Annotated in this window: 402 protein-coding genes, 3 tRNA genes and 7 pseudogenes; 253 read left to right on the top strand and 159 right to left on the bottom strand. The window is 68.4% G+C overall.

The features are described from left to right. The 3 genes from ACFSXZ_RS31355 to ACFSXZ_RS31365 all read left to right on the top strand — a co-directional run. Nucleotides 1-1081, top strand: a 1081-nt coding sequence (locus tag ACFSXZ_RS31355; protein ID WP_378269106.1) for a styrene monooxygenase/indole monooxygenase family protein, incomplete at its 5' end; no start/stop codon positions are given. Between the two features lie 170 nt (nucleotides 1082-1251). After that, nucleotides 1252-2787 carry a hypothetical protein gene (locus ACFSXZ_RS31360; RefSeq protein ID WP_378269107.1) on the top strand — a complete coding sequence of 512 codons (1536 nt, stop codon included), beginning with the start codon at nucleotides 1252-1254 and terminating at the stop codon, nucleotides 2785-2787. 14 nt (nucleotides 2788-2801) lie between these two features. Beyond that, a complete protein-coding gene (locus tag ACFSXZ_RS31365) occupies nucleotides 2802-4310 on the top strand; it encodes a hypothetical protein (RefSeq protein ID WP_378269108.1) in 1509 nt (502 codons plus the stop codon). A gap of 81 nt (nucleotides 4311-4391) precedes the next feature. Here the strand turns inward: ACFSXZ_RS31365 and ACFSXZ_RS31370 are convergent, their stop codons facing one another. The 3 genes from ACFSXZ_RS31370 to ACFSXZ_RS31380 all read right to left on the bottom strand — a co-directional run bounded on the left by ACFSXZ_RS31370 (nucleotide 4392) and on the right by ACFSXZ_RS31380 (nucleotide 8516). After that, nucleotides 4392-5174, bottom strand: coding sequence for a S1 family peptidase (locus ACFSXZ_RS31370; RefSeq protein WP_378269109.1), 783 nt, complete (start codon nucleotides 5172-5174; stop codon nucleotides 4392-4394). Nucleotides 5175-5354: 180 nt separating this feature from the next. Further along, nucleotides 5355-6260 carry a hypothetical protein gene (locus ACFSXZ_RS31375; protein ID WP_378269111.1) on the bottom strand — a complete coding sequence of 302 codons (906 nt, stop codon included), beginning with the start codon at nucleotides 6258-6260 and terminating at the stop codon, nucleotides 5355-5357. Nucleotides 6261-6503: 243 nt separating this feature from the next. Then, nucleotides 6504-8516 (bottom strand): choice-of-anchor P family protein, encoded by a 2013-nt coding sequence (locus tag ACFSXZ_RS31380; RefSeq protein WP_378269113.1) that lies wholly within the window; start codon nucleotides 8514-8516, stop codon nucleotides 6504-6506. Nucleotides 8517-8932: 416 nt separating this feature from the next. Here ACFSXZ_RS31380 and ACFSXZ_RS31385 point away from each other — a divergent pair, with 416 nt between their 5' ends. The 3 genes from ACFSXZ_RS31385 (at nucleotide 8933) to ACFSXZ_RS31395 (ending at nucleotide 11590) form a co-directional block, all read left to right on the top strand. Further along, nucleotides 8933-10396 carry a glycosyltransferase gene (locus ACFSXZ_RS31385; RefSeq protein ID WP_378269114.1) on the top strand — a complete coding sequence of 488 codons (1464 nt, stop codon included), beginning with the start codon at nucleotides 8933-8935 and terminating at the stop codon, nucleotides 10394-10396. A 93-nt stretch (nucleotides 10397-10489) separates the two neighbouring features. Next, on the top strand, nucleotides 10490-11059 hold the full coding sequence (locus ACFSXZ_RS31390) for an SMI1/KNR4 family protein (RefSeq protein WP_378269115.1): 570 nt from the start codon (nucleotides 10490-10492) through the stop codon (nucleotides 11057-11059). A 75-nt stretch (nucleotides 11060-11134) separates the two neighbouring features. Then, nucleotides 11135-11590, top strand: coding sequence for an RDD family protein (locus ACFSXZ_RS31395; protein ID WP_378269116.1), 456 nt, complete (start codon nucleotides 11135-11137; stop codon nucleotides 11588-11590). On the opposite strand, the gene ACFSXZ_RS31400 is transcribed toward ACFSXZ_RS31395, so the two are convergent. Genes ACFSXZ_RS31400 through ACFSXZ_RS31410 form a run of 3 tightly spaced genes read right to left on the bottom strand, consistent with a single transcriptional unit; the run spans nucleotide 11583 to nucleotide 13967 of the window. Further along, on the bottom strand, nucleotides 11583-12233 hold the full coding sequence (locus tag ACFSXZ_RS31400) for a response regulator (protein ID WP_378269118.1): 651 nt from the start codon (nucleotides 12231-12233) through the stop codon (nucleotides 11583-11585). The genes ACFSXZ_RS31395 and ACFSXZ_RS31400 overlap by 8 nt on opposite strands. Then, nucleotides 12230-13468, bottom strand: coding sequence for a sensor histidine kinase (locus tag ACFSXZ_RS31405; RefSeq protein ID WP_378269119.1), 1239 nt, complete (start codon nucleotides 13466-13468; stop codon nucleotides 12230-12232). The genes ACFSXZ_RS31400 and ACFSXZ_RS31405 overlap by 4 nt, the downstream gene beginning before the upstream one ends. Nucleotides 13469-13502: 34 nt before the next feature. Beyond that, on the bottom strand, nucleotides 13503-13967 hold the full coding sequence (locus ACFSXZ_RS31410; RefSeq protein ID WP_378269120.1) for a hypothetical protein: 465 nt from the start codon (nucleotides 13965-13967) through the stop codon (nucleotides 13503-13505). A 181-nt stretch (nucleotides 13968-14148) separates the two neighbouring features. On the opposite strand from ACFSXZ_RS31410, the gene ACFSXZ_RS31415 reads away from it, so the two are divergent. The 4 genes from ACFSXZ_RS31415 (at nucleotide 14149) to ACFSXZ_RS31430 (ending at nucleotide 18329) form a co-directional block, all read left to right on the top strand. After that, on the top strand, nucleotides 14149-15867 hold the full coding sequence (locus ACFSXZ_RS31415; protein ID WP_378269121.1) for an alpha/beta hydrolase: 1719 nt from the start codon (nucleotides 14149-14151) through the stop codon (nucleotides 15865-15867). Between the two features lie 309 nt (nucleotides 15868-16176). Then, nucleotides 16177-17112: a hypothetical protein gene (locus tag ACFSXZ_RS31420; protein WP_378269123.1), complete on the top strand. Its 936-nt coding sequence runs from the start codon at nucleotides 16177-16179 to the stop codon at nucleotides 17110-17112. A 37-nt stretch (nucleotides 17113-17149) separates the two neighbouring features. Continuing rightward, a complete protein-coding gene (locus ACFSXZ_RS31425; RefSeq protein ID WP_378269124.1) occupies nucleotides 17150-17947 on the top strand; it encodes an arsenate reductase/protein-tyrosine-phosphatase family protein in 798 nt (265 codons plus the stop codon). Next, on the top strand, nucleotides 17937-18329 hold the full coding sequence (locus tag ACFSXZ_RS31430; protein WP_378269125.1) for a VOC family protein: 393 nt from the start codon (nucleotides 17937-17939) through the stop codon (nucleotides 18327-18329). The genes ACFSXZ_RS31425 and ACFSXZ_RS31430 overlap by 11 nt, the downstream gene beginning before the upstream one ends. Nucleotides 18330-18341: 12 nt before the next feature. Here the strand turns inward: ACFSXZ_RS31430 and ACFSXZ_RS31435 are convergent, their stop codons facing one another. Continuing rightward, entirely contained in the window at nucleotides 18342-19511 is a 1170-nt protein-coding gene (locus tag ACFSXZ_RS31435; protein WP_378269127.1) for an SMI1/KNR4 family protein, read from the bottom strand. Between the two features lie 218 nt (nucleotides 19512-19729). Between ACFSXZ_RS31435 and ACFSXZ_RS31440 the strand changes: the two are divergent. Further along, nucleotides 19730-20092 (top strand): annotated as a pseudogene (locus ACFSXZ_RS31440) (hypothetical protein); the annotation flags it as partial. Here ACFSXZ_RS31440 and ACFSXZ_RS31445 read toward each other — a convergent pair. The 4 genes from ACFSXZ_RS31445 to ACFSXZ_RS31460 are packed head-to-tail and all read right to left on the bottom strand — an operon-like array spanning nucleotide 20056 to nucleotide 26724. After that, nucleotides 20056-20817: a BPL-N domain-containing protein gene (locus tag ACFSXZ_RS31445; protein ID WP_378269128.1), complete on the bottom strand. Its 762-nt coding sequence runs from the start codon at nucleotides 20815-20817 to the stop codon at nucleotides 20056-20058. The pseudogene ACFSXZ_RS31440 and the gene ACFSXZ_RS31445 sit on opposite strands and share 37 nt — an antisense overlap. Next, nucleotides 20814-22070, bottom strand: coding sequence for a heparan-alpha-glucosaminide N-acetyltransferase domain-containing protein (locus ACFSXZ_RS31450; RefSeq protein ID WP_378269130.1), 1257 nt, complete (start codon nucleotides 22068-22070; stop codon nucleotides 20814-20816). Before ACFSXZ_RS31450 ends, ACFSXZ_RS31445 begins: the two co-directional genes overlap by 4 nt. After that, nucleotides 22067-22741, bottom strand: a complete 675-nt coding sequence (locus ACFSXZ_RS31455; protein ID WP_378269131.1) for a BPL-N domain-containing protein — start codon at nucleotides 22739-22741, stop codon at nucleotides 22067-22069. The genes ACFSXZ_RS31450 and ACFSXZ_RS31455 overlap by 4 nt, the downstream gene beginning before the upstream one ends. Next, entirely contained in the window at nucleotides 22738-26724 is a 3987-nt protein-coding gene (locus tag ACFSXZ_RS31460; protein WP_378269133.1) for a Pls/PosA family non-ribosomal peptide synthetase, read from the bottom strand. Before ACFSXZ_RS31460 ends, ACFSXZ_RS31455 begins: the two co-directional genes overlap by 4 nt. 506 nt (nucleotides 26725-27230) lie before the next feature. Here ACFSXZ_RS31460 and ACFSXZ_RS31465 point away from each other — a divergent pair. Both ACFSXZ_RS31465 and ACFSXZ_RS31470 read left to right on the top strand, forming a co-directional pair. Next, nucleotides 27231-28652, top strand: coding sequence for an FtsW/RodA/SpoVE family cell cycle protein (locus tag ACFSXZ_RS31465; RefSeq protein ID WP_378269134.1), 1422 nt, complete (start codon nucleotides 27231-27233; stop codon nucleotides 28650-28652). Between the two features lie 101 nt (nucleotides 28653-28753). Then, complete coding sequence (locus ACFSXZ_RS31470; protein ID WP_378269136.1) at nucleotides 28754-29164, top strand: hypothetical protein; 411 nt, start codon at nucleotides 28754-28756, stop codon at nucleotides 29162-29164. Here the strand turns inward: ACFSXZ_RS31470 and ACFSXZ_RS31475 are convergent. From ACFSXZ_RS31475 to ACFSXZ_RS31495, 5 genes are all read right to left on the bottom strand, one after another. Continuing rightward, nucleotides 29158-30195: an MASE1 domain-containing protein gene (locus ACFSXZ_RS31475; protein ID WP_378269138.1), complete on the bottom strand. Its 1038-nt coding sequence runs from the start codon at nucleotides 30193-30195 to the stop codon at nucleotides 29158-29160. The two genes, ACFSXZ_RS31470 and ACFSXZ_RS31475, sit on opposite strands and share 7 nt — an antisense overlap. Before the next feature lie 289 nt (nucleotides 30196-30484). Then, nucleotides 30485-31651, bottom strand: a complete 1167-nt coding sequence (locus ACFSXZ_RS31480; RefSeq protein WP_378269139.1) for a beta-1,3-glucanase family protein — start codon at nucleotides 31649-31651, stop codon at nucleotides 30485-30487. A 21-nt stretch (nucleotides 31652-31672) separates the two neighbouring features. Continuing rightward, complete coding sequence (locus ACFSXZ_RS31485) at nucleotides 31673-32749, bottom strand: chitinase (protein WP_378269140.1); 1077 nt, start codon at nucleotides 32747-32749, stop codon at nucleotides 31673-31675. 103 nt (nucleotides 32750-32852) lie between these two features. Next, entirely contained in the window at nucleotides 32853-34190 is a 1338-nt protein-coding gene (locus tag ACFSXZ_RS31490; RefSeq protein WP_378269141.1) for a sensor histidine kinase, read from the bottom strand. A gap of 52 nt (nucleotides 34191-34242) precedes the next feature. Further along, nucleotides 34243-34578 carry a hypothetical protein gene (locus ACFSXZ_RS31495; RefSeq protein WP_378269142.1) on the bottom strand — a complete coding sequence of 112 codons (336 nt, stop codon included), beginning with the start codon at nucleotides 34576-34578 and terminating at the stop codon, nucleotides 34243-34245. Nucleotides 34579-34603: 25 nt separating this feature from the next. Here ACFSXZ_RS31495 and ACFSXZ_RS31500 point away from each other — a divergent pair, with 25 nt between their 5' ends. Beyond that, nucleotides 34604-34798, top strand: a complete 195-nt coding sequence (locus ACFSXZ_RS31500; protein ID WP_378269143.1) for a hypothetical protein — start codon at nucleotides 34604-34606, stop codon at nucleotides 34796-34798. Between the two features lies 1 nt (nucleotide 34799). Here ACFSXZ_RS31500 and ACFSXZ_RS31505 read toward each other — a convergent pair whose 3' ends face one another. Next, entirely contained in the window at nucleotides 34800-35486 is a 687-nt protein-coding gene (locus ACFSXZ_RS31505; protein ID WP_378269145.1) for a response regulator transcription factor, read from the bottom strand. Nucleotides 35487-35849: 363 nt separating this feature from the next. On the opposite strand from ACFSXZ_RS31505, the gene ACFSXZ_RS31510 reads away from it, so the two are divergent. From ACFSXZ_RS31510 to ACFSXZ_RS31545, 8 genes are all read left to right on the top strand, one after another. Beyond that, entirely contained in the window at nucleotides 35850-36281 is a 432-nt protein-coding gene (locus ACFSXZ_RS31510; protein ID WP_378269147.1) for a Fur family transcriptional regulator, read from the top strand. A gap of 68 nt (nucleotides 36282-36349) precedes the next feature. Further along, nucleotides 36350-38554 carry a catalase/peroxidase HPI gene (gene katG, locus ACFSXZ_RS31515; protein ID WP_378270063.1) on the top strand — a complete coding sequence of 735 codons (2205 nt, stop codon included), beginning with the start codon at nucleotides 36350-36352 and terminating at the stop codon, nucleotides 38552-38554. A 133-nt stretch (nucleotides 38555-38687) separates the two neighbouring features. Continuing rightward, complete coding sequence (locus ACFSXZ_RS31520) at nucleotides 38688-39764, top strand: DNA polymerase III subunit beta family protein (protein ID WP_378269148.1); 1077 nt, start codon at nucleotides 38688-38690, stop codon at nucleotides 39762-39764. Between the two features lie 116 nt (nucleotides 39765-39880). Further along, nucleotides 39881-40360: a hypothetical protein gene (locus ACFSXZ_RS31525; RefSeq protein WP_378269149.1), complete on the top strand. Its 480-nt coding sequence runs from the start codon at nucleotides 39881-39883 to the stop codon at nucleotides 40358-40360. 156 nt (nucleotides 40361-40516) lie between these two features. Then, nucleotides 40517-42133: an ABC-F family ATP-binding cassette domain-containing protein gene (locus tag ACFSXZ_RS31530; RefSeq protein ID WP_378269151.1), complete on the top strand. Its 1617-nt coding sequence runs from the start codon at nucleotides 40517-40519 to the stop codon at nucleotides 42131-42133. 16 nt (nucleotides 42134-42149) lie between these two features. Next, nucleotides 42150-42485 (top strand): YnfA family protein, encoded by a 336-nt coding sequence (locus ACFSXZ_RS31535; protein WP_378269153.1) that lies wholly within the window; start codon nucleotides 42150-42152, stop codon nucleotides 42483-42485. Nucleotides 42486-42644: 159 nt separating this feature from the next. Beyond that, nucleotides 42645-43895, top strand: coding sequence for an alkaline phosphatase family protein (locus ACFSXZ_RS31540; RefSeq protein ID WP_378269154.1), 1251 nt, complete (start codon nucleotides 42645-42647; stop codon nucleotides 43893-43895). After that, nucleotides 43895-44992: an alkaline phosphatase family protein gene (locus tag ACFSXZ_RS31545; RefSeq protein ID WP_378269156.1), complete on the top strand. Its 1098-nt coding sequence runs from the start codon at nucleotides 43895-43897 to the stop codon at nucleotides 44990-44992. The genes ACFSXZ_RS31540 and ACFSXZ_RS31545 overlap by 1 nt, the downstream gene beginning before the upstream one ends. A gap of 20 nt (nucleotides 44993-45012) precedes the next feature. Here ACFSXZ_RS31545 and ACFSXZ_RS31550 read toward each other — a convergent pair whose 3' ends face one another. The 5 genes and pseudogenes from ACFSXZ_RS31550 to ACFSXZ_RS31570 form a co-directional block, all read right to left on the bottom strand. Then, nucleotides 45013-45561, bottom strand: coding sequence for an aromatic-ring hydroxylase C-terminal domain-containing protein (locus tag ACFSXZ_RS31550; RefSeq protein WP_378270065.1), 549 nt, complete (start codon nucleotides 45559-45561; stop codon nucleotides 45013-45015). Beyond that, nucleotides 45541-46520, bottom strand: a pseudogene (locus tag ACFSXZ_RS31555) (FAD-dependent monooxygenase); the annotation flags it as partial. The pseudogene ACFSXZ_RS31555 and the gene ACFSXZ_RS31550, both read right to left, overlap by 21 nt. Further along, nucleotides 46475-47122, bottom strand: coding sequence for a PadR family transcriptional regulator (locus tag ACFSXZ_RS31560; protein WP_378269157.1), 648 nt, complete (start codon nucleotides 47120-47122; stop codon nucleotides 46475-46477). The pseudogene ACFSXZ_RS31555 and the gene ACFSXZ_RS31560, both read right to left, overlap by 46 nt. 74 nt (nucleotides 47123-47196) lie before the next feature. Next, a complete protein-coding gene (locus ACFSXZ_RS31565; protein ID WP_378269159.1) occupies nucleotides 47197-47733 on the bottom strand; it encodes an LppP/LprE family lipoprotein in 537 nt (178 codons plus the stop codon). 88 nt (nucleotides 47734-47821) lie between these two features. After that, complete coding sequence (locus tag ACFSXZ_RS31570; protein ID WP_378269160.1) at nucleotides 47822-49000, bottom strand: FAD-dependent monooxygenase; 1179 nt, start codon at nucleotides 48998-49000, stop codon at nucleotides 47822-47824. A gap of 138 nt (nucleotides 49001-49138) precedes the next feature. Between ACFSXZ_RS31570 and ACFSXZ_RS31575 the strand changes: the two genes are divergently transcribed. Continuing rightward, nucleotides 49139-49636 (top strand): MarR family winged helix-turn-helix transcriptional regulator, encoded by a 498-nt coding sequence (locus ACFSXZ_RS31575; RefSeq protein ID WP_378269162.1) that lies wholly within the window; start codon nucleotides 49139-49141, stop codon nucleotides 49634-49636. A gap of 14 nt (nucleotides 49637-49650) precedes the next feature. On the opposite strand, the gene ACFSXZ_RS31580 is transcribed toward ACFSXZ_RS31575, so the two are convergent. Further along, complete coding sequence (locus ACFSXZ_RS31580; protein ID WP_378269164.1) at nucleotides 49651-50619, bottom strand: quinone oxidoreductase family protein; 969 nt, start codon at nucleotides 50617-50619, stop codon at nucleotides 49651-49653. Nucleotides 50620-50699: 80 nt separating this feature from the next. Here ACFSXZ_RS31580 and ACFSXZ_RS31585 point away from each other — a divergent pair, with 80 nt between their 5' ends. Then, nucleotides 50700-51329: a TetR/AcrR family transcriptional regulator gene (locus ACFSXZ_RS31585; RefSeq protein ID WP_378269166.1), complete on the top strand. Its 630-nt coding sequence runs from the start codon at nucleotides 50700-50702 to the stop codon at nucleotides 51327-51329. A 109-nt stretch (nucleotides 51330-51438) separates the two neighbouring features. Then, the gene (locus tag ACFSXZ_RS31590; RefSeq protein ID WP_378269168.1) at nucleotides 51439-53337 is read left to right on the top strand and encodes a P-loop ATPase, Sll1717 family; all 1899 of its coding nucleotides are present in this window, start codon (nucleotides 51439-51441) and stop codon (nucleotides 53335-53337) included. Here the strand turns inward: ACFSXZ_RS31590 and ACFSXZ_RS31595 are convergent. Further along, nucleotides 53229-54590 carry an MFS transporter gene (locus ACFSXZ_RS31595; protein WP_378269170.1) on the bottom strand — a complete coding sequence of 454 codons (1362 nt, stop codon included), beginning with the start codon at nucleotides 54588-54590 and terminating at the stop codon, nucleotides 53229-53231. The two genes, ACFSXZ_RS31590 and ACFSXZ_RS31595, sit on opposite strands and share 109 nt — an antisense overlap. A 71-nt stretch (nucleotides 54591-54661) precedes the next feature. Here ACFSXZ_RS31595 and ACFSXZ_RS31600 point away from each other — a divergent pair, with 71 nt between their 5' ends. The 9 genes from ACFSXZ_RS31600 to ACFSXZ_RS31640 all read left to right on the top strand — a co-directional run bounded on the left by ACFSXZ_RS31600 (nucleotide 54662) and on the right by ACFSXZ_RS31640 (nucleotide 65698). Continuing rightward, a complete protein-coding gene (locus ACFSXZ_RS31600) occupies nucleotides 54662-55639 on the top strand; it encodes a GlxA family transcriptional regulator (protein ID WP_378269172.1) in 978 nt (325 codons plus the stop codon). Between the two features lie 93 nt (nucleotides 55640-55732). Further along, nucleotides 55733-58477, top strand: a complete 2745-nt coding sequence (locus ACFSXZ_RS31605; protein WP_378269174.1) for a cation-translocating P-type ATPase — start codon at nucleotides 55733-55735, stop codon at nucleotides 58475-58477. Between the two features lie 201 nt (nucleotides 58478-58678). Then, a complete protein-coding gene (locus tag ACFSXZ_RS31610) occupies nucleotides 58679-59860 on the top strand; it encodes a diaminopimelate decarboxylase family protein (RefSeq protein ID WP_378269175.1) in 1182 nt (393 codons plus the stop codon). Nucleotides 59861-59928: 68 nt separating this feature from the next. Next, nucleotides 59929-60492: an RNA polymerase sigma factor gene (locus ACFSXZ_RS31615; protein WP_378269177.1), complete on the top strand. Its 564-nt coding sequence runs from the start codon at nucleotides 59929-59931 to the stop codon at nucleotides 60490-60492. 163 nt (nucleotides 60493-60655) lie between these two features. Next, nucleotides 60656-61468 carry a zf-HC2 domain-containing protein gene (locus tag ACFSXZ_RS31620; protein ID WP_378269178.1) on the top strand — a complete coding sequence of 271 codons (813 nt, stop codon included), beginning with the start codon at nucleotides 60656-60658 and terminating at the stop codon, nucleotides 61466-61468. A gap of 27 nt (nucleotides 61469-61495) precedes the next feature. Further along, a complete protein-coding gene (locus tag ACFSXZ_RS31625) occupies nucleotides 61496-62296 on the top strand; it encodes an ABC transporter ATP-binding protein (protein WP_378270067.1) in 801 nt (266 codons plus the stop codon). Next, a complete protein-coding gene (locus ACFSXZ_RS31630; protein ID WP_378269179.1) occupies nucleotides 62296-63660 on the top strand; it encodes a hypothetical protein in 1365 nt (454 codons plus the stop codon). Before ACFSXZ_RS31625 ends, ACFSXZ_RS31630 begins: the two co-directional genes overlap by 1 nt. Nucleotides 63661-63731: 71 nt before the next feature. Further along, nucleotides 63732-65096 (top strand): hypothetical protein, encoded by a 1365-nt coding sequence (locus ACFSXZ_RS31635; protein WP_378269181.1) that lies wholly within the window; start codon nucleotides 63732-63734, stop codon nucleotides 65094-65096. A gap of 35 nt (nucleotides 65097-65131) precedes the next feature. After that, entirely contained in the window at nucleotides 65132-65698 is a 567-nt protein-coding gene (locus ACFSXZ_RS31640; protein WP_378269183.1) for a hypothetical protein, read from the top strand. Here ACFSXZ_RS31640 and ACFSXZ_RS31645 read toward each other — a convergent pair. Then, the gene (locus ACFSXZ_RS31645; RefSeq protein ID WP_378269185.1) at nucleotides 65695-66630 is read right to left on the bottom strand and encodes a polyphosphate kinase 2 family protein; all 936 of its coding nucleotides are present in this window, start codon (nucleotides 66628-66630) and stop codon (nucleotides 65695-65697) included. The two genes, ACFSXZ_RS31640 and ACFSXZ_RS31645, sit on opposite strands and share 4 nt — an antisense overlap. A 266-nt stretch (nucleotides 66631-66896) precedes the next feature. On the opposite strand from ACFSXZ_RS31645, the gene ACFSXZ_RS31650 reads away from it, so the two are divergent. The 4 genes from ACFSXZ_RS31650 to ACFSXZ_RS31665 all read left to right on the top strand — a co-directional run bounded on the left by ACFSXZ_RS31650 (nucleotide 66897) and on the right by ACFSXZ_RS31665 (nucleotide 71286). Continuing rightward, the gene (locus ACFSXZ_RS31650) at nucleotides 66897-68054 is read left to right on the top strand and encodes a beta-ketoacyl synthase N-terminal-like domain-containing protein (protein WP_378269187.1); all 1158 of its coding nucleotides are present in this window, start codon (nucleotides 66897-66899) and stop codon (nucleotides 68052-68054) included. Between the two features lie 316 nt (nucleotides 68055-68370). Then, nucleotides 68371-69750: a glycosyltransferase gene (locus tag ACFSXZ_RS31655; protein WP_378269188.1), complete on the top strand. Its 1380-nt coding sequence runs from the start codon at nucleotides 68371-68373 to the stop codon at nucleotides 69748-69750. 168 nt (nucleotides 69751-69918) lie between these two features. Next, complete coding sequence (locus ACFSXZ_RS31660) at nucleotides 69919-70137, top strand: PLD nuclease N-terminal domain-containing protein (protein WP_378269190.1); 219 nt, start codon at nucleotides 69919-69921, stop codon at nucleotides 70135-70137. Nucleotides 70138-70164: 27 nt separating this feature from the next. Then, nucleotides 70165-71286 carry a S1 family peptidase gene (locus ACFSXZ_RS31665; protein WP_378269191.1) on the top strand — a complete coding sequence of 374 codons (1122 nt, stop codon included), beginning with the start codon at nucleotides 70165-70167 and terminating at the stop codon, nucleotides 71284-71286. Between the two features lie 66 nt (nucleotides 71287-71352). On the opposite strand, the gene ACFSXZ_RS31670 is transcribed toward ACFSXZ_RS31665, so the two are convergent. Beyond that, nucleotides 71353-72024: a hypothetical protein gene (locus ACFSXZ_RS31670; RefSeq protein ID WP_378269193.1), complete on the bottom strand. Its 672-nt coding sequence runs from the start codon at nucleotides 72022-72024 to the stop codon at nucleotides 71353-71355. A 390-nt stretch (nucleotides 72025-72414) separates the two neighbouring features. Between ACFSXZ_RS31670 and ACFSXZ_RS31675 the strand changes: the two genes are divergently transcribed. Further along, nucleotides 72415-74895 carry a LamG-like jellyroll fold domain-containing protein gene (locus ACFSXZ_RS31675; protein WP_378269194.1) on the top strand — a complete coding sequence of 827 codons (2481 nt, stop codon included), beginning with the start codon at nucleotides 72415-72417 and terminating at the stop codon, nucleotides 74893-74895. Between the two features lie 171 nt (nucleotides 74896-75066). Here ACFSXZ_RS31675 and ACFSXZ_RS31680 read toward each other — a convergent pair whose 3' ends face one another. After that, the gene (locus ACFSXZ_RS31680; RefSeq protein ID WP_378269195.1) at nucleotides 75067-75975 is read right to left on the bottom strand and encodes a hypothetical protein; all 909 of its coding nucleotides are present in this window, start codon (nucleotides 75973-75975) and stop codon (nucleotides 75067-75069) included. Nucleotides 75976-76577: 602 nt separating this feature from the next. Continuing rightward, nucleotides 76578-76952: a transglycosylase family protein gene (locus ACFSXZ_RS31685; protein WP_378269197.1), complete on the bottom strand. Its 375-nt coding sequence runs from the start codon at nucleotides 76950-76952 to the stop codon at nucleotides 76578-76580. Nucleotides 76953-77442: 490 nt separating this feature from the next. Between ACFSXZ_RS31685 and ACFSXZ_RS31690 the strand changes: the two genes are divergently transcribed. The 3 genes from ACFSXZ_RS31690 (at nucleotide 77443) to ACFSXZ_RS31700 (ending at nucleotide 79513) form a co-directional block, all read left to right on the top strand. Continuing rightward, complete coding sequence (locus ACFSXZ_RS31690) at nucleotides 77443-77724, top strand: type II toxin-antitoxin system Phd/YefM family antitoxin (RefSeq protein ID WP_378269198.1); 282 nt, start codon at nucleotides 77443-77445, stop codon at nucleotides 77722-77724. Continuing rightward, on the top strand, nucleotides 77721-77975 hold the full coding sequence (locus tag ACFSXZ_RS31695) for a Txe/YoeB family addiction module toxin (RefSeq protein ID WP_378269200.1): 255 nt from the start codon (nucleotides 77721-77723) through the stop codon (nucleotides 77973-77975). Before ACFSXZ_RS31690 ends, ACFSXZ_RS31695 begins: the two co-directional genes overlap by 4 nt. Before the next feature lie 74 nt (nucleotides 77976-78049). Continuing rightward, nucleotides 78050-79513, top strand: a complete 1464-nt coding sequence (locus ACFSXZ_RS31700; protein ID WP_378269202.1) for a wax ester/triacylglycerol synthase domain-containing protein — start codon at nucleotides 78050-78052, stop codon at nucleotides 79511-79513. 3 nt (nucleotides 79514-79516) lie between these two features. On the opposite strand, the gene lspA is transcribed toward ACFSXZ_RS31700, so the two are convergent. Further along, nucleotides 79517-80020 carry a signal peptidase II gene (gene lspA / locus ACFSXZ_RS31705; protein ID WP_378269204.1) on the bottom strand — a complete coding sequence of 168 codons (504 nt, stop codon included), beginning with the start codon at nucleotides 80018-80020 and terminating at the stop codon, nucleotides 79517-79519. A 459-nt stretch (nucleotides 80021-80479) separates the two neighbouring features. Between lspA and ACFSXZ_RS31710 the strand changes: the two genes are divergently transcribed. Continuing rightward, nucleotides 80480-80983, top strand: a complete 504-nt coding sequence (locus tag ACFSXZ_RS31710; protein ID WP_378269205.1) for a C40 family peptidase — start codon at nucleotides 80480-80482, stop codon at nucleotides 80981-80983. Here ACFSXZ_RS31710 and ACFSXZ_RS31715 read toward each other — a convergent pair. Further along, on the bottom strand, nucleotides 80962-82488 hold the full coding sequence (locus ACFSXZ_RS31715) for a hypothetical protein (RefSeq protein ID WP_378269206.1): 1527 nt from the start codon (nucleotides 82486-82488) through the stop codon (nucleotides 80962-80964). The two genes, ACFSXZ_RS31710 and ACFSXZ_RS31715, sit on opposite strands and share 22 nt — an antisense overlap. A 64-nt stretch (nucleotides 82489-82552) precedes the next feature. Between ACFSXZ_RS31715 and ACFSXZ_RS31720 the strand changes: the two genes are divergently transcribed. Next, complete coding sequence (locus ACFSXZ_RS31720; RefSeq protein WP_378269208.1) at nucleotides 82553-83278, top strand: TetR/AcrR family transcriptional regulator; 726 nt, start codon at nucleotides 82553-82555, stop codon at nucleotides 83276-83278. 157 nt (nucleotides 83279-83435) lie between these two features. After that, entirely contained in the window at nucleotides 83436-84773 is a 1338-nt protein-coding gene (locus ACFSXZ_RS31725; RefSeq protein WP_378270068.1) for an amino acid permease, read from the top strand. Here ACFSXZ_RS31725 and ACFSXZ_RS31730 read toward each other — a convergent pair. Beyond that, the gene (locus ACFSXZ_RS31730; protein WP_378269210.1) at nucleotides 84760-85173 is read right to left on the bottom strand and encodes an ester cyclase; all 414 of its coding nucleotides are present in this window, start codon (nucleotides 85171-85173) and stop codon (nucleotides 84760-84762) included. The two genes, ACFSXZ_RS31725 and ACFSXZ_RS31730, sit on opposite strands and share 14 nt — an antisense overlap. Nucleotides 85174-85328: 155 nt before the next feature. On the opposite strand from ACFSXZ_RS31730, the gene ACFSXZ_RS31735 reads away from it, so the two are divergent. Both ACFSXZ_RS31735 and ACFSXZ_RS31740 read left to right on the top strand, forming a co-directional pair. Next, entirely contained in the window at nucleotides 85329-92486 is a 7158-nt protein-coding gene (locus ACFSXZ_RS31735) for an amino acid adenylation domain-containing protein (protein ID WP_378269211.1), read from the top strand. After that, entirely contained in the window at nucleotides 92483-93631 is a 1149-nt protein-coding gene (locus tag ACFSXZ_RS31740; protein ID WP_378269213.1) for an FAD-dependent oxidoreductase, read from the top strand. The genes ACFSXZ_RS31735 and ACFSXZ_RS31740 overlap by 4 nt, the downstream gene beginning before the upstream one ends. Before the next feature lie 42 nt (nucleotides 93632-93673). On the opposite strand, the gene ACFSXZ_RS31745 is transcribed toward ACFSXZ_RS31740, so the two are convergent. Further along, the gene (locus ACFSXZ_RS31745; protein WP_378269215.1) at nucleotides 93674-94714 is read right to left on the bottom strand and encodes an Lrp/AsnC family transcriptional regulator; all 1041 of its coding nucleotides are present in this window, start codon (nucleotides 94712-94714) and stop codon (nucleotides 93674-93676) included. Between the two features lie 57 nt (nucleotides 94715-94771). Here ACFSXZ_RS31745 and ACFSXZ_RS31750 point away from each other — a divergent pair, with 57 nt between their 5' ends. Beyond that, nucleotides 94772-95353 carry a sensor histidine kinase gene (locus ACFSXZ_RS31750; protein ID WP_378269217.1) on the top strand — a complete coding sequence of 194 codons (582 nt, stop codon included), beginning with the start codon at nucleotides 94772-94774 and terminating at the stop codon, nucleotides 95351-95353. Here ACFSXZ_RS31750 and ACFSXZ_RS31755 read toward each other — a convergent pair. Beyond that, a pseudogene (locus tag ACFSXZ_RS31755) lies at nucleotides 95313-101531 on the bottom strand (SDR family NAD(P)-dependent oxidoreductase); the annotation flags it as partial. The gene ACFSXZ_RS31750 and the pseudogene ACFSXZ_RS31755 sit on opposite strands and share 41 nt — an antisense overlap. A gap of 290 nt (nucleotides 101532-101821) precedes the next feature. On the opposite strand from ACFSXZ_RS31755, the gene ACFSXZ_RS31760 reads away from it, so the two are divergent. After that, a complete protein-coding gene (locus ACFSXZ_RS31760) occupies nucleotides 101822-102481 on the top strand; it encodes a response regulator (RefSeq protein ID WP_378269220.1) in 660 nt (219 codons plus the stop codon). Nucleotides 102482-102657: 176 nt separating this feature from the next. Here the strand turns inward: ACFSXZ_RS31760 and ACFSXZ_RS31765 are convergent, their stop codons facing one another. Then, nucleotides 102658-103797: a glutathione-independent formaldehyde dehydrogenase gene (locus ACFSXZ_RS31765; protein WP_378269221.1), complete on the bottom strand. Its 1140-nt coding sequence runs from the start codon at nucleotides 103795-103797 to the stop codon at nucleotides 102658-102660. A gap of 173 nt (nucleotides 103798-103970) precedes the next feature. On the opposite strand from ACFSXZ_RS31765, the gene ACFSXZ_RS31770 reads away from it, so the two are divergent. Next, a complete protein-coding gene (locus tag ACFSXZ_RS31770) occupies nucleotides 103971-104162 on the top strand; it encodes a hypothetical protein (RefSeq protein ID WP_378269223.1) in 192 nt (63 codons plus the stop codon). Between the two features lie 14 nt (nucleotides 104163-104176). On the opposite strand, the gene ACFSXZ_RS31775 is transcribed toward ACFSXZ_RS31770, so the two are convergent. Beyond that, the gene (locus tag ACFSXZ_RS31775; protein WP_378269225.1) at nucleotides 104177-106588 is read right to left on the bottom strand and encodes a lysylphosphatidylglycerol synthase domain-containing protein; all 2412 of its coding nucleotides are present in this window, start codon (nucleotides 106586-106588) and stop codon (nucleotides 104177-104179) included. Nucleotides 106589-106803: 215 nt separating this feature from the next. Between ACFSXZ_RS31775 and ACFSXZ_RS31780 the strand changes: the two genes are divergently transcribed. From ACFSXZ_RS31780 to ACFSXZ_RS31795, 4 genes are read left to right on the top strand one after another with little or no spacing between them, the layout of a single operon-like run. Further along, on the top strand, nucleotides 106804-108321 hold the full coding sequence (locus tag ACFSXZ_RS31780; protein WP_378269226.1) for an FAD-linked oxidase C-terminal domain-containing protein: 1518 nt from the start codon (nucleotides 106804-106806) through the stop codon (nucleotides 108319-108321). A 48-nt stretch (nucleotides 108322-108369) separates the two neighbouring features. Continuing rightward, entirely contained in the window at nucleotides 108370-109653 is a 1284-nt protein-coding gene (locus ACFSXZ_RS31785; protein ID WP_378269228.1) for an FAD-binding oxidoreductase, read from the top strand. 23 nt (nucleotides 109654-109676) lie between these two features. After that, nucleotides 109677-111041: a (Fe-S)-binding protein gene (locus tag ACFSXZ_RS31790; protein WP_378270070.1), complete on the top strand. Its 1365-nt coding sequence runs from the start codon at nucleotides 109677-109679 to the stop codon at nucleotides 111039-111041. A gap of 60 nt (nucleotides 111042-111101) precedes the next feature. Beyond that, nucleotides 111102-112865 (top strand): L-lactate permease, encoded by a 1764-nt coding sequence (locus tag ACFSXZ_RS31795; protein WP_449224297.1) that lies wholly within the window; start codon nucleotides 111102-111104, stop codon nucleotides 112863-112865. 308 nt (nucleotides 112866-113173) lie between these two features. Here the strand turns inward: ACFSXZ_RS31795 and ACFSXZ_RS31800 are convergent, their stop codons facing one another. The 3 genes from ACFSXZ_RS31800 to dinB form a co-directional block, all read right to left on the bottom strand. Continuing rightward, complete coding sequence (locus ACFSXZ_RS31800) at nucleotides 113174-113359, bottom strand: hypothetical protein (protein ID WP_378269230.1); 186 nt, start codon at nucleotides 113357-113359, stop codon at nucleotides 113174-113176. 201 nt (nucleotides 113360-113560) lie between these two features. Continuing rightward, entirely contained in the window at nucleotides 113561-114466 is a 906-nt protein-coding gene (locus ACFSXZ_RS31805; protein WP_378269231.1) for an NAD-dependent protein deacetylase, read from the bottom strand. 85 nt (nucleotides 114467-114551) lie between these two features. Further along, on the bottom strand, nucleotides 114552-115799 hold the full coding sequence (gene dinB / locus ACFSXZ_RS31810; RefSeq protein ID WP_378269233.1) for a DNA polymerase IV: 1248 nt from the start codon (nucleotides 115797-115799) through the stop codon (nucleotides 114552-114554). Between the two features lie 237 nt (nucleotides 115800-116036). Here dinB and ACFSXZ_RS31815 point away from each other — a divergent pair, with 237 nt between their 5' ends. Together ACFSXZ_RS31815 and ACFSXZ_RS31820 are read left to right on the top strand one after the other, a co-directional pair. Further along, nucleotides 116037-116717 (top strand): RNA polymerase sigma factor, encoded by a 681-nt coding sequence (locus ACFSXZ_RS31815; RefSeq protein ID WP_378269235.1) that lies wholly within the window; start codon nucleotides 116037-116039, stop codon nucleotides 116715-116717. Next, complete coding sequence (locus ACFSXZ_RS31820) at nucleotides 116714-117442, top strand: hypothetical protein (protein WP_378269236.1); 729 nt, start codon at nucleotides 116714-116716, stop codon at nucleotides 117440-117442. Before ACFSXZ_RS31815 ends, ACFSXZ_RS31820 begins: the two co-directional genes overlap by 4 nt. A 165-nt stretch (nucleotides 117443-117607) precedes the next feature. Here the strand turns inward: ACFSXZ_RS31820 and ACFSXZ_RS31825 are convergent, their stop codons facing one another. Next, entirely contained in the window at nucleotides 117608-118174 is a 567-nt protein-coding gene (locus ACFSXZ_RS31825) for a DUF4383 domain-containing protein (protein ID WP_378269237.1), read from the bottom strand. Between the two features lie 167 nt (nucleotides 118175-118341). Here ACFSXZ_RS31825 and ACFSXZ_RS31830 point away from each other — a divergent pair, with 167 nt between their 5' ends. From ACFSXZ_RS31830 to ACFSXZ_RS31880, 11 genes are all read left to right on the top strand, one after another. Beyond that, on the top strand, nucleotides 118342-120636 hold the full coding sequence (locus ACFSXZ_RS31830; protein ID WP_378269238.1) for a LuxR C-terminal-related transcriptional regulator: 2295 nt from the start codon (nucleotides 118342-118344) through the stop codon (nucleotides 120634-120636). 232 nt (nucleotides 120637-120868) lie between these two features. Next, nucleotides 120869-121456 (top strand): hypothetical protein, encoded by a 588-nt coding sequence (locus ACFSXZ_RS31835; protein WP_378269239.1) that lies wholly within the window; start codon nucleotides 120869-120871, stop codon nucleotides 121454-121456. A 2-nt stretch (nucleotides 121457-121458) separates the two neighbouring features. Next, nucleotides 121459-122574, top strand: coding sequence for an SRPBCC family protein (locus ACFSXZ_RS31840; RefSeq protein ID WP_378269241.1), 1116 nt, complete (start codon nucleotides 121459-121461; stop codon nucleotides 122572-122574). After that, the gene (gene gvpJ / locus ACFSXZ_RS31845) at nucleotides 122571-122966 is read left to right on the top strand and encodes a gas vesicle protein GvpJ (RefSeq protein ID WP_378269243.1); all 396 of its coding nucleotides are present in this window, start codon (nucleotides 122571-122573) and stop codon (nucleotides 122964-122966) included. The genes ACFSXZ_RS31840 and gvpJ overlap by 4 nt, the downstream gene beginning before the upstream one ends. Then, entirely contained in the window at nucleotides 122959-123726 is a 768-nt protein-coding gene (locus ACFSXZ_RS31850; RefSeq protein ID WP_378269244.1) for a GvpL/GvpF family gas vesicle protein, read from the top strand. Before gvpJ ends, ACFSXZ_RS31850 begins: the two co-directional genes overlap by 8 nt. A 52-nt stretch (nucleotides 123727-123778) precedes the next feature. Then, complete coding sequence (locus tag ACFSXZ_RS31855) at nucleotides 123779-123976, top strand: gas vesicle protein GvpG (RefSeq protein WP_378270073.1); 198 nt, start codon at nucleotides 123779-123781, stop codon at nucleotides 123974-123976. Nucleotides 123977-123982: 6 nt separating this feature from the next. Next, nucleotides 123983-124303, top strand: coding sequence for a gas vesicle protein GvpO (locus ACFSXZ_RS31860; RefSeq protein WP_378269246.1), 321 nt, complete (start codon nucleotides 123983-123985; stop codon nucleotides 124301-124303). Then, nucleotides 124304-124651 carry a gas vesicle protein gene (locus ACFSXZ_RS31865; RefSeq protein WP_378269247.1) on the top strand — a complete coding sequence of 116 codons (348 nt, stop codon included), beginning with the start codon at nucleotides 124304-124306 and terminating at the stop codon, nucleotides 124649-124651. It begins immediately after the preceding gene. Beyond that, nucleotides 124644-125450: a GvpL/GvpF family gas vesicle protein gene (locus tag ACFSXZ_RS31870; RefSeq protein WP_378269248.1), complete on the top strand. Its 807-nt coding sequence runs from the start codon at nucleotides 124644-124646 to the stop codon at nucleotides 125448-125450. Before ACFSXZ_RS31865 ends, ACFSXZ_RS31870 begins: the two co-directional genes overlap by 8 nt. Nucleotides 125451-125613: 163 nt before the next feature. Then, nucleotides 125614-125829: a gas vesicle protein gene (locus tag ACFSXZ_RS31875; protein WP_378269250.1), complete on the top strand. Its 216-nt coding sequence runs from the start codon at nucleotides 125614-125616 to the stop codon at nucleotides 125827-125829. 8 nt (nucleotides 125830-125837) lie between these two features. Then, nucleotides 125838-126122, top strand: a complete 285-nt coding sequence (locus tag ACFSXZ_RS31880; RefSeq protein ID WP_378269252.1) for a gas vesicle protein K — start codon at nucleotides 125838-125840, stop codon at nucleotides 126120-126122. 6 nt (nucleotides 126123-126128) lie between these two features. On the opposite strand, the gene ACFSXZ_RS31885 is transcribed toward ACFSXZ_RS31880, so the two are convergent. The 15 genes from ACFSXZ_RS31885 to ACFSXZ_RS31955 form a co-directional block, all read right to left on the bottom strand. Then, nucleotides 126129-127862: a GAF domain-containing sensor histidine kinase gene (locus tag ACFSXZ_RS31885; RefSeq protein WP_378269254.1), complete on the bottom strand. Its 1734-nt coding sequence runs from the start codon at nucleotides 127860-127862 to the stop codon at nucleotides 126129-126131. Nucleotides 127863-127962: 100 nt separating this feature from the next. Then, nucleotides 127963-129054: an acetate/propionate family kinase gene (locus tag ACFSXZ_RS31890; protein ID WP_378269256.1), complete on the bottom strand. Its 1092-nt coding sequence runs from the start codon at nucleotides 129052-129054 to the stop codon at nucleotides 127963-127965. Between the two features lie 21 nt (nucleotides 129055-129075). Further along, nucleotides 129076-131454, bottom strand: coding sequence for a phosphoketolase family protein (locus ACFSXZ_RS31895; RefSeq protein WP_378269258.1), 2379 nt, complete (start codon nucleotides 131452-131454; stop codon nucleotides 129076-129078). Nucleotides 131455-131623: 169 nt separating this feature from the next. After that, complete coding sequence (locus tag ACFSXZ_RS31900; RefSeq protein ID WP_378269259.1) at nucleotides 131624-132853, bottom strand: cytochrome P450; 1230 nt, start codon at nucleotides 132851-132853, stop codon at nucleotides 131624-131626. A 493-nt stretch (nucleotides 132854-133346) separates the two neighbouring features. Further along, a complete protein-coding gene (locus ACFSXZ_RS31905; RefSeq protein ID WP_378269260.1) occupies nucleotides 133347-134576 on the bottom strand; it encodes a cytochrome P450 in 1230 nt (409 codons plus the stop codon). A gap of 56 nt (nucleotides 134577-134632) precedes the next feature. Beyond that, on the bottom strand, nucleotides 134633-135853 hold the full coding sequence (locus ACFSXZ_RS31910) for a cytochrome P450 (protein WP_378269262.1): 1221 nt from the start codon (nucleotides 135851-135853) through the stop codon (nucleotides 134633-134635). Nucleotides 135854-135908: 55 nt separating this feature from the next. Continuing rightward, nucleotides 135909-137138, bottom strand: coding sequence for a cytochrome P450 (locus ACFSXZ_RS31915; RefSeq protein ID WP_378269264.1), 1230 nt, complete (start codon nucleotides 137136-137138; stop codon nucleotides 135909-135911). Nucleotides 137139-137213: 75 nt separating this feature from the next. Then, nucleotides 137214-138440: a cytochrome P450 gene (locus ACFSXZ_RS31920; RefSeq protein WP_378269266.1), complete on the bottom strand. Its 1227-nt coding sequence runs from the start codon at nucleotides 138438-138440 to the stop codon at nucleotides 137214-137216. Continuing rightward, nucleotides 138437-139048: a GTP-binding protein gene (locus ACFSXZ_RS31925; protein WP_378269268.1), complete on the bottom strand. Its 612-nt coding sequence runs from the start codon at nucleotides 139046-139048 to the stop codon at nucleotides 138437-138439. The genes ACFSXZ_RS31920 and ACFSXZ_RS31925 overlap by 4 nt, the downstream gene beginning before the upstream one ends. Further along, on the bottom strand, nucleotides 139029-139388 hold the full coding sequence (locus tag ACFSXZ_RS31930; protein ID WP_378269270.1) for a DUF742 domain-containing protein: 360 nt from the start codon (nucleotides 139386-139388) through the stop codon (nucleotides 139029-139031). Before ACFSXZ_RS31930 ends, ACFSXZ_RS31925 begins: the two co-directional genes overlap by 20 nt. 2 nt (nucleotides 139389-139390) lie before the next feature. Beyond that, nucleotides 139391-139786, bottom strand: coding sequence for a roadblock/LC7 domain-containing protein (locus ACFSXZ_RS31935; protein ID WP_378269271.1), 396 nt, complete (start codon nucleotides 139784-139786; stop codon nucleotides 139391-139393). After that, on the bottom strand, nucleotides 139783-141132 hold the full coding sequence (locus ACFSXZ_RS31940; protein WP_378269273.1) for an ATP-binding protein: 1350 nt from the start codon (nucleotides 141130-141132) through the stop codon (nucleotides 139783-139785). Before ACFSXZ_RS31940 ends, ACFSXZ_RS31935 begins: the two co-directional genes overlap by 4 nt. 368 nt (nucleotides 141133-141500) lie before the next feature. After that, a complete protein-coding gene (locus tag ACFSXZ_RS31945; RefSeq protein ID WP_378269274.1) occupies nucleotides 141501-143339 on the bottom strand; it encodes a glycoside hydrolase family 15 protein in 1839 nt (612 codons plus the stop codon). Nucleotides 143340-143352: 13 nt separating this feature from the next. Next, nucleotides 143353-144402, bottom strand: a complete 1050-nt coding sequence (locus tag ACFSXZ_RS31950; protein WP_378269275.1) for a glucose 1-dehydrogenase — start codon at nucleotides 144400-144402, stop codon at nucleotides 143353-143355. A 40-nt stretch (nucleotides 144403-144442) separates the two neighbouring features. After that, nucleotides 144443-147484, bottom strand: a complete 3042-nt coding sequence (locus tag ACFSXZ_RS31955; protein WP_378269276.1) for an FAD-binding and (Fe-S)-binding domain-containing protein — start codon at nucleotides 147482-147484, stop codon at nucleotides 144443-144445. A gap of 42 nt (nucleotides 147485-147526) precedes the next feature. On the opposite strand from ACFSXZ_RS31955, the gene ACFSXZ_RS31960 reads away from it, so the two are divergent. After that, nucleotides 147527-147988, top strand: a complete 462-nt coding sequence (locus ACFSXZ_RS31960; protein WP_378269277.1) for a MarR family winged helix-turn-helix transcriptional regulator — start codon at nucleotides 147527-147529, stop codon at nucleotides 147986-147988. 13 nt (nucleotides 147989-148001) lie between these two features. On the opposite strand, the gene ACFSXZ_RS31965 is transcribed toward ACFSXZ_RS31960, so the two are convergent. Beyond that, nucleotides 148002-149960: a S53 family peptidase gene (locus ACFSXZ_RS31965; protein WP_378269279.1), complete on the bottom strand. Its 1959-nt coding sequence runs from the start codon at nucleotides 149958-149960 to the stop codon at nucleotides 148002-148004. Between the two features lie 445 nt (nucleotides 149961-150405). On the opposite strand from ACFSXZ_RS31965, the gene ACFSXZ_RS31970 reads away from it, so the two are divergent. After that, nucleotides 150406-150567 (top strand): hypothetical protein, encoded by a 162-nt coding sequence (locus ACFSXZ_RS31970; RefSeq protein ID WP_378269281.1) that lies wholly within the window; start codon nucleotides 150406-150408, stop codon nucleotides 150565-150567. Nucleotides 150568-150609: 42 nt separating this feature from the next. Here ACFSXZ_RS31970 and ACFSXZ_RS31975 read toward each other — a convergent pair whose 3' ends face one another. Further along, nucleotides 150610-151305: a CDP-alcohol phosphatidyltransferase family protein gene (locus tag ACFSXZ_RS31975; protein WP_378270074.1), complete on the bottom strand. Its 696-nt coding sequence runs from the start codon at nucleotides 151303-151305 to the stop codon at nucleotides 150610-150612. A gap of 105 nt (nucleotides 151306-151410) precedes the next feature. On the opposite strand from ACFSXZ_RS31975, the gene ACFSXZ_RS31980 reads away from it, so the two are divergent. The 5 genes and pseudogenes from ACFSXZ_RS31980 to ACFSXZ_RS32000 all read left to right on the top strand — a co-directional run. Further along, on the top strand, nucleotides 151411-152385 hold the full coding sequence (locus ACFSXZ_RS31980; protein WP_378269282.1) for a zinc-dependent alcohol dehydrogenase: 975 nt from the start codon (nucleotides 151411-151413) through the stop codon (nucleotides 152383-152385). A gap of 182 nt (nucleotides 152386-152567) precedes the next feature. Continuing rightward, nucleotides 152568-152978, top strand: coding sequence for a 6-pyruvoyl trahydropterin synthase family protein (locus tag ACFSXZ_RS31985; protein WP_378269284.1), 411 nt, complete (start codon nucleotides 152568-152570; stop codon nucleotides 152976-152978). Next, nucleotides 152956-154017, top strand: a complete 1062-nt coding sequence (locus ACFSXZ_RS31990) for a glycosyltransferase family 4 protein (protein WP_378269286.1) — start codon at nucleotides 152956-152958, stop codon at nucleotides 154015-154017. The genes ACFSXZ_RS31985 and ACFSXZ_RS31990 overlap by 23 nt, the downstream gene beginning before the upstream one ends. A gap of 98 nt (nucleotides 154018-154115) precedes the next feature. Continuing rightward, nucleotides 154116-154820 (top strand): SAM-dependent methyltransferase, encoded by a 705-nt coding sequence (locus ACFSXZ_RS31995; RefSeq protein WP_378269288.1) that lies wholly within the window; start codon nucleotides 154116-154118, stop codon nucleotides 154818-154820. A 14-nt stretch (nucleotides 154821-154834) separates the two neighbouring features. Then, nucleotides 154835-155815: pseudogene (locus ACFSXZ_RS32000) on the top strand (lysylphosphatidylglycerol synthase transmembrane domain-containing protein); the annotation flags it as partial. On the opposite strand, the gene ACFSXZ_RS32005 reads toward ACFSXZ_RS32000, so the two are convergent. Beyond that, nucleotides 155746-156495, bottom strand: coding sequence for a creatininase family protein (locus ACFSXZ_RS32005; RefSeq protein WP_378269290.1), 750 nt, complete (start codon nucleotides 156493-156495; stop codon nucleotides 155746-155748). The pseudogene ACFSXZ_RS32000 and the gene ACFSXZ_RS32005 overlap by 70 nt on opposite strands. 154 nt (nucleotides 156496-156649) lie before the next feature. On the opposite strand from ACFSXZ_RS32005, the gene ACFSXZ_RS32010 reads away from it, so the two are divergent. Together ACFSXZ_RS32010 and ACFSXZ_RS32015 are read left to right on the top strand one after the other, a co-directional pair. Continuing rightward, entirely contained in the window at nucleotides 156650-157273 is a 624-nt protein-coding gene (locus ACFSXZ_RS32010; RefSeq protein WP_378269291.1) for a GTP cyclohydrolase II, read from the top strand. A 31-nt stretch (nucleotides 157274-157304) separates the two neighbouring features. Continuing rightward, complete coding sequence (locus ACFSXZ_RS32015; RefSeq protein ID WP_378270076.1) at nucleotides 157305-158111, top strand: inositol monophosphatase family protein; 807 nt, start codon at nucleotides 157305-157307, stop codon at nucleotides 158109-158111. Here the strand turns inward: ACFSXZ_RS32015 and corA are convergent. Both corA and ACFSXZ_RS32025 read right to left on the bottom strand, forming a co-directional pair. Further along, the gene (gene corA / locus ACFSXZ_RS32020; protein WP_378269292.1) at nucleotides 158089-159060 is read right to left on the bottom strand and encodes a magnesium/cobalt transporter CorA; all 972 of its coding nucleotides are present in this window, start codon (nucleotides 159058-159060) and stop codon (nucleotides 158089-158091) included. The genes ACFSXZ_RS32015 and corA overlap by 23 nt on opposite strands. Before the next feature lie 23 nt (nucleotides 159061-159083). After that, nucleotides 159084-159536: a MarR family winged helix-turn-helix transcriptional regulator gene (locus ACFSXZ_RS32025; protein WP_378269294.1), complete on the bottom strand. Its 453-nt coding sequence runs from the start codon at nucleotides 159534-159536 to the stop codon at nucleotides 159084-159086. A gap of 100 nt (nucleotides 159537-159636) precedes the next feature. Between ACFSXZ_RS32025 and ACFSXZ_RS32030 the strand changes: the two genes are divergently transcribed. Beyond that, a complete protein-coding gene (locus ACFSXZ_RS32030; RefSeq protein ID WP_378269295.1) occupies nucleotides 159637-160536 on the top strand; it encodes an alpha/beta hydrolase in 900 nt (299 codons plus the stop codon). Here ACFSXZ_RS32030 and mgtA read toward each other — a convergent pair. From mgtA to ACFSXZ_RS32045, 3 genes are all read right to left on the bottom strand, one after another. Next, nucleotides 160508-163144: a magnesium-translocating P-type ATPase gene (gene mgtA / locus ACFSXZ_RS32035; RefSeq protein ID WP_378269297.1), complete on the bottom strand. Its 2637-nt coding sequence runs from the start codon at nucleotides 163142-163144 to the stop codon at nucleotides 160508-160510. The genes ACFSXZ_RS32030 and mgtA overlap by 29 nt on opposite strands. A 140-nt stretch (nucleotides 163145-163284) precedes the next feature. Continuing rightward, nucleotides 163285-164127 (bottom strand): SAM-dependent methyltransferase, encoded by an 843-nt coding sequence (locus ACFSXZ_RS32040; RefSeq protein WP_378269299.1) that lies wholly within the window; start codon nucleotides 164125-164127, stop codon nucleotides 163285-163287. 177 nt (nucleotides 164128-164304) lie between these two features. Further along, nucleotides 164305-164685: an STAS domain-containing protein gene (locus tag ACFSXZ_RS32045; RefSeq protein WP_378269301.1), complete on the bottom strand. Its 381-nt coding sequence runs from the start codon at nucleotides 164683-164685 to the stop codon at nucleotides 164305-164307. A gap of 329 nt (nucleotides 164686-165014) precedes the next feature. Between ACFSXZ_RS32045 and ACFSXZ_RS32050 the strand changes: the two genes are divergently transcribed. From ACFSXZ_RS32050 to ACFSXZ_RS32065, 4 genes are all read left to right on the top strand, one after another. Beyond that, entirely contained in the window at nucleotides 165015-167270 is a 2256-nt protein-coding gene (locus tag ACFSXZ_RS32050) for a xanthine dehydrogenase family protein molybdopterin-binding subunit (RefSeq protein ID WP_378269303.1), read from the top strand. Further along, on the top strand, nucleotides 167267-167737 hold the full coding sequence (locus ACFSXZ_RS32055) for a (2Fe-2S)-binding protein (protein ID WP_378269305.1): 471 nt from the start codon (nucleotides 167267-167269) through the stop codon (nucleotides 167735-167737). Before ACFSXZ_RS32050 ends, ACFSXZ_RS32055 begins: the two co-directional genes overlap by 4 nt. Next, the gene (locus tag ACFSXZ_RS32060; RefSeq protein WP_378269306.1) at nucleotides 167734-168546 is read left to right on the top strand and encodes an FAD binding domain-containing protein; all 813 of its coding nucleotides are present in this window, start codon (nucleotides 167734-167736) and stop codon (nucleotides 168544-168546) included. Before ACFSXZ_RS32055 ends, ACFSXZ_RS32060 begins: the two co-directional genes overlap by 4 nt. Before the next feature lie 163 nt (nucleotides 168547-168709). Further along, nucleotides 168710-170107 (top strand): protein kinase domain-containing protein, encoded by a 1398-nt coding sequence (locus ACFSXZ_RS32065; protein ID WP_378269308.1) that lies wholly within the window; start codon nucleotides 168710-168712, stop codon nucleotides 170105-170107. A 14-nt stretch (nucleotides 170108-170121) separates the two neighbouring features. On the opposite strand, the gene ACFSXZ_RS32070 is transcribed toward ACFSXZ_RS32065, so the two are convergent. Both ACFSXZ_RS32070 and ACFSXZ_RS32075 read right to left on the bottom strand, forming a co-directional pair. Beyond that, complete coding sequence (locus tag ACFSXZ_RS32070) at nucleotides 170122-170994, bottom strand: class I SAM-dependent methyltransferase (protein ID WP_378269309.1); 873 nt, start codon at nucleotides 170992-170994, stop codon at nucleotides 170122-170124. Nucleotides 170995-171027: 33 nt separating this feature from the next. Further along, a complete protein-coding gene (locus ACFSXZ_RS32075) occupies nucleotides 171028-171966 on the bottom strand; it encodes an RluA family pseudouridine synthase (RefSeq protein ID WP_378269310.1) in 939 nt (312 codons plus the stop codon). A 220-nt stretch (nucleotides 171967-172186) separates the two neighbouring features. Between ACFSXZ_RS32075 and ACFSXZ_RS32080 the strand changes: the two genes are divergently transcribed. From ACFSXZ_RS32080 to ACFSXZ_RS32110, 7 genes and pseudogenes are all read left to right on the top strand, one after another. Further along, the gene (locus ACFSXZ_RS32080) at nucleotides 172187-174244 is read left to right on the top strand and encodes a DNA gyrase/topoisomerase IV subunit B (protein ID WP_378269312.1); all 2058 of its coding nucleotides are present in this window, start codon (nucleotides 172187-172189) and stop codon (nucleotides 174242-174244) included. A gap of 25 nt (nucleotides 174245-174269) precedes the next feature. Further along, nucleotides 174270-174677, top strand: a pseudogene (locus ACFSXZ_RS32085) (DNA gyrase subunit A); the annotation flags it as partial. Between the two features lie 12 nt (nucleotides 174678-174689). Next, a pseudogene (locus ACFSXZ_RS41290) lies at nucleotides 174690-175568 on the top strand (LAGLIDADG family homing endonuclease); the annotation flags it as partial. Between the two features lie 390 nt (nucleotides 175569-175958). Next, nucleotides 175959-178040: pseudogene (locus ACFSXZ_RS32095) on the top strand (DNA gyrase subunit A); the annotation flags it as partial. A 60-nt stretch (nucleotides 178041-178100) separates the two neighbouring features. Next, nucleotides 178101-179699 carry an ATP-binding SpoIIE family protein phosphatase gene (locus tag ACFSXZ_RS32100; RefSeq protein WP_378269314.1) on the top strand — a complete coding sequence of 533 codons (1599 nt, stop codon included), beginning with the start codon at nucleotides 178101-178103 and terminating at the stop codon, nucleotides 179697-179699. After that, nucleotides 179696-180016, top strand: coding sequence for an STAS domain-containing protein (locus ACFSXZ_RS32105; RefSeq protein WP_378269316.1), 321 nt, complete (start codon nucleotides 179696-179698; stop codon nucleotides 180014-180016). Before ACFSXZ_RS32100 ends, ACFSXZ_RS32105 begins: the two co-directional genes overlap by 4 nt. A gap of 58 nt (nucleotides 180017-180074) precedes the next feature. After that, nucleotides 180075-181208 (top strand): fumarylacetoacetate hydrolase family protein, encoded by a 1134-nt coding sequence (locus ACFSXZ_RS32110; protein WP_378269318.1) that lies wholly within the window; start codon nucleotides 180075-180077, stop codon nucleotides 181206-181208. Between the two features lie 18 nt (nucleotides 181209-181226). On the opposite strand, the gene ACFSXZ_RS32115 is transcribed toward ACFSXZ_RS32110, so the two are convergent. The 5 genes from ACFSXZ_RS32115 to ACFSXZ_RS32135 form a co-directional block, all read right to left on the bottom strand. Continuing rightward, complete coding sequence (locus ACFSXZ_RS32115) at nucleotides 181227-183335, bottom strand: type I restriction-modification system subunit M/S (RefSeq protein ID WP_378269319.1); 2109 nt, start codon at nucleotides 183333-183335, stop codon at nucleotides 181227-181229. Between the two features lie 20 nt (nucleotides 183336-183355). After that, nucleotides 183356-183601, bottom strand: a complete 246-nt coding sequence (locus tag ACFSXZ_RS32120; RefSeq protein ID WP_378269321.1) for a hypothetical protein — start codon at nucleotides 183599-183601, stop codon at nucleotides 183356-183358. Nucleotides 183602-184005: 404 nt separating this feature from the next. Next, a complete protein-coding gene (locus ACFSXZ_RS32125) occupies nucleotides 184006-185730 on the bottom strand; it encodes an IlvD/Edd family dehydratase (RefSeq protein WP_378269323.1) in 1725 nt (574 codons plus the stop codon). A gap of 44 nt (nucleotides 185731-185774) precedes the next feature. Beyond that, nucleotides 185775-187001, bottom strand: coding sequence for a cysteine desulfurase-like protein (locus ACFSXZ_RS32130; protein WP_378269325.1), 1227 nt, complete (start codon nucleotides 186999-187001; stop codon nucleotides 185775-185777). A gap of 188 nt (nucleotides 187002-187189) precedes the next feature. Further along, nucleotides 187190-188137, bottom strand: a complete 948-nt coding sequence (locus ACFSXZ_RS32135) for a helix-turn-helix domain-containing protein (protein WP_378269326.1) — start codon at nucleotides 188135-188137, stop codon at nucleotides 187190-187192. A 70-nt stretch (nucleotides 188138-188207) separates the two neighbouring features. Here ACFSXZ_RS32135 and ACFSXZ_RS32140 point away from each other — a divergent pair, with 70 nt between their 5' ends. The 9 genes from ACFSXZ_RS32140 to ACFSXZ_RS32180 all read left to right on the top strand — a co-directional run bounded on the left by ACFSXZ_RS32140 (nucleotide 188208) and on the right by ACFSXZ_RS32180 (nucleotide 196707). Beyond that, nucleotides 188208-188366 carry a hypothetical protein gene (locus tag ACFSXZ_RS32140; protein ID WP_378269327.1) on the top strand — a complete coding sequence of 53 codons (159 nt, stop codon included), beginning with the start codon at nucleotides 188208-188210 and terminating at the stop codon, nucleotides 188364-188366. Nucleotides 188367-188395: 29 nt separating this feature from the next. Continuing rightward, a complete protein-coding gene (locus ACFSXZ_RS32145; RefSeq protein ID WP_378269329.1) occupies nucleotides 188396-189301 on the top strand; it encodes a dioxygenase family protein in 906 nt (301 codons plus the stop codon). Between the two features lie 86 nt (nucleotides 189302-189387). Further along, nucleotides 189388-190068: a response regulator transcription factor gene (locus tag ACFSXZ_RS32150; protein WP_378269331.1), complete on the top strand. Its 681-nt coding sequence runs from the start codon at nucleotides 189388-189390 to the stop codon at nucleotides 190066-190068. Continuing rightward, nucleotides 190065-191459: a HAMP domain-containing sensor histidine kinase gene (locus ACFSXZ_RS32155; RefSeq protein WP_378269333.1), complete on the top strand. Its 1395-nt coding sequence runs from the start codon at nucleotides 190065-190067 to the stop codon at nucleotides 191457-191459. Before ACFSXZ_RS32150 ends, ACFSXZ_RS32155 begins: the two co-directional genes overlap by 4 nt. 71 nt (nucleotides 191460-191530) lie before the next feature. Next, entirely contained in the window at nucleotides 191531-192004 is a 474-nt protein-coding gene (locus tag ACFSXZ_RS32160) for a methylated-DNA--[protein]-cysteine S-methyltransferase (protein WP_378269335.1), read from the top strand. 60 nt (nucleotides 192005-192064) lie between these two features. Next, nucleotides 192065-193165, top strand: a complete 1101-nt coding sequence (locus ACFSXZ_RS32165) for a cysteine--tRNA ligase (protein ID WP_378269336.1) — start codon at nucleotides 192065-192067, stop codon at nucleotides 193163-193165. A gap of 72 nt (nucleotides 193166-193237) precedes the next feature. Then, nucleotides 193238-193780 carry an NUDIX hydrolase gene (locus tag ACFSXZ_RS32170; RefSeq protein ID WP_378269338.1) on the top strand — a complete coding sequence of 181 codons (543 nt, stop codon included), beginning with the start codon at nucleotides 193238-193240 and terminating at the stop codon, nucleotides 193778-193780. A gap of 180 nt (nucleotides 193781-193960) precedes the next feature. Next, a complete protein-coding gene (locus ACFSXZ_RS32175; protein ID WP_378269340.1) occupies nucleotides 193961-195313 on the top strand; it encodes an HNH endonuclease signature motif containing protein in 1353 nt (450 codons plus the stop codon). Between the two features lie 305 nt (nucleotides 195314-195618). Further along, on the top strand, nucleotides 195619-196707 hold the full coding sequence (locus tag ACFSXZ_RS32180; RefSeq protein WP_378269341.1) for a hypothetical protein: 1089 nt from the start codon (nucleotides 195619-195621) through the stop codon (nucleotides 196705-196707). 56 nt (nucleotides 196708-196763) lie between these two features. Here the strand turns inward: ACFSXZ_RS32180 and ACFSXZ_RS32185 are convergent, their stop codons facing one another. Further along, nucleotides 196764-197111, bottom strand: a complete 348-nt coding sequence (locus ACFSXZ_RS32185; protein WP_378269343.1) for a DUF6907 domain-containing protein — start codon at nucleotides 197109-197111, stop codon at nucleotides 196764-196766. Nucleotides 197112-197407: 296 nt separating this feature from the next. Here ACFSXZ_RS32185 and ACFSXZ_RS32190 point away from each other — a divergent pair, with 296 nt between their 5' ends. From ACFSXZ_RS32190 to ACFSXZ_RS32205, 4 genes are all read left to right on the top strand, one after another. Continuing rightward, nucleotides 197408-198004, top strand: a complete 597-nt coding sequence (locus ACFSXZ_RS32190) for a DddA-like double-stranded DNA deaminase toxin (RefSeq protein ID WP_378269344.1) — start codon at nucleotides 197408-197410, stop codon at nucleotides 198002-198004. Next, nucleotides 198004-198582 carry an Imm1 family immunity protein gene (locus ACFSXZ_RS32195; protein ID WP_378269345.1) on the top strand — a complete coding sequence of 193 codons (579 nt, stop codon included), beginning with the start codon at nucleotides 198004-198006 and terminating at the stop codon, nucleotides 198580-198582. Before ACFSXZ_RS32190 ends, ACFSXZ_RS32195 begins: the two co-directional genes overlap by 1 nt. A gap of 103 nt (nucleotides 198583-198685) precedes the next feature. Continuing rightward, entirely contained in the window at nucleotides 198686-199021 is a 336-nt protein-coding gene (locus tag ACFSXZ_RS32200; RefSeq protein WP_378269347.1) for a helix-turn-helix domain-containing protein, read from the top strand. A gap of 58 nt (nucleotides 199022-199079) precedes the next feature. Then, nucleotides 199080-199958, top strand: a complete 879-nt coding sequence (locus tag ACFSXZ_RS32205; RefSeq protein WP_378269349.1) for a DUF72 domain-containing protein — start codon at nucleotides 199080-199082, stop codon at nucleotides 199956-199958. Nucleotides 199959-199961: 3 nt separating this feature from the next. Here the strand turns inward: ACFSXZ_RS32205 and ACFSXZ_RS32210 are convergent, their stop codons facing one another. After that, nucleotides 199962-200525, bottom strand: a complete 564-nt coding sequence (locus ACFSXZ_RS32210) for a hypothetical protein (protein WP_378269350.1) — start codon at nucleotides 200523-200525, stop codon at nucleotides 199962-199964. A 264-nt stretch (nucleotides 200526-200789) separates the two neighbouring features. Here ACFSXZ_RS32210 and ACFSXZ_RS32215 point away from each other — a divergent pair, with 264 nt between their 5' ends. Continuing rightward, complete coding sequence (locus ACFSXZ_RS32215) at nucleotides 200790-201263, top strand: MarR family winged helix-turn-helix transcriptional regulator (protein ID WP_378269352.1); 474 nt, start codon at nucleotides 200790-200792, stop codon at nucleotides 201261-201263. A gap of 45 nt (nucleotides 201264-201308) precedes the next feature. On the opposite strand, the gene ACFSXZ_RS32220 is transcribed toward ACFSXZ_RS32215, so the two are convergent. Continuing rightward, nucleotides 201309-201824 (bottom strand): hypothetical protein, encoded by a 516-nt coding sequence (locus tag ACFSXZ_RS32220; RefSeq protein WP_378269353.1) that lies wholly within the window; start codon nucleotides 201822-201824, stop codon nucleotides 201309-201311. Between the two features lie 165 nt (nucleotides 201825-201989). Here ACFSXZ_RS32220 and ACFSXZ_RS32225 point away from each other — a divergent pair, with 165 nt between their 5' ends. Beyond that, complete coding sequence (locus ACFSXZ_RS32225) at nucleotides 201990-202796, top strand: hypothetical protein (RefSeq protein WP_378269355.1); 807 nt, start codon at nucleotides 201990-201992, stop codon at nucleotides 202794-202796. Here ACFSXZ_RS32225 and ACFSXZ_RS32230 read toward each other — a convergent pair. The 5 genes from ACFSXZ_RS32230 to ACFSXZ_RS32250 are packed head-to-tail and all read right to left on the bottom strand — an operon-like array spanning nucleotide 202780 to nucleotide 215654. Continuing rightward, nucleotides 202780-203964, bottom strand: coding sequence for a glycosyltransferase (locus tag ACFSXZ_RS32230; protein WP_378269357.1), 1185 nt, complete (start codon nucleotides 203962-203964; stop codon nucleotides 202780-202782). The two genes, ACFSXZ_RS32225 and ACFSXZ_RS32230, sit on opposite strands and share 17 nt — an antisense overlap. After that, entirely contained in the window at nucleotides 203961-204767 is an 807-nt protein-coding gene (locus ACFSXZ_RS32235; RefSeq protein WP_378269359.1) for an alpha/beta fold hydrolase, read from the bottom strand. The genes ACFSXZ_RS32230 and ACFSXZ_RS32235 overlap by 4 nt, the downstream gene beginning before the upstream one ends. Beyond that, a complete protein-coding gene (locus tag ACFSXZ_RS32240; RefSeq protein ID WP_378269361.1) occupies nucleotides 204764-205069 on the bottom strand; it encodes an acyl carrier protein in 306 nt (101 codons plus the stop codon). Before ACFSXZ_RS32240 ends, ACFSXZ_RS32235 begins: the two co-directional genes overlap by 4 nt. Next, nucleotides 205066-209058 carry a type I polyketide synthase gene (locus tag ACFSXZ_RS32245; RefSeq protein ID WP_378269363.1) on the bottom strand — a complete coding sequence of 1331 codons (3993 nt, stop codon included), beginning with the start codon at nucleotides 209056-209058 and terminating at the stop codon, nucleotides 205066-205068. Before ACFSXZ_RS32245 ends, ACFSXZ_RS32240 begins: the two co-directional genes overlap by 4 nt. Next, entirely contained in the window at nucleotides 209055-215654 is a 6600-nt protein-coding gene (locus tag ACFSXZ_RS32250; protein ID WP_378269365.1) for an SDR family NAD(P)-dependent oxidoreductase, read from the bottom strand. Before ACFSXZ_RS32250 ends, ACFSXZ_RS32245 begins: the two co-directional genes overlap by 4 nt. 521 nt (nucleotides 215655-216175) lie before the next feature. Between ACFSXZ_RS32250 and ACFSXZ_RS32255 the strand changes: the two genes are divergently transcribed. Next, on the top strand, nucleotides 216176-221359 hold the full coding sequence (locus ACFSXZ_RS32255; protein WP_378269366.1) for a leucine-rich repeat domain-containing protein: 5184 nt from the start codon (nucleotides 216176-216178) through the stop codon (nucleotides 221357-221359). Nucleotides 221360-221402: 43 nt separating this feature from the next. Here the strand turns inward: ACFSXZ_RS32255 and ACFSXZ_RS32260 are convergent, their stop codons facing one another. The 7 genes from ACFSXZ_RS32260 to ACFSXZ_RS32290 all read right to left on the bottom strand — a co-directional run bounded on the left by ACFSXZ_RS32260 (nucleotide 221403) and on the right by ACFSXZ_RS32290 (nucleotide 228046). Continuing rightward, a complete protein-coding gene (locus tag ACFSXZ_RS32260; protein WP_378269368.1) occupies nucleotides 221403-221768 on the bottom strand; it encodes a hypothetical protein in 366 nt (121 codons plus the stop codon). Beyond that, a complete protein-coding gene (locus tag ACFSXZ_RS32265) occupies nucleotides 221765-223102 on the bottom strand; it encodes a M16 family metallopeptidase (RefSeq protein ID WP_378269369.1) in 1338 nt (445 codons plus the stop codon). Before ACFSXZ_RS32265 ends, ACFSXZ_RS32260 begins: the two co-directional genes overlap by 4 nt. Beyond that, a complete protein-coding gene (locus ACFSXZ_RS32270) occupies nucleotides 223099-224373 on the bottom strand; it encodes a M16 family metallopeptidase (protein WP_378269370.1) in 1275 nt (424 codons plus the stop codon). Before ACFSXZ_RS32270 ends, ACFSXZ_RS32265 begins: the two co-directional genes overlap by 4 nt. Nucleotides 224374-224599: 226 nt before the next feature. Then, on the bottom strand, nucleotides 224600-224821 hold the full coding sequence (locus tag ACFSXZ_RS32275; RefSeq protein ID WP_378269371.1) for a hypothetical protein: 222 nt from the start codon (nucleotides 224819-224821) through the stop codon (nucleotides 224600-224602). Continuing rightward, on the bottom strand, nucleotides 224818-225570 hold the full coding sequence (locus tag ACFSXZ_RS32280; protein WP_378269373.1) for a GntR family transcriptional regulator: 753 nt from the start codon (nucleotides 225568-225570) through the stop codon (nucleotides 224818-224820). Before ACFSXZ_RS32280 ends, ACFSXZ_RS32275 begins: the two co-directional genes overlap by 4 nt. 228 nt (nucleotides 225571-225798) lie before the next feature. Continuing rightward, nucleotides 225799-226692, bottom strand: coding sequence for a thioredoxin family protein (locus ACFSXZ_RS32285; protein ID WP_378269374.1), 894 nt, complete (start codon nucleotides 226690-226692; stop codon nucleotides 225799-225801). A 31-nt stretch (nucleotides 226693-226723) separates the two neighbouring features. Then, entirely contained in the window at nucleotides 226724-228046 is a 1323-nt protein-coding gene (locus tag ACFSXZ_RS32290; protein ID WP_378269375.1) for a hypothetical protein, read from the bottom strand. Between the two features lie 133 nt (nucleotides 228047-228179). On the opposite strand from ACFSXZ_RS32290, the gene ACFSXZ_RS32295 reads away from it, so the two are divergent. Genes ACFSXZ_RS32295 through ACFSXZ_RS32310 form a run of 4 tightly spaced genes read left to right on the top strand, consistent with a single transcriptional unit; the run spans nucleotide 228180 to nucleotide 235193 of the window. After that, on the top strand, nucleotides 228180-228740 hold the full coding sequence (locus ACFSXZ_RS32295; protein WP_378269376.1) for a hypothetical protein: 561 nt from the start codon (nucleotides 228180-228182) through the stop codon (nucleotides 228738-228740). A 5-nt stretch (nucleotides 228741-228745) separates the two neighbouring features. Further along, nucleotides 228746-230947: an MFS transporter gene (locus ACFSXZ_RS32300; protein WP_378269378.1), complete on the top strand. Its 2202-nt coding sequence runs from the start codon at nucleotides 228746-228748 to the stop codon at nucleotides 230945-230947. Next, complete coding sequence (locus tag ACFSXZ_RS32305) at nucleotides 230944-233892, top strand: ABC transporter permease subunit (RefSeq protein ID WP_378269379.1); 2949 nt, start codon at nucleotides 230944-230946, stop codon at nucleotides 233890-233892. Before ACFSXZ_RS32300 ends, ACFSXZ_RS32305 begins: the two co-directional genes overlap by 4 nt. Beyond that, a complete protein-coding gene (locus tag ACFSXZ_RS32310) occupies nucleotides 233889-235193 on the top strand; it encodes a thioredoxin domain-containing protein (RefSeq protein ID WP_378269381.1) in 1305 nt (434 codons plus the stop codon). Before ACFSXZ_RS32305 ends, ACFSXZ_RS32310 begins: the two co-directional genes overlap by 4 nt. On the opposite strand, the gene ACFSXZ_RS32315 is transcribed toward ACFSXZ_RS32310, so the two are convergent. Genes ACFSXZ_RS32315 through ACFSXZ_RS32325 form a run of 3 tightly spaced genes read right to left on the bottom strand, consistent with a single transcriptional unit; the run spans nucleotide 235172 to nucleotide 236910 of the window. Beyond that, nucleotides 235172-235831, bottom strand: coding sequence for an AAA family ATPase (locus ACFSXZ_RS32315; protein ID WP_378269383.1), 660 nt, complete (start codon nucleotides 235829-235831; stop codon nucleotides 235172-235174). The two genes, ACFSXZ_RS32310 and ACFSXZ_RS32315, sit on opposite strands and share 22 nt — an antisense overlap. Nucleotides 235832-235863: 32 nt before the next feature. Continuing rightward, nucleotides 235864-236178 carry a TFIIB-type zinc ribbon-containing protein gene (locus ACFSXZ_RS32320; RefSeq protein ID WP_378269384.1) on the bottom strand — a complete coding sequence of 105 codons (315 nt, stop codon included), beginning with the start codon at nucleotides 236176-236178 and terminating at the stop codon, nucleotides 235864-235866. A 9-nt stretch (nucleotides 236179-236187) separates the two neighbouring features. Next, nucleotides 236188-236910 (bottom strand): leucine-rich repeat domain-containing protein, encoded by a 723-nt coding sequence (locus ACFSXZ_RS32325; protein ID WP_378269386.1) that lies wholly within the window; start codon nucleotides 236908-236910, stop codon nucleotides 236188-236190. 222 nt (nucleotides 236911-237132) lie between these two features. Between ACFSXZ_RS32325 and ACFSXZ_RS32330 the strand changes: the two genes are divergently transcribed. Continuing rightward, nucleotides 237133-238389 carry a cytochrome P450 gene (locus tag ACFSXZ_RS32330; protein ID WP_378269388.1) on the top strand — a complete coding sequence of 419 codons (1257 nt, stop codon included), beginning with the start codon at nucleotides 237133-237135 and terminating at the stop codon, nucleotides 238387-238389. A 267-nt stretch (nucleotides 238390-238656) separates the two neighbouring features. Then, entirely contained in the window at nucleotides 238657-239568 is a 912-nt protein-coding gene (locus tag ACFSXZ_RS32335; protein ID WP_378269389.1) for an alpha/beta fold hydrolase, read from the top strand. A gap of 16 nt (nucleotides 239569-239584) precedes the next feature. Here the strand turns inward: ACFSXZ_RS32335 and ACFSXZ_RS32340 are convergent, their stop codons facing one another. Together ACFSXZ_RS32340 and ACFSXZ_RS32345 are read right to left on the bottom strand one after the other, a co-directional pair. Beyond that, complete coding sequence (locus tag ACFSXZ_RS32340; protein ID WP_378269391.1) at nucleotides 239585-239764, bottom strand: hypothetical protein; 180 nt, start codon at nucleotides 239762-239764, stop codon at nucleotides 239585-239587. Nucleotides 239765-240058: 294 nt separating this feature from the next. Continuing rightward, a complete protein-coding gene (locus ACFSXZ_RS32345) occupies nucleotides 240059-243010 on the bottom strand; it encodes a tetratricopeptide repeat protein (RefSeq protein WP_378269393.1) in 2952 nt (983 codons plus the stop codon). Between the two features lie 79 nt (nucleotides 243011-243089). On the opposite strand from ACFSXZ_RS32345, the gene ACFSXZ_RS32350 reads away from it, so the two are divergent. Continuing rightward, nucleotides 243090-243623 (top strand): hypothetical protein, encoded by a 534-nt coding sequence (locus ACFSXZ_RS32350; RefSeq protein WP_378269395.1) that lies wholly within the window; start codon nucleotides 243090-243092, stop codon nucleotides 243621-243623. 20 nt (nucleotides 243624-243643) lie between these two features. Next, complete coding sequence (locus ACFSXZ_RS32355) at nucleotides 243644-243784, top strand: hypothetical protein (protein WP_378269397.1); 141 nt, start codon at nucleotides 243644-243646, stop codon at nucleotides 243782-243784. A gap of 129 nt (nucleotides 243785-243913) precedes the next feature. Here ACFSXZ_RS32355 and ACFSXZ_RS32360 read toward each other — a convergent pair. From ACFSXZ_RS32360 to ACFSXZ_RS32370, 3 genes are all read right to left on the bottom strand, one after another. Continuing rightward, nucleotides 243914-243986, bottom strand: a tRNA-Arg gene (locus ACFSXZ_RS32360). Nucleotides 243987-244151: 165 nt separating this feature from the next. Further along, nucleotides 244152-244859: a DUF305 domain-containing protein gene (locus tag ACFSXZ_RS32365; protein ID WP_378269399.1), complete on the bottom strand. Its 708-nt coding sequence runs from the start codon at nucleotides 244857-244859 to the stop codon at nucleotides 244152-244154. Further along, nucleotides 244856-245656, bottom strand: a complete 801-nt coding sequence (locus tag ACFSXZ_RS32370) for a DUF3105 domain-containing protein (protein ID WP_378269401.1) — start codon at nucleotides 245654-245656, stop codon at nucleotides 244856-244858. Before ACFSXZ_RS32370 ends, ACFSXZ_RS32365 begins: the two co-directional genes overlap by 4 nt. A gap of 70 nt (nucleotides 245657-245726) precedes the next feature. Here ACFSXZ_RS32370 and argS point away from each other — a divergent pair, with 70 nt between their 5' ends. From argS to ACFSXZ_RS32485, 23 genes are all read left to right on the top strand, one after another. Beyond that, complete coding sequence (gene argS, locus ACFSXZ_RS32375; RefSeq protein ID WP_378269403.1) at nucleotides 245727-247382, top strand: arginine--tRNA ligase; 1656 nt, start codon at nucleotides 245727-245729, stop codon at nucleotides 247380-247382. 6 nt (nucleotides 247383-247388) lie between these two features. Beyond that, nucleotides 247389-248822 (top strand): diaminopimelate decarboxylase, encoded by a 1434-nt coding sequence (gene lysA / locus ACFSXZ_RS32380; RefSeq protein ID WP_378269405.1) that lies wholly within the window; start codon nucleotides 247389-247391, stop codon nucleotides 248820-248822. A 166-nt stretch (nucleotides 248823-248988) separates the two neighbouring features. Then, nucleotides 248989-250290 carry a homoserine dehydrogenase gene (locus tag ACFSXZ_RS32385; protein WP_378269407.1) on the top strand — a complete coding sequence of 434 codons (1302 nt, stop codon included), beginning with the start codon at nucleotides 248989-248991 and terminating at the stop codon, nucleotides 250288-250290. Nucleotides 250291-250507: 217 nt separating this feature from the next. Beyond that, a complete protein-coding gene (gene thrC / locus ACFSXZ_RS32390; RefSeq protein WP_378269408.1) occupies nucleotides 250508-251572 on the top strand; it encodes a threonine synthase in 1065 nt (354 codons plus the stop codon). Next, the gene (gene thrB / locus ACFSXZ_RS32395) at nucleotides 251569-252450 is read left to right on the top strand and encodes a homoserine kinase (protein ID WP_378269410.1); all 882 of its coding nucleotides are present in this window, start codon (nucleotides 251569-251571) and stop codon (nucleotides 252448-252450) included. Before thrC ends, thrB begins: the two co-directional genes overlap by 4 nt. 387 nt (nucleotides 252451-252837) lie before the next feature. Continuing rightward, nucleotides 252838-254796 (top strand): transcription termination factor Rho, encoded by a 1959-nt coding sequence (gene rho / locus ACFSXZ_RS32400; protein WP_378269411.1) that lies wholly within the window; start codon nucleotides 252838-252840, stop codon nucleotides 254794-254796. A gap of 228 nt (nucleotides 254797-255024) precedes the next feature. Further along, on the top strand, nucleotides 255025-255252 hold the full coding sequence (rpmE, locus tag ACFSXZ_RS32405; RefSeq protein WP_378269412.1) for a 50S ribosomal protein L31: 228 nt from the start codon (nucleotides 255025-255027) through the stop codon (nucleotides 255250-255252). Nucleotides 255253-255337: 85 nt separating this feature from the next. Beyond that, nucleotides 255338-256408, top strand: coding sequence for a peptide chain release factor 1 (gene prfA, locus ACFSXZ_RS32410; RefSeq protein WP_378269413.1), 1071 nt, complete (start codon nucleotides 255338-255340; stop codon nucleotides 256406-256408). A 71-nt stretch (nucleotides 256409-256479) separates the two neighbouring features. Further along, a complete protein-coding gene (prmC, locus tag ACFSXZ_RS32415) occupies nucleotides 256480-257343 on the top strand; it encodes a peptide chain release factor N(5)-glutamine methyltransferase (RefSeq protein ID WP_378269414.1) in 864 nt (287 codons plus the stop codon). Between the two features lie 97 nt (nucleotides 257344-257440). After that, nucleotides 257441-258091: an L-threonylcarbamoyladenylate synthase gene (locus ACFSXZ_RS32420; protein WP_378269416.1), complete on the top strand. Its 651-nt coding sequence runs from the start codon at nucleotides 257441-257443 to the stop codon at nucleotides 258089-258091. 19 nt (nucleotides 258092-258110) lie between these two features. Further along, nucleotides 258111-259319, top strand: a complete 1209-nt coding sequence (locus ACFSXZ_RS32425) for a glycosyltransferase family 4 protein (RefSeq protein ID WP_378269418.1) — start codon at nucleotides 258111-258113, stop codon at nucleotides 259317-259319. A gap of 511 nt (nucleotides 259320-259830) precedes the next feature. Then, on the top strand, nucleotides 259831-260034 hold the full coding sequence (locus ACFSXZ_RS32430) for an AtpZ/AtpI family protein (protein ID WP_378269419.1): 204 nt from the start codon (nucleotides 259831-259833) through the stop codon (nucleotides 260032-260034). Nucleotides 260035-260050: 16 nt separating this feature from the next. Next, the gene (locus ACFSXZ_RS32435; protein ID WP_378269421.1) at nucleotides 260051-260458 is read left to right on the top strand and encodes a hypothetical protein; all 408 of its coding nucleotides are present in this window, start codon (nucleotides 260051-260053) and stop codon (nucleotides 260456-260458) included. Continuing rightward, on the top strand, nucleotides 260455-261180 hold the full coding sequence (gene atpB, locus ACFSXZ_RS32440) for a F0F1 ATP synthase subunit A (protein ID WP_378269422.1): 726 nt from the start codon (nucleotides 260455-260457) through the stop codon (nucleotides 261178-261180). The genes ACFSXZ_RS32435 and atpB overlap by 4 nt, the downstream gene beginning before the upstream one ends. A gap of 233 nt (nucleotides 261181-261413) precedes the next feature. Beyond that, nucleotides 261414-261671, top strand: a complete 258-nt coding sequence (locus tag ACFSXZ_RS32445) for a F0F1 ATP synthase subunit C (RefSeq protein WP_144640247.1) — start codon at nucleotides 261414-261416, stop codon at nucleotides 261669-261671. A gap of 2 nt (nucleotides 261672-261673) precedes the next feature. Beyond that, the gene (locus ACFSXZ_RS32450; protein ID WP_378269424.1) at nucleotides 261674-262210 is read left to right on the top strand and encodes a F0F1 ATP synthase subunit B; all 537 of its coding nucleotides are present in this window, start codon (nucleotides 261674-261676) and stop codon (nucleotides 262208-262210) included. Beyond that, nucleotides 262207-262746, top strand: coding sequence for a F0F1 ATP synthase subunit B (gene atpF / locus ACFSXZ_RS32455; protein WP_378269425.1), 540 nt, complete (start codon nucleotides 262207-262209; stop codon nucleotides 262744-262746). Before ACFSXZ_RS32450 ends, atpF begins: the two co-directional genes overlap by 4 nt. Further along, nucleotides 262743-263564: a F0F1 ATP synthase subunit delta gene (locus tag ACFSXZ_RS32460; protein WP_378269427.1), complete on the top strand. Its 822-nt coding sequence runs from the start codon at nucleotides 262743-262745 to the stop codon at nucleotides 263562-263564. The genes atpF and ACFSXZ_RS32460 overlap by 4 nt, the downstream gene beginning before the upstream one ends. Nucleotides 263565-263622: 58 nt before the next feature. After that, a complete protein-coding gene (gene atpA / locus ACFSXZ_RS32465; protein ID WP_378269429.1) occupies nucleotides 263623-265269 on the top strand; it encodes a F0F1 ATP synthase subunit alpha in 1647 nt (548 codons plus the stop codon). A 14-nt stretch (nucleotides 265270-265283) separates the two neighbouring features. Next, nucleotides 265284-266237, top strand: a complete 954-nt coding sequence (locus ACFSXZ_RS32470) for a F0F1 ATP synthase subunit gamma (protein WP_378269431.1) — start codon at nucleotides 265284-265286, stop codon at nucleotides 266235-266237. Between the two features lies 1 nt (nucleotide 266238). Beyond that, the gene (gene atpD / locus ACFSXZ_RS32475) at nucleotides 266239-267684 is read left to right on the top strand and encodes a F0F1 ATP synthase subunit beta (protein ID WP_378269433.1); all 1446 of its coding nucleotides are present in this window, start codon (nucleotides 266239-266241) and stop codon (nucleotides 267682-267684) included. A 79-nt stretch (nucleotides 267685-267763) separates the two neighbouring features. Further along, a complete protein-coding gene (locus ACFSXZ_RS32480) occupies nucleotides 267764-268129 on the top strand; it encodes a F0F1 ATP synthase subunit epsilon (protein ID WP_378269435.1) in 366 nt (121 codons plus the stop codon). A gap of 122 nt (nucleotides 268130-268251) precedes the next feature. Further along, nucleotides 268252-268686 carry a DUF2550 domain-containing protein gene (locus ACFSXZ_RS32485; protein ID WP_378269436.1) on the top strand — a complete coding sequence of 145 codons (435 nt, stop codon included), beginning with the start codon at nucleotides 268252-268254 and terminating at the stop codon, nucleotides 268684-268686. Between the two features lie 170 nt (nucleotides 268687-268856). Here ACFSXZ_RS32485 and ACFSXZ_RS32490 read toward each other — a convergent pair whose 3' ends face one another. The 3 genes from ACFSXZ_RS32490 to ACFSXZ_RS32500 form a co-directional block, all read right to left on the bottom strand. Next, entirely contained in the window at nucleotides 268857-269048 is a 192-nt protein-coding gene (locus tag ACFSXZ_RS32490) for a hypothetical protein (protein ID WP_378269438.1), read from the bottom strand. Between the two features lie 7 nt (nucleotides 269049-269055). Then, a complete protein-coding gene (locus tag ACFSXZ_RS32495) occupies nucleotides 269056-269634 on the bottom strand; it encodes a cob(I)yrinic acid a,c-diamide adenosyltransferase (RefSeq protein ID WP_378269440.1) in 579 nt (192 codons plus the stop codon). A gap of 224 nt (nucleotides 269635-269858) precedes the next feature. Beyond that, nucleotides 269859-271349 (bottom strand): insulinase family protein, encoded by a 1491-nt coding sequence (locus ACFSXZ_RS32500; protein WP_378269441.1) that lies wholly within the window; start codon nucleotides 271347-271349, stop codon nucleotides 269859-269861. A 141-nt stretch (nucleotides 271350-271490) separates the two neighbouring features. Between ACFSXZ_RS32500 and murA the strand changes: the two genes are divergently transcribed. Beyond that, nucleotides 271491-272762, top strand: coding sequence for a UDP-N-acetylglucosamine 1-carboxyvinyltransferase (murA, locus tag ACFSXZ_RS32505; protein ID WP_378269442.1), 1272 nt, complete (start codon nucleotides 271491-271493; stop codon nucleotides 272760-272762). A gap of 1 nt (nucleotide 272763) precedes the next feature. Here murA and ACFSXZ_RS32510 read toward each other — a convergent pair whose 3' ends face one another. Then, complete coding sequence (locus tag ACFSXZ_RS32510) at nucleotides 272764-273387, bottom strand: LysE family translocator (RefSeq protein WP_378269444.1); 624 nt, start codon at nucleotides 273385-273387, stop codon at nucleotides 272764-272766. A 95-nt stretch (nucleotides 273388-273482) separates the two neighbouring features. On the opposite strand from ACFSXZ_RS32510, the gene ACFSXZ_RS32515 reads away from it, so the two are divergent. The 6 genes from ACFSXZ_RS32515 to ACFSXZ_RS32540 all read left to right on the top strand — a co-directional run bounded on the left by ACFSXZ_RS32515 (nucleotide 273483) and on the right by ACFSXZ_RS32540 (nucleotide 280863). Then, on the top strand, nucleotides 273483-275486 hold the full coding sequence (locus tag ACFSXZ_RS32515) for a protein meaA (protein WP_378269445.1): 2004 nt from the start codon (nucleotides 273483-273485) through the stop codon (nucleotides 275484-275486). Nucleotides 275487-275573: 87 nt separating this feature from the next. Next, nucleotides 275574-276455, top strand: a complete 882-nt coding sequence (gene ehuB, locus ACFSXZ_RS32520; protein ID WP_378269447.1) for an ectoine/hydroxyectoine ABC transporter substrate-binding protein EhuB — start codon at nucleotides 275574-275576, stop codon at nucleotides 276453-276455. Nucleotides 276456-276470: 15 nt separating this feature from the next. Beyond that, nucleotides 276471-277184 carry an ectoine/hydroxyectoine ABC transporter permease subunit EhuC gene (gene ehuC / locus ACFSXZ_RS32525; protein ID WP_378269449.1) on the top strand — a complete coding sequence of 238 codons (714 nt, stop codon included), beginning with the start codon at nucleotides 276471-276473 and terminating at the stop codon, nucleotides 277182-277184. Continuing rightward, nucleotides 277184-277840, top strand: a complete 657-nt coding sequence (ehuD, locus tag ACFSXZ_RS32530) for an ectoine/hydroxyectoine ABC transporter permease subunit EhuD (protein ID WP_378269451.1) — start codon at nucleotides 277184-277186, stop codon at nucleotides 277838-277840. The genes ehuC and ehuD overlap by 1 nt, the downstream gene beginning before the upstream one ends. Nucleotide 277841: 1 nt before the next feature. Further along, complete coding sequence (gene ehuA / locus ACFSXZ_RS32535) at nucleotides 277842-278606, top strand: ectoine/hydroxyectoine ABC transporter ATP-binding protein EhuA (RefSeq protein WP_378270077.1); 765 nt, start codon at nucleotides 277842-277844, stop codon at nucleotides 278604-278606. A 184-nt stretch (nucleotides 278607-278790) separates the two neighbouring features. Beyond that, nucleotides 278791-280863 (top strand): tetratricopeptide repeat protein, encoded by a 2073-nt coding sequence (locus tag ACFSXZ_RS32540; RefSeq protein ID WP_378269453.1) that lies wholly within the window; start codon nucleotides 278791-278793, stop codon nucleotides 280861-280863. A gap of 157 nt (nucleotides 280864-281020) precedes the next feature. On the opposite strand, the gene ACFSXZ_RS32545 is transcribed toward ACFSXZ_RS32540, so the two are convergent. Next, on the bottom strand, nucleotides 281021-282130 hold the full coding sequence (locus ACFSXZ_RS32545; protein ID WP_378269454.1) for a hypothetical protein: 1110 nt from the start codon (nucleotides 282128-282130) through the stop codon (nucleotides 281021-281023). A 224-nt stretch (nucleotides 282131-282354) separates the two neighbouring features. Between ACFSXZ_RS32545 and ACFSXZ_RS32550 the strand changes: the two genes are divergently transcribed. The 4 genes from ACFSXZ_RS32550 (at nucleotide 282355) to ACFSXZ_RS32565 (ending at nucleotide 289026) form a co-directional block, all read left to right on the top strand. Next, complete coding sequence (locus ACFSXZ_RS32550) at nucleotides 282355-285405, top strand: AfsR/SARP family transcriptional regulator (RefSeq protein WP_378269456.1); 3051 nt, start codon at nucleotides 282355-282357, stop codon at nucleotides 285403-285405. Nucleotides 285406-285836: 431 nt separating this feature from the next. Beyond that, nucleotides 285837-286610, top strand: a complete 774-nt coding sequence (locus ACFSXZ_RS32555; RefSeq protein WP_378269458.1) for an enoyl-CoA hydratase-related protein — start codon at nucleotides 285837-285839, stop codon at nucleotides 286608-286610. Between the two features lie 62 nt (nucleotides 286611-286672). Next, nucleotides 286673-287569: an MBL fold metallo-hydrolase gene (locus ACFSXZ_RS32560; protein WP_378269460.1), complete on the top strand. Its 897-nt coding sequence runs from the start codon at nucleotides 286673-286675 to the stop codon at nucleotides 287567-287569. Continuing rightward, on the top strand, nucleotides 287566-289026 hold the full coding sequence (locus tag ACFSXZ_RS32565) for a carboxylesterase/lipase family protein (RefSeq protein ID WP_378269462.1): 1461 nt from the start codon (nucleotides 287566-287568) through the stop codon (nucleotides 289024-289026). Before ACFSXZ_RS32560 ends, ACFSXZ_RS32565 begins: the two co-directional genes overlap by 4 nt. Here the strand turns inward: ACFSXZ_RS32565 and ACFSXZ_RS32570 are convergent. Next, nucleotides 289003-289542 carry an NUDIX domain-containing protein gene (locus ACFSXZ_RS32570; protein WP_378269463.1) on the bottom strand — a complete coding sequence of 180 codons (540 nt, stop codon included), beginning with the start codon at nucleotides 289540-289542 and terminating at the stop codon, nucleotides 289003-289005. The genes ACFSXZ_RS32565 and ACFSXZ_RS32570 overlap by 24 nt on opposite strands. A 102-nt stretch (nucleotides 289543-289644) precedes the next feature. On the opposite strand from ACFSXZ_RS32570, the gene nucS reads away from it, so the two are divergent. From nucS to ACFSXZ_RS32615, 9 genes are all read left to right on the top strand, one after another. Next, on the top strand, nucleotides 289645-290304 hold the full coding sequence (nucS, locus tag ACFSXZ_RS32575; protein WP_378269465.1) for an endonuclease NucS: 660 nt from the start codon (nucleotides 289645-289647) through the stop codon (nucleotides 290302-290304). Between the two features lie 282 nt (nucleotides 290305-290586). Further along, complete coding sequence (locus tag ACFSXZ_RS32580; RefSeq protein WP_378269466.1) at nucleotides 290587-292287, top strand: sodium:solute symporter family protein; 1701 nt, start codon at nucleotides 290587-290589, stop codon at nucleotides 292285-292287. 9 nt (nucleotides 292288-292296) lie between these two features. After that, a complete protein-coding gene (locus tag ACFSXZ_RS32585; protein ID WP_378269468.1) occupies nucleotides 292297-292554 on the top strand; it encodes a hypothetical protein in 258 nt (85 codons plus the stop codon). 166 nt (nucleotides 292555-292720) lie between these two features. Beyond that, complete coding sequence (gene dhaK, locus ACFSXZ_RS32590) at nucleotides 292721-293722, top strand: dihydroxyacetone kinase subunit DhaK (RefSeq protein WP_378269469.1); 1002 nt, start codon at nucleotides 292721-292723, stop codon at nucleotides 293720-293722. A 1-nt stretch (nucleotide 293723) separates the two neighbouring features. Continuing rightward, the gene (dhaL, locus tag ACFSXZ_RS32595; protein WP_378269471.1) at nucleotides 293724-294359 is read left to right on the top strand and encodes a dihydroxyacetone kinase subunit DhaL; all 636 of its coding nucleotides are present in this window, start codon (nucleotides 293724-293726) and stop codon (nucleotides 294357-294359) included. Next, nucleotides 294356-295066, top strand: a complete 711-nt coding sequence (gene dhaM, locus ACFSXZ_RS32600) for a dihydroxyacetone kinase phosphoryl donor subunit DhaM (protein WP_378269472.1) — start codon at nucleotides 294356-294358, stop codon at nucleotides 295064-295066. Before dhaL ends, dhaM begins: the two co-directional genes overlap by 4 nt. Nucleotides 295067-295126: 60 nt before the next feature. Then, nucleotides 295127-296131 (top strand): hypothetical protein, encoded by a 1005-nt coding sequence (locus tag ACFSXZ_RS32605; protein WP_378269474.1) that lies wholly within the window; start codon nucleotides 295127-295129, stop codon nucleotides 296129-296131. 60 nt (nucleotides 296132-296191) lie between these two features. Further along, a complete protein-coding gene (locus ACFSXZ_RS32610) occupies nucleotides 296192-297964 on the top strand; it encodes a 3-hydroxyacyl-CoA dehydrogenase family protein (RefSeq protein ID WP_378269475.1) in 1773 nt (590 codons plus the stop codon). Nucleotides 297965-298120: 156 nt separating this feature from the next. Continuing rightward, nucleotides 298121-299254 (top strand): alkaline phosphatase family protein, encoded by a 1134-nt coding sequence (locus tag ACFSXZ_RS32615; RefSeq protein ID WP_378269477.1) that lies wholly within the window; start codon nucleotides 298121-298123, stop codon nucleotides 299252-299254. 13 nt (nucleotides 299255-299267) lie between these two features. On the opposite strand, the gene ACFSXZ_RS32620 is transcribed toward ACFSXZ_RS32615, so the two are convergent. Beyond that, complete coding sequence (locus ACFSXZ_RS32620) at nucleotides 299268-299828, bottom strand: TetR/AcrR family transcriptional regulator (protein WP_378269479.1); 561 nt, start codon at nucleotides 299826-299828, stop codon at nucleotides 299268-299270. Nucleotides 299829-300048: 220 nt separating this feature from the next. Between ACFSXZ_RS32620 and ACFSXZ_RS32625 the strand changes: the two genes are divergently transcribed. Further along, the gene (locus tag ACFSXZ_RS32625; RefSeq protein WP_378269480.1) at nucleotides 300049-301470 is read left to right on the top strand and encodes an MFS transporter; all 1422 of its coding nucleotides are present in this window, start codon (nucleotides 300049-300051) and stop codon (nucleotides 301468-301470) included. A gap of 1 nt (nucleotide 301471) precedes the next feature. Here ACFSXZ_RS32625 and ACFSXZ_RS32630 read toward each other — a convergent pair whose 3' ends face one another. Genes ACFSXZ_RS32630 through ACFSXZ_RS32645 form a run of 4 tightly spaced genes read right to left on the bottom strand, consistent with a single transcriptional unit; the run spans nucleotide 301472 to nucleotide 304973 of the window. Continuing rightward, complete coding sequence (locus tag ACFSXZ_RS32630) at nucleotides 301472-302440, bottom strand: NmrA/HSCARG family protein (RefSeq protein ID WP_378269482.1); 969 nt, start codon at nucleotides 302438-302440, stop codon at nucleotides 301472-301474. Beyond that, entirely contained in the window at nucleotides 302433-303290 is an 858-nt protein-coding gene (locus tag ACFSXZ_RS32635; RefSeq protein WP_378269484.1) for a polysaccharide deacetylase family protein, read from the bottom strand. The genes ACFSXZ_RS32630 and ACFSXZ_RS32635 overlap by 8 nt, the downstream gene beginning before the upstream one ends. Then, the gene (locus tag ACFSXZ_RS32640) at nucleotides 303287-303754 is read right to left on the bottom strand and encodes a hypothetical protein (RefSeq protein WP_378269485.1); all 468 of its coding nucleotides are present in this window, start codon (nucleotides 303752-303754) and stop codon (nucleotides 303287-303289) included. The genes ACFSXZ_RS32635 and ACFSXZ_RS32640 overlap by 4 nt, the downstream gene beginning before the upstream one ends. A gap of 1 nt (nucleotide 303755) precedes the next feature. After that, complete coding sequence (locus ACFSXZ_RS32645) at nucleotides 303756-304973, bottom strand: glycine C-acetyltransferase (protein WP_378269487.1); 1218 nt, start codon at nucleotides 304971-304973, stop codon at nucleotides 303756-303758. 176 nt (nucleotides 304974-305149) lie between these two features. Here ACFSXZ_RS32645 and ACFSXZ_RS32650 point away from each other — a divergent pair, with 176 nt between their 5' ends. Genes ACFSXZ_RS32650 through ACFSXZ_RS32660 form a run of 3 tightly spaced genes read left to right on the top strand, consistent with a single transcriptional unit; the run spans nucleotide 305150 to nucleotide 307184 of the window. Beyond that, complete coding sequence (locus tag ACFSXZ_RS32650) at nucleotides 305150-306064, top strand: LysR family transcriptional regulator (protein ID WP_378269488.1); 915 nt, start codon at nucleotides 305150-305152, stop codon at nucleotides 306062-306064. A gap of 44 nt (nucleotides 306065-306108) precedes the next feature. Beyond that, complete coding sequence (locus ACFSXZ_RS32655) at nucleotides 306109-306405, top strand: hypothetical protein (protein ID WP_378269490.1); 297 nt, start codon at nucleotides 306109-306111, stop codon at nucleotides 306403-306405. 38 nt (nucleotides 306406-306443) lie between these two features. Beyond that, nucleotides 306444-307184, top strand: a complete 741-nt coding sequence (locus ACFSXZ_RS32660; RefSeq protein ID WP_378269491.1) for an alpha/beta fold hydrolase — start codon at nucleotides 306444-306446, stop codon at nucleotides 307182-307184. Here the strand turns inward: ACFSXZ_RS32660 and ACFSXZ_RS32665 are convergent. Then, entirely contained in the window at nucleotides 307152-307985 is an 834-nt protein-coding gene (locus ACFSXZ_RS32665; protein ID WP_378269493.1) for a phosphotransferase, read from the bottom strand. The two genes, ACFSXZ_RS32660 and ACFSXZ_RS32665, sit on opposite strands and share 33 nt — an antisense overlap. 92 nt (nucleotides 307986-308077) lie before the next feature. On the opposite strand from ACFSXZ_RS32665, the gene ctaD reads away from it, so the two are divergent. From ctaD to ACFSXZ_RS32680, 3 genes are all read left to right on the top strand, one after another. After that, a complete protein-coding gene (ctaD, locus tag ACFSXZ_RS32670) occupies nucleotides 308078-309859 on the top strand; it encodes an aa3-type cytochrome oxidase subunit I (RefSeq protein ID WP_378269495.1) in 1782 nt (593 codons plus the stop codon). Nucleotides 309860-309937: 78 nt separating this feature from the next. Continuing rightward, the gene (gene serB, locus ACFSXZ_RS32675; RefSeq protein ID WP_378269496.1) at nucleotides 309938-311161 is read left to right on the top strand and encodes a phosphoserine phosphatase SerB; all 1224 of its coding nucleotides are present in this window, start codon (nucleotides 309938-309940) and stop codon (nucleotides 311159-311161) included. Nucleotides 311162-311166: 5 nt separating this feature from the next. Further along, nucleotides 311167-311916, top strand: a complete 750-nt coding sequence (locus ACFSXZ_RS32680) for a peptidyl-tRNA hydrolase (RefSeq protein ID WP_378269498.1) — start codon at nucleotides 311167-311169, stop codon at nucleotides 311914-311916. Nucleotides 311917-312097: 181 nt separating this feature from the next. Here the strand turns inward: ACFSXZ_RS32680 and ACFSXZ_RS32685 are convergent, their stop codons facing one another. Next, the gene (locus tag ACFSXZ_RS32685; protein WP_378269499.1) at nucleotides 312098-312445 is read right to left on the bottom strand and encodes a hypothetical protein; all 348 of its coding nucleotides are present in this window, start codon (nucleotides 312443-312445) and stop codon (nucleotides 312098-312100) included. Nucleotides 312446-312558: 113 nt separating this feature from the next. Beyond that, nucleotides 312559-314625, bottom strand: coding sequence for an ATP-dependent DNA helicase (locus ACFSXZ_RS32690; protein WP_378269501.1), 2067 nt, complete (start codon nucleotides 314623-314625; stop codon nucleotides 312559-312561). 164 nt (nucleotides 314626-314789) lie between these two features. Here ACFSXZ_RS32690 and ACFSXZ_RS32695 point away from each other — a divergent pair, with 164 nt between their 5' ends. Then, the gene (locus tag ACFSXZ_RS32695; RefSeq protein WP_378269502.1) at nucleotides 314790-315455 is read left to right on the top strand and encodes a choice-of-anchor P family protein; all 666 of its coding nucleotides are present in this window, start codon (nucleotides 314790-314792) and stop codon (nucleotides 315453-315455) included. Nucleotides 315456-315570: 115 nt separating this feature from the next. Here the strand turns inward: ACFSXZ_RS32695 and ACFSXZ_RS32700 are convergent, their stop codons facing one another. Both ACFSXZ_RS32700 and ACFSXZ_RS32705 read right to left on the bottom strand, forming a co-directional pair. Next, nucleotides 315571-315837 carry a hypothetical protein gene (locus ACFSXZ_RS32700; protein ID WP_378269504.1) on the bottom strand — a complete coding sequence of 89 codons (267 nt, stop codon included), beginning with the start codon at nucleotides 315835-315837 and terminating at the stop codon, nucleotides 315571-315573. 401 nt (nucleotides 315838-316238) lie between these two features. Then, nucleotides 316239-316688 (bottom strand): YdeI/OmpD-associated family protein, encoded by a 450-nt coding sequence (locus ACFSXZ_RS32705; RefSeq protein ID WP_378269505.1) that lies wholly within the window; start codon nucleotides 316686-316688, stop codon nucleotides 316239-316241. A gap of 80 nt (nucleotides 316689-316768) precedes the next feature. Here ACFSXZ_RS32705 and ACFSXZ_RS32710 point away from each other — a divergent pair, with 80 nt between their 5' ends. Continuing rightward, nucleotides 316769-317398 carry a TetR/AcrR family transcriptional regulator gene (locus ACFSXZ_RS32710; RefSeq protein ID WP_378269506.1) on the top strand — a complete coding sequence of 210 codons (630 nt, stop codon included), beginning with the start codon at nucleotides 316769-316771 and terminating at the stop codon, nucleotides 317396-317398. Nucleotides 317399-317401: 3 nt separating this feature from the next. Here ACFSXZ_RS32710 and ACFSXZ_RS32715 read toward each other — a convergent pair whose 3' ends face one another. Genes ACFSXZ_RS32715 through ACFSXZ_RS32725 form a run of 3 tightly spaced genes read right to left on the bottom strand, consistent with a single transcriptional unit; the run spans nucleotide 317402 to nucleotide 319942 of the window. After that, on the bottom strand, nucleotides 317402-318061 hold the full coding sequence (locus tag ACFSXZ_RS32715) for a bifunctional 4-hydroxy-2-oxoglutarate aldolase/2-dehydro-3-deoxy-phosphogluconate aldolase (protein WP_378269508.1): 660 nt from the start codon (nucleotides 318059-318061) through the stop codon (nucleotides 317402-317404). Then, complete coding sequence (locus tag ACFSXZ_RS32720) at nucleotides 318061-318630, bottom strand: nicotinamidase (RefSeq protein ID WP_378269509.1); 570 nt, start codon at nucleotides 318628-318630, stop codon at nucleotides 318061-318063. Before ACFSXZ_RS32720 ends, ACFSXZ_RS32715 begins: the two co-directional genes overlap by 1 nt. A 16-nt stretch (nucleotides 318631-318646) precedes the next feature. Next, a complete protein-coding gene (locus ACFSXZ_RS32725) occupies nucleotides 318647-319942 on the bottom strand; it encodes a nicotinate phosphoribosyltransferase (protein ID WP_378269510.1) in 1296 nt (431 codons plus the stop codon). Between the two features lie 76 nt (nucleotides 319943-320018). On the opposite strand from ACFSXZ_RS32725, the gene clpS reads away from it, so the two are divergent. The 6 genes from clpS (at nucleotide 320019) to ACFSXZ_RS32755 (ending at nucleotide 323602) form a co-directional block, all read left to right on the top strand. After that, the gene (gene clpS / locus ACFSXZ_RS32730; protein WP_378269512.1) at nucleotides 320019-320318 is read left to right on the top strand and encodes an ATP-dependent Clp protease adapter ClpS; all 300 of its coding nucleotides are present in this window, start codon (nucleotides 320019-320021) and stop codon (nucleotides 320316-320318) included. Then, nucleotides 320315-320872 (top strand): DUF2017 domain-containing protein, encoded by a 558-nt coding sequence (locus ACFSXZ_RS32735; protein ID WP_378269513.1) that lies wholly within the window; start codon nucleotides 320315-320317, stop codon nucleotides 320870-320872. Before clpS ends, ACFSXZ_RS32735 begins: the two co-directional genes overlap by 4 nt. Further along, entirely contained in the window at nucleotides 320869-321843 is a 975-nt protein-coding gene (locus ACFSXZ_RS32740) for a P1 family peptidase (protein WP_378269514.1), read from the top strand. Before ACFSXZ_RS32735 ends, ACFSXZ_RS32740 begins: the two co-directional genes overlap by 4 nt. 71 nt (nucleotides 321844-321914) lie before the next feature. Next, a complete protein-coding gene (locus tag ACFSXZ_RS32745; RefSeq protein ID WP_378269516.1) occupies nucleotides 321915-322322 on the top strand; it encodes a Mov34/MPN/PAD-1 family protein in 408 nt (135 codons plus the stop codon). A 50-nt stretch (nucleotides 322323-322372) separates the two neighbouring features. Continuing rightward, nucleotides 322373-322645 carry a MoaD/ThiS family protein gene (locus ACFSXZ_RS32750; protein ID WP_378269518.1) on the top strand — a complete coding sequence of 91 codons (273 nt, stop codon included), beginning with the start codon at nucleotides 322373-322375 and terminating at the stop codon, nucleotides 322643-322645. Between the two features lie 6 nt (nucleotides 322646-322651). After that, nucleotides 322652-323602, top strand: coding sequence for a PLP-dependent cysteine synthase family protein (locus ACFSXZ_RS32755; RefSeq protein WP_378269519.1), 951 nt, complete (start codon nucleotides 322652-322654; stop codon nucleotides 323600-323602). A 44-nt stretch (nucleotides 323603-323646) separates the two neighbouring features. Here the strand turns inward: ACFSXZ_RS32755 and ACFSXZ_RS32760 are convergent, their stop codons facing one another. After that, complete coding sequence (locus tag ACFSXZ_RS32760; protein WP_378269520.1) at nucleotides 323647-324009, bottom strand: group I truncated hemoglobin; 363 nt, start codon at nucleotides 324007-324009, stop codon at nucleotides 323647-323649. A gap of 159 nt (nucleotides 324010-324168) precedes the next feature. Here ACFSXZ_RS32760 and ACFSXZ_RS32765 point away from each other — a divergent pair, with 159 nt between their 5' ends. The 4 genes from ACFSXZ_RS32765 (at nucleotide 324169) to ACFSXZ_RS32780 (ending at nucleotide 327408) form a co-directional block, all read left to right on the top strand. Then, complete coding sequence (locus ACFSXZ_RS32765; protein ID WP_378269521.1) at nucleotides 324169-324804, top strand: rhomboid family intramembrane serine protease; 636 nt, start codon at nucleotides 324169-324171, stop codon at nucleotides 324802-324804. Then, on the top strand, nucleotides 324801-325595 hold the full coding sequence (gene murI / locus ACFSXZ_RS32770; protein ID WP_378269522.1) for a glutamate racemase: 795 nt from the start codon (nucleotides 324801-324803) through the stop codon (nucleotides 325593-325595). The genes ACFSXZ_RS32765 and murI overlap by 4 nt, the downstream gene beginning before the upstream one ends. 13 nt (nucleotides 325596-325608) lie before the next feature. Then, nucleotides 325609-326379, top strand: a complete 771-nt coding sequence (locus tag ACFSXZ_RS32775) for an MBL fold metallo-hydrolase (protein ID WP_378269523.1) — start codon at nucleotides 325609-325611, stop codon at nucleotides 326377-326379. 294 nt (nucleotides 326380-326673) lie between these two features. Then, nucleotides 326674-327408 (top strand): SDR family NAD(P)-dependent oxidoreductase, encoded by a 735-nt coding sequence (locus ACFSXZ_RS32780; protein ID WP_378269525.1) that lies wholly within the window; start codon nucleotides 326674-326676, stop codon nucleotides 327406-327408. A gap of 81 nt (nucleotides 327409-327489) precedes the next feature. On the opposite strand, the gene ACFSXZ_RS32785 is transcribed toward ACFSXZ_RS32780, so the two are convergent. Beyond that, the gene (locus ACFSXZ_RS32785) at nucleotides 327490-328293 is read right to left on the bottom strand and encodes a hypothetical protein (RefSeq protein WP_378269526.1); all 804 of its coding nucleotides are present in this window, start codon (nucleotides 328291-328293) and stop codon (nucleotides 327490-327492) included. A 35-nt stretch (nucleotides 328294-328328) separates the two neighbouring features. Between ACFSXZ_RS32785 and rph the strand changes: the two genes are divergently transcribed. Together rph and rdgB are read left to right on the top strand one after the other, a co-directional pair. After that, the gene (gene rph, locus ACFSXZ_RS32790; protein ID WP_378269528.1) at nucleotides 328329-329108 is read left to right on the top strand and encodes a ribonuclease PH; all 780 of its coding nucleotides are present in this window, start codon (nucleotides 328329-328331) and stop codon (nucleotides 329106-329108) included. Beyond that, nucleotides 329105-329719, top strand: a complete 615-nt coding sequence (gene rdgB / locus ACFSXZ_RS32795) for an RdgB/HAM1 family non-canonical purine NTP pyrophosphatase (RefSeq protein ID WP_378269529.1) — start codon at nucleotides 329105-329107, stop codon at nucleotides 329717-329719. Before rph ends, rdgB begins: the two co-directional genes overlap by 4 nt. Before the next feature lies 1 nt (nucleotide 329720). Here rdgB and ACFSXZ_RS32800 read toward each other — a convergent pair whose 3' ends face one another. From ACFSXZ_RS32800 to ACFSXZ_RS32815, 4 genes are all read right to left on the bottom strand, one after another. Continuing rightward, nucleotides 329721-331043, bottom strand: a complete 1323-nt coding sequence (locus ACFSXZ_RS32800) for an MFS transporter (protein WP_378269531.1) — start codon at nucleotides 331041-331043, stop codon at nucleotides 329721-329723. 35 nt (nucleotides 331044-331078) lie between these two features. Further along, the gene (bcp, locus tag ACFSXZ_RS32805; RefSeq protein ID WP_378269532.1) at nucleotides 331079-331549 is read right to left on the bottom strand and encodes a thioredoxin-dependent thiol peroxidase; all 471 of its coding nucleotides are present in this window, start codon (nucleotides 331547-331549) and stop codon (nucleotides 331079-331081) included. 185 nt (nucleotides 331550-331734) lie between these two features. Further along, a complete protein-coding gene (locus ACFSXZ_RS32810; protein WP_378269534.1) occupies nucleotides 331735-332262 on the bottom strand; it encodes a hypothetical protein in 528 nt (175 codons plus the stop codon). Between the two features lie 232 nt (nucleotides 332263-332494). Beyond that, nucleotides 332495-332677 carry a hypothetical protein gene (locus tag ACFSXZ_RS32815; RefSeq protein WP_378269536.1) on the bottom strand — a complete coding sequence of 61 codons (183 nt, stop codon included), beginning with the start codon at nucleotides 332675-332677 and terminating at the stop codon, nucleotides 332495-332497. A gap of 185 nt (nucleotides 332678-332862) precedes the next feature. On the opposite strand from ACFSXZ_RS32815, the gene ACFSXZ_RS32820 reads away from it, so the two are divergent. From ACFSXZ_RS32820 to ACFSXZ_RS32835, 4 genes are all read left to right on the top strand, one after another. Further along, complete coding sequence (locus ACFSXZ_RS32820) at nucleotides 332863-333999, top strand: hypothetical protein (protein ID WP_378269537.1); 1137 nt, start codon at nucleotides 332863-332865, stop codon at nucleotides 333997-333999. A 123-nt stretch (nucleotides 334000-334122) separates the two neighbouring features. After that, nucleotides 334123-335208, top strand: a complete 1086-nt coding sequence (locus ACFSXZ_RS32825) for a S1 family peptidase (RefSeq protein ID WP_378269538.1) — start codon at nucleotides 334123-334125, stop codon at nucleotides 335206-335208. A 536-nt stretch (nucleotides 335209-335744) separates the two neighbouring features. Then, nucleotides 335745-337139 (top strand): MFS transporter, encoded by a 1395-nt coding sequence (locus tag ACFSXZ_RS32830; protein ID WP_378269540.1) that lies wholly within the window; start codon nucleotides 335745-335747, stop codon nucleotides 337137-337139. Between the two features lie 170 nt (nucleotides 337140-337309). After that, nucleotides 337310-338698: an MFS transporter gene (locus ACFSXZ_RS32835; RefSeq protein WP_378269542.1), complete on the top strand. Its 1389-nt coding sequence runs from the start codon at nucleotides 337310-337312 to the stop codon at nucleotides 338696-338698. Here the strand turns inward: ACFSXZ_RS32835 and ACFSXZ_RS32840 are convergent. From ACFSXZ_RS32840 to ACFSXZ_RS32870, 7 genes are all read right to left on the bottom strand, one after another. Next, on the bottom strand, nucleotides 338652-339389 hold the full coding sequence (locus ACFSXZ_RS32840; RefSeq protein ID WP_378269543.1) for an SDR family NAD(P)-dependent oxidoreductase: 738 nt from the start codon (nucleotides 339387-339389) through the stop codon (nucleotides 338652-338654). The genes ACFSXZ_RS32835 and ACFSXZ_RS32840 overlap by 47 nt on opposite strands. An 82-nt stretch (nucleotides 339390-339471) precedes the next feature. Next, complete coding sequence (locus ACFSXZ_RS32845; protein WP_378269544.1) at nucleotides 339472-340074, bottom strand: DUF4383 domain-containing protein; 603 nt, start codon at nucleotides 340072-340074, stop codon at nucleotides 339472-339474. 87 nt (nucleotides 340075-340161) lie between these two features. Then, nucleotides 340162-340956 carry an ABC transporter permease gene (locus ACFSXZ_RS32850; protein ID WP_378269546.1) on the bottom strand — a complete coding sequence of 265 codons (795 nt, stop codon included), beginning with the start codon at nucleotides 340954-340956 and terminating at the stop codon, nucleotides 340162-340164. Continuing rightward, nucleotides 340916-341728, bottom strand: a complete 813-nt coding sequence (locus ACFSXZ_RS32855; RefSeq protein ID WP_378269548.1) for an ABC transporter ATP-binding protein — start codon at nucleotides 341726-341728, stop codon at nucleotides 340916-340918. Before ACFSXZ_RS32855 ends, ACFSXZ_RS32850 begins: the two co-directional genes overlap by 41 nt. Further along, entirely contained in the window at nucleotides 341725-342159 is a 435-nt protein-coding gene (locus ACFSXZ_RS32860) for a MarR family winged helix-turn-helix transcriptional regulator (RefSeq protein WP_449224298.1), read from the bottom strand. The genes ACFSXZ_RS32855 and ACFSXZ_RS32860 overlap by 4 nt, the downstream gene beginning before the upstream one ends. Nucleotides 342160-342234: 75 nt before the next feature. Continuing rightward, nucleotides 342235-343065: a PaaX family transcriptional regulator gene (locus tag ACFSXZ_RS32865; protein ID WP_378269550.1), complete on the bottom strand. Its 831-nt coding sequence runs from the start codon at nucleotides 343063-343065 to the stop codon at nucleotides 342235-342237. A gap of 96 nt (nucleotides 343066-343161) precedes the next feature. Beyond that, entirely contained in the window at nucleotides 343162-343326 is a 165-nt protein-coding gene (locus ACFSXZ_RS32870; RefSeq protein ID WP_378270102.1) for a hypothetical protein, read from the bottom strand. Here ACFSXZ_RS32870 and ACFSXZ_RS32875 point away from each other — a divergent pair. Both ACFSXZ_RS32875 and ACFSXZ_RS32880 read left to right on the top strand, forming a co-directional pair. Next, nucleotides 343294-343533 (top strand): alpha/beta fold hydrolase, encoded by a 240-nt coding sequence (locus ACFSXZ_RS32875; protein ID WP_378269552.1) that lies wholly within the window; start codon nucleotides 343294-343296, stop codon nucleotides 343531-343533. The genes ACFSXZ_RS32870 and ACFSXZ_RS32875 overlap by 33 nt on opposite strands. Next, entirely contained in the window at nucleotides 343494-343691 is a 198-nt protein-coding gene (locus ACFSXZ_RS32880) for an alpha/beta fold hydrolase (RefSeq protein WP_378269553.1), read from the top strand. The genes ACFSXZ_RS32875 and ACFSXZ_RS32880 overlap by 40 nt, the downstream gene beginning before the upstream one ends. 9 nt (nucleotides 343692-343700) lie before the next feature. Here the strand turns inward: ACFSXZ_RS32880 and ACFSXZ_RS32885 are convergent, their stop codons facing one another. Then, a complete protein-coding gene (locus ACFSXZ_RS32885) occupies nucleotides 343701-344108 on the bottom strand; it encodes a hypothetical protein (RefSeq protein ID WP_378269554.1) in 408 nt (135 codons plus the stop codon). 70 nt (nucleotides 344109-344178) lie between these two features. Between ACFSXZ_RS32885 and fxlM the strand changes: the two genes are divergently transcribed. Then, nucleotides 344179-345381 (top strand): methyltransferase, FxLD system, encoded by a 1203-nt coding sequence (gene fxlM / locus ACFSXZ_RS32890; RefSeq protein WP_378269556.1) that lies wholly within the window; start codon nucleotides 344179-344181, stop codon nucleotides 345379-345381. Nucleotides 345382-345459: 78 nt separating this feature from the next. Here the strand turns inward: fxlM and ACFSXZ_RS32895 are convergent, their stop codons facing one another. From ACFSXZ_RS32895 to ACFSXZ_RS32905, 3 genes are all read right to left on the bottom strand, one after another. Continuing rightward, the gene (locus ACFSXZ_RS32895) at nucleotides 345460-350916 is read right to left on the bottom strand and encodes an ATP-binding protein (RefSeq protein WP_378269558.1); all 5457 of its coding nucleotides are present in this window, start codon (nucleotides 350914-350916) and stop codon (nucleotides 345460-345462) included. Nucleotides 350917-351158: 242 nt separating this feature from the next. Next, entirely contained in the window at nucleotides 351159-351695 is a 537-nt protein-coding gene (locus ACFSXZ_RS32900) for a hypothetical protein (RefSeq protein ID WP_378269560.1), read from the bottom strand. 321 nt (nucleotides 351696-352016) lie between these two features. Continuing rightward, nucleotides 352017-352979 carry a nucleoside hydrolase gene (locus ACFSXZ_RS32905; RefSeq protein WP_378269561.1) on the bottom strand — a complete coding sequence of 321 codons (963 nt, stop codon included), beginning with the start codon at nucleotides 352977-352979 and terminating at the stop codon, nucleotides 352017-352019. A 36-nt stretch (nucleotides 352980-353015) separates the two neighbouring features. Between ACFSXZ_RS32905 and ACFSXZ_RS32910 the strand changes: the two genes are divergently transcribed. After that, the gene (locus ACFSXZ_RS32910; RefSeq protein WP_378269563.1) at nucleotides 353016-353771 is read left to right on the top strand and encodes an acyltransferase; all 756 of its coding nucleotides are present in this window, start codon (nucleotides 353016-353018) and stop codon (nucleotides 353769-353771) included. A gap of 233 nt (nucleotides 353772-354004) precedes the next feature. Next, nucleotides 354005-354946 (top strand): DUF2332 domain-containing protein, encoded by a 942-nt coding sequence (locus ACFSXZ_RS32915; RefSeq protein ID WP_378269565.1) that lies wholly within the window; start codon nucleotides 354005-354007, stop codon nucleotides 354944-354946. A gap of 51 nt (nucleotides 354947-354997) precedes the next feature. Here the strand turns inward: ACFSXZ_RS32915 and ACFSXZ_RS32920 are convergent, their stop codons facing one another. Together ACFSXZ_RS32920 and ACFSXZ_RS32925 are read right to left on the bottom strand one after the other, a co-directional pair. Further along, complete coding sequence (locus ACFSXZ_RS32920; protein ID WP_378269566.1) at nucleotides 354998-355537, bottom strand: NADPH-dependent FMN reductase; 540 nt, start codon at nucleotides 355535-355537, stop codon at nucleotides 354998-355000. 34 nt (nucleotides 355538-355571) lie between these two features. After that, entirely contained in the window at nucleotides 355572-356489 is a 918-nt protein-coding gene (locus ACFSXZ_RS32925) for a LysR family transcriptional regulator (RefSeq protein WP_378269567.1), read from the bottom strand. A gap of 113 nt (nucleotides 356490-356602) precedes the next feature. Between ACFSXZ_RS32925 and ACFSXZ_RS32930 the strand changes: the two genes are divergently transcribed. Beyond that, on the top strand, nucleotides 356603-357034 hold the full coding sequence (locus tag ACFSXZ_RS32930) for a tautomerase family protein (protein ID WP_378269569.1): 432 nt from the start codon (nucleotides 356603-356605) through the stop codon (nucleotides 357032-357034). 75 nt (nucleotides 357035-357109) lie between these two features. On the opposite strand, the gene ACFSXZ_RS32935 is transcribed toward ACFSXZ_RS32930, so the two are convergent. Beyond that, nucleotides 357110-358534: a short-chain fatty acyl-CoA regulator family protein gene (locus tag ACFSXZ_RS32935; protein ID WP_378269570.1), complete on the bottom strand. Its 1425-nt coding sequence runs from the start codon at nucleotides 358532-358534 to the stop codon at nucleotides 357110-357112. Between the two features lie 213 nt (nucleotides 358535-358747). On the opposite strand from ACFSXZ_RS32935, the gene aceA reads away from it, so the two are divergent. Together aceA and ACFSXZ_RS32945 are read left to right on the top strand one after the other, a co-directional pair. Then, the gene (gene aceA, locus ACFSXZ_RS32940; RefSeq protein WP_378269572.1) at nucleotides 358748-360028 is read left to right on the top strand and encodes an isocitrate lyase; all 1281 of its coding nucleotides are present in this window, start codon (nucleotides 358748-358750) and stop codon (nucleotides 360026-360028) included. An 84-nt stretch (nucleotides 360029-360112) separates the two neighbouring features. Continuing rightward, on the top strand, nucleotides 360113-361678 hold the full coding sequence (locus tag ACFSXZ_RS32945) for a malate synthase (RefSeq protein WP_378269574.1): 1566 nt from the start codon (nucleotides 360113-360115) through the stop codon (nucleotides 361676-361678). Nucleotides 361679-361871: 193 nt separating this feature from the next. On the opposite strand, the gene ACFSXZ_RS32950 is transcribed toward ACFSXZ_RS32945, so the two are convergent. After that, nucleotides 361872-363131, bottom strand: a complete 1260-nt coding sequence (locus ACFSXZ_RS32950) for a glycosyltransferase family 4 protein (RefSeq protein ID WP_378269576.1) — start codon at nucleotides 363129-363131, stop codon at nucleotides 361872-361874. Nucleotides 363132-363385: 254 nt separating this feature from the next. On the opposite strand from ACFSXZ_RS32950, the gene ACFSXZ_RS32955 reads away from it, so the two are divergent. After that, nucleotides 363386-365125, top strand: a complete 1740-nt coding sequence (locus ACFSXZ_RS32955; RefSeq protein WP_378269577.1) for a glycoside hydrolase family 2 protein — start codon at nucleotides 363386-363388, stop codon at nucleotides 365123-365125. 1 nt (nucleotide 365126) lies between these two features. On the opposite strand, the gene ACFSXZ_RS32960 is transcribed toward ACFSXZ_RS32955, so the two are convergent. From ACFSXZ_RS32960 to ACFSXZ_RS32975, 4 genes are all read right to left on the bottom strand, one after another. Continuing rightward, on the bottom strand, nucleotides 365127-366683 hold the full coding sequence (locus ACFSXZ_RS32960) for a 1,4-alpha-glucan branching protein domain-containing protein (RefSeq protein ID WP_378269579.1): 1557 nt from the start codon (nucleotides 366681-366683) through the stop codon (nucleotides 365127-365129). Continuing rightward, nucleotides 366680-367444, bottom strand: a complete 765-nt coding sequence (locus ACFSXZ_RS32965) for a class I SAM-dependent methyltransferase (RefSeq protein WP_378269581.1) — start codon at nucleotides 367442-367444, stop codon at nucleotides 366680-366682. Before ACFSXZ_RS32965 ends, ACFSXZ_RS32960 begins: the two co-directional genes overlap by 4 nt. Nucleotides 367445-367529: 85 nt before the next feature. After that, on the bottom strand, nucleotides 367530-368348 hold the full coding sequence (locus ACFSXZ_RS32970) for an ATP-binding protein (RefSeq protein ID WP_378269583.1): 819 nt from the start codon (nucleotides 368346-368348) through the stop codon (nucleotides 367530-367532). 227 nt (nucleotides 368349-368575) lie between these two features. Beyond that, on the bottom strand, nucleotides 368576-369418 hold the full coding sequence (locus tag ACFSXZ_RS32975; protein WP_378269585.1) for a DegV family protein: 843 nt from the start codon (nucleotides 369416-369418) through the stop codon (nucleotides 368576-368578). Between the two features lie 214 nt (nucleotides 369419-369632). On the opposite strand from ACFSXZ_RS32975, the gene ACFSXZ_RS32980 reads away from it, so the two are divergent. From ACFSXZ_RS32980 to ACFSXZ_RS33020, 9 genes are all read left to right on the top strand, one after another. Continuing rightward, complete coding sequence (locus ACFSXZ_RS32980) at nucleotides 369633-370418, top strand: electron transfer flavoprotein subunit beta/FixA family protein (protein ID WP_378269587.1); 786 nt, start codon at nucleotides 369633-369635, stop codon at nucleotides 370416-370418. A 182-nt stretch (nucleotides 370419-370600) separates the two neighbouring features. Beyond that, entirely contained in the window at nucleotides 370601-371560 is a 960-nt protein-coding gene (locus ACFSXZ_RS32985) for an electron transfer flavoprotein subunit alpha/FixB family protein (protein WP_378269588.1), read from the top strand. A 138-nt stretch (nucleotides 371561-371698) separates the two neighbouring features. Next, nucleotides 371699-372469 carry a GNAT family N-acetyltransferase gene (locus ACFSXZ_RS32990; RefSeq protein ID WP_378269590.1) on the top strand — a complete coding sequence of 257 codons (771 nt, stop codon included), beginning with the start codon at nucleotides 371699-371701 and terminating at the stop codon, nucleotides 372467-372469. 14 nt (nucleotides 372470-372483) lie between these two features. Beyond that, nucleotides 372484-373344 carry a lysophospholipid acyltransferase family protein gene (locus tag ACFSXZ_RS32995; RefSeq protein WP_378270080.1) on the top strand — a complete coding sequence of 287 codons (861 nt, stop codon included), beginning with the start codon at nucleotides 372484-372486 and terminating at the stop codon, nucleotides 373342-373344. Between the two features lie 113 nt (nucleotides 373345-373457). After that, entirely contained in the window at nucleotides 373458-374642 is a 1185-nt protein-coding gene (locus tag ACFSXZ_RS33000; protein ID WP_378269592.1) for a cysteine desulfurase family protein, read from the top strand. Then, complete coding sequence (gene mnmA / locus ACFSXZ_RS33005; protein WP_378269593.1) at nucleotides 374642-375730, top strand: tRNA 2-thiouridine(34) synthase MnmA; 1089 nt, start codon at nucleotides 374642-374644, stop codon at nucleotides 375728-375730. Before ACFSXZ_RS33000 ends, mnmA begins: the two co-directional genes overlap by 1 nt. A gap of 108 nt (nucleotides 375731-375838) precedes the next feature. Next, nucleotides 375839-376015, top strand: coding sequence for a ribbon-helix-helix protein, CopG family (locus tag ACFSXZ_RS33010; RefSeq protein ID WP_378269594.1), 177 nt, complete (start codon nucleotides 375839-375841; stop codon nucleotides 376013-376015). A 1-nt stretch (nucleotide 376016) separates the two neighbouring features. Beyond that, the gene (locus tag ACFSXZ_RS33015) at nucleotides 376017-376361 is read left to right on the top strand and encodes a VOC family protein (protein WP_378269596.1); all 345 of its coding nucleotides are present in this window, start codon (nucleotides 376017-376019) and stop codon (nucleotides 376359-376361) included. After that, nucleotides 376361-377215 (top strand): class I SAM-dependent methyltransferase, encoded by an 855-nt coding sequence (locus ACFSXZ_RS33020; RefSeq protein WP_378269598.1) that lies wholly within the window; start codon nucleotides 376361-376363, stop codon nucleotides 377213-377215. Before ACFSXZ_RS33015 ends, ACFSXZ_RS33020 begins: the two co-directional genes overlap by 1 nt. Here the strand turns inward: ACFSXZ_RS33020 and ACFSXZ_RS33025 are convergent. Continuing rightward, nucleotides 377198-377821, bottom strand: a complete 624-nt coding sequence (locus ACFSXZ_RS33025) for a TetR/AcrR family transcriptional regulator (RefSeq protein ID WP_378269600.1) — start codon at nucleotides 377819-377821, stop codon at nucleotides 377198-377200. The genes ACFSXZ_RS33020 and ACFSXZ_RS33025 overlap by 18 nt on opposite strands. A 188-nt stretch (nucleotides 377822-378009) precedes the next feature. Between ACFSXZ_RS33025 and ACFSXZ_RS33030 the strand changes: the two genes are divergently transcribed. The 4 genes from ACFSXZ_RS33030 to ACFSXZ_RS33045 all read left to right on the top strand — a co-directional run bounded on the left by ACFSXZ_RS33030 (nucleotide 378010) and on the right by ACFSXZ_RS33045 (nucleotide 383046). After that, on the top strand, nucleotides 378010-379743 hold the full coding sequence (locus ACFSXZ_RS33030) for an ABC transporter ATP-binding protein (RefSeq protein WP_378269602.1): 1734 nt from the start codon (nucleotides 378010-378012) through the stop codon (nucleotides 379741-379743). 223 nt (nucleotides 379744-379966) lie between these two features. Continuing rightward, entirely contained in the window at nucleotides 379967-381766 is a 1800-nt protein-coding gene (locus ACFSXZ_RS33035) for an ABC transporter ATP-binding protein (RefSeq protein ID WP_378270082.1), read from the top strand. 110 nt (nucleotides 381767-381876) lie between these two features. Further along, nucleotides 381877-382350 carry a MarR family winged helix-turn-helix transcriptional regulator gene (locus tag ACFSXZ_RS33040; protein ID WP_378269604.1) on the top strand — a complete coding sequence of 158 codons (474 nt, stop codon included), beginning with the start codon at nucleotides 381877-381879 and terminating at the stop codon, nucleotides 382348-382350. 30 nt (nucleotides 382351-382380) lie between these two features. Continuing rightward, nucleotides 382381-383046 carry a VC0807 family protein gene (locus ACFSXZ_RS33045; RefSeq protein ID WP_378269606.1) on the top strand — a complete coding sequence of 222 codons (666 nt, stop codon included), beginning with the start codon at nucleotides 382381-382383 and terminating at the stop codon, nucleotides 383044-383046. 1 nt (nucleotide 383047) lies between these two features. On the opposite strand, the gene ACFSXZ_RS33050 is transcribed toward ACFSXZ_RS33045, so the two are convergent. The 3 genes from ACFSXZ_RS33050 to ACFSXZ_RS33060 all read right to left on the bottom strand — a co-directional run bounded on the left by ACFSXZ_RS33050 (nucleotide 383048) and on the right by ACFSXZ_RS33060 (nucleotide 385684). Then, entirely contained in the window at nucleotides 383048-384091 is a 1044-nt protein-coding gene (locus ACFSXZ_RS33050; protein ID WP_378269608.1) for an MBL fold metallo-hydrolase, read from the bottom strand. Nucleotides 384092-384148: 57 nt separating this feature from the next. Further along, on the bottom strand, nucleotides 384149-384772 hold the full coding sequence (locus tag ACFSXZ_RS33055; RefSeq protein ID WP_378269610.1) for a phospholipid scramblase-related protein: 624 nt from the start codon (nucleotides 384770-384772) through the stop codon (nucleotides 384149-384151). Nucleotides 384773-384850: 78 nt separating this feature from the next. Continuing rightward, complete coding sequence (locus ACFSXZ_RS33060) at nucleotides 384851-385684, bottom strand: nitrilase-related carbon-nitrogen hydrolase (RefSeq protein WP_378269611.1); 834 nt, start codon at nucleotides 385682-385684, stop codon at nucleotides 384851-384853. 185 nt (nucleotides 385685-385869) lie between these two features. Here ACFSXZ_RS33060 and ACFSXZ_RS33065 point away from each other — a divergent pair, with 185 nt between their 5' ends. The 5 genes from ACFSXZ_RS33065 (at nucleotide 385870) to ACFSXZ_RS33085 (ending at nucleotide 392862) form a co-directional block, all read left to right on the top strand. After that, nucleotides 385870-386889, top strand: a complete 1020-nt coding sequence (locus tag ACFSXZ_RS33065; RefSeq protein ID WP_378269612.1) for a methionine synthase — start codon at nucleotides 385870-385872, stop codon at nucleotides 386887-386889. A 12-nt stretch (nucleotides 386890-386901) separates the two neighbouring features. Continuing rightward, nucleotides 386902-387621 (top strand): hypothetical protein, encoded by a 720-nt coding sequence (locus ACFSXZ_RS33070; protein WP_378269614.1) that lies wholly within the window; start codon nucleotides 386902-386904, stop codon nucleotides 387619-387621. Between the two features lie 104 nt (nucleotides 387622-387725). After that, entirely contained in the window at nucleotides 387726-389855 is a 2130-nt protein-coding gene (gene ligA / locus ACFSXZ_RS33075; RefSeq protein WP_378270083.1) for an NAD-dependent DNA ligase LigA, read from the top strand. Between the two features lie 24 nt (nucleotides 389856-389879). Beyond that, nucleotides 389880-390839 (top strand): alpha/beta fold hydrolase, encoded by a 960-nt coding sequence (locus ACFSXZ_RS33080; protein WP_378269615.1) that lies wholly within the window; start codon nucleotides 389880-389882, stop codon nucleotides 390837-390839. Between the two features lie 292 nt (nucleotides 390840-391131). Next, complete coding sequence (locus tag ACFSXZ_RS33085) at nucleotides 391132-392862, top strand: RNA-binding domain-containing protein (RefSeq protein WP_378269617.1); 1731 nt, start codon at nucleotides 391132-391134, stop codon at nucleotides 392860-392862. Between the two features lie 6 nt (nucleotides 392863-392868). Here the strand turns inward: ACFSXZ_RS33085 and ACFSXZ_RS33090 are convergent, their stop codons facing one another. Further along, the gene (locus ACFSXZ_RS33090; RefSeq protein WP_378269618.1) at nucleotides 392869-393522 is read right to left on the bottom strand and encodes an amino acid-binding protein; all 654 of its coding nucleotides are present in this window, start codon (nucleotides 393520-393522) and stop codon (nucleotides 392869-392871) included. Between the two features lie 233 nt (nucleotides 393523-393755). Between ACFSXZ_RS33090 and gatC the strand changes: the two genes are divergently transcribed. The 4 genes from gatC (at nucleotide 393756) to ACFSXZ_RS33110 (ending at nucleotide 397669) form a co-directional block, all read left to right on the top strand. After that, nucleotides 393756-394055 carry an Asp-tRNA(Asn)/Glu-tRNA(Gln) amidotransferase subunit GatC gene (gene gatC, locus ACFSXZ_RS33095; protein WP_378269619.1) on the top strand — a complete coding sequence of 100 codons (300 nt, stop codon included), beginning with the start codon at nucleotides 393756-393758 and terminating at the stop codon, nucleotides 394053-394055. After that, a complete protein-coding gene (gatA, locus tag ACFSXZ_RS33100; RefSeq protein ID WP_378269621.1) occupies nucleotides 394052-395554 on the top strand; it encodes an Asp-tRNA(Asn)/Glu-tRNA(Gln) amidotransferase subunit GatA in 1503 nt (500 codons plus the stop codon). Before gatC ends, gatA begins: the two co-directional genes overlap by 4 nt. Before the next feature lie 61 nt (nucleotides 395555-395615). Then, complete coding sequence (gene gatB / locus ACFSXZ_RS33105; RefSeq protein ID WP_378269623.1) at nucleotides 395616-397121, top strand: Asp-tRNA(Asn)/Glu-tRNA(Gln) amidotransferase subunit GatB; 1506 nt, start codon at nucleotides 395616-395618, stop codon at nucleotides 397119-397121. Nucleotides 397122-397159: 38 nt separating this feature from the next. Beyond that, entirely contained in the window at nucleotides 397160-397669 is a 510-nt protein-coding gene (locus ACFSXZ_RS33110; RefSeq protein WP_378269624.1) for a hypothetical protein, read from the top strand. Nucleotides 397670-397726: 57 nt separating this feature from the next. Here the strand turns inward: ACFSXZ_RS33110 and ACFSXZ_RS33115 are convergent, their stop codons facing one another. Then, nucleotides 397727-398917, bottom strand: coding sequence for a PQQ-dependent sugar dehydrogenase (locus ACFSXZ_RS33115; RefSeq protein WP_378269625.1), 1191 nt, complete (start codon nucleotides 398915-398917; stop codon nucleotides 397727-397729). Between the two features lie 92 nt (nucleotides 398918-399009). Between ACFSXZ_RS33115 and ACFSXZ_RS33120 the strand changes: the two genes are divergently transcribed. Beyond that, nucleotides 399010-399921, top strand: a complete 912-nt coding sequence (locus ACFSXZ_RS33120; protein ID WP_378269626.1) for a 2-hydroxyacid dehydrogenase — start codon at nucleotides 399010-399012, stop codon at nucleotides 399919-399921. A 49-nt stretch (nucleotides 399922-399970) separates the two neighbouring features. Further along, on the top strand, nucleotides 399971-400609 hold the full coding sequence (locus ACFSXZ_RS33125; RefSeq protein WP_378269627.1) for a DoxX family protein: 639 nt from the start codon (nucleotides 399971-399973) through the stop codon (nucleotides 400607-400609). A 33-nt stretch (nucleotides 400610-400642) separates the two neighbouring features. Here the strand turns inward: ACFSXZ_RS33125 and ilvD are convergent, their stop codons facing one another. Both ilvD and ACFSXZ_RS33135 read right to left on the bottom strand, forming a co-directional pair. Next, a complete protein-coding gene (ilvD, locus tag ACFSXZ_RS33130; protein ID WP_378269629.1) occupies nucleotides 400643-402487 on the bottom strand; it encodes a dihydroxy-acid dehydratase in 1845 nt (614 codons plus the stop codon). A 10-nt stretch (nucleotides 402488-402497) separates the two neighbouring features. Further along, nucleotides 402498-402938, bottom strand: a complete 441-nt coding sequence (locus ACFSXZ_RS33135; protein WP_378269631.1) for a PH domain-containing protein — start codon at nucleotides 402936-402938, stop codon at nucleotides 402498-402500. A gap of 323 nt (nucleotides 402939-403261) precedes the next feature. Between ACFSXZ_RS33135 and ACFSXZ_RS33140 the strand changes: the two genes are divergently transcribed. The 6 genes from ACFSXZ_RS33140 (at nucleotide 403262) to ACFSXZ_RS33165 (ending at nucleotide 411544) form a co-directional block, all read left to right on the top strand. Then, complete coding sequence (locus tag ACFSXZ_RS33140; protein ID WP_378269632.1) at nucleotides 403262-405106, top strand: acetolactate synthase large subunit; 1845 nt, start codon at nucleotides 403262-403264, stop codon at nucleotides 405104-405106. Between the two features lie 223 nt (nucleotides 405107-405329). Continuing rightward, entirely contained in the window at nucleotides 405330-405836 is a 507-nt protein-coding gene (ilvN, locus tag ACFSXZ_RS33145; RefSeq protein ID WP_378269633.1) for an acetolactate synthase small subunit, read from the top strand. A gap of 57 nt (nucleotides 405837-405893) precedes the next feature. Then, nucleotides 405894-406907, top strand: coding sequence for a ketol-acid reductoisomerase (gene ilvC, locus ACFSXZ_RS33150; RefSeq protein ID WP_378269635.1), 1014 nt, complete (start codon nucleotides 405894-405896; stop codon nucleotides 406905-406907). Between the two features lie 212 nt (nucleotides 406908-407119). Then, nucleotides 407120-408139, top strand: coding sequence for an ArsR/SmtB family transcription factor (locus ACFSXZ_RS33155; protein ID WP_378269636.1), 1020 nt, complete (start codon nucleotides 407120-407122; stop codon nucleotides 408137-408139). A gap of 58 nt (nucleotides 408140-408197) precedes the next feature. Further along, complete coding sequence (locus tag ACFSXZ_RS33160; RefSeq protein WP_378269637.1) at nucleotides 408198-409766, top strand: ABC transporter transmembrane domain-containing protein; 1569 nt, start codon at nucleotides 408198-408200, stop codon at nucleotides 409764-409766. Continuing rightward, nucleotides 409763-411544 carry an ABC transporter ATP-binding protein gene (locus tag ACFSXZ_RS33165; protein ID WP_378269638.1) on the top strand — a complete coding sequence of 594 codons (1782 nt, stop codon included), beginning with the start codon at nucleotides 409763-409765 and terminating at the stop codon, nucleotides 411542-411544. Before ACFSXZ_RS33160 ends, ACFSXZ_RS33165 begins: the two co-directional genes overlap by 4 nt. On the opposite strand, the gene ACFSXZ_RS33170 is transcribed toward ACFSXZ_RS33165, so the two are convergent. Then, entirely contained in the window at nucleotides 411516-412415 is a 900-nt protein-coding gene (locus ACFSXZ_RS33170; protein ID WP_378269640.1) for an SGNH/GDSL hydrolase family protein, read from the bottom strand. The genes ACFSXZ_RS33165 and ACFSXZ_RS33170 overlap by 29 nt on opposite strands. A 367-nt stretch (nucleotides 412416-412782) precedes the next feature. Here ACFSXZ_RS33170 and serA point away from each other — a divergent pair, with 367 nt between their 5' ends. From serA to ACFSXZ_RS33190, 4 genes are all read left to right on the top strand, one after another. Next, nucleotides 412783-414381, top strand: a complete 1599-nt coding sequence (gene serA / locus ACFSXZ_RS33175) for a phosphoglycerate dehydrogenase (RefSeq protein ID WP_378269642.1) — start codon at nucleotides 412783-412785, stop codon at nucleotides 414379-414381. A 333-nt stretch (nucleotides 414382-414714) separates the two neighbouring features. Further along, complete coding sequence (locus ACFSXZ_RS33180; RefSeq protein ID WP_378269644.1) at nucleotides 414715-415758, top strand: 3-isopropylmalate dehydrogenase; 1044 nt, start codon at nucleotides 414715-414717, stop codon at nucleotides 415756-415758. A gap of 396 nt (nucleotides 415759-416154) precedes the next feature. Further along, nucleotides 416155-417768 (top strand): citramalate synthase, encoded by a 1614-nt coding sequence (gene cimA, locus ACFSXZ_RS33185; protein ID WP_378269646.1) that lies wholly within the window; start codon nucleotides 416155-416157, stop codon nucleotides 417766-417768. 109 nt (nucleotides 417769-417877) lie between these two features. Further along, on the top strand, nucleotides 417878-418651 hold the full coding sequence (locus ACFSXZ_RS33190; RefSeq protein WP_378269648.1) for a fumarylacetoacetate hydrolase family protein: 774 nt from the start codon (nucleotides 417878-417880) through the stop codon (nucleotides 418649-418651). Between the two features lie 2 nt (nucleotides 418652-418653). Here ACFSXZ_RS33190 and ACFSXZ_RS33195 read toward each other — a convergent pair whose 3' ends face one another. Beyond that, nucleotides 418654-419877: an FAD-dependent oxidoreductase gene (locus tag ACFSXZ_RS33195; RefSeq protein ID WP_378269649.1), complete on the bottom strand. Its 1224-nt coding sequence runs from the start codon at nucleotides 419875-419877 to the stop codon at nucleotides 418654-418656. Nucleotides 419878-419964: 87 nt separating this feature from the next. On the opposite strand from ACFSXZ_RS33195, the gene gltX reads away from it, so the two are divergent. The 4 genes from gltX (at nucleotide 419965) to ACFSXZ_RS33215 (ending at nucleotide 422608) form a co-directional block, all read left to right on the top strand. Beyond that, on the top strand, nucleotides 419965-421455 hold the full coding sequence (gene gltX, locus ACFSXZ_RS33200; RefSeq protein ID WP_378269651.1) for a glutamate--tRNA ligase: 1491 nt from the start codon (nucleotides 419965-419967) through the stop codon (nucleotides 421453-421455). A gap of 116 nt (nucleotides 421456-421571) precedes the next feature. Next, nucleotides 421572-422318 carry an HAD family hydrolase gene (locus ACFSXZ_RS33205; protein WP_378270085.1) on the top strand — a complete coding sequence of 249 codons (747 nt, stop codon included), beginning with the start codon at nucleotides 421572-421574 and terminating at the stop codon, nucleotides 422316-422318. A gap of 95 nt (nucleotides 422319-422413) precedes the next feature. Continuing rightward, nucleotides 422414-422485 (top strand) — tRNA-Gln (locus ACFSXZ_RS33210). A 50-nt stretch (nucleotides 422486-422535) separates the two neighbouring features. After that, nucleotides 422536-422608, top strand: a tRNA-Glu gene (locus ACFSXZ_RS33215). A 109-nt stretch (nucleotides 422609-422717) separates the two neighbouring features. Here ACFSXZ_RS33215 and ACFSXZ_RS33220 read toward each other — a convergent pair. Both ACFSXZ_RS33220 and ACFSXZ_RS33225 read right to left on the bottom strand, forming a co-directional pair. Further along, on the bottom strand, nucleotides 422718-423014 hold the full coding sequence (locus ACFSXZ_RS33220) for an acyl carrier protein (protein WP_378269652.1): 297 nt from the start codon (nucleotides 423012-423014) through the stop codon (nucleotides 422718-422720). Nucleotides 423015-423022: 8 nt separating this feature from the next. Continuing rightward, nucleotides 423023-424807, bottom strand: a complete 1785-nt coding sequence (locus tag ACFSXZ_RS33225) for a fatty acyl-AMP ligase (RefSeq protein ID WP_378269654.1) — start codon at nucleotides 424805-424807, stop codon at nucleotides 423023-423025. 327 nt (nucleotides 424808-425134) lie between these two features. On the opposite strand from ACFSXZ_RS33225, the gene ACFSXZ_RS33230 reads away from it, so the two are divergent. The 3 genes from ACFSXZ_RS33230 (at nucleotide 425135) to ACFSXZ_RS33240 (ending at nucleotide 428080) form a co-directional block, all read left to right on the top strand. Next, nucleotides 425135-425734: a TetR/AcrR family transcriptional regulator gene (locus ACFSXZ_RS33230; RefSeq protein WP_378269656.1), complete on the top strand. Its 600-nt coding sequence runs from the start codon at nucleotides 425135-425137 to the stop codon at nucleotides 425732-425734. Beyond that, nucleotides 425734-426897, top strand: a complete 1164-nt coding sequence (locus ACFSXZ_RS33235; RefSeq protein WP_378269657.1) for an oxidoreductase — start codon at nucleotides 425734-425736, stop codon at nucleotides 426895-426897. Before ACFSXZ_RS33230 ends, ACFSXZ_RS33235 begins: the two co-directional genes overlap by 1 nt. Nucleotides 426898-427120: 223 nt before the next feature. Beyond that, entirely contained in the window at nucleotides 427121-428080 is a 960-nt protein-coding gene (locus ACFSXZ_RS33240) for a sigma-70 family RNA polymerase sigma factor (protein WP_378269658.1), read from the top strand. Here ACFSXZ_RS33240 and polX read toward each other — a convergent pair whose 3' ends face one another. Further along, nucleotides 428081-429817, bottom strand: a complete 1737-nt coding sequence (gene polX / locus ACFSXZ_RS33245) for a DNA polymerase/3'-5' exonuclease PolX (protein ID WP_378269660.1) — start codon at nucleotides 429815-429817, stop codon at nucleotides 428081-428083. A 231-nt stretch (nucleotides 429818-430048) separates the two neighbouring features. On the opposite strand from polX, the gene ACFSXZ_RS33250 reads away from it, so the two are divergent. The 3 genes from ACFSXZ_RS33250 to ACFSXZ_RS33260 all read left to right on the top strand — a co-directional run bounded on the left by ACFSXZ_RS33250 (nucleotide 430049) and on the right by ACFSXZ_RS33260 (nucleotide 432373). Then, complete coding sequence (locus ACFSXZ_RS33250) at nucleotides 430049-431266, top strand: CapA family protein (RefSeq protein ID WP_378269662.1); 1218 nt, start codon at nucleotides 430049-430051, stop codon at nucleotides 431264-431266. Nucleotides 431267-431359: 93 nt separating this feature from the next. After that, on the top strand, nucleotides 431360-431740 hold the full coding sequence (locus ACFSXZ_RS33255; protein WP_378269663.1) for a hypothetical protein: 381 nt from the start codon (nucleotides 431360-431362) through the stop codon (nucleotides 431738-431740). 18 nt (nucleotides 431741-431758) lie between these two features. Next, entirely contained in the window at nucleotides 431759-432373 is a 615-nt protein-coding gene (locus tag ACFSXZ_RS33260; protein ID WP_378269664.1) for a DUF2267 domain-containing protein, read from the top strand. 11 nt (nucleotides 432374-432384) lie between these two features. Here ACFSXZ_RS33260 and folE read toward each other — a convergent pair whose 3' ends face one another. Then, the gene (folE, locus tag ACFSXZ_RS33265; RefSeq protein WP_378269666.1) at nucleotides 432385-432984 is read right to left on the bottom strand and encodes a GTP cyclohydrolase I FolE; all 600 of its coding nucleotides are present in this window, start codon (nucleotides 432982-432984) and stop codon (nucleotides 432385-432387) included. A 111-nt stretch (nucleotides 432985-433095) separates the two neighbouring features. Here folE and ACFSXZ_RS33270 point away from each other — a divergent pair, with 111 nt between their 5' ends. Both ACFSXZ_RS33270 and ACFSXZ_RS33275 read left to right on the top strand, forming a co-directional pair. Next, entirely contained in the window at nucleotides 433096-433824 is a 729-nt protein-coding gene (locus tag ACFSXZ_RS33270; RefSeq protein WP_378270086.1) for a helix-turn-helix transcriptional regulator, read from the top strand. Nucleotides 433825-433889: 65 nt separating this feature from the next. Further along, the gene (locus ACFSXZ_RS33275) at nucleotides 433890-434768 is read left to right on the top strand and encodes a universal stress protein (protein ID WP_378269667.1); all 879 of its coding nucleotides are present in this window, start codon (nucleotides 433890-433892) and stop codon (nucleotides 434766-434768) included. A gap of 11 nt (nucleotides 434769-434779) precedes the next feature. Here ACFSXZ_RS33275 and ACFSXZ_RS33280 read toward each other — a convergent pair whose 3' ends face one another. Beyond that, the gene (locus ACFSXZ_RS33280; protein WP_378269668.1) at nucleotides 434780-435214 is read right to left on the bottom strand and encodes an RrF2 family transcriptional regulator; all 435 of its coding nucleotides are present in this window, start codon (nucleotides 435212-435214) and stop codon (nucleotides 434780-434782) included. A gap of 122 nt (nucleotides 435215-435336) precedes the next feature. Between ACFSXZ_RS33280 and ACFSXZ_RS33285 the strand changes: the two genes are divergently transcribed. Continuing rightward, complete coding sequence (locus ACFSXZ_RS33285) at nucleotides 435337-435921, top strand: Rv1733c family protein (RefSeq protein ID WP_449224299.1); 585 nt, start codon at nucleotides 435337-435339, stop codon at nucleotides 435919-435921. An 88-nt stretch (nucleotides 435922-436009) separates the two neighbouring features. Then, nucleotides 436010-436540, top strand: coding sequence for a DUF3455 domain-containing protein (locus tag ACFSXZ_RS33290; RefSeq protein WP_378269671.1), 531 nt, complete (start codon nucleotides 436010-436012; stop codon nucleotides 436538-436540). A gap of 240 nt (nucleotides 436541-436780) precedes the next feature. Here the strand turns inward: ACFSXZ_RS33290 and ACFSXZ_RS33295 are convergent, their stop codons facing one another. Further along, nucleotides 436781-437731, bottom strand: coding sequence for an anti-sigma factor RsbA family regulatory protein (locus ACFSXZ_RS33295; protein ID WP_378269672.1), 951 nt, complete (start codon nucleotides 437729-437731; stop codon nucleotides 436781-436783). Nucleotides 437732-437827: 96 nt separating this feature from the next. Next, nucleotides 437828-440845 (bottom strand): HAMP domain-containing protein, encoded by a 3018-nt coding sequence (locus tag ACFSXZ_RS33300; RefSeq protein ID WP_378269674.1) that lies wholly within the window; start codon nucleotides 440843-440845, stop codon nucleotides 437828-437830. Nucleotides 440846-440944: 99 nt separating this feature from the next. Between ACFSXZ_RS33300 and ACFSXZ_RS33305 the strand changes: the two genes are divergently transcribed. The 4 genes from ACFSXZ_RS33305 to ACFSXZ_RS33320 all read left to right on the top strand — a co-directional run bounded on the left by ACFSXZ_RS33305 (nucleotide 440945) and on the right by ACFSXZ_RS33320 (nucleotide 444684). Further along, complete coding sequence (locus ACFSXZ_RS33305) at nucleotides 440945-443254, top strand: SpoIIE family protein phosphatase (protein ID WP_378269675.1); 2310 nt, start codon at nucleotides 440945-440947, stop codon at nucleotides 443252-443254. Between the two features lie 17 nt (nucleotides 443255-443271). After that, a complete protein-coding gene (locus tag ACFSXZ_RS33310) occupies nucleotides 443272-443604 on the top strand; it encodes an STAS domain-containing protein (RefSeq protein WP_378269677.1) in 333 nt (110 codons plus the stop codon). A 129-nt stretch (nucleotides 443605-443733) separates the two neighbouring features. Next, on the top strand, nucleotides 443734-444153 hold the full coding sequence (locus tag ACFSXZ_RS33315) for an anti-sigma factor antagonist (protein WP_378269679.1): 420 nt from the start codon (nucleotides 443734-443736) through the stop codon (nucleotides 444151-444153). A 36-nt stretch (nucleotides 444154-444189) separates the two neighbouring features. Further along, nucleotides 444190-444684: an ATP-binding protein gene (locus ACFSXZ_RS33320; protein WP_378269681.1), complete on the top strand. Its 495-nt coding sequence runs from the start codon at nucleotides 444190-444192 to the stop codon at nucleotides 444682-444684. Nucleotides 444685-444775: 91 nt separating this feature from the next. Here ACFSXZ_RS33320 and ACFSXZ_RS33325 read toward each other — a convergent pair whose 3' ends face one another. After that, entirely contained in the window at nucleotides 444776-445144 is a 369-nt protein-coding gene (locus tag ACFSXZ_RS33325; RefSeq protein WP_378269682.1) for an STAS domain-containing protein, read from the bottom strand. 110 nt (nucleotides 445145-445254) lie between these two features. Here ACFSXZ_RS33325 and ACFSXZ_RS33330 point away from each other — a divergent pair, with 110 nt between their 5' ends. From ACFSXZ_RS33330 to ACFSXZ_RS33355, 6 genes are all read left to right on the top strand, one after another. After that, nucleotides 445255-446145, top strand: coding sequence for an STAS domain-containing protein (locus tag ACFSXZ_RS33330; RefSeq protein ID WP_378269683.1), 891 nt, complete (start codon nucleotides 445255-445257; stop codon nucleotides 446143-446145). After that, nucleotides 446145-446489, top strand: a complete 345-nt coding sequence (locus ACFSXZ_RS33335) for an STAS domain-containing protein (RefSeq protein WP_378269685.1) — start codon at nucleotides 446145-446147, stop codon at nucleotides 446487-446489. The genes ACFSXZ_RS33330 and ACFSXZ_RS33335 overlap by 1 nt, the downstream gene beginning before the upstream one ends. Next, the gene (locus ACFSXZ_RS33340; RefSeq protein ID WP_378269687.1) at nucleotides 446486-446890 is read left to right on the top strand and encodes an ATP-binding protein; all 405 of its coding nucleotides are present in this window, start codon (nucleotides 446486-446488) and stop codon (nucleotides 446888-446890) included. Before ACFSXZ_RS33335 ends, ACFSXZ_RS33340 begins: the two co-directional genes overlap by 4 nt. A 43-nt stretch (nucleotides 446891-446933) precedes the next feature. Continuing rightward, on the top strand, nucleotides 446934-447902 hold the full coding sequence (locus ACFSXZ_RS33345) for a SpoIIE family protein phosphatase (RefSeq protein ID WP_378269689.1): 969 nt from the start codon (nucleotides 446934-446936) through the stop codon (nucleotides 447900-447902). Between the two features lie 2 nt (nucleotides 447903-447904). Further along, nucleotides 447905-449140: a PP2C family protein-serine/threonine phosphatase gene (locus tag ACFSXZ_RS33350; RefSeq protein WP_378270087.1), complete on the top strand. Its 1236-nt coding sequence runs from the start codon at nucleotides 447905-447907 to the stop codon at nucleotides 449138-449140. Between the two features lie 102 nt (nucleotides 449141-449242). Beyond that, nucleotides 449243-449539 carry a hypothetical protein gene (locus ACFSXZ_RS33355; RefSeq protein WP_378269691.1) on the top strand — a complete coding sequence of 99 codons (297 nt, stop codon included), beginning with the start codon at nucleotides 449243-449245 and terminating at the stop codon, nucleotides 449537-449539. A 16-nt stretch (nucleotides 449540-449555) separates the two neighbouring features. Here the strand turns inward: ACFSXZ_RS33355 and ACFSXZ_RS33360 are convergent, their stop codons facing one another. Next, nucleotides 449556-450770, bottom strand: coding sequence for an AI-2E family transporter (locus ACFSXZ_RS33360; protein WP_378269693.1), 1215 nt, complete (start codon nucleotides 450768-450770; stop codon nucleotides 449556-449558). 321 nt (nucleotides 450771-451091) lie between these two features. Between ACFSXZ_RS33360 and ACFSXZ_RS33365 the strand changes: the two genes are divergently transcribed. After that, entirely contained in the window at nucleotides 451092-452492 is a 1401-nt protein-coding gene (locus tag ACFSXZ_RS33365; protein ID WP_378269695.1) for an MFS transporter, read from the top strand. Here ACFSXZ_RS33365 and ACFSXZ_RS33370 read toward each other — a convergent pair. Further along, complete coding sequence (locus ACFSXZ_RS33370; RefSeq protein WP_378269696.1) at nucleotides 452428-453309, bottom strand: hypothetical protein; 882 nt, start codon at nucleotides 453307-453309, stop codon at nucleotides 452428-452430. The genes ACFSXZ_RS33365 and ACFSXZ_RS33370 overlap by 65 nt on opposite strands. Nucleotides 453310-453381: 72 nt before the next feature. On the opposite strand from ACFSXZ_RS33370, the gene ACFSXZ_RS33375 reads away from it, so the two are divergent. Both ACFSXZ_RS33375 and ACFSXZ_RS33380 read left to right on the top strand, forming a co-directional pair. Then, nucleotides 453382-454161 (top strand): crotonase/enoyl-CoA hydratase family protein, encoded by a 780-nt coding sequence (locus ACFSXZ_RS33375; RefSeq protein WP_378269697.1) that lies wholly within the window; start codon nucleotides 453382-453384, stop codon nucleotides 454159-454161. 302 nt (nucleotides 454162-454463) lie between these two features. Then, a complete protein-coding gene (locus tag ACFSXZ_RS33380) occupies nucleotides 454464-455066 on the top strand; it encodes an Rv1733c family protein (RefSeq protein ID WP_378269699.1) in 603 nt (200 codons plus the stop codon). Between the two features lie 69 nt (nucleotides 455067-455135). Here ACFSXZ_RS33380 and ACFSXZ_RS33385 read toward each other — a convergent pair whose 3' ends face one another. Beyond that, entirely contained in the window at nucleotides 455136-455765 is a 630-nt protein-coding gene (locus ACFSXZ_RS33385; protein ID WP_378269701.1) for an alpha-ketoglutarate-dependent dioxygenase AlkB, read from the bottom strand. 83 nt (nucleotides 455766-455848) lie between these two features. Between ACFSXZ_RS33385 and ACFSXZ_RS33390 the strand changes: the two genes are divergently transcribed. Then, nucleotides 455849-457327, top strand: coding sequence for an LCP family protein (locus ACFSXZ_RS33390; protein ID WP_378269702.1), 1479 nt, complete (start codon nucleotides 455849-455851; stop codon nucleotides 457325-457327). A 103-nt stretch (nucleotides 457328-457430) separates the two neighbouring features. Here the strand turns inward: ACFSXZ_RS33390 and ACFSXZ_RS33395 are convergent, their stop codons facing one another. Then, the gene (locus ACFSXZ_RS33395; RefSeq protein ID WP_378269704.1) at nucleotides 457431-458249 is read right to left on the bottom strand and encodes a murein transglycosylase; all 819 of its coding nucleotides are present in this window, start codon (nucleotides 458247-458249) and stop codon (nucleotides 457431-457433) included. Nucleotides 458250-458392: 143 nt separating this feature from the next. Further along, nucleotides 458393-459112 carry an IclR family transcriptional regulator gene (locus ACFSXZ_RS33400; protein WP_378269706.1) on the bottom strand — a complete coding sequence of 240 codons (720 nt, stop codon included), beginning with the start codon at nucleotides 459110-459112 and terminating at the stop codon, nucleotides 458393-458395. A gap of 116 nt (nucleotides 459113-459228) precedes the next feature. Here ACFSXZ_RS33400 and leuC point away from each other — a divergent pair, with 116 nt between their 5' ends. Together leuC and leuD are read left to right on the top strand one after the other, a co-directional pair. Further along, a complete protein-coding gene (gene leuC / locus ACFSXZ_RS33405; protein WP_378269707.1) occupies nucleotides 459229-460662 on the top strand; it encodes a 3-isopropylmalate dehydratase large subunit in 1434 nt (477 codons plus the stop codon). A 27-nt stretch (nucleotides 460663-460689) separates the two neighbouring features. Next, entirely contained in the window at nucleotides 460690-461292 is a 603-nt protein-coding gene (leuD, locus tag ACFSXZ_RS33410) for a 3-isopropylmalate dehydratase small subunit (protein WP_378270089.1), read from the top strand. The last annotated feature ends 81 nt before the right edge of the window (nucleotides 461293-461373 follow it).

Here is a 461373-nt window from a genome sequence, read left to right on the forward strand (position 1 = left end):
CATGTTCCACAACGCCCTCACCCTCGAACGCAACCACGGCCTCAACTTCTTCGACCAGGTGGCGCCCGCGATCCGTGGGCAGGGAATGTCACTCGCCGGGCCGGACGGCAGCCGGGCGTTGAACTGGATCGGCGACTGGGACGGTGGTCCGGCGCAGTCGGTCGACCAGCGGGTCAAGATGGCGGTCTGGCTGGAGTTGTTCGAAGAACGCGGTGGCAAGGTCGTCATCCACGGTGCGACCACGGCCGATCTCAATGGCCTCGCGGCACTGTACGACCTGGTGATCGTCGCCGCGGGCAAAGGCGAAATCGCCCAGCTCTTCGACCGCGACACGGAGCGGTCGGTGCACTCGACCCCGCAGCGGACGGTCGCGGCGACCTACGTGCACGGTGTCGAATTCCGCCCGGAGCGGCCGGGTCCCGATGTCTGGATGAACATGGTGCCCGGCGTGGGTGAGCTGATCAATATCCCGGGCTACACCAAGTCCGGCGCCTGCGACATCCTCTACCTCTCCGCGATTCCCGGCGGCCCCTTCGACATCTTCGGCGACCGGCCGGCGGCCGATGAACAGTTGCGACGTCAACTGGAACTCTTTCAGCAGTACCTTCCGTGGGAATACGAGCGTTGCCGCAACGCCGAACTGACCGACTCCCGCGGCGTCCTCTCCGGCGCCGTGACGCCCACGGTGCGCAAACCCGTCGGCCGCCTGCCCTCCGGCGCCTACGTACTCGGCATGGCCGACGTCGTCGTCATCAACGACCCCGTCACCGGTCAGGGCTCCAACAGCGCCGCCAAATGCGCCGAATCCTATTTGAACAGCATCCTGGAACGCGGTGAGAAGCCCTTCGATCCGGAGTGGATGGAGGCCACCTTCGAACGGTTCTGGGAGTACGCTCAGTACGTCGTCAAGATCACCACCGCGCTGCTGGCGCCGCCGCCTCCGCACGTGCAGGAGGCCCTCGGCGCGGGCCAGACGAACGAAAAGGTGGCCAAGGCCTTCGCCAACGGATTCAACCACCCGCCGTTGTTCGAGGAATGGATCTACGACCCGGAAAAGACCCGCGCCTTCATCGCTTCGTAGTTGTACGCCAGGCAATACCGAAGCGAATTCCCGAGTCACCCGTTAGGCCCCCGGAGTGGCCCCGATCAGCCCTAGTAAGCGAGGACTGTTCGCAGGAAACTCGGGTCACGGGCGGACACGAAGCCGAATTGGCCGACTGCCATTTCCTCCCGGGACTGCGAGGAAAAATCATGGCCAACCAGATTCTCGATCTGACTCCGTCCGGTCCGCTCAACCTGGTGGCGAACCAGATCCAGAAAGCCGTGGTCAATACCGGTCAGCTCCGATTCCGCGGAATGCTCTCATTGCAGCCGACCGACAACCCTCCCCTCAACATCCGGCCGTACAACGCCTACTACGGAATAATCGGCGCATTCCGGGCCGGATATCTTCTCAACATCCCTGATTTCACGGTGACCGCGTGGAATGCCCTCGACGCGCTGATGGTGGACATGGACGCCAACGGTTATACGCACGACTACGTGTGGGCGAACCGTCAGTTCAAGGACGGCACGATCAGCGCGACGAAGGTGCTCACCTCGCCGACGCAGGCGCAGTTCACGCCGGCGGACGTGGGGAGCCAGATCATCGGTACCGGGCTGACCGGCACGGTCACGATCTCGTCCTACCTCTCCCCGACTCAGGTGCAACTCACCGGAACCACGAGTGTCGTCACGACGCCCCAGATCTACGACATCCTGTCCTTCAGCACGACCGGTCAGTGGGTGACCCGGGCCCAGAACCTTCTTTCCACCGACTCCGTTCCCGCCAACGCGGGCATGTTCCTCAACGCGCTCTACGCCGGGTGGCAGTCCACCCGTGACTTCGCCCGTGTGCAGAGCTTCACCCCAGGCGTCATCGGTGCGCTGACGGCCCTCACGACCACGAAGCAGCCGAACAGCATGTTCGTGGTCCTTCCGGACGGACTGACGAACACGGCGGGCCTGACCAACACCGCGACGCTGCAGGATCAGGCTGAGGCGTGCGCGGGCTGCCGCGCCGCGGCCTACCTGCTCGGCCCGCGGCAGATCATTCCCGGTTTTTCGGACGCGAGTCAACTCGCCCAGCGCTACGCGGACCGGCTCGAAGGATTCATCCGGACCCTGTGGGATTACACGAATCCCGGCCGCACGCTTTCCGGGGTCGGGATGGTGTCGGGATCCAGCCAGCTCACGGGAGCCTTCGTGGCGACCGATGTCGGCGCGGCGATATCGACCGGCACTCTGGGAGTGCCTCTCGGTGCCAGCATCACCGCTGTCCTCTCGGGCGGTACGGCGGTGCTGGACCGGCCGGCCACGGCCACCAACGCGGCCTCCACCGTCACCACGGTCGTGCCCGGCTTCCGCACGACCCAGAACATCGACAACGTTCCGCAGCAGACGACGCCGGACTGGGTGAACCTCAACAACGCCTACGCGCAACTCTGGCCGACCATGTGGGGAGTCATCGAGCGCCGGCTGGCGACCTCGCAGGTGAATCACTTCCTGGCGACGCAGCCCAACTTCTATTCCGACACCGGATACGGCGGAGGCGCCGGCGAGTGGACGCTGCAGATGGCGGGCCGTCCCACCGAGGCGCTGGTCGACGCGGTCAGCTACGCCAACTCGACGTTCAACACGGTGAAGGCGGCGTCCTACGGCTACCCGTTCACGGTGGACAAGGCAGGCCAGTTGGTCGTGGCGATCAGCGCCGACGTGACCGGCACGGTCGTGGCGCCGCGCGCCTGAGGAGGACCACCACCATGGCCAACCAGATTTTGGATCTTACGCCTTCGGGGCCGCTCGACACCTTGGCGAAGCAGATCCAGTCGACCGGCGTCGTCAGCACGGGCCAACTCCGTTTCCACGGCATGCTTTCGTGGCAGCCGACCGACACACCGCCGTTGAACATCCGGCCCTATGACGCCTACTACGGCATCATCGGCATGTTCCGGGCGGGCCACCTGCTCAATGTGAAGGACTACACGGAGACGGCCTGGAACGCGATGGAGGCATTCCAGGCCGACATGGACGGGAACGGCTACACCCACGACTACGTCTGGGCAAACCGTCAGTTCCGGGACGGCACCATCAATTCGACCGGAGTGCTCACCTCACCGGCGCAGGCGCAGTTCACCCCGTCCGATGTCGGTAGCCCGATCGCCGGAGCCGGCTTGAGCGGGACGGTGACGATCGGGGCGTACCTCTCCACCACCCAGGTTCAGTTGTCCGGCACGACAAGTGCGGTGACCATTCCGCAGATCTACAACATCCTGACCTACGGACCGGCCGGGCAATGGGTCGTGCGGGCTCCGCAACAGCAGGACTCGACCGATGCCTATGCCGCCTTGTTCCTCCTGGCCTTGTATCAGGGTTTCCAGTCGACGCGGGATTATGAACGGATCAGGAACTTCGAACATGGTGCGGTGGCGGCCCTGATGGCCCTGGTGACCACACGGCAGACCGATTCCCAGTTCCTCGCGCTGCCGAACGGACTCTACAACTCCACTCTCCTGGAGGACTGCACCGAGGTCTACACGGGTCTTCGTGCGGCCGCGTACCTTTTCGGACCGCGTCAGATCATCCCGGGTCATCCCGACATCAGCCGGCTCGCCGAGCGCTTCGCGGATGAGATCCAGGGCTTCATCCACACCTGGTGGGACTACACGAACCCGGGTCGCACGGTGTCCCCGGTCGGGATGGTGGCCGGCTCCAACCGGCTGACCGGATCATTTCTTCCCACGGATGTGAAATCCTCCATTTCCAGCGGGTCTCCCGGTGTTCCTCTCGGCGCGACGATCACGGACATATTGCCGAACGGAACCGCGGTCCTCGACGCTCCGGCGACCGCCACGAACGCCAGTGGCAGCGTCACGACCGTGGTAACCGGCTACCGGATGGCCGAGACGGTAGCCAATGTTCCTCAGCAGGATCTGCCGGACTGGTCATCGCCCACGAAGGCCTACGAGCAGCCCTGGTTCGCCGTCGAAGGACGGCTCGCCACGTCGCTGGCAAACCATCTCCTGTACGCCCAGCCGGAGTTCTACGCCAATTCCGAATATGCCGGAGGTTTCGGCGAAGAAGCTCTCCTGGACGCCGGACGGCGGACCGAGGCATTGGTCACCGCGCTGAGCTACGCGAATTCGACCTATGCCGTGGTGAGTCACCTTTCACCACCTTTCGGCTACCCTTTTACGATCGGGAAGTACGGAATGCTGATGGTGGTGATCTCGGCACGCAGCCTGGGGACGTTCATCCCGCCACACGGATGACCGGCCACGCTGTGGCGGAAACCGGTGGACAACAAAGGACTCCCGAGGCCGGTGGGCCTCGGGAGTCCTTTGTGGACCGTTCTACTTGGCGATCTGCTTGTTGATCCAGTCCGCGGCGACGTCGACCCGTTCGATGGTCTCGTCGGTGGTGTGGGGGCAGTCGGGCCCGTCGTGTTCGACCGCGACCAGCGTGGCGTCACCCGTCTCGGGCAGCGAGAAGTAGGGAGCGCCGGAGTCGTGGGGGCACGCGCTGGTGTCGGCCTCCGGCCACACGCCGTGCGCGTTGAGCTCGGTGGACTGGACGGCACTGACCTGGAACTTGCCCCACTGCAGCTTGGGGGACGCCGTGCCGTTCGCGTCCGTGTCACCCCAGCCCGCGATCACGAGCTGCTGGCCGACGGTGGGCTTCGCCTGGCCGATGTGGAGGTACTTGCTGGCGGTCACGGGCCTGCTCAGCTTGGCCACGGCGATGTCGTTCTTCGGCGACTGCTGGACGTCCACCACATCGACGGTCGTCCCGCCGCCGGTGGTGAGGTCGACCACGCCGATCGTCGCCTTGGTGGACTTGTACTGCGGCGGGCCGCTGACCGGATTGCGGGCCGCGTCATGGAAACAGTGGCCCGCGGTGACGATGTAGCGCGGGTTGACCAGCCCCGCGGAGCAACTGCTGTCGTAGGTGGTGCCGTCCGTCCTCGGGATGCCGGTCATGGTGAGCTTCACCGAGTAGGGAAACTGGCCTTGGCCGGCGTCCGCTCCCTTGGCGACCGCGCCGGCCGAGCCGGAATCCGACATCAGCGTCGAAGCGGCGAAGACGACTCCGGTCAGGACCGCGGCCGCCAAGCCGACGATCGATACCTTGCGCACGATGTACCGACTCCTTGATCGTTTGGTCTGGTCTGGCGACCGACGATACCGAAACGAAAAAGGAGCGATGTGAAGCCCCCGCGCTTTGCCCGCTTTGCCACTTTTCCCTGTTCGCCGGGGCAGATCCTTTGTTTCAAAGCGGAAATTCGGTTAAGCGGAACGAACCTTCGCCGAGACCGGTCAGCTGGGATCGCGGGGATCGGTGCGGAGGCTGAGGTCGGGCAGTTCGATGGCCTCGGGTTCGTTGTAACGCGGGTGATCGAAGGTGTGCATGACGAAGATGTGCCGAGGCCAGGTGGCGAAGCGTGAGCTGCCGCCGAGGGTTTTCTCGAGGTTTTCCACCTGACCGATGCGGCGGGTCTCGTGCTTGGCGTTGAAGGCGTCGATCGCGGCGCGCTCGCCTGTTTCGGTGGTGTAGGGGTAACCGGTGAGATCGTCGAAATACATGGGGACCCGGGGCAACGCTCGTTCGGGGCCGAGGGCCGCCATGGCCTCCAGCGCGGCGAGCGTGCCGGTGTAGACGTCGAGGTCGTGGGAGACGAAGCCCAGCGGCGGCAGGTCACCGGAGTCGATGCGGCCCATCAACGGACCACTGGTGTCGCGCACGTCGCCGATCACCAGATCGGCGTGCCGCAGCCGGGCTCGCAGCGCCTGCTCGTTCATCGCGAACGCGCCCGAGTGCAGGGCGTGCGCGCAGTCGCGCGGATCGGTCGCCGGCAGCAGCCCGGCACCGGAGTCGAGACCGACCACCCGGATACCGACGCCGTACCACCGCCGGATGTCCTCGGCGTAGTCCTCCAGGGCGCACAGTCCGTTGCCGCCGGCCACCCCGAATTCCAGCGCGGTGAACTCGTCCGCGCCGATGGCTCGCGCGGTGCGGGCCGCGGTGACCAGGCCGTACAGGTACGGAGGGTAGGGCAGGGCGCCACGTCCGCGCTTTTCCATCCGGTGCAGGCGGACGGCGGCCTCGTCCCACGGCCACGGCTGAGGCGCCACCACCTCGCGCACTCGCACGGCCAACTGCACCAAACCCGCCGGCGCCAGCGCGGCGGCCTTGCGCGCCACGCGATCCAACGAACCCGCCATCTACCGACCCCTAAGCCTCGCAGTCATGCGCTCCATCGCCCAGCGCGTCCCCGCCGTTACGCGCCGAACTGCTCGTTTGGGAGCAAGGAGTGTTTACTACGGATCATCCGTATCGATCGGCGGCCGGACGAAAAGCGTGTCCGGCCGCGTGCGGCGGCCTCCGGCGGACAACTCGTTCCGGAGGCGGCAATGTTGCCGCCTCCGGCCGAGCAAACACTCCTTGCTCCGGTTCAGAGCGTGCGATCAGCAGTTGTGGATGTCGCTGGTCGCGGACGCGATGACCACATCGAGCAGGCCGGCGGCCTTGATGTGCACCGCGTTCACGGTCAGCCCGTGGTCGGCACCCGGTACGGGCTTCTGCTCGTTGAGGACGAGCGTGATGCCCAGGATGTTCACCGTGGTGTTGGGGCCCGGGTGCACGTTGACGTTCACCGGGATCCCGCCGACCGTGATCGAGGCGACGCTGGTGTCACCGGTGGAACCGGAGCAGGACGTCGCGGACGACGACTGCACCAGCCCGACCCGGATCACCGGCAGCCCGAGCACACCGATGGTCGCGTCCTGCACCGACGCGGTGGCCGTGGAGGTACCCGGGTCGACCGTGGTCACCACCTTGGCGCACAAGGTGTGCGCGCTGATCAGACCCGACAGCGTCGCCACGCACGGCGGGGCGACGGTGCCGGCACCCGAGGTGGCCACCTGGCCGGTGTCCGGCGTCGGCGAAATCCCCACCAGGCCACTCGACTCCAGGCCGAACGCCCGGCCGGTCAGGTACAGGAAATTCACCGTGCCGCTCGCCGACGCGGGCTGGTAGAACGCGTCGCCCGCGAAGACCGCGGTCACCGGCTGGGAAGTGGCCCCGGCCGGCTGGTTCACCGTCGCGATCGTGCAGGAAGCCTGGCCGGTGGCATCCGTCGTCCCGGCACAGGACTGGGCGGAACCGCCCGAACCCAGCGTGAAGGTCACCGTCCGGCCGGCGATCGGGGTGACACCGTCCTCCCGCAGCACACCGGAGGCCGTGTACGGCTGGCCGTTCGCGGCCTTCGTGGACCCGGTGTAGGTGAGGGTGGTTTCCTCACGGGTGACCACGAAGTCGGCCGTCGCGGAGGAGCCGAGGTCGGTGGCGTTACCCGCGAAACTCGCCACCAGCGGGTAGGTGCCCGCCGGTTCGCCCGGCGTCAGCGAACACGACGCCACCCCGCTCGCGTTGGTCGTGCCCGTGCAGGTTTCCGCGCCGTTGAGCGTGAACACGACGGGCGCTCCCGCCACCGGTCCCCGGCTGTCGGTCAGTACCGCGGCGACCGTGGCCGGGTCGTTGAAATCACTGGTCGTCGCCCCGCCGGTGATGGTCAGCTGTGCCTGCCGTTGCTGCCAGACCACGGTGACCGTGTTCGAACTGATCGTCCCGGCCGGGTTGCTGGTGGACGCCCCGACGGTGTCCGTGCCGGTGGACGACCCACCGTAGGAGAAACTGGCCACCCCGTCGCTGTCCGTGGTCGCCGTCCCGGTGGTGCCCGCGTTGGGCCCGGAACCGACCGCGAAGGTGATCGGCGCGCCCTGAATGCCCTGACCGCACGAATTCGCGAAGGTCGCCTTCACGGTCGCCTGCGAACCGATGTCCGCCGTCTGCGTCGGCGGCGCCAGGGTCAGCGTGGAACCGGGGCACGGCACGCTGCCGATGTCGGTCCACTGTTCGGATTCGTTGGAGCCGCTGGGGCACGACGCGAGATCGATGCCGCCCGTGTTCAGCACCTGGCCGGAGTCGGTGAACACGTTCGGCACCCCGTCGATCGAAGCGTCGATTTCCGGGATGACGCCGGAATTGTCGCAATGGCCCGACCATCCGGCGCCGTTCGGCCCGATGTCGGACGTGTCGAAGAAACCTTGGTCGCCGGTGCACCCGTCCGCCGCGCCACTGGCGGTCTGGGTGATGATGAGCTGCTGGCCCGGTTGCAGCACCGTGCCGTGCGGCCACATGTCGAAGGTGCAGGTGCTCAGTTTGACCTTGACCGAGTCGACGGTCACCGCGACCGGTGCGTTGTTCACGAAGCGCACCGCGCCGGCGTCGAACGTGCAGTTCGCGTGACAGCCCGCGAAGACGACACCGGGTGCCCCGTCCCACGGCGTGGGGAAGTGGTCCGGATTCGCCCGGAGATTGTCCGCGTAGCCGACGGAGACTTCGATGCTCGAACCCGGGGCCGCGTTCGCCGTGGCCGTCGGCAGGGCCATCGACAAGGTCGCGAGCAATCCCGCCAACAGGACGAAGAACCACCTTTTCCGGGATGGTGTCAAACGATTTTCGGCATGCATGAACGAACTCTCCCATCATGGATGGAGATTGATCACGGGATATGTTCCTGACCGCGCGAAATTCAGCGCGGAAAGCCGTTCCCTCCAGTTCCGGATCGGGCAGGAACACTCCTTTGTGCCCTGCTGCGTTTCAGGATCGTGGCCGGGCGATCAACCGTTTCGCGCCATCGTGCCTGGTCACTCGAATGCCGGTGAATTCACTCGAACGGGGAGCCGGGGAAAACTGAGCCGCTAGTGGTCAATGCTTTGTGCTTTTCACGCGGGGTCCCCTCCGGTGCCACCCGCGACCGTCACCGGACAGCACGGGACGGCAACGGACGACACCGTAACGAAACCGGTGGAAATCGCCTATCGTGCACACTGTGGCGTTGTTGAGTTCGGTCCCGATAGCGGCGGTGCCGCCGGACCGGTTCGAGCCGCTGATCGGCCCAGCGGCCTACCGCCGTCTCACCGAGCGTTTCGCGCGGGCCCGCGATCTTCTCGGTGGCCACGCGATGTGGAACATCAATTCGACCTCGCGCGGCGGGGGCGTGGCCGAAATGCTGGTCTCCCTGCTCGCCTACGCCCGGGGAGCGGGCATCGACGGCCGGTGGGAGGTCATCGAGGGTGACGAGCCCTTCTTCAGGGTCACCAAACGTATTCACAACCAGTTGCACGGCGAAGAGGGTGACGGCCTGCCCCTCGACCAAGCGGCGCGTGAACGCTACGAATCGGTGACGCACGCCGCGGGCGAGGAACTGGCGAGCCGGGTCGCTCCCGGCGACATCGTCCTGCTCCACGATCCGCAGACCGTGGGCATGATCCCGGCGCTCAAGCGACGCGGCGTGCCCGTGGTCTGGCGGTGCCACGTCGGTGCCGACGGTTCGAATTCGCTGATGAGCACCGCGCGGAATTTCTTGAGGGATTATCTCCGCCAGGCCGACGCCTATGTCTTCTCGCGTGAGCAGTACGTCTGGGAAGACCTCGATCCCGGTAAGACCGTGCTCATCGCGCCGTCGATCGACGCCTTTTCCCCGAAGAACCAGGAACTGTCCGGCTCCCAGGTCGCCGGCATTCTCGCGGCCGCCGGTCTGCAGGAGGCCGTCGCGGCCGGTGACCCTTCGTTCGTGCGCATGGACGGCTCACCGGGGCGGGTGGAACGGCACGCCGAGGTGGACGAATGGCGGCGCCTCCGGCCGGACGACACGGTGGTGCTGCAGGTTTCGCGCTGGGACCGGCTCAAGGACCCGCTCGGGGTGATCGACGGGTTCGTGCGCTACGTGCTTCCCCGCTCCACCGCGCACCTCGTCTACGCCGGCCCCTCCGTCGAGTCGGTCGCCGACGATCCCGAGGGCAAAGGGGTGCTCGAAGAGGCGAGTGCGCGCTTCGCCTCGCTGCCTTCCCGGGACCGCGAACGCCTCCACCTCGCGACGCTTCCGATGGCGGACTTCGAGGAGAACGCCGCGATCGTCAACGCGCTGCAGCGCCGCGCTCAGGTGGTGGTGCAGAAGTCGATCGCCGAAGGCTTCGGGCTCACCGTGGCCGAGGCGATGTGGAAACGGCGGCCGGTGGTGGCCAGCCGGATCGGCGGGATCCAGGACCAGATCGTCGACGGCCGGTCGGGGAGGCTGGTCCGTCCGCGGGATCCGGCCGGGTACGGCGAGGCCGTACGCGGCCTGCTCGACGATCCCGGGTATGCGGCGTCGATGGGGGAGGAGGCGTACCGGCGCGTGCGGGGCGGCTATCTCGGGACGCGGTCGTTGTTGCAGTACATCGCCCTTTTCGAACGCGTGCTCGTCGGCGAAGGACCTCCGGCGGACGCCTCTCTGGAATCCGGCTATGCCTGACCTGGCCGCGGAGTCCCTGCGGGACAAGATACTGTGGCTCGTCCGGCAAAGAACATGTCGGGCCGAGCATGCTCTCGCGAAAGGGACTCAAACGTGGACCTTCAGTCCTTTACCATTACCGAGTGGCGCACGTTCCTGCGTGACTACAGTGCGAAGTTCCTGGACAACTCGAAATTGTTGCGTGTGATCGAGAAGAACGGGGCCGGAAATTACGTCCGGAGTCACCTCCAACGTGAGGGGTGGATCGGCTACGAGCCGGCGAGCGAGGACGCTGTCGTGGCCGCTGAAGACCGGCTCGGCGTTCGACTGCCGCCGACGTACCGGAACTTCCTGCTGGCCAGTAACGGCTTTGGCTATGTCGACCATGTCGATCTGCTCAACGTGGAGGAGATCGGGTGGCTTTCCGAACGCGATCCCGTCCTCGTGGATGCCTGGAGCGACGCCACGGACGAGTATGCCGATATGTTCGAGCGGAGCTTGTTGATCGCACGAGACGACGGTGGTCCCGGCGTGTGCTGGCTGCTGTATCCCGCCGAGGCAGGCCAGGATGGTGAGTGGGCCGCGTACGAGTGGTTCACCGGCGACGGCAGCAGCCCTGATGATGATCGCTACGAAAACTTCGGTGCGCTGCTGCTGGCTGCGACTCGGCGGTTGGACGCCTGAGCGGGCACCCGAACGGCCGGCCGGCACACGCGCACCGCCGAGCGGACCCGGGCGATCCTTGGAATGATATCCGTTGTGTCCGTCGATGACGTGCCCACGACCGCTGTCGTCCTTCGCCGTTATGCCCAGTATGCCCTTGATTTCCTGCTGCTGATGATCGCCGTGCTGCTCTTGCTGGTAGGTGGTCTGTTCCTCGCGCTGAAGGCGCTCGGAGCGGGATGGCCGCGGCAAGTGCTGTACGTGCCGGTGGCCGTGGCAATTGTGGCCGGGCTCGGTTGCACCCTGCTCAACGAAGTGTGGTTGCCGCACAAGCGCGGCGGGGCGACCCTGGCCATGCGCTGGCTCGGACTGCGGATCGTCAAAATCGACGGCGAGTCGCCGAGGCTCCGCGACTATCTGCTGCGCTGGTTGCTCAATTGCGTCGACGGTCAGTGTTTCGGCCTGCTGGGCGCGGTCATCATCGCGGTGACGCCGCGGCACCAGCGGCTCGGGGACATCGTGGCGCGCACGCTCGTGGTGCGGGTCAGGTGACGAGTCCTTTTTCCCACGCCCAGATCGCGATCTCGGTGCGGTTTCTGGCGCCGAGTTTGGTCTGGACACTGGAGAGGTGGGTCTTCACTGTGGACAGTGAGACGGTCAGTTCCTTGGCCACTTCGGCGTTGGTGCGACCCTTGGCGACGGCGAGCACGACATCGATTTCGCGGGCGGTCAAGGCCGGCGTGGGCTCGGCGGCCTGCCGGCGGCTCCGGGCCGTGAAGTGCGCCAGCAGCCGCGTGGTGACCGACGGCGAGACCATCGACTCACCGTCCGCGGCGGCGTGAACCGCCTCCACGAGCAGCCGGGGTCCCGCGTCCTTGAGCAGGAACCCGCACGCCCCGGCACGCAGTGCGGAGAAGACGTTGTCGTCCAGGTCGTAGATGGTCACGACGACCACCCGCAACGGGTCGGGCACGCCGTCTCCGGCCAGCAACGCGGTCGCCCGGATGCCGTCGATCTTCGGCATCCGGATGTCCATCAGCGTCACGTCCGGCCGGAGCTTCCGGGCCAGGCGCACGGCGGACTCGCCGTCCGCGGCCTCGCCGACCACCTCGATGTCGGGTTCCGCGTCGAGAATGAGCCGGAAGCCGGTACGGACCAAGGTCTGGTCGTCGGCGATGAGGACGCGGATGCTCAACGGGTTCCCTTCGGACGCTCGGTGAGCATACCGGTGCGTTCCAACGGAAGTCGCGCGGTCAGCCGCCAGGAGCGGCCGCGTTCCGGGCCGGCGCGCAGGGTTCCGCCCAGCGCGGCCACCCGCTCGGCCATCCCCACCAGGCCGTAGCCCGATCCAGCGCGGTTTCCCGGCCGCGCTCCGGCGCCGTCGTTGTGGATGTCCAGGACGAGATCACAGGTGTCCACGGTGGCGCCCAGCGTGACCCGTGTCGCGTTGGGAGCGTGTCTGCGCACATTGGTAAGCGCTTCCAGAACGAGGCGGTGCACCGTGATCACCAGTTCCGGGGGAGCCGCGGGTCCGTCCAGTTCGTCGGCGATGTCGATGTCCAGCGCGGGTTCGAGCGCGCCGTGATCGTCGACGGCGGCGCGGACGGCGTCGCCGACCCCGGAACCGGGCATCACCGCCACGGGTTCGCTCGCGCGCAACATCCCGACCAACCGCCGGGTGGCGGTGAGCGCCTCGGTGCCCGCCTGCTCGATCTCGGTATAGACCATTACCGGGTCCTGCGCCGTGGCCGACGGGTTCTCCGCGATCGCCTTGGCGGCCTGTGCCCGGACCACGATGCCGCTGACGTGGTGCGCGATCAGGTCGTGCAGTTCCCTGGCCAGTTGCAGGCGTTCGCCTGCCCGGACATCGGCCAGTTCGCTCAGGTGCCGCCGGTCGGCGTCGCGCAGGATCAGTCCGACGGCGACGGCGGCTCCCCACAGCAGCGCGGCCGGGACGGCGAGCAGGGCGACGGGCGAGCCGATGCCGTACCGCACCACGGGTGTCGCCACCATCGCGACGACGCCGGCCAGTGCGACACCCGCCGCGTGGCGGGCGGGCAGGCGACGGGTCGCGGCACCGGTCAGCAAGGCCATCGCCACCACCTCGGTGGCGCCCGGATAGGCCCAGGATCCCTGGTGCGCGATGGCGATCGCGGCGCTGGCCCCGGTACTGGCCAGGGACAGCGCCGCGACAGCCGACCCGAGGACGAAGACCCGGTCGGGGAAGCGGCGCCGGAGGACCGCCAGCACCGCGGTGCCCTCGCCCGCCGAGGGCACCAGTGGACCCAGCAGTCCCGGCACGAGTCCCGTGCTGTGCTTCATCCTGAACACCAGCACGGCGTCGGCCAGGCCGACCAGAACGAGCACCGCGACCTCGGCCACGAGAATCCCCCGCCGATTCGGCGGTGCGGGGTCGCGAACCGTGGTCACGGTGATGAGGATGCCGTTGCCTTCGGTGCCCTCGTCACTGGGCCCGCTTAACACCTCGGAGGTAGGCGTTCGAATCCGGCAGGTAGGCCAGAACCGTCGCGATGACCGAGATGCCGGTGCTGATGTAGCTGACGGCCGAAGTTCCTTGCAGTGTCACCAAGGAGATCACCTGGAAGGCGACGAAGACGGTCAGCACGATCCTGGCCCAGTTGCGGCCCGCCCGCAGGCGGAACGCCAGCAGGAGATAGACCAACGCGAACAGCACGACCACGACGATGGCGGTGGTCTGCCCCAGGGACGCGGCGTGCTGGATCTGGTCCTCGGTCAACCGGTTGCCGGTGTTGGTGTCGTTGGCCTTGCGCAGGGCGTCCACCAGTTGCTGCCGGGAACCCAGGAGGATCACTCCGGCGATCACCGACGCGAGCGTGGACAGGAGGTAGCCGAAGAAGGACGCGGTAATGGTGGTAGGACGGGAAGGGGTGCCGGTTTCGGTAATCATGAGCCGTTGTTACCCGGGCCGGGACAGCGGGCAAACGAGAACAATCGGAAACCGTACTTTCGGCCGACCGGCTCCTCCGCGGGAACGACACTGGAACGCTCATTTCGTTCTTCCGGCCGATGTGCGGGGCCGGCGATCGCACGGAACATCGGCGCACGAAAAGTTCACGGAAAGGACGACAGTGCGCCGATCCCGATGGAAGAAACCCGCGCTCGCCGCGACCGCGTGCGCGCTCGCGCTGTCCGGCGTGCCCGGCGTCGCGGCGGCCGAGGCCGACCCGTTCGCCGGTTACCAGAACCAGCGAGTGGACTGGACCAGCTGTCCCTACAAGCTGACGGACGGGGCCAAGGCCGCGCAGTGCGCGGTGATCACCGTGCCCCGGGACTGGACCGCGCCCTCGTCCGGGCACGATCTGAAGGTTTCGATCAACCGGGTGGCCGCGACCGGTGAACACAAGGGGATGATTTTTGTCAATCCCGGCGGGCCGGGCGGCCAAGGCACCGGCTTCGCCTCAGAGCTCGCCGGCCTGGAGCCCGCGCTGAATCAGCAGTACGACATCGTCGGCATGGACCCGCGTGGCACCGGGCAAGAAGGCGCGAAGGATCCCGCACTGCAGCCGGTGGCGTGCCAGGTCCCGTCGAGCCGTCTGCCGCAGGGCAACGATCTCGACGCCCGTGATCGCTCGGCGAAGAGCATCGCCGAACACCAGAAGGCACCTCGTGCGGTGGCCGAGGCCTGCCAGAGCGACGCGCTCGCCCCGTATCTGACGACCTGGCAGACCGCGCACGACATGGAGCTGATCCGGCGGCTCCTGGGCGAGCCGAAACTGAACTACCTCGGCTATTCCTACGGGACCTGGCTGGGCGCCAAGTACACGTCCCTCTTCCCGGACCAGGCGGGCAAGGTCGTGCTGGACTCCAGTGTGAACTGGCAGGGCAGGCTTCAGGCCGATTTCGAGGACTTCCCGGTCATCGATCAGGGCCAGTTCGAGAAGATGTTCCTGCCGTGGCTGGTCCGCCAGTACCCCGCCCTGGTCGGCAAGACCCTCCCCGAAGCCAAGGCGACCTACGAGAAGGTCCGCCGGTACTACGCGGCCAACGGTACGGCCCCGGACAATTTCGATCAGGTTTTCGTCGGCATGGGCAGCAAGATCAGGTGGCTGCTCGGGGGACTGGTGTTCCTCGTGGGAGCGTCGAAGGAGTCCGGCATTCCGCTGCCGACCGCCGTGTCGCCCGAGGTCACCGCGGCACTCGACGCCCAGGCGCGCGGGACCGCCGGTGTCGCGGCGTCGAAACTGACACCCCAGCAGGCCGTCGTGGCGGCGACCTCGGACTACACCCCGAAGGGAGAGACGCGGTACGCCGTGGCCTGCGGTGACCAGCCCACCCGGTCCGCCGCGTGGTACCGCTCACTCAGCGACCGGCAAGGCCCCGAGTATCCGTTGTTCGGCTGGGCTTACGGGCTCTCCGAGCCGTGCGCGTTCTGGTCCGACGCGCCGACCCACACGCTGCCGGACCTGCCCGCGCGGGTGGCCGGCAACGTCCTGGTGGTCCAGGGTGAGTTCGATCCGCAGACCGGCTACGACCAGGCCAAGGCCGCGGTCCAGGCGGCGCCCGGGGTCAGCCTCGTTTCGGTCGACGACTCGGGCTTCCACGGCCAGTACGCGATCAGTGGAAACCCGTGCGTGGACGGCATGGTCAACGTCTTCCTGCTGAACAATTCGCGCCCGGGGAACGCGACCTGCCCCGGGGTGCCCATCATCGGCGAGGACAAGGTCTATCCCGTGCCCGGCCCCGTCGACGGTCAGGCGCACACCGCCCCGTACGGGGTGGCGACGCTGGTGGGATCACTGCTGCGTGACCTCACCCAGGATTTCATGAGCCACACCAACAAGCGGTGATCCACCCGGGAAAAGGCCGGTGACGCTCGACGTCACCGGCCTTTTCGTGGTCCACGACTGATGGGCCGGAGACGATCGTGGTGGACGATGACGGACTCACGCGTCCGGCGACCGTTGACCGACACAGAACCGTAACGGGAAGTCCCGTGCTTCTCAGCGGCTTTTCACGCGACTGACAGGACTTCCCCAGCCGGCGACCGTACGTTCCCTTTGTTCACAGGTCTCGCGAGGCAGGGAGTGGGTCATGCCGCGTTCACGCCGGAATCCGGTCAGTGCCGCTTCGCCTCGGCGCCACCGGGCGGTCGCGTCGTGAGAGCCCCGACGACGGCCGTCTTCGTCGCGGCACTGGTCGGAGCCATCGGCGCGATGGTGACCGTGAACACCTACGCCGAGGCGCCCGGCAACCAGGCCGCGGTCGAGCGGGTCGGCGCCCGGGCGACGACGGAACCGGCCACGCCGTCCGACGCCGTGGCTACCGGTTCGCCCAGCGTCACGACGACTTCGAGCGCCCGGCCGCAACTGCCGTCGGGGCTGGCCGAACAGATGCGGGAAGCCGTGCAGGACCACGTCGGCGGCGCGCAGGCGGGCGTCGAGGTCTTCGATCAGCAGGCCGGTCAGGTGGTGAGCAGCGTGAACGCGGACCAGCAGTTCGCCGCGATGTCGGTGGCCAAGATCTTCATCGCGGTGGACGCGCTGCGCCGCAACGCCTGGACACTGCCCGACCAGGACACCCGCGACCAGTTGACGAGGATGATCTCCGACAGTGACGACGCCGTCGCCGACGACCTGTGGGGCACCGACGGCGGCCCGGAGATCATCACGCGGACCGCCGCGCTGATGGGCCTGACCGCGACCGAACCGCCGGACGACCCTGGGGAATGGGGCGACACCCGCGTCACCGCGCGGGACATGGTCACCGTCTACCGGTACCTGAGCAACAGTATTCCGCGGTCCGACCGCGACTTCTTGTACCAGGCGATGGCCGTCACCCCGCGAACGGCCGCCGACGGCAGTGATCAGTACTTCGGCATTCCCGACGGGCTGCCGCACCACGTCTGGGCGGTCAAGCAGGGATGGGGCAGCAGCGGGAACGACGCCTACTACAACACCACCGGCACGATCGGCACCGGCGCGCCCTACATCGTCGTCATGCTCGTCACCGCCCCATTGAGCAGCTACCAGAGCATGCCCGCGGCGCTCACCGCCGGAATGGGTCCGCTGGCCACGGCCCTGGACCGCGAATAGCGATATACATCAATCCAGATTGATGTATCATCGGCTCGTGCCGTCCACTGCCGTACCCGATTCGCCGCCGTCGTTCGTCCGGCTCGCGGGCGATCCGGTGCGCTGGCGGTTGTTGCGCGAACTGGCGCACAGTGATCGCCGCGTGCGTGAACTGGTCGATGTCGTGGGCCAGCCGCAGAGCCTGGTCTCCTATCACCTGCGGAGGTTGCGCGCGGCGGAGCTGGTGACGGCCCGGCGCAGCAGTTTCGACGGCCGGGACACCTACTACCACCTGGAGCTGGACCGGTGCGCCCTGGCGTGGGCGGAGGCCGGTGTGGCCCTGCACCCCGGTCTGCGGGCCGGACCGCCCGAGCCCGTCGTGCCGATGCCGGGCAGGTCCCGGGTGCTGTTCCTGTGCACCGGGAACAGCGGACGCTCGCCGATGGCCGAGGCGCTGCTCCGGCACCGGACCGGCGGCACGGTGGAGGTCGCCAGCGTGGGCAGTCATCCGAAACCGTTGCACCCCAACGCGGTGCGCGCGATGGCCGAGTACGGCATCACGCTCGTCCACGAGCCCGCGCATCTGGACACCGTGCGGCGGCGCCGGTTCCACCTGGTGATCAGTTTGTGCGACCGGGTCCGGGAAGTCTGCCCGGAGTTCCCCGGCGGCCCCGATCTGGTGCATTGGAGCATTCCCGACCCGGCGCGGGAAGGCGACATCGACGCCGCGACCTGGCCGGCGTTCCGCCGGACGGCCGCGGAGCTGGACGGCCGGATCCGCTACCTGTTGCCCGGCATGGCCGCATCGGGCGGCGCTGCCACGAACGAGAACGGGGTGAACCGAGATGACCATTGACCTGTCGGACATGGTGAACGTGCGGTACCTGGTGACCGATGTCGAGGCTTCGATCGACTTCTACACCAGGTACTTCGGGTTCACCGTGCGTACCAGCGCGGCCCCCGCGTTCGCCGACGTGACGCGGGGCCATCTGCGGTTGCTGTTGAGCGGCCCGGCCAGTTCCGCCGGCCGTCCGATGCCCGACGGCACCAAACCCGGCCCCGGCGGGTGGAACCGGATCCACCTGATCGTCGAGGACATCGACGCGGAGGTGGCTCGGCTTCGGGAGGCGGGAATGCGGTTCCGCAGCGACATCGTCTCCGGCCCCGGTGGCAAGCAGATCGTGCTGGACGACCCGTCCGGGAATCCGGTCGAGTTGTTCCAGCCCGCGGGGCAGTGAGCCTGGGCCCGGTCAGGGACGTCCTCTCGGCGCCGTCAGCAGTTCACGGCCCCGTTCCGGAGTGATCGCGGCCTTCACGACAGGGTCGGCGAGCAGGGCCACCGGAGCGATGTGGTCGGTGGTGCGGGGCCGCCACGAGGACATGGCGTCCCGGATCGCCGCCCACAGCGCGTCGCCGTCGTCCGCGTGCGCGGCTCGGGCGCGGCGAACCGGCTCGTCGAATTCCGGGTTGCCGTAGGTCATTTCCGGCACCCGCGCCTGGAACCGCGGCCGGTGCTCGGCGATCATCCGCATGATTTCCGGGCGTTCGCCGATCGTCGCGGCCGCGAGCGTGGACAGGTGAGCGGGCCGGTTGGTGCGGGCGTCGTCGTCGAACAGGTAGGGCACGAACTCCTCGGTGAACAACGGGTCCGTGAGGAAGTCGTCGGGCGTGAAGGACGGGTTCAGCAACTGTCCGAGCAGCTCCTTGGCCTCGTCCTCCCGGCCGAGGAGCAGCAGAATCTGGGCGCGCAGCATGGTCGCCCGGCTCCGCCCGAAGTCCTCGGCACGCGCCAGCACCGCGGCGGCCTCGTCGACAGAGCCGGCGAGCGCGTCCAGCCTGGCTTGCTCGACCTGGGCGTCCCAGAAGTCCCGCGTTTCCCCCTCGGGCTGGTGGAGCATGTGGAACTCGGCGTAGAGGGCCTCCATCAACTCCCAGAACGAGCCGAACCGGACCGGCGGCGCGGCCTGCCACGAGAACAAGTGGTAGGCCGCCCACTCACCGGCTTCGTCGACATCTCCGGGGTCGAGGAACAGAATGCCGGCGTCGGCCTCCAGGAACAGCAGCAGCCCGCGAGTGAACCGGTTGCCCTGCTCGGGATCGGGGTTCTCCTCCTCCTCGATGCCCTCGTCCCAGACCTCCCAGTCCGGATCGAGGTCACGCAGCCAGCCGACGTTCTCGGTGTCCCGCATCCGCCACACGAAACCGCCGGCGTCACGCCAGCCGTTGGTGGTGAGGAGGAATTCCCGATAGGACGGAGGCAGCCGCGCACCGAGCCGGGCCTCAGCCGCCGCGACCTGCTCCTCGGTGGCCGGTGCGAACCCCAGCCACCGGTCACGCAGCACGGCCGGGTCGAGCTCGCCCGGCTCGCTCGTGCTGATCCACTCCTCGCTCCAGCGACGCAGCCATGGTGTCCATTCCATGCGGGACACTATGGCGGAAGGGTCCGACAATTCCGTCGGACGACGTTGCCCGGTCGGTCGAGCCAGGACGATTGCCCGCCGGGGGTGACGGCGACACCGAGCCGCGTCCGGTGGGGACGCCCGGCGGCGATCCGCCACCGCCAGGCGGTTTCCGCCATTACGCAGCCGGGTGACCAGTTCGTTCAACCCCTCTGAAATAGGCACCTGGTACCGGGTACAACACGGCGATATTGTGTCATCGGCTCGGTGACGAGCAGGTGTTCTCGATCGACATCGACTCCGGGTTGGTCGGTACGGCCAGTGCACATCTCGCTGAGGTGGGCTTCGCACCGCGGCTGGTCGCTGGGGGCGGCGCCGTCGGGTGGGCGGAGCACGGTCCGTATGACCGGATCCTGGCCACGTGCGCGATCACCCGGATTCCGGCCGCCTGGATCGAACAGCTCGCTGATGGTGGGCGCATCGTTGCGCCGCTCGACGCGGGGAGTTCGTGTGGCTCGACGATCCGGGCGGCACGCACAGCCGGCCGCTCGGCACCTGAACAGGACTATCCTTTGTGGACGGTCGTCTCGATCAGGTCGTAGCCGAGTTCGGGATGCAGGTTGCCGGAAGCGTCCAGCCGTGCGGTGGTGAACCAGGTCGTGTCGGCTTCGGGATGGGGCCCGACCACACCGATCCGGCCGGACCCGCAGGGCGCGACGACGGCGGCGGGCTGGCCGGTGTCGTAGGTGGCGAGCACGGTGGCGGGGCCCCGAGGATCGAGGCGGAAGAGCGGGCCGTCCTGGAAGTACATCCTGACGGGGTTCTGCCGCCACCGCACACCGATGACGGTGTCGTCGTCATCGGTCACGGACGCGTCCGGCGTGCTGATGTACTGGTCCGTGCCGCCGGGCAGCAACCCGAAGCCCGGGCCGGCACCGGCGAGGTAGCCACCGAGGCAGAAACCGAGGTAGTTGCCGCCGGCCCGCACCCAGTCCTGGATGTCGGTGGCGTACTCGCGCATGTGGCGCCACGCGGGTTTCAGCTCGCCACCGCCGGGTTGGGCGTAGACGACGGCCTTCGCGAGCGATTCCCGGGAGAGCCGCACATTCTCGTGTGGGCCGCAGAACTCCACCCGGAACCGGCTCGGCGTGCTCCGCAGGAGCGTGGCGACGGCTTCCGGACAGCCCGAGGTGGACGCCGGGCCGCGATAGACGAGCGCGAGCGGTTGCCGGCCACCACCGGTCAGGGTGGACACCCCGAGCCAGCCCAGACCGCCCGCCGCGACCGCGCCGGCGCCACCGATCATCAGACGTCGACGGCTGATCACGTTCGCCTCCCCGCCCATCGCCGCGCTCGTCTGGTCACCGATGTCGCGAGACCCTCGAGGGGACCGCGCCCGGCGGTCATGCGCCAGGCGAACGCGAACATCAGCACACCGGCGACTTGCAGCGCATAGCCGGTGTTCGGACTGTAGACGTCGTAATCGGAATTGAGGAACCAAATGTGGAGGCAGTAGATCGTCAGCGTCATCGCGCCCGCGGCGGCGATCGGGCCGAGGACCCATCGGACGACCCGGTGGGTCCGCCAGACCAGCAGCATGAGACCCAGCAGTGCCAGTGCCGTTCCGGTGGTACCGGCCAGATCGAACGGTGTGCTGGTGTGCGGGGCGTCGACCGCGAGCCACCACCGCGTGGAGGAAGGAACGCTGCCGTCGCCGCCGAAGGCGAGCATTTCCGAGGTCTCGGGCAGGGTGAGATTGCTTCCGGGCTGCGCTTGCCAGATGCGCGGCAGCCCGCCCGCCTTGTCCAGCAGGTACCAGGAAGTGGCGTGGGACGCGACGGCCAGCGCGGTTCCGGTCACGAGCAGCCCCACGGCCACCCGTACCCGGGAAAGGTTCAGCCGTCCGGCCACCAGGCCCGCGCAGATGTAGGTCACCCACGGCACGGCCGGGTATTCGCCGGTGAAGGTCATTTCGTAGAGCATGCCGAGGGGATGGTGGAACACAAAGGAGAAACCAGGGTTGTGCGCGGCCGTGACGACCGGCAGATGGGGCAGGACGACGAAACTGAGCAGGGGCGCTCCGCCGGCGAAAAGCACACCGGTGACCGCGATCAGCCAGGTGGGCAGGAAGACCAACGGGATCGCGAGCAGGAACAGCACCGCGTAGTAGGGCAGGATCATCACGCCGATCGCGCCGTCGGTGTAACCGAAGCACAGGCCGATCGCGCCGATCACCAGCGCTCGCGCGGCCAGTGCGACGACGGTGCCGCGCGCGTCGGCGATCCCGACCCGCTTGCGGCCGCTCAGGAACGCGATCCCGACACCGGCGAGCACCGCGAACGCCGCCGCGGCCCGCCCGGCGAAGATGGCGAAGTCCCAGCTGGGCTGACCGTCCGGGCGGGTGTCGGCCAGGGCGTGCACCGCCATGATGCCCAGCAGCGCGATCCCGCGGGCGGCGTCGATGCCCCCGAGCCGCGCGGACCGGATGGCGTCCGCGACGGTCGGCGCCCCGGTCGTCTCCGGGGCGACCGCGATTTCCGTGGTTTCAGCGGTTTCTGCGGTTTCCAGGGCTACGGTCATCGCGCCATCACCGTGTCCACGAGGTCGAGGCCGAGCTGACGCGCCCGTGCGACGACCTTGCCCGCCTTCCGTTCGCTGAGCAGTCCGGCGTCGGTGTACCAGTCGTCGGTGGCTTCCGGGTGCGGGCCCACGACGCCGACACGCCCGCCGCCGAACTCTGTGACCAGCGCCGCGATGCGGCCGTTGGCGTAGGTGGCGAGCACGTCCACCTCGGCTCCCTTCCGCACGTGGAAGTACGGCCCGTCCTGGAAGTAGACCCGCCGTTCCTCGCCCCGCCAGGTGATGTCGATCAACGCGTCGTCTTCGGTGTCGAGTTCGGCATGGGAGGAGGCGATGTACTGGTCGGTGTCTCCGGGAAGCAGCGCGAAACCCGGCGTCGCCCCGGCGAGGTAGCCGCCGAGGCAGAAGCCGAGATACCGGCCGCCGGAGGAGACGAATTCCCGGATCGCGTCCCGGTGACGGCGCATGTGCTTGTAGCCGTGGGAAAGGGACCCTCCGCCTGGCTGCGCGTACAAGACCGCCTTGGAAAGCGCTTTCTCGCTGAGTTTTCCTTCTCCGTCCGGGCCGACATAACGCACGTCGAATCCCCATCGGCTCGCGGCGAGCAACTCCGCGACCGCCTCCGGACAACCCTTCACGGCAGCAGGCCCGCGGTAAACCAGCGCGATCACGCGACCGCTCCCGCCGGAATGCCGCGCCACCGGGTTCCGGGGGTCAACTGTTCGCCCTTCATCAGCAGGGAAAGCGAGCCGAGCGAGACGTCGGCGCCGACCACCGAGTCGTAGAGCACGACGGATCGCGTGCCGATGGTGGCGCCCGCCTCTACCCGGACCACGGACATCTTCATCACTCTGTCCTCGAAAAGGTGGGTCTGCAACGACACTTCGGTGCCGACGGTCGCGTCGTCGCCGATCTCGACGAGATCGAACTCGGTCAGGTAGGTGGTGCCGATCCACGTCCGGCGCCCGATCCTGGCCCCGTACCAGCGCAGCACGACGGGCAGGAACGGAGTGCCCACCAGCATCCCGACACCGGCGGGCACCGCGGCCGCCTCGAAGAGCCCGGTGACGAACTCGGTGCGGCGCACGAACGTGCTCCACAACGGTTCCACCCGTGGACGGTAGGCCCCGATCAGGTTGCGCTTCACCGCCGCGCAGAAGCCGGCCACGCCGGCGCCCGCGCCGATGGCGACCAGGGGCGATACCAGGCCCGGCACCGGAAGGTCCCGGCCCTGCGCGAGGCTGGACAGGGCCAGCAGATAGAGGTAGAAGCTCAAGCCCAGCACCGACGCGGGCAGGGTGGCCCGGAAGAACTCGATGGTCAGCCGGTGGACGATCACCTTGCGGGGCGGCCTGAAGGTCTCGCTTTCCGCGAAGGATCCGCTGTCCTGCCGGTTCGGCAGGTGGATGGCGGGGGAGCCGAGCCAGGAGGTGTCCTCCGGGACCCCTGCCTCTGGGGGAACGGTGCTGACGCCCACCAGTGAGCCGGAACCCAGCCGGGAACCGGCCGGGACCACGGCCGCGTTGCCGACGAACGCGCGGGAGCCGATTTCCGTGGGCAGGAAGGCCACCCGCCCATTGGCGAAGGCGGCCGAGCCGACGCTTGCCATGTCGGCCACGAAACTCTCGCGGCCCAGGGTGAGCAGATCGGGGTCGAGGTGACCGGCCGTGGACACCTCGGCGCCCCGGCCGACCTTCGCGCCGAGCAGGCGCAGCCAGCCGACCGTGTAGAGGGTCGCGTAAAGCGAGTTCGTGAACTCGAGGCTGAATTCCAGCAGTTTGTCGACGACCCATTTGCGCAGCGCCAGCCAGGACCGCGCGGGATGAATGCCCACCGGAACCCTCGGCAGGACGAGTTTCTTGCCCACGGCCACGACCACGCACACGGTCACCACGAACACCGGTCCGGCCGCCAGGGTCGCGACCAGGCCGGCGAGCACGCCCCAGCTCAGCAGCGCCCACCACACCAGCGCCACGCTGGGCACGATCATCGCGATGGCGATCACTTCCAGCCAGCACAGGCCGACGAAGGCGGCCATGATCTGGGCTACCGACCAGCGCCGGACGGGTTCGTCGGCGGACATCATCATCTCCACCGAAGGCGTCAGCGCGTCCAGCGGCCGCGGCGGCGAACCCGCCCACCGCGCACCGGCCGGGACCGCTTCCCCCTGGCCCAGCACCGATTGCTCACCGAGAGCGGCACCGTCCCCGACCGACGATCCCGGTTCGAGCACCGCGTTCGCGCCGACGAACGCGCCATCGCCCACGGTGATCGGCGCGACGGTCACCCAGCCGTCCTCCACCTTCCACGGCCGGAGCGTGGCGCCGTAGCCGACCGCGGCGTCGCGTCCGATGTGGACGAAGCCGGGCAGGCTGATCGCACTGCTCGCGATGATCGCGCGGGCACGGGTCTTCCCGCCCAGCAGCCGGAGGTAGAGCCCCATCATCGGTGAGCCACTGACCACCGGCAGCGCGCCGACCGCCAGGAACAGGTCCAGCGTCCACAGCCTCAGATAGGTCAGGCCCCACAGTTTGTAGCGGCCCGGGCGGATTCCGGCCGCCAGCAAGCGGGCCACGAACACCGGCACCAGCCATCGCACCCCCAGGTAACTGACCAGGATCGCGGTCATCAGCTGAACCAGCACCGAAACCGAGACCTGGCCGTCGTTCTGGGTGTACACATAGGACACCGGCAGGGTGATCACGAGCATGAGCAGATAGAGGACGAAGGCCTGGGCCACGCCGGCTCGGGCGATGCGCCGCGTCTTGTGCCGGAGCGGCGCGGGCCGGGGTGGCAGAGCGGCGGCCGGCGCGGTCGCGACGGCGAGGTGCTCGGCGAGCGCCCGCACGCTCGGGTTCTCGTACAGGTCGCGAACCGCGGGCTGGCCGCCGATTTCGTGCTGCCGCAACAGGGAGACGGTCTTGGCCGCCACCAGCGAGTGGCCGCCGAGGTCGGTGAAGAAGTCCGCCTCGACCGAAAGTGATTCCTCGGGCAGTCCGAACGCCTCGGCCCACGCGCCCCGGATCCGTTCCTCCAGGGCGTTCGCCGGGGCCACCACGGGGCCGCCGTCGGCGAGACGCCTGCCGCTGGGCGGAGGCAGCTTCTTCCGATCGACCTTTCCGCTGGGCATGGTCGGCAACGCGTCGAGCACGTCGAAGAACACCGGAACCATGTAACCCGGAACGCGGCGCTTGAGCCGCTCGTGCACGCGTTGCGCCAGTTCGTCCTCGTGCTCGGAACCGTCCGGAACTCGCACCACGTAGGCGGCCAGTTCCTTCGTGTCCGGATCACCCGGTGCCGGTCCCATCGCCGCGACCGCTTCGGCCACGCCCGGGTCCTCCAGCAGCACGTTGTCGATCTCACCGAGGTCGACCCGGTGACCGCGGATCTTGACCTCGGCGTCCGCGCGGCCCAGATACTCGATCTCGCCGTCGGGGGTGAACCGGCCGAGGTCGCCGGTGCGGTACAGACGGCTGCCGGAGGGCGCCAGCGGATGGTGGACGAACCGCTCCGCGGTCAACTCCGGCCTGCCGACGTAACCCCGTGCCACGCCGGGCCCGCCGATGCAGATCTCGCCGATTTCGCCGTCGGGCACGGCATCGAGGTCTTCGTCGAGCAGCACGACCGAGTACGTCGGCAGCGGTTTGCCGATGGTCACCGCGTGGCCGGGCAGAAGTTCGCCCCAGGTCGCGGTGACCGTGGCCTCGGTGGGGCCGTAGGTGTTGAGCATCCTGCGGCCGGGCTTGCTCCAGCGCGCGACCAGTGGTGCCGGGCAGGCTTCCCCGCCGACGAGCAGGCTCCGGATCCGGGGGAGGTCACGCGGAATCGTGGCGAGCAGGGTTGGCACGCAGTAGAGGACGGAAATCTCCTGCTCTTCCAGGAAATCCGCCAGTTCCGCGCCCAGCCTGCGGGCGTCGGTCGGACCCGCGACCAGGGTCGCGCCGACCGACCAGGTGGGCCAGATCTCCTCGATGGAGAAGTCGAAGGAGATCGTCATGCCCTGGTAGACGCGGTCGTCCGGGCGCACGTCGTAGATCGAAGGCACCACGTCCAGGAAGTTGCGGATGCTCGACTGGGCGATCTCGACGCCCTTGGGCCGGCCGCTGGAGCCGGAGGTGTACATCACGTACGCGGTGGGATCGCCGTTTCCGTCGTCGAGTGCCGGGCGCGTGGTCAGCCCGATCGACCGGTCGTCGACCTCGATGAACGCGCAGTCCACATCGTCCAGACCACCGGCGAGTTCGGCGCAGGTCAGGATGAGGTCGACTCCGGCGTCGGAGGTGATGTAGGCGATCCGGTCGGGCGGGGAGGCCGGGTCGATCGGCACGAAGGTCGCGCTCGCCTTGCCCACCGCCAGCAACGCGACATAGGTCTGGACGGATCGCGGCAACAGGATCCCGACCCGGGAGGAAAAACCGATTCCGCGCTCGCGTAACCGCGCTGCCAGCAGGTTCGCCCGCGCGTCGAGTTCGCGATAAGTGAGCGGCGCGCCGTCGCATTCGAGCGCCACCGCGTCGGGCCGTACATCACAGGACATCTCGAAGACCTGGTGCAGCCACCGTACCGGCGGCACATCCGGAATATCCGTGCTCCATCGCTTCGAGTCGGTGACCGGGGGCGCCACGGACGCGACCGATCCCCTTCTCGGAACCATATTCCCTCCAGAGAGATCTCCGCCGTGAATCGGCGGAGTGGCACCCGGACAGGTGCTCGCACATGTAATTACCAGCCGTGTTAACCGCGTGTGAAATGAACCCGACCGGCGAGAGGTCTTGTCTCCGGTGCGCCAAATCCCATTTCGACATGTGGTCACAAGGTGCGCAAAATATGCTCCAAAATGACACGAAGATGCCGTCCGGACCCGAACGCGCGGTTTGTCAGGTCGCTCTCGAGATCACAACGAACCTTAACGGAATGTGGGAAAAATTCATCGTTCTCTCATGAAACTGGACGGAGCGTCCCGCCTGTGGTAGGCGCCGCGCGCTCCGGCCGGCAACGCGCCGAGGAGGGTGGCCTTCTCAGGATCTTCACAGTGATAGCCGAGAATGGTGGAACCGCCACGGGGCCGGAATGGGATCAAATCGTACGAATCGGTTGATTCCACTCGGCAGGCGGTCCATTTCCGATGGCATTATCGACTCTTACCCGAGGGTGGACGACGTGAGATTGCTGAGCGGCCCGCCACGCCGGACCGAGTTGGCCTTGCTGGGCTTCGCGCTCGTGGTGATCACGGCCGGGATGGTCCTGACCGACTCGCACGAGCCCGGCGACCTGGTGGGTTCCGGCCTGCTCCTGGTCGTGGTGTTCGCGGTGCTGTGCGGCGCCGCGCACGTGGCCATCCGGTTCTTCGCACCGGACGCCGACCCGTTGCCGTTGCCGTGCGTGGCCCTGCTCAACGGGATCGGCCTGATCATGATCCACCGGATCGACCAGGCCTATGCCTACGACGCGAAACAGGACGGCGAACCCATACCGGGCCAGGACGCGCCGCGGCAACTGATCTGGGTCGCGGTCGCGATCGTCATGTTCGCGCTGGTCCTGTTCAAGGTCCGCGACCACCGCAAACTGTCGAACTACACCTATGTCGCGGGCGTGCTGGGGCTCGGCCTCCTGGTGCTTCCCGGGGTGCTTCCCGCCAGCCTGTCCGAGGTCAACGGCGCCAAACTGTGGCTGCGGCTCGGCCCGTTTTCGCTGCAGCCCGGCGAGTTCTCCAAGATCCTCATCATCGTCTTCGCCAGCGGTTTCCTGGTCGCCAAACACCACCTCTTCGCCAGTGCCGGTAAGCGCTTTCTCGGCATGGAACTGCCCCGCGCGCGAGATCTCGGTCCCCTGCTGGTGACCTGGCTGGCTTCGGTTTCCGTGGTGACCTTCGAGAAGGAACTCGGCGCGGCGCTGCTGTTCTTCGGCGTAGCGCTGTTCATGATCTACATCGCGACCCAGCGGGTCTCGTGGATCCTGGTCGGACTGGCGCTGTTCGTCGTCGGCTGTGTCGCGGCCTACTACCTGTTCGGGCACATCCGGCAGCGGGTTTCGACCTGGGCGGACCCGCTGGGCACCTACGACCGGCCCGGCGGCGGGTATCAGGTGTCCCAGTCGCTGTTCGGGCTCGGCACCGGTGGCCTCACCGGCACCGGTCTCGGCCAGGGCCGCCCCGATCTCGTCCCCTTCTCCAGCACCGACTTCATCAGCGGGGCGATCGGGGAGGAACTCGGCACGGTCGGCCTCCTCGTCATGCTGCTGCTGTATCTGATGGTCACCATGCGCGGGCTGCGCGCCGCGATGCTCGTGGAGGACTCGTACGGCAAGCTCCTCGCCGCGGGGCTGTCCTGTTCGCTGGCCCTCCAGGTCTTCGTCGTCGTCGGCGGGGTCACCGGCCTGATCCCGCTGGCCGGCATGACCATGCCCTTCCTGTCCTACGGCGGTTCGTCCCTGCTCTCGAACTACCTCATCCTCGCGCTCCTGCTCCGCGTGTCCAGTGCGGCGGCGAAGGAGAGCGCACCCCCTCCGCCACCGCCACCGAAAGCGGCGCCGCTACCGCAGGCGTCGACGGTGCTCGTCAACCGTCCTCCCTCCACCTCGTGAGGAAGTAACCGCTCGTGCACCCTCTGATGGCGGTGTCTTGAGGGCCGCTCCGGTGGTGCGATCGAGTGCGATGGTGGTGGCGCCGGGGAAAGGGATCACAGGTGGCGGCGTGGCGGGACCTGATGACGTTCATCCGGCGGGTTTACGAAGTCGTCCGTTTCGAGCCGGACGAGGTGCGCATCCTGGTGCGCTACGGTAGCGACCCCGAGGATCAGGACAGCCGGGTGCAGACGGTCGTCGTGGCCAGGGAGGTGCTCGACGACGGCTCGGAGTGGGTGCAACTGGCCACCCCGTTCGCCGTGGTCGATCAGGTCGACCTGGCGGAGGTGCTGGAGGAGATCGCCACCACCACCGTGGTCGGTGGCGTGGTCATCATGGGCGACTATGTGGTGCTGCGGCATTCGCTGCCCCTGGTCAACCTCGACTACAACGAGTTCAGCGATCCGCTCGAACTGCTCGCCGGTGCGGGTGACGAACTGGAACGGAAGTTCACCGGCCACGATGACTACTGATCGGCGCCTTCACCACCCGTGAGGTAATTCTCCCGCTTCGTCGTGGCGACGGAGTCGCGCGGGAAGCGTTGCGCGATCTCGAGAATGCGGCCGTGGGACAACGGGTCGGCCAGCATGGTCAGGGATTCGGTGAGCTGGGCACACGCCACCTCGATCTCCCGGCGCGCCATATCGCGCTGGGTGGCGATCGTGGCGTGGATCAACGCGGTCAGCGCCACGCACATGTTGAACGCCTGCAGGCCGATCATCGTGTCGGTCAGGTTGAGCACGGCGAAGGCGTCGCTACCGCGGGCGACCGAGAGGATGGCCACGATGCTCGCGGTGAGCGCGGCCAGCAGCGCGCCGGCCTGACGGAAGCGCAGCCCTCCCCAGATCAGGAACGGGAAGGGCAGGAAGAGCAGGTGCACCACGGTGTTCGTGCCGAGGGTGGTGACCGCGAACGTGCCGCCGATCAGCGCCACCGCTTCGGCGGCCCGCACGGGCGAGATCCGTTTCGGCAGGCGCGCGTTTCTCGCGATGAGCAACAGCGGGGCGATGAGGAGCACGCCCATCGCGTCGCCGGTCCACCACACCGACCAGGTGGCCAGGAAGTGGGATCCGGGTACGTCACCGCCGAGAACCAGGGCCGCGGCGCCGATGGTGCTGCTGACCAGCATGCCGGTGAACGCGCCGAGGAAGACCAGCGCCACCGAGTCCTTCAGCCGGGCGAGGTCGCTCCGGAAATCGACCAGGGTGAGGAGCAGATACGCGCACAGCGGCGCGAGGGTGTTCCCCACGCTGATCATCCCGACCGCGAGGGGCGTCGGTCCGAGCGGGATGTTGACCGCCAGTGCGCCCAGCATGATGCCCGGCCACACCCGGACGCCGAACACGAGCAGGGCCGCCAGCGCGACCCCGGTGGGCGGCCACAGCGGCGTCACCTGACCGCCCACCAGAGCGAGTCTGAGGCCCACCAGCGCGCCGAGGTAGTACACGACGGCGACACCGCCGATCCGTACGGCGAGGCCGCGAATTCCGGAAGGCCACGTCACGGATGCGAGAATAGCGGGGATTCGCCGCGAATGCCGTTCCGTGCCGGCATCGGTGTCGGATATTCACGACCGTGCCGGGTATTCGTCCAGGCGCGGACCGGTAATGGTTTCTCTTCGTCTACAAAGGACTACTTAGTGCGACTTTTTGATCAGGGATTGGGCCGCACGGGGGCTCGTCACTCTTCCGCACTACTGTGTCGATCGTTACCAATCCGGTCACAGTCACGGCGGAGATGGCTGTCTACGAGTAGATTGGCCGCGGACCGTCTCCGCCTACTTTTGGGCCGGATTAGTAAAATGGCGTCAGTTCCACCGTGATCGACCGGGGTGCGCTGTCCTGGATGTAGGAGGCGAAACCGGCCACGTCGTCGAACGCGAACCCGTACGCCTTGCCGTCCTGGGTGTTGTCGTGAAGGGCCTTCGCGTAATGGTTGGTCACCGCGTCCCGGTAGAACGTCGCCGGGTCGGCGCCGGGCTGGTTCGCGCTGCTCAGGAGCACGGAGCGGTTGAAGCCGGCGGCCAGCACCGCGGCGACCGGGCCGGTGACGCCGTCGTTCGGGGCGGCGAGCGCGCCGTTGCAGTAGAGCACGTCCGCGGTGCTGGGCTTGCGGAACGGCGCCACCCCGCCGTCGAACGAGAAGAGCCCGCCGGAAACGCGCCCGGTGCGCACCGCGGAACCGACGTTGACGGTCATCGCGGTCGACGAGTACCGGTCCCAGACCTGATTGATCGCCGAATCGAAATAGGTCGCGGGGAACACACCGGTGTCGATGCCGTGTCCGGGCGCGATGACCCGGGTGTCCTCGACGACGAGCGGGGCGAAATCCGGATTGGCCTTGATCGCGGAAAAGATTTTCTCCCGGCCGCCGGGGACGAGCCGTCCGGTGTTCTGTGAGGCGCTTCCGGCCAAACCGATCGCGAGCGGGATGCTGAACATGTCGACCATGGTGGTGTTACAGAACATCCCGGCCGAATTGTGCGTGAACTCGACGAAGTCGTGCACGATCGGAAAGCTCGGGTCGTTGGGTACCCAGCCCGCCGGATACTGCAGGGCGGCGTTGCCGTTCCCGTCGGTGACCACGGGGAATTTCAGCTTGTCCACCACGGAGAAGTAGATCCGGCCGGACATGTTCGCCGGGATGGCCGAGGCGGTGTCGCCGCTGCCGGCCAGGGGAATGATCATGTCGCTCGCGCCGGTGGACGGCGACACCGGGGTCAGCGTGCCGTCCGCGGTGGCGAACGCCTGCTTGCCGGTGGACAGATCGGTGCCCACGATGGCGTAGGAGATCTGCGCGTTGGAATAGCGGCCCGTGTTGTTGACGATGGTCAGCGGCAGGCCGTTGGTCGCGGCGCTCGCCCCCTTGCCCGAGGTTTGCGCGGCCATCAGCGCGGCGCCGAACGGGGCGCCGACCAGTCCGGCCGCCAGTCCTTTGAGGACGGTCCTGCGGTTTGCCATGATTCCTCCTTCTCTTGTCGCTCAGAAGGTGCCGAATGCTTTGGTGAAGTCGAAGTCCTGCTGGTCGATGCTGCTGCAGGTCGGCTGCGCGGAACCGGTCGAGCCGCCGGGGCACGCCTTGTCGCGGGTGGCCGACCACATCGACAGCCCGGCGAGCGACTTGCTCGTCGCGAAGTCCACGAGCTGCTTGGCGTCGGCGAGCGTGAACACCTCGGTCGAGGTGTCGTTGACGCCGATCATCGGCGTGACCGCCACGTGCTGCCAGGCATCGCTGTCGGAGAGCCCGAGCGCGTCCTTGACCTGTGACTGCGTCGCGGTGGCGGCGTCGATGGCGAACTGGCCCATCTTGCCACTGGGATTGGGCGCCGCACCGTCGCCGTAGTCCATGGCCATGACGTTCACCGCGGACACGTCCACCCCGTTGCTCTTCGCGTTCCGCAGGAAGTTCACGCCGTCCTGGGTGAGCCCGCTGGGGAGCACGGGCAGCGTGAAGGAGACGTCCAGCGGCTTGCCCGCGGCCGCGGCCTTCTGCTGGAGTTTGGCGATGGCCTGGGCACGACGGGTGTTGGCGTCGGCGTTGGGCAGGGCGCTGCCCTCGACGTCGAAGTCCACTTTGGTCAAACCGTAGGTGTCGATCGCCTTCCCGTACGCGCCGGCGAGGCTGTCGGCGTCCTGGCAGGCCAGCGCCAGTTCGATACCGGCGGCGCCGCCGAAGGACGCCCGCACGTCACCGCCGAGGCCACGCAACTGCGCTATCTGGCCCGGCACGCCGTCGTTGTTGAGATCGCTGACGCCACCCCACTTCGGCGTGCACCCGCCGCCGGAGACGATGAACGCGAGGGTGAAGTTCTTGACGCCCGTGCTCTGCGCGGTCGAGACGAGATCGAAGGGCGGATACAACGAAGTGTCCACATAGGGCGCGAAGCGACCGGACCCGGTGGCCGCCGGGGCCGTGGCCGCCTGATGCACGCCTTCGGCCGAGGAGGTTCCCGGCAGCGCGGCGGCCACCGAGATCACTCCGGCGATCACGATCACGGCGGCGGCCGCGCCGGAGATGGCGCGGACGCTGGGACGGCGGTGTCTGCCTTTGTACGACATGGTCCAGACCTCCTGGGGTATTTGTCGGCGCGCAGAACATTAGGAGCGCGCCTCACCCGCTGGACCGGCCTTGAGACAGCGTAGAAACTCACTTAAGGAAGGCTTAAGGTTCGGGCGCGGAGAACACGGAAAGCATTGTCCGCAAATGGATGGTGACCTCGGCACCGCCGGACCGTGACCGCGCCACGGTCACCTCACCGCCGGTCGATTCGGCGACGCGCCGCGCGATGTCGAGGCCGAGACCGGTGGATCCCGCGCCCCCGCTTCCGGTGCCCCGGTCCAACGCGGCGGTAGGGTCGTCGAAGCCGGAACCCTCGTCGGAGACCCGGATCCGCACGGCCTGATCCGTGCTCCGGACGTCGATGGTGAAGCCCGCGCCCTCCGCGGTGTGCCGGAACACGTTGCCCAGCACCGCATCCAGGGCCAGCGCCAGTTCGTTCCGCGAAACCGGCACCAGACTGGCCCGCCGGACGCCGTAGAGCCGCCAGTTGCGGCCCTGGTCCTCGGCCAGCGCCGACCAGAAGCCGGCCCGTTCCCGCACCACTTCCGCCGGATCGCAGCCGAGCACGACGGTCTGGTCGGCGCCACGGCTGCGCGCCGCCCGGATGATCTGGTCGACCTCGCGTTCCAGTTGCTCGACCGCGTGCCGGGTCCGCTCGGCGGCGTCGGTGTCCCCCAAGCCGGCCGTGTTGAGCCGCAAAGCGGTCAGCGGTGTCCGCAGCCGGTGGGACAGATCCGCGGCCAGTTCGCGTTCCGCCGCCAGCAGTCGCTGGATCTTCTCGGCCATCCCGTTGAACGCGGCGGCGGCTTCCCGGAGTTCGGGCGGTGCTTCCGGATCGCGCACCGGCGCACGCGCGTCGAGATCACCCGTGCCCAGATCACGGGCGGCGGCGGCCAATCCTCGCGTGGTACGGACGATCCGGCTGCCCAGGCGGTCGGCGACCAGCACCGAGAGCAGCACCAGGGTGACGGCGACGCCGCCGAGGATCAGCCACGCGGTGACCACGCCCCGCCCGAAGGCCGATCCGGGGATGAACACCTCGATCATCGCGACCCGGCCGCCCTCCATGGCGACCGGTTGCAGGAGCACGGATCCCTCCGCCACGGCGACCACTGAGGACCGACCGGCCCGGATCGCCTCGCTCAACTGCGCCGGTGCGGCACGGGCGGGACCGATGCTGGTCCAGTCGTCTCCGGCGAGGGGAAGGCGCACCGCGGCCGTGCCGTCGGTCCCGGCACGGGTGCTGGCCAACGCCTTTTCCAGCGCGGCGCGGTCGGTGGTGATGGCCAGGGCCGGAACCAGTTCGGCGGCCTGCCGTTCGGCCGCGGCATGCACCCCCTTGTCGGCCGTCGCCTGGACGAGCAATCCCAGTGGTACCAGGAAGGCCAGGGCCACCATGCTGGTCACCGCGAGGGCGACGCCGATCAGCGCACGTCTCACGAGACGGCCGGCGTTTCCCCGCCGGAGAAGGAAAGCTCGAACAAGACCACTCTCACAGCGCGCTACCGTAGGCCATCCGCACGTTCACGGCGATGGCATCATGAACACCGATGAAGCGAATCCTGCTCCACGTGTCCGCCTGGGTCGTGGCGACCGCGGCCGCCACCGGGGTGTCCTGGCTCGGGGTGCACAGCGTGCTCGCGGCCGATTCCTTCGGCTTGCCGCAACCGGTGATTCCCGTTCCCCGGCCCACGACCTCGGCACCGCCCCCGCCGTCGACGACCACCGTGCCGGAGACGACCACACGCACCACCACGCCGCAAAGCACCGCGGCCACTTCCCGATCGGCCTCCGATTCGCCTTCCGCGCCCGCCACGACCAGCAGCACGACCGGATCCGCACGCGGTTTCCCGTTGACCGGTGGGCAGGTCGTGCTGGAACTCGGGGACACTTGGGCCCGTCTGATCTCCGCCACCCCGAATCCCGGGTGGACCATGCAGAACTGGCAGGCCGACGGGTGGCTGCGCGTCGATTTCAGCAATGGCACGACCACCTCGTCGTGCTTCGTGACCTGGAACGGACATCCGCCACAGGTCCAGACCACATAGCTCAGGACGGTTCGGGCGCCTGCAGCTTCACGCCCACCCCACGCACCGTGTGCAGATATCGTGGCCGGGCCGCGGTTTCGCCCATCTTCCGCCGTAGCCAGGACAGGTGCACGTCGATCGTCTGGTCACCGCCGTAGGCCTGCTGCCACACCGTGGCCAGCAACTCCTTCTTCCCCACGACCTGCCCGGGCCGCGTCATCAGATAGGCGAGCAGATCGAATTCCCGGCGGGTGAGGTCCAGGCGGATTCCGTCCAGTTCGGCCTCACGACGCCGCGGATCGACGCGAAGGCCTCCGACGCGCAGCGCGTCCGGCTCGTCCGGCGAACCGGCGACGCGCCGCAGCACCGCGGTGACCCTGGCCGTCAGGTGCTCGGGCGAAAACGGTTTCACCAGGTAGTCGTCGGCCCCGATGTGCAGCAGCCGCACGATCCCGGGTTCGTCGTCCCGCGCGCTCGCGACGATCACCGGAACGTCACTGACCCCGCGGATCATCCGCAACGCCTCGACCCCGTCGAGGTCGGGCAGGCCGAGGTCGAGGACCACGATGTCACAGCCGACCTTCGTCACCTCGCGGAGGGCAGGCAGTGCGGCGTCGACACTACGGACCGCGTGGCCCGCCGCCGAAAGATGCCGAACCAGCCCGGCTCTGACGGCTGGATCGTCTTCCACCACCAACACCGTTGCCACAACCGGCCACGTTACCAATCCGACCGAAAGTAGGCGGTACGTTCCGAGCCGATCTGCTCGTAGGCGACCCTTCCGCCGTGGCTGCCGTCGGATTGGTAACGAACGGCACAGCACCTCGCCATGTGATCGGTCTCGCGTACGTGACCGGCCGCCGGTGCCCGTCCGGTCCCGATATCGTGCCCTGGCAACCGATCGACGCTTCCGGCCGCCGTGACCTCGCCGGCGGTTCCGTCCACAGTGGAGCGTCAGGCCGGCCGGTGACGACGCGTGAGGTCGGCTACACTTGGTAGTGGAGTAACCCGCATGAGTGAGGAACGGCCTTCGATTCTTGATTGAATCCAGAAATTCGGGCAGACTCGCGATGTGCCCACGACATCGGACTTCGAGCGCATGTTGCGCGGGGCGGAGCTGCGCGTGACGCGCCCTCGGGTCGCGGTGCTGGCCGCCGTGCACGGCCGTCCACACGCCGACACGGAGTCGCTCATCGGTGCCGTGCGCGCGGATCTTGGCGAAGTCTCCCATCAAGCGGTCTACGACGTACTGCGGGCGTTGACCAACGCGGGCCTGTTGCGGCGCATCCAGCCGCCGGGTTCCGTCGCCCGCTACGAGGCCAGGGTGGGGGACAACCACCATCACGTCGTGTGCCGGTCCTGTGGTGTCATCGCCGATGTCGACTGCGCCGTCGGCGACACCCCCTGCTTGACCGCCTCCGACGATCACGGCTTCACCATCGACGAAGCCGAGGTCATCTACTGGGGCCTGTGCCCCGACTGTTCGGTCGCGGTCAGTTCCTGAGCACAACACAACCCTGCAAACCCGGAAGGATTCCCGTGTCTGAAAAGCCTGACGCCGTTGTTGGTGAGATGAACGAGGAGAGCGCAGGCGGGTGCCCGGTCTCGACCGGTCGCTTCAGCCACCCGACCGAGGGTGGGAGCAACCGTGACTGGTGGCCGAACCAGCTCAACCTGGCCATTCTCCGGAAGCACTCCCCGGTGGCCGACCCGATGGACGCCGACTTCGACTACGCCAAGGAATTCCAGACCCTGGACCTCGACGCGCTGGCAAGCGACGTCGACCAGGTGCTGACGACCTCGCAGGAATGGTGGCCCGCCGACTTCGGCCACTACGGACCGTTCATCATCCGGATGGCCTGGCACAGCGCGGGCACCTACCGGATCGACGACGGCCGCGGCGGCGCGGGTGCGGGCATGCAGCGCTTCGCGCCGCTGAACAGCTGGCCCGACAACGCGAACCTCGACAAGGCGCGCCGCCTGCTCTGGCCGGTGAAGAAGAAGTACGGCCGCAAGATCTCGTGGGCCGACCTGATGATCTTCGCGGGCAACCGCGCGCTGGAGACGATGGGCTTCAAGACCTTCGGCTTCGCCGGTGGCCGGGCGGATGTCTGGGAGCCGGACGAGGACGTCTACTGGGGCCCCGAGCGCACCTGGCTCGGCGACGAGCGCTACACCGGTAACCGGCAGCTGGAGGCACCGCTGGCCGCGGTGCAGATGGGCCTGATCTACGTCAACCCGGAGGGCCCGAACGGCAACCCCGACCCGCTCGCCTCGGCCAGGGACATCCGCGAGACGTTCCGGCGCATGGCGATGAACGACGAGGAGACGGTCGCGCTGATCGCGGGCGGGCACTCGTTCGGCAAGACCCACGGCGCGGCCGACGCGGACGCCTACGTCGGCGCCGAGCCCGAGGGCGCTCCCCTCGAAATGCAGGGCCTGGGCTGGAAGAACAGCTTCGGCACCGGCAAGGGTGGCGACACCATCACCAGCGGGCTCGAGGGCACCTGGACGCCCACCCCGATCCAGTGGGACAACGGCTACTTCGAGACGCTGTTCGCCTACGAGTGGGAGAAGGTCAAGAGCCCGGCCGGTGCGTGGCAGTGGCGGCCGAAGGACGGCGCCGGGGCCGGTACCGTGCCGGACGCCCACGACCCTTCGCGGACGCACCAGCCGACGATGCTGACCGCGGACCTCGCGCTGCGGTTCGACCCGATCTACGAGCCCATCTCGCGGCGCTTCGCGGAGAACCCGGCCGAGTTCGCGGACGCGTTCGCGCGGGCGTGGTTCAAGCTGACGCACCGCGACATGGGCCCGGTCCAGCGCTACCTCGGCCCGCTGGTCCCGCAGGAGACGCTGATCTGGCAGGACCCGGTTCCCGCCGTGGACCACGAGCTGATCGGCGCTGCGGAGATCGCGAGCCTCAAGGAGCAGATCCTCGCTTCCGGGCTGTCGGTGGCCGACCTCGTCTCGACCGCTTGGGCGTCGGCTTCGACGTTCCGCGGCAGTGACAAGCGCGGCGGCGCGAACGGTGCGCGCATCCGCCTCGCGCCCCAGCGCGAGTGGGAGGTCAACAACCCGGAGACGCTCGCGACCGTGCTGCGGACGCTGGAGGGAATCCAGGCGTCCTTCAACAGCTCGCAGACCGGTGGCAAGAAGGTCTCGCTCGCCGACCTGATCGTCCTCGGCGGATGCGCCGCCGTGGAGCGCGCCGCGAAGGACGCCGGTCACGACGTGGAGGTCCCCTTCACACCGGGCCGTACGGACGCGACGCAGGAGCAGACCGACGTGGAGTCCTTCGCTCCGCTGGAGCCGGTCGCGGACGGCTTCCGTAACTACCGCGGCAAGGGCAACCGGCTGCCGTCGGAGTACCTGCTGATCGACCGCGCGAACCTGCTGAACCTGAGCGCGCCCGAGATGACCGTCCTGGTGGGCGGCCTGCGGGTGCTCGGCGCGAACCACCAGCAGTCTTCGGTCGGTGTCCTGACCTCGACGCCCGGCTCGCTGACCAACGACTTCTTCGTCAACCTGCTCGACATGGGAATCGAATGGAAGCCGGTCTCCGAAGACGCCGAGACGTTCGAGGCCCACGACGTCGCCACCGGTGACGTCAAGTGGACCGGCAGCCGGGTCGACCTGGTCTTCGGCTCGAACTCCGAGCTGCGTGCCCTCGCCGAGGTCTACGCGAGCGACGACGCGCGGGAGAAGTTCGTCCGCGACTTCGTGGCCGCGTGGGACAAGGTCATGAACCTCGACCGGTTCGACCTCGTCGCCTGACCCCCGCCCCGGGCCGACCACCCGCCGGCCGGCCCGGGTTTTTATGGGAGCAAGGAGTGTTTACTACGAATAGTCCGTAGTAAACACTCCTTGCTCCGCATCGGGGGTCTCCCGGGGTTGACCTTCAGGTGGCTTGAAGCTTGAAGATGGGCGGGTGCCCGACCCCGAACTCCTCACCATCGGCGCTTTCGCCCGCGCCGCCCGACTGACCGCCAGCGCACTGCGGTTCTACGCGGATTCGGGCCTGCTGCGGCCGGCGAGGGTGGACGGGACCTCCGGGTACCGCTACTACGCGCGGGATCAGGTCGGCCGTGCGGTGACGATCCGCCGTCTGCGCGAGATCGACATGCCCCTGGAACGGATCGCCGAGGTCCTCGATTCCGGCCCGGCCGAAGCCGTTCGGCTCATCGACGACCACGTGGCGGACCTCGCGCATCGCGCGCACCAAGCACGTGAGACGGCCGCCGCGGTCAAGGCCGCGCTGGGCTCGTCGCCGCGATCGCGCTCCGTGCGGGTGAACGGATCGGTGTTCACGGCCGCGGCCGAACAGGTTCTCACCGCGACGATTCACGAGCCGGACCTTCCCGTGCTCAACGGCGTGCACATCGAAGTGTCCGCCGGTGAAGTCGTGCTCACCGCGACCGATCGGTACCGGCTGGCGACCCGCACCCTGGTCCGGAGCCCGGGTGACGACGTGACCTGGTCGGCGACGGCCGACGCCGACGAACTCCGGCTCGCGATGCCGTGGACCCGTCGCCGGCACGACCTGCTGATGAGCGTCCGGACCGGAAGCATCTCTTTCCGCGGCGACGGCACCACTCGCGAGTGCCGGACGCTGGCGGAACCCTTCCCGGATTACCGGCTGATGCTCGCCTCCCTGCCCGAAACCCGCACTCGGGTCCTGATCTCCCGCAACGCGCTGTTACGGGCTCTCGAAGAACAACACGATCAGCGGGTTCGGCTTCACATACGCGACAGCGCGCTGACCGTGTCGTCGAAGGGAAGGCCGGTCACCGCCGTCGTCACGGGCCCGGCGCTCGGGATCGAGTTCGCCGTCTCCACCCTGCACCCGGCGATCAGTTCGGCGGTCGGCCCGGACGTGATGCTCGAGCTCGCGGGAAACGACCAGCCCGTCGTCGTCCGCTCCGCCGACGACGGCGACTTCACGACCCTGGCAATGCCCGTTTCACCGGAAGGACCCGCACGATGACCCCGGATCCCGTTACCAATCCGACCGAAAGTAGGCGGATACGGGTCCGCAGCCGACTGCTGGGATCGATCCGTTTCCGCCGTGGCTGCCGTCGGATTGGTAACGAACGGCACAGCATGGCCGACATCACCGCCGCCGTCACCCTCGGCCGCGCGGGAGAGACCGACACCGCGCGCCTCCTGCTCGGAGAGTTGTGGGAGCGGATCGGCCCGGTGGGAGACGCGCTTCACCGTTGTACTCTCGCCCACTACCTCGCCGACCTCTACGACGATCCGGCGGAGGCCCTCGTCTGGGATGTCCGCGCGCTCGACGCCGCGAAAGCGCTTACCGACGACCGGGCTCAGCGCTATCACGACAGCCTGCGCGTCGCCGGCTTCTTTCCCTCGCTGCACCTCAATCTCGCCGACGACTTCCGCAGGCTCGGATCGTTCACGGTGGCGCGAGACCACCTCACCGCCGCCCGCGACCAGGAACACACTCTCGGAAACGACGAGTACGGCGCGCTGATCCGGCAGGCGATCAGCGAGGTCGAGGAAGCGATCGAGCGGCGATCGACCACCCGCCGCGCGACCGCGCCCGGGCCGGGCGGCCGCTGAATCCTGCTAGCATGCGGGGACAGACCCCGACACAGGGAGTTCGACATGGCAGGTGAAGACGACATCTCCGGGTGAGCCCCGGATTCGCCCCCGGCGCAGGACGCCGTCGTGGGCCCTGTCGTCCTTTCACCCTTCCCGTCTGTCGAGGTTTCGTCGATGTCGTGCGTTGTCTGTTCGAACCTGTCTTTTTCCTGGCCGGACGCCACCGAGGTGTTCCGGGATCTGTCGTTCACCGTGCCCTCCGGGCGCACCGGACTGGTCGCGCCGAACGGGGCGGGAAAGAGCACGCTGCTCAAACTGATCGCCGGTGAGCTACGCCCCGGCGCTGGGACCGTTTCCGCCGGCGGAGTTCTGGGGTATCTGCCGCAGAACCTGCCCCTGACCGGGGATCTGACGGTGGCCGAGGTGCTCGGGATAGCCCCGGTGCTCGCGGCGATCGAGGCAGTCGAGTCCGGGGACGTGGGGGAGGAGCACTTCACCACGATCGGATCCGATTGGGACATCGAGGAACGCACGCACGCGCAACTCGAACGGCTCGGGCTCGGCGGATTCGGATTCACTCGACGACTCGACACGCTCAGCGGCGGGCAGGTCGTCTCACTCGGGTTGGCGGCGCAGTTGCTGAAGCGGCCCGATGTCCTGTTGCTGGACGAGCCGACCAACAACCTGGACCTCGACGCGCGTCACAAGCTCTACACCGTGCTCGACGACTGGCCGGGCTGTCTGCTGCTGGTCAGTCACGATCGGGCCTTGCTGGACCGCATGGACCGCATCGCCGAACTCGGCCGTGGTGAGATCCGCTTCCACGGCGGGAACTTCACGGACTACGAACAGACCGTCCAGGCGGAGCGCGAAGTGGCGGAGAAGAACGTCCGCGATGCCGAGCAGGAGGTCAAGCGGGAGAAACGGGAGATGCAGCAGGCCCGCGAGCGCGCGCAGCGGCGGGCGGGCAACGCCGCGCGAAACCTGGGCAGCGCCGGGCTGCCCAAGATCGTCGCCGGTGGCATGAAGCGCGGCGCGCAGGAGTCGGCGGGCCGGGCGAACGAGACGCACGCCGCCCGGGTCGGTGCGGCGAAGGCACGCCTGGACGACGCCGAACGAGCCCTGCGCGACGACCGGACGATCACCGTGGAGCTTCCCGGAACCACCGTTCCCGCCGGGCGCACGGTCCTCGTCGCCGAGGGGCTGCGGCTCGGGCACGGTGACCGCGCGCTGTTCGCCGGAGACGGCGTCGACCTGACGATCCGCGGCCCGGAGCGGATCGCCCTGACCGGGTCCAACGGCGCCGGCAAGTCCACGTTGCTGCGCATCCTCAACGGTGACCTCAGGCCGGACGACGGCCGGATCACCCGCAACACCGGCCGCACCGCCTACCTGTCACAGCGACTCGACCTGCTCGACCCGGCCCGCACCGTGGCGGACAACTTCGCCGCGTTCGCGCCCGCGCTGCCCCCGTCGCAGCGGAGGACCCTGCTGGCCCGGTTCCTGTTCCGTGGCTCGCGAGCGCAGCTGCCCGTCGGCGCGCTGTCCGGTGGCGAGTTGTTGCGCGCGACCCTCGCGTGCGTCCTGTTCGCCGAGCCCGCGCCCCAGCTCCTGTTGCTGGACGAGCCGACCAACAATCTGGATCTGGTCAGCGTCGCCCAGGTGGAGAGCGCGCTGAACGCCTACCACGGTGCCTTCGTGGTGGTCAGCCACGACGAATCGTTCCTCACCGCCGTCAACGTCGGCCGCCGCCTCCGGCTCGCCGGCGGGCGGCTGGCGGAAATCACCTGAACCCGGAAGGCCGCCCGTGCTCGTCGTTCGTTCGATCGCCCTGTTCGTCCTCGCCGCGCTGTGTGAGATCGGGGGTGCCTGGCTCGTCTGGCAGGGCGTCCGCGAACACCGAGGCCTGATCTTCGCCGGGGCCGGGGTTCTCGCGCTCGGGGTCTACGGCTTCGTCGCGACGCTCCAGCCCGACGCCCACTTCGGCCGCATCCTGGCCGCCTACGGTGGCGTGTTCGTGGCCGGTTCGCTGCTCTGGGGCGTCGTCGCGGACGGGTTCCGGCCCGACCGCTACGACCTCATCGGCGCCGGGATCTGCCTGCTCGGCGTCGTCGTCATCATGTACGCGCCCCGGGGCGCCTGAGGCCTCTGAACTGGAGCAAGGAGTGTTTACTACGGATAGTCCCTAGTAAACACTCCTTGCTTCCAAAACGGAGGGCGCGGCGTGAGCGGGTGTTGGCCGCGAGGTGAATAGTCCGTATGTCGGCTACCGGCGAGTAGCTTCCTTTGCTAGAACATGGGCGTGACCGCGAACCGACGCCAGTTCCTGGCCGGTGCCGCATCGGCGGCCCTTGGCTCCTCGCTCCTGACGCACACCGAGGCGTCCGCCGCCGCGCTCCCGCCGCCGGAGAAGTCCGGTATCGACCACATCGTCGTGGTGATGATGGAGAACCGCTCGTTCGACCACTTCCTGGGCTGGTTGCCCGGAGCGGACGGCAGGCAGGCCGGCCTGAGCTACGTCGCGAGCGACGGCATGCGGCACTCGACCCATCATCTGACGGACTACCAGGGCTGCGCGCATCCGGACCCGGACCACAGCTTCGAGGGCGGCCGGGTCGAGTACAACAACGGTGCCTGCGACGGCTGGCTGAGAGCAGGCCAGAACGACGAGTTCTCCATCGGCTACTACGAAGCCAAGGATCTCGCCCTGTACGGGCAGGCGGCGCCGTACTGGACGGTGTGCGACCGGTACTTCTCGGCGATCATGGCCGAGACCTACCCCAACCGGTTCTACCAGCACGCCGCCCAGACCGACCGCATCCACAACTCCAGCACGATCTCCACCCTGCCGACCATCTGGGACCGGCTCTCCGACGCCGGACTCACCGGCCGCTACTTCTTCTCCGACGCGCCGTTCACCGCGTTGTGGGGCGCCAAGTACCTGCCGATCAGCCGGCCGTACCTCGAGTTCCTGACCCTCTGCGCGACCGGCACCCTGCCGCATGTGTCCTTTGTGGACCCCAAGTTCCTTGACGAGGACACCGGCAGTTCCGCCGACGACCACCCGCACGCCGACATCCGCGCCGGGCAGTCGTTCCTCAACCAGGTCTATGAGGCGGTCACCAGCGGGCCCGCGTGGGAACGCACGCTGTTGATCATCAACTACGACGAGTGGGGCGGTTTCTTCGACCACGTCCCGCCCGGCACGGCGCCCGACGCCAACCCGGACTGGGGGCTGCGCGGTTTCCGCGTGCCCTGCCTGGTGATCTCGCCTCGCGCCCGGCGCGGTCATGTGGCGCACGGCGTCTACGACCACACGTCGATCCTCAAGACCATCGAGTGGCGCTGGAACCTGCCGCCGCTGACCCCGCGCGACGCCGCCGCCCGCAACATCGCCGAGGTGCTCGACTTCGCCGCTCCGCCGAATCTCACCGCGCCACGCTGGCAGGTGCCCACGGTCGTCGGGCTGCCCTGCATGGTCAGCCAGTACGTGGACTACGAACAGTGGACGACCTTGCAGCGCCTCGCGACGTCGCACGGATGGGCACTGTGATGACCTCGGTCAGGCGCCGTATCGGCGCCGCGCTGATCGCCGCGGCCGTCGCGGCCGGGCTCGGTGTGGCCGGCTCGTCCGCCGTGGCCTCGGGCGAATCCCTGCCGTCGGTCGGCCACGTCTTCGTGATCAACCTGGAGAACAAGGGATACGACGAAACCTGGGGAACCGGCTCCGCGGCGCCCTACCTCAGCCGGACGCTGCGTGCCCAGGGCGTGTTGCTGTCGCAGTACTACGGGATCGGGCACAACAGTCTCGACAACTACATCGCCCAGGTTTCCGGACAGGGACCCAATCTCGGGACCCAGGCGGACTGCCCGATCTACGGCGAATTCGCCCAACTCGGTACCGTCGCGCCCGGCCAGGCCGTCGGTCAAGGGTGCGTGTACCCGGCGTCCGTGCCGACGCTGCCCGGGCAGTTGTCGGCCACGGGGCGCGGTTGGAAGGGGTATCTGGAGGACATGGGCACGCCCTGTCGCCACCCCGCGATCGGGACCGTCGACACCACGCAGAAGGCCCGGGTGGGCGACCAGTACGCCGCTCGCCACAACCCGTTCGTCTACTTCCACTCGATCATCGACAGCCCGGCCTGCTCGGCCGGCGATGTCGACCTGTCCGCGCTCCCGGCCGATCTGGCGAGCGAGCGGACCACGCCCGAAATCGCCTACATCACGCCGAACCTGTGCCACGACGGCCATGACTCGCCGTGCGTGGACGGCCGGCCCGGTGGCCTGGCGTCGGCGGATGCCTGGCTGCGCCAGTGGGTACCGCGGATCACCGGCTCGCCCGCGTTCCGGCACGACGGCATGCTGGTGATCACCTTCGACGAATCCGACGGCGCGGACTCGGATTCCTCCGCCTGCTGTGGCGAAGGACCGGGACCCGACACCCCGTTGCCCGGCATCACCGGACTCGGCGGTGGGCGGGTCGGCGCTCTCGTGCTGTCTCCGTTCACCGCGCCGAACACCTGGAACGACACGCCATACAACCACTACTCACTGCTGGGCAGCATCGAGAACGCGTTCGGGTTGCCACGGCTCGGTTACGCGGCTTCGCCCGGAGTGCGCACCTTCGGCCTCGACGTGTTCAACCGCTGAGTCCACTTCGGACAGACCAGTCAGACCGCCGCGGCGACGTTCGCGGGACCGTGCCAATGCTGTAGCGCCTCGTGGAGACCGTCCGGGCCGGCGGTGCTCAGCCACGCGGTGTGGCCGTCCGGCCGCAGCAGGATCGCCCGAAGCTCTGACTGGTCTGGACAAGTCGCGTCGACGATGTCGACTCGGTCGGACCAGCCCACGGCCACCTCACGGAGGTCGTGTTTCCCGGAAAGGTCGAGCAGGAGCCAGCGGCCCGTCGCCAGCAGCGTGGCGACGTCCGTGTCACCGGCGCTGGTCGACAGGGCCAGGTTGGGGACAAGGCGGCCGAGCCAGGGATGCGTGCCGACGGGATGCGTTTCGTACCGGGTGTCCAGGCCGGTGATCGTCTCGGCGAAGGCCCGGTTGCCGCCGGGATGCGTGGCCACGCGGGTCAGCAGGTCGACGAGCGGTCCCGGCCCCGCCTCGCCGAGGTGGACCTGCGCCTGGGTGTTGGCCAGCACGTGAGCACCGGCCGCGTGGCGTTCGGTGTGATAGCTGTCGAGCACCTGCGGCGTGGCGATGCCGCGCACGGTGGCGGCGAGTTTCCAGCCGAGGTTGAACGCGTCGTCGAGAGCGACGTTGACTCCGATCGCCCCGGCCGGTGGGTGGATATGCGCGGCGTCCCCGGCCAGTAAAACCCTGCCGCGACGGTATTCGGCGGCCTGGCGGGCCGCGTTGCCGAAACGGGTCAGCCAACGCGGTGAGCACAGTCCGACTTCCCGCCCGAGCGCCCGGTTCACGGCGCTTTGCAGGACGTCGAGGGTGACCGGGGTGTCCTTGTCCGCGGGCGGTTCCCGGTCGGCGGTGAGGATTCTGACGTAACCGGGGCGGGGAATGACGAAGACCGTGCCGCCCGGCCCTTCGCTGGCGCCGAACGGCAACGCCCCGGGCTCGGCCAGTTCGACATCGCCCAGGAGCGTGAAGCGGGTCGCCGCGGTGCCGGGGAAGTCGATGCCGGCCTGTTTTCGCACGGTGCTGCGACCGCCGTCGCAGCCGGCCAGAAAGGCGGTACGAAGGCGGTAATCGCCGTCAGAGGTGGTAATGGTGGCGACGACCGAGTCGGGATTCTGGCGCAGGGCACGCAATTCGTGACCACGCCGGACCTCGGCACCGAGTTCGACCGCGTGTTCCTCGAGGATTTCCTCGACCCGGGTTTGCGGGATGCCCAGCGAGTACGGGTGGTCGGTGTGCGCCCCCGCCAGGCCGAGAGTGACCGGAAGGCCGGAGAACGCCGCGTGCGGGACCTGCCTTCCCTCGCGCACCAACCGGTCGGCAACCCCCGCCGTGCCAGGAGGTCCAGCGCGCGGGCGTTCACGTTGAAGCCCCTGCAGAAGTCCGGACGGCGCGGATGGCGTTCGACCACGGTCGTTTCGATACCGGCGAGCCGGAGTTCACCGGCGAGCATCAGGCCGGCCGGCCCGGCGCCGACGATCAGGACCTCGGTCACCGGGAACTCCCTTTCCGGTCCGTGGGCGCGGACCAGGTCCATCCGGTTTCGGTCCGTTCGATTTCCGGCCAGTACAGGCTGCCGGTGCGGATCTCCTCGATCGTCTTTCTGGTCCAGTCCAATTCGGCCGTCCAGGCGTGCAGCGCGCACTCGACCTCGATCATGAACAGCCGGGGGACCTGCCCGGAGCCGACCGTGCCGGCCAGTACGGCCTTGGTCTCCTCGATCCGCCGGTTCAGGCGCGACTCCCGCTCGGCCAACGCGTCCGCCGCGGCGTCCGGACCCAGGGCACCGAGGTAGGACACCGCGGCCATGAACTTGGGGTATTCCGCGACAGGCGTGCGGATCAGTTCGTCGATCCACCGCACGAACTCGGCCTGGCCGGTTTCGGTGGTGGCGTAGACGGTCCGCTCCGGCCGTCTGCCGTCGCGCGCCGTCTCGACCGGTTCGATCCAGCCCTGCCGGGCCAGCGCTTCGACCGTGTCGTACAGCGAGCCGGAATTGATCTTGAAACTGCTGTCCTTGTGTCGCTCTCGCAGCGTGGACGCCATCTCGTACGGGTGCATCGGCTGCTCCCGCAGCAGGCCGAGCACGGCCAGCGCCAAGGTGTTGGTGATCTTCCGCTTCGCCATCCGCACCCCCATAGTCGGAACCTACTATACGGAACCGGCTATGGGTGGGGGAGGGCGGATCGCGGGCAAGGACGAGGGGTGTGGTCTCAGCGGCGGCTCGGTATGGCGGCCCAGTCGGGGGAGGGGACCTTGTCCAGGGGCACGAGACCGCTGCCGGTCCAGTGATAGCGCACCGTCGCGGTACTCGCGGTGGGACAGCACATCGGGTCGGCGGGGTTGTACAACTGGTAGGAGAGCGTGACCGTGTCGCCGACCGCCCCGAGCGCCGTGATGCCCGCGCTGTCGGTCGACGTGTCGGTACCCACGAAGTTCCCGTTGGCGAAGAAAAAGGCGCGGTTCGAATAACCGTCCACCGAAATGCTCACGGTACCGAGAATGACTTTCAACGTGCTCGGGCCGTCCCAGCCCGCGTTGGAGTACGGCCGGTAACCCTTTTCCCGCACGACGGCCTCGGCCGCGCCGAGACTCCCCGGACTCGGCGCGGCCCTGGTCGCGCTGTTCGCGGCCGCCGGACCGACGAACGCGCTGATTCCCAAGCCGGTGAAGACAAGAAGCGCCACGGAGGCCACCGTCGCGAAGGGACGGACGATGCGCACCCGCGCGGAATGGTGCTTGTCGGTCATCGTGCCAGGGTCTCTCTCGTCGACGCGGATTCGAAGCGCGGGGGCCGATCGTTATCCGCTTGTATTCGAATCCACCGGGACCGGTGAATCAGTCCGGCAGGGTGAGCGCCGAATGTTCCGGCCGCACCATTTCGGTGGGCAGGAAGTCGAGTCGGCGGAGCATGGCGTTGCGTTCCGCGAGTGCCTCCGGTGTGGCCGGGAACATCGTCGCCTTGCCTTCGGTGACCAGTCCTTGGTTGAGCGTGACGAAGTCGCGGGTATCGCGCTCGTAGGCGGCGAAGGCCGCGGTGTGGTCGGAATGGGTGGCCAGCGCATGGGCGAGCATGTAGGCGCCGACCAGCGCGAGACTGGTCCCCTGGCCGGTCAGGAACGACGTCGCGTAGCCGGCGTCGCCGATGAGCGAGACCCGTCCGCTCGACCAGTGTGGCATGCGGATCTGGCTGACCACGTCGAAGAACAGGTCGTCGGCCTGGTTCATCGCGGCGACCATGCGGGGAATCTCCCACCCCTCGCCGGCGAAGGTTTCGGCGACCAGTTCCCGTTGCGCCTCAGGGTCCCGGAAAGCCTCGAGCGGCGCGTCCGGTCTGACGAAGTTGAGGAACCCGTGGACCTCGTCGCTGTCCTTGACGGCGTAGAGGGCCGCTCCCTTGCCCGGACTGCTCCACAACATGGCCTCATGGGACAGCCCCAGGAAGTTCGGCATGGTGAAACCGGCGAAGCAGTAACCGAGGTAGTGGTGGAAGTCCTTCTCCGGGCCGAAGACCAGCCCACGGGTGCGGGAGTGCAGGCCGTCGGCGCCGATCACCAGGCTGAACGGGCGCCGGACGCCGCTGTCGAAGACGACGTCGACGCCGTCCGCGTGCTCGTCGAGGGAGTGGATGGAGTCGTTGAAGACGAATTCGACGGTGTCTTCGACCAGTCCGTACAGCGTCTCGGTCAGATCACCTCGGCGCACCTCGAGGTGCTGATGTCCGTCGCCGTCCGTCACCTGTGACGACAGGGAGGCCACCAGGCTGCCATCGGCGTCGAGGGCGACCAGGCGGCGAGTGCGCACATGCAGGTCCTGAAGGCGGGGAAGGATCCCCATCCGCCGAGCGACTTCCACCGCCGTGCCGCGAAGGTCGATCGGGTAACCACCGGTGCGCACGGTGGCCGACTGCTCCACCACGGTCACCGCGAACCCGTGCCGGTGCAGCCAGAAGGCCAGCGCGGGGCCCGCGATCCCGGCCCCGGAGATCAAGATCGTGCGTGGTGCTCGCGTGTTCATGGTCACTCCTCTGCGCACGGTCCCGCCGTGCGCGACTGATAGCTAACTTAGGTATCTTTATGACGACCGCGCCGCACCCCCGGGTCCGACGCGGACAGGGCAACTATATACCTAAGTTAGGTATCGAAGTGGAGTGTGATGACGGACACAGACACCGGCGACGGTCCCGACCTGCGGCCCGTCCTGCCCCGCATCATGCAGTTGGGCAACGTGCTCAACCGAAGCGGTCTCATGGAACGCGCCATGGAACGGGCCGCTCCGACGCTGGACAGGCCGGCCGTGTCGATCCTCGTCTCGCTGCGCTTGAGCGGCCGGGCCCTCCGCGTCGGGGAGATCGCGGAGCGGATGCAGGTCGCCGGACCGCATGTCACGCGGCATGTCCAGGTGCTCGAACGGAGACGGCTCGTGCGCAGGCTCGCCGATGCCGACGACCGGCGCGCGCGGCTGATCGAATCGACTCCGGAAGGGGCCGAGATCGCCGACCGGTATCTGCGCACCATGCTCGGCTGGATCGGTGAAGCGCTGGACGGATGGTCGGCGGAAGACCGCAAGACCTTCTACCGCCTGCTCCAGCGCTTCACCGATGATCTCGCGGCACGCCTGTCGGTGGCCGACGACCAGGACGACTCACCGTGAATGTTCAGGCGGCCTCAGGGCACGAGGAGGACGCGGCCGAGTTGAGCGCGGTCGTCGAGGATTTGGTGCGCTTTCACCGCCTCGGTCAAGGGAAGTCGCGTGTGGACGGTTCCGCGCAGACGGCCCGCCAGGAAATGGTCGGTGACCTCGGCGACCGTCTTGGTCACCTCGTCCGGTCGCGCCGTACGCCACGCCAGGAGGGAAAATCCGATGACCGAGCGCAGTGAATAAAGCGTGCGTACCGGAATTGCTTCGGGTTCGCCCGCGGCGAAGCCATAGGTGACCATCCTGCCGCCGGGTGCCAAGAGGTCCAGACCGCGTGCCGTTCCTTCGCCACCGACTCCGTCGAGGACCAGGTCGACTCCCTCCGGCGCGGCGGCACGCACCTGCTCCGGCCAGGCATCGTCGGTGTAGTCGATCGCGACGTCGGCTCCGCGCGCGCGAACGAAGTCCAGTTTGGACGGTGATCCGGCGGTACCGATGACCCGGCCCGCGCCGAGGATCTTGGCGAGTTGCACGGTCAGATGCCCGATCGCCCCCGCGGCGGCCTGCACCAGCACCGTCTCGCCCGGCGCGATCCGGCCGAAGCGCAGGGTGCCGAGCGCGATGGGGGCGATCATCGAAAGCATGGTGGCCGATCCGTCGTCGAGTCCGTCCGGAACCGGAGTGAGCCACCGCGTGTCGGCCACGACCTGGTCGGCGTAGGCGTCTTCGCTGAGCGCGGCGAACCTGCGGCCGATCAGCGCGGGATCGCCGTCGGGGCCGACGGCCTCGACGGTGCCGACGACATCGCCGGTCAGCGTCGCCGGCATGGGGCGCCCGTACCGTTCACCCCAGCCTTGCCGGAGCTTGCTGTCGATGAAGTTCGTCCCGATCACCTCGGTGCGCAGGCGCACCTGACCAGGCCCGGGCTCCGGCTGTTCCGCGTCTTCGATCCGGAGTACCTCCGGGCCGCCGTAGCTGTGGTAACGAACCCGTCGCACGGTATTCTCCTCAAAGTAAGTGGACCAGTGGTCAAGTTGACCGTACTGGACCGCTGGTTCAGTTGTCGAGAGGGAAGACCATGCCCGCAGAACGGCGCGAGCGCGCCGACGCAGCGCGCAACCGGCGGGCGATCCTTGCCGCGGCCGAGGAACTCCTGGGCCGCCACCGCCCCGGCGAGGTGACCATCGAGCAGGTCGCGGCGGCGGCCGGGGTGGGCAAGGCCACCGTGTTCCACCGGTTCGGCAACCGGATGGGCCTGATGATCGCGCTGATGCGGGAGCGTGCCCGTGGCCTCAACGACGCCGTGGAGAACGATCCGCCGCCGCTGGGCCCTGGCGCTCCGCCGCGCGAACGCCTGCGGGCCTTCCTCTCCGCGGTGGTCGAAATGGTCGGCCGGAACAAGGGCCTGCTGGGCGCTCTCGGCCAGGAAGTGCCGCCGACGTCCCATCCCGACTGCGACGAGCACCCGATCTACCCGTTCTGGCACCATCACGTCAGCACGCTGATCGCCGCGGAGCGGCCGGACCTGGACGCGCCCCTGCTGGCCGATCTGCTCTTGGCCGGCCTTCACGCCGAGCCGACCCTCCGCCTGTTGGAGCGCGGCGAAATCGCGCGCCTCGAAGCGGCCATGCACACGCTGGCCGACGGGCTGCTGACCGCTGGGGCGCCTGCCGCGCCTTCGCGGCTACGCGCTCGCCGATCCCCCTGATTTTTCTCCGAACGCGCCTGCCGTTCTGCGATACTGGCCTGCGACGGGTGGTCCGGACGACCTACGGGAGTGACGCCGAACGCTCGCGGTTCCTGGGGAGGGAGAGCTGGTGGCCGACGACGGTGTGGTGAGCCGGTTGTTCTTCGGCCGTGACGATGCCGAGAACGATTTCACCGATGGACTGCTGCGCACCGGCTTTCTGCCGACGAGGGCGTTCGAAGAGGCGTCGGTGGGCCGGAAGACGTTGATCATCGGGCGCAAAGGGTCGGGAAAGAGCGCCATCTGCATGCGGCTGACTCTTTCACCCGAGCACGCGGGACGGACGTGCCTGGTCACCCCGGACGACGCGGCGGGTGACGAGATCCGGCGGTTCGAGTTGCAGGGCCTGACCGGCGAAATGGCGAAATCGCTGATCTGGCGTTACGTGTTCGCCGTCCAGGCCGCGCGTTACCTGGTCCGCCACGCCCGTGACGCGCACGGAAACCGGTTCTCCTCCCCGGTCCGGACGCTGCGCCGGTTCCTGCGGAACAACGGCGAAGACGACGACCGGAATTTCTACGACCGGGTGGTCCGGGGCGGACGCGGGTTGCAGACCTCGCTGTCGCTGGAGGCCTTCGGCGTCAAGGCATCGGTGGACCACAAGGGAAACTCCGAGGGCGCGCGGGCATCGCGGCAGCTGGAAGTGCTCGAAGCGGGAGTCGCCCGGGCGTTCACCGCGCTGGGCTGCGCCGGCACGCACCCGCCGCTGCTCGTGCTCGTCGACCAGCTGGAACAGGTGTGGTCCACGGACCCGGAAAGCGAGCAGCTCGTCATCGGCCTGCTGCTCGCGGGCAAACACGTCTCCCGCCATTACCGTGAGGCGATGCGGTGCGTTCTTTTCCTGCGGGCCGACATTTACGACGCACTCGATTTCGGTGACGCCGACAAGTTCCACAGCGACGAGGTCCGGGTCGACTGGACCACCGAAAAGCTCCGGGCGCTGGCGCTGCTGCGCGCTCGTGTTTCCCTGGGGCGGGACCTGAGCCACGACGAGTTGTGGAGCCGTGTGTTCCCGGCGCGTGTGGACGGTGAGCCGACCGCGGAGTACCTCTTCTCCCGTGCGCTGCCAAGGCCTCGCGACGCGATCCAGTTCTTGAACCAGTGTCGTGACACCGCGCGCGACCACGGCCACCAGACGATCACGGCCGCCGACGTGAAGGAGGCCACGAGCACGTTCTCCCAGTGGAAGCTGCTCGATCTGGCCAAGGAGTATCGCGTCACACTGCCTTTTCTGGACCGGCTTTTCGCGCTTTTCCAGAATTCCGGTTACGTGGTGATGCGCAAGGCCCTGGCCGCCACCTTCGAGCCGTTCCAGGAAACGCTGCGGACACGGTTCCCGCGCTACACCGAGGGGCTCGACGCGGACACCGCGCTCGAAATCCTTTACGGCGTGGGATTCCTCGGGGTGCGCCGGGGCGCGGAGGTCGCCTACGCCAGTACTTCGAACGTGCCGGTTCAGCCGCACGAGAACGAGTTCCACATCCATCCGTGCTTCCGCCCGGCGCTCAACGCCCGCAAGGCGACCCAGCTCCAGGCTTTCAGCGACGCGAACTTCGGCGCGCAGAGCCGCGCCATCGTCGCGGGGAATCCGCTGGGCCAGCAGGCGGGTGGGTTCGATGCCATCAAGATTCCCGCCCGGCAGGACTTCGCCCTGTTGAACGCGCTCATCGCGGCGGCCAATCGCATCCTGCGGCAACTGGCCCGTTCGGATCTTCCCGACGAGTCCCGCCGGCAGATCTCCGACGAAATCAGCCATGTGCTCGGCGGTGCCATCGCCGTCCGCGCGCAACTCCAGGCCGGCGTCGAACTCGACGCCCTGCAGAGCGTGGTGCACGCGGCCGACTACCTCGGCGCACTGGCTCAGCAACTGGTCCGCGCGGGCCTCGGGGAGGAGGACGTCGTCCGCCGGATCCGGGACGAGGTCCGCATCCTGCTCGATGAGATCGGCGGCGGCCGCTTCCGGTCCTGAGCCTGCCGGGAGGCCGCTCGCCTGATCGCCATCGACAACCCGGTCGCGAGTCCACAAAGGACGGCCGCGCCGAGCCAGACGATGTCATAGCCGCCGGACGCGGCGCGGGCGGCGCCACCGAGGAAGGCCGCGGCCGCCGCCCCGAGCTGATGGGCGGCGTTGACCCAGCCGAAGACCACGGGGCCGTCGTCCCCGTGGAACCGGCGGCACAGCGCGATCGTGGGAGGCACGGTGGCCAGATCGAGCAGGCCGTAGGCCACCACGAAGACGAGGAGCGGCAGGTGCACGACCGGGCCGAGCACCATGGGGAGAAAGGCGAGTGACACGCCACGCGACGAGTAGCTGATCGCCAGAAGCCGGCGCGGGTCGAAGCGGTCGGTGAGCCAGCCCGATCCGGTCGCGCCCGCCACGTTGCACACGCCCATGACGGCGAGCAAGGACGCGGCGACCGTGATCGGCATACCGCCTTCGTGGGCGGCGGGCACGAAATGGGTCATCATGATGCCGTTCGTGGAGGCGCCGCAGATCCCGTAGGACCCGACCAGCAACCAGAACGGACCGGTTCGCGCGGCGTCGCGCAGTACGGTGAGGGCGTGCCGCGCGGCTCCTCGCACCGGAGCGGGTTTCGGCGTGAATTCCTTGGCACCATAGGCTTTCAGGCCGAGATCGGCGGGGTGGTCGCGCAGCAGCAGCCACACCGGAGGCAGGAGGAGAAGCGCGGCGAGGCCCACGACCACCACCGATGGGCGCCATCCGTGTTGCTTGACGACCCAGGCCAGCAGCGGCAGCACGACCATGCCGCCGAACATGCTCGCCGAGGTCAGGACGCCACTGACCAGCCCGCGCCGCGCGACGAACCACCGGGTGGCCACGGTCGCGGCGAAGGTGAGCGCCATGCACCCGGTGCCGAGCCCGAGCAGGAACCCCCAGCCGAGCACGAGTTGCCACGACGCGGTCATCACGGCGGTGAGCGCGGTGCCCGCGGCGATCGTGACCAGGGCGGCCGCGACCACCCGGCGCACACCGAAGGAGTCCATGAGCGCGGCCGCGAACGGAGCGACCACCCCGTACAGCGCCATGTCGATCCCGAACGCGACCCCGAGCAGGGGGTGTGACCAGCCGAAATCCTGCTGGAGCGGATCGGTCAGCAGGTCGGGCATGCCGGTCGACGCGCCGGTGACCACGATGACCAGGCCGGTCACCGCGGCGATCCACCACGCGCGATGAACGCGGGTTTTCGAGAATTCCTTCATGTCCCCGATCGTGGGGCGGCTCGACGTGCCTCACGAGTGGCCTGATGGCCAACATGTGTCAGGATCGGGCCATGGGCGCCTTCACACAGCCTGGCCGTCACCGGGTCGCCGTGCTGGTCCGTCCCCGGTTGCTGCCGCTCGAACTGGGCATCGTGCACCAATTGTTCGGGCAGGCCACTTCTGCCCGCGGTGATCGCCTGTACGAAGTCCTCACCTGCGCGGTCGAGCCCGGAGAGGTGAGCACGACCGGCGATTTCGCCATCCACGTGGCCAACGGCCCGGAAGCACTCGCCGAGGCCGACACGGTGATCGTGCCGGCGGCCGAGGCGGACTACTCGCCGGCGGCGAAGCTCCCGGCGCCTCTGGCCCAGGCATTGCGACGGATTCGGCGCGGTACGCGCGTGGCGTCGATCTGTACGGGCGCTTTCGTGCTTGCCGGCGCCGGACTGCTCGACGGGCGCCGTGCCACCACCCACTGGAAGTCGGCCCCGCTGTTCCGCGCGCTTTTCCCGAAGGTGCGACTCGACGAGAACGTCCTCTACGTCGACGAGGGCGAGGTGCTCACGTCGGCGGGCGAAGCGTCCGGCATCGACCTGTGCCTGCACATGATCCGCTGCGATCACGGGGCGTCGGTGGCCAACGAAGTCGCGCGCGGCACCGTCGTCCCTCCTCACCGCGACGGCGGTCAGGCGCAGTTCATCCGGCGGCCGGTCGCGGAAGCCGCGCGGTCCTCCACCGCGAAGGCACGGGCCTGGGCGCTGGCGCATCTCGGCCGCCCGCTGACGCTCCGCGAACTGGCGGCCCGGGAATCGATGAGCGTCCGCAATTTCACGCGCCGTTTCCGCGACGAGACGGGCATGTCGCCGGCGCAGTGGCTGACCCAGCGCAGGCTCGAACGGGCCCGCGAGCTCCTCGAAGAAAGCGATCTGCCGGTCGACCGGGTGGCGGAGGAAGCCGGTTTCGGCACCGCGGGCTCTCTCCGCCAGCATCTGCACGCCTGTCTCGGTGTGTCGCCAACGGCGTATCGCCGGACTTTTCGCGGTAGGTAGGGCGCAGGTGCCGTCCTGGCAAGGGGCACAACGTCGTTTCCGCGGGGTCCGCCGGGTCTCGCCGTGGTGACCCTCGCGCGTGACGATGGCGAGATGCGGAGTCAGCACGACGCGTGGGTGCGGCCACCCGAACTCGATCCCGAGGAGGCTGCCGACGCGCTGCTGCGTGACCTGCGCAGTTCGCGGGGCGGCCTTTCGGGCCGGGAAGCGGGCCGCAGGCTGGTGCAGTACGGACCGAACGAGTTGCGCCGCCGGGGTAAACGACGGTGGCCTGGGGAACTGGTCCGGCAGTTCACGCACCCGTTGGCGTTGCTGCTGTGGCTGGCCGCCGCGCTTCTGCTGATGGTGGGCTCGCAGGTGGTGGCCGGGGCCGTGGTGCTGATCATCGTGCTGAACGCCGCGTTCGCCTTCGTGCAGGAGTTGCAGGCCGAGCGTGCGGTGGAGGCGCTCGCGATGTACCTGCCGCAGCGCGCAACGGTGGTGCGTGACGGCGCGCACCGTGAAGTCGACGCCGTCGAACTGGTGCCCGGTGACATCGTGCTGATCGAAGAAGGGGACCGGATCGCCGCGGACGTCCGGCTGCTGGGCGGCGCCATCGAGGTGGACATGTCCGCGCTGACCGGCGAATCCGTGCCCGTCGTGCGGTCGGCGACGATGCAGGACGTGCGCGTGCCGGTGCTGAGGGCTCACGATCTGGCGTTCAGCGGCACGAACTGTACCGGCGGCGAAGCACGCGGGGTCGTGTTCGCCACCGGCATGCACACCGAACTGGGCCGGATCGCCGCCCTGTCGGAACGGGTCGAGCAGGAACCCAGCCCGTTGGAGCGGCAGGTCCGCCGCGTGGCCTGGCTGATCGCGGCGGTGTCGGTGCTGCTGGCACTGGCCTTCATCCCGGTGGCGATGTTCGGGGCGCACCTGTCGTTGACCAACGCGGTGCTGTTCGCCGCGGGGCTGCTGGCCGGCATGGTCCCGGAAGGCCTGTTGCCGGTGATCACGCTGGCGCTCGCCGTCGCGGTGCGGGCTCTGGCTTCACGCGGCGCGCTGGTCAAACGGCTGTCCGCGGTGGAAACCCTCGGCTCCACCGACGTGATCTGCACCGACAAGACCGGCACGCTGACCGAGAACCGGATGCGGCCCGCGGCGGCCTGGAGCGCGGGCGGCCGCGCGGAGTTCGACTGGGCGAGTTCCGGGGCGAGCCCGGCCCTGCGGGCGGTCGCGCGCATCGCGGCGGCGTGCAACAACGCCGAACTTCCTGACGGAGAAAGCGAAGCGGCCGGTGACCCGACCGAAATCGCGCTGCTGCTCGCGGCGACTCGCCTCGGCGCCGACGCCGGTATCGCCGCCCGGGAAGCGGAGCGATGCCGCCAGTTCCACTTCGATCCCGAGCTCAAACTGATGACGACCATCGACGGCCACGACGGGGATGTGCTGTCCGTGCACACCAAGGGTGCGCCGGAAAGCGTCCTGCCTCGCTGCACGCGCATTCTGGGTGAGGACGGGGAGCCGGTGCCTCTCGACGACGCCTGGCGCGAGCGCGTCACCGCTCAGGTCGACACCTTCGCCTCGGAGGGGTTGCGTGTACTCGCGCTGGCCGAGCGGATGCTGCCCGCTGGGCAACCGCCGCAGCGCCGGGACGACGCGGAGCGCGAACTGTGTTTCGCCGGACTGATCGCCTTGATCGACCCGCCTCGTGAGGGAGTCGCCGAAGCGGTCGCGCGCTGCCGTACCGCCGGTATCCGCATCATCGTGATCACCGGCGACCACCCCCTCACGGCGGCGGCCGTCGCCCGGCGGGTCGGCATTACCGGCCCGGACCCCACCGTGGTCACCGCCGAGGACTTCGAACGGCTCAGCGAAGCGGAACTGGGGAAACTGATCCGGCGCGAACCCGAGATCATCTTCGCTCGCGCTTCACCCGAGGCGAAGCTCCACATCGCCGAAGCCCTGCGCGGAGACGGTCATGTGGTCGCCATGACCGGTGACGGCGTCAACGACGCTCCCGCGCTGCACAGCGCCGACATCGGCGTCGCGATGGGGAAGTCGGGGACCGACGTGGCCCGCGAGGCGGCGACGATGATCCTCACCGACGACAACTTCACCTCGATCGTTTCCGCGGTGCAGGCCGGCCGCCGGATCTATGACAACGTCCGCAAGTTCATCAGTTACATTTTCTCCCACGCCACCCCGGAAATCGTCGCGTTCCTCGTGTTCGCGCTCAGCGGGGGCGCGATCCCGCTGCCGTTGACCATCCTGCAGCTGCTGGCCTTCGACGTCGGCAGCGAAACGCTGCCCGCGCTGGCGATCAGCCGTGAACCCGCCGAACCGGGGCTCATGGACCGCCCGCCGCGGCCCCGCGGCGAAGGGGTGATCCGCGGTTCCATGCTCGTCCGGACCTGGCTTTTCCTCGGCCTGCTGGTGTCGGTGTTGCAGATGGTCGGGTTCTTCTACGTGCTCGTGAGGTCCGGCTGGCACCCGGGAGCTCAGGTCGGACCCGGGCAGCCGTTGCACCACGCCTACCAGCAAGCCACGACCATGACCTTCCTCGGCATGGTCTTCGGCCAGATCGGCACCGCGTTCGCCGTGCGCACCCAGCACGCCTCACTGCGCTCGATCGGTGTGTTCTCCAACCGGCACCTGCTGGCGGGCATCGCCGCCGAACTCGCGCTCGTCGGCATCTTCGTCTACGCGCCGCCTTTCCAGGCTCTGCTCGGCACCGCCGCGCTGCCGCCCGGCTATCTGGTGCTGTTGCTGCCGTACCCGTTCATCGTCTGGGGCGCCGACGAACTTCGCCGTTACCTGGTGCGGCTCGGAACCAGGCGTGCGCAATTGGCGACGTGAATGTCGCGGAGGTTAATTGGCGAGCCGGCCATATCCCGATTCGGAAACCGTTTTACTCCGTTTCGTGATTTCCCCTCCCGGGATCGGTGAATCGAGCGCGAATCGTGGTACGCGTGGAGCGGGCGTGTCGACGAACAATCTCCGCGGACCCTCTCCCGGTGTGCTCGCGCGGCACGCCCTCGCGCGCGAGGAGGGATGGTCATGACGCTGGGCGAGTCGATACCGAGCGTCGCCAGGATCGGCCAGGGAAGACTGAGCCGGCGGGTCTGGCCCGCCGGCGCGGTGAACGGTGAAAACGGGGATGTCGTGATGGGTGGCGTGTCCCTGACGAAAATCGCGGCGAAATTCGGCACACCCACCCTGGTCATCGACGAAGCGGATTTTCGCGCACGCTGCCGGCACTATCGACGCCGGATTCCGGAGATGGAGATCTTCTATGCGGCGAAGGCGTCGCTCACCGGTCCGGTCGCGTCGTGGTGCGAGCGGGAAGGCCTTTCGCTCGCCGTGTGGTCGGCCGGGGAACTGGCTCTGGCGCGGTCCGTGGATTTTCCGGGGGAGCGCGTGACCTTCCACGCCGGCGCGAACACCGCGGAAGATCTCAAGGCCGCGATCGAATACGGGGCGGGCCGCATCGCGCTCGAGTCGTTCGACGAGATCGAGCAGGTCGCCACGATCGCGCCGTACGGGCAGCCGGTGCTCCTCCGGGTCGGCACCGGCTCCGATGCCCATGTCGTCACCGAGGCGGCGGGGCGTGTGCTGGCACGGCGAGGCCTCCGTCTGATCGGCCTGCACTGCCATCTCGGTTCGCAGGTGCTCCGCGTCGCCGTTTACGAGGAAGCCGTCCGGCGGATGCTGGGTTTGCTGGCGCGGATCCGCGACCGGCACGGGGTCGTTCTCGGTCTGCTCAATCTCGGTGGCGGGCACGCCGTGCCGTACCGCGCCCACGATCCGGAATTCGATCTCGGCGGTTTCGGCGGCCGGATGCGCGCCGCGCTCGGTTACGAATGCGAGCGGCATCGCCTTCCGCGTCCACAGGTGGCCATCGAGCCCGGACGGGCGCTGATCGCGCGAGCCGGTGTCACGCTGTACCGCGTCCTCGGGGTGCGGGAATCCGCTGGTGGCCGCACTTTCGTCACCGTCGACGGCGGGACGGGCGGCAACGCGCGCCTTCGCACCGCGCGGTTGATCGGCCGCCACGCGGGTCCTGTCCTGCGTGAGGTCACCGTCGTCGGCAGGAACGCGGGAGTGGATGACGTGCCTGTAGAGGTCGCTCTGCCGCTCGACGTGCGCGCGGGCGACCTGATGGCGATGGCCTGCACCGGTGGCTGCGGGCTCTCCTTCATATCTGTCCACAATGGACAAGCTGGGATCGCCGCTCGCTGAGGGGTCGTCCCAATTGTGGCGTGGGTCACATTGTGAACCCGGTGGGTGGTGGGGGACGACGTGTCAGTGTGTGGACCAAACCGGCCGCGCCGGGCGAGCCCGACGAGGAACGCCTGCTGCGGCGGATCGCCAAAGGCGACCGTAGCGCCTTCGACCAGTTCTATCGTCGCACGTCACCGTGGCTCGCGGTGCGGCTGAAACGGCGCTGCGCCGACGAACAGCTCGTCGCGGAAGTGCTCCAGGACACCTACCTGACCGTGTGGCGGGCCGCGGGCACCTTCGCGGGAGCGGCCGACGGCGCCGCGGTCGGCTGGCTGTGGGCGGTCGCCGCGCGACGGCTCGTCGATCACTTCCGCCGTGAAGGACGCCATCGTGCGCGTGTCGATGCCGTGGCTTCCCACGTCACGCCCGGCGCGCCCGGTGCCGACGAGACGTTGCTGGAGTCCACTTTGTCCGGTGACGTGGGCACCGCACTCGCTTCGCTGGCACCGCAGCTGCGCGAGGTGCTGCAGGCGATGGTGCTCGACGGGCTGTCGGTCCGCGAGACCGCGGCGTTGCTCGGCATCCCCGAGGGAACGGTGAAGACCCGGGCCAGGAGTGCCCGGCTGGCGATGCGGAGGGCGATGTCATGAGCCGTCTTGTGCCAACTCGCGGCTGTCAAGGTTACCGCAGAGCGCGCCCGCTCTTTCCGCTAGCGGGGCGGCAGGGCGCCCAACCGCACTGCGTGACGGACGCCAGTAAGGAGCGCCCTGTCGACACGGTCGCGGGGGCGCGCAAACTCGCGGAGGAACAGTCATGAGCCATGCCGACAACAGTCTGATCATGGCCTATGTCGTCGAGCCCGCGCTGCTGCCGCCCGATGAGGTGTGGGCGTTGGAAGGACACCTGGAGAGCTGTGCGCCGTGCCGTCGGCGCGTGGCGGAAGCGGTTTCCTCGCACGCGCCCGCGGTGTCCACGCTGCTGGACGAGGTGTGGGAGCGGGTGGACGCGGCCGCGGTGGGCCGCCCGGCGCCGGTGGGCTCGAAGGTGTCGCGATGGCTGCGCACCTGGGCACCGCCTTCACTGGTGCCGTGGCTGTTGATGAGCGTGCTGGTCACGCTCACCGCGCTGAGTTTGGATCTCTTTCAGACAACGCACCGGCTTCCCTCACTGGTGTTGCTGGTGGCCCCGATCGCGCCGCTGTTCGGGGTGGCCGCGGCCTGGAGCCGCGAACTGGACCCCATGGGGGAACTGACCGCGGCCACGCCACGCGCGGGCCTGGCACTCGTGCTGCGTCGTACCGCCGCGGTGCTGGTGGTCATGACACCGCTGCTCGTCGTGGCAGGGTGGATCACGGGTCAGCAGCCGGTGCTGTGCCTGGTGCCCTGTTTGGCGTTCACCCTCGGTTCGCTCGCACTGGGCACGGTGCTCGGCGTCGGCAGGGCGGCGCTGGCGCTGGGCGTGTTGTGGGTCGCTGTGGTCGTCGCGCCAAGCCTGCTGACCGCACGGCTGTCCGTCCTGCTGGCCCCGGCGAGTCTCCCGTTCTGGGCCTTGGCCGTCGTGCTCGTCGCGGTCGCCACCACGGTCCGCGGCCACGCTTTCGCGACGGTTCCGCCCACCAAGCATTGAGAACGAAGTGAAGAAAGGGACGAGATGATGAGAACGGTGCGCTCCGCGGAGCTGGCGCCGACCACCTACGCGTGGCAGATCCAGGCAGAGAACCTGCATGTGCGGGCGGGTCGCCGCCTGGCCGTCGCCGGGCTCGATCTGCGTCTCGGCGACGGGGTCCACGGCCTGCTCGGCCCCAACGGGGCGGGCAAGACGACGTTGATCCGGGCGCTGGCCACGGTGCTCCGCCCCGCCGACGGGAAGCTCGAGTTGATGGGTCAGGCGATCGGCGGTCGCGCGGACCTGCGCGGCCTGCGCCGCGGGATCGGCTATCTGCCGCAGGAATTCGGCTACTACGCCAGATTCACGGTGCGCGAATTCGTCGAGTACATGGCCTGGCTCAAGGAAATGGCCTCCGCCGACGTGCCGGGCGCGGTGGAACGGGCGATCGAACGGGTCGGCCTCGCCGATCGGGCCGGTGACCGGATGAAAACGCTTTCCGGCGGAATGCTGCGCCGCGCCGGAATCGCGCAGGCGATCGTCAACGACCCGGATGTGCTGTTGCTGGACGAGCCCACCGTCGGCCTTGATCCCGCGCAGCGCCTCGAGTTCCGCGCGCTGCTGCGCGAACTCGGCACGCACGCGTGCGTGCTCGTGTCCACCCATCTGGTCGAGGATGTCGCCGCCGCGTGCACCACCGTGGTGCTCATGGACGAAGGCCGGTTGGTGTATCAGGGAACGCCGGCCGAGGTGGCGTCCTTCGGGGGTGCCGACGACGCGGGGGACAACCCGATCGAGCGCGGCTACACCGCTCTGCTCGCCCGGCACCGTAGGCGCGTGAGCAAGTGATGTCCGCGCCCATGTCCGCGCTGAACCCGCGCATCCTGCGCATCGAACTGCGCCGTTCGTCCGCGCTCGTAGTGGGTGGCCTGCTTTTTCTGGCCGGCGTGGCCGGACTGTACCCGCTGGTCGCCACTCACCAGGGGGACGGCTTGGACGGCCGGTGGTTCCCCGTGCTGGTCACCTTCGAGCGCATCATGCTCGTCGTGATCTGGCCGCTCGCGCTCGGCGGTGGTGCGTGGCACTCTCGCCGCGATCGCCGGAGCCGGATGGACGAACTCCTGGCGACCACCCCCCGGCCCGTCCGGCTGCGGGTTCCGCCTGGCGCGGCCGCGATGGCGATCTCCCTGGTCCTCGCCTACCTGCTGATCCTCGCCGCCGTCGCGGTGGGAGTCACGGGCCACACCGACTACGGGGCCATGAACTGGCTGCCGATCGTGGGCGTCGGGGCGCTCTCGTTGGTGGCGGGCGCCTGGCTGGGCATGGGGATCGGCCGGTTGATGCCGTCGGTCTACACCCCGCCGTTGCTGGTCGTGGCGGGCTTCCTGGTGTTGCTGGCGCCCATCGAACTCAGCAGGACGGAGTCCCCAGGTGCCCTGGGGTTGTTCATGCCCAACCTGCGTCTCCAATTCAACGAATATTCGACCATCGCGGGATCGATGAGCCTGGCGCAAACCGTGTGGTTCAGCGCGCTGGCGGCGAGCGGGTTGCTGCTGTTCATGCTCACGCGACGCGGTGCACTTGTCGCCGTGGTTCCCGCCCTGGCCGGGCTGGTGGTGGCGTTGCCGATCGCGAGCGGCGCGCCTGCCGACGGGGTCGTGGCCGACCCGGTTGCCGCCGCGGAGATTTGTACCACTGACGGGGAGCCGGTGGTCTGCATGACCCGGGCGCACGCGCGGGGCCTCAGCCGGATGGTGGGTCCGGCCCGCCGGGCACTGAAGCTCCTGGCCGTCCTGCCGGATGCTCCGACGTCGGTGCATGAGGTGACCGATTTTCGGCCCGGCCCGCAACCGGCCGGTGAAGCCTGGCTGAACACGAACAGCCTCACCGTTACGCGGAAGGCGGACGACGACGAACTGGTCGTGAGCATCCTGGCCGGCGCGGGAACGCGGGAGTGCGCATACCGCGATGTTTCCGACGCCAATTATCGTCTCGTCCGCAGCATCGCCGCGGCGTGGCTGTACGGCGTCTACCCTGCACCGGGCGAACGGCGAAGCTTCGGCCCCGCGGCCTGGCCGGAGGCCGATGCCGACTGGAAGCAGTTGAAGGCGCTACCCGAGCCGGAGCAGGTGAAGCGGATCGCGGCCGTTCGCCGGGCGGGGTTCACCTGCCCCAATAATCTGACCGCGGCGCTCACCGGAGGTGGGTCATGAGTCCTTTGTGGACCGAACAGAACGTTTCACCGGCGGGGTCCGTGGGGTCGCCGCGGGCGGGTGGGCCGGTGATGTCCGCGCCCATGTCCGCGCTGAACCCGCGCATCCTGCGGATCGAACTGCGCCGCTCGTCCGCTTCCGCCGTGGGTGGCCTGGTGGCACTGCTCGGGGTCGCCGGGTTGTACCTGCTGTTCACCACTCATCAGGGCGATCTCTGGGACACTCAGTGGACCTTGCTGGTCACCTTCGAGCGCATCATGCTCGTCCTGCTCTGGCCGCTCTCGCTCGGCGCGGGTGCGTGGCAGGCACGCCGCGATCGCCGGAGCCGGATGGTCGAACTGCTGGCGACCACACCCCGGCCGGTCCCGCTGCGGGTCCTCTCGAGCGCGGCGGCGATGGCGATCTGCGTGGTCCTGGGCTACCTGCTGATCCTGGCCGCCGGCGCGGTCAGGGTCGCGGGCAACACCGCCTATCAGCAGTTGGACTGGCTGCCGATCGCCGGTGTCGGGGCGCTCTCGTTGGTGGCGGCCTCCTGGCTGGGCATGGGGATCGGACGGCTCCTGCCGTCGGGCTACACGCCACCGCTACTGGTCGTGGCGGGTTTCCTGGTGTTGATGGCACCCATCCAGTTCGGCAAGACGGGTTCACCCGGCGCCCTGGGGCTGCTCGTACCCAATCTGAGCAAGAAACTCGACGAATATTCGACCATTTCCGGATCGGTGAGCCTGGCGCAAGCCGTGTGGTTCGGGGCGCTGGCGGTGAGCGGGCTGTTGCTGTTCATGCTCACGCGGCGCGGTGCGCTCGTCGCCGTGGTTCCCGCGGTGGCCGGGCTGGTGGCGGCTTCGACGATGCTCAGCGGCGCGCCCGCCGACGGGATCGTGGCCGATCCGGGCGCCGCGGCCGAGGTCTGCACTACCGACGGGGGGCCGGCAGTCTGCATGACCAGCGTGCACGCCCAGGGCCTGTCCCGGATGACCGGGCCTGCCCGCCGGGCGCTGAAGCTCCTGGCCGTCCTGCCGGATGCCCCGACATCGGTGCACGAGGTGACCAGCTACCGGGCCGGTGCGCAACCGGCGGGCGAAATCTGGGTACACAGTGACAACTTCGCGGTCTCCCAGGGGGAAAGCGACGACCAGGTGGTCGTCCGGATGCTCGCGGGCGCGGGAACACGGCTCTGTGACCGGCCCGATGGCACCGGCATCGCGGACGATTACCGAGTCCGCCGTCTCGCCGCCGCGTGGCTGTATGGCGCTTATCCGGCGCCGGGCCAGTCAGGACCGGGGAATGCCCGGGTGAGTCCCGAAGAAGCCGATGCCTGGCGGCAGTTGAAGGCACTGCCCGAGCCGGAGCAGGTGAGGCGGATCGCGGCCGTGCGCCGGGCAGGGTTCACCTGCCAGGGTGACCTGCGAGCGGCGCTCGCCGGAGGTGCGTCTTGACAGGAAGTACACTATGGACAGTCAAGAACGGAGCGATGGTGCGGTTTCTGGGGTTGTATCTGCGGTCGCGCCAGGTGCCGGTGGCGTTTCCGCTGGCACTGGCCGGAGTCCTGGCCGTCACGCTGCTCGGTGACGACCAGCGCCACCCCAGTCGCAGCGTGATCTTCGCGATCCTCGGGTTGGTGCTCGGGGTCGCCGTGGCGGGTCCCGGCCTGGGCGGCCCCAGCGGCGAACTCGACCGCACCGCCGCGCTGAACTGGGTCCGCTGGCGCGCGGGCCACGCCATCGCGATCACCGCGCTGGTGTTCGGCACCGCCTTCGTCGCGACGCACGTTCCCGCCGGGCTGCTTCTCCGCGACGCGGCGGGACTCGCCGGTCTGGGGACGCTGGCCGCCGCCGCGTTCGGTCACCATCTCGCCTGGACGTTGCCGGTGACCTGGGGTGGTCTCGCGGCGGTCGTCCCGCCGATGGCGCAACCGGTGATCCTGCGCGTGGCCACCTGGCCTTCGCAACCTCCGGAGGACACCACGGCGGCCGTGACCGCGGCCGTCCTGGCCGTCGCGGGGCTGGTCGTCTATGCCAGGGGCGGAAGCCGGACCTAGGATTCTTCGAACGGGTCGGCGGGTTCTCCGGGCGGTGCCTCGTCTTCGAGATCCCGTTTGACCTGGAGCAGTTCCTCGCGGGTGTGCTCGCCCCTTTCCGGATAGCGCGGGCCGATGTCGAGCAGCGTGTGCGCCATCACCGCGCCGACGGCCAGACGCGCGAACCATTTGTGGTCGGCCGGGATGACATACCACGGCGCCCACGGGGTGCTGGTCGCCGAAAGCATTTCGGCATAGGCGCGCTGATAGTCGTCCCAGTACGCGCGCTCGCGAACGTCCGCCGCGGAGAACTTCCAGTTCCGTTCGGGCACGTCGATCCTTTTGAGGAAACGAATGCGCTGTTCCTCCCGGGAGAGGTTCAGAAAGAGCTTGACCACGCGGAATCCGTTGTCGGAGAGGTAGCGTTCCCAGTCGTTGATTTCGCGGTAACGGCGCTTCCACACATCGGCGCCCTTGGCCTCGGCGGGCAGCTTCTGCCGGTCCAGGTTCTCCGGATGGACCCGGACCACCAGGACCTCTTCGTAATGGGAGCGGTTGAAGATCCCGATCGCGCCCCGCTCGGGCAGGCGGAGGGTGTACCGCCACAGGTAGTCGTGATCGAGTTCCTCGGCGGAGGGCACCTTGAAGTTGCTCACGCGCACGCCCTGCGGGTTCACGCCGCTCATCACGTGACGGATGGTCCCGTCCTTGCCCGAGGCGTCGAGGCCCTGGAGGCAGACCAGCATCCCGTGGGTGTTCTGTGCGGCCAGCCGCCGCTGATGGTCGGCGAGCGACGCCGTGGTCGTGCGGAGCAGTTCCCGGCCGTCTTCCTTGCTCAGGAAATCGTCCTTGTAGCCGGGATCGAAATCATGGGGGAGTTTCACCTTCGAGCCCGGCGTCACCCGCAACGGTTCGATCAGCTTCGCGATCCGTTTCGCGGTCGGCTCCGTCATCGCTGTTTCTCCTCCTGTGACGGTGGATTCCCCAGCGTGACGTCCGTGGCCGATGTCGCTGAAGAGCCGTTCGGCCCGCACCCTGAGGACCATCGCCCCGTTCGCGACGCGGTGTAGCCGAACTGTCCAGTGTGGATACTCCGGGTAGCCGATCCCGATCGTCATCCGGAAAACGGCATCGCCATTCCGTCAACACTCGTTTCCCTCGATAGGTCCATTCACCCGGAATGGACCAAATGGTAACACTCCGGAAAGGAACGAGTGCGATGAGCGCACAGGAAATCTCGATCTCCGGGATCGGCGCGGTCACCGGCTACGGCTGGGGCCGCGAACAGTTGTGGGAAGGACTCGATTCGGGCAAGCACGCGGCCCGTCTGGAAGGCGGCTTCGGGCGCGACCGTGACGAGACGGCCTGGGTCATCCGGGTCCCCGACGGCGGCGAGCCCGCCGACGGAGCGAGCCGGTTCGCCAGGGCGGTTCGCGCCACCGCGCGCGAAGCGGTCCTCGACGCCCGTGAGCGCGGCTGGCGGCCCGGTCCCCGGGTCGGCATGGTGCACGCGGAAGTTTTGCGGGACACCGACCTTTGGGAGGACTTCTACGCCAACGACCGGCACGTGCGCGGTCGCGACTACCTGGCGATGATGCCTTCGACCGCGCCGGCCATGTTCATGCGGGAGTTCGGCTTCCACGGCCCGGTGCTCAGCGTCGGCGCGATGTGCGCCTCGGGCAACGCCGGTCTCCTCACAGCGAAGGCGTGGCTGGACGCGGGCGTCGTCGACGACGTGGTGCTCGTGGCCACCGATCTGTCCACGACACCGCAGAACGTCTGGCATTTCGCGAAGCTGGGCGTGGTCGTCACCGACACCGAGCCGCCCGACGCCTGCCGTCCCTTCCAGGAGGGCAGCCGTGGCTTCACGATGGCCGAGGCGTCGGTGGCGATGGTGTTGTCGAAGCGCGGGTCACGGCCGTACGCGCGGCTGCTGGGCGGCGCGATGACGCACGATGCCTATCACGCCATTTCCATCGATCAGGGCATGGAGCAGCTTCGCGTCTGCTACCGGGACGCGCTCGCCGACGCCGGTGTGCCGGCGGAGGAGATCGCCTACGTCAACGCGCACGGTCCCGGGACGCGGCAGTGCGACCACGCGGAATCGACGATGCTGGAGGAGTTCTTCCGCCCGGACACCGGCATCTACTCGATCAAGCCGCTGGTGGGGCACTGCCAGGGTGCGGCCTCGGGTGTGGAGGTCGCGGTCGCCGCGATGGCCTATGACCGTGGTTACCTGCCCGCCCCGCCACGCGTCGCGCCCGGTCACCCGCGGCTGATCAGCGGCCGTACGCCGATCACCGGCGGGCTCACGCTGAAGTCGTCGCTGGGCATGGGCGGCCACAACACGGCCGTCGTGCTCGCGCCGTCGGGCTGAGCGAGATCGGCAGGCTCCCCGCCCGGGCGAACCGGGCGGGGAGCCTGCCGGGCGCGACTGCGAAACGTTTTGGCACCTGAATTCCGGCGCGACCAGGAAGGCGAATTCGTGAAACGGGCATTTGCGCGTTCGCAACACGAAGCAGGAAAACTTTCCGACACCGCCGAAACGAGCAGAGTTTCCGGTCGCGAAAGCGGACATTCGGTGGCTGTGGCGCCGGTGAGGTGCCGCGTAGCGTTGGTTCGAGCCTGGTGGCGGCCGGGCGAAGAACTAAGGAGCACACCGAGGTGTTGCGCGAAACAATGCCGGATGTGGCGTGAGGTCCGGCTACGGCGTCACCCGCGTCGAAATACCGGAAAACGGCCAGGGAGCGGAAATCCCGGGTGAGGTACTCGGGCCCGCGCTGCGGCAGCGGGCCACGATGCTGGCCGAACGGCTCGGCACCACACGGATCTGGCATGTGAGCAGCACGGCGACCGGTGGGGGCGTCGCCGAACTGCTCTGGTCCTCGATCGCCTACCAGCGCGTGCTGGGGCTGCCCGCGCACTGGCTGGTCACGGAGGCCGAACCGGAGTTCTTCCGGCTCACCAAACGGATTCACCATGGTCTGCACGGTCACCGCATTCCGGCTTTCACGCCGGAGGACGAGGAGTTCTACCGTTCGGTGACCGCCCGCTCCGCCGCGCGGCTGGCGGAGCACGTCGCTCCCGGCGATCTCGCGCTGCTGCACGACCCGCAGACAGCGGGAGCCGTGCCGTCGCTGGTCGAGGCAGGCGTGCGGATCGCGTGGCGGTGTCACGTCGGCACGCACGGTGGGGGCGGCGCGCTCGGCGCCACCTGGGAATTCCTTCGCCCCTACCTGGAAAACGTGCCGCACGGCGTGTTCACCGACGCCGCCTTCGCGCCGGATTACCTGCCGGCGGCCCGGCGTTCGGTGATCACGCCCTCCATCGATCCCGGCTCGCCGAAGAACCGGGAACTCTCCGCGGAGCAGCAACGGGCGCTCCTCGCCCGGATCGGGCTGATTCCCGATTCGTCGAATGGTGACGAGCCGATCGGCTACACCATTCAGGACGAGCCGTTGCCCCACGACGTGCCGGTGGTGACCCAGGTTTCGCGCTGGGATCCGCTCAAGGACATGCTCGGCGTGCTCCGCACCTTCACCGAGGACCTCGCGCTGTACTCGCGCGCGCATCTGCTGCTGGCGGGACCGGATCCGGACGATGTCGCGGACGACCCCGAAGGGGCGGCCGTCTTCGCCGAGGTGCGGCGCACCTGGGAGACCTTGCCACCGGACGCGCGCGCCCGGGTGCACCTGGTCATGTTGAGCCTGCGGGACCTCACGCTCAACGGACTGGCCGTCAACGCGGTTCAGCGGCGCTCCACGATCGTCGCGCAGAAGAGCCTGGAGGAAGGCTTCGGGCTCACGGTCACCGAAGCGATGTGGAAGGCCCGTCCCTTGGTCGTTTCCGGGGTCGGCGGCCTGCTCGTGCAGATACGGGACAAGTCCACCGGCATCCTGGTCGATCCGCTCGACTATCCGGCGTTCGGCAAGGCGCTGGACGAGTTGCTGCGGCGCCCCGGCTACGCGGCCGAACTGGGCAGGGCCGCCCGACGGGACTGCCGCGAGCGCTTCCTCGTGAGCCGCGAACTCACCGACTACCTGGAGCTTTACACCCGTATGCTGGACATCTGATCCTTCCCCCGTATCCGGTCTGGTCCGCCCGACGGTTGATCACCCTCACCGTCCGAGATGGTCTGAACCCCTACTGGGGTCGGACAGCGCTTCCTCCCTCGGACTGATGATCGCGCGGCCGGGCCGTGGATAGCATCGGCGCCACAGAAACCGAGGATGTGGGAGCCGATGTCGAACGGAATTCACTTGCTGGGCGGTGGCGTGCTGATCGCCGGGATCGTCGCCTTTGTCGTGCTCGCTTTCGCCGCGATGGTCAGCGTGCTCAGAGCCCCGCAGCCCTGTGGGATGAAGATCGTGTGGTTCTGCGTCGTGTGGGCGGCCCCACTGCTGGGAAGCATCGCGTGGTTCGCGTTCGGAAAGCCGTACGCGTACCAGAACGCACGCTGATTCCCCGCGTCCAGAGGGAGGAAAATCGTGTTGAGAAAGAGTGTCGTGGGACTCGCGGCCGTGGCGGCGGTGCTGGCCGGAACGGTGCCCGCCGCGGCGGTCTCCGGAGGGACGCCGGTGCCCGACCCGGCGGCCGCGCCGTGGATGGCGACCATCGCATCCGTCGGAGACGACCCGTTGACCCTGCGGGCCTTCTGCGGTGGTGTGCTCATCGCGCCGGACCGGATCGCGACCGCGGGTCATTGTCTGGACCATGGCGATCCGACCCGTTGGGAGGTCTATCTCGGGAGCTCCACGCTGTCGGCGCATCCCGGCAAGATGGTCAAAATCAAGGGTTTCGCGGTGCACCAGGGCTTTCGCCTGATCCCGTCAGGGGTCGCTCCGGAACTCCCCCACTCCTCGGCCGTCGCCGATGATGTCGCGATCATCCAGCTCGCCGAGCCGCAGTGGGGAACGCCGTTCCTCCCGGTCGCGCATCGGACGCCCGAAGTGGGGGCACCGGTCGAGATCTACGGCCACGGTCTGACGAAGCAGCCGGCGCCGCCGGATCCGCTGTCCGCGTTCGGTGATGTGCTGCAGCGCGGCGACCTGAAGGTGATCGACGACAAGAGCTGTAACAGTCAGCTCGCCGGAATCGTCGACGGGCCTTCGGTCTTGTGCACTCAGGCACCGGCGACGACGATCTGCGCGGGCGACAGCGGCGGCCCTCTCGTCCACGACACCCTGCTGGGCCGGGAAGTGGTCGGGTTCGCGAGCTTCGCCGGTGAGGTCCTCGGCAAGAAGTGTGGCGAGGACGGCTACGCGGACGGGTTCGCCGACGCGGCTGTGTTCCATGACTGGCTCACGCGACCGCGCCCCGTGCTCGCTCCGATGCCGCTCGGCGAGCCGCGGATCACCGGTTCACACACCGCCGGGTCGACGATGACCTGTCAGCCACCCGAATGGGCCCCTGGCGCGCCGGTTTCCTCGCAGTACCAGTGGGATCACGAGATCACCGGCAAGGACGGGGCGAAGATCTACGTCGCGATCGACGGCGCCACGAAGGCGGATCTGGCGCTCGACTCCGAACTGGCGAGCGAAAAGCTGTTGTGCGCGCTCACCGCGAGCACCCCGGGCGGCACCGTGGAGATGTATACGGACCCGGTGTAGCGTTCCGGCTTTTCCGGCGGGCCGTTCGTCCATCGCTTGGCGAGTGGGCGAACGGCGTTGCCGTCGTCAGCTGACGACGTTGCCGTTGGCGTCGTACGAGACGCCGGTGAAGCTGTCGGTGTAGGCCACCGGGCCTGGCTTAGGGCCGGGGGAGTCCTTGCTGGGGTAGACGGGGTTGCCGTTGGCGTCGTACGAGACGCCCGTGAAGCTGTCGGTGTAGGCCACCGGGCCTGGCTTAGTGCCGGAACCGGAGCCGGATCCGCTGCCCGAGCCAGAGCCGCTGCCAGAGCCGGATCCGCTGCCAGAGCCGCTGCCAGAGCCAGAGCCGGAACCCGAACCGCTGCCCGAACCGGAGCCGGAACCCGAACCAGAACCGCTGCCGGAACCCGAGCTGGACACCGAGGAGGTGTCGGCGGCGACCTTGCGTTCGATGTCGTCGAAATCCTTCAGCAGCCTGTCGCCATTGTTCGCGTCAGTGCTGCTCAACTCGTCCGCGACCGTGTGCAGCCCCGTGCAGATATCGTCGAGCGCCAGCTTCAAGATCTTGGCCTGCTGCTTCACCGCCCTCACGCGGTCCCCCACCCGGTCATGCAGCCACGTCGCCGTCGGAAACGTTCCCGCCGTCGGTGCGTCATCCTCCAGACTGGTGAACACCGACATCACGTCATCGCTCATGATGCCGCCGATCCGGTCCGCGGCCCTCCGAAGGTCGTCCGCGCTGAGTTGAGTCTCCGCCATCCCCGCTACCTCCCGTGTGATCGGCCCTCAGCAGACCCGTTCTGACCCGGCACTGACGCCGACGCGAATCAGCAGGCCAATACAAGCACGCCGTACTGCCATCGAGGCGCCTGCGCGTGCCGTGGACCTACACCCTAGGAACTTCACTCGCCAACCAGAATCCCCATCTTCGCCTCCCACCTTCGGTGGGTTTACACCACCGCGGCCACGCGGTAGAAAAGGATCAAGGTCATCAGGTGACACAGATCGCTCAATGGGTGAAAACCGCCGAAAGCGCGCCCGGCACCGAGCCGATACCGAGTCGACACCGGGTCCGACAGGGCCTTGGATACCGCATGCCCAGCCGAGTCCGTTTCCCGTCGTGTTCCCGTCGTGGAGGAGGTCTCAACCATGCCCCGACAACGCTGGTGGGCGGCGGTGGCCGCGATCGCGACCGCGGTCCTCGGGCTCGCGGTGCCGGCCGCGAGCGCCGATCCCGCCCCGCAGTGGCACCGGCTCACGCCGCCGTTGAGTACACCGTGGACGGACCAGGTCTCGCCGGACAACGCCCTGCCGGAGTATCCGCGCCCCCAGCTGACGCGCGACAGGTGGCAGAACCTCAACGGTGTCTGGGAGTTCGCCGCGGCCAAGGCGGGTGACGCCGCGCCGGTGGGCAAGAGCCTGCCCGAGAGGATCCTCGTCCCGTACCCGGTCGAGTCCGCCCTTTCGGGGATCATGCGGCACGAGACCCAGATGTGGTACCGGCGGACGTTCACGGTGCCGTCGAACTGGTTCGTCGGCCGGGGGCAGCGGCTGCTGCTGCACTTCCAGGCGGTCGACTACGACGCCACGATCATCGTCAACGGCCGTACCGTGGCCCGGCACACGGGTGGCTACGACGCGTTCTCGGTGGACGTCACCGACGCGCTGACCACCGCCCGGGACCAGGAGATCGTGGTCGGCGTCAGCGACCCGAACGACCAGGGCGGCCAGCCACTGGGCAAGCAGCGTGCGCCCGGCGACGGCATCTTCTACACGCCGACTTCGGGTATCTGGCAGACCGTCTGGATGGAACCGGTGGCGCCGCAGCACATCGACCGCCTGGACGTCACGCCCGACCTGGCGACCAGTTCCGTCTCGGTGAACGCCCTGGTCGGGGGCCCGGTGCGGCAGCGCGTGGAGGTCTTCGCCTACGACCACGGACGGTTGGTCGGCCGCGCGGCCGGCGAGGCGAACCAGCCGGTGAAGCTCTTCGTCGCCCACCCGCATCCGTGGTCACCGGACGACCCGTTCCTCTACGACCTGAGAGTCCGGCTTTCCGGCGGTGACGAGGCCGGTTCGTACTTCGGCATGCGGTCGATCAGTGTCGGCAAGACCGAGGACGGCAAGCAGCGGATGCTGCTCAACGGCCGGTTCGTCATGCAGCTCGGCCCGCTGGACCAGGGGTTCTGGCCCGACGGCATCTACACCGCGCCGACCGACGCGGCCCTGAAGTTCGACCTGGAGCAGGAGAAGGCGCTCGGCTTCAACATGGTGCGCAAGCACATCAAGGTCGAGCCCGACCGGTGGTACTACTACGCCGACAAGCTCGGTCTGATGGTGTGGCAGGACATGCCCGCGATGAAGGACGACGTCGAGGCCACCCCGGCCGCTCAGGTGAACTTCGAATCCGAACTGCACCGGATGATCGACGGGCACCGGAGTTTCCCGTCGATCGTGGCCTGGGTGCCGTTCAACGAAGGCTGGGGCGACTACGATGTCGGCCGGATCGCCGATGAGGTGAAGGCGTGGGACCCGAGCCGGCTGGTGAACGCGGAGTCCGGAGTGAACTGTTGCCGGTCCGAACCGGACAGTGGCCGCGGTGATATCTACGACGACCACGACTACACCGGCCCCGGAACGCCGGTACAGACCGGAAACCGCGCGGCGGTCGACGGTGAGTTCGGTGGGCTCGGGTACAAAGTGGACGGACATCAGTTCGATCCGGCGGGAAGCTTCGCCTACGAAATGGAACCGGACAGCGCGACGCTGACCCGCCGGTACGGGGAACTGCAGCAGCGCCTGCTGCTGGTGGCACAGCGATGCGGTGTCTCGGCCGGGGTCTACACGCAGACCACCGACGTCGAGAAGGAGGTCAACGGCTTCCTCACCTATGACCGGCGGGTGAAGAAGATGGACTTCACCGCGGCGCGGGCGGCGAACCTGGCGGTGATCAAGGGCGCGACCGGGAAACCGGTGGCCGGGCCCGCCGTCTCACCGGGCACCCCCGGCATGGACGGGATCGCCGCGTACCCGTTCGACGAGAACACGGGCACCGTCGCCAAGGACATCGTCGGCGGCCACGACGCGACCCTGCTCAACGGCGCTTCGTGGACGGCTGGGGAGAGTGGATCCGCCTTGGCCACCAACGGTTCCCAGCAGTTCGCCGACACCGGCGCCTCGCTGCTGAACACCGAAGGGAACTACAGCGTGGCCGCGTGGGTGAAGTTCAACCAGCTCGGCGACGGGTTCCAGACCGCGCTCAGCCAGGACGGCGGCGACCACAGCGGGTTCTACCTGCAGTATTCGGGCGGGGACCACCGGCTGGCGTTCAGCTTCGTCGGGCAGCGGGCGCTCGCGTCCGACGCCCCCGAGGCGGGCCGCTGGTACCACCTGGTCGGCGTCCGGGACGCGGCGGCGGGCACGATCAAGCTGTACGTCGACGGACGCCTCGCCGCGACGAAGAGCGTGTGCCTCGCCGACGCGGCGCCGGGCCACACGGTGATCGGCCGCGGCCAGTACGGCGGCAACCCGGTCGACTTCCTCGACGGCGCGGTCGACCAGGCGCACCTCTACGACCGTGCGTTGTCCGACACCGAAGTGGCCGCACTTTACCAATCCGACCGAAAGTAGGCGGATACGGTCCGCAGCCAGGCTGTTGGTATAGAACCGTTTCCGCCGTGACTGTAGTCGGATTGGTAAAGAACGGCACAGTACGCCGGCGGCAAGTAACAAGTAGTACGGAAAGGCTCCGGGGCCCGCCTGATGGGCGCCTCGGAGCTTTTCCGCTGTGTTCGGCCTGCCTCAGCCGAGGCGTGCCGAGGGAGCGTCCCGCGCGGCGGGAAACATCTCTATGAGGCGTTTGGCCTTGCCCTGCTCGATCAGGCGCGAGGCCTCCTCGGGCGCCTTGGCCTCCACGGCGACCCGGGCGAGCCGCATGTTCCGGCTGGTCAGTTGCTGGTTCTTCCGGGTGAGAATCCGGTTCTGCTCACGCAGCTTCGCGATTTCGGCGCGCAGCGTGCTCACCTCCTGATCCTCTTGCGTGTCTTGATCCTCTTGGTAGTCGTGGATCTGCGCGTCGAGGTGCCGGAACGCCCGGATCAGGACTTCCAGGAGAGCGCGGTAATCTTTCTCGGCCTCCTTGCCGTCGACCGGGGTGCGGGGCAGGGGAGCGTAGGTGGGCACGGGGCATTCGTCGCGCAGCCACCGGGAGGCACGAAGCCCGGCCTGCACCATGTCGACGGTGACCGGGTCGGCTTCGGCCCAGATGGGAAGGCCGAGTTCGCCCCGGTAGTCCTCGGCGGGCCGGTCGGCCCCGATGGCACGGCAGTAGAGTCCGGCCGCGTCGGCGAGCACGATGTCCAGGTCCGGGTGCGGGACGGCCACGCGCAGGATGTCGACGATCTTGTCCCACGCCGGGATGCGTTCGGCGGACCGGCCGAGGTATTTACTGGCCCGGCTTTGCAGGCTCTTCAGCGTCTTGCCGTGGGTCCAATGGCGATTGTCGTGGGCATGAGCGAGCAGGAGAGCGCGATAGCTTTCGGTCAAGCGCCCTTCGTCGTCGGCCAAAACGGTCACGAGGAACAAAATCAACCGGCGCTCGTCGATGTCGAGTCGGCCCCGGTTCGTGAAATCGTCGGTCGAGCGCAACCTGGTGAGCACGGCCTGCCCGCGGCGCCGGCCCCTCGGCGTCGCTTCGGTTTGCGGTTTCATGATTGTCCTTGGTGCGTCGTTACGGTGGACGGGAATGCGGCCGGGCCGCGGCAGGCGGGCGTCACCGTATCGGGGGATTGAATGCCTCCTCCGATTACCGAGCGCCACGCCGAAGGATCTTGTACTCTGGATGAAGGTCAAACTACTGGATGTGTTGAACTACATCCAGTAACAGTCGAGGCGCGTTCCGGCACGATTTTGAGGAATGTCGAAGTTAATTCAGGAAACCTGCGATCGAGGGATCGGTTCGCGATTAGTCCCCGTAGTGGGTATTCGGCGCGTGAACGGTGACTTCGCGCCGGAACGGCGCCGGATCTGTCGCCGCCTCAACGGTTTCCGGCCGGGAAGACCGGAGCCCGGTGCGCGAAATATTTCCGTGCGATAGCCGGTTTCGGTCATGGATCTTTCATGTCGACGGCATGACATCGGCGCGGCACCGGGCGAACCCGGCGCCGCGCCGATTGCGTTGTCACCGACACCGTCAGGAGCCGATTCCACGATCAAGGTTTTCGGCGTACGCCTTCGCGGGGGACGAGGCGGGCGCCGGTTCGGGGCGGGGGCTTGGGCGGGGACGGTCACCGGAAGGAGGTGAACCGCGCCGGTCAGGAACCGGGCTTGCACTCCCATGGGGCCGCGCCCCGCGCGGCGTAGATCCGGTCGGCCACGATCTGCTGCTGTCCCGGGGTGGCCCGGTCGGCGGTCGGGGCGAACTGGCCACCACCGTAGGCGAGCCAGGTGCCGGTGACGATCTGGAACAGGCCGGCCGGACGGCCGGCGGCCTGCCCCGCCGGGGTGTTGTTGACGGCGGCCGGGTTGCCACCGCTCTCACACCTGATCAGCCCGGCCTGTCCGGGGAAGGCGTCGGCGGTGCCGGTGCCGAGGCTGATGCCACCCGCCAGGGCGCCGGCGATCGCGGCCGCCGCGCCGGCGCGTTTGAGGACGTTCCTGGCGCTGTTCGGCTTGCTGTGAGTGCCCACTCTCGCAAGGTCCTTTCGTTCGCACCGCGTTCCGGGCACAGGCCGGCCAGGACTGCCGGTTTCCGGCAGCCAAGATCGGAAATGTGCGCCCGAAGTATTTCCGGCGGTGGCCCGCGGCCGCTGATCCACGTCCGGATCGCAGGTCACCGCATAAGCGCGAGAAGATTACGAAAGGAAAACAGGAAAAGTCACGACAGGGTGACGACAGACACAGGTTGACAAAAATTATGACCGCTCGTGCCCGTACTGTCGCAGCTTTTCGGCGGCTTTCCGCAAATAGATCACGGCTCAGTGCCGGGAATTATCGGAACACAGTGCGTGGCCGAGTATGCCGAGCGCACGTTGGTGACAATTGCGTACCAGTGCGTCGAGGGCAAATTTGTTCACCACTCCCGGTCGGCGAGGGCGCGGCCGTGACGATCCTTCGCCTGGGCATGGCCCGCGTTGAGTGGTACGATATTTGGTACCAGTTACGGAGGGGTGTCCTGCCATGTCCATCTCTGCCAGCGAGGCCCGCAAGAGCCTGTTTCCGCTGATCAAGAAGGTCAACGAGGATCACGACGCCATCGAGATCGTCTCCAAGCACGGCAACGCCGTGCTGGTGTCCGCCGAGGATTATGACGCTCTGCGTGAAGGCGCCTACCTGCTGCGTTCGCCCGCGAACGCCCGCCGTCTGCTCAAGGCCTACGAAAACGCCCTGAGCGGCCGCGATATCGCCGAACATGAACTGATAGACCCGGACGCGGCCGGCCCCGCGAGCGGCTCCGCGTGAGGCTCGTCTTCGAGGACCAGGGCTGGGAGGATTACGTGTCCTGGCTCAAGAATGATCGCAAACCGCTCGCTCGGACCAACAAACTGCTCGAGGACATCCGCCGCGATCCCTTCACCGGTATCGGCAAGCCGGAACCGTTGAAGTACCACCTGCCCGGAGCATGGTCACGGCGAATCGACGAGGAACACCGCCTCGTGTACCTCGTCACGGACAATGAGATTGTCGTGCTCGCTGCCCGTTACCGCTATTGACCGGGGACCGACGGCCCTGGTGCCGGGGTCGCTCGCCTCTTTCGACGACGGTCCGAACGGCCCTTTAGTGGGGTATGACTGAGCGCGACGGCGAGTTCATGCGACCCAGCGACGCGTTTTCCTGGTATCAGGAGGCGGACCCGGCGATGCGCGCGACCATTGTCGGGGTGGCGTGGCTGGAGGGCAGGCCGGACTGGGAGATATTGCGCACCAGGCTGGAGGCCGCGAGCCGTCTCGTGTCCCGTTTCCGGCAGCGGGTCGAGGAGCCGCCCGCCCGCCTGGCTCCACCGCGATGGGTGATCGACGAGAACTTCGACCTGTCCTGGCACCTGCGCCGGGTCGACGCGCCGGCACCCCGCACCCCCGCCGAGGTGCTGGAACTGGCCAGGGTCGAGGCGATGACCGGGTTCGACCGTGCCCGCCCGCTGTGGGTGTGCACGCTGGTCGAAAACCTCGCGCACGACCGGTCCGCGCTGATCCTGAAGGTGCACCATTCGCTCACCGACGGTCAGGGCGCGATCAAGCTCGCACCGCTGCTGTTCGACCAGACCCCGTCGCCCGTTCGGCGTGTCCTCCCGCCGCCGCCCGAGCCGGAACGAGGGGCGCTGATGCTCGCGAGCCTCGCCTACGACGTGCGCCGGTTCACCGGCCTGGCGGTGAGCGCGGTCCGGTCCGCCATTCCGGCCGGCCTGCGCGTTCTCGGTGATCCGCTGGGGGTTCTGCGTGGTGTCGCCGACACCACGCGGTCCATCGGGCAAACGGTCGCGCCGGTGTTCGAGACGCTGTCGCCGGTGATGCGGGCGCGAGGTCCTGGCCGCGTGTTCGAACTGGTCACGGTCGATCTCGAGGATCTCAAGCGCGCCGCGGCGGCCGCCGACGCGAGCGTGAACGATGCCTTCCTGGCCGGGGTGACCGGAGGGCTGCGGCGGTATCACCAGCAGTACGGGAGCAGGCCGGGGCACCTGCGGGTCACCATGCCGATCAGCATCCGCACCGAGACGGACCCGATGGCGAGCAACCGGATCACGCTCATGCGATTCGCCCTTCCGGTCGCCGAGCCGGATCCGGCTGTCCGGATGACGCTGATCGGGCAGAGTGCGCGGCGAGCGCGGGACCAGCGGTCGCTCGGGTTCACCGACGCCATCGCCGGCGGGCTGAACCTGCTGCCCACGGCCGTCGTCGGCGGCATGCTCAAGCGTGTCGACTTCCTGGCCAGCGATGTGATCGGCCTGCCCCGCACCGCCTGGATCGCGGGCGCCGAGGTGGCCGCCTACTGCGCGTTCGGTCCCACCATGGGATGTTCGGCCAACCTCACGCTGTTGTCCTACGCGGGCGCCTGCCACATCGGGGTGAACCTCGACAGCAACGCCGTCCCGGACGCCGGTGACTTCGCCGAATGCCTGCGGGAGGGCTTCGGCGAGGTGGTCGCACTCGCGCCTTCGGCCGCCCGGCGCGGCCGGGTGCGGCTGCCGATCAGGGACGGTATCTACCCCGGTTCGACTCGCCCGAGGGAGCGCCACCAGGCCTCGCGCCCGTAGGAATCAGTCTTCGCCGAGTTGCTCGTCCCCGTTGCCGGAGAAGCCGAGCACGATCAGGAGAACGGCACCGACGGTGAGGGCGATGTCGGCGACGTTACCGACGAACCACCCGTTGTAGTCGATGAAGTCGACGACCGCTCCCCGCCCGAAACCGGGGGCACGGAACAACCGGTCGAGCAGGTGCGTGGTGGCGCCACCGAGGAGCAGGCCCAGCGCCACCGCGCGGCCGGTGGGCTGGGGCCGCAGGGCGAAGGTGAAGATCACGACCACGGCCGCCGCCGCGAGGATGGTGAAGACCCAGGTCGAACCGGTACCGAGAGAAAAGGCGGCGCCGGGGTTGCGCAGCAGGCGCAACCGGAGGAAGCCGTCGATGACCGGGATCGGCATGCGGTCGGCGAGCGCGGATTCGGCCCAGAGCTTCGTGCCCTGGTCGACCGCGAGGACCAGCGCGGCCAACGGGAGCACGACGCGTAGCCGGCGAGACGGCAGGGGTGGGTCGGCAGACATGACCGGGTGATCATAAGGCAGCGATCCCTCGGTGACCATGTTCAGCGGGGGCACGGCCCCCACACCCCCGCTGGGGGCAAGCCCCCAGACCCCCTGTCAGTGGGGGCACGGCCCCCACACCCCGCAGGGGGCAAGTCCCGGTTCACCGGAGTGGTACGCGAATTTCGACCGGGCCGTCGGCGGCCGCGGGGCGTGCGGCCTCCTCGCCCGGGTCGCGCTGGCACGATCGGAAAAACCGCGTCGTGATTTATTCTCCTTTCTTGTCCACATCGGACGACTATCCGCATGCGAACGATTACCGGAATTGTTGATCTGTGCCCGTCGTCACGCTTCTAGTGACTTCGTCGTTTTTCGTTCTTAACCTCTTCGAGATTTTGCGGTGACCAGCGATCTTTTCCGGATCAGCGGCCGTGGGCGCCGCCGGACGAGGTGGTGCGAGCGAAAAGGAGAACCGGAGAAGTGGGACGTCATCGACTCAGGACGAAGTCCGGCAGGGCGGCCAGGGTGGCCGCGACGGCGGCGATCGCGGTCGCGGCCCTCGCCGGCACGGCGGGCCCGGCACTGGCCGCGCCGGCCACCGCGGTCCCGGCGGTCTCCCCGGCGTCGGTCACCGGCAACAGCATCGGCGTCCAAGCCCTGCGGTTCGCCCTGACCCAGCAGGGAAAGCCTTATGTGTGGGGCGCCACGGGCCCGAACGCCTACGACTGCTCCGGTCTCGTGCAGTGGGCCTACAAACAGGTCGGCGTGAATCTGCCGCGCGTCGCGGCGGCGCAGTCGCTGGTCGGCCGTCCGGTCGCGCAGGCCGACCTTCAGCCCGGTGACCTCGTGTTCTTCTACACTCCGGTCAGCCACGTCGGGATCTACGTCGGCGGCGGCAACGTCCTCAACGCGCCCACGGCAGGCCAGAACGTCAAGATCTCGGCGATGAAGTGGATGCCGTTTCACAACGCCCGGCGGATCTGATCTTTCGCCGTGCTGTTCCGCCGGCCGGCGGTGACCAGCACCGGTGTGTCCGAAAGGGACAGTCGTAGTTCGCCGTTCCCGGTCTCGACGTCCGGCGTGCCGCCGAGCGCGTCGACGGCCGTCGCGGCCGGGAACGGCCATGGCCAGGACACCGTGACCGGCGGCTGGGTTTCGCCGTCGAACGTGTCGCGGTGGTCCCAGAAGACGTACAACGGTTCGCGGTCCGTGCGGTCGACGCGGAAGGCGTACACAGTGGACGGTTCCACGGCGTCGAGGCGTCGCACGGTTTCCGCACCGGCGAGTTCGGCCGCGAGCAGTGCGAACGTGTCCGCGGCGGGATACCGGACGGTGAGCGCCTCGTCCTGGTAACCGAGCAGCGAAAGCTTGCCGACGAGCAGGTGCATCATCTGGAGCGGATCGGCCGGGCCGGGAACTTCGGGCGCGAGACTCCAGAAGGCGCTGCGGCGGACTCCCGCGGACATGGCGAGCAGGGTGCGCATGACGAGCTGCCGGGCCGCGATGCGATGCCGTTTGGCTTCCAGGTCGTCCGGACAGTTCTCCATGAACATCCGCAGTCTCGGCGGCAGGCCGGGCATACGTTCGTACAGTTTCGCCATCGCGCGGCGCTCGGGAGTGTCCTGCTTCGCGCGTTCCTGTAGCTCGCTGGTGCTCTGGCTTTCGGGCGTCTCGGAGAAGGACTCCACCATTATCTGTTCGACGACCGCGTTCACTTCGGGAAACTCGAACAGCATCGGACCGCCGTATTCGCCGACCACGATGGGCCTGGTGTAACCGTGTGCGCGCATGAATCCCTCAGCCGTTTCCAGGCATCGCGGAACCTCGGCGGGATCGCCGTAAAGGTTGACGCTGAACAGATCGAAGAAGCCGCGGCCGGCTGAGGCGAGATGATCGAAGAACCGCCGGGGCTCGCTGTCCTCCCCGGCGCTGAACACGTCGTGACCGCAGCCGCCCAGCACCACCAGTGCCTTCGGGTCGGCGTCCTTGACCTCGCGGTACATGACCTTCAGGTGCGTGACGTACTCCTCGGCGGTGCCCGCCCAGAGCAGGCCCGCGTTGCTGGGCTCGTTATCGCATTGCCAGTACTTGACCCGTCCGTCGCAGTGGCGCACCAGGCGTCCTACGAACTCCCCGTAGGTGCGCGTGTCGTGTGCCGGTGAGGGCGGCAGGAAGTCGGTGGGTTGCCGGGTGGCCCATGGCGAGCTGGAGCAGACGGTGATCCACAGTTCTTCGTCGCCGTCGCACTGTTTCAGCAGCGCGTCGACCACATCCCAGGTGTAGCGGCCGGGCTCGGGCTCGATCTGACCCCAGTACAGGTAGGCGCGCACCAGACCGGCGCCGAGGGTGCGGACCTGCGGCATGAACTCGCCGGGTTCGCCGAACAGGCCGTAGCTGACACCGCGGACGACCCCGAGCCGGAATCCCGGCAGTTCGGCGGCTTCCGGCGCGGCCTTATCGGGTACGTCCTTGTCGCGCACAGTGGACATGGAAGTCCTTCCCCAGACGGAAAGTTTACGTGATACACAAGAGTGTATGCGCTAAACTCAGCGTATGTCCAAGCCCCCCGCACCGCCGATCTGGACCCTGCCCCCGCCGCCACCCCGGCAGCGCTCGCTGGGCCGCGACGAGATCGTGGCCGCCGCGATCGCGCTCGCGGACGAGGTCGGCGCCGAAGCGCTGACCATGAAGGCGGTCGCCGCGTGGCTGGGCCCGTACTCGCCCATGTCGCTGTACCGGTACGTGCACAGCAAGGAAGGGCTCATCGACCTCATGCTCGACGCGGTCACCGCCGAGGTCCCCGTCCCGGCGGTGGTCGGCCGGGACTGGCGTGGCGATCTGGCCGATCTCGCCTTCGAGACCCGGCGCATGCTGGTCCGCCACCCCTGGTACGCGCCGTTGATGCACACCCGCCCGCCGTCGGGCCCCAACATGATGTTCAGGCTGGAGTTCATGCTCACGGTGCTGACCGCGCAGGGTGCCGCCCTCAACGACGCGATGACCTACGCCGCGCTGATCGACCGGCACATCCTCGGCAGCGGCATGCAGGAGAACGAGGAGGCACGCTTCGATCAGCGGCATGGTCTCGACGACGCGGCCACGATGACCGCCGCGATGGCGCAGGTCCGTGATCTGGCCGCGGCCGGTGGCCGTTTCCCGCTGCTCGCACGCTGGCTCACCCGCCCCGCCGGTCCCTCGGCCGACGAACGGTTCGCGCTCGGCCTGGAGTTCCTGCTCGACGGCATCGCCGTCCGGCTGCCCGGAAGTGCACGTCGGTGACCGGACGCTGACTGACCGTTGACAACTCCTGGCCGGCATGGTCATGGTGACCATGATCGATGGCCCGTGACCGGCGGCGGATCGGTGCGGCCGGCGGCGAAAGGGGTGGCACGTGGCGCAGGAACTGAGGCCCTCGCTCCGCAAGCGGCATCTCAGCATGATCGCGATCGCGGGCGTGATCGGGGCCGGCCTGTTCGTCGGCAGCGGCGCGGCGATCGGCACCTCGGGACCGGGTGTGCTGGTGTCCTACGCGGCCACCGGCCTGGTGGTGGTGCTGGTGATGCGGATGCTCGGCGAGATGTCCGCGGCCAACCCGGACACCGGCAGCTTCTCCGCCTACGCCGAGCGCGCGCTCGGACCGTGGGCCGGGTTCAGCATCGGCTGGCTTTACTGGTGGTTCTGGGTCGTGGTGGTCGGCGTCGAGGCGACCGCGGGCGCGGCGATCGTGCACCGCTGGGTGCCCGCGGTGCCCCAGTGGGTCTGGGCCCTGGTGCTGATGGCGTTGCTGACGCTGACCAACCTGTACTCGGTGCGCTCGTACGGAGAGTTCGAGTTCTGGTTCGCGGGCATCAAGGTCGCGGCGATCACGGTGTTCCTGGTGGTGGGCGTGCTGGCCATCGCGGGCCTGCTGCCCGGTGCGCACGCACCCGGGCTGGCGAACCTCACCGGGCACGGGGGCTTCTTCCCGCACGGGCCGGGTCCGATCTTCTCCGCGATGCTGGTGGTCGTCTTTTCCTTCTTCGGCGCGGAGATCGCCACCGTCGCGGCGGGGGAGTCCGACGACCCGGTGCACGCGGTCCGCGCCGCGGTGCGTTCGGTGGTGGGGCGGATCCTGGTGTTCTACATCGGGTCGATCGCCGTGGTGGTCACCCTCATCCCGTGGAACGACGCCAGCGTCGCGAAGAGCCCGTACGTCGCCGTGCTCGACACGATCGGTTTGCCCGGCGCCGCGGGCGTGATGGACGCCGTGGTCGTGACCTCGGTGTTGTCGTGCCTGAACTCGGGCCTGTTCACGGCCTCGCGGATGGCGTTCTCGCTGGCCCGCCGTGGGGAAGCGCCGCGCCCGCTGGGCAAGGTATCCCGGCGTGGTGTGCCGATCAGCGCGGTCCTGGTGTCCACAGTGGTCGGTTTCGTCACGGTCATCCTCAACTATCTTTCGCCGGACACGGTGTTCCTGTTCCTGGTGAACTCCTCCGGCGCGGTGGCCGTCTTCGTCTGGCTCGCGATCGCCTTCTCCCAGTTGCGGATGCGACGCAGGCTGGAGCGCGAGAACCCGGAGAAGCTGACCCTGCGCATGTGGGGCTACCCCTATCTGACCTGGGCGACGATCGTCGCCATGGCCGCCCTGCTCATCGGCATGCTCATCGACCCCGAGGCACGCACGCAGTTGTTGCTGAGCCTGCTCGTCGCCGCGATCGTCGTGGTGATCAGCCTGGCCCGCGGCCGTCGCCGTGTCCCGGCCGAACTCCAGGCCGAGCGAGTCACCGACGTGTGAAACGGCCGCCGTCTTCGCGGGTGAGCTGTTCGCGGATCGCCTCGAAGTCGATCAGGGACCACATCTCCGCGATCTTCCCGTCCTGGTAGCGGTAGAAGACGTGCTCCACGAAGGAGATCCGCCGTCCGGTGGGGGGAATCCCGCGGAAGTCCGCCACCGGCGTGCAGTCGAACCGGATGCGGCACGCCACCTGGTCGTCTTGGATCACGAGTCGCTCGATCGCGTAGTACAGGTCGGGAATCTCGGCCGCGTCGCGGCGCAGCATGTCCTGGAACTCGGTGATGCGGAGTAGCCGGTCGTTGTGCGTCACGGGGTCGTGCGCGAACTCGGGGAGATCATCGAAGCGGCGTTCGTTCAGGCAGGTGAGGTAGCCGCGATAGCTGTTTTCGAGACTGGGCATGGGGTCTTCCTCTTCCGTCACTGATGACCGCACCCTACCGGCGTAGGAGGATGAGCCACAGGTCGTAGACGTTGATACCACTCTGTGCGGATGTGATCCGGGAACCGGCTGGCCAGACTGGAGAACCGGATCTTCGGCATCAGGGGGTGGTGAACGTGATCCCATCGACCCGAACGTCTCGGACGCCTCGGACAGCGCTCACGGCGCCGCAGCGTGACATCTGGGTCGCGCACGCGCGCTTTCCGCACCTTCCTCAGTTCACCGTCTTCGCTTCGCGGCGGTACGAGGGAACCGGGGACGTGGGGGTGTTCCGGGAATGTGTGGAGCGTGCGGTGCGGCGTAACGACGCGCTGCGGCTCCGTTTCGGTGAGGACGGGGGTGCTCCCTGTCAATGGGTGAGCGAAATCGCGCCTGAGGTGCGGATGCTCGATCTGTCCTCTTCGGACAGTCCGAAGGCCGCGTGTGAGGCGTGGATCGCGGACGCCTTCGAGCGTCCGGTCGACCTGGGTAGCGGGCCCGCGGTCGAAGTGGCGATCCTGGTGGAAAGCGCTTCCGCGTGGCACCTTCACCTCAAGGCGCACCATATCGTGGCCGACGGCTGGAGCATGAACCTCCTGTTCGACCAGATCCAGACCGACTACCGGAGGTTGACGGGTGGGAGCGAGGGCGGTGCACCACCCGGCGCACCGTCCTACCTCGATTTCGCCGTGGCGGAGGACGAATACCGGGATTCCCCGCGATACCAAGCGGATCGAGAGTATTTCCGGGCCACACTCGACGGCGTGGAGCCCGCGTTGTTCGAGCGCGGGGCACCGAGTGGGGCCCGGCGCACGGGGCGGTATTCCTTCGTGATTCCGCGGACGCGGGTCGAGCGAATCCGGGCAAGGGGGGAGTCACCGTTCGCGGTGATCGCGGCGGCTTTCACCGCCTACCTCGACCGAATTCACCGCGCCGCGCACCCGAACGGTGACGTGGTGCTTGGCATTCCGCTGTTCAACCGGAGGGGCGACGCCGAACGCCGGACGGTCGGGCATTTCGTCAACACACTGCCGCTGGTCCTGCGCGATCCCGGGCGCGGCTCGATGCGGGAACTCGTGGCGCGGGTTGGTGAGGGCGTCCGCGAACTGCAACGCCACGAGCGGATCGGGATCGGAGACATCCTCCGCGATCGAGGCGGCGCGGCGCGCGGGTTGTTCGACGTGACGCTGGCCTACAACCAGTGGCCGGCCGCCGGGGCGCTCCCGGGCCTGGCGCAGACCACCGTGACCGGCACCAGGGCGCACGACCACGAGGTCCTCGCGGTGGTGTGCGACGAACTCGGTGACAGCGGTGACGTGCGGGTGAACCTCGACTACGCCCTCGATGTCTTCGACCAGGACTTCCCGATCGGCGCACTGGCCCGGCACGTGCGGAACCTGCTCGTCCGGGGCATGGACGCTCCCGACCGCCCGCTCGGCGAGATCTCGATGCTCGACGACGACGAGTGGCGGAACGTCGTCGACGCCCCCAACGCGACGGAGGCGGAGTTCCCGGCCGGCAAGACGCTGCCCGCTCTGTTCGAGGAACAGGCCGCCCGGACGCCGGAACGGATCGCGCTGGTCACGTCGGACGACTCGTTCACCTACGCCGAACTCGACACCGAGGCCACCAGGCTCGCGGGAGCGCTGCGCGGTGACGGGGTCGGCCCGGATGACCCGGTCGTGGTCATGCTGGAGCGCGGGCCCCGGATGCTGGTCGCGATTCTGGCGGTGCTGAAGGCGGGCGGTGCCTACGTGCCCGTGGACCCCGGCCATCCCGAGGAACGCATCCGGTTTCTGGTGGAGGACAGCGGCGCCAAGGTCGTCGTGACCGATGCGGCGGCACCGCCCGCCGGGGCGCGGGTGCGCCGGGCCGACCTCCCGCTCACCGGTGAGGTGAACCCACTTCTGGCCGTCGCGTCGGATCGCGATCTCGCGTACGTGATCTACACGTCGGGCTCGACCGGGCAGCCGAAGGGTGTGACCGTCGAACACCGGTCCGTGGTCAACCGGCTGCACTGGATGCAACGGCGTTATCCCCTCGGCGAGGACGACGTGCTTCTCCAAAAGACGCCGGTGACCTTCGACGTATCGGTGTGGGAACTGTTCTGGTGGGGACAGACCGGTGCCCGGCTCGCACTGCTCCCACCCGGTGCGGAACGCGACCCACGGGAAATTCTCACCGCCGTCGAACGGTTCCGCGTGACGACCATCCACTTTGTCCCGTCGATGCTGGGACCTTTTCTCGACGCGGTGGAGGAGGCTCCCGGCACACCCACGGCGTCGCTGCGCCGTGTGTTCTGCAGTGGTGAAGCGCTGCCACCGGATCTGGTGGCGCGGTTCGCGCGTGTCTTCGGTGAGAACGGGCCCGCTCTGGTCAACCTGTACGGCCCCACCGAGGCCACGGTGGACGTGTCCTTTTTCGACTGTCCGCGCCGTCCGGTGGATCGGGTGCCCATCGGCAGGCCCATCGACAACATCCGGCTCTACGTGCTGGGAGCTGACGATCAGCCGCAACCGGTCGGCGCGGTGGGGGAGTTGTGCGTCTCCGGCGTGGGCGTGGCTCGCGGCTACCTCGGAAGGGACGACGCGACGAAGGAAAAGTTCGTCGCCGACCCGTTCGTCGCGGGCGCGAGGATGTACCGCACGGGCGACCTCGCGCGCCGGCTCGCCGACGGCGAGTTGGAGTTCCTGGGCCGCGCCGACGAGCAGGTGAAGATTCGCGGCAACCGGGTGGAGCCTGGCGAGGTCCGGCACTCGCTCGTCACGCTGCCGGGTGTGCGCGACGCGGTCGTGGTCAGCCGGCGGTCTCCGGACCGGGGCGAGCACCTGGTGGGCTACTACGTCGCCGACGAGGTGATCGAGCCTGCCCGGATCCGCGCGCATCTGGCGGAAAGCCTGCCCGAGTACCTGATTCCGGCGTGGTTCGTGCGGATCGACGCGATCCCGCTCACGCCCAACGGAAAGGCCGACCGCCGAGCGCTTCCCGAACCCGCGCACGAAGGAACACCCGCCCCTGGCCGGACACCGGCCGAGGCCGTGCTGGCGGCGGTGTGGTCCGACGTGCTCGGTGTCGACATCGGACCACACGACGACTACTACACCCTTGGCGGCGACTCGATCCTCATGCTGCGGATCCGGGCCGAGGCCGCCCGGCAAGGGCTGGGCATCTCGCTGGCCGACATCGCCGCCCATCCGACCGTGGCGGAACTGGCCGCGCACGCGGTCCCGGTGACCGAGTCCGACCGTCCGCTGGAGCGCTTCGAGTTGGTGCCCGGACCCGATCGCGCCCGGCTCGCCTGGGCAGAGGACGCCTACCCGGCCACGCGCCTGCAACTAGGTTTGCTGTTTCACAGCCGGGAAAGGCAGGGAACGGCCGTCTATCATGACGTTTTCCGCTACAGCTTCGGCATCGAGTGGGACGAGCACGCCTTCCGTTGGGCGCTCGACCGGCTGGTCGCACGCCATCCGGCGCTGCGCACGTCCTTCGACCTGGCGGACTACGCCGAGCCGTTGCAGGTCGTCCATCGGCAAGTAGCCTCACCACTGTCCATTGAGGACCTGACGGGAGTGGGGGACCCCGCTGCCGAGGAACGAATTCGGGCCTATATCGACGAGCGGCGTGTGCGGGGCTACGACTTCGCGCGGCCGCCGCTGTGCCGGTTCAGGGCCTTCGTGCGGCCAGGCGCGCTGGACCTGGTGTTCAGTTTCCACCACGCGATCATCGACGGCTGGAGCGCCGCGATCCTGATCTCCGAACTGTTCTCCGACTACCTGCACGGCCTCGGGGCCGACGTGGACCCGGTGCCGGCGGTGGAGCTGCCCTCAGCGGCGGAGTACGTGCGTCTGGAACGGGAAGCGCTGGAACACGGCCATTCCGCGAAGTTCTGGCGAGAGGCTCTCGACGGCTCGGCCCCGGCACGACTCGAGGGATACGCGCCACACGAGCCGCCGGGGCCCGAGGAAACGATCATCCGGTGGTTCGATCTGCCGGACGGGCTCGAGCAGGCGGTGCGCCGGTTCGCCCATGAACAGACCGTGCCGGTCCGGTCCGTCTATCTGACGGCGCACTGTTCGATGCTCAGGATTCTTTCGGGGGCGAGCGACATCACGACGGGCCTGTTCACGCATGGCCGTCCCGAACGCCCTGGCGCCGAGCGGATCGCCGGTCTGTTCCTGAACACCCTGCCGCTCAGGCTTTCCGGCAGCCGGCCGAGTTGGCTGAGCGTGGTCCACGAGGTGGTGCGGCAGGAACGGGAGGCACTGCCCCATCGCTGGTATCCGCTGAGCGCCATCAAAAACGATCGCGGCAGTTCCGTGGTGGAGACCGCGTTCAACTACGTCCATCTGCACGTGCTGGAGCCGGTGCTGCGTGCGGACGGCGTCGAATTCCGTGACTTCCAGGTCTTCGAGGAGACCAACTTCGAACTGGTCGTGCACGTGATCGTCGACCCGGTCACCGGCCGGATGCGCCTGCGAGTCGACGGCGACGGCCGGATCTTCACCCACGGTCAGGCAGGTGTCGTGGCGCGTACCTTCTTCGCGGTGCTTTCCCGGATCGTGGAGCATCCGGGCGAGGTGCCGGGACACGATTTCCTGGCCGCCCCGCCGCGCGAAGTCGCCCCGGCGGCGGTCCCGCCACGGCACGCGGTCAGCCGCTTCGCCGAAATGGTCGCGGCGAGGCCGGAGGCGGTCGCCGTCGCCGCGGGCGGACAGCGATGGACCTACCGCAGGCTCGGTGAGGTCTCCGAGCGCATCGCGCGGCGGCTGATCGCCCTGGGAGCGGACAACCGGCAGTGCGTGGGGTTCGTCCTGGATCGCTCGCCCGAGATGGTCGCGGCCGTGCTGGGCATCGTTCGCGCCGGTGCGGCCTGCGTGCCGCTCGACGTGACCTATCCACCGGAACGGCTCGCCCTGATGACGAAGGTGGCTTCACCACTGCGAATTCTGGCGCACGGCCATCGCGCCGGCCTGGTCGCCGACCCTTCGCTGATCGAACCGATCGAACCGTTCCTCGGCAAATCGTCCTCTGTGGACGAATACGACGGACCTTTGCCCGAGGTGTCCCCTGAGGACACCGCGTGCATCCTGTTCACCTCGGGTTCGACCGGGCGGCCGAAAGGGGCGGAGCTGCCGCACCGGTTGTTCGCCTACTACCTGGAGTGGCAACTGGCGTCCGCGAGTGGCGCGGTCGGCGGAAAGACGCTCCAGTTCGCCCCGCCCAGTTTCGACGTGTCGTTCCAGGAGATCTTTTCCACGCTGAGCGGCGGCGGCACGCTGCAGATCATCACGGAGGAGGATCGGCGGGACCCGGTGGCGCTGGCGCGGTTGCTGGATCGCGAAGAGGTGGAACGGGTCTTCATGCCCTACGTGGCGCTCCAGCAACTCGCCGAGACCGTCGACAGCCTGGGCCTCCGTCCGCGGGCGCTGCGCGTGATCATCTCTTCGGGCGAGCAACTCCGCGTGACCGGCGAGATCAGGAAGCTCTGCGCCGGATTACCGGGCACCGTGCTGGAAAACCAGTACGGCCCGACCGAGACCCACCTGATCACGACGTTCACCATGACCGGCGACCCGGCCGCCTTTCCGGCGCTGCCGCCGATCGGGCCGCCGTTCGACTACCTCGAAGCACACGTGCTGGATTCCCGGATGCGTCCCGTGCCCGAGGGCGTCGCGGGGGAGGTGTACGTCGGCGGTGTCGGCCTCTCTCATGGTTATCGTGGCGAGCCTGAGCTCACCGCCAAGGCCTTCGTACCGCATCCGTGGCGGCCGGGTGATCGGCTCTACCGTGTCGGAGATCTCGCGCGAGTACTGCCCAGCGGTGACCTGGTCTACCTCGGCCGGGTGGACGACCAGGTGAAGGTGCGAGGCTTCCGCGTGGAGCCCGCGGAGGTGGAGTTCGCGCTGCTCGCGCTCGCTCGCGAGCATCCCGGCCTCCGCGAGGCCGCCGTCGTGGCCCGCCGCCGCGATGGCGGGGACGCCTTTCTGGCCGCTTTTCTCGTCGGCGAGCGCGATTCCGCCGATCTGGACGAGATCCGGCGCACGCTCCGGGAGAGCCTGCCCGAGTACCTGGTGCCGTCGTATTTCACCTGGCTGCCGCGCATGCCGAAGACACCGAGCGGAAAGCGGGATGACGCGGCCCTGCGCGCGACGCCGCTGGCCGTCCGTCCGGCGATCGGTCACACGGCGCCGAGGGACGATCACGAACGGACCCTCGCCGAGATCATGTCGGGGTTGCTCGGTCTCCCGGAAGGATCGGGACTGTCCGTGCACGACGACTTCTTCGCGGCCGGCGGTACCTCCCTCACCGCCATGCGCCTGATCGTGATGATCGAGAAGCATTTCGGCGTGCACCTGCCACTGGCGGCGTTCGTGACCGCGCCGACCGTCGCCGAACTCGCGCGGCGGATACGCTCGGGCGCCCCGGCCTTCGACCCGCTCGTCCCGATCCGGCCGGACGGTGAACGGCCACCGCTGTTCCTGGTTCATCCGCTGGGCGGAAACGTCGTCTGTTACCTCAGGCTGGCCCGTCACCTGCCGGAAGACCAGCCGCTGTACGCGTTGCAGGCGCCGGGCATCACGCCCGGCACCGAGCCGGCGTCCACAGTGGAGGAAATGGCGGCCGCCTACCTGGCGGCGATCCGGCGCGTCCGCCCGCGAGGCCCCTACGCGATCGGAGGGTGGTCCTTCGGCGGTTTCGTGGCGTTCGAAATCGCCCGGCAGTTGCGCCTGGCCGGTGACGAGGTCGCGAACCTGATCGTGATCGACTCGATCGGTCTCGTCGAGGACCGGGCGCCGGAGCCGGACAGCGCCGCGCTGCAGGAGTGGTTCTTCTGGGAACTGCTGTGGAGTGAGCGAGGCGGGGCGGCCACGATCGAGGGTCTCCCCACCGGACTCGGCGAGGAGGAACGGCTCGATTTCATCGCCGATCGCGCGGCCGAGCAGGGAATCCTTCCCCCCGCCGTCGCGAGGTCCTCGGCACGGCGGCTTTTCCGCCTTTACCGCGCGAGTTGGACGGCCTTGGGTGAGTATCGCCCGGCCGCGGCCGACCTCGACCTGACGTTGTTGCGCGCCGATGAGCGGCTTCCCAAGGCGTTGCGACCGATGCACGGCGGGCGAAGCGCGTACGGCGCGCGGGACAACGGATGGGGCTCATGGACCACCGGCCGGATCGATGTCGTCGGCGTGCCCGGTGACCACCTCACGCTGATGGACGAGCCTCATGTGCGCGCCGTGGCAACGGCGATCGATGCCGTGACGACAAACGGTGAGGCGACCAGGAAGGGAGTGAAGTGACCAGGAAGGCGATCATCGTGGGCGCGGGCATCGGCGGGCTGAGCGCCGCCGCGACGCTGCGCCGGGTGGGACTGGACGTCGAGATCTACGAACGGGCGAGTGACCTGCGCCCGTCCGGCAGCGCGTTGTCGCTGATGTCCAACGCGGTGCTGGCGCTGGCCACGCTCGGTATCGAGCCGAAGTTCGAGAAGAACGCGCCGGTCGTGACCGACCTGCACTTCCGCACCAAGAGCGGCCGTGGAATCAGGACACTGCGGTTCAAGCCACTGACCGACGAACTGGGTGCGCCCAGCTTCGCGATCCACCGTGCGGACCTTCAGCGGGCGCTCGCCGACGAAATCGGGGACAGCCCGATCACCTTCGATGCGGCCGCGACGGGTTTCGAACCGGACGGCGATGGTGTTCGAGTGTCCTTCGAGGACGGACGAACGGCGCGTGGCGACCTCGTGATCGGCGCGGATGGTTTCCATTCGGCCATCCGGCGTCAGATCGCCGGACCCGAGCGGCCACGCGACGGTGGATACGTGTGCTGGCTGGCGACTCCCCGATACTCCGATCCCCGCGTGCCCCCGGGGTTCGCGGCGCACTACTGGGGAAACGGTGCTCGGTTCGGCATCACCGACATCGGAGCGGGCCGCGTCTACTGGTGGGGCACCAAGAACATGGCCCCGGAACAGGCGAGGAACTGGCGGGGTACACACGCGGACGTGCTCCGCACCTACGCCGGCTGGGCGGGCGAGGTGACGGCGTTGATCGAAGCCACGCCGGAGGAAGACCTGCTGACCGTGCCCGCGCAGGATCGGCCGTTCCTTGAGCGATGGGGCCAGGGTCCGGTCACGTTGCTCGGCGACGCCGCGCATCCGATGCTCACCAGCCTCGCCCAGGGTGCCGCGGTCACCGTGGAAGACGCGGTGGTGCTCGCCAGGCACCTCGCGGACGCTTCCGATGTCTCCGCCGCCTTGCGTGCCTATGAGGACGAACGCCGTGCGAGGACGAAGTGGATGGTCGAGCTTTCGTGGTCGATGAGCAGAATGGAGCAGTCGGAGGGACCATTTCGAGTGGCCCTTCGAAACAACTACTTCCGTTTCGTGCCACGCTCGGTGCTCGACCGGAACAACCGGACGCTCCTCGATTTCCCGGCATGAATTCCCGGCGTGCCTATTTGAGCTGGTTTTCCATGATGTCTTTCAGGTGAAGGTGGACCCGGACGGCCAGACGTCGGCCGGGACGACACGGCCCGCTCGGCCGTCGTCGAGCACGCGGTTGACCAGCTTGAGGTGCCGCAGGGTCAGCGCGCGACGAGCGATGTGGACCTCCGGAGCGAGCCGGACGATCTGGGACTCCAGCGCCTGGACCTCACCGGTCGAACGGAGCCACAGCACCACGACGAGGTTGCTGTTGTCCACCACGGTGGCGCACAAGCGAGTCTGGGGAAGCCGCGCCAGGCGCCTGCCCACGGCGTGGGCCGCGTCCGGCGGTGTGGCCAGCCACAACGTGACCTCGACCGGGAATCCCGATATCTCACGCGACATCTCGCATCGCACCACGTAGGCACCGTCGCCCAGCACCCTGCGCAGCCTGCGCCGGGCGGTGGCCGCGCTCGTGCCGACCCGTTTGCCGAGTTCCTCGTAGGAGGCACGGCCGTTGTGACTGAGGGCCACCACCAGCTTCCGGTCCTCCATCCGGAAAATCGCCGGCTTCTCCTGGTACGGCGCGGCCTTGCGCAGGCTGTGGGCCTGCTCGGGATCGAGAGCCTGGAGCCCCCAGCGGCTGCCGTCGGAGTACACCTCGGACGCGAGCGACACTCCGACGGTGCGGACACCGGGGAGCCGGTTCAGCCTTTCGACGACGTAGCGCGCGAAGGTGGCCAGGTCGGGTGTCCACACGAACAGCAGGAGGTCGCAGTTTCCCACGGTGTGGGCGATGTTCACGGTGTAGGGGTCGGCGAGCAGGGTGTCCGCCGCGTGCTGGATGCTGCCCGCGTCGGCGGTGATCGCGACCACGGCGAGCGAGGTCTTCTCCAGCAACCGCAACGATCCGCACACCGTGACCCAGGCCAGCCCCGCCGCCTTGAGCTGCTCCCATCGGCGGGCCGCGGTGATGGGGCTGATGCCGAGCACCCCGGCGAGCAGCCGCCAGGACGCTCTCGGGGCGATCTGCAACGCGTTGAGCAAGGCCAGGTCGAGTTCATCCGGGATGTCGTTTTCCTTCACGTAAGGCCCGCCCACGGTTGAAAACGTTCAGATTTTCGCCATGAGTCCGTCCGGTGGCACAGTATAGACTTCATGGACTATATCATTGTGCGCGAATTCGGCCGGGCGATAAGCCGGGAATTGCACGACGACATCGCGCAGGGGATCGCCGCCTCCGTGACCAGGATGGAGCTGGGGACGCATTACCTCGACAGCGGCGATTCGGCGGCCGCGCGGGCGAAGTGGATGGAGGCCAGGGAAATAGCGCGACGGACCCTCGTCGTGAGCAAAAGGCTCGCCACCCGTGCTCGCGCCTTCTTCACCGGAGATGTTCCGGTCATCGGCGAAGCGATGGAGGACTGGCACAAGCCACCGCGAGAAGAGCTATACCTGATCCTGCGCGAGGCCCTGAGCAACGCACTGGGCCATTCGGGAGCCGACACCATCACGATCCGGTTGTCGCTGGACAAGGACCAGCTGACGGCCACGGTGGAGGATGACGGAGGCGGAATTCCCGCCGACCGCGCGGACTCCGTCGCCAGCCTCGGGCTGCGCTCGATCTTCGAGCGGGCCGAACTGCTCGGCGGATCGGTCGCACTGCGTTCGGCGCCCGCCGAGGGAACCCGCGTCGAGGTCACCCTGCCGGTCCCGCTGGGCCGGAGCGGGACGAGCTGATCCGCTTGTGGCGGACCATTTCGTCGTGCAGGTGAGCGGCGAGCGCCAGTGGCGTCGGATGGTCGAGCACCAGGGTGGCCGGTAAGGACAGACGGGTGGTCCGGGTCAGCCGGTTGCGCAGTTCGATCACGGTGAGTGAGTCGAAGCCCAGATCGGAAAACGCTTTCTCCGGCTCCACGTCACCTGGTGCGTTGTGCGCGAGCACGGCGGCCACCTCACCGCGCACCAGTTCGACCATCAGCTCACGTTGTCTTGCCGGCGTTTCCGCGGCGAAACGGTCGGCGGGCGTGCCGGACCGGCCCTCAGGCCGCAGACGTGGCAAGGCCGGTGCGGGACGGCGCAGCAGGGACGGCGTGACGTCGTCCGGAGTGGTCCGCAGGCGCGCCGGAACCAGGCAGCCGAGACCGGTGTCCAGCGCGATGTCGAACAGGGAAAGCGCTTCCCCGGGCGGCATCGCGCGTACTCCGGTCGCGTCCAGCCGGCTGAGGTCGGTCGTGCTGAGGTCCCCGGCCATCCCCGCTTGTTCCCACATCCCCCAGGCCAAGGATGTCGCGGCGCGGCCGTGACGGCGCAAGTGCGTCGCGAGGCCGTCGAGGAAGGCGTTCGCGGCCGCGTAGTTGGCCTGACCGGGATGGCCGAGCACTCCGGCGACCGAGGAGAACACCACGAAAGCGCTCAGGTCCATCCCGCGCGTCAGTTCGTGGAGGTGCCACGCGGCCAGCGCCTTCGGCCCCAGCACGGTGTCCAGGCGATCCGGGGTCAGCGACGTGAACACCCCGTCGTCGAGGACGCCTGCCGCGTGGACGACCGCGATCAGCGGGTGACGGTCCGGCAGGCCGGCCAGCACGGCCTCCAGCGCCTGCCGATCGGCCACGTCGCAGGCGGCGAACCGTACCCGGGCGCCGTGCGTGGTCAACTCGGCGGCGAGTTCGGCGGCGCCCGGCGCGCTCTGTCCGGACCGGCTGACCAGCAGCAGGTGCCGCACCCCACGCGTGACGACCAGATGCCGGGCCAGCAGCTTCCCGAGCGCGCCGGTGGCGCCGGTGACCAGCACCGTCCCGTCGGCCGCGAAACGGGTGGGGGCGAGCGCTTCGGCCCGGTGCCGGACGAGCTTCGGCACGAACATCCGGCCGTGGCGGAGGGCGAACTGGCTTTCGCCGTGTGCCAGCGCGGCGGCAGGCACCGTGCCGTTCTCGGCGCTCGTGTCGACCAGGACGAGGCGGCCGGGGTGTTCCGCCTGGGCGGACCGGATCAGTCCCCACAGCCCGGCCGCGGTGACATCCACGTCCTCGTCGTCGGTGACCGCGACGGCGTGTGTGGTGACCACGACCAGGCGAGTGGTGGCGGACCGTTCGTCGGCGAGCCACCGCTGCACCTCCGAGAGGACGCGATGCGACTCCGCGCGAGTTTTCCCCGGTATGTCACCGTCTCGGTCGCGGGCGCCGCAACGGAGCAGGACGAAGCCGGGGCGTTCGGTGTCGTCCAGGTCGGTATCCAAGGGGAGCGGCACCGGTTCCCAGACCAGCCGGAACAGTGGTGCGTGCCCCGAGTGCAGCGTGCGAACCGGCACCTTCCGCGTCGTCATTTCGGCCACGGAAGCGACGGGCTGCCCGCTGCCGTCGGCGATGAGCAGGGCGAACCGGCCGCGCCCGGTCTCGGCCACCCGCACCCGGATCGTTGTCGCGCCGGTGGCATGCGGGCGGACACCGGTGAACGACGACGGCAGGACGACCTCGTCCGCGCTTTTCGGTTCCTGTGTGACCAGGGCGATAGCCGCGTCGAGCAACACCGGATGCAGGCCGAAGCCGAGCAGGTCGAGTTGTCCGGCCGGGCTGATCTCGGCGTAGACGTCGTGATCCGTACGCCAGAGCGACCGAACGCCGAGCCCGGCCATCCGGTCGTCCACAGTGGACTGTTCGGCCTCGGCTGGTGGCCAGGCATCCAGTGCCGTGCCGGCCCTGATCGGCGACGGTGTGAGCACGCCGGTGGCATGCCGCGTCCACGGTTCGTCGAGCCCGGTCCCGGCCGGTCGCGCGTGGACCGACACCTGTCGCCGTCCTTCGTCGTCCGAGGCGCTCACCCTTACCCGCAGGTCGAGTCCACCGGATTCGGGCAGGACCAACGGCGGGCCGAGGGCGAGTTCGGCCAGTTCAGCGCAACCGGCCCGATGCCCGGCACGGAGGGCGAGTTCGATGAAGGCGCTCCCCGAGGAGAGGACCGTTCCCGCGAGCCACGGGTGCGTGGACTGGGAAACCCGTGTCGTGAACACGAATCCCTCGCCGGGCAGCTCCACGACAGCGCCCAGCAGAGGGTGCTCGGCCGTCTCCAGGCCCGCACCGCCGACGTCGGCCCGGGGCTGCGGGGCAAGCCAGAACCGCCTGCGTTGGAACGGGTAGGTGGGCAGGTCACAGAGCCGGGCTCCGGGCAACACCGCCTTCCAGTCCGGGGTGAAACCGGCGGTGAAGAGGCTTGCCACCGCCGCCATGACGGTCTCGGGCCCTTCGGTCTCGGCCCGCATGGCGGGGATCGCCATCGCACTGTCGACTGTGGCCGAGACGTTCGGCGTGAGCGCCGGGCTGGGGGAGAGTTCGAGATAGGCCGTTACGCCGTGAGCATCGAGAGTGCGGACGCCATCGGCGAAGCGGACGCCGTGGCGGAGGTGATCGGTCCAGTAAGCAGGCGACGTGAGCTGCTCTGTGGTGGCCACTTCACCGGTCACATCGGACACGATCGGCAGGCGCGGCGGAGCGTAGTCAAGGCCGTCGGCGACCTTTCGGAACTCCTCCAGCGCACTGTCCATATGAGACGAATGGAAGGCGTGGCTCACCCGTAACCGTTTGGTCCTACGGCCCCGCGATCGCCAGTACGCGGTGAGATCGAGGACCGCTCCCGCGTCACCGGACACCACCACCGAGACCGGCGCGTTGATCGCGGCGATCGAGACGCGGTCGTCGATCAGGCCGGCCAGCTCCTCCTCCCGAACCTCGAGAGAGGCCATCATCCCGTCCGCGCGCGCGGACTGCATGAGCCGGGCACGAGTGGCGACCAGGGTGCACGCGTCGGACAACGAAAACACACCGGCGACATGAGCCGCGGTCAGCTCGCCGAGTGAATGCCCCAGCAGGTAGTCCGGGACGACACCCCAGGTTTCGAAAAGTCGATAAAGCGCGACCTCGACCGCGAACAGGGCGGGCTGGGTGTAGGCGGTGCGGTCGAGCAGCTGATGACCGGCCTCGGCGAAGACGACCTTCCGCAACGGCTGGTCGAGATGACCGTCGAAAGCGGCACAAACCTCGTCGAAAGCCTTCGCATAGGCCGGAAAGGCGGCACAGAGGTCCTGTCCCATGCCCTGGCGCTGGGTGCCCTGACCGCCGAACAGCACGGCGAGCCGCGCGGTCGTCGGGGGAGTGTGAAAGCGCTTACCCGTGGTCGTTTCGCGCAGGCCGTCGAGAAGCTTTTCCCGCGTGTCACCCGCGACGGCCGCGCGGACCTCGAACGCGGTGCGCCCGGCAGCGAGCGTGAATCCCACGTCGGCCGGATCGAGGTCCTCCCGTTCGGCCAGATACTCGCTCAACTGGACGGCCCGCCTGCGCAGTGCCGCCTCGTCCGGCGCGGATACCACCCACGGCACGGCACGCGGCTCGGTGCCGTCCGGTACTTCGTCCCGCGCGAAGTCTTCGAGGATGACGTGCGCGTTGGTCCCGCTGATACCGAACGAGGAGACCGCCGCCCGCCGGGGGTGGCCGGTGACCGGCCAGGGGACCGGACGGGTGAGGAGTTCGACCTCGCCCCCGGACCAGTCCACGTGCGGGGTGGGGCGGTCGACGTGCAGCGTCCGGGGGAGCAGTCCGTGTCGCATGGACTGCACCATTTTGATCACGCCGGCGACCCCGGCGGCGGCCTGAGCGTGCCCGATGTTGGACTTCATCGACCCCAGGAGGAGCGGACGACGGCGATCACGGCCGTAGGTGGCGAGGATGGCCTGTGCCTCGATGGGATCGCCGAGGCGGGTGCCCGTGCCGTGGGCCTCGACGGCGTCGACGTCGGCGGGCGTCAGTCCGGCGTCCGCGAGCGCCTGCCGGATGACCTCCTCCTGCGCGGGCCCGTTGGGCGCGGTCAGACCGTTGGACGCGCCGTCGGAGTTGATCGCGGAACCCCGCACGACGGCGAGGACGCGGTGCCCGTGACGGCGTGCGCGCGAAAGACGTTCGACGACGAGCACCCCGGCTCCTTCGGCGAGCCCGAAACCGTCGGCGCCGCTGGAAAAGGCCTTGCAACGGCCGTCCGGCGCGAGGCCGCCGTAACGGGAGAATTCGATGAACATCCCCAGCGTGGGCAGGATCGTGACGCCCCCGGCGAGCGCGATTTCGCAGTCACCCGCCCGAAGTGCGCGGGTCGCCAGATGGAGCGCCACCAGCGACGATGAGCAGGCAGTGTCCACTGTGACCGATGGTCCGCGGAGGCCGAGGGCGTAGGAGACGCGACCTGAGGCCACGCTGCCGGTATTGCCGGTGAACACATAGCCGCCGTAGTCCGACCCGGAATCCAGGCGCGGCCCGTACTCCATCGTCATGACGCCGGTGAACACCCCGACGCGACCGTCTTCGACGGAGGTGGGGTCGATTCCGGCGTCTTCGAGGGCCTCCCAACAGGTTTCCAGCAGGACGCGCTGCTGCGGGTCCATCACCACGGCTTCACGGGGGGAAATGCCGAAGAAGCCCGCGTCGAAACTGTCGGCGTCGTCGACGAATCCGGCTTCGCGCTGGTAGTAACGACCCGGCTCGCCTTGGGGTGCGTAGGCGGATTCCGTGTCCCAGCCACGGTTTTCCGGGAACCGCGACACCACGTCGGCCCCGGTGGCGACCAGTTCCCACAGTCGTGCCGGGCCGCGCGCTCCGCCCGGGAAGCGGCAGCCCATGCCCACGATCACCACCGGATCGGCGGCCGGGACCGGCGTGGCGGCCTTGGCGATGTTCCCGGTGACCTTCGCGCCGCCGGTAAGCCGCGTGTGCAGGAATTCCGCCACCCGGGCCGGAGTCGGATGGTCGAAGGTGAGCGTGGCAGGCAGATCCAGGCCGGTGGCGGCGGCGACCCGGTTGCGGACCTCGATCGCGGTCACCGAGTCGAACCCCAGTTCCCCGAACGATCGCGTCGCCCTGACCGCGGACGGATCCGCGTGGCCAAGCGCCGCCGCGACCTCCCGGCACACCAAGGCCACCAGCGATGGGCGGTCGCTCGCCCGCACCTCGGCCAGCGAACGCTGGAACCGGTCGGGCCGGTCGCGGCGCAGGGAATCGTGGACCGTGGCCGGGATCGCGGTGGATTCGACGGTTTCCTGGATCGCCGCGGTCAGCACCGGATGCGGGCTGACCTCGATCAGGACGTGGTGCCCGTCGGCCAGCATCGCGCGGGTCGCCTGCTCGAACCACACGGTGTGGCGCAGGTTGGCACACCAGTAGTCCGCGTCCAGCGGCACGTCCCCGGGCAACCGAGCGCCCAGATGCGCCGAATAGAACGGCAGACGCGGCGCACGGGGGCGGATCGGTGCCAAGGCCTCGCGCAACCGCGGCAGGATTTCGTCGATGTGGGGCGAGTGCGCGGCCAGCTCTATCGTGACGGGGCGGGCATGGATGCCTCGTTCCGTCAACGTCGTGACGAGTTCCTCAGCGGCGTCCGCGTCTCCGGAAACGATCACGCTCGACGGCCCGTTGAGTGCTGCGACGGCCAGCGAATCGCCCCATCGCTCCAGGGAAGCCCGCACGGTATCGGCCGGCGCGCGCACCGAAACCATCTTGCCCCGGCCCGCCAGGCGGCGCTGTGCCTGGCTCCACAGCGCCACCACGCGCGCCCCGTCCTCCAGGGACAACGCGTCCGCCACCACCGCCGCTGCCACTTCGCCCAGCGAGTGCCCTGTCACGGCGGTGGGGTGCACACCGTGCGAGATCCACAACCGCGCGAGGGAGACCATGACCGCGAAAAGTGCCGGTTGCACGACGTCCGCGCGTTCCAGCGTCACCGCCGGATCACGGGTCACCTCCAGCAGCGGCCAGTCGATGAAGGGGGTCAGCGCTTCGGCGCACTCGTCCATGCTCGCGGAGAACACCGGGGCCGAACGCGACAGGTCTCGCGCCATACCGCTCCATTGCGACCCCTGACCCGGGAAAACAAAACCCACACGCACGAAAAAAGGCAAGCAGCCGGTAATCGGCGGTGTCAACCGAAGCGGAGGAGCGCGGCGAAGTTTCGAGAAGTTTCGGGCGGGTTCGGTGCGCCGCCGTGTTATTAACGGAAGGAGTCAATACGACTTTACGCCAATCGTGCCCCGACCTTTCGCCTGGAAACCCTGGTCGCCCAGGCGGTTCCGGCGAGCTCGATCGCGCACCGCCACCATTCGCGTCACTCAATCGGCTCTTGCGAGGCAGGGGCTTTTACCAGTGGAATCGTTCTCAGCGTCAGGTGGGAGCCGAAATGTCGGGGAGCCGCTACCAGGTGGTGATCGCCGACGATCATCGCCTGTTCCGCGACGGTGTGGCCGAGATGTGTGACGGCGAGCCCGACCTCGAGGTGGTGGGCCAGGCGGGCGACGGGGCCGAGGCGATCGCCGTCGTCCGGCGGACCGGCCCGGATGTGGTGCTGCTCGATGTGGAAATGCCCGGCCCGGACGTCAGGGAGGTCCTGCGGGCGTTGCTGAACTGCCGTCCGGCGCCCCAGGTCGCGGTGCTGACCATGCACGAGGATCCGCGACTGGTCAACGAACTGATGGCGATGGGGGCGAGCGCCTTCATTTCGAAGGACGTGACGCGGCAGGAACTGCTGACCGCGATCCGGTCGATCTGCAAGGACCGCGACCACGTCGTGCTGTCCATCTCCCGGGAGACCATGAAACAGCTCCAGGGGCCGGTGAACGGCCCGCTCACCGCCCGCGAGCTGGAAGTGCTCGAACTCGTGGCGAAAGGCTTCCAGAACGCGCAGATCGCCGCGAACCTCTATATCTCGGAAGGCACCGTGAAACGGCACCTCACCAATATCTACCTCAAGCTCGAGGTGCGCTCGCGCATCCGCGCGGTGAACAAGGCGGTCGCGATGGGCCTGCTCACCGGCGGCGACGGGCGCACCCCGGGCCGGTAGAGGCGCGTGTCAGGCTGTGTCTCAAAGTGCGCGCGATCGGATTTGGGTAGCCAGGCCGTGGCTTCGAGCCGGCCCTCACCACCGCAGGTCGGCGGCCCGCCTCCCCAAATCCGAGGCCTTCGGCACCCGCGCGCCCCTCCTCACCTCAAGCGAAAACACGGACTTCGGTATGCGCGCTAGTCCTGGGGGTGCAGGACGACCTTGGTGTAACCCTCGACGCGCTTGTCGAACTTCTCGTAGGCCATCGGGCCCTTGTTGAGCGGGAATTCGTGTGACACGACGAAACTCGGCTTCGCCCGGCCCGCGATGATGAGGTCGCGCAGATGCCTGTTGTACCGCTTCACGTTGCACTGCCCGGTGCCCATGCGCAGGCCCTTTTCGAAGAACCGGCCGACGGAGACCAGCAGCTTGCCCTGCTTCGCGCTCTCGTCCGGGCCGCCGGGGTCGGCGGGCACGTACAGGCCGGGCACGCCGAGCATGGCCGTCGGCCGCACCGTGTCGATGAGGGAGTTCAGCACGATCGCCGGTTCCTCACGGCCCTGGGTGTCCGCCTGGGCCTGGTAGCCGACCGCGTCGACGCCCTTGTCGGTGCCCTCGCCGTTGGTCTGCTCCTTGATCTGTTCGACCGGGCTGCCTTCGGTGAAGTTGATCGGGATCGCCCCGATCTCCTCCGCCTTGGCCAGCCGTTCGGCCACCCGGTCCACCACGAACACGCGGGACGCGCCGCGCAGCAGGGCGGAGTAGGCGGCCATCAGGCCGACCGGGCCACCGCCGTAGACCGCGACGCTGTCGCCCGGTGACACCTGCGCGAGTTCGCAGCCGTGGTAGCCGGTCGGGAAGATGTCGGCCAGCAGGATGAAATCCGTTTCGTGCTCGGTGCCCTTCGGCAACTTCAGGCAGTTGAAGTCGGCGTAGGGTACGCGCAGCCGTTCGGCCTGACCGCCGGGCCACGGGCCCATGGCGACGTATCCGTAGGCGCCGCCGGCGAACCCCGGGTTGACCGTCAGGCAGAACCCGGTATAGCCCGCCACGCAGTTCTTGCAGAATCCACAAGCGACATTGAACGGCATGACCACTCGGTCGCCCTCCGCGATGGAGGTGACCCCTTCGCCGACCTCCTCGACGATTCCCATGTTCTCGTGCCCGAACACGATGCCCGGCTCCGCGGCCGTCCGGCCTTCGTACATGTGCAGGTCGGAGCCGCATATCGCGGTGGAGGTGACGCGGACGATCACGTCGTTCGGATGTTGCAGCCGGGGGTTCTCGACCTCTTCGACAGCTACCTTGAACGGTTCCTTGTAGACTATTGCCTTCACGCCCGCACCTCCGATCGACGATCATTTTCTCGCGCGACGAACGACACAGTCGCTTTATCCGTGGCCGCGGCGTAACCTTTCGCGGAGCCTTGGCGTACTGCCACGTTTCGCCGTGCGTGGCGGAACTTCCATGCTTCGCGCACTTTGGACGGTAGTCAAGAGGAGTACAACTGATGAAACGTAGAGCGTCCCTGCTCGTTCCGGTCTCCGGACTGTCCGGTACGACATATCCGGCCGGAACATCGGTGATCATTCAGGGCCGCGGCGCCGCGGTCGACGGTTTCGTCGATGGCGACTGGCTTCCGCTGGCGTGGTGGGAGTTCACTCAGGGCGATATCGAAGAAACCCCCAGTACCAAAGCTTGATCGGAAAAGGAACGTCAAATAATCGCGCGGTGCTGGAGATAACGGAAGGTCGCGATACCGGGCAGGACCGGTAACCAGTAGGTCAGCAGGCGGGACGTGAGCACCGCGGCGACCGAGGTCGTCGGCGAGATGCCGAGCGCGACCAGCCCCCCGACCATGAGCGATTCGACCGCGCCCAGTCCGCCCGGGGACGGGATGATGTGGCCGAAGGTCTGGCCGATCACGAACACGGTGAGCACCGCGAAGACCGGCACGTGGGGGTCGAACGCGGCCAGGCTGGCGACCAGGCCGAGGCCGGACACCGCCAGGTAGGCGGCGGCGCCGCCGAACAGTTGGGCGGCGCGCACGGGCTGCCGCAGCGTCGCCGCCAGATTCCGCATGATGCGCACGGCGGGCCGCACCACCTTGCGCCTGCCGTACGGCGAGGCGAGGACGGCCCCGGCCGCGACCACCACGACGCCCGCGCCGACCAGCACGGGCAGTCCGTGCGGGATGGAAATGCCGGTGAGCATGCCCGCGGTGCCGAGCCCGAACGCCCCCACGACCGACCAGATCCCGCCGACGACGCCGGTCGCGGCCACGTTGAGCACGGATACGCTCACCGCCTGCGACCTGCGGATGGACAGGCGTTCCATGAAGGCGAGGTTGATGCCGAAGAAGCCGACGCCACCCGGCGTGGTGCGCCCGGTGAACGCCGCCGCGAGCTGCACGGCGGTCGTGCGCCAGAACGGCAGCGGCGCGTGGCTCGAACCGACGACCGAGATCCCGGCGAACAGGATCGCCACGAGACCGGTCAGGACGCTGATCCCCAGCCACACCGGCTCCGCCCGCGTCAGCGACTCGCGGATCGAACTCAGGTTCGCCAGCTGGGGCAGCAGCGTGTAGATGGCCGCGCCGGACAGGAAAAGCCCGATCACGGTGGCGGGACGCAGCGGCGACCGGAAGGTGGGGAGCGGCCGCCCGATGTGTTCGGCGAGCGTTTCGCGGAGGTCGGTCAACGTGTAGCGCTCGTTCGCGACCTGCTTCCGGATCCGGCGCGGCAGGGCGAGGGGCTGAAGGTAGGACAGCGCGGCTTCGAGCTTCTCCGACGGGAGTTTGGCGGCGGCGGTGGTCACGGTGCGCTCGACCCCGACGAGTGAGGTGACCGAGACGAGCGCTTCGGCGACGTCCTGCGCGGTCCGGCTGGCGGCGGCACCGGCCTTCGCGAGGGTCAGGTTCAGCAGCCAGGGCGCACCGTGGGCGTCGACCAGGATGTTCTTGGCGCGCAGGTCGTGGTGCGCGATCCCGGCTTCCCCGAGTCGTCCGACGTGCTCCCACAAGGCCCCGAGCAGGGAATCGGTGATCTCGTCCCGGCGAAGTTCGGTGAGCCTTCGGCCTTCGACCTGGTGCCGCACCAGCAGCGCGGACCCGTCGGGTGCCTGGCAGGCGAGCAGCACGGGCGGGGTGGGCACGCCACCCCGTTCGGCGAGGAGGGTGACCAGCGCCTCGTGCTCCGCTTCGTGGTATGTGCTCGACAGGCGCGGCTCGTCCTCGACATCGAGCGACGCCAGGAGACGCCGGATGCGGTACCACGGGCCGGCCCTACGGTGCAGCCGGCGCACGACCTCCACCCGCAACTGCGTGCCCTCCGCCGTGGTCACCGCGAATTCCAGGGGCCCGAGCCGGTGGGTGCGAACCGGTTCCACCGTCACCGGGGCCAGCCCGGCCGAGCAGAGGGCCTGCTGGACCGCCGCCGCGGAGGTCCGGCGCCCGGGGGCGCCGAAGGCCAGGTGGAAGCCGGCTCCGATGGCCCAGCCGAGGAACACGCCCCCGAAGGCGTCGACCGGCAGGCTGCGGCCGAGGTACACGCTGGACACGGCGACCAGGGCGGCCACCGCCCACGCGATGCGCCGGTAACGGGTCCTGAGGTAGGGCGCCGTCACCGCGACCATGGCCGCGGCCACCGCCGCCGCCACGGCGGGGAACGCGAAGCCGCCGTCACCGGGTAGCCGGACGCCGGGCACCAGCAGGGCGGGCGGAACGGACCGGTGACCGATGAGGCCGCCGGAGAGCCCCGCGAGCCCCCACGCCAGCACCCCGGCGGCCGCGCACTGGAGCGCGAGCCTGACCCGTTTGAGGTAGAGCGCGAGCGCCGCGACCAGGGCGATGCCGACCCAGCCGCCGAGCCAGTCCAGCACCCGCCACACCGGGGCCGACACCTCCGGGATCCGCCCGAGCTGGCCGAAGATGGCCGTCTCGACCGGGTTGAGCGTGGCGTGGAACGCCACCAGGGCACACAGGACGAACACGCCCAGGGCGACGAGCAGCACCACGAGGTCCCGGGGATGGCGTCCCAAGGACATGGCGGCCCCGCCGGGCCCGTTCGCGGGCGTGCCCGGTTTGCCGGTCAAGGGCTCGTCACCCAGTCTGTCGGTACCTGTCCTCATCGTCGAAGTGGTTGTCGTATCCAGTGTCGTCCAGAGACGCTCCGGTCGCTCGGCTGTTCCCGGCGGCCCTCCGTGTCCACAGTAGACACGTCAGGACCGGGCGTCCTCCCGGTTGACTCCGCCCGGGTGGCGTTCTACGGTTTCCGTTAGGCAGAGTGAAATTTTCGTACCTCGGAATCCTAGAAGCTCACAACCGCGGATGGCGAGGAAAGGCGATGCGGGCCCACGAAGTCCCGGACGCGGGACCGGAGCAGCGGACCACGGTGCGGCCCAAGGCGGTGATCGCGGCGCTGGCCGGGCGCCTGCGCGCCGAGCTGGGCCCCGACGCGGTGATCGACGACCACCAGCGTTTGCGCACCTACGAATGTGACGGTCTGGCGCACTACAAGGTCATCCCGGCCCTCGTGGTGCTGCCCTCCGAAGCCGGCGGGCTCGTGGCGGCCGTACGGGCCTGCGCCGAGGCGGGAGTGCCGTTCGTGGCCCGGGGCTCGGGCACCGGTCTTTCCGGTGGCGCCCTGCCCCACGCCGAAGGCGTCCTGATCGTGACTTCGCGGCTGCGGGAGATCCTGGAGATCGACCGCGAAAACCAGCGCGCGGTGGTGCGGCCCGGCGCCATCAACCTCGATCTGACCCGGGCCGCGACCCCCCACGGCTACTACTACGCGCCGGACCCGTCGAGCCAGCAGGTCTGTTCGATCGGCGGCAACGTGGCGGAGAACTCCGGCGGCGCGCACTGCCTGAAATACGGGTTCACCACCAACCACGTGACGGGTATCGAGTTCGTCAGCCCGGACGGGGAAACGGTCCGGCTGGGCGGCAAGGCGCCCGACGCCACCGGCTACGACCTGCTCGGTGCGTTCGTGGGGTCGGAGGGCACGCTGGGCATCGCGACGGAGGTGACGGTCCGGCTGGTGCGGCTGCCGGAAAGCGTGCGCACCCTGCTCGCCGCCTTCCCCGGCACCGACGACGCCGGCGCGGCCACCTCGGCGATCATCGGCGCCGGAGTGGTCCCCGCGGCGATGGAGATGATGGACGCGCTGGCGATCGAGGCGGCGGAGGCGGCCGTGCGCTGCGACTACCCGGCGGGCGCGGGCGCGGTGCTGATCGTCGAACTGGACGGCCCGGAGGTCGAGGTCGAGGAGCAGTTCGGACAGGTTGAGCGATACTGCCGCGAGCACGGCGCGTTCGAAGTCCGGATCGCCGCCGACGACGCCGAGCGGGCGCTGTTCTGGAAGGGCCGCAAGTCGGCGTTCGCCGCGGTCGGCCGGATCAGCCCGGACTACATCGTGCAGGACGGCGTCATCCCGCGCACCGCGTTGTCCGAGGTCCTGGACCGGATCGCGGAACTGTCGCGCCGCACCGGCGTCAGAGTGGCCAACGTCTTCCACGCCGGCGACGGAAATCTGCACCCGCTGGTGCTTTTCGACGACGACGTGCCCGGTCAAGCCGAACGTGCCGAGGAGGTGTCCGGCGCGATCCTGGACCTGTGTGTCGAATACGGCGGGTCCATCACCGGCGAACACGGTGTCGGCTCGGACAAGGCGAAGCACATGCCGAGCATGTTCACCGAAACCGATCTCGACACCATGCAACTCGTCCGCTGCGCGTTCGACCCGGAGGGGCTGGCGAACCCGGGCAAGGTGTTCCCGACCCCGCGCCTGTGCGGCGAGGTGCCGGGCCGCCACAAGGGCGCGCATCCGTTGCAGGAAGCCGGAATCGCGGAAGTCTTCTGAGTTGCGGTCCGAGTTGCATTCCGGGTTGTTTGTCGAGAGGCTTTTTTGATGAGCACGGTCACGGGGGACACCGCGGTGCTCGACGCCTTGCGGGCCGCCACCGGCGGTGAAGCCCGTCTCGCCGGTCCCGGTGACGAGATCGACGGTGTGGCGCCGACGTTCGTCGTCGCGCCCGCCGGGACAGCGGAAGCCGCGGAGGTGATGCGGATCGCCGCGGCGCGCGAACTCGCCGTGGTGCCGAGCGGAACCGGCACGAAACTCGCCTGGGGCGCGCCGCCCGCGCGTGCGGACCTGCTCGTCCGGACGCACCGGATGAACCGCGTGATCGAGCATGGCGCCGGTGATCTCGTGGTGCACGCCGAGGCCGGTGTGACGCTGCCCGCGCTCGGAGAACACCTGGCCCCGGCACGTCAGCGGCTCGCTCTCGATCCGGTGCTGCCACCCGGCACGACGAGCGCGGGCACGGTGGGCGGGGTGATCGCCACGGCGGTTTCCGGGCCACTGCGGCTTTCTCACGGCGCACCGCGCGACCTGCTGATCGGCATCACGATGGTGCGCGCCGACGGCATGGTCGCCAAGGCCGGGGGGAAGGTCGTGAAGAACGTCGCCGGCTACGACCTGGGCAAGTTGCTCACCGGTTCCTGGGGCACCCTCGGCCTGATCACCGAGGCGGTGTTCCGCCTGCATCCGTTGCCCGCGCTCGCGCGCTGGGTGGTGGCGCCCGCGCGGACGCCGGCCGAGACCTACGACCTGGTGCGGCGGCTGATTCACGCGCAGGTGGTGCCGACGGCGCTCGAAATCGACCAGCCCGCCGACTCCGCCGGGACGCTCGCCGTCGCGCTCGAAGGCATCCCCGAAGGAGTCGACGGCCGAGTCGCACGCGTCCTCGAACTGCTGGGGGAAGGCGCCCGGGTGAGCGAAAACGCGCCTGATTGGTGGGGACGTGCGCCGTGGGAGGGCGGGGACGTGGCGCTTCGCCTCACCCATGAGATCGCGGGCCTGCCCCGGCTCCTCGACGCGTTCGCGGAGACGGCACGGCGCCACGGACTGCGCGTGGCGGTCCGGGGTTCGGCCGGCGTCGGCGTGCTGCACGGTGTTCTTTCGGGAGTGCCGGACGCCGATCCGGCCGGGGTCGCCGCGGTGGTCACCGAACTGCGAGAGCAGGCGGCGGCCTGGAGCGGCGATGTCGTCGTCCTCGACGCGCCCCCTCCGGTGAAGGCGGCCGTCGACGTGTGGGGGCCGGTGCGGGGACTGCACCTGATGCGGCGGGTCAAGGACCAGTTCGATCCCGGGCACCGGCTCGCACCCGGACGATTCGTGGGAGGGATCTAGTGCCGGAGAACACTTTCGACGCCTTGGGTGCGGCCTCCGGTGGTGCTTTTGACGAGCACAACCCGCCATCGAAGGACATCGTCTCCGACTGTGTCCACTGTGGATTTTGCTTGCCCACCTGTCCCACCTACACGTTGTGGGGCGAGGAAATGGATTCCCCGCGCGGGCGGATCTACCTGATGGAGATGGGCCTGGCTGGCGAGCCGATGACACCGGAGATGGTGCGGCATTTCGACGCCTGTCTGGGCTGCATGGCCTGTGTCACCGCCTGTCCGTCCGGGGTTCGCTACGACAAACTCATCGAGGCGACGCGGGCGCAGGTGGAGCGCAGGTTCGACCGCTCGCCGAAGGACCGGTTGCTGCGCCGGGCGATCTTCGCCGTCTTTCCCTACCCCAAGCGCCTTCATGCGATGCGCGGGCCTCTGCGCGCCTATCAGGCCAGCGGATTGAGCCGCCTGGTGCGCCGCAGCGGCTTGCTACGACGCGTCTTTCCCGCGCTCGCCGCGCTTGAATCCCTTGCCCCGTCCATCGGCGCCTACGAGCGGGTGCCCGCGAGGGTGCCGGCACAGGGCACGAAGCGAGGCACCGTGGGCATGCTGCTCGGCTGTGTGCAGCGTGAATTCTTCCCCGGCGTCAACTCGGCCACCGCCCGAGTGCTCAGCGCCGAGGGATTCGAGGTCGTCACGCCGCCGGACCAGGGATGCTGTGGGGCGTTGAGCGTCCACAACGGTCGTGAAAAGGAAGCGAAGGCGTTCGCGCGAAGGTTGATCGATCACTTCACCCGGTCCGAAGTGGACTGGGTGTTGGTGAACGCCGCCGGCTGCGGATCGGCGATGAAGGAATACGGCGACCTGCTGGCCGATGACCCCGCGTACGCCGAGCGGGCACGTGATTTCGCGGCGCGCGTGCGCGATGTTTCGGAAATCCTGGCCGATCATCCCGCCGTGGCACCGCGGCATCCGCTGCCGGTCACGATCGCCTATCACGACGCGTGTCACCTCGCGCACGCACAGGGAATCCGTGCCCAGCCACGCGCGTTGCTGCGCGATATTCCGGAGTTGGAGGTGCGGGAGATAGCGGAAGGCGAGATCTGCTGCGGCTCCGCGGGAATCTACAACATCCTCGAACCCGGCACGGGCCGCGACCTCGGCGACCGCAAGGCACACAACGTGCTCGCCACCGGTGCGTCACTGCTGGTCACCGCGAACCCCGGTTGCCTGATGCAGGTGGCCTCCTCGGTAGGCCGGATCGCCGGTGAAAGCGGCCGCTCCCCGGGGATCCGGCTGGCCCACACGATCGAAATCCTCGATGCCTCGATCCGCGGATTGGCTACGGAAAGTGTAGGCAGCCCGATTGGCGGGAATGTTCCTTCGATGACTGCCCGATGACGGGCCGTCGGTTATTATTCAACAGCTCTTCTCGATGATTGGTCCTCAACGGTGAGGTGAATGGTGTACAAGCAGGTTCTCGCTCCCTTGCTGGGCTCGCTCGGCTGGTCGTCGCTGGTCGCGGCGGCCCCGCTGATCGTCCTTTTCGTTCTGCTCGGCGTGGTCAGAATGCGCGCGTGGCTCGCGGCGCTGATCTCGCTCGCGGTGTCGGTGGTGGTGGCGATCTTCGTCTACCCGATGCCGGTGGGGGCGGCACTGCTGTCCGCCTCGGAGGGCGCCGCGTTCGGCTTCTTCCCCATCCTGTGGATCGTGATCAACGCGATCTGGATCTACACCATGACCGTCTACACGGGACATTTCGACGTGCTGCGGCGGTCCTTCGCGCGGGTCAGCGACGACCAGCGGATCCAGGGCGTGATCATCGCGTTCTCCTTCGGTGCCCTGCTCGAAGCGCTGGCCGGTTTCGGCACGCCGGTCGCGATCAGCAGCGTCATGCTCATCGCACTGGGCTTCAAGCCGTTGAAGGCCGCCACGGTCTCGCTGGTGGCCAACACCGCTCCGGTGGCGTTCGGCGCGCTCGCCGTGCCGATCACCACCCTCGCCACGGTGACCGGCCTGCCGCTGCAAAGCCTGTCCTCGATGGTCGGCAGGCAGACGCCGATCCTGGGCGTGTTCGTCCCGCTCGTGCTCGTGCTGATCATCGACGGCGCCCGCGGCGTCCGGCAGACCTGGCCCGGCGCGCTGCTGTGCGGCGTGGTCTTCGCGGTCACGCAGTTCGCGGTGTCCAACTACGTCAGCGCGCCGCTCACCGACATCGTCGCGTCGCTGCTCAGCGCGGGAGCGTTGGTGCTGTTCCTGCGGGTATGGCAGCCCACCCGGCCCGAGGAAGCGCTCGTGGAGCCCGGCGCGACCCGCGTCGCCGGTGCCACCGTCGCGGCCGGCACCGGAACGCCCTCGCTGGTCACCGATCGCCCGGCCACCGGCTCTGGCGGCTCTGGCGGTTCGGACGGCGGCACTGGCTCGGACAATGGCACTGGCTCGGACGGCGGCGCCGGTGGCGCCGACGCGGCCATTCGCGACAGCCGAGCCGAGGTGTTCCGCGCCTACGCGCCCTACCTGATCATCATCGCGGTGTTCGCGCTCGCTCAGGTGCCGGCGATCAAGGACGCACTGACCAGCGTCACGAAGACCTTCCACTGGCCGGGCCTGAACATCGTCTCGCCCAGCGGCAAGGCCTCCACCCTCCCGGCCTTCAAGTTCGACTGGCTGGACGCCGCGGGGACCCTGCTCGTCATCGCGGGGCTGCTGACCATCCCCGTGATCCGCATCCGGCCCGCCCGGGCGCTGCACGCGTACTTCGCCACCTATCGCCAACTCGCGCCGGCGATCGTGACCGTGATGGCCGTGCTCGCGCTGGCCTACGTGATGAACGCCAGCGGCCAGACCACGACACTGGGTACCTGGATGGCCGGTGCCGGCGGAATCTTCGCGCTGCTGTCGCCGGTCCTCGGCTGGCTCGGTGTGGCGGTCACCGGCTCCGACACCTCGTCGAACTCGCTCTTCGGTGGCCTTCAGGTCGTCGCGGCACAGAAGGTCGGCCTTTCCACGGTGCTCATGGCCGCCGCGAACTCCTCGGGCGGCGTGCTCGGAAAGATGATCAGCCCGCAGAACCTGGCCATCGCCGCCGCCGCGGTGGGACTCTCGGGCCGCGAGGGCGACCTGTTCCGCCGGGTCTTCCTGTGGAGCTTGGTGTTCCTGGCGGTCATGTGCCTGGTGGTCCTCCTCCAGTCCACCAGTTTGCTGTCGTGGATGGTGGTCGGCTGACCACGCTCCGACCCGCGAATCGCGTGCCGTAAAGCGACGGCGTGCAGGGCTGATCGGCTTCGGGCAGCATCGAGTCCCGGGCAGGCACGGGCTGCCTGCCCGGGACGGCCTCGCACTCCCATGGGTGAGGGCCCTCGATGGGGCGCGTTCATGTGCGCATGGTGTCCCGAGCCGCTTGACGTGGGACGGTTCGCTGGTGGTGGTGGCCTCGCACCGGATCTTTTCCGCCATGATCCGGTCTTCGAGGGAGGCGGTGTCCGGCAGGCTGGTGACGGCCTTGCGGATCGCCTCGACATGGCCTGGCGCGATCATCCCGTCGCCCAGGGCGTCGGCCACCACGGGAAGCGGGGGTCGATGCGGGCGCCGGTGGGTGTGACCGTGCCGCACAGGGCTTCGGCGTGGGCGACGATCCGCTGCGCCTCGGGGGAGCTGAGGTTGAACATCTCCCGCAGCAGCGCGGCATGGCGACCGTCGACGCGGCCATCAGCGACCATGCCGCGAACGAGGCCGCACTGCTGTCCGGGCTGTCCGAACGTCAGCCGGAATCCGCCTCAGCGAACGAATGGTCCTTTCGGTCCGTTTAAGATCACCCGCCTTTTCGGTGAGGGTGACCAGGAAGCCGCGACGCGGACCTCCACACCGGCCTCCTGACCATTTCGCCGACCCGGGCCGGACGAAGGCGCGAGAGGCGTCGTTCACCCGCAATCGAGGCGGGTGGCGAGATCGGTCAGGGCTTGCCCGAGTGGCAATTCGACGCGGACGGCGGCGTGGGTGTCGCCGCGGGTCGGGCCCTGGTTGACGATGAGCACGGGTTTACCGGACTTCGCGGCATGCCGGGCGAAACGAAGGCCCGACATGACGGTGAGCGAGGAACCGAGTACCAGCAAGGCTTTTGCTTCGTCGACGAGGCGGTAGCACCGTTGAACCCGTGATGGTGGCACGTTTTCGCCGAAGAAGACCACGTCCGGCTTGAGCAGGTCCGAGCCGCACGCGCCGCAGTCGGCGAGACGGAACCCGTGCACGGCTTCTTCGGCGAGTTCGACGTCACCGTCCGGATTGACGCGCGTGACCGCGCTCGCCGAGCCGCCGAAAGCCGAATCGCCGAAACCGGGGTTCGCGGCCCGCAGCCGGAGGTCGAGATCTTCCCGTGAACTGCTTCGCCGGCAGTCGAGGCACACTACCCGGTTCAGGCTTCCGTGCAGTTCCACCGCGTCGGAGGTGCCTGCCGCCTGGTGTAGTCCGTCGACGTTCTGCGTGATCACGGCCGACAGGTATCCGCCCGCGCGCAGGGCGGTGACGGCGCGGTGGCCGTCGTTCGGGCGGGCGCGGGAGATCGTCGGCCAGCCGAGGTGGCTGCGAGCCCAGTACCGGCGGCGCGCGTCCGCGCTGGCGGTGAACTCCTGGTAGGTCATCGGAGTGTGCCGGTGGAGGCTGCCTGACGGGCCCCGGTAGTCCGGGATGCCGGATTCCGTGGACAGTCCCGCCCCGCTGAGGACGGCCACCCGCCGCTCGCCGAGGACCCGCGCCACCTCGTCGAGGCTCGTGGTCGGCGGCGAGGGTGTGCCCGTCGCCGTCCAGGCGAGTGTCGGTCGCGTCCGCACGTCAGCGAGTTTACGTGGCCACGCCGCGTTCCCGCCGGGACCGGACCACAGGGGCCGGTCCGCGGGGGGACCCGCGGACCCGGGATCAGTCGGGCAGCAGCGGCACGGTGGGGCCCTCGTCGCGACCGAGCAGCGTGGCGCGGGTGATCGCGGCCGAGCCGAAGCGGTCACGCACGCTGTCCAGCGTCGAGTCGAGGTCGCCGGCGCCGCCGTCCAGGCCAACGGTCTCAAGGCCACGGCCCTCGAAGTCACGACCCTCGAAGTCACGGCCACCGAAGGGCAGCGTGAGCTGGACCGCGCCGACATCGTCCAAATTGGATAGTGCGACACCGATGAGGGTGAGCCCCGCGTTCTCGATCAGCGGCGCCGCGCCGGCCAGCAAACCTCGCGCGGTGGCCAGCACACTCTCGGTGTGTGCCGTGGCCATGGGCAAGGTGCGTGACCGCGTTGCCCTGGTGTAGTCGGCGAACCGGAACCGCACCGTGACGGTGCGGCAGACCCGCCGTGCGGCGCGCAGGCGGCGGGTGACGCGCTCGACGAGGGTGGTGAGGATGGCGTCGAGTTCACTCGCGGGGCGGGGCTTCCGGCCGAGCGCGCGTTGTGCGCCGATCGAGCGGCGGCGTCGGCCGACGCGGACCTGGCGAGGGTCTTCGTTCTGCGCCAGGGCGTTCAGATGGCGGCCCGCGCCGGGACCGAGCAGTGAGATCAGCGAGGCCTCGCCGTGCCGCGCGACTTCACCGACCGTGGTGATCCCCACGGCGCGCAGCTTCGCGGCGGTGACTTCGCCGACACCCCAAAGCTTTTCCACCGGCAGCGGATGCAGGAACGCCAGTTCGGCGTCGTGGGGCACGACGAGCAACCCGTCGGGTTTGGCCACCCCGCTGGCCACCTTGGCGAGGAACTTGGTCCTGGCGACGCCGACGGTGATCGGCAGACCGACCCGTTCGGCGACCGTGCGCCGCAGTCGCGCCGCGATCCGCGCGGGTGAGCCGGAGATCCGGCCGAGACCGCCCACGTCGAGAAACGCCTCGTCGATGGACAGGCCTTCGACCAGTGGCGTGGTGTCCTCGAACACCGCGAAGACCGCCTTGCTCGCCTCGGCGTAGGCCTTCATACGGGGTGGCACGACGATCGCCTGCGGGCACAACAGCCTCGCCTGGCTCGAGGACATCGCTGTGCGCACTCCGCAGGCCTTGGCCTCGTAGCTCGCGGCGAGCACGACGCCGGCCCCGACGATGACCGGCCGCGAGCGCAGCCGGGGCTCGTCCCGTTGCTCCACCGAGGCGTAGAACGCGTCGAGATCGGCGTGCAGGATCGGTCCTTCCTCCTTCACGAACGTATGTTCGCATACGGCACGGAAAAAAGCACGGGAAAAGGTGGGGAAAAAAGTCGACGAGAAAAGCGCGAAAAGTGCCGGTGGAACGCGCCCCGGAGCGCGGCGTGGAACCCGTGTGGCGGTGGGAAAGTTGCCATCCGAAGGGTGTGCTGTGGTGCTTGTGGCCAAGGGTTTTGCCGGGGCGACGGTGTGGTTGATGATGTCGCGGTCCGTCGGACGGGCGCGTGGAGGATGGTGACGGTTTTGGGTGTGGTGCGCGGTGCTCCGGACGAACCGGACGAGGATGCGCTGCTGGCCGCGCGGGCAGGAGACCAGGACGGGTTCCGCGTGTTGTTCCGATGGGTGCAACCGGGTTTGCTGCGGTATGTCCGGGCGCTGGTGGGCGAGGACGCGGAGGACGTGGTGGGGGAGACCTGGGCGGGGGTGGCGCGGGATTTCGGGAAATTCCACGGGAACGTCGAGGGTTTCCGCGCGTGGGTGGTGACCGTGGCGCGGAACCGGGCGTTCGATCACCTGCGCCGGATGCGCCGCAGGCCGATGGTGGTCTCCGACCTCGACGGGATCGACGGCCTGGACGGCCTCCGTGGGATCGGCATGATCGACGCCGCCGCGGGCAGGGGCGACACGGCCGGCCTGGCGTTGGAGGGCATGGGCACCGAGGCGGCGCTCAGATTGATCGCTTCACTCCCGCCTGACCAGGCGGAAGCCGTGTTGTTGCGGGTGGTGGTGGGTCTGGACGCGGGCGCGGCGGGAAAGGTGCTGGGGAAACGGGCGGGTGCGGTGCGCACGGCGGCCTACCGGGGGTTGAAGACCTTGTCGGCGCGCTTGGCCGACGCCGGCGCGTCCGCCGAATCCGCTGGTGAGGGCTGGGGTGTGACGGATTGGGCGGTCGCGGCGCTGAAAGAGATGAGATGAGTGGCAACCGGGGCCGGCGCCTGAGCCGGCGAGATGCGCGGCGGATCCTGCGCGGTGACCACACCGCGGCGGGACCGGCCTTGCGTGGCGTACTCGCGGCGGCGAGCGCTCCCACCGATACCGGCGAACTGGCCGGTGAGCGCGCGGCGATGGCGGCGTTCACCGCCTCCGTTCCCGCCGGTCCCGCCACCGCCCCGATGCCGGGAGGTGCACGCGGCTCGTCGAAAACCCCGAAATGGATCGGTGCGATCACCACCAGGGTCGCGGCCACCGTCGCGGCGGTCGTGCTGGTGGCGGGTGGCGGCCTCGCGGCGGTCGCGGCCACGGGCGGCCTGCCCGGTCACGGTGACGCGCCGCCGCGCCCGGCGCCCACCAGTGTCGTCCCTCAGCCCGAGGACACCACCGCTCCTGGCGGGGACGCCACGGCTCCTTCCGGGGAGGCCGGATCACCAGCACCCCAGCCGACGGCTTCGGCCGGTGAGGGCGGTTCCGACGCCATCCCCTCGCCCTCACCGGTCGGTCTCTGCCACGCCTACAGCGCCGGCGCCGACCACGGCAAATCCATGGACAACCCCACCTTCTCCGCGCTGATCGCCTACGCGGGAGGCAAGGACAAGATCGACTCCTACTGCGCCGCCGTGCTCGCCGCGCCGAACCCCGGCGACGGCCATGCCGGCAGCCATTCCACCCCCCAGCCATCTCATCACCCCCCAGAACGACGGTGACTTCAAACCCCCCACGAAAGTCACCGTCCGGGTGGCGGCCTCTACCTCCCCCCATGCCGGAGGCCGTCACCCACTTCCACCTGGCCGGGGGCCGGGTGGAAAGGCCGTGAGTGGAAGGCGCGACTCGGGGCCGCGCTTCCACTCACGGCCGCCCCTGCGCGGGCATCAGGCACCGGCGCGGAAGCGGCGGAGCAGGGGAGACAGGACCGGCCAGGTCGACGGCGACAGCCGCGGCGTGCCGGGTTCGGTCGCGGAGCCCGGTGGGGGCATCACGCGGACCGCGCCGACGTACAAGGCCTTGCGCGCGGGCAGGACCGCGGTGAGCAGCCCGGCGATCGCGATGACCAGGTGCAGCCCGTCGTCGGGGAGTTCGAGGCTGAGCGGGTTCCCGCGCTCGGCCAAGGGGTTCACCGGGATGAGGCCGTTGACCATCAGCCCCCACACGAAGAGCAGCCCGAAGCCCGCGAAGATCATCACGCCGTAAGCGCGCGCCGTGACCGATACGGTCGCTTCCACCAGCCCGAGCGCGCCGAAGCCGATATACACCAGCGCCCGTGCGCGGTTGAGGGTCAGGCCCGCCACGACCTCGTGGTTGCCGACGAGATCCCCGTTGGCCGTGCGCAGCAGGCCGATGGCGCCGAGGATCACGCAGAGCACCGCGATCACCGTGGCGAACACCTGCGCGGGCTGAAATCCCTCGAGACGGACACGGGCCTCTTGCGCACCGGTCATTGCGTGCTCCTCCAGGCTGGGGTGACCACCGCCATGTCATTACCCCACGCCCGGTGACGGTAAACAACGGTCCACAAGGGACAGTCAAGGGGCGGTGTCGGTTAATTCTTTTCCGCAGGTCATCCACGGTTCCGGGTGCGTATTGTCAGGGGGAGGGAATGCGGTGAATGATGACGGAATCGCGCTACGCGACCAGGCAACTCCCCCTCGAAATGACGAGTTTCGTGGGTCGGCGGCAAGAGACGGCGGACCTGAAGCACGCGCTTGCCGAGTCGAGGCTGGTGACTCTCGTCGGCCCGGGCGGGGTGGGCAAGACGCGCCTCGCCCGTCACGTCGCGGCGGAGGTACGGCGGTCGTTCCCGGACGGTGTCTGCCTGGTCGACCTGACGAACGTGCGGGAGCCGTCACAGGTCGCGCCCGAGGTGGCCCTGGCGCTCGATCTGTGGGAACGGGCGCGGCGCGATCCGGAGGCCGTGCTCGGCGAATTCCTCGAGGACAAGCACATGCTGCTCCTGCTCGACAACTGCGAGCACGTGCTCGAGGCCAGCGGGAAGCTGGCGGAGTCGATGCTCGCGGCGTCGCCGGAGCTGCGGATCCTCGCCACCAGCAGAGAACCACTGCGTAGCCCCAGCGAACAGGCCTGGCAGGTGCCGCCTCTGTCCCTGCCCGCGGCCGACGACCATGTGTCGCGCCGTCACGAAGCGGTGGTGCTGTTCGAAGAGCGGGTGGCCTTGGGCACGCCGGGCTTCCGGGTCACGCCGGAGAACGAGGACGTGGTCGGACGGCTGTGCCAGCGGCTGGACGGCATGCCGCTGGCGATCGAACTGGCGGCCGTGCGGATGCGGACGTTGTCCGCCGAACAGATCCTGGAGCGCCTCGAAGACCGCTTCCGGCTGCTCACCCAAGGTGGCCGTAGCTCGCCCGAACGGCAGCAGACGCTGCGCGCGGCGGTCGACTGGAGTTACGACCTGTGTACCCCTGTCGAACGCACGGTCTGGGCGCGGGCCGCGGTGTTCACCGGCGTGTTCGACCTGGAAGCGGCGAAGCGGGTGTGTTCGGGTCAGGGGTTGTCCCCGTCGCAGGTCGGCTCGGCCGTGCTCGCGCTGGTCGACAAGTCACTGCTGATTCGTGCCGAGAGCGGCAAGCGCGCTTACCGGATGCTCGAGACCATCCGTGAGTACGGCACCGAGCGGCTGGCCGAGTCCGGGGCCGAGCCGGATATCCGCCGACAGCACCGGGACTACTACCTCTGGGTGGCCGAATGGGCCGAGGTCACCTCGGTGGGGCCGCATCAGGACAAGCTCGCCAAGAATCTGCTGACCCAGCGGGAAAACCTGTTGTCGGCGATGGCCTACTGCTTCGACACCCCCGGTGAGGCCGCGGCCGGGCTGCGCATGGCCACGGCACTCTGGTACTGCTGGGCGGTCTGCGGTTATCTGCGCGACGGCCGGTACTGGCTCGACCGTGGACTCGCGCTGAACCGTGAGCGCAGCCACGAGCGGGCGTGGGCACTGTGGCTGTCCGGCTGGATCGCGCACCTGGAGGGCGACCACGAGCGCGGCGTGGCACTGGTCGACGAAAGCGGAGAGATCGCGGAGGCACTTCACGACGAGGAGGTGCTGGCCTTCGCCATCCAGTCTCGCGGAGTCCGGCAAATGAACGCGGGCGAGTTCGAAGCCGGTGCGCGAACGCTCGACGAAGCCCTGGCCAAGCACCGCGCCCGGGGCCGGTGGACCGGCCCTGGCCTGCTCACCTTCGCGCTGCGGGTGCAGGCCGCCGACCTCGCGGGTGACATCGACGGCGCGCTGACCCTGCTGGAGGAATGCCGGTCGATCTGTGCGCAGCTCGGCGAGCGCTGGGCGCTGTCCTGGGCGGAATGGAACGTCGGGCTCATGTGGTGGGTGGCCGGTGAGCCGGCGAAGGCCGCCGTGCACCTGCGGCGGTCGCTGCGGGACAAGGCGAACCTGCGCGACAAGTTCGGGATCACCTGCTGCGTCGAGCTGCTGGCCTGGGTCGCCGGTGCCGAGGGGGAAGTCCATCGGGCCGGTGTGCTCTTCGGCGCCGCGGGCAGGCTGTGGTCCTCGATCGGGGGCAAACTCGTCGGATCGGCGCCGATGGTCAAGTGGAGCCACACCGAGTCGGAGCGTGCCGAGGCGGCGCTCGGCCGTGGTGCGTTCGAAGTCGCGATCAAGGAGGGCAGGGCGCTCGAACTGGACGCGCTGGTCGACTACGCGCTGGGCACGAAGCGCACCGCGCCGAAAAAGCAAACGAAGACCTCACTCACCAAGCGTGAGCGTGAGGTCGCCGATCTGGTGGCGGAAGGGTTGTCCAACAAGGACATAGCCGCCCGGCTGGTTATTTCCCAACGAACCGCGGAAAGCCATCTGGATCATATCCTGGCCAAACTCGGTTTCACCTCGCGTAAACAGATCGCCGCGTGGGTGGCCGGGCAGCCGCGGTGACCGACCGTGTCGACGTGCTGACATTTCCGTTATTTCCCTTGTAGGGCAACGCTTTCGCGTTCCTGTCTGTCCATTGTGTTCAGTGTGACGACTAATTGATCATGATTGGCCTCATCGTCGGAAGAAATCATTGTTTCGGTCCCCTTCGACGTTTCACGCATTCGTGACCGGGGTATCAGAGGGAAACGAGTCCCGGAGGTCGCCGGGGATGCGCTCGTGTCAGGAGGAAAGCATGAAAACTGGAGGACGGATCGCTCTGGGTGTCGGGGCGGGTTACCTACTGGGGCGTACCCGCAAGATGCGACTTGCGTTGATGATCGCCGCGGCGGGCGCCACCGGCACCGTCGGTTCGCCGCGGCAGCTGGTGCAACGCGGGCTGAAACAGCTCGCGTCGAGCCAGGAACTGGGCAAGCTCACCGAAGTAGCGCGCGACGAGTTGATGAACGCGGCCAAGGCCGCCGCGGTCACCGCGGCGAGCAGTCGTATCGACTCGCTCAACGAGCGGTTGCAGGACCGGTCCTCAGGCGTCACAAAAGGCCTCGGGAAGGCGCGCGGCCGGCAGGAAGACTCGGAAGAAGGCACGGAAGAAGGCACGGAAGAGAACCCGGGAGACACCGCGGAGACCGAGTCGGGCGAGAGCTCGCGGTCCGCGCACGATGGACATCAGGAAACGCCGGCTCGTGGCCGCGATCGCAGACAGCCCGCGAAGAGAGCGACCAAGAGAGCCCGCTCCGCCGACGGCGGGGAAGACTCCCCGCGTCGTAGCAGCCGCACACGCACCAGTTCGACTCGGACCCCGGTGCGCCGGACCGGGAGGTGAACGTGGTCACGAAACAGGCTGGAAAGCAGCTCAAGGACACCGTCGGTGACACCGCCGGAAAGGCCGGGTCGGCGGCGAAGTCGGTGAAGGGCGCGCTCCCCACCGGCCAACTCGGGGACTCACTCCGGAACCTGGCCGGAACGATCACCACGCGGGCGGTGGAGTCGCTCACGGACAAGATCGGTTCGGCGACCGGGCGGCTCACCGACTTCGCGGACTCGGGCGGCTCCGGAGGACTGGTCAGCGCCTTGACCGGCGGTGCGCCGGGAATCAAGCGGAAGGCGATGCTCGGCGCCGTCAAGGGCGGCTTGTCAGGCGTGGTGGACAAGGTGAAGGACAGCGCGCAGGACCTGCTGCCCGGAGGCAAGAGTCGCAAGGGCAAGGACAAGCTGAAGGTCACCAACATCATCGAGTCGATCGATGTCGGTGTGCCGGTCGACCTCGCCTACGACCTCTGGACCCGCTTCACCGACTTCCCCAGCTTCATGAAGAAGGTGGAGAACGTCGAGCAGGAAAGAGACGAGAAGCTGGTGTGGAAGGCGCAGGTCTTCTGGTCGCACCGTACCTGGGAGGCGACCATCCTGGAGCAGGTGCCGGACGAGCGGATCGTGTGGCGGTCCAAGGGCGCCAAGGGACACGTCGACGGCGCGGTCACCTTCCACGAACTGACCCCGGATCTCACGCGCATCGTCCTGGTCCTCGAATACCACCCGCAGGGCATGTTCGAGCGCACCGGGAACATCTGGCGCGCTCAGGGACGGCGTGCGCGACTGGAACTGAAGCACTTCGCGCGGCACGCGATGACGCACGCGGTGCTGCACCAGGACGACATCGAAGGCTGGCGCGGCGAAATCCGCGACGGGAAGGTCGTCGACCAGGGCGAGGAAGAAGGCGAACAGCCCGAAGGGCCCGGCGAGTCCGAGGACGAGGGCCGCTTCGAAGAGGACCAGGGCAGCGAGAACGAGGAGCCCGAAGAGGACGAGGACGAGCTCGACCAAGGCGAGGAAGAGCTCGAAGAAGAACCCGAAGAAGAGGAAGAGCCCGAAGAGGAATCCGAGACGCCGCGCCGCCGGACGGCCCGCGCGGGGTCCGGAAGAGCGCGAGGAGGGAGCCGATGACCACAGCGATCCAACCGAGCGGCGGAGGAGGTGTCGCCGGTGGAGGCGGGAGTGGCCCGACCGGTCTGGCCGACGCGATCGACACCATTCTCGACAAGGGCCTGGTGATCGACGCCTACGTGAGGGTGTCACTGGTCGGAATCGAACTGCTGACCATCGACGCCCGCGTGGTGATCGCCAGCGTGGACACCTATCTGCGGTTCGCCCAGGCGGTCAACCGGCTCGAAATCTCCGACACCAAGCAGAAGGGCTTGCCGGATCTGCTCGAAGACGTGCAACGCGGTGGCGCGCGGTCCAAGACCTCGGGTGTGCTGGAAGCGGCCGGCGACAAGGTGAAGGACTTTCTCAGTGAGGTCGGGGAAAAACAGCGCAGCGGAGGGGACGATGACTGAGACGACCGAACAGAAGTCGGCCACCGCGGTCTACGTCTACGGGGTGGTACCGGCCGATGTGGAGGCCGAGTCCGAAGCCCGTGGGGTCGGCGACGCCGAGGTGAAGATCATCAAGCACGGCGATATCGGTGCACTGGTCAGTCCGGTGAGGACGGACGAATCCCTTGGCACGCCGGAGGATCTCACCGCGCACGCGGCGATCCTGGACGGCACGGCGACCGTCGCCCCGGTGTTGCCGATCCGGTTCGGCGCGGTGCTGACCGACGAGGACGCCGTGGTCGACGAACTACTGGCCGAGCACCACGACGAGTTCGCGGAGGCGCTGGAGACGCTGGAGGGCAAGGCTCAATACGTCCTCAGAGGACGGTACGAAGAACGTGCCATCCTGAACGAGATCCTCTCCGAGAACGAGCAGCTCGCCCAGTTGCGCGAAGCGATCCGGGGAAAGTCCGAGGACGCCACCCGCAACGAACGCATCGCACTCGGCGAGCAGATCAACAACGCGATCGCCGCCAAGCGGGACGCGGACACGCGGCGGGCGGCCGAATTGCTGGATCGGCTCGGCCTGCTCATCAGCGTGCGGGAGCCGACCCACGAAGAGGATGCCTTGTACATCGCGTGTCTCGGTGAGACGGCGAAGCAGGGCGATCTGGAAGAGGCCGTCGACGAACTGGCGAAGGACTGGGAAGGCAGGGTGAACCTGCGGCTGCTCGGCCCGCTCGCGCCCTACGACTTCGTCGTCACCAAGGAATCAGGGTAGGTGGCCGGCCGTGTTGGGCGCGATTCTCGGCCTGCCGTTCGCACCGGTGCGCATGGTCATCTGGCTGGGCGAGACGATCCAGCGACAGGTGGAGGACGAAATGCACAGCCCCGCCGCGGCGCGGCGTGAGCTGGAAGAGATCGAACGGGCGGCCGAAGCCGGCGAGATTTCCGAGGAGGAAGAAGCCGAAGCGCAACGGCGCGTGCTCGGGCGCATGACCGGCCGCCCCACGGAGAAGGAGGAAGGATGATGGCCGATGGCGACGGCGAAATCGCGAAGTAGGCCCGAGCGCGAGCCCCCGAACGACAGCGAAGAGCTGCCCGCGGCCACGGTCGCCGGGCAGGCTCGCGACCAGGTCGGCGAGCTGACCGGCAAGGAGGTCGTCGGTGTCACGTCGGTCCAACCGGTCGAAGAGGGCTGGCTGGTCGAGGTCGAGGTGCTGGAGGAACGGCGCATTCCGTCCACTTCGGACATGCTCGCGCTCTTCGAGGCGGAGATGGACTTCGACGGGAACCTGCTCGCCTACCGTCGTACCAAGCGTTACCCCCGCGGCCGGGTGGACGGGAGCGGATCCTGAATGACCAGTATCCAACCGAGCACGCAAGCGGGTGGCCTCACCGGGGGCGGTAACCACCAGGCCTCCAACCTTGGCGACATCCTGGAGCGGGTGCTGGACAAGGGACTCGTCATCGCCGGTGACATCCAGGTCAACCTGCTCGACATCGAACTGCTCACCATCAAGCTGCGCCTGGTGATCGCGTCACTGGAGACGGCCAGGGAGGTCGGCATCAACTGGTGGGAGCACGATCCCTGGCTGAGCGGCGACAGCAGGAAACTGGAGCTCGAAAACAAGGAACTGCGGGAGCGCGTCGCCGAACTGGAGGGGACTTCATCGCAGGCGATCGAAGGCGGCGACGATGCCTGAGACAAGTACCGGGACGACTACCACGACAGGATGCTGGCTTTATGCCGTGACCCGTGAGGTGGACCGTCGCTCACTCGAATCCTCGGCCGGTGTCGCGGGCGAGCCGTTGCGGACGGTCGAGAGTGCGGGCCTGATCGCCGTGCTGGGCACCGTCCCGCTGGATTCCTTCGGGGAAGAGGCATTGCACCGCAACCTGGAGGACCTCGACTGGCTGAGCCGGGTGGCGCGGGCCCACGACGCCGTGGTGGACAAGGTCGCGCGGCGGAGCGCGGCGGTACCGTTGCGGCTGGCCACCGTCTATCTCGACGACGAACGGGTCCGGGCCACGCTCGAAGCGCGTGAGCGGGATTTCGCCCGGGCGCTCGACCGGGTCACCGGACGGACCGAATGGGGTGTCAAGGCACTGGTGGAGCCGTCGCACGGAGGCGAACCGGAACTCGCCGCCAAGGGATCCGGCCAGGCCAAGCCGGGAGCCGGCGCGGCCTACCTGCGGCGCCGCCGCGAGCAGATGACCGCTCGGGAACAGGGTGAGCGGGTCGCCGTGGAGCAGGCCGAACGCGCTCACGCGGTCCTCGCCCGGCTGGCCGCCGCCAACCGCCTGCACCCGCCGCAAAGCCGTCAGCTCTCGGGCGATACGAACCCGATGATCCTCAACGCCGCCTATCTCGTCGACGAGGCGGCGGCGCGCGAATTCACCCGGGCGGTCGCCGCGCTGGACGACGAACTCGACGCGATCCGGCTCCAGCTCACCGGGCCGTGGCCGCCGTATTCCTTCGCGGCGCTCGAGGAGACCCCATGACCAATTCAAGTCGCGGCAGCCGAGGTAACCACCGAGCGCGCCATTTCTTGCCGCTATCGGGGCGGCAGGGCGCCAGGCTGGTTTACCTGATGTGCGCTGCCAAACGGCGCCCTGTCGACACGATCGCGGGGGCGCGCAAGCTCGCGGAGAAAGCAGAGACCCCATGACCCTGTCGGGAGTCGAAGCGCACGAGCCGGTTCCGGCGTCGATGGCGAACCGGAACGTTTCCCTGGTCGACCTGCTCGACCGGGTGCTGGCGGGTGGGGTGGTGATCAGCGGCGACCTGGTCCTGTCGATCGCCGATGTCGACCTGGTCCGCATTTCGTTGCGCGCCCTGTTGTCCTCGATCAGCGTCCTGCAACCGTCTTCGGAGACATGACCGGAACCATGACCGAACCACGCAAGCGCATCAACGCCGACCCGGAGTCGACGGAACGCAGCCTCGTCAGCCTGGTGCTGACGGTGGTGGAGTTGTTGCGTCAGCTCATGGAAAAACAGGCCCTGCGAAGGGTCGATCGTGGCGACCTCACCGACGACCAGATCGAAGCCGTCGGAATCACCCTGATGCGGCTGGAAGAACGCATGGACGAACTGGTCGACCATTTCGGGCTGACCCGGGAAGACCTCAACATCGACCTGGGGCCGCTCGGCCCGCTGCTGCCTCGCGACTGATCTTCCTCACGGCAGGGGCGCGCGCCAGAACAGGCGGGTGCCGCCGCCGTCGAGTGCTTCCACGACCAGGGTCCCGCCGGCCTGCTGGGCGCGCTCACGCAGGTTGTGCAGACCACTGGTGGCGACGCTGTCCGGAATGCCCCTGCCGTTGTCGGTGATGTCGATGGCCAGGTCGTCCTCGACCGAGACGGTGATGGTCACGGCGGTGGCTCCGGCATGCCGGAGCACGTTGCTCACGCCTTCCCGGATCACCGCTTCGGCGTGGTCGGCCAGTTCCGGCGACACCACGCCGAGCGGGCCGGACATCCGGATCGTGGTGCGCACGTCACCGGACGAGGTCATTTCCGAGATGACGTCGTTGAGGCGACGGCGGAGCTTCGTGGTGCCTTCGAGGCCGCCGTGCAGATCGAAGATGGCACTGCGGATCTCGCCGATGATGCTCTGCACGTCCTCGACCGCGCCGCTGATCCGGCGGCGCGTGTCGGCTCCCCGGGTGCGCATCGAGGTGCTCTGGAGGGACAGGCCCAGCGTGAACAGGCGCTGGATGACGTGGTCGTGCAGATCGCGTGCGATGCGATCGCGGTCGGCCAGCACGTCCAGTTCGTGCAGGCGCCGTTGGTCGGCCGCCAGTTGCAGGGCCAGCGCGGCCTGGTCGGCGAACGACGCGGCGAGGGGTAGCTGACCGGCGTCGAACGGGTCGGCCCCATGCCGGCGCGCGGTGACCAGTACCCCGGAGACGGTGTCCCCGGAGACACGCAGCGGCAGCACCATCGCGGGCCCGAAGGGCCTGCCGAAACCCGGGCACAGCGCGTCGCCGCTTTCGGCCGGGCTCAGCGGGGTGGCGTCACGGAAGGCGACCCCGCACGTGGTGCTGTCGACCGGTATCCGCCGCCCGGTGAGCGAATCCGTTTCCAATCCGGCCGCGGCGGTGACGATCAGTGTCTCGACCTCGGCCGGTGTCAGTTCGGGATCGCACGGCTCGGCGAGGAACGAACAGTCGGCCCCGGTCAGCGCCAGCGCCCGGTTCGCGACCAGGTGCAGCACTTCGGCGGGATCGGCCGCGGCCAGCAGTTCGGCCCGGATTTCGCTCGTGGCTTCCTGCCAGTGCTGGCGTAGCCGGGCTTCCTCGTACAGTCGTGCGTTCTCCACCGCGATCCCGGCCGCGGCGGCCAGCGCCTGCACCACCACCTCATCTTCCTCGGTGAAGGGCTGGCCACCCGCCTTCTCGGTGAGATACAGGTTGCCGAACACCTTCTCGCGCACCAGCACCGGTACGCCGAGGAAGGTATTCATGGGCGGGTGATGCGAGGGAAAGCCGGAAGAGGCCAGGTGCTGTGACCGGTCTTCCAAGCGCATCGGCTTCGGCTGCTGGATGAGCAACCCGAGCAGCCCGTGTCCCTCCGGCAGGTCCCCGATCGCCCGCCGGGTCCGCTCGTCGATGCCTTCGTAGACGAATTCGGACAGGCCCTTGCCGTCGGCGTTGAGCACGCCGAGCGCCCCGTAACGGCAGTCCACCAGGTCGATCGCCGCGTGCACGATCCTGCGGAGGGTGGTGTCCAGCTCGAGGCCGCTGGCCACCGCGAGCATCGCTTCCAGCAGGCCGTCCATCTGGTCGCGGGTGTCGACCATCTGTTCTATACGATCTTGTACTTCGCGCAACAGCTCACGCAACCGTAGCTGAGACAAAGTGCCCCGCAGGGACGGCGCGTTCCCATGCCCTGCGCTCTGGTAACCGGGCATGCCTCCAATGTCGCACCGCGACGGTCATTCGGCCACCTCAGCGCGTCACTATTTTCGCAGGTGAGCGCCTGTCACGTCGTCACCGCCCCGGAGCGCGGGATCAAACGGTTTCACGGGTGTGGCGGGCGATTTCGAGGTCCTCGCGGGCAGTGACCACGAGGGTGCTCACCTTGGCATCGGGTGTGCTGATGACGCAGTCTCCGGCGGCACCGTGGTTGAGGGAGTCGTCGATGGTGACGCCGAGGTAGTCCAGGCCGGCCGTGGCGGCGGCGCGGACTTCGGGGCTGTGTTCACCGACACCGCCGGTGAACACGAGTGCGTCGAGGCCGCCCAGTGACGCCGTCATCGCGGCGATTTCCCGGCGCAGCCGGTGGATGTAGACGTCGAAGGCGAGCCGCGCGTCGGGCTGTCCTTGCGCGGCTTGGCGGATGAGGTCGCGCATGTCGCCGCTGCCGCCGCTCAGGCCGGCGAGACCGGATTCGAATTCCAGCGTGTGCGACAGCCGGTCCGTGTCCACGCCCGCGTGCTGTTGCAGCCACAGCACCAGGCCCGGGTCGACGCTGCCGGTCCTGGTCGCCATGACGAGCCCGGCCAACGGCGTGAATCCCATGGTGGTGTCGACCGAACAGCCACCGGAGACCGCCGCGAGCGAGGCGCCCGCGCCGAGATGGCAGGTGACGGTGCGCAGCGCGCCGACCGGACGATCCAGGAGTTCGGCGGCGCGGCGGGAGGCATAGGCGTGGGACAAACCGTGGAAACCGAAGCGGCGCAGACCCCATCGCTCGTTCCACTCGCGGGGCAGAGCGTACGTCGCCGCGGCGCGCGGCATCCCGGCGTGGAAAGCGGTGTCGAAGCACGCCACGGCCGGGATGCCGGACAGGACCTCCGCCACGGCGTCGATTCCGGCGACCCCGCGCGGCTGGTGCAGTGGCGCGAGTTCGGTCAGGTCCGCGATCCGCCAGCGGATCTCGTCGTCGAGGACGACCGGCTTTCCGAAGATCGTTCCACCGTGGACGATCCGGTGTCCCACCGCGTCCACGCGCGGAAGGTCACGCGCGAACCGCGCCAGTCGTGTGGTGTCTTCGGCGCCCGCCCAGTCGTCCAGGTCCAGCGACGCCACTGTCTCGTCCTTGTCGTCGAGCAGTCGGACCTTCAGGCTGGACGACCCGGCGTTGACCACCAGTACGTACATGACCCCGTGCCTCCAACCGACTCAGTAGGGCCAGGCCCAGTCGCGGACCTCCGGCAGATCCTCACCGTAGGTGCGGACGTACGCACGGTGACGGGTGCGCTGGTCGAGCATCCGCTGCCGCAGCAACGCGGTGCGCACACCCAGCTCCGGCACCCGGTCGAGCACGTCGACGACCAGCTGGAAGCGGTCGACATCGTTGAGCACCCGCATGTCGAAGGGCGTGGTGGTGGTGCCCTCCTCCTTGTAGCCGCGCACATGGATGTTGTCGTGGTTGGTGCGGCGGTAGGTCAGCCGGTGGATCAGCCACGGGTAACCGTGGTAGGCGAAGATCACCGGACGGTCGGTGGTGAACAGCGCGTCGAACTCGCGGTCGGACATGCCGTGCGGGTGCTCGCCGGCCGGTTGCAGGCGCATCAGGTCCACCACGTTGACCACCCGCGTGCGCAGCTCGGGCAGTTCCTGACGCAGGATCGCGGTCGCGGCCATCACCTCCAGCGTCGGCGAGTCCCCGGCGCACGCGAGCACCACGTCCGGCTGGCCACCGTCTTCGGTGCCCGCCCACTCCCAGATCCCGGCCCCGCGGGCCGCGTGCAGCACCGCCTGCGGCATCGGCAGCCAGTCCGGCGATTCGTTCTTCCCAGCCACGATCACGTTGACGTAGTCGCGGCTGCGCAGGCAGTGGTCGGCGACCGAAAGCAGGGTGTTGGTGTCCGGCGGCAGATAGACCCGGATGACCTCGGCCTTCTTGTTCATCACGTGGTCGATGAAGCCGGGGTCCTGATGGGAGAAACCGTTGTGGTCCTGCCGCCACACGTGCGAGGTGAGCAGGTAGTTCAGTGACGCGACGGGCCGCCGCCACGGCAGCCGTTTGCTGGTCTTGAGCCACTTGGCGTGCTGGTTGAACATCGAGTCGACGACGTGGATGAACGCCTCGTAGCAGGAGAACAGGCCGTGCCTGCCGGTCAGCAGATAGCCCTCCAGCCAGCCCTGACACAGGTGTTCGGAAAGCACCTCGACCACGCGCCCGTCGCGGACCAGATGTTCGTCGACGTCGAGGATCTCACCTTCCCACTGCTTTCCGGTCGTCTCGTAGACGGCATCGAGGCGGTTGGAGGCGGTCTCGTCGGGACCGAAGAGGCGGAAGTTGCGTGCGTCGGCGTTGGCGCGTATCACTTCGCTCAGGTAGCGGCCGAGCGCGCGCGTGGGCTCGGAGACCGAGCCGCCGGGTTTGGCCACGTCCACGGCGAAGGCGGTGAAGTCCGGCAGGCGCAGCGGACGCAGCAGCAGGCCGCCGTTCGCGTGGGGGTTGGCACCCATCCTCCGGTCTCCGTGCGGGGCCGTGGCGGTCAGCTCGGGGACCGGGCGGCCGTCGTCGTCGAACAACTCACGCGGGCGGTAGGACCGCAACCACTCCTCGAGCATCGCCAGATGCTCCGGGTTCTCCCGCACGGCGGCCAGCGGCACCTGATGGGCCCGCCACGTTCCCTCCACCGGTACACCGTCCACAATGGAGGGACCGGTCCAGCCTTTCGGGGTGCGCAGCACGAGCATCGGCCACGACGGACGCTCGGTCCGGCCGCCGGAACGTGCCTCGTCCTGGATCCGCCGGATGTCGGTGATCGTGGCGTCCAGCGCTTCGGCCATCGCACGGTGCATGGTGGCGGGGTCGGAACCGGTGACATAGCGCGGCCGGTAGCCATAACCGCGCAGCAGCGAGTCCAGCTCTTCCTGGGGAATGCGGGCGAGCACGGCCGGGTTGGCGATCTTGTACCCGTTCAGGTGCAGGATCGGCAGCACCGCGCCGTCGTGCACGGGGTCGAGGAACTTGTTGGCGTGCCAGCTGGTCGCCAGCGGCCCGGTTTCGGCCTCGCCGTCGCCGACCACGCAGGCCACCAGCAGGTCCGGGTTGTCGAAGGCGGCGCCGTAGGCGTGGGCCAGCGAATAGCCGAGTTCGCCGCCCTCGTGGATCGACCCGGGCACCTCGGGCGCGACGTGGCTCGGCACTCCGCCCGGGAACGAGAACTGCCGGAACAGCGTGCGCATCCCCTGCTCGTCGCGCGGCACCTCCGGGTAGGCCTCCGAGTAACTGCCTTCCAGCCAGGTGTTCGCCAGCATCGCCGGCCCGCCGTGGCCGGGCCCGATCACGTACATCGCGTCGAGGTCCCGCCCCCGGATCACCCGGTTGAGGTGGGCGTAGACGAAGTTCAGGCCCGGCGTGGTGCCCCAGTGGCCCAGCAGCCGCGGCTTGATGTGCTCGCGTCGCAACGGCTCCCGCAGCAACGGGTTGTCCAGCAGGTAGATCTGGCCCACCGACAGGTAGTTAGCCGCCCGCCAGTACGCGTCGATGCGCCTGATCTCGTCGTTCTGCCGCCTGCTGTCCGACCCCGTATCCAGCGACACGCCGTCCTCCGTTCCGCTCGGTGCACCCAAGGGCTACCCCTTGCCTCACCGGTCATGCTCGCGAGCGCGCCGGGCGTGGCCATAGGGCCGGAAGTCCCTCGTGATCAGGCAGACCGGGCACGCCACCCAGAAGAGCCGGATGAAACGGACGCTGGTGTGACTCTTTCGCTCAGGCGGACCCGCTGAAGCGGACGGGCAGGCTCTCCGGGGACACCGCCCAGAGCGAGTGGAGATTGGTGATCTCGTCGGCCGGGACGGCCAGCTTGAGGTCGTGCAGCCGGGTCAGCACGGTTTCGACCCCGATGCGCGCGATGATCCGGCTCGGCCGTTGGGCCGGGCAGACGTGCGGCCCGGTGCCGAAGGACAGATGCGCACGGTTGCCGATCGCCAGCCAGGGATCGTCGCTGTGCACGCGCGGATCGGTGTTGGCGGCGGCGTAACAGAGGAACACCGCGTCGCCTTTCCGGATCCGTTGTCCGGCGATCTCGGTGTCGGCGAGCGCGTACCCGCCGACCATGTTCGCCGCCGGCGACTGGCGCCACAGCACCTCGTCCAGTGCGTCGTCCAGGCCGAGACGCCCGCCGCGAAGCCGGCTGCCGAACCGGGGGTCGGTCAGGATCAGCCGCAGGGTCTGCGCGATCCACGCGATGGTCGCCTGGTAGCCCGCCATGATCACCAGAATGATCGAGAACGCGACCTCGATGTCGTTGCGGAGGTCGTCATGACGGAGAAACGAAGTCGTCATGTCGTCGGCGGGATCGTCCTTGTGGGACTGCATGAGGTTGGTGAGGATCTCGATGATGATCTCGACCCCCTTCTGCGACTGCGGGCCGGCGCTGAACGCCCACAGGACCGCCTCGGTCAGCCGGTATCCTTCGTCGGTTCCGATACCGAACCACCGCGCCACGGAAAGCATGGGAACGAGCACCGCGTATTCGGCGACCAGGTCGGCTTCGCCGTGGTCGGCGAACGTGGCGATCAATTCGCGGCAGATGGCCTGGGTTTCCCGGCTGATCCTGTGTTCGTCGAGGGCGTCGAGTCCGTCGTCGAGCGGAGCCCGCAGGCGACGATGTTCGTCTCCGTTGGCGTAGTACGCGTGATCCCGCGGAGTCATGAGCGCGGCGAGCGTGGATTCGGGGTTCTGCAAGGTGTCGAAGTAGCGCCAGTTGGCCGCGCTTCTGGAGAACAGGCGGTCGTTGCGGGCGACCTGGATGATTTCGCGGTAGCCCATGACCAGCCAGGCGGGGATGCCCGGTTCGAGTTGGACCGGGGCGATCTCACCCCACTGTTTGCGGAGCCGGTCGTAGACGGCCTGGGGATCGGGGCTCTGGTTCACCTCCGGCAGGAGGACGAGGCCGGTGAAGTCTTCCAGGGCACGGTCGCGAGAAAGGGGTGTCACGATGATTTTCCTTCGGAACCAAAGAAGATAAACGCGGGAACCGCGCTTTTCGCCCCGCTCAGGCGAATCCGGTCAAGCGGACGGGGAGGCTGGCGGGGCATCTGGTCCAGATCGACGGCATGGTGGTGATCTCCTCGGCGGGAATGGTCGGTTTCGGATCGTCCGGATTGGTCAGCACCGTGTCGACGGCGATGCGGGCGATGAGACGGCTGGGCCGGTGTGCCGGGCAGACATGGATTCCGGTGCCCTACGACAGGTGCGCACGATTTCCCGTTTCCAGCCAGGGATCGTCGCTGTGGACCCGGGGATCGATGTTGGCGGCGGCATACGAAAGGATCATAGCGTCGCCTTTCCGGATGGGTTGCCCGGCTGTCTCGGTGTCGGCGACGGCGTACCCACCAGGCATGTTCGTCCACGGCGGGCTGCGCCAGAGCAGCGCGTCGGGAGCCGTGGTGATCTCCTTCGGCGAGAGACCGGTGATGTTCAGACCACCTCAGGAGAACCCGGTGAAGCGGACCGGGAGGCCGGCGGGGCACATGGTCCAGGCCGACGGCATCGTGGTGATTTCCCCGGCCGGAATGGTCAGTCTCAGATCGTGGAGCCGGGTCAGCACGGTCTCGACGGCGACCCGGGTGACAATGCGGCTCGGCTGGCTTGCCGGGCAGGAATGGGGCCCGGAACCGTAGGAGAGGTGGGCGCGATTGCCGATCGCCAGCCAGGGATCGTCGCTGTGGACGCGGGGGTCCATGTTGGCGGCGACCTGGGACAGCGCCACCGCGTCGCCTTTCCGGATGAGCCTGCCGCCGACTTCGATGTCGGTCAGCGCGAAGAAACCGGTCGAGTTGGCGAACGGTGGGGTGCGCCAGAGCACCTCGTCCAGCGCGTCGTCCAGGCCGAGACGTCCGCCGCGCACCCGGCCGCTGAACCGCGAATCGGTCAGCATCACCCGCAGGGTCTGGGCGATCCAGCTGATGGTCGCCTGGTAACCGGCCACCAGCGCGAGGAGCATGGCGAACATGACCTCCACGTCGTTGTGGTGGTTGGGGTGACGCACGAACGCGGTCGTCAGATCGTCGGTGGGGTTCTCCCGGCGGGAGGTCAGGTGGTCGGTGAGGAGCTTGAACATGGCATCGGGCCCCTCCCGGGTTTCCTTGCCGGGACTGAATCCCTGCATGAACTGTCGCATCAGCCAGTGCCCCTCGTCGGTGCCGATGCCGAACCAGCCGGACACGGCCAGCATGGGCACGAGCACGGCGTATTCGGCGACCAGGTCGGCCTCTCCCCGGTGCTCGAATTTCGCGATGAGGTCGCGGCAGATGCCCCGGGTGGCGCGGCTCGTCTTGTGCTGGTCGAGACCTCCCAGTCCGTCATCGAGGGGAGCGCGCAGGCGACGGTGGCGCTCGCCGTCGGCGTGGTAGGCGTGGTCGAGGGGGGTCATCATCCCGGCCAGGGTGGAGTCGGTGTTCCGCACCATCGCCGCCAGCCGCCAGTTGTCCGGGTTCTTGGAGAAGGCGCGGTCATTGCGAGAGACCTGGATGGCTTCGTGGTATCCGAGGATGAGCCAGGCGGGGACGCCGGGCTCCAGTTCGATCGGTGCCACCTCGCCCCACTGCTCACGAAGGCGAGCGTAGGCGGCATGGGGGTCCGGGCTCAGGTTCACCTCCGACAGCGGAGTGAGATCGGTGAGCTCCTCCAGCGAAGCGTCAGGACAAGGCGGAACCACGTTGTTCTCCTTCTAGGTCGGGGTGAAAGCCCCGGAATCGGTGTTTCACCGCATCGTCAGGAGAATCCGGTGAATCGGACGGGCAGGCCGGCGGGGCACACCGTCGAGATCGAGGGCGCTGTGCTGATTTCCTCGGCGGGGACGGCCAGTCTCAGATCGTGCAGGCGGGTCAGCACGGTTTCGACGGCGATGCGGACAATGGTGCGGCTCGGCCGCTGGGCCGGGCAGACGTGGGGACCGGCGCCCCAGGCCAGGTGCGCGCGGTTGCCGATCTCCAGCCAGGGGTCGTCGCCGTGGACGCGAGGGTCGGTGTTGGCGGCCGCGTAGGACACGGCCAGCGCGTCGCCCTTGCGGATGCGCGTGCCGGCGATCTCACAGTCGGCGAGCGCGTACCGGTTGGCGATGTTCGCCGCCGGGGGACGCCGCCAGAGCACTTCGTCCAGCGCCTCTTCCACCCCGAGCCTGCCGCCGCGCAACCGGCCGCCCAGGTGGGAATCGGCCAGGATCAGCCGCAGGGTCTGGGCGATCCACGCGACGGTCGCTTCCTGCCCCGCGGCGAGCAACTGGACGATCGCCTGGGTGACTTCCGAGGCGTCGTGGTAGTTCGGATGGCGCAAGAGCGCCGTCGTGAGATCGTCGACCGGGTCTTCCTGGTGGGCGAGGATGAGCCCGCTGAGGATCTGTTGCATGATCTCCATACCGGGGCGCGGATCCTGCCCGGGGACGAACAGCGAGGCCATGGCCTCCATCAGTCGCCCGGCGTCGTCGGTGCCGATGCCGAACCAGCTGGCGACGGCCAGCATCGGCACCAGTGCCGCGTATTCGGTCACGAGGTCGGCTTCGCGCCGGTCCGCGAACTTCGCGATCAGGCCGAGGCAGATGGCCTGTGTCGCCCGGCTCGTGCGGTGTTCGTCGAGACCCTCCAGACCGTCGTCCAAGGGCGCGCGCAACCGGCGGTGTTTTTCCCCGTCGGCGAAATGCGAGTGCTCCTGCGGCGTCATCATCAGGGCCAGCGGGGAACCCGAGCCCTGCAGTTTCCCGAGATACCGCCAGTGGCGGCTGTCCCGGGAGAACAGGCGTTCGTCGCGGCTGACCTGAATGATTTCCTGGTAGCCCATGACCAACCAGACGGGAATACCCGGGACGAGTTCGACGGGCGCGACCTCACCCCACCGCCCACGAAGCCGCGCGTAGGTCTGCGGGTCATCGCGCTGGTTCACCTCCGCCAGCGAGACGAGATCGGTGAAATCTTCCAGCGAACGGGAAGGCGGAACCACGTTGTTCTCCTTCGAGGTTGGGCAAGGAACCCTGAATCAGTGTTTCGCCGCACCCTCAGGAGAAACCGGTGAAGCGCACCGGGAGGCCGGCGGGGCACATGGCCCACAGTGACGGCATCGCGATCAGCTCATCCGCCGGAACGGCCAGTCGCAGATCGTGGAGCCGGGTCAGCACGGTGTCGACGGCGACTCGGGTGATGATGCGGCTTTGCGGGCCGGCCGGGCACGAATGGGGGCCGGTGCCCCAGGAGAGGTGGGCGCGATTGCCGATCGCCAGCCAGGGATCGTCGCTGTGGACGCGGGGGTCGATGTTGGCGGCGACGTGGGACAGCACCACCGCGTCGCCCTTCCGGATGAGCCTGCCGCCGATCTCGATGTCGGTGAGGGCGAAGAAGCCGGGTGTGTTGGCGAACGGGGGAATGAGCCAGAGCACCTCGTCCAGCGCGTCGTCCAGGCCGAGACGACCGCCACGCACCCGGTTGCCGAACCGGGAATCGCTCAGCATCACCCGCAGGACCTGGGCGATCCACGTGACGCTGGCGTGGTAACCGGCGACCAGCGCGAGGAGGATGGCGATCATGACCTCCCCGTCGTCGTGGTGGTTGGGATGGCGCAGGAACGCGGTCGTCAGATCGTCGGTGGGATTCTCCCGGCGGGAGTTCATGTGCTCGGTGAGGAACGTGATGATGAAGTCGAATGCCGCCGGGGATTCCGGGCCCGCACTGAACGCCTGGAGAATGGCCGGCATGAGCCGCTGTCCGTCGTCCATGCCGATGCCGAACCAGTCGGCCACGGCCAGCATCGGGACGTGCAAGGCGTATTCCGCGAGCAGGTCGGCCTCTCCCCGGTCCGCGAACTTCGCGATGAGCTCGTGGCAAATGGCCCGGGTGGCCCGGCTTATCCTGTGTTCTCCGAGACTTTCCAGTCCGTCGTCGAGAGGAGCGCGCAGGCGACGGTGTTTGTCCCCGTCGGCGTGGTAGGCGTGTTCGCGCGGGGCCATCACCCCGGCCAGGGTGGATTCCGGGTTCTGCAGCACCTCGACCAACCCCCAGTTGTGCGGGTTCTTGGAGAAGGCGCGATCGTTGCGGGAGACCTGGACGAGTTCGTGGTATCCCAGGACCAGCCAGGCGGGGACGCCGGGTTCGAGTTCGACCGGCGCGACGTGACCCCACTGTTCGCGGAGCCGGGTGTAGGCGGCATGCGGGTCCGCGCTTACGTTCAATTCCGTCAGAGGGACGAGATCGGTCATTTCACCCAGGGAACGGTCGCGATAAAGCGGACGCACTTTGCTCTCCTTCGAGGTTTGGACAGATGAACCCCCTGGAATCTGAACCCCCTGGAATCGTTTTTCGCCGAACCGTCAGGAGAATCCGGTGAACCGCACGGGGAGACTGGCGGGACACATGGTCCAGATCGACGGCATCGTGGTGATTTCCCCGGCCGGAACGGCCAGCCTGAGATCGTGGAGCCGGGTCAGCACGGTTTCCACGGCGATCCGGGCGATGATGCGGCTGGGCTGGTGGGCGGGGCAGACGTGCGGACCGGTGCCGTAGGAAATGTGGGCGCGGTTGCCGATTTCCAGCCAGGGGTCGTCGCTGTGGACGCTCGGATCGAGGTTGGCGGCGGCGAAGGAGAGGATCACCGCGTCGCCTTTCCGGATCAGCTGCCCGGCGACCTCGGTGTCGGAGAGCGCGTATCCACCCGGCATGTTGGTCCACGGCGGATTGCGCCAGAGCACCTCGTCCAGTGCGTCGTCCAGGCCGAGACGGCCACCGCGGAGCCGCCCGCTGAACCGGGTGTCGGTCAGCATCACCCGCAGGGTCTGGGCGATCCACGAGATCATCGCCTCATAACCGCCCGCCAGCATGAGGATCATCGCCCACATGATCTCGGAGTCGTTTTCGAGGCTGGGGTGGCGCAGGAACACGGTCGTCATGTCGTCACCGGGTGTCTCCCGGTGGGCGTTCATGTGGGCGGTGAGGAGCCTGACGAGGGTTTCGGGCGCTTCCTGTGAGTCCTTGTCGGCGCTGAACACCTGGATGATCGCCTGCGCTACCTGCGCTCCCTCGTCGATCCCCATGCCGAACCAGTTGGCCACGGCCAGCATCGGGACGTGCACGGCGTATTCGGTGACCAGGTCGGCTTCGCAGCGGTCCTCGAATTTCGCGATCAGTTCGCGGCAGATGGCCTGCGTCGCCCGGCTCACCTCGTGGTCGTTGAGGCCGGCCACCCCATCGTCGACCGGCGCGCGAAGGCGGCGATGTCTTTCTCCGTCGGCGTAGTAGGCGTGTTCCCACGGTGTCATCAACGCGGCCACCGTGGAGTCCGGGTTCTGCAGCACCTCGGCCAGCCGCCAGTTGGCCGAGTTCCGGGAGAACACCCGGTCGTTGCGCGAGACCTGGACGATCTCGCGGTAGCCCATGACCAGCCAGGCGGGGACGCCGGGCTCCAGTTCGACGGGTGCGACCTGGCCCCACCGGTCGCGAAGGCGGGCGAAGGCGGCTTTCGGGTCCGCACTGCCGGTGATCTCCGACAGCGGGACCAGATCGGTCAGTTCATCCAGCGGGCGAGCGTGGGAGGTGGTCATACGGTTTCCTTCTGGCCCGTGGTGGTGAGCGCGTATTCGACGAGCGTCACCAGCGCATCGATCGAGGACTGCCGGACCCGCGCGTCACAGAAGACGATCGGGGTGTCAGGCAGCAGATCCAGTGCCTGACGCAGTTTGGCCGCGTCGTAGTGGGGGGAGTCCGGAAACTGGTTGACCACCACCGCGAACGGTGTCCCGCCGCGCAGTTCGAGTTGGTCGAGTACCTCGAAACAGTCCTCCAGGCGCCGGGTGTCGACGATGACCAGCGCGCCGACCGCGCCTTCCGCGAGGCCTTCCCAGAGGTTCCAGAACCGGCGCTGCCCAGGCGTGCCGAAGAGGTAGAGCACGATCTCCGGACTGATGGTGATGCGCCCGAAGTCGAGCGCGACCGTGGTCGTGCGCTTGTGGTCCAGACCGGCCAGGGAATCGACGCCGACGCTGGAGGCCGTCATCAGTTCTTCGGTGCGCAACGGCATGATCTCGCTGACCGAACCGATCAACGTGGTCTTGCCGACGCCGAAATGCCCGACGACGAGGATCTTCACGGACTGCTTCACGGTCGACGCCACGTAACCGCCGGCGGGGACCTCAGAGTTTCCGGAGGCCATCGAGCACCTTTCGCAGTAGGGCGCGGTCGGCGGACGCGCGGGGAGTCGCCGAGCGCACCAGCAAATGTCCGGTGTCGGCCAGATCCGACACCATCACGGCCACCAGGCTGACCGGGAGTCCGAGGTGTGCCGCCGCTTCCGCCAGCGACAGCAGCCCCCGGCACACGCCGACCAGCGCCCGCTGCTGCCTGGTCGCCGACACGGTCAGGGGCCGGTCCGGGTTGGCGATCACGAGCGTCTCCGGGCGGATCGTGTTCCGCGAGGGATGCGCGCGGCCCCCGGTCATCATGTACGGCCGTACCGGCCAGTCGTGGTATTCGTCGTCGCCCGGATCGCTCATGGTCACTGCCGGCGGATCTTGGCGCTGAGCGTGTGCTCGCCGATCGCGAGAACCTGGGCCTGCATCTGCTGGGCCACCAGCGCCGGGTCGATCACCGCTTCGGTGACCACCGCCAGATAGGAGCCGTCACCGGCGCCGCGCACGAACAGGAATCCGCCGCCGAACTCGATCATCACCTGGCGCGGGATGGTGCCGTCACCGAACTCGCCGCCGATGCCCTTCCCCAGCGAGGCCAGGCCCGCGCACGCGGCCGCCAGCCGTTCGGCGACCTCGGTTTCCGTGCGGTGACAACGAACCGTGACGAAACCGTCGGAGGTCAGCACCACGGAATGGCGGACGCCACGCACATTGGTGATCTTCTCCAGCATCCAGCCGTTGTCGCCGGCCTCCGTGGTCATGCTTCCTCCCGCTCGTCGTCGCTGACCGCGTGCCCGTCGCCCGGCTTGTCCTCAGGCCGGACCTCGAGCAGGGCACCCATCCATTTCGCCGCCTCGGCCGGCGTCTGCGTCGTTCCCTGCTCGCGCGGCCGGTCTTCGGTGCGCACCGCGACCGGCTTTTCCTGCCTCCGGGGCGACCGCCGCTGCGGCAGCGGCGTGTCGTCTTGCGGGTTCGCCGGGCGTTCGAACCCGAAGTCCGTTTCCCCGTCCCTTTTCTCTCGCACTGGCTCCTGCCGGTCCACGGCCTGAGCCCGTCCCGCGAGGCGCTCAGGCGGTTCCACTATTTCGGTCAGTTCGGCGGGCACCAGGACGATCGCCCGCAGCCCGCCGTACACGGATTCGCCGAGGTCGACCCGGAAGCCGTGGCGGCGCGCGTACTCGCCGACGACGGCGAGGCCCGTTTGCGGCGTCTGGCCGAGGTCGGCCAGACCGACCACGCGGCGCCCGGACGCGATTTCCCTGGCCTGCTCCAGACGGCGTTCGTCGAGACCGACACCACCGTCGTCGATTTCCACCACGACGCCACGCTGCACCGGGCGGATGGCGACCAGTACCTGCGTGGTCGGCGGCGAGGACTGCGCGGCGTTGGCCAGCAGCTCGGCGACCAGGTGGATCAGGGGTTCGGCGGCCCTGGCCACGACCGCGGTGTCCGGGTCACCGGACACGCTCACCCGCTTGAAGGCGATGATGCGCGCGGCCGCGGCGTTCACGACGTCCGCGAGCGGCAACGATTCCTGCCACTGCTGGCCGGGCCATTCGCCGCACAGCACGGCCAGGCTCTGCGCGTGCCGGGCCTGCTGGGCCGCGGCGTGGTCCACCCGCATGCCGCTTTCCAGCACGTCGGGGTCGGCCGCGTGCCGCTCGATCATCCGCGTGGCTTCCTCCTGGATGCGGTGCGCGGAAGCCTGCACCGTGCGGCCCAGCGCGACCACCGCCATGCGGACGGCCTCCTGCTGGTCGCCGTACTTCTCCTGCTGCTCCGTTTCCAGGTCGCGGCTTCGCTGGGTCAGCGTTTGAATCTGGTTCTGCTGCTGAACCACCCGTTCCCGGCACTCGGTGAGCTCGTCGGTGGCTACCGCGAGTTCGCGCGTGCTCGTCAGGGTGAACAACCCGCCCGCGGCCGCCGCGGTCGCCAGCACGGCGGCTATCCCGGCGTACCAGCCGGCCACGGCGTGCGCGCCGTCGGGCGCCAGGACCGCCGCGAGCGTGGCGAGTGCCGCGGTTACCAAGCCCACCACGACAATCACCACGGGCGGACGCAACCGCCCGCGGTAGTCGTGCTGAGCCGGGATCGTGTGTGTTGACATCAAATCGAAACCTCGGATGCGGTTGGTCGCTGCGAACAAGCACCGGCTGGGCCTGACTGGGGCACAGGAAGGGAAGGCAGGAGACAGTCAAGACGCCGAGGGCGTGTCCGCCGAACGGGGGTTGCGTCAGGGTGAACGTGCGACATTGGACACAGAATGTACAGACCTCGTGCCCGATGCGGAATACGAGTTGCCAACTAGCCCGCCACTACCCTCAATGGAGCTTCGCGCGGCCACTCCGCGTCACCCACTGGCGCTCCGGTTAGGACATGCGCCGTCGCGGCGCCGACGTGACTTAATGATTGTTCAAGAGCGCTTTCGCCGGGCCGGCGGACCCGCGTTCGGAAAGCGCTTCCCGAGATGGACGGTCAGTCGGTGAAGCGTTGCTCGCCCCGGGTGGCGTTGGTGGTGGTGTGACTGCCCGCGAGGTGGCGAGCCGTGTTGACGAGACCGACCATGCTGAAGGCCTGCGGTGTGTTGCCGACCTGTGTTCCGCGCACGGGGTCGTATTCTTCGCTGAGCAATCCGACATCGTTGCGCACACCGAGGAGGCGCTCGAACAACTTCTCGGCTTCCGCGGTCCGCCCGGACCCGTGGAGCGCGTCGGCGAGCCAGAAGCTGCACGCGAGGAAGCAGTTTTCGCTACCGTCCACCCCGTCCACGCCACCCCCGTCGGCGTCCGGGTCGTAGCGGATCAGGAGACCGTCACGGCAGAGTTGCTCGCGGACCGCGTCGATGGTGCCGCGCACGCGCGAATCGTTCCACGGCAGGAATCCCACGCGCGGGATGAGCAGCAAAGCCGCGTCGAGTCCCTTCGATCCGTAGAACTGGGTGAAGGTGTTCCGGTCGGAGTCGTAGCCGTGTGCGCAGACGTCGTCGTGGATGCGCTCGCGCAGCGCCCGCCAGCGATCGACGGGCCCGCCGAGGTCGTGCCTTTCCACGGTGCGGATGGCGCGGTCGACGCCCACCCACGTCATGACCTTGGAATGCACGAACTGCCGTCGCGGCCCGCGCATTTCCCACAGCCCGTTGTCGGGTTCGTCCCAGTGGCCTTCGAGATGGTCCAGCATGGCTCGCTGCATGTCCCACGCGGAGTTCTCGACCTTCAGTCCCGCCTCGCGGACGAGGTGCAGGCCGTCGAGCGCTTCGCCCCACACGTCGAGCTGCAGCTGGCCTGCCGCGGCGTTGCCCACCCGGACCGGGGCGGATTTCCGGTAGCCGGACAGCCAGTCCACAGTGGACTCCGGGAGCCGTCGCCTGCCGTCGAGTCCGTAGAGGACCTGGAGCCGCGCCGGGTCCCCGGCCACCGCGCGGACCAGCCACTCCCGCCAGGCCCGCGCCTCCTCGGTGTACCCGGTGCCGATCAGGGCCTGGAGCGTGAAGGTCGCGTCGCGGAGCCAGCAGAAGCGATAATCCCAGTTGCGCGAGCCACCGAGCCGTTCGGGCAGTGAGGTCGTCGCCGCGGCGAGGATGCCGCCGGTGGGCGCGTAGGTCAGGGCCTTGAGGGTGATCAGGGCGCGGCGCACCGCCTCCGGCCATCTCCCGTTGTACCGGCAGCGGGAAATCCAGTCCGACCAGAACCGTTCCGTTTGCGCCAAGGCCGTCTCCGCGTCGATGGTCTCCGGCGCGGGCAGGTGCGAGGCACGGTGGCTGAACACGAACGGCACCCGCTCCCCGGCGGCGACGGTGAACTCGCCGTGGGTCGCCCAGTCGCGCCCGTGCAGCCGCACCGGGGTACGAAGCCACACCGCGTCCGGCCCCGCGGTCGCGACGAACTGGCCTTCCTTGTGGCTTACCCACGGAACGATCGAGCCGTAGTCGAACCTCAGGCGCATGAGCGACCGCATCGGCACCCGTCCGGAGACCCCCTCGACGATCCGGACCAGATCCGGGGTCCTCGGTCGCGAGCCGGTGCCGGGCGGCATGAAGTCCAGCACCCGGACCGTACCGTCCGGGGTGTCCCACTCGTGACAGATGACCAGGCTGTTGCCGCGGTAGTAACGGCGGGTGGCGGGACCACCCGCGGCGGGCGCGAGCAGCCAGTTTCCGGCCGGGCCGTCACTGGGATCGGTGTCGACGAGCGCGGCGAAGCAGGCCGGGGAGTCGAACCGGGGCACGCACAGCCAGTCGATCGACCCTTCCCGGGATACCAGTGCCGCGGTGTGCAGGTCGCCGACCAGCGCGTAGTCCTCGATCAGCATGGTCATGAGACGACTCCCCTCAGTCGAAGGTGACGACGACCTTGACGTCGTCTTCTTCAGCGGTGAACGCGTCGGCGGCACGATCGGCCGGCACCCGCCGCGTGATCAGCCGTTCCAGCCAGTCCACATCGGACTTCGTCAGCGACTCGGCGGCCTGCCGGTAATGGCGCCGGTTCGCGTTCACCGAACCGAACACGACGTTGTTTTCCAGGACCAGTTCCCGGTTGACCGCACCGGCGTCGACCGACAGCCTGCGCCCGGTGGAGGAGACGCCGGTGAGGCAGACAATTCCGCACGCCGAGGCATGCCGCATGACGTCGAACACCAGGGCGCCCACCCCGGTCGCCTCGACGACCACGTCGGGCTGGATCCGCTCCGCCACGGTGGCCGCGTCGTCGGTGTGGTAGGTCGCGCCGAGATCGGAAACCAGGCCCGGTTTGGGGCCACCGGTCACGCGATCGAGGACGTGGACGTCGAGCCCGCGCTGGACACCCAGCAACGCGGCGAGCAGTCCGATCGGCCCCGCGCCGGTCACCAGGACGCGCTCCGGCCGGAACCAGGCACGTTCGCCGATCCGCTCGATCTGTTCCCACGCCTTGGCTACGACGCTGGTGGGTTCCAGCAGCATCCCCACCGGTTCGAGCCTCGCGTCGACGCCCGCCGCGTAGTGGCTGTCCACGGTCCAGAGTTCGCTGCCGTAGCCGTCGAGCCGCCGGATTCCGCGCTCGGTGTAACGGCCGTTGCGGCACATGTCGAACTCGCCCGCCGCGCACGCTCCACAGGGCACCGGATCGGGCCTGCGCACCACACCGACCACGAGATCGCCGGAGGAGAATTCGCTTCCGGCCGGGGCTCGCTCCACCCGCCCGAGCGACTCGTGCCCGAGCACCAGGCGGTCCGCGCCGGGCGGCGCGTCACCGTAGTCGCCGGCGGCGATCTCCTTGTCGGTCCCGCACACGCCCAGCGCGAGCGCCCGCACGAGCAACTCGTCCGGCCCTGGCTCGGGCTCGGGGATGTCGCACACCCGGAGGGAATCGGCCTTTCCCGGGACCACGGTCAACGCACGCACGGCGGCTCCTGATCAGGTGTGTCCGCAAAGGACAGTGAACTCATCGCCTGCCCTCCTCGCGGGCCGGCCTCGCGAGGAGTTCGGCCAGGTGAACGGCTTCCCGGCCACCGCTGTCGAGCTGATGGATCTGGGTCCGGCAGCTGAACCCGTCCGCCAGCACGGTGGTGTCCGGATCGGCTTCCCGAACTTTCGGCAACAAAACCCGTTCCGCGCAGGCTTCGCTGACCGGCAGGTGACCGGGCTCGAAGCCGAAGTTCCCGGCCAGCCCGCAGCAGCCGGAGTCCAGGCGTTCCACGTCGACGCCTGCCTGCTCCAGCAGGCGCTTGTCGGCGTCCCAGCCGAGGACGGCGTGCTGGTGACAGTGCACCTGCGCCAGTGCTTTCGCCCCGTCGACCGTCGGAGGCCGGTAGCCGGGGGAGTGGTCGGTCAGCAGTTCGGCCAGGGTCACCGTCTGATCGCGCAGCCGTCGCACGTCGTGGTCCTCGGGGAACAGTTCGGGCGCGTCCGCGCGGAAGACCGCGGTGCAACTCGGCTCCAGGGCCAGCACGAGACCGCCGTCGTGCAGGTGCGGGGCCAGCGCGCGGACGGTGCGGGTGAGGATCTTCTTCGCCACGCCGAGCTGCCCGGTGGAAATCCAGGTCAGGCCACAGCACAACGGCGCGGTGGGCATCTCGACGCGCCAGCCCGCGGACTCGACGAGTTCCACCGCGGCCTGTCCGACGTGCGGATGGAAGTGGTTGGTGAACGTGTCCGGCCACAGCAGGACGGTGCCGCGGGCGCCGTCCCCGCGCGGACCGCGCCGCGCGAACCACCGCTGCAGCGGTTCCCCGGCGAACAGCGGGATTTCGCGATCCTCCACGCCCGCCGCGGCTACCGCGAGGCGCGAGAGCGGGGGAGTGTGCGTCACCGCGTTGACCAGGCGGCTGAGCCGAAGGCGGCCCACCAGTTGCGCGACGGCCGGCAGCCAGCCCATCGAGAAATGGGCCCTCGGCCGTCGCCACGGCCGCCGCCGGTAATGCTGGGCGAGGAACTCCGCCTTGTAGGTCGCCATGTCCACATTGGCCGGACAGTCGGTCTTGCAACCCTTGCACGCCAGGCACAGATCGAGCGCGTCGTGCACCGCCGTCGACCGCCAGCCGTCGGTGAGCGGACCGTCGGAGTGCCCGTCCAGCATTTCGAACAGCAGCCGTGCCCGGCCACGCGTGGAATGTTCCTCTTCGCGGGTGACCTGGTAGGACGGGCACATCACCTGACCCGACGGGGTGGTCTGCTGGCGGCAGCGGCCGACTCCGACACAGCGGTTGGCCGCCTGGGCGAACGACCCTCCGTCGTGCGGATAGCGGAAGAACAGGTTCTGCGGCGTGGCGGGTGACCAGTCGCCGCCGAGCCGCAGGTTGTCGTCGAGCGGGTGCGGGGCGACCACCTTGCCGGGGTTCATCCGGTCCTGGGGGTCGAAGATCGCCTTGAGCTGCCCGAAGGCGTGGACGATGTCCTCGCCGAACATCTTCGGCAGGAGCTCGCCGCGGGTCTGCCCGTCCCCGTGCTCACCGGAGAGCGAACCGCCGAACTCGACGACGAGGTCCGCGGCGCGTTCGAGGAACCGGCGGTAGGTCGCCACCCCGCTCGCGGTGTAGAGGTCGAACGGGATTCGGGTGTGCACGCAGCCCTGCCCGAAATGCCCGTAAAGACTGGGGCCGGTGTCGCTGAGGTACCCGAACTCCTCGTACAGCGCGTTGAGGCGGCGCAGGTACTCGCCGAGGCGATCCGGGGCGACCGCCGAATCCTCCCACCCTTCGAAGGTGTCCGGCTTGCCCGGAATATGCGCTGTGGCACCGAGTCCGGCTTCGCGAACCTGCCAGAGTTCGGTCTCGAGGGCGGGCTCGTCGAGGAACGCGACATCGGCCTGATGCGGGCTGTCGTGCAGGTCGTCGAGCATCCGCTGGGCCTGTTTGTCCACCGCCTCGATGTCCTCCCCGCCGAACTGGACCATCAGGAACGACCGGCCCTCGGGAAGCTTGCTGATCGCGGACGGGTTCAGGTGTTTGATCCGTTCGTCCCGGAGCAGCTTCGAATCCAGGCCTTCCAGTGCGACCGGCTCGTGCGGCAGGATCGCGGGGACCGCCTCCGCGGCCTTGTCGACGCTGGGGTAGCCCAGCACGACGAGGGTCCGTTCCTTCAACACCGGCACCAGCTTCAGCTTCGCTCTCAGCACGGTGACCAAAGTGGACTCACTACCGACCAGCAGCCCGGCCACGTCGAAGCCGTGTTCGGGCAGGAGCGAGTCGAGGTTGTAGCCGGAGACGCGCCGGGGAATGTCGGGGTAGGTCTCCCGGATCCGTTCGGCGTAGGTGTCGCGCAGGTGCCGCAACTGGCGGTAGATGGCGGCCCGCCGGTTGCCGTGACGCTCGATCTCGGCGTAGGCTTCGTCGTCGGCAGGGGGTCTGGGGGCTTGCCCCCGGTGGGGGGTGTGGGGGGCTGTGCCCCCCTCGGCATCCCGGCCGCACCAGAAGCGCGTGCCGTCGTAGCACAGCACCTCCAGCGCCGCGATGTTGTCGACGACCTTGCCGGTGCGCTGTGCCGTGGCCCCGCACGAGTTGTTGCCGATCATGCCGCCGAGGGTGCAGTTCATGTGGGTGGCGGGCTCGGGGCCGAAGCGGAGGCCGGTGTCGGCGAGTTGCCGGTTGAGGTCGTCGAGCACGATGCCGGGCTGCACCACGCAGGTCGCCTCGTCGGCGTCCACGGATTCCAGCTTGCCGCAGTACTTCGACCAGTCCAGCACCACCGCGGTGTTCGTGCACTGGCCGGCCAGGCTCGTGCCGCCGCCGCGCGAAAGCACGGGCGCGCCGTACTCTCGCGCCACGGCGATCGCCTCGACGGCGGCCTCCGGGCTGCGCGGCACCACGACGCCGATCGGTACCTGGCGGAAGTTGGACCCGTCGGTGGAATAGGCGGCACGGGTGCCGTCGTCGAAGCGGATTTCGCCGTCGACTCGTGCCCGCAGCGCGGCGGCCAGGCCGGGGACGTCCACGTCCACCGGAGTCCCGGGCCGGATCACCGGATCGGGCAGGGCGTGTGTGGCCACGATTTCTCCCTCCTCACGCTCGCTATGCCCTATCATAGTTGCGTGACGCAAACGTGCACGGCGGAAAGCGAGGCGGGCATCGCGCTGGCAGCGCTCCGCGCGATGGTCGACATAGCCGATTCCACGGTGGAGAAGATCATCGGGCAACTCACCATGACGCAGTTCCGCGCGCTGCGAGTGATCGCCGATCGCACCCCGGTCACGATGAGCCGGGTGGCCCAGGCGCTCGGCCTCAACCCCTCGTCGGTCACCCGTGCCTGTGACAAGCTCACGGCTCAAGGCCTGGTGCAGCGTGCGCAGAATCCGCTGAACAAGCGGGAAACGCTGCTGGCGCCGACAGCCAAGGGCAGGCAGATCGTCGAGCGGGTGGACCAGGATCGCCGAGCGGTGCTCTCGGCGATCCTGGGCCGGCTGGACACGGCCGACCGCGCCGCGCTGGTGACCGCCTTCGCGCGCTTCACCGCCATCGCGGAAACGGTCTCCCCGCTGGGGGTCGAATCGTGATTGCGTTAAGCAACTATCTCTTCGGGCGGAACGAGTCGATCAGCTGCCGGGTCGGTGAACCGAGGCCGGTCGTGGTGTTGTAACCGGGCGCGAATTTCAGGTTGCTGTCCGCGAACTGCCCGGGGGTGACGAGTTCGATCTGATCGTGGAACATCGTCGCGTAGGCGACGGTGTCCTTCGTGCCCACCGGATTGCCGAGGATGCGGTGGTAGTTTTCCCCGCCGTGCCGGGCGTAGAGCGCCGGGTTGGCGAATCCGATCGGACCGTGTTCCTGCACCAGAAGTGCTTCGATGCCGGTGAACAACGGAGAGGCCAGGCTGGTTCCGCCGCCGTTCTCCACGGTGTAGGCCAGGTTGCCGTTCCGGTCCGCTTGAGTCACGCCGATGAAGAGGTTGAGCTCGGGGTCGGCGGAGGCGGAGACATCGGGGACGGTGCGCATCGGCGGGGTGCCGGCGAAGGACGCCGGTACGACACCGTTTTGGTAGAACGGCTGGGGAAACACCGTGCTGGTGCCGCCACCGGATGCCTTCGACTGGTCGCCGGGCGGTTCGGGGTCCCACCGGGTGCCGTCCGCGGACAGCTCCGACTTGTCGTTCGCCCAGCCGATCTCCCACAGATAGCTGTTCTGTTCGCCGATGGCCAGGCTGGTCCCGCCCACCGACGTCACCCAGGGGCTGGAGCCCGGGTATTCGACAGTGGGTACGCCGTCGATCAGACCGCCGCCCGAATCGCCGCTGGCGAAATTCAGGGCGATGCCTTCGACGGCCGCCTCCTGGAACACGCGCTCGTACGCGGCGATCGCTTCGGGTGCCGCTCCGGGCGTGTAGCCGGTGATGATGGAACCCGACACGACATCCGCCAGATGCCGGTCCACGATCTGGACCACCGCGTCCAGCACGTCGTCCCCCAGGGACGCCCTCGAACCGACCACGAAGGCGATGTTCGCGTCCGGGGCCATCGCGTGCGCGCCCTGGACGTCCATGGCCTCCTCTCCGCTGACCGGTTCGGGCCGCGCGTCGGCTGGGACATACGCGGTGAACTGGCCCGGTGCGAAGGCGGGCTCCCCGTGCTCGGTGGAGAAACGGTTCGCGTCGGGCAGGATGTTGATCTCGTTGGAGATACCGATGATGCCGATGGTCACGCCCTTGCCCGTGAGTCCGGTGCCCGTGACTCCGTAGGCGTCGCGCATTTGTTGGGGCGTGTAGCCGCAGGGCGCCCATTGGACGGGATGCCCGTAGGCGGGCGGAAGATCGGTGGCCGGGGTGTCGCCGTAGTAGGCAGGGCAGGGATTGCGCGGCTTACCGGCCTGTGCCGCGAGGTTCTTCGCCGCGCGCTTGCCGGTGTCGTTGGTCGTGTTCGCGGACGGGGTGCCGGGTGTGGGCTGTGGTGGCGGCCCGGGCTTGCGGCGCGGGCCGGTCGGCATGGTCAGCCCCGTGACGGTGAGAATGTCGGGTGCCACGGCGGCGGGCACGGTGATCGGGCTGGTCGTCGCGCGGTACGGGGTGGAGTAGTAGGTGTAGTTCTCGAAGTGGGTGCCGAAGGCGCTGGCCGCTTGCGCGGCGGTGCCGTGCACGACGACGGCGCGCGGTGTGGCGCTGTCGATCGACAGGCCGGTGCCGCGCAGCCATTCGCTGACGGCGTCGATCCGTCGCTGGGTGGGTCCGAAGCGGCCGCGGGTATCCTCGGGCGTGAGGTAGTGGCCGTAGCTCGGATTGGCCGGGTCGGAGACCGCGCGGGCGTAGTCGGCCAGGCCTTTTGTGTCGCCGGCGAGGAAGACCTGGGCGGTCACCGGTGAGGCCGGGTCGGTCGGTCCGTTGTCCGTGCCCTTACGAACCACGTCGCCGCTGCGGGTTTCCATGCCTCCCAGGGGCACTCGCTGCGGGTCGTCGGCTTGGGCGGTCACCACGGGCAGTACGACAGCGGCGGCCGCGAGACAGCCCATCGCCGCGTACAGGTGCCGTTTTTTGCGCATGTCTCTCCCTTGTCCGGAACCGTTGCGCCAACAAGACGCGAGCGGCGGACAAGGTGTCGCGAGTTGTCACGACCGGGTAAAGCGAGGCGCCGCAGCCTCACCCTAGCGTGACCGTCTGTGAGCGGGCAGGGCAGTTGATGCTGGTTACCGACATCCCAGGTGACGGTGCGTCATTGGTCCAGGGAGACATGGCTGTGGCGGTGGTGAGTCGCGGCGCTGCGCCGGGTCGACGCCGGGCTACGGGCGCACATGAACTCGGGCACATGGTGCTCGGCGACGAGTACTCATTGGCTGATCAAGCGCGCGGCAGAGTTCCGGACGTCTTGGTCGCTTGCGGTTCGGCAAGCGGCACAAGCCAAGCTGGTCGATGACGTGACCGCGCGGCAACTGCGCCAGCGCGTTCCGACTCGTGCGGAGCATGGATGCCATTGGCTGGGCTCCTCGCATGGATCTCGAAACGGTGACCGTTCCTCCGTCCTATGCCCATGCCGTGATCGAAGCTTGGCGCCGAGATCTGGTCAGCTCCGACCGGGCCGTCGAGATGATGTACGGCGAAATTTCGGGTCCAGATCTCCCTCCTCGTGAAAATGCGGAGCAGGAGCCGTGACCCAAGCGAGCGGTGAGCCTCGATACCCCAAGCAGATCCCGCTTATGCCGCGGACCTGACAGTACCGCCGAAATCGTCATGGCCGCCGCGCGACTGTCCTAATGGGACGATCGCGGACGACGGCCGCCGCAGCCAGAGCCAGCGGATGTCACGGCCGAAGGACCAGCACAAGGACGCGAGCGCGAGCGCGGCCAGCGTGATCGCGACAAGGTGGGGAACCGGGCCGAAACCGGCCACACCGAGCAGGATTCCCTGCGCCGCGGCGACGGTCTTGCGGGCCATGCTCGGCGGCAGCGGCGCGCGCAGCCACGGCATCGGCCGGGCCGCGGCGACGAACGCGTAGCGCATCAGGCCGATGGTCAACGTCCACCAGCCGAGCGCCATCCCCAGTGACATCGCCACCTGCACGCTGAGGACCAGGATGAGGAAGGCGTCGACCTCCATGTCGAACCGCGCGCCGAAGGGAGAAGCCGTCCCGGTACGGCGGGCGACCAGGCCGTCGACCGAATCCAGCGCCAGCGCCACCGAGACCAGCGCGACGAAGGCCGCGCCACTCGTGGCCCGGTCGGCCACCAGGGCCACCACACCGCCGGTCAGCACGGCCCTGGCCAGGGTCACGTGATCCGCCGGCCGGAAGGAACGGATCTCCGCGCGGTGCAGCGCGATGCTCAGGACGAGCCAGAGGGCCACGATGTAGGCGACGCCGGCGATCCAGCCCGGCGCGCCCGGGCCGAGCATGCCCAGCAGCAGGAGCTGAGCCGCCACCGTGACGTCCCGTTCGTGATCAGCGGTTACCGTGATCGTCTGCAAGCCACTACCCTTCCCGCGTGGAGAGGTTGACCCATGACACGTTCGGCACGGGCGTTTTGGTTCACATCGCGCCTGGCGGGTGAGATCCGTGCCGTCGAGGTGACGGAGCCCGGCCCCGGCGAAGTGCTCGTCCGCACCCGCTTTTCGGCCGTCAGCCGCGGCACCGAAACCCTGGTCTTCAACGGTGGCGTACCGGAAAGCCAGTACCCCATCATGCGTGCCCCGTTCCAGGACGGCGACTTCCCGTGGCCGGTGAAGTACGGCTACCTCAACGTCGGGGTGGTCGAACAGGGGCCGTCCGAGCTGCGCGGGCGCTCCGTCTTCTGCCTCTATCCGCACCAGACCCACTACGTCGTCCCGGAATCCGCGGTGACGGTCCTGCCCGATGCCGTCCCACCCGGGCGGGCGGTGCTGGCCGGGACCGTGGAGACCGCGGTGAACGCCCTGTGGGACGCCGCGCCCCTGATCGGCGACCGGGTCGCCGTCGTCGGTGGGGGCATGGTCGGCTGCTGTGTGACCCGGCTGCTCGCCCGGATGCCCGGCGTGCGGGTACAGCTGGTGGACGTGGACCCTTCGCGCGCGGCGGTCGCCGAGGCACTGGGGGCGGGCTTCGCCTCGCCGGAGGAGGCCGAGGGCGAGTGCGATCTGGTGATCCATGCCAGCGCGACCGAAGCCGGCCTCACCCGGTCGCTGGAACTGCTGGCGCCGGAAGGCGAGGTCATCGAGCTGAGCTGGTACGGCGACCGGCGGGTGAGCGTGCCCCTGGGCGAGTTCTTCCATCCACGGCGGCTGGCCGTGCGCAGCAGCCAGGTCGGTTCGGTCTCACCGGCCCGGCGCGGGCGCCGTACGTTCGCCGACCGGATCGCCCTGGCCCTCGATCTCCTCGCCGACCCCGCCTTCGACGCCCTGATCACCGGGGAAAGCCCGTTCGAGGAACTGCCGTCCGTGATGCCCCGGCTCGCGTCGGGGGAGATCGCCGCGATGTGCCACCGGATCACCTATCCCTAGCAGTCTGTGTCTCCAAGGCGCGCGATCGGATTTGCGTAGACGGGCCGTGGCTCTCGAAGAACCTGCCTTTCGCAGGCATGCGGCCCGCCTCCGAAAATCCGAAGCCTTCGGCGACCGCGCGCCCTCCCCACCTCATGCGGGACCATGGGCTTTTGAAACACGCACTATCCTGAGGAGGGACCGTGTTCAGCGTCACCGTCCGCGATCACCTGATGGTCGCCCACAGCTTTCGCGGTGAGGTCTTCGGGCCCGCCCAGCGGCTGCACGGGGCGACCTTCGTGGTGGACGCGACCTTCCGCCGTCCCGACCTCGACGAGGACAACATCGTGGTCGACATCGGGCGGGCCACCACCGAACTCGGCTCGGTGCTCGCCGATCTCAACTACCGCAACCTGGACGACGAATCCGCCTTCGCCGGGATCAACACCTCCACCGAATTCCTGGCGAAGGTCATCGCCGACCGGCTGGCGGACCGGGTGGCGGCGGGCGATCTGGGCGAAGGCGCGCGCGGCCTGACCGGGATCACCGTCACCCTCCACGAATCGCACGTCGCCTGGGCGAGCTACGAACGTGATCTTCGTTCTGTCGGCTGACGTCGACGACCCCGGTGCGCCCAGCGGCGGCAATGTCTACGACCGCCGGATGTGCCAGGCGCTGGCGGCGGCGGGCAAGGCACCACGCGAGATCAAGGTCGCCGGGAGCTGGCCGCGCCCGGACGCCGGCGCCCGCTCTGAGCTTTCCCGTGCTCTCGCCGGAGTTCCGGACGGCGAGGTCGTGCTCATCGACGGACTCGTGGCGTGCGGGGTGCCCGAGGTCGTGACCCCGCACGCCCGACGGCTGCACCTCGTGGTCCTCCTGCATCTCCCGCTCGCCGAGGAGACCGGACTGGAACCGGACGAGGCGGCCGACCTCGACGCGAGAGAACGGCGGACCCTGGGCGCCGCGAGCGCGGTCGTGGTGACCGGGCCGGCGGTGGCGGGCCGGGTGATCCGGCATCACGGCCTGAGCGCCGAGCGCGTCCACGTGGTCATCCCCGGTACCGATCCGGCACCGCTCGCGCCCGGCACGGACGGGGTTTCGCGGCTGCTGTGTGTCGCGTCCGTGACCGTCCGCAAGGGACAGGATCTGCTCGTCGAGGCGCTGGCCACGATGGCCGGTCCTCAGTGGACATGCGAGTTCACCGGGCCCGTGCGGGATCCCGGTTATCTGCGGCGCCTGCGCGAGGCGACCGAGCGGCACGGGATCTCCGGCCGCGTGACCTTCACCGGGCCACGGACGGGTGAAGCGCTCGCCGCCACCTACGCGGCCGCCGACCTCGTGGTGCTGCCATCCCGCGCCGAGACCTTCGGAATGGTCGTGACCGAGGCGCTCGCCCGTGGAATCCCCGTGCTGGCCACGCGGACACCGGGCGTGCCGGAAGCGCTCGGCCGGGCGCCCGACGGTTCGGTGCCGGGTCTCCTCGTGCCCCCTGACGACGCCACCGCGCTCGCCGTCGCTCTCCGGAGCTGGTTCGGCGACGAGGAGTCGCGGAGACGTCTCAAGCGGTCGGCTCACCTGCGCCGTGGCATGCTGACGACGTGGGACGAGACCTCGCGGCACCTGGCTCAGGTGCTGAAAATGACGGTCATGTGAGTACGTCGGGCTTCGCCCCCGAGTGGCTTTCGCTGCGGGAAAGAGTCGACGCGGCGGCAAGATCCGAAGAGCTTCTTGCCCCTTTGCGGAAAATTCTGTTGAACCAGAACCGCCTGGTCTTCCGTGACATGGGTTGTGGCACGGGATCAATGGGGCGATGGCTCGCCGGACGACTGCGCGGTCCGCAGCACTGGGTGCTGCACGACCATGACACCGAATTGCTCGCGAGGGCGAGCGTGACCGGCGCGGCGGCCGACGGTGGCCGCGTCACCTTCGAAACCCGCGAGGGCGACCTCGCCGGGCTGAGCGCCGAGGACTTCGCCGGCACCTCCCTGGTGACGGCCTCCGCGCTGCTGGACGTGCTCACCGCCGGGCAGGTGGACGGCCTCGCCGCGGCGTGCGCGGCGGCCGGATGCCCGGCGCTGCTCACGCTTTCCGTTACCGGACAAGTGGAATTCGCCGAGCCGGAACCGCTCGACGCGGACTTCCGCGAAGCGTTCAACGATCACCAGCGGCGTGCGGGCAAACTCGGGCCGGACGCGGTCGAGGCCGCCACCGAAGCCTTTGCGCGGCACGGGATGCGGGTGCTGACCCGGCCGAGTCCGTGGCGCCTCGGTCCACAGGAGAGCGAACTCACCGCGGAATGGCTGAAGGGCTGGGTCGGGGCGGCGTGCGAACAACGCCCGGAACTCGGCGGCGAAGCCGATGCCTACCTGAGCCGGCGGCTGGGGGAACGGGGTGCGGGTACGCCGCACGTCGTGGTGCACCACACCGATCTGCTCGCGCTCGGGGTTCCGTCATGATGCGGCGGGTCGTCCTGCGACGGGCGCTGCCCTGGCTGCGGCCCCTCGCCGCGGCGGCGATCCTGGCCGTGCTGGTGTGGCGGCTCGGCACCGGCGCTTTCGTGTCCGGGCTGCGCATGATCAGTCCCTGGTCGATCCCCGTCGCCGTCGGGATCGGCTTGCTCACCACGGTGTTCAGCGCGTGGCGATGGTGTCTGGTGGCCCGGAACCTCGGTCTCCCGCTGAGCCTGGGCACGGCCGTGTCCGACTACTACCGCGCCCTGCTGCTCAACGCGGTGCTCCCGGCCGGCGTGCTCGGCGATGTCCACCGCGCCGTCAGCCATGGGCAACAGTCCGGGGACGTCGGCCGTGGTGTCCGGGCCGTCGTTCTCGAACGGTTCGCCGGACAGGTCGTGCTGCTGGCCGTCGGCGTCGGGGTGTTGCTGAGCCGCCCCAGCCTGGTCGCCGCGGTGGTGCCGATCCGGGGCGCGGCCATGGTTCTCGGTGGCGTGGTGGTCGTTTTGGCTGTCGTGATCGCGTTCGCCGCGCGGACACGCCGGGGGAAGGCGCTCGGACGCCGCGTCGTCGCCACTGCGCTGGAGGACGGCCGTCGAGGCCTGCTTTCGCGCGAGACGTTGCCCTCGGTGGTCTTCTCCTCCGCCGCGACCGTGGTGGGGCACGTCGCGATGTTCCTCGTCGCGGCGCGTGTCGCGGGGGTCTCGGCGCCGGTCTCGGAGATCGTTCCGATCGTGGTGCTGGCACTGGTCGTGATGGGCCTGCCCGTCAACATCGGCGGGTGGGGACCACGGGAAGGGTTCCTGGCACTGGCCTTCGGCGCGGTGGGACTCGGCGCTGTCCAGGGGGTCACGGTCGCTGTGGTGTACGGGGTGCTGACGCTCGTGGCGAGCCTGCCCGGAGCCGCGATGCTGTTCCACCAGCGGCGCGCTCAGGGAGTCGTGCCGTCACCACGCCCGGCGCTCCCGCTGGAACTGCCGAACATCGCCGGGTACCGCGCGAAGGCCCTTACCAGGCCGGCCAGCAGCGCCTTCCCTTTCTGGGCGGAGGCCAGCGACGGCCGTCCGATGACACCGGAATCGGTGTAGGCGGCCATGCCGAGGGTGAGGAGGTCACGGCGATCGTCAGCGACCGTGTCGGCCGAGTCGTAGCCCGGCTTGACCAGCTCCGGATGGGCGTGCAGGAGCACCGAGGTTTCCAGTTCGCCCGCGTGCATGTCGGTGTCCAGCGAAGTGCTGATGCCGGCGGCGATCCTGGCCTCGTCCATGTCCGCCAGGGACGGGAAGAGCGCCATCGTGCCGGGTGCGTCCTGCACCGTCTCCTGGACCACGTTGGCCAGCACGTAGTTGCCACCGTGGCCGTTGACCAGCACGAGGTGACCGACACCGGACAGTCGCAGCGATGCGGCTATGTCGTGCACCACCGAGTACAGCGTCTTCGCGGAAATACTCACCGTGCCCGGCCACGCGGCGTGCTCGTGCGAACACGAAATCGTCACCGGGGGCAGCAGCCGTACCGGGTAGGCGGCGGCGATCTCCCTGGCGATGGTGCACGCGATGACGGTGTCCGTGACCAGGGGCAGGAAGTCGCCGTGCTGCTCGAAACTGCCGACCGGCAGCAACGCCACGGCCGTGTCCTGATCGCGGACATCGAGGGTGGTGTCCGGCGGCAGCAGATCCATGGCGCCTCCGTCTTCCGGGCGTCTTCGAGGTCGCCTTCCCGCGCGTGACGACATTTACTTGTATACCGTGGAACGCAGTGCGGTGTGGCCCTGGCCACGAGATCGGCTGGGCGCGTTCACCAATAGACACTGAGGGAATAGACAAGGGGACCTCATGCACCAGCAAGAGATCGCGGAGTCCAACCTGGTCACCCGGCGTGGCACATTCCGGTGTGTCGCCTTCCGGGACCCGGCGGACGGGCATGAGCACCTCGCCCTGGTCTACGGTGGGCGACCACGGGACGACGTGCTGGTCCGGGTCCACTCCGAATGCGCGACGGGCGACATCTTCGGCGCGACCCGGTGCGAATGCGGTGACCAGCTCGACGCGGCGCTGGACGCGATAGTCGCCGAAGGCGCCGGGATCCTGGTTTACCTGAGGGGCCACGAAGGCCGCGGGATCGGCCTGGTTGCCAAGGTGCGCACGCACATCCTCCAGGACGAGCAGGGTCTGGACACCGTGGATTCCGCGACCAGCCTGGGTTTCCCGGTCGACGTGCGCGACTACGGGCCGGCGGCCAGGGTGCTGTCCTATCTGGGCGTGCGGTCGGTCCGGTTGATGTCGAACAACCCGGACAAGATCAGTGCTCTTCAGTCGCACGGCATCGCCGTCGCCGCCCGGGTTCCGTTGCTGGTGCCGCCGAGCCCGGACAACATCAGTTACCTCACCGCGAAACGCGACCGGCTCGGGCACGACCTGCCACAGCTCGAAGGTTTCGTGCGCGGCGCGGACACCTGAGTTCGGAGGACTTGGCGTGCGGGACGACAGCATGGAGGATTTCCGGCCGCTGCTGCCGATCGCCAGGGAAGCCGTGGCGATCGCGCACCGGATCGTCTGTTCGCGCGCGACGTTTTCCGTCACCGCCAAGGGCGAACGTGACATGGTCACCGATGTGGACTTCGCGGTCGAAGACGCGGTACGCGAGTTCCTCGCGCGAGAGACGCCGCAGACCGGAATCCTGGGCGAGGAACAGGGCCGCACGGGTACCGACGAATCCCGGGACAGCGCGTTGTGGTGGGCACTCGATCCGGTGGACGGCACGGCGAACTTCGCCCGCGGAATTCCTTTGTGTGCGGTGTCGCTCGGTCTGGTGTCCGGACGGCGCAGCGTGCTCGCGGCGATCGACCTGCCGTTCCTGGATGTCACCTACAGCGCGGTGGAGGGGCACGGGGCCTACGCCGGTGACGTTCGTCTTCACGGTTCCCGCGTGCGTGATCTGGCCGGAGCGATGATCTCGATCGGCGACTTCGCCGTGGGGGAAGGCGCGCGGGAGAAAAACCGTGTCCGCCTCGCCCTGCTGGACAGGCTGGGCGCGCGCGCCCAGCGGATCAGGATGATCGGCAGCGCGGCGATCGACCTGGCGTGGGTCGCGGAAGGAAAACTCGACGCGACGATCATCCTGGCGAACCTGCCGTGGGACACGATGGCGGGCGTGCTCCTGGTCCGCGAGGCCGGTGGCGCCGTGCTCGACCGGGATGGTACGGACCACACCGCCGACTCGTCGGCGACCATCGCGGTGGGGCCCGGCCTGGCCGAGGACATCATGGCCTGCGTTAGAGCCAGTCTCGGCGCCTGAACAGGACGTACAGTCCCGCCGACAATATGATCATGATGATCACCGACAGCCAGAATCCCCAGCTCTGGTTGAACCCGGGGTAGGGGACGTTCTGCCCGTAGAAGCCGGTGACCGCGGTGGGCACCGCGATGATCGCGGCCCAGCTGGTGACCTTCTTCATGATCATGTTGAGCCGGTTGCCCTGCAGGTTCAACTGGGTCTCGCGCAGGGTGGTGATCATGTCCCGCAGTGATTCGGTCCATTCCGAAGCACGGAGCACGTGGTCGTAGACATCCTGAAAGTAGGGGACGAGTTCGTCGGTGGTGATCTGGTGGTCGCGCCGCATCAGCGAATTGACCACCTCCCGCATGGGCAGTACGACCCGCCGCAGGGTGACCAGGCTCTTGCGCAACCGCAGGGAACGCCGTTGCAGTTCACGGTGGTCCACGTTCTCGGCGAAGACGAGATCCTCCAGCGTCTCGATTTCCTCGTCGAGCGCCTGCACGGCCTCGAAATGACCGTCCACAATGTAATCAAGCAGGCCGTGCAGGAGGAAACCCACGCCACCCTTGGCCAGCTCCGCGGCCGAGTCCCAGCGCTCCACCACGGCGTCGATGTCGAAGTGCTCGTCCTTGCGCACGGTGACCAGCGCGCGTTCGGTGATGAACGCGGCCACCTCGGACTTGGCCAGCGTTCCGGTGTCCGGATCGAGCCGGACACCGTAGGCCGTCAGGAACCAGTGAGTGTCGTAGCGGTCCACCTTCGGCCGCTGGTGCTCGTGCACCGCGTCTTCGACGGCGAGCTTGTGCAGACCGAGTTCCTCGCTGATGGTGGCCAGATCTTCCTCCGTCGGGAAGCACATGTCCAGCCACACCGTCGCGGTCGGGTCGGGCAGAAAGTCCGATACGTCCGCGGGTGGGAAGTTTTCCTTCTCCAGCACGCCGTTGCGGTACAGGCGGGTACGAGCCATGGCCGCAGACGCTAACAGTCTCCTCATCCCGTCGGCATACCGGCGCGAGCGTCTTCGACCGTCCGGCGCAGCCGGGCGAGGGTGGCGGCGAACACCTCGAGCGACCGGGCGGTCAGCGGGTCGCCGAGCCAGACGCGCAACTCCCGTTCGAAGGTCTTGGTGGCGGTGTTCAGACGGCGGCGGCCCTCCGGAGTCAGGCCGAGCAGCGACGAGCGGCGGTTCTCCGGGTTCGGGCGGCGGCTCACCCAGCCGGCGGCTTCGAGCCGGTCCACCGCCTTGCTGGTCGCGCCCACGGTGATCGCCATCTCCTGGGCGATGTCGGCGACCCGGCAGTCGTCACGGCCGCCGATGATGCGCAGGAGTTCGTACTGGCCCATGCTCACCCCGTGTTCGGCCCGCAACACGTCGCCGACCGCGTTGTAGAGCCTCGTCTCATACCGGATGAGATCGGAGAACACCTGCGCGAGCCCGGGCATGCCACCACCTCCATCTTCATGGGAAGTACATTCCTGGGAATATACTTCCCGCGTCGCCTGTTGTGCGACATGATCCCCTTCCCGCGATCCGGAGGACAGCATGAGTGAGGAACAGCGCGCGGCTCTCGACGCCCGGCTTCGATCGGTCACGTTCGACACGAGCCGTGCGCCCGGGGAATTGCGCGAGGCCTTCGAGACGATGACGGCCGGGCGCCCGGTCCCACCCGGCGTCGCGTTCGCCCCGGCCGTTCTCGGTGGCCGGCCGGCGTTGGCGGTCGAGCCGGAGGAAGTGGGGACCGAGGGGAGGATTCTCTACTTCCACGGCGGCGCCTGGGTGGTCGGCTCGCCGGACACGGCCCAGGCACTCACCGCCGGTTTGGTCCACCGCACCGGCGTCCGGGCCGTCTCGCTGGACTACCGGCTGGCTCCGGAGCACCCGTTCCCGGCCGCGATCGAAGACTGCCTCGCCGCCTACCGCGACCTGCTCGACCAGGGCGTGCCCGCCGAGCGGATCGTCCTGGCCGGAGACTCGGCCGGTGGCGGCCTCACCGTCACGACCATGCTCGCCGCGCGGGATGCCGGACTGCCGCTCCCGGCCGGAGCGGTCGCCTTCTCACCGGCGCTGGACGCGACCCGCAGCGGCGAGAGCATGAAAACCAAGGCCGGGATCGACCCGATGTTCACGAGTGAGTCGCTGGGGCAGTTGCTGGCGCACTATGTGGCCGGTGAGGACCCATGGCACCCGTTCCTGAGCCCGGCGGTTTCCGCCGATCTCGGCGGACTGCCACCGCTGCTGCTGCAGGTGGGTTCGAACGAGGTCCTGCTCGACGACTCGACCCGGCTCGCGACCCGCGCGGCCGCGGCGGGCGTGGACGTGGTCCTCGACGTCACCGCGGACGTGCCCCACGTGTTCCAGTCCGCCGCGGGCTTCCTCGACGAAGCGGACGCGGCGCTGGACCGGGCGGGCCGCTTCATCCTCGATCACGTTTCGCGAAACTGAAGCGGGCGGCGCGGCGGTGCATCCGGTGGCCGGGGCGGCGGACACGGTGCGGCGACACGGCTCGCGGGGTGCGGAAGAACCAGCGTTTGGTGATCTCGATCAGCACCAGGTAGGCGATCACCATCAGCCCCAGCGCCAGGAAGAACGCGAGGGGCAGCGGGGTGAAGCCGAGCGGCCCCGCGAACGGCGTCGCCGGAAGCACCGCGCCGATGAGCACCACGCCGAGCGCGGCGCTGAGCAACGGCACGCTGGGGCGGCTGCGGAAGAACGGGCTACGCCGGGTCCGGATGGCGAAGATGACCAGCGTCTGGGTGGCCAGCGACTCGACGAACCAGCCCGAGCGGAACAGCGCCGCGTCGGCGTGGAAGCCCCAGAGCATGATGCCGAAGAGTGCGAAGTCGAACAGGGAGCTGATCGGGCCGAAGACCAGCATGAACCGCCGGATCAGGCCGATGTCCCAGCGTGAGGGCCGGGCCAGGAGTTCGGAATCCACGCTGTCGGTGGGAATCGCGAGCTGGCTGGAGTCGTAGAGCAGGTTGTTGAGGAGGATCTGGGACGGAAGCATCGGCAGGAAGCTCAAAAACGCGGACGCCCCGGCCGCGCTGAACATGTTGCCGAAGTTGCTCGACGTGCCCATGAGCACGTACTTGATGGTGTTGGCGAAGATCCGCCGCCCCGCGACCACGCCGTCCGCGAGCACCTGAAGGTCCTTCTCCAGCAGCACCACGTCCGCCGCGTCCTTGGCCACGTCGGTCGCGGAGTCCACCGAAACGCCCACGTCCGCGGCGTGCAGGGCGAGCGCGTCGTTGACGCCGTCGCCGAGGAACGCCACATCGACCCCGGTGCGGCGCTGGGCGCGCACGATCCGGGCCTTCTGCTCGGGACCGACCCGGGCGAACACCGTGGTGACGGCGGTGCGCTCGGCCAGTTCGTCGTCGTCGAGCCGGTCGAGGTCGGCACCGGTGAGCACTTCGCCCGGCGGGAGACCGAGATCCGCGCACACCCGGGTCGCGACGGTCGCGTTGTCCCCGGTGATCACCTTGACGGTGACGCCGAGTTCGTCCAGTCGCCGCAGTGCCGTGCGGGCGGTCGCCTTCGGCGGATCGAGGAAGACCAAAAAGCCGCACAGGCGCAGGTCCCGTTCGTCGTCGCTGGTGAGGGACTCCGCGTCCGGCGCGTCGCGGACCGCGACGGCGACGATCCGGTGCCCGGCCGCGAATTCCGCTTCGAGCGCGACCTTCGCGGCATCCGGGACGGCTTCGCAGCGGGTGAGTACCGTTTCGGGGGCGCCCTTGGTGATGACGATCCGGTGTCCGTCCGCCTCCGCCAGCACGGAGACCAGGCGGCGGTGGTGGTCGAAGGGCAACACGGCGAGCCGCGTGTAGCGGGTCGCGGTTTCGCGTTGCGGCGCAGGGGCTTCCCACAACGCGGTGTCCAGCGGATTCCCCGCGACGACGTGATGATCTTCGACCGCGGCGTCGGTGCAGACCAGTCCGAAAAGCAGCGCCTCGTCCGAGGCTTTCCCGTCGGGGCCGACGGATCGCATGTACTCGATCCGGCCTTCGGTCAGCGTGCCCGTCTTGTCGGTGAACAGGACCTCGATGTCGCCGAGGTCTTCGATGCACACCAACCGCTTGACCAGTACCTTGCACCGGGCCAGCAGGCGTGAGCCCGCGGCGAGGCTGGTGGACACCACGGCCGGCAGCAACTGGGGTGAGATGCCGACCGCGATCGCCAGCGAGAACAGCAGGGCGTCCACGACCGGGCGGTGCAGCGCCAGGTTGACCGCGAAGATCGCGGCCGTGAGCACCGCGGCGACTTGTACCAGTAACAGGGAAAACCGGCGAAGACCGTGCTGGAACTCGGTTTCGGGATGACGCGCCCCGAGGCCGAGCGCGATCCTGCCGAACTCGGTGGCGCCGCCGGTGGCCACCACCACGCCCCGGCCGGCGCCGGAACTGACCACGGTTCCCATGAGCGCGCAGTCTCCGAGGTCGCCGAGCGCCGAATCGGGTGGCGCGAGGGCGAGAGATTTCTCGGCGGGCACGGATTCCCCGGTCAGCACCGACTCGTCACATTCGAGAGCGATCACCGACGTCAGCCGCACGTCGGCCGGGACCACCTCGCCGAGTTGCAGTTCGACGACGTCACCGGGGACCAGTTCGACCACGTCGACCGGCGCCGCGCGACCCGACCGGACGACCACGGCCCGGTGCCGGATCTGCTCGTGCAACGCTTCCGCCGCGCGTTCGGCGCGGTATTCGTTGAAGAAACCCAGCCCGATCGAGGCGCTGAGGATCACCCCGATGATGAAGGCGTCGGTGCGCTCGCCGACGAAGAACGACGCCACGGCGGTCACGGCCAGCAGGATCAGCAACGGCGACCGCAACTGGCGCAGGAGCACAGGGAACGCGCGGGCCCGGTGCGAGCGCACCGCGTTCGGCCCGGTCTCCCGGAGCCGTTGCTCCGCCGCCTCGGCGGTGAGCCCGTCGGGTGCGGTCCCGAGCGCGGCGAGGACGTCGTCCACCGGCATCGCGGCGGCCGAGGAGGCGGTGATCGGCCGCGTCGTCGCGGTCGCGCGCGACGAGGACGGGGTGAAGACCGGCATGCCAGTGATCTTCCAAGTTGCCCCGCACCGAAAACGAGGGACCAAGGACCCTTAGCGTCGGTGTTTGTCCTTAAACGCGCCTTCGGATGGCGCGTTCGGTACTCACCTGACCAGGCAGCCTGCGGTTTGAAGGCAGCCTGTCAGGGCTTGCGGCCGACGGCTCCCGCGATGCACCGGGCGGCCTTGGACAACGGCCGCACGCGCGGCCCGTCGGGCCACCACTCGTCACAGACCGCGATTCCGGGCGGGGACAGCGCGTTCGGCTTGGTGAGTTCGAGACCGGCGAGCATCTCCTCGATCTCGGCGCGGGTCCGGAACCGGCCCGCACCGAGCGGGCCCTGCACCATGATCTGCTCGATCCGCTTCGCGACCTCGGTCAGCTCCGGGATCTCCGGGTCGAAGAAGTGGGAGAACACCACGTGCGAGCCGGAGGGCAGGGCGTCGATGTAGGCGCGCATGATCTCGGGCCCGTGGTCGCCTTCCAGATGGTGCAGCGTGCCGACGTGCAGGAGCACCAGAGGCTCGGTGAAGTCGATGTGCCGCCGCACGGTGTCGTTCTCCAGCACGGCCGAGGGCGTGAAGATGTCGGCCTCGACCATGTGCGTGTGGTCGTTCTCTTCCAGCAGCGCGCGCCCGTGCGCGAGGACGACCGGGTCGTTGTCGACGTAGACCACGCTCGTGGTGGGCTCGGTCCGTTGCACGATCTGATGCGTGTTTTCGGCGGTCGGCAGGCCGGACCCGCAGTCGAGGTACTGGGTGATCGAAGTCTGGGCGGCCAGGAACCGGCACGCCCGGTTGAGGAAACCGCGGTTGCCCCTGGCGATGTCGACCGCTTCGGGGACGGCCGTCGAAATCTTCCGCATCACCGCGCGATCGACTTCGTAGTGGTCCTTCCCGCCCAGAAAGCCGTCATAGATCCGGGCGATACTCGGTCTGCGCGGATCCACCCCGACCGGAATCTGGCTGGGCGAAGCGATGGGCATGACGACCTCGCAAGGGTTCTCGCGTGCACGAACCACCCGACCCTACTCGCGCGCGGACCCACCGCGGGCCGGACCTGAGCGATGCTCGTTCTCGGCGCCGAAAACAAGTGTCCATTGTGGACGATCTGGAGATGTCGGACGCCCGGTGGTCACCGGGCGTCACGACACGGGGCTCGCTCAGACGCCCGGGAGCGCCTCGCTCAGGGACTGGTAGATGTCCAGGGCCTGCGACAGGCCGGTCAGCTCCATCGGCCGGAAGGTGGCGCTCCCGGTGGCGACGAAACGCATGTCCGTCGCGGTTCCCGCCTGATTGTGCGCGGCCACGAGCACCGACATCCCGGCCGAGGCGAGGAAGTCCACCGCGCTCAGATCGACGACCAGGATCTTCGGCCGTTCCTTCAGCGCCCGCTCGATGGCTTCTTCGAGGTCCGGTGCGGTGACAAGGTCGATTTCGCCCGCGACATGGAGTACGACGACACCGCTGTCGCGCTGTTCCAGGCGCACCGTCATCACGGGCGCCGAGGGGTCGCCGGGCGGAAGTGCGTCGGGTGGAGTCATGGGAACATCATGCCCCGCCCGGTCGGTCATGGCGAGATGCGGCCGACTCCTGGCTTCGGCAACACCGTCGGCTTGCCTGCTCGTCGCGAAGGAGCACCGTATCGTTACGCGTGTCGTTACCGAATGCGACCGGCTTCGTTGGGCTGGACAGGTGTGGCAGGGTAAGTCGTTCCGGTGAACGGAAGAGTGCTACCCATCACGGTCGGCAGTCACTTAGAAAGGGCACGATCTTTGGTGCGTACACGCCAGCCAGGAGGCCGCGTGACCCAGAATGGCGGTGACCCGGTCGCGCGCCGGGCGCGAGTGTCCCGTGAAACACAGGAGGCCACATGAGTATCGTCGGCACCAGGGTGGTCCGGATCGAGGACCAGAAGCTGATCACGCAGGGTGGCACCTACGTCGAGGACCTGCGCGAGCCCGCGCTCACCGGCGCGGTGCACGCCATGTTCGTCCGCAGCCCGATCGCGCACGCGCGCGTCACCTCCATCGACACCTCGGCGGCGCTCGAAGCGCCCGGTGTGGTCGCCGTCTACACGATCGCCGACCTCGACCTCGCGCCGCCCCAGCCGGCGGGCGGGCCGGTCGCGCAGCCGTGGCTGGCCGACGGCGTGGTGCGTTATGTCGGCGAGCCGGTCGCGCTGGTCCTCACCGAAGAGCGTTACCAACTCGCGGACGCCGCCGAACTGGTCGACATCGACTACGACCCGCTCGACGCGGTCGCGAGCATCGACGCCGCGCTGGCCGACGAAACGGTGCTCTTCCCGGAGCACGGCTCGAACGTGCTCGCCACCAACGGTGGGCCGTTCGACGACTCGTCCTTCTCCGACTGCGAGGTCGTGGTCACCCAGACCGTGCTGAACCAGCGGGTCGCGCCCGCTCCGATGGAGGTGCGCGCGGCGGCGTGCGCGTGGGGTGAGGACGGGCGGCTGACCGCCTGGCTGTCCACCCAGAACGCGCAGATCGGGCGCGGCATCCTCGCCGGGGGCCTCGGCGTCGGCGAGGAACAGGTCCGGGTCATCACCCCGGACGTGGGCGGCGGCTTCGGTGCGAAGATCGGCGCGGACTTCGAGATGGTCGTGCTGGCCTGGGCGTCGAAGCGGTCGGGTCGCCCGGTCCGCTGGGTGGAGACGCGCAGCGAGAACCTCGTCTCGATGACGCACGGACGGGCGCAGCAGAACACCGTCACCATCGGTGGCAGGCGGGACGGCACCGTGGAGGTGTTCCGCCTGGAGGTGATCCAGGACGCGGGCGCCTATCCTCGCGCGCTGTTCCTGCCGACGCTGACCACGCTGATGGGCACCGGTGTCTATCACTTCCCGAAGGTCGAGGCGTCCAGCCGCGCGGTGGCCACCAACGCCACGCCGATCGCGGCCTACCGGGGTGCCGGGCGGCCCGAGGCGACGGCCGCGATCGAGCGCGCGATGGACCTCTTCGCCGCGGAGATCGGCATGGACCCCGCGGAGGTCCGCAAGGTCAACTTCATCCGGCCCGACGAGTTCCCGTACCAGTCGCCGACCGGTGCCAACTACGACAGCGGCGAGTACGCCCAGGCGCTGGACAAGGTCCTCGAAGCCGGGGGATACCAGGAACTGCGCGCGGAGCAGAAGCGCCGCCGCGAGGCAGGCGACCCGATCGCGCTCGGTCTCGGCCTCGCTTCCTACGTCGAGATCACCGGTGGTGACGGCGGCGGCGAGAGCGGCCGGGTCGACATCAACCCGGACGGCACCGTCACCGCCTACACCGGCAGTTCGCCGCACGGGCAGGGCCTGGACACCACGCTCACCATGCTGCTGTCCGACCAGCTCGGCATCCCGATGGACAAGATCACCATCCGGCACGGGGACACCGACGAGGTCCCCAAGGCGATCGGCACCTTCGGCTCGCGCTCGCTGCAGCTCGGTGGGTCCGCGGTGCGGCGCGCGGCGGAACAGGTGATCGAGGCGGCCAAGGAGATCGCGGCCGAGATGCTCGAGGCCGCGCCCGACGACGTCGAACTCAACGCCGACAACGGCAACTGGCAGGTGCGGGGCGCGCCGTCGAGCCAGGTGGTGACGTGGACGCAGCTCGCCGCCCGCGCCGAGGAAGGCGCGCTGTCGGCGGACGTCTGGTTCGGCGAGGGCACGCCGACCTTCCCGTTCGGTGCCCACCTCGCGGTGGTCGAGGTCGACACCGACACCGGCAAGGTCGAGCTGAAACGGATCATCGCGGCCGACGACGCCGGCCCGGTGCTCAACCCGCTGGCGTTCCGGGGACAGCGGCACGGCGGGCTCGGCCAGGGCTCCGCGCAGGCGCTGCTCGAGGAAATGAACTACGACGCGGACGGCAACCCGACCACGTCGACGCTGGCCGACTACGCGTTCATCACCGCGGTCGAGCTGCCCGATTTCGAACTGGTGGACATGGCCACTCCCACCACGCGGAACCCGTTGGGAGTCAAGGGGATCGGCGAGGCCGCCACGATCGGTTCCACGCCGGCGGTGCACAATGCGGTGGTGGACGCGCTGGCGCATCTCGGCGTGAAGCATTTGGACATGCCGACCACCCCGTACCGGGTGTGGCAGGTCCTGGAGGGAGTCAAGAAGTGAAGGTCACGATCGAGATCAACGGGCAGTCGGTCTCCGAGGATGTCGAAGACCGCACGCTCCTGGTGCACTTCGTCCGGGAGAACGCGGGGCTGACCGGCACCAACATCGGCTGCGACACCACCTCGTGCGGCGCGTGCACCGTGCTGCTGGACGGCGAGTCGGTGAAGTCGTGCACGGTGCTGGCCGCCCAGGCCGACGGGCACAAGGTCACCACGGTGGAGGGCATGGCCGGGCCGGACGGCGAACTGCACCCGCTCCAGAAGGCGTTCCGCGAGCAGCACGGCCTCCAGTGCGGGTTCTGCACGCCGGGGATGATCATGGCGTCGGCCTCGCTGCTGAAGCACAACCCCAAGCCCACCCGGGACGAAGTCCGCCACGGGCTCGAAGGAAACCTGTGCCGCTGCACCGGTTATCACAACATCGTCAACGCCGTCATCGAGGCGTCCGGGCAGGAGGTCGACCGGTGATCCCAGCTCAGTTCAGCTACCGGCGTGCGTCCACTGTGGACGAAGCGCTCAGTCTGCTCACCGAGCACGGCGACGAAGCCAAGCTCCTGGCCGGCGGGCAGTCGCTGCTTCCCCTGATGAAACTGCGGCTCGCGGCGCCCGAGGTGCTGGTCGACCTCGCGCCGATCAAGGAGCTGCGGTACGTCCGCGTCGACGGCGGCGAGGTCGCGATCGGCGCGCTCACCCGGCACGCCGACCTCAACAGCGACCCGGTGCTGGCCGAGCACGCGCCGCTGCTGGCGCACGTCGCCGGCACCGTGGGCGACCTGCAGATCCGGCACCGCGGCACGATCGGCGGCTCGCTCGCGCACGCCGACGCCGCCGCGGACCTGCCCGCCGCGGTGCTGGCCTCCGACGGGGTCATGGTCGTGACCGGACCGTCGGGCGAGCGGCGCATCCCGGCCGGCGAGTTCTTCCTCGGACCGTTCACCACCCCGCTGGAACCCGACGAGTTGCTCACCGAGATCCGGGTGCCGAGCCAGACCGGCCTCGGCTGGGGCTTCGAAAAGTTCACCCGGCGCGCGATCGACTGGGCCATCGTCGGGGCCGCCGTGGTCGGCGGCAAGGTCGCCCTGGTCAACATGGGCGCGACCCCGGTCCGTGCCCGGGCCACCGAGGAGGCGCTCGCCTCCGGCGCGTCCCCGGCCGACGCGGGCGCGCTCGCCGCCGAGGACACCTCGCCGGTCAGCGAACCGCACGCCAGCGCGGAGTACCGCCGTCACCTCGCCCGGGTGCTCACCACCCGGGCCCTCACCACCGCCGCCGCGTAGGTCGTAGGTAGTGCCTTAGGTATTGAAGGAAGGAGCGTTTACTACGGTTCATCCGTAGTAAACGCTCCTTCCTTCGTTTCCACCTCCGTGAACCGGCTGGCCGGGGCGGACGTGTTACCGGAAAATGGTGTCGACCGTGGTCATCAGCACCGGAGGATGCGCCGTGACGGACGAAGGTGAGCTGATCGCCGGCCGCTACCGCCTGGTGTCCCGGGTCGGCCGGGGCTCGATGGGGGTGGTGTGGCGGGCACACGACGAGCGGCTGGACCGGGTGGTGGCGGTCAAGCAGCTCCTGATCGACGCGGGCGCCGACGAGGCCGACGCGGAGGAGGCCGTCCTCCGGGCGATGCGAGAGGCTCGCGTCGCGGCCAGAGTCCGGCATCCGCACGCGATCATGGTGCACGACATCGTGGCGCACCAGGGAAAACCATGCCTGGTCATGGAGTTCCTGGAAGCGGAGAGCCTGACCGAACTTCTCACCCGCCACGGACCGCTGCGGCCCGACCAGGTGGCGCGGGTGGGCGCGCAGATGGCTTCCGCCCTGGCGATGGCCCACCAGGAAGGCATCGTCCATCGTGACGTCACCCCCGCCAACGTCCTGATCACCTCCGACGGCACGGCGAAGCTCGCCGATTTCGGCATCTCCCGCGCGGTCGGCGAAGGCACCGTGACCGGCAGCGGCTTCATCGTCGGCACGCCGGCCTACCTCGCTCCCGAGGTCGCGAACGGAGAGCTGGCCGACTTCCCCTCCGACGTGTTCTCGCTGGGCGCCACGCTGTACTTCGCGCTCGAAGGCGGCCCGCCGTACGGAACCGACGAAAACCCGATCGCGTTGCTGCAACGGGTCGCGCGCGAGGAGATCGTTCCCCCGCTGCACCACGGGCCGCTCGCGGACGTCCTGATGCGCCTGCTGGAGCGTGACCCGGGCGAGCGGCCCACGATGCTCGCCGCGCACGCCGCGCTGTCCGCGGTCGCCGAGGGCCGCCCGGTTCCGTCACTGGCCGTCCCGCGCCAGGGGACCCGCCTGGTGTCGTTCCGGCGGCCGAGGATGGGCCGCCGCTTGGCGGTGGCCGCCATGATCGGCGTGCTCGCCCTCTGCGGGACCATCCTCGCCAACGCGATGAGCGGCGGCACCCAGCAGCATCCCGGGAGTGCCGCCGGGGCCCAGCAGGCCCCGCCGCCGGAGAGCACGGCACAGACCTCGACCTCCGCCACGGAAACGGAGTCCACCGACCCCGACGCGGTGCAGGGTGCGGGGTGCCAGGCGCAGTACCGGGTGATCAACTCCTGGCAGGGCGGGTACCAGGTGGAGGTGACCGTGCGCAACGACGCTCCGGCCAACCTCAACGGCTGGTCGGTGAGCTGGTCGCTGCCCGACGGCCACCAGATCAACAACCTGTGGGACGGCACCTTGCGCCAGCGCGGTTCCTCCGTCACCGTCACCAACGCGAACTACAACGCGGTGGTCAAGGGACACGGCTCGACGAGCTTCGGCCTGGTGGCTACCGTGCACGGCAACCGGCCCGCCAAGCAGGTCGTCCTCACCTGCCAGGAGCTCTAACCCTCAGTGCTCCGTCACGAACGGGCGTGAACGAGCTGGGAAAGTCGTTCCGGGACAAGGGTGTCGGTGCGATCCCACAGCGCCGGGTCCACCGAATCACGTTCGGAGGCGTGCGTGATGTGCCCGAAACCGGCCACGGTGAGGAGTTCCGACATCTCGTCCGGGGCGAAGTAGCTGAGCCACGGCTCGCCGCTCTGGGCCGCGATCGGAGCGATGGCGTCCGCGTAGGCGCTCCCGCCCTCGTCCCGCATTTCCGGGGGGAGGATATAGGTCGCCACGATTTCCGCGCCCGGAGGCAAATGCGCGAGCGTGGCCGCCACGGATTCACGGGTGAGATACATGGTGACGCCCAGCCAGCTGAAAAACGACGGCCGCTCCGGGTCGAACCCGTGTTCCGCGAGCTGTTTCACCAGGGCCTGCGGGTCGTCTTCGGTGACAGCGACACTGAAATCCACACCCACGAACGAAACACTTTCCGGTAGGGCTGTTCCGGAGTGTTGAAGGGCCTGCCGCTTCCACTCCTGGCCTGCCGGGTGGTCGACCTCGAAGACCCTGACCGGAAGGTCGGTGCGGTAGGCGAAGGTGTCCAGGCCCGCGCCGAGGATCACGTACTGCCCGACACCGCGAGCCACGGCTTCGGCCAGTCTTTCCTCGGCATATCTGCTGCGGGTGGTGACCTGCACGCGCGCCGCCGACAGCAGCGGATGAGCACCGCTGCGGAGGTGATAGCCGAGGAGTTCTCCGGCCTTGTCCCCCAGCAAGGGGGCCGCGAGCGGATCCGCGAAAAGGTACGGCTCGGCGTCGACGAGAAGATGTGCGGCCCGCGCGGCGGCCGCGGTGAGCGCGGTCTTACTGGGTTCTCGAGTGGCACTCGGTTCGCGATTCACGCAGCGAAGCTACCCCCTGATTTTCCCATCATATCACAAAAAAGAAAATTCCGAAAGAGTGTGTTCGTCACAACTCCGGAGGGTGAGGCGGCTTTCGAAACGCCGGGGTGTGCCGGTGAGCGGATCGGTGAATTCCAGCGTCTGGGCGAGCAGTTGCAGCGGACGGGTGAAATCGTCCAATGTGGACTCGACCACGGCAGGGTAGAAGCGGTCGCCGAGGATGGGCACGCCGAGGCGGCTCATGTGCACCCGGAGCTGGTGTGTCCGCCCGGTCTCCGGAATCAGACGGTAGCGGCCGAGCCCGTGGCCGTGCTCGATCAACTCGATCCGTGTCTCGGCGTTCGGCTCGCCCGGAACCTCCTGGGCGGTCACGGTTCCGCGCTCCTTGACGATCCGGCTGCGCACGACGGCAGGCAGCGCGAGGCCGGGATCGTGCCGGGCCACGGCCTGGTAGGTCTTGCGCACCTTGCGATCGCGGAAAAGGGTCTGATAGGCGCCGCGGTGCTCGCGCCTGACCACGAACATGAGCAACCCGGCGGTGACCCGGTCGAGCCGGTGCGCGGGACTGAGTTCGGGCAGGCCCAGATCGCGGCGCAGGCGCACCAGCGCGGTCTCCCGGACGTGCCTGCCTCGCGGGATGGTCGCCAGGAAGTGTGGCTTGTCCACCACGACAAGACGGTCGTCGGCGTGGACGACCCCGATCTCGAACGGCACCGCGACCTCGTCCGGCAGATCGCGGTGGAACCAGATGAACTCGCCGCCGCGAAACGGCGTGTCCGGCCGGATCGGCCCGTCCTGGCCGACGATGCGCCCCTCGGCGAGCATCTCGTCGAGCCGTTCCGTTGGAAGTTTCGGGATACGCTCGACGAGGTGGTCGCGGATGGTGGCCCAGGAACCCTCGGCCGGCATCCTCATCCGCGCGGGACTCAACCCGTCACGCGGCGGAAGCGGGGCATCGGGCAGGCGTCTCACAAGGGAAGACTCTAGCCGTACCCGGACCACGCTCCGGGTATGTCCGGACTGTCCGTATCCGTCGGAGCACCGTCGATCACCGCCGGAACCGGACCGCTGCCTGCGGTGATACTCGCCGTGGCGTGATATCACGGAGTTGTCGGGGTGGTCCGATACCCTGTCCTACCGTGGGGCGCCCCTGCAGCACCACTTCGAGCTTCGCGACCAGGAGAACACCTCTGTGACTGCCTCTGCTGAGCCCTTGTACGGGGCCGACGACCTCACCCATCTCGAGGGACTCGAAGCGGTGCGCAAACGGCCCGGGATGTATATCGGGTCGACCGACAGCCGTGGCATCACGCACCTGTTCTCCGAGATCGTGGACAACGCCACGGACGAGGGTGTCGCCGGTCACGCCGGCCGGGTCGTGGTCACCCTGCACGCCGACGGCAGCGTCCAGGTCGACGACGACGGCCGCGGCATCCCCACCGACATCCACGCCAAATCCGGCCTTTCCGGCGTCGAACTCGTGCTGACCAGGTTGCACGCGGGCGGCAAGTTCGGCGGCAACGGTTACAAGACCTCCGGCGGGCTGCACGGCGTGGGCGCCTCGGCGGTGAACGCGCTGTCGCACCGGTTCGACGTGATCGTCAAGCAGCGCGGCAAGGTGCACGAGATGTCCTTCAAGCACGGCGCGCCGGGCATCTTCGACGGTCCGGGCCCGAAGGCGAAGTTCGTGGCACAGCCCGGTCTCCGCGTCACCGGAAGGATGAAGCGCGGCGAGCGGACGGGCACCTCGATCCGGTACTGGTACGACTCCCGCTACTTCGAGACCGGCGCGAAGCTCGACATCGAGACGGTGCGCGCCAAGCTGCGTAACACCGCGTTCCTCGTGCCGGGCGTGACGTACGTGTTGCGCAGCGCGAGCGAGGACACGATCGGTGAGGAGACCTTCCACTACCCGCACGGCCTGCGCGACATGGTCGACTTCCTCACCCCGTCGTCCGACAAGCCGGTCTGCGGCACGCTGATGATCACCGGCGAGGGCACCTACAAGGAGAACGCGGCCGACGCCAACGGCGTCATGCGGTCCAATGTGGAGCGTCACGCGGAGATCGAGGTGGCGCTGCGCTGGGGGACCGGTTACGAGCGCACGGTCGAGTGCTTCACCAACACCATCCGCAACCTGCACGGCGGCACGCACCGCAGGGGCTTCGAGCGGGGCGCCGTGCGGGCCCTGCAGGACGCCATCTCCAAGACCAGGGGCCTGCTCAAGCCCAAGGAGGACCTGCCGGTCCTCGACGACGTGCTGGAGGGGATGACGGCGGTCATCCACGTGCGCCTGCCGGAACCGCAGTTCACCTCGCAGACCAAGGACGAACTGTCCACGGCGGGGATCACGCGGGTGATCCAGGGGGTCATCGAGAAGAGCCTCAAGGCCTGGATCGAGGACCGGAAGACCAAGTCCGAAGCCAAGATCGTGCTGCAGAAGATCGTGGACGCCGGCCGCGTCCGGATCGCGCAGAAGCAGCAGAAGGACGCCGCCCGGCGCAAGACGGCGCTGGAAGGCGCCGCGATGCCGGCGAAGCTGGTCGACTGCCGCACCACCGGCGTCTCCCGCAGCGAACTGTTCCTTGTGGAGGGTGACAGCGCGCTCGGTTCGGCGCGGATGGCGCGGGTCTCGGAGTACCAGGCGCTGCTTCCGTTGCGCGGCAAGGTGCTCAACGTGCAGAAGGCCAGCCTCGGCGACACGCTCAAGAACGCCGAGATCGCCTCGATCGTGCAGGTGCTCGGGGCGGGCAGCGGCCGCACCTTCGACCTGTCGACGATGCGCTACGGCCGGGTGATCATCATGGCCGACGCGGACGTCGACGGTTCGCACATCCGCACCCTGCTGATCACGTTGTTCGCCAAGTACATGCGCCCCGTGATCGAAGACGGCAGGCTGTACGCGGCGATGCCGCCGTTGCACAAGCTCGTGACCAAGGGCCGCAACCCGGAGACGCACTTCACCTTCACCCAGCGGGAGATGGAGGCGAAGCTGTCCGAACTGGAGACGGCGGGCAAGCAGGTGATCAAGCCGGTGCCCCGGTTCAAGGGCCTCGGCGAGATGGACGCCGACGAACTCTGGCACACCACGATGAACCCGGCCACGCGCTCGGTCCGGCGGATCACGCTGGACGACGTGGACGCCGCCGAGGCGGCCCTCGAACTGCTCATGGGGGAGAAGGTCGAGCCGCGCCGCAACTGGCTGGTCGAATCCGCCGCGCGGGTCGACCAGGCCGCGATCGACATCTAGTTCGACCTCTAGGAGAGACAGACCCATGGCACGCCGTAAGACCCCGACCACCCGGGTCGATCCGAGCGCCTTCGACAGCGCGGGTGCTCAGGTCTTCGAAAACCCGGTGAAGACCGAGATCGAGGATTCCTACCTCGAATACGCCTACTCGGTGATTCATTCGCGGGCCCTGCCCGACGCCCGTGACGGCCTGAAGCCGGTGCACCGCCGGATCCTGTTCTCCATGAACGAGAACGGCTACCGCCCCACCCACGCCTACGTGAAGTCCTCCCGTGTGGTCGGTGACGTGATGGGCCGTTACCACCCGCACGGCGACACCGCGATCTACGACGCGATGGTCCGCCTGGCGCAGGACTTCTCCATGAACGCCCCGCTCATCGACGGACATGGAAATTTTGGTAGCCCCGACGATGGCCCGGCAGCGAGCAGATACTGCGTAGTAGGTGACACCAGGATCCGGCTGGCCGACGGGTCGAGCCCTCGCATCGCGGACGTGGTGAACCTCCCGGCGGACAGCGAGGCCGACGCCGACTTCGAAGTCCTCGACAAGGACGGCAAGGCGGTCCGAGTCACGAAGGTGTTCAACTCCGGCGTCCATCCGACGATCCGGATGACCACCAAAACCGGCTTCTCGCTCCGAGGCAGTGAGAACCACCTCGTTCTCTGCCTGGAGGCACCGGCGGGCGTGCCGCTGTTCCAGTGGAGGCGGCTCGACGAGGTCCAGCCGGGAACCGTCGTGTGCGTCGCCCGCAACGCCTGGATGCAGGTCGTGCCCACGGCACGCGAATACATGCTCGGCGTGCTCGCCGGAGCCTGGGTTTCGGAAGGCTTCGCTAGCGATCACAGAGCTGGCTTCAGCAATACGGACGAGCACTTCTTCGGTGAGGTGCTGGACGCTTACGACCGGACGATTGGCGGCGGTCGTCACGTCTACGAACGGCCCGGCAAGCCCAACCGAAAGCCTCTTTATGACCTCCGTATCGTGGGTGAAGGCCGTATGTCGGCGTTCCGCGCCAGCCCCCTCGGGGAGCTAATCGGCCACCATGCGAGGGACAAGTTCGTGCCCGAGTTCGTCTGGAACTCTGGGTGGGGCGTGAAGCGGGCGTTCCTGATGGCGCTCTTCGAAGGCGACGGCTGCGCCCGGGTCGCGGCTGACGGGTTCGCGATCCACTACACGAGCTACAGCGAACGCCTGACCGCTGAAGTTCAGGAGATGCTCGCCGAGTTCGGGGTCATCGCGAGGCATTGCCGTGACACGCGCGCCAGCGGTTCCGTCGAGCATCGCCTCGTCATCTCGGGCCTGCGAAATGTCCGGGCCTTCGCCGATCGTGTCGGATTCCTGAAGACGAAACAGGCGAAGCTGGCGCAACTACTGCGTCGGGAGGTGCTGCGGCCACACAGGCTCAGCCAGGACAAGGTTCCGTTCGTCGCCGACTACGTTCGCGGTGCGCTCGACTTCGACCGGCGTGGCAGCGGCCGCAAGTGGCTGGTCCAGCACAACTTCGACCGTGTCGAACGCTGGGAGACCGAGCGGCTCCGGATCATCGACCGCATCAAGGACACCGAGGTCCTGGCCACGATCCTGCCGGTCATGGACTCCGGTTACCGCTTCGAAGAGGTCACCGAAGTCGCGGCCGACACGCCTGCGGAGGTCTACTCGGTCCGAGTCGACTCCGATGACCACTCCTTCCTCGCCGGTGGCTTCGTCAACCACAACACCGAAGCGAGAATGTCGCCCGAGGCGATGCTGCTCGTCGGCGAACTCGGTGAGGAGACGGTCGATTTCCGGCCGAACTACGACGGTTCGTTGCAGGAGCCGTCGGTGCTGCCCGCGGCCTATCCCAATCTTCTGGTCAACGGCACGTCCGGGATCGCGGTCGGGATGGCGACCAACATGATCCCGCACAACATGGGCGAGGTCATCGGCGCGGCCCGCTGGCTGATCAACCATCCGAACGCCACGCTGGACAAGCTGATGGAGTTCGTGCCCGGCCCGGACCTGCCCACCGGCGGCATGCTGCTCGGCCTCGACGAGGTGCGCAAGGCCTACGAGACCGGGCGTGGTGTGGTCCGGATGCGGGCGAAGGTCGAGATCGGGCCGCTGGAGGGGAGCCGGGGCAGGCAGGGCATCACGGTCACCGAACTGCCCTACGGGGTGGGGCCGGAAAAGGTGATCGAGAAGATCACCGACGAGGTGAACAAGTCCAAGCGCCTCACCGGGATCGCCGACGTCAAGGACCTCACCGACCGGGAGAACGGCACCCGGCTGGTGATCGAGTGCAAGGTGGGCGTGAACCCGCAGCCGCTCTTGGCCGACTTGTACCGGCTGACGCCGCTCGAGCAGTCCTTCGGCATCAACAACCTGGTGCTGGTGGACGGGCAGCCGCGCACGCTCGGGCTCAAGCAGTTGCTGGAAGTGTTCCTTGGCCACCGCTACGAGGTGGTCACCCGCCGCACCCGCTACCGGCGGCGCAAGCGCGAAGAGCGGTTGCACCTGGTCGAGGGTCTGCTCATCGCGCTGCTGGACATCGACAAGGTGATCCGCCTGATCCGGAACAGCGAGAACGCGCAGGAGGCCAAGGACGGCCTGATGAAGCGGTTCAAGCTCTCGGAGATCCAGGCGACGTACATTTTGGACACTCCGCTGCGCAGGCTGACCAAGTACGACAAGCTCGAACTGGAACAGGAGCAGGACCAGCTGCGCGAGGAGATCGCCGAGCTGAGCAAGATCCTCGACGACGAGTCCGTCCTCAAGCGTCTCGTCTCCAGCGAACTCGCCAAGATCGCCAAGGAGTTCCGCGCCGAGCGGCGCACCTCGCTGATCGACGGCGATCTCAAGGAGGTGCTGGCCGCTTCACAGCCGGCCGGGCCGCGGGAGGTCGCCGACGACCCGTGCCAGGTCATCCTGTCGGCCACCGGTCTGGTGGCGAGGACGGCCGCGGAGTCGGAGGAGGCGCCCGAGGGCCGCCGCCGCAACGGCCGTGCCAAGCACGACACGGTCGCCGCCGTCGTGCATTCCACCGCGCGCGGCCAGGTTCTGCTGGTCACCAGCCGCGGCCGCGCGTTCAAGACCGACGTACTGCCGTTGCCGGTGTTGCCGGAACAGGCGGGCACGGTGTCCCTGCGGGGCGGGATGGCCGCCCGCGAGCTGGTGCCGCTGGAGAAGGGCGAGCGAGTCGTGGGTATCGCGCCGCTCGGCGAGCAGGCGGCCGAGGCGCACGGGCTGGCGCTGGGCACGCGGAACGGCGTGGTCAAGGTGGTCATGCCGGAGTGGCCGGTCCGGGCGGACGAGTTCGACGTGATCGGGCTCAAGGACGGCGACGAGGTGGTCGGCGCGGCCTGGCTGACCGACGGCCGGGAGACCCTGGCGTTCATCGCCTCGGACGGGTCGCTGCTCCGGATTTCGGTGTCGCTGGTGCGCCCGCAGGGCATCAAGAGCACCGGCATGGCCGGGATCAAGCTCGTCGACGACGCCGAGGTGGTGTTCTTCGGCGCGGTGCGCACGGACGATCCCGAACACGGTGAGCCGATGGTGGTCACCGCGACCGGCGCGACCGTCAAGGTGACACCGTTCTCCGAGTACCCGGCCAAGGGCCGCGCGACGGGCGGGGTGCGGGCGCACCGCTTCCTCAAGGGTGAGACGCGAATCACGGTGGGCTGGATCGGCTCGCGCCCGGCGGGTGCGGCGAAGAACGGCGATCCGGTCGAACTGCCGAAACCGAACCAGCGGCGCGACGGATCCGGTTCCGCGCACCCGGGGCCGGATGTGGTCGGGCATGTGATCGAACGCGGATGACTCTTTCGGGAAAGAGCACGACGGAGTGCCGGGCGACGCGCGGGTCGCTAATCTCGTGGCATGGTCAGGGAGGTGAGCGCGGAAGACAGGCTGAAGCTGATCGGGTTCGCGAGCGATGACGCCATCGCTCATCTCGAAGGCCAGGACATGCTCGACGAGGTGCTGGAAGGCGTGCGGCGGGTGTTGCGCGTCGATACGGCCGTGATCCTGCTTCTCCAACCCGACGCGCGTGAGCTTGTCGCGACCGCCGCGCTGGGCATCGAACCCGAGGTCCGGCAGGGCGTGCGGGTGCCTCTCGGCCGGGGCTTCGCCGGTTCGATCGCGGCCACCGGGAAGCCGGTGGTGCTGGAGCGGATCGACGAAACCACCGTGGTCAACCAGCTGTTGTGGGAAAAGGGCATCCAGACGTTGCTGGGCGTGCCGCTGATCGTCGGCGGCGACGTGCTCGGGGTGTTGCACGTGGGCACCTTCCGGCCGCACAAGTTCACCGACGAGGACATCGAACTGCTCCAGCTCGCCGGCGGCCGGATAGCGCTGACCGTGCAGGTCCAGCGTTCGCACGCGCTTCGCGCCGCGGCGGGAGAGTTGCAGCGCAGCCTGTTGCCGACGCGTCTGCCGTCCGTGCCGTTCCTCGACATGGGCGCGCGGTATGTGCCGGGTGGCCGCGCGAACGTCGCCGGTGACTGGTACGACGTGTTCACGCTCCCGTCGGGGTGGCTCGGCGTGGTGATCGGGGACGTGGTCGGGCACGACCTGCCCGCAGCGGTGGTGATGGGGCGGCTGCGCAGCGCGTTGCGCGCCTACGCGCTGGATGCGAGCGATCCCGCCGAGGTACTGACCCGCCTCGACCGGATGGCGCAGCATTTCGAGCCGGGCATCATGGCCACCGTCCTCTACGGCATGCTCGAACCCGGTTTCGAGCGGATCCACCTGTCCTCGGCCGGGCATCTCGCACCGGTGCTGGCCTTCCCCGACCGGCCGGCGGTGATGCCGGACCTTCCGGTCGACACGCCGATCGGGGCGCTGCGGGGTGTCGTCCGGCACACCACGGCCGTGGAGATGGGCCCCGGCTCCCTGGTGTGCTTCTACACCGACGGGCTGGTCGAGCGGCGGAGGAGTTCGCTCGACAGCGGTCTCGGGCGGCTGCGGGAAGTGGTGCGCACCGGCCCGGCCAACGTGGTCGCGGCGAACGTGATGGCCGAGCTGGTGGGCGACGAGGTGCCCGAAGACGACATCGCGTTGCTGGTGGTCCGTCGGCAGGACGCCGCCGAGGTCGGCCCGCTGGACGTGGTGACTCCGGCCGTGCCGGAGGTGCTCAAGGACATCCGCGCGGCGATCAGGCGGTGGCTCACCGCGGTCGGCGCCGACCAGGACGCTCTCGCCGATGTGCTGCTCGCCACCGGAGAAGCGTGTACGAATGTAGTCGAGCACGCCTACGGCGCGGCCGGCGGCGACGTGGCCCTTCATCTCGAGCGCGTCGGCCCGGACGTCGTGGCCACCGTGCGGGACAAGGGTGGCTGGCGTTCCCCACGCGGAACCAATCGCGGGCGCGGCATCATGCTCATGCGGCAGTGTTGTGACGAGGTCCGGGTCGACCGGACGGAGGAGGGGACCGAGGTCGTGATCCGGCGGAACCTGAATCACGAGCGGGAACAATGACCACGCCGAACGTGGAGTTCCACACTCAGGGTGAGGCGGTGGACATCCGGCTCAGCGGGGAGATCGACCTGGCCAACGCCGCCGCGGTGCAGAACGAGATCAATGCCGCGATCGACAATCACGTCAACGCGGTGCGGGTGGACCTGAGCGATGTCACCTATTTGGACAGCGCCGGGCTGCGCATCCTGTTCACTCTGGCCGGACGGTTGCGGACGTTGCAGACGACGTTGGAACTGGTCGTCCCGTCCGGTTCGCCGGTGCGCCGGGCGGTCGAACTGTCCGGGTTGGAACCGTTCACGCGATTGCGGAACGCATGAATCTTGCCGCGACACGCGGTTGCCAAGCTGGCCACGGTGACTTCACGGGGGGACGAGCATGAACGCGCTGCCTGATGTGCTGCCGGTCGACGCGGGGGAAGCGACGTTGGTCGGACGGGTCTTCGATCCCGAGAGCGGGCCCTGTGTGGTGGCCGTGCGCGGGGAGAAGGTGGTCGATCTGACCTCCGCCGAGCCGACGATGTCCGGTCTGCTGGAGCGCGAGGATCTGCTCGACATCGTCAAAGGCGCGGGTGGACGCGAGTGGCCGCTCGCGGACGTGCTGAGCGGGCGGTTGACGCCGCTGGCGCCGTGCGACCTGCAGGTCATCAAGGCGTGCGGGGTCACGTTCGTGCGCAGCATGGTCGAGCGGGTCATCGAGGAGCGCGCGAAGGGGGACCCGAAACTCGCCGCGGACATCCGGAACCGCATCGAGGACGCCGTCGGCGGAATGATCGGTGGTCTGCGTCCCGGGTCGCCGGAATCGGTGCGGGTCAAGGAACTTCTCGTGGCCGAGGGGCTGTGGTCGCAGTACCTGGAGGTCGGGATCGGCCCGGACGCCGAGGTGTTCACCAAGGCGCCGGTCCTCTCGGCGGTCGGCACCGGGGCCGAGATCGGGGTGCCCGCGTATTCACGGTGGAACAACCCGGAGCCCGAACTGGTGCTGGCGGTGACCTCGGACGGCCGTGCGGTCGGTGCGACCCTTGGCAACGACGTGAACCTGCGCGATGTCGAAGGCAGGAGCGCGCTGCTGCTGAGCAAGGCCAAGGACAACAACGCCTCCTGCGCGATCGGCCCGTTCCTCCGCTTGTTCGACGACGCTTTCGGGATCGACGACGTGCGTGGTCTGGACATCGAACTCACGGTCACCGGGACGGACGGTTTCGTGCTCGAAGGCACGAGTTCCCTGCGCGAGATCAGCCGGGACGTCCTGGATCTGGTCGCGCAGACGGTGGGGCCGAATCACCAGTACCCCGACGGTTTCGTGCTGTTCACCGGCACCCTGTTCGCCCCGACGGCCGATCGTGACGTGCCGGGCGAAGGGTTCACGCACAAACTCGGCGACCGTGTCCGCATCGCCTCCCCCCGGCTCGGCGCGCTGACCAACGTCGTCACCCACGCCGAGAAGGCTCCACAATGGACGTTCGGAATCCGCGCCCTGATGGGAAACCTGGCCTCGCGGGGCTTGCTTTAGGGGGAGTCTCCGCTCGGATCACGGTTGCGAAAGCGAGGGGAAGACGAGGTCGCGGAGCGATTGGGTGGCCGAAATCGCTCGCTGGTGTTGCTCGATGTGAAGGTCGATCGAATCCATCGTGGCGGCTATTTCCCGCTGCGTCGCGACCGAAGGCAGCGCTATGACCAGCATCCGCAGCGTGACCGCGCTGATGTGGGGGATAGCCGTGGAACCTCGCGACTGAGCCATGATCCACTCGTTGACCTCGGCGCTGTTCAGGTAGTGCACGAGGTACTCGGGAACGACTTCGGCCCTGGTAGGACGTATGCGCATGCAACTCGGTCCCAAAGCCCACCCGTCTTCCGGCTCACGCACTAGTCCGTGCCGTCCCAGCGTGCCTGATCGTGCGCACACGATATCGCCCGAGCGAAGCAGATAATTCGAGAGCTTCTCAAATGTTTCGGGTTTGACCGTGTCCAGCTCTTCATGGCTGAGGTGGCCACGCTTGATGTTGCGCGGAAGTACGAGCGGGGTCCAACCCGGGACCGTCGTCCCACGCTCGCGATTCACCGTGCCCGGCCCTGCCTGAATGTCGCAGATCTCGCCGAGAGAAACTGTCCGCCATTCACGGGGAGCCGACCGGTGCAGTATCGCGAGATGAGCGTCGATTTCGGCGCGAGTTCTCTTCGCCCGCTCGGCCAACTTATCCAGCGTCCGTTGTACCGATCCGGACTTGGCCGAGGGTGTGTCCGTTCGCGAGCCCTGGAGGTCGGCCTCTTCGCCTACGTAACGTTGGGGCTGAAGGTTGTAGTCGTTCCGACGTATTTCCTCGATTGGTACCGGTCGCGCGAACCCGAGTGACTGGCCGAATTCTTCGCTGCTGCCGAATTCGCGCCAATTGCGGTATTCGTGAACAATCCTCACTGCCTCGTCACGGCGTAGTATGCGTTGGCTGTTCCTGGTACTCGCACCCATACGGGTGGCATCGATGAAGAGAACCTCTGACGGGTCAGCCTTTCCGTGCTTCGGTGTTCGGAGGACCCAGAGCGACACCGGGATACCGGTACTGGCGAAAAGTCCGGCGGGGAGAGCGACGATTCCTTCGACAACTCCAGCCTCAACCATGCTGCTCCGGATTTCCGCCTCACGGCCAGAGCGGAACAATGTTCCGCTCGGCATGAGAACTCCGGCGCGACCGCCTGGCTTCAACTTGTGCACCGCGAGTTGAAGCCACGCGAAATCGCCGATGCGCTGGGGTGGTGTGCCGAACGGCCACGCATCCTCTTCGACGTTGTTCGGAAGTTTGATACTGAAGGGTGGGTTGGACAGAATGACATCGAATCGTTCGCCGCCGAAAGCTCCACGTGTAATCTCCGGACCCCCGATGCGAAGGTCGGCCTTACCGCCGTGCACCGCCAGGTTGAGCAGCGTCATCCGGAGCGAGGCAGTATTCATCGCCTGACCACCTAGCGACTTCACGCCGTGTTGTGCCGCTGCGGTGAGGAATTCACCGGACCCGCACGACGGGTCATGGACGCCGTCGGCGCTCTGCGGGTCGATGATGTCCATCATGCAGCGCACCAGCGAACGAGGCGTGAAGTGTCCCCCGTGCTTGCCGAGGTCGCGGTGGGCCCTTTCCAGCAGTGTGTCGAACGCTGCGGCCAACTCCTCCTCTTCAAGGTCCATGCCCTCGAGAAGCTTGATCGTCTCCAGCATCTGTTTACTGGAAAGAGCAGAGGTGTCGTTGGGGAACAAGGGAACGTCGTTATCCGGAAGTCGTACACGACGAAGCATCTGACCCACGACGTGCCCGGATTCCTGTTGCGCGATCTCCCGCCAAAGTTCTTGGTCGGTACTGCGGAGGTAAAGCATGGCCATGAGGAAATCGACGGCGGTCATGAAGTCGAAGTCTCCCCGCAGTAGATCCACGCTCCGCCACAGTTCGCTCGTCCGATCAGGGCGGGCTGTCGTCTGGATACGCGGCTCAGCCTGGGTGCCGGGAGTAAGTACGCCCCTGTTGCGGATGAATCTGTCACTGTAGACGGTGCCTGGTGTCTCGCCAGGCTTCAGATTGTTACTGGCGATCTTGCGTCGGCCGAGCCAGCGTGCGATCTCGTCTGCGTCGAACAGTTCCTGGCCCGACACCATGGTAGGGCGGGGAAAGTCGCTCAGTGGTGCGAGCGCCCACCAGTCGGCGCGTCCGAACCGGACCCCAGTTCCCGGTGCAGTGCGTTGCGCAGAGTGATCTCGGGGAAGTGCAGAAGCGGGTAAAACGCCATCGAGATGGCGATGTTCCACACGTACAGACGCCACGCGGTGGCTCGGTCGTCGCCACACTCGGCGAGGTATGGTGCGAACCTCGCCTCGGAAATGGCGTCACCTATCCAGTCGCCGGCATCGTCGGTCAGAGTCATCTTCGCCCCCAAGGATCGAGGTACCACGGCAGCCTGACCCGTGGTAGAGTGCAGATGTAAGCCCCAGGTTCGCCTCTGCTTCGGCATGCCACCTGGGGCCTCGTATTGAGGGGGCCCGAGTTCGGAGCCGCCAAGTCCACGCGTTGGCCACGATGACATTCCGGCCGTCGAAGGCGCGGCGGAAGGCATCTGGGTATTTCGTGGTCCCGACCGGGATATCGGCGGTGATGAAACTACGCGGTACCCCGTAGAGGACGCGCGTGATCTCGTGGACCGCCTTGCCCAGGTCTTGAATTGTCGGGGAGACATTACGCCGCTGGTCAGAGGCCGTCCAGAGTGGAGAGGCCCGCACCGGCAGTCGCGCGGAGCGTGCCCGTTGAGGGTGGTGGTGGGCGACGGGAGCTCTAGTGCGAGTCCCGCGGCACGGCGTGGCCTCGGCTGCCCAGCAGGAAGTCGAAGTCGGCGCCCTGGTCGGCTTGCAGCACATGCTGGGTGTAGAGCCACGCGTAGCCGCTGGTGTGCGCGGGTTCGGGGGCGACCCATTCCGCGCGGCGGCGGTCGAGCTCGGCGTCGTCGACTTCGAGGGTCAGTTCGCGGGACGGGACATCGAGGGTGATCTCATCGCCGGTGCGCACCAGCGCGAGCGGACCGCCCAGCGCCGATTCCGGGGTCACGTGCAAGACCACGGTGCCGTAGCCGGTGCCGCTCATCCGGCCGTCGCACACCCGCACCATGTCCGTCACGCCGGCCTGGATCATCTTCTGGGGCAGCGGCACGTTCGACACCTCGGGCATGCCCGGATACCCCTTCGGGCCGGCACCCCGGATGACCAGCACGGTGTTCTCGTCGACATCGAGATCCGGATCGTCACACACGGCGTGGTACTCCTCGGCCGAGTCGAAGACGAGCGCGCGGCCGCGATGGGTGAGCAGGTGCTCGGACGCGGCGGACTGTTTGATCACCGCGCCGCCGGGGCAGAGATTGCCGCGCAGCACGGCCGTGCCGGTGCCGGCCGGCTGGAACGGTGACTCGATCTTGGTGATCACTTCGTCGTTGAAGCATTCGGCGCCGGCCACGTTGGCCTCCACGTCGTTCCCGGTGACCGTGACGCTTCCGGCGTGCAGGAGACCCGCGTCCACCAGTCGCTTCATCACCACGGGAAGGCCGCCCGCGTAACAGAAATCCTCCATCAGGAACCGGCCGCTGGGCATCAGGTCGACCAGCGTGGGCACCACGCGGGCGAGCGCGTCGAAGTCGTCGAGTTCCAGCTTGACCCCAAGCCGTCCGGCGATCGCGAGCAGATGGATGATCGCGTTGGTGGAACCGCCGATCGCGGCGTTGACCCGGATCGCGTTCTCGAACGCCTCGCGCGTCAGGATCCGGGACGGCCGCAGCTCTTCGCGCACCATGTCCACCACGCGAAGCCCGGCCTCCTGCGCGATCTCGAACCGTCGCGCGTCGACGGCGGGCCACGCGGCCGAACCGGGCAGCTGCATGCCCAGCGCCTCGGCCATGCACGCCATCGTGGAGGCGGTGCCCATGGTCATGCAGTGCCCGTTCGAGCGCGCCATGCAGCCTTCGGCGAAGAAGCACTCTTCCTGCGTCATGCGCCCGGCCTTGAGGTCCTCTTCGAACTTCCACACGTGCGTGCCGGAGCCGACATCGGTGCCGCGGTACTTGCCGTTGAGCATCGGACCGCCGGTCACCATGATCGCCGGGACGTCCACGCTGGCCGCGGCCATCAGCATCGCGGGGGTGGTCTTGTCACAGCCGGAAAGCAGCACCACGCCGTCGAGCGGGTTGGCGCGGATCAGCTCTTCGACCTCCATCGCCATGAGGTTGCGGTAGAGCATCGCGGTGGGGCGCATCAGCGTCTCGCCGGTGGCCATCGTGGGGAACTCCAGCGGGAATCCGCCCGCCTGCCACACGCCGCGCTTCACCGCTTCCGCGACCCGGTGGAGGTGAGCGTTGCACGGGGCGAGTTCCGAGGCGCTGGTGGCGATGCCGATCACCGGCCGCCCGTCGAAGACCCCGGCACCGAAACCCTGGTTGCGCATCCACGACCGGTAGATCATCCCGGCGCGGCCGGTCGCGCCGAACCATGCCCTGCTGCGAAGTTCGCCCGTCACGCTTGCCCCTCTCCCTTGAGAACTCGCGTACCGGAAACGTTAAATCATTTGATGAATGATTGTCCAGGTCGCCCGGTGAGAACGCCCAGCGCCGCCAGGAGCCGGTCGACGTCGTCGCTGTCGGTGTAGGGCGCGATACCGGCCCGGACCGCGCCGGTATCGCCCAAGCCGAGGTGCCGCGAGCATTCCAGCGCGTAGAAGCTTCCCGCCGGCGCGTTGACACCCCGCTCGGCGAGCCCTTCGTAGACCTTCGGTGGCGGGATGTCCCGCACCGAGAAGAGCACGGTCGGTGTGCGACGGCGGCTGGGGGAGCCGTAGCGGATCACACCGGGGATCTCGGCGAGGCCGTCGTCGAGGCGGTGGAGCAGACCGTCTTCGTACTCCTCGACGGCCCGCATCGACGTGACGACACGATCGCGGCGGGTGCCCGTGCCGGGCATCAGTCCGGCCAGGAAGTCGATCGCCGCGGTCGTTCCGGCGAGGAGTTCGTAGGGCAGCGTGCCGAGTTCGAACCGTTCGGGCACCGCGTCGGTGGACGGCAACAGCTTGTCGGGGTGCAGGGTTTCCAGCGTTTCCGGGCTCGCCGCCACGACGCCGAGGTGTGGACCGAGGAACTTGTACGGAGAACAGGCGAAGAAGTCCGCACCGAGCGCGTCGATGTCGATCGGGCTGTGCGGTGTGAGGTGCACACCGTCTACATAGGACAGAGCGCCCGCCGCCCTGGCGCTCGCGGTGATCTCGGGAACGTCGGGCCGGGTGCCGAGCAGGTTGCCCGCCGCGGTGACCGCGACCAGCCGGGTCCGCCCGGACAGCAGCGTGGTCACGGCTTCGGGCGGGAGTTCGCCCGTGCCGGGGTCGAAATCGGCCCACCGCACGGTCACCCCGCGCGCTTGCGCGGCCTGCACCCACGGCCGGATGTTGGCGTCGTGATCGAGGCGGGTGACCACGATTTCGTCGCCGGGCGCCCAGTTCTTGGCCAGGGCACGGGAAAAGTCGTAGGTCAGCTGCGTCATGCTGCGGCCGAAGACGACCCCGCCGGGCCGCGCGCCCAGCAGGTCGGCGACCGCCGCGCGCGCCTGTCCGACGATCTCCTCCGCCCGGCGTTCGGCCGCGGTGACGGTGCCCCGGTTGGCGATCGCGCCGGTCAGCGCCGCGGCCACCGCCTCGCCGACCACGGCGGGAACCTGCGAGCCGCCGGGCGAATCGAAATGCGCCGCGCCTTCGGCGAGCGCTGGAAAGCATGCACGTATCCGCTTCACGTCGTAACCCACAGGTCCAACGTAGAGGACATTTCAAGCAGTGTTTCCAAGGCGCGCGATCGGATTCGCGTAGACGGGCCGTGGCTCTCGCGGTCGGCCTCCTTGAGGCAGGTAGGCGGCCCGCCTCCGAAAATCCGAAGCCTCCGGCACCCGCGCGCACTCTACTCACCTCATGCGAAACACGGGCTTTTGAACACACGTCAGGCCGCGAAGGTCTTCCGGTAGTCCGCGGGGGCCACGCCGACGATCTTGTGAAAGTGGTGCCGTAGGAGCGCCGCGTTGCCGAAACCGCACCGGCGCGCGATTTCCTCGATGCCGAGCGCGGTGTCCTCCAGGAGCGTGCGGGCGTGCAGCACGCGCTGGGTCGACAGCCAGCGATGCGGCGTGGTGCCGGTTTCGGCGACGAACCGGCGCGCGAAGGTGCGTTCGGACATCGCCGCGCGCCGTGCCAGCGCGGCGACCGTGTGGTCCTCGGCGAGATGATCGAGCATCCAGTTGAGCACCGGCTGCAGGCTGTCCGCGGTGCATTCGGGGATCGGCAGTTCGATGTACTGCTGCTGCCCGCCCTCGCGCTGGGGCGGCACCACCATGCGGCGGGCGATGGCGTTGGCGGGCCCCGAGCCCAGTTCGCGACGGACCAGGTGCAGGCAGGCGTCGATGCCGGCGGCCGTGCCCGCGCTGGTGATCAGGTCGCCCCCGTCGACGAAGAGGACGTCCGGATCGACCTGTGCCAGGGGAAAACGTTTGCGGAACTCGTCGATGTGACGCCAGTGGGTGGTGCAGCGGCGGCCGTCGAGGAGCCCGGTCGCGCCCAGGAGGAAAGCGCCGCTGCACACGCTGAGCAGCGTCGCGCCGCGCGCGTGGGCGGATCGGACCGCGTCCAGGATCGCGGGCGGGTAGTCGTCGCGGATGCTGGCCGCGGGCAGGGCCACCAGATCCGCGCCGTCGAGTCCTTCGAGACCGTGGTCCGGGGTCATCGTCACGCCTACCGACGATCGCAACGGCTCGCCTGGCTTCTCCCCGCACACCCGGAACTCGATGGGCGGCACGCCGTCCTCGGTGCGGTCGATGCCGAAGACCTCGCAGACCACCCCGAACTCGAACGGGGCGAGCCCGTCGATCAACACCGTCGCCACGGTCGTCAACATGGCAGTATCTTAACGCAGTCGGTCGGATCTGCCACTGTGGCAGGAAGTCATCTGGGCGCAAACTTCAGCCATGGTCTCTCTGATTCTCTTCCTGATCCTGCTGGTGGCCGTCGTTTACGGCCTGGAGCGCAACCATCGCCGCGAGCGGCCTCGCCTGCCGGTGGGCAGCGCCGACATCGAAGACCGGGACGAAGCCCGGGTGCTGTGTCAGGTTGCCCACCTAGAATGAGGTGACCTCACGACAGCAGGGGGCACCTCATGGCGGAGTCAGAGCCTGGACCGGTCGAGCCCGAGGTTCGCGCGGCCCTGGACCGGTTGACCGGACAGGTCGTGGCGAGCTTCGGCCGCACGCCGGACCCCAGGCTCAAGGCCCTGCTCACCGATCTGGTGCGGCATCTGCACGAGTACGTGATCGCCAACGACGTGACGCAGGAAGAATGGCAGGCCGCCATCGGCTTCCTCACCCGTGCCGGGCACATCACCACCGAGACGCGCCAGGAGTTCGTGCTGGCCTCGGATGTGCTCGGGGTCTCCAGCGCGGTCGACATGCTGGCCAACGCGCGTACGCCGGGCACCACGCCGTCGGCCGTCCTCGGGCCGTTCTACGTCCAGGGGCCGCCGCCCGCCGAACACGGGAGCGACATCGCGAACGGGCTGCCCGGCACTCCACTGTGGGTCGACGTGCGGATCACCGACACCGAAGGAAACCCGGTGCCGGACGTCTTCACCGACGTGTGGCAGTCCAATGAGGACGGTTTCTACGACGTGCAGTTACCGGATCTCGACGGACCCGTGCTGCGGGCGCGGTTCCACAGCGACGACGAGGGCCGGGTGAGGTTCTGGACGATCATGCCCAGCGCGTATCCGATTCCCGACGACGGGCCGGTCGGAGCGATGCTCTCCGCGACCGGGCGGCACCAGTGGCGGGCCCCGCATCTGCACTTCCTGTTCGGAAAGCAGGGTTACCACCGGCTGATCACCCAGCTGTTCGTGCGCGGCGGGCCCTACCTGGACACCTCCGGCGGCCAGGGCGACGCCGTCTTCGGCGTCAAGGACGACCTGATCGCCGACTTCGTCCCCGGGAACGGCCCGGCCCCCGCCGGCCGGGTGGTCGACGGCGAGTGGCGGCGGCTGGAGTTCACGTTCCGGATCAAGAAAGAATGAACGAGAACGTGCGGCCGGGTGTCAGGTCCGTCCGGGAAAAGGCCCCGGAAAAATGCCTGGAAAAGGCGTGGAGCCACAATGGCCCCATGCGATTGCTGGTGGTTGACGACGATTCGGACGTTCGGGACAGTCTCGCGCTGAGCCTGGAGTTCGAGGGCTATTCCGTGGCCACCGCGCCCGACGGTGAGCAGGCGTTGCACAGCGTCGAAGCCGAAAAGCCGGATCTGATGATCGTGGACGTGATGATGCCCGGCGTGGACGGGCTGGAGACGTGCCGCCGGCTGCGCGCGTCCGGCAGCCGGCTTCCGGTGCTCATGCTCACCGCACGTGACGCGCTCGGTGACCGCGTCACCGGTCTGGACGCGGGAGCGGACGACTACCTCGTCAAGCCGTTCGCGCTGGAGGAGTTGCTGGCCCGCGTGCGCGCGCTGCTGCGCCCGGCCCGGCGGAAGCGGTCCGAGCAGCCCGAGCGCGATGTGCTCCGGTTCGAAGATCTCGAACTCGACCCCGCCACCCGTGAGGTCTTCCGTGGCGGGCGCTCGATCTCGCTGACCCGCATCGAATTCGATCTCCTTTCGCTCCTGATGTCCGCGCCCCGTCAGGTCCTCACCCGTAAGCACCTGCACCAGGAGGTGTGGGGCCGTGAGCCGAACACGAACAACCTCGACGTCTACGTCGGGTATTTGCGCCGCAAGACCGAAGCCGGCGGCGAACCGCGTTTGGTGCACACCGTGCGCGGTGTCGGTTACGTACTGAAGATGTCATGACGCCGCGCCGGTGGCCCGCCCTGCTGAAACGCCCCGAACGCAGGCTGCTGCTCAGGAGGCGGATCGCGCTGGTCACCGGCCTGATCGTGGCGACCGCGATCCTCGTCGTCAGCGGGGTCGCGTGGCTGGTCACCGAGCACAACCTGCGCAGTGAACTCGACCAGACGCTGCTCGAGCGCATGCCTCCGCCGACTTCCGTCAACGCGAGGACACTGCCTCGCTTCGAGGCGTTGTGCACCAATCCGAATGCCCCTGCCCTGCAACGGTTCGTCGAAGGCCTGGAACTGCTGAAATCCGACGGCACGGTTTGTGCGCCACCGTCCCAGGATCGGGTCGTCGTCGCGCCGGGAGACGGCACGGTGACCGGACCCACGTTGCGTGACGGCATCACCGTTTCCGGCGCGCCGGTGCGCGTCCTGGCTTATCCGCTCGGGGCGGGGCAGGTCGTGCTGATCAGCCGTTCACTCGCCGACATCGAGCGCTCGCTGTCCCACCTCCGGGACGCGTTGATGGTGGCCGCCCTGGTCAGCGTGGCGCTCGCGGGGACCATCGCCCTGGTGCTCGCGCGCGCCGCGCTGGTGCCGGTGGAGCGGCTCACCGAGACCGTCGAACGCATTGCCAGGACCGAGGATCTGGAGACCCCGGTCGACGTGACCGGCCGCGACGAGACCGGACGGCTCGCCCGGGCGTTCAGCGCGATGACGGCGGCCCTGTCCGATTCACGGCGCCGCCAGCGTGATCTGGTCGCCGACGCGGCCCACGAACTGCGCACCCCGTTGACCAGTCTCCGTACCAACGTGGAACTGCTCGCCCGCAGCGAAGAACACGGCCGCCCGCTCGCGGCGGACGTGCGCGCCAAGATCATGACGAGCCTGCGGTCCCAGACCGTCGAATTCAGCGAGTTGGTGCAGGAGTTGGTGGTGCTGGCCCGCGACGAACGCGAGCTGAGCCGGGACGTGGTCGACGTGACGGACGTGGTGGACGCGGCGGTCCAGCGGGCGAGCAGCCGGGCGGGCGGGCATCACTTCGATGTCCGCGTGAGCCCTTGGCACGTCATCGGTGACGCGACGGCACTCGAACGGGTCGTGCTCAACCTGCTCGACAACGCGGTCAAATTCTCGCCCGCCGGGTCCACCATCACGGTGCGAAGCGAAGCGGGCCGCCTGACCGTTCAGGACGAAGGGCCGGGCGTGGCGGCCGAGAATCGAGCCCACGCCTTCGATCGGTTCTGGCGTTCGCCGGAGGCGCGCGGTATGCCCGGTTCGGGGCTCGGCCTGTCGATCGTCGCGAGTACGGTCACCGCGCACGGTGGGACGGTCGCGATGCCCGAACCACCGGACGGACGTGGCTGCCTGGTCCGTGTCGAGCTGCCGGTGTACATCTCACGGTGATGGCGGTTTTCCGCCAGCGCGAGGCCGTCGCGCCGGTAAAGCTGGTGGGTGACACCGGAAGGGAGGCAGGTATGCGACACACCATTGTGGACAGTCCAGTCGGTCCGCTGACGCTGGTCGCGGGGGACGACGGCGTCCTCACCGGGCTCTACATGGACCAACAGCGTTACCGGCCCGCCGAGTCGATGTTCGGCGATCGTGACGACGCGCCGTTCGCCGAGGCTGCCGGTCAGCTCGCCGGGTACTTCGCCGGCCGGCGAAGGGAGTTCGACCTCGACCTCGCGTTCAACGGCACCCCGTTCCAGCGGACGGTATGGCAGGAGCTACGCCGGATTCCTTACGGGGAAACGGTTTCCTACCGGGAACTCGCCGAGCGGATCGGGCGCCCGACCGCGGCGAGAGCGGTCGGCCTGGCCAACGGCAAGAACCCGGTCGGCATCATCGTGCCGTGTCACCGGGTGATCGGCTCGGCCGGCGATCTCACCGGCTACGGGGGAGGCCTGGACCGCAAACGGCAACTGCTGGAGTTCGAGCGCTCCGGTTGACCCGCCGGGCCCGGGCCAGGACGATCTCCCTGGAGACCGAACACAAGGGCGGTGGGGCACATGAGCGGACTGGTGCTGGCGGGACGGCGGATCGCGCTGCTGGACCGTGCCCGCGTCTACACGTGCGGTATCACGCCCTACGACGTCACACACCTCGGTCACGCGTCGACGTTCGTCTGGGTCGACACGCTGACCCGCGTGATGCGGCGGCTTCTCGGTGTCGAACCGATCGTGTGCCGGAACGTCACCGACGTCGACGACGTGCTCAGCGCGGCGGCACTGCGCGCGGGCACCCGGTACGACGATTTCGCCGCGTTCCAGCAGTTCGTGTTCGAGGGTGACATGTCGGCACTGAACGTCCGCACTCCCGAGTACGAACCGTGGGTGCACCGTTACATCCCGGCAGTGGTGCGCTTGGCGGAGGCGCTGATCGCCGTGGGCGCCGCCTACGAGCGTGGCGGGAGCGTCTACTTCCGTGGCCGGTCCGTGCTCGATCGGTCGGGCCTCGACGAAACCGAGGCCCTGGAACTGGCCGCCGAGTACGGCGGCCGCCCCGACGACGAGGCCAAGGACGACCCGTTCGACACCGCGGTGTGGCAGGCCGCGGAACCGGGTTACCCGGCGTGGCCGTCGCCCTGGGGGCAAGGCAGGCCCGGCTGGCATGCCGAATGCGTCGCGATGGCGTTGTCGGTGTTCGGGCCCGCCGTGGACCTGCATGCCGGAGGCGCGGACCTCCGCTTCCCCCACCACGCCTACCACGCCGCGATGGCCGAGCAGTTCAGCGGCGTCACGCCCTACGCGCGGGCGTGGTTCCACGCCGGCACCGTCACCGTCGGCGGTGCCAAAATGGCCAAGTCCGCCGGCAATCTCGTCCTGCTGTCGGACGTGCTCGGCGACTGGCCGGCCTCGGTCGTGCGGCTGTTGATCCTGGACCGTCCGTGGCACCAGAGCTGGGACTACCACCCGGATCTGCTGGACGCCGCGGCCGCCCGCCTCGAAAGCCTGCACCGAGCCGCCGGGCGCCCGGGCACCGCCTCGGCGACCGACCGCCTGCGCGACCTGCTCTCCGACGAACTCGACGTTCCCGCCGCCCTCGACCTCGCGATCGAGGCGGGAGGCGAAACCGCCCGCACGCTCATCCCCACCCTGGGCCTGAGCTGATCCTTCGCAGGGCATCGAAGGGTCAACGGTAGTTCCCGGTGTGGCCCGGTAAATCCCAGTAGGGTCGCCAGTATGGTGACCGCCGCCGCTTTGCTGGCTCGATACGTTCCCCAGAGCACCGACGAAGCCGCCGACGTGGCCCGGATCCGTCAACTCGTGGACACCGCGGACAATCCCTGGCACCGCGCGACCCCGCTGCACGTCACCGCTTCGGCGTTGATCGTCCACCGCGAGTCGGAGCGGGTGCTGTTGCGCTGGCACCAACGGCAGCGTGCCTGGCTGCACGTCGGTGGCCACGGCGACCCGGGCGAGACCGATCCGGTGGACATCGCGCTCCGCGAAGGGCGCGAGGAGACCGGACTGACCGACCTGACTCCATGGCCGGACCCCGAACTCGTCCACGTGGCGATCGTGCCGGTGCGCGCCAAAGGCGACGAGCCCGCCCACGAGCACGCCGACCTCCGATTCGTGCTGGCCACATCGCGCCCCGACACGGCCCGCCCGGAGAAGCCGGACGCCGAACTGCGCTGGCTCAGCCTCACGGAGGCACATGAGACGACCACATCGCCCAGCCTGCGGGAAACCCTGACGCGCGTGGAAAAGCTGCTTTCGTAGTCGGACAGGTGAGGACTGGATCCCGCGCATCCCGGGGGCGAGATCCGTTGTCTACCTTGACTTCTGTCGCGCGAACCTGGCCGGTCGGGGCTCGGCCGGCCAGGCTCGCCATTTCACACTTTCCAGTGAACGTGTCCTTTACCTACGCAACCGTGCTCACATGTTCGATAACATGGAGTCATGACCGTCCCCGATCTGCCCACCGTCTCCCGCTTTCCGGACCTGCCGGACTTCCCCGGCATACTGGTGACCCGGGAGGCGATGCTGCGCGAGATGAAGGACGTGCAGAAGCTGATGAACCGGTTGCAGGCCCGGCATTTCGAGGTGCTTGCCCGCTTCACCCGCACCGCCGAGGAGCCGGCGACGGTGCCGCAGGAACTCGCCCTCGCGCTGGCGATGGGCAAGCAGGCAGCGGAAAACCAGGTGGACCTCGCCATGGCGCTGGCCATCCGGCTGCCCCGGACGCTGGAAGCCATGCGGCGCGGAGACATCGACGGTTTCAAGGCGATGAAAATCCATGAACCGACCGTGATCCTCACCGACGAACAGGCCCGCCAGGTCGATGCCGTGATGGCGACGCGCCTGAACGGAAAAGATCCGGCCGGGCTGCGCAGATCCACGAACCTTGCCATGGCCAGGATCGACCCGGAGGCACATGCCGAACGCTGTTACGCGCGTCGCGCTCAGCGCAAGGTCGAACTCATCCCATCCGACGACGGGATGGTCAGGCTGTGCGGGGACCTCCCGGCCGAGGTCGGGACAGCGGCCTATACGCGAATCGATCGCGAGGCCCGCCGCCTCAGGCGAAGGGATAAGACGAAGACGCTCGACCAGCACAGGGCCGATGTCTATGCGGAGCTGTTGCTCACCGACAATCGCGGGGTTTATGTCGGTCCGCGTGCGGAAGTCTACGTCTACGTCGACGTCATGACGTGGCTCGGTCTCGACGACCAGCCCGCGGAAATGGCGGGCCACGGCGTGATTCCCGCATGGTTGGCGCGCAGGATCGCCTACGGGGACAACAGCACGGTACGGCGGTTGCTCACCGATCCGGAAACGGGACAACTGGTTTCGGTAGGCCGCAACGCTTATCGGCCGCCCAAGGATCTCGCACGGCTGATCCACGTCCGGGATCGCGAATGTAGATTCCCCGGCTGCCACCGACCGGCGCAGGTCTGCGATATCGACCACGGGGAAGAGTGGGTCGCCGATCAGGGTGAGACCGCGGACGAAAATCTCATCGCACTCTGCCGTCGCCACCATAGGTTGAAGCGACAACCGGGCTGGAGCTTTCATCTCGACAGAGCCTCCGGCCGCCTGACGGTGACGACTCCCACCGGTGACCAGTACACCGGCGATTCACCACCACTCCATGACCCCCGCACGCCCGAACCTGATGAAGACTCGTCCATAGTGGATCCTGGGATGACCGGCGATCCAGCGTCGGACAATGTCGCGTCCGATGGTCATGACACTGACGACGCCCACCCCCGAACCGACCACCCCGGCCCTGACGAACCGCCTTCATTCTGAGAAACCGTCTCATGCGCGGATCTTGTAACGGCCGGCACGCTCGTCGACGACCGTCGGATGGAGCGGAAGCCAGGTTTGAATCACCTCGCGCCTGACCGCGCCGGGTTGCGCAGGCTGTTCGATTCGTAGCAGGGATGGTGGGGATGAGCACCTTTTATCGTGGAATCTGGTCGGACTCGATCGAATCGGACCGTCGAGGGGCCGTACACTTGGCTCGAAGCTGCGTATCGGACTGGGCGCACGACCGCCCGGGTGCGCTGGACTTGCCAGACGGGGCCACGATAGCAGGCCACCGTGACATCACGGTGCGCACACTCGATGAGGACGACCACTACGGGTTCGAATTCGTCTCGGTGGACTCCGCACCCAAGGAGCCGAACGACGCTGTGTGGAAGACGGAAATCCGCGTAGTAGCGACCGGAGAGTCCGTTCATACGTGGGTGGAAAACAGCATGGAAACGACGAGCTTCACGCACCGGCCGGCCGTGGGACGTCCACGGGTTGTCGATGATCTCCTCGCGTTGCCGGGTAAGCATCTCCTGGGCACGCCGGTGTTCACCGGGGTGCAGCCGATCAAAGGCAATGAGGTCGGCCGGCATGTTCCGAAGGTGTTCCGCGTCTTCGACCGGCCGGATGTCACGATCGCGTCTTCCGAGGTGGTACGGCTCAAAGAAGAGTGGAGTGAACGGCTGGAACTGGAATACGCGGAGCGGAACCAGGTTGAACAGGATTTCGCCAGAACTCTCGATTACGCGGATCGTCTTCAGCATCAGGTGGACCGTCTTCAGGCGAAACTGGACTGGCTCCAGCGAAAGATGTCCGAGCAAGGCCAAGCGGAACTTTTCTGGTCGGCACCGGAAGGATCGATGGGGTCAAACCTTGCTTCGGAGGATGTGAACTGCGTCTCGGACGCGGTTATCGTGGCACAAGAGAATTTGGGGGACTATCTTTCTGTCCCAGAATCCGCGCCCCAGGAACTCGATGGCATCGACGCCGCAGCAAAGGCATTCGCCTGGGGTAATACGACATGGCGTGGTCTGCGTGCGCTGGCCGAGTATGCGAAGGCCAGGCGGTCGGGGTTCAATGGCAACTTCTGGACGTGGTGTGAGAATGGTGGCGCTCTGGTATGGTCCCCGTCGACCAAGAAGTTGGCGATGACGGAATCCGAGCCGGTCCTGAACAATGGGAAGCTGCGCAAACGGCGCGAGTTCGCGGTCAGTACGGAGGTGGACCCGAGCGGAGTCATCCTGATGACGGCGCACCTGAAGATCAGCGAAGGTGGTGGCGATCTCGCGCCTCGCGTGTACTTCCACGATGACACCGGCGGCAAAACGGGCAGGGTGCACGTCGGTTTCGTCGGCCCGCACTACCTTGTCCCGAACACAAAGTCCTGATCGCGCCGTAGCGCTACCTCGGGCACAAGGCAGCGCTACGGCGCTCAGTGACTCGATCAGGCGGTTTCGTCGGCGAGTTTCCCCGCGGCGATGAGGGCGCGGCCGATCTCGACGGCCTCGGTGGGAGTGAGGCTGTAGCCAGGGGAGTTGACCTCGCTGAGCAGGATGCGCGGTGTCGTTTCCCGCACGTGCTGTTCGAGGTCGATGTTGATTTCGGGGGATTCGAAATACCACTCGCCGTCCGCGCGTCGGCAGCGGATGGGGTTGCTTGTTGTCAGTTTGACGGTCGCGAGCTTGATCTCGGGGCGGTGGAGGCGGTCCTCGGGGAAGTCCGCGTCTCTGTGGCCGATGGTGCACCAGGGCGGGCAGGGGGTGGTTTGCCAGAAGGGCATACACTCTTGCATCGGGTCGACTCCTTTGCAGTCGATCAAGGCCTCCGGTTGGTGTTGCCGCACCGCCGGGGGCCGTCTTTTTTGTTGGCCTGAAAGCCATTCTAGTGGGCTGTTTCGGTTTGTTGACGCTTCTATCGTCACTGAATCGGGGGATCCTGTTGAGGTTGATCTCCGGCCGACTCGGCCATCGCCTCGTTGGCAGCCGGGCATCCGGCGCGAACCCGTCCGGGTGAACAGTCGCCCGATTCGACCCTGGACGGCCAGTTGTCGACCACGATATCGAGCATCCGGTAAGGGGGAGGCGGCGGGTGCCAAACAGCGGCGGCGGTTGCGTCGGCAAGGTCACCGGTTGGACGATCGTCGTGGTCCTCCTCGTCGTTTTGATGCGCTCTTGCGGCGTCGACCTTGGCCTGTTCAGTAGCAGCGCGTGCGACGCGCCGACAGCGGCAGGCTCCCTCGCGTTCGGCGACTCTGGTGACTGTGAAAAGCTCAAGCGTGCCGCCATTGACCCGAGTTGGGCGGCGCAACAGCGACAACGTAGCGAATTACGCAATGGGAAGGTCACGACCAGCCTGTTTTTCGAGACCAGCCCTGAAAGCTATACCGCGTTGAGCAGCGGGCACGACGACCTTTCCGAACAGGCCGCGTCGATCCTCACCGATGCGGGGTACAGCGACATTGACCCGGATCCCGCGACCCACGCCGAAGTCAAGGTCGCTGTGAAGATGCGAGAGGACGAGGCTGCTTTCGGTGTGCTGGTCATCAACAACACTTACGTTTGCGGGCAGAGTGGACCGATGGGCTGCCGCGACGCTGTTGCCGTGATCCTGCCGGAAGGTGCGACACTGTACATCTGGACGAAGAACGCCCGTCAGGTGCTCGCGATCAAGGGAAGGGGCTCGTGATGACTCCCGCCACCGGTCCAGTCACCACCGTGATCTTCGCCGGTCGTCCGCTCCCTGAGTCGGTTCCTCTCGGCACTCGCGAGGACGTCGGCTGGGCGTTCGCCTATACGGACGAGCAGCGCCGGTCCCTGATCGAGGAGATCAAGACGGAATTGACCGGCGACGGGCGCCAGGAATGTGCCATCTACTCGTGGGACCGTCCGTGCCGGTCGACGATGGAGTACACGCGCGACGAACTGACCGGCGGCAACGTGTGGATGAACATCGGCGTCGCCGAGTTCCCACCGCAGGGGCTGACTGCCGTCACCGAATATGGTCACGGTGCGCTGGTCTTCCACGTCGAACACGAGGGCGGTTCCCGGTTGTTCTTCGGCGTCAACCACGACCCGTTTCCCTCACCTCCGGTCATCCGTTACGACACCGGCGGAGATTCGCTGTTCCCGCGTCGATCGGTCTTCTCACTCGGCCGGCTTCATGCGGCGGTCGAGGAATACATCCTGACCGGTCAGCGGCCCACCAACGTCGGCTGGACGGAAAACAGGCGCAGCGATCTGCCGCGGTTGGACCCGAGATGGTAACGAGTCTTCGTTTTGTCCGCGGGCTCCTCAGGCGTGTGCGGATGCTCAGTCCTACACTGAATCAGGCTAGAACCCAATGAATCAGGCAGCTTGAGGAGAAGGCGTGTCAGCAACCGACCTCGGTGCACGCATCGAACGCGCCAGGGAATCCAGGTCGCTGAGCCAACGCGCTTTGGCTGAGGCCAGTGGAGTGCCGCAGTCCACACTGTCGCGCATCATCGCGGGTCTCCAGCCTGTGAAGATGCCGGAGGTGGTCGCCATTGCCCGGGCTACGGGCCACGCCGTGGCGCAGTTGACCGACAACTCACCGATCAGTGAGCGAGTGCTGTGCGTCGCATGTGCCACGAACGACACGGACCTGTCCGCCATGCGTGACAAGTTGATGTGTTTCTTCGAACTAAACGACTACCTCGAAGACCAAGCCATCCCTGCCTGGTAACCCGGCACGCCGCCGCTTCGGGCGGCGTGATCGCGCCGGACTCCTTATCCTGGAGGTGATGGGAGAGATCCGAGTGGGCACGGCCGGATGGACCGACAAGACGCTGATCGCGTCGGGCTGGTATCCGGAGGAGGCGGACACGCCCGAAAAGCGCCTGCGCTACTACGCCGAGCAGTTCCGGATCGTCGAGGTGGATTCCAGTTACTACGGGCTGCCGGCCGAGCGTACGGCGACGCTGTGGGCGGAGCGTACGCCGGAGGGTTTCCTCTTCAACATCAAGGCGTTCCGGTTGTTCACCCAGCACCCCACCCGGATCGCGGCACTGCCCAAGGACCTGCGGCCGGATCCGGAGAAGCTCGGCAAGGACACGGTGTATCTCCGTGACGTGCCGGACGAGGTGGCCGGCGAGGTGTGGGAGCGGTTCCTCGGCGCCATCGAGCCGTTGCGCACGACCGGAAAGCTCGGCACGATCCTGTTGCAGTTCCCGCCGTGGTTCACCATTTCCCGGCCCAACAAGAATTATATTCTGTCCTGTGTGGAACGGCTCACGCCGCGATACCAGGCCTGTGTGGAGTTCCGCCACCGGTCGTGGCTGAGTGAGAAGAACCGTGAGGAGACCCTGGAGTTTCTTTCGGGAAGCCGGATTCCGCTGGTCTGCGTCGACATGCCTCAGGGGTATGCTTCGTCCGTGCCACCATTGCTGGCCGCCACCGCCGATCTCGCCGTGGTGCGCTTCCATGGTCATTCGAAGAAATGGACCAGCAAGAACATCGAGGAGAAGTTCGGTTACCGGTACTCCGAGGAGGAACTGCGCGAATGGGCGCCACGCCTGCTCGGGCTGGCGGGTGAGGCCGAGCGGACGCAGGTGCTGATGAACAACTGTTACCGCAATTACGCGCAGGTCAATGCGGAACGTCTGACGGAACTGCTCGCGTGAGGGTCATCTCAAGAAGCCGACGATGGTGTCGACCAGAACGAACGGCGGTTCGCGGGTGGCGCGCACCTCTCGGGTGACCGGAAACGGCTCGTCGTTGAGAATCGTCGCGGCCGAGACCTGCAGGACCACCGGCCGTTGCCATTCGTCGAGGGAAAAGTAGAACGCGGTGTGGTCGACCAGTCGCGCGATGGTGGTGGCCGCCGGATTCGGGCCGGAATAGGCGAAGCGTGCCCCGGTGCCCAGATAGAACGCGGTCTGCTGGGCGTCGACCGCGCGCCAGGCCTGGTCGGCGCCCGGGACGATCCGGGGATCGCATTCGAACTGGTGCAGGGTGTGCAACGCCTGCCGGATGGCTTCGGGGACGGGCACCTCGAGATTCAGCGGCTGATTGGTTTCGTAGATCGAAAACTTGGTCTGCCCGGGTTTCGGAGGCATCAGGAACAGATGCACCAGGCCCGGATCGTGAGGGCCGCGGGCGGCGCGCACCAGCTGGCCGAGTACCAGACCGCGGAAGCGGGCGGCCCTGTCCTCGTCGAATCGGCCCAGCAGCGCGGTCAACGTCCTCATGCGTGGCCTTCCGGTGTCAGGGGTGTCACGCAGCATCCTCACACAGTCGCCATCGCTCGCGATGCGGCTCCTGGTAAAGGATGCCCTGCCCGCATCGCCACGAGCGGACGGACCGTCGTTCACCAGGAGCGGTCCCGCCCAAGGACGAAACGTTCATCGGGTCAGTTTAGATCGTGGACGAGTTAAGTGCCTACGTTGAAATGCTGCCCACGTTAACGTAACCTGCGGTGAGCAGCAGTCGTTCCCATGGTAAGAGGAGTTCTGATGGGTGGTGGCGCTTCCGGTACGCCGCCCCAGCTTTCCCTGAAGTTGGACGACCAGCTGTGTTTCGCTCTCTATGCCGCCTCCCGGGCGGTCATCAGCCGCTACCGGCCGGTGCTGGACGAGTTGGGCCTCACTTACCCGCAGTACCTCGTCATGCTCGTCCTGTGGGAACACGGCGCGGTCCCGGTCAAAGAGGTGGGCGCCGCGCTGCAACTCGACTACGGCACTCTTACCCCGCTCATCAAACGCCTCGAAGTGGCGGGGCTGGTGCGCCGGGAACGCCGGGTGGACGACGAACGCACCGTGCAGGTCATCCCGACCGAGAAGGGGCTGCGGCTCCACGAGCGGGCGCACGCCGTGCCCGCGGTCATGGCGGGCGCGATGGGGCTGAACGAGGACGAGCTGGCCCAGATCAGGTCCTTGCTGCGGCGCCTGACCGAGAATGTTTCCCGCGACGCGGGCCGCGGTGCCTGATTCCGGGGAATCGAACGGCGCGACCCACGTCCACGGTTGGTGCACTCAGTGGGTCCAGTCGGCGAGGATTTGCCGGCGTGCGGCGGCGAGGGTCAGCTGACCGTTGCAGACCTCTTTCTTGAGTGCGTTTTCTTCGGTGTCCTTGTTCTCCGCGGCCTGACCGCTGCCCGCGGTTCCCGCCGATTCGCGGGGTTCGGGCCACAGATTGTTCGGGTCGCGGGGCGCGCCGCCGAGTTCGAGCGGGATCAGGTGGTCTTCTTCGAGTTCCGAATCGGGGATATCGGCCTCGCCGTACTCGGGTTTCTGCTGGTCTTTCAAACCGGTGGTGTAACTGGACGGCGGACGCACGGTGGCGGTCCAGCCGGAAACGCAAATGGTGGAATCGATGGTGCTCTGCGTGACATCCGGATTCGTGGCGCCCGGAGTGCAGGAGGAGTCCGCGGTGCCGTCGACGATGGTGCAGGTCGCTGTGACTGAGGGTGACAATGGGGTGGCCTGGGCCGTGGTGGCACCGGCCAGGGTGAGGATGATCGCACCGCATGTGACCGCAAGCTTACGCAATGAACACGCTCCTCCCGGAAGTGGAGCCCGATCGTGTGGCTCCATCCACGAAAGGATGACGACGGCGCCCTGGTCCGGCCTAGGGCGGAACGGTGAACAAACCACTAAGTCGATACGAAAGTCGTGTCCGATCGACGCACAGGGGACAAATGGGATAGTGCCGGCATGGATGGTTTCTTGACGCCGGCGATGGCTGGGCCCCACATCCCGGTCGCCGAGTGGCTGACGCGCCAAGCCGAGTTGCTACGTGACGCCGCCGAGGACCCGGTGGTGGCCGAGATTCTGCGCTTCGCGGGCATGGCGCGGGGTACTCGCCTCGATCTCGCCGAGGCGCGCCAGGCCATCGCCAGGGACCATTGGTACGCCGACTGGGCGGACGCGATGGCCCATGGACAGGACAAAGTGGACAGTGGGTTTGAGGCCGCCGCGGACGCGGTCCACGCCGGAAACCTCGACGCCCTCCGTCGGCTGCTGGACAGGGAGCCCGGGCTGATCACGATGCGCTCACCGTTCCCGCATCGGCAGACGTCGCTCCATCACGTGGCGGACAACGGCATCGAGGTCGAGCGCCAGCTTCGGTCGCCGGGCGACGCGGGAGAAGTGTTGCGGCTGTTGGCCGGGCGGAGAGCGCGAGTGGATGCCCTCTGCGACAGCTACGGAGGCGGGAGCGGCACGACGACGCTGTGTCTGCTCGTGTCCTCTGCCGTCCCGGCGGACGCCGGCGTGCAGGCGGGTCTCGTCGAGCGGATCGGTGCCTGTGGCCCGCGACTGACGGCCGAATTGGTCGTCGAGTACGCGCTGATCTGGGCGGCCGCCCACGGCCGGCGCGAGGTGGTCGAATTCCTCCTTACCAAGGACCCGGATCTCCGGGTCGCCGAGCCCCGCTTCCACGCCACCGCGCTCGGTGCGGCGCGGTACCACGGGCGTGACGAGATGGTCGCCCTGCTCGAACCGCTCACGCCGTCCGGCTGACCGCAGACGACTGTCCCGGAAGACCTGCGTGGGCAAGCTTGACCAGACTCGCGGCCGCCGCGGCGGCTCCGCCGGTCTCGCGAAAGGACCGGCGGATGGCATCGGCGCCCGCGCGAAAGGCGGGTTCCGAGAGGACGGCGTCGAGGGCTGGACCGATCTGTGCCGAGGTGGCACGGGCGAAGCGAACGCGCACGCCTGCTTCTGCCCTGACGACCTGGTCCGCGATGACCGGCTGGTCGTCGCGAATCGGCGCCACGACGAGGGGAACGCCGTGGTAGAGAGCCTCGCAGACGGTGTTGTGCCCGCCATGGCAGATGACGGCGGCGGCTCTTTCCACCAGCGCCAACTGGGGAATGCGGCGCCGTACGATCACCTCCGCGGAGGTTCCGGCCAGCGCTCCTGTGGGGTCGGCGACGACGGCTTGGAGCCGCTCGGACCTGGCGGCGACAGCGGTCGCGCATTCGGTGAGGAAACGCGCCCCGGTGTTCACCGTTCCCAGGGTGATCAGGACGAGCTTTCGATCGCGATCCAGTTCGTGCCAAGGAAAACCGACATCGGCACGATCCCGGATGGACGGCCCGATGAACTCGACGTGATCAGCCGTGACCTCGCCGGTCAGTCGCTCCGTGGTGAACGCCAGTACGAGATCACGGGAGAACCGCAGATCCTCACCGGCCCGGGGATCCGCGAACCGCTCCTGCGTCTCGCGCATCAGTTCGCGCAGCCACTCACCGACTTTGGGCACGGCGGCGGCCGGATCGGTCAGTTCGGCCGAGGTGCTCGCCGAGGTGACCCAGGTCAGACCGAGCCGGTTGGCCACCAGTGCCCCCGCGATGGCCTGCTGGTCGACGATCAGAACGTCGGGCGCGAACTCGTCCACCGCGACCCGCACACCGGGTTCCATCGCGACGGCCAGCGGTATGAGCACCTGCTCCCACAAGAATTTGAGAGCCGCGTAGCCGTGGCTGCCTTCGGGGCGCACCATCGTCTCAGGCGGTGGCGCCGCACAGGGAAAGACGCGTGATCGCGGACCGATCAGCGGTCTCAGCACCTTGGGCGCGCCTGCCCAGGCGACATCGTGGCCCCGCGAGGCGAGTTCCGCGGCGACCCCGATCGCGGGATTGACGTGCCCGGCGAACGGCGGCATCACGAACAGGAACCGGCTCACCGTGCCCCCGCTCCGGCCGGCGTGTGCTCACTCACCCAGCCCAACAACAGGTCACGAACCGTGCGATGTGATTCCACCAGAACGGAATGATGTCGGCCCGCGAGCACCTCGGTACGGCAGTTCGGCAAGGCTCGTTCGAGCGCGCCGAGATCGTCCCGCTGGAACCCTTCACTGCCCACAATGGACAAAACGGGACAGCGGATCGCGTCGAGCCCGGGCCGGTCGAGCAGCGGGCCCGCCGGCAGGTCGTCGATCATGGTGGCCGCCGTGAGCCGTTTGAGTCCAGCGGCGGCCAGCCTCGCGTGGTGGGTGCCGAAAGCCTCGGCGATCCGGGAAAACGCGCCTTCTTCGGCCAGTTTCTCGACGGCCTCGGCCATCATCGCGCGCATCCTTGCCGCCCACGGCTCGGTCGGTGGCTCGGCCTCGATCGACACGACACTGGCGACCCGGTCCGGATGCTCGGCCACGTAGGCGAACGCGACTGTCCCACCGAAGCTGTTCCCGACCAGGTGCACCGGCCGGTGCACGCCGAGAGCGTCCAGCAGGCCGTGGAGATCGGCGACGAAGTCGCCGATCCGGTATCCGTGACCGGGTTTGTCCGAGTGCCCGTGGCCGCGAAGGTCGTAAGCGATCGCGTCGAACCCGGCCGCCGCCACCGGCGGCGCGAGCGTCAGGTAGAAGCTGGCGAGGCTGTCGATGGCGAGACCGTGGACGAACACCACCACGGGCGGCTCCGGCCCCGCGTCCTTCGCCGGTATCCGCTGGTAATGCGTGCGAATGCCGTTGGCGGCGATCGTGCTCATGTCCGGCTCGCCACGAAGCGGACCAGTTCACCGACGGTCAGCGCGATGACCTCCTCCAGTTCCTTGTCCGCCAGGAATTCCGCGAGGTTGACCGGTTCGCCGTAATGCTCCTGCAGCCGTCCGGCGAGCACGACGAGATCGATGCTTTCCAGTTCCAGATCCTCGTGGAAGGTGGTGTCCATGGTGATCTCGACGTCGTCGATGTCGTACTCGCCGAGTATTTCCCGCACCATGCCGCCTACGACGTCGAGAATGACGTCGAGCACCGCCTCGTCCGCGACGGCGGTCGTTTCGTCGGTCATCTCTTCTCCGTTCCGCGTGTCACCAGGTAATGCCGTTCCGGCAGGCCGGAAGGGTTGCTCAGGTCGCAATCCCGGTCGGCGGTCTCCTCGATCCGGACCCACGGCCGCTTGGCCGAAGCCGGGCGTGCGACCGCGATCGCGACCTCGCGGCGATGAGCCACCGCGACATCGAAGTCAGGCAGGCGGAAGCCGTGACAGCCGGACACCTCAGGACGGCCGTTTTCGCCGTCACGCACGAGCACCTCGGCCGGAAAGACGGCTCCGGCGCCCTGGTCCCATAGCCGGGTCCGCACCGCGTCCTTGATCGCGATCCGGCCGAGCAGCCAGTGTCGCCGGGCCGGTGCCGGAAGCCGTTCGTATTCGGCACGCTCGATGGCATTCAGATATTTGCGCAGGTACAGATCCCGGGACGCGAGGCCTGGCCATCGTTCGAAGACCACGAATTCGTCCTCGGACCGGCGTTTCGCGAGGGTGTTCCGTTCCGGGAAGCGGTAGGCGAGATCGGTGTCGGGATGGCTGTCGAAGCGGTGATCCCGCCACCCGGTGATTTCCGCCCAGAGCCGGTCGTCCATGGTGAGCCGCGCGTCGAACTCGTAGGCGGTGTCCGAAATGGACCGTATGCGGATGTCACAGTCCAGACGGGTGCCAGGCGGTGGTTCGGCACCGTGGAAGGTCAACCGTTCGATGGCGACCGGGAACACCACCCGCCGCATGGTCTGGGTCTCGACGATCCAGTGCCCGAACAACTGGCCGACGTTGTCCAGCAGTCCGCCCGGCGCGGTCGGCGAGGTGAGCACGCCGCGAACATGGGCGTCACCGACCGCGGTCAGTTCGGTGATCCCTTGGTATCGAGCACCATGGAACATCCACCGCTCGGTGTAGAAGCGTTCAGCGGTCAGCTTCGGCGCACGCTCGGCGGATGGCCGGGCCCAGGCCGGGGAAGCGGCGGCCGGATAGCGCTCCGCCAGCAGGACGCTCGCTTCGGCGTACTCGCCGACCCGGACATCGACCCGTCCCTCGGCCACCGGAGTGACCGTGATTTCGACGTCGACGGCGGGCGCGGCGACCAGCCAGCGGTTCAGCCGCACGCCGGTCATTTCGACGGCGCGCAGGCCCGGTGCGGCCTTCTCGGCGGCGTCCATCATGTGGCGGACGATGGTGGTCGCGGGGACGACCGGGCGCCGATCGGTCTCGTCCGGCCAGCCTTCGCGCTGCCTCGCGAAGCAGTGGTCGAGCAGATACGGCATGGTGTCCGTGGCCACTCTCAGTGTCGATGTGGCAGTGGGAGGTTCCAGGGCTTCCAGGACGGCCGTCGCGGCATCCGTCGTCTCCTGAAGTAACCGGCCGAATTCCGGGTATCGATCGGCCAATTTGTCCAGTCTGGACGGTGAGCGACCGGTGGGCAGGAGTCCCTCGGCGGCGGAGCCGAGCGACACCAGACCGGAGGAGAGGTCGAGCCGTGCACCGGTGCTTTCCCGGGAAAGGGCGGTGAAGTCCGGCGAGGCGCCTTCGACCCATAACGCGGTGGCCACCCGCCGGAGTTGGCCGAGGCCGGTGTGATGCGGCGAGTTGGCGGCGATCGTCAGATGCTCCGCCCGCGCGAGCGTATCGTCGATGAGCGAGCCGAGCTGTCCCGGTCCTATTTGGACGAAGACACGAATGCCCGACGCGTACATGTTTTCGGCCAGTTCGCGGAACCGGACCGGCTGGATCAGATGCCGGACGTAAAGCGCGCGGACCGATTCCTCGTCGCGAGGGAACTCGGCCGCCGTGGTGGCCGACCAGACCGGAACCGACGGCGGATGGACGTGCAGCGTGTTCGCCGCGGCCACGAACGGGCCGAGATAGGGCTCCAGCATCGGTGTGTGGAAGCCGGAGCGGAACGGCAGCAGGCGGCAGATCACCGACTGGGCGCGGAAGTCCGCGACGAGCGCTCGTACCGGCTCGGCCGGTCCGCACACGATCGTCTGGTTCACCGAGTTCTCGTGAGAGACAACCAGGTCCGGGAGATTCGCGATGGCGTCGCGAACCCGTTCGGCGCCGCAGCCGAGCACGGCGAATTCGACGCCGGGCACCTGGAGTGACTCGGGATCGAAACGCCGCAGAAGCCGGTCCACGTCCGGCCCGGCATGCACACCCGCCGCGATCAGCGCGGTCCATTCGCCGACGCTGTGCCCGGCGACGGCGTCCGGCACGATCGAGAGTCTCCGCAACGCGGCGTCGAGCAGTCGGCCGACGCCGATGACCGCGGTGCCGTGGCGGCCCAGGTCTCCGGCCGCGGAATCCGGTACGGGCAGACGGAAATGGTCGGCCACGTCCTCGACCCGGGGCGCGAACTCGGCTTCCAGGCCCGGAAACACGAACGCTGTCCCGGCCCGGCCCGCCAACAGCGGCCGAGGGGTGAACCAGATGTCCTGACGCCCTCGCCACGGCGTGCCCTTTGCCACGATTCTCCTTGCCGTGGCGAGCTTTTTGGTGGTGGGTGCGACGATGCCGAGGCGGTACCTTCCGGTGGACGCGGTGGCTTCCGGCGCGTCGAGAGCGGCGAGAAGCTGCTCCCGGCTTTCCGCGGCGAGGCGCAGCACCCGTTCGGGTTCGCGCACCGAGAACGACACGGGCGCGGATCCGGGTGCCTGCTCCAGCACGACGTGGGCGTTGATCCCACCGAACCCGAACGCGTTGACCCCGGCGCGGCGCACCCGATCCTCCCAGGGGCGCGCGGTGGCGATGGGCTGAAAGCGTGTTCCGGCCAGCGCCGGGTGCGGGTCCTCGCAGTGCAAGGTCGGCGGCAGGACCCCGTGATAGACCGAAAGCGCGGCCTTGACCAGCGCGGCTATGCCCGCCGCCGGCATCGTGTGCCCGATCATGGACTTCACGCTGCCGATGATCGCGCGCTCGCCGTTGTCTTCCGAAGCGCCGAAGACATCGCGAAGTGTTTCCAGTTCGGCCCGGTCACCCGCCACGGTCGCGGTTCCGTGTGCTTCCAGCAGACCGACCGAGCCGGGTTCGGCCGGGTCGAGCCCGGCGGCCGCCCAGGCGCGCCGCACCGCGAGAACCTGGCCTTCCGGCGCGGGGTTGACCAGGCTGCCGCCGCGTCCGTCGCTGGACACGCCCGAACCCCGCAGCACCGCGTAGACGCGGTCGCCGTCGCGCTCGGCGTCGGCGAGGCGCTTGAGCACGACCACGCCCGTGCCCTCACCGACCAGGATGCCGTCCGCACGTCGGTCGAATGGACGGATCTGTTCGCTCGCGGAAAGCGCGCCGAGCCGGCTGAACACGCTCCAGAAGGTGACGTCGTGGCAGTGGTGCACGCCGCCGGCCAGCATCACGTCACACCGGCCGGACAGCAGTTCGCCGACCGCCTGGTCCACCGCGACGAGCGACGACGCGCACGCGGCGTCCACTGTGTACGCGGGACCGTGCAGGTCCAGCCGGTTGGCGATGCGGGAGGCCGCGAGATTGGGCACCAGGCCGATGGCGGACTCGGGACGGCTCGGGCCGAGCCTTTCCGTGAATGCGGCACGGACCGCGGTCAGTTGGGCGTCGTCGAGACCGGGTACCAATTCGCCGAGCGTCCGGGTCAGCTGATGCGCCGTCCGGATCCGCTGGTCGAGCCGCGCGATACCGGGGGTGAGGTAGCCGCCCCGGCCGAGGATCACCCCGGCGCGGGCGCGGTCGCCCAACACCGCTTCGCCGCCCGCGTCGGCGACCGCCTCGGCGGCGACCCGCAAGGCGATCAGCTGGTCCGGTTCGGTGCCGTCGACCGACGCGGGCATGATCCCGAAGCGGGCCGGGTCGAAGCCGGTGAACTCGTCGACGAATCCGCCGCGGCGGCAGGACACCTCGCCGGGAAACGTCGCGTTCCAGCGAGCGGCGGGCAGGTCGGTGATCGCGTCCACGCCATCGACCAGGTTGCGCCAGTAGGTGTCCAGGTCGCCCGCTCCGGGCAGGAGCACGGACATGCCCACGATCGCGATCGGGGCGTTCACCAGCTTGACGCCGTGTACACGACGGAGCGGAGCCCTGGGTCTCCCCACGCCAGCTCGCGAAGCAGGCAGAACGTGCCCTCCTCGGGATCGATCAGGTCGATCCCACGGCCGGCGTAACTCGTGGCGAGTTCCGGCGAAACCATGCCGCCGTGCCGGGCCGCCGGTGCCCACGGTCCCCAATGGACGGTCAGTGCACGGCTGCCGGTGTTCGCGGCCCAGACGGCGCCGATCTGCTCCAGCGAATCATTCGCCGCCGCGTAGTCGGTTTGCCCGCGGTTCCCCAGCACCGCGGCGATGCTGCCGAACAGCACCGTGAACCGGGGCGGTTCGGGCGCGTCTTCCAGCGCCGACAAGAGCGTGCGCGCACCGTCTACTTTGGTCTGGAAGACTCGGCGGAAGGACTCCGGGTCCTTTTCGGCGAGCAACCGGTCCTCGATGACGCCCGCGGCGTACACGATGCCGTCCAGTCTGCCGTGCTCGGCGTAGATCTCCTTGACCACACGGCTGAACGCGTCCGGATCCCGCACGTCGGTCGTGTGGTAGCGGACCGACGCGGCGTGCTTCCGGAGTTCCGTCAGGGTGGCCGTCACCTCGCGCCCGGCGAGGATCCGGTTCGCCTGCCGGTCAAGGTCGGCCGGCGTCAGACGGGCGGACTTCGCCAGCGCCGAGCGCAGTCCGGGCAGGTCGGCTGCCGCTGCGGTGTCCGGAGCCTCCTCACCGGCGGGCAACGGAGTGCGGCCGATCAACTCGATCCGGCAGCCGCCGGCCATGGCCAAGGTTTCGGCGAACCGGGCGGTGATTCCGCGGGCTCCGCCGACCAGCAGCACCACGGAGTCGCGGTCGAGGCCGAGCGCGGCGGCTTCGGCGGCGCCGTCACCGGCCGGGCCCGCTCCAGTGCTGCCCAGCGAGCCCAGTGGTGCCGGGGTCATCCGTGGCTCGTGCCGGACACCGTTCCCGAGGACCACGACCGGCATCGAATCGGTCCTCAGCAGTTCCTCGATCAGCAGCCGTGCCACCTCCGTCGCCGGGCGGCCGGGATCGACCTCGACCAGGCGTGCGCCGGTATCCGGATACTCGCGGGCGACCGAGCGGAAGAACCCGCGCAGACCGGTGACTTTGGACAGTCCGTCCCGGGGCGGTGCGGCCATGATCAACCAGCGTGGGCCACGGGCCAAGGCTTGCTGGATCTGCGGTACCAGACCGGGCAGTTCGTCGTTTTCACCGTCGGGACCCGGTTCCATCACACCAAGGTGGATCAATCCGTCGAACCCGTCACCGTGGACGATCCGCGCGCCATGCGTGGCCAGTCGCCCCGCGAGTTCCACCGCGAGTTCTCCGTCACCGACGATCTTGATGGCGCGTCCGGAGAGGGCCCGCGTGTCGTGCTGCCCGTCCTCGATCGGGACCGTTTCGACGACAAATCGCTTGGGGGGCAACCCGGCTGGGGCTTCGGCCGGGCGCGGGGAGACCGCCGGTTCCGAACCCCCGTTGTGGGATTCGAGCCAGGACGCGATCGCACTCGTCGTGCGGAGCTTCGCGAGCTGGTCGATGTCCGCTCCACCCACCGGGAAGCGCATCAGCAATTCGCCCGCGATCTCCGTACGCTTGATCGAGTCGACGCTCAGATCGGCTTCCAGATCCAGGTCCGGCTCGATCATGTCCACCGGATAGCCGGTCCGGGCACCGATCACCGCCAGCACCGTCGTCAGCACGTCTTCTGTCGTCTCGGGCGTCTTGGTCGTCTCCGGCGGCGCGGGTTCGGGCAGCCGCCGTACCGGCTCCCGCACCTCGACGACCTGGGCCGGCCGGATCGCCGGTGGTGTGCCGAGGAAGCTCAGCATCACGTCGCGCTGCGCCGCCACGGTCTCCCGGCTGGTCCTCAGAAACTCGCTGACGAGCGCTTCCCTGCCGGCGCCGGCGGAATCGCCCGAGTACCCGGTCATGGTCATCTCCCGAACCACTCGTGCGGGGGCGAGGCCGCCCCCGAGGTAACCGCCGTCGGAGGTACGAACGGTCTGGCCGTCGATCGTCCATCCGGCGGCACGTGGGGGCCGTTCGCCGGCGACGTCACGGGCATCACGGCCGTTGAACAGCCACCCGGTGCGCAACGGGACACCGGCCACGGCGAGTTGGGCGACCGCGGCCAGGAAACCGCGAAGTCCCTTTCCTGCCTTGCCTTCGCACGCGACCGTCACATGTGGACGGTCGTCGAGAATGGCATCCACCAGACGGCTGAGCACGGCCGAGGGGCCTGCCTCCAGGAACACCCGCGCACCGGACTCGTACATCGCCTCGATCTGTGCCACGAAGCCGACCGGCGAGCCGATCTGCGCGGCAAGTTCCGCGCGCACGCCGTCGGCGTCTTCGGGATAACCGGTCGCCGTACGGTTTGAGTACACAATGGACTCTGGTGGGCGGATGGCCTGTGCCGCCAGCGTCCGGCCGAACTTCTCCCCGGCGCCCGCGAGCAGCGGACTGTGAAAGGCGCAGGCGACCGCGATCTTCTTCGCCGACAGCCCGGCCGAACGCAACGCTTCCAGAGCGCGGTCCACGAGCGCGGTCGGGCCCGAGATCACGGACTGGCGCGGAGCGTTGTGGTTGGCCACCACGACCTGGTCCTCGACGCCCGCGACGCGCAGCACTTCGCCGACCTCGACGGCGGTCGCGGCGACGGCCGCCATGGTGCCGGGGTCGTCACCTGCCGCGGAGAGGATCGCGTCCGCGCGTGCTTCCGACAGCGCGATCAAGGTAGCCGCGTCGAAGGATCCTGCCGCGCAGAGCGCGACCAGCTCACCGTAGCTGTGTCCGGCGAACATGTCCGCCTTGACGGCGAGCCGGGTCAGCAACTGATGCACCGCGAGCCCGGCCACGCCGAGCGAGGGTTGCGCTGCGCGGGTGTCGCGAAGCCTGGACTCCTGCGCCTGCTCGGACGCGGCGTCGAAAGCGGCGGGCGGGAACAACGTGGACGCCCATTTTCGCCCCAACCGCAGGAAATGCCGTGTCTCCGGGAAGGCGACGAACAGGTCGGCCAGCATCCCCGGCCGTTGACTGCCCTGGCCGGGAAACAACACGGCCAGCTTGCCCGTCACCTCCGGCGCCTGGAACAACCCGCGAGCCGGGTCGTGCTCACCGGCGGCGGCCCGGCGGAGGAGGTCCGTCAACTCCTCGACGCTCGCCGCGACAACGCCGATCGTCACCGGTCCGGCACGGCGCTCGACCCGCCTGGCCGCAGTCCTGGCGAGGTCACGCAGGCGCCAGGCACCCGTGTTCGCCAGGTCCAGCAACCACTCCAGGTCCCGGGGCCCGGAGAAGGTGAACAGTTCGACCGGCCATTCGTCCAGACCGTGCCGCGGCTCGGGCGCGTGCTCGTGCGCCTTGAGCACCGCGTGGAAGTTGGTGCCGCCGAAGCCGAACGCGCTGACCCCGGCGATGCGCTCCTCGGGAGGAGCCGCCCACGGGCGGGCCCCGCCGAAGAACACGAAGGGGCTGCTTTCACCGTGCCAGCCCGGGTTCGGAGCGGAGACGTGCAGCGTCGGCGGCAGGACCGCGGTGTGCAGGGCCATCGCCGTCTTGATCAGTCCGGCCAGTCCGGCGGCGCATTTGGTGTGTCCGATCTGGGACTTCACCGAACCGATCGCGCAGCCGCCCGGGGCCGCGCCCGCCTCGGTGAACACGGTCGACAGCGTGGTCAGTTCGGTCCGGTCACCGACCACGGTGCCGGTCCCGTGCGCCTCGACCAGGCCGACTTCGGCGGGTGACACACGGGCGTTGCGGTACGCGCGCCGCAAGGCACGCCGTTGCCCTTCCGGCCGTGGTGCGGTCAGTCCCAGTGACTTGCCGTCGCTGGCGCTGCCCACGCCCTTGATGACGGCGTAGACCCGGTCACCGTCGCGTTCGGCGTCGGCGAGTCGCTTCAGCACGACACAGGCGACCCCTTCGCCGAGGGCTATTCCGTCGGCGGAGCCGTCGAAGGTCCGGCACCGGCCCGTGGGGGAAAGCGCTTGCACCGAGGAGAACATGAGGTAGTCGTTGATGCCGTTGTGCAGGTCCGCGCCGCCCGCGAGCACCATGTCACTGGTGCCGCCGACGAGTTCCTTGCACGCCACGTCGATCGCCGCGAGCGAGGAGGCGCACGCGGCGTCCACGGTGTAGTTCGCGCCGCCGAGGTCGAGCCGGTTGGCGATCCGGCCCGCGATGACGTTGGCCAGCATGCCGGGAAAGGAGTCCTCCGACAGCTTGGGCAGTTGTTCGTCGAGTGGGTCGGGAATCCGGCCCAGGTAGGAGGGAAGGACCGTGCGCAACACCGTGGCGTTCGAGAGGTCGCTGCCTGCTTCCGCACCGAAGACGACACTGGTGCGCTCGCGGTCGAACCCGCCGTCGCCGTAACCGGCGTCCGAAAGCGCTTTCTCCGCGACGGCGAGCGCCAGCAGTTGTACCGGTTCGATGGCCGCCAGCGAAGACGGTGGGATGCCGTACCGCAACGGATCGAACGGGATCTCCGGGAGGAAGCCGCCCCATTTGGACGGCGTGTGCTCACCGGTGCCGCCTTCGGCGTAGTAGATGTCCGGATCCCAGCGGCCTTCGGGTACTTCGGTGACGGCGTCCACACCTCGCACCACGTTGGCCCAGAACGACGCGAGGTCCGGGGCCTGCGGGAACACGCAGGCCATGCCGACGATCGCGACGTCCAGCGGCGGTGGGGCCTCGGGTTCGGTGACCGGTACCGGAGCGAATCGTGCGCGCGACGCGTGGGCTCGCTCGGCCAGATAGAGGGCGGAGCCCATCACCGAGTCGTGCAGTTCGCGGATGGTGGTGACTTCGGACCGAAGCACCGCGACCTGACCGGCCATGAACAGGCCGTCGGCGATCTGCTCCGGCTCGCCGACCGCGACCAGGTCGGTGTCCTCACGTCGCACGCCTTTGCTGGCGATGCGCAGCCGCCCGACGTTGATCCGCTCCAGCTCCTCCCACACCTCGCGGTCCGGCAGGCCGCGGGCACGCAGATCTTCGCGGAGTGCCTGGAACCGTTCGGTGAACGGGCTGACCACGCAACGGGTGGCGTGTCCTGGCGCGGATTCGAGCAAAGCGGTGCGCTCGGCGGCCAGCACCTGTCGCTGGAACGCCGGAAGCACGGCTTGGTGCGCGACGGCCTCCTCGGTGAACAGGTACGCGCTACCCATGAGCACGCCGATTCCGGCCCCACTCGCGGCCAGCGGGGCGGCCGCGGCGGCGACCATCGCCGCCGAGCGCGTGTCGTGGACACCGCCCGCGAAGAAGACCTGGATTTCAGCCGCGTGCCCGGGATGCTCGGCCAGGTAGTCTTCGAGGATCCCTATCTGCGCCTCCCACAGGGGAAAGCTCGCGCGCGGACCGACATGCCCACCACACTCCGCGCCCTCGAACACGAACTTCCGTGCGCCCGCGTCGAGGAACTGGCGCAGGAGCCCGGGGGAAGGCACGTGCAAGAACGCTTGGATGCCCTCGGCTTCAAGCGACGCCGCCTGTGACGGCCGGCCACCGGCGATGATCACGCTGGACGGTTTGACCTCCCGGATGACGGCAAGCTGGGCGGAACGCACGTCCTCCGGTGCGAACCCGAGAATGCCGACGCCCCAGGGACGATCCGGTATCGCGCGCCGGGTCTCTTCCAGCAGCGACCGGGTCATGGTTTCGTTCGCCAGCGCCAGCGCTACGAAGGGCAGCCCACCATGTCCGGCGACCGCCGCGGCGAACCCAGGTTGATCGCTGACCCGCGTCATCGGACCTTGCGCGATGGGAAGCTCGGTGCCGATGGCTTGACACAGCACCGAACCCGGCCGCAACACGGTAGCGCCGTCCGGCGCGGACACGATCGCGCTCCGGACCGCACGCACGGCCTGTCCGACGTCACCGTATCGGTCGGCAAAACGCTTGGCGAGAAAGGCATCCTGGCCGGCAGGTACGTTCCGATGCCGGGACAGCACCCGTTCGCCGTCGACGACCGTGGTGTCGGAACCGTCCGAACCGCTGATCGCGTCGATGATCTCGTCGGGTAGTTCGGCTTCTGCCAACAGCGCGAGCTGCGTGTCCAGTACGACGCCCGCCGCGCCGCCCAGCACGGAGGCCACGGCGGTACGCGGTCCGATGCCGCCGCAGACCCACACGGGAAGGCCGATGGGCAGCAGTTGTTGCAGCAGCACGAACGAGCTCAGTTCGCCGACGCGCCCACCGGCCTCGTTCCCGCGCGCGACCAACCCGTGTGCGCCCTCTTCGGCGGCCCTCGTGGCTTCCTCGCTACTGGTGACTTCGGCGAGCACCCGGTAACCGTCCGGATCGGATGGTCTCCAGGGCGAGTTCCGGCCGAGCAGGACGGTATCGACCCCGGCGGGAAGGTCGGCCGGTTCGAGCCGGCAACCCTGCGGCACTCGCACCCCGTATGGCCCCCGTGACCACTGCTCGGTGAGCGCGAGCGCCTCGCGGACGCGGACATCCCCGGCGCCGAGGTCGAGCACGCCGAGGCCACCGGCCCGGCACACCGCGGCCACGACCCGTGCGCCGGGACGGCCGAGCGGGCTCAGTCCGATGACGAGCTCGCGGCGATCGCGCTGGGCTGCCAAGGAAGCCTCCGTGTCCGGGGTGGGGAGTTCGGGGTGACAGAAGGGAAAACGCGGACATCGTCGTCCGTTCGGATCAAGTGGTTCGGCAAGTTAGCCGACCCCGCGCGACAGGATCAACGGCCTCCGCGCGATCGTGGAACGTCCCCGGCACCCCGGGACAGGCAGGCGAAACCTTTCCGCAACGCGAGGAATGCCGCTTCTTCGCGGTCAACCGGTCACTGGTGCACGGCTACCGGCGTGGGCGCGGTCTTTCCGGTAACAAGGCGGAAATGCAAAACTGATTGTCTCTTTACGCGGCCGCGCGCACGCTGCGCATTATCTTCCCACACGATTCCCCGGCGCGCTCACCCCACGCGCTCGGAATCGGGACGCTCCCGCCCGTCCGGGCGGCGACCTGCTCGGTGAACCCGCGTTGGCCGGTCGTCACACGCTCGACGCGGACGCGGGCGTCGAACAGGTCGAGCCCGGTCAATTACGCCGAATCGCCGCGAGCCGGGGTCGCGGGATGCTTGACTGACCCCATGGCAGTGGGAGTTGACGAAGCGAACCGCCGCATCGACGCCGCACTCGCGGCCGGTGCAACCAGTCTCGATCTCCGCGATCTGCACCTCACCGCGGTGCCACCGCGGGTGGCGGAACTGGCCGGCCTCACCGAGCTCAGCCTGGACGACAACTATTTGCGAGAACTGCCGGCTTGGCTGGTCGATCTTCCCCTGGCGAAACTGAGTGTGGGTGCGAATCGGTTACGTGCACTGCCGGATTGGCTGGCAGGCCTGAGCGGTCTGAAGAAGTTGGACGTCGCGGCCAATCGCCTGACCGAACTCCCTCGCTGGATCGCCGACCTCGGCCTCACCGATCTACGCCTCGACGAAAACCGCTTCGCCGCACTGCCGGACTGGCTCGGCACGATGACCGAATTGACGGTGCTCACGATCGGCGACTGCGGGCTGGGCACCGTGCCGGAATGGCTGGCCGGCCTGACCAGGTTGACCAGACTGGATCTGGATGCGAATCGCCTCACCGAACTGCCCGAATGGCTCGCCGGGCTGACCGCTCTCACCGAGGTGCAGCTCGAGGGCAACCGGTTGACCGAACTGCCGGCATGGCTCGGGCGGCTCCCGCTCAGCTCGCTCGCCGTCGGTGCCAATCGACTGGACGATCTTCCCGAGTGGCTCGGCGAGATCACCACCCTGACCCTCCTGGATATCGAAGACCTGGCTTTGACCACGGTGCCCGAGTGGATATCCGGACTTACCGCCCTGGCCCGTCTGTGGTTGAGCGGCAACAGCATTACCGTACTGCCTCACTGGCTGCGCGAAATGACGAACCTCACCGAGCTCTACGTCGACGACAATCACATCACCGCCCTGCCTGACCTGCCGCCGACGTTGACGATGCTGGATCTCGACGGCAATCCACTGGTCTGCCTGCCTGACCGGGTAGGAACGCTGTCGGAGCTCACCTACCTCGGTATCGGCAGGTGTGGGCTGAAAACGGTACCGGAGTGGTTGCGGAACCTCACCAAGCTCAACCTCCTTCATCTGCAGGCGAACCAGTTGACCGAGTTGCCGGAGTGGCTGGGCGAGTTGACCGGACTGGAAACCCTGTGGGTCAACGAAAACCACCTCACCGAGGTGCCGGAATCGCTGAGGCGGTTGACCAATCTCAGGCACTTGTTCCTCGACCACAACTTCTTGCGCGGTCTGCCGGGCTGGCTCGGCGAGCTCACCGCCCTCACTTCCCTCGGCATCGGCGACTGCGGGCTGACCGAGTTGCCCACCTGGCTCGGAGAACTCACCGGTCTCGCGACCTTGCAAACGCACGACAACGGAATCCTGGAGTTACCGCATGAGTTCCACGGCCTGACCAACCTCAAGACACTCAGACTCAACCAGAACAAGTTGACCGCGTTACCGGACTGGATCGGCGATCTCGTCGATCTCACTCGACTCGACCTCGACGACAACCCGTTCGATGACTTGCCGGCGTGCCTCGGTGACCTGACCGGCCTGAGGATGCTGGGGCTCGGTGGTTGTGAACTGGCCGAGGTGCCCGGATGGCTGGCAAACCTCACATCGCTTCGGGTACTGCGGCTCGACCACAACAGCCTCACCGCGTTACCGGACTGGTTCGGCGACCTGACCACACTACGGGCGTTGTGGTTGCGAGCCAACCGCTTCACCGAGGTCCCTCCCCAGCTGACCCGGCTGACCGACCTGGAAATCCTGACCTTGCACGAAAACCGGATCGAGGTCCTGCCGTCCTGGCTGCGGGGTCTTTCCGGGCTGGTCGAGTTGTGGATAGGTGGCAATCAGTTTTCCGGGGTACCGGACTTCCTGGGTGAACTGACGTCGTTGTCGGTGCTGAGTATCAGTGGTTGCCAGCTCGGGGAGTTGCCGGAGTGGATACGCGACCTGCGGCACCTGGTCAGTCTGCATGTCGACGGCAATCAACTCGGCGAACTGCCGGGATGGCTCCAGGAACTGGGGAAACTGAACGTCCTGGGATTCCACGGCAACAAGTTGACCGAACTGCCGGACTGGCTCGGCAGGCTCGCCCGTCTGGTCGAGCTGAACATTGGTGCCAACAAAGTCGGCGAGTTGCCCGAGTCGCTCGCCGAGTCGGGCACGCTGACCTTTCTGTACCTGCACAACAACGAGTTCACCGAACTTCCGGAGTGGATCGGCCGCCTGTCGTCGCTGAGTCAGCTTCGCCTCGACGGCAACCGGCTGTCACGGGTTCCGGAGTGCCTGCGCGGTCTTGTCAAACTCACCTACCTCGACTGCGAAGAAACCGGGATCACCGAGGTCCCCGACTGGCTGGCGGAGCTTTCGAACCTCACCCACCTCGCCCTTTCGAAGAACGCACTGACGTCGTCGAAGTTCGATTTCGGGCAACTGGCCCGGTTGACCGTTCTCGAGCTCAGCGAATGCGAGCTCGCCGAGCTTCCCGCGTGCATCGGTCGATTGCCCACGTTGCGAACCCTGAATGTCCAGGGAAACGACCTCACCGTGCTTCCGGTCTGGTTGACCGGCCTGGTTCACCTCAAGTACCTGTATCTGCACCGGAACAACCTGACCGAATTACCGGAAGACCTCGGCCGACTGTCCGGCCTGAAAACGCTGTCGGTGTTCGGCAGCTCGTTGGCCGAGTTACCGGAGAGCATCACCGCGCTGTCGAATCTCGAAACGTTGCAACTGGGGACCAATCGGCTGCGTGAACTGCCGAGCGGGATCGAGCGGATGAGCAGTCTCACCCGCCTTTACGTGTTCAACAACGAACTCGGCACTCTGCCGGAGGGCATCTGTGACCTGCGCCTGCTGCGGACCCTCGATCTGGCGGGGAATGTGGTCACCTCGCTGCCCGAGCGCATCACCGAGCTTCGGAGCCTCCGCACGTTGCTGCTGGCCGACAACCAACTGCGTACGCTGCCGGACTCGCTCGTGGAATTGCCCCACCTCGCCGATCTTTCGGTGTCCGGCAACCCGTTGGTCAGTCCTCCGCCGGAAATCACCGCCGGTGGATCGGATTCGGTATTGGAGTTCATTCGGGAGCGTGTCCGGGGTAGCACCGCGCAGTGGGTGTCCAAGCTCCTCGTGGTCGGTGAGGGAGGCGCCGGGAAGACTTCGCTGGTGAAAGCGCTTGCGGAGGACCCGCACGACCCGGACGAGCCGTCGACGCATGGCCTGATGATCCGTGACGTGGAGCTTGCCCACCCCGGCGAGGCGGACGTGCGCATGCGCATGAGCACCTGGGATTTCGGTGGCCAGCAGATCTACCACGCCACGCATCAGTTCTTCCTGACCAACCGGTCACTGTTCGTGCTGCTGTGGAACTCGCGGCTCGGCTGGGAGCAGGGCAAGCTGCACTATTGGCTGGACATCATCACCGCGCGCGCTCCCGAATCGCCGATCGTGCTCGTGGCGACCCACATCCACGACCGGCCGGTGGACCTGCCGCTGGCCGAGTTGCGGGCCAAGTACCCGAAGATCGTGGCGAGCGTCGAAGTCGACAATGCCTCGCGTGAGGGCATCGACGCGCTGCGCGATCTTGTCGCCGGCCAGGCGGCGCGGTTGCCGCTCATGGGGTCCGAATGGCCCACCACCTGGCTGTCGGCCGCGGAGGCGCTGCGTGCCACCCCGGACGACCACATCACACCCGCACGGATGTGGGACATCATGACCGGCGCCGGCGTGACGAACCCCCGGCACCAAAGGTTCATCTCCCGCGCACTGCACGAACTCGGTGACATCCTCTACTACTCCGACGATCCCGAACTCAACGAGATCGTCGTGCTGCGCCCGGCCTGGGTGAACGACTACATCAGCCGGGTGCTCGACAGCAACGAGGTCGCCCAGAAACGCGGGCTGCTCACCCGGGAACACCTGGCGTCGCTGTGGCTCGATCTCGATCGAGGTATTCGCGACCATCTGCTGGGCATGATGGACAAATACGACCTGTCCTACCGCATCGAGGCGCCCAGATCGGGAGATCTCAGCCTGGTCGTGGAACGACTGCAGTGGGATCCCCCTGACTACCGCTCCGAATGGGAGGCCCTGCGGCGGCCGGACTGCCGCGAGATCAAGGTGATCTACCAGTTGAACACGATGCCGCCCGGCATTCCGACCTGGTTCATCGCCCGCTCGCACCGGTTCAGCAAGAACATCCACTGGCGAACCGGCGCGCTGCTCGGTCACGGCGACGGGAGGCACCTGGCCCTGGTCAGCGCGGACCGGCAACAGAACCTCGTCGAACTCGCCGTCCGCGGGCCGTCGCCGGTCGGCTTCTTCATGGTTCTGGACGATGGTCTGAACCTCACCCTGGAGCGCTTTCCCGGCCTGCACATCAACCGGCGCGTACCTTGCCGCTGTGAGGAGGACTGCCCGGAGTTGTTCGACTACGACAACCTTCGCGCGCGGCTCACCCGCACACCACCCCGATACGAGATCGAGTGCCACCGGTCCGGGGAAATGCAGTCGGTCCCGGAGTTGCTGCTCGGTCTCGCACCGTCGGAGCGGGATGCCACCCGCCTGAGCATCGACCAGTTCACGAAGACGCTGGAGCAGTTCGGCGATCGCCTGGACGAGCAAGCGGACTTCTCGCAACGCATGTTCCTGCGCCTGCAACGACTCGCCCAGCAACAACAGGAGGCGCGCTGCCCCAGCGTGTTCGCGATCGTGCCGGCGGACCGGAGGCGTCTCACCGGCTCCGCCTACGAAATCCACCTCTACTGCGAGGAACCCGGCGCGTGGCACCGGTTGCCCGGCTCGCGAGGTGTCTATCCGGTGACCCAGCCCAAGGAGTGGTTCCGCAAGCTCGGCCCGCACCTCGAGCGCCTCATCTGGGTGCTCAAGCACGCGGCTCCCCTGGCGGGGCCGGTTCTCGGCATCACCGTGGACGTGCTCGGCCAGCAACTCAAGGCGGACTGCGACCTGATGAAGGAGCTGGTGTCCCAGCTGCCCGCGGAAATCGGCCGCGATCAGGAAATGCCGGGCGAGCCGTCCCGGGATGCCGGACCCGAAGCACACGCCGCCACCGACGCCGACTTCCGGGCCCTGAAAGCGATGCTGACGAAGCTGGACCCTGACGAAAGCTGGGGTGGCCTGTCTCGATTCGACACGCCCGAGGGTCTGACGCTCTACCTGTGCGAGGAACACCTCGCCCAGTACCGGAGTACCGGTGCCCTCCGCCGACGGAACGCCTGATTCGCGCCATGCGCCTGCCAGACGGAGGACAACGGCTACCGGGTTACCCGCCCTGCCAGTGGAACCGGAGCGTCGAGGGACGCAGGCACTGCAGTCCGTTGCACGGCTGGACTCGTACCGCTATCGCGGCACTCGAAGCCGGGCGGGAGAGCTGTGCGGTGATGTGGAAGACCCCGGAAAGCCGTCCACTCGACGACTCCGGATATTCGAGGCCGGACAGTTCGGCGTCGGAGTCGGCGATCGTGACCTCGACCGGAAGTCCTTCGGTGGCACCGGGCGCGAACACGTGGTAGCCCGGCTGTACCCGGATCTCGATGTCGATCGCGAGCCCGGCGACGTGCAGCCGAGCCGTGACCTGACCGTCGGCGGAATGCGCGATGGGCGCGGGAGCGGCGGGAGGAGTGATCACGCGCTGACGACCTCGACGCTCTCGAAACCCTGACGGAGCAAGGGTTCGGTGATCTTCCCGGCGTCGCCGACCGCGACCAGCGTGAGGGCTTCGGGCGTCACCACCGTGGCGAAGGCCTCGCTCGCGCTTTGGGCGGTGACGAGGCCGAGCCCACGCTGGTAGTGGTCGACATGGTCGGCGGGCAGGCCGCGCAGGAGGTTGTCGGCCAGCCGGACCGCCACCGCGTCCGCGGTCTGGTAGCGCAGTGGCATGCCGCCGAGCAACAGATCGACCGCCCGCCGGTGTTCCTCCTTGGTCAAACCCTCTTCGACGACACCGGCCACGATGGTCCGGATGTCGGCCACGGCCGGTTCGGTGGACTCGCTGTCGACGGACGTCGAGATGGCGAACAAGCCATGGTGACGCCAGGGCTGGAAGCGCGCCGTGATGCCGTAGGTATAGCCCATTTCCTCCCGCAGCCGCGCGCTCAGCCGCGACCAGAGCGCACCGCCGAGGACGCATCCGGCGACGTTGAGATCGGCCCAGCGCGGGTCGCTTTCGTTCACTCCGAGTGATCCGATGGCCAGACAGGTCTGCACCGCACCCGGCCGGTCGACGACGAGCGCGTGCGCACCCTGGCGCGGCCGCGCACCGCTGTCGGCGGCCCGGTCGGTCAGATCCCGTGGCGCGTTCACCCCGGTGATCGCGGGCACGTCCATCCCGCCGATGTCACCCGCCACCACGAGCGTCGCCGGGGCGGTCCGCAGCTGTCGCAGGAACGTGGCCACCGCCTCCGGGTCGATGTTCCTGGCGGTTTCGAGAACACCCGTGGTCGGCCGGGACCAGCGGCCGCCCTCGACGCAGGCGGCGACGAACTCGGTGGCGGCGCGCTGGGCCGGGTCGGCCCGGTTCTGGGCGATGGTGTTGACGTTCTCGGCGGCGAGACGTTCGACCTGCGCGTCGTCCGGAGTGGCCGAGTACACCGCACCAAACAGCGCTTCGAGCGCGGGTCCGAGATTGCGGCGGGGCACGCTGAGGCCGATCACGAGACCTTCGTGCCGGACATTGGCGTTCACCGCGGCGCCGAGTTGTTCGAGGTGCTCGGTCAACGTGCCGCCACCGGGCCCTTCGGTGGCTTCCACCGTGGCGAAGGTGGCGACGCCCGCCACTCCTTCGAAATGCGCGGGTTCGGCGGCCAGCGGCAGGTCGATCACGAGTTCGGCCGCGACGAGTTCCTGGCCGGGCAGCGCACAGGTGAGCACGGAAAGCCCACCCGGCAGCCGGTCGGTGACGGTGCCGGGGAAAGACCACCCGGTCGTGGTGGTCTCCGGAAGGCGTGGTCGGGCGAGAGTCATCGGCTTGCCCCTTCGGTCTGGTAGCGGACTGCGGCATAACCCGGTGTGAGCAGGTACTTCGCCACCGCGTTCCGGGCGTCTTGAACGGTCACCGCGCCCAGCCGGGAAACGGTCGTGTAGGCGCGCTCGGGGGCGTCGAAAAGACAGGTGTTGCCGGACAGTTCGTCCGCGACACCCTCCAATGTGGACAGTTCGGCCAGCCTGTCTCGTTCGAGCAGGGCCTTGGCGCGCGCCACGTCGTGCGCGGCCTCGGCGGACTTGGCGAACAGTTCCAGTTCCGCCCGGAACCCCGCTTCGATGTCGGCGAGCGAGGCGCCGGGCACGGCCAAGGCGGCGAAGACGGCGAGCGAGGCGCCGCCGACCAGTGGGATCACGTTGAACGACGCGCTCTGCGCCTGCCGCTCGGTGCGGACAAGCCGCCGGTGCAGCCGGGCACCGAGGCCACGGCCGAGCGCGGTGACGGCGACCGTCGCCGCGTCCAGTTCCGCCGTGCCGTCCTCGGGCAGGACGAAGCCCAGGTAGATCGCCGGCGCGGGCACCGGTTCGACGAGGTCGAGGTGCCTGGGCGCGTCGATCATGGCGGCGACGTGCGCGGGACGCGCGGGCGGGGGCGCGCCGGGGATATCGCCGAAGTACCTCGCGCAGAGGTCGGCCGCGGTGGCCGCGTCCACATCGCCGACCACCGAAAGCACCGCGTTGGCCGGTGTGTAGTGCTTGCCGAAGAAGTCGTGGATGTCGGACAGCGAGGCCGCGCGCAGATCCGCCATCGAGCCGATCGGCATGTGGTGGTAGGGATGACCCTCGTCGAACAGCAGGCCGACCAGATTCTCCAGGGCCGTGCCGTAGGGCACGTTGTCCATGCGCTCGCGCCGTTCGTTGGCGACGACGTCCCGCTGGTTGTCGAGATTCTCCTGGGTCAGGCCGTGCGGCAGGGTCGCCATCCGGTCGGCTTCCAGCCACAGCGCGAGTTCCAGCGCGTGGGCGGGCACCGTCTCGAAGTAGTTGGTGCGATCGAAACTCGTGGTGGCGTTCAACGTCCCGCCGAGGCTGGTGATCAGGGTGAAATGCTCACCGTTCGGCACATTCTTCGAACCCTGGAACATCAGGTGCTCGAACAGATGCGCCAGACCGGTGCGTCCCGCGGTTTCATTGCGGGAGCCGACGAAATACCACAGATTCACCGCGACGGCCGGAACCCGGCGATTCTCCGCGACGACCACCCGCAGGCCGTTGTCGAGCGTCAGTCGGGTCAGTGGCGGGGATTCGGACATGACTACCTCACCTTGTGAACAGGTTGTGTACTGTGTCGATCGTTACCAACCCGACCACAGCCACGGCGGAAACGGGTCTCTTCGAGCGGTTCGGTTGTGGACCGTCTCCGCCTACTTTTGGTCGGATTGGTACATGGTGTGGACATCTTTCGGGCAGGGTGAAGAAGACGACGAAGGTCGCCGGAATCAAGTGATCAAATCCGGAAAGGGACGACGAGAACCGGGCTCAGACGCATTCGCCGCCGAAGCAGATTTCGTCCTCGGCGCAGTCGACGTCCGAACGGCAGAAGTGGTCGAGCGGTCCGGCTCCCGGCCTGCGATGCCTTCGGGGCCGCAGCATCGGCGGCAGGGAGCGCACGTCGTCGTCCGGGCCGACCACACGTAACAGCGGGCGGGCCCGCTGGGTTTCGGCGTCCGAGCCGGGGACTCGGTCGGGGTTCCGGGTCAACTTGCCCGGCTTTCCCCGGTGGCGTCGCGGAGCGGGGCCGCGAGGTCGGTGCGGGTGACCAGATCGCTGTCCAGCAGAAGCGAAATCAACAGGTCGCGCCCTTCCGTCACGTGCTCGACCGCCACCGCTCGCGCCCGGTCCGCGTCGCCCGCCTGGATCGCCTCCGCGAGTTCACCGTGGTCGAGGTCCGCCTCCTGCGCACTGCCCTCGACCATCGGCAGGGTCTGATACCGCTGGAGTTTCAGCAGGACCTCGGACAGGATCCGGTCCAGTTCCTGGTTGCCGCCCAGCAGGGCGATCCGGCGGTGGAAACGATAGTGGTCGGTCATCCGCTCGGTGCCCCCGACGGCGTCCTGACCGGCTCGCGGATAGGCGAGCAGCGCATCGGTTTCCTCCGGCCAGCGGCTCGCTCGCCGCGCGGCCAGCGCGGCCGCCTCGCCCTCCAACGCCACCCGGACGGTGAACAGGTTCCGTGCGTCCTCGATCGTGGTGGGCACCGCGACATACCCCGAGCGAGGCAGGACGGTGACCCAGCCCTGCCTGCGCAGCAGCGCGAGCGCCTCACGCACGGGTGCCTTGCTGATCGAGAGCGCTTCGGCGAGACCGCCCTCGCTGAACGGTGTCGTGGAGGTCAGCCGGTGGTGGATGATCCAGCGCCGGATCTCCTTGATCGCCTTGTCGCTCAACGACTCCTTGGCGGCCGAGCCGGAGGAGTCCGGGACCTCCGTCGGCAGCGGCAACGTAGTCATCTCAGTTCCTCCGCGAGCTTGCGCGCTCCCGCGATCGTGTCGACAGGGCGCTCCTCACCAGCGCTCGTCACGCAGGGCGGTCGGGCGCCCTGCCGCCCCGATGAGGGGGTCTGGGGGCTTGCCCCCAGCGGGGGGCGTGGGGGGCCATGCCCCCCACAAAGCACCGGAAAGAACGGGCGCGCTCTGTGGTCACCTCGACAGCCGCGGGCTGACACAAGGGTTCTCATCTCAACTCGCCTTTCTGTCGGGAAGCGCCGGCCGAAGCTCCGGCGCCACCCACTCGCCGTTCATTATCAGATCCGGGCGGATCCGCCACACCCGGTCCATCTCCTCGGTCGTGACCGGCGACTCGAAGCGGATGATGGAGAACTCCCGCAGGGCAGGCAGGCCGGCGAGTTTCCCGGCCATCCCGGCGGTGTCGCCGGCTTCTTTCGAACGGATCTCGAGGCAGCTCAGGCCGCGGAAACGGGTCAGCAGGCGAAAATCGTCCGGGGTGAACTTCCCGCTCACCACCCTGAGCCGGTCGATGTCGTCGTCCGCGAAGCCCGCCAGCGCTTCGGGACCGGCGGCCCCGCCGTCCTCGGTCTTGCCCAGCACCACGGTGACCTGCCAGCCCGGCGGGAGGTGAAGCGGCTCGTCGAGCGTCTCGATCAGTTGCTTGTCCCCGCCGGCGGGAGGCCGCAACATCAGCTTCAGCCCCGTCACCTCCTCGGTGGGGTACTTCAGAACCCGCGCGGGCGTGGGTTCCGCCGACGGTACCGGGGCGACAGCGGGCGCCCGCTCGGCGAGCGCCGCGACCGGGTCGATGCTGTCGTGCAGGGCCTGCCGGGTACGGGGCAGCGAGGTGCGCAGGACGAGCCGGCCATGGGCGAACAGCAGCAACGCGGGAATGCCGGCGACCGCGTAGCGTGCCGCCACGTCCTCCGCCTGGTCGACGTCGACGCTGACCACAGTGAGGTCGTCGAGATGGTCTCCGGCGAATTCGGCCAGTTCGGGTGCCAGCTCCCGGCACGGGGCGCACCAGTCCGCCATGAAGTCGACCAGCAGTGGCGTCCCGGTTTCCTCGCTCGCCCGCAAAGCCGTCGCGAAGTCGGCTTCGGTCAGCTTCGGTACCGACGTCATCTCTCCTCCTCTTGGTCAGCCTGGCTCAACGTCAGCCGTTGATCGCCACCGGGTCACCGGTGGACACGAAGCATTTGCACGCGGACTGGTACTCCACCCGCTTGTAGGCGTTGACGCCGGCGTGCTCGGTGTCGCTGAACTTCGCCTTGAACGTGGTGGTGGCGTCGAAGTCGCCCACTTTGCCGACGCCGTCGGCGAAGGACTTCGCGTTGAGGTGCTGCGGGTCCGCGTGGGCCAGCGCTGCGATGAACAGGTTGAGGCTGTCGCACATCGACAGCCCCCGCAACAGGTCGTTCTCATCCGAGAGATGGGCGTCGGTAAGGATCTGGGCGCACTTACGGGCGGCGGTATTGTCCGTGGTCAGCTTCGTCAGCTGGTCCGGTGTCGCCGTGTCGGCGGACCAGCCGACACCGACGAACTGCTGCAGGACATCGGCGGGAGCGTCACCGAGACCGGTGCTCTTGGGTCCCTCGCTGATCATTCCGCCCATCGCGGCGATCCGCGGCGTGAACTTCTGGCTGATCATCTGCTTGGTCACCGCGGCGAGACCGGGGGCCTCACCGAAGAGGACGACCCGGTCGACGTGCTCGGCATTCATGCGGAGCACCAGGTTCGCCGCCGCCGCTTTGTCCGCCGCCGGATCGGTGCCCGCTCCCGGGAGGGAATACTCGGTGACCTTTCCGGCGCCCGCCTTCCGCAGCGCCGGGATGAGGGTGTTGCGTACCGCGGGCTGGTACGCCTCCACCTCGGGCACGTCGACGACCGCGACGTTGCCGGCCCCGGTGAGGTAGCCGGTCGAGCCGAGTACGGCGGTCATCGCCTCGGCGGCCTTGCGCGGGGTGATCCCCAAGCCGGCGGCGTACGGCGCCTGGCTGGTCAGGTCGTCGGGGACGATCAAGTTCCCGCTGAGCACCACCGCGATGCCGTGCGAGCTCAAGCAGGAATCGAAGCCGGGGATGAACGCGTCACCGAGCACGGCGTAGATCTTCGGGTTCGCCTGGCTGATCGCGAGGCAGTCCTTCTGGGACACTTCGGCCTGGGACGCCTTGGGGTCGGTTTCGTTCCCCGAGGGCATCGGCACCGGGTTCAGCTTGTGACCCGCGACGCCGCCCTGCTGGTTGTAGTAGTTCAGGACGGCGGTGAACATCCGCCCGATGGGCGAGTTGACGTCTCCGTCGAAGCCTCGCCTTGTCACGTTGATCATGTCGCCGGTGACCCCGGGGCTGACGGCATCCACGTTGGAAGCGCCGCTCCCGTTACTCGATCCGCCTGTCGTGGCGCTGCAGGCCGAGCCCAGCATCGCGACAGCCGCCGTGACCGCGGCCGTCAGGGTGAACGCGAGTCTGTTCTTCATGTAAGCACCTCCGGTCTCTGCCTCCCCGCCGATCACCGTAGCAACAAAGACGAGGTCTGAACATATCAACTTCCGGAATTGGTATAACCAGGCTGATTGAGTGTTCATACCAATCTTCGGTACAGTCTGGCCCGTGACTCCACACCGGACACGCAACCGCATCGCGGGCGCCCTCTTCGCCGCCCTGATGCCGATCTGCGCAACCGTCTCGGGTTGCACGAGCCCGGCGCACCTGCGGCTCACCCAGGACGACCGCGTGCACCTCGAGACCCCGGCACCGAACAGCACCGTGCGGGTGCCTTTCACCGTCAAGTGGACGGCCAAGGACTTCACGACGGCGGATCCCCGTATCGGAACGGACAACACGAACCGGCCGGTACTTCCGGATCAGGGCTATTTCGCCGTCTTCGTCGACAAGGAGCCGATGGCGCCGGGCGAGAGCTTCCAGTCGTTGCTTCCCGCCGGCTCGTCGTGCGCGAAGAACCCCACCTGCCCCGACATGAGCACGCTGCGAAACCTCGGCGTCCTGGTCACGGACACCACGTCGGTGACCGTCGACGCCGTTTCCTCCGGCAAGGGGGTCGGCGGCGCGGGCTCCGCCACGCACGCGGTGACGATCGTGCTCGTCGACGCCAGGGGGCAAAGGATCGGAGACAGCAATTGGTACACGAGTTTCACCGTCCAGGGGCGGTGAACGCGATGACACCCCATCGGCAACCCCCCGCCGAGACGTTCGGCAAGTCCCTCGAGGACATGGTCGCCCGGATGCGCCCGGCAGGCCGGGAAATCGCGGGCATCGGCGGTGACGTCGACCGCCGGGGACTGCGGGCGGTGCTTCGCGCCGAGAACGCCAAGTGGTATCCCGGCGTCGCCCTGTTCGCGCTCGAAATCAGCGGACTGCTGCACGGTGAGGCCTTCGGCGTGCTGCAACCGGATATCGGCCGGGCTTTCGGCATCGGGCCGAGGTTTTTCAGCGTGCTGACGGTGTTCAGCCAGGTCATCGCGCTGGTCGTGCCGCTGGGTGTGGCGCGCCTGGTGCAGAACCGGGCCCGGCGCGCGATGGTCACCCTGATCAGCGCGGGCGTGTGGAGCGTGCTGACCGCCGGCACGGCGTTGACCGCCACGGTCGGCGCGGTCGGTGCGATGCTGCTGTTGGACGAGGCGACGACGGCGGCCAACGGCACGGTAGGGGACGCGCTGCTGATCGACAGCTATCCGCCACGCACCAGGGTGCGCGTGGTGTCGGCCTTGCGGGCCGGGGGAATGGTCGCCGGACTCGGCGCACCCGGACTGGTCTTCGTGCTCACCGAGGTCGCGCATCTGAACTGGCGCGGTGTCTTCCTGGTGACCGCGGCGCTGACCGCGGTGTTCTTCCTGGTGGCACTGGGGTTGCGCGATCCCGGATACGGACGCTGGGACACCGCCCGCATCCAGCAGCGCGTTCGGACCTCCGACGGGAGGCCGGGCGCTCCCGCGGTCGCGGCGACCCACCTGAGCATTCTGGAGGCGCTGCGGCGGATCATGGCGATCCGGTCCATGCGGCTGTTCCTGTGGGCGGGCCTGATTTCCGCGATCGCTTCGCCGGTCGGCACCTACCTCGCCTTCTACTACACCGACCGGTTCAACCTCGACGCCGGTGCCCGCTCGTTGCTCCAGCTCGCCACCGGTGTCGTCGGGCTGGTTTCCCTGCTGACACTGAGCAAACTGGGAGACCGGATCTTCCAGCGCAGTCCCCGGCACATGTTCACCATTTCCGCCGGACTGACCATCGTCGGCCTCGTGCTCTCCGCGGCGCAGGTCTTCGCGCCCAACGTCACGGTCCTCGTCGTGCTGGCCGCGGCCGGCGCGGCGCTGACCGGGCTGTCCGGTCCCGCGCAGACCGTCGGAACGATGTCCATCGTGCCCGCCCCGCTGCGTCCGCACGTCGGTGCCGTCGCCGCGCTGTTCAGCCTGGGCGGTACCACCGCCGGCACGATCCTGCTCGGCGGGCTGACGGAAACGATCAGCCTGCCGACCGCCGTGGTGATCGTCTCGGTTCCTTCGGTGATCGCGGCCGGGGTGACCATGCGCGCGGGCCGTTTCGTGGCCGGGGACATCGACCGGACCATCGACGAGGTCGTGGAAGCCACCGCCCTCGCCGAACTGCGCGGCTCGGGCCGCCGCCTGCCGGTGATCAACTGTCGAAGCGTCGACTTCGCCTATGGTCCAGTCCAGGTGCTGTTCGGTGTCGACTTCTCCGTCGACCACGGCGAGATGGTCGCGTTGCTCGGCGTCAACGGCGCGGGCAAGTCGACGCTTCTGCGCGCGATCAGCGGGCTTGGCATTCCCCAGTCCGGCAGCATCCGGTTGGACGGCCAGGACATCACGTTCCTCGACGCCGAACGGCGTGCCGCGATGGGGATCTCGCAGATACCCGGCGGGCACGCGGTGTTCAAGGAGCTCAGCGTGGTCGACAACCTGCGCTGCTACGGCTATTCGCTCGGCCGGGACCGCCGCCGCCTCGACTCGGCGATCGACATCGCCTTCGACGCGTTCCCGCGCCTGGCCGAACGCCGGAACCAGCATGCGGGCACGTTGTCGGGCGGCGAACAGCAGATGCTGGCGCTGAGCAAGGCCTTGATGCTCAGGCCGAAGGTGTTGTTGATCGACGAACTGTCCCTGGGCCTGGCGCCGATCGTCGTCGGCCAGTTGCTGGACATGGTCCGCCGGATCAACCGTGCCGGCACCGCGGTGGTGCTGGTGGAACAGTCGGTCAACGTCGCGCTCAGCCTGGCCCGGCACGCGTACTTCATGGAACGCGGGCGGATCCGCTTCGACGGCCCCAGCGACGAACTGCGCAGGGACGAAACCCTGCTGCGCGCGGTGTTTCTCAGCGAAGTGGCCAAGGAGGGGGCACGATGAGTTCGAGAATCGGACCTGCCTGGCTGCGCGGGATCGCGCTGCTCGCGGGAATTGCCGGGCTCGGCTGGGCCGCGACACTGCTCGCGGGCTGGTCCGCGCCGGGGTATGTGCTCCTGCTGGGTGCCGTGATCGGAGCCAACTACGGGCTGCTGTCGGTCGGCCTGGTGCTGATCTTCCGGACCGCGCGAGTGATCAACTTCGCCCTGACGCAGATCGGCGCCTTCGCGGCCGCGCTGCTGCCGTTGCTGGTCGTGATCGCGCGTCTGCCCTTCTGGGTGGCTTTCGTCCTGGTCGCGCTGGCCGGCGCCGTGGTCGGCGCGTTCGTCGACCTCACCGTGGTCAAGCGGCTCGCGGACGCGCCACGGGCCGTCGTCGTCATCGCGACCCTGTGCGTGGGCAGCCTGCTGACCTCCGCGACGAGCGGCGTGGATTCCGCTGTCACGACCCCGGAAGGTAGAGCATTGCTCACTCCGCCGGGCCTGCCGGAGTTCTCGCTCGGACCGCTGCTGATCACCCCGGACTACGTGGCTTTGATGATCTTCACGCCGGTCCTGGTCGGCCTTCTTACCTGGTTCCTCGCGCGGGGCAGGTACGGGCTGGCGATCAGAGCGGCGGCAGGCAACCCGGTGGCCGCCCGCCTCGCCGGGATCTCCCCGATGCGGATGTCGGCGCTGGCCTGGGGAATCGCCGGCCTGATCGCGACCGTGACCACGGTGTTCCTGGGCTCGGCCGCGTCTTCGGGTGGTGCGGACACCTTCGGGCCCGCCCTGCTGCTACGGGCACTGTCCGGTGCCGTGGTCGCCCGGATGCGGAGCCTCGGCCGCGCGATGGCGGCCGGAATCCTGCTCGGTGTGCTCGAACAGGTCGTGTTGTGGAATCAGCCGGGTTCCCACGCCACCGACGTGGTGATCTTCGTCGTGCTGGTGGTCGCGATGCTGGCTCAGCGCGGTATCGAAAGCCTGCGTGGTGCGTCGGGCAGTTGGGCCACCGTGGTGAGCTGGCGACCGCTGCCCGAAGGGATTCGCGGGCTTTGGCCGGTCCGGCATGGCGCCAAGGCGTTGTTGGTCGCGTTCGTGGTCCTCACCACCCTCATCGCGCTCCAGGACGAGCAGACCGCCCTGTCGATGACCTATGTGCTGGCGGGCGCGATCGTGGCACTGGGGGTCGGTTTCGTCACCGGGCTGGCGGGTGAACTGACCTTCGGCCACTACGCGATCGCCGGACTCGGCGGCGTCGCGTCGATGGTGGTGATCCGGCAAACCGGGGCACCGCTGCTCGGCGTCCTCGCGGCCCTGGTGGTGTCCGGCCTGGCCTCTGTCCTGCTGGCGCTACCGTCCTTGCGGGCTCGTGGGCTGACGCTGACCGTGACGAGTCTGTCCTTCGCCCTGCTCTTGCCCGCGGTCATCCTCACCGCGCCCTGGCTGCTCGGCAAAGCCGGTATCGAAGTGCCACGGCTGATCGTCGGCGGCGAGCCGCTGCAGCCGGGTACCGACTATTTCTGGGTGGCGCTGGTGGCTTTCGCCGTTGCCGTCTTCCTGAGCTGGAACGTCTGGCGCGGTGGCTTCGGCAGGATTCTCGTCGCCACCAGGGACAACGAGCCCGCGGCCAGGTCGTTCGGGCTGCCCGCCACCCAGGCGCGGGTGCAGGCCTTCGCCATCGCGGGGCTCCTCGCCGGTCTCGGCGGCCTGGTCTTCGCCGGAGGGCACGACGTGCTGGCCGCCGACGTGTTTTCCCCGGCGCTGAGCGTCGGAGTCGTGCTGGCCATCGCGATCGGGGGAATGTCGGTCATGGCCGGTGCGATCATCGGGGCCGTCTGGGTTCTCGGACTGCCGGTCCTGGTCGCCCAAGGCGCGATGGCGCAGGTGGCCTCCTACACGGGCGTGCTCGCGGTGCTGCTGATCACGCCCGGGGGTATCGCTCACCTGCTGGAACCGGTCCGCGAATACGCCGTGGTGGCGGTGGCCAGGCTGTGTGGACGGCGGATCGGTGTCGCGGATCTGCGGGGTGCGAACCATTCCGCGCCCACGGCCGAAACGCAACCGCTGAGCACCGGCCGTCACCACCGGCAGTCCGCCGGAATTCCCGCGCTGGTGCCGAAAACCGCCGTAGAACGCCGCCCCGGCCGGGAACTGCTGCGAGTCGAGGGACTGACCAAGACCTACGACGGTATCCACGCGGTGGCCGGCGTCGATTTCACCGTGGCCGAGGGCGAAACGGTCGGTTTGATCGGCCCCAACGGAGCCGGTAAGACGACCACCTTCGAAATGCTGGGCGGGTTCGTCCGTCCCTCCGTGGGCCGGATCACCTATCTGGGCAAGGACATCACCGGCCTGTCCCCACGGCAACGGGTCGAACTCGGGCTGGTGCGGTCGTTCCAGGACTCCGCGCTGTTCCCGACGATGAGTGTGGTGGACGTACTCGCGCTGGCGCTGGAACAGCAGCGGCGCACCAACACGGTGCTGTCGGTGCTGGGGGTGGACACCACCGCACGCCACCGCCGGGCGGTCGCCGAAGAGATCGCGGCCTACTTCGGCCTGGCCCCCTACCGGGCCAGCCAGATCCGCGAACTGTCCACCGGCACCCGGCGGCTGGTCGAACTCGCCTGCCTGATTTCCCTGCGGCCAAGGCTGTTGCTGCTCGACGAGCCGTCGTCCGGTATCGCGCAACGGGAAACCGAGGCGCTCGGCACCTTGCTGGGCACGATCAAGCGGGACTTCGCGACGACGATCGTGCTGATCGAGCACGACATTCCGCTCGTCACCTCGGTTTCCGACCGCCTGATCGCCATGGACTGCGGACACGTCCTGTGCGCCGGGACGCCCGAGTCGGTCCGCCGCGACCCCCGCGTCGTCGCTTCCTATCTGGGCACCAGCCGTACCGCGGTCGAACGCAGCGACCACCCCAGCCGGAGACCTACCGCAAACCGTGACGGAGTGACGAGATGAACGAACTGGAAACCATTGACGCGGCGGAACTGCACTCACTGGCGAGAAGCGCCCGGCCGATCCTCGTCGACTTCGTCGCCGACTGGTGCGCGCCCTGCAAGAAACTGGATCCCGTGCTCACCGGATTGGCCGCGGAATTCGACGGCGACCTCCGGATCGTCCGAGTGGACGCCACGGACGACGACGCGACGGCCTCGTCCTACGGCGTGGACGGCTTCCCGGGACTCGTCATGATCAACAACGGGCAGATCGTGGGCCGTCTGTTCGGCCTGCGGTCCCGCGATGATCTGCGCGAGCACCTGAAACTGCTGGTCGAAGTACGCCACGGAAGCCCGTTGCCCGAGACGAAACGCGTTGCCGTCGCGGACAACGCGACAACCGCTCAGGACCGCGCCACTGAAGTAGCCCGCGTGCTCGTCTTCCCAGAGGAGCCCGTCGGTGTACTGCGGTTTACTCCTGGTGCTCGCGGCATCCCCGCCACGGGAACAGTGCGGGTGCCCGCCGGCACTCATGTCGGTTTGAACGTGCGAAGCGACACGAAAGGCATCGACCTTTCCTTCCTGACCGCCTTGCCGTCCGATGGACTGGACCACCTGGCGGTGATAGGGCCGGTGACCGACGAAGAGCTCGCGCCGATCGCCCATCTCACCGGGCTGCGGGTGCTGCAACTCGCCGGCGAACTCGTCACGGGCAGCGGTTTCACCGCATTCGGCCCGCGGCACAGGTTGCGGAAGCTGATGTTGAACTGTCCCGCGCTGAACGACGACGGTATGCGGACCTTTCCGGCGTTGCCCGAACTGACCTCCCTGGACATGTACAACTCCGAAGGGCTCGGCGATGCCGGTATCGCACCGCTGCGGGCCCTGCCCCTCACCTCGCTCGATCTGTGCGCGCACGGTGCCACCGACGAAGGCGTCGCCGGGTTGCTGCGCGAGCTCGTGGACCTGACCGGCCTGACCGTCTGCGTCCCCGACGTCACCGACGAATCGATGCGGGCGCTGGGCGGGTTGCGCCGACTCGGCTCGCTCACCCTCGAAACCCCCCGTATCACCGGGCGTACGGTCGAAAGCCTGACCGCGCTGCCCGACTTGCGCAGCCTCGCGTTGTACGGAATACCGTTGGGCGACGACGTGATCGACCACCTCGCGGAGGTAAGGACACTTCGGCGCCTCCGGCTGGAGGACGACGGGCCGATCGGCGAAGAGACCTACCGGAGGCTCACGGAGGCACTGCCCGAGTGCGAAATCAACGGGACCTGGCTCGCCCCCGAAGCGATCGCTCACCGCTTCGGCGGTGAATGATCTTCGGCCGGTGAACTCTCCGGCCGGTCCAGGCGTTTCCGGAGCCAGGACATGACGTGCTCGGTGGTGGCCTCCAACGAGGTATGCGTGGTGTCGAAGAGATCGACTCCGAGCGAAGGCGCGTTCTTCCGGAGCCAGGCGTTGAATTCCAGCATTTCCGCGATCCGGGGCTCGTCCCACTGGCGCCAGGCGGGACGGGCACGCAAGCGCCGGGCGAGTACGTCCCCGTCCGCGACGAGCGCCAGGTAGTGAATCGTGGAAAAGAGCGCGCGTTCGGGCAGGGGATCGAACTCCGGGGGTACCACCGTGCCGCACAACACCACGGGGCGGCCGTTCTGGTGGATCATCGCCGCCATCCGCAACCAGGTGCCGCGGAACGCCGGGTGCCCATCGACGTCGTCGCGTAGTCCGGCGGTCCACAGGACGTCCTGTTCCAGCACGACCGCACGTCCGTGCAGCCGATCGACCAGGGCGGCGCCGACGGTGGACTTGCCGGCGCCGCTCGGACCGGTCAGTGCGAACAGCGGCAGCCTGCGGAAGGGCCACCGGTGGCCACAGCCGTCGCACCTCCGGTCACCCTGCCGGACCAGCGGCCTGTCGGCGATTTCCCGGCAGGCCGGGCAGATCCGCGGATCCAATGATGGCGTCGTAATCACCCAGCCCGGTGGCGTCAGTCGAACAACTCCTCGAGGAAGCCACGCTTGCGTTTCCCGCGGTAGGGCTTCGGTGAGTCGGTGTAGTGCGGCCTGGGCGAGTCCGGGTAGTAGTGACTTCCACCGTGTGGCCGGTGATCGCCGTGGTACGGGCGCGGTGAGTCGCCGCGGTAAGGCGGTGGCGCCGAACCGTAGTACGCGCTCTCCGCACCGACGAGCTGCTCCAGCTCACCTCGGTCCAGGAAGATGCCCCGACATCCGTCGCACTGCTCGATATGCACGTTGTTCTTGCTCACCGTGCGCATGACATTCTGACATTTCGGACAAATCACAGGTCGAGTCTACCCATTGAGGACGACGCACCCCTGTCGGCCGAGGCCGTCGAGGAGCCGCGGGGCCGGCTCGATGTCGTTCCAGCGCAGGTCCAGCTTCTCGAGCGAGGGCATTCGGACAATCCAGCCGGGCAACTTCTTGATGTGGTTGGACCGGAGATCGAGATGGCGCAGGCGCGGGAGCTCAGCCAAGGACTCGGGGATCTCGGTCAGCGCGTTCTCTCGAAGATCGAGGTGACGCAGTTGCGTCAGCCCGGCGACGGAAGCCGGGAGACATTGAAGGGCGTTTCCGCGGAGCCAGAGCTCTCGTAGTTGGGACAGGCGACCGATCGAGTCGGGGAGCCTGGTCAGCTCGTTGTGCTGGACTCGCAGTTCGACGAGACCGCACATATCGCCGATGGTCTCCGGGAGGTCGGTGAGGCGGTTTTCGCTGACGTTGAGGTAGCGCAGCCCCGTCAGTCGTCCGAGCGATTCGGGGAGTCCGGTCAAGCGGTTGTCGTGCAGGTAGAGGAAGTTCGTGAGTGCCGGCAACCCACCCACTTCGCCGGGCACCGCGCCGAGGGCGTTGTGCCCCAGGTCCAGCGTGCGCAGGCGGCGTAACAGTCCGATCTTGGGCGAGAGCTTCGTCAACCCGTTGTCCGCCAGGATCAGCACCTCCAGGTCCGTCCGCAGCCAGACCGATTCCGGCACCTCTCCCAGGTCGCGCCGCCAGAGATTCAAGGCTTTTCCCACGTTATCGCTCCTCGTTGCCTTGGCCGTCGCGGTCGCCGTCCGGGAGGCGGTGACCGTAGCGCCTCCCGAAGCCCAGTGTTCGACGAAGATCAAGTCTTCGTCAAAGGGCCGGCTTTACCGGCGACACGCGACGTCCTTCCCGCTACTTTGCGTTGTGCGGGGGTCACGACGAGGCGCACATCGGTGCACCGTAATCGAGAACGGCTCGTATGAGGGAGTGTCATGGCTTTCGATCCGAGCGCATTCAGTTTCAGCAATACGGATCTCGTCGTCGATCCCTACCCGGTCTACGCGGAAATCCGGGAACGCGATCCGATCCACAATTCGCGGATGTACGGCGGCTCCTGGCTTCTGTTCTCCTACGAGGACGCCGCGGCACTGGCGCGTGACGAGCGGTTGACCAACAACCGCGCCACCCTGCCCATCATGGCGCTGCCCGAGGAGCAGCGTGGCGAGTTCGACGAGTTCGTCACCTTCTTGCGCATGTGGACAGGGTTCTCCGTGGGCGACGAACACACCGCGCGGCGCGCTTTGCTGGACGAGGTGTTCCGGGTCCTTTCCCCGACGCGGATCGCCGGGGTCGTTCAAGACGTGGTCGACCACCTCATCGACGGGTGGGATGGGCGCGACAAGGTCGACCTGGTGGCCGATTTCGCGCGGCCGATGCCGGCGATGGTGCTCACGAGGCTCCTCGGTGCACCCGAGGACGACCACGAACAATTGGATCGCTGGTCCGACGATCTCGTCTACCTGTTCGGCGCCAGCGCGCTCACGGTCGAGGATGTCCGGCGCGGCTGGGCCGGCGGCAAGGCGCTGATGGCGTACCTGCGGGAGCTCGCCGCCGACATGGCCAGAGTTCCCCATCGCAGCCTCCTCGGGGAACTGCTGGCGCGGCGGCACGACGGGTTCGGCTTCACCGAAGCCGAGGCATGCGCGCAGTGCGTGATGATGATGTTCGCGGGCGTGGAGCCGTCACGGCATCTGATCGGCAACGCGATGATGGCGCTGCATCGCTTCCCGGAACAGCGACGGCTGCTGATGGGCAACCCGCGCCTGTGGCCCGCGGCGGTCGAGGAGTTCCTGCGCTTCGATCCACCGGTGCAGTACATCGGACGGCTGGCCGCGGAGTCGTTCACCTTCCGTGGACGTGATTTCGAGAAGGGACAGCCGGTGCTGCCCTTCATCGGTTCGGCCAACCGCGACCCGAAGCAGTTCACCGACCCGGACGTTCTCGATATCCGCAGGCGGCCCAAGCACATTTCGTTCGGCCACGGCGTGCACCGCTGCATCGGCACGGGAGTGGTGCGAACCCAGACCGCTGTGGCCCTGCGTACCCTGCTGACCAGGGTGCCGGACGTCGAGGTATGCGCGGATCCGACGCCGACGTGGAACGCCTACGTCGGGTTTCACGGTCTGGAATCCATCACTGTGTCGATACCCCGTGTCGCGCCCAGGTCAGTCCTCCCACGCTCCCACTGACCGTCCGGGGGAGTCTGCCCTCGCGACGCGGGGAGGGACTTACCCTTCCGAACCTCGACACACGTAGCGCGCCCGTGTTCACACTCAGGAAGTCGTGCCGATCCGGTGCGTTTCAACAATAGTCGAAGGTGCCACCTCTGGATTTACACGCACGGCGCGACGGGTGCGCACGGAACAAGGAGCAGGTCATGCCCCACCTAGGACCTTCGCGGGCGGCTGCGCTCTCTTTCGAACGCCGCACATCGAAGATCCGGAGACGAACGACTCGTGACCGCATCCGAATCACCGAAAAATGATCCGTTGATCGATCCTCCGACTCGGTCAATGACGCTGACGGATGCCAGGAAGGTGACCTGGCAGGAATTTGGCCTGCCGGACGGAAGACCCGTTCTGTACTTTCACGGTGGTGGCAGCACCAGCCTGGAGGCCGGCCTCTTCCACCGGGAGGCCGTCCGAAGAAACCTCCGCCTGATCGCACCGAACCGGCCAGGTGCCGGCGGCTCGACGCTCTGCTCCGGTCGCACCGTCGCGGCGTACTCGGATGATCTGAGCGAGTTGCTCGACAGCCTGAGAATCGAACAGTTCGCCTGCTTCGGCGAGTCCAACGGCGGCTTGATCACGTTGGCGGTGGCCGCCTCCATGTCGGCTCGCGTTCTCGGCGCCGTGCCCATCAATCCGACGGTTCCATGGTTCGACCCGCTGGCAAGGCGCGTGTGCTCCCGTTCAGCGGCAGCGGGATACCGCCTGATCAAATACTTGCCATGGGTCATCACCAGGCTGGAAAAGAACTCGGTACCCAGAATACGCAAGCTGAAATCCGCACCTCGTCACCACAACGACGGATTCAACCCGCTGGATCTGGCCGGACCACCTCCTGGGATCGAGCAGGATGTCGGTGAGTTCCATTGGCGGGTGATGGCGGAGCGCGCCGGCACGCCTGCCATGATGGCCGAGATGAAATGGGCGGCCGCTGATTGGGGATTCGACTACTACTCGATTCCCGTAGCGTTGGATATCTTCTGCGGCGCGTACGATTCCCAAGCTCCTTTCGCGCTCGTGCTCGCGGACCGCAATCCGGACGCGCGCTTTCACTACTTTTCGTTCGGGCACTACGGCTTCTCTCACCCGGATGCTCGATATCGAATCCTCGATACGATCTCCGGCTACTTCCAGCCATGAGAATCCGGCAAGCCGGTCAGGCCGGCTGAACCAGGTCGTGGTGCGCGCCGAGCAGGTCGGTGCCGAAACCGATTTTCACGCCCGCTTGTTTGAACGGGTCCCGTGGAGTGCGGAGGAGGTGAAGATTTTCGTCGTGGTCCGGAGCTACGGGCAGGACGTTGTGGCCCGTCAGTGCGTCCAGGCCGCGCTCGGACACGGCGGCTGACCTCGCACGTGCATTGCACGCTGACGCCCGTATTCGGCCATATGGGGTGGGGACCGAAGGCATCCGCCAACCAGGGTGCCTCTGGTGAGATCTGAACTCACACTGGACGGGTTTTGAATGGGTGTCTGAAACGCGCGATGACCGGGTCATACACAGTGGCGGACCGGATTTCGGGGTATATCGGGGGTGCGACGCTCAAATGTCGTTCTGCAGCGCACTTGCGCGGACGTGTGCCTGTGAGGGCGCTGACATCTCCAGGTTTGTGTATAAAAAAGTTCTCAATGCTCAATTCGAGCCCTTGGCTAAATATATTAAATTATCGAGCGAACCGCGGTCCAGTCCGGGTAATTTGTATAGTTGACCCAAATCTGCTAAAAATTCATGGAATCGAAACCATGTTTGTGCTTCCCTCAACAGAACTACAAGTTCGCGTGTCGCTTTGTCCCAGTGGTCAACGGTCGCGTAGTAGACGATTAGGTTGGCTCGGTGGAGCAGAGGGGCTGATTCAAGGAGGTGCTCGGCCAAATTTATTGCCTTCTGCACATATTCTGCTCCGTCGGCCGGATAGCCTTGCTTAATCCGGGTTATGCCGAAAAGGTAAACCCACCAACTGTCTTCGGGGTCGAGTTCGATGGCGCGGGTGAGGTCGGTGAGGGCTTCCTCGTAGCGGCCCATGGCCTGGAAGGTTTCTCCTCGGTTGCCGGTGGCCCAGTCGTCTTCGGGGTTGAGTTCCATGGCGCGGGTGAAGTCGGTGAGGGCTTCGTCGTAGCGGCCCATCAGCCGGTACACCACGCCCCGATTGGCGGTGACTCGGGCTACTTCGGGGTTGAGTTCGATGGCGCGGGTGAGGTCGGTGAGGGCTTCGTCGTAGCGGCCCATGGCCTCGGAGGTTCTTCCTCGGCTACCGATGGCCCAGGCGCTGTCGGGGCTGAGTTCGATGGCGCGGGTGAGGTCGGTGAGGGCTTCCTCGTAGCGGCCCATGGCCTGGAAGGTTTCTCCTCGGCTACCGATGGCCCAGTGATCTTCGGGGTCGAGTTCGATGGCGCGGGTGAGGTCGGTGAGGGCTTCCTCGTAGCGGCCCATCAGCCGGTAGGTCTCGCCTCGGTTGCCGGTGGCCCAGGCGCTGTCGGGGTTGAGTTCGCTAACGCGGGTGAAGTCGGTAAGGGCTTCGTCGTAGCGGCCCATCAGCCGGTACACCACGCCTCGGTTGCCGGTGGCCCAGGCGTAGCCGGGGTTGAGTTCGATGGCGCGGGTGAAGTCGGTGAGGGCTTCCTCGTAGCGGCCGATGGCCTGGAAGGTTTGTCCCCGGTTACCGATGGCCCAGGCGTAGCCGGGGTCGAGTTCGATGGCGCGGGTGAAGTCGGTAAGGGCTTCCTCGTAGCGGCCCATGGCCTGGAAGGTTTCTCCTCGGCTACCGATGGCCCAGTCATCTTCGGGGTCGAGTTCGATGGCGCGGGTGAAGTCGGTGAGGGCTTCCTCGTAGCGGCCCATCAGCCGGTAGGTCTCGCCTCGGCCAGCTAGTGTGTTTTCCAACTCGGAGTTCAGACCTAATGCGTTGTTGAAGTCCGCCAGTGCCGCCTCGTAACGGTCAGCGTTACGGTGGTCTCTACCGCGTAGTCGGAAGGCTTCTGCGCGTGCGTCATCGGCCAATAGGTCACCGTTGAGCAGCGTCGTAAGGAACGCGATCTCCTCATCGTCGGTGGTTAGCAGGGCTTCGGTCAGGCGCTCGCCCCACGTCAGAACGTTCTGCGCGCCGGAGTCCTGACCAGCCGCTACGAGCATGGCGGCCCATCGTCGGGCCATGGTCATGCTGGCTTTGGTGGCGTTCACCGCATCCGTCAGAGCTCGGGTAAGGGCCACTGTCGGTTCGGCACACAGTTCGTGGTAGGCCTGTTCGAGGCGATGATCTTGCCACGTCGTGTCCGTCCAACCGTCGTCTTGTGGTATGCGCAGTGCTTCTCGTTCATTGCGGTGATATTCGGCGAGTTGGCGGTGCCGGGTGCGCCACTTCTGGATTGACAGGCTGCGGGTGATCCGGAGCATGGGTGCCCGGGCGACGTCGTGGTATCGCCAGGAACCGGAGGTTTCAGTCACGAAGGGCAACTGGCGGAGCCAGCGGAACTGGTCGGGGACGTTGTCGGTTTTGCCAGAGGCCGCGGCCAGGATGTCTTCATTGAGCTTTCTCGCCAAGGCGCCAGCGAGCGCGATTTCGCGGTGTTCTTCGTTGGGTTCCCATTTGAGGAATCGTTCTACGGCGCTGTCGCTAGGGTCCACGACGCTGCTCGTGTCGCTGGGCTGATGATCGGCGAGGGTGGCCAGCCAGACGGGCAGGCATCCGGAGAGTGTGAGGATGACGTTGATAACCCGTTCGTCGTGCACGCCTCGCGCGGTGAGAAGTTCGCGGGCTTCGGTTTCGGTGAATGGGGCCAGCGGGACGTCCGCGATGACGCTGCGATAGGGCGACCACCGGTTGGAGTCCAGCGGTCGTTGCCCGCTGACCGTGAGCACGAGGTTGGCCGGTACCTCGCCATACCGGTCGGCCAGGAGGTCGAGGAGCCAGGTTTCGAGGAAGGGAGAAGTGCGTTCGAAGGTGTCGAGGAACAACGCCACCTGGTGCGTGTCGGCCAGTCGGGTCAGATCGTTGACGAACGCCCGGCTGAGCACTTCAGCGGGGGATAGCATCAATTGGAGGTCGTCCGAACGACGGAACTTCTCGCTCAGATAGATGCGGAAACGGTCGACCTGTTCGGCGGCGGCTTTGGCATCGACAACGTCAGCGAACGCGCCAAGGACCGGCACGCCTTTGGCTGCACTCAGCCCGATGCCCACCGCTGTCTTGGTCAGGAACGCGCCCGCTGGCGCCTTGGGGTCCGACTCGACCTCGTGTCGGCGTTGTCGGTAGGTCTCCGATTTCTGCGAAAAGCGACGGAAAGTAAGGCCTTGTCGAATGAAGTCGGCGGCCAGAGTGGTCAGTGTTTCCACGACATCGAAGCAGTTCTCATCCGCGTAGGCACAGGCGACCGCGTTTTCTTCAGCGACCTGCTGGAACCGTTGGGTGAGAAACGTCTTGCCGACGCCGGCGACCCCGTGAACGTTGAAAATGACGACGCGATGGGCGTCTGTTAGAGGAAGCCGCAGGTTCGCGCCGTATTCGGTCAGCCGTTCTCGCCTGCCCACGAAGTTGGCCTGCTGCCGTCTCTTGATGATCTCACGGAGAGCAGGCCCTTTGCCCGTCACGCGTCACTCCCCCTGTCAGCGATCTGCCACGTCTGCTCTACCCAAGTCGCCAGGATAGGCGTGAATATTACGCGCCCCGGTGCCACTTTACGTTCAAGACAGGACGCTGATGCTCGCCGTCCGCGAAGTCCAGCGAAGCGGCCCAAGGCTCGAAGCGTTCTTCGGTGCGATGTACTCCTCCGCACTCCGGCCGGAGGAGGTGACCGCGCTCAACAAGCGGAACCTGTCGATCCCCGAACCGGAATGGAACGGCGCGAAGGGAGAGTACGAGTACGGATGGGGGGAATTCCACCTCGACGAGGCCGAACCTCACGCTGGGAAGCGCTGGACCGGCAGCGGGAAGCCCCGGGACAAGCGTCAGTTGAAATCTCGGTCGGTAGGGGAGGGCCGCCCGGTTCCGATTCCACCCGAGTTGACTGCGCTGCTGTGGCACCACACCGGGGCTTATGGATACGGGCCGGATGGCCGCCTCTTCTGCGGGGAAAGAGGCGGAGAAGTCCCGATGATCACCTATACCCGGGTGTGGCGGGCCGCGCGGGAGCTCGCGCTCACCAAGGAAGCGCAAGCAACGCCGCTCGCCCGCCGGCCGTACGATCTCCGGCATGCCGCGTAAGCACCTGGCTGGCCGGGGGAGTGGACCCGGCGACCGTTGCCGAGTGGGCCGGGCACTCCCTGTCCGTGCTGATGGAGGTCTACGCGGCGTGCCTCTACGGACAGGACGCCGTGGCGCGCCGACGCGTCCAAGCGGCCCTTGGTCACGGCACCGAGCGGTGAGCCTGGGCAGACATTGGGCAGAACTGGCCGGGTATTGCCGGGCGTGACCGGAGAAAGCCGGAAAGGTAGGGATGCCGCCCTGACTGACGTTCGCGCTGGTCAGGGCCGGTTTTCAGGTTCGGATGGGGGTGCCCTCGGCAGGATTCGAACCTGCGACACCTGCCTCCGGAGGGCAGTGCTCTATCCCCTGAGCTACGAGGGCTTTATCGCTGTGCGACGGGTAGTAGCCTAGCGCATCGGTTTCAGGCGCCCTGCGGGAGCCCCACCCTTTCGGGGAAGTGAGCTCGGTCCGGCTGCGCATACGCGCATATCTCTATATGTCAAGAGGGGTAAACGGCCGACGCGACGCCGAACGTCGGCCGTCCGATCAGGAGGGCAGCGGCTGGGCGCCCCTGGCCGTGAGCATCTGCCGCATCAGGTCCATCTCGGCGCCCTGGGAGACCAGCATGCTCTGCGCCAGCGTCCGGACCGCGGTCACCGAGGCATGGTCGTGCGCGTACTGCGCCATTCCCGCGCCGCCCTGGTGGTGGCGCAGCATCAGCTGCAGGAAGTAGACGTCGAGGTCCTTGCCGGACAACGTGCGCAGCTTCGTCAGCTCGTCGTTCGTCGCCATGCCGGGCATCAGGGCGCCGTTTCCGGCGGCCTGGGTGCCGCCCATGGCCATGCCGTCGTGGCCGGCGGGCTGCTGCATCCACGCCATGTTCGCGCCGACCGCCTGCTCCGGCTGGTTCCACAGCATCAGCCAGCCCTTCATCCGGCCGATCTGCTCCAGCTGGGTGCTCTGGATGTCGAACGCGAGTTGCCGGAGTTCGGGATCGGCCGTGTGATCACGCTCCCAGTTGGCCATCGTGACGGCCTGGGTGTGGTGCGTCGACATGTCCTGCGCGAACCCGACGTCGACCGAGCCCGCGGTGGGGGTGGCCTGCTCGCCGCCGCTGAGCGCGCGCTGGGTGAGGAACATCCCGAGCACCGCGCCCAGCAGCAGCACCACGACGACCGAGGCGCCGATGACGATCACCCGCGACGAGGGCGACCGGATCTCGGGAACCTCCTCCGGGGCCTCGGTGCGCGTCATGAGGTAGGCGCCGTCGAGGGCTTGCCCATGTCCTGCTGGGTTCCGCCGGAACCCTTGTAGTCCATCGGCTTCGCGTCCTTGCCGGGCGGCGTCGGATCGAACGGCGGCGGGTTGCTCGGGTCGAACGCGCCAGGCCCGAGCGCGTCGCACGAGGCGCCGACCTCGGGGTGGGTGTTCGGGTTCTGGCGAAGCGCGGTGATGAACTCGTCGATCTTCGGGTCGTCGGCGCTGTCCACCTTGAGCTGGTGGCCCCACGACTGCAGCGAGATCGGCCGGTCGAGCCCGGGATAGGGCGACATCATCGAGTACGGCTTGCCGGTGACCTTGGCCTTGAGCTTGTTCAGCGCGTCGCCGGTCACCTTGTCCGGGTTGTAGGCGATCCACACCGCGCCGTGTTCCAGCGAGTGCACCATGTTCTCGGTGCGCACCGCGGTCGGGTACACGATGCCGGTGCACGCGGCCCAGTAACCGTCGTGCGGACCGCCGAAGGGCGGCGACTGGTCGTAGGCGACCCGTTCGGTCGGCAGCACGTGCACCGAGCCCGTGTAGGTCTTGGTCACGATCCCGCTGAGCTTGGTCGACGGGTCGGGGTTGCTCGCCGAGGGCACCCATTCGGCCAGCGCGCGTTTCGGCGCGGACTGGACGAGGTAATAGGTGACGACGACGGCGGCCAGCGCTATTACGCCGACCACGGCGATGATCGTGCCCCAGGGCACGCCACGCTTGGTGACCACCGAACCGCGGGTCGCCTTGGCGACCTTCTTCGGGGTGGGCTTCTTCTTCGTGCCGCTGGCCATACCCGCGATTCTAAGGACAGGCTGTCCGGTCCGTGTCAGCGGCTCGCGCACGGCCACATACACTCGCCTGGTGACTCCCGCCGTGCTCGCCGACCTCGTTCGTTCGTCCGCTGTGCAGGTACTTTCCGCACGCGGGCTCGACCATGCCGTCCTGCCCGAAAAGGTCACGATCGAGCGACCCCGCAACCCCGAACACGGTGATTACGCCACCAATCTCGCCCTGCAAGTGGCCAAGAAGGCCGGCCTGGCGACGCGTGAGTTCGCGCAGGCCCTCGCGGACGAGGTGGCCAAATCCGACGGCGTGGCGGCGGCGGAGGTCGCCGGCCCCGGCTTCCTGAACTTCCGGCTCGCCGCCGACGCGCAGGGCGAGCAGATCCGGGAGGTGCTCGCCGCGGGCGATGCCTACGGTCGTGGCGACATCTACGCCGGGCGCAAAATCAACCTCGAATTCGTCTCCGCGAACCCGACCGGCCCGGTCCACCTCGGTGGCACCCGCTGGGCCGCGGTCGGCGACGCGCTCGGCCGCATCCTCGCCGCGCAGGGCGCCGAAGTCACCCGTGAGTACTACTTCAACGACGCGGGCGCCCAGATCGACCGTTTCGTCCGATCCCTCATCGCGGCGGCCAAGGGTGAGCCCGCGCCCGAGGACGGCTACGCCGGCGCCTACATCCGCGACATCGCCGCCGAGGTCATCCGCCGCGAGCCGAGCACGCTGTCGCTCCCGGAAGACGAGCGGAACGAGACCTTCCGGTCCATCGGCATCTCCCTGATGTTCGACGACATCAAGGGAAGCCTGCGGGACTTCGGCACCGAATTCGACGTCTACTTCCACGAGGGCTCGTTGCACGACAGCGGCGCGGTCGAGCGTGCGGTCGAGGAGCTGAAGACCTCCGGCCGCCTCTACCACGCGGAGGGCGCCTGGTGGCTGCGCTCCACCGAGTTCGGCGACGACAAGGACCGCGTGGTCATCAAGAGCGACGGGCGGCCCGCCTACATCGCCGGTGACATCGCCTACCTCCAGGACAAGATCGGCCGCGGCTTCGACCTGTGCATCTACATGCTCGGCGCCGACCACCACGGCTACATCGCCCGGCTCAAGGCCGCCGCGGCCGCGCTGGGGCACGACCCCGCCGTGGTCGAGGTACTGATCGGGCAGATGGTCAACCTGGTCAGCGACGGCAAGCCGGTGCGGATGAGCAAGCGGTCCGGCACCGTGATCACCATCGAGGATCTGGTCGAGGCGGTCGGCGTGGACGCCGCGCGGTACGAGCTGTCGCGCTATTCGGTCGACTCCAGCCTGGATGTCGACCTGGACCTGCTTCGCAAGCACAGCAACGACAATCCGGTCTACTACGTCCAGTACGCGCATGCCCGGCTGGCATCGTTGCAACGGAACGCGGCAGACCTCGGGCTCAAGCTGGACGCCGGCGCCGACCTGGGGCTTCTCACCCATCCGCGTGAAGGTGATCTGATTCGCACGATCGGGGAGTTCCCGAAAGTGCTGCGCACCGCGGCCGAACTGCGCGAGCCGCATCGCCTGGCCCGCTACCTGGAGAACCTGGCCAGCGCCTACCACAAGTTCTACCCCGTGGCCCGCGTGCTCCCGCAGGGAGACGAGGAGGCGACCCCGCTCACCTTCGCCCGCCTCGCGTTGTGCGAGGCGACCCGGCAGGTGCTGGCCAACGGCCTCGCTCTGCTCGGTGTCTCGGCGCCGGAACGGATGTGATCGGCGATGGCGCATCCCGCTGGACCCCTGCACGCCGAGGTACATCCGCACGCGGACACCTCCGGATTCCCACCGTCCACAGCGGACGAACTCGACCGGCTGCACCCGGAAGTGTGGCCCCGCAACGCTTCCCGGGGCGATGACGGGGTCGTCCGTCTGGCCGGTGTGGACGTTCGCGAGCTCGCCGAGACCTACGGCACGCCGCTGTTCGTGATCGACGAGGACGACTTCAAGACGCGCTGCGCCGAGCACGCGCGGGCGTTCGGCGACCCGTCACTGGTGCACTACGCCGGAAAGGCGTTCCTGTGCACCGAAGTCGCGCGCTGGGTGGCCGAAGAGGGCCTGAGCCTGGACATCTGCAGCACCGGTGAGCTCGCGGTCGCGCTCCGGGCGGGTTTCCCGCCGAAGCGGATCGCCTTCCACGGCAACAACAAGTCGAGTGCCGAACTGGAGCTGGCCGTCGAGGCCGGGATCGGCGTGATCGTGGTCGACTCGTTCTTCGAGATCGCCCGCCTCGCCGACGTGGCGGCCCGCCTCGACGTGGTGCAGCAGGTCCTGGTGCGCGTGACGGTCGGCGTCGAGGCGCACACCCACGAGTTCATCGCGACCGCGCACGAAGACCAGAAGTTCGGTTTCTCGCTCGCCGCGGGCGACGCCGCCGAGGCGGTGCGAAGGGTGCTCAACGCTTCGTCGCTGGAACTGGTCGGCCTGCACAGCCACATCGGCTCGCAGATCTTCGACGCCGACGGGTTCGAGGTCGCGGCCCGGCGCGTGATCGGCCTGCTTTCCGAACTGCGCAAGGAACACGGCGAAGAGGCGCTCGCTTCGCTGACCACCGTGGACCTCGGGGGCGGCCTCGGGATCGCCTACACCGCCGACGACGATCCGCCACCGCCGGCTTACCTGGCCGAGCAGTTGCGCACGATGGTCGCCAAGGAATGCGAGCACGAGGGTCTCCCGGTGCCGCGCATCGCGGTCGAACCGGGCCGGGCGATCGCCGGGCCGGGCACGGTGACCCTGTACGAGGTGGGCACCATCAAGAACGTCGCTCTCGGCCACGGCCACGAGCGCCGTTATGTCAGCGTCGACGGAGGCATGAGCGACAACATCCGCACCGCGCTCTACGACGCGGTGTATGACTGCCGCCTGGTGTCGCGGTCGAGCGACGACGGGGGAGCGAGCGTGGGCGCGGCGCTGTCGCGCGTGGTGGGCAAGCACTGCGAGTCGGGTGACATCGTGGTCCGCGACTGCTGGCTTCCCGGCACCCTCGCGCCGGGCGACCTGCTCGCCGTGGCGGCCACCGGGGCCTACTGCTATTCGATGGCCAGCAACTACAACCGGCAGCCCCGTCCGGCCGTCGTCGCGGTGGCCGGTGGCCAGGCGCGGCTGCTGCTGCGCCGGGAGACGGTGGAAGACCTGCTGCACCTGGAGGCGCTGTAATGCCAGTGTCTACTCGCGGCCGTCCGATCAACCACAGAGCGCGCGCCGGCGAAGCCCCGCTATCGGGGCGGCGGGGCGCCCTCGAACGGCACGTAACTTGCCCTCTTCATCAGCGCCCTGTCGACACGATCGCGGTCGCGCGCAAGATCGCGAAGAAGGAGGCGCTGTGACTGAGGGCAAGGCGGTCAAGGTTGCGCTGCTCGGCTGCGGCACGGTCGGCAGCGAGGTGGCGCGGCTGCTGACCGAGCAGGCCGACGAGCTCGCCGCGCGTGCCGGGGCGCCGGTCGAGCTGGCCGGGATCGCGGTCCGCCGTCCCGGCAAGCACCCGGAACTCCCGCAACATCTGCTCACCTCCGACGCGGCGGGGCTCGTCGAGTCCGATGTGGACGTCGTGGTCGAGCTGATCGGCGGCATCGAGCCGGTCCGCGGTTGGCTGCTTGCCGCGCTGCGCAAGGGAAAATCCGTGGTGACGGCGAACAAGGCGCTCCTTTCGGAATACTCCGCGGAGCTGTCCGAGGCCGCCGACTCGGCCGGTGCCGACCTGTACTTCGAGGCCGCCGTGGCCGGCGCCATCCCGTTGCTGCGCCCGCTGCGGGAGTCGCTCGCCGGTGACCGGATCACCAAGGTGATGGGAATCGTCAACGGCACCACCAACTTCATTCTGTCCGCAATGGACTCCACGGGTGCCGGGTACGCGGAAACACTGGAAGAGGCGAGCAGGCTCGGTTACGCCGAGGCCGACCCGACGGCCGATGTGGACGGTTACGACGCGGCGGCCAAGGCGGCGATCCTGGCATCGCTGGCGTTCCACAGCCGGGTCACCGCCTCGGACGTGCATCGCGAAGGCATCGGCGAAGTGTCCTCTTTCGACATCGCCGCCGCGAAAGCGTTGGGCCGCACGGTAAAGCTGCTCGCGATCTGCGAGCGCGTGACGGCCGACGACGGCACCGAGTCGGTCTCGGCGCGGGTGCATCCGGTGATGATCCCGCGTGGCCATCCGCTCGCGAGCGTGGGCGGCGCGTTCAACGCGGTCTTCGTGGAAGCGGACGCGGCGGGCGAGCTGATGTTCTACGGCCAGGGCGCCGGTGGCGCGCCGACCGCGAGCGCGGTGCTCGGTGACCTCGTCGCGGTGGCGCGCAACCGGGTCCTCGGTGGCCGAGGGCCCCGCGAATCCGCGCACGCGGCGCTCCCGGTGCGGCCGATGGGGCAGACCCCGACCCGCTACCACGTCAGCCTCGACGTGGCGGACCGGCCGGGCGTGCTCGCGCAGGTCGCGCACGTGTTCGCGGCGCACGACGTGAGCATCGCGGCGGTCCGCCAGCGCGACCGCACCTCCACCGCGAGCCTGGTCATCGTCACGCACCTGGCTCCGGACGCGGCCCTGGAGGCCACAGTGGAGGAAATCGGCAAAATGGACGTAGTGCACGAAGTCGTCAGCGTCATGAGGGTGGAAGGCGAAGACCAGTGATACGCCTGATGTCGATCCGCGGCTGTCAAGGAAACAAGAGAGCGCGCCTTTTTTTGCCGCTGCTTTGTGGGGGAACGGCCCCCACACCCCCGCTGGGGGCAAGCCCCCAGACCCCCTCATCGGGGCGGCAGGGCGCCGATGCACTCGACGCGACGTGTGATGGGAAAGAGCGCCCTGTCGACACGATCGCGGGGGCGCGCAAACTGGCGGAGGAAGCATGACCGGTAAGCCTGGTTGGCCCGGGATCATCGAGGCCTATGCCGGCCGGGTTCCCGTTCCGCCCGGCGCCCGGGTCATCACTCTCGGCGAGGGCAACACCCCGCTGATTCCCGCCCCGCATCTGTCCGAACTGACCGGGTGCACGGTCTACCTCAAGGTCGAAGGCGCCAACCCCACGGGTTCGTTCAAGGACCGCGGGATGACGGTCGCGATCACGCACGCGCTGGCCAGCGGCCTGCGGGCGGTGATCTGCGCGTCGACCGGGAACACCTCGGCTTCGGCCGCCGCCTACGCCGCGCGCGCCGGGCTGACCTGCGCGGTGCTCATTCCCCAGGGCAAGATCGCGATGGGCAAACTGGCCCAGGCGATCCTGCACGGCGCGCGGATCCTGCAGATCGACGGCAACTTCGACGACTGCCTGGAACTGGCTCGCAAGACCGCGATCGACTACCCGGTCACTCTGGTCAACTCGGTGAACCCGGTGCGGATCGCGGGCCAGAAGACGGCCGCGCTGGAGATCTGTGACGTGCTCGGCCGCGCGCCGGACGTGCACTGCCTGCCGGTCGGCAACGCGGGCAACATCACCGCGTACTGGGCCGGGTACGCCGAGTACGCGGCGGACGGCGTGGTGCCCTCGACCCCGCGCATGTTCGGTTTTCAGGCCGCCGGCGCGGCTCCGCTGGTGCGGGGCGAGCCGGTGGCCGAGCCCGAGACCATCGCCACCGCGATCCGGATCGGCAGCCCGGCGTCGTGGGACGGCGCGGTCAAGGCGCGTGACCTCTCCGGTGGCCTGTTCGACGCCGTCACCGACGAGCAGATTCTCGATGCCTACCGCCTGCTGGCCCGTACCGAGGGCGTCTTCGTCGAACCCGCGTCGGCGACCGGAGTCGCCGGGATGCTGCTGACCGCCGCCGACGGCCGGCTTCCCCGCGGTTCGACGGTCGTGTGCACCGTGACCGGGCACGGCCTGAAAGACCCGGCCACAGCCCTGGAAGGCAACATCGAGGTGGAACCGCTGGCGGTCGACTCGCGGGCCGTGGCGGCCGCCCTGGAGCTGTCTTGACCTGCTTCACCATCAGGGTTCCGGCGTCGACGGCGAACCTCGGTCCGGGGTTCGACGCGCTGGGCCTGGCGCTCGGGCTGTACGACGTGGTGGAGGTCGAGGCGACCTCGTCCGGGCTGAAGGTCGAGGTCGTCGACGCCGGGGCGGGCGGTGTCGCGGATGTGCCGCTGGACGAGTCCCACCTGGTGGTCCGTGCGATCAGACGGACGAGCGAGCACGTCGGTGTGTCGCCGCCCGGCCTGCGGTTGCGGTGCGCCAACGCGATTCCGCACGCTCGCGGGCTGGGGTCGTCGGCGGCCGCCGTGGTGGCCGGCGTCGCCGCCGGATACGCCCTGGCCGGCCGGGAGATGGACGCGGACGCCCTGCACCTCGCCGCGGAGTTCGAGGGCCATGCCGACAACGCGGCGGCCAGCCTTTTCGGGGGCTTGGTGATCGCCTGGCGGGAAAGTGGCCGGTTTCACGCACGGCGGCTCGAACCCCATCCGGACCTCCGGCCGGTGCTGGCCGTGCCGATGGTGCGTTCGTCGACCGAGGAGGCCAGGGGCCTGCTGCCCGCGCGCGTCTCCCACGCCGACGCGGCGTTCACCGCGGGGCGCGCGGCGCTGGCCGTGCACGCGTTGACCGCCGACCCGGCCCTGCTGCTGCCGGCCACCGAAGACCGGCTCCACCAGCACTATCGTGCGCCCGCCTACCCCCTGAGCGCCCGTCTGGTGAGCGAACTGCGCTCGGCCGGAATCGCCGCGGCGATCTCCGGCGCCGGACCGTCGGTGCTCGCCCTGACCACGGACGGAATACTTCCCGCCTCCGCCGGCGTTGCACACTTCGACGTCATCGAACTGCCGGTGGATCTGGCAGGAGTCCAGGTCACGGGCCGGTAGCGTGGATGCGGCGGATTCGCGGCACACCGGGGGTGGTTGTTGCACCTCCTCGCCCGTCGGTCTACTCTCGGGGGCGTTCGATCACCGTGTCCCTAGCGGGGCATCAGCACCCGGTCGGCCACGATAAGCGGCAACGCCATCGTCGCTCATCAGGCCTTCTGTGCGTATTCCGCACCCGGTGTGAGTCCCGGGGGTACTGACCTCGGATCACATCTTCGTTGAGCCGATACGGTGACGGCAACCTCCCGTGTGGCGACTCCGCCGCTGTGACCTGTGATCTCGGCTGGAGAAGCCCACCGGGGAGACGGCAAAAGCCACTCCGCGATCAGACGCGGGCGGTAGTCCGCTGATCCACCTGGAGGCGTGGATCGGTCAGGAAGGACATGTGTGAGCAACACCGATCTTTTGAGCGGCGATCTGGATACCCAGAGCGCCACCGCGAGTGAGCCCGACGAGGCCAACGGCACCGCGGCACCCAAGCGGAGGACTGGGGGACTTTCCGGCATGGTCATCGCCGATCTGCGCGAACTGGCCAACGAGCTGGGCGTCGCGGACACCAAGGGGATGCGCAAGGGCGACCTGATCGCCGCCATCCGCGAGCGGCAGGGCAAGTCGCCCCGCCGGCCGAACGTGCGCACCGACAACACGCTGCCCATCGAGGGCCTGGCGACGGTACCGGCCGAGAAGGCCCCCGAGAAGGCCCCGGCGGAGCAGGCTCCGGCCCGGTCCGACGAGCGTGCCGCCGACGAGCGGCCGGCCCAGCGCCCGGCCGAGCAGGCGGCGGGCGAGGACGGCCAGCAAGGCGAGGACGCGGGCCGGCGTGAGGGCGGCCGCCGTCGCCGCGGAGCGAGCCGCGCCCAGGGCAGCCCCGAGGCGGGCGGCCAGCGCGACGCGGGCGGCCAGCGCGACCAGCAGTCGCGTGGCGAACAGCAGTCCGGCGAGCGCCGTCAGAGCGACCGCGGGCAGAGCGACCGGAGCCAGAACGACCGGGGTCAGAACGCCGGTGGGCAGAACGACCGCGGGCAGAACGACCGCGGCGGCCAGTCCGGTCAGCGTGGCCAGCAGGGCGGCTCGGCCCAGGGCAACCAGGGCAACGCCGACGACGACGAGGGCGGCCGCCGTGGCCGCCGGTTCCGTGACCGTCGCCGTGGCCGGGGCACCGGCGGCCGTGCCGAGGGCGGGCAGGACACCGAGATCCGCGAGGACGACGTCCTGCTCCCGGTCGCGGGCATCCTCGACGTGCTGGACAACTACGCCTTCGTGCGGACCTCGGGCTACCTGCCGGGGCCGAACGACGTGTACGTGTCGCTGGCGCTGGTCCGCAAGTACGGCCTGCGCCGGGGTGACGCGATCACCGGCGTCGTCAAGCAGCCGCGCGAGGGTGAGCAGCAGCGCCAGAAGTTCAACCCGCTGGTGCGGGTGGACACCATCAACGGTCTCGACTCGGAACAGGCCAAGCGCCGTCCCGAGTTCACCAAGCTGACGCCGCTCTACCCCAACGAGCGGCTGCGCCTGGAGACCGAGCCGCACAAGCTGACCACCCGGGTGATCGACCTGGTGATGCCGGTCGGCAAGGGCCAGCGCGCGCTGATCGTGTCGCCGCCGAAGGCGGGCAAGACCACGATCATGCAGGACATCGCGAACGCGATCACCACGAACAACCCCGAATGCCACCTCATGGTCGTGCTCGTCGACGAGCGGCCGGAAGAGGTCACCGACATGCAGCGGTCGGTGAAGGGCGAGGTCATCGCCTCGACGTTCGACCGTCCGCCGTCGGACCACACCTCGGTCGCGGAGCTGTCCATCGAGCGCGCCAAGCGCCTGGTGGAGATGGGCATGGACGTGGTCGTCCTGCTCGACTCGATCACCCGTCTCGGCCGTGCCTACAACCTGGCGGCCCCGGCGTCCGGCCGGATCCTCTCCGGTGGTGTCGACTCGACGGCGCTCTTCCCGCCGAAGCGTTTCCTCGGCGCGGCGCGCAACATCGAGAACGGTGGTTCGCTGACCATCTTCGCCACCGCCATGGTGGAGACCGGTTCCACCGGTGACACGGTCATCTTCGAGGAGTTCAAGGGCACCGGCAACGCCGAGCTCAAGCTGGACCGCAAGATCGCCGAGCGCCGCGTGTTCCCGGCGGTGGACGTCAACCCGTCCGGCACCCGTAAGGAAGAGCTGCTGCTCTCGCCGGACGAACTGGCCGTGCACCACAAGCTGATCCGGGTGCTCAACGCGCTGGACTCCCAGCAGGCGATCGACCTGCTGCTGTCCCGCCTGCGCAAGACGAAGACCAACATCGAGTTCCTGATGCAGGTCTCGAAGACCGCCCTCGGCAGCGACGACGACTGAGGTTTTCGGAAGCAAGGGGCGTTTACTACGAATCATCCGTAGTAAACGCCCCTTGCTCCAAGGCCGGGAGCGGGGGAATACCCCGGGCCCGGAGCACGTTGTCGCCTCTGGCAGAATCAATCCGCTGAAGTCCGGTTCCGGTTCACCTCGCTCGCGAGGACCCGGCGACCACCGAGAGTGCCCCCTCCGTGACGCGGCGAGCGACGGGCAGGGCGTAGAGAGGACCCCATGAAAAGCGGTATCCACCCCGAATACGTGGTCACCAACGTGACCTGTGGCTGCGGGAACACCTTCACCACCCGGAGCACCAAGACCTCGGGCGACATCCACGTCGAGATCTGCTCCAACTGCCACCCGTTCTACACCGGCAAGCAGAAGATTCTGGACACCGGTGGCCGGGTCGCGCGGTTCGAGGCGCGTTACGGGAAGCGGCAGAAGAAGTCCGACGCCAAGTAGCTTCACCGACGGCGCCTGTCTCCTCCAGCGGAGACGGGCGCCGTCTTTCATGTACTACCAAAGGGGACATCAGAAAGGTTCGGCTGTGGATTCGTCATCCCTGCGCGGGTTGCGCGATGAGTACGCGGAGTTGGAAAAGCAGCTCGCGGACCCGGCCGTGCACGCCGACCAGTCCCGTGCCCGCAAGCTGGGCCGCCGCTACGCCCAGCTGACCCCGGTGATCAAGGCGATCGGCGAGCTGGACGCGACGCGGGAAGACCTGACCGCCGCGCGGGAGCTGGCCGCCGAAGACCCCGCGTTCGCGACCGAGGCGCAGGAACTGGCCGACCGCGTTCCCGCGCTGGAGGAACGCCTGAGCGAGTTGCTGCTGCCGCGCGATCCCTACGACGGCTCGGATGTCGTGATGGAGATCAAGTCGGGCGAGGGCGGCGAGGAGTCCGCCTTGTTCGCCGGCGATCTGCTGCGGATGTACCTGCGCTACGCCGAACGGCACGGCTGGAAGGCCGAAGTGCTCGACGCGGTCGACTCGGATCTGGGCGGCTACAAGGATGTCACCGTGTCCATCAAGAGCAAGGGCACCGATGCCGACGGCGTGTGGGCCCGGTTCAAGTACGAAGGTGGCGTCCACCGGGTGCAGCGCGTGCCCGCGACCGAGTCGCAGGGCCGGATTCACACCTCCGCGGCCGGGGTGCTGATCTACCCCGAGCCGGAGGACGTCGAGGTCGAAATCGACCCGAACGACCTGCGCATCGACGTCTTCCGGTCGTCGGGACCCGGCGGGCAGAGCGTCAACACGACCGACTCGGCGGTCCGCGTGACGCACCTGCCGACCGGGATCGTGGTGTCCTGCCAGAACGAGAAGTCGCAGATCCAGAACCGGGCGCGCGCGATCCAGGTGTTGCAGGCCAGGCTGCAGGCCATCGCCGAGGAGGAGGCCGCGAGCAAGGCGGCCGACGCGCGGCGCTCGCAGGTGCGCACCGTCGACCGTTCCGAGCGGGTCCGGACGTACAACTTCCCGGAGAACCGGATTTCCGACCATCGCGTGAATTTCAAGGCCTACAACCTCGATCAGGTGCTCGACGGGGAATTGGACGCCGTTCTCGACGCCCTCGCCGACGCCGATCGCCAGGAACGCTTGGCTACGGCGGCGTCCTGACCACCGACATCGACCCGACTGGACCTTCTGGCCTGCGCCGGATGTCAAGTGCGCTATGGGAAAGTAAAGGGGTGAAGCGGCAGCCCCTTCGACTCGCGATCCTCGAAGCGATCAGGATTCTCGAGGCAGCCGGTGTCGAGTCCCCCCGGACCGACGCCGAGCTGATCGCCGCGCACGTCCTGGGCGTCGAACGCGGCCGCCTGCCCCTCGTCCCGCTGGTCGACCCACCGGTGATCGACGCGATCGGCAAGCTGGTCACCGAGCGCGCCAAGCGTGTGCCGCTGCAGTATCTGACCGGCTGGGCGGCGCTCGGGCCGATCACGGTCGAAGTGGGGCCGGGGGTGTTCATCCCGCGCCCGGAGACCGAACTGCTCCTGGAATGGGGGCTGGCGCTCCTGCGCGGCCGCACGAATCCGATCGTGGTCGATCTGTGCACTGGTTCCGGTGCGCTGGCGCTGGCGGTGGCGCACGCCATGCCGGACGCCGTGGTCTACGCGGTGGACTCCGACCCGCACGCGCTGGCGTGGGCCCGGCACAACGCCGATGTCCGCGCCGAAGCCGGCGACACGCCGATCCGCCTCTACTCCGGTGACGTCGGCGACGACACCATCTTCGCCGAGCTCGACGGGCTGGTGGATCTGGTGTTGTGCAACCCGCCCTATGTGCCGCCCGGCGGTGAACTGCCTCCCGAGGTGCTCGACTACGACCCGCCGCAGGCGGTGTTCGCGGCCGACGGCGGTCTCGCCGTGATCCGCCAGGCGGTGGCCACCGCGGCGCGCCTGCTCAAGCCGGGCGGCGGGCTGGCGATCGAGCACGACGACACGCACGGCTCGGTCGTTCCGGCCCTGGTCACGGCGCGCAAGGTGCTCACCGCCGTCGAGGACCACCCGGATCTCACCGGCCGTCCCCGGTTCGTCACCGCGCGCCGCCTCTGACGGACTGTCGGCGAATCGCGGGCTCGTTCGCCGACGGGCACTCCAGCCCCCAGCCGCCTTCACGGGCCTTACGCGCGTGGGGATAGGCTCTCGCGTCATGAGTGTGGTGTACGACTGCAGCCGGCCCGAGACCCGGGCCGAGGGTCTCGCGGCCGCCTCGGGCGCGGTCCGGTCGAGCAGGCTGGTCGTGCTGCCCACGGACACGGTGTACGGGATCGGCGCCGACGCGTTCGATTCCGGTGCGGTGCGCGCGCTGTTGCGGGCGAAGAATCGCGGACCGGACATGCCGGTCGGCGTTCTCGTCGGTTCGTGGTCCACAGTGGACGGCTTGGTGCTCGGAGTTCCGCCTGAGGCAAGGGCTTTGATCGAAGCGTTCTGGCCGGGCGATCTGTCCATTGTGCTCGCCCACGCGCCCAGCCTCCAGTGGGACCTGGGCACCACACGCGGCACGGTGATGCTGCGGATGCCACTGCATCCGGTGGCACTGGAACTTCTGCGGGAGGTCGGGCCGATGGCGGTTTCGAGCGCGAACGTCTCCGGACGCCCGCCGGCTTCGGATGTCGAGCAGGCGCGCGAACAACTCGGTGATTCCGTCTCGGTCTATCTCGACGGTGGTCCCAGTGGCGCGCCGGTGCCCTCCTCCATCGTCGACCTCACCGGCGGCGAACCCGTGCTGCTGCGCGAAGGGGCGGTCAGTGCCGAGGCCGTCTCGGAAGTTCTCGGCAAGCCAGTGACGGCGAAGTCCTGACCCGGAGCCGATTTTTCCGATGACTCCCATCGTCACCGCCGGTCTTCCGATCCGCGAGTACATCCTCGTCGGGCTGATTTCGGGCGCGCTGACCTATCTCCTGACCGGTCTCGTGCGCCAGTTCGCCATCCGTGCGGGCGCGATCGCCACACCGCGTGCCCGTGACGTCCATGTCCTGCCGATTCCGCGCATGGGCGGCATCGCGATGTACCTCGGCGTGGTCGGCGGGATGGCCATGGCCCACCAGTTGCCCGTGCTGCGCCGGGCGTTCGAGTTCTCGTTCGACCCGGTGGGCGTGATCATCGGCGGCGGTGTGATCGTGCTGATCGGCGCGCTCGACGACCGCTTCGAGATCGACGCCTGGACCAAGCTCGCCGGCCAGGTGCTCTGCGCCGGGATCCTGGTCATCTTCGGCGTGCAGTGGAACGCCTTCTGGGTGCCCTGGGGCGGCAACGGCAACAACTCGCTCGGCTCGCTGGTCGTCCTCGGCAACAACCAGGGCGGCCTCCTGATGGTGCTGCTCGTGGTCGTGCTGGTCAACGCGATGAACTTCGTCGACGGCCTGGACGGCCTGGCCGCCGGGCTCGGCTTCATCGCGGCCGCGGCGACCTGCACCTTCTCCATCGGCCTTCTGGACTCCGCCGGCGGTGACGTCGGCACCTACCCGCCCGCGCTGATCGCGGCCACGCTGGCCGGTGCCTGCCTGGGCTTTCTGCCGCACAACTTCCAGCCCGCGCGGATCTTCATGGGCGACTCCGGTTCGATGATGATCGGCCTGATGCTCGCCGGCGCCACCACCTCGGCCTCGGGGAAGATCAATTACACGCGGTTCGGCGGCTCGGACCTGATCGCGTTGCTCGCGCCGCTCTTCGTCGTGATCGCGGTGCTGTTCCTGCCCATGCTCGACCTGGTCATGGCGGTGATCCGGCGGACCCGGCGAGGGGAGAGCCCGTTCGCCGCGGACAAGATGCACCTGCACCACCGGTTGCTCGAAATCGGCCACTCGCAACGACGTGCGGTCCTGCTCATCTACCTCTGGGCGGGACTCCTGGGTTTCGGTGCGGTGTCGCTGACCTTGTTCAACAAGGCCGGCGTGTTCTGGATCGCCGGGGCAGGGCTCGTGCTCGCCGCGATCGTTTCGCTCATCCCGCGGCTCAAGCGGGCGCAAAGCGCGCGCGCCTATCCCGTGGCCGCCGCGCCCGAGGACACGCACGACTCCGCACGGTGACCAGTCACGGCGACGTTCGTGACGAGGCAGAGGTAGTCCTTTGTGGCCGGTCGGCATCCGGTGCGAGGGCGTGCCGACCAGCGAGGTTTCCGCCTGCCGGACTAAGGAGTACGCCTGTACGGCATCGGCGCGATGACTGGTATCGTGCGCGTCAGGAGGCGGATCCGTCCGGCCCTCCCGGTGATGGACCCCGACCGGCAACGTGGCGATCGAGCAGTATTGCCTTCCCTCGTTCCCCCGGATCGGCCGTGCCGGGTGGCGGTCGCGGGGGTCACTTTCGTCCTAGTACCGCGTGCGAGGGACGGATGCCCGCCTGCGAGTACCCGAAAGGTATCGGGTACGTTAAGTCCAGATCGTGACGATTCCCCCGGCGGAGTGAACGCCGGCCGGGAGAACCGGAAGGAGCCAGGTTGGGCGCGCTGGTAGCTGCCGAAGGCGAGGTGTTCGCCCCCGGGCCGGCCGCATGGCCGGTGTCGACGTCCCCGGCAAATACTCGAAGAGGAGTCGTGCCGTGCCAGGTAGGTCTCCGCGCCCGGCGGAACTCATCGGCCTGGGCTCCACGGTCGTCGTCCTCGTTGTGGGCTTCACCCTGCTCGGCTGGTTCGCCGACGGCTGGTTCCACACCTCACCGGCCCTTGTTTTCATCGGTCTGGCGGTCGGCATCGTGACCGCCTGTCTCGTCTCGTATTCGCAGTTCCGGAAATTCCTCCAGTGAGGTCGAGGGTCTAGTCGTGTCAGCTTCAGACGCCGTGTCGTCCATTCCGGCGGGCAAGATGCTCAATCTCCGCAGGCCCCTGATCATGGCGGGGGCGATCGGGGTATTGGGCATCATCGCCACCGCCGTGGCCGGGCACATCTGGATGGGCGTGTTCGGTGTCCTCGGCCTCGCCCTCGGTCTGCTGAACACCCGGCTGGTCCAGCGATCGGTTTCGCGTGCGACCATCACGGAAAATCCGAGCAAGCGCGCGCTGGCGTTCTCCGCGGTCGGCCGCCTCGCCATCATTTCGATTCTGGCGATCGGTCTCGCGCTGCTCATCCGCCCCGACGGTCTCGGGATCTTCGTGGGACTGGCCGTGTTCCAGTTCATCATCACCGCCAGTACGGCCGGGACAGTAGTTAAGGAGCTTCGCCAGCAATGACTGACCAAGTTCTCGCCGAGGGTGTCGAGGTCGGCCAGCACTCGACTTTCGAACTGTTCGGCATGACGTTCAACGCGGACACCATCATCGCGACCGTGATCGCCGCGGCGATCGTGATCGCACTCGGTTTCCTGCTGCGCGCGAAGGTCACTTCCGGTGTGCCGAGCGGAGTTCAGCTCGCCTGGGAGGCCGTCACCAACTGGGTCCGCGGTCAGGTGGAAAGCAGCATCGGCGTCCGGGTCGCGCCCTTCGTGGTGCCGCTGGCCGTGACGCTGTTCGTCTTCATCCTGGTCGCGAACTGGCTGTCGGTGCTGCCGGCGCAGACGAACAAGGACCTGATCCCGCCGCCGGCTTCGGACACGAACTTCACCTTCGCGCTGGCGCTTCTGGTGTTCGCGTGGACACACGTGGCCGGCGCACGCCGCCGCGGCGCGGGGGCGCACGCCAAGCAACTGGTCAAGGGACACGTCGCCTTCCTCGCCCCGATCAACATCATCGAGGAGATTTCCAAGCCGGTTTCGTTGTCCCTCCGGCTTTTCGGGAACGTGTTCGCGGGAACCATCCTGGTTTCGCTGATCTCGCTGTTCCCGGCCTACATCCTGTGGGCGCCGAACGCGATCTGGAAGTCCTTCGACCTGTTCGTTGGATTTATCCAGGCGTTCATCTTCGCGTTGCTCACGATCTTGTATTTCGGTCAGGCCATGGAGAAACATGAACACTGACAGACCATCTTCGAACCGTGACGTTGTCGGTCAGGCGAGTTCTCGAACGCGCCATCCGAAGGTACCCGATCTTGGGGGCAGGGCTTCCATCAGCGAAACGCGAGGGACGAGCGGAAGGCAAGCCCTGGCCACGAGATCGGGTGGGCGCGTTTGAAGAAAACACTGACGACATCGCATACAAGGCCTGACGGTTCGAAAAAGAGCGTTTCAAGAAAAATCGGTTAGGGAGAGTCATGGCAGACATCAACACGGCGATCACGATGGCTGGGGCCATGGTGGGTGGTGGCCTCATCCTGGGTGGTGGCGCGATCGGTGCCGGCATCGGTGACGGCTTGGCCGGTAGCCAGTTCATCGCCGGGATCGCCCGGCAGCCGGAGGCTCAGGGCCGGCTGTTCACCCCGTTCTTCATCACCGTCGGTCTGGTGGAAGCGGCGTACTTCATCAACCTGGCCTTCATGGCCCTGTTCGTCTTCTCCCTGGGCAAGGGCTGATCATGTCGGCCGAGGTTCACGCCGAGGGGAACAACTTCCTGCTCCCCAACGGCACCTTCTTCGTCGAGCTGATCATCTTCGGAATCGTGCTGCTGGTGATCTGGCGGTTCGTGCTGCCCCCGGTCCAGAAGGCCATGCGGGAACGGCACGACATGCTGCAAAAGCAGCTTGACGAGAACCGTGAGGCCTCGGAGAAGTTCGAAGCCGCCAAGACGAAGTACGCCGAGGAACTGGCGGAAGCGCGCGCGGAATCGAACCGTATCCGGGACGAAGCGCGACTCGAAGGCCAGAAGATCCTCGACGAACATCGTGAGCGGGCGCAGGCGGAGATCTCCGCCGTCCTGAGGCGCGGCGAGGAAGAACTCGCCGCGCAGCGGGAGCGCGCCATGCGCGAACTGCGGGAGTCGATCCCGGGGCTGTCCACCGCGTTGGCCGGCCGCGTGGTCGGCGAGGACGTCACGGCGGGCGACGCGCATCGCGCCACCGTCGATGCCTTCCTCGCGGAACTGGGCGCCGAGGCGACCGGAAAGGAAGCATGATGGACGTTGCCCGCTATATCGGCTCGCTGTTCGCGTTCGCGCTCATCATCGGCCTGCTCTGGTGGAAGGGTGCGCCTCCGGTCCGCAAGATGATGCGGGACCGCCAGGAGACGATCCGTCACCAGCTCGAGGAGGCCAAGCGCGCCGACGAGCGGCTGGCCGAAGCCGAGAAGGCCTACCAGAACGCGATCATGGAGGCGCGGACCGAGGCGGCGGTGATCCGCGACGCGGCCCGCGAGGACGCCCAGCGGATCGTCGAAGAGATGCGGACCCGCGCCGAGGCGGAGGTCGAGCGGATCAAGCAGCGCGGCGAAGAGCATCTCGTCCAGCAGCATCAGCAGCTCATCCGTGAGCTGCGGGTGCGGATCGGTGGTCTGGCCAGCGAACTCGCCGGACGGCTCGTGCGTGAGCACCTGGCTGCCGGTGACAACCGGTCGGCCACCGTGGACCGCTTCCTCGACGAGCTCGAAGCGGTGTCGGCGCGGGACGGCGAGACCGTCGCGGCCGGCTCCGCGGCGGGCAAGGGAGGGGCATGATGCACGCCACCAGTCGTGAATCCCTGGCCGCCGCCCGGCAACGGCTCGAAGAGCTCACGTCCGATGTGGACACCGGCGAGCTGCGACGGCTCGGCGGTGAGCTCACCGCGATCCTCGATGTGCTGCTGAACGAACGCGTGCTGCTGCGTCACCTGGCCGACCCGGCGACCGCCGCGTCGGCTCGCGGTGGCCTGGCCACGGGCGTCTTCGAAGGCAAGGTCGGCGAGTTCGCCTCCAACGCGCTGCGCGAGGTCGCGGTGCTGCGCTGGTCGACCTGGCGTGACCTGGCCGACGCGGTGGAGCTGCTCGCCCGGCAGGCGGTGCTCATCGCCGCCGAGCGCGAGAACACGCTCGACGAAACCGAGGACGAGTTGTTCCGGTTCGGGCGGGTGCTCGGTTCGGAGAACGAGCTTCGTTCGCTGCTGTCCGACGGGCAGACCCCGGCGGATCGCCGGCTCGGGCTGCTGCACACCGTGCTGGACGGCAAGGCGGGCCGCGACACCCTCGAACTGCTCGAGCAGGTCGTGCGGGTGCCCCGGGGCCGTAGCCTGGACGTAGTGGTCGGGCATCTGGCCGAACTCGCCGCGGCCCGGCGGCAGCGGACCGTCGCTCAGGTGAGCGCCGCCGCGCCGTTGACCGATGAGCAGGAAGAGCGGCTCGCTCGCGTGCTCTCGCAGGTCTACGGGCGGACGATCTCGGTGCAGGTGGAGCTCGACCCGGAGGTCCTCGGCGGTCTCGTGATCCGCGTCGGTGACGAGGTCATCGACGGCAGCGTGGCCAACCGGCTGGCGATGGCGGCCCGCGGGCTGCCCGCGTGAGCCGCGGCCGGAAACCCCAAGCAAAGATCAGAACCCACTAGAGCAGGGACGTTAAGACATGGCGGAGCTGACGATCTCCTCGGACGAGATCCGGAGCGCGATCGAGAACTATGTCTCCACTTTCTCGACCGAGACCTCGCGGGAAGAGGTCGGAACCGTCGTGGAGACCTACGACGGCATCGCGATCGTCGAAGGACTGCCTTCGGTGATGACGCAGGAACTGCTGGAGTTCCCCGGTGGCGTGCTCGGCGTCGCGCAGAACCTGGACGAGCGCGAAATCGGTGTCGTCATCCTCGGTGACTACGAAGGCATCGAAGAAGGCCAGGAGGTCAAGCGCACCGGCCGGGTGCTGTCCGTGCCGGTGGGTGACGCGTTCCTCGGCCGGGTCGTGGACCCGCTGGGCGCGCCGGTGGACGGGCTCGGTGAGATCGAGGCCGAGGAACAGCGCGTGCTGGAACTCCAGGCGCCGTCGGTGATGCAGCGCCAGCCCGTTTCGGAGCCGCTGCAGACCGGCATCAAGGCCATCGACTCGCAGACCCCGATCGGCCGTGGCCAGCGCCAGCTGATCATCGGTGACCGTAAGACCGGCAAGACCGCGGTCTGCGTCGACACCATCCTCAACCAGAAGGACAACTGGGCTTCGGGCGACCCGAAGCGGCAGGTCCGCTGCATCTACGTGGCGATCGGCCAGAAGGGCTCCACGATCGCCGCCGTGCGCCAGGCGCTGGAAGACGCGGGAGCGCTGGAGTACACCACCATCGTGGCGGCTCCGGCCTCGGACTCCGCGGGCTTCAAGTACATCGCCCCCTACACCGGGTCGGCGCTGGGCCAGCACTGGATGTACCAGGGCAAGCACGTTCTGATCGTGTTCGACGACCTGTCGAAGCAGGCCGAGGCCTACCGCGCGATCTCGCTGCTGCTGCGCCGCCCGCCGGGCCGTGAGGCCTACCCCGGCGACGTCTTCTACTTGCACTCGCGGCTGCTCGAGCGGTGCGCGAAGCTGTCGGACGACCTCGGTGCGGGTTCGATGACCGGGCTGCCGATCATCGAGACCAAGGCCAACGACGTGTCGGCCTACATCCCGACCAACGTCATCTCCATCACCGACGGGCAGTGCTTCCTGGAGACCGACCTGTTCAACCAGGGCGTGCGGCCGGCCATCAACGTCGGTATCTCGGTTTCCCGGGTCGGCGGTGACGCGCAGATCAAGGCGATGAAGCAGGTCGCGGGTTCGCTGCGGCTGGACCTCTCGCAGTACCGCGAGCTGGAGGCCTTCGCCGCCTTCGCCTCCGACCTCGACGCCGCGTCCAAGGCGCAGCTCGAGCGCGGTAGCCGTCTGGTGGAGCTGCTCAAGCAGCCGCAGTACACGCCGTTCCCGGTCGAGGAGCAGGTGGTGTCGATCTTCCTGGGCACCAACGGTCATCTCGACACGGTGCCCGTCGAGGACATCAGCCGGTTCGAGTCCGAGTTCCTGGACAACGTCCGGCACCACCACGAGGGCATCCTCGCCGACATCCGCGACACCCAGAAGCTGTCGGAGGAGAACGAGCAGCGCCTGGTCGACGCGGTGAACGAGTTCAAGAAGGGCTTCACCGCGACCGGCGGTGGCTCGGTGGTGAACGAGCCGCCCGCCGAGGCGATGGCCGAGTCCGAAGAGCAGCGCGAGTCGGTCAAGGTGAGCCGTCCCGCTCCCGCCAAGAAGTGATCGGATAGCCGAGGATGCCAGCACAGATTCGGGTACTGCGCCGAAGGATCCGCTCGACTCAGTCGATGCGGAAGATCACCAAGGCACAGGAGCTCATCGCCACGTCCCGCATCGCCAAGGCGCAGGCCAGGGTGGAGGCGGCCCGGCCGTACGCCGCGGAGATCACCAACGTGCTCACTGCGCTGGCGGACGCTTCGGGGCTCGACCACCCGCTTCTGGTCGAGCGTGAAACCCCGCGGCGAGCCGGGGTGCTCGTGATCACCTCCGACCGCGGCCTGTGCGGCGGCTACAACGCCAACGTGCTGCGCCGTGCGGAGGAGCTGCAGGCGCTGCTGCGCGAGCAGGGCAAGGAGCCGCACCTCTACGTCGTCGGCCGGAAGGGCCTCAACTACTACCGCTTCCGTCAGCGGGAGGTCGAGGCCAACTGGACGGGGTTCTCCGAACAGCCGGCCTACGCCAACGCGGCGGAGATCACCGGGCCGCTGGTCCGGGCTTTCCGTGCCGGTTCCGAGGAAGACGAGGAAGCCCGTAATTCCTACCTGCCCGAGGGCCAGGAAGAGACGAACCGGCTGGCCGGCGTGGACGAACTGCACGTGGTCTACACGGAGTTCAAGACCATGCTGAGCCAGACGGCGGTCGCCAAGCGGCTCGCGCCGCTGGAGGTCGAATACGGCGCCACGGACGTGGCGAAGACCCTGTACGAATTCGAGCCGGACGCCGACGAGCTGTTCCGGTCGCTCGTGCCGAAGTACCTCGGGACGCGGATCTTCGCGGCGCTGCTGGAGTCGGCGGCATCGGAGTCGGCCTCGCGCCGTCGGGCGATGAAGTCCGCCACGGACAACGCCAACGACCTGATCCGCGACCTCACCCTCGAGGCCAACCGGGCCCGCCAGGCCCAGATCACCCAGGAGATCAGCGAGATCGTCGGCGGTGTCGACGCGCTCGCCGCCGCAGGAAGTGACAACTGACATGAGTGCACCCGCAGCTTTTTCCGAGAGTTCCACGACCGGCAAGGGCATCGGCCGCGTGGTCCGGGTAACCGGCCCGGTGGTCGACGTCGAGTTCCCGCGTGACTCCGTTCCCGCCCTGTTCAACGCGCTCAAGGTGGAGATCGAACTCCGCGAGCTGGCCAAGACGCTGACCCTCGAGGTCGCTCAGCACCTGGGTGACAACCTCGTGCGCGCGGTCTCCATGCAGCCGACCGACGGTCTGGTCCGTGGCGTCGAGGTGACCGACACCGGTTCCGCCATTTCGGTGCCGGTCGGTGACGAGGTCAAGGGCCACGTGTTCAACACGCTGGGCGAGTGCCTCGACGAGCCGGGCTTCGGCGCCGACCTGGAGCACTGGAGCATCCACCGCAAGGCGCCGGCGTTCGACCAGCTCGAAGGCCGCACCGAGATGCTGGAGACCGGCCTGAAGGTGGTCGACCTGCTCACCCCGTACGTGCGTGGTGGGAAGATCGGCCTGTTCGGCGGTGCCGGCGTGGGCAAGACGGTGCTGATCCAGGAGATGATCAACCGTATCGCCCGCAACTTCGGTGGTACCTCCGTCTTCGCCGGCGTCGGCGAGCGCACCCGTGAGGGCACGGACCTGATCCTGGAACTGCGCGACGCGGACGTCATCAAGAACACCGCGCTGGTCTACGGCCAGATGGACGAGCCGCCCGGCACCCGTATGCGGGTCGCGCTGTCCGCGCTCACGATGGCGGAGTACTTCCGTGACGTGAAGAACCAGGACGTGCTGCTGTTCATCGACAACATCTTCCGGTTCACCCAGGCGGGTTCGGAGGTGTCGACCCTGCTCGGCCGGATGCCCTCCGCGGTGGGTTACCAGCCGACGCTGGCCGACGAGATGGGTGAGCTGCAGGAACGGATCACCTCGACCCGTGGCCGGTCGATCACCTCGATGCAGGCGATCTACGTGCCCGCGGACGACTACACCGACCCGGCGCCGGCGACCACGTTCGCCCACCTGGACGCCACCACGGAGCTTTCCCGGACGGTGTTCTCCAAGGGCATCTTCCCGGCGGTGGACCCGCTGGCCTCCAGCTCCACCATCCTCGACCCGCAGATCGTCGGCGAGGAGCACTACCGGGTCGCCCAGGAGGTCATCCGGATCCTCCAGCGCTACCAGGACCTCCAGGACATCATCGCCATCCTCGGGATCGACGAACTGTCCGAAGAGGACAAGCAGCTGGTCGGCCGGGCGCGCCGGATCGAGCGTTTCCTGTCGCAGAACATGATGGCGGCCGAGCAGTTCACCGGCCAGCCGGGTTCGAACGTGCCGCTCAAGGACAACATCGAGGCGTTCGACAAGATCACCAAGGGTGAGTACGACCACCTGCCCGAGCAGGCGTTCCACCTGGTCGGCGGTCTGGAAGACGTCGAGAAGAAGGCCCACGAGCTCAGCAAGTAGGCGACTGCCTCGGGCGGCGGAAGCGGGTTGGGGAACCTCCCGCTTCCGCCGCCGAACCTAAGCAAGCAAGGAGTTTCCCGTGGCTGAGATGTCCGTCCGGCTGGTGGCGGTCGAGCGGGAGGTGTGGTCCGGACAGGCCACCTTCGTGTTCGCGCGGACCACGATCGGTGAGATCGGTGTGCTGCCCCACCACCTGCCCATGCTCGCCGAGCTGACCGAGGGCGAGATGGTCCGCATCGACGCGACCGAAGGCGACGTGGTCCACGCCGCGGTGCACGGCGGGTTCATCTCGGTGACCGAGGAAGGCGTCAGCATCCTCGCGGAGTCGGCGGAACTGCGGGACGAGATCGACGTCGAGCAGGCGCGAGTCGATCTCCAGTCCGACGACGAGGAGTTGCGTCTCAAGGCACGCGCGCGGTTGCACGCCGCCGGTCACGAAGCCTGAACCGGCCACCTTGTAGAATTCGCTCCACGGGCAGATGAGAAGGAGGCTGACATGGTTGATCGCTCTATAAGGCCGGTCGCCTCCGCGCACGCGGTCTGACCGGCGACGAGCGGGAGCGGGCCGTGGAAATCGCCGTGGTGATCCTGGTTCTCCTGCTCGGTCTGGCCGCCCTCGCGGCGTGGTACGGCCTGCGCTGGGTGCGAATGCGCCGTAACGGGGGCGTCAGCGTCGCCCTTCGTTGGAATCCCGACAATGTCCGGGCCGGCTGGCATCTCGGTATCGGCCGGTACGAGGGCGAAGTGTTCGCCTGGTACCGCGTGTGGAGCCTGCGCACCGGTCCGGACCGCGTGTTCGCCCGTGAGAAGCTGCTGGTCTCCGGCCGCCGTGATCCCGCAGGGACCGAGGCCTATGCCGTTCCCGGTGACGCCACCGTGTTGCGCTGCGAATCCGCGGGCACCGACCCCATCGAGTTCGCGATGGGACCCGGCGCGTTGACCGGGTTCCTGTCGTGGCTCGAATCGACCCCGCCCGGCCGCCGTATTCCCCGGGCGTCCTGAGCCTTTTCCTCTCTCGCATTACCTCGCGGGTAATCGCGCCGCGTCACGCTCCGGCCTAACTTGTGTTGTGTGACAACGTTTCCGGCGCGAGGAGGGGCCGAGATGACCGCACGACACCAACGGCCGGACCGGGGCGAGCATCGCTTGCTGCGACTCGTCCTCCGGATGGATCAGGCGGGTTCCGCCGCGTTCATCGTGATCGCTCTGGGCTTCGCACCGGCGTGGGTGCTGGTGCCGTCCTTGCGTTGGGCAGTGGTGTGGGTGGTGATCACCTTCGCCGTGGCCCTCGCGGCTCTGGGCGTTTGCATGGCCTGGGGCCTCACCCGGTCGAGCGTGCGCGGAGACGAGGTCTCCCAGCGCATCTGGCGGTCAATCCTCGGTTTCTCCGCCGGGCCGCCACAGGACGTCGCCCTCGGGGTTCGCGACTCGCGCGAGGATGAACAGCAGGTCGGACAGGCGGTTGAGGTAGACGACCGCCAGCGTGTTCGTGCGCTCGGCGTCGGCCTCGACGAGAGCCCAGCCGCTGCGTTCGGCCCTTCGCGTGGTGGTGCGCGCCTGGTGGAGGAACGCGGCCCCGGGAGTTCCCCCCGGAAGGATGAACGAGGTGAGCTTGGGCAGTCGCTCGTTGAACTCGTCGCACCAGGCTTCCAGCCGTTCCAGGTACGGGGTCGTGATCCGCAGCGGCGGGTAGGGCGGGTCGGGGACCACCGGCGAGCACAGGTCGGCACCGACGTCGAACAGGTCGTTCTGCACCCGGCGGAGCACGATGGCGATCTCCTCGGGCAGTCCGCCCAGCGCCAGGGCCAGCCCCAGCGTGGAGTTCGCCTCGTCGACGTCGGCGTAGGCCGCGAGCCGTGGATCGGTCTTCGGCACCCGTGACCCGTCCCCGAGCGCCGTCGTGCCCTTGTCGCCGACCTTCGTGTACACCCGGTTGATTCGCACCGCCATGCCCCCACCCTAATGCGCGGTTCGTGGCGGTGCGGGGATCACCGGCAGCGCCGACGGCGGCATCATCGGACGGGCCGATCCACGGGGTACCCGAGGAGCTTTGCACCCAATGGGCCGACCATCCCCGAACCGATTTTTCCGTAATCGTCGCCAATTCGGCGCCGCACAGGGTGGTCTGCTTCGCCGACATCTTTCGGGTCCGCATCGATAAGCGTTAGCCAGTCCTAGGACTGTTCGAACAGGCGCATCGAGTCGGGGGTGACGAAGCACAGGGCCGGGTCGACGCGTGACTGGACCTCTCGCACCAGGGCGCGTCCGCCCCGCCAGTCACCGGGGCGGAGCGTGATCGCGCCACCGTGGTGACCGAAGAGATGCAGGATGGGCAGCCTGCCGTCGGTCTGCTCGACGCCCACTCCGGCCAGATCGTCGTACCGCACAACGGAATGCGGGACGGCCGCTCCTTCGTAGCGGGTGGAAAGCCCCTCGTCGCCGACGACGAGCCGAAAACCGTGCGGCGCCGTCGAGCCGACCAGCGCGCGCTTGATCTCCCTGCCTTCGACGGCGGGGAGCGGACTGCCCGGCAGTTCGGGCAGATCGGCCGGAAGCCGCCGTTCGGGGCCGCAGATCACGAGCCCGTCCGCCAGTTCCTCCGCCGCCTTCGCCACCTGGGCGGCATCGAGCCCGCCCAGCACGGCGCGCTGGTGCGCCACCGCCGAGGTCCATCCGGTCAGTTCGCTCATCGCCGCGTCGACCGCGCGGTGACTCGCGAACTCCGGGTCACCGAGCTGCTGGGCCAGGCTCGCCCGGTCGGCCGTGAGTTCCTCGTCGGTGGGACCCGTGCGCGCGAGTTCGGCCAGTTCGGTGCGGATCATCTCGACCACGAGGGCGGCGTGCCGGTCACCGACATCGGTGCCGAACCCGAGCACCGCCCGCTGCCCGTCGACCGGCTGGTGGTCGAAGGCGATGGTGCGGGCGGGTCCGTCGAGTTGCCGCAGCCGGCCGGTCAGGCGCGTGATCAGTACCCCGGCAGCGCACGCCATCGGCGCCGTCCAGGCCACCAGCGCGCACCCCACGACGCCGTTCGGGATCACGCTCTTGGCCGGTGTCCGCAGCTCGAAGGGAACGGCCATGGGCGGCTGGTGCCGACGGCCGTCCGGCAGGGGCAGCCGCAGCCCGTCGGGCGGAGGTCCGGACAACGCGAGGGCGGCGTTGCCCCGCTGGAACCTTTCGGCGCACCATTCGCGTACGCGCTCCGCGCTCGCGTGCACCGCCGCGAGCCGCACGTTTCCACTGAGCCCGTATGCCTGGTTGCCGAACCACAGCGACGACGGCAGCCACGCGGTCGCTCCGGGCCCCTGACTCGCGGTCAGTCGCGTGCGCTCCAGATCGAGGGGTCCGGTGTCGAGACCATTGAGCGAGGCGCACATCCGGTAAAGGTGCTCGGCAACGGTGGCCGCCGAACCGGTGACATCGAAACTGGTGTGCAGGACGCCGGTATTCGCGTCGTTGTCGTACCGGGAAGTCCGCAGCGGGCGCATCGCGAGATGTTCGACCAGATGAGTGATTCCGGTTTCCAGGAACGTCTCGTGGGCGACGCCCACTCCGAAGATCAGGCTTGCCCTGAGACGACCCGGTGCGCGGTGCCAGAAAACCGGTACGCCGTCGACCTCGGTGCGGTGAACTTCTGGCAGGGACGGGGCCACCAGTTCGCTCAAAGTTCCCCCAAAAGGGCTATACGACGGGCGTATATCGTTCCGCGATGGCGTAGTGTTTCACACTTTCGACTGACCAGGCATGCCAATCTATGTCCGTGCCCCGCCGATCGGGTGAGGACCGGGGCGGGCATGATGACGGCCATGAGCGAGCACTTCGACGTGCATGGTGGCGCCCGGCTGGTCGGCGAGGTCGAGGTCGTCGGGGCCAAGAACAGCGTCCTCAAACTGATGGCGGCCGCGCTGCTCGCCGAGGGCACGACCACGATCACCAACTGCCCGCAGATCCTCGATGTCCCGTTGATGGCGGATGTGCTGCGCAGTGTCGGCTGCGAGGTCGCCATCGACGGCGACACCGCGCGCATCACCACGCCGTCCGAGTTGTCGCACCGAGCAGACTCGCCGGCGATGGGCAAGCTACGCGCCTCGGTGTGCGTGCTCGGGCCCCTCGTGGGCAGACTGAAGCGGGCCGTGGTCGCCCTGCCCGGCGGTGACGCGATCGGTTCGCGCCCGCTGGACATGCACCAGAACGGCCTTCGTGCGCTGGGCGCGACCAGTTCGATCGAGCACGGCTGCGTGGTCGCCAAGGCCGACGAACTGCGCGGAGCGCAGATCTGGCTGGACTTCCCGAGCGTCGGCGCCACCGAGAACATCCTGATGGCCGCGGTGCTCGCCGAGGGCACCACGGTGATCGACAACGCCGCGCGCGAGCCGGAGATCGCCGACATCTGCATGATGCTGACCCGGATGGGCGCCAAGATCGAAGGCGCCGGCACGTCCACCCTGACCGTGCACGGGACGGAGCGGCTGCATCCGGCCGAGCATCGCGTGATCGGTGATCGGATCGTGGGCGCGACCTGGGCCTTCGCCGCGGCCATGACCCGCGGCGACCTCACCGTCCGCGGGGTGAATCCGCATCATCTCGATCTCGTCCTGGACAAGCTCAGGCTGGCCGGGGCGGACGTCACGCCGTTCGACGACGAGGGCTTCCGCGTCGTTCAGGCGGGCAGGCCGAAGGCGGTGGACTTCGTCACGCTGCCGTATCCGGGCTTCGCCACCGACCTGCAGCCCTTCGCGGTCGCGCTGTCCTCGGTGTCCGAGGGCACCTCGATGATCACCGAGAACGTCTACGAGGCGAGGTTCCGGTTCATCGACGAGATGGTGCGGATGGGTGCCGACGCGCGGACCGACGGCCATCACGCCGTGGTGCGCGGCGTGGAGACGCTGTCCAGCGCGCCGGTGTGGGCTTCGGACATCCGCGCGGGTGCCGGCCTGGTGCTCGCGGGGCTGTGCGCGGACGGCGTCACCGAGGTGTGGGACGTGTTCCACATCGATCGCGGCTACCCGCATTTCGTGGAGAACCTCAACCGCCTCGGGGCCCGGATCGAACGGGTCGACGGCGAGCCGGACCGGTAAATCAGGAGTCGACAGCGAGGGCGACGCCGAAGCCGATCAGAGCGGTGCCGGTGAGGGCATCCAGGGATCGGCGCACGCGTCGCCGCCGCAACACCGCGCGCACGCGGTGCACCACCAGCATCAGCAGCAGCAACCAGAGGCTGCCCAGCACGGCGACCGTGAAGGCGAGCAGAAGCGCGTCTCCGGTAGTGGAGCGCACGGGGTCGAGAAACTGGGGGAGCACCGACAGGTAGAGCGCGAGGACCTTCGGATTCGTCGTGTTGGACAGGAATCCCTCCCGCCAGCGGCGGAACCCCGAGGAGCGCGAACCCATCTCGTCGAGCATCCGGTAGTCGCCGCGGCGTGCCGAGCGAAGGGCCTGGACACCGAGGTAGCACAGGTAGGCGACGCCGGCCCACCGCAGCGTGACGAACAACGGCTGTGATCGCACAATGAGAGTGCCCAGCCCGAGCGCGACGGCGGTGCCCTGGACGACGTTGCCCGTGGCGATCCCGGCGGTGGCGAGCAGACCGCCCCGTGTCCCGCCCGCGAGCGCGTTCTTGAGCATGACCATCGTGTCCGGCCCGGGGGCCAGCACGACCAGGACGACGAAGATCAGATACACGCCATAGGAACTCCACGTCACGCCTGGCCACGCTACCGCCCGCGACGGTGACTTTCCCTCGTGCGCACGAAGTTACCGGCAAGTAGGATCGAAGGCCGAAGCCCTGGAGGTGCACCGTGCCCTATCCCACGGATCGTGAGCGCGACCGCCCCTGGGTGATGCGCACCTACGCCGGGCATTCCTCGGCGACCGCGTCCAACGCGCTCTACCGGCGCAACCTCGCCAAGGGACAGACCGGCCTGTCGGTGGCCTTCGACCTGCCGACCCAGACCGGGTACGACCCCGACCACCCGTTGGCCAAGGGTGAGGTCGGCAAGGTCGGCGTGCCCATCGCGCACGTCGGCGACATGCGGGCGCTGTTCGACGGCATTCCGCTCGCCGAGGCGAACACCTCGATGACGATCAACGCGCCCGCGATGTGGCTGCTCGCGCTCTACGTCACCGTCGCGAGAGAGCAGGCGGGCGACGACTCGGAGGAGGCACTGAGCAGGCTTTCCGGGACCACGCAGAACGACATCATCAAGGAGTACCTCTCCCGCGGCACCTATATCTTCCCGCCCGCGCCGAGCCTGCGGCTGACCACCGACATGATCGTCTGGACCGTGCACCACCTGCCCCGGTGGAACCCGATCAACATCTGCAGTTACCACCTACAGGAGGCGGGGGCGACGCCGGTGCAGGAAGTCGCCTACGCGCTGTGCGCGGCGATGGCGGTGCTCGACGCGGTCCGCGATTCGGGCCAGATCGACGAAGCGGGCCTCAGCAAGGTCGTCGCGCGGATTTCGTTCTTCGTCAACGCCGGTCTGCGGTTCGTCGAGGAAATGTGCAAGATGCGTGCCTTCGCGACCTTGTGGGACGAGATCACGCGGGAACGCTACGGCGTCACCGACCCGAAGGCACGACGCCTGCGTTACGGCGTCCAGGTCAACTCCCTCGGACTCACCGAGGCGCAGCCCGAAAACAATGTGCAGCGAATCGTGCTGGAAATGCTCGCGGTGTCGCTCTCGCGTGACGCTCGTGCCCGGGCGATCCAATTGCCGGCCTGGAACGAGGCGCTGGGGCTGCCCCGGCCGTGGGACCAGCAGTGGGCCCTGCGCATGCAGCAGGTGCTCGCGTACGAGACGGATCTGCTGGAGTACGAGGACATCTTCGCCGGTTCATGCGTCGTGGAGTCCAAAGTGGCCGAAATCGTGGCCGGTGCGCGCAAAGAGATCGGGCGTGTCCAGGAAATGGGCGGCGCGGTGGCCGCGGTGGAAAACGGTTACATGAAATCCCAGCTCGTTTCCGCGCTCGCCGGATACCGGCGCGGCGTGGAATCCGGCGAGCGGATCGTGGTCGGGGTCAACAGGTTCGACACCACCGAGCCGAGCCCGTTGCAGGCCGAAGGAGCCAAGGCGATCGAAACCATCGATCCCGCCGTGGGAAAGCGGGCGGCGGCCGCGATCGAGGAATGGCGGCAGCGACGGGACAACACGGCCGTGCGGGAGGCGCTGGAAGAGTTGCGGCGGGTCGCGAAGACCACGGAGAACCTGTTCGGGCCCACCCTCGCCTGCGCTCGCGCCGGAGTGACCACCGGTGAATGGGCGGGCGCGCTCCGTGACACCTTCGGGGAATACCGGGCGCCCACCGGAGTGGCCGGCGCTTCGGCCGGCGGCCGGGGCGACGAACTCGCGCGGGTTCGCGAACGGGTCAGGCAGACCGGGGAACGGCTCGGCGAGCGACTGCGCATTCTGGTCGGCAAGCCCGGTCTCGACGGGCATTCCAACGGCGCGGAGCAGGTGGCCGTGCGTGCCCGTGACGCCGGTTTCGAGGTGATCTACCAGGGAATCCGGCTCACTCCGGAGCAGATCGTCGCGGCCGCGGTGCAGGAGGGCGTGCACGTGGTGGGGCTTTCCGTGCTTTCCGGTTCACACCTGGAGATCGTGCCCGAAGTGGTGGACAGGCTCCGCGCGGCGGGTGCCGGTGACATCCCGGTGGTGGTCGGCGGGATCATCCCGGCCGCGGACGCCGAGGTGCTCCGCGAGCGGGGTGTCGCCCGGGTCTTCACGCCCAAGGATTTCGCGTTGACCGACATCATGGACGAGATCGTCACCGTCATTTCCGAAACTCAGCGCGCATAAGTCGCTACGCTCTGAAACGTAATTTGCTCATGCGGCACATACCTTCTACGTTCAGTGAACGGAGTAGACCGAAAAAGGGGTGCGGCTATGGCGTACGGTCAGTGGACGCGACGGGAACTTTTCAGGTGGTCGGCATTCGCCGGTGTCGGTATTACGGCACTCGCCGCCTGTCAGAGCACGAACTCCGGCGACACGTTGCAGGCGGCACAGAACTCGAAGACGATCAAGATCGGCATCGCCAACGAGGCGCCCTACGGGTTCGCGGACTCGTCCGGAAACGTCACCGGCGAGGCGCCGAACGTGGCGAAAGCGGTGTTCCAGGCGCTGGGTATCACCTCCGTGCAGGCCAGCGTCGTCCCCTTCGACCAGTTGATTCCGGCCCTGAACGCGAAGCAGTTCGACGTCGTGGCCGCCGGCATGAACATCACGCCCGCGCGCTGCAAGGCGGCCCTGTTCTCGAATCCGGACTATTCGGCACTGACCGCCTTGCTGGTGCCGGCCGGCAACCCGCAAAAAGTTCTGACATTGCAGGACGTCGCCGCGAAAAATCTCAACGTCGCGGTGCTCTCGGCCGCGGTGGAAAAGGGTTACGCGACGGCCGCCGGAGTGCCGGAAAGCAACATCGTCGTCCTCGACACGCAGGACAACATGCTTCGTGCGGTGACCACGGGCAGGGTCTACTGCGCGGCATTAACCGACATCTCTCTTAAATGGTTGGTGAAACAGAACCCTGGTGCCGGCGTCGAAGTGACACCCGGATTCACGCCCACGCAGAACGGCAAGCCGGTCATCTCCGCCGGTGGGTTCGTGTTCCGCCAGTCGGACACGTCGTTGCAGCAGGCCTTCAACACGCAGCTGGGTAACGTGCACAGCAGCGGCCAGTGGCTGACGATCGCGTCCCCCTTCGGGTTCTCCCAGGCCAACCTGCCCAGTCCGAGCCTGACGACCAGTCAGTTGTGCGCCGCCTGACGGTGGGAAAAGACCGTGGGCGCGCCATATTCGAATATCCTTTCGGCGATCCTCACCGGGTTGCCGGTGACCATCGCCGCGACGATCGGCGGCATCCTGCTGACCATCGTGCTGGCGTTCGTCGCCGGGCTGGGCATGCTGTCGCCGTCACGGACCGTCCGGGTCATCGCCCGGATCTACGTCGAGGGCTTCCGCGGAACTTCCGAAGTGGTGCAGTTGTTCTGGCTGTACTTCGTACTTCCGGCACTGGTGGGGCTCCAACTGATCCCGCTGTACGCGGGGATCCTCGTGCTTGGCCTGAACCATGGCGCCTACGGCGCGGAGATCGTGCGCGGGGCGGTGCAGTCGGTGCCCAAGGCGCAACGCGAGGGCGCCACCGCGCTGTGCTTCAGCCCGGCGCAGCGGATGTTCCGCGTGCTTCTGCCGCAGGCGATCGTGGAGATGCTTCCGCCGTTCAACAACCTGTTCATCCAGCTGATGAAGAGCACGGCGTTGCTGTACTTCATCTCGGCGGGGGAGATCACCGAAAAAGGAGAGTTGCTCCGCCCGGTCTACGGGAGCAATCTCGTCTTCATCTACGGCGTCGAACTCCTCTGCTACCTGGCGATCGCGGTCCTCATCACCGTCGTGATGCGGGCTCTCGAACGGATCACGGCACGCCGGCTCGGACGTAGGGTGATACCGCGGTCGAAGCTGTTCGGTCGCGCGGCCACGGCGGGGGTGGGCTGATGACCTGGGACTGGTCGAACGCCTACGCGTCGATTCCCTTGCTGCTCACCGGACTCGCGGTGACGCTGGAACTCACCGTGGTCGGTTCGGCGCTGGCCTACGTGCTGGGCCTGATGCTGACGCTGTTGCGCCAGTCGCGGATTCCGGTGCTCAGCCAGGCCGTGTACCTGTTCGTCGAACTGGTGCGCAGCACGCCGCTGCTGATCCAGGTGTTCGTGATCTTCTACTTGGTCTGGCCACTTCTGGGAGTCAAACCGTCTCCGTTCGCCACCGGTGTGCTCGCCCTCGGGGTCCATTACGCCACCTACACCTCGGAGGTGTACCGCGCGGGCATCGACGCGGTCCCGAAAGGACAGTGGGAGGCCGCGCGTGCGCTGAGCCTGCCCCGTGCCCGGGTGTGGACCGGGATCGTCCTGCCCCAGGCGGTGCCTCGAGTGCTCCCCGCGCTGGGGAACTACACCATCTCGATGTTCAAGGAAACGCCGCTGCTGCTCGCGATCGGCGTGCTCGACGTGCTCAACCGGGCCAAGGAACAGGGTGCCGAGACCTTCCGGGTGATCGAGCCCTACACGCTGGCGGGCCTGATGTTCCTGGCGATCAGCTATCCGTCGTCGATTCTGGTGAGAAGGTTGGAACGCCGTGTCGGACACCTCTGAAATGGTCCGGTTCTCCCGGGTGCTCAAGAAATACGGCGACAACGTCGTGTTGCGTGACCTGGACTTCACCGTCGCGCCCGGCGAGTTCGTGACCCTGATCGGCCCGAGCGGTTCGGGCAAGACGACGATCCTGCGCCTGCTGATGATGCTGGAACACATCGACGGCGGAACCATCCACGTCGCCGGAGAATGCATCACCCACGTCGAGCGCGACGGCAAACTGGTGCCTGCCAACGAGAAACACCAGCGCCGGATGCGCCGCCAGATCGGCATGGTGTTCCAGCAGTTCAACCTGTTCCCCAACATGAGCGTCCTGCAGAACATCACCGAGGCTCCGGTCCGCGCGCTCAAACTGTCCAAAGGGGAGGCCGAGGCCCGTGCCGTCGATCTGCTGGAAATGGTGGGCCTGAGCGACAAGGCGGATGCCCACCCGAGCCGGCTCTCCGGCGGGCAGCAGCAGCGGGTCGCCATCGCCCGCGCGCTGGCGATGCGCCCGAAGGTGATGCTGCTCGACGAGGTCACCTCCGCTCTCGACCCCGAACTGATCGCCGGAGTGCTGAAGCTGCTGAAGGACATCGCGTCGACCACGGACATCACGTTCCTCTGCGTCACCCACGAGATGCAGTTCGCGCGCGATGTCTCGGACCGCGTGATGATGTTCGACCACGGCCAGATCATCGAAAGCGCCCCGCCCGACGAGTTGTTCACCGCGCCCTCGCACGCCCGGACCCGCGAATTCCTCCAAGCCGTGCTGAACCGCGCCTGACCGGTCCAGGCCGTTTTGTACCGAATGGGCGAACGGTGATAGTCGTATTGGGCGACCATCCGCCGATCGGACGTCCTGAACCAGGGAAATGGGGTTTACTGGGAAGCCGGACTGTAGGTCGACGGGGGACAGGATGGTCGAGGCTGTGCGTGGGGTGGACGGCGGAACAAGGTCGACGAACAGCATGGCAGGTTCGGTCGCCGGTTCCCTCGTTCAGGCGGGAACGATACAGGCGGTCCATTTTCATTCTCGATGGGATCGGCTCGTGCCGGCTCAGCTTCCGGCGGCACCTGCGGTTTTTTCGGGACGACAGCAGGAAGCGGCCGAACTGGATGAATGTCTCACCGGGGGCCGCCACTCGCCGTTGGCTGTTCTCAGTGGACCTGGCGGTATCGGCAAGACCGCGCTGGCTTTGCACTGGTTGCACAGGAAACGGCCGGAGTTTCCGGATGGTCAACTCTATGCCGACCTCGGCGCGTTCGATCCGGCGGGACCGGTGACGCCGGAAACAGCGCTTCACTGGTTCCTCGCGGCGCTGGGTGTACCGGCTGGTGAAATTCCGGAAAGTCTTGCCGAGAAACAAGCGTACTTTCGCTCTTTGACGGCAGACCTTGCGATTTCTCTGCTTTTGGACAACGCCGTTTCCGTCCGGCAGGTGCTACCATTGTTGCCCGCGACCGGTGTCGGGATCACCATCGTGACCAGCAGATGGCGCCTCGCCGGGCTCGCGACTCATGGCCGGTACATCGAATTGTCCCACTTCGACTCGAATCAGTCGGTGGCCGTTCTCACCGAGTTGATCGGCGCCCAGCGGGTGTCCAACGAACCCACGGCCGCGGACCGGTTGGCAGCGGCCTGTGCTGGATTGCCCATCGCGCTTTCAATGGTGGCGGCAAGGTTGTGTACCCGGCCCCGGCGCAGTCTCGAGAGAGAAGCCGTCGCACTGGAAGAGCGGTCCCGGCTGTTGCGCGTCTCCACCGAAGATTCGCCTCTGCATGCTGTTTTCGACGCCTCTGCCGGCCAGTTGTCCAGCGCGGGCCGGGCAGTTTACCAACTGTGCGGCTTGCTTCCGGCCAACGGTTTCGGCAGTGATGTCATCACCGACGTGACCGAGTCGATCGTCGGCGAAATTGAGGACGGGCTCGAAGAGCTCGTGGACGGCAACCTTGTCGTCGAAGACGATCGGGAACGTTTTCACCTGCACGACCTGGTGAAAGAGCACGCTTCGAGCTGGGCCAAGGAGAATATCCCGGAACTCGAACGCGAGACGTTGCGCAAGGCGATTGTCGAATGGTACCTGGCGATGACGGTCATGGCTGACGCGGTCGTGCATCCTTACCGCTGGCGGGTAAGTCGCCGATACCAGGCCGACCCGTTGCCGCATCGGCGATTCAGTCAGCGCAGCGCGGCGATGAATTGGCTAGAGCGAGAACGTACGGCGGTCCGTGGAGCATTGTGGGTAGCCGTTCGGAATGAATGGCATGATCTTGTCTGGGAATTCGGTGAGGCATTGTGGGGATTCTTTCTCCATCATCGTGACTACCAGGACTGGATCAATATTCAGGAAAAGGGGATCGAGGCGGCCGCTATCGTCGGACATCGGCTGGCGGAAGCGCGGTTGCACTCCCAGTTGGCGTACGCGCTGGCGAAGATCGGGCGTTACCAAGCGGCGATCGCTCACAACGAGACGGCGATGCGCCTCGGCGAGAGCGAAGAGCACGACCCGACCGTGGCGACCGCCTGGTCACAGCTCGGGCGCGCGAAACGCGGGCTCGGCGATCTGACTGGCGCACTGGCCTGCTACCGGAAGGCCGCCGCGATTCAGGAGCGGGCGCGTATCCCCCGAGGAGTTGCCTTGGCTCGTCGGCGTGCCGGTGACGTACTGGCCCGGCTGGAGCGATTCGACGAAGCGATCACCGAGTTGCTGGAAGCATCACGAGTCATGTGGGACCTGGGTGATGAAGCGCAATACGCTCGCACGTTGACCATCATGGGACCGCTGTACCAGCGGCTGAATCGCGGTGACGAGGGCCTCCGTGTGCTGAGTGAGGCGCTGGAGCGGATGCGGAAGCTGGAGTCGCCGCACTACACGGCCGAGGCGTTGTTCGCGTTGGCGGAATTCGCAGTGGCCCGAGGCGACATCGAGGCGGCGCGCGAACATTTCGCGGAGGCGAAGGAGCTTTACGATTCCATGCGCGACCCCCGCGGCGACGAGGTCGCTTCGCGCCTGGCGCAGCTAGTAATCCCCGAGGCGTAGGCGAGCGCTGCCAACGGCATCGCCGGCATTTGGCCGACGACCACGTCGGCGCAGAGGAGCCACCGGCGGTCTGCTTCGCCGTCGATCGCGACGAGGCAGTCGATCTCGTTGACCATCACCCGGTAGACACCCGGCGCTTCCTGATTTAGCCGAAACATCAGAGGTCCTTGCAAGGACGCGGAAGCGGAACCGAAGTGGCCGTGATGCCGCACGCGGGCGCCGGTAGGTTCAGGAGATGGTACATCGCCGACCGCAGAATGGTCGCGGTGCGTCCTGGCCTGGAACTGACCGCCGGCGAAACGAGGTGCCGCAGGTTTGCCTGGGACCGGGCGCGGTGCATCTGCGGGCCCAAAGGCTGGTCACCTCGAAGCCGAGGGGCATGCCGGCGAACGATATCGGCGAGGCTGCCCGGTCTGATGTTGGCGCCAGGACAGGTCGCCATGGTGACGGGACAACCGACCGCGGCGGCATACGTGGTGGTCGAGCCGTGGTCGCCGAGAACCCAGTCCGACGCGATCATTGTCGCTCGCCATCCCTCTTCCGGCGGTATGAGCAAAAGACCGTTCCGCAAGCAGTCGGACAGCCAGCTCTTGATCTGCCGGGCACCGTGGACGGCCCAGGCCTGCGGGTGCAGGACGAACGCCACCTTGTGGCCGGGGAACTCGTCCATGACCTTCCGGGCCAGGCCTGGCATACGACCGAACAGAGACTCTGGCGACCAGGTCGAACTCAGTGTGACCAAGGCCTGTCCATCGGCCAATCCGAGCGCGTTCCGGTAGTGGCGGCGGTAGGGAAGACTCGCCAGCATTCGATCAAGGCAGATGTCGCCCGCCACCAAGGCTTTGGGCAAGGCTTCAGGACACAGCTCTTCGAGCGCGCGGAGTTCGTCGCCGTGGGCCAGTGCGATCACCTCCGGCACGACCCGACCCCGGTAGGTGAGGAGCTCGCGATCGAGGCCGGTGGTGGGCCGATCAGCCGTGCCGGCTTTTCTGCTGTACCGACGCGACATCAAGACCCCCGCCCCATGCGAGAGAATCAGCAGGGGGCCGTGAAGCTCGGTGATGTGCCGGTGGCTCGCCGTGAGGATCAGGTCCCACTGGTGGTGGATCGCCTGCGCCCAAGGAAGGAACAACCCGCCTTGGCCATGGACGTAGTCGTCCAGACCATGCCAGGTGTCGGTGGTGTGCGGCACGGTGAACGTCAGTTGCACCCGGAAATCGGTCTCCAGAAGCGGTACGACGTCGAACAGTCGGGTCGCCGCAGCCATTGTTGACGCAACGACAAGCACTTTCCGGCAGCCCGGTCGGGTAATCCTTGATCGTGATTCCACACCGATCGGTCCTCGAATCCACAGGTTATCGCGCATGAAGCAAGGATCGGACCGCCAGCTGTCAACCAGCGGTCCGATCAAGGGGCATCGGACTGTCAAACGATCATTTCTGATGACAGGCGGATGACAGGTCCGAGTATTCCTCGTGTTTCCCTGCGCGATTGGGGAACGGGTGGCATTCTAGGAGTGCGGCTGTCGGGGAGGTGATCGGACGAGTGTGCGCGCACATCAACTTCGGGATTCTTGGCAAAACGACAATAGAGCAGCATGGACAACGGATCGAGCGCCGAATCGCTCCCAGGCTTCTGCAGGCGCTTGCCGTGCTGCTGGTGCACCCCGGACAGCGACTCTCCTTCACCACGTTGGAGTCGTGGATTTGGGACAAGCGACCACCTCGTGACCTCGCCACGACCTTTCATTCCTACGCCCACCGATTAAGGCGCGTGCTGGACTCGTTAGAGCCGCGGCCCTCGCTGGCCACCGTCGACCGGGGCCTGCTGCTGGAGGTGGATCGCCGGAAGATCGATTACTTTCTGTTTCGCGATCTTTTGGTCAAGGCGCGTCGTTGTCGTGACGAAGGTGATCACGATCAAGCCATAGAGCTTGCCGAATCGGCGCTGGCACTTAAACGGGGTGAGCCTCTGGCGGATCTGAACACCGATGCCGCGTCGGCGTGGCGGCAGGCGATCGTGCGTAATGAGTGGATACCTGCCAATCTCTTGCTTGTCGACGAACAGGTTCAGCGCGAGCGGTTCAGTGCGGCGTTGTTGAGGCTCGACGAATTGGAGCGCCAATACTGGCCCGACGTGAATCTCGTCAAAAGACGGCTTCGAGTGCTGCATGCGGTGGACCGGCACGAGGAGGTCACCGATCGATTCCTTGCCGCCTACCGGGAGCTGCGTGGTGCCTGCGAGGACGAGGCCGCGGAAGAACTGCGGAGATTTCACGACGATCTCAGAAAGAGTCGGAGATATCGTGTGACGGTGATCGGGGGGCCGCCGCCCATTTCCGTGCCACGCCAGCTTCCGCGCGCGATATCCGATTTCGTCGGTCGTGGTGATCTGTTGCGCGCGCTCGACAACATGACGGGCGTCGGCGAAGGGAAACCTCGACCAGCGGTCGTCGTACTGTCAGGCCTGGCCGGTGTGGGCAAGACGACGACGGCGGTTCGCTGGGCACGGCAGGCGGCCCGGTGTTTCCCCGCGGGGGTTCTCTTCGCGGAGCTCCGCGGATCGTCGCCCGCACCGCGGATGGAGCCGGACGACGTTGTCGACTTCTTTCTCGGAAAGATCGGCTTCAGCGGGCATATCACGAATCCAGCGGGACGCGCCGAGAAACTGCGCGAACTCCTCGAGGAACGACCGATGCTGATCGTTCTCGACGACGCACAGAACTCCGATCACCTCCAGGAGCTGTTGCCGACCCTCGGTGAATCCACTGTGGTGATCACGAGCCGGCATCGGCTGACCGAACTGTGCGTCAGGCACGCGGTTCCCTCACTGTCGGTCGGTCCATTGACGGTGGAGGAAGGCGCGGCACTTCTTACCGAGCGCATCGGCGGAAGGCGGCCCGGTGACGCCGGAGCGCTGAGAGAACTCGCTCATCTGTGTGGGGGAATCCCACTGGCGTTGAGCCTGGTAGCTGAGCGTGCTGCACGGCTGGTGGGCGCGCCGCTCTCGTCTCTGGTTCGCCAGTTGCGTGATCCGGAGACCTTGTTGAGTGTTGGCACCGACGGTGACGGCCCCGATAGCAGCCTGGACGCTGTCTTCACGTCGTGCTACTGCGCTCTTCCACCGTCCAACGCCAGCTTGTTCCGCTTACTCGGCCTTATGCCTGGTGCGGAATTCAGTGTCGAGGCAGCAGCTGCACTAACCGGCGAAGATGTCCGCCCAACGCGGCGTCGGCTTGACGAACTGGTCGGTGCGCACCTGCTGGAACAACCCGGTGAAGTCGACCGGTACCGCGCGCACGATCTCGTGCTCGGATTCGCGGCACGGCTCGCGAGCGGTGACTCCGGTGCGGGACAGGCCCGGCAGCGGTTGCTCGACTTCTACCTCCATACGGCGGAACACGCATATCGAACTGCCTTTCCGCACCTGCTGGCCCCGCCGATTTCTCCGGCGGTCTCCGGTGCCGCGCCCATGGACTTCGAAACGGAGCGGGACGCCCTCCGGTGGTTTTTCACCGAACGCCACAATCTCAATGGGTTCCTCGACTACGCGGTGCGAACTGGAAACCACGGCTTCGCCTGGCAACTGCCACACCTGACAGCGGCGGCGTTCGAACGGTTCGGCCTGCATCGCGAGATCGTGATTGCGTTTTCCCGGGCTGCGGAGGCCGCGGGGTATGAGGGCGACAAGCGTGCGGAGGCCGTATCGCTGAACGATCTGGGTTACTTCCTGCTCGGCCAGGACGAGGTCGATGTGGCGGCCGCGTATCTCGAGCGCGCGTTGAAAATTATGAGTGAGCTGGACTTCCCGGTGGGGCTGCTCACCGTGAAGGTCAATATCGCCCAGCTTCAACGTAAACGCGGACATCTCGATCTTGCCGTGACCCTTTACGGGGAATGTCTGATGGCCGCTCAGGAGATCGACGACCGCACCCGGCAGGCGAACATCGAACATCACCTTGGCGAGGTGTGCGTGGACAGGCGGCAGTTCGGCGCTGCGGCCGACCACTTCGGGCAGGCGCTCGCCATCCGTGAAGAACTCGGTGACGTTCCGGCGCAGATCGGCTCGCTGGCCGAGTTGTGCGCGGTGGCGCGTGCGGACGGCCGGGTTACGGTCGCGACCGAACTGGCTGCTCGCGCGCTCGCACTGCTCCGGGACGACCTGCCCGCCGTTCCGGCGGCGATCCGGCTCTACACCGTGCTGGCCGAGCTTCGGGCCGATCTGAAGGACTTCGGTGGGGCGGCTCAGTTCGCCCGTCGGGCGGCTGAACTGGCCAAGCGGGCGGGGAAGGGCGATTCGGAGGCCGTTGCTCTCGATCTACTGGGACACGCTCACGTGCGGCTTGGTGAGCGAAGCGCCGCGTGCCAAGTTTGGCGGCGTGCGACCCAGATTTTCTTGGCTCGCGGGCGGACACGACGAGCCGCGCTGATCACCGAACACCTCGCCGAGGTGTGTGCCGCCGGTCCACCGAGTGTGCCGACGGCCCGGGAACCCGACGACGGGACTCCTGAAGAAATCTCCGAGGGTCGTCCTATCGGGTGATTCCCTTTCTGTCTACTCAGGGTAGATGACCGGACACTCTTTGGCGTAGTCGCAGGCAGAGGTGTCTGCCCAGGGCTGAAGATCGACTACGAGCGCGCTGCGGTGCGATGTTCCGCGGCGCTAAGCATCTTGCGTCGCCGTGACGGAATCGGTTTAGTAACGCCTGGCAACGCGCCAACTAAACCCTGTGTCCCCCTAGTCCCCGAGGAGTTTCGTTGCGTCACCTGATGGCGGGTGTTGTGATGGCTGGCGTCCTGTGGTCAGTCTTGGCCCTGATCGAGACCGGGGTGCGTCAGCCGGGTAGTCCGACGGCGGCGGGCACTGCGGGGAAAAGTGAGCTGGCCGCGGAGGCGGGGACCTCGAGGGCTGATTGGCTTTTCTGCTGAGCGGGACTCTCCCGCGGATGGGTCCGTCGACGTAGCGTCGGAGGTATGGGCGAGTACGAGCACATCCTCCTCAAGCGCGAGGACGCAACTGTCACGATCACGATGAACCGGGCATCGCGACGTAACTCGTTGTCCGCGGACCATCTGGGCGAACTGCTGGCCGCCTTCCGGGAGACCGGTGAGTCCGACGCGACCGGTGTCATCCTGGCCGGGGCCGGGCCGGTGTTCTCCGCGGGGCACGACTTCGGTGATGTCGCCGCGCGGGACCTCTCGGGCACGCGGGAACTGCTCAGGTTGTGCACCGAGCTGATGCGCACCGTCCAGTCGGTGCCGCAGGTCGTGATCGCCAGGGTGCACGGGCTGGCCACGGCGGCGGGGTGCCAGCTGGTGGCTTCGTGCGATCTGGCGGTCGCCGCCGAGTCGGCCGGTTTCGCGTTGCCCGGCGGCAAGGGCGGGTGGTTCTGCCACACCCCGGCCGTTCCGGTCGCCCGTGCGATCGGCCGTAAGCGGCTGATGGAGCTGGCCCTCACCGGTGACGTGATCGACGCGGCCACGGCGCTGGACTGGGGTCTGGTCAACCGGGTCGTGCCCGATGACCGGCTCGACGAAGCCGTCGCCGACCTGCTCGGCCGCGCGACGCGGGGAAGCCGCGCGAGCAAGGCGCTGGGCAAGCAGACGTTGTATGCCCAGCTCGACCGGCCTGAGGAGGACGGCTACGCGATCGCGATCGAGGTGATGGCCGCCGCCTCGCAGACGCCCGAGGCGAAGGAGGGCATGGCCGCGTTCCTGGAAAAGCGCCGCCCGGAGTGGCCCGGCTGACTCATTGGGTCCCCAACCCGGATCACATTGAACGAATGAGGCACCTACTCCATCATTGACGCATGAATCCGGCGATTCTCCTGGGTTGGGTCGAAGCGATCCGGGTCCTGGAACTCCAGCTGTCGACCCGGCCCCCGGAACAGATGTTCCCGGAGCTCGAACCCACCGTTTGGCAGACGCACGCGCCCTGGCTCGCGCCGCACCACTGGGATCCCGCGAGCGGTCTGCTCCGCAGTTCCATGCAGACCTGGATCCTGCGCACGGGTGGCCGGACGGTGCTGGTGGACACCGGTGTCGGCAACCACAAGTCGAGGCCGGGCAGTCCTGCTTTCGACCACCTCGACACCGGTTTCCTGGAGGCTCTGCGGGCCGCGGGAGTCACGCCAGAGGACGTCACCGACGTCGTCAACACGCACCTTCATGCCGACCACGTCGGCTGGAACACCCGGCTGGAAGGCGACGGGTGGGTGCCGACCTTCCCGAACGCGACCTACTTGGTGGCGGCCGCCGACTACGCCTTCTGGCACCCGGACGCGCCGCCGCGGCAACGCACCGCCGCCGCCAACGAGAACGTGTTCGCCGACAGCGTGCTACCGATCGAACGCGCCGGTCTGTTACGCCGCTGGGACGGCGGCCATCGCATCGACGGCGGCTTGAGCCTGGAACTGGCCCCCGGGCACACGCCCGGCTCCGCGGTGCTGATGGTGGAGTCCGGCAGTGACCGCGCCGTCTTCGTCGGAGACCTGCTCCACAATCCGGTGCAGTTCGTCGAGCCCGGCCTGAACAGCTGTTTCTGTGAGGACCCGGCTGAGGCGAGGGCGACCCGGCGGCGGGTACTGGAGTGGGCCGCGGACAACCGGGCACTGGTGTTCCCGGCCCACGTCGGCGGTGGCCTGGCCGCCGAGATCTCGCGGTCGGGTAGCAAGTTCGCGATCACGAACTGGAAGTTCCCGGCATGACGGCCTTCGCCCCGTCGGCGCGCGTCTCCGGCGGCCGGATCCGCGGCCGTGCCGAGAGGGGACACGTGGTCTTCCGGGGCATCCCGTACGCGGCACCACCGCAGGGTGCCGGCCGGTTCGCCGCGCCGTCCCCGGCTCCGTCCTGGGACGGCGTCCGCGACGCCACCGAACCCGGGCCGACCGCCCCGGCGCCGGCCCGCGACTTCGGCAGGCTGGATCTGACCCCCGTGCTCGGCAGGCCCGTGCGCGGTGCCGGCTACCTCACCGTCACGGTCACCACCCCCGACCCGGCCGCGGGCGGACTGCCGGTCCTGGTTTTCGTGCACGGCGGCGGGTTCACCGCCGGCACCGGCCAGGCCGATCTCTACGACGGGGCCGGCTTCGCCCGCGACGGCGTCGTGGTGGTCACCCTCAACTATCGGCTGGGCATCGCAGGATGGCTCGACCTGCCGGACGCGCCTGCCAACCGAGGCCTGCTGGATGTGATCGCCGCGCTGGAGTGGGTACAGGACAACATCCGCGCGTTCGGTGGCGCACCGGACCGAGTGACCGTGGCCGGGCAGTCCGCCGGTGCGATGATCACCGCCGCGCTGCTGGCCGCGCCCCGTGCCGTGGGACTGTTCCAGCGCGCCATCAGCCAGAGCGGCAGCGGTGAGTGCGCCTTCCTGCCCGGCCAGGCCGCGCTCGCCACCCGCGCGGTCGGCGCGGCACTCGGCCTGCCTCCAGGCGGGGTGACCGCGGCCGCGCTGGCCGACCTGCCCGACGACCGGCTCGTCGCGGTGCTCGGCGGCATCCCGCCGATCGACCACGCGGCCCACGGGTTCCGTGATCCATCGCTGGGTGCCAGTCCCTGCAAACCCGTCATCGACGGGGTAGTCCTCACCGGGCAACCGTCCGAGGTGCTGGTGCCCGCGGCCACCGATCTGCTGATCGGTACCAATACCGACGAAGCCGATCTGTACCTGGTGCCGGCCGGCCGGATCGCCACAGCCACCGAGAGGGACCTGCTCGCCGCCGCTCGTCGTCGCTATCCGGACTCCGAGGCACGGGTCGCCACCTACCGAGCGGCTCACCCGGACGCGACCCCGGGCGGCCTGCTCGCTCGTGTCGTCACCGACGCGTTCGTCCAGGGCAGCCGCGGTTTGGCCGACGCTCACGCTCGGCGCTCGACCGGCCGCACCTACCGGTACGAGTTCGGCTGGCGTCCCGGCTCCTTCGGCGGCGCGCTGGGCGCCTGCCACTGCGCCGAACTGCCCTTCGTGTTCGGGACGGCGGACCTGCCGTCCTTGCACGGCGACACGGCACTGGCGGGCCCCGGGCCGACGCCCGCTGACCTGGTCACCGAGGTACACCGAGCATGGGTCCGGTTCATCGCGGAGGGCGACCCGGGCTGGGCGGGGGAGGGCACCCATGTGTTCGCACCGGATGGCGCGTCAGCGGCGTTCGTGCAGCAGTAACAGGGCATAGGCGGCGATGGACTGGGCGTCCGTGATCTCCCCACGCGCGATCATTTTTTCGAACTCGTCGCGGGGGAAGGGAGCGGTGCGCATGTCCTGTTCTTCGTGCTCGCGCTCGTGCGGCCCTTCGGTGAGGTCCGTGGCCAGGAAGACCCGGCCGCGCTGACTGGACAGGCCGGGTGCGACATCCAGCAGGCCGAGTTCCTCCAGACTGCCCGCGATCAGCCCGGTCTCCTCGCGCAGTTCGCGCGCCGCCAGTTCGGCCGGGGGGAGGTCGGCCAGGCCGGGGGCGGTGCCCTGCGGAAACTCCCAGCGCCGCAACCCGAGCGGGTAACGGAACTGCTCGACGAGGTGCAGGCGATCGCCGTCCACCGGGATGACGAGCGCGTAGTCGGGCTTGTCGACCACGCCGTAGATACCCGGTGAGCCGTCGGGCCGCCGGATGCCGTCCTCCCGCACGGTCATCCAGTCGTTGCGGTACACCTCGCGCGAGTTCACCTGTCGAATGGGATCCACGCCTACAGTCTGCCGAGCGGTCCGCGCCTGGCCGGGACCCGGCCCCGCTCCCGGCCGGGGCCTGTGTGCCGCGGGTGCTCGGTCCCCTACTAATCTCGCCGGGTGCGTCTTGTCATCGCTCGCTGTCAGGTCGACTACGCCGGCCGCCTCACCGCCCACCTGCCGATGGCCGTCCGGCTCCTGCTGATCAAGGCGGACGGGTCGGTGTCCGTGCACTCCGACGACCGGGCTTACAAGCCGCTGAACTGGATGAGCCCGCCGTGCTGGCTGATCGAGGACGGCGACATCTGGACCGTGCAGAACAAGGCCGGCGAAAAGCTCGTGATCACCATCGAAGAGCGGTTCGACGAGATCAAACACGAACTGGGGGCCGAGCCGGGGCTGGTCAAGGACGGCGTCGAGGCTCACCTGCAGGAGTTGCTGGCCGAGCACATCACGACGCTCGGTGACGGCTACAGCCTTGTGCGCCGCGAGTACCCGACCGCGATCGGGCCGGTCGACATCCTCGCCCGGGACGCGACCGGCGGCGCGGTGGCGGTGGAGATCAAGCGGCGGGGTGAGATCGACGGGGTCGAGCAGCTGACCCGGTACCTGGAGTTGCTCAACCGCGACCCGCTGCTCGCGCCCGTGCGGGGCGTGTTCGCCGCGCAGTTGATCAAGCCCCAGGCTCGCACGCTCGCCGAGGACCGGGGCATCCGGTGCGTCACCCTGGATTACGACGCCCTGCGCGGCACGGACTCCGACGAGTTCCGCCTGTTCTGACGCCGGCGACGGCTCGGCCCATTGCTTGGGCTATTCGGGGTAATCAGCTCCATCCTTTTTTCGCCTGCCGGGACCGGTGTCGACGTTCTCGACGATGCGGCGGATGGGTGGTGGCCAGCCCATTGTGGCCGGTCCGGGTTCGTGCATTGATCACAATCCTTGCACCAAGTTGGTGAAGGTCACTCCTTCGAGTTCACCCAATCGGGCAACGCGTAGTACTGTTCGCTCGGCCACCGATCCTGGTGGTTCTTGTTGGATGCTGTTGACTCCGGAGGTGCACCGGTGCAAGTCCAAGCCGCAGCGAACCTGCGACTCGACGCGAGCGCGATCGACTACGTCCTCCTCGCGTTCTACTTCGTATTGGTTCTGGGCATCGGCTACCTCGCCAGACGACAGGTCTCCAGCAGTCTCGACTTCTTCCTCTCCGGCCGGTCACTGCCCGCCTGGGTCACCGGGCTCGCCTTCATCTCCGCGAACCTGGGCGCGGTGGAGGTCATGGGCATGTCCGCCAACGGCGCCGAGTACGGCCTTCCGACCGCGCACTACTTCTGGATCGGCGCGGTGCCGGCGATGCTGTTCCTCGGTGTCGTGATGATGCCGTTCTACTACGGCTCCAAGGTGCGGAGCGTGCCCGAGTTCATGTTGCGCCGGTTCAACTCGACGGCGCACTGGGTCAACGGCGCCAGCTTCGCGCTCGCCCAGATCCTGATCGCGGGCGCGAACCTCTACCTGCTGGCCAGCGTGGTGAACCTGCTGCTGGGCTGGCCGATCTGGGTCTCCATCATCGTGGCGGCCTTCATCGTGCTCACCTACACCGCGCTGGGCGGGCTGTCCGCCGCGATCTACAACGAGGTGCTGCAGTTCTTCGTCATCGTGGCCGCGTTGCTGCCACTCACCGTGGTCGGCCTCTACAAGGTCGGCGGCTGGCAGGGCCTGGTCGACAAGGTTTCGGGCGGCCCCGGCGGCGGCGAGCAACTGCATTCCTGGCCGGGTAACCAGCTCACCGGTTTCGGCAGCAACTTCCTGTCGGTGCTCGGCCTGGTCTTCGGCCTGGGCTTCGTGCTGTCGTTCGGCTACTGGACCACGAACTTCGTCGAGGTGCAGCGGGCCATGGCCTCCAAGAGCATGTCCGCCGCCCGGCGCACCCCGATCATCGGCGCGTTCCCCAAGATGTTCGTGCCGTTCATCGTGATCATTCCCGGCATGATCGCGGCGGTGACCGTCACCGAGTTGATGGGCGAGAACAAGAGCGCCCTGATCGACGGCAAGGGCGCGCCGAGCGGCGCCACGTTCAACGACGCGCTCCTGTTGCTCATGCGGGATCTGCTGCCCAACGGCATGCTCGGCATCGCGATCGCGGGCCTGCTCGCCTCGTTCATGGCCGGCATGGCGGCGAACCTCTCGTCCTTCAACACGGTGTTCACCTACGACATCTGGCAGACCTACATCAAGCGGGACAAGCCCGACGGGTACTACCTGAGGTTCGGCCGTGGCGTCACGGCGGGTGCGTCGATCCTGGCCATCGGCACCGCGTTCATCGCGTCGCAGTACTCGAACCTGATGGACTACCTGCAGACGCTGTTCTCGTTCTTCAACGCCCCACTGTTCGCGACCTTCATCCTGGGCATGTTCTGGAAGCGGATGACCCCGCACGCCGGATGGTCCGGGCTGGTGGTGGGCACGGCCTCCGCGGTGACCGTGTTCGGGCTCGACAAGGGCGGCGTGATCAGCCTGCCGGGCCAGGGTGTCAGTTTCGTCGCGGCGTCCGTGGCGTTCGTGGTCGACATCGTGGTCAGCGTGCTGGTCTCGCTGGCGACCAAGCCGAAGCCGGAAGCGGAACTGGCGGGCCTGGTCTACTCGCTCACGCCGAAGTCGGCGCGGCAGCACTCGGCCACCGGTGACGACGCGGGCTGGTACCGCAAGCCCGGTCTGCTGGCCGGGATCGCGCTGGCGATGACGATCGTCCTCAACATCATCTTCTAGGAGGTTCCGATGGCTGACGAATCTTCCGCCAAGCGCCGGTCGGCGTTCGACATCCGGATGATCATCGCGTTGCTGATCGGGGTCTACGGGGTGGTCCTGACGATCATGGGCATCGGCTTCACCACACCGGAGACCATCGCCAAGGCGGCCGGGGTGAACATCAACCTGTGGGCAGGCATCGGCATGCTCATCGGCGCCGCGCTGTTCGTGCTGTGGACGGTCCTGCGGCCGGTCCGGGTCGTCGAGGAGCCTCCGGCCACCGAGTAGGCGCCGGTCGCCACCCCGCTGAACTGGAGGAAGGAGTGTTTACTACGGATCATCCGTAGTAAACACTCCTTCCTTCGTCAAAAGCGCGGGCGATCGGCCGTTCCGCGCTGCCGGAACCACCCTGGGCGTGATACCAAAAGAGGGCAGCCGAGCAACGGGAGGCGCGATGAAGAAGATCATCAATGACCCGTCCACGGTGGTCGCCGAGTCGTTGCGAGGGTTCGCCGCCGCGCACGCCGATCTGATCCGCGTGCAGGAGGACCCGGCCGTGGTCATCCGCGCGGACGCTCCGGTGGCGGGCAAGGTCGCGGTGATTTCGGGTGGGGGCTCCGGTCACGAACCTCTGCACGGCGGCTTCGTCGGGCAAGGAATGCTGGACGCGGCGGTACCGGGCGCGGTGTTCACTTCGCCGACGCCGGACGCCGTTCAGGCCGCCGTCGCGGCCACCACCGGCGAGGCCGGCGCGTTACTGATCGTGAAGAACTACACCGGCGACGTACTCAACTTCGAGACCGCGGCCGAGTTGGCCGCGGCGGACGGGTCCGACGTCCACAGCGTGGTCATCGACGACGACGTGGCCGTCGCGGACTCGACGTTCACCGCCGGACGGCGTGGCGTCGGCGGGACGGTGCCGCTGGAGAAGATCGCCGGCGCGGCGGCGGCCCGCGGCGACTCACTCGAAGCCGTGGAAGCCGTGGCACGCCGGGTGATCGCCGGGGTTCGTTCGATCGGGGTCGCGTTGAGCGCGCCGACCGTGCCTCACGTCGGCGAGCCGACGTTCACCCTCGCGGCCGACGAGATCGAGTTCGGGATCGGTATCCACGGCGAGCCCGGCCGGGAGCGCATCAAGGCCGAGCCCGCCGACGCACTCGTGGCGCGGATGGTCGACGCGGTGGTCGTGGACCTGCCGTTCGAAAGCGGTGACCAGGTGCTGCTGTTCACCAACTCGATGGGCGGCACGCCGTTGATCGAGACCTACCTGGCGCACGGGATCGCCGAAAGACTGCTGGCCGAGCGGGGCATCGCGGTGACGAGGCGGCTGGTCGGCCCCTACATCACCAGTCTGGAGATGCAGGGGATCAGCATCACGCTGCTCAAACTGGACGACGAACTGACCGAGTTGTGGGATGCCCCGGTGCATACCCCGGCCTTGCGCTGGAAGGCCTGAGATGGGGTGTACCGCGGAGGGGATCGCGGGCGCGCTGCGAGCCGCGGCGGAGGTGATCGCCGAACACCGGGTCGAGTTGATCGAATTGGACCGGGCGATCGGGGACGCCGACCACGGCGAGAACATGCACCGGGGGTTCACCGCGATAGTGTCCGCATTGGACACCGCCGCCGCGGACAACCCGGGCGCGCTGCTGAAGCTGGCGGCGACCACGTTGATTTCGAAGGTCGGCGGTGCCGCCGGGCCGTTGTACGGAACGGGTTTCCTGCGGGCCGCCACGGCGCTGGGCACGGCGTCCGAAGTGGACTCCGTCGCGGTGGCGGCGGCGTTGCGGGCCGCGCTGGAGGGAGTGCAGGCGCGCGGAAAGGCCGTGGCAGGCGACAAGACGATGGTCGACGCGCTGATCCCGGCGGTCTCCGCCGCCGAAGCCGGTGCCGACGCGGACATCGCCACCATGCTCGAAGCCGCCGCGAGCGCCGCGTCCGGGGGCGCCCAGTCCACGGTGGACATGGTGGCGCGTAAGGGAAGGGCGTCCTATCTCGGCGAGCGCAGCGCGGGACACCTGGACCCGGGGGCGCGGTCGAGCGCGCTGATCCTCGGCGCGTTCGCGAAGGCTGCTTCGGAAGCGGCGCGATGACGGTAGGCCTGGTCCTGGTGTCCCACAGCGCGAAGCTGGCCGAAGGGCTCGCCGAAGTCGCCGCGCAGATGGCACCGGAGGTCGCCCTGGTCCCGGCCGGAGGGTTGCCCGACGGAGGCATCGGCACCGACTACGACGCCGTCGTGACGGCGGTCGGCCAGGCCGATTCGGGCGACGGCGTGGTGTTGCTCTACGACCTGGGCAGCGCCCGGATGACCGCCGAACTCGTCGTCGAAGCGCAGACCGGGCCGGGCCCGGCGGTGCTCGCCGAAGCGCCGTTCGTGGAGGGCGCGGTCGCGGCCGTGGTCGCCGCCGCGGGCGGGGCCGGCCGGGACGAGGTGGTCCGGGCCGCGGCTGCCGCGGGCGCCGCCCCGGCCGCGGAGCCACCGCCTCGGGCGGACGAACAACCGGCTCGCGCGACGGACGCGGAAAGCGTCGAGTTGGTGCTTGCCAACGAAGACGGCCTGCACGCCCGGCCCGCCGCGTTGCTGGCGCGAAGTCTCACCGGCATCGACGCCGAAGTTACGGTCTCGTTGGGAGAACAGCGGGCCGACGCGCATAGCATGATGTCGTTGATGTCACTGGGGGCGCGCGCGGGCGACACGATCACGGTCCACGCGCACGGTGCGCAGGCCGCGCAGGCACTGCGGGCGGTCAAAGAGCTCGCCGAGCGGAACTTCGACCGTCCTCGCGACGTCTGCGGTTAGGTCAGCGCGCGCGGACCGGACAGATTTCGCGCGTCCGGCACTACTGGAGGGTGCGCGAACATGGCTCGATTGCTCGGTATGGCCGGGAGGCTGGCCATGATCTGCGGGGCCGCTTTGTTCATGGCCGGTTGCGCGCAGGCCATCGTGGGCACGCCCGCGCCGAACCAGGCGGCGGCGCAGCGGGCCCTGGAGGAGCGGACACCGCTGACCTCCGATCTCGCGTTCGGTGACCTCACCACGATCGACTACTGCAGCCTGATCGACACCGACCTCGTCGCCCAGGGCGGCATGACGGACGCGAAAGCGCCACAACCGTCGTTCGACGAGTGCGCGGTGTCCGGGAAGGTCGGCGGGCAGGACGCGACGCTGGAAGTGGGTTTCCTGGACAAGGGCGCGGGGAGCCGGATACCCGACCATGACAAGACCCTCCCTCGCGGGCTGGTGGCGCAGCGGGATCTGAGCGGTGGCGGTCTCGACAGTTGTGCCTACCACCTGGCCTTCCCGGACCGGGTCAGTCTGGAACTGTATGCGTATCTGGAGAATCCGTTGTCCGGGGCGGGATCGGCATCCTCGCCGTTGTGCAGGCTGGACACGACGGTGTTCGACGGTGTGGTCGACGCGGTGACGCAGAAGAAGGTCACCCATCTCACCTTCGCACCGGGGTCGATCGGCGCCGTGGACGCGTGCACGCTGCTGCCGGACTCGATCGTGCTGCAGCAGAGCGGTTTGCCGTTGCAGCGCGAGCAGAACCCGTCGAAGCACCGGTGCCGGTGGACGAGCACCGGACTCGGCGCGCGGGCCGCGCTGTGGTTCTACGTCGACAAACCGCCGCAGGCGGCCAACGGCGCGACCGCGGAGACCATCGCAGGCCGTCCGTCGGTGGTCACCGCAACGGGTTCGAGTTTCTGTGTCGTGGATACCGTCGTCGCGCCGTGGCCGGGCGCGAAGAACGGTGAGGTCGAGGTGGCGGAGACCTACATCAACGTGGGCAGCATGGCCAAGGACGCCTGCGGGATCTCGCGCGCCTTCGCCACCGCCGCATGGCCGAACCTGCCCGCGAGCTGAGGTAGGTGACGCACGGCGTGCATCATCGGGTTACTGGCCGGTAACCAGGCGGAGGTCGCCATGCTGATCAGGCGCGTCGGAGTGGTGGGACTCGGCACGATGGGCTCGGGGATCGCCGAAGTCCTCGCCCGGTGCGGTCTCGATGTGGTCGGCGTCGAGGTCGACGACGCCGGGGTGGCACGCGGGCGGGGGCACATCGAGCACTCGACCGGACGCGCGGTGGCCGGCGGCAAGCTGGATCTGGAATCCCGCGCCGCGCTGCTGGACCGCATCGCCTGCACCACGACGCTCACCGACCTCGCGGACGTGGACTTCGTGATCGAGGCCGTGCCGGAAAACCTCGATCTCAAGGCCGAGGTGTTCGCCCAGCTGGACAAGATCGTCCGGCCGGAGGCGATCTTCGCGTCCAACACCTCTTCGTTGTCGGTGACGGAGATCGGTGTGCACACCGCGCGGCCCGGCCGGGTCGTGGGAATGCACTTCTTCAACCCGGCGCCGGTGCTGCGCCTGGTCGAGATCGTGCGGACCGTGGTCACCGAGCCCGACGTGATCAGCGGCGTGGTCGCCTTCGCCGAACGGCTCGGCAAAACGCCGGTGGTGATCGGCGACCGGGCCGGGTTCATCGCGAACGCGTTGCTGTTCGGCTATCTGAACCACGCGGTGGGGATGGTGGAACATCGGTACGCGACGCGCGAGGACCTGGACGCGGCGATGCGGTTCGGTTGCGGTTACCCGATGGGACCGCTGGCCCTGCTCGACCTGATCGGGTTGGACACCGCCTACGAGATCCTCGATTCGATGTACCACCAGTCGCGCGACCGGCGGCATGCGCCCGTGCCGCTGCTCAAGCAGATGATCACGGCGGGCATGCTCGGCCGGAAGACCGGGCGTGGTTTCTACACCTACGAGGCACCGGATTCGCCCGTGGTCTCGGACCCGCATTCGACGTCCACAGTGGACCTTTCGGCGGCGCGCCCGGTGCGGTCGGTGGGCGTGGTCGGCACCGGGACGATGGCGGCCGGTATCACCGAGGTGTTCGCCAGGAAGGGCTACGACGTGGTGTTGCGGGCGCGGTCGCCGGAACGGGCCGAGACCGCCGTCGCGGCGGTGCGCCGCTCGCTGGGCCGCGCGGTACGCAAGGGCAAGCTTTCCGAATCCGATGCCGTCACCGCGCTCGCGCGGGTCGTACCGGTGACCGACTTCGCCGCACTGTCCGAAGTGGACCTTGTGGTGGAGGCGGTGGTGGAGCGGGCCGACGTCAAACGGGAGGTGTTCGCCGCGCTGGACGCGGTGGCCCGGCCGGGTGCGGTCCTGGCCACCACGACGTCTTCGCTGCCGGTCGTGGACTGCGCCGCGGCGACCACGCGGCCCGCCGACGTCCTGGGGCTGCATTTCTTCAACCCCGCTCCGGTGATGCGGCTGGTCGAAGTGGTGGCCACGATCGCCACCGCGCCGGACGTGGTGGCCACCGCGCACGCGGTCTGCGTCGCGGCGGGCAAACATCCGGTGCACTGCTCGGACCGGGCCGGGTTCATCGTCAACGCGCTGCTTTTCCCCTACCTCAACGACGCGGTGAAAATGCTCGAAGCGCACTACGCGAACGCCGATGACATCGACACCGCGATGAAGGTGGGCTGCGGTCTGCCGATGGGCCCGTTCGAACTGCTCGACGTGGTGGGCCTGGACGTTTCACTCGCCATCGAGCGCACCCTTTACCAGGAATTCCGGGAAGCGGGTTTCGCGCCGGCACCGTTGCTGGAACACCTCGTCACCGCGGGCCGGCTGGGCCGCAAGACGGGGAAGGGCTTCCGCGACTACACATCGCCGGCCTGATACCAATCCGACCAAAAGTAGGCGGAGACGGACCGGCGCCAATCTGGCTGTATAGACCCGTTTCCGCCGTGGCTGTGGTCGGATTGGTAACGATCGGCACAGTATGCACCGTGAGGCGGTTCGACGATGTCCGGGAATTACTGCCAAACTATGGACGTGCGACTGCCAATCATGGACAAGGGACCGCATCTGGCCGAAGTCGTGCCCTCGGTGCTGGCCACCCTCGGGGTCCGGGAATTCAGCGGAACACTCGGGGTGGGCGATTTCTCGGGTGCGTGCGTGTTGCTGGTCGACGGTCTGGGCTGGGAGCTGCTGAACGACCACGCCGCCGAGGCACCGGTGCTGGCATCCCTGCCGCGCACCGCCTTGCGGGTCGGATTTCCCTCGACCACGGTCGCCGGGCTGGCGGCGATCGGCACGGGCCTGGCCTCGGGCGAGCACGGGATGGCCGGGTACACGTTCGAAGTCCCGGGCACGGGCGTGGTCAACGCGCTGCGCTGGCGCCTGCATCCCAGCGGCCCCGACCTCAGGGACCGGTTGCGGGCCGAGGACGTCCAGCCACTTCCCACCACCTTCGAGCGCGCCGCCGCGGCCGGCCTCGACACCCGCGTGGTGTCGGAAGCACAGTTCGCGCGCTCGGGGCTCACCCGGGCGGTCCAGCGTGGCGCGCGGTATGTCGGTGTCCACGCGCTCGGTGACCTCGCCGCGGAAGTGTTGTCGGCGCTGGGAAACGAGCGGAGCTTCTGCTACGCCTATCACAGTCAGCTGGACCGGATGGGGCATCACTACGGGCCCGGTTCGCCGGCCTGGCGGATGCAGCTACGCCAGGTGGACCGGCTCGTCGAGTCCATTGTGGATGGTCTTCCCCCGGGCCGGATGCTGGCCGTGGTCGCCGATCACGGCATGGTGACCCGGGACGAGAACACCATCGACCTCGACGCGATGACCGAGTTGGCCGACGGTGTGCGGGCGCTCGGCGGGGAGCCGCGGGCCCGGCACGTCTACACCGAAGAAGGCGCTCGGGCGGACGTGCTCGCGGTATGGCGCGAGAGCTTTGCCGAACAGGCCTGGGTGGCGACCCGGGAGGAGGCCATCGAGGCAGGCTGGTTCGGTCCCCGGGTCAGCGACCGTGTCCGGCCCAGGATCGGGGATGTCGTCGTGGCGGCGCGCGAACGCTTCACCTTCTTGCGGCGCCAGGCGGAGCCGCTCGAGTCGACGCTGATCGGTCACCACGGCTCGCTCACCCCGGCCGAGCAACTCGTGCCGCTCGCGATCGCCCACGGCTCCTGAGGCCGGACCGCGGTCAGCTCTGGGGTTTCAGGCCGTCGATCATGACGGTGATCAGGCGCTCGGCCGCTTCGGGATTGGATTCCGCGGCGACTGCGACGCCTTGGCCGAGCAGGAGAAGATCGCGCGGCTGAAGTTCCTCACGGACGTCACCGGATTCCTGCGCCGCCTTGAGGATCGTCGCGGCCGCTTCCAGCAAGATCTGCTTGCACAGCGTGAAGATCGTGGTGTCCCGGTCCATCGCGGCTTTGAGGGTGGCGGTGAGGCCGCGCTTCTGGATCGCGAAGCCGACCTGTTCGCGCATCCACAGCCTGATCGCCTCGCCCGGCGGGTGGTCTTCGAGGAGTTGGTGGGCCAGATCGGACACGCGCTGGATGTCGTCGCTGTAGACGGCCTCCATCAGCGCTTCCCGGCAGGGAAAATGGCGGTAGAGGGTGCCGGCGCCGACTCCGGCGCGGCGGGCGATGTCGTCCAGCGGGGCTTCCGGGCCCTGCTCGAGGAACGCGGTCCGGGCGGTCGCCACGATGCGTTCGTAGTTGCGCCGGGCGTCCGCGCGCATCGGGCGGGGCGTCGTCATCGGTGCCCTCTCCTTCGTTCATCGTCCTGTCACCAGGACGTCACTCCCACCGTAGCCCCCAGGACGTGCGGGGCCGGGCGGGCGTTGCCCCAGCACGCTCCCGAGTCAACCGGAGGAATTCTCCGGATAGACTTGCGCAACCGGAGACTTCCTCCGTATGGTAGCTCATAGCAGAAGCGGAGAGAACATCCGCTTAGTTCGCTACCTCACGGAGTCCTTCTTGCCTGGAACAACCCTGTCCCCGGCCGTGCCCACGGCACGGACCGGGCACCGGCCCGTTCTCGTGCTGGCCACCCTTCTCTCCTGCCAGCTCATGCTGGTGCTCGACGCCACCGTGATGAACGTGGCGCTGCCCCGGATCCAGTCCGAGCTGGGCTTCAGCGCCACCGGTCTGTCGTGGGTGATGAACGCCTACACCCTCGTCTTCGGTGGTCTGCTGCTGCTCGGCGGGCGCGCGGGCGACCTGTTCGGCAGGCGCCGCATGTTCGTCGCCGGCATCACCCTGTTCACCGTCGCGTCGCTCGTCGGCGGTTTCGCCGACTCCCCGGGCTGGCTGCTGACCGCCCGGGTGGTGCAGGGGATCGGCGGCGCGGCCGCCGGGCCCAGCACGATCGCCTTGCTCACCACCACCTTCACCGAACCGCGTGCGCGGATCCGCGCGCTGGCGCTGTTTTCGGGCATGTCCAGCGCCGGCTTCGCGGTCGGGCTGATCGCGGGCGGCCTGCTCACGCAGTGGCTGTCCTGGCGCTCGGTGATGTTCATCAACGTGCCCTTCGGGTTCGCGGCCGCCGTGCTCGCCACCCGGTTCGTGGCCGAGCCGGAACGGCGGCCCGCCCGGTTGGACCTGCCGGGGGCCATGACCGCGACCGGTGGCGTCGCCGCGCTGGTCTACGGCTTCATCCGCGCCGCGTCCGAGGGCTGGAGTGACGGACCGACCCTGCTTTCCCTTGTCGCGGGGGCGATCCTGCTCGTGACGTTCGTGGCCATCCAGGCGCGTTCGGCGGCGCCGATGATGCCGTTGCGGCTGTTCGCCGACCGCAACCGCGCGTCGGCCTACCTGAACTTCTTCCTCGGTCCGATGGCCGCCATGTCGACGTTCTTCTTTCTCAGTCAGTACCTCCAGAAGGTGCACGGGTTCGACGCGCTGGGCACCGGTTTCGCGTTCCTGCCCATGGCACTGCTGGTCTTCACCATCAGCAGGCTGATCCCGCGACTGCTGCCGCGGTTCGGGCCGAAACCGCTCGCGCTGGCGGGGACCACGGCGATGGTGGCCGGGCTGGTGCTGCTGAGCCGGCTGGGCGTCGCCAGCGACTACTTTCCCGCGCTGTTCCTGCCGATGGTGCTGATGGGACTGGGTATGGGCCTGGCGTTCGCGCCGCTCAACGTGATCATCATGGCCACCGTGTCCGACCACGACGCCGGCGCGGCCGGGGGAGTGCTGCAGACCATGCAGCAGACCGGCGCCACCCTCGGGCTGGCCGTGCTGGTCACCGTGTTCGGCACCGCCACCCGGCACGCGACGGGCTCGCCGTCACAGATGCTGGTGGCCGGCATGACCCCCGCGTTCGCCGCATCGGCCGCCATCGCGGGAGTCGCGTTCCTGGTGGCCCTGACCTTCCGGCGGGTGCTGCCGCAGTCCTGAGCTACCAGCTTCGCGCGGTCCCGTCCCATCCCGTCGCGCGGAGCCACTTCTCGAACGTCATCAGCCCGGGGTGGATCCGGTTGAGCAGCGCGATGTCCCGGTCCTGGCCGAGGACATCGCGCTCCTGGAAGAACCGGAACATGGCCGCGTAATCGTGGCCCACCTCCGGTCTGGCGGACCGCAGGACCTCAAGCGGCATCGGCCGGTATCCGCACGGTGTACCGGTCACGCGCTCGAAGGTGGCGGCGATCTCGTCGCCGGTCAGGCTGTCGGCCGTGACGGCGAGGTCGCGGCCGCCCCAGCTTTGCCAGTGCCGGAACAGGAAGTCGGCGAACCAGGCGATGTCGTCGAGGGCGATCAGCGGATATTTCCCGGTTCCGAGCGGAAGGGTGAACACCAACCCGGAACGCCCGTCGGGGAGGGTCTCGGGCTGTGGGACAAGCCGTGCCGGCAGGTTCTCGAAGTAGGGCGACGTCGTCAGGATCGACACATGTTCGCTGTACCAGCCGTCCTCTTGCTGCCGCATCATTTCCTCCGACCGGAGGAGCCCGATGTGTGCCGCGACGGCCGCCTTCGCGTCGTAGTGGGGAACCGGGTTCCTTCCGGCGGTCAAGACCACCGCGTTGTCCAAAGAGGACCAGATGAATCTTTCGACACCGGCCGCGCGCGCGGCTTCCAGCACGGTGATCCCCTGGCGGTATTCGCCGAGGACGCTGGCGGTGGTGAAGAAATCGGTGTTGCAGAAGACCTGCTCCACATCGGACACAGCCGCGGCGACGCTCTCGGGGTCGTCGAGGTTGCCTTCGAGCATTCTGATCCGGTCGCCGCCATGGTCAAGCAGTGCCCGCGCCCGCGCCGAACGTGGATCGCGCGTGAGGACGGCGACGGTGTTGTCCGGTGCATCAAGGATACGGTGGACGATCCTGCGTCCCATCGCGCCCGTGCCGCCGATGACGAGTGTCTCACCCATTGCCTGTCGCTGAATCCTTTCGCTGGACGAGATGGGCCGCGAGAACATGCTCGGCGACCTGCTGGTGCGTGGCGATCCACACGTCGTCGCGCACCTGCTCGACACGGTCGAGGATCCGGTCGAACATGCCGGACAACAGCGGTCGTCCGCCGACGTGCGCGTGCACGGTCAGGTTGAAGACCCCGGGGCCGTCACCGGCGAGCACGTCGTCGAGCAGATCGACGTGGCCGGCGAGATAGGCTCGCGGCCCGGCGACACCACGAACGTCGGACAGTTCGCTGTGCATGATCGTGACGAGGTGACCGGCCGGAGTCGTCAGTACCCGGGGCAAATCATGGTCGTTGTAATCCCCCGACCAGGTGTAGCCGTGTTCGGCCAGGAGACACGGGGTGCTCGCGGTGCCGGTGGCGCGGGGGCTCATCCAGCCGGTAGGGCGGACACCGGTGAGGCGTTCGAGGATTTCGGCGCATCGGCGGATGTTCTCGGCTTCGGCCGACACGTCGAGCAGTGCCGGGATCACGTCCTGCGCGTAGGAGTGCGCGGCGATTTCGTGGCCTGCCTCGTGCACGGCCAGTGCCGCCTCCGGGAACCGTTCGGCCACCAGGCCGTTGACACCGAAAGTGGCGGGCATGTGATGAGCGCGCAGGATCTCGAGCAGGCGCCATATTCCGGTCGTGGCGCCGTATTCGGCCCAGGAAACGCTGTGCGTGTCGATCGCCCCCGCAAGCGGCCACGCCATGGCCATCGGAGCGTAGGCGGGCCAATGGCCGGGCGACCACAGCTCCACCGCCCCCGTGATCATGACAGCGACCTTCTTGCCGCCGGGCCACATGATCGGCGAGGTGGTCATGAGACGGCTGGTCGCGCGGCGACCGTCGGGCGGCCCGCCTCGATCCGGCGGAGCAGATCGACGACCCGATCCGGTTCGGTGATCATCACGTCGTGTCCGCAGTCCCACCGTTCCACCTGCCAGTGCGGTTGCGTTTCCAGCGACGAGGCCAGGTTTTCCAGGACGGGCACCGGAAGCCGCCCACAGCGGACATAGGTTTTCGGGAGCCGGTCGGCGGCGCCGGAGAGCACCACTTTGTCCGCGAGCGCGGACAGTGGGTGCGCGGTCAGTCGTCGCGCGAGCCATACCGCGTCCGCTTCGTCGACCACTCCCAGGCCTTCCGGGGCGAAGAACGGCTCCGGCGAGACCATCCATCCGGCGGCGGTTTCCGTGGCCTGGCTCCGGAGGATCTCCGGCATCCCGGAATCGTCGCCGACGGCGTCGAAGTAGGACTCTCCGTTGCGGGGGAGCACAGCTGTCGGCATCTCAAGAATCTCCCTTCTCCGCGGCCACCGGTGCCGCCGGGTGGCCGGTGCTCATGACCTCGCGCCGGGCACGGACGAAAGCGTCGACACAACTGACGATGTCCGCTTCCGAATGGGCCGCCGAGACCTGAACGCGAATGCGTGCCGTGCCCCGGGGCACGACCGGGTAGGTGAAGGCGACCGCGTACACCCCGTACGCCATCAAGGCGTCCGCCATGCGGGCGGCGGTCCCGGAGTCGCCGAACATGATCGGGACGATCGGATGCTCTCCGGGTGGCAGGTCGAATCCCGCGCCGGTCATCAACCCGCGGAACAAAGCCGCGTTGTCCAGGAGTCGCTTTCGTTCCGCGGCACCGGTTTTCACCACTTCCAGCGCGGCCAGGGAACCGGCGACCACGGCCGGCGGGACCGCGTTCGAAAAGACATACGGCCGAGAGCGCCGACGCAGCGATTCGACGATCTCCGCCGGGCCGCTGACGTATCCGCCGGAAGCGCCACCGAGCGTCTTGCCGAGCGTTCCGGTGAGAATGTCCACCCGGCCCTGAACTCCCGCCGCTTCGGGGGTGCCGGCGCCTGTCGGGCCCAGGACTCCCACCGCGTGTGAATCGTCGACCATGACCAACGCGTCGTAGCGTTCGGCGAGGTCGCAGATCTCGGGCAGGGGAGCGACGGTGCCGTCCATGGAGAACACCCCGTCGGTTACGATGAGCCGCCGCCGGAAAGGGGCGGCCTCGGCCAGCCGTGCCCGCAAATCGGCGACGTCCCTGGTGCGGTAGGGATAGCGAGCCGCCTTGCAGAGGCGGATGCCGTCGATGATGGAGGCGTGGTTGAGTTCGTCGCTGAACACCGCGTCCCGCTCGTCCAGCAGGGCCTCGAAGATCCCGCCGTTGGCATCGAAACAGGAACTTTGCACAATGGTCGCCTCGGTGCCGAGCAGCCCGGAGATCGCGCGCTCGAGCTCGGTGTGCAGGGGCTGCGTCCCGCAGATGAAGCGGACACTGGCCATCCCGAAACCGTGGCTGTCCAACGCCGCCTTCGCCGCGGTGATCACCCGAGGGTGATCGGCCAGCCCGAGGTAGTTGTTCGCGCAGAAGTTGAGCACCTCGTGGCCTGCCAGCGAGATCCGCGCTGACTGGGGTCCCTCGACCGGTCGTTCGCGCAGGTGAGCGCGCTGGCCGGTGGCCACATCGAGGGCGAGCTCGTCGCGGAACGTGAACACTTCAGCCGGAATCCTTTCCCGGTGGACGAAACGCACGGTGTTGTGGTCACCCTGTGACAGAGGTCGGGGGTGAGTCCAATGCCCATTCCGGAACCGGGCATGCCCGAAAGGCATCGCCGCAGCCGAGTGCCGCGACAGGGGGCCGGCACCGGGCGTCCCGCGGCTAAAATCGCCGGATGACCGAGGCCGCGCTGGACGTGTCTCTCAGAGTGCTGCGGTACTTCGTGGCGGTCGCCGACCACGAGAACTTCAGCCGGGCCGCGGTCGTGCTGCACGTGGGACAGCCGTCCCTGAGCCGGCAGATCCGCGGCCTCGAGCGGCAACTGGGGGTGCGGCTGCTCGACCGGACGCCGCAGGGCACCCGGCTCAGCACGGCCGGGCAGGCGTTTCTGCCCAGGGCGAGAGCATTGCTCCGCGCCGCGGACGACGCCGCCGCGGCGGCGCGCGCGGCTGCCGAACCCGCCGAAATCTCGATCGGTTACACGCCGGGTCTCGTCGTAACGGCCGCGATTCGCGAACTGCGGCGCCGGTGCCCGGACGCGACAGTGCGAACGCGGTACCTCGGATGGCGGCGCCCCGCGGAGGTTCTCCTGGACCACCAGGTGGACGCGGTCGTCGCCCGCCTGCCGTTCCCGGCCGACCGGCTGCAGGTCACGCCGCTCTACCACGAGCCACGCGTCGTGATCGTCCCGCGCGATCATCGTCTGGCCGGACGGCCGTCCGTCGGTCTGGAGGACATCGCCGACGAACCGTTGCCCCAGGTTTCGGGCCTCGACCCCGCCTGCAGCGCCTTCTGGCGCCTGGAGCCGCGTCCGGACGGCCGTCCCGCGCCCGCCGGGCCGGTCATGGACACACTCGACGACACATTGGAGTTCGTCGCCTCCGGCGACACCCTCGCCATCGCCACCGCCAGCCACGCCCAGGGTCCTCGCCCGGACCTGGCCCTGGTTCCGCTGCACGGGGTCGCCCCCAGCACGGTGGTGCTGGTCACCCGGGCTGGGGACAGCGGGCGCCTGGTGACCGAGTTCCGGAAGTGCGCCGCCGAACGCCTGCGGGGACGGCCTGTGCCGTCCGGGGTCTCCCCACTCTGACCGCTTCGACCGGCACTGCCGGGCAAGCCGATACCGTGACATCCGTGCCCCGACGTAACCGTCCCCACCGTGACCGGCCCGGTGCGGCGGAATCCGGCGCGGTCGCCGGATGGGCCCGCGCCGAGTCCGCCTCCGACGGGGAGTGGCTCGTGCGCACCGTGCCCGGCGCGCAGGCGACGAAGTTCTACCGGTGCCCTGGCTGTGACCACGAGATCCGGCCGGGCGTCCCGCATCTGGTCGTGTGGCCCGCGGACGAGACGGGCTCGGTCGCCGACCGCAGACACTGGCACCGGGCGTGCTGGGAGGCGCGCTCGCGTCGGCGTCCCACCCGCCGTCACTGAGAGACCGTCTCCACGGCCGTGGAGACGAGAATGGGTGCATGGATCTTCCTCTTGTCCTGTTGCACGCCTTCCCGTTCGACGCGCGGATGTGGGATCCGGTGCGCCGGTCCCTGGCGGCCCGCCTCCGGCTGATCACGCCCGACCAGCGTGGCCTCGGCCGTACGCCCCTGCCCGAAACCGACCGAGAGCCCAGCCTCGACGACGCGGCACGGGACCTCCTCGCCTTGCTGGACCGGCTCGAACTCGACCAGGTCGTGCTCGGCGGCTGCTCGATGGGCGGTTACGTGACGATGGCCATGCTGCGGATGGCTCCGGAACGCGTCGGCGGGCTCGTGCTCGTCGACACCCGGGCGAGCGTGGACGCCCCGGAGGCGGCCCGGAACCGGCGCGCTCTCGCCGACAGAGCCGAGGCGGAGGGGGTCGAGGGCTGGCTGGCCGAGACGATGTTGCCGAATCTGTTGTCCGGCGACGCGCCCGGCGCGGTGGCGGACACCGTGCGTGCCCAGATCGCGTCCCAGCCGCCGGCCGGGGTGGCCTGGGCGGCGCGCGCGATGGCCGTGCGGCCCGACTCCTCCGGCGTGCTGGCCGAGGCGGGTGTGCCCGCGCTGGTCGTGGTGGGGGAGCGGGATTCCCTGACCCCGCCGGACGACGCCCGGGCGATGGCCGCCGCGTTGCCGGAGTCGGAACTCGTCGTCGTGCCGGGCGCCGGGCACCTCACTCCGCTGGAGGCGCCCGAAGCGGTCTCCTCAGCGATCCTCAACTGGTGGGAGCGTATTTAGCGCTTCCGCCAGGGCCGCGCGAGCCTCGTCCCGCCGTTCCGGGAAGCGCCTGGCGACGGAGAAGAGCCACCACACCGATTGCAGCGACCGGAGCCGCAGGAACGGCGTCAGGTCCGGGACGGGGCCGGCGTAGGCGGCGACCGCGGCGTTCCCGTCGATGCGGGGGCTTCGCGCAAGACAGGCCAGGTCCCACCCGATCGGCCCCAGCCAGGTGTCTTCGAAGTCGAGCCATCGCGGTCCGTCCGGCGTCGCCAGCAGGTTGCCCGCGTGGGCGTCACCGTGCAGCGGCTGGGCCGGGCCGTCCAGCACGAGTTCGTCCGCCAGCGCGCGTAGGCGGTCCGCGGGGAGTTCGTCGCGGAAGACCTCCAGCGCGCGGTGCAGTTCGGTCACCGGGTCGACGGGAAGTTCGCCCGGGTAGTCACGCAGCGCCTCGTGCAGGTCCGACAGCAGGACTCCGACCTCGGCCGGCGTGAAGCGATACCCAGGGTCGTGACGTGTGAAACGCCACAGTGTGACGGGAAGACCGTCCACGACATGGGGTCCAGGGTCCTCCCACGGCTCTACCACGGGCACGTCCCGCTCGGCCAGGAAAGTGGAAATCGCCACATCGCAGGCGAGCCGATATTCGGTGTCGGGACGGGTGATCAGGGTCGTCGCGGGCACCCTCGCCACCGCCGGACCCAGCCTGACCAGCACATTCGCGCCGAATGCGAGGATTTCCGGGCGATCGGCGGGCAGGCCGAGACGCCGCCCGGCAGCGACCGCGGCGGCGACCCCGGCAGCGGTGTACCGGTCGTTCACGACGTGATCCTCCTGGCCTGTGCGCGACGCTGTCGGTGGCGCGGGATACCATCCGATCGGCCGAGCCCACCACCCGAGTTTTGGAGGCAGGAGTGACAGCCGTAGCCCCTCAGCCGATCGCTACGCGCCCGTACCCGGCGCGCGAGACGGTGAAGGGTTCGTTCCTGCTGCGGTTGTTCCGCACGACGGACCACAAGCAGATCGGCATCATGTACCTGGTCACGTCGTTCGCCTTCTTCATGGTGGGCGGCGCGATGGCCATGCTGATCCGGACCGAACTCGCCCGTCCCGGCCAGCAGTTCCTGTCCAACGAGCAGTACAACCAGCTGTTCACCATGCACGGCACGATCATGCTGCTGCTCTACGCGACCCCGATCCTGTTCGGGTTCGCGAACTTCGTGATGCCGCTGCAGATCGGTTCGCCGGACGTGGCCTTCCCCCGGCTGAACGCGTTCTCCTACTGGCTGTACCTGTTCGGCGGCATCATCGCGGTCTCGGGCTTCCTGACCCCGGGCGGCGCGGCCGACTTCGGCTGGTTCGCCTACACGCCGCTGTCCGACGCGATCCACTCGCCCGGCGTCGGCGCCGACATGTGGATCACCGGCCTGGTGGTCGGCGGTCTCGGCACCATCCTCGGCGCGGTCAACATGATCACCACGATCATCTGCCTGCGCGCGCCCGGCATGACCATGTACCGGATGCCGATCTTCACCTGGAACATCCTGGTCACCAGCATCCTGGTGCTGCTGGCGTTCCCGATCCTGACCGCCGCCCTGATGGGCCTGCTGATCGACCGCCACCTGGGTGCCCACCTCTTCGACGCCTCCACCGGTGGCGTGATCCTCTGGCAGCACCTGTTCTGGTTCTTCGGCCACCCAGAGGTCTACATCGTCGCGCTGCCGTTCTTCGGCATCGTGTCCGAGATCTTCCCGGTCTTCTCGCGCAAGCCGATGTTCGGCTACAAGAGCCTGGTGTGGGCCACGCTCGCCATCGCCGCGTTGTCGGTGGCGGTGTGGGCGCACCACATGTACGCCACCGGCGCGGTCCTGCTGCCCTTCTTCTCGTTCATGACCTTCCTCATCGCGGTGCCGACCGGCGTGAAGTTCTTCAACTGGATCGGCACCATGTGGAAGGGGCACCTCAGCTTCGAGACGCCGATGATCTTCTCCATCGGCTTCCTGGTCACCTTCCTCTTCGGCGGGCTGACCGGCATCCTGCTCGCCGCCCCGGTGCTGGACTTCCACGTTTCGGACTCCTACTTCGTGGTGGCCCACTTCCACTACGTGCTCTACGGCACGATCGTGTTCGCCACCTTCGCCGGGATCTACTTCTGGTTCCCCAAGATCACCGGCCGGATGATGGACGAGAAGCTGGGCAAACTCCACTTCTGGACCACCTTCATCGGCTTCCACACCACCTTCCTGGTGCAGCACTGGCTCGGTGCGCAGGGCATGCCGCGCCGGTACGCGGACTACCTCGCTTCGGACGGTTTCGCCACGCTGAACACGGTCTCCACGATCGGCGCGTACATCCTGGGTGCCTCGACCCTGCCGTTCATCTACAACGTGTTCAAGAGCTACCGCTACGGCGAACTGGTCACGGTGGACGACCCGTGGGGTTACGGCAACTCCCTGGAGTGGGCCACCTCGTGCCCGCCGCCGCGGCACAACTTCACCTCGCTGCCCCGGATCCGGTCCGAGCGCCCCGCGTTCGAGCTGCACTACCCGCACATGGTCGAGCGGCTGCACACCGAAGGTGAGATCACCTTCACGGGCAAGGCGAAGGTCCACGGCGGAGCCAGGACGCCTTCCCAGGTGCTCACCGAGGCGGTCATGCCGGGTTCGCACGACAAGGACAACGCGGGCGAGCAGTGACCCCTCGCGCGAGCGCACCTGAGAGACTGGGCGTGTGAGACCCCTCGCGGGAGCGCGCGAGGCCGCGGAGGAAATGGCGTGACACCGGTACTGATCACGACCACGGGCCCGGACAAGCCGGGTGTGACGTCGGTTCTGTTCGCCGCGCTCACCCGGCACGGCGCGGAGATGCTCGATGTCGAGCAGGTGGTGATCCGCGGTCAGCTCGTGCTGGGTGTGCTGGTCGGCATCGACAGCGACCCCGAGGCGTTGCAGGAGGCCGTCGAGCAGGCGATGGCGACGGTGTCGATGCATGTCGACGTGCGCATCGGCGAAGCGATCGGTGAGGACCCGTACGCCCCGGGCAGGCAGGGGTCGAGTCACGTCGCGGTGATCCTCGGGCGGCCGCTGAGCGCGCGTGCCTTCACCGAGGTGGCACGCCGCCTGGCTTCCCTGGGCGCCAACATCGACGCGATCCGGCGCATCGCCGACTACCCGGTCACCGGCCTGGAGATCCACCTCTCGGTCGCGAAGGACACCGAGCAGGCCGACCAGGACCTCCGGGCCGCGCTCGCCGAGGTGGCCTCCAGCGGAGGCCTCGACATCGCGATCGAGCGCGCCGGGCTGGAGCGCCGGGCCAAGCGGATGATCGTGTTCGATGTGGACTCCACGCTGGTGCAGGGCGAAGTCATCGAGATGCTCGCCGCGCACGCCGGTGTCGAGCCCCAGGTCCGAGAGATCACCGAAGCCGCGATGCGCGGTGAGCTGAACTTTTCGGAGTCGCTGGAGCGCCGGGTCGCGCTGCTGGCGGGCCTGCCGGAGTCGGTGCTCGACGAGGTCGCCGCGTCGATCCTGCTCACCCCCGGAGCCAGGACCACGGTCCGGACGCTGAAGCGCCTGGGGTTCCGGTGCGGCGTCGTCTCCGGGGGATTCACCCGGATCATCGCCCGGATCATCGACGAGCTGGGTCTCGACTTCGCCGCGGCGAACGAGCTGGAAATCGTCGACGGCACGCTCACCGGCCGCGTGGCGGGCCAGATCATCGACCGTGAGGGCAAGGCGACCGCGCTGCGCCGGTTCGCCGCCGAATACGGTGTGCCGCTCGCCCAGTGCGTCGCGGTCGGCGACGGCGCGAACGACATCGACATGCTGCGCGCCGCCGGCATGGGCGTGGCGTTCAACGCCAAGCCCGCGCTCAAGGAGGTCGCGGACACCGCGCTGTCGCATCCGTACCTGGACGCGGTGTTGTTCGTGCTCGGCGTGACGCGAGCCGAGGTCGAGGCCGCCGACGCGGCGGACGGGCTCGAGTCCCTCCGCCCGTGAATTCTGTGAACCTCCTAGAACCGCTCGCCGCCCGGTACGGGCCATGGCAGGGCACACGCCCGACCGAGATCGCGGAAGAAGCGCCCGAAACGGTTCGCGCGATGCCGGTCGTCCTGCGCATGGAGAAGGCCGAGCCACCACGGCGCACCCCGCTGCTGGAGGCGGCGGCCGCCGCGGCGCTCGCGGTGTGCCTGGACGAGCGCGCGCTGCCCGGCGGGGAATGGCACGACGCGGTACGGGCGTGGGTCGACGGACGCATTCGCAAGATCGCCCGCCGTGCCCGTGGCGCACATTGGCAGGCGGCCCAGGAGTTCCCCGGCGTCACGGTGACGGTCGACGGTGCGCAGGTGCGGGCGCTGGTGCCGGGACGGATCGCGGAACTGCCGAAGGAGATCGCCCGGCTCCAGATCTCCGGCAGCGACCTGCCCTCCGACGAGCCGGGCCCCGCCCCGGACGATCTGCCCGCGCTGCTGCTCAATCCGGAGGTCGCGATGACCGTCGGCAAGGCAGCCGCGCAGGTCGGCCACGGCACGATGCTCCTCGCGTCGCTGCTTTCTCCCGTTGAGCTCGAAGCGTGGGGGCGGAGCGGTTACGCGTGCTCGGTGCGGACCCCGTCCGTGGCCCAGTGGAAGCAACTGCACCCCGGCGACGATCCGGCCGGCGCGTGGCGCTCACGGCGCGTGATCGCCGTCCGCGACGCGGGCTTCACCGAAGTCGACCCCGGCACCGTCACCGTCCTCGCCCACTGGCCCTGAGACGTAGTGGAGCAAGGAATGTTTACTCCGAATCATCGGCGCTGAATCGGCAGCCGGACGAAAAGCGTGTCCGGCTGCGTACAGCGGCCTCCGGCGGACGATTCTTGCGGTAGGTGCTTACCGCTGCCGCTTCCAGCCGAGCAAACATTCCTTGCCCCATAAACGCGGATGAGATCGGCGCTTAGTTGGCGGCGTTCTCGGCCTTCCAGACGACGTAGGCCTTGTCGGCATCGGTCGTCATGGCCTCGACGAATTTCTCGTTGTCGAAACCGGGAAGGCTTTGCAGTCGTTCGATGAGGGCGTCGGCGGCCGGGTCGCCGCTGGGTACGGCGGTGCCGTTACCGTCCGCGCCGGCGAGCATGAGGAAGACGTCCTCTTTCCACGGCCCTTCGGGGATCACCCTGATCACCACCGCCGACAGCTCCGCCCAGGTGACCGATTCCTCGCTGCCGTCGGCAAGCTGCCTCCGGACACCCGTGTCGTCCACGCTGACCGAACGCGATTTCGCTTGCGGCGGTTCCTGAGACAAGGCACTCCTCCGTCCTTACGCTCAGCTCACCGTATCGCCGGGGCGTGTCTCGACCGGACGCGGGGTTGCGCGCACCCGCTTCCGACCACAGCGGGTGATGATACCGCTGCCGATCAAGCGTTTTCGGGCACGCTCTGTTCGCTCGCGGCGGCGTCGAGCCTGCGCAGGGCGGCTCGGGCGACTTCCGGGTCCGTGGTGGGCCAGAACGGGGGGAGGGACGCGCGCAGGAAGCCCCCGTAGCGCGCCGTCGCGAGCCGGGAGTCGAGGACGGCGACCACGCCGCGGTCGGCGACCGCGCGATGGAGCCTGCCGGTGCCCTGCGCGAGCAGCAGGGCGGCGTGCGTGGCGGCCACGGTGAGAAAACCGTTGCCACCGCGGGCTTCCACGGCGCGCTGGCGCGCCGACGACACCGGATCGTCGGGCCGGGGAAACGGAATTCTGTCCACGATCACCAGTTGCAGCGAAGGCCCCGGCACGTCGACGCCCTGCCACAGCGACAGCGTGCCGAACAGGCAGGTGCGCGCGTCGTCGGCGAACTTGGCCACGAGCAGGGAGGTGGCATCCTCGCCCTGGCAGAGGATCGGGTGGCGGACACGGTCGCGTAATTCCTCGGCGGCCTGTTTCGCCGCCCGCATCGACGAGAACAGCCCGAGCGTCCGTCCGCCCGCCGCGTCGATCAGCTCGGCTATCTCGTCCATTGTGGACTTTCCCAGGCCGTCCCGGCCGGGCGGGGGAAGGTGCTTCGCCACGTACAGGATGCCGTTGCGTTTGTGGTCGAAGGGCGAGCCGACATCGAGGCCGGTCCATTTCAGGCCCTCGTCGTCGGCCGGGGGAGCCTTGTCCGTGGCGGTTCCCTCCGCCTTGGCTCCCTGCGCCTGCGACGGCGGCAGGCCCCACTGCCGGGCCAGCGTCTCGAAGGCGCCACCGAGGCACAGGGTGGCCGAGGTCAGCACCGTCGTGTTCGCGCCGAAGATCCGTTCGCGGAGCAGGCCCGACACCGACAGCGGCGCGACATGCAGCATGGGCGGCCGGTTTCCGCCGAAACGATCGCTGGAAAGCCACACCACGTCGCGCCGTTGTGCCAGGTCTTCGTCGTACACGTCGAGCACGCGGGTCGCGGTGTCGTGGATCTCTTCCACCATGGACCGGGCCAGCCTGCGGGCGGTCGCCTCGCCGACGTCCTCCTTGCGGTCCGAACCCAGCGCGGTGACGCAGGCGTGCGCCGCGTCGCGCACCGTCTTGAGCACGCCCTCCAGCGCGGTGGGCAGTACGTCCATGCGGCCGGCGGGCAGGTCTTCGAGGACGATGGCGAGCCCTTCGCTCGCCTCCTGAAGCCTGTCCGCCACCCCGCCGTCGATGAGCTTGCCGCAGCGGCGCACCGCTATCGCGACCATCGAGCTGGTGAGCTCGCCGGTGGCGACCGAGGTGACCCTGTCGACGAGTTCGTGCGCCTCGTCGATGATCACCAGCTCGTGCTCGGGGAGGACCTGGTAGCCCTGGAGCGCGTCGATCGCCAGGAGGGCGTGGTTGGTGACGACCACGTCGGCCTGTCCGGCCTCGGACCGCGCGCGTTCGGCGAAACAGTCGGTGCCGACCGGACAGCGGGAGACGCCGAGACACTCCCTGGCGGTCACCGAAACCTGCCGCCACGCCTGCTCGCCGACGCCGGGCACCAGCTCGTCCCGGTCGCCTGTCTCGGTGTCCGATGCCCACTCGCGCAGGCGCGTGACCTCCCGGCCGAGCCGCGAGACCGCGAACGGGTCGAACAGGCCGGGGTCTTCCGGCTCCTCGGGGGCGCCGGTGTCGAGCCGGTGCAGACAGAGATAGTTGCGGCGGCCCTTCAGGATCGCGAAGGTGGGCGCGCGGCCGAGCGGCTTCTTCAGCGCCTTCGCCAGGCGCGGCAGATCGCGGTCGACGAGCTGGCGCTGGAGCGCGATGGTCGCCGTCGAGACGACGACCGTGGTGTCCTTCTCCACCGCGTGGCGGATCGCGGGAACGAGGTAGGCCAGGGACTTGCCGGTGCCGGTGCCCGCCTGCACGGCCAGATGTTCGCCGGTGCGGATGGCCCGGCCGACCGCCTCGGCCATCTTGACCTGTCCGGGGCGCTCCGCGCCGCCGAGCGCCTCGACGGCGTGCGTGAGGAGCTCGTTGATTCCGGGAAAGCCGGCGCGGGCGGGCATGCCCATCAAACTACCGCGACCCCCTGTCAGGACGTGGCGATGCCCGGGCTCCCGGGGGCGGGCCGACGGCACACGACCGGGTGATGTCCCGCGGCGCCGGGTCAGGGCCGGGGGACCGTGCGCCGATGGCCAGGAGAATTTTCGCCTCACGAAGGGAGCAAGCGTTGCTCAGGCAGACCGGCGCGTTCAAGAGCAGGCACAGCATGAGACGGGTGCTGGCCATCGCGGCCTGCCTGGCCGTCGTGCCGGTTCCGGCGTTCGCGGACGAGTTCGACGCGACCGGTACCGGTTCGCTGGGAGCGGCCGATCTCACCGTCGACGGGCAGCCGTCGCACAGCGCCCCCCTCGCGCCCTGCGCCGTCGGGTCCCGGCCCACGAACAGCACCGGGCAGGTCGTGGTGGGCCCGGCCACTCGGTTCGGTCCCGGCAACACCGGTTGCCGGCTGAACCCGGACCACACCGCGAGCGTCGCCATCGACGGCCAGAACTTCGACCTGCGCCTGCTGTCCCGGTACGGCGGGCCGGCGATCCGGATCAGCAGGTTCACGGCGACCTGCGACACCACGCCCGACTACGGGATCCGGACCCGGATCGGGTTCACCGGGGTGAGCGGAGTGAGCGTGCCGTCGAACATTCCCGCCAACTACACGGTCACCATCCCGGGCACCGCGGGAGACAGCCGGCCGATGGCCGTCGTGGTGCTGAACGAAGTGGTCTCGCCCCCGCCGGACGGCACCTTGGCCGTCAACGCCATGCACATCAAGGTCTTTCCGCAGGGCGGGCCCGCGCAAGGCGACGTCGTGGTCGGTTCGGTCCGTTGCACGCCCTGAGCGCGAAGTCAGGGTGTCGCCGTCTACCGGACTGGCTGGGCGGCGGGAACGAAGCGCCCTGCCTCCCGGCCGGAGCGCCGGGTGCGCACGAACGCACACCCGGCGCCTCGGTCGTTTACCAGATGTAAAGAAGGAAATTGTCCGGCCCCGCCTGGACGCAGTTGAAGCCCGTGAGCTTTCCCTGCTGGGCAAGCGTGTTGCCGGCGGTCTGGCAGAGGAGGAGTGACGAGTAGTGACGGGGCTGGAGGGAGTCGGCGCTAGCGGTGCCCGCCGTGGTGGCGACGATTGCCAGGGACGCGGCGGCGATCCCTCCGGCGGCGGCCAACTTGCGAACAAGGCTCATGTGGAGTGCTCCAAACGTAGTGCTGTTGACATTGGCCACCGGCGCCTCCACCTGCTTCGCTGACGGCGGATGCCGATCGGCACCGGTCCAGTCCCGGAATCAGGCGGCGACCCCTCATGGCCGTATGGCCGATTTAATCGAGAATCCGGTCCGCGTGCGAAAAGATCGTCCAGTATGGGACGCGAATCTGGGAATTCCCTCACCAGACGCCCACAGTGCCTGATCGCCGGAGTCCGGCGCACGTGAATTCGGGCAATGGAACGATGAATTCGGGCAATAGGGCGGTGAAATCGCCTGGACAATTGATGCGGTGAAGTAGGTGACAGTGATCGAGTGCGATCAGTGAGCGTTTGCCGGCCATCGAAGTCTTTCCGCAGGGCGGGCCCGAGCAAGGTGACGTCGTGGTCGGTTCGGTCCGCTGCGCACCCTGAGAGACGGGCTCAGGGCACCTTGCCGGCGCGGAGTGCGGCGACCGCCTTGGTGAGGCGGCGTTGCCGGGTTTCGGCGGTCTTGGCGTCGTCGATCGGCATCACGACCCGCCGCTTGTTGCTGTAGGACAACCCGTCGAAGAACCGCTTCGCTTCGGTGTCGCCGGAGAGGGCCTCGGCGAGATCGGCGGGCACGCTGATCTCCCGGGGCTCGGTATCGAGTGCGAGTTCGACCTCCACCTCCTCGCCGGCGGTGACACCGGCCTTCGCGCGGTGTTCCGCGCTGAGGCCGACCAGGTACTGCCCGCCCATCACGGCGACGCGGCCGCGGTAGGTGTGGCCACCGACGGTGACCAGCACCGGCGGTCTCCGGCCCGCGTCCAGAGCGGTCACGACATCCGGCGGAACCGGGATACCGGTGGCCGTTTTACCGGAAAGCTGGATGGTGGCCCGGAACTTCATGATCCCATCCTTAGGTCAGTGGTGGTACTGAACGGTACAGTACTCGCGGTGGAACTGGACCGTCCAGTACTCTGACGGTCATGGACGTCGGAGAAGAGGAAGGCCGGTCGGCCCGCAAGCGGCGGGCGATCATGGACGCGGCCGCGCAATTGTTCTTGCGCAAGGGGTATCAGGGCACGAACATGGACCAGATCGCGGCGGAAGCCGCGGTGTCCAAGCAGACGGTCTACAAGAACTTCGCCGACAAGGAAAAGCTCTTCAGTGCCATCGTACTGGGCATAAGCGAACGCGCGGAAACCTTCGTCGGCGCGTCGGTCCGCGCGCTCGGCGAGGACGAGGACATCGAGACGCACCTGAAAGAACTCGGCCGGGATTACATTTCGGCGGTCGTCCAGCCGCGGGTACTGCGGTTACGTCGCCTGATGGTCGCCGAGGCGGGCAGATTCCCCGAGTTGGCACGTGGCTATTACGAACGGACGGCGCAGCGCACCCTGACCGCGCTCGCCGCCCATTTCCGGGACCTCGGTGAGCGCGGGCTCCTGAGCGTGGACGACCCGGCCGCCGCGGCGCGTCACTTCGCCTTCCTGATCCTGGGTTCGTCCCTGGACCGGGCCATGTTCGGGATGGGCGGTGAGCACGCGAAGAAGGACCTGGAGCGGCTGGCCGACGACGGTGTGCGGGTGTTCCTCGCGGCTTACCGGGGCACCTGAGCCCTACACGTACTTTCCGGCGAGCGCGGCCAGTTGCGAAGCGCGCTCACCCAGCTTGAGGAGGCTTCCCCCGTCCGCCGCGTCACCGATCAGCGTGGTCGCGGCGGCCACCGCGAACGCCCCGGCGCCGAAATAGTCGTCCACATTGGACAGATGAACGCCGCCGGCGGGAACCAGCGGGATTTCCGGCAGCGGCGCGCGGATCGCGCTGACGTAGTCCGGCCCGCCGGCCTGGGCGATCGGGAAGACCTTCACCGCCGCCGCGCCCCGCCGCCAGGCCGCGTCGATCTCGGTGGGCGTCAGGGCGCCGCAGACCACCGGCACGCGGTAGGCCTGCGCGCGTTCGAGGACCTCCGCCGAGAAGATCGGTGTGGCCAGGAACTCCGCCCCCGCCATCACCCCGTCGTCCACATCGGACGGTTTGCGGACACCGCCCGCGCCGATCATCGCGTCGGCGCCGAGCCCGGTCCGCAGCGCGCCGATGGCGTCCAGCGCACCGGGGGTGGACAGCGCGATCTCGATCGCGCGGATGCCCGCGTCATAGAGCGCCTCCGCCACGTCGGCGAAGTAGACGGTGTCGTCCGCGCGCAGCACGGCGACCACCCTGCTCGCCGCAAGGCGCTCGCGGAACCGGATGTTGTGCCTCCTCAGCGTGGGCCGCATCAGCCCACCCTAGGGGTGCCGCTGAGGGTGACTCCCGCCGCGCGCAACTCGTCGAGTGCCTTGTCCACGGTAGGGCGGGCGACACCGGCCGTCAGATCCAGCAGAACCCGCACCGAGAACCCCGCCTGGGCGGCGTCGAGCGCGCTCGCCCGGACGCAGTGGTCCGTGGCGATACCGATCACGTCCACCTCCGTCACCTCTCGCGCCCGCAACCACTCGTCGAGCCGGACGCCGGACTCGGTGGTGCCTTCGAAGCCCGAATATCCGTCGCTGTACTGCCCCTTGGAGAAGACCGCGGAGATCGGCCCGATGTCGAGGGCGGGATGGAACGACGCGCCCGGCGTCCCCGCTTCACAGTGCCGGGGCCACGAAGTCACGAAATCGGGATTCTCGCTGAAATGCGCGCCGGGGTCGATGTGGTAGTCACGCGTGGCCACGACGTGGTCGTACCCGCCCTCGGCGAGGAAGCCGGTGATCTTCGCGGCGGTCTCCGCGCCGCCCGCGACCGCCAGCGAGCCGCCTTCGCAGAAGTCGTTCTGCACGTCCACCACGATCAGTGCGTTCGTCATGTCGGCTCTCCAGGAACTAAGGGAAAACGGTCGGAATCGCGGGCTCCCCGCGCGAAAGTTTGAGGCCCTCCCAAGGCAGGCTGACCAGTCTCCGCCGCAACAGAGCCCGCGCGTCGTCGAGCGTGGGCAGGTTCTCCACCGGTTCCCCGCCCCGCATCAGCGGCAAGTGCAAGAGCCGGTCGTACTCGCCGGGTTCGGGCGGAGCCGCGCACGGGTAGACGACCTCTTCGAGTGCCGTACCGGTCGGCTTGTGCCGGCGGAGTGCGGCCTTCTGGCCTCCACGAGACGCCTTGTTCTCACTGCGTTTCGCGACCGGCCGTCCGTCCACCTCGACCAGTTTGTAGACCATTCCGGCGGTCGGCGCGCCCGAGCCGGTCACCAGCGAGGTGCCGACCCCGTAGGCGTCGGCCGGCTCCGCGCGCAACGCGGCGATCGCGTGCTCGTCGAGGTCGCCCGACACCACGATCCTGGTGTCCCGCGCGCCCAGGGAGTCGAGCTGTTCACGGGCCTTCCGGGCGAGGACCCCCACGTCGCCGGAGTCGATCCGGATCGCGCCGAGCTCGGGCCCGGCCACCCGCACCGCCGTCTCGATGCCCTGGGTGATGTCGTAGGTGTCCACGAGCAGGGTCGTGTCGGCACCCATCTTCGCCACCTGGGCGCGGAAGGCGTCCTCCTCGGTGTCGTGCAGGAGCATGAACGCGTGCGCCACCGTGCCGCCAGTGGGAATGCCGTACCGACGGCCCGCTTCGAGATTGGACGTCGTGGCGAAACCGGCGAGGTAGGCGGCACGGGCGGCGGCCACCGCGGCATATTCGTGCGTGCGGCGGCCACCCATCTCGATGATCGGCCTGCCGTGCGCGGCCGAGGACATGCGGGCCGCGGCCGAGGCGATCGCGCTGTCGTGGTTCAGCACGGAGAGCGCGAGCGTCTCCAGCACGACGCCTTCGGCGAAGGTGGCGCGCACGGTCAGGATCGGCGAGCCCGGAAAGTACAGCTCCCCTTCGGCGTAGCCGTCGATGTCACCGCGGAAGCGGTACTCGGCAAGCCAGTCCAGTGTCGCGTCGTCGACGACCGCCGTCGACGCCAGCTGGGTGATCTCGCGGTCGGTGAACCGGAAGTCGCCGATCGCGTCCAGGAGGCGGTTCGTGCCCGCGACCACGCCGTAGCGGCGCCCGTCGGGCAACCGCCGGGCGAAAACCTCGAACACGCACGGCCTCGATGCGGTGCCGTCGGACAGCGAGCTGGCGAGCATCGTCAGCTCGTAGTGGTCGGTGAGCAGGGCAGTACTGCCGTGTGTTTCATCCGGGCCCATGGCATCAGCCTACGAATCACCCGATCGAGTCGACCACTGGTCCACCTCGTGTCGGTTCCGTGACAACATGGGGCCTATGACCACGCCTGTCGAAGCCGAACAGACGCAGGTTGAGCCGGCCGGGGCGGACCTCGGTGCCGAGGACAGACCGTGGCAGACCGTCGTCTGGAACGACCCCGTCAACCTGATGTCGTATGTGACCTACGTGTTCCAGAAGTTGTTCGGGTACAGCCGGGACCACGCCACCAAGCTGATGCTCGACGTCCATCACAAGGGCCGTGCGATCGTGTCGTCAGGGACCAAGGAAAAGGTCGAAGGCGACGTGACCAGACTGCACGCGGCCGGCCTGTGGGCGACGATGGAGCACTCGACGTGAAGAACTGGCGCAAGAAGGGCGAGGTGGTCCTCGCCGGATTCGAGCAGCAGGAAGCCGCCGTGCTGCGTGGCCTGGTCAGCCAGCTCGAGGACATGTTGCGGGCACGTGCCGAAGAGGCGCCGCAGGACCCGCTGGCCGAGCTGACCGGTATCCGGACCGGGCCCACCGAGTCGCCCAACGATCCGGTGCTTTCCCGGCTGCTGCCCGACTACCACCGGCTCGACCCCGACAACCCGGGCAAGGAGGAACTCGATTCCGTCGCCGCGTTGCGGTCGTTGCACGAGCCCGAACTGGTGGACGCGAAGGTCGGCGTCGCGGCAGTGGTCATGGAGACGCTGCCCCGGGACGGTGGCGACGTGCGGCTGACCTTCGAGCAGGCCGACGCCTGGCTCTCGGCGCTCAACGACGTGCGGCTCGCCCTGGGCACCGCGCTCGACGTCACCGAGGACATGCCCGACGAACTGCCCGAGGACGACCCGCGCGCGCCGCATCTCGGCGTCTACCACTGGCTCACCTGGGTACAGGAGAGCCTGGTGCAGGCGCTGGCCGGATGATCACCGACGTCGCGGGCCTGCTCGTCGGCCACCATCACCGGATCGGTGCGGGGTGGGCGACCGGAACCACCGTGGTGCTCACCCCCGAGGGCGCCACGGCGGCGGTCGACCAGCGCGGCGGCGCGCCCGGAACCCGCGAAACCGACGTGCTGGAGCCGGAAAACCTGGTTCAGCGAGTGCACGGGATCTCCCTGTCCGGGGGCAGCGCCTACGGGCTGGCCGCCGCCGACGGGGTGATGCGGTGGCTTTCCGAGCGCCATCACGGTTTCCGGGTCGGCGCCGGGCCGCACGAGGTGGTACCGATCGTGCCCGGCGCGGTGATCTTCGACCTGCCGCTGAACGACTGGGGAAACCGCCCCGACGCCTCGTTCGGGTACGCCGCCTGTGAAGCCGCCTCCGGGGGGCCCGTCGAGGAGGGCACGGTGGGCGCGGGAGCGGGAGCGAAGGCCGGTTCGCTCAAGGGTGGAACGGGAACGGCGAGCGAGGTCGTCGGCGGATTCACGGTCGGCGCGCTGGCCGTGGTCAACGCCGCCGGTGAGGCGGTGGAGTACGAAACCGGTCTGCCCCACGCCGCCGATCACGGGGATTTCGGCGTGCCGTGGCCGAACCGCCCCGGCACCCGGCCCGAGCACGGGGCCACGCGCCTGAACACCACGATCGGCGTGGTCGCCGTGGACGCCACGCTGGCCAAGGCGGAGTGCCGCAGGCTGGCCGTCGCGGCTCAGGACGGCGTGGCCCGCGCGGTGCGCCCGGCGCACACGATGTTCGACGGGGACACCGTGTTCGCGCTCGCGACCGGCGCGGAGGACCTCCCTGGAGACGAAGGCCCGCGAGCGGTCGCGCTCGACGCGCTGTGCTCGGCGGCGGCCCGGGTGTTCGCGCGGGCGATGGTGCGCGGCCTGCTGACCGCCGAGTCCGCCGGTGGTGTTCCCGCCTATCGCGACATTTGGCCCGAGGCCTACGCGGACTGACGCTCCGGGCGGAAAATGGTGCGCCGTCTCACGTTCTGAACACGGATGGTCCAGCCCGTAAGATGTGAGACGTGCTTCGGATCCGCCGCGAACTCGTTGACGAGATCATCGCGCATGCTCGCCGGGACCACCCGGACGAGGCATGCGGCGTCATCGCCGGGCCCGAGGGCTCGGACCGCCCCGAGCGGTATGTTCCGATGCTCAACGCGGCCCGGTCGCCGACGTTCTACGAGTTCGATTCGGCGGACCTGCTCAAGCTCTACCGGGAGATGGACGCGAACGACGAAGTGCCGGTGGTGATCTATCACTCGCACACCGCCACCGAGGCCTACCCGTCGCGCACGGACGTCTCCTACGCGTCCGAGCCGGACGCGCACTATGTGCTGGTGTCCACCCGGGAGCCCGGCCGGAACGAGTTCCGCTCGTTCCGGATCGTCGACGGCACCGTCACCGAAGAGCCCGTCGAGATCGTGGAATAACGCCCGGGCCCCCGACGTCACCACTAAAGAGAACCAAGCGGAGGTAATCCATGGCCGTGACCGTGTCCATCCCGACCATCCTGCGTACGCACACCGGCGGTGAGAAGTCGGTCGAAGCGTCCGGCAAGACGGTGCTCGAGGTGATCGACGACGTCGAGTCCAGGCATGGCGGTCTCAAGGCCCGTCTGGTCAAGGAGGACAAACTGCACCGGTTCGTCAACGTCTACGTCAACGACGAGGACGTGCGCTTCGCCGGGGGACTGGACGCCGAGGTCAAGGACGGCGACACGGTGACGATCCTGCCCGCCGTCGCCGGCGGCTGATCGGCGATGGCTCGCTACGAGTCGCTGCTCGACGCCCTCGGTGGCACCCCGCTGGTGGGGCTGCCGCGGCTGTCGCCCGCACGCGACGTGCGCCTGTGGGCCAAGCTGGAGGACCGTAACCCGACGGGCTCGGTCAAGGACCGCCCGGCGCTGGCCATGATCGAAGCGGCCGAACGGGACGGCACACTGCAGCCCGGGTCCACGATCCTGGAGCCGACGTCGGGCAATACCGGCATCTCGCTGGCGATGGCCGCGAAGCTCAAGGGGTACGGCCTGGTCTGCGTGATGCCGGAGAACACTTCGGCCGAGCGCAAGCAGTTGCTGCAGGCCTACGGCGCGCGCATTGTGTTTTCGCCCGCCGCCGGCGGTTCGAACGAGGCCGTGCGCCGGGCCAAGGAACTGGCCGCCAAGAACCCGGACTGGGTGATGCTCTACCAGTACGGCAACCCCGCCAACGCGGACGCGCACTATCGCGGCACCGGGCCGGAACTGCTCAAGGACCTGCCCACGCTCACCCATTTCGTCGGCGGGCTCGGCACCACGGGCACCCTGGTGGGGGTCGGCCGCTACCTGCACGAGCAGAAGCCCGACGTGCAGATCATCGCGGCCGAGCCACGGTACGGGGAGCTCGTCTACGGCCTGCGGAACCTCGACGAGGGGTTCGTGCCCGAGTTGTACGACCCCGAGGTCCTCAACGGCCGGTACTCGGTCGGCGCCTACGACGCGCTTCGCCGCACCCGGCAGTTGCTGGAGAGCGAAGGCATTTTCGCCGGCATCTCCACGGGCGCGGTGCTGCATGCGGCACTGGCCGTCGCGGAGAAGGCGGCCTCGAGGAACGAACCGGCCGACATCGCGTTCATCGTCGCCGACGCCGGCTGGAAGTACCTGTCCACCGGCGCCTACAGCGGCACCCTCGACGAGGCCGCCGAACGCCTCGACGGCCAGCTCTGGGCCTAGTTTTCGGGTGGATTCTCTACACCTTGCTTCCCCACGCGGGACGGTCAGGCGGCCGAGGAGACGATCTCGGGGGCGAGCGGGGCGATGGCGCCGATGATCGTGTCGATGGTGTCCTGCGGCACCCCGGCGCCCTGGAGCGACTCCATCAGGTACTTGGCCACCAGGTCGAAGTGCTGCTGGCCGATGCCGCGTCCCCGGTGGGCGTCCTTCATCGACTGGCCGCGGTACTCGTCGGGGCCGCCCAGTGCCGCGGCGAAGAACTCGACCTGCTTGCCCTTGAGCCGGGACATGTTGCTGCCCTTGAAGAACACGGCCAGTTCGGGATCCGCCAGCACCCGCTCGTAGAAGTCGTCGACCACCGCGATGAGCGCTTCCTGCCCACCGATCTGCTCGTAGATGCTTGTCACGCGAGTCCTCCCGGTCGGTAATGGGTTCTCCACACACAGCGAACATCCCGTGTGTTTCCCCGAGGTAATCGCCGGATCAACCCTGCGCAAGCGAAACCTCACCGGGATCAGGGTTTTCACCCGAGGCAGACGGCGTCCGCGGCGCCTACCGTGGAAAACATGAGCACCCTGCCCGCCGCACCGGCGCCGTCCGCGGACACCAAGCGCGTCCTGCCTCCCCATCCCAAGACGGCGGCCTTGGTCATCCTTTCCTTTACCGCGCTGATGTACGTGGTCGAACTGGTCGATGTCGCGTTGCACGGCAGCCTGGACCGTGACGGGATCGTGCCGCGGACCCTGTCCGGACTCGACGGAGTGGTGTGGGCGCCGATGCTGCACGGCGGGTGGGCACACCTGCTCGGGAACACCATTCCGGTGCTGGTGTTCGGCTTCCTCGCGATGGCCTCCGGCATTCTGCGGTGGGCCGTGGTGACGGCCCTGGTCTGGGTGGTGAGCGGCCTGGGCGTCTGGTTGACCGGGGACACCGGAACGAGCACGATCGGCGCCTCGGGGCTGGCTTTCGGCTGGCTGGCGTACCTGCTGGTGCGTGGTCTTTTCAACCGGAGCGTGGGCCAGCTCGCGCTCGCCGTGGTGCTGCTGGTGTTGTGGGGCGGCACGCTGTGGGGCCTGCTGCCGGGTAATCCGGGAATCTCCTGGCAGGCGCATCTGTTCGGGGCGATCGGTGGTGTGCTCGCCGCATGGATCATGGCGAGGGCGGACCGCCGACGGCCCCCGGCGGGTAGTCTCTCAGCGTGATTGATCGAGAGGCCCCCATAGGCGTGTTCGATTCCGGCGTCGGGGGCCTGACGGTCGCTCGGGCGGTCATTGATCAGCTACCCCGCGAACAACTGCGTTACGTCGGTGACACGGCGCATACTCCCTACGGTCCGCTGCCCATCGCCAAAGCTCGTGAACTGGCGCTGGCCAATCTCGACAGCCTGGTGGAGGACGGGGTGAAGATGCTGGTCATCGCGTGCAACACGGCGTCGGCGGCCTGCCTGCGCGACGCCCGCGAGCGCTACCCGGTCCCGGTGATCGAGGTGGTGCTGCCCGCCGTGCGGCGCGCCGTCGCGACGACCCGGTCGGGGCGGGTGGGGGTGATCGGCACCGAGGGCACGATCCGTTCGCGTGCCTACGAAGACGCTTTCGCGGCCGCGCGGGACCTGACCATCACCAGCGTCGCCTGCCCCCGGTTCGTCGACTTCGTGGAGCGGGGCCTGACGTCGGGCCGCCAGGTGCTCGGCCTCGCCCAGGCCTACCTGGAACCGTTGCTGAGCGCGGAAGTGGACACTCTCGTGCTCGGCTGTACGCACTACCCGTTGCTCACCGGCGTGCTGCAGGTCGTGATGGGGCCGGAGGTGACCTTGGTGTCCAGCGCCGAGGAGACCGCGAAGGACGTCTACCGGACGCTCACCGAACTCGACCTGCTCGCGGAGCGGGACAACCCGCCCGACCACGAGTTCATCGCCACCGGCCCGGCCGAACCCTTCACCCGCATGGCGCGCCGGTTTCCCGGTCTGGCGCTATCTCCCGCGTTCGCCGCGTGACAAGGTGGCGGCCGTGCGACTGACGATTCTGGGCTGTTCGGGCAGTATCCCGGGCCCCGGCGAACCCGCTTCCGGCTACCTGGTCGAAGCGGACGGTTTCCTGCTCGGGCTCGAACTCGGCAACGGCACCTTCGCCGAACTCCAGTCGCGGCACGATCCGTTCGACCTCGGCGCCCTGGTCTTCTCGCACCTGCACCCCGATCACTGCGCGGATTTCAGCGCGTTGACCGTGCTGCGCCGCTACCACCCCAAGCCGCCCTACGACATGTCCGCGCACCGCCTTCCGGTGCACGCGCCGGGCAACGCGTCGTCGCGGTTCGCCAGGGCGTACGCGCCCGACGACGCCGAACTGGCCGACACCGATCTGTCGGAGGTCTTCGCGTTCCGGCCGCTGACCGCCGGCACCAGTGTCCACATAGGACCGTTTGAGCTATGCCCGGTGCCGGTGGTTCATCCGACCGAGGCGTTCGGGCTCAGGGTGAGCCACGGCGGCCGCACGCTGGTCTACACCGGCGATACCGGCCCGTGCGACGCGCTCGACGAGCTGGCCGCCGGTGCCGACGTGCTGCTTTCCGAAGCGACATGGACGCACTCGCCGAGCCGGCCCGACGGCGTGCACCTTTCCGGCACGCAGGCGGGCGCGCTGGCCCGGCGAGCGGGCGTCGGCAGGTTGCTGCTCACCCACGTCGCGCCGTGGACCGACCGCGACGCCGTGCTCGCCGAGGCCCGCGCCGAATTTCCCGGAGCCGCCCTCGTCGAGCGGGGAGACACCTACATCGTGTGAGATGTCCGCGCGGTCACGCGGTTTGGCCTGGCCGGCATGTGGATCGAGTTCGTCTCCGCGGCAGGCGAACTGCCTACCTCCGTGGTGTTCGTGACCGTATTGGGAACATTGCAGCTCAGAGTCCCCATCGGCCTGGTGGACCGCCCTCCTTACACTTCAAGCTTGATTTCATAGTTGAAGTAACGCTACGCTCGGTATCGCTCGCACAGATCGAGATGCTCGACGAACTCCGGTCCCTGGTCCCCACCGGGTGAGCACGGACACTTCAACCACGCAGAGTCGGAGGCATGAACCATGGCCCAGTTGGCCGGCAAGGTAGCCGTCATCACCGGCGGATCGACGGGGATCGGCCTGGCCACCGCACGCCGGTTCGTCGCCGAGGGCGCGCGGGTGTTCCTCACGGGCCGGCGTCCCGAGCCGCTCGCCGCCGCGGCCGACGACCTCGGCCCCGCCGCCACCGCCGTGCCCGGCGACGTCACCAGCGCCGAAGACCTCGACCGCCTGCACGCCGCGGTCGCGGAGCACGGCCGGGGCCTGGACGTGTTGTTCGCCAACGCGGGCGGCGGCGGTTTCGCGCCGTTCGGCGAAGCCACGCCGGAGACCTTCGACGCGTTCATGACGGACAACGCGCGTGGGGTCTACTTCACCGTGCAGCGGCTCCTGCCGCTGCTGAACCCGCACGCCTCCGTCATCCTGATGTCCTCCCTCGGCGGGATCCTCGCCGTGCCCGGCCTGAGCCTGTACTCGGGGGCCAAAGCGGCGATTCGGTCCTTCGCCCGCGGTCTGGCCGTCGAACTGGGGGACCGCGGGATTCGCGTGAACGCCATCAGCCCCGGCCACATCCGCACCAGGCCGGAGGATGCCGACGCCGAAGCCTTCCAAGCCGCCGGCGCCGCCAAGACCGCGCTGCGCCGCGTCGGACAACCCGAGGAGGTGGCCGCGGCCACCCTGTTCCTCGCCTCGGACGACAGCAGCTACATCACCGGCACCGAGTTGATCGTCGACGGCGGCCGCGCTCAGGTTGCCTAGGTCTGAACCACACCGTCCACACCGGACAGCCGGACCCGTGGTCCCGTCACACGGGCCGCGGGGGCCAGTTCCCTCCTGTGATCAGCCCGCTGCCGCCGACGCCAGATAATCGGGCAGGAGCGAGACGGCGTAGGCCTGGCAGAGGGCCAGCATCGCCACCGTGCCGGCGGGAAGGTCGAAGGCGGCCGTGGAGTAGGCGAGTTCGGAACCTCGCCGGGTCGGCACATCGTTCGTGACGTCGGTGAACCAGTCGAGGAAGGTGGCGTTGGGGCCGATCGCCGGGGTGAAGTCGAGGATCGGGGGCCGGTTGCGCAGGGTCCAGCGGTAGAAATCGGAAAACTGGTAGAACCGTTCCTCCGCGCCGGTCGCGGACAGGCCGTGACCGTGCTCGGCGAGCGCCACACCGTATTCGGTGGAGGCTTGCTCGGCCAGGCTCCACGCGCGGTCGTGGTCGGCGCGCCCGGCGAGCCTCCCGTCGGCGACGCCCGTCACGTAGTCCGCCCACAGCGAGGAGCCGGGGTTGGCGAAGTCTCCTCCGCCGCGGCCGAGGGCCAGCGCGATGCCGCGTTCGATGCCTTCCACGATCCCGGAGTCCACATAGGACACCCAGGTGCCGGGTGCGCCGAGGCCGTGGTCACCGAAGAACTCCAGGACTCCTTCGATATTGCGCCAGCGCGAGGAACGGCCGGGCAGCAGTTCCGCCGCGGGTCCCGCCGACATCGCCCGGACGAAGGACAGCCGCGCAGGTATGGACATCGCGTTGATGTCTTCGGCGGTGCAGGTCAAGGTGGCCGTACAGGCTCCAGCGGTGGGCGTTGCCGCGAGGGCCGGGACCGGTGAGACGCACAGCAGGGTGACCAGGATCGTGGCGAAGGCGGCGCGCATGACACCAGACCTTAGCGGGGTTCTACGCTGGGCAGGTGGTGCGCAAAGACGGCAGGAACGACGACCAGCTCCGCGACGTGAAAATCACGCGGGGCTACCAGGACTGGCCGGCGGGGTCGGTACTCATCGAGTTCGGCAAGACGAGGGTGCTGTGCGCGGCCAGCGTGACCGAAGGGGTGCCCCGGTGGCGAACCGGTTCCGGGCTCGGCTGGGTGACCGCCGAGTACGCCATGCTGCCGTCGGCTACTCACGAGCGCAGTGACCGTGAGGCGGTGAAGGGCCGCGTCGGCGGACGGACGCACGAGATCAGCAGGCTCATCGGGCGGGCGCTGCGCGCGTGCATCGACCTTTCCGCGCTCGGGGAGAACACCATCCACCTCGACTGTGACGTCATCCAGGCCGACGGGGGCACGCGGACGGCGGCCATCACCGGTGGTTACGTGGCGCTCGCCGACGCCGTGACCTGGCTGGGCGCGGCGAACAGGCTGGCCGACCCCCAGCCGCTTTCGGCGATGGTGTCGGCGATCAGCGTCGGGGTGGTCGATGGCCGGGTGCGGCTGGACCTCCCCTACGAGGAGGACTCGCGCGCGGAGGTGGATCTGAACGTGGTCGCCACCGACGCCGGCACGCTGATCGAGGTCCAGGGCACCGGTGAGGGCGCCACCTTCACCCGGTCCACTTTGAACAAGATGCTGGATCTCGCGCAGGCCGGCTGCGAAGAGCTGACCCGCAAGCAGACCAAGGCGCTGGCGGAGCCGTATCCCGGTGTGCTGCCGGAGCCGCAGACGAACAAGAAGTCGAAGGGTTCCAAGTGAGGCTTCTGCTCGCCACTCGCAACGCCAAGAAGCTCGACGAGTTGCGCCGGATCCTGGCCGCCGAAGGGGTTTCCGGTGTCGAGGTGCTCGGGCTCGCCGATGTCGACGAGTTCGACGAGGCGCCCGAGACCGGCGCGACCTTCGAGGAGAACGCGCTCGCCAAGGCGAGGGACGCGGTGGCCGCCACCGGGATCGCCGCGGTGGCCGACGATTCCGGGCTCTCGGCGGACGCGTTGAACGGGATGCCCGGCGTGCTCTCCGCACGCTGGTCCGGGCGCCATGGTGACGACCAGGCCAATCTCGATCTCGTGCTGGCCCAGTTGGCGGACACCCCCGACGAGCGCCGGGGAGCCGCTTTCGTCTGTGCCGCCGCGCTGGTCGTGCCGGGCGGGGAGGGAACGGAACCCAGGGAAACCACCGTGCGCGGGGAATGGCGTGGCACGCTGGCGCGGAAATCCCGGGGCACCAACGGTTTCGGCTACGATCCGATCTTCGTGCCGGAGGGCGAGACGCGCACGTCGGCGGAACTCGACCCGGCGGAGAAGGACGCGTTGTCACACCGCGGCCGTGCCTTGCGGGCGCTCCTGCCCGCACTGCGCGAACTCTCCTGACTCACGAACCGGCTTCCGCGGTCGCGAGCGCGATCCGGTCGCGCCGCTCGACAGCGCCGGGGGAGAGGGCGAGCAGCGCGCCCCAGGTGGTGAGCACGGCGGTGATGGCGACATACGCCGCGATGACCACCCAGGTCCCGAAACCGGCCAGCAGCGCGGTGAACACCAGGGGCGCCACGGCGCCGCCCGCGATCCCGGCGAGGGTGTAGGCGAGCGAGCTACCGGTGTAGCGCAGGCGCGGCGAGAACTGTTCGGTGATCATGGCCGCCTGGGGACCGTAGAGCAGCGCGTGGATGGCCAGTGCGACGACGACACCGATGACGACGGCGGCGAACGAGCGCGTACCCAGCAGGGGGAAGAACACGAACGGCCACACCGCCGCCGCGACGGTTCCCGCCACGCAGAGCGCACGGCGGTCGACGCGATCGGACAGCGCACCCGCGGCGGGCACCAGCACGAGCTGGCACGCGGACCCGATCATCACCGCGGCCAGCCCTTCACCGCGGGGCATGTGCAGTTTGCCGGTCATGTAGGTGAGCACGAAGACGGTGAACAGCGAGTAGAGCACGTCGGGGCAGACGCGCACGAGGATGCCCGTGACCAGCGCCCGCGGTTCCCGCCGGACGACCTCGGTGACGGGGGCCTTGGGCCGCTGCCCGCTCTCGGCGATCTTCCGGAACACCGGCGTCTCTTCGAGCTTCAGCCGGAGCCAGAGTCCGAAAAGAACCAGAACGGCGGAGAGCAGGAAGGCGATCCGCCAGCCCCAGGACTCGAACTGGGCGGTGCTGAGCACCAGGGCGAGCAGCGCCAGCACGGCGTTGGCGAGCAGGGTGCCCGCGGGTGGCCCGATCTGCGCGGCGGAGGCCCAGAACCCGCGCCGTTTCGGGTCCCCGAACTCGCTGGAGAGCAGGACCGCGCCGCCCCATTCGCCGCCGACCCCGACGCCCTGCGCGAAGCGGAGCAGCACGAGCAGCACCGCGGCGAACCCGCCGATGGCCGCGTGCGTGGGCAACACGCCGATCAACGCGGTGGCGAACCCGGTCAGCAGGAGGGTGAAGACCAGAATCCGCTTACGGCCGAGTACGTCCCCGAGGCGGCCGAACACGAACCCGCCGACCGGCCGGGAAAGGTAGCCCACCGCGTAGGTCGAAAAGGCCAGCATGGTACCGGCGAGTTCGTCGCCCGAGGGGAAGAAGAGCCTGCCGAACAGGGTCGCGGAGGCCACCGAGTAGGCCGCGAAGTCGTAGTACTCCAGCGTCGTGCCGGAAAGGCTGGCCGCGAACGCCCGGCGGAGCGACCGCCGGGCGGCGGGGGACTGGGTCATCGCACGCCTCCGATCCGCGCCCGTAGGAGTGCCGGTCAGGAGATGGCGAGGTCCTTGAGGAGCTTGGCGACGTGGCCGGTGGCCCGCACGTTGTACAGGGCCTTGGCGATCCTGCCGTCCGGGTCGACGACGAAGGTGGACCGGATGACACCCTGCACGATCCGGCCGTAGTTCTTCTTCTCGCCGAAGGCACCCCATTCGGTGAGCACGGCCTTGTCCGGGTCGGACAGCAGGGGGAAGGTCAGCTTCTCCGCTTCGACGAACTTGGCGAGCTTCTCCGGCTTGTCCGGCGAGATACCGAGCACCTGATAGCCCGCGCCGTTCAGCTCGGCCAGGTTGTCGCGGAAGTCGCACGCCTGCTTGGTGCAGCCGGGGGTGCCCGCGGCCGGGTAGAAGTAGACGACCACATGCTTGCCGCGGTAGCCGGACAGGGAAACGGGGTTGCCCTGGCTGTCCGGCAGGGTGAAGTCGGGGGCCGGATCTCCGGTCGAGAGGCGCTCACTCATGGGCCGAGTTTAGGTGTTAGGCGGTGTTTCTTCCGCGTTCTGCGCGCCCCCGCGATCGTGTCGACAGGGCGCTCCTGCTCAGCGCACGTCACGTTCACAGGATGGGCGCCCTGCCGCCCCGATAGCGGACAAAAAGGGGCGCGCTCCGTGGTCACTTCGGCAGCCGCGCCTTGACGCAGGCGGTGTTAAGCGGAGCCGCTGTAGATCGCGGACACCGGGCTCACCTTCGCGGGACGGACGCTGAGCCGGAGCGGGGTGGCCTGCTCGGGCACGGCGAAGGCCAGCACGATCTGGGCGTCGCGGCCGGGCTGCACGTCCTTGTCGGCGTCGACGATGCCGCTGTAGCCCAGGGTCGAGTCGACCAGCTGTTTGGCCGCCGTGCCGGCGACGGTGGCGGACACCGACAGCCCGGACAACCGGTAGGGCTGGCTGCCGTCGTTGCGAAGGGAGATCTCGAACGCGACGGCCCGTTCGCTGTGCGGGTAGGCGCTACCGCTGGGCCGGAACGATTTGGGTGTGGAGACCACGACGGTGACGCCGTCGTGGAAGCGGTACTGCCCCCCGAAGTCCACGGTCTGCGCCGCGGGTGCCGCGCCTTGCTCCAACGGCTGACCGCCGGCGGTCGTCGAGCCGCCGCTCGCCTGTCCCGTGACGCCGCATCCGGCGACCACGAGCAGAACGAAGGCGGCCAGCAGTGTGCTCGGGGTGCGCACTAAAGGCCACTTCCTTTACTGATCATGCGCGCCCCTTTGCTGGTCCGTTCGGGGCAGTGATTTAGACCGGGGCGCCCGCTCCACTCTGGCCGTCCGGGCGTTCTGGGGCGAGCGTAAGTGCCACGTTGAGGCATACCTGGTGTACGGCTGTGGCCGATCTGTGATCGGAAAACCACGAAAAGTGACCGGGAGCACCCAAAGCGCGATCACGTTCTGCCGGATCCGTGACACTTCAGGCCGCGACGGCGAAGAAGAAGATGAAGGTCGCGATGCCGATCACCCAGGCCACGATGAGCCAGCCGAAGTCGCGCCACGGGTCGACCGTGTGGTTGTCCTCGCCGGGCACGTAGACGCCGCGCTGTTCGAACCAGTCGGCCACCCGGACGAGCCACCACAGCGGGTTACGAGCCGGCATCAGGGTTCACCTCCGTCGAGAGGACAGTATGCCGGATCACATGGACGATGCCGCCGTCGGACCGGAGCGCTACATGATGCTCACGTACCGTCGAAATGAGGAGTGATTTGCGTCACTCTTAATGACACGAACAGATAACGACGGTAAATATGTCGCCGACGGTGATTACTGACAGGGGTGAAGTCGTGTCCAACTACGACGGGCGGGTGACCGTAGCCGAGCTGCTGCGCCGTGAAGGTATGACGCAGGAACTGCCCGTTGCGGGCGCCGAGCCCGCAACCGGCTGGACCGGCTACGACGACTACGCCGACGAGACGCCGACCGACCTGATCCCGGTCGCCGAAATCCTTCGTCGCGAGAACGTGAACGGGCAGGCCACCCAGTTCGTCCCGCACAACGGCGGCTTCGAACCACCGGCCGCCGACCCGTACCCGCGCGAGGACGAGCGCGAGTCGGTCACCGAGCTGTACGGCCGTGATGACGGGCTCGAAAACGTCGTGGGCCTCTACGACCACGAACAGGTCGACCAGGTCTTCGGCAGCGAGGAGCCGACCCAGTACGCCGACTACTACGAGGACGAGCACGACAACGTCAGCTGGTTCCAGGGGCGCCAGGAGGCGGATCCCGAACAGGACGCCGCTGAGCACCCCGCCTACGCGGGAGAGGACGAGGAGTCCACCCGGCTCTACGCCGACGACGACCGGGACGACGAGGTCGCCGAGCTCCTGCCCCGCGTGGGCAAGGGGGACCGCCGCCGGGCCGGCAAGATCGGCGCCGTGGCGGCCGGGGTCGTCGCGCTCGCCGGGCTCGCCGTGGCCGCCTTCGGCGCCGGCGGTCATTCCTCCGGCGACTCCATCCCGCCGCTCGCCGGCGGACTCGGCGGAGGACCCGTCGATCCGCCCACCTCCTCCACCGACCCGGGCCTGCTGCCCAACGGCCCGCTTTCGCCGAACGCGGCCGTGCCGGGCGTGCCCGAGGGCAGCTCCTCCACGAGTGGCGCCGCGCAGCCCGGGGTCCCCGGCCTGACGGGCGGCAAGACCAGCACCCGTTCGATCGGGGGAGTGCCGACGACCACGGACCGGCCCGCGGCGCCCACGTCCTCCAGTTCCAGCTCCAGCGGCAGCGCCGGAATCGCGCCGTCGTCGAGCACGACTTCCTCGCCGTCGTCGTCGGCCAGCACGACGCAGACCCCTCCGTCGCAGCACAAGTCCCCGCCGCCGCCGTCGTCCGGGGACTCGGGACAGCCGGGATCGAATGGCGGCGTGCTCGGCGGCGTGACCACCGTGATCAGCGGCACGCTCGACGGTCTGCTCGGCGGCTGAAGCACTATCGGGTGATCTTGGTTCACCCAGGTTTATTTTCCTCCTTCCTGGCGCCTTCGGGCGGTCCACGTGTGACGCCCGCCAGGAATCGTCGACTGTCACAGGGTCGACTTAGGAGGGAAGATGAGGGTCACCACGGTGGCGGTCGCGGCTTTCGCGATCGCCGGGATGTTCGTGGCGCAGTCCGCCGTCGCGGCGTCCGGGTACGTCCCGCTCAACGCGGAGATGGTGCCCGCGATGGAACGCGACCTCGGGCTCAGCCATCAGCAGGCGCTCGCCCGGCTCGCCGCCTCCGCCAGAGCGGGCAACCAGGAACGAAGTCTGAGCGACGAGCTCGGGAAGGGCTTCGGGGGTGCCGATCTCGATCCTGTCAGTGGACGGCTGGAGGTCGGCGTGACCGACCCGGCGATGCTGGACCTGGCACGGCACTCGGGGGCGACGGTGAGGCTGGTGCGGTTCAACGAGAGCGCACTGGACTCCACTGTGGATCGGCTGAACGCGCGTAGTGACTCGGCGCCGGCGTCGATCACGGGCTGGGGCGTGGATCCGCGGAGCAACCGCGTGAAGGTGGACGTGCGGCCGGGCGGAGAGGCCGACGCGGCCAGGTTTCTCGCCGATTCGGGGGTGGGAGACGCCGCGGTGGTCGCGACGGCTTCGACCCCTCGTCCGCTGTATGACGTGCGAGGCGGTGACGCGTACTACATCGCGAACCGGGCGCGCTGCTCGGTCGGCTTCTCCGTCGTCGGCGGCTTTCTTTCGGCCGGGCACTGCGCGGCGATCGGGAATTCCCTGCAGGGCTACAACCGCGTCGCGATGGGGTCCTTCTCCACCTACCGGTTCCCTGGCTCGGATTACTCGCTGGCGCGGGTGAACTCGCAGTGGACTCCGCGCGGCGTGACCAACAACGGCGTCCGGGTGTCGGGCTCGATCGCGGCATCCGTGGGTGCGGTGGTGTGCAAGGCGGGCTCGACCAGCGGCTGGACCTGTGGCTTCATCTACGCCAAGAACCAGACCGTGCGCTACCCGGAGGGCACCGTCTACGGGACGATCTTGACCAACGTGTACGCGGCGGCCGGGGACTCCGGCGGCCCGCTGCTGGCCGGGAACCAGGCACAGGGCATGGTCTCCGGGGGTGACGGCGTGCGCACCTATTTCTTCCCGGTGCAGACCGCGTTGTCGGCGACGGGCGCCAGGTTGATCACCTCATGACCACGCCGTCCGTGCGACGGCCCTAGGAACATCGGACGCGGTATCGCTTCCCCCGCAACGGGAAGCGATACCGCGTCCGTTCGCGTTCAGGCCACGGGCTGTGACCGTCCTGACGGTTTTCGCGGCTTCCTGTGATCGGCGGCCATCTTGCGTACGAAAATGGCGACAAAGGTCCTACTTCGCCTGGTTCTCACCGCACTGCGACGCATGACACACTTCGGCCCGGACTCGGTCGAACTCATCCCGTAAGGAGAAGTCGGTTCGCGCCTTAGCCGGCGAAGAGGAAGCAGTCGAGGTCAAAGGAGACCTGACGTGACACCTTTCGAGGCAACTCGCGGCTGTCAAGGTGACCGCAGAGCGCGCCTTTTCTATCCGCCGTCTTGTGGGGGCACGGCCCCCACACCCCCGCTGGGGGCAAGCCCCCAGACCCCCTCATCGGGGCGGCGGGGCGCCCATCCACCTGACGTGACGTCCGTAGGTAAGGAGCGCCCTGTCGACACGATCGCGGGGGCGCGCAAACTCGCGGAGGAGAAGCCGTGACAGCCACCCCCACAGTCGATGTCCAGCCTTTGATAGAGCGTCAGCGTGCGGGCAGATTCTGGATCAGCCTGTTCGTGGTGTCCTGGTTCGTGACCTTTTTGGACGGGTTCGACTTTCAGATCCTGTCCTTCGCCGGGCGGTACATCAAGAAGGCCTTCGCCCTGACCGACACCCAGCTCGGCACGCTCGGCACGGTCGGGTTGTTCGGCACGCTCATCGGCGGGTTGTGCCTGGGCTACCTCGGCGACCGGATCGGCCGCCGGCCTTCGATCATCGTGGCGGTGACCGGGTTCGGCGTCTTCATGATCGGGCTCGTCTTCTCCAAGGACTACACGCAGCTGATCGTGCTGCGGTTCCTGGCCGGCTTCTTCCTCGGCGGCACCCTGCCGCTGGCGTGGGCGCTGACCACCGAGTTCGCCCCGGCCCGGATGAGGTCGACGTCGGTGGTGATCATCATGGTCGGGTACAGCCTCGGCAGCGCCTGCGGTGGTCCGGTGTCGAACCTGCTGATCCCGCGCCACGGCTGGCAGTCGGTGTTCATCGCCGGTGGCATCGCCTCGCTGCTGGTGGTCATCCCGGTCGTGCTGGTGCTGCCGGAGTCGGTGAAGTTCCTGGCCCAGAAGGACCGCGCGCACGACCGCATCGCGCGCATCATGAAGCGGGTCACGCCGGAGGAGACCTTCGAACCCGGGACGAGGTTCGTCGCCGGACTCGTCGACCGTAAACGCTTCACTCCCGCCGAGTTCTTCAAGAACAACCTCGGCACGCTCACCGTCGTGTTGTGGATCGCCTACATGTGCTCTTCGGCGGTCGTGTTCTATCTGGCGTTCTGGGGCCCGATCCTCAACGAGCGGCTCGGGTTCAGTACCAGCGGCGCGGCGACGCTCGCCGCCGTCACGGCCGTCGCGGGCGCGGTGGGCCAGTTGCTGATCGGCCGGTTCATCGACAACCGCGGTGTGCGCACGATCGCGATCATGCCCGCGCTCGGGGTCCCGTGCCTGCTGCTGATCGGACTGGTTTCGCTGGGCAAGCCCGCCTACATCGCGGTGATCATCCTGGCCAACATCTTCATCATCGGTGGCCACGGCGGCATGCACAGCGTCTCCGGGATCTTCTACCGGCCCGCGATCCGGGCCAACGGTGCCGCCTGGGCGACGTCGGTCGCGAAGTTCGGTGCGATGCTCGGGCCCTGGCTGGCCGGGATGATCATGGACAACGGCCTCGGCGCGAAGGGCACCTTCTTCGTGTTCGCCATCTTCCCGGTGGTGATGTCCGCGCTGCTGCTCGTCCTCGGCCGGATCCAGCGGAAACTCCCGCCGGAAGCCGACGGCGCGCTGGCGTCCGTGGTCGAGAAGGAGATCGCCGCCAAGAACGCGCGGGCGGCCGCGTAAGGGCTACCGCGCCGGTCCGGTTGAGGAGCGGCGCGGTAACCGCGCTGTGCGGTATTGTCCCACTTCGGAACTTGACTGTGCTTCGACCAGGGCTGGGTCGTATCCATACCCAAGGGGCGGCTGATCCCGCCCTGGCATGGGCGAAACAGCTGAGGCCGAGGGAGTCCTTCGTGACGACAGTCGATGTCCAGCCGTTGATCGAACGACAGCGCGTGGGCCGGTTCTGGATCGGCCTGTTCGTGGTGTGCGTGCTGGTGACGTTCCTGGACGGGTTCGATTTCCAGACCCTGTCCTTCGCCGGACGGTACATCCAGAAGGCCTACACGCTCACCGACACCCAGTTCGGCACGCTCGGCACGGTCGGGGTGTTCGGCACCCTCATCGGCGGACTGTGCCTGGGCTACCTCGGCGACCGGGCCGGTCGCCGGCCTTCGATCATCGTGGCGGTGACCGGGTTCGGCCTGTTGACCCTGGGCATCGTCTTGGCCACGAACTACGGGCAGCTCCTGGTTTTCCGCTTCCTGGCAGGGTTCTTCCTCGGCGGCGCGTTGCCGCCGGTGTGGGTGCTGGCCACCGAATTCGCCCCGGCGCGGTTCCGGTCCACGTCCGTGGTGATCACCATGGTCGGCGCCGGCCTCGGCAGCGCGTGCGGCGGGCCGGTGTCGAATCTGCTCATCCCGCACTACGGCTGGCGGTCGGTGTTCATCGCCGGTGGCGTCGCCTCGCTGCTGGCCCTGATCCCGGTGGTCCTCGTGCTGCCGGAGTCGGTGAAGTTCCTGGCCCAGAAGGACCGCCGGCACGATCGCATCGCGCGCATCATGAAACGGGTCGCGCCGCGCGAGAACTTCGAGCCGGGTACGAGATTCGTCGCCGGGTTCGTCGTGGACAAGAAGCGCTTCACCCCGGCGGAACTCTTCCGGAACAAACTCGCGCCACTGACCGTCCTGCTGTGGACGGCCTACACGTGCACGTCCGCGGTGGCCTTCTACCTCGCGTTCTGGGGGCCGATTCTCAACGAGCGCCTTGGTTTCAGCGTCAGCGCCGCCGTCACGCTCGCCGCGGTGACGGGCGTGGTGGGCGCCTTGGGACCACTGCCCGTCGGCCGGTTCGTCGACAAGTGGGGCGTGCGCACGCTCGCGGCCATGCCGGCGCTCGCCGTGCCGTGCCTGCTGTTCATCGGGTTCGTCCCGCTGGGCAGGCCGGGGTATGTCATCGTCCTGCTCGTGCTCACCTTTTCCGTCGCCGGCGGGCAGATCGGCATGCACTCGATCGCCGGCATCTTCTACCGTCCGGCGATCCGGGCCGACGGTGCCGCCTGGGCCGCCTCGATAGCCAAGACCGGTTCCATGTTCGGGCCGTTGCTGGCCGGCGCCATCATGGACAACGGCTTCGGCCCGCAGGGCACCTTCTACGCGTTCGCCGTCTTCCCGGTGGCGATGGCGGTGCTGCTGGTGGCTCTCGGCCGCAGGCAGCGCCGGCTTCCGCCGGAGGCCGACGGCGCGCTGGCCTCGGTCATCGCGGAAGACGCCGCCACAAAGCGCGCGGAAGCAGCCGCATGACGGCCGAGACCGGACCGAGGATCGAGGGCACCCACACCTGGCCTCGGCCACGGCGCAGCGCGGCGACCGTGGCGTCGGCGACCTGGTCCGGAGTGCTGGAAAACGGTGCGGGGCTCATGCCTTCGGTCATCCGGCCGATGACGAACCCCGGACGCACCAGCAACAGCCGCACGCCGGAGCCGTGCAGGGCGTCGGTGAGGCCGGAGGCGAAGCCGTCCAGACCCGCCTTCGCCGAGCCGTAGACGTAGTTCGCGCGCCGCACCCGTACCCCGGCGAACGAGGAGAACACCACCAGCTGCCCACGGCCCTGTGCCCGCAGAAGATTCGCCGACTCGGTCAGCACGCTGACGTGCGCGACGTAGTCGGTGTGCACAATGGACAGTGCGTGGGCGGTGTCGGACTCCGCCCGCTGCTGATCACCGAGCACGCCGAAGGCGACGACGACAACGTCGACCGGCCCGTGCCGGTCGAAGATCTCGTCCAGCACGGGCCGGTGACCCGTTATGTCGTCCGCGTCGAACTCGACCCGGGCCACCTCGGTGGCACCCGCGTCCAGCATGGTCCGTTCGGACGCGTCGAGGTCCGCCTTGCGCCGGGCCGCCAAGACGACCTTCCGGCCGTCGGCCAGCCGCCTCGCCACGGCGAGCCCGATCTCACTGCGTCCACCGAGGAGAAGTACCGTTCCGCTCACGCGGAGCAGTCTGCCAGTGTTCGTCCGAGGCGCTCTCACTCGATCTCGTGGCCACGGCTTCCGGTCTCAGCGAACGGCTGCCTTAGTGGGCGGCTTTGGTCTTGTTGCTCCGCCGGTGCCACCCGGTCGTCCGCTTGGGGCGCTCGATGGTTTCGGTGGCGGCTCCCGAGGTGTCCGCCTTGTCGGTGATGATGGTTTGCGTCGCGGTGTCGTCCGGCACGGTGGTGACCGGAACGTGCGCGACCTTGCGCGCGGGCATGATCGCGACGATCAGGCCGAGTACCGCGCTTCCGAGGTGCAGCCAGTTGTCCGCCGCGTTCAGGTGCAGCGGGTTGCCCAGGCCCGACACCGGGTTCGACGAGATGACGCCGGTGATCATCAGGCCCCAGATGGCCGCCACCCCGAAACCGGCGAACAGGAGCCAGCCGTACGTGCGTGCCAGGCCGGAACTGGTCGCCAGCAGCAGGCCGAGAAGGCCGACCACCACGTGCACCAGGTTGTGCAACGGGTTGACCATGAAACCGAGCAGCATCACGTCGTGCTGGGTCCCGGCGAAGTCGGTGACGCCTGTTCGTGAGAATCCGATCGCACCGGCGACCAGATAGACAAGACCGATCAGCCCGGCCAGAACCTGCACCGGCTGCAGCCCATGAACCCGGATGTGCGCATCTTCCGAACGAGTCATCGTTTCGTTCCCTCTACCGGAGTGGGCACTGCGTTTACGCAGTGCTGTCCGGTCTATACCCATTCGTCGCCCGGTTCAAACCTCTCTCTACCGGACCAGGCGGCCGAGCAGCGCGGAGGCGACCGCGATGGAGACCGCCGCGGCCACGACCAGCACGCCGAAGTCCAGCAGGAGGTGGGCGGGCGCGCCGATCAGCAGGCCGCGCAGGGCGTCGACTTCGTAGCTGAGCGGGTTGGCGACGCTGATCGCCTTGAGCCAGCCGGGCATCAGTTCCACCGGATACAGCGCGTTGGAGCCGAAGAACAGCGGCATCGTGATCGCCTGGCCGATGCCCATCACCCGTTCGCGGGTCATCACCAAGCCCGCGATGACGATGGACAGGCAGCAGAAGAAGGCCGAACCGAGGACCAGCGCGAGGGCCATCCCGAGCAGGTTCAGCGGATTGGCGCTCAGCGACACCCCGAGCACCGCGGCGAGTACCAGCACCATGAGGGCCTGTGCCAGCGCGCGGATTCCGCTCGCGAACGCCTTCGCCGCCACGAGCGCGGCGCGCGGGGTCGGGGTGACGAGCAGCTTCGACAGCACCCCGGCGTCGCGTTCCCAGATGATCAGGATGCCGTAGAAGATCGCGATGAACAGGGCCGACTGGGCGAGGATGCCCGGCGTCAGGAAGTCGAGGTAGGGCGTCGACCCGGTGGGAATGGTGCGAAGCCGGGTGAAGGTCTCCCCGAAGATCAGCAACCACAGCGCGGGCTGGATCGCGCGCGTGAACAACTCGGTGCGGTCCCGGCTGAGCTTTTGCAGCTCCACCAGGCACATCGCGCCGACACGGGCGGGGAACCTAGCCCAGGCGCCGGGCTGTACGGCGAGTGGCACGGACACCGCGCATTCCTCCTGACGTTTCTTCGAGCTGATCACCGGTGACCGCGCGGAACACATCGTCCAAAGTGGACTCCGGACCCAGTCCGGCTTCGAGCTCGGCGGGCGTGCCCTGCGCGCGGATTCGTCCGCGGTGCATCAGCGCCACCCGCTCGCAGTACTGCTCGGCCTCGTCCATGTAGTGCGTGGTGACGAGCACCGTCATGCCGGTCTCGGCGCGGATTCCTTCGATGCGCTCCCACACGGTGGTGCGGGCGACCGGGTCGAGACCGATCGTCGGCTCGTCGAGGATCAGCAGCCGAGGCGAGGACACCAGAGCCTGGGCGAGTTCCAGACGGCGGATCATGCCACCGGAGTACTCGCCCGCCGGACGGCCGGCGTCGTCGAGCAGCCCGACCGCCGCGAGCACGCTGTCCACCTGCTCGTCTCGGGCCTTGCGCGGCACGTCGAAGAGCCGGGCGAAGAGGGCGACGTTCTGGCGGCCGGAGAGTGCCGAATCGGCGGAAAGTTGTTGTGGCACATAGCCGATGAGCCTGCGCACCGCCATCTTGCGCCGCGTCACGTCCAGCCCGTGCACCTCGATGGTGCCGGTTTTGACCGGGAGCAGGGTGGTGATCATCCGGATGGTCGTGGTCTTCCCGGCGCCGTTGGGGCCGAGGAGACCGAACACCGTCCCGGCCGCGATCTCCAGGTCCACCCCGTCGACGGCGACCTTCTCCCCGAAGGAATGCCGGATTCCGGTGCAGCGGACCGCGGGCGTCGCGTCGGAACTCACAGTGCCTCCAACAGCCGGTCGAGCGCCGGGACCGCCGCTTCGAGCGCCCGTACGTCCTCTTCGGACAAAAGATCCAGTGCGCGGGAAACCAGTTCCGTCCTGGCCCGGCGCCAGTTCGCCAGCCGGGCCTTCGCCGTCTCGGTCAGCTCCAGCCGTGCCGCCCTGCGGTCGTCCGGATCGACCCGCCGTTCCAGCAATCCCGCGTCGACGAGCTGGTTGACCAGGGTGCTCACCGAATTGCCCGCCATGTGCAGGGCACGCGCGGCGGCGGCGACACCGATGCCGGGCCGCATTTCCACCGTCCGCAGCAACTCGACCTGTGCGCCCCGGAGCGGTTCACCGGCCACGGTCGCCCGCACGGTGCGCCTGATCACGCGGCGTAGCCCCGCTGTGCGCGTCATCAGGTTCTCCGCCAGGAGCGTCGTGGTCACCCCTCCAAGTTAAGTCCCATTGAGAGCTATTAGCAATGCATAGTTATTGGCGGGCATCTTGGCGGGACCCACCGATCAGCCGGCGGGCGTGGGCAGGCGTTCGACGATGCTCTCGACGATTCGGGACATTTCCGGCTCGAAGCGCTTGCGGAGCCGGAGCACCACGTGCTCGGCGCGGACCGCGGGCCAGTCGGCGGGCAGGTGTTCGACCGGAAGCCGCGGGTCTTCCCGGACCACCAGCAGCCATTCGGTGATCAACAGCAGGTGGCGGGCGAGGTCGTCGGGCGCGCCGGGGAGCGGGTCCTCGACATCCCAGCGGGTGAGGAAGGCGCGATACCGCGCGGCGATCGCGTCGAGATCCCAGGCGTCGGCGATCATCTCGTCCACGTCGGTGGGCGCGAGAGTGGTCGCCTCGAACGCCTTCACGTGACCGACCACGTCGAGGTCGGCGAGCAGTTCGGTCACGTCGATGGGTGCCGGGCAGACCCACAGGCCATTCCGCAGCAGGCCGAAACCCGCCCACGACAGCCGTGAGCGCAACAGATGCCGGTCGGCGCGGCGGGTCTCCGGCAGTGAGAAGCCCAGCAGGGTCCAGCGTCCGTGCCATTCGCGGTTGACCGGGCCTTCGCGCCACGCCTTGCGTTCCCCGTCGGCGAGGATGTCTTCCGCGGTCTTGGTGAGCCCGAAGAAAACGCGTTTGCCTATGCGGTAGCGGGCGAGCAGGCCACGCCGCGTCATCCGGGCAAGGGTGGAGCGTGCGGCGTGCTCCCCGACGCCCACGCGGGCGAGCACGTCGACGAAACTCCCCGAGAAGACGATCTCGTCGCGGCCCCACAGTTGGCCCCCGCAGAACGAGAGCATCAACGCCTGTGGCCGGATCCAGGCCGGCTCTTCGACTCCGTCCATTCTTGGCACCCCTCTGACGCGCGTCAGCGTAGCGCATAGCAGCCAAGGTGCGGGCTGGAGGTTTTCGACCGATCGGTCCAGGGTTAGTCCATACGGTCAAGAATAGCTGCACAACGGGGAACCGTTGCTGCTGATCACGGGTGTGTCCCAGATGATCGCCTGGCCCGACGGCTTCTGCCGGGCCTTGGTGGAACGGGGCTGCCCGACCTCGCCGACGACGCGGCCGCGGTGCTGGACGCGGTCGGATGGCCCAGCGCACATGTCGTCGGAGCGTCGCTGGGGGGTGTGATCGCGCAGAAGATGGCCACGCGGCATCCGGACCGGGTGCGCACCCTGACTTCGCTCGGGGCCACGCCGTCGCCGGGTATCGGCGGGCCCCGGCTGAGGACCCTTCTCCGCGTTCTCCGGGCGAACTGGCGGGCATCCGGGTGCCCACCGTGGTCCTGCACGGAGCCGAAGATCCGATGACCCGGGTCGCCGGGGGCCGCGCCACCGCGGCGGCGATCCCCGGCGCCCGCCTGGTCGTCTACCCGGGCCTTGGCGCCGGCCTGCCCGAGCCGTTGTGGCCGTCGATCATCGACGAGATCGCCGCGGTCTCGGGTGTCGCGACTGTCCGAAAAGGATAGTCGCGGCGGTCAGGAACCGGTGTGATCACCGCTGGTGGTTCCCTGGACGGCGTCGGTGAAGGGCGTGAAGCCGAACTCCACCCGGCTCGTCCGGCCGTCGGGTGCGGCCGTCTCCCCGAGCTTCGCGGTGATGATCCCGGACGGGTCGCGGTCGTGCAGCCGCGACAGCAACTGGGCGAAGGCTTCGAGCGCGCCGACCGGCTCGGTCCTGGTCTGGAGCAGGGTTCGGTGCAGCGCGCTGATGTTCAGTCCCTCCTGGCCTCCGCTGCCGACCGATACCGCCAGGGTGGCGTCGACCAGCCAGTGCGCGGGCTTGCCCGACAGGGCCGGCGTCGGATGCGTGGAAAGTCCGATGATCTGGTCGGCGCGGATGAGCCCGTCGGTGAAGGTGCGCACCCAGACTTTGGCCAATCCCATCTTGCCCTCCCTTTCGCTGTCGTCCCCGAACGTGCCGTCGGAGGACGTTCGTTCGTGATCCAATTATCGGGTGAGGACGACACCGGAGTCTCTACGAAAGAATCTTGTCGAGCGGCTCAGAGTGAATGAGGGCGTCGTCGGCGAGCGTGTGCTCGATGCGTTCGGTTCGGTACCGCGTCATCTGTTCCTGCCCGGGGTCCCCGTCGACGAAGCGTATGAGGACCTTCCGATCGTGATCAAGCGTGACGGTGAGGGCAAGCCCATCAGTTCGTCGTCGCAGCCGGCCATCATGGCCCTGATGCTGGAGCAACTCGCCCTGGAGCCGGGCCTGCGCGTGCTGGAGATCGGTGCCGGAACCGGGTACAACGCGGCGCTGATGCACCGGCTGGTTTCACCCGGCGGTGAGGTGGTGAGCGTCGACATCGACGCCGACCTGGTCGCCGGTGCCCGCGAGAATCTGGACCGGGCCGGGTACCCCGGCGTGACCGTGGTGCGAGCGGACGGGGCCGAGGGGCGCGCCGAACGCGCGCCGTACGACCGCGTCATCGCCACCGTGGGCGTGTGGGACCTCGCGCCCGCGTGGTTCGACCAGCTCGCACCTGGCGGGCGCATCGTGGTGCCGCTGGATCTGGGCGGCCCACAGCGCTCCGTGGCGTTCGAGGCGGAGGACGGGCATTGGGCGAGCCGGTCGGTGCTGCCGTGCGGATTCATGCGGATCCGGGGCTCCTTCGCCGGGCCGGAACAGACGCGGGTGCTGAATCGGGACACCGAGTTCACGATCACGCTGCCGCACGGAGGCGAGCACGATCCGCGGGCGTTGCCGGCCGCGTTCGCCGGGCCCGCCGTCCGGGTTCCGGTCGGCGTGGCCGTCGATCCACGGGCGCTCTTCGGCGGGCTCGGACTGTGGATAGCAGGCAGGGAACCGGCGTGGTGCCTGCTGACCGAGTCGACCGGCGCGGAGACCGCCTCACTCCCCGAGGCACCGCTGACCATGCGGGATCAGCGGTACACGGCCGGGTTGCTCGCTCCTGACGGCATCGCGGTCTTCGCTGGCCGCACCGAACTCGCCGCGGTCGGGTACGGGCCGGCCGGTGGCGAGCGAGCCCACGCGCTCGCGAGTCTGGTCCGGGACTGGGACGCGGCGGGCAGACCGGGAGACCGTGGCCTGCGTGTCGACGCCTACCCGGTTGCCGGGCCGGAGGCTGTGCCCGCCGGAGGTCCGGTCATCGAAAAGACCCACACCCGCCTCGTCCTGTCCTGGTCGCCGGCCTGACCCGCCCCGCGTTATGGAGGAAGGTGTGTTTACTACGGACTATTCGTAGTAAACACACCTTCCTCCAGTTCCAGGGGCCTACCGTGCGCGAGCCACGCCCCGTTCGATCGCGGCGATGAGCTGGGGGCGCAGCTCTTCCGGCCGGATGATCGCGTCGACCGAGCCGACCCGGACCGCCCGCTGGATGCTGTGCACCCCGTCGAATTCGGCGGCCACCTCGCCGAGTTTCTCCGCCCGCACCGAGGACTCGACCTCCGCGAGCCGGGTGGCCAGCGTCGCCCGCTCCCCGCCGGTCGCCCCGGCCAGCCGCGTCCGGATTTCCTTGACCCGTGGGTCGTTCGCGGTCCGCGTGTTGACGTCGCCGGCGAACACCACCGCGGCGGCCGGCGCGCCACCGATGACGGAGGCGAACGAGCCGTCCACGGCGAGCACCGTCATGTTCGGGTTGAGCGCCTTGGAGAACACCACGAACGCGCCACCGTGGTACCGCGAAATCACGCAGAACACGATGGGGCCCGAGAAGTTGACGATCGCCCGGCCGATTTCCGCGCCGTACTCCAGCTGGAGCTTGCGCATCGACTCGGGTGAGCCGTCGAAGCCGGACAGGTTGGCCAGCACGACCAGTGGCCGGTTGCCGCTGGCCGCGTTGATCGCCCGCGCGGTCTTCTTCGCCGACCGCGGGAACAGCGTGCCCGCGGTGTAGGCGTCCGGCCCGTCGTTCGGCGGAAAACCGCGCCGTGGCACCGAACGCGACTCGATGCCGATCAGGCAGACCGGCCAGCCGCCGAGGTGCACGTCCTGGACGACCGAGGTCTCCGCGTTGGCCATGCCCGCCCAGCGCTCCAGGATCGGGTGGTCGGCGTCGGCCACCGCCCGCATGAGGGTGCGGATGTCGAAGGCCTTCTTGCGATCGGGATTGGCCTCGCGCGAGAAGATCTGCCCCACCGTGGTGAAGTCGCTGTCCGGCACCGCATGCGGGTAGCCGGAGATGTCGCGGTCCACCGGGTCGGAGGTCGACGCCCGCCGCGGACCGGGCTCGCCGGGCGCGATGTAGGTGTGGTCGTAGTGCGCCATCAGCACGTTGCGGGCGCCCCGCAGATCCGGCGCCCAGTACTGCGCCTGGCCGTTCGGCCCCATCACCCGGTCGTAGCCGCCGATGCCGAAGTTGTCCTCGGCCGACACCCCACCGGAGAAGTCCAGCGCCTGCTTTCCGGTCAGCACCATCGCCGAATCCGGGGTCATCACCAGGATTCCCTTGGTGTGCATGAGCATCGTGGCTTCGGCGTTCCAGTACGGCTGGGCGCCCACGTTGATACCGGTCACCACGATGTTGATCTCGCCGCCGTCCTGGGTGAAGCTCACGATCCGCTTCAGCGCGGCCGCCACCCAGTCCATGTTCTCGGTGCCGGAGTCCATGGAAATCCGCGCGCCCGCGGACAACGCGAACCACTCCAGCGGCACCCGCATCCGCTCGGCGAGGTCGAGGGCCGCGATCACGCGCGAGCACTCGGGTTCGGACAGCGCGCCCAGCGCCTTCGTGGGGTCGCCCAGCAGGACGACCCGGGTGACGCCGTCGGGATACCGCTCGGTCGGCGTGGTCACCACACCCGCGACGATGGCCGCCTTGTTCCGTCCCTTGGGCCGTTCCACGGGGACCAGCACGCCGGTGTCGTCCAGGTCGTATTCGACGAAGCCACCGCGAGGACCGGCCAGCATGTCGGTCAGTTCGTAGGGGTAGACCGTGTCACGGCGACGGGCCCGCAGCACCTTCTGGCGGTAGTCGTCGAGGGGCTGGATCAGCTCGGTGGTCGGCTCGCCGACCGAAAGCGCGACGCCGTTCTCGTAGGAGATCCGCACCGCGATGTCGTGCAGTTCGCCGGTCGCGGGGTCGCGCAGCCTGCCGAGGAACTGGACTTCCTCCAGCCCGGCGCCGGTGGTCCTCGGCAGCACGCGCTGGGCGAGACCGTTGAGGTCGGCGAGGCTCAGCTCGCTCGGCGGCCACACGTAGATGAAGATCCGGTTGGTGTCGAAGCGTTTCTTCGCCGGCCGTCCGGCCTGGACCTTGCGGATGGCGTCGAGGCAGGCGTCCAGCGCTCCTTCCACCGCGGGCAGGGCGAGAATCCGCCCCTCGGCGTCCCGCAGCGGAGTCAGGTCACGCACCTGCGACATCGCGACCAGCCGCTCGTCCGACGGATTCTTCGGGGCGACACAACGGAAGAGGTAGACGTCCTCGTCGGCCGAAGGCAGCCGGGTCAGGTCGAACTCGCGCAGCCTCTGCAGCTCGAGGCGCCGCGCGATCTGCGGGTGCAGGCCGCGGATGATCCGGTCTTCACCGCTCTCGGGACGGAACGTGAAGTGGTGGTGCATGACGGCGCCACTGCGTCCGGCCACCGTCATGGTCACGCGCTCGAGGCCGGCCGGCAGATCCGCGGCTTCGAACACCTCGTGCAACGACGTGGCCATCTCTTCGACGTCCGGCTGATCGTGCCAGGTCAGGTAGATGTCGGCGACGAAGTTCGCGGAACCGCCCAGTTTCGCCACGTCCGTCAGCGTCGCCGGCAGGTCGTCGAAGTCCGTGGCCGCCGCCACGAGCCGGAACGGTTTGCCGCCGAGGTCGTATTCGGCGGTGAAGTACGACTGCCCGCCGATGGTCAGGCACCGGGCATCCGTCGCGCCGCGGTTGCCGTAGTAGCGGCGGCTCAGCACCTCCAGCATCGGGCCGTGGTCGGTGACGCCCGCCCGGCTCATGCGCTGACCGAGCAGCCGCACCAGCGGCTCGGGTGAGGCGACCATGCGCGCGATCCGCTCCGCGCGGTCCGGCGCGTCCGGATGCCGGTCGAGGTGGCTGAGGTGGCGCCGGACCCCGGCGTAGACCTCGGCGCGCTTGCGGCGCAGCATCGGCTGGGCCGCCCATCGGAACACGACGTTGCGGGCCAGGTCGCCGACCACCGGGAAACGGACCTGGGTGGCGAAGACCAGGTGTTCCAGCATCTGTCCGACGACATCGCGGAGATCGTCCGACGGCGGCGCTTCGGTCAGCCACTGCTGCAACAGAGTCGTCGCGATCACCACGTCGGACGAGGCCCGTTGCTGGGCGAGGAAGATCCGGAAGACCGCCTCTTCCAGCGCCGGGGTGCGCTCGAAGTCGGTCACGCCGTAGTGGCCGAGCACCCGGGCGAGCCGAGTGCGGAAGGTTTCCGAGAGTCCGGCCCGCTCGACGTCGAGGCTTTGCAGGTAGGTGTGGAAGTACTCGCGGGGGCTGTGGACCCGGGTGTCGGCGTGGGTCTCCTCGCCCGCGGGCCGGTTGCGGCTCAGCTCGGAGAGGTCGGCGAAGACCTCCAGGAGCTCGACTTCCTCGGGGAGCGGCCTGCCCTTCGACCGGGCGCGCGCGGCGAGATAACCGGAGAGCACCCGGCGCTCGTCGCGGGGATCGACGTCGTAGCCGAGCAGCAGGCTGCGCAGGTCGGCGATGCCCTCGCGCACCTGGACCTCGGCCGACCGGCCGGCCGGTTCCGCGGGCAGTTCCAGGTCGACGGCCTCGGTTTCGGCCACCGCGTCGGCGCCGTCGCCGATCGGCTCGAGGCGCAGCAGGGGCGCGCCCGTTTCCACCTGGCTGCCGACGGAGACCAGGCATTCGCGCAGCTTCGCCGGGAACGGCGCGCGCAGCACGGTCTCCATCTTCATGCTTTCCAGCACGAGCACCGGCGCGCCCGCCTCGACCTCCGCGCCGGGCTCCAGTGGGGTGGCGACCACCAGAGCGGGCGCGGGGGAGCGGAGCACGCCGCCCTCGTCCCGGCTCACCCGGTGGGTCACGCCGTCCACCTCGACGTGGTGAATCGTGCCGTGCGTCGCGGTGATGAGGCGGAAGCGCTTTCCGTTCACGGTGATCCGGCCCGCGTGACCGTCGAACCGCTCGATTTCGGCGTCCACCGTGTGGGTGTCGCCGATCCCGACGCGGAAGCGGCGCCGTCCGATCTTCGCCACGGTCACCCGGTAGGTCGCGCCGCGAAGCTTGAGATCGACCGGCCGGGCGCCCTCGTGCTGGATCAGGGGACGGCCGCCGTGCGCGGTGGACAGCAGACGCTGGCGTTCGACGAGTTCGGAGTCCTCGTAGGCCTCGATCGCGGCGGCGGCCAGCGCGATCCCGGAGTTGCGGGTGGAGACCAGGCGGCCTTCGGTGCGCACGCGGTCGATCCAGCCGGTGTCGGCCGCGCCGCTGATCACCTCGGGCTGGTCGAGCAGATCGAGCAGGAAGCTCTTGTTGGTCGCGCCGCCCTCGATGATCACGGTGGTGCCGCCGATCGCGCGGCGGAGCCGGGACAGTGCCTCGTCGCGGGTGCGGCCGTAGGCGATGATCTTGGCGATCATCGAGTCGAAGTCGGCCGGGATGGTGTCGCCTTCGCTGACCCCGGTGTCGACCCGGATACCCGGCCCGCTCGGCAGGTCGAGCCGGACGATCCGGCCCGGGGCGGGCGCGAAGTCGCGGTCCGGGTCCTCCGCGTTGAGCCGGGCTTCCACCGCGTGGCCGGCTTCGGGCGGGACCGGCCCGGTCAGCCTGCCGCCCGCGGCGACGTGGAGCTGGGCCTTGACCAGGTCGAAGTCGGTGGTCGCCTCGGTGATCGGGTGTTCCACCTGCAGTCGCGTGTTGACCTCGAGGAAGGCGAACAGCTTCTCGCCGGGGTGGTAGAGGAATTCGACGGTGCCGGCGCCGCGGTAGCCCACGGCCAAGGCCAGACGCTCGGCCGCGTTCTTGAGTTCGCGGGCTTGTTCCGGCGCGAGGACGGGAGAGGACGACTCCTCGATGATCTTCTGGTTGCGGCGCTGGACCGAGCAGTCACGCACGCCGAGTGCCCACGCGGTGCCCTGTCCGTCGGCGATGACCTGGACCTCGACATGCCTGGCGCCGGTGACCAGGCGTTCCAGGAACACGACACCGCTGCCGAACGCGCGCTCGGCTTCCAGGCTGGTGCGCTCGTAGGCCTCGGTGAGTTCGTCCGCGTGGCGGACAACGCGGATTCCCCGGCCGCCGCCGCCCGCGGTGGCCTTCAGCATGAGCGGGTACCCGATGTTTTCGGCGGCCTTCAGCGCGGCATCGAGGGTCTCCACCGGTCCGCGGCTCCAGGGCGCCACCGGCACGCCGACCTCTTCGGCGATCAGTTTGGCGCCGATCTTGTCGCCGAGCTTGCGCATCGCGTCCGCGCTCGGACCGATGAACTGCACACCGAGTGACTCGCAGAGTTCGGCGAAGGCCGGGTCTTCGGCCACGAAGCCCCAGCCGACCCAGGCGGCGTCCGCGCCCGTGGCGGTCAGCGCTTCGGCCAGGACGGTGTGGTCGAGGTAGGGGCGCGCGGACGCGGGCCCGAGGCAGTGGCTGTGGTCGGCTTCGCGGACGAAGGTCGCGGCATGCTCGGCCTCGGTGTAGAGGGCGATGGTTTCGATCGGTGGTGCCCCGGTCTCGGCGTTGAGCTCGCGGACAGCGTGGATCAGCCGCATGGCGGCTTCTCCGCGGTTGACGATGGCGATGCGGCGGAACACCGAGCAAGCCTCCCAAGAGTGGCACCAGCAAGGCGGAACCCCCACAGCAGGAGCCCGCGCTCTCTACTCTTCTCGCTACCGCCGGGTACGGAAACGGTGGGAACCGCTACCTGGCACGGCCGAAGTTTGTGGGATCCCGCCAACCATCGACAAGTCGACATGACCCGGCTCACGTCGGCGAGTGGCGCACGTTATGGAGCGATGAGTTGTTTACTCATCGCTCCATTTGCCCGGGTCCGTCGCTAGGGGAGTTGCTGGGCGGCGGTCAGGCGTGAAAGCTCGACCTGGGGGAACGGCCAGGGCCACTGCTCGCCGAAGTCCTCACGTGCGCGGAGTTCCTCCAAGGCGAGGATGAAAGCGCTTACCAGGTTCGAAACCGGCACCTGGGCGGCGAAGAGCAGGGAGCCCCGCCGAGGCAGCCAGGTCTCGTCGGTGAGCCAGTCGGGCTGGGCGAAGGAGTGCAACGCGAGCCCGCAGCGGCGCTCGTCGATGCGGGTCAGATCCAGGAAACAGCCGCCACGGTCGGCGGGCCAGCGGCACGAGACGTCCGGGTTCCCCGTGGCGAACATGCGGAGCGCCCGGACGAGATCGGACAGCGGGTCGGTGCGGGGCCCGGGCAGGTTGGTCGCGCGACAGCTGACCTCTGCCTCGACGGTGGCCAAACGAAGCTCCAGCCCTCGTTCCAGCGCGAAGCTCACCGTGAGCAACGATTCTCCCGACCTTCCCCTGGCGATGTAACACCGGAGGTCCCCGGCCGCCGACAAGCGGTTCCTCATCATTCGCGTCCCCTTCCGGCCTGTCCTCGGTGACGCCGAACCTATGCCGGGATGCCGGTGTTTTCGCCGCGCGTAATGTCCACAATTTGTCCAAACCGTGGTCTGGTGCGAATCCATGCAGGTCAGGGCATTGCGGGCGGACATTCGTCAGGGGCGGAGCGATTGCCCGTTCGTACCAGAGGGGGCGGCGATCGGGGCAATCGCACGATCGCGGCGGTGCGCCACAATCCGGTCTCCAGCCCGTTTTCCGGGCCGCGCCAAGGGGAGCGGGTCGTTATTCTCCGTAACCGCCGTCGCGGTAGCGCGACTGTCCACTTTGGCCGGTCAAGGGCGGGAGAGCCGGTCGAACAGGAAGGCCCGGAGTCCGTCGAGATCAGTGTCGACCGCGATGTCGGCCCGGGCCCCGGCCACCTCGCCTTCACCGACCCCACGGGCGCCGGGCGGCCTGCGGTCGACCAGCGTCGCACCGCGGCCGGGCCCCGCCGAGCAGTCGACGTCGATGGGGAAGGATTCGGTGCGCAGGATGCCCGGGCTGATCGCCTCCGCCACCGCGACCGCGTCGTGGACGGCCATCCCGTCCCAGCCGAGTACCTTCCGGTAGGCCTCGAGGTAGTCCGGGGTCAGCGCGTGGAGCGCGGCACCGACCGGACCGGTGGCGCCGAGCTTGGCCAGCCAGCCCGCCTCCACCGCACAGCGGAGCGTGAGGTCCAGCGGAACCAGGACGGTGGGCACGTCTTCCTCGACCAGCACCCGCCGGGCCGCCTCCGGGTCGCTCCAGATGTTGAACTCGGCCATCGCGGTGCTGTTCCCGCCACCGAGCCCGCCCCCCATGATCACGATCCGGTCGATGCCGGCCTTGAGCTCCGGGTGGACCGCCAGCAGGAGCGCGATGTTCGTCAACGGCCCGATCGGGGCGATCGTCACCGGCTCGCTCGCGGCGGAGATCAGTGAGGCCAGCAGGCTCACCGCACCACCGGGCCCGGGTTCGCGGCCGGGTTCGGGCAGGGCGGCCGAACGGCCGGAGAGCCCGTCGTGCCCGTGGATGTGCGAAGCCCGGCGCGGCTGGGGATGCACCAGCGGCCGGTCGGCGCCCGCCGCCACCGGCACGTCGTCGCGCCCGCACAGGGCCAGCACCCGTAGGGCATTGCGCGTGGTGGCGGCGAGCGACACGTTGCCGAACACCGTGGTCACGCCGAGCAGCTCGACCTCGTCGCTCCTCGCGGCCAGCGCGATGGCGAAGGCGTCGTCCACTCCGGGGTCGGTATCGATGATCAGCTTCGTGCCCATGGCCGTCCTCGTTCTCGCACCCTTTAGTCTCGTCCCATGACATCCATGTGGGGCGCGCCCGTGGTCTCGCGCGTGCACGCCTGGTGGCTGGCGCGCCGCGATCCCCAGCAGGCGCGGTTCCTCACCGTGGACTCCCTGCGCTGGGTGCTGGGGAACCGCGCGTACACCCCCTGGTACCTGGTGCGGTACTGGCGGTTGCTGAAGTTCCGGCTCGCCAACCCCCACATCATCCTGCGCGGCATGGTGTTTCTGGGCAAGGGCGTGGAGATCCACTGCCGTCCCGGTTACGGGAGGCTGGAAATCGGCCGCTGGGTGCACATCGGCGACGGCAACGCGATCCGCTGCCACGAGGGTTCGCTGCGGATCGGCGACAAGGCCGTGTTCGGCAGGCAGAACGTGGTCAACGGCTACCTCGACATCGAACTCGGCTCGGCTACGTTGGTCGCCGACTGGGTCTACATCTGCGACTTCGACCATGTCACCACCGACATCACGCTGCCCATCAAGGACCAGGGCATCGTGAAGTCGCCGGTGCGCATCGGACCCGACACCTGGATCGGCACGAAGGTGTCGGTGTTGCGGGGCACCAGGATCGGCCGGGGGTGCGTGCTGGGCGCGCACGCGGTGGTGCGAGGGGACATTCCGGACTTCTCGATCGCGGTCGGCTCACCGGCCCGGGTGGTACGCGACCGGCGCGCCGACTACGAGGCCGACGCGGAACGACGGGAAGCCATCCGCGACATGGCACGCAAGGCCGACCAGGCCCTGCAGGAAACCCTCGGCGAATCCTGAAAAAGGGACTGTTATCTCCGTGACACCGGTCGCACACGATGAGTCATGGCGAGCATGCTGAGACCATGACTCCCCTTGGCGACTCGCGGCTGCCAAGGTGACTACAGCGCGCGCCGTCGGAGTCCGCTATCGGGGCGGCAGAGCGCCCGGCAGCATCGCATCCGAGGCGTTGGGGGAGGAGCGCTCTGTCGACACGATCGCGGGGGCGCGCAAATTCGCGGAGGGAACGGCCCATGGTCGAGGACGACATCGCACGGGACTATCGCGTGTTCGGACGGGAGGCCCGCGGAAGGTCCCAGGTGTACGAAGAGATCTCCGCGCACGTTCCCGGTGATCCGGGGCTGCGGGAGTTCCTGACCGCGTTGCCACGCCCGAAACAGCAGCCGAATCTCCTTTACGGCGCCGTGCAATACCTCTATGGGCCGATCCGGGACTGGCCGTCGTTTCGCGAGACGGTGCTCGGGCACGAAGACGAGGTCCGTGCGGTGATGATGCGCCGGCGCACGCAGACCAACGAGGCCGCTCGGTGCGCCCTGTTGCTTCCCGCGCTCGCCGCGTTGCCGGAGCCGCTCGCGCTGATCGAAGTCGGTGCCTCGGCCGGGTTGTGCCTGCTGCCCGACCGGTACGGCTACGACTACCCCGGCGGGCGTATCGCGGGCAGTCCGATGTTGTCCTGTCGTGCCAACGCGGCGACGCCGGTCCCGGACCGCGTGCCCGAGATCATCTGGCGGGCCGGTCTCGACCTCAACCCGCTCGACATCACCGACGAAAGCGATTGCGCGTGGCTGCACGCGCTGATCTGGCCTGGCGAGGAGTACCGGCACGACATCCTCCGGCAGGCGCTCGACATCGCGCGGCAGGATCCGCCCCGCGTGGTGCGTGGCGACCTGCGGACCGATTTGGCCACGCTGGCCGCCGAAGCGCCGTCGGACGCCACGCTGGTCGTGTTCCACACGGCGGTGCTGGCCTATCTCCACGACGATGAACCGGGGCGCGAAGCCTTCGCCGAAGCGGTGGCTTCAACCGGAGCGGTCTGGCTGGCGAACGAGTCCCCGCGCGTGATTCCCGGCGTGGAGGCGCCGGGGCCGAGGCCGGAAATGGCGCCTCTCCTCGTCCAGGACGGCCGCCCGCTGGCCTGGACCGACGGCCACGGCACCTGGATCGAGTGGCTCTGAAGTCCCACCCGTCTCCCACCACCACCCTCAACGGACACGCTTCGCGTGGCTCTATCTCGGGCGATGGGCGGCCAGCGCCGTGACCACGGCGGCGATCCGGCGGCGAACCTCGTCATCGTGGATGAGACCGTCCTGGCCGACCATGTCCCGGGTGACGGGAATGTGCGCGCAGGCGGCCTCCACGAGATCGACGTTGAGGTAGCCGAGCACGATCCCCAGTGAGGCGTAGGCGTTCTTCGCGCCGGAGAAGGAGGCGTTGATCCACGCGACCGGTTTCCGGTACATCGCCTCCGCGCCGACACTCCAGTCGAGCAGGTTCTTGAACGAGCCCGGTAGCGCGCCCGCGTATTCCGGTGTGCAGAACAGCACCGCGTCGGCCTCCTTCACCCTGCCGCGCAGGTCCGCGACCGCCGGAGGAAGTGGCTCGCGGTCGTCGTCGGGGTCGAAATGGGGGAGGTCGGTGAGCCCGTCGTAGTCGTCGACCACCACGGGGTCGGGTGCCACCGCCGCGACCGTGCGCAGCACCGCCGCGTTCGTGGAGCCGGATCGTGTGCTGCCACAGATCGTGAGCAGCTGGAACGTGGTCGTCATACCCCGATGCTAGGGAGTGGCGGACCCGGTGTGTTCAGGCGAACCGGTGGGCCACTTCCTGCCGCAGTACGCGGATGATCTGTCCGACGGCGGGCGGGTGCGGTCCGGGGAGACGGGCCAGGACGACCCGTCGGTGTTCGGCAGCGCCGCCCTGGACCTCGACCAGCCGGACGCCCGCCGGAATCGCGTCGGCCAGACCCGGGGGCACGGTGGTGATCCCGCAGCCCGCCGCCACCAGGTGGAGCTTGGTCAGCCAGTCACGGGCGGTGTGGGCGATGTGTGGCCGGCCCGGCACACCCGGCCACACCCCCATTCCTGGCTCGACGGCGCTCGACGGGCTCGCGATCCAGTCCTGGCCGGCCAGATCCTGTACGTCGACAACGCCTCCTGCCCCCAAGGCGCTGCCGGCGGGCACGGCGAGCAGCAGCGCGGTCTCGGCGAGAGTCAGGCATTCCAGGGCCGGAGTCTGTTCGTCCAGCGGCAGATAGGGCGGCCGGGAGCCGACGATGGCCAGATCGATCGTCCGCGCCCGCAACGCGCGCACGAGTGCCGGCGTCCCGGTCTCGCGTGTCGTGACCCTGATATCAGGGTGCGTGCGGCGCAGCGCGGCCAGAGCGCGCGGCAGGATCAGCGCGCCGGCGCTGGGGAACGTGCCAAGCCGTACGACGCCGCGCTCGGGCGGCAATCCCTTGAGCTCCCGCCCGGCCGCGGCCAACGCGTCCAGCGCCACCACAGCGTGCTGCAGCAGTGTCAGGCCTGCTGGGGTCAGGACGACACCTCCTGGCCGGCGGTCGAACAGCTTCAGCCCGGCGGACCGTTCCAGCGCGGCGACCTGCCGTGAGACCGCGGACTGGGTGTACCCGAGTTCCGTCGCCGCGGCGGTGAAGCTGCCGCGTTCGGCGACCTCGCGCAGCACTCGAAGGCCCGTCAGCGACGGCTCCATGACGTTCACGCATACATAGTATGCCAGACTTTCGCTGGCCGCATGGGCCCGTGGGGCATAACGTCGATGGTGCCGGTACCACCGGCGACCTCTGATTCCCTTATTCCTCAAGGAGTATGTCCATGCCGTTCGTCGAGATCTACCTTCGCAAGGGCAAGACGCCGGAATACCGCAAAGCGATTTCCACGGCGATCCACGAGTCGATGCGAGAGGTCTTCCAGATCCCCGAGGACGACTTCTTCCACGTCGTGCACAACCTGGAACCCGAGGACGTCTTGCACCCGCCGATGTTCTTCGGCCTCGAGCGCGGTCCCGACTCGGTGATCATCCGGATGACGTTCAACCACCGGCCCCCGGAACAGAAGGCCGCGTTGATCGAAGCCATCGCCGATCGCCTCGTGGCCACCGTGGGGATCCGCCGTCAGGACATCCTGATGACGATCCTGGAGACCGCCGCGGAGAACTGGTGGGCGCATGGCCGGACCATCGACCCCGAGACCGGCTTCGACACCCGGATGACCGCGGAGGCCATGGCAGCGGGCAAGGTCGACTGAACTCCGGCCCGCGGGGGAGTTTCTTTCGCCGGTGAGCCCGCCGCGCGGGCGGGCTCACCGGAAAGGACAAGCGCGTCAGCCCTTGGGCACCGCCGGGTAGGGCACGAAGGTGCTCGTGTTCTCGTCGACCGTCAGTTCTTTGCCGATGGTCGGGAACGCCCGCTGCGGGCAGGCCTGCCGGTCGCACACCTTGCAGCCCATGCCGATCGGGGTCGCGCCGTCGCGGTCGTCGAGGTCCAGCCCCGCCGAATAGACGAGCCGCCGGGCGTGCCGCAGTTCGCAACCCAGTCCGACGCTGAACATCTTGCCCGGGCTGCCGTAGCCGCCGATGTTGCGCGCGACGGTCCGCGCGATCCAGAAGTAGCTCTTGCCGTCGGGCAGGGTGGCGATCTGTGTGATGATCTTGCCGGGCGCGGTGAACGCCTCGTAGATGTTCCACAGTGGACACGCGCCGCCGACCCGCGAGAAGTGGAAACCGGCCGCGGACTGGCGTTTCGACATGTTCCCCGCCCGGTCCACCCGGACGAAGGAGAACGGCACACCCCGCATCTTGGGCCGTTGCAGGGTCGACAGGCGGTGGCACACCGTTTCGAACCCGACGCCGAAGTGATCGCACAGCCGCTCGATGTCGTAGCGGTAGCGCTCGGCGGTGGACAGGAAGGTGCGGTAGGGCAGGATCAGCGCGCCCGCGAAGTAGTTCGCCAGCCCCACGCGGGCGAGTGAGCGCGCGGCCTGACCGGAGAACGCCCACGAATCCGCCAGTTCCGTGATCAGGTCGTCGTATTCCAGCACCGCGATCTGGGATGCCATGCGGAACGCCCGTTGCCCGATCCGGAGGTTGGGCGCGAGCCGGAGCACCCGGGGAGAGCGCTCGTAGCGATGCTGTTGTCCGGTCGCCTCGTCGATCCCGTCGGTGGTGACCGTTACGCCGTAACGCTCGGTCAGACGCTCGAGGAGCGCGTGGTGCACGTTGCCACGGCGCAGGCCTATCTCCTCGGACATCCGCTCCGCGCGTTCGTCGAGTTCGGCCACGTAGTTCTCGCGCTCGTAGAAGAAGTCGCGGACCTCTTCGTGCGGAAGCGGCGCGGCGGCGCTGCCGTGCAGGCCCATGCCGTTCTCGGTGACGAGCGCGGCCGTGGCCTCCACCGCGGTGCGATAGTTGCGGTGCAGTTTGACCAGCGCCTGCGCGATCGCGGGGAGGTTCGTCGCCAGATCGGTCAGCTCACCATTGGTGACCTCCACGCCGAGGGCCTCGTCAAGCAGGACCTCCTTGACGTCGGCGACGAGCCGGGAGGTGTCGTTGCTGGCGAAGAACTCGGTGTCCACGCCGAACGCCTCGGTGATCCGGAGCAGGACCGGCACGGTCAGCGGACGCGAGTTGTGCTCGATCTGGTTGAGGTAGCTGGGGGAGATTTCCAGCAGACGGGCGAGATCGGCCTGGCTCATGCCCCGGTTTTCGCGAAGATGGCGCACCTTGGCACCGGCAAATGTCTTGTCCATGGGGGCATCCTCCGAAGATCTTCCGGTCCGAACCGATCAAGGAAACGGTTCAGTGGCGGCAGTTGCCAACTGCTCGTTCGCAACCTTCGCAATATGTTACGGAAGATTCGCATAAATTGGCAAATTGGAGCGGTAGCGGCCCCTGTGCAGGGCATGTCATGGTCGGGGTAGCCAAGGGAGTCATCGCAACATTCGCAAAGGTGGAGAAGTCGCATGGCAGAGCAGTTCGAGCGGGAAGCCAGGGAACTGGCCGCGAAGTGGGAAAGCGACCCCCGCTGGGCCGGTGTGAAGCGGTCCTACGACGCCGCCGACGTGATCAAGCTGCGCGGCAGTGTGGTCGAGGAGCACACGCTCGCCCGCCGCGGCGCCGAGAAGCTGTGGGACCTCCTGCACACCGAGGACTACGTCCACGCGCTCGGCGCGCTCACCGGGAACCAGGCGGTGCAGCAGGTGCGCGCCGGCCTCAAGGCGATCTACCTTTCCGGCTGGCAGGTCGCGGCCGACGCCAACCTGGCCGGGCAGACCTACCCTGACCAGAGCCTCTACCCGGCCAACTCGGTGCCGGCCGTGGTCCGCCGGATCAACAACGCGCTGGGCCGTGCCGACCAGATCAACTGGGCCGAGGGCAACACCGACATCGACTGGTACGCCCCCATCGTCGCCGACGCCGAAGCCGGCTTCGGCGGTCCGCTCAACGCCTTCGAGCTGATGAAGGGCATGATCGCGGCCGGTGCGGCGGGCGTGCACTGGGAGGACCAACTCGCGTCCGAGAAGAAGTGCGGTCACCTCGGCGGCAAGGTGCTCATCCCCACCAAGCAGCACGAGCGCACGCTGAACGCGGCCCGGCTGGCCGCCGACGTGCTCGACGTGCCGTCGCTGATCGTGGCCCGTACCGACGCTCAGGCCGCCACGCTGATCACCAGCGACGTCGACGAGCGCGACCGGAAGTACATCACCGGCGAGCGCACCTCCGAGGGTTTCTACAAGGTGCACAACGGAATCGACCCGTGCATCGACCGTGGTCTGGCCTACGCCGAGTACGCCGACCTGCTCTGGATGGAGACCTCCGAGCCCGACCTCGAGGTCGCCCGGAAGTTCGCCGAGGCGATCAAGGCGAAGTACCCGGACCAGATGCTGGCCTACAACTGCTCGCCGTCGTTCAACTGGCGGAAGCACCTCGACGACGCGACGATCGCGAAGTTCCAGCGCGAACTCGGCCACATGGGCTACAAGTTCCAGTTCATCACCCTGGCCGGCTTCCACGCCCTGAACTACTCGATGTTCGACCTCGCCAAGGGTTACGCGTCCGACGGCATGACCGCCTACGTCGACCTGCAGCAGCGCGAGTTCGCGGCGGAGGAGCGCGGCTACACCGCCACCAAGCACCAGCGCGAGGTCGGCACCGGCTGGTTCGACCTGGTGTCCACCGCGCTGAACCCGGAGAGCTCGACCACCGCGCTCACCGGTTCCACCGAAGAAGCCCAGTTCCACTGATCACGATCGACACAGTGCAGCGGCCGGGTCGTGAGTGGCGCTCGCCGCGTCCACTCACGACCCCCGACCAGCGGAAGGCCCGCCATGTCCCACACGTTCACGTCCCGTGTCCACATCACTGGTGAAGTCGCCGAGCGGTTCGGTGAGATTCTCACCCCGGCCGCGCTGGATTTCGTAGCGCGGCTGGACAACGCTTTCGCGGGCCGCAGGCGTGAGTTGCTCGACGCGCGGCGCCTCCGCCGGGAGGAACTGGCCGGGAGCGCGGATCCGCACGAGGTGTTCGGCTTCCGGCACGAGTCCCGCTGGATCCGCAACGATTCCTCATGGCACGTCGCGGCCCCCGCGTCCGGGCTCGAGGACCGCCGGGTGGAAATCGTCAGCGCGCCCAGCGACCGCGACGCGGCACTCGACGCGCTCAACTCCGGTGCGCGGTCCTGGATCGCGGACCTGGGCGAGGGGACGTCGCCGACCTGGCGCAACGTGATCGGCGGGCAGCTCACGCTGTTCGACGCGATCCGCCGCGACCTCACCTCGGCCTGGGACACGCGCCGGACGATCGGCGACCAGCCGGCCACCATCGTGGTCCGTCCGCGCGGCTGGCACATGGTGGAAAAGCATCTGCGCATCGACGGCCGTCCGGTTTCGGCGAGCCTGGTGGACTTCGGTCTCTACTTCTTCCACAACGCGCGTCAGTTGCTCGCGCGGGGCAGCGGCCCGTACTTCTGCCTGCCCGGCTTGGAAAGCCACCTCGAAGCGCGACTCTGGAACGACGTCTTCCTGCTGGCACAGCAGGAAATCGGCATTCCCCGCGGCAGCGTCCGGGCCACTGTGCCGATCGAGACGGTGCCCGCGGCCTTCGAGATGGAAGAGATCCTTTACGAGTTGCGCGAGCACGCCGCAGGGCTCGACCTCGCCCGGCCGGGCTATCTCTTCAGCGCCATCAAGACCTTCGGCGAACTCGGCGCGGACTACGTCCTGCCGGACAGCGACCAGGTGACCATGGACGCACCGTTCCTGCGTGCCTACACCGACCTGCTCGTGCGGACCTGCCACCGGCGAGGCGCGCAGGCGATGGGCGGGGTTTCTTCCAGTGACCCGGCGTCGGTCCGGGTGGAGAAGGAACGCGAGACCGTTGCCGGCTTCGACGGCTCCCGGGTGGCCGATCCCGCGCTGGTTCCCTTGTGCGAGGAGGTTTTCGACGACGTGCTCGGCGGCTGGCCCGACCAGCGGGGCAAACTGCGCGAAGACGTCGTGGTCTCCGCCGAGGACCTGTTGAACCTGGCGAGCACGGGCGGCGAGGTCACCGAGAACGGGCTGCGTGCCAACATCGCCCTCGCGCTGCGCTATGTGGATTCGTGGCTGCGCGGCACCGGAACCGCGGTGATCGCCGGTTCCGTCGCGGACGCCACGAGTGCGGAGACGGCGCGATGCCAGGTGTGGCAGTGGGTCCGCAACGGCACGAAGCTCGCCGACGGGACCGCGATCACGCCCGAGCTGGTGAGTGAGTTCCTGGACGAGGAACTCGCCTCGGCCGAAGGCGACCGTCTCGACGACGCGCGAGCGATCTTCGAAGAGACCGCCCTCGGTGAAAAGCTGCCCAGCTTCCTGACCACGGGCGCCTACGCGCGCTACCTCACGGACCTGCGTTAGAAGCCCCTCGAACCGGCGGTTTTCCGCTCCTGACCGGAAAACCGCCCTCCCGCGCCCGTGGTGGCCTTACGGGTGCGGACTTTCGGGCCCGGTGGGACTGCCCCCTCTCCCACCGGGCCCGTCGTCGTCCGCGGGAAGCGAAGCAAGGAGCGTTTACTACGGACTATTCGTAGTAAACGCTCCTTCTTCCAGTTCAGACGTAGGGCTCGAAGACGTTGCCGGTGGGGATCTTGGGACGGCCGAACTCGGCCGGACCGGCGAACCGGGTGCGGCGGTAGACCGCGGCCGTGGCGGCCGCGATCTGCACCCAGTCGAAGTCGGCGGCGAGGCGGGAGCGCGCGGTGCGGGCCCGGCGCCGGGCGGCCTGACGGTCGCGGAGCACGGCGTCCACGGCGGCGGTCAGGGACGGGACGTCTCCGGGGGTGAAGGCGAGACCCGTCACCCCGTCGATCACGACCTCGCCGAGTCCACCCGCGGTGGAGGCGACCAGCGGTGCCTCGGCGGCCGCGGCTTCCAGCGCGACGATGCCGAAGGGCTCGTAACGGCTGGGCAGCACGACGGAGTCCGCGGCGGCGAGCACCGCCCGCAGTTGCCGGTCGGGCAGGTGCCCGGCGAAGGTGACCGCGCGCCGGATGCGCAGTTTGCGTGCCTGCTCCACCAGTTCCTCGCGGTGGCGGCCCTGACCGGCCACTACCAGCCGGGTGCCGGGGTGCGTGCGCCGGATGTCCGGGAGCGCGGAGAGCAGGTCCTGCACCCCCTTCTCCCATTCGAGCCGGCCGAAGTACAGCAGCAGGGGCTCGCCGGACGGGGCATAGGTCGCCCGCGCGCGGGCGATCTCGTCGTCCGGGACCTGCCAGCCGCGTTCCTCGATGCCGTTGTGGATCACCGTGATGTCCTCGGCGGTGAGCTCGAACAGCCCGGCCACCTCGGCGCGCATCGCCTGGGAACAGGTGATCAACGCGTCCGATCGGTTGGCCAGCCACCACTCGACCGAGTGGACTTGCTGATTCAACGCCTGGGAGAGCCATCCCGAGTGGCGGCCTGCCTCCGTGGCGTGAATAGTGCCGACGAGCGGAGTCCGGGCCGATTCGGCCAAGGCGATGGAGGGGTGGGTGACCAGCCAGTCGTGCGCGTGCACGATCTCGGGCTGCCAGCTGCGGAGCAGTTCCAGGCCCGCGCGGATCATGGAATGTCCCATGGCCAGCGTCCACGCGACCAGATCACGTTCGAAGGTGACGTGGAGCGGGTCTTCGGCGACCCGGATGACGCGCACGCCGTCGACGGTCACGTCCGTGGTCGGGTGCGTGCTGGCGTCCGTGCCCGCGTCGTGCCGGCACAGCACGACCACCTCGTGCCCGTCCCGGACGAGGTGACGGGCCAGTGCGTGCACGTGGCGGGCGAGCCCGCCGACGACGACCGGCGGGTACTCCCAGGACAGCATCAGCACGCGCATGGCGGGAAGGTTACTCACAAGTCAACTTGGACCAGAACCTTCGGGAGAGCCTGACGACTCCGTTCGTGACATTGCTCACGGCCGTGGCGGTGCCGCTACGTCGCCGGACCACCGGCGTGTCGCGAAGCCACCGCGTCCACCGGCCTGAAACGACAGGGGAGAGGACAGGAGTGCGCAGGACGAGTGCGTGTTTCCGGGCGCGCGCCTTCGGAAGGCTGCCGAGGCGGGTGGCAGCCGTTATGGTCGGAGTCCTTATGGCATCGGCGGAGATCGCGCGAGCGAACGCGACGGACTGGGTGGCGAAGGCGGCGCCGTTGCCCACCCAATGGACGAACCAGGCAGGCCCGGGCAACGCGCTGCCCGACTATCCGCGGCCTCAGTTGACGCGGCGGGCCTGGCAGAACCTCAACGGCGTCTGGGAGTACCACGGCTCCGAAACCGGGGCGGCCCGGATCCTGGTCCCGTACCCGCCGGAATCGGCGCTGTCGGGCATCGGGCGGCACGACGACGTCATGACCTACCGCCGCACTTTCACCGTGCCGCCGGACTGGCGCGACGAGCACGTCCTCCTGCACTTCGGCGCGGTGGACCAGACCGCGACCGTCTGGGTGAACGGGCGCGAGGTCGCCACCCACCGTGGTGGTTTCACCGAGTTCTCGGCCGACATCACGTCGGCGCTGAAACCCGGTGGCGAACAGGAGATCGTGGTCCGCGCGGAGGATCACGACGAGGCCGCGCCGTTCGCGGTGGGCAAGCAGCGCGCGAAGCCCGGCGGCATCTTCTACACCGGTTCGTCGGGCATCTGGCAGACCGTCTGGCTCGAACCGGTTCCCGCCGTGCATCTCGACAAGCTGGACATCGTCGGCGACCTCACCGGTTTCACCGTCACGCCAAGGGTTTCCGGCGGGGACGGACAGGTGGAGGTCGTGGTGCACGACGCCCAGGGCACCGAGGTGACCAGGGCGAGCGGGCAGGCCGGGCAGCCGCTCCGCCTCACGGTCGCGCGGCCGCACCTGTGGACCCCGGACGACCCGTACCTCTACGCCATCTCCGCCCGTCTGACCGGTCAGGACGCCGGAAAGACCGACGAAGTGCGCTCCTATGGCGGGCTGCGCACGGTGAGTCTCGTCGCCGACACCCTTGGCAGGCCGCGCATCGCGCTCAACGGCCGGATCACCTTTTTGCACGGCCCGTTGGACCAGGGATTCTGGCCGGACGGGCTGCACACCGCGCCGACCGACGAAGCGCTGCGATCCGACCTGGACAAGATCAAGGAACTGGGTTTCAACTTCGTCCGCAAGCACGTCAAGGTGGAGCCCGCCCGCTGGTACCACTGGGCGGACCGGCTGGGCCTCCTGGTGTTCCAGGACATGCCCTCGCCGCGGTTCGGGCCGGACGGTTCGCCTCCCCGGGACGGTAAGGCCGACTTCGAGGCCGAGTTGACCGCGATGATCGGCCAGCTGGCCAACGCACCGTCGATCATCGGCTGGGTGCCCTTCAACGAGGGATGGGGTGAGTACGACACCGTCCGCATCGCCCGGGCCGTCAAGGCCGCCGACCCGACCCGGCTGGTGGACGCCAACAGCGGGGTCAACTGCTGTTACTCCCATCCCGATTCGGGCGCGGGCGACCTCTACGACGACCACACCTATGTCGGGCCGGGACGCTCAGCCGTGCGGGACGCGCGGGCGGTCATCGACGGCGAGTACGGCGGTCTCGGACTGGTGGTGGCCGGGCATTCCTGGCCGGGCGAACCGCAGGCGTACGAGATGACCACAAGTCCGGCGCAGCTGACCGAGCGATATGTCGAGGTGAGCCGCGAGCTGGAGACCCTGGCCCGCGACGAGGGGCTGTCGGGCGCGATCTACACCCAGATCACGGACGTGGAGAACGAGGTCAACGGTTTCCTCACCTACGACCGGCGCGTGGAGAAGCTCGACTTCGCGGTCGCGGCACGGCACAACCGTGCGGTCATCGCCGCCGGATCCCAGTAGTTCAGGGCCGCAAGCCGCGGGCATCGATGTGGCCGAACGGGCTGTCCTCGGCCAGCAACCGGTCGACATAGTCGCGTGCGTCCGGCCGGAGAGGCCCGCCCTCGCGCAGAAGCGTGGCGACGCGGTCGAAGTGTTCGGTGTGCCCGCGCGCCCGCCTGCGCGCGTAGTCGGCGGCCGAATCCTTCGTCACCATGAAGGCCCAGTCGCTCGACAACGCCAGCATCGCCTCGCTCACCGCCAGCTCCCGCACCGTTTTCGATGAAGCAAGGGCTGTTTGCTGCGGACTATTCGTAGTAAACGCCCCTTGCTCCGAAACGAGAGCGAGGAGGCGTTGCTGGAGGGAGGTGTTGGCCTCGACCATGTCGGCCACCTTCTCGCCGTCCCAGACGCGCCAGTCCTTGCCGGAGCCCCACGAGGAGGCGGGGACGTCGGCGGGCGCGCCGAGGTGACCGGCTTCGAGCGCGCCACGCAAGGTGGTGACCCGGACGCCGGCCTCCGGCAGGGCGCGCAGGATGCCCTCCAGCCAGGCCGGGCCCTCGTGCCACCAATGGCCGAAGAGTTCGGTGTCGTAGGCGGCCACGACGAGGGATTCCCGCCCGTGCCGGGCTCGAAGCGACCGCAACCGGGTCACCACGGTGTCCACGAAGTCCTTGACATGCAGGCGAAGCGTGTCCGCCGCGAGCGAAGGTTCGTAGGGAGCCTTGTCGGGCGGGGCCACCTTGCGGCCGGTGACCCGTGACGGTTTGAGGCCGACCTCGTGGTCCCAGGTGTGAAAATCGCGGTAACTGGCGTGCCCGGGGTAGCCGTCCTTCGGCGACCAGACGCGGTAGGTGACTTCGAGGTCCCGCCCGAAGCACACGACGTCGGAAGAGCCGACGGTGCGCGCGGCGGAGGTGTCGCCGTGCAACGACGGGCCGTCGACGAGAAACCGCCGCACGCCGGCCGCGGCGTAACCGTCCTCCATCCCCGGTGCGTAACCACATTCCGGCGCCCAGATGCCCTCGGGCCGGTGACCGGTCCGCAGCGCGGTGTCCTCCAGTCCGGTGTGCAGCGCGAACGAGCGGATCCTCGGATCCAGCAGCGGCTGGAAGGGGTGGGTCAGCGGGCCGCCGAGCAGTTCGACCACCGACGCGTCGACAAGGGGCCGCAGCACCGGTGAGAACCCGTGCCGCCATCGGGTCTCGAACTCTTCGGTCGCGCGGATCGCGGCCCGGTGTTCGGCCGCGGCCAGTTCGCGCAACACCGGGTCCGTGCGCCACAACGTGCTCGCGTGCAGGGCGCGGACCTGCCAGTGTCCGAGCCAGTCGTGGAACGAGCGCAGGCAGTACGGGTCGTCGAGCTGGGCGGCCAGCACAGGCGTCACGCCGAGCGTGAGCACGTCCCGCCTGCCTTCGTCGGCGAAGCGGCGCAGCAGGTCCACCACCGGCAGATACGAATGCGCCCACGCCTGGTAAAGCCACTCTTCGCCGACAGGCCAGGAACCCTGGTGAGCCAGCCAGGGCAGATGACTGTGCAGGACAAGGCAGAACGTGCCCTCGTACTCGGACGGGGCCGTCACGGCGCCACCGCCACCGCGATGAGGTCGAGGCTGGCATCGAGGTGGTCACCGTGGATTTCGAAATCGTCGGCCACGATGCCCGCGACATCGGCGAGCAGCTCGGCCGGCCACGACGCCTGCCCCGGCAGCGAACCCATCACGACCTCCAGCTGGGCGTCGATGATCGAGCCACCGTAACGCTCGTCCAGCGCGCGCAGGCGCGGACCGTGGTGCAGGCCCTGCAGCGACTCGACGGCGAACCCCGCGTCCGTGACCAGTTCGTCCAGTTCGGACGGTGAGAGTTCCCTGGTGTGATAGGGATTCAACGGAGTCGGCGAGTCGGGGGTGAAGGTGAGCCGGTTGGGCGTGGTGATCACCGCCCGCCCGCCCGGCCGCAGCACCCGCAGGCACTCGGTGAGGAAACCGGCCTGGTCCCACAGGTGCTCGAGTACCTGGAAGCTCGCCACGACGTCCACAGTGGACGAAATGAGCGGCAGTCCGGCGAGGTTGCCCCGTAGCGTGCACAGTCGCGGATAACGCCGTGCCACGTGCTCGGTCGTCGCCTCGTCGTAGTCGAGGGCGAGGACACGGGTGGCGCCCTCGGCGATCAGATTCGCGCCATAGCCCTCACCACATCCCGCCTCCAGCACCGTCGCGCCCGCACACCGGGGCGCCAGTGCCAGGTACGCCGCTTCGTGGCGCCGGAACCAGTAGTTCTCCTCGGGAATACCGGGGACGGTCCGTTCGCCGGTCAGATGCAGCGCTTCGGATGAGGTGGTCACGCCGCTGACCTTAACCGGTGCCCGCACCGCGGATCGCGCGCCGTTGACCACAGCCGGGCCGGAGCCCGGACCTCGCGAACAGGGCTTACGGCCATTTCCTGAGGATTACCAGCCACGACGAAGCGTCGACGTGGAATTCGGGCACCGGGCTGCCGCCGCGAGCCATCGCGGAGCGGATCCGCCAGATTCCGCGGCCGAACCGGTTGACGTAGCCCAGGGCCTTCATCGCCCTGGCCAGCCCGGGATTGCGGTAGTCGGTGACGCGGTCGAAGTTGTCCGGGCGGACCTGGCCGTAGGGGCCGCCCGGGTTGGTCACCTCGATCCGGTCGTCGAACCAGGCGATCCGGACCGGTGCGAAGGAGTTCTCGTAGTCCCGGTGCATGATCGCGTTCATGCACGTTTCCCGCAGCGCCTCCGGCGGATAGTCGGGGACCTGCTCTTCGCGGAAGCCGTCGCTCTCGGCGAGTCGCGTGCGCAGGTGGCCGGCCAGCAGCGCGCTCAGCCGCGCGGCGGTGCCGACCACGTTGCCGCGCAACTCGTGCTGGTCCACCACCGGGGCGTCGAGGTCGACCCCCTGGTAACGGACGAACTGGAGGTACGCGCCGGGCACGTGGGCGCTGGGATCCTTGCCGACGGCGAGCACGCCAAGCCCGGTCGGCGTTCCGGCCGGCGTGGTCAGCCGCAGCCACGCGAGATCGGCCCCGACCGGCCGGTTGTCGTCCAGGGCCTCGGCGGCGGCGAAGGCGGGCAGGTAGGTGCCGCGAAAGAGATGGAGATCGAGATCGCTGTCGTCCGCCGTCAGTACGGGCCTGGCGTCGAAAGCGGCCTTCGTGAACCGCCCGGCCTCGGCGAGCAGGCGCTGGTCCGCGCTCGTCTCCTCGGACGGGGGCGTGATCGTGTGCACCGAACGGCTCCTTCCGCTAGTGCTAACGGCGCCACCCTATCGAGTGACCAAACACACGTCTGAGTGCCCGTCCTTGAACGCGCCCACCCGACCTTGTGGCCAGGGCTCTCGTTCGGTGTCTACGTCACGGTTTGCTGGTAGGGAGCCCTGCCCCCAAGATCGGGTACCTTCGGATGGCGCGTTCGGTACTCACCTGACCAGGCAATTCACGATTTGCAGACGGTCTCTTACACCGGAGCCACCGTGATGCTCAGGGCTCCCGGCCCGACGTGCGCGCCGATCACGGTGCTGGCCTCGACCACCATGATGTCCCGCACCCTGGGGACGTAGGTCTTCAACTCCTGGACCAGCTTCAACTCGCGCGGGCCCTTGAACCAGGAGGAGACGGCCAGATCGACTTGTCTGCCCCCGGCCTTCTTGATCGCCAGGTCGAGCAGTTTGCCCATCGCGCGGTGTTGACCCGGCACCCGCGAGAGCGGCTTGACTTCGCCGGAGGCCACGGTGAGCAGTGGTTTGATGGAAAACGCGGTGCCGAGCATGGCGGAGGCCGCGCCGATCCTGCCGCCGCGCCGCAGGTATTCGAGGGTGTCCACGAACAGTAGTTCGGAGCTGTTGGCGAACCGGTCGTGCGCGGCCTGGATGGTGCGGTCGACGCCGGCGCCCGCCTGCGCCGCCCGCGCGGCCGACAGTACGGCGTAGCCCAGGCTCATCCCCGTGGTCCGGCTGTCCAGGATGTAGACCGGGATCCGCACGCCCTGGGCCGCCTCCCGCGCGGAGTCGACCGTCTTGGACAGGCGTTCGGACAGATGCAGGCTGACGATCGCGGCCGCGCCCTCCATGACCGCGTCCTGGTAGGTCCAGAAGAAGGCGCCCGGGTCCGGGGGAGAGGTCGACACATGCTTCCCGGCTTTGAGGGAACCGGCGATCTCCCCGCGGTCCCACCGGTTCTCATCATCGATGCGGTCGTCCATGACGATCTGTACCTGGACGACCTTGACACCCCACTGACGGACGAGGTGATCGGGAATGGAGGCGGTCGAGTCGGTCACGACCGCAACATGGTTCGCCATGGCGTTCGAGGTTAGCCCGAAAGGCGCAACAGGCGCACCCCATCCCGGGCAGAACCTACCAGAAAGTAGATGATATTAGCTTCAGGAAACGGGACGATCGTCCCGGTAAGTCGGCGATCCAGGTGAATGCGGTCACCTCACCGAGCCGTCTTCGGCGAACTTCCCTACGCTACCGGCCAGTAGAGCTGGTTATCCGGGAGGTCGAAGGGGACCCATGACGAACATTGTTGTCCTGGTCAAGCAGGTGCCGGACACCTATTCGGAGCGCAAGCTGACCGACACCGACCACACGCTCGACCGCGAGTCCGCGGACGCCGTGCTCGACGAGATCAACGAGCGCGCCGTCGAGGAAGCGCTCAAGATCAAGGAAGCCGGCGAGGGCGAGGTCACGGTGATCTCGATGGGCCCCGCCCGCGTCACCGACGCCATCCGCAAGGCGCTGTCGATGGGCGCCGACAAGGCCATCCACGTCTCCGACGAGGCGCTCGCGGGCTCGGACCTGATCGCCACGGCCAAGGTTCTGGCCGCCGCCATCGGCAAGGTCGAAGGCTACGACCTGGTCATCGCGGGCAACGAGGCGTCCGACGGCCGCGGCGGTGCCGTGCCCGCGGTGGTGGCCGAACTGCTCGGCCTGCCGCAGCTCACCCACCTGCGTGAGCTCACGGTCGACGGCGGTGTGGTCAAGGGCGTGCGCGAGACCGACGACGGGCGTACTTCGCTGGAGGCGAACCTGCCCGCGCTGGTCAGCGTCAGCGAGAAGATCAACGAGCCGCGCTACCCGTCCTTCAAGGGCATCATGGCCGCGAAGAAGAAGCCGGTCGAGACGCTCACCATCGCCGACCTCGGCATCGACGCGTCGGAGGTCGGTCTCGGCAACGCCTGGTCGGCGGTGGACGAGGCCGCGCCCAAGCCGCCTCGCGAGGCCGGTCAGCGTGTCGAGGACGACGGTGACGGTGGCGTGAAGGCCGCCGAGTACCTGGTCGGCCAGAAGTTAATTTGAGCCGACCACCCTCGAACAGTGAGGCGCATGGTCAGGCGATCGGCAACGCGCCGTCCGAAGGTACCCGATCTCGGGGGCAGGGCTCCCCTCAGCGACGACGAGCGGTAGCCACCCAAGCGGAGCCCTGGCCACGAGATCGGGTGGGCGCGTTCAAAAAGACTCTGAGACTGAGGAGAATTTCAATGGCTGAGGTTCTGGTTCTCGTCGACCACATCGACGGCGAGCTGAAGAAGGTCACCGCCGAGTTGCTCACCGCCGCGCGCGAGCTGGGTGAGCCCTCCGCGGTCGTGGTCGGCGCGCCCGGCACGACGAGCAAGCTGAAGGAGTCGCTGGCCTCCTACGGCGCGGCGAAGGTCTACGTGGCCGAGTCCGAGGATGCCGCGGGTTACCTGGTGACTCCGAAGGTGGACGCGCTGGCCACGCTGGCGGAGCGCTCCGCGCCCGCCGCCGTGCTGGTCTCCGCGGGCGCCGAGGGCAAGGAGGTGTCCGGCCGCCTGGCCGTACGCCTGGGCGGCGGCCTGCTGGTGGACGTCGTGGGCGTGCACTCCGACGGTGGTGCGGACCACTCCGTCTTCGGTGGCGCCTACACGGTGAAGGCGCACTCCACCAAGGGAGTTCCGGTCATCTCGGTGCGGCCCGGTGCCGTCGAGGCGGTGGCCGCCGACGGTGCGGCGGCCGAGGAGACCGTGGAGCTTCCCGCGATCGACCCGGCGAAGTCGGCCAAGATCACCAGCGTCGAGCCCGTCGTCGGTGGCGAACGGCCCGAGCTCACCGAGGCTTCGGTCGTGGTGTCCGGTGGCCGCGGCGTCGGTTCGGCCGAGAAGTTCGAGGTCGTGGAGAAGCTGGCCGACTCGCTCGGCGCCGCTGTCGGCGCCTCGCGGGCGGCGGTCGACTCCGGCTACTACCCGGCCCAGTTCCAGGTCGGCCAGACCGGTAAGACGGTGTCCCCGCAGCTCTACATCGCGCTGGGCATTTCGGGTGCGATCCAGCACCGGGCCGGTATGCAGACCTCGAAGACGATCATCGCGGTGAACAAGGACCCGGAGGCGCCGATCTTCGACATCGCCGACTTCGGTGTGGTCGGCGACCTGTTCAAGGTCGCCCCCCAGCTCACCGAGGAGATCACCAAGCGCAAGGGCTGAATTCTCACGGCACGGTGAAAAGGGCGGTCCCTCCGGTTTCTTCCGGAGAGTCCGCCCTTTTCCGTTCACCAGGCATGCATTAAGTGGTCACCGGTTGGGCCTCCCGGGGGTCGCCCACGCTGGAGTACACCAGTAGTCATGACGCGGTCACAGGTACTGGTCAGCACCGATCCGGGTGGCACGCACGCGCCCCGGTACTCCCTTCTCGTCGCCTCCGACAGCGCGGAAGTCCTTGCCGCGCAACGGCTCCGGCATCTGGTGTTCGCCGAGGAGATGCACGCGAAACTGGATTCCCTTGTGGACGGTATCGACGCCGACCGGTTCGACGAGTACTGCGACCATCTCGTCGTGCGGGACGACAACACGGGCGAGATCGTCGGCACCTACCGGATGCTCCCGCCGGACCGCGCGGCCGCGGCGGGCGGGTTGTACGCCGACACCGAGTTCGACCTCACCGCGCTCGACGGACTGCGCGGATCGCTGGTGGAGACCGGCCGTTCGTGCGTGCATCCCGACCACCGCAGCGGTGCCGTGGTGAGCCTGGTGTGGGCCGGGCTGGCCCGCTACATGCTCCTCGCGGGTCACCGCTATCTCGGCGGTTGCGCGTCGGTACCGCTCGACGACGCGGGCATGTGCGCGGCCGGGGTCTGGGATCTCGTCCGTGCCAAGCACTACGCCCCCGAGAACCAGCGCGTTTCGCCCCGGCGTCCTTGGCACGCCGACGAAATCGCCCGCCCGGCCCGGCCCGTGCTGCCACCGCTGCTGAAGGGCTACACGCGGTTGGGCGCGAAGGTGTGCGGACCGCCCGCGCACGACCCCGATTTCGGTGTCGCCGACTTCTTCACGCTGCTCGACCTGCAGCATGTCGACGAGCGCTACCTGAAGTTCTTCCTCGGGATCCAGCTGTGACACGCCACGCTTGGATGCCGGTTTCGCCGTGTGGCGCGGCCTGCCTGAGCCCGGGGGCGCCCGCCGTCGGACGGCTCCGCCGTGTCCTGCGCGCCTGCGCGGCGGTCGGTGTGGTGCCGGCCGCCCTCGCCGTCCTCCCGGTCCTGCCGCTGCTGCGGGGCCGCGCCAGGGAAGCCTTGATACGACTGGTTTTCCGGAGTGTGCTGCGGGCCTTCGGCGTCCGGCTGGTGGTGCACGGCGGAGACGAGTTCGCCGCCGCGTCCGCCGGCCGCGGCGCGCTCGTGGTCAACAACCACATCTCGTGGCTGGACATCGTGGCGATCAACGCGGTGCGGCCGATGCGGGCGCTGGCCAAGCGCGAGATCGCGGAGTGGCCGGTGCTCGGCGGGCTGGTCGCGCGGGGCGGCAGCATCTTCCTGGACCGGGAAAGGCTTTCCACGCTTCCCGCGACGATGGCGGAGTTGACCGGCGCGCTGCGAGGCGGGTCCCTGGTGAGCGTCACGCCCGAGGGGACGACGTTCTGCGGCCGGGCCTCTGGCCGGTTCGCCACGGCCACCTTCCAGGCCGCCATCGACGGCGGTGTGCCGGTGCGCCCGATAGCCCTGCGCTACCGGCTCTCCGGCGGCCGGGAGACCACCGAGCCCGCCTTCATCGGCCCGGAGTCGCTGATCGAATCGGTGCGGCGGGTCATCCGGTTGCGCGGACTGGTGCTGGAGATGTTCGTGTGTGACGAGATCGCCCCGGGCCGCGCCGCGAACCGGCGGGAACTGGCGGACCTGGCGCAAGCGGCCGTGCACAGCGCGCTGGGCACGGATTCGCACTCCACCGCCCGGCCCACCGCGGAGCCGGTTCCGGCCGCGCTGGAGGTGGCTTGACCCCACCTCGACGGGCACGCTCGGCGTGACGGTTACGACGTCCTTCACACCGGGTGCGTCACAGCACGGTGGCCACGCGCGGGTGAACCCCGACGGTCTACTCTGGTAGAGAAATGACTTACCTCGACCACGCGGCGACCACCCCGATGTCGCCGGAGGCCATCGCGGCGATGAGCGAGGCGCTGTCCACCGTGGGCAACGCCTCGTCGCTGCATTCCTCCGGGCGCCGGGCGCGCCGGGTGGTCGAGGAGAGCCGCGAGGCCATCGCGGCCGCGCTGAATGCCCGGCCGTCCGAGGTAATTTTCACCGCGGGCGGGACGGAGAGCGACAATCTGGCCGTCAAGGGCATCTACTGGGCCCGCAAGAACGCCGATCCGGCGCGTCGCCGGATTCTGGCCAGCGGGGTGGAGCATCACGCCGTGCTCGACGCGGTGCAGTGGCTCGCCGCGCGCGCCGACGCGAGCGTGACCTGGCTCGACGTGGACGAGTACGGTCGCGTGCTGCCCGAGACCCTGCGGAAGGCGATCGAGCAGGACCCGGCCGACGTGGCGCTGGTGACCGTCATGTGGGCCAACAACGAGGTCGGCACGGTCAACCCGATGCCCGAACTGGCCGCGGTGTGCGCCGAACACGAAATCCCGCTGCACACCGACGCCGTGCAGGCGGTCGGCGCGGTCCCGATCGACTTCTCCGCCAGCGGCGTGAACGCGCTGACGCTCACCGGGCACAAACTCGGCGGCCCGTACGGGATCGGCGCGCTGTTGCTCGGCCGGGACACGCCGTGCGTCCCGCTGCTGCACGGCGGCGGGCAGGAGCGTGACGTCCGTTCCGGCACCCTCGACGTTCCCGCGATCCGCGCGTTCGCCACCGCGGTGGAAGCCGCGGTGGCGCACCCGCAGGACCGCATCCAGGCCTTGCGGGACGGGCTTGTCGAGGCCGTGCTGCGCGAGGTGCCCGACGCGATCCTCAACGGGGCTCCGCTCGGTGAAGGGCGCCTGCCCGGCAACGCGCATTTCACCTTTCCGGGGTGCGCGGGTGACAGCCTCCTGATGTTGCTCGACGCCAAGGGAATCGAGTGCTCCACCGGCTCGGCCTGCACGGCCGGGGTCGCCGAGCCGAGTCACGTGCTCCTCGCGATGGGCGCCGACGCCACTTCGGCGCGGTGCTCACTGCGGTTCTCCCTCGGCCATACGTCCACTCAGGACGATGTCGACGCGCTCGCGCGCGAGATCGGCGGTGTCGTCGCCCGGGCCCGGCAGGCCGGCCTGACCGGAATGCGGAAGACCCAGGAGGTGTGATGCGGGTACTCGCGGCGATGAGCGGGGGAGTGGACTCGGCGGTGGCAGCGGCACGCGCCGTGGAAGCCGGGCACGAGGTCATCGGGGTCCACCTCGCGCTGTCCGCCAAGCCCGGGACGTTGCGCACAGGAGCCCGCGGCTGCTGCACGATCGAGGATTCACGGGACGCGCGCAGGGCGGCGGACATTCTCGGGATTCCGTTCTACGTCTGGGATTTCGCCGAGCGGTTCACCGAGGAGGTCGTCGAGACCTTCGTCGGCGAGTACGCCGCGGGCCGCACCCCGAATCCGTGCGTCACGTGCAACGAGAAGATCAAGTTCGAGGCGCTGCTGGACAAGGCGATGGCCCTCGGCTTCGACGCGGTGGCCACCGGCCACTACGCTCGTCTATCCATTGTGGACGGTGTTCCGGAGCTTCGCCGTGCCGCCGACGAGGACAAGGATCAGTCCTATGTGCTCGCTTCGCTGACCTCGGAGCAGCTCGCGCACGCCCTGTTCCCGCTGGGTGATTCGCACAAGCCGGAGGTGCGCGCGGAGGCCGAGCGGCGTGGACTGGCCGTGGCGCGCAAGCCCGACAGCCACGACATCTGCTTCATTCCCGACGGCGACACCAAGAAGTTCCTGGAAAAGAAGCTGGGTGAACGTCCCGGCGAACTGGTCGACGCCGAGACCGGAGCCGTGCTCGGCCGGCATACCGGCGTGCACGGTTTCACCGTCGGGCAGCGCAAGGGCCTCGGCATCGAAGCGCCCGCGCCGGACGGGCGGCCGCGTTACGTGCTCTCGCTGGAGCCGGTGTCGGGCACGGTGAAGGTCGGTTCCGCCGACCGGCTCGCGGTCACCGAAATTCGCGGGGATCGCCCGATCTGGCCCGGGGAGCGTCCACCGGCGAGCCCGGCCGAATGCGTGGTTCAGGTCCGTGCGCACGGCGGCACCGCCGATGCCGTGGCCGAGACCGATTCCGCCGGGGTGCGCATCCGGTTGCGTGAGCCGCTGCGCGGCGTCGCGCCCGGGCAGGTCGTCGTGCTCTACCGTCCGGACCGGGGCGGGGACCTGGTGCTCGGCAGCGCCAAGATCGCCGCGACCGCCTGAGCGATTCGTCTTTCTCCGCGCCGCCGCGTGGGGATCACCTTTGATTTCCCGTCTTTCTCCGTGCTCGGAAGTCTGGCCTGTCTCTGGCTAGGATGCTAGCTTTCTAGGGTGGGCGACGAGGACGTGAAGCAGTTCAACGTGTACCTGCCGATCGGACTGATCAAGAAGGTGAAGCATCACGCCATCGAGGAGGGTCAGTCGCTCTCCGCGGTGGTCGCCGACGCGCTCCGCGCCTACCTCGGTGAGACCGGGGGCGCTCGCAAACTCGCTGAAGAAGAGGAGTGACATGACCACCCAAGGGATCGAGGCCGTTTTTCTGGAGACCCACAACTGGGGCAAGGCCGCGCAGTTCTTTCAGGCACTGGGTTTCGGGCTCGAATTCGAGACCGACCACAACTCCGGTCAACTCCGCAACGGTGATGGTCCGTCCGTGTTCATCGCCGAGATCCCCGAGGACCGGGAACCGGGGGCGCGGATCGTGCTGAAAGTAGCCGACGAGGAGACTTTCCGCCCCGATCCGGCCGTCGAGGTGGTCAGCCCGTTCGAGGACACGCATTACGGGACAAGGGAAATGACGGTCCGCGACCCGGACGGGAGGGTCTGGATTCTCCAGGCTCCGGGCAAGAGCTGATGACTGCCGAACGAGACGAGGTGCCGGACAGTACCGCGCTCCGGGTGGCGCTCTGGCGGGCGATGCACGTCCAGGTCGACGCGCCGCCACACGTGCTCCGAGACGACATCGGTCTCCGATTGGCCGACCCGGACGAGCGATGGCGTCACCGTCCGGACATGGACCCCGAAACCACCAGCGGGTTCCGGGCCGCCATCGTGGCCCGTGCTCGTTTCCTCGACGACCTGGTCCTCGATCGGGCCGCCCGCGGCGTCACCCAGTACGTCGTGCTCGGGGCCGGGCTGGACACCTTTGCCCAGCGGCACCCGGAACAGGCGGGCCTTCGGGTCTTCGAGGTCGATCAGCCCGGCCCCCAGGCCTGGAAGCGCCGACGCCTGATCGAACTCGGGTTCGGTGTGCCCGGCCGCCTGCGACTGGTGCCGGCCGATTTCGAGACGAGCGGGCAGTGGTGGGAACGGTTGTGCGCCGCCGGTTTCGATCCCGGCCTTCCGGCGGTGGTCTCGTCCACCGGCGTCGCCCCGTATCTCACGAAAAAGGCCACCGCGGAAACCTTGCGCGTCCTGGCCGGGCTCGCGCCGGGCTCGACGTTCGTGATGTCGTTCCTGCTGCCGATCGAGCTCGTCGACGCGGCCGACCGTCCGGGGCTGCTCGCGGCGGAGCAGGGCGCCCGCGCGGCGGGCACACCGTTCATCGGCTTCTCCACACCGGCCGAAATGCTGGAACTGGCCCGTCGAGCGGGTTTCGCCGACGTTCGCCATGTGCCGGGGACGGAACTGGCCGACCGTTATTTCGCCGGTCGCGCCGACGGTCTGCGCCCCTCGACGGGCGAGGACCTGCTACTGGTCACCACCTGACGCCGGTGGCGGCGCCGCCGCCAAGCCGTAGAGCAGGGGCAGGAAGATCTCGTCGACGATTTCACCGATCGTCTCCGGGGCCAGGACGGTGTTGTCGCACAAGGTCAGTTCGTTGCGAATCAGGTCGAGCGGCATCCGGGTGGCGCGTGCGGGTACGTCGACGGGCGGGAATTCGCCGCGTTCGACGGCGCGTGCCACCAGTTGCTGGATCGCGCCCGACAACGGGGATGCCTCGCGGAGTTGTTCACGCAGCGCCCCGGCGACCTCGGGATGCCGGAACGCCTCGCCCATCACCCCCGCGATCACCTCGCTGATCATGCCTTGCATCCGCGTCGCGACGAGGGTGAACAGGGCGATCAGGTCGGACCGGAGGTTGCCGGTGTCGGGCAGCTTCTGTGGTCTGGGCACGTGCTGCTGCCAGGCCGCGAGCATGAGCTTCGCGCGGTTCGGCCAGCGCCGGTAGATCACCGGCTTGCTGGTCGCCGCGCGGGCCGCGACGGCCTCGATCGTGAACGCGGAATAGCCGACCTCGGTCAACTCTTCCCACGCGGCGTCGAGAATCGCCCGTTCGAGTTCTTCTCCCCGGCGCCGTGTCTTGGGCTCCAAACCGTCCCCTTACTGTACTTTCAGCACCATTCCGAGGCATGGCCACGGCGGAACGGCTGTCTGCCGGCAGGTCGTCCGCCGACCACGTCCGCTGTTCCCGGCCGGATTGGTAAAATACGTTGCGTATCTTAACTGGGAAGCCTACTCTTCCAGTTTAGATACGCTCCGTTTCTTCCAGGGGGTCCTCGTTGCTGAGCCGCTTGCTGCGCACCTACGCGCGCCCGTACCGGGCCGAGCTCACCGCTGTGCTCGTCCTGCAGTTCATCGGCACCATCGCATCGCTGTACCTGCCCAGTCTCAACGCCGACATCATCGACTTCGGCGTCGCCAGGGGGAACACCGGTTACATCCTGTCCACCGGCGGCTGGATGCTGTCCGTCACGCTGTTGCAGATCGTCTGCTCGGTCGGCGCGGTCTACTTCGGGGCTCGCGCGGCGATGGGCTTCGGGCGTGACGTCCGGTCCGCCATCTTCCACCGGGTCGGGACGTTCTCCGCCCGCGAGGTGGCGAGCTTCGGTGCGCCGTCCCTGATCACCCGCACGACCAACGACGTCCAGCAGGTCCAGCAGCTGGTGGTGCTGTTCTGCACGCTGTTCGTCGCCGCGCCGATCATGTGCGGCGGCGGGATCGTGATGGCCCTGCGGGAGGATGTCGGGCTGTCCTGGCTGCTGCTGGTCTGCGTGCCGGCGCTGGTGCTGGCCGTCGGGCTGATCGTGATCAGGATGGTGCCCCAGTTCCGCCGGATGCAGGAGCGGATCGACCACGTCAACCGGGTGCTGCGCGAGCAGTTGTCCGGCATCCGGGTGGTGCGCGCCTTCGTCCGTGAGCCCTACGAGACCCGGCGCTTCGCCGACGCGAACACCACGCTCACCGGCACCGCGCTGCGGGTCGGGCGGCTCCAGGCGCTGATCTTCCCGACCGTCATGCTGATCCTCAACGTTTCCAGCGTGGCGGTGCTGTGGTTCGGCGCGCATCGCGTCGACGCGGGGGAGATGCAGATCGGCGCGCTGACCGCGTTCCTGGCCTACCTGCTGCAGATCCTCATGGCGGTGATGATGGCGACGTTCATCGCGACCATGATCCCGCGTGCCGCCGTCTGTGCCGAGCGGATCCAGGAGGTGCTGCGGACCGAGTCGTCGGTCGGTCCGCCCGAGGCGCCGGTCACCGAGCTGAAACCCCACGCCGAGCTGGAGTTCCGGGGGGTCGAATTCCGCTATCCCGGCGCGGCCGATCCGGTGCTGCGCGGCATCTCCTTCCGCGCGGAGGCGGGCAAGACCACGGCGATCATCGGGAGCACCGGGTCGGGCAAGTCGACCCTGCTCTCCCTGGTCCCCCGCCTGATCGACGTGACCGGGGGAGCTGTGCTGGTCGGCGGCACCGACGTGCGCGAACTGGCGCCCGAGACGCTGTGGAGCCGGATCGGCCTGGTGCCGCAGCAGCCGTACCTGTTCACCGGGACGGTGGCGAGCAACCTCCGCTACGGGAATCCGGACGCCACCGACGAAGAACTGTGGGAGGCGCTGGAGGTCGCGCAGGCCCGCGACTTCGTCGCGGAAATGGCGGGCGGCCTCGAAGCGTCGATCGCCCAGGGCGGCACGAACGTCTCCGGCGGCCAGCGGCAACGGCTGGCGATAGCGCGTGCCCTGGTGCGCAAGCCGGACATCTACCTGTTCGACGACTCGTTCTCGGCGCTCGACCTGGCCACCGATGCCCGGTTGCGCGCGGCGTTGCGGCCGCGGACCCGCCGCGCGGCGATTCTCGTGGTCGCGCAACGGGTTTCCACCATTCTCGATGCCGACCAGATCGTCGTCCTCGACAACGGCGCGATCGCCGGCATCGGTACCCACCACCAGCTTCTCGATACGTGTCCCACCTACGTGGAGATCGTCGAGTCCCAGCTCACCCCCGAGGAGGCAGCATGATCCCCGCCGTGTCGACGCGCGGCCACCAAAGTGACCACAGAGCGCGCCTTTTTTCGCCGCTATCGGGGCGGCAGGGCGCCGCTCGACTTCACATGACGTGCTCCCGGCAGGAGCGCCCTGTCGACACGATCGCGGGGGCGCGCAAACTCGCGGAGGGACAAGCCTGATGGCGACACCCACACGGCCGAGACCGATGGGTCCGGTCGGCAGAGGGTTCCCCGGCATGGGGGGAATGCCGGTCAGCAAAGCGAAAAGCTTCAAGCCGTCGGCCAAGCGGCTGATGAAACGCCTTTACCCGGAAAGGTTCACCTTCGCCGTCGTCGTCGCGCTGAGCGTGACCAGCGTCGGATTCTCGGTCGCGTCACCGAAGATCCTGGGACAGGCGACCGACGTGATCTTCAACGGCGTCCTCGCGCGCCTGCATCACGTGCCCGGTGCCGGGGTGGATTTCACCGCGCTGGCGCGGGTGCTGGCCTGGGTGTTGTCGCTGTACCTGGCCTCCTCGCTGTTCGGCCTGGCGCAGGGCTGGATGCTCAACGGTGTGGTGCAACGGGTGGTGTTCCGGCTGAGGGCCGATGTCGAGGACAAGCTGAACCGGCTTCCGTTGCGCTACTTCGACGGCCAGCCGAGAGGCGAGCTGCTCTCCCGGGTCACCAACGACATCGACAACATTTCGCTGACGCTGCAACAGACCTTGAGCCAGTTGCTGGTCTCCGTGCTCACGGTCGTCGGCGTGCTGGTGATGATGGTGACGATCTCGCCGGTGCTCGCGCTGATCGCGGTGGCGGTGATCCCGGTTTCGGTGTTCCTCACCGGCCGGATCGGGAAGCGCTCCCAGAAAATGTTCGTCGCGCAGTGGAAGCACACCGGTGGTCTCAACGCCCATATCGAGGAGAGCTTCACCGGGCACAACCTGGTCAAGGTGTTCGGCAGGCAGGCGGAGTCCGAGGCCGAGTTCCGCAAGCGCAACGACGATCTGTTCGGCGCGGCGCTCGGCGCGCAGTTCATCTCCGGCCTGATCATGCCGGCGATGATGTTCATGTCGAACCTGAGCTATGTGGTCGTCGCGGTGGTCGGCGGGCTGCGGATCACCTCCGGCACGATGAGCCTGGGCGAGGTGCAGGCGTTCCTCCAGTACTCCCGGCAGTTCACGCAGCCGCTGACCCAGGTGGCGTCGATGGCGAACCTCATGCAGTCCGGGGTCGCGTCGGCCGAGCGGGTCTTCGAACTGCTCGACGCCGAGGAGCAGGAGCCCGACGCGGTGGACTCGCTCCAGCCCGCCGGGCGGCACGGCCGGGTCGAATTCCACGACGTGAGTTTCTCCTACCGTGCCGACCAACCGCTGATCGAACACCTTTCGCTGGTGGCCGAACCGGGGCAGACGGTGGCGATCGTCGGGCCGACCGGGGCCGGGAAGACCACGCTGGTCAACCTGATCATGCGGTTCTACGAGCTGGACGCGGGCACGATCACGCTGGACGGCGTGGACATCACCCGGCTGCGGCGAGAGGACCTGCGTTCGCGGATCGGCATGGTGCTGCAGGACACCTGGCTCTTCGGCGGCACGATCCGGGACAACATCGCCTACGGCAGGCCGGACGCCACCGAGGAGGAGATCGTGGCCGCGGCGAAGGCCGCCTTCGCCGACCGGTTCGTGCGCACCCTGCCGGACGGCTACGACACGGTGATCGACGACGAGGGCAGCAACGTCAGCGCGGGGGAGAAGCAGTTGCTCACCATCGCGCGCGCGTTCCTGGCCGGACCGTCCCTGCTGATCCTCGACGAGGCGACCAGTTCGGTCGACACCCGCACCGAATCGCTCGTCCAGCACGCGATGGCGGCGTTGCGCTCGGAGCGCACCAGTTTCGTCATCGCACACCGGTTGTCCACCATTCGCGATGCCGACCTCATCCTGGTCATGGAGTCGGGCCGGATCGTCGAACAGGGCACCCACGACGAACTGCTCGCCGCCCACGGCGCCTACCACCGCCTGTATTCGGCGCAGTTCGCGGCCACGGCCTGAGAGGTAGCTCCGGGCGCTCCTTCGAGCGCCCGGAGCAGTCCACTTTGGACCGGGACTATACTGCCCTCACTTACTTGCTTGCGTGACGCATGTATATTATCATGGCGTGGGTGCGGCATAGCGACAAGGACCTCGAACTTCTCGTCTACCCGCTGGCGCGGATCGCCGAGACGATGCGGCGCCAGCAGCGCCGGCTCATCGACCCGACCAGGCAGGCGATTCTCCAGCAGGCGGCGGTGCGCGGGGAGGTACGTCCGTCGGAACTGGCGAGCGAACTGGGTGTCCACCAGTCCTCGATCAGCCGGCAGACCCGGACGCTCGAAGACGACGGGTTCGTGCGGCTGCGAGCGGATCCGGCGGATCGGCGATCCTGCGTCATCACGCTGACCGATCCCGGGTGGGCGGAGGTGCACCGGCTGACCCGGTTAGGGCTGGAGCGCTTCGACACCTTCCTGGCGGACTGGGATGCCGAGGATGTGCGCCTGCTCGGCAGTCTGCTGACGCGGTTGGAGGAATCCGTCGCCGAGACAAAACGCCGCGAGCGAAGACCCGCTGGCCGCCCCTGGCAACAGCGCGAGAGCTAAGCGGCAGACGTGATAATGGGGGATAAGACAGTGAATAGCAAGATCCGTACCATCACACCGGTCCTACTCGACCTCGTCCTGCCTATCGGCGGTTACTTTCTGCTCCATGGCATCGGCGGGCTGAGCGACTTCTGGGCGCTGACCATCGCCGGCTCGGCCACCGGTGCCTACGCCGCGATCAACACCGCCCGCCGCGGCAAACTCGATGTTCTCGGCCTGCTCGTCGTGCTGGAGGTCGCGCTGTCGATCGGGCTGCTGTTCACCACGCGGGATCCGAGAATCGTGCTGCTCAAGCCATCGCTGTACATCGCGGTCGCCGGTGGCTACACCCTCGTGACCTGTTTCATCGGACGACCGCTCTGCTACGAATCCGGAAAACCGTTTGTCACCAAGGGTGATCCTGATCGGCTGCGCGCTTACGAGCTGTCCTGGCACCGATCCGACCGCTTCCGGCGGGCGCTCCGGGTTGTAACCGCCTTTTGGGGCGTGGCCTTCCTGGCCGACGCGGTGGTGCGAGTGGTCGTGGTGTACAGCCTTACGCCGGAGCGGGTGAGCGCCTCAGTGATGCTCTCCACGGTGCCGCTCGTGGTTCTGGTGTTGGCGGCGCTCGTCGGTACCCGGCTGCTCATGCGTCCCCTTCGCCCGGTCATCGAGCAACACCACCAGGAGTTGGTGAGTGCCCGGCAGCCGGGCTGACTCAGGGGAGCCGGTAGCAGCGCACACCGTCGTCCTCTGTGGAGGCCAGTTTCCCTTGGTACACCAGCAGATCCAGGTGCGCGCGCGTCTCGTTCACGGCGAGCATCCGGTTGAAGGGATCCAGTTCGCCGAGTGAGCGCCCTCGTCGCGTCCACGTCATCCGCACCGCCGCCTCGTAGGCCGTGGTCGCGCCCGCCACGATGGTGTCCGCGGTGACCGTGAGCCGTTCCTCGTGGTGGTCGAGCAGTTCGTCGACGCGCCGGTGCACGCTGTCCGCGACGTTTCCGTGTGCGGGCAACATCTTCCGGTCCGGCATGCCGCGCACCAGCCGCAGCGAATCCAGGAAGTCGCGCAACGGAAGGTCGCTGACCTGCGGCTGGAATCCGATCGAGGGGGTGATGTGCGGCAGTACGTGGTCGCCGGTGAACATCAGGCCGGCCGCGCCGTCGTCGAAGATCACGTGACCGGCGGTGTGACCGGGAGTGTGCACCACGTCCAGCTCGCGACCGGGGAGCACGCTGCGCCGCCCCGGCGTCAGCCATTCATCGGGGCTCTCCCAGATTTCCGCCTCGGCGGAGCGCTTCCGCAGGCCGAACAGGCTCAGCATCTCCTCGATCAGCGGCTGTGCGCCCGCTTGGCGTAACAGGGCGAGCTGGGGGCTCAGAGGGGTGCCGTCGGGATCGGCGGACAGCTTCAGCGAGGGTTCTTCGAACTGGCCCAGGGCGATCTTCCCGCCGAACTCGCGGCGCAGGGCGACGGCCTGCGTGTAGTGATCGCGATGCACGTGGGTGATCAGGAACTGGCCGACATCGCCGAGTTCGGCCCCGATCCCCTTGAGCGCGACGGCCAGCCGCTCACGCGCTTCGGCGAGCGCCCAGCCGGAGTCGATCAGGACCAGGTTCGCACCGTCGGTGAGGGCGTAGACGTTGACCGCACGCAGTGCGTCGTTGGGCAGCGGGAGCGGGATCCGGTAGACGCCGGGCGCCACCTGGTAGATACCGGGCTCGGTCCATGCGTGAGCGCTGTCTTCGGCGACGGGATGCACCGACTCACTGTGAAACGATCAGTGTCCCGATGTCCACCTGCACGGGTGAGACTCCGGTCACTTGTGCTCTTTGTCCTTTTTCAATGCCTTGTCCACGGTCAGTGCGGCGGCGAGCACCAAGCTGGCCAGTGGTTCGGCGATGTGCCGGTGCATCTCGACGACGTAGTTGTCCGTCGCGGCGAACGCTTCCTTGAGCTTGCCCTGGAAGGACTTGGTGACCCGGGCGACCTCGGCGCCCGAGGAGTCGGTGATCGAAAAGTCCCAGGACCGCCCGTCGTCCGCCTCGATACCGCCGACTCGCCGGCCGTTCGCGGTGAACGTGAAACCCGGGCGCCCGACGAGGTGCCCCTGGGTCATTTCGCCGATCGGGGTCCCGTCGGCACGGGTCACGACGAGGTCCGCCGGTGTTTTCGCCTGTCTGGCCAGCTTCAGCACGACGCTGCCGCCCATATCGTGAATTTCAAACCGGTGTTTCGGATTCCTGTCGTATTTTTTCAGCGTGCGGACGGCTTTCCGCAGCAGGCTCTGCGGCAGCTCGACCACGGTTCCCAGCGGGTGCCCGTGCTGATCGAAGATCGCGAATTCGCTGGCGGCTTCGATCAGCCGGGCCTTCTGGTTCACCACCAGCACCGGTTCGGTGAACAGGGTGCCACCGCCCGCCTGCCGGGAATGACTCGTCATGTGGCTAGAGCGTAGCCACGGAAAACCCGCCGCGGGAGCGTCGCGGCGAATTGCACGGTAATGTCCCGATTTCGGTCGCTAATCTGTGCCGCTTTCGTTTATCAACCGTTCCAGCTCGCGCCGCAGCAATCCCAGCCTCGCGTCCGCGAGAAGGGGAATCTCACGGCGACGCCGCCGTACCGCGGTGTGGTCGATGTCGAGCATGATGAGGGCCTCCTCCCAGGTCGGTGCCGTGGCCACCACCGAACCCCACGGGTCGACCACGCGTGAGCCGCCCCAGAACCGGACGCCGGCTTCGTCACCCACCCGGTTGACGAAGATCACCCAGCACTGCTGCATGCGGGCGGTGAAGGTGAGCAGGTCGTGCCAGTACTCGGCCGGGTCGAACGAGCCGCCGGTCAGTTTGGCCGCGGAATTGGTCGGCACGACCAGGATTTCCGCCCCGTCCTGCGCCGCGAGCCAGGGCAGCATCGGCTGCCAGGCGTCGTTGCAGATCAGGGTGGCCATGCGGGCGAAGCGCGTGTCGAAGGCGCGCATGTGCTGGCCGGGACTGGCGTGCTTGCGCTCCTCCCAGATCAGGTAGTTGGGCAGGTAGAGCTTGCGATGGTTGTGCACCAGTTCGCCGCCCGAGAAGTAGAGCGCCGAGTTGTGCCGCCGGATGCGGCCGTCCTCGAGCAGCCCGATGACCACGTCGGGCCCGTGCCGGGACAGTTCGGCGAGCCGCTCGTCGTCGGGCCACAGCGAGATGTCGTCGGCCAGCTGCCCGAGTGCGTAGCCGGTGAGGCTCAGTTCCGGGAAGACCACCAGGTCCGCACCGTCCGCGGCGGCTTCCTTGATCAGCCGCTCCGTGGTGACCAGGTTTCCCGCCACATCGCCGAGCCGGCAGTCGGTCTGTGCCAGCGCCACCCTCATGCTTGTCACCTCCTCCTGTTCTGCGACCTTCCCAGGCCGATCCTCTTCCTCGATTTTGCGGGAAAGGTACGGGAGTGCGCTGCCCGTGGCGAGGCCCCGGTCCTGGTGGCGGACCCAGGTTTTACCCGGGCGAAACACCGAGGGCGGTTGCCGGGGCCGCCCGCGGGAGGATCCACAATGGCCGGGTGAGCGAACATCCCTGGCCGCCCGGCGCCGCGACCGGTATCGGCTCCATGCCGGGCACCGACGTGGCCGAGGCCGCCGCCGTCGTCTTCGGTGAACTGCCCGAGTTCCCGCACCTGCCCGAACTGCCCGGCCGGGGGGTCGGCGCCGACATGATCGGCAGGACGGCCGCGCTCCTGGTCGATCTGGCGGTCGAGGTGGTGCCCAGCGGGTACCGGGTCACCGCGCACCCGGGGCGGGACCACCGCCGCGCCGTCGATCTGTTGCGCTGGGACCTCGACGCGGTCGGCGACGCCCGCCTGCCGGTGCTCAAGACCCAGGTGGCCGGACCGTGGTCGCTGGCGGCCGGCATCGAACTCCCGCGCGGTCACCGGGTGCTGACCGACCGCGGCGCGGTCCGCGAGTTCACCGAGTCCATGCTGGAGGGACTGGCCGGCCACGTCGCCGAGTTGAAGGCCCGCACCGGCGCCGAGGTGGTCGTGCAGTTCGACGAGCCCACGCTGCCGCGGATCCTGGCCGGGACGCTGCCGACGCCGTCGGGCTACGGTTCCGTTCCGGCGGTCGCCGAGCCGGAGGCCCGCGACCTGCTGGTGACCGTCGTGGAGCGCGCCGGGGCGATCACCGGGCAACCGGTCGTGCTGCACTGTTGCGCGTCGCGCCCGCCGGTCGGGTTGTTGCGGTCCACGGGGGCGGGCGCGCTGTCACTCGATGCGACGCTGCTCGACGGCTCACCCGCTCAGTTGCTCGACGAAATCGGGGAGACCTGGGACAGCGGCACGACGCTTTTCCTGGGCCTGGTCCCGGCCGCCGAACCGGGGACGCCACCAAGCCTGCGTGACGTCGCCGCGCCCGCGTTCCGGCTGGTGGACCACCTCGGTTTCAACCGCGCCATACTCGCCGAACGTGCCGTGGCGACACCGGTGTGCGGACTGGCCGGCGCGAAGCCGGCGTGGCTGCGGCGCGCGCTGTCGCTGACCCGGGATGTCGGTAAAGCATTCCTCGAACCACCTGAAGGCTGGTAGAAACTGCAGACGATGCGACTGTTTCGTCGCCGTGCCAGGCAAGAGGTTCCGGATCCTCGCACGGTTTGGCCCGACCAGCCGGTACCGGAGGATCCCGAGGCCGCGGCGGCCGAGTTCTGGCGGGGCTGGTTCACCCTGCTGCCGGAGGTCAACGCCGCGCTCGGCGACCGCGAGCCCCATCGCGTCGAGCACGCGCTGTGCCGGCTCGTGGCCGGGCTCCATCCCGGGCTCCACTTCTCCCTGGAACGCGGCCAGCGCGCGGTGTACGCGCTGGTGGTGACGGGACAGGAGGATCCCGCCCTGCGCCCCTACACCGATGCCTGGCGGGCCGCCGCGCCCGACGAGGACGCCATCTGGGAGTACCACGACTCGGTGCCGCCGGTACCCGACCCCACCGGGGTCACGGTGAATCTCGGCGAGCATCGGATCTCCCTGGCCGACGTGCGGGTCGTGGCCATGGTGGACGACGTGGACTCGGTGGTCGACGTCGTGGTGCACCATCCCCGGCTGGCCGGGCTGGACGAGGCGGCGCGTTCGGCGATGACCTTCCTGCCGCTGGACGCCACGCTCGGCGAGCGGCTCGCCGGCGAACGGCTGCGCCGGGTGGAAGTCGCCGAAAGTGAGCCCGAAGGGGCGATCACGTTACTCGAATTGCGGGATCTGGTGCGGGGCCTCGAGCGCCGTCTCACCGAAAAGCTGCCCGCGAATCGCGAGTCACCTGCCTCGGAATGACCGGCGTTCGTCGCGGGCACTGAGACTGTCGGTGGTCGCGGCTAGAGTGAGAAGCCGTGGAAGAAGCCCGCGACGTTACAGCTACCACTGCTGTCACCTCCGAAATCGACGCCGCTGCCGAAGGCACCGCGCAGGACGTCACGGACGTGCCCGCCGACGTGCGCGAGCGGTACGGCGCGCTCGCGGAGGAGATCCGCGGCCACCAGTTCCGTTACTACGTGCTGGACTCACCGACGATCTCCGACGGCGAGTTCGACGAACTGCTGCACCGGCTGGAGAAGCTGGAGGCCGAGTTCCCGGGCCTGATCACCCCGGACTCGCCGACGCAGAACGTGGGCGGCACGTTCTCCACGGAGTTCGCCGCCTACGACCACCTGGAGCGGATGCTCAGCCTGGACAACGTGTTCGACACCGACGAGTTGCTCGCCTGGGTGGACCGGGTGGAGCGCGAGGTCGGCGGCTCCACCCAGTACCTGTGCGAGTTGAAGATCGACGGGCTGGCGATCAACCTGCTCTACGAGCGGGGGCGGCTCACCCGCGCGCTCACGCGGGGCGACGGCCGCACGGGTGAGGACGTCACCCTCAATGTCCGCACGCTGGACCAGGTGCCCGAGCGGCTCACCGGCACCGACGAGTTCCCGGTGCCCGAACTGGTCGAGGTCCGCGGTGAGGTGTTCTTCCGGGTCGAGGATTTCACCGAGCTGAACGCCAAGCTGGTCGAGGCGGGCAAGCCGCCGTTCGCCAACCCGCGCAACACGGCGGCGGGGTCGTTGCGGCAGAAGGATCCACGGGTCACGCGCAGCCGCAGGCTCCGGATGATCTGCCACGGCCTGGGCAGGCGCGACGGTTTCGAGCCGGTCCGGCAGTCGGAGTCCTATCGCGCGCTGGCCGCGTGGGGCCTGCCGGTCTCCACGCACACCAAGGTGGTCGACACCGCGGAGGGGCTGCTGGAGCACCTCCGGTACTGGGGCGAGCATCGCCACGACGCCGAGCACGAGATCGACGGCATCGTCGTGAAGGTGGACCAGGTCGCCCTGCAACGCAGGCTCGGCACCACCTCGCGCGCGCCCCGCTGGGCGATCGCGTACAAGTTCGCGCCCGAAGAGGCGACCACCAAGCTGCTCGACATCCAGGTCAACGTGGGGCGGACCGGTCGCGTCACGCCGTTCGCGGTGATGGAACCGGTCAAGGTGGCGGGCTCCACGGTCGCGATGGCCACCCTGCACAACGCCGAGGAGGTCAAGCGCAAGGGCGTCCTGATCGGCGACCGGGTGGTCATTCGCAAGGCGGGGGACGTGATTCCCGAGGTGCTCGGGCCGGTGGTCGACGTGCGCACCGGCGACGAGCGCAGGTTCGTGATGCCGGACCGCTGCCCGGAGTGCGGCACCGAACTGGCCTACCAGAAGGAAGGCGATGTCGACATCCGCTGTCCGAACGCGCGGTTCTGCCCCGCGCAACGGCGGGAGCGGCTGTTCTACCTCGCCGGGCGGGGTCGTTTCGACATCGAGGTGCTCGGCTACGAGGCGGCCACCGCGCTGGTCGAGTCGGAGGTCGTGGCCGACGAGGGCGACATTTTCGGCCTCGACGAGGAGGCGCTGCTGGGCGTCGAACTGTTCCGCACCAAGGAAGGTGGCCTGTCGGCCAACGGCCGCAAGCTGCTGGCCAACCTCGAGGCGGTCAAGGACCGTCCGCTGTGGAGGGTCATCGCGGCGCTGTCCATCCGGCACGTGGGTCCCACGGCCGCGCAGGCGCTTGCCCGGGAGTTCGGCTCACTGGAGGCGATAGAGGCGGCCGGCGAGGAGGAGCTGGCCGGCGTGGACGGCGTCGGTCCGACCATCGCGCACGCGGTCCGCGAGTGGTTCGAGGTCGACTGGCATCGCGAGATCGTCGAGAAGTGGCGGCGGGCCGGGGTCCGCATGGCCGAGGAACGCGACCAGAGCGTGCCACGGAACCTGGAGGGGCTCTCCATCGTGGTCACCGGCTCGCTGGACGGCTTTTCCCGCGACGAGGCCAAGGAGGCCATCATGGCGCGGGGCGGGAAGGCCGCGGGGTCGGTGTCCAAGAAGACGGCGTTCGTGGTGGTCGGTGACGCGCCGGGGTCCAAGTACGACAAGGCGGTTCAGTTGAAGGTGCCGGTGCTCGACGAGTCCGGTTTCCAGGTCCTGCTCGATCGCGGCCCCGAGGCCGCCGCGGAGGTCGCACTGCCCGCCGAAGAAGCGGGCCCGGCCACCTGACTCTGCCTCGAAAGGACTTCGGCGGTGAACTACCTGGAGGCCGGCGATCACCCGGACATCTTCGTCGGGCACGGCTACCCGGAACACACGGTGGACCTCGGCGAGATCCGCATGAACTACGCGGTGGCGGGCGACCCGGCGAACCCGGCGATCCTCCTCGTCCCCGCCCAGAGCGAGTCATGGTGGGGCTATGAGAAGGCGATGCCGCTGCTCGCCGAGCGGTACCAGGTCTACGCCGTGGACCTCCGCGGACAGGGCCGCTCGACCTGGACACCCGGCCGCTACAGCCTGGATCTCTTCGGCAACGACCTGGTCCGGTTCATCGACCGGGTGATCGGCCGCCCGGTGGTGGTCAGCGGACTGTCCTCGGGCGGCGTGATCGCGGCCTGGCTGTCCGCCTTCGCGGCGCCCGGGCAACTCCGCGCCGCCGTCTACGAGGACGCCCCGCTGTTCTCCTCCGAAGTGAACCCGGCGGTCGGCCAGTCCGTCCGCCAGGGCGCCGGCTCGATCTTCCGGCTCTGGCACAAGTGGCTCGGCTCGCAATGGTCCATCGGTGACGTCGAAGGCATGGCGAAGGCCATGGCCACCGAGTTGCCCGGATGGCTGCCCTTCGGGCAGGCGAACAAGGAGGATCGGCCGGCGGGAGTGCCGCAGAACCTCCGCGAGTACGACCCGGAGTGGGGCGAGGCCTTCTGGTCCGGCCGCGTCGCGCTCACCTGTGACCACGAAACCATGCTGTCCCAGGTCAAGGCGCCGGTGCTGTTCACCCACCACGCCCACTACCTCGACCCCGCCACCGGGAACCTGATCGGTGCCATCTCGGATCAGCAGGTCTCCTACGTCGGCAAGCTCGTCGAAGGCGCGGGCAACTCGTTCACCTACCGCGCCTTCCCGGAGATGCCGCATTCGATGCACGACCACGACCCGGCGACCTACGTCACGACGGTCACCGACTGGTTGCTCGACCTCGGCCTGGTGGCATAGCCCGTACGAAGCGTCGACGACTTGGCCCGTACCGTCTAGCTCCTTTGGGGAAAGTGTTAAAATAACACCCTACCCAAAGCAAGCTCAAAGGATGACCACGACACTGGCGCACTCGAGGCTGCCTTCGCAGGTAGGACAGTCTCGAGGAAGCAGGCCGAGCGAAGTCAAGAGAGATTCAGCTTGGCTCGCGATCGCGCTGAGTGGTCCATATGTGACCGGTGTGGTGACAAGACTTCGCCTGTCTTTGGGGGTAGTGTCACTGGTGACACTACCCCCAAAGGAGCCTCAAACCATGGCCACCGTGCTCGCGGAGTTGGAGGCTGTCCTCGCAGGTAGGACCGCCTCGAAAGTTGAGAGCGAGAAACTCGACTTCAAAGAGCAGAAGCCGAACCAGAAGGAGGCCTGCAATGACCTCGCGGAGGCGGCGGTCTGTTTCGCCAACGGCGCCGGTGGCACGATCGTTGTGGGAGTGGTCGGTAACAAGGCCGGCCACGAAGCCTTCGTCGGTTGCGACCTGGATGCTGCCTTCCTGCGATCCAGAATTCACCAGCTGACAAACCCGGGTCTACTCGTCGATGTCGAAGTAGTGACGTTCGCGGAGAAGCGACTTCTGGAGTTGCGGGTTCCCGAGGGGTTGGAAGTCTACTCGACCACAAAAGGCTGTACTTATCAAAGAATAAATACTGACTGCATCCCCATGAGGCCGACGGATGTTGCCCGGCTGACGGAAGAACGTAGAGGTATAGACTGGTCTGCGGGTTCCAGCGGGCGGGCGGTCGACGAAGTCGATCCCCTGGCGCTTCGGTATATTCGACGTCTTCTGGCGGGCTCCGCTGATCGCACTCGTCAACGGTATGCCGATTTCAGTGAGCTGGATTTGCTGCGGATTTTGAAGGCGGTGGCCGACGACGGTTGTCTCACCCGGTCGGGAGAGATCCTCTTTTGTGGCCCGGGGGCGAATTCTCCCGCTGATCTCGTCGTCTATCAACACAAGCGGACGCAATCAGGGGAGGTCGACACCATTGTTCAGCTTTCAGGGCCGGCAGTAACAGCCTTCGAAGAGCTGGTCCAACTAATTCGGACCCGCCAAGGAATCACTCCTGTCACGCTGCCTGATGGTCAGCAACTGCACATCGAGGACTATCCTTCCGCTGCCGTCCGTGAAGCTTTGGCGAACGCGTTCATCCATGGCGATTGGCGGCTGCGTGTGCCGATCCAGGTTGAGCACTCGCCGCAGTATCTTCGCATCGACTCTCCTGGTCCTCTGGTCTCCGGTATCACGATCAACAACATCCTGACGCACGGTTCGAGAGCGAGATTTCCGGCACTGGCAACCGGATTCCGCATTCTGGGCCTTGCCGAGGAGGTCGGTCAGGGTGTTGACCGGATGTACCGGGAAATGATCCGTTCCGGTCGTGACATTCCCATCATCGCCGAGGATTCCTTTCGTGTCTCGGTGCTTTTCCGGGGTCAGCCACCGAAGGTCAGGATCACCAAATTTCTCGCCACGCTTCCCCCATCCGAACAGAACGACACGGACACCCTGCTCATCGTTCGCCATCTGTGTGAGAAGAAGACGGTCAAGGCGGACGTCATCGCTACCGAGATACAGCGTAGCAACGAAGAAGCGCAAGCCGCTCTCCTTAGGCTTTCCACCGACCCTGTCAACATTCTCGAGCCCACCCGGGCGACGATGAACCGGCGACATCCGTCTTATCGGCTTCGCGCTGAGGTGATAACCCAGCTCGGGAGTGCTGTCGCTTACCATAGTCGCGCCACGGACGATATAGACAAGAAAATAATCGATCACATCAATGATTATGGGGAGATCAACAACAGGACCATTCAGCGACTGTTCGACGTGGACGTATATGCGGCTCGCGACATATTACGCGACCTGGTCGGCCGAGAGATGATATCTCGCAGCTCCGCGCAGAAGCGAGGAACCGCGGTGAAGTATTCGGCCGGTCCGAAGTTTCCGGACAGTAAACGACGCAAGAAAAGGTCGTCGCGTTCGAAGTGATCCCACTCAGCCGTCGAGGACGACGGCGACGATGCCGGCGAAATGCGCGAGCCGGGCGACCTCGGCGGCCCGGAACATGGGACCGCCCGGACGCCCGACGAGCAGGGCATTACCCGGCTTGCCCAACGGGGTGGCGGCCAGTTCGGTGCCGAGCTCCTGCCAGGTCTCGGGCACCCACGGTTCCTCCGCGTCCAGCACGGTCGCCCGTTCGAGCGGCAGCCACGGCAAATCGGTGATCGGTACCTCCGGCGCGGAACCGGAGGAAGCCAGCCGTCGCACGCCTTCGTCGGCCTGCTCGACCACGATCGACCAGCCGGCGCGGATGACCCGCGGCACGCCTTCGACCAGAGTGGCGAGGCCGCGCGCGGGCTGGGCCGCGATCTCCTCCACCAGTTCCAGTTCGCGGTGGGTGTCCAGCAACCCGGCATACGGGCGGACGGCGTCGACCTCGACTCCCGGGATGCTTTCCGCGGCAGTGATGAGAGCGTCCGGCAGGCGGCCGGACGGAAGCTCGATGACCAGGTCGTCGATCGCGATTCCACCATGGCGCTCGACCACGTCCACACTGAGGATGTCGGCGCCGATCAGGCCCAGGGCCGTGGCGACCGCGCCCAGGGTCCCCGGCGAGTCCGGGAGCTGAACCCGGATCAGGAACGACAAGGCGATCCCCTCTCTGTGGGCCTCTTGCTGGATACCGGCCGCTGATTGTGGCAGAACCGCGCGCGAACGGGGAGTCACCGTCCGCGATCCGAGACCTTTTCGCGTACAAGCTGTGCATAACCCCGTCGAGCTCGCAACAGCGCTCGCCATAGACTTGTTCGACGGCCGGACCCTGCGCCCAGGTCCTCCGGTTGCCCCGAAACCGACCACCGCACACCCCGGGAGTAGCCCGCGTGCCCAACATATCCCGCGAAGAGGTCGCACACCTCGCCAAGCTCGCCAGGCTGGCGGTCACCGAAGGAGAGCTGGATGTTTTCGCAGGCCAGCTCGACCACATCCTGGACGCGGTGGCCAAGGTCGGCGAGGTCGCGGCCGACGACATCCCGCCGACCTCGCACGCCGTCCCGCTGACCAACGTCTTCCGCTCCGACGTCGTCCAGCCCGGGCTGACGCAGCAGGAGGCGCTCGCGGGTGCGCCCGCCGCCGAGGAAGGCCGTTTCCGGGTGCCGCGGATCCTGGGGGAGGAACAATGACAGAGTCGGCAGATCTCACCAAACTGACCGCCGCCGAGCTGACCGCGAAGATCCACGCCCGCGAGGTTTCCTCGGTCGAGGTGACCCAGGCCCACCTGGACCGGATCGCCGAGGTCGACGACTTCGTGCACGCGTTCCTGCACGTCGACGCCGAAGGCGCGCTCGCGGCCGCCCGCGCCGTGGACGAGGCGGGGGAACCCGCGTCCGCGCTCGCCGGCGTTCCACTGGCGCTCAAGGACGTCCTCACCACCCGCGGCATCCCGACGACGTGCGGCTCGAGGACGCTGGAGGGCTGGATTCCGCCGTACGACGCCACGGTGACCCGCAAACTGCGCGAAGCCGGCGTGCCGATCCTCGGCAAGACCAACATGGACGAGTTCGCGATGGGCTCCTCCACCGAGAACTCCGCCTTCGGCCCGACGCACAACCCGTGGGACCACGCGCGGATCCCGGGCGGCTCGGGGGGCGGGTCCGCGGCGTCGGTCGCCGCGTTCGAGGCGCCGCTGGCCATCGGTACGGACACCGGCGGCTCGATCCGTCAGCCCGGTTCGGTGACCGGCACGGTCGGGGTGAAGCCCACCTACGGCGGCGTTTCCCGCTACGGGCTGGTCGCGTTCTCCTCGTCGCTCGACCAGGCAGGTCCCTGCGCGCGGACGGTGCTCGACGCGGCGCTGCTGCACGAGGTCATCGCCGGGCACGACCCGCGTGATTCGACCTCCATCGACGCGCCCGTGCCACCCGTGGTCGCGGCGGCGCGTGAAGGGCTGCGCGGGGACCTGACCGGCGTCAAGGTCGGCGTGGTCACCGAGTTCAGCGGCGATGGCTACCAGCCCGGCGTGCGGCGTTCCTTCGAAGCCGCGGTCGAACTGCTGGCCTCCCTCGGAGCCGAGGTCGTCGAAGTCTCGTGCCCGAGTTTCACCTACGCGCTGCCGGCCTACTACCTGATCGCGCCGAGCGAGTGCTCGTCGAACCTGGCCCGCTTCGACGCGATGCGGTACGGGTTGCGCGTCGCCGACGACGGCAGCCACAGTGCCGAAGAGGTCATGTCGCTCACGCGTGAGGCCGGCTTCGGTGCGGAGGTCAAGCGGCGCGTCATGCTCGGCACCTACGCGCTGTCTTCGGGCTACTACGACGCCTACTACGGCTCCGCGCAGAAGGTTCGCACGTTGATCAAGCGCGACTTCGACGCGGCCTTCGAGCGGGTGGACGTGCTGGTCTCCCCGACCACGCCGACCACCGCGTTCAAGCTCGGTGAGCGGGTCGACGACCCGATGGCGATGTACCTCGCCGACCTGTGCACCATTCCCTCGAACCTCGCCGGCAACGCCGCGATGAGCGTGCCCAGCGGTCTGTCCGACGAGGACGGCCTGCCGGTCGGGCTGCAGATCATGGCGCCCGCGCTGGCCGACGACCGGCTCTACCGCGTCGGTGCCGCGTTCGAGGTGGCGCGCGAGCCCGTGCTCGACCGCGTTCCGGACCTGAAGGGGGTTTCCGCATGACACCACCTGTGTCAACTCGCGGCTGTCAGGCTTATTACGGTGAGTGCGCGGAGGTGACAGCGTGACCGCGGTGGCCGACTTGATGGACTACGCCGAGGTGGTCGCCCGGTTCGACCCGGTGCTCGGGCTCGAGGTGCACGTCGAGCTCAACACCGCCACGAAGATGTTCTGCGGCTGTCCCAACCTGTTCGGCGGAGAGCCCAACACGCACGTCTGCCCGACCTGCCTCGGTCTTCCGGGGGCGCTGCCCGTGGTCAACAGCAAGGCCGTGGAGTCGGCGATCCGGATCGGGCTCGCGCTGAACTGCGAGATCGCGCCGTGGTGCCGGTTCGCCCGGAAGAACTATTTCTACCCGGACATGCCGAAGAACTTCCAGACGTCGCAGTACGACGAGCCGATCGCGTTCAACGGCTACCTCGACGTCACGCTGGACGACGGTGAGGTCATCCGGGTGCACATCGAGCGCGCCCACATGGAGGAGGACACCGGGAAGTCGCTGCACGTGGGCGGCGCGACCGGGCGTATCCACGGCGCGGAGCACTCACTGCTCGACTACAACCGGGCCGGGGTGCCGTTGATCGAGATCGTCACCAAACCGATCGTGGGCACCGGGCAGCGGGCACCGGAGGTCGCGCGCGCGTACGTGACCGCGCTGCGGGACCTCCTGCGGGCGCTGGGCGTCTCCGACGTCCGGATGGACCAGGGTTCCCTGCGCTGCGACGCGAACGTGTCGTTGATGGCCAAGGGTGCGGCGGAGTTCGGCACCCGCACCGAGACCAAGAACGTCAACTCGCTGCGCAGCGTCGAGCGTGCCGTCCGGTACGAGATGACGAGGCAGGCCGCGGTGCTGGTCGGCGGTGGCCAGGTGGTCCAGGAGACGCGGCACTTCCAGGAGGCCGACGGCAGCACGTCGCCGGGCCGCGTCAAGGAAACCGCGGAAGACTACCGCTACTTCCCCGAACCCGACCTGGTGCCGATCGCTCCCTCGGCCGAGTGGATCGAGGAGCTCCGCAAGACCCTGCCGGAAATGCCCGCGGCACGGCGCGAACGCATCCGGACCGAATGGGAGCTGACCCCCGAGGAACTGCGCGACCTGTTCAACTCGGGCGCGGTGGACCAGGTCGAGGCCACGGTCGCGGCCGGGGCGAAGCCGGGGGAGGCCCGCGGCTGGTGGGTGAACTTCCTGGCGCAGGAAGCGAACGCGCGCGAAGTGGAACTCACCGCCCTGCCGATCACCCCGGTACAGGTGGCCCGCGTCATCGAACTGATCACCTCGGGCGAGCTGACCAACAAGCTCGCCCGCGAGGTGGTCAAGGGTGTGCTGGCCGGTGAGGGCGAGCCGGACGAGGTCGTGGAAAAGCGCGGTCTCAAGGTCGTTTCCGACGACTCGGCCCTGCTCGCCGCGGTCGACGAGGCACTCGCCGCCCAGCCGGACGTCGCGGACAAGATCCGGTCGGGCAAGGTGCAGGCCGCCGGTGCCATCGTCGGCGCGGTGATGAAGGCGACCAAGGGCCAGGCCGACGCCAAGCGCGTCCGCGAACTGATCCTGGAGCGCGTCGGTTCGTAGGGGAGCTTCGTAGTGGAGGCCGTTGGAGGGCCTGAGGAATGGGGTTTTCGCCGAAGCTGATCAGCTGGCGTGAATGGGTGGGGTTGGGCGCGGGACTGGTCGCGGTGGCGGCGTTGTTCCTGCCGTGGACCACGCTGTCCACGACAAGGCCGGACGTCGAGGAGGCGTTGCGCGCGCTTCCCGCCGATGACGTCGCACGCGATGCCTGGACCACGGGGTTTCTCGCCTGGTTCCCGTCGATTCTGCTGCTGTTGACCGGGATCGTGGTGGTGCTGTTCGGCCAGAACCGCACCGCGCGGATCAGCGGACTGCCGCAGTTGTGGCTGATCGCCGCCGCGGTGGCCGTGGTGCTCCTGGTGTTCGGTTCCCTGACAATCGGGCACGAGTTCGACGAGAACACGCTCGGTCTCCTGAACGAGGGCGGGATCAGCACCAGCGCCGGCATCGGTCGCTACCTCGCGGTGGCCGGCGGCGCCGTCTCCCTGGTGGTCGCCATCCTGGACGCGCGGTCCCTCCGCCGCCGTGGCACCCGCCCGAAGCGCTCCTGAGCTGGAGCAACTCCGTAGTCAACATTCATTGCTTCCGCCCGAGCCCGGAGACCGGGGTCAGTCCTTGCCGGCGCCTCCGGCGGCGGAGGGCTGGATCTGCACGATCACGACCCGGTCGTCGCTGGACACCGGCCGGCCGCCGTCCCGGTTGACCGTGCCGGCCACGGCGTAGCGGGAGTCGATCGGGTTGAGCCCGGCGAGCCGTCCGTAGCTGGGGCCGGTCTTGCCGTCCATGGTGATCTTCGGCGTTCCGCCCACGGAGCCGTCGGCCGAGATCGGCAAGCTCTGGAGGTTGCCCGCGACCGAGGCGGCGACGAGCACCGACTGGTCGCCATCGACGCACCCCGCGACCCCGGGGCGGTCCGGCCAGGTCCACACCGGATTGCCGACCGAGCCGCCGCCCTGGACCCGGAAGAGCACATCGCTGGTGGCCAAGCGGTCGGTCACCCACACCCGCGAGGAGTCCGTCGACCGGCACAGGCCACCGGGCGAATGCAGGCCGGCGGCGTACACCCGCGAACTCGCGATCGGATTTCCCGGCGCCGGGTTGCCCGACGTGTCGATGCGGAGCACCTTGCCCGCCAAGGAGTTCGGGTCGGCGGCCGCGGCCGGGTTGCCCGCGTCACCGGTGGCGACCAGGAGCGCGCGGCCGAGCGGCATGATGGCGCCCCGGTTGCCGGTCGAGCCCTTGGGGATGCCGGTGAGGACCGGTTTGGGCTGCTGGCCCTTGGTGAACCGCACCACCCGGTTGTCGGTCGCGGTGGTGACGTAGGCGAAGACCAACTGGTCCTCGGCGTAGCTGGGCGACAGCGCGAGCCCGGTCAACCCGCCGTCACCGGCCGGATCGACCGGCACCTTCACGACCTCGTCGGCCTTGCCGCCGGGTGCGACCCACAGCACGCGGCCGGTCTTGCGTTCACCGGCCAGCGCGTTCGGTGAGGCCGGGTCGCCGGGTAGCGCGGCCACCGCCGTGACCGTGTCCAGGCAGGTCGCGATGACCGCCTTGTCGAAGTCGGTACATCCCTGCGGGGGCGGGACGGAGCTGCGCGGCGCGCCCGGCCCGGGCGCGCCGGTGGCGGAGTTGCCGTCGATTTCAGGGAGTTCGGGCTGCGGCCCCGCGGGGGCGGACAACTGCGGCTGCGGGACGTAGGTCTGGCCTCCGGCGCGGTCGTCGAACCGCGCGCACCCGGACAGCACGAGTCCGCAGACCACGATCAGCCACGGAACTCTCCCCATCCGAACACGCATAGGTCTCCAGCGTAGGCAACATCACAGCGTACGGCTTTCCAAAGCCCAGCTTAGGTCTCCCACCGTGAGAGGTGGGTAAGTACCGTGGCATCGTGAGTGTGATCGTCCTCGTCCCGGACGAAGAGGGCCTGACCGAACTGGCCGGACTCGACGGCGTCCAGCCGGTTCGCTTCTCCTGGGCCGAACCACTGCCGCCCGAAGCCGCCAAGGCGGAGATCCTGATTCCGGCGACGCCGATGCCCGAACCGGGAGATCTCGCCACGGCGTTTCCCAACCTCAAGCTGATCCAGCTCCTGGCCGCGGGCGCGGAATCCTGGGTCGACGTGGTGCCCGAAGGGGTGTTGCTGTCCAACTGCCGGGGCGCGCACGGCGGTAGTACCGCCGAGTGGGTCGTCGCGGTGCTGCTGGCGGTCTATCGCGAGCTGATCGACTTCGCCGCGGCCGCCTCCGAGCGCCGCTGGAACAAGCACGCCACCGACACGTTGCTGGGCAAGCGGGTTCTCATCGTCGGTGCCGGGGATCTGGGCGAGGAGCTGCGCCGCAGGCTGGAGCCGTTCGACGTCTCGGTGACGATGGTCGGGACCACCGCCCGCGACGGCGTGCACGGGGTGGATGAACTGCCCGAATTGCTTCCGTCACACGATGCGGTGGTGTTGATGGTCCCGCTCACCTCGCGGACCAGGGGCATGGTCGACGCGCGGTTTCTCGCCGCCATGGCGGACGGGGCGGTGCTGGTCAACGCTGCCCGTGGCCCCGTGGTGGACACGGACGCACTGCTCGCCGAGCTCACCGCGAAACGGTTGCGGGCCGCGCTCGACGTCACCGATCCCGAACCGCTGCCCGAGGATCATCCACTGTGGACGGCTCCTGGCCTGCTGCTCACCCCACATGTGGGTGGTGTGGTGCGGGGTGGACGCGGACGCGCGTACGCGGTGGCGGTGCGGGAAATCGAGCGCTACCTCCGCGGCGAACAGCTCCACAATCTGGTACACGGCGAATACTGATCGCTACCCATGCGTGCGTATTCGGGCGAGATGCCTTACTCTGCCGCGCGTGACAGCTGACGACGACGATTACGGCAGGCGCAACCTCTTCACGAATTCCGGCTACTCGGATTCCGCGGAGACCAGCCGGAGTTCCGATTACGACGACTATGACAGCTACGACGGCGAGACCCGTCCGGCAACTCGCTGGCACGGTGGTCTCGACTTCGGACTGCTGATCATGCGGCTCGCGCTCGGCGGCACGCTGGGTGTGCACGGTCTGCAGAAGGCCTTCGGCCTCTTCGGTGGCCCGGGCATCAACGAGTTCGCCCGGATTCTCGGCGACCAGGGTTTCACCAGCCAGACCACGCTGCTGGCCTGGCTTGGTGGCCTAGCCGAGGTGGCGGGCGGCGCCCTGCTGATCATCGGGTTGTTCACCCCGGCCGCCGCGGGCGCGCTGATGAGCGTTTCCGCCGCCGTGGTGTACCTGACCTATGCGGACGGGTACTTCCTGGACGGTGGCAAAGGCTACGAATACCACGCGCTGATGGGCGCGTTCGCGCTCGGACTGCTGTTCACCGGGCCGGGACGGATTTCCCTGGACGTGAACACGCCGTGGCGACGCAACCCGGTGCCTTTCGCGATTCTCGGCATCGTTCTCGGCGGAGGAGCGGCCGTCGCGGTGATGCTGTTGTTCCACCACCGCTGACCACGGCGCCCGCTCCCTGCGGAGCTGTCGTCTTTACCGGCTCGGATCCCGCACCGCGCCGGTGTCGGCGGAGGTGGCCATCCGGGCATAGGCACGCAGCGCGGCGGTGACCGGACGTTGCCGGTCGGCGGGCTGCCAGGGGCGTTCGGCGGCCTCCATCTTCGCGCGGCGCTCGGCCAGGACCTTGTCGTCGACGAGCAGTTCCAGCTTGCGCTCGTGGACGTCGATGAGGATCTGGTCGCCGTTTTCCACCAGCCCGATGGTGCCGTGCGCCGCGGCCTCGGGCGAGATGTGGCCGACCGAGATGCCCGACGAGCCGCCGGAGAACCGCCCGTCGGTGATCAGCGCGCATTTCTTGCCGAGCCCGGCACCCTTGAGGAACGCGGTCGGGTGCAGCATTTCCTGCATTCCAGGGCCGCCGGCTGGACCCTCGTAGCGGATCACCAGCACCTCGCCGGGCTGGATCTTCTTGCCGAGGATGACCGAGACGGCCTCCTCCTGGCTTTCCACCACGCGCGCCGGGCCCTGGAAGCGCCACAGCGATTCGTCGACCCCGGCCGACTTGATCACCGCGCCGTTTTCCGCGAGGTTGCCGCGCAGGATGGCCAGACCACCGTCCTTGGTGTAGGCGTGCGCGACATCGTGCACGCATCCGGCCGCCGCGTCGGTGTCCAAAGAGGACCACCGGTTCTCCGTGGAGAACGCCTCGGTGGTGCGGACCCCGCCCGGTGCGGCGTGGAACAGCTCCAGCGCCTCGGGCGACGGCGACCCGCCGCGAATGTCCCAGGCGGACAGCCAGGTTTCCAGGCTGTCGGCGTGCACCGCCCGGACACCGGTGTTCAGGAGGCCACCGCGATGGAGCTCGCCGAGGATCGCCGGGATGCCACCCGCGCGGTGCACGTCTTCCATGTGATAATCCGAGTTCGGCGCCACCTTGGACAGACACGGCACCTTCCGGCCGATCGCGTCGATGTCGTCGATGGTGAAGTCGATCTCGCCTTCCTGTGCGGCGGCGAGGATGTGCAGCACCGTGTTGGTCGAGCCGCCCATCGCCATGTCCAGCGCCATCGCGTTTTCGAAGGCGGGCTTGCTCGCGATCGAGCGGGGGAGCACGCTTTCGTCGTCTTCGCCGTACCACCGTTTGGCCAGTTCGACCACGACGCGCCCGGCCTCGGTGAACAGGCCCCGGCGCGCGGCGTGGGTGGCCAGCGTGGATCCGTTGCCCGGCAGGGAAAGGCCGAGCGCCTCGGTGAGGCAGTTCATCGAGTTCGCGGTGAACATGCCGGAGCAGGAGCCGCAGGTGGGGCAGGCCGACCGTTCCACTTCGGACAGCCCGGCCTCGTCCACCGCGGCGTTGGCGGAGGCGGAGATGGTGGTGATCAGGTCGCTCGCGGGATGGGCGATGCCGTCCACGACGACCGCCTTGCCCGCCTCCATCGGCCCGCCCGAGACGAACACGGTGGGGATGTTCAGCCGCATCGCCGCGTTGAGCATGCCGGGCGTGATCTTGTCGCAGTTGGAGATGCACACCAGCGCGTCGGCCTGGTGGGCGTTGATCATGTATTCGACCGAATCGGCGATGATCTCCCGCGAAGGCAGCGAGTAGAGCATGCCGCTGTGTCCCATCGCGATCCCGTCGTCCACCGCGATCGTGTGGAACTCCCGCGCCACACCGCCGGCTTCGGCCACCGCCTCGGCCACGACGCCGCCGAGGTCCTTGAGATGGACGTGGCCCGGGACGAACTGGGTGTAGGAGTTGGCGATCGCCACGATCGGCTTGCCGAAATCGCTGTCGGTCATACCGGTGGCCCGCCAGAGCGAGCGGGCGCCCGCGGCGTTGCGGCCGTGCGTGGTGGTTCGGGAGCGCAACTGAGGCATACGCCTCAGGTTACGCCGGGGGCTGATCCTCGTCGTCGGTGAGGCCGGACGGGTCCTTCAACCGGCCTTCGCTGACCAGGGAGATGACGGGCAGGTGTCGCGTGCGGACGGTCGGGAGCGGCACCTCGGTGTCGTCGGTGAGGACCGCTTTGACCTTCGCCCGGCCGGTGATGGCCAGGCCCTTGAGCCTCTCCCAGGGGAGTTCGCGATGCCCGAACATGGTGCGCACGGCCAGTCCCTCACCGGTGGCCACCGTGCGCGTGCGGACGACGAACACGATCAGCGCGAGCGGGACGACGTAGAGCGCCCACAGCCCGGGCACACCGGAAAACGCCGTCGGAACCAGGCACACCATCAGGAGAACCACCGCGAGCAAAGCGGTTCCGGGCACGCGGAACACCGCCTTACGTCCGCGTTCGCGCCGATCCTCCGGTCCGTTTTCTTGGGCCACCCCATGATGGTGCCCCTTCACCGCCGGGCCGCCGCACCCAGGTCCTCCGACTTTAGGAGTGCCCAGTATCCGGGATCACGATCTCGCAGAGTTGACACTGCGTGCGACCAGGCATTAACGTCATGAACGTGAAACCGCAGAACGGCATCGTACTTTCCTGGCGCGTCGACGCGTAGGGACTGGCCCTGCGTCGACGCGCGACCCTCGTGCGACCTCATGGTCGGCGGGGGTTTTTTGTTGCCCAAGCCATATCCGAGCCTTTTCCGACCGTCTGAACCACCCGAACGAGTGACCGCATCCACGAGATCCACGAGGCAGAACTGATGACTAGCGCCACGTCGCGACCGGCACCGGGAACCCCGTCGCCCGCCCAGCTCGGGCCCCGCCCCAAGCCCGCTCCGCCCGCCGGCACCCCCGTACGGGTCACCGGCGCGCAGTCGCTTGTTCGGTCACTCGAAGCGGTCGGCGTCGAGGTCGTGTTCGGCATTCCGGGTGGCACGATCCTGCCCGCCTACGACCCGCTGCTCGACTCCACAAAGGTCCGGCACGTGCTCGTCCGGCACGAGCAGGGCGCCGGCCACGCGGCGACCGGTTACGCACAGGCCACCGGCCGGGTCGGGGTGTGCATGGCGACCTCGGGTCCCGGCGCGACCAACCTCGTCACCCCGCTGGCGGACGCGAACATGGACTCGGTGCCGGTGGTGGCCATCACCGGGCAGCAGACCCGCGCCCTGATCGGCACCGACGCCTTCCAGGAAGCCGACATCTGCGGCATCACGATGCCGATCACCAAGCACAACTTCCTCGTCACCGACCCGGTCGACATCCCGCGCGTGATCGCCGAAGCGTTCCACCTCGCCGCGACCGGGCGCCCCGGACCGGTCCTCGTGGACATCCCGAAGGACGTGCTCCAGGAGACGACGTCGTTCTCCTGGCCACCGGAGATGCGCCTGCCCGGCTACCGGCCGACGCTGCGCCCGCACGGCAAGCAGGTGCGCGAGGCCGCCCGGCTCATCGCACAGGCGCGCAGGCCGGTGCTCTACGTCGGAGGCGGCGTGATCAAGGCCGAGGCGCACGCCGAGCTGGCGGCGCTGGCCGAGCTGACCGGGATCCCGGTCGTCACCACGCTGATGGCGCGCGGCGCGTTCCCGGACTCGCACCCGCAGCACCTGGGCATGCCGGGCATGCACGGCAGCGTCGCCGCGGTCGCCGCGATGCAGCGGTCCGATCTGCTCGTCGCGCTCGGTGCCCGCTTCGACGACCGGGTGACCGGACGGCTGGACTCGTTCGCGCCCGAGGCCAAGGTGGTGCACGCCGACATCGACCCGGCGGAGATCTCCAAGAACCGCAAGGCGGACGTGCCGATCGTCGGGGACTGCGCGGAGATCATCACCGAACTGATCGAGGCCGTGCAGGCCGAGGTCGACCGCACCGAGAAGCCCGATCTGAGCGCGTGGTGGACCCAGATCGACGCCTGGCGCACCACGTTCCCGGCGGGCTACGAATGGCCCTCCGACGGCACCCTCTCCCCGCAGTACGTGATCGAACGGATCGGCGCGCTCGTCGGGCCGGACGCGATCTACGCGGCCGGGGTCGGCCAGCACCAGATGTGGGCCGCGCAGTTCGTCCGCTACGAGAAGCCGCGCAGCTGGATCAACTCCGGTGGCCTGGGCACGATGGGCTTCGCCGTGCCCGCCGCGATGGGCGCGCAGTTCGGGCATCCGGACAAGCAGGTGTGGGCCATCGACGGCGACGGCTGCTTCCAGATGACCAACCAGGAGCTCGCGACCTGCGCGATCGAGGGCGCGCCGATCAAGGTCGCGGTGATCAACAACGGCAACCTGGGCATGGTCCGGCAGTGGCAGAACCTGTTCTACGCCGAGCGGTACTCCAACACCGACCTCGGCACGCACAAGCACCGCATCCCGGACTTCACCCTCCTCGCTGAGGCGCTGGGCTGCGCCGGACTCCGGTGCGAGACCCGGGAAGAGGTGGACGAGGTCATCCGCAGGGCGATGGACATCAACGACCGCCCGGTGGTGATCGACTTCGTGGTCGGCAAGGATGCCCAGGTCTGGCCGATGGTCGGCCCCGGCGCGGGCAACGACGAGGTCATGGCGGCGCGGGGCATCCGTCCCCTCTTCGAGGACGACGAGGTGGGGGAATGATCAACCGGCGCTTGCGTTCTCAAGGTGACCGGAGGACGCGCCCCCGGAGGTACGCCAACGGGGAGGCGGGTCGCCCCCGTACCTGCCCGCACGGAGCTGACCGGGTCACGGCCCGTCTACCCGTTTGCGTGGGCGCGTCTGCAAAAAGGCGCAGTGGGGGAATGATCAACCGGTGCTTGCGCTCTATTCGCTGGGGCGTGTCTCGAAAGGGCGGAACGAGCAAGTGAGTACACATACGCTGAGCGTGTTGGTGGAGAATGTGCCCGGGGTGCTCGCCAGGGTCGCCGGGCTGTTCTCCCGCCGCGGATTCAACATCGAGTCCCTCGCCGTCGGGCCCACGGAGAACCCGGAGGTGTCCCGAATGACGATCATGGTCGCAGTGGAGGAGCTACCGCTCGAACAGGTGACCAAACAGCTCAACAAGCTGGTCAACGTAATCAAGATCGTGGAGCTCGAGCAGGCCACGTCGGTGCAGCGCGAGTTGTTGCTGGTCAAGGTCAGGGCGGACGCCACGGTGCGCAGCCAGGTCCTGGAGACCGTGCAGCTCTTCCGGGCCAAGGTGGTCGACGCGGCACCCGAGGCGCTGACCATCGAGGCGACCGGTACCAGCGATAAGCTGACCGCGCTGCTACGGATGCTGGAGCCTTACGGGGTCCGGGAAATCGTGCAGTCCGGCATGGTGGCGGTCGGCCGGGGCGCGCGTTCGATCACCGCCACCTCGTCCCGCTGAGAGCCCGGGCGGGCCGTGGCACCAAGCAGTGAAAATCGAAAGGAAATTGTTCCCCTCATGTCAGTCGAAATCTTCTACGACGACGACGCCGATCTGAGCCTCATCCAGGGTCGCAAGGTCGCCGTGATCGGCTACGGCAGCCAGGGCCACGCCCACGCGCTGAGCCTGCGTGACTCCGGGGTCGATGTGCGCATCGGTCTTCCGGAGGGGTCGAAGTCGCGTGCCAAGGCCGAAGACGAGGGCCTGCGGGTCCTCACGCCGGCGGAGGCCTCCAAGGAGGCCGACCTCATCATGATCCTGGCGCCCGACACCAAGCAGCGGTTCATCTACGCCGAGGACATCGAGCCCAATCTGTCCGACGGTGACGCGATCTTCTTCGGGCACGGCTTCAACATCCGGTACGGGCTGATCAACCCGCCGGCCAACGTGGACGTCGCGATGGTCGCGCCGAAGGGGCCGGGGCACCTGGTACGCCGCCAGTTCGTCGACGGCAAGGGTGTGCCGTGCCTGATCGCGGTCGAGCAGGACCCGTCCGGCAACGCGCAGGCGCTGGCGCTGGCCTACGCGGCCGCCATCGGTGGCGCGCGGGCCGGGGTCATCAAGACCACCTTCAAGGAGGAGACCGAGACCGACCTGTTCGGTGAGCAGTCGGTGCTCTGCGGCGGCGCCACCGCGCTCGTGCAGACCGGGTTCGAGGTCCTCACCGAGGCCGGGTACGCGCCGGAGATCGCCTACTTCGAGGTGCTCCACGAGCTGAAGCTCATCGTCGACCTGATGTACGAGGGCGGCATCGCGCGCATGCGGTACTCGATCTCCGACACCGCCGAGTACGGCGACCTGACCCGCGGCCCGCGCGTCATCACGCCCGCGGTCAAGGAGGAGATGCGCAAGATCCTGGGCGAGATCCAGGACGGCACCTTCGCGCGCGAGTGGGTCGCCGAGGACGAGGCGGGCCGGCCGAACTTCCGCAAGCTCCAGGAAGCGGGCGAGCAGCACCCCATCGAGGAGACGGGCAAGAAGCTGCGCGGCCTGATGTCCTGGGTGGACCGGCCGATCACCGAGACCGCCTGATCGGTAGCGCTTGATTGGTAGCAAGGTGGCTTTGCTCGACCGGAGGCGGAGGCGATAGCCGTCAACGACGGAACTCCACCGCCGAAGGCCGCTGCACGCGGCCGGACACGCTTTTCGTCCGGCCGCCGATTCAGCACGGATCATCCGTAGTAAAGCCACCTTGCTCCGCTACGACGACGTCCCCGGCAGGCCGTCGTCCGTAAAGTGGGAGCGTGATCCGCATCCGGCTCGATGCGTGGACACTTGCTCGCACACGCATCGCGATCAGCCCGCTCAATGACCTTGTGAGCGGGCTGTACCTGTTGCTGAGGGAACAGGGACGGGTGCCGTGGCCCTACACCGAGTGGGCGGCCACGGCCCGGGAGGTGCTGCGGACGGTGCCGGAGGTCGCACCCCTGCGGATTTACGCCCAATTGCACGGGCGGTCGCACGAACGGCGCGTACCCGATGTGTTCACGCCTATGCCGCTCACGTCGGCCCCGAGCATCGCCGACGAACTGTCCGTGCTCCGGCGCACCGACAGGACGACGGTCGCGGAGCAGTTCACCATGAACTATCCCGAAGGCGTGCCCCAGTACCTGGAACCGTTCCTGGACGATCCGGACCGTGCCTTCGGGCAGTTGGCGGACGCCTGCGCCGCGTACTGGGACCTCACGCTGGCCTCGCGTTGGCCGGTGATGCGTACCGCGCTCGAGGAGGAAGTGCTGCTGCGCGCCCGGGCTCTGGCCGCGGACGGGCCGGACGCGCTTCTGGCCGATCTGCGGGGCCAGGTCCGGTGGGAACCCCCGGTGCTGTCCCTGGTCAAACCGGTGGAGTCGGCCTTTGACGCGGTAGGCCGGCGGCTGCTGCTCGTCCCGTTGATCTTCGCGCAGGGCATCCTGATGTGCTCGACAGATCTGCCGGACACCTTGATGGTCACCTACCAAGCGCGCGGCACGATGGCGCTGGCCGGCCCATCGTCGCCCGAGCACGCCGATGACCGGCTGGCTGTCCTGCTCGGCGCGGGCCGGGCCGCGGTCCTGCGTGCGCTGACCGAGCCCGCGACCACGACCGGGCTGGCCACAGCGCTCGGTTTGGCGCCCAGCACGGTGTCCGAGCACTTGAGCATCCTGCAGGCCGCGGGCGCGGTGCACCGCCGCCGAGCGGGCCGTCGTGTCCTGTACGAACTACAACCGACCGGCATGGCACTGGTCTCACTGCTCACAGACGAGCGCAGCCACTCCGCGGGGTGATGATTCGGCGAACGCCGAATGCATTCACTTGCCGGTGGGCCGGCCTTAGCGTTCGGCCGTGCTTGCCACCGCGATGTCTCCCCGGCGTGCTGGACGGACACTGATCCTGGAAGTGCTGCGCCGCCGCGTCCGTCCCGCGATCACCGCCAGCACGGCCTCGATCGTCCACCAGACGTGCGAAGCACTGGTGCCGCTGGCCATTGGTCTGAGCGTCGATCGCGCTGTCGGCGGAGGGTCGCTGACGGCCGTGCTGGTCGCCGTCGCGGCGATCCTGCTGCTGTTCGCGGTGCTCGCGACTGGCGGCGGTACAACGTCCTGGGTGCTGACTTCGGCGTGTCAGCGGGAGGCACATGATCTGCGAGTTCGCGTCATGGGGAGGATCCTGGCCGACCCGCGGGTAGCTGACGAGCGTTCAGCGGGCGAGCTGGCGACCATCCTGACCTCCGACACCAAGGCCACGGCGGAGGTGCTGCGCGGCTTGGTGTACCTGGTCTCGGGATGTGCCGGTCTGGTCGCGACAGCGGTGGTGCTGATCGGCATCGATGTGTGGCTGGGCCTGGGCGTTCTGGTGGTTGTCCCGGTGCTGATGGCCGGGGTGAACCAGCTCGCCCCGTGGTTGGAGCGCGTGGTGAGAGCCCGTCAGCAGACCAGCGGGCTCGTCGCCGCGCTGGCGGCCGAGCTGGTTCGCGCGCTGCGGACGATCCGCGGTTTCGGTGGTGTTTCCGAGGCTGTGCGGCGTTATCGCGTCTCCAGCCGCCGCGCACTGGACACAGCTCTCCGCACGACCACAGCGACAGCCACCGTGGTGGGAGCCGGCTTGCTGGCCACCGGCACCGTGCTGGTCGCCACGACAGTCGCCGCCGGCTTGCTGGCCCGGACCGGTCGGATCACCCTCGGCGAGTTCATCACCGTTGTCGCGATGGTGTCGTTCGTGGCCGATCCCATGCGGCGGATCACCACAGCCGTTCAGCAGGTGGCCGCATCCCGGGCCGGCGCTGCCCGGGTTGCGCACTTCCTGCGCCGGTCCGATGCCGGCGACGAACCGGCGCGGGCCGATTCACCCGAGATGGACGCCGATCTCACGGTCGCGCCGGGGGAGGTGCTCGGCGTGGTCACCACGGACCCGGTCAGTACCCAGGCCGTGCTGACCCGGCTCGCCGAGCGACCGGATGCCCTGATCGAGCCGGAGGACTCCTACCTGTTGGGCGGCAGCCTCGCCGAGGCCGTGAACACCGGCCGCGACACACCTGAGTACCTGGTCAACCAAGCGTTCGAAGCCGCGGACGTCGACAGGACGATCGCGGACCGGCTACTCGAAGGCGGCGCGAACCTCTCCGGTGGGCAGCGGCAACGCGTCGCGCTGGCCAGAGCTCTTGCCGCTGATCCATCCCTGTTGGTGTTACGGAATCCACTGACCGCGCTCGACGCCGTGACCGAGGACCTGGTCGCCGGGCGGTTGATCGAACTGCGCCGTACCGGCCAGGGCGGCACGGTCCTGATCACGACGTCGCCCGCGTTGCTGTCGCGATGTGATCGAGTCGTCTTCCTCCAAGATGGACGATCGATGATCGCGGCACCGGCCGAACTGGCCGGGTATCCCGCCTATGCCAAGGCGGTGCTCCGATGACGTTGCCAGTCGCCTCGGGCCGCCAGACGCTCGCCGGGCTCGGCAGGACACTGTGGAAGCGCCCTCTCGACTGCGTGGTCGCGGCCACGCTGACAGGACTTGCCGCGGCCGGGACGGTCATCGTGCCGATGATGCTTGGACGGTTGGTCGACGCCGTGCGCATGGGCGCCGTCCTGAGCCACCTGATTCTGCTCACCGCGGGCGCGGTGGTTCTGGGCATGGCGTTGACAGCCGCTGCCCAGCGTTCCGCTGAACGTCTCGGTGCCCACGCGGCAGCCGACCTCCGAGAAGACGTTCTGGCGCGGGCACTCGGCGCTGAGTCCAGAGTTGTCGAGAAGGCGGGCAGCGGGGACGTTGCGTCACGCGTCACCGAAGACGTGGAAAACTTCGTCGCCGCCCTCCCTCTCGCGGCCGAAGTGTGCGCCGCCGCAGTCACCGTCCTGGTGTCCGCTGCCGGTTTCGCCGCTCTCGACTGGCGTTTCGCGCTCGCTTTCACCGCCGTGTTCCCGATCTACTGGCTGAGCCTGGCGATCTATTTGCCCAAGGCGGGGCCCCGCTACGCCGCGGAACGGCGCGCAGCCGCCGAACGCGGCCAGGTCATGCTGGAATCGTTGCATGGGCGGTCCACTGTGGACGCGTACGACATGGCTCCGCTCCAGACGCGACGCTTGGCGGGGGCGTCTTCTCACGCGGTGAACTCGGCCCTCGGCGCGTCGCGGCTGTTCGTCTGGTTCTCCAAATCCATGAACGCCGCCGAGGCGATCGGTCTGTGCCTCGTGCTCCTGACGGGATACTGGCTGGTGAGCACCGGCGCCGTCACGATCGGCGACGTCACGGCGGCGGCGTTGTTGTTCCACCGCCTGTTCTCACCGCTGGGTTCGCTCCTGCTTTCGTTCGACGACGTTCAACGAGCCGGCGCGGCGCTCGCCCGGATCATCGGCGTCACCCTGCTTCCGTTGCCTGTTGTGCGACCCCATCGAACGCCCGTCGGGCAGGTCGGCATCACTGTGCGCGGTGTGCGCTTCTCTTATGACACCGGGCATGAGGTGCTGCGCGGAGTGGATATCACAGTCCCCGCAGGGACATCGCTCGCGATCGTCGGAGCGAGCGGCGCGGGCAAGACGACTCTGGCGAGTGTGCTCGCCGGCGAACTGGCCCCGTCGTCCGGCACGGTGTCCCTTCGCGACGAAGGCGGGAGTGTCGCACTCACTGACCTGGGTGCCGAGCAGCTCAGGGACTGGATCGGGATGATCTCGCAAGAGGTCCACGTCTTCGCCGGAACCCTGCGGGACGACCTGAACTTCGCCGCTCCCCATCGATCCGACGCGGAACTCGTCGCCGCCCTCGCCAGGACAGGCGCCACAGACTGGGTCGCCGCTCTGCCCGACCACCTCGAGACCCGCGTAGGCCCCGGTGAAACCCCATTGACCCCGGTCCAGACCCAGCAACTCGCGTTGGCCCGCTTGCTTCTGCGTGATCCCCCGGTCGTCGTCCTGGACGAGGCGACGGCGGAGGCCGGCGGCGGCGATCGCGCGCGCGAACTCGACAATGCGGCCATCGCGCTGGCCTCCGGGCGGACAGCGGTCGTCATCGCCCATCGCCTCGCGCAGGCCCGGGCGTGCGACCGCATCGCCATGATGAACGACGGGATCGTCGAAGAATTCGGCACCCATGAAGAGCTGGTCGCGCTGGGCGGTCACTACGCCGAACTCTGGTCGATGTGGTCACGCCGCGAACCGCAGACAGTCCTCAGCGGACGTCCACGGCGTGCGAAATGATCGCGGCGGCGTGGGCCATTCCCGTGGCATTCGGGTGGTAGGGGTAGGCAGGCGAAGCCGGGACGAGGCCTTCCAGCCAACGCCGCTCAGGCGGCTCGCACAGGCCGTGCCAGGCGCTGGGTCCTCGGATGTCCACGTAGGTCGCCCGGTGCGTGAAGGTTTCGTACGCCAGCATCAGCATCAGGTGGTCGAGCGTGGCCTGGATGTAGTTCGCGTCCTCGGGTGTGAAGGGATCCGCGGGGTAACAACCGCCCGGTCGCCAGTACGTCAGGTACCCGGTGACGATCACCCTGGCATGCGGGGACCGGCGGTGGATCTCGGCCAGCGCGGTGGCCATTTTCGGTGCTGTGTCGCGGATCCGGACGGAGAACTGGTCCACGCCGTCGGTCGTGAAGCGTTGTCGGCACGTCGGACCGGGCGGGGCGGGAGCCGGTTTCGCGCAGGCGAGGAACGTCTCGTACAGCTTCACGTCGTTGGCGCCGATCGCCAGGGTGACCAGATCGGTGTCGGGGCGCAGGGCGTCGAACTGGGGCGGCACCACGCCGAGCTGCCGGCCGGTGAGATCCGGGATGGTCGCTCCGGAGCAGGTCACGTCGGTGAGCTCGGCGCCGAGACGGGTGGCCAGCACGTGCGGCCAGTCGTGGTCCGAGCGCAGGCACACGGCGTCGATCTGGTTCGGGATCAGCGGTCCCGCGGCCGACGAGTCACCCAGTGCCACATACCGGACCGCCTGGACCGCGTTCGCCTGTACCGCGGGCAGGCCGGCCATGACGATCGCCAGTACACCGGCCAACACCGGCAAACGCGCCCACCGCGTGGCCGCTCCCCGTGCCGGCCCGCGGTGGTCAAGGTGCCGCGGACGAAACAGCATGGCCACTCCCGTCGCCGACGTCTTCGTCGATCAGGGTCAGCGTCCTCACCGTCTGGTGAAACGGTCAACGCACGGACTGGAACCTGTCCTGTTCGAGACAGCGGAATACGTCTTCCGCCCGATGGCCTTGCTCCGCCTGTCTCACGACTTTCGTCACTTGACATCCGGGTTCCGTCTGCCGGAACCGGAGTCGGACACCCGGTGTGGTGGCGCGACCGCGGGGATGTTCGATCGCGGGTCCGGGCATGCGGCCAACCGGGTGACGGGCGCCTGAGCAGCGAGGACGGTTCCCCCACCTGCTCAACCACGGCCAGTGCGGTGGCTAGACTTCGGGGCAAGACAGCCGCGTCTCTTTGGGAGCCTGATCGTGACCATTCCCGGCAAGCCCGTCGTGCTCATCGCCGAAAAGCTCGCCCCGTCCGTGCTGAACGTGTTCGGTGACGAGGTGGAGGTCCGGCACGTCGACGGAACCGACCGTCCCGCGCTGCTCGAAGCGGTCAAGGGGGCCGACGCGCTGCTGGTCCGCTCCGCCACCAAGGTCGACGCCGAAGTGTTCGCCGCGACGAACCGGCTCAAGGTCGTCGCGCGGGCCGGCGTGGGCCTGGACAACGTCGAGGTTCCCGCGGCCACCGCGCGCGGTGTGCTCGTGGTGAACGCGCCGACGTCGAACATCGTGTCCGCCGCCGAGCACGCCGTGGCGTTGCTGCTCGCGGTCGCCCGCCGGGTCCCGGCCGCCGACCAGAGCCTGCGCGGCGGCGAGTGGAAGCGCAGCGCGTACACCGGCGTGGAACTGCACGGCAAGACCGTCGGTGTGGTGGGCTTCGGCAAGATCGGCCAGCTCTTCGCGCAGCGGCTCGCCGCGTTCGGCACCACCGTGGTCGCCTACGACCCGTACGTCTCGGCCGCGCGGGCGGCGCAGCTCGGGGTCGAGTTGCTGAGCCTCGACGAACTGCTTTCCCGCGCCGACGCGATCTCGGTCCACCTGCCCAAGACCCCGGAGACCAAGGGCCTGATCGACGCCGAGGCGCTGAAGAAGACCAAGCCGGGCGTGCTCATCGTGAACGCCGCCCGTGGCGGGCTGATCGACGAGGACGCCCTCGCCGACGCGATCCAAAGCGGTCACGTCGGCGGCGCGGGCATCGACGTGTTCGCGACCGAGCCGACCACCTCCAGCCCGCTGTTCGGGCTGCCGAACGTGGTCGTCACGCCCCACCTCGGCGCGTCGACGGCGGAGGCGCAGGACCGCGCCGGCACCGATGTGGCGCACTCCACGCTGCTGGCTCTGCGCGGTGACTTCGTGCCGGACGCGGTGAACGTCGCCAGTGGTGGCACGGTGGGCGAGGAGGTCCGTCCGTACCTGCCGTTGACCCAGAAACTCGGCACCGTCGTCTCGGCGCTGAGCCCCAAGGCGCCGTCGTCGGTCACCGTGCTGGTGCGCGGCGAGCTCTCCGGCGAGGATGTCGCGGTGCTCCCGCTGGCCGCGCTGCGCGGGGTGTTCTCGCAGGTCGTCGAGGACCAGGTGACGTTCGTGAACGCGCCGAGGCTCGCCGAGGAGCTGGGCGTCCAGGTCGAGCTGGTCACGGAGCCGGAGAGCCCGAACTGGCGCAGCGTGGTCACCGTGCGCGCGGTCCACGCGGACGGCACGACGGCCTCGGTTTCCGGCACGATCACCGGCAAGGACGAGGTGGAGAAGCTGGTCGAGGTCAACGGCCGGCATTTCGACCTGCGCGCCGAGGGCAACATGCTGCTGCTGGAGTACCCGGACCGGCCGGGCATCATGGGCCGGGTGGGCACGCTCCTCGGTGAGGCCGGGATCAACATCGAGGCGGCGCAGATCAGCCAGACCACCGACGGCACGGACGCGGTGATGCTGCTGCGCGTCGACCGTGAGGTGGACGCGCACCTGCTCGACCCGATCGCCGCGACCGTCGGCGCCCGCACGATCCGCGCCGTGACCTTCGGCTGATCTCCACTCCTGGTTCGAGAGGAAGGTGGCTTTACTGCGAACAGTAAAGCCACCTTCCTCCACTACGAGCACCCACGGCGGTGGGCTACCGAGTGCTGGTGGTCCAGTGTGGACAGCGGGGGATCGCCCGGGGGCGACCCCCTGGCCAGGTGCAAGATCAACTTAGCCGATGATCGGCTGGTCCGTTCGTGCGTCTCGCACCCCGGGATATTCAGTCATAAGGGTGGTGCTGCTTCGGTCCTTTGGCGACGGCCGGTAACCTGCCTCCGCTGGAGTTTTCGCGTGACGGGGCGGTAACGTTCCCCGGTGCGCCGGTCGACGGAGGTGTCTGGAATGCGGCTCGCGGTGATCCCAGGTGATGGGATCGGACCCGAAGTGATCACCGAGGCACTCAAGGTACTCGGCGAGGTCGCGCCGTCGGTGGAAACGAGCACCTACGATCTGGGCGCCGCCCGCTGGCACTCGACCGGCGAACTGCTGCCCGAATCCGTTCTCGGCGAGCTCCGCCAGCACGACGCGATCCTTCTCGGCGCCGTCGGCGACCCCACCGTCCCGAGCGGGATCCTGGAGCGCGGGCTGTTGCTGCGGCTGCGTTTCGAGTTGGACCACCATGTCAACCTGCGTCCGGCGCGGCTGTACCCGGGGGTTCGAGGGCCGCTGGCCGACACCTCCGCGGAGATCGACATGGTCGTGGTGCGCGAAGGGACCGAGGGCCCGTACGCGGGCAACGGCGGTCTGCTCCGCAAGGACACCGAACACGAAATCGCGACCGAAGTCAGCGTCAACACCGCGTTCGGCATCCGCCGCGTGGTCGCGGACGCGTTCAACCGGGCCGAAGAGCGGCCGCGCAAGCACCTCACCCTGGTGCACAAGACCAACGTGCTGCTGCACGCCGGCTCGCTGTGGTCCCGCATCGTGGAAGAGGTCTCGCTGGAACACCCTGACGTCACCGTCGCCTACTCCCATGTGGACGCCGCGACCATCCACATGGTGACCGACCCGAGCCGGTTCGACGTGATCGTCACCGACAACCTCTTCGGCGACATCATCACCGACCTCGCGGCCGCGGTGACCGGGGGCATCGGGCTCGCCGCCAGCGGTAACCTCGACATCACCCGCCGCAACCCGAGCATGTTCGAGCCGGTGCACGGCAGCGCTCCGGACATCGCGGGCCAGAGCATGGCGGACCCGACCGCGGCCGTCCTGTCGGTGGCGCTGCTGCTCGACCACCTGGGCCAGCGCGAGTCGGCCCGCCGGATCGAGGCGTCGGTGGCCTTCGACCTCGCCACCCGCGACCAGGCGAGCCCCGGCTCCACCCACGCCATCGGCGACCGTCTCGCCGCGCTCGTCTCGTCGAACACCCGCGCGGTGGGCTGACGCGAGGCCGGCGTGAAAGCGAGCAAGGTGGATTTGCCGGCCGGAGGCGGCAACGGAGGCCTGCCACGGCGCAAGCTCCTCCGCCGGAGGCTGCTGCACGCGGCCGGACACGCTTTTCGTCCGGCCGCCGATTCAACACCGAGATATCCGGAGGAAATCCACCTTGTTCCAGGAAAACGGGGGGAAAGGTCCCACGCTGGGGTGTAGTCGGTGCGGGGCGGTTGGGGCCGGGCCGCGAATGTGGCATGATGCGGTCATGGCTTTCCACGCCGTGATCATTATCGGCAAGCGCGCCGCATAGTCCGCCAGACGGACCGACGGCGCGCTAACCTCTCGCACCCAGCGGGAGGTTTTTTGTTTGTCCGGTAAGCCTTCCATCCCGCAAGGAGACGAGCCTTGACCCGCACGGAACCCGCCGGCACTCCGCTCGGCGACGATTTCCACCTCTACGACACCACCCTGCGCGACGGTGCCCAGCGCGAGGGCATTTCCTACTCGGTCGCCGACAAACTCGCGGTGGCGCGGCTGCTCGACGAACTGGGTGTCGGGTTCATCGAGGGCGGGTGGCCGGGCGCGATGCCCAAGGACACCGAGTTCTTCGCCAAGGCCGCGGCGGGTGAGCTGATTCTCAAGCACGCGGTGCTCGTGGCCTTCGGGTCGACGCGCAAGGCCGGCGGCACGGCGTCCCGTGACGCGCAGGTTCGCGCCCTCATCGACTCGCAGGCGCCGGTGGTGACGCTGGTGGCCAAGGCGGATCGCAGGCACATCGAGCGCGCGCTCCGGGTGGACGTCGACGAGGCGTGCGCGATGGTGTCGGACACGGTGTCGTTCCTGGTGGGGGAGGGTCGCCGGGTCTTCCTCGACGCCGAGCACTTCTTCGACGGGTACGCCTACGACGCCGAGACGTCGTTGCGTGTCCTGGACGCCGCGGGCAACGCCGGTGCCGACGTGATCGTCCTGTGTGACACCAACGGCGGGCAGCTTCCGCTCGGCCTGGCGGAAACGGTGCGTGCGGTCAAGGAACGCACGGGCTTCCGGATCGGCATCCACTGCCAGGACGACACTTCCTGTGCGGTGGCCAACAGCGTGGCCGCCGTCCAGGCCGGCGCGACGCACGTGCAGTGCACGGCGAACGGTTACGGGGAGCGGGCCGGTAACGCGGACCTGTTCGCCGTGACCGGAAATCTGGTGGCCAAGCTGGGCATGGAGGTGCTCCCGGCCGGAAGCGCCGCCGAACTCACCCGGGTTTCCCACGCGCTCGCCGAGATCGCGAACATCGCCCCCGACACCCATCAGGCCTATGTCGGGGCGTCGGCCTTCGCCCACAAGGCGGGGCTGCACGCGAGCGCGATCAAGGTGGATCCGTTGCTGTACAACCACATCGATCCCGCTCTCGTCGGCAACGACATGCGCGTCCTGGTGACCGAGATGGCGGGCCGGGCGAGCCTGGAGCTCAAGGGGCGGGAGCTGGGCGTCGATCTGGCAGGCCGTCCCGAGGTGCTGACCAGCGCCGTCAACAAGGTGAAGCGGCTGGAGGCGGAGGGCTGGTCCTTCGAAGCTGCCGACGCCTCGCTGGAACTGTTGCTGCGCAAGGAGGTCGAGGGCCCGGACGGTGACATGGGCGAACCCCCGTTCACCCTGGAGTCCTACCGGGTCGTGCTGGACCACCGTCCGGACGGCGTGGTGGTGTCGGAGGCGACGGTCAAGGTGCACGTCGGCGGCGAGCGGGTGATCGCCACCGCGGAAGGGAACGGCCCGGTCCACGCACTGGACGCCGCGTTGCGCAATGCGCTGCTGCCGCGGTTGTCGTGGTTGGACAGCATGACGCTGGCCGACTACAAGGTGCGCATCCTGCCCGGCCATCCCGGGACAGACGCGGTCACCCGCGTGCTCATCGAGTCCAGCGACGGTGACCGGGAATGGACCACGGTCGGCGTGCACGGCAACATCGTCGAGGCGAGCTGGCTGGCCCTGTGTGACGCCCTGGTCCACAAGAGCCTTCGCGCCTGAGACGGCCGCGCGCCGGTCGAGTCCACTGTGGACGGAAGCGGGGCGGGCCGGTGCCCGCCCCCTCGACGCCGGTCGCGATCGGGCCCCGCCACGGCATTAGAGTGGCACCGTGCGCCTAGCTCGGATTGCCCATGCTGCCGGTGTCGTGTTCGCCTCGATCGAGGGCGAGGGAGGTGACGCCGAAGCGCTGGAGATCGCGGAACATCCGTTCGGCCGTCCCAACTTCACCGGTCGCCGCTGGCCGCTGGCCGACGTGCGGCTGCTCGCGCCGATCCTGCCGACGAAGGTGATCGCGGTGGGCCGGAACTACGCGGAGCACGCGGCCGAGTTCGGCAACGAGGTCCCCGCTTCGCCGATGATCTTCCTGAAGCCGTCCACCAGCGTGATCGGCCCGAACGCGGCGATCAAGCTGCCCGCGGCGTCCGAGCGTGTGGACTTCGAGGGCGAGCTGGCGGTGGTGATCGGGCAGCAGCCGTTGCGCAACGTGCCGGCGTCGCGGGCCCTCAGCACGGTCCTCGGTTACACCGTCGCCAACGACGTGAGCGCTCGTGACCTGCAGAAGGCCGACGGCCAGTGGGGGAGGGCCAAGGGGTTCGACACGTTCTGCCCCCTCGGCCCCTGGATCGAGACCTCGCTCGACCCGGCCGACCTGGCGCTGCGCACCGAACTCGACGGCGAGGTCAAGCAGGACGCACGGACCTCGCTGCTGGTGCACAAGGTGCCCGAACTGATCGAGTTCATCTCCGGCGTGATGACCCTCCTGCCCGGCGATGTCATTCTCACCGGCACCCCCGCGGGCGTCGGCCCGATGACCGATGGGCAGCAGGTGTCCATCACCATCGAAGGCATCGGCACTCTCACCAACCCCGCCCAGAAAGCCTAGTTTCAGGGGCGCCGCGCGAAGGACGGCGCGGATTCGGGGCGGAAACCGATCCCGATCAGGTAGGCCGGAAACTGGGAGGCGGCCGGGAACGTCCGCAGAAGCCGCACGAGCGGCTTCGGCATCCCCGCGCGCCTGCCCTCCATCGCGGGCCGGATGATGTTGCGGTGCATGAGCCGTTGAAGGCCTTGCACCATCACGGTGGGCAGCCCGCGCCGTCGCTGCACCTTGGCCAGATCGGCCGTGGTGACGCGCCCCTGACGCAGCGGCCAGGCGAGCAGTTCCGCGGTGGCGACGGCGTCCTGTACCGCCAGGTTGATGCCCACGCCGCCGATCGGTGACATCGCGTGGGCGGCGTCGCCGATGCACAGCAGTCCGTCGACATACCAGCGCCGCAACCGGTCCAGCCGGACATCGAGATGCTTGACGTCGTCCATCGACTTGATGCCGTCGGTCTTGCCGGCGTAATCGGGCAGGACCGAGGCGATTCGCTGCCGGAACGCCTCGATGCCGTCGGCGCGCAACTGTGCGTCGATTCCCTTCGGCGCCATGTAGGCGACCTGGAGATAGCCCTCGCGCGGGATGCCGACCGCCAGGTGGCGGTCGGTCAGGCTCGGGGTGAGCGCCGGCTGCGGGTTGCCGTCGGTGGGCAGTCGGAACCACCAGGCGTCCATCGGGACCGGGAATTCCCGGGGCCGGAGGCCGGACTGGCGTCGCAGCAGGGACCAGCGGCCGTCACAGGCCACGACCAGGTCCGCCCGGATCTCGCCGGTCTTTCCGCCGGCTTCGCGGTAGGCCACACCCGTCACGCGTCCCGATTCCTTGATCACGTCGGTCACTTCGGTGTTCATCCGGAGCGTGAAGGTCGGTTCGGCTCGTGCGGTTTCGGCCAGCAGGTCGAGCAGGTCCCACTGGGGCACCATCGCGACGTACGGGTGCGGTGTGCGAAGCCGGCTGAGGTCCGCGAGCACCACCCGGTTCCCCTCCTCGTCCGGGAACGCGACCTCGCTGATGTGGCTTTGCGGCAGGGCCGCGAACTTCTCGCCCAGGCCCAGATCGTCGATCAGGTGCAGGGTCGACGGATGCACGGTGTCGCCCCGGAAGTCGCGGAGGAAGTCGCCGTGCTTTTCCAGCACGGTCACCTCCACACCGGCCCTGGCCAGCAACAACCCCAGCACCATCCCGGCCGGTCCGCCCCCAGCGACGACGCACCCCGTGCGTTCGGTCATGGATCCCACCTCATTTCATCGTCTGTTGAATAAGTTCAGCATGGCGTGCTCGGGGCGGCGGGTCAAGCGGGATAGGCTGATCGGGCTATGACTCCCAAACGTGACGCGGTGCGTGCCCGCTTCTGTCCTTCTCCGACCGGAACCCCGCACGTCGGACTGATCCGCACGGCGCTGTTCAACTGGGCGTTCGCCCGGCATCACGGCGGCACTCTGGTGTTCCGCATCGAGGACACCGACGCCGCGCGGGATTCCGAGGAGTCCTACGAGCAGCTCCTGGATGCCCTGCGGTGGCTCGGCATCGACTGGGACGAGGGGCCTGACGCGGGTGGTGACCACGGTCCGTACCGGCAGAGCCTGCGCCGCGAGATCTACGCCGACATCGCCGCCCGGCTGCTGGAGGCGGGCGAGCTCTACGAGGCGTACTCGACCAACGAAGAGGTCGAGGCCCGGCGCAAGGCCGCCGGGCAGGACCCGAAGCTGGGCTACGACAACTTCGACCGTGACCTCACCGAGGAGCAGCGCGCCGCCTTCCGTGCCGAGGGCAGGCTGCCGGTGCTGCGGCTGCGTATGCCCGCCGAAGACCTCGGCTGGCACGACCTCGTCCGCGGGGACATCAGCTTCCCGGCCGGCTCGATTCCCGACCCGGTTCTGGTCCGTGCCAACGGTGACCCGCTCTACACGTTGACCAATCCGGTCGACGACGCCCTGATGCGGATCACCCACGTGCTGCGCGGTGAGGACCTGCTGCCCTCCACGCCGCGTCAGATCGCGCTCTACCAGGCGTTGCGGCGCATCGGGGTGACCGACTTCGTCCCGGAGTTCGGTCACCTGCCTTACGTGATGGGCGAGGGCAACCGGAAACTGTCCAAGCGTGATCCGCAGTCGAATCTTTTCAACTACCGCGACAAAGGTTTCATCCCGGAGGGGCTGCTCAATTACCTGGCGCTTCTGGGCTGGTCCATCGCCGACGACCGGGACATTTTCAGTGTGGCCGAACTGGTCGCGGCGTTCGAAATCACCAAAGTCAGCGCGAATCCGGCGAGGTTCGACGTCAAGAAGGCCGAGGCGATCAACGCCACGCATCTGCGCGCGCTGGACCCGGACGACTTCGCCGCGCGTGCGCTGCCTTACCTGGTCACCGCCGGCGTGCTGCCGGAGCGGCCGGACGAAGGCCAGCTGGCGAAGCTGCGCACCATCGCTCCGTTGGTGCAGGAACGGGTGACCGTGCTGTCCGACACGGCCGCGCTGGTGCGTTTCCTGTTCGTCGGCGAGGAAATTTTCGCGCCGGAGGAAGACGCCGCGGCCAAGGCACTTGGTCCGGACGCGGAACCGGTGCTGCGCGCCGCGGCCGAGGCGCTGCGCGAAGTCGGGGTGTGGGAGGCGCCGGCGATCGAAGAGGCGCTCAAGAAAGCCTTGGTGGACGGGCTGGGACTCAAGCCACGAAAAGCTTTCGCTCCGGTCCGGGTGGCGGTCACCGGCCGGACCGTCTCACCGCCGCTGTACGAGTCAATGGAGCTGCTCGGCCGGGAGATTTCACTCGGGCGGCTGCTGCGCGCGTTGCCGGGCGACGGACGGTAGAGGATCACGATCACGAATCAAACGGGCCAATCACCTTGTCGGTCGAGTCGCTGAGACGCTGAGTCCCCTAGCCTCGCTGGGTGGATTTTGCGCGCACGTGCACGACTGCCCCCGATATCCCGTTCGGTGCGCCCGCCGACCCGTGGATCCCGCCCAACCTTCGCCTGGTTTGCCTCGACATCGACGACACTCTGGTCGACTTCACCGCTGCCTGCCGCACGGCGCTCGCCGTCCTGCTCGGGCGGTCCGATCTCTGGCCGTTGTGGGAGCGGATCACCGAGCGGCACACGGCCATGGTCGTCTCCGGTGATCTGGACTACGCGGCCGCGCACCTAAGACGCACACAGTGCTTTCTGGGCGAGTTGGGCGTGGTGGTGGACACCGAGCACGCGTCGGGCTTCGAGACCCGGCGCAAGGAACTGGTCCGGAGATCGTGGCGGCTCTTCTCCGACGTCCTACCGTGCCTCGACTGGCTTCGCGCCGCAGGCGTCCTGCTCGCGGCCGTGACCAACGCCTCAGGAGCTCATCAGCGCGCCAAGCTCACCGACCTGGGCCTGGCGCGCTTTTTCGATCACGTGGCGATCGCGGGGGAGATCGGGGTGGCGAAACCCGACCCTGTGATGTTCCACTCGGTCTGCGCGACGCTGGGCTGCACCCCGGAGGAGGTGGCGCACGTCGGTGACAAGTTGCACACCGACGCGGTGGGGGCCCGCGACGCCGGTTTGGCGGGCATCTGGCTCGACCGCGGGTCTTGCGGCGAGCGCGAGGTGCCCGAAGGGGTGCACGTCATCGACGGCCTTGACGAACTGCCGCAACTGCTGGTCAGCGAGTTCGCGCGGATAGGTGTGCCGGCCCAGCGGTGATCGTTTCCCGCCCCGGTTTCCGGGCCCGGCAGGGGGTGGTCTACTATTTTCTTCCGGCGGCGCTGATCCAGATCGCGAACGGATCGGCTGACCGTTGGGGTATGGTGTAATTGGCAGCACGACAGATTCTGGCTCTGTTAGTCTAGGTTCGAGTCCTGGTACCCCAGCCGCGGAGAGAAGATCTTACTCTGGTAGGTTTCCTCTCGCGACAAGGCAAGCCCCCGTCGTCTAGCGGCCTAGGACGCCGGCCTCTCACGCCGGTAGCGTGGGTTCGAATCCCATCGGGGGTACATAGCCGAGTACGAGTCGCGTGTGCCGGGTCAAAACGACCCGGCCTACGCGCCGTCCGAAGGTTCGGCGCGTAGGCCCGGCTTAAACAGAGTCCCGTCTGATCCATGATCAGGCGGGACTTGTTGTTTCCGGTAGGCCGAGTTTTTCGCCGAGGTGGTGGGTCACCGCGTTGACGGTCTGATGTTCGTACAACAGCCCGGGCGGGAGCCTGCGGTCGACGAGCCTCGCCAGTGAACCGGAAACCTGGAGCGCGACGCGGGAGTCGAGTCCGTACTCCTCGAACGCCCGGTCCGGGTCGATTTCGGTGGGCGCCAACGCGACCCGGACGGCGAGGTCGGAGATCAGCCAGTCCCGGAGGGCTTGCCGGGTCAGGGGGCCGTTCAGCGGTCTGATCTTCTTGAACATGGGCGATGTCACATTTCCGGAAGTGCGGCGACGAGGGTGGATCCGGTTCTTCGCTCGCTTTCGTGAGGTGGCCGGCAGAGCGTCCCGCGCAGGTACAGGCTCCGTGCCTCGCGGCGGCGCGTCTTGCCGCTCGTGGTGACCGGGATCGCGCCCACGGGGACGATTCGTACGTCGGACGGCCGGACGCCGTGCACGGCCGTCACAGCGGCGATCACCGCCTCGCTTGGGTGCCGGTGCTCGGCGGCGAGCGCGCGCGCCGTGCCACGGAACTCGGCGACCACCACGAGCCGCTCAGCATGTCCGTCGTCGACCGAGAAGGCCACGGTGCGGCGCAGACGGGGATGTGCTTCCGCCGCCGTGCGCTCGACGTCCTGGGGATAGAGATTGCGGCCCGCGATGACGATGAGGTCCTTGATCCGGCCGGTGATGAAAAGCTCGCCGTCGAGCAGGAAGCCGAGATCGCCGGTGCGCAGATAGGTCCGGGCGCTGCCGGGAAGCCGTGCCCCGAAGGTCTCCGCGGACAGCCGCGGCTTTCCGAGGTAGCCCTGGGCGACGCTCGGGCCGCGCACCCAGACTTCGCCGATCCGGCCAGGAGCCTCGGGACGGCCGGACCACGGGTCGGCGATGACGACTTCGTGACCCGCGGCGACGGAGCCACAACTGATCACCCGCGTCGACGCGCGGCCCTCGGGCGGTGCCGGGGCTTCGACCGTGACGGTGCGGGCGGCGCCACCTGGCCGCCCGCCCGATACGAACAGCGTGGCTTCGGCCAGGCCGTAGCACGGGAGGAGGGCGGCGCGGCGGTAGCCGCACGGGGCGAAGCGCGCCGCGAATCTGTCCACAGTGGATGGTGAGACCGGTTCGGCGCCGCAGCACAGCCGCCGCAGCGAGGTCAGGTCCAGAGTGGCCAGTTCTTCGTCGTCGACGGTCGAAACACAGGCGTCGAGCGCGAAGTTCGGGGCGAGCGAGATGGTCGCGCGGTGATCGGTGATGGCCTTGAGCCACCGGTACGGGCGCTGGGCGAAATGCGCGGGGGAGAGCAGCACCAACGGCCAGCCGCCGTAAACCGCGAGCAGGATCGTCCCGATCAGGCCCATGTCGTGGTAGGGCGGCAACCACGCGCAGCCGACGCGGGCCGGATCCGGGCCGAGCGCGGCCTCGATCGCGGCACAGTTGCTCAGCACGTTGTGGTGCGAGAGGACGATTCCCTTGGGCTCGCCGGTGGAACCGGAGCTGTACTGCACGATGGCGGGCTCGTGGCGCACCGGTGGGACAACGGAATCTTTTCGTGGGGCGAAGGAGAATTCGTCGAGAAGAATCCGGCCGCGGACCTCGCCGAGGCACGGGCTCGCCGCCGACCGGGAATCCGCGATCACGAGATCGGGGTCGCAGTCACGCACGATCGAGCGGAACCGGGCAACCGTGCCGCGCCCGTCCGGGGGAAAGGCGGGGACGGCCGTGGCGCCGGCTCCGGCGATGCCGAACAACGCGGCGACGAAGGGCAGGCCGGGCTCCAGCGCGAGCACGACCCGGCGGTTGCGCAGGTCGTGCCGCCGCACCTCTTCGGCCACCGTGGCGGCGTGTCCGGCGAGATCGGCATAGGTCCAGTCGATGGCGTGCCGGGTGGTGCCGTCGGGCAGGAAACGAAAGGCGAGCCGGGTGGGCGCTTCGGCCGCGCGCTGCTGAGGAAGCCACGCCAGCGAGGGGGACTCCGGGCCAGGGGCACGCCGCGCGGCGGGGCGGGCGGTGGTGGCCGGCAGTGGGATCGGCACTGCCGTCGGCGCCGAGAGCACCGATATCACCACCTTCGTCGATTTCCGGGGGAGAGCGTCACGTCCGTCTCCTGTGTACCCGAGCCCGGCAGTGGCTGGAAGGGAGCGAAACGGAAGCGGCCTGATCGTGTGCACCTCACGATCCGTCATCGCGCGAACGAGGGAATCGACGGGCGGAGTGGTCAGGCACGATCGGGGATCACCCGGCCTGTGGACCGCGATCGCGGACCGGAGTGGCTCGCGGCCGGGGTGCGGTGGGCGGGCCGGCGAGATCGGGAACCGGAGTCGTCCAATCAGTGATTCAATCAGTGATTGAACAGCGGCGGAAAAGGTGCTGTACTACCGGGCATGGCCGCGGTCACCGATCTCAGCGCGCGCGAGCGACTGCTCGACGCGGCGGAGCGCCTGTTCCTGGAGTCCGGCTGCGACGGGGTGTCCGTGCGCGCCATCAACGCGGCCGCCGGGATGAACCCGGCCGCGGTGCACTACCACTTCGGGTCGCGGGAGGACCTGGTCAGCGCTCTGCTGGAGAGCAGGCTGGCGCCGTTGTGGGAGCGCCCGCTGGCCGAACTGGCCCGGCGCGCCGCGCCGTCACCGGAGGAACTGGCCGACGTGGTGATCACCCCGCTCGCCGCTCTGGCGAAGGAACCGTCCGGCCGGTTGTACCTGCATCTGCTGGCTCGGACCGTGCTCGGCGACCATCGCCCGGCGTGGACCTCACGCTGGTTCGGATTGACGCCCTGGGCGGGCCTGCTGCGCTCGTCACAGCCAGGCCTGAGCACGCACGAGGCGAAGCAGCGCTGGACCCTGGCCTTCCAGCTGATCCTGCACACCTTCGGCGCGCCGCTGGCCGCCGGACCCCTCGCGTCCGCCCCGTCGGCGGCGGCCGTGCGCAGGCTGCGCGCCTTCGTCACCGCCGGCCTCACCTCGACCATGGGAGAGCGGTGATGGAAGACGTGTTCTCACCGGCCACGCTGGGCCCGGTACGCCTGCGCAACCGGATCATCAAGGCGGCCACCTTCGAGGGCAGGAGCCCGGAGGGAGCGGTCACCGATGACCTGATCGGCTTCCACCGCGGGATGGCGGCCGGTGGGGCGGCGATGACCACGGTGGCCTACTGCGCGGTCGCGCCGGAGGGCCGGACACACCGGCATCAGCTCGTGCTCGGCACCGGCGCCCCGGCCGGGCTGACCCGGCTCACCGAGGCGGTCCACGCCGAAGGCGCCGCGGCGTGCGCGCAGATCGGGCACGCCGGCCCGGTGGCCAACCCCGCGTCCAACCGGCTCCCCGCGCTCGCGCCTTCCCGGCTGCCCAGCGCGGCGCTGCGCCCGGCGCGGGCGGCCACGACGGCCGACCTGGAACGGATCGTCGAAGGCCACGCGAACGCGGCCCGGGTGGCCGCGGATTCCGGTTTCGACGCGGTGGAACTCCACTTCGGACACAACTACCTGGTGAGCTGCTTCCTCAGCCCGCTGCTGAACCGGCGCACCGACGCCTACGGCGGCAGTTTGGCCAACCGTGCGCGGCTGGCGCTGGAAATCGCGCGTGCGGTGCGGGAGGCGGTGGGTGGCCGGGTGGCCATCACCGCCAAACTCAACATGGACGACGGCGTGCCAGGGGGTTTCTGGCTGGACGAAAGCCTTCAGGTGGCTCGCTGGCTGGAAGCCGACGGAACGGTCGACGCACTGGAACTCACCGCGGGTAGCTCACTGCTCAACCCGATGTATCTGTTCACCGGAGAATCGCCGGTGCGGGAATTCGCGGCGGCTTTTCCCGGACCGCAACGGTGGGCCCTCAGGCTCGCCGGGAAGAAGTTTCTGCGCGCCTACCCGTATCGCGAAGCCTATCTGCTCGATCGCGCCCGCCAGTTCCGCCGTGAACTGTCTCTGCCGTTGATCCTGCTCGGCGGCGTCACCCGGCGCGCGACGATGGATCTCGCGATGGCGGAAGGATTTCCGTTCGTGGCGATGGCGCGTGCGCTGCTGCGCGAGCCCGATCTGCCACGGCGAATCCGCACCGATCCCGGAACCACCTCGCTGTGCATTCACTGCAACAAATGCATGCCCACGATCTACCGGCGCACCCGTTGTGTCCTGACCGCGGAAACCTGACAGTCTGGCTGCAAATCGGGAGTTGCCTGATCGAAGTGACCAGGCGAACGCGCCGTCCGAAGGTAGCCTATCTCGGGGGCAGGGCTCCGATCAGCAAAACGCGAGCAAGACACGGAGGAGAGCCCTGGTCACGAGATCGGCTGGGCGCGTTCACCAACAGGCACTGACACGGGAATGTGATGCCGGGTACTCGCGTTGTATCCAGGCGTGAAGGGAGGTGCTGATGGAGGCGAGCACCACCAAGTCCCGCCGTCCCGGCAGGCAGTTTCAGGACGGGCCGGACCTCCTCAGGCGCTATCTCGACGAGATCGGCTCGATTCCGTTGCTCAGCGCGCAGGACGAGGTCCGCTTGGCCAAACGGATCGAAGCGGGCGTTTATGCCGCCGAACTGCTTCGCCGGGCCCAGGCCGGTGAAACCGAGCCGGTAGCCGACCGGCGTGACCTGGAGACGGTCGCGCGCGAAGGCGCGCTGGCCAAGGACCAGATGATCCGCGCGAACCTCCGGCTGGTGGTCGCGGCGGCGAAGAAGCGCCGCGGCAGCGGACTTGTCCTGCTCGACCTGATCCAGGAGGGCAACCTCGGCCTGATCCGTGCCGTCGAGAAGTTCGACTACGCCAAGGGCTACAAGTTCTCCACCTACGCGATGTGGTGGATCCGGCAGGCCATGCAGCGGGGGACCACGTTCGGCTCCCGTCTGATCCGCCTTCCCGAGCACGCCGTCGAGCAGGTGGCCAAGATCGAGACGGCGGATCGCGACCTTGCCGAGCGTCTGGGACGCAGGCCCACCACGGAGGAACTCGCGGCGGAGACCGGGCTCACCCGCGAACGGGTGGCCGAATTGAAGCGGGTCGGCCGGGTGACGGCCAGCCTGGACAGCCCGGTCCGGGAAGACGGTGACACCTCGCTCGGCGACCTGATCGCCGAGGCCGCGCCGGAACTGCCGGACGCGGCGGAGGCGGAGGCCGCGGCTGAGCGGGTGGACGCGTTGCTGGCCAAGCTGACGCCGGTCGAAGGCGAGATCGTCGCCTTCCGCTACGGGCTCGACGGCGGGGGTCCGCACACCCTGCGGGAAACCGCCGACCATGTGGGCCTGAGCAGCGCGCGGGTGCGGCGGCTCGAGGAACTCGCGTTCGGCAGGCTACGCGAGGAGTCGGTGCGCGAGGACCTGGAACTGGTCGCCTGATCAGCGGCGGGTGAGGGCGCGGCTCTTTTCCCTGAGGAATCGGCGGAGCCGCGCCTCGGAGTAGGTGTTGATCACGTCGTCGGGGCCTGCCCAGCCCCGTTGCGCGGTGGCCACTCCGAACCGCAGGTAGTCCAGATGAGGCACGGCGTGCGCGTCTGTCGAAACGGCGAAGCGCACGCCGAAGTGCCGTGCCCGGCGGACCAGATCGCCGTCGAGGTCGAGCCGCTCCGGGGACGAGTTGATCTCCAGTGCGGTGCCGGTGCGCGCGGCCGCCCGGAACACCGCGTCGTGGTCCAGGTCCACGGGTGGCCGTGAACCGATCAGACGGCCGGTGGGATGCCCGATGACGTGCACGCACGGATGCTCGATCGCGCGCAGGACCCTGGCGGTCATCTCTTCGCGCGACTGGCGGAACCGGGAGTGCACCGAGGCGACGACAATGTCGAAAGTGGACAGGAACTCCTCGTCCCAGTCCAACGAACCGTCCGGCTGGATGTTGAGTTCCGTGCCGTGCAGGAGGGTGATGCCCGCGGTGCGCTCGAGCGCGCGGATCCGCCGTCGTTGCTCGAGCGCCTTTTCGGTGGTCATGCGCTGCATCCAGAGGAGTGGTGCGTGGTCGGTGATCGCGTAGTACTCGTAACGGTGTTTCTTGGCCGCCGCGACCATTTCGGTGAGTGACGCGACACCGTCGGTGAGATCGGTGTGGGTGTGCAGGTCTCCGCGGATGTCACCGATGTCGGCCAGCGACGGGAGACGGCCTTCCAGCGCCGCTTCCACCTCGCCGGTGCCTTCGCGCAATGTCGGCGGGATCCAGGGCAGGCCGAGTCGCTGATAGACCTCTTCCTCGGTTTCGGCGACGATCAACCGGCCGGTCGCGACGTCGAACAACCCGTACTCCGACAGCTTCAGCCCCGCGCGCACCGCGAGTTCGCGAACCTGGATGTTGTGCGGCTTGGACCCGGTGAAATAGAGCATCGCCGCGCCCCATACCGAGGGATCGACGACCCGCACGTCGACCTGCACGCCGGTGGTGGTGAGCACCGAGGTCTTCGTCGGGCCGTGCGCGAGTACCCGTGCCACCATGGGCAGGCCGGCCACGTCCGCCATGATCGGTTCGGCGTCCACCGCGGCGACCAGCAGGTCGATGTCGCCGACGGTGTCCCGCATGCGCCGCAGCGAACCCGCGTAGGCGGCCAGACGCACCTGGGGCAGACCGGAGATCCGGTAGAGCAACTGGGAAGCCAGATCGAGGGCGTAACCGAGTTGCACCCGGCCGCCGGCCGAATGAGCCTCTCGCAACGAGCGCGCCAGGTTGTCTTCGCTCTTTTCACCCCAGCCACGCAGTTCTCGCAGCCGGTGTTCGTGCAGCGCGTGCAGAAGGCCGTCGACCGACGTGATGCCGAGTTCCTCATAGACCTGGTGGGCATGTTTCGGACCGAGGCCGGGCACGGTCACCAAGGTGCGCAGGCCCGGCGGCACCTGTTTCCGCAGCGTCGTCAGTTCCCCGACCGACCCTGTGTCGAAGTATTCGAGGATCTTGCGGGCGGTGTGGCTGCCGACGTCGGGAATCTTTCGCAGTGCCTTTTCGTCGAGTTCCGCGATATCCGCCGGATACCCGGCCACGGACCGCGCGGCCTTCTCATACACCCGGACTTTGCAGTCAGGGCCGCCGGAAATGGCCAGTAGCTCGGCGAACTCCCGCAGCATTTCCGCCGCGTCGTCGTTGGATCGCGCCATGATCGTCCCGAAGACATGAGGGCCCGCCCAAAGAGGACATTTCCCCGTCTTGCGACGATGGGTCAATCCGGGCGCTCACGCCCATCATCGTCCTCCCGGGCGGGTCACCGGGTTTCCCCGGCGATCTCCAGGATCGCCGGTCCGGCGCGCGCTGTCGCGGGCCGAAAGTCACCGTTTTCCAGGACCCGCGTCTCTGCTCCCGGCAACGCCGGTCACCGCATACTCGGCGCCATGGCGGTCGGGGTCTTCCTGTGCGGCGATGTCATGACCGGCCGGGGTGTCGACCAGATTCTCGCGCACCCGGGGGATCCCAGGCTGTCCGAACACGTCGTCACCGACGCGAGGACCTACGTGCGGCTCGCCGAAGAGGCCAACGGTCCCATTCCGCGGCCGGCCGCCTGTTCCTGGCCGTGGGGCGAGGCACTGTCGCTTCTGGACGAAGCGGCGCCGGACGCGCGAGTGATCAACCTGGAAACCACCGTGACCGCGGACGGCCGGTTCGCGCCGGAGAAAGCCTTGCACTACAGGATGAATCCGGCCAACCTCGCCGTCCTGACCGTGGCACGGCCGGACGTGTGTGTACTGGCGAACAACCACATGCTCGACTTCGGACTCACCGGGCTGGCGGACACGCTGGACGCGCTCGCCGGGGCCGGGTTGCGCACCGTGGGGGCGGGACGCGACGCCGCGGAGGCGGTACGGCCCGCGGTCGTCGAGATCCACAACTGTGGGGGGCACGGCCCCCCACGCCCCCCGCAGGGGGCAAGCCCCCAGACCCCTGTGTTCTGTGGGGGGCACCGCCCCCCACGCCCCCCGCAGGGGGCAAGCCCCCAGACCCCCTCTCGACACCGGGTGCTGGTGGTCGCGGCCGGGATGCCGTCCAGCGGAGTGTCGCGGTTCTCGGCGGCGACCCCGGCAAGGCCCGGGGTGGCGTTCGTTCCGGACACTTCCGCCGCCAGCGCGGACGCGCTCGCCGCCAGCGTGACCGCCCACAAGCGCACTGGCGATGTCGCGATCGTTTCCCTGCACTGGGGTACCAACTGGGGCTACACCGTCGACTCCGGTCAGGTCGGCTTCGCCCACCGGCTGGTCGAGTCCGGTGTGGACATCGTGCACGGGCATTCCGCGCACCATCCGCGCCCGATCGAGATCTACCGCGGCGGGCTGATCCTGTACGGCTGTGGCGATCTCGTCAACGATTACGAAGGCATCGGCGGTTACGAGGCCTACCGGGCCGAACTTCGCCTGCTGTATCTGGCCGATGTGGACATCACCGGGCACGAGCGTTCGGTTTCGCTGCGGATGATTCCGCTCCGGGCCCGCGCGATGCGGCTCGAACGTGCCTCCGCCGCCGACGCGGAATGGCTTCGCGCGGCGCTGGAACACGTCAGCAGACACTGGGGCACCCGGATCGGGCGCGGACCCGATGACACCCTCGCCACCGCTTGACTCCACCACGACGGCACCCGCCCTGACTCCAGAGCACCGGGAAGTTACCTTCGCCCCTACCAGCGCCGCCCGCCTTGCGCCGATCATCGCAGCATGAGCGCCAGGTATCTCTCTCCCCGCGAGCGGCGGTCCACCGCCCAGCGCGCGATCGACGCGCTCGGCACCGATCGTCGTAACCACGTGCTGTTGCGCGTCCGTTGTTCGGCCAGCCACCACGTGGGGACCGTCTACCGGACCGACGTGGGACCGGTGTTCGCCTCCATCGTCGGGCCCCGTCCGCACGGCAGCCGGGACTTCGTCGACGAGGCGCACGGACCGCGCGGGCGGGGACGGGAGTACGTGGATCTCCTGGAGGGGGGCAGGCACGCCGACGACCAGGTGCCGGCCTACTGCGAGTGCGGGGCGCATTTCCTGTCCCGCAGCGAACTTCTGCACGCGCTCGCGGCCGCCGAACGGACCGTTCAGATCCAGTGAGCCCTAGGAGGAAGCGCCATGACACACCGCACCGATCCCCTCGCGCATGCCCAGCACACCGCCCACGAGTGGTTGGGTGTCGTCGCCGCACGGCTTGGCACCGAAGACCGCGACTACGCCTACCGCACGCTGCGAGCGTGGCTGCACCTCGTGCGTGACCGGCTCACCGTGGACAGCGCGGTGCACCTGGCCGCCCAGTTGCCCGAGTACTTCCGCGGAGTCTTCTACGACGGCTGGGTACCGAGCCGGGTCCCGGTCCGTTACGACGCGGCCGAGTTCACCGGGCTGTTCGCCCGCGAAGCCGGGATCAGCGCGGCCGATGTGCCCGGCGCCTCGGGCGCGATTTCCACCGCGCTGAGCGAACTGTTCTCGCCAGGACAGCTCGATCACGTCTTCGCGTTGATGCCCGCCGGTCTCCGCGGCGAACTCGGCGGCGAGGCACCCGTGCCGCCCGCCCCGCGGAAGTCACCGGAGCATCTCCGGCTGAACGCACTGGAGGACACCGTGCTGGCGCTGTCCGAGGCGGTGGCCGCACTTGCCCGTGGCCTGGAGGAACTGCCGACCGAGGAGCCCGCCCGCGGCCGCGTCGCGAAGGCGGCTCAGGAGGCGCACCGGATCTTGATGGCCAAGTGAGCGTCTCGTGTTCAGGCGTTGATTCCGGTGAGCGCGAAGAACTCCTGACGTGACCGGGCGTCCGTGCGCAGGGTGCCGAGCAGGGTCGAAGTGACCGTGCTGGAGCCGGTCGCCCTGACCCCGCGCAGGGTCATGCAGGTGTGTTCGGCCTCGATGACCACCCCGACACCCTTGGGGCCGAGCTGCTCGGCCAGCCAGTCGGCGATCTGCTTGGTGAGCCGCTCCTGCACCTGCGGGCGGCACGCGAAATGCTCCACGACTCTGGCCAGTTTGGACAGTCCGAGGATGCGTTCACCGGGCAGGTAGCCCACGTGCGCGACGCCCACGAACGGCAGCAGATGGTGTTCGCAGAGCGACCGGAGCGGGATCGACCGCGCCAGGACCAGTTCGTCGTACTGCTCGTCGTTGGGGAAGGTGGTCAGGTCGAACGCCCGGGGAGCCAGCAGTTCGGCGTACGCCTGGGCCATCCGGCGTGGCGTGCCCCGTAGGCTTTCCGACTCGAGCGAAATGCCCAGCGCGGTCAGGAGTTCCGCGGCCGCGGCTTCGGCGGCAGGCAGGTCGGGACCGGTCTGTGGCTGATGGACCACGCGCAACGCGGACGAGGACTGCATCGGGCTGCCTTTCCTTATTTGACCAACTGATATTGGTCTTATTCGAGCCATGGGTCAAGATGTGCTGGCAGAGATCGTGCTGTTCGAGTTGAAACTATGACGTTGAGCGATATGGTGGATGCTGTGAGTGGGCCGGTTGACCAGGGCGCGATCCGGGCGGTCGCGGCGTTGGACGACGACCTCCGCCGGGGCATGTACACCTTCGTGCGGCAGGCGCGGCGTCCGGTGACCCGCGATGAAGCGGCCGCGGCGGTGGGGATTTCGCGGAAGCTGGCGGCCTTCCATCTGGAAAAACTGGTCGATGCCGGCTTGCTGCGCTATGGGATGGATGCCCGTGGCGCGCCGCGAAAGGTCGGGCGCCGTCCCAAGGTGTACGAGCCCGCGGGGAGCGTGCAGGTGGCGATACCGGCGCGCCGGTACGACCTCTTGGCGGACATCCTCCTCGACGCGGTACTCGGGCAGGCGCAGGGGGAGCAGGCGCGAGAGGTCGCGATCCGGGTGGCCACCGAGCGGGGCGAGCGGATCGGCGCTGCCGAGCGGGACCGTCTCCGCCCGGGACGACTGGGGGCGGAACGGGCGCTCACCTTCGCGCAGACGCTCCTCGCCGGGTACGGCTTCGAACCGCACCGTGACTCGCCGACCACGGTCACGCTGGGTAACTGCCCATTTCACTCGCTCGCGGAGCGCGCTCCCGCCCTCGTCTGCGCCCTCAACCGGGCCCTCGTCCAGGGGATTCTCACCGGATTTGACGTCACCACGGTGGAAGCGGGTCTCGCTCCGGCTCCCGGCCGGTGCTGTGTCGAACTCGCGGCGACGGCGTCACGGGAACGAAACGTGTAGGCCAGTCACCCTATTGAGGACTTCGTGCTCTGCCATTCGGGTGCCCTTCGGGAAAACCTGGAGGAGTGACCGAGACGGTTCTGGTGGGGGTCGATGGCACGGCGTCCTCGCTGGACGCGGTGCGATGGGGCGCGCGTGAAGCGGCCAGACGACAGGTGCCGTTACGGCTCGTCCACGCCTACTGGGTGCCCGGCCACGACTTTCCCGAACTGGAGCTGACCGACGAGGACGTACGCGCCGAGATGCGGCGCTTCGGTTCGGACCTGCTCACCCGGGCCACCCGCGTGGCGGTCGAAACCGAACGGGCCCTGCTGGTGGAGACCGAACTGCGGGCCGGTGATCCGCGGGTCGTGCTGCTCGACGAGTGCCGTCGCGCGGGCCTTGCCGTGCTCGGTTCGCGGCAGCTGAGCGCGGCGGGAGGGCTGCTGGTCGGCTCGATCGGGCTGACGCTGGCGATCCAGGGACGGTGCCCGCTCGTCGTGGTGCGCGGTGTGCCGGTGGACCGGGGGCCGGTGCTGGTCGGCTCCGACGGGTCGCCTTCGGCCGAGGTGGCGCTCGGCTTCGCGTTCGCCGAGGCGGATCTGACCGGTGCCACGCTGACCGTGGTGCGGACCTGGGACGGGATCCCGACCGATGCCGCGACCCGCCACGAGCTGGAACGCCGGTCGCTGGACGAGCAGCTTTCCCCGTGGCGCGAACGCTTTCCGGGTGTGACGGTCGACCCGGTGGTGGTGCGCGGCAAGCCGGGGCCGGTGTTGGTGGAGTACGGGCGGCACGCGCGGCTGGTCGTGGTCGGCAGCCGTGGCCATGGCGAGGTGACCGGCCTGCTGCTCGGCTCGACGAGCCAGCGGTTGGCGAGGCGCTCGCCGTGCCCGCTCGCCATCGTCCGGGCGGACATGCACGTGAACGTGGTCCGGGAAAGCCCGGGTTGCCGATCGGGGTGAGAGACCCTTGGTTATCGGGGTGCGATCACAGGTGCGCCTAGCCATTGAAGTCGTGAGCGTGGCGGTGACGTCAGATCGCGCACGGTGATCGGGTCGAGCGAGGCGTAGAACGCATCCTGGGCGGTGCGCAGAATTCCCCGGAGGCGGCAGGCGCCGGTCAGCGGGCAGGGTGGGTCGTCGTGACAGCCGGCCACGTCTCCGCTGCCTTCGAGTTCTCGCACGAGCATGCCCAGTGACGCCTGAGGACCGCTCGGACTCAACGTCAGTTCGGCCCGGCCCCTCACGACACCGAGCCGCCGCAGGCGATCCACCACATCGGCGATCTCGGTATCGGTCGCACCCACGGAACGGGCCACCGCGTCCGGGGTCAGCGCACCGCTTTCCCCGGCCTGGGCCAGCCGCAGGACCACACGCAGCGCGAGATCCGTGAACTTCGTCAACCGCACGAGGAGCACGGTGCACAAGCCATGTGTCCGCCCCGTACCGGGCGTGTCACCAGGATGTGAAGACCGAACCGTTCACCGTCCGGGTCCGTGTCAGGGGCACCAACACGGCAGGAGGTAAGAGGATGCGTGGGGGTGGATTCAGACGGTGGTGGCGTTTGGTCCGGGCCGGACGGAACACCTTGGCCCGGCGGAGTGACCGGGTCGAAGCCGGTCTGCTGGTGGCGGCGATCGTCTGGTGCCTGATGGCGGTACCGGTCGCGGTCGCGGTCGGTTCGATGGTGCGGGCGCACGAACTGCCGGTCGTGCTCGGGCAGATGGCGGAGCGGCACCCGGCGAGTGCGGTCACGCTCGCCGATTCCGCTCCGGTCTCGGCGGGGCTGGCGATCACCACGTCGCAACAGGTTCCTGGGCGGTGGCGTGGACCGGACGGGCAGGACCGGACCGGAAACGTCCCCGTCGACCCCGGTTCGGCCACGGGCACCGTCGTGCCGATCTGGCTGGACCGTGACGGCAGGGTCACGGCTCCGCCGATGACGCCGGTCGACGCGGACGCGGCGGCCTGGGGCTCCGGTTTTCTCTTCTTTTCCGGCGCGTTCGCCGCGGCCGCCGGAGGGATCTGGTTCGCGCGCCGTCTCCTCGATCGGCGTCGTGCCCGGCAGTGGGACCGGGAATGGGAAAGTTTCATGAGTGAAGAGAGCAGGTATTGAAGCTGTGGCCAGCATAGAAAGCGAATCGCGCACCGGGGGCACGGACCCGGTCTCGCCCCGCTCCACCGTCGTCAACATAATCGCGGGCATGAAGAAAAGGAAAATGCTTGTCGGTCTCCTGACGGCCGCGCTCGCCACCGTGGCGGCGGCCGGAACCGCCTCGGCCGCTCATTCCGACGGGCCGGTGCCGAAGGAAGTCCAGGTGCCCGACGGTGCCAGGCAGATCGTCGCGATGCACGGCCACGGTGTGCAGAAATACCAGTGCGCGGACGGCAAGTGGTCCCTTCTCGAGCCCGACGCGATCCTGGAAGAGCACGGCGTCGCCAAGATCCTGCACACGCGCGGGCCGGTCTGGACCTCTGTGGTGGACGGAAGTTCGGTGCAGGCGAAGGCGATCGGGACCTCCGCGGTCGACAATGCGATCCCGCAACTGTTGCTCCAGGCGACCAGCCACAGTGGCGCCGGCCTCCTCGCCGATGTCGGTTACATCCAGCGTCTGCACACCTCCGGCGGTGTCGCGCCGACCGGTTCGTGCACTGCCGACCAGGCGCCGGTCTCCGTTCCCTACCAGGCGGAATACGTCTTCTGGACCGACGTCACGGCGCCTTCCGGTAACTGATTTCCCCCGCTGATTCCCTTTCCCGCGCCGATGCTTCAGGCCCCGGCGCGGGAAAGGGAAGATCCGCGCCGGTGAATTCCGTGTGAGGTCACCGCGAAATGCCACTCGGGAAAATACTGTGCCGATCGTCACCAATCCGACCACAGAGACGGCGGAAACGGGTCTATACAGCCAGATTGGCTGCGGTCCGTCTCCGCCTACTTTTGGTCGGATTGGTAAATGACAGAGACCCGGGGGCGTTCAGGACACGTGGCAGTGCACGTGGAGCGTGGTTCCGGACGGCGAGGTGTACGTCCGGACCAGGTCGGCCAGTTCGTTGACCAGCAGCAGACCCCGCCCACCGAGTCGTCCCGGCGGGCTCGGCCGCCGTCCGGCGAGCGGATCGGCGAGAAAGCCGCCGTCGTGGACCTCGCAGACGACATCGCCGTCGGCGGCCTCGAACCAGATCCGCACCCGCGCGCTGCTCCGCGCGTGGACCACACTGTTGGTCGCCAACTCGTTCACGATCAGCACGAGGTCGGCGACCCGGTCGGAGGCCAAGCCCATTCGTTCCGCGTGCCCGGCGGCGAAGCGGCGCACGACGGGCAGGTCGGACTCCTTGTCCACCAGGAATTCCGCGGCGTCCAGCGGCGAACGCAGAGGCTCGTTGTATTCGGCCACGACGCGGTCCGGGGCGTAGTCGCCGCTCGCGGAGGCCTGCTCTCCCTCCCACACCAACGGGTGGGTGGCGCGGGCGTCGGAGAGCATGCGGTCGCTGAGCCGGTCGGCGTCATAGGGACACACGATCGTCGCGTCGCGGCCGTCGAAGGATCGGTTGATCAAGGCTTCGTGTTGCGCGCAGGCCGGGTACTCCTTGGCACTGCGGCCCAGCCACACCGGCTCGCCGATGATGCGGACGTGCCGGTCCGGATACCGGTCGGCGAAATCGCGCAGCACACCCGGAATGATCCGGCCGGGGTTGCGACCCGCCACGGACATGTCGATCAGGCGGACCTTCCCGGACGCGCTGCCCAGCGCGCCGGACAGCATCGCCAGCCGGGCGGCGGGGACGGCCACGGCGACCGGCTCCTGGCGCGAGAGTCCCTCCTCCACAAAAGGAACGAGACCGGCCAGATACTCCGCGTCACCCCGATAGAACAGAGCCGGATGGACGAAGCTGCCACGCTGGGTCGAAGCCGTCACAGCACTCATCTCTTTCGTCCCTGGAGAATCCACATCAAGCGACCCCTGGTTGCCCGTCTTCCCGCTTCTCAAACTCCGGCACGGTCACTGAACCGATGCCGTTGCTCACTGGAGCCACCGTTCGACGCAGGTCAGCAGGTCCGCGGGCTCGACCGGCTTGATGAGGTAATCGCTCGCGCCGGCTTCGATGCATTTCTCGCGATCCCCGCGCATCGCCTTGGCGGTGACCGCGATGATCGGCAAACCGCTGAAGCGCGGCATTTCGCGGATGGCCGCGGTGGTGGCGTAACCGTCCATTTCCGGCATCATCACATCCATCAGAACAAGATCGAATCCGTCGTCCCGCCGCAGCGTGTCGATGGCGTGGCCGCCGTTGGACGCGCGGACCACGATCGCCCCCTCGGCCTCAAGGACGCCGGTGAGCGCGAAGACGTTGCGCGGATCGTCCTCGACCAGAAGGATCTTGCGGCCGTGCAGCACCACGTTCCTCGGTGGCTTCGGCTCTGCCTGGTCGGTCTCGATCGTGGGCAGGACGATGGGTTCCTCGATGGGTGCGGTCACCGGCAGGTAGAGGGTGAAGGTGCTGCCGCGGCCGAGTTCGCTGTCCACCCGGATCTCGCCGCCCAGCCTGCCCGCGATCTCGCGGCTGATCGACAGGCCCAGACCGGTGCCGCCGTAGCGGCGGCTGGTGGTGCCGTCGCCCTGCTGGAAGGCGCCGAAGACGGTCTCCACGTTCTCCTCGGCGATGCCAACGCCGGTGTCGGTCACCGCGAACGCGATCCGGCTGCCGGCCCTGCGTACCCGCAACTCGACCCCGCCCGACTCGGTGAACTTGACCGCGTTCGAAAGCAGATTCCGCAGCACCTGGCGCAGCCGTTGCTCATCGGTGACCAGTTCGGTGGGCACGTCGGGATCGGCGGCGACGGAGAACTCGAGGCCTCGTTCCACGGTCAGCGGGTGGAACGTGGCCTGCACGTAGTCCAGGAGGCCCTGCAACGGGAACGGCGCGGGATGCACGTCGACCTTGCCCGCTTCGACCTTCGACAGGTCGAGGATGTCGTTGATCATGCGCAGCAGGTCGGTGCCCGCGGAGTGGATCACCTCGGCGTACTCGACCTGTTTGGCGGTGAGGTTCCGGTTGGTGTTCTGGGCCAGCAACTTGGCCAGGATGAGCAGGCTGTTCAACGGCGTCCGCAGTTCGTGGGACATGTTGGCGAGGAATTCGGACTTGTACTTCGAGGCCAGCGCCAGTTGTTCGGCGCGCTCCTCGAGTTCCTCCTGCTGCGACCGGAGTTCCGCGGCGAGGCGCTGCGACTCGGCCAGCAACGCGTCGGTGCGGGCACCCGCGATGATCGTGTTGAGGTTGACGCCCAGGGTGTCCAGCAGCTGTTCCAGGAACGTCCGGTGCACGTCGTTGAACGGGGTGAAGGCGGCGATTTCGAGCACCCCGAGCGTCCGGCCGTCGAACACCACGGGCAGCACGATCAGGCTGGCCGACGGGGATTCCCCGAGGCTGGAGGAGATCTTGACGTATCCGGGCGGTGTCCGGTCCACCACGATCGGCCGCTGGCCGCGCGCCGCCTGCCCGACCAGGGACTGCCCGAACTCGACCGTGACGGGCCCGGTGTCGGGCGCGCCGTAGGCGGCGATCCGGCGCAACCGGCCCGGCTGGTCGGGGTCGGTGAGGAAGAACGCCCCGAACTGCGCGCCGATGATCGGGACGAGTTCGTCGAGGATCAGTTCGGCGGCGGTGGCCAGGTCGCGGTGACCCTGCGCGACACCGGAGATCAGCGCCAGGTTGGTCTTGAGCCAGTCCTTTTCCTGGTTCGCCTCGGTCGTCTCGCGCAGGGACCGCACCATCGTGTTGATGTTGTCCTTGAGCTGGGCCACTTCGCCCTGGGCCTCCACCGTGATGGACCGGGTGAGGTCCCCGGTGGCGACCGCGCCGGCCACCTCGGCGATCGCGCGCACCTGCCGGGTCAGGTTGCCCGCCAGCTCGTTGACGTTTTCGGTCAGCCGCTTCCAGGTGCCCGACACGCCTTCGACCTCGGCCTGCCCGCCGAGCCTGCCCTCGCTGCCCACCTCGCGGGCCACCCGGGTGACCTCGGCCGCGAACGAGCCGAGCGTGTCGACCATCGTGTTGATGGTGGTCTTCAGCTCGAGGATTTCGCCGCGCGCGTCGACGTCGATCTTGCGGGTCAGGTCGCCGCGGGCGACCGCGGTGGTGACCTGGGCGATGTTGCGCACCTGGCTGGTCAGGTTGTTGGCCATGGAGTTGACGTTGTCGGTGAGGTCCTTCCACGTCCCGGCCACGTTCGGCACCCGCGCCTGGCCGCCGAGGATGCCTTCGGTTCCCACCTCACGGGCCACCCGGGTGACCTCGTCGGCGAAGGCCGAGAGCCGGTCGACCATGGTGTTGATGGTTTCCTTCAGGTCTCGGATCTCGCCACGGGCGTCGACGCGGATCTTCTGCGACAGGTCGCCCTGGGCGACCGCCGTCGCCACCTGGGCGATCGAACGGACCTGGCCGGTCAGGTTGCCCGCCATCGAGTTCACCGAGTCGGTCAGTGCCCGCCACGTGCCGCCGATGCCGGGCACGCGGGCCTGGCCGCCGAGGATGCCGTCGGTCCCCACTTCGCGGGCGACCCGGGTGACCTCCTCCGCGAACGCGGAGAGCTGATCGACCATGGTGTTGATGGTGTTCTTCAGTTCCTGGATCTCGCCGCGGGCGTCGACGCGAATCTTCTGTGACAGGTCGCCGCCGGCCACCGCGGTAGCGACTTGCGCGATATCGCGTACCTGACTGGTGAGATTTCCCGCCATCGCGTTGACCGAATCGGTGAGGTCTTTCCAACCACCCGACACACCGGTCACCTCGGCCTGGCCGCCGAGGTTGCCGTCGGTGCCGACTTCCCGGGCCACGCGGGTCACCTCGGAGGTGAACCGGGCCAACTGGTCGACCATCCCGTTGAACACGCGCGCGATCTCGTCGGTCAGCTCGTCACCCGCTTGCGGGAGCCGAGTGCCGAAGTCGCCGTCACGCACCGCTGTCAGTCCGGCCAGCAGTTGCTTCAAACGCGGGTCGTGCCAACCCTTCTCCACGGTTTCCATGGTCTCGGTCACGGAAAGCACTCCCTCGCTGTTTGTGCCATAGCGGCCGTTACCGAAGAATCTACGCTGAATGGCTAGTATGGATTTTTCCGGCGGTGAAAGAGGGGCACGGTGACGGCCCAGGAGTCCGGTACCGACGCGGGCGCGGCCATAGCGCGGCTCACGGGCGTGATCGAACGGCAACAGCATGAGATCGAGCGGCTACGCCGGGGCGAGGCGAGCCGGCGGCTGCTCCAACTGGCCCAGGGAATGCTCATCGAGCAACTTCGGTGCGGGCCCGCGGAAGCCGCCGAACACCTGGACAGGCTGGCTGAACGGGCCGGCGTCCGGCCGGTCGAACTCGCCGCGGATCTCGTCGGCAGCGCGGTACCGGACGACGAGCCGGACGAGTCCGGTCGTCGCGCGCTGACCGAAGCGGCCGTGCAGGTCGCGCGTGACGGCTCCGAACTGGCCTCCGCGGTACTGGAAGAAGCGCTCGGCGCGACCGGTGCGGTCGCCGTCGCGCTGTGGCACCTCTGCCCGGATGGCGCTCTGGAGCTGGCCGGGTACGCGGGTTTCGACGCGCTCGAAGCGAGCCGGTGGCGCCGCTTGCCTCCGCAGATGGACGCCTTGCCGCAACGTGTGGCGCGGAGCGGGCGCCCGCTGTGGCTGGGCGACACCGACGAACTCCGTATCCCGTTGTTCGGCCGCTGGCCCGGCGCGGCCCGCGCGGTCCTCCCGTTGTCCGGGCCGAAGGGCCAGGTCGGGGTCATGGCGGTGGTCTGGCCGTCGAAACGGCGGAGCTTCCCGGCGCCGCTGCGACGCGAACTGACCGCGCTCGCCGACGTCTGCGCGCGCACCGTGGATCTTCGTCTCGCGGTCGGTGATCCGCTGCGGCCCGCCGAGGCCGCGATGATCGGTTCGGGGCTGCTCGCGCGCCCGGTGCACGACACGGCGGGCACCGTGATCGACTTCGAGATCACCCATGTCGGCGAGCATCTGGAGGACCCCTCGGGGCGCCCGCCGCACGAACTGGTGGGCCGTGGCCTGATCCAGGCGTACCCGTGGCTCGGCGCCAGCGAGGCGTTCGGGCGGGCGGTGGAGGTGCTGGAGACCGGCGCCCCGTGCCGGCTCGACCGCGTGCGGTGCGCGACCCAGTCGGCGGAGGGCATCGTCCCGTCCCTGGCCCGGGTGCGGATCATCCGGTTCTTCGATGGCGTGCTGATCGACTGGCGGCTGGACAACGACATCGACCGGCTCATCGGGTTGCTGGAGAACATCCAGCGGCTCGGGCACATCGGCGCGTGGGAGCACCACCTGGCGACCGGGGAGACGACCTGGACCGGCGAGACGTTCGAACTCTTCGGCACGCCGGGTTCGCCGGACCCGCTGAACCCGCTCGACCTGCGTGATCACGTGCATCCCGGCGATCTCCCCGCCCTCACGGCTTTCCAGGACACCTTGCGGCACGGGCAGGAGGCGGCGGCCACGTTCCGTCTCGTCCGCGCCGACGGCGCGCTCCGCCAGATTCGCGGCCATGCCGAACCGGTGTTCTCCGAAGCCGGTGCGGTGATCGCCTTTCGCGGTGTGTATCAGGACATTTCCACGCAGTACCAGAGCCAGGTCGCACTGGCCGCGACGCGGGACCGGCTCGCCGACACGGAGGAGGAGGTGCGCCAGCAACACCGCGTCGCCCGCCGTCTGCAGCAGGTCATCCTGCCGCCGTCGGTGCGCACGGTCGACGTGGGCGGCCTGGAGATCGCCGTGCGCTACCGGCCCGCGGAGGAGGAGCACAAGGTCGGCGGCGACTGGTACGACGCGGTGACGCTCGCCGACGGCCGGGTACTGCTGGTCATCGGCGACGTTTCGGGACACGGGATCCCGGCCGCGACCGGGATGGTCGCCCTGCGGAACATGCTGCGGGGCCTGTCCACCACCGGCGCCGGGCCCGCCCGCTTGCTGTCCTGGCTGAACGCGACCGCGGTCCAGCTGGCCATCGGCACCACCGGAACCGTCCTTTGTGGACTCTACGACCCCGCGACCCGGATACTGCGCTGGGCGCGTGCGGGGCACCTGCCGCCGCTGCTGATCCGGGACGGCACGGCGGAGTTCCTTCCGCTGCCCGAGGGCATCCTGCTCGGTGCGATCCCCGACGCGGAATACGAAGAGCGGGAAACGGAACTACGCGGCGATGACACCCTCGTGCTCTACACCGACGGCCTCATCGAACGCCGGTCGGTGCTGATCGACGACAGCCTCGACCGGCTGGCCCGCAGCGCCTGCCGGATCGACGGCGACGTCGAGCGGGTCACCGAGGAACTGCTCCACCACGCCTCCACCGACGGCGATGACGACACGTGCTTGATCGTGATCCGGCTGTGCGCCCCCGGCGTGCTTCACTCTGCTACAAAGAACGCCAGTCGGGTATCTTCGGGTGGTTGAGCGACCGCGGAGCGAGCATGAACGGCCAACTGCTGCAAGTCGCCACTGAGCGCAACGGTTCCGGTGTGGTGGTGCGCGCCGCGGGCGAGGTGGACATGAACACCGTGGTGATGTTCCGGGAGGCGCTCGAGCAGGCTTGCGTGGAGGCGACGCCCTCGGTGCCCGTCGTGGCCGATCTCAGCGACGTGACCTTTCTTTCCTCGGCGGGCCTGACGGTCCTGCTCGACATCCACCATCGGTGCCGCGACCAGGGCACGCCGTTGTCCGTGAAGGTCGGGCACCGGACGGTGACCCGCGCGCTGGAGATAACCGGGGTGGACCAGGTCCTCGACCTGCGGCGGACGAGCTAGACCATCCGCAGAACGTGGAGAGTTCCAGGTCAAGTGAGTCGTGGAACGAGAGCCGGCTGACCGAGGCGAGCCCTGGTCACGAGAGCGGCTGGGTAGGTTCAGCAAAAGGCGCTGAGCTAGTGTCCTTCCGTGATACCAGCCGGCGACGAACTCACTCCCGACGGCAGTGAGCGCGCTCAGTACAGACCCGAGCGCGAACAGCTGATGAGTGCCCGTTCCACCGATCACGAAGGCTTCGTGGTCGTGACCGTGGACGGTGAAATCGACGGGCTGACCGCGCCGCGCCTGCGCGCCCTGCTCGCCGAGGCGTTCGACCGCCTCGACGGCCGGACGCTGGTGGTCGACCTCAGCGAAGTGGAGTTCCTGGGTTCGGCAGGTCTCCGTACCCTTCGCGACTGCGCCCTGGAGGCGGTGAACCATCGCGGCTTCCAGCCACTGCGGATCGTCGTCGACGAACAACGTCCGGTGATCAGGCCGATCGAAATCGTCGGGCTCGATCAGGTTCTCGCGCTCTACCACACCGTGGAAGACGCGGTCACGCTCCAGTAACCGAGCAGGAACACCGAAAGCTGGGACAATATCATCGTGCCCCCCACTTCCGATCAGGACGAGCACTCGATCCACGACGCCGAGGCGGCGCGGGACACACCCGATCCCGGACTGCATCTCGTCCTGAGTGTGGAGTGGGTCACCCCGTCGATCGCGCGTGACCGGCTCCGCCGCTGGCTGCGGGCGCACCGCTGGGCTCCCGCGAGCGTCGACGAACTCGTCCTCGCGATCAGCGAAGCCGTCAGCAACAGTATCGAGCACGGCTACCGGGTGTCTCCCGATCAGGCGGACGATCTGGTGGCCCACCCCAGCGTCATCGAGCTCGACGCGAAGATCGTGCACGAAGAGGACGGCCGCCGCGCCGAGTTCACCATCACCGACAGCGGGCGCTGGATGCGGCCCGGGCGGGACCGCGGCAGCCGTGGCCACGGCCTGACCATCATCCGGGCCTGTGCCGAGGAAGTCAGGATCGAGGGCGGCGAGACGGGGACGACCGTGTTCCTCCGTAGCCGTCCGGTACCGCCCCTGTGAAAGTGCCGTGAAAGCGGCCAAGGGAAAGGTGTTCACGCGAACGGCTTCGCGGGCACGACCGGTTTCCCTTGGTCGGATTGGTGAATCCGCGCTACACGGCCGGATCCCCTGGCTTGTCCTCCTCGATGGTGAAGGTCGAAAGGAGGCCGGTGAGGTCGAGGATCCGCCGGGCGTAGCGGTCGAGATTGGCCAGTGCCAAGGTGCCTCCGCGCTCCTCGGCCTGTGCCCGCGCCCGGACCAGCGTGCTGATGCACGCCGAGTCGAAGAACGACAGGTGCTCGAAGTCCATCACGAGCCGGATCACACCGGAGTCGAACAACTCGTGCAGCGCCTGGTCGAGCTCCGTCACGGCGCCGTGGTCGATCTCACCGAGCAGCAGGACGCGCGCGGTGTCGCCGTCCACGACCGTGCGGACCACCGAAACGCCGGCGGACTCACGGGTTCCTTCGTTCCTGGTCATGGTGGGTTTCTCTTTCCTTTTCGTGCCGTCGGCGGCGGGCCCGAGTTGTCGCCCGAGCGCGCCGTCACCTAAGTTTGCCGGAAACCAACGGACTTCGCGGGTCGGGGAAGATGACGACTACTTCGGAACGACAGGCCATGAGCATTGTCGCGGATTTCCTGGACCGGCGCAGGGAGGACCTCGTCGACGAGTGGTGCCGGTCACCGTTCTTCGGTGCGGTGAGCCAGGACGCCGACCAGGTCGCCCGGGACGTGGGCGAGGTACTGACCGCGCTGCGGCAGGCGATCGCCTCCGGCGAGGAGGAAAACCCTGACGCGGAAGCGTTTTCCGACGTCCGTGCTCTGCTGACCGCGCTGGCGGGCCAGTTCGACCGCGACGACGTGACCGCGGAGACAGCGGTGAAGATGACCGCGCTCAAGCGGCCTTTGCTGCGCTTGTGGCACGAGGACGCCAAGGGCGGCGGGCGCGACGGCGACGTCGCCGGTGAGGGCGCGCTGCTGCTGGCCGGCGCCGTCGACACGCTGCGGCTGGTGCTGCTGACCACGACGCTGAGCGTGGTCAAGGAAACCGTCGCGACGCAGCGCGAGCAGCTCACCGAGCTGTCCACGCCGGTCATCTTGATGTGGGACGGAGTGCTGGCCATCCCGCTGATCGGCACCCTGGACAGCATGCGTAGCCAGGTGGCCACGGAGAGCCTGCTGCACGCGATCCTGACCCACCGCGCGCGGGTGGCGATCCTCGACATCACCGGCGTCGAGACGGTCGACACCATGGTCGCCCAGCACCTGCTCAAGACCGCGCAGGCCGCGCGGCTGATGGGCGCCGAGTGCGTGATCAGCGGCATCCGCCCGCAGATCGCCACCACGATGGTCCAGCTCGGGATCGAGCTCGGTGAGGTGGTCAGCAAGGCCCGCTTGGCGGACGCGTTCAAGTACGCGATCAACAAGCTCGGCCTGATCGTCACCGAGGACGCCGGCGCCGCCGAGACCGGATTACGCTGATGTCCGTGGTACCGATCGTCGACATCGACGACGTGCTGTTCGTCTCGGTCGGCGACGAACTCGAAGACCAGGCGGTCGCCACCCTGCAGCAGGAACTGGCCGAGCGGGTCGTGGCGACGCGGGCGCGGGGCGTCCTCATCGACATTTCGGTGCTCGACGTGGTCGACTCGTACATGGCCAGGGCACTGCACGAGATCGCCGCCGCGACGGCGCTGCTGTCGGCCAGGACGGTCGTGGTGGGCATGCGCCCCGAAGTCGCCATCACCCTCGCCGAACTGGGCCTGACCCTGCCGGGAATGCTTACGGCGCTGTCAGTGCGCGAAGGTCTGGCGGCCCTGCGGTGACCCGGGCTCCGGCGACGAGCACGGTACACATCAGAGACGAAGGCGACATAGTGCACGTCCGGCAGGCCGCCAGGGAGGCGGCCCGCAAGGCCGGTTTCACGCTCGTCCAGCAGACGAAGCTGGTCACCGCCGCCAGCGAACTGGCCCGCAACGCGCTGGTGCACGGCGGCGGTGGGCAGGCCGAGCTCTATACCGACGAAGCGGACGTCCGGATGGTCTTCCGTGACCAGGGGCCCGGCATCCCCGACATCGAGGCCGCGCTCGCGGACGGCTTCACCACCGGAAACGGGCTCGGGCTCGGGCTCGGCGGCGCCCGGCGTCTGGCGGACGGGTTCCGCCTCGACTCGGCACCGGGTGCCGGGACGATGGTCGAGATCAGTATGTCCGCGCGCCGCCGATGACGCCCCTTCCGGCGAGGCGGGGCCGTCGAGCGGGGGCACCGCGATGACCAGGGCCGACATCGTCGTGTCCGAGTCTTCCCACGTGGGCCGGGCGCGGCTGATGGCCGAGGCGGCCGCCCGCCGGAGGGGATTCCCGGCGCAGCGGGTTTCGCTGGCGGCCTCGGAACTCGCGTCCAACCTGGTCAAGCATGCCGGGCACGGGTTGTTCGGGGTGATGGAGACACCGGGCGGGCTCGATCTCTACGCGGTCGACACCGGACCTGGCATCGGGCGGGTCAGCGAAAGCATGCGGGACGGCTTCTCGACCACGGGCACACTGGGCGGGGGATTGGGCGCGGTCCGCCGCGCGGCCGACTTCTTCGACGTCTATTCGAGGCCCGGCCAGGGAACCGCGGTGCTCGCGCGATGGCGGTCCGAACCGGTCACCGGTCCCCGGATCGGGGCCGCGTTGTTCACCGCACCCGGTGAAACCGAGTCCGGCGACATGTGGACGGCGGTGCGCTCGGAGAACGCTTACACGATCGTCCTCAGCGATGGTCTCGGTCACGGAGAACGTGCCGCGGAGGCCAGCCGTGGGGCGATCGAGGCGGTCGCGCGGAGCGCGGAGTGGGGCCCTCGCCGTATTCTTGAGACGATGCACACGAGGATCGCCCATACCCGTGGAGCGACCGTCGCGGTCGCCGAGATCCGGCCCGCCGACGGAAAGGTGCAGTTCGGCGGCGTCGGGAACATCGCATGCCGGCTGTACGCCACGCCGTCCGGGCACGCCACGCGCCTGGTCTCGCGGCCGGGCATCGTCGGCGCGCCCGGCGCGAACCGCGCGCGGGAGAGCACGGTCGGCTGGTCGTCGCGAAGCTGGCTGCTCATGCACTCCGACGGCGTGTCCGACCGGTGGACCGCGAATTCGTGGCCGGGCCTGTTCGACCACGATCCGGCGACCGTCGCGGCGTGGGTGCTCGGTCAGTGCGGCCGCGGCCGCGACGACGCCTGCGTGGTGGCGGTGGCTCAGTGAGCATGGGCGAGGAGCTCATCCGGTCGTTGCGGGAAACCGTCGAGGAGCAGCGGCGGGAGCTGGAACTGCACCGGTCCGAACTGGCCCAGACCAACGCCGGCCTGCTGGCGTTGCATGCCGAAGTCGAGCGCCAACGGCAGCGGCTGGCGTTCCTCGACGAGGTGAGCCGTACGGTCTCCTCGTCCTTGCGCGGGCACGAGGTGGTCAAGGCGCTGGTGCGGTTGATCCGCCGCGACAGCGTGGCCACTTCGGTCGCGGTGTGGGTGCACTCGGCGGCGGGTCGGCTCCGCCGCGAACCCGCGGACGGCACGCCGGACGCCGAGGTCGAGCGGGCGCTCGAACTCGGGCAGCCGGTGCGCGGGCCCCGGCGCCTGCTCATCCCGCTCACCGTCGGGCCCAGCATGCTCGGCCTCCTCGAAGTCGGCCGCCAGGACAGCGACTTCTCCGAAGAAGACCTGGCGTTCTTCACCGCGGTCGCCGACCGGTCCGCGGTGGCGCTGCGCAACGCCACCGAATACGAGCGCGAGCGCGAACTGGCGGAACGCCTGCAACGCGCGATGCTGCCCAGCCTGAGCGTGCCGGGGCCGCTCCGGCTGTGCGCGCGCTACCGTCCGGCGGCCACCGGTGTCCACGTCGGCGGCGACTGGTTCGACGCCTTCTCCCGCCGGGACGGCACGGTCACGCTGACCGTCGGCGATGTCACCGGGCATGGTCTGGACGCCGCGGTGCTCATGGGGAAGCTGCAGAACGCGTTGCGCGCCTACGCCATCGAGGGGCACGGGCCCGCGGCCACCCTGCGGCTGGCCAACGAACTGGTGCGGGGCTGGGAAAGCACGCTGTTCGCCACCGCGGTCGTGGTGGATCTCGAACCGGCGACGGGCAGGCTCTCCTGGGCGAGCGCCGGTCATCTGCCGATCCTGGTCAGCGACGGGGAAGGGGAGTGCTCGTTCCTGGAACGCCCTACCGCGCCCCTGCTCGGTTTTCCGTTCAGTTTCCGGATCGACGAGCACGAGGCCGTGGTTCCGCCGGGCGGCAGTCTCGTCCTCTACACCGACGGCTTGGTGGAGCGCCGGGGCGAGCTGATCGACGCGGGACTGGAGCGGCTGGCGAAGGCCGTCCGCGCGGCGGCGGTCCTGGCCACCGAGGACGCGGGAGACCTGATCCTGTCGCACATGCTCGGTGCCGATGACCACGACGACGACGTGTGCCTGTTGCTGTGCCGACTGGGATGCCGCTGAACCTTTTGGGACACAAGGAAAGACCGTTCCGGCGGTCGCCGCTGTACCGGTTTGTGACCTGACACGAGGTTTCGGCTCCCGCGCAGTGGAAACCCCGGTGCCATGACTAGGTCGCGCATCTACAGCAGAGGCAACCTCACGGCTGCCCGGATCATCAGCGGAATAGGCGCTCTGTTCGCCTTCATCGAAGCCATCTACATCGTCATGGTGCTCCTCGGCGCCAATCAGGCGAACGCTTTCTTCGGTTTCATCAGGTCGCTCGCGGAACCGCTCGCGCTGTTCTTCCCCGGCCTGTTCCCGATCGGCAACCCGCAGCTGGCGGTGCTGGTGAACTACGGTCTGGCCGCGGTGTTCTGGCTGGTGGTGACCGGCATCATCGCCCGCATCTTCGGGCGTTGATCGCTCCGCGTGGCGGCTATGTCCGGTCGAGCCGGGGATAGAGCACTTCCTTGAGTACCAGACCGATCACCGCGGCGACCGGAATGGCCACGAACGCGCCGATCACTCCGAGCAGCGCGCCGCCCACGAAAAAGGCCACCACGGTCGCGACGGCGGGGACACGGACCGTCCTGTCCATGACTTTCGGGAACAGCAGATAGTCCTCGGCGAGACGGAACACGATGATGAACCCCGCCGTCGCGATCGCGATCGGCAGCGACACGGTGAGCGCGACGAGCACCACCACGATTCCGGCGATGGTCGAGCCGACCACCGGAATGAGATCCATGATCGCGACGAACATCGCGAGCAGCACGGAATAGGGGATGCCGAGCGCCTCGGTCCACACGAACGTGGCGAGCCCGGCGATCACCGAGGTGATCAGGTTGCCCAGCAGGAATCCGCCGATCCTGGCGAAGATCTCGTCGCCGATCAGGATCACCCGGGGCCGCCGGGTGTGCGGGACCAGCCGGTAGAGCGTCCGGCGGATCCGCGGGAGATCGGCCAGGAAGTAGATGGTCAGCACCACCACGGTGGCCGTCGAAGCCAACGCCCCCAGCACGATCTGGCCGGCGCCGATCACGCCCTGGAGCAGGGACGCGGAGTCTCCGCTGATCATCGCGGTCAACCGGTCCCGCAAATGGAACCGGTCGTTGAGCCGGCCGAGGAGTGAGCTGTGGTCCTGCAGTTCCTGCCAGAACTTCGGAATCTGCTCGACGAACGCGGTGGCCTGGCTCACCAGCGGCGGAATCGCGGCGGCCATGAAGCCGGCGACGACAGCCAGGGCGGCCAGCAGCACCACGGACACCGCCGCCCAGCGGGGCAGGCGGCGCTTCGTCAGCCATTCGACCACCGGGTTGAGGCCGATCGCCAGGAACACCGCGAGTCCGATCAGCGTCAGGATGTCCCGGGCCGAGATCAGGATCTGGAAGAAGCCGTAGGCGACTCCGACCCCCAGCGCGCCGGTCAGGCCGATGAAGAAGGGCGAACGATGGTCGAGCGGCTTCCCCGGTTTCCCGAGAGGCTGATCGTCGGTGCTGATGCGGGCGGCGGCATCCTCGGCCGCGTCGATCGGTTCGGGTTCGGGGCCGGTGCCGGCCGGTTCGATCGCCGGTTCCTGGGCCGCTTTCCACTGTTGGCGCTGCTCCCGCAACGCCGCGATCCGGCTCCGAACCGCCTGCCACGCTCTCATGCGCTGTACGTACCCCCTCCGCCACCCGGGCTAACCGAATAAGCCGAACTGCCCTGCCGGTGATTTTCCCACGCTTCCCTCGTGTTCGCCGTTTCAGGGGCCTTCGGGTCGTCTCCAGGGGCAGTGCGGTCCCGCCGGTGGCGTCCTCGCGGTGGCGGACTTGATCGTCCACTGTGTACTCGGAATGTCTCGTGATTGTCCATTGTGGTCTTATTTTCCGGATCACCGGGCTTTCCCTGGAGCGGAAAGCCGTTTCAACCGGGGGGCAGGCGAGGCTACGATCGAGCGGACACCGGAACAGGCGGTCAAAGGAGACTGGCCATGCCCGAGCCCGACATCCGCGAAGAACTCGACGGCGCCACGCTTCGCCCCTTCCACGTTCTGCTGGTGGCCCTGGTGTTCCTCGCGATCACCTTCGACGGCTACGACATCGTCGCCCCGTCCTACGTCATTCATTTCGTGGCCGTTCCGTGGCACCTTTCCCCGAGCGAGTCGGGATTCCTGGTCTCCGCCGGGTTGATCGGCGTGATGGCGGGTTCGCTGGCGCAGGGCGTGGCCGCCGACCGGCTGGGCCGTCGTCCGGTCATGATCGCCGGTCTGGTGTTCTCCGGCGCCGGCAGCCTCGCCACCGCGCTCGCCGCGAATTCGTATGGAAGTTTCATCGTGCTCCGGATGATCACCGGCCTCGGGCTCGGCGTGATCATGCCGCTGGGCACCGCCTACATCAACGAATACCTTCCCGGCCGTAGCCGGTACCGCCTGGCATCCCTGGCGGCGGCGGGGTTTTCGCTCGGTGCCGTGCTCGCCTCCGTCGTGGGAATCCTGCTCACCCCGCGCTACGGCTGGCAGGCGCTGTTCACCGTCGGCGCCGGTGCGGCGGTGGTCGGTCTCGTGTTCATCGCGGTCTTTCCCGAATCGGCGGAATTCCTGGTGGCGCGTGGTCGTGTCGCGGAAGCCGCGGCGATCATGGCTCGCGTGCGTCCCGAGCGGGCACAGTTGTACGCGGAATCGGGCTTCGCGGCTCCCCCTACCCGTCGCCCACCGCCACCCTCAACGGACGCGCTTCGCGCGACTGACACATCCGTACAATCAGGCCGCGACTGGCTGTTGCCTTTGCGCAAGCCGTATCGCGTGACCACCATCGCGCTTTGGTTGTCGGCCCTGTTCCTGCTCTTCGACAACTACGGCCTTACCGCCTGGACGCCGGCGCTGATGGTCCAGCGCGGTGCGGGATTCGCACTCGGATTCGGGTTCGGTGCGGCGCTGCACAGCCTCCCGTTCGTCGGCGGGATCCTCTGTGGCTACGTCGCCGACCGCTGGCTCGGGCGACGGGTGAGCCTCGTGCTGTGGTGCGGTCTGGGCGCGGTCGCGGTGGCGTTCGTGGTCCTGGTGCACGACCCGATCGCCGACGTGGCCGCGATCGCCGCGGCCGGTTTCTTCCTGATCGGCGGTCAGTTCATGCTCAACAACGTGTGCGCGATGACCTATCCGGTGCACGCGCGCAGCACCGGACTGGGTTACCTGCTCGGGGTCGGCCGGGTCGGCGCCATCCTCGGCCCCTATCTCGGTGGCGTGGTGCTGGGCGCGTCCGGCGGGACGGACGGGCTGTTCGTGCTGACCGCGGTGACCGGCGCGATGGTGATGATCACCGGCGCGTTCATCGGGGGGAGCGCTCGCCGAGCCGCTTCTCCGCGGCCCGCGCCGCGCGTTCGGCAGCGGTGAGTTCCCGGCGCGCGGCGGTCACTTCCGCGCGCTTCCCGCGTTCGAGTTCCACCGCTTCGGCGAGCCGCCGCCGCAGATCGGCCACCGTGGCCGCCGCGGCGTCGGCGGACCGTTCGGCCTCGGCCAAGGCTCGCTGTGCCCGATCACGTGTCCGGGTGGCTTCCTTGACTTCCCGGCGTGCTTTGGTGGTGTCAGGTTTCCGTGGTTCCGGCGCTTTGGGTCGCCCGGGTTTCGCGGCGGGCCTTTTCGGCTCGGGCCTTTCCCGCGGCTCGGGTTCGGGCCGGGCCTTCGGCTCGGTCTTCTTCGCGGGTTTACGCGGCGCCTTTTCCGGGGTGACGGTGGCGGTGAACCATTCTTCGGAGGCCCCCGGGGTGAGCGCCGCACTCAACCGGCCGGCGCGCACGGCTTCGGCCGCGCGCGCGTCGGACACCATCGCCTCGAAGGTGGCCTCGACTTGCCGTGCCGCGTCGTCCCCGTACCGGTAACCTGCCTTGCGCGCGAGCCACTCTGCCCGCCGGCTCAGCATGTCGACGACTTCGTGCCGTTCGTGGGAGAGCTCCCTCAACTCCGCGCCCGCGAGGTTCTGGTGCGCGCGGCGCAGCGACTCGCCCAGCCGCGCCAGCCGGTCGATCTCCTCCGGAGCGGTCCGGCTCACCTGGTCGACCAGCCAGGCCGCCACGGTCGGCTTGCGCAGACCGGAGATCTTCTTCGCCAGCGCGCGATCCGGGCGCGCCTGCCGTGCCCGCTCGTCACGGAGCGCGGTGAACCGCTCCCGTGGCGCCGAGAACAGTTCGTCCGCCACGGACTCGAAATCCACGACCACAGTCCCTTTCCCGCCGACGCCTTCGTCGTCCGAGTGAAGCACACCGGGATGGGTAGTGTCGGGTTCATGACTGGTGCGGTACGAGTCGAACGGCGTGGGGCGGTACAGACCGTGATCCTGTCCCGTCCGCAGGCACGCAACGCCGTGGACGGACCGACCGCGGAGGCTCTTTTCCAAGCCTTCCAGGCATTCGACGCCGACGACAGCGCGGCCGTCGCGGTCTTGTGGGGCGAGGGCGGAACCTTCTGCGCGGGCGCCGACCTCAAGGCGATGGGCACCACGCGGATGAACCGGTTGGACGGTGACGGGCCGGGCCCGATGGGGCCGACCCGGATGCGGCTCGGCAAGCCCGTGATCGCCGCGGTCGCCGGGCACGCCGTGGCGGGCGGCCTGGAACTCGCGCTGTGGTGCGATCTCCGGGTCGCCGCCGAGGACGCCGTCTTCGGTGTGTTCTGTCGCCGCTGGGGTGTGCCGCTCATCGACGGTGGCACCGTCCGGCTTCCCCGGTTGATCGGGACGAGCGCCGCGATGGACATGATCCTGACCGGAAGGCCGGTCGACGCCGCGGAAGCGCTGCGGATCGGGTTGGCGAACCGGGTCGTGCCGCGCGGCACCGAACGTGCCGCGGCCGAGGACCTCGCCGCGTCACTCACGCGGTTCCCCCAGACGTGTCTGCGTCAGGATCGGCTTTCCGTGCTGGGGCAGGAAGGTCTTTCCGAACAGGACGCGATCGCGGCGGAATGGCGGCACGGCACGATTTCCCTTGGGGCCGACGCCCTTTCCGGCTCCCGCCGCTTCGCCGCGGGAGCCGGCCGTGGCGGCGATTTCGGCGATTTCACCCGGTAGCCGCGCCCGGTTTCGTTGAGTGCACGGAGAGTCACCCCCAAGACCCACGCTTTCGGATGATGCCGCGAGAGGCCGCGCTCGTGCCAGCATAGGAAGCGTTGATCGTTACGCGGGGGGTGTGAAGTGTCTGCCGCGTCCGGATAACACCGCGGATGTGACCGGCGGCTCAAAGCGGCCTTGGTCTCGTTCGCGCGAATTTTCGCGTACCCACAGGGCAAAGTGGGTACCGAGATGGTACCGGCGGTTCGTCGCCATGTCCCGTGAACCGTCGTCTTCGCCGACAGAAAGGGGGATACAAGGCCGTGACCGGACCATCCGGGCGTATCGCCCGCTTCTGGCGCCGCATCCATATCGGCCACAACCCACTGGCCAGGACTTCCGATCGGGTCGAAAGCGCCCTGCTCATGGTCGTCGTGCTCGGAATCCTCGTCGCACTCCCACTGGCCGCGCTCCTCGGAGCAGGCACCTATGAGGGACAACTCGCGCTGTCCCAGCAACAGCGGCTCACCCGTCACCTCGCCGTCGCCACGCTGACCGAGAACGCTCCCAATTCGCTCCCCGCCACGGACGGAGCCGTGGCGCCTTCCCCGTCGGCCACGGTCCACGCACGGTGGACGGGCCCGGACGGGGCCGAGCGCGTCGGGACCGTCCCCGCGGATCCGGGCACCAAGGCCGGTAGCACGGTGCCGATCTGGCTGACCGACTCGGGAGATCCCGCCGAGGCTCCCATGTCGCAGCCCGATGTCACGACCGCCGCGGTACTTTCGGGATTCTTCGCCTGGCTGGTCGCCGTACTGATCCTGTTCGTCGCCTACCGGACGGGCCGCTTCGTGCTCGACCGTCGCCGCGTTCGCCGGTGGGACCTCGAATGGGCCACCGTCGGCGAAAAGTGGGCGCGCTCGTAGCTCGCGGTGTCTCACAGGCGCGCGATCGGATTCGCGTAGACGGGCCGTGGCTCTCGAAGCACCGTCACTTCAGCGCACGCCGTGGGGGCGGAACTGGATGCTGATGCGCGGGCCGACGGGCCTGGTGGTCTTCGGGATGGCGTGTTCCCAGGTGCGCTGGCACGAACCACCCATCACGACGAGGTCCCCGGGCCCGAGCGTCCGCCGGACGGTCGCTCCGCCCGCCCTGGGGCGCAGCGCCAGCGTCCTCGGCGCGCCCACGGACAGGATGGCGACCATCGTGTCCTCCTTGGCGCCTCGCCCGATCGTGTCGCCGTGCCACGCGACGCTGTCGCGCCCGTCACGGTAGAAGCACAGGCCCGCGGTGCGGAACGGCTCGCCCAGTTCGCCCGCGTAGTGCCGGCTCAGCTCCGCCCGCGCCTCGGCGAGCGCGGGGTGGGGGAGCGTGTCCTCCTCGGCGTAGAAGCTGAGTAGCCGCGGCACGTCGACAACGCGGTCGTACATGCGGCGCCGCTCGGCGTGCCACGGCACGACCTCCACCAACCGCTCGAACAGCACATCCGCGCCGGTCAGCCAGCCGGGCACCAGGTCGATCCAGGCGCCGGCGGTCAACGGCGTGCGCCGCACGGCCTCGAGCGGCGAGACCGCGACGGTCTCCGCCTGCCCGAACAGCGACCCCTGAAACCCTGGTACCGCCATGTCCCCCATGGTACCGAACGATCGAACATGTGTTCTGGTAGCCCTTCACGGTATCCGAATACGGGTAGTGCTTCACTTGAGACGTGGGAGTCTCTCGTGTGATGGGCCGGGCGGCCGTGGGCCTGGTGTCCCTGCTCGTGCTCAGCGGCACGGGTTACGGCTGGGCGCAGATGAACCGGCTCGTCTCCGGCCTCGCCACGGCGAACGTGATCGACCCGGAGGCGACGGTCAGTGTGGCCGACGAGCAGAACATCCTTCTGGTCGGCCTGGACAGTCGCAATGACGCGCAGGGCAACCCGCTCCCGCAGTCCCTTCTGGACGAGTTGCACGCCGGGGACGGCTCGGACGGCGGCGACAACACCGACACCATGATCCTCGTGCACATCCCGGCCGGGGGCGGTGACGCCGTCGCGTTCTCGATCCCGCGTGACTCCTACGTGCGGCTCGCCGGTGGCTTCGGCAGCCACAAGATCAATTCCGCGTACACCTACGCGGAGGTCGCGGCCCGGCAGACCCTGCAGTCGAAAGGGGTCGCCGGCAACTCGTTGAACGTGCAGGCGGCACAGGCCGGGGCGAAGAACGCGATCCAGACGGTGGAACAGTTCACCGGGCTCACCGTCAACCACTTCGCCTCGGTGAACCTCGTCGGCTTCTATGACATCAGCCAGGCGATCGGCGGCGTGCCGGTCTGCCTCAACCAGGCGGTCAACGACACCTTTTCCGGCGCGAAGTTCCCGGCCGGGCCGCAGACGGTCGCCGGCAAGCAGGCACTGGCCTTCGTGCGGCAGCGGCACGGCCTGCTCAACGGCGATCTCGACCGGATAAAACGGCAGCAGGCGTTCATGGCCAGCATGGCGCACACCGTGCTGTCCACGGGCACCCTGACGGACACCGCGAAGCTCAACGCGCTCGTCGACGCGGTGAAGAAGACGATCACCCTGGATCAGGGCTGGGACATCCTGTCCTTCGCGCAGCAGTTGCGCAGCATGAGCGCGGGCAAGATCAAGTTCGAGACCATCCCGGTGCTCGATGTGGACTACCAGACCTCCGACGGTGACTCCATCCAGGTCGATCCCGCGCAGGTCAAGAAGTTCATCTCCGGCGCGATCGGCGGCCCGCCGGAGTCCGCGCCTCCGGCGACCACGACCGCGCCCCCGTCCGACGGCCTGCATGGTTCCGCGAACGTGACGGTCGACGTGGACAACGGAGCCGGCGTCAACGGCCTGGCCGCCCGCCTGCTGCGGGATCTCGGCGCCCACGGGTACAGCATGGGCGCGGCCACGTCGATCTCCACCCGCAAGGGCACCGTAGTCAGCTATGGCAGCGGAGACCGCGCGGAAGCGCAGAAGCTCGCCACGTTCCTCGGCAATGACGTGACGGTGTCGCTCAATCCGAGTCTGCGGGCCGGTCATCTGCGTGTCCTGCTGGGCTCGGGCTATTCCGGCCCGGACAGCGCGCCCGACGTGGGCAGCCAGTCCGCCGTCGGCGTCAAGGCGGTCCCACCGTCCACAAGCATCGCCCCGCCCCCCATCACCGCCGGCGACCAGAACTGCGTCAACTGACCGTTCGCCCGGGTTTTGTAGTGGAGCAAGGGACGTTTACTGCGAATCGTCCCTTGCTCCACCAAACCGGAGCCCGGGCTTGCCGGATCGGGAAAAACGAGGGTCAGGGTTTGAGGGCCGCCCGGGCGTAGGCGTCGGCGTCGCTGAAGACTTCCTGCGTGTAAGTGGTGGAGGTGTTGTAGGTCATGATCGCGTTCCACCAGCCGCTGGGCGTGCCGAGGTCGCCTGCCACGCCGCACAGGTAGTGCACGGTGGTCATGGCCGCATCGTCGATGTTCTGCGGATCGGGCCGGGCGCCGTCGCCGGACGCGCGAACGCCCCAGTCGCGCCAGGTCTTCGGCAGGTACTGCAACGGTCCCATGGCACGGTCCCACACCGGGTCGCCGTCGAGCTTGCCACCGTCGGTGTCGGGGAACCGCTTGAGACCAGGGGATCCGTCGAGCGGGACACCGAAGATGGGCGGCCTGGCGACACCGTCGGCGTCGATCGAGGAGTTCTCGTGCTTACCGTGGTGTGATTCCTCGCGCCCCAGGCCCGCGATGGTCGCCCAGGTGATGTGACAACCGGGGTTCGACGACCGGGCTTTCACTTCGGCGTCGACGTAGGCGCGCAGCGCGCGCCGTGGAAGATCCGTTGTGGACACCAGATGGGCCATCCAGGCCTCCTGATCGGCCGGAACCGCGGTGGCGCTGGGGATCGCCGACTGCGGGGCCGGTGTCAGCGGCGGGACGACGAACGGCGGGGGACCGGTCCACGGCGGCGGCTGGGCGGCCCGGTGGAGTGCCAGTCCTCCCCACACGCCGCCCAGGATCAGCAGGAGGGCCAGGGAAAGGCGGACGACCGGCAGACGCCGCCGTGGGGCGGAATACGGCCCAGACCGGGACTCCCGGCGCGAGTCGGGTGGTGACGGGGGAAGAGCCACGCCGACACGGTACGCGAACCCGTGTGGTCTACGCGTTCCTCCGGACCATGCTGTCCGTGAGTGGCAAGCGGGAGTCGGCCGGTGGTCTCGATGTTCCTCCGCGAGTTCGCGCGTCCCCGCGATCGTGACGAAAGGCGGTGGTCTCAGAGGCGCTCTTGAAGGGTTTCCGCGGCGGCGAGAAGGTCCGCGGCCCAGCGAATGCCCGGCTTGCGCCCGATCCGTTCGACCGGGCCGGAAACCGAGACGGCGGCGACGACCGTGCCGGAGGAGTCCCGTACCGGCGCGGAAACGCTGGCCACCCCTGGCTCGCGCTCCGCGACGCTCTGCGCCCACCCCCGCCGCCGGACCTCCAGCAACGTCCGTTCACCGAACACGGCGTCCGTGAGAATCGCGCGCTGGGTGTGGGGATCGGCCCACGCGGCGAGCACCTTCGCCCCCGAACCCGCCGTCATCGGCATGCGCGTCCCGACCGGAACCGTGTCGCGCAGCCCGCTCGCCGGTTCCGCGGTGGCCACGCAGACGCGCTGGATTCCGTCGCGGCGGTAGAGCTGAACGCTTTCCCCGGTGATGTCGCGAAGTTTCGGCAGGATCGACGCGGCGGCGTCCAGAAGGGGATCCGCGCCACCACCGGCGAGTTCGGCGAGCGCGCTGCCCGGGCGCCATCGGCCGTCCGGCCCGCGGCGCAACAACCGGTGCACCTCGAGACCGACCGCGAGGCGGTGCGCGGTGGCGCGGGGGAGACCGGTCCGGGTGCACAGTTCCGCGAGTCCGCACGGATCCTTGGCGACGGCCTGGAGTACGGCCACCGCCTTGTCCAGAACGCCGATTCCGCTGTGCTGCTGAGAAGGGCTATGCTGTCCCACGACGCGATACTATCTTCCCGAATCATGGGAAGTCCACAATACGGGAAACCAGCCGGGCTCGTGCTGTGACGAGTTCTCCGGTGTTCCCGGCCGAACCTCGCGAGAGGAGCCTGGAGATGACGACCACACGGCCGCGCACGCTGGCCGAAAAGGTGTGGGACGCGCACACCGTCCGGCGCGGTGAAGGCGCGGAGCCCGATCTGCTTTACATCGACCTGCATCTGGTACACGAAGTGACCAGCCCGCAGGCCTTCGACGGCCTGCGCCTCGCGGGACGGAAGGTCCGCAGGCCCGACCTGACCATCGCGACCGAGGACCACAACGTGCCCACCGAGGGCATCGATCTGCCCATCGCCGATCCGGTCTCCCGCACGCAGGTCGACACGCTTCGCCGCAACTGCAACGAGTTCGGCATCCGCCTGCACCCGATGGGCGACGCGGAGCAGGGCATCGTGCACGTGATCGGCCCGCAGCTCGGGCTGACGCAGCCCGGAATGACGGTGGTCTGCGGTGACAGCCACACCTCGACCCACGGCGCTTTCGGCGCGATGGCCTTCGGTATCGGCACGTCCGAGGTGGAGCATGTGATGGCCACCCAGACGCTGCCCCTGCGTCCCTTCAAGACGATGGCCGTCACCGTGGAGGGCGAGCTTCGTCCGGGCGTCACCGCCAAGGACATCATCCTCGCCGTCATCGCGAAGATCGGCACGGGCGGCGGCCAGGGTTACGTCCTGGAGTACCGCGGCAGCGCGATCGAAGCGCTGTCGATGGAGGCCCGGATGACCGTGTGCAACATGTCCATCGAGGCCGGTGCGCGCGCGGGGATGATCGCCCCGGACGAGACCACCTTCGCCTACCTGGAAGGCCGCCCGCACGCGCCGAAGGGCGCGGACTGGGACGCCGCGGTGGCGAACTGGCGCGAGTTGCGCACGGACGAGGGTGCCTCCTTCGACGCCGAGGTCTTCATCGACGCCGGTGCGCTGACTCCGTTCGTCACCTGGGGAACCAATCCCGGGCAGGGGCTTCCGCTGTCGGCGTCGGTGCCGGACCCGGCGCTGATCGCGGACGAGCAGGAGCGGTTCGCGGCGGAGAAGGCGTTGTCCTACATGGATCTCACACCGGGCACGCCGCTGCGGGAGATCGCGGTGGACACGGTGTTCCTCGGTTCCTGCACCAACGGCCGGATCGAGGACCTGCGCACCGCGGCGGATGTGCTGCGGGGCCGCAAGGTGGCCCAGGGCGTGCGGATGCTCGTGGTGCCGGGCTCGATGCGGGTGCGGCAGGCCGCGGAGGCCGAAGGGCTGGACAAGATCTTCCTCGACGCCGGCGCCGAATGGCGGCAGGCGGGCTGTTCGATGTGCCTGGGCATGAACCCCGATCAGCTCGCGCCGGGCGAGCGGAGCGCTTCGACCTCGAACCGGAACTTCGAGGGACGGCAGGGTAAGGGCGGCCGCACGCACCTGGTTTCCCCGCTGGTAGCCGCCGCGACGGCGGTGCGGGGCACGTTGTCGTCCCCCGAGGACCTTCCCGCCGAGCCGCAACCGGCCTGACACGTCAGACGACGAGGAGTTTTCGTGATGGAAGCTTTCAAGATCCACACCGGCGTCGGGGTGCCCCTGCGCCGGTCCAACGTGGACACCGACCAGATCATCCCGGCCGTCTACCTGAAGCGGGTCAGCCGTACCGGTTTCGAGGACGGGCTGTTCGCCGCCTGGCGCGCGGACGAGGACTTCATCCTGAATCAGGAACCCTTCAAGGCGGGCAGTGTGCTCGTCGCGGGCCCGGACTTCGGCACCGGTTCTTCGCGCGAACATGCCGTCTGGGCATTGATGAACTACGGGTTCCGTGTGGTCATCTCGGCCCGCTTCGCCGACATCTTCCGTGGTAACGCTGGCAAGCAGGGCTTGGTCGCGGCCCAGTGCGAGCAATCCGACGTGGAACAGCTGTGGAAGATTCTCGAGAACGAGCCCGGTGCCGAGGTCACCGTGGACCTTCAGGAGAAGACGGTGCGGGCCAAGGACTTCACCGCCGCCTTCGCGATCGACGACTACACCCGCTGGCGGCTGCTCGAAGGGCTCGACGACATCGCCATGACGCTGCGACACGCCGAAGAGATCGAGAAGTTCGAGGCCGGACGGCCCGCCTGGGCCCCGGTGACCCTCCCCGCGGCCGTCTCGTAGCACAGATTCGCTGCTCAGCAAGGGAATCCTGAGGAACTCACGGCGCGGGAGAACGGCACGCGGAAGCCCCCTGGAGGGTCG

Source organism: Amycolatopsis pigmentata (assembly GCF_042684065.1).
In the GTDB taxonomy this organism is placed as follows: domain Bacteria; phylum Actinomycetota; class Actinomycetes; order Mycobacteriales; family Pseudonocardiaceae; genus Amycolatopsis_E; species Amycolatopsis_E pigmentata.

Coding starts and splice junctions, on each gene's coding strand:
- ACFSXZ_RS32620 (WP_378269479.1), bottom strand. CDS start 299,828: ATGACGACGCCCCGCCCGATGCGCGCGGACGCCCGGCGCAACTACGAA.
- ACFSXZ_RS33330 (WP_378269683.1), top strand. CDS start 445,255: ATGACGACTACTTCGGAACGACAGGCCATGAGCATTGTCGCGGATTTC.
- katG (WP_378270063.1), top strand. CDS start 36,350: ATGAACGAGGAGAGCGCAGGCGGGTGCCCGGTCTCGACCGGTCGCTTC.
- ACFSXZ_RS32900 (WP_378269560.1), bottom strand. CDS start 351,695: ATGATGAGGAACCGCTTGTCGGCGGCCGGGGACCTCCGGTGTTACATC.
- ACFSXZ_RS31980 (WP_378269282.1), top strand. CDS start 151,411: ATGACACGTTCGGCACGGGCGTTTTGGTTCACATCGCGCCTGGCGGGT.
- ACFSXZ_RS32980 (WP_378269587.1), top strand. CDS start 369,633: ATGACGAACATTGTTGTCCTGGTCAAGCAGGTGCCGGACACCTATTCG.
- gltX (WP_378269651.1), top strand. CDS start 419,965: ATGACTCCCAAACGTGACGCGGTGCGTGCCCGCTTCTGTCCTTCTCCG.
- aceA (WP_378269572.1), top strand. CDS start 358,748: ATGGCAGAGCAGTTCGAGCGGGAAGCCAGGGAACTGGCCGCGAAGTGG.
- ACFSXZ_RS31610 (WP_378269175.1), top strand. CDS start 58,679: ATGACGCTGGGCGAGTCGATACCGAGCGTCGCCAGGATCGGCCAGGGA.
- bcp (WP_378269532.1), bottom strand. CDS start 331,549: ATGAGTGAGCGCCTCTCGACCGGAGATCCGGCCCCCGACTTCACCCTG.
- ACFSXZ_RS31750 (WP_378269217.1), top strand. CDS start 94,772: ATGGACTATATCATTGTGCGCGAATTCGGCCGGGCGATAAGCCGGGAA.
- ACFSXZ_RS32720 (WP_378269509.1), bottom strand. CDS start 318,630: ATGACGAACGCACTGATCGTGGTGGACGTGCAGAACGACTTCTGCGAA.
- ACFSXZ_RS32910 (WP_378269563.1), top strand. CDS start 353,016: ATGACATCCATGTGGGGCGCGCCCGTGGTCTCGCGCGTGCACGCCTGG.
- ACFSXZ_RS33195 (WP_378269649.1), bottom strand. CDS start 419,877: ATGACCGAACGCACGGGGTGCGTCGTCGCTGGGGGCGGACCGGCCGGG.
- ACFSXZ_RS32870 (WP_378270102.1), bottom strand. CDS start 343,326: ATGTGCGCTGGGCCATCCGACCGCGTCCAGCACCGCGGCCGCGTCGTC.
- ACFSXZ_RS31680 (WP_378269195.1), bottom strand. CDS start 75,975: ATGAAACCGCAAACCGAAGCGACGCCGAGGGGCCGGCGCCGCGGGCAG.
- ACFSXZ_RS33020 (WP_378269598.1), top strand. CDS start 376,361: ATGACTGCCGAACGAGACGAGGTGCCGGACAGTACCGCGCTCCGGGTG.
- ACFSXZ_RS32975 (WP_378269585.1), bottom strand. CDS start 369,418: ATGGCGAACCATGTTGCGGTCGTGACCGACTCGACCGCCTCCATTCCC.
- ACFSXZ_RS32780 (WP_378269525.1), top strand. CDS start 326,674: ATGGCCCAGTTGGCCGGCAAGGTAGCCGTCATCACCGGCGGATCGACG.
- ACFSXZ_RS32765 (WP_378269521.1), top strand. CDS start 324,169: ATGAGCACCCTGCCCGCCGCACCGGCGCCGTCCGCGGACACCAAGCGC.
- ACFSXZ_RS32705 (WP_378269505.1), bottom strand. CDS start 316,688: ATGAAGTTCCGGGCCACCATCCAGCTTTCCGGTAAAACGGCCACCGGT.
- ACFSXZ_RS33085 (WP_378269617.1), top strand. CDS start 391,132: ATGGCCACCGTGCTCGCGGAGTTGGAGGCTGTCCTCGCAGGTAGGACC.
- ACFSXZ_RS32160 (WP_378269335.1), top strand. CDS start 191,531: ATGCGACACACCATTGTGGACAGTCCAGTCGGTCCGCTGACGCTGGTC.
- ACFSXZ_RS31855 (WP_378270073.1), top strand. CDS start 123,779: ATGGTCATCTGGCTGGGCGAGACGATCCAGCGACAGGTGGAGGACGAA.
- lysA (WP_378269405.1), top strand. CDS start 247,389: ATGGCGCATCCCGCTGGACCCCTGCACGCCGAGGTACATCCGCACGCG.
- ACFSXZ_RS31965 (WP_378269279.1), bottom strand. CDS start 149,960: ATGCGCAAAAAACGGCACCTGTACGCGGCGATGGGCTGTCTCGCGGCC.
- ACFSXZ_RS31545 (WP_378269156.1), top strand. CDS start 43,895: ATGACCTCGGTCAGGCGCCGTATCGGCGCCGCGCTGATCGCCGCGGCC.
- ACFSXZ_RS31825 (WP_378269237.1), bottom strand. CDS start 118,174: ATGACCGGTGCGCAAGAGGCCCGTGTCCGTCTCGAGGGATTTCAGCCC.
- ACFSXZ_RS31570 (WP_378269160.1), bottom strand. CDS start 49,000: ATGAACACGCGAGCACCACGCACGATCTTGATCTCCGGGGCCGGGATC.
- ACFSXZ_RS31645 (WP_378269185.1), bottom strand. CDS start 66,630: ATGACGGAGCCGACCGCGAAACGGATCGCGAAGCTGATCGAACCGTTG.
- ACFSXZ_RS31360 (WP_378269107.1), top strand. CDS start 1,252: ATGGCCAACCAGATTCTCGATCTGACTCCGTCCGGTCCGCTCAACCTG.
- ehuB (WP_378269447.1), top strand. CDS start 275,574: ATGGCGTACGGTCAGTGGACGCGACGGGAACTTTTCAGGTGGTCGGCA.
- ACFSXZ_RS32995 (WP_378270080.1), top strand. CDS start 372,484: ATGCCGGTTTCGCCGTGTGGCGCGGCCTGCCTGAGCCCGGGGGCGCCC.
- ACFSXZ_RS31585 (WP_378269166.1), top strand. CDS start 50,700: ATGCCCGCAGAACGGCGCGAGCGCGCCGACGCAGCGCGCAACCGGCGG.
- ACFSXZ_RS33060 (WP_378269611.1), bottom strand. CDS start 385,684: ATGAGGGTGGCGCTGGCACAGACCGACTGCCGGCTCGGCGATGTGGCG.
- ACFSXZ_RS31700 (WP_378269202.1), top strand. CDS start 78,050: ATGACTGAGCGCGACGGCGAGTTCATGCGACCCAGCGACGCGTTTTCC.
- ACFSXZ_RS32955 (WP_378269577.1), top strand. CDS start 363,386: ATGGCATCGGCGGAGATCGCGCGAGCGAACGCGACGGACTGGGTGGCG.
- ACFSXZ_RS33035 (WP_378270082.1), top strand. CDS start 379,967: ATGGGGGGAATGCCGGTCAGCAAAGCGAAAAGCTTCAAGCCGTCGGCC.
- ACFSXZ_RS31375 (WP_378269111.1), bottom strand. CDS start 6,260: ATGGCGGGTTCGTTGGATCGCGTGGCGCGCAAGGCCGCCGCGCTGGCG.
- atpA (WP_378269429.1), top strand. CDS start 263,623: ATGGCGGAGCTGACGATCTCCTCGGACGAGATCCGGAGCGCGATCGAG.
- ACFSXZ_RS32225 (WP_378269355.1), top strand. CDS start 201,990: ATGGATGGTTTCTTGACGCCGGCGATGGCTGGGCCCCACATCCCGGTC.
- atpD (WP_378269433.1), top strand. CDS start 266,239: ATGAGTGCACCCGCAGCTTTTTCCGAGAGTTCCACGACCGGCAAGGGC.
- ACFSXZ_RS32885 (WP_378269554.1), bottom strand. CDS start 344,108: ATGGGATTGGCCAAAGTCTGGGTGCGCACCTTCACCGACGGGCTCATC.
- ACFSXZ_RS33345 (WP_378269689.1), top strand. CDS start 446,934: ATGACCAGGGCCGACATCGTCGTGTCCGAGTCTTCCCACGTGGGCCGG.
- ACFSXZ_RS33375 (WP_378269697.1), top strand. CDS start 453,382: ATGACTGGTGCGGTACGAGTCGAACGGCGTGGGGCGGTACAGACCGTG.
- ACFSXZ_RS33070 (WP_378269614.1), top strand. CDS start 386,902: ATGCGACTGTTTCGTCGCCGTGCCAGGCAAGAGGTTCCGGATCCTCGC.
- ACFSXZ_RS31575 (WP_378269162.1), top strand. CDS start 49,139: ATGACGGACACAGACACCGGCGACGGTCCCGACCTGCGGCCCGTCCTG.
- ACFSXZ_RS31460 (WP_378269133.1), bottom strand. CDS start 26,724: ATGGTTCCGAGAAGGGGATCGGTCGCGTCCGTGGCGCCCCCGGTCACC.
- ACFSXZ_RS31850 (WP_378269244.1), top strand. CDS start 122,959: ATGACTGAGACGACCGAACAGAAGTCGGCCACCGCGGTCTACGTCTAC.
- ACFSXZ_RS32265 (WP_378269369.1), bottom strand. CDS start 223,102: ATGACTCTCGCCCGACCACGCCTTCCGGAGACCACCACGACCGGGTGG.
- corA (WP_378269292.1), bottom strand. CDS start 159,060: ATGGCTCGTACCCGCCTGTACCGCAACGGCGTGCTGGAGAAGGAAAAC.
- ACFSXZ_RS31560 (WP_378269157.1), bottom strand. CDS start 47,122: ATGGGGGTGCGGATGGCGAAGCGGAAGATCACCAACACCTTGGCGCTG.
- clpS (WP_378269512.1), top strand. CDS start 320,019: ATGACCACGCCTGTCGAAGCCGAACAGACGCAGGTTGAGCCGGCCGGG.
- ACFSXZ_RS32540 (WP_378269453.1), top strand. CDS start 278,791: ATGGCAGGTTCGGTCGCCGGTTCCCTCGTTCAGGCGGGAACGATACAG.
- ACFSXZ_RS32545 (WP_378269454.1), bottom strand. CDS start 282,130: ATGGCTGCGGCGACCCGACTGTTCGACGTCGTACCGCTTCTGGAGACC.
- ACFSXZ_RS32950 (WP_378269576.1), bottom strand. CDS start 363,131: ATGCGCGTGCTGATGCTGTCCTGGGAGTACCCGCCGGTCGTCGTCGGC.
- dhaM (WP_378269472.1), top strand. CDS start 294,356: ATGACGGTAGGCCTGGTCCTGGTGTCCCACAGCGCGAAGCTGGCCGAA.
- ACFSXZ_RS33115 (WP_378269625.1), bottom strand. CDS start 398,917: ATGCGTGTTCGGATGGGGAGAGTTCCGTGGCTGATCGTGGTCTGCGGA.
- ACFSXZ_RS32915 (WP_378269565.1), top strand. CDS start 354,005: ATGGTCGAGGACGACATCGCACGGGACTATCGCGTGTTCGGACGGGAG.
- ACFSXZ_RS31595 (WP_378269170.1), bottom strand. CDS start 54,590: ATGAAGGAATTCTCGAAAACCCGCGTTCATCGCGCGTGGTGGATCGCC.
- leuD (WP_378270089.1), top strand. CDS start 460,690: ATGGAAGCTTTCAAGATCCACACCGGCGTCGGGGTGCCCCTGCGCCGG.
- ACFSXZ_RS32150 (WP_378269331.1), top strand. CDS start 189,388: ATGCGATTGCTGGTGGTTGACGACGATTCGGACGTTCGGGACAGTCTC.
- ACFSXZ_RS33250 (WP_378269662.1), top strand. CDS start 430,049: ATGGCGGTCGGGGTCTTCCTGTGCGGCGATGTCATGACCGGCCGGGGT.
- ACFSXZ_RS32740 (WP_378269514.1), top strand. CDS start 320,869: ATGATCACCGACGTCGCGGGCCTGCTCGTCGGCCACCATCACCGGATC.
- thrC (WP_378269408.1), top strand. CDS start 250,508: ATGACCGGTAAGCCTGGTTGGCCCGGGATCATCGAGGCCTATGCCGGC.
- ACFSXZ_RS33015 (WP_378269596.1), top strand. CDS start 376,017: ATGACCACCCAAGGGATCGAGGCCGTTTTTCTGGAGACCCACAACTGG.
- ACFSXZ_RS32110 (WP_378269318.1), top strand. CDS start 180,075: ATGAACGCGCTGCCTGATGTGCTGCCGGTCGACGCGGGGGAAGCGACG.
- ACFSXZ_RS32445 (WP_144640247.1), top strand. CDS start 261,414: ATGGCAGACATCAACACGGCGATCACGATGGCTGGGGCCATGGTGGGT.
- ACFSXZ_RS31890 (WP_378269256.1), bottom strand. CDS start 129,054: ATGTACGTACTGGTGGTCAACGCCGGGTCGTCCAGCCTGAAGGTCCGA.
- ACFSXZ_RS31865 (WP_378269247.1), top strand. CDS start 124,304: ATGACCAGTATCCAACCGAGCACGCAAGCGGGTGGCCTCACCGGGGGC.
- ilvC (WP_378269635.1), top strand. CDS start 405,894: ATGTCAGTCGAAATCTTCTACGACGACGACGCCGATCTGAGCCTCATC.
- ACFSXZ_RS33240 (WP_378269658.1), top strand. CDS start 427,121: ATGGAGGCGAGCACCACCAAGTCCCGCCGTCCCGGCAGGCAGTTTCAG.
- ACFSXZ_RS31660 (WP_378269190.1), top strand. CDS start 69,919: ATGTCGAACGGAATTCACTTGCTGGGCGGTGGCGTGCTGATCGCCGGG.
- ACFSXZ_RS31480 (WP_378269139.1), bottom strand. CDS start 31,651: ATGGCAAACCGCAGGACCGTCCTCAAAGGACTGGCGGCCGGACTGGTC.
- ACFSXZ_RS31635 (WP_378269181.1), top strand. CDS start 63,732: ATGTCCGCGCCCATGTCCGCGCTGAACCCGCGCATCCTGCGGATCGAA.
- ACFSXZ_RS31410 (WP_378269120.1), bottom strand. CDS start 13,967: ATGATTACCGAAACCGGCACCCCTTCCCGTCCTACCACCATTACCGCG.
- ACFSXZ_RS33285 (WP_449224299.1), top strand. CDS start 435,337: ATGCGTGGGGGTGGATTCAGACGGTGGTGGCGTTTGGTCCGGGCCGGA.
- ACFSXZ_RS32450 (WP_378269424.1), top strand. CDS start 261,674: ATGTCGGCCGAGGTTCACGCCGAGGGGAACAACTTCCTGCTCCCCAAC.
- ACFSXZ_RS32660 (WP_378269491.1), top strand. CDS start 306,444: ATGGATCTTCCTCTTGTCCTGTTGCACGCCTTCCCGTTCGACGCGCGG.
- ACFSXZ_RS33325 (WP_378269682.1), bottom strand. CDS start 445,144: ATGACCAGGAACGAAGGAACCCGTGAGTCCGCCGGCGTTTCGGTGGTC.
- ACFSXZ_RS31940 (WP_378269273.1), bottom strand. CDS start 141,132: ATGTCAACACACACGATCCCGGCTCAGCACGACTACCGCGGGCGGTTG.
- ACFSXZ_RS33270 (WP_378270086.1), top strand. CDS start 433,096: ATGGTGGATGCTGTGAGTGGGCCGGTTGACCAGGGCGCGATCCGGGCG.
- ACFSXZ_RS32165 (WP_378269336.1), top strand. CDS start 192,065: ATGAGCGGACTGGTGCTGGCGGGACGGCGGATCGCGCTGCTGGACCGT.
- murA (WP_378269442.1), top strand. CDS start 271,491: ATGAGCGAGCACTTCGACGTGCATGGTGGCGCCCGGCTGGTCGGCGAG.
- ACFSXZ_RS33295 (WP_378269672.1), bottom strand. CDS start 437,731: ATGAGTGCTGTGACGGCTTCGACCCAGCGTGGCAGCTTCGTCCATCCG.
- ACFSXZ_RS32495 (WP_378269440.1), bottom strand. CDS start 269,634: ATGGCGGTGCGAATCAACCGGGTGTACACGAAGGTCGGCGACAAGGGC.
- folE (WP_378269666.1), bottom strand. CDS start 432,984: ATGCAGTCCTCGTCCGCGTTGCGCGTGGTCCATCAGCCACAGACCGGT.
- ACFSXZ_RS31640 (WP_378269183.1), top strand. CDS start 65,132: ATGGTGCGGTTTCTGGGGTTGTATCTGCGGTCGCGCCAGGTGCCGGTG.
- ACFSXZ_RS31820 (WP_378269236.1), top strand. CDS start 116,714: ATGAGTGGCAACCGGGGCCGGCGCCTGAGCCGGCGAGATGCGCGGCGG.
- ACFSXZ_RS31720 (WP_378269208.1), top strand. CDS start 82,553: ATGTCCAAGCCCCCCGCACCGCCGATCTGGACCCTGCCCCCGCCGCCA.
- ACFSXZ_RS32205 (WP_378269349.1), top strand. CDS start 199,080: ATGGGAGAGATCCGAGTGGGCACGGCCGGATGGACCGACAAGACGCTG.
- ACFSXZ_RS31885 (WP_378269254.1), bottom strand. CDS start 127,862: ATGCCCGGTTACCAGAGCGCAGGGCATGGGAACGCGCCGTCCCTGCGG.
- ACFSXZ_RS32690 (WP_378269501.1), bottom strand. CDS start 314,625: ATGCCCGCCCGCGCCGGCTTTCCCGGAATCAACGAGCTCCTCACGCAC.
- ACFSXZ_RS32050 (WP_378269303.1), top strand. CDS start 165,015: ATGAGTATCGTCGGCACCAGGGTGGTCCGGATCGAGGACCAGAAGCTG.
- ACFSXZ_RS32610 (WP_378269475.1), top strand. CDS start 296,192: ATGCTGATCAGGCGCGTCGGAGTGGTGGGACTCGGCACGATGGGCTCG.
- ACFSXZ_RS32285 (WP_378269374.1), bottom strand. CDS start 226,692: ATGACGTCGGTACCGAAGCTGACCGAAGCCGACTTCGCGACGGCTTTG.
- ACFSXZ_RS31630 (WP_378269179.1), top strand. CDS start 62,296: ATGTCCGCGCCCATGTCCGCGCTGAACCCGCGCATCCTGCGCATCGAA.
- ACFSXZ_RS31760 (WP_378269220.1), top strand. CDS start 101,822: ATGTCGGGGAGCCGCTACCAGGTGGTGATCGCCGACGATCATCGCCTG.
- ACFSXZ_RS33335 (WP_378269685.1), top strand. CDS start 446,145: ATGTCCGTGGTACCGATCGTCGACATCGACGACGTGCTGTTCGTCTCG.
- ACFSXZ_RS33355 (WP_378269691.1), top strand. CDS start 449,243: ATGACTAGGTCGCGCATCTACAGCAGAGGCAACCTCACGGCTGCCCGG.
- ACFSXZ_RS32305 (WP_378269379.1), top strand. CDS start 230,944: ATGAGTTCGAGAATCGGACCTGCCTGGCTGCGCGGGATCGCGCTGCTC.
- ACFSXZ_RS31565 (WP_378269159.1), bottom strand. CDS start 47,733: ATGACCGACAAGCACCATTCCGCGCGGGTGCGCATCGTCCGTCCCTTC.
- ACFSXZ_RS31835 (WP_378269239.1), top strand. CDS start 120,869: ATGAAAACTGGAGGACGGATCGCTCTGGGTGTCGGGGCGGGTTACCTA.
- ACFSXZ_RS32815 (WP_378269536.1), bottom strand. CDS start 332,677: ATGCCGGCTCGTAACCCGCTGTGGTGGCTCGTCCGGGTGGCCGACTGG.
- ACFSXZ_RS32015 (WP_378270076.1), top strand. CDS start 157,305: ATGGAGGATTTCCGGCCGCTGCTGCCGATCGCCAGGGAAGCCGTGGCG.
- ACFSXZ_RS32920 (WP_378269566.1), bottom strand. CDS start 355,537: ATGACGACCACGTTCCAGCTGCTCACGATCTGTGGCAGCACACGATCC.
- ACFSXZ_RS32005 (WP_378269290.1), bottom strand. CDS start 156,495: ATGGATCTGCTGCCGCCGGACACCACCCTCGATGTCCGCGATCAGGAC.
- ACFSXZ_RS32040 (WP_378269299.1), bottom strand. CDS start 164,127: ATGCCCATCGCTTCGCCCAGCCAGATTCCGGTCGGGGTGGATCCGCGC.
- ACFSXZ_RS33170 (WP_378269640.1), bottom strand. CDS start 412,415: ATGCTGTTTCGTCCGCGGCACCTTGACCACCGCGGGCCGGCACGGGGA.
- ACFSXZ_RS32135 (WP_378269326.1), bottom strand. CDS start 188,137: ATGTTGACGACCGTGGCGACGGTGTTGATCGACGGGCTCGCCCCGTTC.
- ACFSXZ_RS32140 (WP_378269327.1), top strand. CDS start 188,208: ATGGTCTCTCTGATTCTCTTCCTGATCCTGCTGGTGGCCGTCGTTTAC.
- ACFSXZ_RS31795 (WP_449224297.1), top strand. CDS start 111,102: ATGGTGTACAAGCAGGTTCTCGCTCCCTTGCTGGGCTCGCTCGGCTGG.
- ACFSXZ_RS31935 (WP_378269271.1), bottom strand. CDS start 139,786: ATGACCACGGAGGCCGGCGACAACGGCTGGATGCTGGAGAAGATCACC.
- ACFSXZ_RS32025 (WP_378269294.1), bottom strand. CDS start 159,536: ATGCCCGGGCTCGCGCAGGTGTTCTCCGATCTCATCCGGTATGAGACG.
- ACFSXZ_RS32370 (WP_378269401.1), bottom strand. CDS start 245,656: ATGGCCAGCGGCACGAAGAAGAAGCCCACCCCGAAGAAGGTCGCCAAG.
- ACFSXZ_RS33360 (WP_378269693.1), bottom strand. CDS start 450,770: ATGAGAGCGTGGCAGGCGGTTCGGAGCCGGATCGCGGCGTTGCGGGAG.
- atpF (WP_378269425.1), top strand. CDS start 262,207: ATGATGGACGTTGCCCGCTATATCGGCTCGCTGTTCGCGTTCGCGCTC.
- ACFSXZ_RS33385 (WP_378269701.1), bottom strand. CDS start 455,765: ATGGCGGTACCAGGGTTTCAGGGGTCGCTGTTCGGGCAGGCGGAGACC.
- ACFSXZ_RS32240 (WP_378269361.1), bottom strand. CDS start 205,069: ATGACCGACGAAACGACCGCCGTCGCGGACGAGGCGGTGCTCGACGTC.
- ACFSXZ_RS31600 (WP_378269172.1), top strand. CDS start 54,662: ATGGGCGCCTTCACACAGCCTGGCCGTCACCGGGTCGCCGTGCTGGTC.
- ACFSXZ_RS31530 (WP_378269151.1), top strand. CDS start 40,517: ATGTCGTGCGTTGTCTGTTCGAACCTGTCTTTTTCCTGGCCGGACGCC.
- ACFSXZ_RS31650 (WP_378269187.1), top strand. CDS start 66,897: ATGAGCGCACAGGAAATCTCGATCTCCGGGATCGGCGCGGTCACCGGC.
- ACFSXZ_RS32425 (WP_378269418.1), top strand. CDS start 258,111: ATGACTCCCATCGTCACCGCCGGTCTTCCGATCCGCGAGTACATCCTC.
- ehuA (WP_378270077.1), top strand. CDS start 277,842: ATGGTCCGGTTCTCCCGGGTGCTCAAGAAATACGGCGACAACGTCGTG.
- ACFSXZ_RS32460 (WP_378269427.1), top strand. CDS start 262,743: ATGATGCACGCCACCAGTCGTGAATCCCTGGCCGCCGCCCGGCAACGG.
- ACFSXZ_RS31715 (WP_378269206.1), bottom strand. CDS start 82,488: ATGTCCACTGTGCGCGACAAGGACGTACCCGATAAGGCCGCGCCGGAA.
- ACFSXZ_RS31485 (WP_378269140.1), bottom strand. CDS start 32,749: ATGTCGTACAAAGGCAGACACCGCCGTCCCAGCGTCCGCGCCATCTCC.
- ACFSXZ_RS31670 (WP_378269193.1), bottom strand. CDS start 72,024: ATGGCGGAGACTCAACTCAGCGCGGACGACCTTCGGAGGGCCGCGGAC.
- ACFSXZ_RS31525 (WP_378269149.1), top strand. CDS start 39,881: ATGGCCGACATCACCGCCGCCGTCACCCTCGGCCGCGCGGGAGAGACC.
- ACFSXZ_RS31945 (WP_378269274.1), bottom strand. CDS start 143,339: ATGACCATGCTGATCGAGGACTACGCGCTGGTCGGCGACCTGCACACC.
- ACFSXZ_RS31620 (WP_378269178.1), top strand. CDS start 60,656: ATGAGCCATGCCGACAACAGTCTGATCATGGCCTATGTCGTCGAGCCC.
- ACFSXZ_RS33110 (WP_378269624.1), top strand. CDS start 397,160: ATGGGGTTTTCGCCGAAGCTGATCAGCTGGCGTGAATGGGTGGGGTTG.
- ACFSXZ_RS32195 (WP_378269345.1), top strand. CDS start 198,004: ATGACTCCCGCCACCGGTCCAGTCACCACCGTGATCTTCGCCGGTCGT.
- ACFSXZ_RS33140 (WP_378269632.1), top strand. CDS start 403,262: ATGACTAGCGCCACGTCGCGACCGGCACCGGGAACCCCGTCGCCCGCC.
- ACFSXZ_RS31975 (WP_378270074.1), bottom strand. CDS start 151,305: ATGCTCGGCCCGGGCGCGCCGGGCTGGATCGCCGGCGTCGCCTACATC.
- ACFSXZ_RS32120 (WP_378269321.1), bottom strand. CDS start 183,601: ATGACTCTGACCGACGATGCCGGCGACTGGATAGGTGACGCCATTTCC.
- dhaL (WP_378269471.1), top strand. CDS start 293,724: ATGGGGTGTACCGCGGAGGGGATCGCGGGCGCGCTGCGAGCCGCGGCG.
- ACFSXZ_RS32490 (WP_378269438.1), bottom strand. CDS start 269,048: ATGCGCTGGGAGACCTCGTCTCCGCGCACGCTCGACCGGGTGAGGCCC.
- polX (WP_378269660.1), bottom strand. CDS start 429,817: ATGGCGCGATCCAACGACGACGCGGCGGAAATGCTGCGGGAGTTCGCC.
- ACFSXZ_RS32990 (WP_378269590.1), top strand. CDS start 371,699: ATGACGCGGTCACAGGTACTGGTCAGCACCGATCCGGGTGGCACGCAC.
- ACFSXZ_RS33365 (WP_378269695.1), top strand. CDS start 451,092: ATGCCCGAGCCCGACATCCGCGAAGAACTCGACGGCGCCACGCTTCGC.
- ACFSXZ_RS31875 (WP_378269250.1), top strand. CDS start 125,614: ATGACCCTGTCGGGAGTCGAAGCGCACGAGCCGGTTCCGGCGTCGATG.
- ACFSXZ_RS31800 (WP_378269230.1), bottom strand. CDS start 113,359: ATGGTCGCTGATGGCCGCGTCGACGGTCGCCATGCCGCGCTGCTGCGG.
- ACFSXZ_RS32155 (WP_378269333.1), top strand. CDS start 190,065: ATGACGCCGCGCCGGTGGCCCGCCCTGCTGAAACGCCCCGAACGCAGG.
- ACFSXZ_RS32255 (WP_378269366.1), top strand. CDS start 216,176: ATGGCAGTGGGAGTTGACGAAGCGAACCGCCGCATCGACGCCGCACTC.
- ACFSXZ_RS32985 (WP_378269588.1), top strand. CDS start 370,601: ATGGCTGAGGTTCTGGTTCTCGTCGACCACATCGACGGCGAGCTGAAG.
- ACFSXZ_RS32905 (WP_378269561.1), bottom strand. CDS start 352,979: ATGGGCACGAAGCTGATCATCGATACCGACCCCGGAGTGGACGACGCC.
- ACFSXZ_RS32710 (WP_378269506.1), top strand. CDS start 316,769: ATGGACGTCGGAGAAGAGGAAGGCCGGTCGGCCCGCAAGCGGCGGGCG.
- ACFSXZ_RS32715 (WP_378269508.1), bottom strand. CDS start 318,061: ATGCGGCCCACGCTGAGGAGGCACAACATCCGGTTCCGCGAGCGCCTT.
- ACFSXZ_RS31880 (WP_378269252.1), top strand. CDS start 125,838: ATGACCGAACCACGCAAGCGCATCAACGCCGACCCGGAGTCGACGGAA.
- ACFSXZ_RS33220 (WP_378269652.1), bottom strand. CDS start 423,014: ATGTTCAAGAAGATCAGACCGCTGAACGGCCCCCTGACCCGGCAAGCC.
- ACFSXZ_RS32280 (WP_378269373.1), bottom strand. CDS start 225,570: ATGACTACGTTGCCGCTGCCGACGGAGGTCCCGGACTCCTCCGGCTCG.
- ACFSXZ_RS31785 (WP_378269228.1), top strand. CDS start 108,370: ATGAGCACGGTCACGGGGGACACCGCGGTGCTCGACGCCTTGCGGGCC.
- ilvD (WP_378269629.1), bottom strand. CDS start 402,487: ATGCCTCAGTTGCGCTCCCGAACCACCACGCACGGCCGCAACGCCGCG.
- ACFSXZ_RS31920 (WP_378269266.1), bottom strand. CDS start 138,440: ATGACCACCTCCCACGCTCGCCCGCTGGATGAACTGACCGATCTGGTC.
- ACFSXZ_RS31925 (WP_378269268.1), bottom strand. CDS start 139,048: ATGGCCTCCGGAAACTCTGAGGTCCCCGCCGGCGGTTACGTGGCGTCG.
- ACFSXZ_RS32365 (WP_378269399.1), bottom strand. CDS start 244,859: ATGACGCGCACCGAGGCCCCGGAGGAGGTTCCCGAGATCCGGTCGCCC.
- ACFSXZ_RS33350 (WP_378270087.1), top strand. CDS start 447,905: ATGGGCGAGGAGCTCATCCGGTCGTTGCGGGAAACCGTCGAGGAGCAG.
- dhaK (WP_378269469.1), top strand. CDS start 292,721: ATGAAGAAGATCATCAATGACCCGTCCACGGTGGTCGCCGAGTCGTTG.
- ACFSXZ_RS32175 (WP_378269340.1), top strand. CDS start 193,961: ATGACCGTCCCCGATCTGCCCACCGTCTCCCGCTTTCCGGACCTGCCG.
- ACFSXZ_RS32270 (WP_378269370.1), bottom strand. CDS start 224,373: ATGTCCGAATCCCCGCCACTGACCCGACTGACGCTCGACAACGGCCTG.
- ACFSXZ_RS32170 (WP_378269338.1), top strand. CDS start 193,238: ATGGTGACCGCCGCCGCTTTGCTGGCTCGATACGTTCCCCAGAGCACC.
- ACFSXZ_RS32945 (WP_378269574.1), top strand. CDS start 360,113: ATGTCCCACACGTTCACGTCCCGTGTCCACATCACTGGTGAAGTCGCC.
- ACFSXZ_RS32865 (WP_378269550.1), bottom strand. CDS start 343,065: ATGGACGGAGTCGAAGAGCCGGCCTGGATCCGGCCACAGGCGTTGATG.
- ACFSXZ_RS32725 (WP_378269510.1), bottom strand. CDS start 319,942: ATGGGCCCGGATGAAACACACGGCAGTACTGCCCTGCTCACCGACCAC.
- ACFSXZ_RS32105 (WP_378269316.1), top strand. CDS start 179,696: ATGACCACGCCGAACGTGGAGTTCCACACTCAGGGTGAGGCGGTGGAC.
- ACFSXZ_RS32785 (WP_378269526.1), bottom strand. CDS start 328,293: ATGCGCGCCGCCTTCGCCACGATCCTGGTCACCCTGCTGTGCGTCTCA.
- ACFSXZ_RS31930 (WP_378269270.1), bottom strand. CDS start 139,388: ATGAGCGATCCGGGCGACGACGAATACCACGACTGGCCGGTACGGCCG.
- ACFSXZ_RS31625 (WP_378270067.1), top strand. CDS start 61,496: ATGAGAACGGTGCGCTCCGCGGAGCTGGCGCCGACCACCTACGCGTGG.
- ACFSXZ_RS32800 (WP_378269531.1), bottom strand. CDS start 331,043: ATGACCCAGTCCCCCGCCGCCCGGCGGTCGCTCCGCCGGGCGTTCGCG.
- ACFSXZ_RS32565 (WP_378269462.1), top strand. CDS start 287,566: ATGACGGCCTTCGCCCCGTCGGCGCGCGTCTCCGGCGGCCGGATCCGC.
- ACFSXZ_RS32750 (WP_378269518.1), top strand. CDS start 322,373: ATGGCCGTGACCGTGTCCATCCCGACCATCCTGCGTACGCACACCGGC.
- ACFSXZ_RS32650 (WP_378269488.1), top strand. CDS start 305,150: ATGACCGAGGCCGCGCTGGACGTGTCTCTCAGAGTGCTGCGGTACTTC.
- ACFSXZ_RS32235 (WP_378269359.1), bottom strand. CDS start 204,767: ATGAGCACGATCGCCGCCAACGGCATTCGCACGCATTACCAGCGGATA.
- ACFSXZ_RS31675 (WP_378269194.1), top strand. CDS start 72,415: ATGCCCCGACAACGCTGGTGGGCGGCGGTGGCCGCGATCGCGACCGCG.
- ACFSXZ_RS32310 (WP_378269381.1), top strand. CDS start 233,889: ATGAACGAACTGGAAACCATTGACGCGGCGGAACTGCACTCACTGGCG.
- ACFSXZ_RS33235 (WP_378269657.1), top strand. CDS start 425,734: ATGGAAGACGTGTTCTCACCGGCCACGCTGGGCCCGGTACGCCTGCGC.
- ACFSXZ_RS32555 (WP_378269458.1), top strand. CDS start 285,837: ATGGGCGAGTACGAGCACATCCTCCTCAAGCGCGAGGACGCAACTGTC.
- ACFSXZ_RS32330 (WP_378269388.1), top strand. CDS start 237,133: ATGGCTTTCGATCCGAGCGCATTCAGTTTCAGCAATACGGATCTCGTC.
- ACFSXZ_RS31435 (WP_378269127.1), bottom strand. CDS start 19,511: ATGGAATGGACACCATGGCTGCGTCGCTGGAGCGAGGAGTGGATCAGC.
- ACFSXZ_RS32115 (WP_378269319.1), bottom strand. CDS start 183,335: ATGGTGTCGGGCCAGGAACTGTTCGACGCAGACGAGATCGCACGCTGG.
- leuC (WP_378269707.1), top strand. CDS start 459,229: ATGACGACCACACGGCCGCGCACGCTGGCCGAAAAGGTGTGGGACGCG.
- ACFSXZ_RS32825 (WP_378269538.1), top strand. CDS start 334,123: ATGAGGGTCACCACGGTGGCGGTCGCGGCTTTCGCGATCGCCGGGATG.
- ACFSXZ_RS32560 (WP_378269460.1), top strand. CDS start 286,673: ATGAATCCGGCGATTCTCCTGGGTTGGGTCGAAGCGATCCGGGTCCTG.
- ACFSXZ_RS32030 (WP_378269295.1), top strand. CDS start 159,637: ATGAGTGAGGAACAGCGCGCGGCTCTCGACGCCCGGCTTCGATCGGTC.
- ACFSXZ_RS32300 (WP_378269378.1), top strand. CDS start 228,746: ATGACACCCCATCGGCAACCCCCCGCCGAGACGTTCGGCAAGTCCCTC.
- ACFSXZ_RS32930 (WP_378269569.1), top strand. CDS start 356,603: ATGCCGTTCGTCGAGATCTACCTTCGCAAGGGCAAGACGCCGGAATAC.
- mgtA (WP_378269297.1), bottom strand. CDS start 163,144: ATGCCGGTCTTCACCCCGTCCTCGTCGCGCGCGACCGCGACGACGCGG.
- ACFSXZ_RS32755 (WP_378269519.1), top strand. CDS start 322,652: ATGGCTCGCTACGAGTCGCTGCTCGACGCCCTCGGTGGCACCCCGCTG.
- ACFSXZ_RS32630 (WP_378269482.1), bottom strand. CDS start 302,440: ATGGGTGAGACACTCGTCATCGGCGGCACGGGCGCGATGGGACGCAGG.
- ACFSXZ_RS32470 (WP_378269431.1), top strand. CDS start 265,284: ATGCCAGCACAGATTCGGGTACTGCGCCGAAGGATCCGCTCGACTCAG.
- ACFSXZ_RS31775 (WP_378269225.1), bottom strand. CDS start 106,588: ATGAGGACAGGTACCGACAGACTGGGTGACGAGCCCTTGACCGGCAAA.
- ACFSXZ_RS32640 (WP_378269485.1), bottom strand. CDS start 303,754: ATGCCGACAGCTGTGCTCCCCCGCAACGGAGAGTCCTACTTCGACGCC.
- ACFSXZ_RS31780 (WP_378269226.1), top strand. CDS start 106,804: ATGCGGGCCCACGAAGTCCCGGACGCGGGACCGGAGCAGCGGACCACG.
- ACFSXZ_RS33310 (WP_378269677.1), top strand. CDS start 443,272: ATGAACGGCCAACTGCTGCAAGTCGCCACTGAGCGCAACGGTTCCGGT.
- ACFSXZ_RS31970 (WP_378269281.1), top strand. CDS start 150,406: ATGGATCTCGAAACGGTGACCGTTCCTCCGTCCTATGCCCATGCCGTG.
- ACFSXZ_RS32605 (WP_378269474.1), top strand. CDS start 295,127: ATGGCTCGATTGCTCGGTATGGCCGGGAGGCTGGCCATGATCTGCGGG.
- ACFSXZ_RS31730 (WP_378269210.1), bottom strand. CDS start 85,173: ATGCCCAGTCTCGAAAACAGCTATCGCGGCTACCTCACCTGCCTGAAC.
- ACFSXZ_RS31430 (WP_378269125.1), top strand. CDS start 17,937: ATGACCATTGACCTGTCGGACATGGTGAACGTGCGGTACCTGGTGACC.
- ACFSXZ_RS32635 (WP_378269484.1), bottom strand. CDS start 303,290: ATGACCACCTCGCCGATCATGTGGCCCGGCGGCAAGAAGGTCGCTGTC.
- ACFSXZ_RS33055 (WP_378269610.1), bottom strand. CDS start 384,772: ATGACGAGTCATTCCCGGCAGGCGGGCGGTGGCACCCTGTTCACCGAA.
- ACFSXZ_RS31365 (WP_378269108.1), top strand. CDS start 2,802: ATGGCCAACCAGATTTTGGATCTTACGCCTTCGGGGCCGCTCGACACC.
- ACFSXZ_RS31690 (WP_378269198.1), top strand. CDS start 77,443: ATGTCCATCTCTGCCAGCGAGGCCCGCAAGAGCCTGTTTCCGCTGATC.
- ACFSXZ_RS33180 (WP_378269644.1), top strand. CDS start 414,715: ATGCGGCTCGCGGTGATCCCAGGTGATGGGATCGGACCCGAAGTGATC.
- ACFSXZ_RS32100 (WP_378269314.1), top strand. CDS start 178,101: ATGGTCAGGGAGGTGAGCGCGGAAGACAGGCTGAAGCTGATCGGGTTC.
- ACFSXZ_RS33230 (WP_378269656.1), top strand. CDS start 425,135: ATGGCCGCGGTCACCGATCTCAGCGCGCGCGAGCGACTGCTCGACGCG.
- ACFSXZ_RS31450 (WP_378269130.1), bottom strand. CDS start 22,070: ATGACCGTAGCCCTGGAAACCGCAGAAACCGCTGAAACCACGGAAATC.
- ACFSXZ_RS32215 (WP_378269352.1), top strand. CDS start 200,790: ATGGGTGGTGGCGCTTCCGGTACGCCGCCCCAGCTTTCCCTGAAGTTG.
- rpmE (WP_378269412.1), top strand. CDS start 255,025: ATGAAAAGCGGTATCCACCCCGAATACGTGGTCACCAACGTGACCTGT.
- ACFSXZ_RS31770 (WP_378269223.1), top strand. CDS start 103,971: ATGAAACGTAGAGCGTCCCTGCTCGTTCCGGTCTCCGGACTGTCCGGT.
- ACFSXZ_RS33290 (WP_378269671.1), top strand. CDS start 436,010: ATGAAGAAAAGGAAAATGCTTGTCGGTCTCCTGACGGCCGCGCTCGCC.
- ACFSXZ_RS31870 (WP_378269248.1), top strand. CDS start 124,644: ATGCCTGAGACAAGTACCGGGACGACTACCACGACAGGATGCTGGCTT.
- ehuD (WP_378269451.1), top strand. CDS start 277,184: ATGACCTGGGACTGGTCGAACGCCTACGCGTCGATTCCCTTGCTGCTC.
- ACFSXZ_RS32420 (WP_378269416.1), top strand. CDS start 257,441: ATGAGTGTGGTGTACGACTGCAGCCGGCCCGAGACCCGGGCCGAGGGT.
- mnmA (WP_378269593.1), top strand. CDS start 374,642: ATGCGGGTACTCGCGGCGATGAGCGGGGGAGTGGACTCGGCGGTGGCA.
- ACFSXZ_RS31725 (WP_378270068.1), top strand. CDS start 83,436: ATGATCGCGATCGCGGGCGTGATCGGGGCCGGCCTGTTCGTCGGCAGC.
- ACFSXZ_RS32045 (WP_378269301.1), bottom strand. CDS start 164,685: ATGACTCCACCCGACGCACTTCCGCCCGGCGACCCCTCGGCGCCCGTG.
- lspA (WP_378269204.1), bottom strand. CDS start 80,020: ATGTCTGCCGACCCACCCCTGCCGTCTCGCCGGCTACGCGTCGTGCTC.
- ACFSXZ_RS32935 (WP_378269570.1), bottom strand. CDS start 358,534: ATGGACAAGACATTTGCCGGTGCCAAGGTGCGCCATCTTCGCGAAAAC.
- ACFSXZ_RS31605 (WP_378269174.1), top strand. CDS start 55,733: ATGCGGAGTCAGCACGACGCGTGGGTGCGGCCACCCGAACTCGATCCC.
- ACFSXZ_RS32845 (WP_378269544.1), bottom strand. CDS start 340,074: ATGACTCGTTCGGAAGATGCGCACATCCGGGTTCATGGGCTGCAGCCG.
- ACFSXZ_RS32585 (WP_378269468.1), top strand. CDS start 292,297: ATGGCTGACGAATCTTCCGCCAAGCGCCGGTCGGCGTTCGACATCCGG.
- ACFSXZ_RS31860 (WP_378269246.1), top strand. CDS start 123,983: ATGGCGACGGCGAAATCGCGAAGTAGGCCCGAGCGCGAGCCCCCGAAC.
- atpB (WP_378269422.1), top strand. CDS start 260,455: ATGACTGACCAAGTTCTCGCCGAGGGTGTCGAGGTCGGCCAGCACTCG.
- ACFSXZ_RS32210 (WP_378269350.1), bottom strand. CDS start 200,525: ATGAGGACGTTGACCGCGCTGCTGGGCCGATTCGACGAGGACAGGGCC.
- ACFSXZ_RS33165 (WP_378269638.1), top strand. CDS start 409,763: ATGACGTTGCCAGTCGCCTCGGGCCGCCAGACGCTCGCCGGGCTCGGC.
- ACFSXZ_RS32145 (WP_378269329.1), top strand. CDS start 188,396: ATGGCGGAGTCAGAGCCTGGACCGGTCGAGCCCGAGGTTCGCGCGGCC.
- ACFSXZ_RS33260 (WP_378269664.1), top strand. CDS start 431,759: ATGACACACCGCACCGATCCCCTCGCGCATGCCCAGCACACCGCCCAC.
- ACFSXZ_RS32185 (WP_378269343.1), bottom strand. CDS start 197,111: ATGCAAGAGTGTATGCCCTTCTGGCAAACCACCCCCTGCCCGCCCTGG.
- gvpJ (WP_378269243.1), top strand. CDS start 122,571: ATGACCACAGCGATCCAACCGAGCGGCGGAGGAGGTGTCGCCGGTGGA.
- ACFSXZ_RS33255 (WP_378269663.1), top strand. CDS start 431,360: ATGAGCGCCAGGTATCTCTCTCCCCGCGAGCGGCGGTCCACCGCCCAG.
- ACFSXZ_RS31830 (WP_378269238.1), top strand. CDS start 118,342: ATGATGACGGAATCGCGCTACGCGACCAGGCAACTCCCCCTCGAAATG.
- gatA (WP_378269621.1), top strand. CDS start 394,052: ATGACAGAGTCGGCAGATCTCACCAAACTGACCGCCGCCGAGCTGACC.
- ACFSXZ_RS33000 (WP_378269592.1), top strand. CDS start 373,458: ATGACTTACCTCGACCACGCGGCGACCACCCCGATGTCGCCGGAGGCC.
- ACFSXZ_RS32290 (WP_378269375.1), bottom strand. CDS start 228,046: ATGAAGAACAGACTCGCGTTCACCCTGACGGCCGCGGTCACGGCGGCT.
- ACFSXZ_RS32010 (WP_378269291.1), top strand. CDS start 156,650: ATGCACCAGCAAGAGATCGCGGAGTCCAACCTGGTCACCCGGCGTGGC.